This window comes from Chitinophaga sp. SVR4-12A, assembly GCF_056754765.1.
In genome coordinates, this window is sequence record NZ_JBPGWP010000001.1 from 2,018,502 (window position 1) to 2,479,874 (window position 461,373).

The 461,373-nt window shown below is 49.1% G+C and carries 394 protein-coding genes, 1 tRNA gene, 1 other RNA gene, 2 pseudogenes and 1 riboswitch (2 of these 399 running past the window's edge); of the genes and pseudogenes, 183 read left to right on the top strand and 215 right to left on the bottom strand.

What is annotated here, in order from left to right; genetic code table 11:
- The 3 genes in view from ACR9Y8_RS08135 to prfH are tightly spaced (at most 7 nt apart) and all read left to right on the top strand, a layout consistent with a single transcriptional unit that may run on beyond the window.
- A protein-coding gene (locus ACR9Y8_RS08135) for an RtcB family protein (RefSeq protein WP_481212748.1) crosses the window boundary here: on the top strand, positions 1 to 701 show its 3' portion. Its footprint begins 523 nt before the window's first position; the window shows 701 of its 1,224 coding nt (coding positions 524–1,224); the start codon falls outside the window, past its left edge; the stop codon is at positions 699 to 701.
- The gene (locus ACR9Y8_RS08140; RefSeq protein WP_481212749.1) at positions 698 to 877 is read left to right on the top strand and encodes a hypothetical protein; all 180 of its coding nucleotides are present in this window, start codon (positions 698 to 700) and stop codon (positions 875 to 877) included. The genes ACR9Y8_RS08135 and ACR9Y8_RS08140 overlap by 4 nt, the downstream gene beginning before the upstream one ends.
- A 7-nt stretch (positions 878 to 884) precedes the next feature.
- Positions 885 to 1,499 carry a peptide chain release factor H gene (gene prfH / locus ACR9Y8_RS08145; RefSeq protein WP_481212750.1) on the top strand — a complete coding sequence of 205 codons (615 nt, stop codon included), beginning with the start codon at positions 885 to 887 and terminating at the stop codon, positions 1,497 to 1,499.
- A 146-nt stretch (positions 1,500 to 1,645) separates the two neighbouring features.
- Here the strand turns inward: prfH and ACR9Y8_RS08150 are convergent, their stop codons facing one another.
- Entirely contained in the window at positions 1,646 to 2,629 is a 984-nt protein-coding gene (locus ACR9Y8_RS08150) for a nucleoside hydrolase (protein ID WP_481212751.1), read from the bottom strand.
- A 166-nt stretch (positions 2,630 to 2,795) separates the two neighbouring features.
- On the opposite strand from ACR9Y8_RS08150, the gene ACR9Y8_RS08155 reads away from it, so the two are divergent.
- Positions 2,796 to 3,323: a gluconate 2-dehydrogenase subunit 3 family protein gene (locus tag ACR9Y8_RS08155; protein ID WP_481212752.1), complete on the top strand. Its 528-nt coding sequence runs from the start codon at positions 2,796 to 2,798 to the stop codon at positions 3,321 to 3,323.
- A gap of 11 nt (positions 3,324 to 3,334) precedes the next feature.
- Positions 3,335 to 5,044, top strand: a complete 1,710-nt coding sequence (locus ACR9Y8_RS08160; protein WP_481212753.1) for a GMC oxidoreductase — start codon at positions 3,335 to 3,337, stop codon at positions 5,042 to 5,044.
- A 128-nt stretch (positions 5,045 to 5,172) separates the two neighbouring features.
- On the opposite strand, the gene ACR9Y8_RS08165 is transcribed toward ACR9Y8_RS08160, so the two are convergent.
- Positions 5,173 to 7,206, bottom strand: coding sequence for a beta-L-arabinofuranosidase domain-containing protein (locus tag ACR9Y8_RS08165; protein ID WP_481212754.1), 2,034 nt, complete (start codon positions 7,204 to 7,206; stop codon positions 5,173 to 5,175).
- Between the two features lie 168 nt (positions 7,207 to 7,374).
- Here ACR9Y8_RS08165 and ACR9Y8_RS08170 point away from each other — a divergent pair, with 168 nt between their 5' ends.
- From ACR9Y8_RS08170 to ACR9Y8_RS08210, 9 genes are all read left to right on the top strand, one after another.
- Positions 7,375 to 7,824 (top strand): response regulator, encoded by a 450-nt coding sequence (locus ACR9Y8_RS08170; protein ID WP_481212755.1) that lies wholly within the window; start codon positions 7,375 to 7,377, stop codon positions 7,822 to 7,824.
- Positions 7,808 to 9,004, top strand: coding sequence for a sensor histidine kinase (locus ACR9Y8_RS08175; protein WP_481212756.1), 1,197 nt, complete (start codon positions 7,808 to 7,810; stop codon positions 9,002 to 9,004). The genes ACR9Y8_RS08170 and ACR9Y8_RS08175 overlap by 17 nt, the downstream gene beginning before the upstream one ends.
- Before the next feature lie 17 nt (positions 9,005 to 9,021).
- Complete coding sequence (locus tag ACR9Y8_RS08180) at positions 9,022 to 12,624, top strand: response regulator (RefSeq protein WP_481212757.1); 3,603 nt, start codon at positions 9,022 to 9,024, stop codon at positions 12,622 to 12,624.
- Between the two features lie 5 nt (positions 12,625 to 12,629).
- Positions 12,630 to 13,445 (top strand): CheR family methyltransferase, encoded by an 816-nt coding sequence (locus tag ACR9Y8_RS08185; RefSeq protein ID WP_481212758.1) that lies wholly within the window; start codon positions 12,630 to 12,632, stop codon positions 13,443 to 13,445.
- A complete protein-coding gene (locus ACR9Y8_RS08190; protein WP_481212759.1) occupies positions 13,427 to 14,035 on the top strand; it encodes a chemotaxis protein CheB in 609 nt (202 codons plus the stop codon). The genes ACR9Y8_RS08185 and ACR9Y8_RS08190 overlap by 19 nt, the downstream gene beginning before the upstream one ends.
- Before the next feature lie 129 nt (positions 14,036 to 14,164).
- Positions 14,165 to 15,127, top strand: a complete 963-nt coding sequence (locus tag ACR9Y8_RS08195; RefSeq protein WP_481212760.1) for an MBL fold metallo-hydrolase — start codon at positions 14,165 to 14,167, stop codon at positions 15,125 to 15,127.
- A gap of 126 nt (positions 15,128 to 15,253) precedes the next feature.
- Positions 15,254 to 16,240 (top strand): GlxA family transcriptional regulator, encoded by a 987-nt coding sequence (locus ACR9Y8_RS08200; protein WP_481212761.1) that lies wholly within the window; start codon positions 15,254 to 15,256, stop codon positions 16,238 to 16,240.
- Between the two features lie 118 nt (positions 16,241 to 16,358).
- Positions 16,359 to 17,459 (top strand): hypothetical protein, encoded by a 1,101-nt coding sequence (locus ACR9Y8_RS08205; RefSeq protein ID WP_481212762.1) that lies wholly within the window; start codon positions 16,359 to 16,361, stop codon positions 17,457 to 17,459.
- Positions 17,460 to 17,570: 111 nt separating this feature from the next.
- Positions 17,571 to 18,293 (top strand): DUF4197 domain-containing protein, encoded by a 723-nt coding sequence (locus ACR9Y8_RS08210; RefSeq protein ID WP_481212763.1) that lies wholly within the window; start codon positions 17,571 to 17,573, stop codon positions 18,291 to 18,293.
- A 129-nt stretch (positions 18,294 to 18,422) separates the two neighbouring features.
- Here the strand turns inward: ACR9Y8_RS08210 and ACR9Y8_RS08215 are convergent, their stop codons facing one another.
- On the bottom strand, positions 18,423 to 19,868 hold the full coding sequence (locus tag ACR9Y8_RS08215; RefSeq protein ID WP_481212764.1) for a PQQ-dependent sugar dehydrogenase: 1,446 nt from the start codon (positions 19,866 to 19,868) through the stop codon (positions 18,423 to 18,425).
- Positions 19,869 to 20,048: 180 nt separating this feature from the next.
- Positions 20,049 to 20,891: an alpha/beta hydrolase family protein gene (locus tag ACR9Y8_RS08220; RefSeq protein ID WP_481212765.1), complete on the bottom strand. Its 843-nt coding sequence runs from the start codon at positions 20,889 to 20,891 to the stop codon at positions 20,049 to 20,051.
- Positions 20,892 to 20,949: 58 nt separating this feature from the next.
- Here ACR9Y8_RS08220 and ACR9Y8_RS08225 point away from each other — a divergent pair, with 58 nt between their 5' ends.
- Entirely contained in the window at positions 20,950 to 21,351 is a 402-nt protein-coding gene (locus ACR9Y8_RS08225) for a VOC family protein (RefSeq protein ID WP_481212766.1), read from the top strand.
- Here ACR9Y8_RS08225 and ACR9Y8_RS08230 read toward each other — a convergent pair.
- Genes ACR9Y8_RS08230 through ACR9Y8_RS08240 form a run of 3 tightly spaced genes read right to left on the bottom strand, consistent with a single transcriptional unit; the run spans position 21,344 to position 25,712 of the window.
- A complete protein-coding gene (locus ACR9Y8_RS08230) occupies positions 21,344 to 22,924 on the bottom strand; it encodes a purple acid phosphatase family protein (RefSeq protein ID WP_481212767.1) in 1,581 nt (526 codons plus the stop codon). The two genes, ACR9Y8_RS08225 and ACR9Y8_RS08230, sit on opposite strands and share 8 nt — an antisense overlap.
- Positions 22,921 to 24,768, bottom strand: a complete 1,848-nt coding sequence (locus tag ACR9Y8_RS08235; RefSeq protein ID WP_481212768.1) for a cytochrome c peroxidase — start codon at positions 24,766 to 24,768, stop codon at positions 22,921 to 22,923. Before ACR9Y8_RS08235 ends, ACR9Y8_RS08230 begins: the two co-directional genes overlap by 4 nt.
- Before the next feature lie 50 nt (positions 24,769 to 24,818).
- Entirely contained in the window at positions 24,819 to 25,712 is an 894-nt protein-coding gene (locus ACR9Y8_RS08240) for a glycoside hydrolase family 43 protein (RefSeq protein ID WP_481212769.1), read from the bottom strand.
- 192 nt (positions 25,713 to 25,904) lie between these two features.
- Here ACR9Y8_RS08240 and ACR9Y8_RS08245 point away from each other — a divergent pair, with 192 nt between their 5' ends.
- Positions 25,905 to 28,274 (top strand): ABC transporter permease, encoded by a 2,370-nt coding sequence (locus ACR9Y8_RS08245; protein ID WP_481212770.1) that lies wholly within the window; start codon positions 25,905 to 25,907, stop codon positions 28,272 to 28,274.
- Here the strand turns inward: ACR9Y8_RS08245 and ACR9Y8_RS08250 are convergent.
- Positions 28,243 to 28,641: a ribosomal maturation YjgA family protein gene (locus ACR9Y8_RS08250; protein WP_481212771.1), complete on the bottom strand. Its 399-nt coding sequence runs from the start codon at positions 28,639 to 28,641 to the stop codon at positions 28,243 to 28,245. The genes ACR9Y8_RS08245 and ACR9Y8_RS08250 overlap by 32 nt on opposite strands.
- 60 nt (positions 28,642 to 28,701) lie before the next feature.
- On the opposite strand from ACR9Y8_RS08250, the gene ACR9Y8_RS08255 reads away from it, so the two are divergent.
- The gene (locus tag ACR9Y8_RS08255; RefSeq protein ID WP_481212772.1) at positions 28,702 to 29,469 is read left to right on the top strand and encodes an MBL fold metallo-hydrolase; all 768 of its coding nucleotides are present in this window, start codon (positions 28,702 to 28,704) and stop codon (positions 29,467 to 29,469) included.
- 69 nt (positions 29,470 to 29,538) lie between these two features.
- Here the strand turns inward: ACR9Y8_RS08255 and ACR9Y8_RS08260 are convergent, their stop codons facing one another.
- From ACR9Y8_RS08260 to ACR9Y8_RS08295, 8 genes are all read right to left on the bottom strand, one after another.
- Complete coding sequence (locus tag ACR9Y8_RS08260; RefSeq protein ID WP_481212773.1) at positions 29,539 to 31,215, bottom strand: lectin; 1,677 nt, start codon at positions 31,213 to 31,215, stop codon at positions 29,539 to 29,541.
- A gap of 147 nt (positions 31,216 to 31,362) precedes the next feature.
- Positions 31,363 to 32,532: a glycoside hydrolase family 99 protein gene (locus tag ACR9Y8_RS08265; protein WP_481212774.1), complete on the bottom strand. Its 1,170-nt coding sequence runs from the start codon at positions 32,530 to 32,532 to the stop codon at positions 31,363 to 31,365.
- 175 nt (positions 32,533 to 32,707) lie between these two features.
- Positions 32,708 to 34,255, bottom strand: a complete 1,548-nt coding sequence (locus tag ACR9Y8_RS08270; RefSeq protein WP_481212775.1) for a RagB/SusD family nutrient uptake outer membrane protein — start codon at positions 34,253 to 34,255, stop codon at positions 32,708 to 32,710.
- A gap of 41 nt (positions 34,256 to 34,296) precedes the next feature.
- Positions 34,297 to 37,290: a SusC/RagA family TonB-linked outer membrane protein gene (locus ACR9Y8_RS08275; protein ID WP_481212776.1), complete on the bottom strand. Its 2,994-nt coding sequence runs from the start codon at positions 37,288 to 37,290 to the stop codon at positions 34,297 to 34,299.
- 100 nt (positions 37,291 to 37,390) lie between these two features.
- Positions 37,391 to 39,205, bottom strand: coding sequence for a carbamoyltransferase family protein (locus ACR9Y8_RS08280; RefSeq protein WP_481212777.1), 1,815 nt, complete (start codon positions 39,203 to 39,205; stop codon positions 37,391 to 37,393).
- Positions 39,206 to 39,212: 7 nt separating this feature from the next.
- Positions 39,213 to 39,362 carry a DUF5989 family protein gene (locus tag ACR9Y8_RS08285; RefSeq protein WP_481212778.1) on the bottom strand — a complete coding sequence of 50 codons (150 nt, stop codon included), beginning with the start codon at positions 39,360 to 39,362 and terminating at the stop codon, positions 39,213 to 39,215.
- 28 nt (positions 39,363 to 39,390) lie between these two features.
- Entirely contained in the window at positions 39,391 to 39,624 is a 234-nt protein-coding gene (locus ACR9Y8_RS08290; protein ID WP_481212779.1) for an SxtJ family membrane protein, read from the bottom strand.
- 2 nt (positions 39,625 to 39,626) lie between these two features.
- Positions 39,627 to 41,636: a hypothetical protein gene (locus ACR9Y8_RS08295; protein WP_481212780.1), complete on the bottom strand. Its 2,010-nt coding sequence runs from the start codon at positions 41,634 to 41,636 to the stop codon at positions 39,627 to 39,629.
- A 99-nt stretch (positions 41,637 to 41,735) separates the two neighbouring features.
- Between ACR9Y8_RS08295 and ACR9Y8_RS08300 the strand changes: the two genes are divergently transcribed.
- Complete coding sequence (locus ACR9Y8_RS08300; RefSeq protein WP_481212781.1) at positions 41,736 to 42,155, top strand: nucleoside deaminase; 420 nt, start codon at positions 41,736 to 41,738, stop codon at positions 42,153 to 42,155.
- Between the two features lie 163 nt (positions 42,156 to 42,318).
- Positions 42,319 to 44,679 (top strand): ABC transporter permease, encoded by a 2,361-nt coding sequence (locus ACR9Y8_RS08305; protein WP_481212782.1) that lies wholly within the window; start codon positions 42,319 to 42,321, stop codon positions 44,677 to 44,679.
- Between the two features lie 5 nt (positions 44,680 to 44,684).
- On the opposite strand, the gene ACR9Y8_RS08310 is transcribed toward ACR9Y8_RS08305, so the two are convergent.
- Both ACR9Y8_RS08310 and ACR9Y8_RS08315 read right to left on the bottom strand, forming a co-directional pair.
- Positions 44,685 to 47,282 carry a bacterial transcriptional activator domain-containing protein gene (locus ACR9Y8_RS08310; protein ID WP_481212783.1) on the bottom strand — a complete coding sequence of 866 codons (2,598 nt, stop codon included), beginning with the start codon at positions 47,280 to 47,282 and terminating at the stop codon, positions 44,685 to 44,687.
- 125 nt (positions 47,283 to 47,407) lie between these two features.
- Positions 47,408 to 49,456 carry a glycoside hydrolase family 19 protein gene (locus ACR9Y8_RS08315; RefSeq protein WP_481212784.1) on the bottom strand — a complete coding sequence of 683 codons (2,049 nt, stop codon included), beginning with the start codon at positions 49,454 to 49,456 and terminating at the stop codon, positions 47,408 to 47,410.
- A 262-nt stretch (positions 49,457 to 49,718) separates the two neighbouring features.
- Between ACR9Y8_RS08315 and ACR9Y8_RS08320 the strand changes: the two genes are divergently transcribed.
- On the top strand, positions 49,719 to 52,892 hold the full coding sequence (locus ACR9Y8_RS08320; RefSeq protein ID WP_481212785.1) for a TonB-dependent receptor: 3,174 nt from the start codon (positions 49,719 to 49,721) through the stop codon (positions 52,890 to 52,892).
- Positions 52,893 to 52,948: 56 nt separating this feature from the next.
- Here ACR9Y8_RS08320 and ACR9Y8_RS08325 read toward each other — a convergent pair whose 3' ends face one another.
- The 8 genes from ACR9Y8_RS08325 to ACR9Y8_RS08360 form a co-directional block, all read right to left on the bottom strand.
- Positions 52,949 to 55,480 (bottom strand): zinc-dependent metalloprotease, encoded by a 2,532-nt coding sequence (locus ACR9Y8_RS08325; protein WP_481212786.1) that lies wholly within the window; start codon positions 55,478 to 55,480, stop codon positions 52,949 to 52,951.
- Between the two features lie 60 nt (positions 55,481 to 55,540).
- Complete coding sequence (locus ACR9Y8_RS08330) at positions 55,541 to 57,001, bottom strand: RagB/SusD family nutrient uptake outer membrane protein (protein WP_481212787.1); 1,461 nt, start codon at positions 56,999 to 57,001, stop codon at positions 55,541 to 55,543.
- A 12-nt stretch (positions 57,002 to 57,013) separates the two neighbouring features.
- Positions 57,014 to 60,259: a SusC/RagA family TonB-linked outer membrane protein gene (locus ACR9Y8_RS08335; RefSeq protein WP_481212788.1), complete on the bottom strand. Its 3,246-nt coding sequence runs from the start codon at positions 60,257 to 60,259 to the stop codon at positions 57,014 to 57,016.
- A 287-nt stretch (positions 60,260 to 60,546) separates the two neighbouring features.
- Complete coding sequence (locus ACR9Y8_RS08340; RefSeq protein ID WP_481212789.1) at positions 60,547 to 61,752, bottom strand: FecR family protein; 1,206 nt, start codon at positions 61,750 to 61,752, stop codon at positions 60,547 to 60,549.
- Between the two features lie 80 nt (positions 61,753 to 61,832).
- Positions 61,833 to 62,450: an RNA polymerase sigma factor gene (locus ACR9Y8_RS08345; protein ID WP_481212790.1), complete on the bottom strand. Its 618-nt coding sequence runs from the start codon at positions 62,448 to 62,450 to the stop codon at positions 61,833 to 61,835.
- A 135-nt stretch (positions 62,451 to 62,585) separates the two neighbouring features.
- Positions 62,586 to 63,224 carry a hypothetical protein gene (locus ACR9Y8_RS08350; protein ID WP_481212791.1) on the bottom strand — a complete coding sequence of 213 codons (639 nt, stop codon included), beginning with the start codon at positions 63,222 to 63,224 and terminating at the stop codon, positions 62,586 to 62,588.
- Between the two features lie 85 nt (positions 63,225 to 63,309).
- A complete protein-coding gene (locus tag ACR9Y8_RS08355) occupies positions 63,310 to 63,690 on the bottom strand; it encodes a VOC family protein (RefSeq protein ID WP_481212792.1) in 381 nt (126 codons plus the stop codon).
- Positions 63,691 to 63,716: 26 nt separating this feature from the next.
- Positions 63,717 to 64,151: an SRPBCC family protein gene (locus ACR9Y8_RS08360; RefSeq protein ID WP_481212793.1), complete on the bottom strand. Its 435-nt coding sequence runs from the start codon at positions 64,149 to 64,151 to the stop codon at positions 63,717 to 63,719.
- An 86-nt stretch (positions 64,152 to 64,237) separates the two neighbouring features.
- Here ACR9Y8_RS08360 and ACR9Y8_RS08365 point away from each other — a divergent pair, with 86 nt between their 5' ends.
- Together ACR9Y8_RS08365 and ACR9Y8_RS08370 are read left to right on the top strand one after the other, a co-directional pair.
- A complete protein-coding gene (locus tag ACR9Y8_RS08365; RefSeq protein ID WP_481212794.1) occupies positions 64,238 to 66,163 on the top strand; it encodes an AAA domain-containing protein in 1,926 nt (641 codons plus the stop codon).
- 80 nt (positions 66,164 to 66,243) lie between these two features.
- Entirely contained in the window at positions 66,244 to 66,699 is a 456-nt protein-coding gene (locus ACR9Y8_RS08370; protein ID WP_481212795.1) for a YybH family protein, read from the top strand.
- Positions 66,700 to 66,740: 41 nt separating this feature from the next.
- Here the strand turns inward: ACR9Y8_RS08370 and lepB (ACR9Y8_RS08375) are convergent, their stop codons facing one another.
- On the bottom strand, positions 66,741 to 67,925 hold the full coding sequence (lepB, locus tag ACR9Y8_RS08375; protein ID WP_481212796.1) for a signal peptidase I: 1,185 nt from the start codon (positions 67,923 to 67,925) through the stop codon (positions 66,741 to 66,743).
- Positions 67,926 to 68,026: 101 nt separating this feature from the next.
- Between lepB (ACR9Y8_RS08375) and ACR9Y8_RS08380 the strand changes: the two genes are divergently transcribed.
- Entirely contained in the window at positions 68,027 to 68,770 is a 744-nt protein-coding gene (locus ACR9Y8_RS08380) for an SRPBCC family protein (RefSeq protein WP_481212797.1), read from the top strand.
- Positions 68,771 to 68,774: 4 nt separating this feature from the next.
- Positions 68,775 to 69,950 (top strand): zinc-dependent alcohol dehydrogenase, encoded by a 1,176-nt coding sequence (locus ACR9Y8_RS08385; protein WP_481212798.1) that lies wholly within the window; start codon positions 68,775 to 68,777, stop codon positions 69,948 to 69,950.
- A gap of 103 nt (positions 69,951 to 70,053) precedes the next feature.
- Here the strand turns inward: ACR9Y8_RS08385 and ACR9Y8_RS08390 are convergent, their stop codons facing one another.
- A complete protein-coding gene (locus tag ACR9Y8_RS08390; RefSeq protein ID WP_481212799.1) occupies positions 70,054 to 70,293 on the bottom strand; it encodes a hypothetical protein in 240 nt (79 codons plus the stop codon).
- 229 nt (positions 70,294 to 70,522) lie between these two features.
- Between ACR9Y8_RS08390 and ACR9Y8_RS08395 the strand changes: the two genes are divergently transcribed.
- Entirely contained in the window at positions 70,523 to 70,750 is a 228-nt protein-coding gene (locus ACR9Y8_RS08395; protein ID WP_481212800.1) for a CDGSH iron-sulfur domain-containing protein, read from the top strand.
- Positions 70,751 to 70,824: 74 nt separating this feature from the next.
- Here ACR9Y8_RS08395 and ACR9Y8_RS08400 read toward each other — a convergent pair whose 3' ends face one another.
- Both ACR9Y8_RS08400 and ACR9Y8_RS08405 read right to left on the bottom strand, forming a co-directional pair.
- Entirely contained in the window at positions 70,825 to 71,277 is a 453-nt protein-coding gene (locus tag ACR9Y8_RS08400) for a cold shock domain-containing protein (protein ID WP_481212801.1), read from the bottom strand.
- Between the two features lie 162 nt (positions 71,278 to 71,439).
- Positions 71,440 to 72,057 (bottom strand): trimeric intracellular cation channel family protein, encoded by a 618-nt coding sequence (locus ACR9Y8_RS08405; protein ID WP_481212802.1) that lies wholly within the window; start codon positions 72,055 to 72,057, stop codon positions 71,440 to 71,442.
- Positions 72,058 to 72,121: 64 nt separating this feature from the next.
- Here ACR9Y8_RS08405 and ACR9Y8_RS08410 point away from each other — a divergent pair, with 64 nt between their 5' ends.
- From ACR9Y8_RS08410 to ACR9Y8_RS08420, 3 genes are read left to right on the top strand one after another with little or no spacing between them, the layout of a single operon-like run.
- Positions 72,122 to 72,967 carry a ThuA domain-containing protein gene (locus ACR9Y8_RS08410; RefSeq protein WP_481212803.1) on the top strand — a complete coding sequence of 282 codons (846 nt, stop codon included), beginning with the start codon at positions 72,122 to 72,124 and terminating at the stop codon, positions 72,965 to 72,967.
- Between the two features lie 9 nt (positions 72,968 to 72,976).
- Positions 72,977 to 74,020, top strand: coding sequence for a sterol desaturase family protein (locus ACR9Y8_RS08415; protein ID WP_481212804.1), 1,044 nt, complete (start codon positions 72,977 to 72,979; stop codon positions 74,018 to 74,020).
- Between the two features lie 30 nt (positions 74,021 to 74,050).
- Entirely contained in the window at positions 74,051 to 74,341 is a 291-nt protein-coding gene (locus ACR9Y8_RS08420; RefSeq protein WP_481212805.1) for a hypothetical protein, read from the top strand.
- Between the two features lie 11 nt (positions 74,342 to 74,352).
- On the opposite strand, the gene ACR9Y8_RS08425 is transcribed toward ACR9Y8_RS08420, so the two are convergent.
- A complete protein-coding gene (locus ACR9Y8_RS08425; RefSeq protein ID WP_481212806.1) occupies positions 74,353 to 75,045 on the bottom strand; it encodes a sulfite oxidase-like oxidoreductase in 693 nt (230 codons plus the stop codon).
- An 88-nt stretch (positions 75,046 to 75,133) separates the two neighbouring features.
- Here ACR9Y8_RS08425 and glgX point away from each other — a divergent pair, with 88 nt between their 5' ends.
- Positions 75,134 to 77,251, top strand: coding sequence for a glycogen debranching protein GlgX (gene glgX, locus ACR9Y8_RS08430; protein WP_481212807.1), 2,118 nt, complete (start codon positions 75,134 to 75,136; stop codon positions 77,249 to 77,251).
- A gap of 46 nt (positions 77,252 to 77,297) precedes the next feature.
- Here glgX and treY read toward each other — a convergent pair whose 3' ends face one another.
- The 3 genes from treY to malQ are packed head-to-tail and all read right to left on the bottom strand — an operon-like array spanning position 77,298 to position 83,327.
- Entirely contained in the window at positions 77,298 to 79,967 is a 2,670-nt protein-coding gene (gene treY, locus ACR9Y8_RS08435) for a malto-oligosyltrehalose synthase (RefSeq protein WP_481212808.1), read from the bottom strand.
- A 2-nt stretch (positions 79,968 to 79,969) separates the two neighbouring features.
- Complete coding sequence (treZ, locus tag ACR9Y8_RS08440) at positions 79,970 to 81,814, bottom strand: malto-oligosyltrehalose trehalohydrolase (protein ID WP_481212809.1); 1,845 nt, start codon at positions 81,812 to 81,814, stop codon at positions 79,970 to 79,972.
- On the bottom strand, positions 81,795 to 83,327 hold the full coding sequence (malQ, locus tag ACR9Y8_RS08445) for a 4-alpha-glucanotransferase (protein WP_481212810.1): 1,533 nt from the start codon (positions 83,325 to 83,327) through the stop codon (positions 81,795 to 81,797). Before malQ ends, treZ begins: the two co-directional genes overlap by 20 nt.
- Before the next feature lie 173 nt (positions 83,328 to 83,500).
- Here malQ and ACR9Y8_RS08450 point away from each other — a divergent pair, with 173 nt between their 5' ends.
- From ACR9Y8_RS08450 to ACR9Y8_RS08470, 5 genes are read left to right on the top strand one after another with little or no spacing between them, the layout of a single operon-like run.
- Positions 83,501 to 84,046 (top strand): RNA polymerase sigma factor, encoded by a 546-nt coding sequence (locus ACR9Y8_RS08450; RefSeq protein WP_481212811.1) that lies wholly within the window; start codon positions 83,501 to 83,503, stop codon positions 84,044 to 84,046.
- Between the two features lie 43 nt (positions 84,047 to 84,089).
- Entirely contained in the window at positions 84,090 to 85,040 is a 951-nt protein-coding gene (locus ACR9Y8_RS08455; protein ID WP_481212812.1) for a FecR family protein, read from the top strand.
- 48 nt (positions 85,041 to 85,088) lie between these two features.
- Positions 85,089 to 88,247, top strand: a complete 3,159-nt coding sequence (locus ACR9Y8_RS08460; RefSeq protein WP_481212813.1) for a SusC/RagA family TonB-linked outer membrane protein — start codon at positions 85,089 to 85,091, stop codon at positions 88,245 to 88,247.
- Between the two features lie 10 nt (positions 88,248 to 88,257).
- A complete protein-coding gene (locus ACR9Y8_RS08465) occupies positions 88,258 to 89,796 on the top strand; it encodes a SusD/RagB family nutrient-binding outer membrane lipoprotein (protein WP_481212814.1) in 1,539 nt (512 codons plus the stop codon).
- Between the two features lie 59 nt (positions 89,797 to 89,855).
- Positions 89,856 to 90,653: a glycoside hydrolase family 16 protein gene (locus ACR9Y8_RS08470; protein WP_481212815.1), complete on the top strand. Its 798-nt coding sequence runs from the start codon at positions 89,856 to 89,858 to the stop codon at positions 90,651 to 90,653.
- A gap of 332 nt (positions 90,654 to 90,985) precedes the next feature.
- On the opposite strand, the gene ACR9Y8_RS08475 is transcribed toward ACR9Y8_RS08470, so the two are convergent.
- Together ACR9Y8_RS08475 and ACR9Y8_RS08480 are read right to left on the bottom strand one after the other, a co-directional pair.
- On the bottom strand, positions 90,986 to 92,464 hold the full coding sequence (locus tag ACR9Y8_RS08475; RefSeq protein ID WP_481212816.1) for a sensor histidine kinase: 1,479 nt from the start codon (positions 92,462 to 92,464) through the stop codon (positions 90,986 to 90,988).
- Positions 92,465 to 92,478: 14 nt separating this feature from the next.
- Complete coding sequence (locus ACR9Y8_RS08480) at positions 92,479 to 93,180, bottom strand: response regulator transcription factor (protein WP_481212817.1); 702 nt, start codon at positions 93,178 to 93,180, stop codon at positions 92,479 to 92,481.
- Positions 93,181 to 93,296: 116 nt separating this feature from the next.
- On the opposite strand from ACR9Y8_RS08480, the gene ACR9Y8_RS08485 reads away from it, so the two are divergent.
- Positions 93,297 to 94,583, top strand: a complete 1,287-nt coding sequence (locus ACR9Y8_RS08485; RefSeq protein WP_481212818.1) for a spondin domain-containing protein — start codon at positions 93,297 to 93,299, stop codon at positions 94,581 to 94,583.
- Between the two features lie 162 nt (positions 94,584 to 94,745).
- Here the strand turns inward: ACR9Y8_RS08485 and ACR9Y8_RS08490 are convergent, their stop codons facing one another.
- Positions 94,746 to 95,498 carry a ThuA domain-containing protein gene (locus ACR9Y8_RS08490; RefSeq protein WP_481212819.1) on the bottom strand — a complete coding sequence of 251 codons (753 nt, stop codon included), beginning with the start codon at positions 95,496 to 95,498 and terminating at the stop codon, positions 94,746 to 94,748.
- Between the two features lie 7 nt (positions 95,499 to 95,505).
- On the bottom strand, positions 95,506 to 96,132 hold the full coding sequence (locus ACR9Y8_RS08495) for an HAD family hydrolase (RefSeq protein ID WP_481212820.1): 627 nt from the start codon (positions 96,130 to 96,132) through the stop codon (positions 95,506 to 95,508).
- Positions 96,133 to 96,271: 139 nt separating this feature from the next.
- On the opposite strand from ACR9Y8_RS08495, the gene ACR9Y8_RS08500 reads away from it, so the two are divergent.
- Both ACR9Y8_RS08500 and ACR9Y8_RS08505 read left to right on the top strand, forming a co-directional pair.
- Entirely contained in the window at positions 96,272 to 98,656 is a 2,385-nt protein-coding gene (locus ACR9Y8_RS08500) for a TonB-dependent siderophore receptor (protein ID WP_481212821.1), read from the top strand.
- 44 nt (positions 98,657 to 98,700) lie between these two features.
- Complete coding sequence (locus tag ACR9Y8_RS08505) at positions 98,701 to 99,666, top strand: hypothetical protein (RefSeq protein ID WP_481212822.1); 966 nt, start codon at positions 98,701 to 98,703, stop codon at positions 99,664 to 99,666.
- Positions 99,667 to 99,733: 67 nt separating this feature from the next.
- Here ACR9Y8_RS08505 and pdxR read toward each other — a convergent pair whose 3' ends face one another.
- Positions 99,734 to 101,215, bottom strand: coding sequence for a MocR-like pyridoxine biosynthesis transcription factor PdxR (gene pdxR, locus ACR9Y8_RS08510; RefSeq protein ID WP_481212823.1), 1,482 nt, complete (start codon positions 101,213 to 101,215; stop codon positions 99,734 to 99,736).
- Positions 101,216 to 101,295: 80 nt separating this feature from the next.
- Between pdxR and ACR9Y8_RS08515 the strand changes: the two genes are divergently transcribed.
- The gene (locus ACR9Y8_RS08515) at positions 101,296 to 102,207 is read left to right on the top strand and encodes an ATP-grasp domain-containing protein (protein ID WP_481212824.1); all 912 of its coding nucleotides are present in this window, start codon (positions 101,296 to 101,298) and stop codon (positions 102,205 to 102,207) included.
- Between the two features lie 2 nt (positions 102,208 to 102,209).
- Positions 102,210 to 102,845, top strand: a complete 636-nt coding sequence (locus ACR9Y8_RS08520; protein WP_481212825.1) for a LysE family translocator — start codon at positions 102,210 to 102,212, stop codon at positions 102,843 to 102,845.
- Positions 102,846 to 102,849: 4 nt separating this feature from the next.
- Here ACR9Y8_RS08520 and ACR9Y8_RS08525 read toward each other — a convergent pair whose 3' ends face one another.
- Positions 102,850 to 103,371: a DinB family protein gene (locus ACR9Y8_RS08525; protein ID WP_481212826.1), complete on the bottom strand. Its 522-nt coding sequence runs from the start codon at positions 103,369 to 103,371 to the stop codon at positions 102,850 to 102,852.
- A gap of 12 nt (positions 103,372 to 103,383) precedes the next feature.
- On the bottom strand, positions 103,384 to 105,090 hold the full coding sequence (locus tag ACR9Y8_RS08530) for a hypothetical protein (RefSeq protein ID WP_481212827.1): 1,707 nt from the start codon (positions 105,088 to 105,090) through the stop codon (positions 103,384 to 103,386).
- Between the two features lie 202 nt (positions 105,091 to 105,292).
- On the opposite strand from ACR9Y8_RS08530, the gene ACR9Y8_RS08535 reads away from it, so the two are divergent.
- Positions 105,293 to 106,417: an alginate lyase family protein gene (locus ACR9Y8_RS08535; protein WP_481212828.1), complete on the top strand. Its 1,125-nt coding sequence runs from the start codon at positions 105,293 to 105,295 to the stop codon at positions 106,415 to 106,417.
- 78 nt (positions 106,418 to 106,495) lie between these two features.
- The gene (locus tag ACR9Y8_RS08540) at positions 106,496 to 106,765 is read left to right on the top strand and encodes a hypothetical protein (protein WP_481212829.1); all 270 of its coding nucleotides are present in this window, start codon (positions 106,496 to 106,498) and stop codon (positions 106,763 to 106,765) included.
- A gap of 2 nt (positions 106,766 to 106,767) precedes the next feature.
- Here ACR9Y8_RS08540 and ACR9Y8_RS08545 read toward each other — a convergent pair whose 3' ends face one another.
- From ACR9Y8_RS08545 to ACR9Y8_RS08560, 4 genes are read right to left on the bottom strand one after another with little or no spacing between them, the layout of a single operon-like run.
- Positions 106,768 to 107,196, bottom strand: a complete 429-nt coding sequence (locus ACR9Y8_RS08545) for a MarR family winged helix-turn-helix transcriptional regulator (protein ID WP_481212830.1) — start codon at positions 107,194 to 107,196, stop codon at positions 106,768 to 106,770.
- A 21-nt stretch (positions 107,197 to 107,217) separates the two neighbouring features.
- Positions 107,218 to 108,078: a pirin family protein gene (locus ACR9Y8_RS08550; RefSeq protein WP_481212831.1), complete on the bottom strand. Its 861-nt coding sequence runs from the start codon at positions 108,076 to 108,078 to the stop codon at positions 107,218 to 107,220.
- 22 nt (positions 108,079 to 108,100) lie between these two features.
- Positions 108,101 to 108,514, bottom strand: a complete 414-nt coding sequence (locus ACR9Y8_RS08555; protein ID WP_481212832.1) for an OsmC family protein — start codon at positions 108,512 to 108,514, stop codon at positions 108,101 to 108,103.
- Positions 108,515 to 108,517: 3 nt separating this feature from the next.
- Complete coding sequence (locus ACR9Y8_RS08560) at positions 108,518 to 108,814, bottom strand: GNAT family N-acetyltransferase (protein WP_481212833.1); 297 nt, start codon at positions 108,812 to 108,814, stop codon at positions 108,518 to 108,520.
- A gap of 165 nt (positions 108,815 to 108,979) precedes the next feature.
- On the opposite strand from ACR9Y8_RS08560, the gene ACR9Y8_RS08565 reads away from it, so the two are divergent.
- Positions 108,980 to 109,357: a DinB family protein gene (locus ACR9Y8_RS08565; protein WP_481212834.1), complete on the top strand. Its 378-nt coding sequence runs from the start codon at positions 108,980 to 108,982 to the stop codon at positions 109,355 to 109,357.
- Between the two features lie 115 nt (positions 109,358 to 109,472).
- On the opposite strand, the gene ACR9Y8_RS08570 is transcribed toward ACR9Y8_RS08565, so the two are convergent.
- From ACR9Y8_RS08570 to ACR9Y8_RS08590, 5 genes and pseudogenes are all read right to left on the bottom strand, one after another.
- Positions 109,473 to 109,811 (bottom strand): Fpg/Nei family DNA glycosylase, encoded by a 339-nt coding sequence (locus tag ACR9Y8_RS08570; RefSeq protein ID WP_481212835.1) that lies wholly within the window; start codon positions 109,809 to 109,811, stop codon positions 109,473 to 109,475.
- A gap of 5 nt (positions 109,812 to 109,816) precedes the next feature.
- Positions 109,817 to 110,203, bottom strand: coding sequence for a DNA-formamidopyrimidine glycosylase family protein (locus ACR9Y8_RS08575; RefSeq protein ID WP_481212836.1), 387 nt, complete (start codon positions 110,201 to 110,203; stop codon positions 109,817 to 109,819).
- A gap of 51 nt (positions 110,204 to 110,254) precedes the next feature.
- Positions 110,255 to 110,683, bottom strand: a complete 429-nt coding sequence (locus ACR9Y8_RS08580; protein WP_481212837.1) for a DUF983 domain-containing protein — start codon at positions 110,681 to 110,683, stop codon at positions 110,255 to 110,257.
- 15 nt (positions 110,684 to 110,698) lie between these two features.
- The gene (locus tag ACR9Y8_RS08585) at positions 110,699 to 111,580 is read right to left on the bottom strand and encodes an AraC family transcriptional regulator (RefSeq protein ID WP_481212838.1); all 882 of its coding nucleotides are present in this window, start codon (positions 111,578 to 111,580) and stop codon (positions 110,699 to 110,701) included.
- 81 nt (positions 111,581 to 111,661) lie between these two features.
- Positions 111,662 to 112,208: pseudogene (locus ACR9Y8_RS08590) on the bottom strand (NADPH-dependent FMN reductase).
- Between the two features lie 40 nt (positions 112,209 to 112,248).
- On the opposite strand from ACR9Y8_RS08590, the gene ACR9Y8_RS08595 reads away from it, so the two are divergent.
- Complete coding sequence (locus ACR9Y8_RS08595; RefSeq protein ID WP_481212839.1) at positions 112,249 to 112,626, top strand: cupin domain-containing protein; 378 nt, start codon at positions 112,249 to 112,251, stop codon at positions 112,624 to 112,626.
- A gap of 135 nt (positions 112,627 to 112,761) precedes the next feature.
- On the opposite strand, the gene ACR9Y8_RS08600 is transcribed toward ACR9Y8_RS08595, so the two are convergent.
- The 23 genes from ACR9Y8_RS08600 to ACR9Y8_RS08710 form a co-directional block, all read right to left on the bottom strand.
- A complete protein-coding gene (locus tag ACR9Y8_RS08600; protein ID WP_481212840.1) occupies positions 112,762 to 113,487 on the bottom strand; it encodes a hypothetical protein in 726 nt (241 codons plus the stop codon).
- The gene (locus ACR9Y8_RS08605) at positions 113,399 to 114,196 is read right to left on the bottom strand and encodes a capsule assembly Wzi family protein (RefSeq protein WP_481212841.1); all 798 of its coding nucleotides are present in this window, start codon (positions 114,194 to 114,196) and stop codon (positions 113,399 to 113,401) included. Before ACR9Y8_RS08605 ends, ACR9Y8_RS08600 begins: the two co-directional genes overlap by 89 nt.
- A 269-nt stretch (positions 114,197 to 114,465) precedes the next feature.
- Positions 114,466 to 115,227 carry a hypothetical protein gene (locus ACR9Y8_RS08610; protein ID WP_481212842.1) on the bottom strand — a complete coding sequence of 254 codons (762 nt, stop codon included), beginning with the start codon at positions 115,225 to 115,227 and terminating at the stop codon, positions 114,466 to 114,468.
- A gap of 221 nt (positions 115,228 to 115,448) precedes the next feature.
- Positions 115,449 to 116,834, bottom strand: coding sequence for an undecaprenyl-phosphate glucose phosphotransferase (locus ACR9Y8_RS08615; protein WP_481212843.1), 1,386 nt, complete (start codon positions 116,832 to 116,834; stop codon positions 115,449 to 115,451).
- Positions 116,835 to 116,924: 90 nt separating this feature from the next.
- Entirely contained in the window at positions 116,925 to 118,187 is a 1,263-nt protein-coding gene (locus ACR9Y8_RS08620; protein ID WP_481212844.1) for a WcaI family glycosyltransferase, read from the bottom strand.
- Positions 118,188 to 118,273: 86 nt separating this feature from the next.
- Positions 118,274 to 118,864 (bottom strand): WcaF family extracellular polysaccharide biosynthesis acetyltransferase, encoded by a 591-nt coding sequence (locus tag ACR9Y8_RS08625; RefSeq protein WP_481212845.1) that lies wholly within the window; start codon positions 118,862 to 118,864, stop codon positions 118,274 to 118,276.
- Positions 118,854 to 119,318 (bottom strand): VanZ family protein, encoded by a 465-nt coding sequence (locus ACR9Y8_RS08630; RefSeq protein ID WP_481212846.1) that lies wholly within the window; start codon positions 119,316 to 119,318, stop codon positions 118,854 to 118,856. Before ACR9Y8_RS08630 ends, ACR9Y8_RS08625 begins: the two co-directional genes overlap by 11 nt.
- Positions 119,319 to 120,254, bottom strand: a complete 936-nt coding sequence (locus ACR9Y8_RS08635; protein ID WP_481212847.1) for a glycosyltransferase family 2 protein — start codon at positions 120,252 to 120,254, stop codon at positions 119,319 to 119,321.
- On the bottom strand, positions 120,238 to 121,368 hold the full coding sequence (locus tag ACR9Y8_RS08640; RefSeq protein ID WP_481212848.1) for an XrtY-associated glycosyltransferase XYAG1: 1,131 nt from the start codon (positions 121,366 to 121,368) through the stop codon (positions 120,238 to 120,240). The genes ACR9Y8_RS08635 and ACR9Y8_RS08640 overlap by 17 nt, the downstream gene beginning before the upstream one ends.
- Before the next feature lie 4 nt (positions 121,369 to 121,372).
- On the bottom strand, positions 121,373 to 122,173 hold the full coding sequence (locus ACR9Y8_RS08645; RefSeq protein WP_481212849.1) for a glycosyltransferase family 2 protein: 801 nt from the start codon (positions 122,171 to 122,173) through the stop codon (positions 121,373 to 121,375).
- Between the two features lie 91 nt (positions 122,174 to 122,264).
- Complete coding sequence (locus ACR9Y8_RS08650) at positions 122,265 to 123,188, bottom strand: polysaccharide pyruvyl transferase family protein (RefSeq protein WP_481212850.1); 924 nt, start codon at positions 123,186 to 123,188, stop codon at positions 122,265 to 122,267.
- 14 nt (positions 123,189 to 123,202) lie between these two features.
- Entirely contained in the window at positions 123,203 to 124,471 is a 1,269-nt protein-coding gene (locus ACR9Y8_RS08655; protein WP_481212851.1) for an O-antigen ligase family protein, read from the bottom strand.
- 17 nt (positions 124,472 to 124,488) lie between these two features.
- Positions 124,489 to 125,670, bottom strand: a complete 1,182-nt coding sequence (locus ACR9Y8_RS08660) for a glycosyltransferase family 4 protein (protein ID WP_481212852.1) — start codon at positions 125,668 to 125,670, stop codon at positions 124,489 to 124,491.
- A 4-nt stretch (positions 125,671 to 125,674) separates the two neighbouring features.
- Positions 125,675 to 127,243, bottom strand: coding sequence for a hypothetical protein (locus ACR9Y8_RS08665; RefSeq protein ID WP_481212853.1), 1,569 nt, complete (start codon positions 127,241 to 127,243; stop codon positions 125,675 to 125,677).
- 22 nt (positions 127,244 to 127,265) lie between these two features.
- Positions 127,266 to 128,363, bottom strand: coding sequence for a GDP-mannose 4,6-dehydratase (gene gmd, locus ACR9Y8_RS08670; RefSeq protein WP_481212854.1), 1,098 nt, complete (start codon positions 128,361 to 128,363; stop codon positions 127,266 to 127,268).
- A gap of 157 nt (positions 128,364 to 128,520) precedes the next feature.
- On the bottom strand, positions 128,521 to 129,864 hold the full coding sequence (locus tag ACR9Y8_RS08675) for a UDP-glucose dehydrogenase family protein (RefSeq protein ID WP_481212855.1): 1,344 nt from the start codon (positions 129,862 to 129,864) through the stop codon (positions 128,521 to 128,523).
- Positions 129,865 to 129,895: 31 nt separating this feature from the next.
- Positions 129,896 to 130,843, bottom strand: a complete 948-nt coding sequence (gene fcl / locus ACR9Y8_RS08680; protein ID WP_481212856.1) for a GDP-L-fucose synthase — start codon at positions 130,841 to 130,843, stop codon at positions 129,896 to 129,898.
- A 33-nt stretch (positions 130,844 to 130,876) separates the two neighbouring features.
- Positions 130,877 to 131,893 carry a mannose-1-phosphate guanylyltransferase gene (locus ACR9Y8_RS08685; RefSeq protein ID WP_481212857.1) on the bottom strand — a complete coding sequence of 339 codons (1,017 nt, stop codon included), beginning with the start codon at positions 131,891 to 131,893 and terminating at the stop codon, positions 130,877 to 130,879.
- Positions 131,894 to 131,994: 101 nt separating this feature from the next.
- Complete coding sequence (locus tag ACR9Y8_RS08690) at positions 131,995 to 132,528, bottom strand: UpxY family transcription antiterminator (RefSeq protein WP_481212858.1); 534 nt, start codon at positions 132,526 to 132,528, stop codon at positions 131,995 to 131,997.
- Positions 132,529 to 132,754: 226 nt separating this feature from the next.
- Entirely contained in the window at positions 132,755 to 134,188 is a 1,434-nt protein-coding gene (locus ACR9Y8_RS08695; RefSeq protein WP_481212859.1) for a polysaccharide biosynthesis tyrosine autokinase, read from the bottom strand.
- A gap of 25 nt (positions 134,189 to 134,213) precedes the next feature.
- On the bottom strand, positions 134,214 to 135,158 hold the full coding sequence (locus ACR9Y8_RS08700) for a Wzz/FepE/Etk N-terminal domain-containing protein (RefSeq protein WP_481212860.1): 945 nt from the start codon (positions 135,156 to 135,158) through the stop codon (positions 134,214 to 134,216).
- Between the two features lie 317 nt (positions 135,159 to 135,475).
- A complete protein-coding gene (locus tag ACR9Y8_RS08705; protein ID WP_481212861.1) occupies positions 135,476 to 135,913 on the bottom strand; it encodes a polysaccharide biosynthesis/export family protein in 438 nt (145 codons plus the stop codon).
- 355 nt (positions 135,914 to 136,268) lie between these two features.
- Positions 136,269 to 136,955 (bottom strand): response regulator, encoded by a 687-nt coding sequence (locus ACR9Y8_RS08710; protein ID WP_481212862.1) that lies wholly within the window; start codon positions 136,953 to 136,955, stop codon positions 136,269 to 136,271.
- A gap of 941 nt (positions 136,956 to 137,896) precedes the next feature.
- On the opposite strand from ACR9Y8_RS08710, the gene ACR9Y8_RS08715 reads away from it, so the two are divergent.
- From ACR9Y8_RS08715 to ACR9Y8_RS08725, 3 genes are all read left to right on the top strand, one after another.
- Positions 137,897 to 138,625, top strand: coding sequence for a sensor histidine kinase (locus ACR9Y8_RS08715; RefSeq protein WP_481212863.1), 729 nt, complete (start codon positions 137,897 to 137,899; stop codon positions 138,623 to 138,625).
- Positions 138,625 to 138,990 carry a response regulator gene (locus tag ACR9Y8_RS08720; protein WP_481212864.1) on the top strand — a complete coding sequence of 122 codons (366 nt, stop codon included), beginning with the start codon at positions 138,625 to 138,627 and terminating at the stop codon, positions 138,988 to 138,990. Before ACR9Y8_RS08715 ends, ACR9Y8_RS08720 begins: the two co-directional genes overlap by 1 nt.
- A 130-nt stretch (positions 138,991 to 139,120) precedes the next feature.
- Complete coding sequence (locus ACR9Y8_RS08725) at positions 139,121 to 140,197, top strand: alpha/beta fold hydrolase (RefSeq protein WP_481212865.1); 1,077 nt, start codon at positions 139,121 to 139,123, stop codon at positions 140,195 to 140,197.
- A gap of 90 nt (positions 140,198 to 140,287) precedes the next feature.
- Here the strand turns inward: ACR9Y8_RS08725 and ACR9Y8_RS08730 are convergent, their stop codons facing one another.
- Positions 140,288 to 142,261, bottom strand: a complete 1,974-nt coding sequence (locus ACR9Y8_RS08730; RefSeq protein ID WP_481212866.1) for a T9SS type B sorting domain-containing protein — start codon at positions 142,259 to 142,261, stop codon at positions 140,288 to 140,290.
- A 320-nt stretch (positions 142,262 to 142,581) separates the two neighbouring features.
- Between ACR9Y8_RS08730 and ACR9Y8_RS08735 the strand changes: the two genes are divergently transcribed.
- Entirely contained in the window at positions 142,582 to 143,301 is a 720-nt protein-coding gene (locus tag ACR9Y8_RS08735) for a hypothetical protein (RefSeq protein WP_481212867.1), read from the top strand.
- Positions 143,302 to 143,434: 133 nt separating this feature from the next.
- Here ACR9Y8_RS08735 and ACR9Y8_RS08740 read toward each other — a convergent pair whose 3' ends face one another.
- A complete protein-coding gene (locus ACR9Y8_RS08740; protein ID WP_481212868.1) occupies positions 143,435 to 144,322 on the bottom strand; it encodes a hypothetical protein in 888 nt (295 codons plus the stop codon).
- Positions 144,323 to 144,567: 245 nt separating this feature from the next.
- Here ACR9Y8_RS08740 and ACR9Y8_RS08745 point away from each other — a divergent pair, with 245 nt between their 5' ends.
- The 7 genes from ACR9Y8_RS08745 (at position 144,568) to ACR9Y8_RS08775 (ending at position 162,989) form a co-directional block, all read left to right on the top strand.
- Entirely contained in the window at positions 144,568 to 148,674 is a 4,107-nt protein-coding gene (locus ACR9Y8_RS08745) for a two-component regulator propeller domain-containing protein (protein ID WP_481212869.1), read from the top strand.
- Positions 148,675 to 149,178: 504 nt separating this feature from the next.
- Complete coding sequence (locus ACR9Y8_RS08750; RefSeq protein ID WP_481212870.1) at positions 149,179 to 152,148, top strand: SusC/RagA family TonB-linked outer membrane protein; 2,970 nt, start codon at positions 149,179 to 149,181, stop codon at positions 152,146 to 152,148.
- A gap of 17 nt (positions 152,149 to 152,165) precedes the next feature.
- Positions 152,166 to 153,773, top strand: coding sequence for a RagB/SusD family nutrient uptake outer membrane protein (locus ACR9Y8_RS08755; RefSeq protein ID WP_481212871.1), 1,608 nt, complete (start codon positions 152,166 to 152,168; stop codon positions 153,771 to 153,773).
- A gap of 75 nt (positions 153,774 to 153,848) precedes the next feature.
- A complete protein-coding gene (locus ACR9Y8_RS08760; RefSeq protein ID WP_481212872.1) occupies positions 153,849 to 157,226 on the top strand; it encodes a VCBS repeat-containing protein in 3,378 nt (1,125 codons plus the stop codon).
- A 3-nt stretch (positions 157,227 to 157,229) separates the two neighbouring features.
- Positions 157,230 to 157,826, top strand: coding sequence for a hypothetical protein (locus ACR9Y8_RS08765; protein WP_481212873.1), 597 nt, complete (start codon positions 157,230 to 157,232; stop codon positions 157,824 to 157,826).
- A gap of 112 nt (positions 157,827 to 157,938) precedes the next feature.
- A complete protein-coding gene (locus ACR9Y8_RS08770; protein WP_481212874.1) occupies positions 157,939 to 161,301 on the top strand; it encodes a VCBS repeat-containing protein in 3,363 nt (1,120 codons plus the stop codon).
- Entirely contained in the window at positions 161,298 to 162,989 is a 1,692-nt protein-coding gene (locus ACR9Y8_RS08775; RefSeq protein ID WP_481212875.1) for a GMC oxidoreductase, read from the top strand. Before ACR9Y8_RS08770 ends, ACR9Y8_RS08775 begins: the two co-directional genes overlap by 4 nt.
- 98 nt (positions 162,990 to 163,087) lie before the next feature.
- On the opposite strand, the gene ACR9Y8_RS08780 is transcribed toward ACR9Y8_RS08775, so the two are convergent.
- On the bottom strand, positions 163,088 to 164,071 hold the full coding sequence (locus ACR9Y8_RS08780) for an acyl transferase (protein WP_481212876.1): 984 nt from the start codon (positions 164,069 to 164,071) through the stop codon (positions 163,088 to 163,090).
- Between the two features lie 99 nt (positions 164,072 to 164,170).
- Between ACR9Y8_RS08780 and ACR9Y8_RS08785 the strand changes: the two genes are divergently transcribed.
- The 6 genes from ACR9Y8_RS08785 (at position 164,171) to ACR9Y8_RS08810 (ending at position 169,866) form a co-directional block, all read left to right on the top strand.
- Entirely contained in the window at positions 164,171 to 164,626 is a 456-nt protein-coding gene (locus ACR9Y8_RS08785) for a hypothetical protein (protein ID WP_481212877.1), read from the top strand.
- 86 nt (positions 164,627 to 164,712) lie between these two features.
- Complete coding sequence (locus tag ACR9Y8_RS08790; protein WP_481212878.1) at positions 164,713 to 166,251, top strand: acyl-CoA carboxylase subunit beta; 1,539 nt, start codon at positions 164,713 to 164,715, stop codon at positions 166,249 to 166,251.
- Positions 166,252 to 166,257: 6 nt separating this feature from the next.
- Positions 166,258 to 167,112 (top strand): UbiA prenyltransferase family protein, encoded by an 855-nt coding sequence (locus tag ACR9Y8_RS08795; protein WP_481212879.1) that lies wholly within the window; start codon positions 166,258 to 166,260, stop codon positions 167,110 to 167,112.
- Between the two features lie 117 nt (positions 167,113 to 167,229).
- Entirely contained in the window at positions 167,230 to 168,330 is a 1,101-nt protein-coding gene (locus ACR9Y8_RS08800) for a M42 family metallopeptidase (protein ID WP_481212880.1), read from the top strand.
- 136 nt (positions 168,331 to 168,466) lie between these two features.
- On the top strand, positions 168,467 to 169,459 hold the full coding sequence (bioB, locus tag ACR9Y8_RS08805; RefSeq protein WP_481212881.1) for a biotin synthase BioB: 993 nt from the start codon (positions 168,467 to 168,469) through the stop codon (positions 169,457 to 169,459).
- 140 nt (positions 169,460 to 169,599) lie between these two features.
- Entirely contained in the window at positions 169,600 to 169,866 is a 267-nt protein-coding gene (locus ACR9Y8_RS08810) for a helix-turn-helix domain-containing protein (protein ID WP_481212882.1), read from the top strand.
- Positions 169,867 to 169,964: 98 nt separating this feature from the next.
- Here ACR9Y8_RS08810 and aroQ read toward each other — a convergent pair whose 3' ends face one another.
- Together aroQ and ACR9Y8_RS08820 are read right to left on the bottom strand one after the other, a co-directional pair.
- Entirely contained in the window at positions 169,965 to 170,384 is a 420-nt protein-coding gene (gene aroQ, locus ACR9Y8_RS08815) for a type II 3-dehydroquinate dehydratase (protein WP_481212883.1), read from the bottom strand.
- A 141-nt stretch (positions 170,385 to 170,525) separates the two neighbouring features.
- A complete protein-coding gene (locus ACR9Y8_RS08820; protein ID WP_481212884.1) occupies positions 170,526 to 171,089 on the bottom strand; it encodes a UbiX family flavin prenyltransferase in 564 nt (187 codons plus the stop codon).
- Positions 171,090 to 171,128: 39 nt separating this feature from the next.
- On the opposite strand from ACR9Y8_RS08820, the gene ACR9Y8_RS08825 reads away from it, so the two are divergent.
- Positions 171,129 to 171,725, top strand: coding sequence for a glutathione peroxidase (locus tag ACR9Y8_RS08825; protein ID WP_481212885.1), 597 nt, complete (start codon positions 171,129 to 171,131; stop codon positions 171,723 to 171,725).
- A gap of 48 nt (positions 171,726 to 171,773) precedes the next feature.
- On the opposite strand, the gene ytxJ is transcribed toward ACR9Y8_RS08825, so the two are convergent.
- Positions 171,774 to 172,115: a bacillithiol system redox-active protein YtxJ gene (ytxJ, locus tag ACR9Y8_RS08830; RefSeq protein WP_481212886.1), complete on the bottom strand. Its 342-nt coding sequence runs from the start codon at positions 172,113 to 172,115 to the stop codon at positions 171,774 to 171,776.
- 288 nt (positions 172,116 to 172,403) lie between these two features.
- On the opposite strand from ytxJ, the gene ACR9Y8_RS08835 reads away from it, so the two are divergent.
- The 10 genes from ACR9Y8_RS08835 (at position 172,404) to ACR9Y8_RS08880 (ending at position 187,133) form a co-directional block, all read left to right on the top strand.
- A complete protein-coding gene (locus ACR9Y8_RS08835; protein WP_481212887.1) occupies positions 172,404 to 173,762 on the top strand; it encodes a UDP-N-acetylmuramate--L-alanine ligase in 1,359 nt (452 codons plus the stop codon).
- A gap of 151 nt (positions 173,763 to 173,913) precedes the next feature.
- Positions 173,914 to 174,687 carry an exonuclease domain-containing protein gene (locus tag ACR9Y8_RS08840; protein WP_481212888.1) on the top strand — a complete coding sequence of 258 codons (774 nt, stop codon included), beginning with the start codon at positions 173,914 to 173,916 and terminating at the stop codon, positions 174,685 to 174,687.
- A 70-nt stretch (positions 174,688 to 174,757) separates the two neighbouring features.
- The gene (locus tag ACR9Y8_RS08845; protein WP_481212889.1) at positions 174,758 to 175,495 is read left to right on the top strand and encodes a polyprenol monophosphomannose synthase; all 738 of its coding nucleotides are present in this window, start codon (positions 174,758 to 174,760) and stop codon (positions 175,493 to 175,495) included.
- Between the two features lie 92 nt (positions 175,496 to 175,587).
- A complete protein-coding gene (locus ACR9Y8_RS08850; protein WP_481212890.1) occupies positions 175,588 to 176,460 on the top strand; it encodes a DMT family transporter in 873 nt (290 codons plus the stop codon).
- A 288-nt stretch (positions 176,461 to 176,748) separates the two neighbouring features.
- Positions 176,749 to 179,934 (top strand): SusC/RagA family TonB-linked outer membrane protein, encoded by a 3,186-nt coding sequence (locus tag ACR9Y8_RS08855; protein ID WP_481212891.1) that lies wholly within the window; start codon positions 176,749 to 176,751, stop codon positions 179,932 to 179,934.
- A 20-nt stretch (positions 179,935 to 179,954) separates the two neighbouring features.
- Positions 179,955 to 181,643, top strand: coding sequence for a RagB/SusD family nutrient uptake outer membrane protein (locus ACR9Y8_RS08860; protein ID WP_481212892.1), 1,689 nt, complete (start codon positions 179,955 to 179,957; stop codon positions 181,641 to 181,643).
- A 49-nt stretch (positions 181,644 to 181,692) separates the two neighbouring features.
- Positions 181,693 to 184,467 carry an alpha/beta hydrolase family protein gene (locus ACR9Y8_RS08865; protein ID WP_481212893.1) on the top strand — a complete coding sequence of 925 codons (2,775 nt, stop codon included), beginning with the start codon at positions 181,693 to 181,695 and terminating at the stop codon, positions 184,465 to 184,467.
- 461 nt (positions 184,468 to 184,928) lie between these two features.
- A complete protein-coding gene (locus tag ACR9Y8_RS08870; RefSeq protein ID WP_481212894.1) occupies positions 184,929 to 185,771 on the top strand; it encodes a DUF6597 domain-containing transcriptional factor in 843 nt (280 codons plus the stop codon).
- Positions 185,772 to 185,982: 211 nt separating this feature from the next.
- Complete coding sequence (locus ACR9Y8_RS08875; RefSeq protein WP_481212895.1) at positions 185,983 to 186,501, top strand: cupin domain-containing protein; 519 nt, start codon at positions 185,983 to 185,985, stop codon at positions 186,499 to 186,501.
- A 17-nt stretch (positions 186,502 to 186,518) separates the two neighbouring features.
- Positions 186,519 to 187,133 (top strand): DUF4230 domain-containing protein, encoded by a 615-nt coding sequence (locus ACR9Y8_RS08880; protein WP_481212896.1) that lies wholly within the window; start codon positions 186,519 to 186,521, stop codon positions 187,131 to 187,133.
- Positions 187,134 to 187,139: 6 nt separating this feature from the next.
- Here the strand turns inward: ACR9Y8_RS08880 and ACR9Y8_RS08885 are convergent, their stop codons facing one another.
- Entirely contained in the window at positions 187,140 to 187,859 is a 720-nt protein-coding gene (locus ACR9Y8_RS08885) for a hypothetical protein (protein WP_481212897.1), read from the bottom strand.
- A 249-nt stretch (positions 187,860 to 188,108) separates the two neighbouring features.
- Between ACR9Y8_RS08885 and ACR9Y8_RS08890 the strand changes: the two genes are divergently transcribed.
- A complete protein-coding gene (locus ACR9Y8_RS08890; RefSeq protein ID WP_298733744.1) occupies positions 188,109 to 188,432 on the top strand; it encodes an RNA recognition motif domain-containing protein in 324 nt (107 codons plus the stop codon).
- A gap of 209 nt (positions 188,433 to 188,641) precedes the next feature.
- On the opposite strand, the gene ACR9Y8_RS08895 is transcribed toward ACR9Y8_RS08890, so the two are convergent.
- The 3 genes from ACR9Y8_RS08895 to ACR9Y8_RS08905 all read right to left on the bottom strand — a co-directional run bounded on the left by ACR9Y8_RS08895 (position 188,642) and on the right by ACR9Y8_RS08905 (position 192,132).
- Positions 188,642 to 189,271, bottom strand: coding sequence for a response regulator (locus ACR9Y8_RS08895; protein ID WP_481212898.1), 630 nt, complete (start codon positions 189,269 to 189,271; stop codon positions 188,642 to 188,644).
- A gap of 163 nt (positions 189,272 to 189,434) precedes the next feature.
- Positions 189,435 to 190,739 (bottom strand): dihydrolipoamide acetyltransferase family protein, encoded by a 1,305-nt coding sequence (locus ACR9Y8_RS08900; protein WP_481212899.1) that lies wholly within the window; start codon positions 190,737 to 190,739, stop codon positions 189,435 to 189,437.
- A gap of 145 nt (positions 190,740 to 190,884) precedes the next feature.
- A complete protein-coding gene (locus tag ACR9Y8_RS08905; RefSeq protein WP_481212900.1) occupies positions 190,885 to 192,132 on the bottom strand; it encodes a CinA family nicotinamide mononucleotide deamidase-related protein in 1,248 nt (415 codons plus the stop codon).
- A gap of 132 nt (positions 192,133 to 192,264) precedes the next feature.
- On the opposite strand from ACR9Y8_RS08905, the gene ACR9Y8_RS08910 reads away from it, so the two are divergent.
- A complete protein-coding gene (locus ACR9Y8_RS08910; RefSeq protein WP_481212901.1) occupies positions 192,265 to 193,155 on the top strand; it encodes an amidohydrolase family protein in 891 nt (296 codons plus the stop codon).
- Positions 193,156 to 193,235: 80 nt separating this feature from the next.
- Here the strand turns inward: ACR9Y8_RS08910 and ACR9Y8_RS08915 are convergent, their stop codons facing one another.
- The gene (locus ACR9Y8_RS08915) at positions 193,236 to 193,649 is read right to left on the bottom strand and encodes an acyl-CoA thioesterase (RefSeq protein WP_481212902.1); all 414 of its coding nucleotides are present in this window, start codon (positions 193,647 to 193,649) and stop codon (positions 193,236 to 193,238) included.
- A 2-nt stretch (positions 193,650 to 193,651) separates the two neighbouring features.
- A complete protein-coding gene (locus tag ACR9Y8_RS08920; protein ID WP_481212903.1) occupies positions 193,652 to 194,059 on the bottom strand; it encodes a DoxX family protein in 408 nt (135 codons plus the stop codon).
- Positions 194,060 to 194,370: 311 nt separating this feature from the next.
- On the opposite strand from ACR9Y8_RS08920, the gene ACR9Y8_RS08925 reads away from it, so the two are divergent.
- Genes ACR9Y8_RS08925 through ACR9Y8_RS08935 form a run of 3 tightly spaced genes read left to right on the top strand, consistent with a single transcriptional unit; the run spans position 194,371 to position 200,106 of the window.
- Positions 194,371 to 197,442 (top strand): tetratricopeptide repeat protein, encoded by a 3,072-nt coding sequence (locus tag ACR9Y8_RS08925; RefSeq protein ID WP_481212904.1) that lies wholly within the window; start codon positions 194,371 to 194,373, stop codon positions 197,440 to 197,442.
- A gap of 27 nt (positions 197,443 to 197,469) precedes the next feature.
- Positions 197,470 to 199,116 (top strand): hypothetical protein, encoded by a 1,647-nt coding sequence (locus ACR9Y8_RS08930; protein WP_481212905.1) that lies wholly within the window; start codon positions 197,470 to 197,472, stop codon positions 199,114 to 199,116.
- Between the two features lie 30 nt (positions 199,117 to 199,146).
- Positions 199,147 to 200,106 (top strand): HU domain-containing protein, encoded by a 960-nt coding sequence (locus ACR9Y8_RS08935; protein WP_481212906.1) that lies wholly within the window; start codon positions 199,147 to 199,149, stop codon positions 200,104 to 200,106.
- On the opposite strand, the gene ACR9Y8_RS08940 is transcribed toward ACR9Y8_RS08935, so the two are convergent.
- Positions 200,107 to 201,012: an SDR family oxidoreductase gene (locus ACR9Y8_RS08940; RefSeq protein ID WP_481212907.1), complete on the bottom strand. Its 906-nt coding sequence runs from the start codon at positions 201,010 to 201,012 to the stop codon at positions 200,107 to 200,109.
- 60 nt (positions 201,013 to 201,072) lie between these two features.
- Positions 201,073 to 203,169 carry a prolyl oligopeptidase family serine peptidase gene (locus ACR9Y8_RS08945; protein WP_481212908.1) on the bottom strand — a complete coding sequence of 699 codons (2,097 nt, stop codon included), beginning with the start codon at positions 203,167 to 203,169 and terminating at the stop codon, positions 201,073 to 201,075.
- Between the two features lie 212 nt (positions 203,170 to 203,381).
- Between ACR9Y8_RS08945 and pfkA the strand changes: the two genes are divergently transcribed.
- The 5 genes from pfkA (at position 203,382) to ACR9Y8_RS08970 (ending at position 208,865) form a co-directional block, all read left to right on the top strand.
- Positions 203,382 to 204,362 (top strand): 6-phosphofructokinase, encoded by a 981-nt coding sequence (gene pfkA, locus ACR9Y8_RS08950; protein ID WP_481212909.1) that lies wholly within the window; start codon positions 203,382 to 203,384, stop codon positions 204,360 to 204,362.
- Between the two features lie 11 nt (positions 204,363 to 204,373).
- The gene (gene pyk, locus ACR9Y8_RS08955; RefSeq protein WP_481212910.1) at positions 204,374 to 205,864 is read left to right on the top strand and encodes a pyruvate kinase; all 1,491 of its coding nucleotides are present in this window, start codon (positions 204,374 to 204,376) and stop codon (positions 205,862 to 205,864) included.
- Between the two features lie 135 nt (positions 205,865 to 205,999).
- Positions 206,000 to 207,358 (top strand): NAD-dependent succinate-semialdehyde dehydrogenase, encoded by a 1,359-nt coding sequence (locus tag ACR9Y8_RS08960; RefSeq protein ID WP_481212911.1) that lies wholly within the window; start codon positions 206,000 to 206,002, stop codon positions 207,356 to 207,358.
- A gap of 27 nt (positions 207,359 to 207,385) precedes the next feature.
- Positions 207,386 to 208,336 carry a type I pantothenate kinase gene (coaA, locus tag ACR9Y8_RS08965; RefSeq protein ID WP_481212912.1) on the top strand — a complete coding sequence of 317 codons (951 nt, stop codon included), beginning with the start codon at positions 207,386 to 207,388 and terminating at the stop codon, positions 208,334 to 208,336.
- 73 nt (positions 208,337 to 208,409) lie between these two features.
- Positions 208,410 to 208,865, top strand: a complete 456-nt coding sequence (locus tag ACR9Y8_RS08970; protein ID WP_481212913.1) for a DoxX family protein — start codon at positions 208,410 to 208,412, stop codon at positions 208,863 to 208,865.
- A gap of 61 nt (positions 208,866 to 208,926) precedes the next feature.
- On the opposite strand, the gene tssD (ACR9Y8_RS08975) is transcribed toward ACR9Y8_RS08970, so the two are convergent.
- The 5 genes from tssD (ACR9Y8_RS08975) to ACR9Y8_RS08995 all read right to left on the bottom strand — a co-directional run bounded on the left by tssD (ACR9Y8_RS08975) (position 208,927) and on the right by ACR9Y8_RS08995 (position 213,185).
- On the bottom strand, positions 208,927 to 209,316 hold the full coding sequence (gene tssD / locus ACR9Y8_RS08975) for a type VI secretion system tube protein TssD (RefSeq protein ID WP_481212914.1): 390 nt from the start codon (positions 209,314 to 209,316) through the stop codon (positions 208,927 to 208,929).
- Positions 209,317 to 209,494: 178 nt separating this feature from the next.
- Entirely contained in the window at positions 209,495 to 210,016 is a 522-nt protein-coding gene (gene tssO, locus ACR9Y8_RS08980) for a type VI secretion system TssO (RefSeq protein WP_481212915.1), read from the bottom strand.
- Positions 210,017 to 210,158: 142 nt separating this feature from the next.
- On the bottom strand, positions 210,159 to 211,334 hold the full coding sequence (locus ACR9Y8_RS08985) for a hypothetical protein (RefSeq protein ID WP_481212916.1): 1,176 nt from the start codon (positions 211,332 to 211,334) through the stop codon (positions 210,159 to 210,161).
- An 11-nt stretch (positions 211,335 to 211,345) separates the two neighbouring features.
- Positions 211,346 to 212,200, bottom strand: coding sequence for a TssN family type VI secretion system protein (locus ACR9Y8_RS08990; RefSeq protein WP_481212917.1), 855 nt, complete (start codon positions 212,198 to 212,200; stop codon positions 211,346 to 211,348).
- A 31-nt stretch (positions 212,201 to 212,231) separates the two neighbouring features.
- Positions 212,232 to 213,185, bottom strand: a complete 954-nt coding sequence (locus ACR9Y8_RS08995; protein ID WP_481212918.1) for a type VI secretion system baseplate subunit TssG — start codon at positions 213,183 to 213,185, stop codon at positions 212,232 to 212,234.
- A gap of 128 nt (positions 213,186 to 213,313) precedes the next feature.
- Here ACR9Y8_RS08995 and ACR9Y8_RS09000 point away from each other — a divergent pair, with 128 nt between their 5' ends.
- From ACR9Y8_RS09000 to ACR9Y8_RS09010, 3 genes are read left to right on the top strand one after another with little or no spacing between them, the layout of a single operon-like run.
- Complete coding sequence (locus tag ACR9Y8_RS09000; protein ID WP_481212919.1) at positions 213,314 to 214,396, top strand: PKD domain-containing protein; 1,083 nt, start codon at positions 213,314 to 213,316, stop codon at positions 214,394 to 214,396.
- Positions 214,397 to 214,405: 9 nt separating this feature from the next.
- On the top strand, positions 214,406 to 214,837 hold the full coding sequence (locus ACR9Y8_RS09005) for a GPW/gp25 family protein (RefSeq protein WP_481212920.1): 432 nt from the start codon (positions 214,406 to 214,408) through the stop codon (positions 214,835 to 214,837).
- A gap of 8 nt (positions 214,838 to 214,845) precedes the next feature.
- Positions 214,846 to 216,678, top strand: a complete 1,833-nt coding sequence (locus ACR9Y8_RS09010) for a hypothetical protein (protein ID WP_481212921.1) — start codon at positions 214,846 to 214,848, stop codon at positions 216,676 to 216,678.
- Here ACR9Y8_RS09010 and ACR9Y8_RS09015 read toward each other — a convergent pair whose 3' ends face one another.
- From ACR9Y8_RS09015 to ACR9Y8_RS09035, 5 genes are all read right to left on the bottom strand, one after another.
- On the bottom strand, positions 216,679 to 217,701 hold the full coding sequence (locus tag ACR9Y8_RS09015) for a lytic transglycosylase domain-containing protein (protein WP_481212922.1): 1,023 nt from the start codon (positions 217,699 to 217,701) through the stop codon (positions 216,679 to 216,681). It abuts the gene before it with no gap.
- 19 nt (positions 217,702 to 217,720) lie between these two features.
- Complete coding sequence (locus ACR9Y8_RS09020; RefSeq protein WP_481212923.1) at positions 217,721 to 218,620, bottom strand: hypothetical protein; 900 nt, start codon at positions 218,618 to 218,620, stop codon at positions 217,721 to 217,723.
- A gap of 117 nt (positions 218,621 to 218,737) precedes the next feature.
- The gene (locus ACR9Y8_RS09025; RefSeq protein WP_481212924.1) at positions 218,738 to 220,117 is read right to left on the bottom strand and encodes a DUF5458 family protein; all 1,380 of its coding nucleotides are present in this window, start codon (positions 220,115 to 220,117) and stop codon (positions 218,738 to 218,740) included.
- A 44-nt stretch (positions 220,118 to 220,161) separates the two neighbouring features.
- A complete protein-coding gene (locus ACR9Y8_RS09030) occupies positions 220,162 to 220,611 on the bottom strand; it encodes a hypothetical protein (RefSeq protein WP_481212925.1) in 450 nt (149 codons plus the stop codon).
- Between the two features lie 130 nt (positions 220,612 to 220,741).
- Positions 220,742 to 223,207: an AAA family ATPase gene (locus tag ACR9Y8_RS09035; protein ID WP_481212926.1), complete on the bottom strand. Its 2,466-nt coding sequence runs from the start codon at positions 223,205 to 223,207 to the stop codon at positions 220,742 to 220,744.
- Between the two features lie 526 nt (positions 223,208 to 223,733).
- Between ACR9Y8_RS09035 and tssD (ACR9Y8_RS09040) the strand changes: the two genes are divergently transcribed.
- The 6 genes from tssD (ACR9Y8_RS09040) (at position 223,734) to ACR9Y8_RS09065 (ending at position 228,853) form a co-directional block, all read left to right on the top strand.
- Positions 223,734 to 224,123 carry a type VI secretion system tube protein TssD gene (gene tssD / locus ACR9Y8_RS09040; RefSeq protein ID WP_481212927.1) on the top strand — a complete coding sequence of 130 codons (390 nt, stop codon included), beginning with the start codon at positions 223,734 to 223,736 and terminating at the stop codon, positions 224,121 to 224,123.
- A 3-nt stretch (positions 224,124 to 224,126) separates the two neighbouring features.
- The gene (locus ACR9Y8_RS09045) at positions 224,127 to 224,543 is read left to right on the top strand and encodes a hypothetical protein (protein WP_481212928.1); all 417 of its coding nucleotides are present in this window, start codon (positions 224,127 to 224,129) and stop codon (positions 224,541 to 224,543) included.
- Entirely contained in the window at positions 224,519 to 226,342 is a 1,824-nt protein-coding gene (locus tag ACR9Y8_RS09050; protein ID WP_481212929.1) for a type VI secretion system Vgr family protein, read from the top strand. Before ACR9Y8_RS09045 ends, ACR9Y8_RS09050 begins: the two co-directional genes overlap by 25 nt.
- Before the next feature lies 1 nt (position 226,343).
- A complete protein-coding gene (locus ACR9Y8_RS09055) occupies positions 226,344 to 227,711 on the top strand; it encodes a hypothetical protein (protein WP_481212930.1) in 1,368 nt (455 codons plus the stop codon).
- A gap of 138 nt (positions 227,712 to 227,849) precedes the next feature.
- Positions 227,850 to 228,479: a redoxin domain-containing protein gene (locus ACR9Y8_RS09060; RefSeq protein ID WP_481212931.1), complete on the top strand. Its 630-nt coding sequence runs from the start codon at positions 227,850 to 227,852 to the stop codon at positions 228,477 to 228,479.
- A 104-nt stretch (positions 228,480 to 228,583) separates the two neighbouring features.
- A complete protein-coding gene (locus ACR9Y8_RS09065; RefSeq protein WP_481212932.1) occupies positions 228,584 to 228,853 on the top strand; it encodes a hypothetical protein in 270 nt (89 codons plus the stop codon).
- Positions 228,854 to 228,859: 6 nt separating this feature from the next.
- Here the strand turns inward: ACR9Y8_RS09065 and ACR9Y8_RS09070 are convergent, their stop codons facing one another.
- Positions 228,860 to 230,125 carry a DUF6807 domain-containing protein gene (locus tag ACR9Y8_RS09070; RefSeq protein WP_481212933.1) on the bottom strand — a complete coding sequence of 422 codons (1,266 nt, stop codon included), beginning with the start codon at positions 230,123 to 230,125 and terminating at the stop codon, positions 228,860 to 228,862.
- A gap of 117 nt (positions 230,126 to 230,242) precedes the next feature.
- Between ACR9Y8_RS09070 and ACR9Y8_RS09075 the strand changes: the two genes are divergently transcribed.
- Positions 230,243 to 230,512 carry a hypothetical protein gene (locus ACR9Y8_RS09075; RefSeq protein ID WP_481212934.1) on the top strand — a complete coding sequence of 90 codons (270 nt, stop codon included), beginning with the start codon at positions 230,243 to 230,245 and terminating at the stop codon, positions 230,510 to 230,512.
- Positions 230,513 to 230,584: 72 nt separating this feature from the next.
- Here ACR9Y8_RS09075 and ACR9Y8_RS09080 read toward each other — a convergent pair whose 3' ends face one another.
- Together ACR9Y8_RS09080 and dnaK are read right to left on the bottom strand one after the other, a co-directional pair.
- A complete protein-coding gene (locus tag ACR9Y8_RS09080) occupies positions 230,585 to 231,601 on the bottom strand; it encodes a dipeptide epimerase (protein WP_481212935.1) in 1,017 nt (338 codons plus the stop codon).
- 88 nt (positions 231,602 to 231,689) lie between these two features.
- Positions 231,690 to 233,603, bottom strand: a complete 1,914-nt coding sequence (gene dnaK / locus ACR9Y8_RS09085; RefSeq protein ID WP_481212936.1) for a molecular chaperone DnaK — start codon at positions 233,601 to 233,603, stop codon at positions 231,690 to 231,692.
- A 193-nt stretch (positions 233,604 to 233,796) separates the two neighbouring features.
- Here dnaK and ACR9Y8_RS09090 point away from each other — a divergent pair, with 193 nt between their 5' ends.
- From ACR9Y8_RS09090 to argS, 3 genes are all read left to right on the top strand, one after another.
- On the top strand, positions 233,797 to 235,146 hold the full coding sequence (locus tag ACR9Y8_RS09090; protein WP_481212937.1) for an OmpA family protein: 1,350 nt from the start codon (positions 233,797 to 233,799) through the stop codon (positions 235,144 to 235,146).
- A gap of 267 nt (positions 235,147 to 235,413) precedes the next feature.
- A complete protein-coding gene (locus ACR9Y8_RS09095) occupies positions 235,414 to 235,977 on the top strand; it encodes a porin family protein (RefSeq protein ID WP_481212938.1) in 564 nt (187 codons plus the stop codon).
- 127 nt (positions 235,978 to 236,104) lie between these two features.
- Entirely contained in the window at positions 236,105 to 238,036 is a 1,932-nt protein-coding gene (gene argS, locus ACR9Y8_RS09100; RefSeq protein ID WP_481212939.1) for an arginine--tRNA ligase, read from the top strand.
- 71 nt (positions 238,037 to 238,107) lie between these two features.
- Here argS and ACR9Y8_RS09105 read toward each other — a convergent pair whose 3' ends face one another.
- The 5 genes from ACR9Y8_RS09105 to ACR9Y8_RS09125 form a co-directional block, all read right to left on the bottom strand.
- A complete protein-coding gene (locus tag ACR9Y8_RS09105) occupies positions 238,108 to 238,605 on the bottom strand; it encodes a tetratricopeptide repeat protein (protein ID WP_481212940.1) in 498 nt (165 codons plus the stop codon).
- A gap of 62 nt (positions 238,606 to 238,667) precedes the next feature.
- Entirely contained in the window at positions 238,668 to 239,153 is a 486-nt protein-coding gene (gene cdd / locus ACR9Y8_RS09110) for a cytidine deaminase (RefSeq protein ID WP_481212941.1), read from the bottom strand.
- A 95-nt stretch (positions 239,154 to 239,248) separates the two neighbouring features.
- Positions 239,249 to 240,421 (bottom strand): signal peptidase I, encoded by a 1,173-nt coding sequence (gene lepB / locus ACR9Y8_RS09115; protein ID WP_481212942.1) that lies wholly within the window; start codon positions 240,419 to 240,421, stop codon positions 239,249 to 239,251.
- Between the two features lie 86 nt (positions 240,422 to 240,507).
- A complete protein-coding gene (locus ACR9Y8_RS09120) occupies positions 240,508 to 241,155 on the bottom strand; it encodes an alpha/beta fold hydrolase (RefSeq protein WP_481212943.1) in 648 nt (215 codons plus the stop codon).
- A 10-nt stretch (positions 241,156 to 241,165) separates the two neighbouring features.
- The gene (locus ACR9Y8_RS09125; protein WP_481212944.1) at positions 241,166 to 242,350 is read right to left on the bottom strand and encodes a sigma-54-dependent transcriptional regulator; all 1,185 of its coding nucleotides are present in this window, start codon (positions 242,348 to 242,350) and stop codon (positions 241,166 to 241,168) included.
- A gap of 244 nt (positions 242,351 to 242,594) precedes the next feature.
- On the opposite strand from ACR9Y8_RS09125, the gene ACR9Y8_RS09130 reads away from it, so the two are divergent.
- Both ACR9Y8_RS09130 and cysM read left to right on the top strand, forming a co-directional pair.
- On the top strand, positions 242,595 to 243,404 hold the full coding sequence (locus tag ACR9Y8_RS09130) for a serine O-acetyltransferase (RefSeq protein WP_481212945.1): 810 nt from the start codon (positions 242,595 to 242,597) through the stop codon (positions 243,402 to 243,404).
- A gap of 21 nt (positions 243,405 to 243,425) precedes the next feature.
- On the top strand, positions 243,426 to 244,307 hold the full coding sequence (cysM, locus tag ACR9Y8_RS09135; protein WP_481212946.1) for a cysteine synthase CysM: 882 nt from the start codon (positions 243,426 to 243,428) through the stop codon (positions 244,305 to 244,307).
- Between the two features lie 122 nt (positions 244,308 to 244,429).
- On the opposite strand, the gene ACR9Y8_RS09140 is transcribed toward cysM, so the two are convergent.
- Positions 244,430 to 245,413, bottom strand: coding sequence for a pyruvate dehydrogenase complex E1 component subunit beta (locus tag ACR9Y8_RS09140; protein ID WP_481212947.1), 984 nt, complete (start codon positions 245,411 to 245,413; stop codon positions 244,430 to 244,432).
- A gap of 255 nt (positions 245,414 to 245,668) precedes the next feature.
- Here ACR9Y8_RS09140 and ACR9Y8_RS09145 point away from each other — a divergent pair, with 255 nt between their 5' ends.
- Positions 245,669 to 246,295, top strand: coding sequence for a hypothetical protein (locus ACR9Y8_RS09145; protein WP_481212948.1), 627 nt, complete (start codon positions 245,669 to 245,671; stop codon positions 246,293 to 246,295).
- A gap of 55 nt (positions 246,296 to 246,350) precedes the next feature.
- Here ACR9Y8_RS09145 and ACR9Y8_RS09150 read toward each other — a convergent pair whose 3' ends face one another.
- Both ACR9Y8_RS09150 and ACR9Y8_RS09155 read right to left on the bottom strand, forming a co-directional pair.
- Positions 246,351 to 247,526 (bottom strand): acetyl-CoA C-acyltransferase, encoded by a 1,176-nt coding sequence (locus tag ACR9Y8_RS09150; RefSeq protein ID WP_481212949.1) that lies wholly within the window; start codon positions 247,524 to 247,526, stop codon positions 246,351 to 246,353.
- Between the two features lie 119 nt (positions 247,527 to 247,645).
- A complete protein-coding gene (locus ACR9Y8_RS09155) occupies positions 247,646 to 248,452 on the bottom strand; it encodes a PKD domain-containing protein (RefSeq protein ID WP_481212950.1) in 807 nt (268 codons plus the stop codon).
- 144 nt (positions 248,453 to 248,596) lie between these two features.
- Here ACR9Y8_RS09155 and dnaG point away from each other — a divergent pair, with 144 nt between their 5' ends.
- Positions 248,597 to 250,579 (top strand): DNA primase, encoded by a 1,983-nt coding sequence (gene dnaG / locus ACR9Y8_RS09160; RefSeq protein WP_481212951.1) that lies wholly within the window; start codon positions 248,597 to 248,599, stop codon positions 250,577 to 250,579.
- A 7-nt stretch (positions 250,580 to 250,586) separates the two neighbouring features.
- On the opposite strand, the gene ACR9Y8_RS09165 is transcribed toward dnaG, so the two are convergent.
- Together ACR9Y8_RS09165 and ACR9Y8_RS09170 are read right to left on the bottom strand one after the other, a co-directional pair.
- Positions 250,587 to 251,081: a dihydrofolate reductase gene (locus tag ACR9Y8_RS09165; RefSeq protein ID WP_481212952.1), complete on the bottom strand. Its 495-nt coding sequence runs from the start codon at positions 251,079 to 251,081 to the stop codon at positions 250,587 to 250,589.
- Between the two features lie 16 nt (positions 251,082 to 251,097).
- A complete protein-coding gene (locus ACR9Y8_RS09170; protein WP_481212953.1) occupies positions 251,098 to 251,892 on the bottom strand; it encodes a thymidylate synthase in 795 nt (264 codons plus the stop codon).
- 305 nt (positions 251,893 to 252,197) lie between these two features.
- Between ACR9Y8_RS09170 and ACR9Y8_RS09175 the strand changes: the two genes are divergently transcribed.
- Complete coding sequence (locus ACR9Y8_RS09175) at positions 252,198 to 255,215, top strand: SusC/RagA family TonB-linked outer membrane protein (RefSeq protein WP_481212954.1); 3,018 nt, start codon at positions 252,198 to 252,200, stop codon at positions 255,213 to 255,215.
- A gap of 33 nt (positions 255,216 to 255,248) precedes the next feature.
- The gene (locus ACR9Y8_RS09180) at positions 255,249 to 256,556 is read left to right on the top strand and encodes a RagB/SusD family nutrient uptake outer membrane protein (RefSeq protein ID WP_481212955.1); all 1,308 of its coding nucleotides are present in this window, start codon (positions 255,249 to 255,251) and stop codon (positions 256,554 to 256,556) included.
- 81 nt (positions 256,557 to 256,637) lie between these two features.
- On the opposite strand, the gene ACR9Y8_RS09185 is transcribed toward ACR9Y8_RS09180, so the two are convergent.
- Positions 256,638 to 257,816: a proline dehydrogenase family protein gene (locus tag ACR9Y8_RS09185; protein ID WP_481212956.1), complete on the bottom strand. Its 1,179-nt coding sequence runs from the start codon at positions 257,814 to 257,816 to the stop codon at positions 256,638 to 256,640.
- An 81-nt stretch (positions 257,817 to 257,897) separates the two neighbouring features.
- On the opposite strand from ACR9Y8_RS09185, the gene ACR9Y8_RS09190 reads away from it, so the two are divergent.
- Positions 257,898 to 258,671 carry a FecR family protein gene (locus tag ACR9Y8_RS09190; RefSeq protein WP_481212957.1) on the top strand — a complete coding sequence of 258 codons (774 nt, stop codon included), beginning with the start codon at positions 257,898 to 257,900 and terminating at the stop codon, positions 258,669 to 258,671.
- A gap of 66 nt (positions 258,672 to 258,737) precedes the next feature.
- Here the strand turns inward: ACR9Y8_RS09190 and ACR9Y8_RS09195 are convergent, their stop codons facing one another.
- Positions 258,738 to 259,769 carry a sugar phosphate isomerase/epimerase family protein gene (locus tag ACR9Y8_RS09195; RefSeq protein WP_481212958.1) on the bottom strand — a complete coding sequence of 344 codons (1,032 nt, stop codon included), beginning with the start codon at positions 259,767 to 259,769 and terminating at the stop codon, positions 258,738 to 258,740.
- A gap of 152 nt (positions 259,770 to 259,921) precedes the next feature.
- Between ACR9Y8_RS09195 and ACR9Y8_RS09200 the strand changes: the two genes are divergently transcribed.
- A complete protein-coding gene (locus ACR9Y8_RS09200; protein ID WP_481212959.1) occupies positions 259,922 to 260,347 on the top strand; it encodes a hypothetical protein in 426 nt (141 codons plus the stop codon).
- Positions 260,348 to 260,422: 75 nt separating this feature from the next.
- Here the strand turns inward: ACR9Y8_RS09200 and ACR9Y8_RS09205 are convergent, their stop codons facing one another.
- Positions 260,423 to 261,292: an alpha/beta fold hydrolase gene (locus tag ACR9Y8_RS09205; protein ID WP_481212960.1), complete on the bottom strand. Its 870-nt coding sequence runs from the start codon at positions 261,290 to 261,292 to the stop codon at positions 260,423 to 260,425.
- 143 nt (positions 261,293 to 261,435) lie between these two features.
- Positions 261,436 to 262,137 (bottom strand): hypothetical protein, encoded by a 702-nt coding sequence (locus ACR9Y8_RS09210; protein ID WP_481212961.1) that lies wholly within the window; start codon positions 262,135 to 262,137, stop codon positions 261,436 to 261,438.
- A 251-nt stretch (positions 262,138 to 262,388) separates the two neighbouring features.
- Between ACR9Y8_RS09210 and ACR9Y8_RS09215 the strand changes: the two genes are divergently transcribed.
- Positions 262,389 to 263,162 (top strand): NUDIX hydrolase, encoded by a 774-nt coding sequence (locus ACR9Y8_RS09215; RefSeq protein WP_481212962.1) that lies wholly within the window; start codon positions 262,389 to 262,391, stop codon positions 263,160 to 263,162.
- Between the two features lie 12 nt (positions 263,163 to 263,174).
- On the opposite strand, the gene ACR9Y8_RS09220 is transcribed toward ACR9Y8_RS09215, so the two are convergent.
- A complete protein-coding gene (locus tag ACR9Y8_RS09220; RefSeq protein WP_481212963.1) occupies positions 263,175 to 263,618 on the bottom strand; it encodes a hypothetical protein in 444 nt (147 codons plus the stop codon).
- Positions 263,619 to 263,758: 140 nt separating this feature from the next.
- Here ACR9Y8_RS09220 and ACR9Y8_RS09225 point away from each other — a divergent pair, with 140 nt between their 5' ends.
- Positions 263,759 to 264,154, top strand: a complete 396-nt coding sequence (locus tag ACR9Y8_RS09225) for a nuclear transport factor 2 family protein (protein WP_481212964.1) — start codon at positions 263,759 to 263,761, stop codon at positions 264,152 to 264,154.
- A gap of 4 nt (positions 264,155 to 264,158) precedes the next feature.
- Here ACR9Y8_RS09225 and ACR9Y8_RS09230 read toward each other — a convergent pair whose 3' ends face one another.
- Positions 264,159 to 264,950, bottom strand: coding sequence for an SAM hydrolase/SAM-dependent halogenase family protein (locus ACR9Y8_RS09230; RefSeq protein WP_481212965.1), 792 nt, complete (start codon positions 264,948 to 264,950; stop codon positions 264,159 to 264,161).
- A 215-nt stretch (positions 264,951 to 265,165) separates the two neighbouring features.
- On the opposite strand from ACR9Y8_RS09230, the gene ACR9Y8_RS09235 reads away from it, so the two are divergent.
- The 6 genes from ACR9Y8_RS09235 to ACR9Y8_RS09260 all read left to right on the top strand — a co-directional run bounded on the left by ACR9Y8_RS09235 (position 265,166) and on the right by ACR9Y8_RS09260 (position 271,401).
- Complete coding sequence (locus ACR9Y8_RS09235) at positions 265,166 to 265,783, top strand: cellulase N-terminal Ig-like domain-containing protein (RefSeq protein ID WP_481212966.1); 618 nt, start codon at positions 265,166 to 265,168, stop codon at positions 265,781 to 265,783.
- Positions 265,692 to 267,011, top strand: coding sequence for a glycoside hydrolase family 9 protein (locus ACR9Y8_RS09240; RefSeq protein WP_481212967.1), 1,320 nt, complete (start codon positions 265,692 to 265,694; stop codon positions 267,009 to 267,011). The genes ACR9Y8_RS09235 and ACR9Y8_RS09240 overlap by 92 nt, the downstream gene beginning before the upstream one ends.
- 17 nt (positions 267,012 to 267,028) lie before the next feature.
- A complete protein-coding gene (locus ACR9Y8_RS09245) occupies positions 267,029 to 267,487 on the top strand; it encodes a hypothetical protein (RefSeq protein WP_481212968.1) in 459 nt (152 codons plus the stop codon).
- 169 nt (positions 267,488 to 267,656) lie between these two features.
- Entirely contained in the window at positions 267,657 to 269,858 is a 2,202-nt protein-coding gene (locus tag ACR9Y8_RS09250; protein WP_481212969.1) for a DUF4082 domain-containing protein, read from the top strand.
- A gap of 147 nt (positions 269,859 to 270,005) precedes the next feature.
- The gene (locus ACR9Y8_RS09255) at positions 270,006 to 270,593 is read left to right on the top strand and encodes a TetR/AcrR family transcriptional regulator (protein ID WP_481212970.1); all 588 of its coding nucleotides are present in this window, start codon (positions 270,006 to 270,008) and stop codon (positions 270,591 to 270,593) included.
- Positions 270,594 to 270,660: 67 nt separating this feature from the next.
- Positions 270,661 to 271,401 (top strand): SDR family oxidoreductase, encoded by a 741-nt coding sequence (locus ACR9Y8_RS09260; protein WP_481212971.1) that lies wholly within the window; start codon positions 270,661 to 270,663, stop codon positions 271,399 to 271,401.
- A 92-nt stretch (positions 271,402 to 271,493) separates the two neighbouring features.
- Here the strand turns inward: ACR9Y8_RS09260 and ACR9Y8_RS09265 are convergent, their stop codons facing one another.
- The 4 genes from ACR9Y8_RS09265 to ACR9Y8_RS09280 form a co-directional block, all read right to left on the bottom strand.
- A complete protein-coding gene (locus tag ACR9Y8_RS09265; RefSeq protein ID WP_481212972.1) occupies positions 271,494 to 272,270 on the bottom strand; it encodes an SDR family NAD(P)-dependent oxidoreductase in 777 nt (258 codons plus the stop codon).
- A gap of 17 nt (positions 272,271 to 272,287) precedes the next feature.
- Complete coding sequence (locus ACR9Y8_RS09270) at positions 272,288 to 274,825, bottom strand: phosphocholine-specific phospholipase C (RefSeq protein ID WP_481212973.1); 2,538 nt, start codon at positions 274,823 to 274,825, stop codon at positions 272,288 to 272,290.
- A gap of 73 nt (positions 274,826 to 274,898) precedes the next feature.
- On the bottom strand, positions 274,899 to 275,615 hold the full coding sequence (locus ACR9Y8_RS09275; protein WP_481212974.1) for a LytR/AlgR family response regulator transcription factor: 717 nt from the start codon (positions 275,613 to 275,615) through the stop codon (positions 274,899 to 274,901).
- Complete coding sequence (locus ACR9Y8_RS09280; RefSeq protein ID WP_481212975.1) at positions 275,587 to 276,645, bottom strand: sensor histidine kinase; 1,059 nt, start codon at positions 276,643 to 276,645, stop codon at positions 275,587 to 275,589. Before ACR9Y8_RS09280 ends, ACR9Y8_RS09275 begins: the two co-directional genes overlap by 29 nt.
- A gap of 182 nt (positions 276,646 to 276,827) precedes the next feature.
- Between ACR9Y8_RS09280 and ACR9Y8_RS09285 the strand changes: the two genes are divergently transcribed.
- From ACR9Y8_RS09285 to ACR9Y8_RS09295, 3 genes are read left to right on the top strand one after another with little or no spacing between them, the layout of a single operon-like run.
- Complete coding sequence (locus tag ACR9Y8_RS09285; RefSeq protein ID WP_481212976.1) at positions 276,828 to 277,310, top strand: (2Fe-2S)-binding protein; 483 nt, start codon at positions 276,828 to 276,830, stop codon at positions 277,308 to 277,310.
- The gene (locus ACR9Y8_RS09290; protein WP_481212977.1) at positions 277,307 to 279,502 is read left to right on the top strand and encodes a xanthine dehydrogenase family protein molybdopterin-binding subunit; all 2,196 of its coding nucleotides are present in this window, start codon (positions 277,307 to 277,309) and stop codon (positions 279,500 to 279,502) included. The genes ACR9Y8_RS09285 and ACR9Y8_RS09290 overlap by 4 nt, the downstream gene beginning before the upstream one ends.
- A gap of 24 nt (positions 279,503 to 279,526) precedes the next feature.
- The gene (locus tag ACR9Y8_RS09295; protein WP_481212978.1) at positions 279,527 to 279,937 is read left to right on the top strand and encodes a c-type cytochrome; all 411 of its coding nucleotides are present in this window, start codon (positions 279,527 to 279,529) and stop codon (positions 279,935 to 279,937) included.
- 11 nt (positions 279,938 to 279,948) lie between these two features.
- On the opposite strand, the gene ACR9Y8_RS09300 is transcribed toward ACR9Y8_RS09295, so the two are convergent.
- The gene (locus tag ACR9Y8_RS09300; RefSeq protein WP_481212979.1) at positions 279,949 to 280,308 is read right to left on the bottom strand and encodes a DUF779 domain-containing protein; all 360 of its coding nucleotides are present in this window, start codon (positions 280,306 to 280,308) and stop codon (positions 279,949 to 279,951) included.
- A 100-nt stretch (positions 280,309 to 280,408) separates the two neighbouring features.
- Complete coding sequence (locus ACR9Y8_RS09305; protein ID WP_481212980.1) at positions 280,409 to 281,938, bottom strand: aldehyde dehydrogenase family protein; 1,530 nt, start codon at positions 281,936 to 281,938, stop codon at positions 280,409 to 280,411.
- Between the two features lie 165 nt (positions 281,939 to 282,103).
- On the opposite strand from ACR9Y8_RS09305, the gene ACR9Y8_RS09310 reads away from it, so the two are divergent.
- Positions 282,104 to 283,036: an AraC family transcriptional regulator gene (locus tag ACR9Y8_RS09310; RefSeq protein ID WP_481212981.1), complete on the top strand. Its 933-nt coding sequence runs from the start codon at positions 282,104 to 282,106 to the stop codon at positions 283,034 to 283,036.
- A gap of 72 nt (positions 283,037 to 283,108) precedes the next feature.
- On the opposite strand, the gene ACR9Y8_RS09315 is transcribed toward ACR9Y8_RS09310, so the two are convergent.
- From ACR9Y8_RS09315 to ACR9Y8_RS09345, 7 genes are all read right to left on the bottom strand, one after another.
- Entirely contained in the window at positions 283,109 to 283,501 is a 393-nt protein-coding gene (locus ACR9Y8_RS09315) for a hypothetical protein (protein ID WP_481212982.1), read from the bottom strand.
- Complete coding sequence (locus tag ACR9Y8_RS09320) at positions 283,476 to 283,979, bottom strand: DoxX family protein (protein WP_481212983.1); 504 nt, start codon at positions 283,977 to 283,979, stop codon at positions 283,476 to 283,478. Before ACR9Y8_RS09320 ends, ACR9Y8_RS09315 begins: the two co-directional genes overlap by 26 nt.
- Before the next feature lie 59 nt (positions 283,980 to 284,038).
- On the bottom strand, positions 284,039 to 284,620 hold the full coding sequence (locus tag ACR9Y8_RS09325) for a Crp/Fnr family transcriptional regulator (protein ID WP_481212984.1): 582 nt from the start codon (positions 284,618 to 284,620) through the stop codon (positions 284,039 to 284,041).
- Positions 284,621 to 284,648: 28 nt separating this feature from the next.
- Entirely contained in the window at positions 284,649 to 285,452 is an 804-nt protein-coding gene (locus ACR9Y8_RS09330) for a helix-turn-helix domain-containing protein (RefSeq protein ID WP_481212985.1), read from the bottom strand.
- 90 nt (positions 285,453 to 285,542) lie between these two features.
- Positions 285,543 to 285,923 carry a YybH family protein gene (locus ACR9Y8_RS09335; RefSeq protein WP_481212986.1) on the bottom strand — a complete coding sequence of 127 codons (381 nt, stop codon included), beginning with the start codon at positions 285,921 to 285,923 and terminating at the stop codon, positions 285,543 to 285,545.
- A 233-nt stretch (positions 285,924 to 286,156) separates the two neighbouring features.
- Positions 286,157 to 286,927, bottom strand: coding sequence for a response regulator transcription factor (locus ACR9Y8_RS09340; RefSeq protein ID WP_481212987.1), 771 nt, complete (start codon positions 286,925 to 286,927; stop codon positions 286,157 to 286,159).
- Positions 286,928 to 286,944: 17 nt separating this feature from the next.
- Positions 286,945 to 290,061: a ligand-binding sensor domain-containing protein gene (locus ACR9Y8_RS09345; RefSeq protein WP_481212988.1), complete on the bottom strand. Its 3,117-nt coding sequence runs from the start codon at positions 290,059 to 290,061 to the stop codon at positions 286,945 to 286,947.
- A 251-nt stretch (positions 290,062 to 290,312) separates the two neighbouring features.
- Here ACR9Y8_RS09345 and ACR9Y8_RS09350 point away from each other — a divergent pair, with 251 nt between their 5' ends.
- From ACR9Y8_RS09350 to ACR9Y8_RS09370, 5 genes are all read left to right on the top strand, one after another.
- Positions 290,313 to 293,417 (top strand): SusC/RagA family TonB-linked outer membrane protein, encoded by a 3,105-nt coding sequence (locus tag ACR9Y8_RS09350; protein WP_481212989.1) that lies wholly within the window; start codon positions 290,313 to 290,315, stop codon positions 293,415 to 293,417.
- 26 nt (positions 293,418 to 293,443) lie between these two features.
- Positions 293,444 to 295,339, top strand: coding sequence for a RagB/SusD family nutrient uptake outer membrane protein (locus tag ACR9Y8_RS09355; RefSeq protein WP_481212990.1), 1,896 nt, complete (start codon positions 293,444 to 293,446; stop codon positions 295,337 to 295,339).
- A 58-nt stretch (positions 295,340 to 295,397) separates the two neighbouring features.
- A complete protein-coding gene (locus tag ACR9Y8_RS09360; protein WP_481212991.1) occupies positions 295,398 to 296,072 on the top strand; it encodes a DUF3823 domain-containing protein in 675 nt (224 codons plus the stop codon).
- Between the two features lie 103 nt (positions 296,073 to 296,175).
- Entirely contained in the window at positions 296,176 to 298,620 is a 2,445-nt protein-coding gene (locus ACR9Y8_RS09365) for a glutaminase family protein (RefSeq protein ID WP_481212992.1), read from the top strand.
- Between the two features lie 156 nt (positions 298,621 to 298,776).
- Complete coding sequence (locus tag ACR9Y8_RS09370) at positions 298,777 to 302,184, top strand: PA14 domain-containing protein (protein ID WP_481212993.1); 3,408 nt, start codon at positions 298,777 to 298,779, stop codon at positions 302,182 to 302,184.
- Between the two features lie 65 nt (positions 302,185 to 302,249).
- Here ACR9Y8_RS09370 and ACR9Y8_RS09375 read toward each other — a convergent pair whose 3' ends face one another.
- The 12 genes from ACR9Y8_RS09375 to ACR9Y8_RS09430 all read right to left on the bottom strand — a co-directional run bounded on the left by ACR9Y8_RS09375 (position 302,250) and on the right by ACR9Y8_RS09430 (position 310,949).
- Positions 302,250 to 303,026, bottom strand: a complete 777-nt coding sequence (locus tag ACR9Y8_RS09375) for a M57 family metalloprotease (protein ID WP_481212994.1) — start codon at positions 303,024 to 303,026, stop codon at positions 302,250 to 302,252.
- Positions 303,027 to 303,101: 75 nt separating this feature from the next.
- The gene (locus tag ACR9Y8_RS09380; RefSeq protein WP_481212995.1) at positions 303,102 to 303,857 is read right to left on the bottom strand and encodes a GNAT family N-acetyltransferase; all 756 of its coding nucleotides are present in this window, start codon (positions 303,855 to 303,857) and stop codon (positions 303,102 to 303,104) included.
- A 181-nt stretch (positions 303,858 to 304,038) separates the two neighbouring features.
- The gene (locus ACR9Y8_RS09385; RefSeq protein WP_481212996.1) at positions 304,039 to 304,680 is read right to left on the bottom strand and encodes a hypothetical protein; all 642 of its coding nucleotides are present in this window, start codon (positions 304,678 to 304,680) and stop codon (positions 304,039 to 304,041) included.
- A gap of 243 nt (positions 304,681 to 304,923) precedes the next feature.
- Entirely contained in the window at positions 304,924 to 305,100 is a 177-nt protein-coding gene (locus tag ACR9Y8_RS09390; protein ID WP_481212997.1) for a hypothetical protein, read from the bottom strand.
- A 35-nt stretch (positions 305,101 to 305,135) separates the two neighbouring features.
- The gene (locus ACR9Y8_RS09395; RefSeq protein WP_481212998.1) at positions 305,136 to 305,522 is read right to left on the bottom strand and encodes a hypothetical protein; all 387 of its coding nucleotides are present in this window, start codon (positions 305,520 to 305,522) and stop codon (positions 305,136 to 305,138) included.
- A gap of 183 nt (positions 305,523 to 305,705) precedes the next feature.
- Positions 305,706 to 305,960, bottom strand: a complete 255-nt coding sequence (locus ACR9Y8_RS09400) for a hypothetical protein (protein WP_481212999.1) — start codon at positions 305,958 to 305,960, stop codon at positions 305,706 to 305,708.
- Positions 305,961 to 306,132: 172 nt separating this feature from the next.
- The gene (locus ACR9Y8_RS09405; protein ID WP_481213000.1) at positions 306,133 to 306,420 is read right to left on the bottom strand and encodes a hypothetical protein; all 288 of its coding nucleotides are present in this window, start codon (positions 306,418 to 306,420) and stop codon (positions 306,133 to 306,135) included.
- Positions 306,421 to 306,641: 221 nt separating this feature from the next.
- Positions 306,642 to 306,764 carry a hypothetical protein gene (locus tag ACR9Y8_RS09410; RefSeq protein ID WP_481213001.1) on the bottom strand — a complete coding sequence of 41 codons (123 nt, stop codon included), beginning with the start codon at positions 306,762 to 306,764 and terminating at the stop codon, positions 306,642 to 306,644.
- Positions 306,765 to 307,815: 1,051 nt separating this feature from the next.
- A complete protein-coding gene (locus ACR9Y8_RS09415) occupies positions 307,816 to 308,184 on the bottom strand; it encodes an RHS repeat domain-containing protein (protein ID WP_481213002.1) in 369 nt (122 codons plus the stop codon).
- A gap of 764 nt (positions 308,185 to 308,948) precedes the next feature.
- Entirely contained in the window at positions 308,949 to 309,395 is a 447-nt protein-coding gene (locus ACR9Y8_RS09420) for a hypothetical protein (protein ID WP_481213003.1), read from the bottom strand.
- Entirely contained in the window at positions 309,385 to 309,813 is a 429-nt protein-coding gene (locus tag ACR9Y8_RS09425; protein WP_481216218.1) for an RHS repeat domain-containing protein, read from the bottom strand. The genes ACR9Y8_RS09420 and ACR9Y8_RS09425 overlap by 11 nt, the downstream gene beginning before the upstream one ends.
- A gap of 608 nt (positions 309,814 to 310,421) precedes the next feature.
- A complete protein-coding gene (locus ACR9Y8_RS09430) occupies positions 310,422 to 310,949 on the bottom strand; it encodes a hypothetical protein (RefSeq protein WP_481213004.1) in 528 nt (175 codons plus the stop codon).
- Between the two features lie 807 nt (positions 310,950 to 311,756).
- Here ACR9Y8_RS09430 and ACR9Y8_RS09435 point away from each other — a divergent pair.
- Positions 311,757 to 312,296, top strand: coding sequence for a hypothetical protein (locus tag ACR9Y8_RS09435; protein ID WP_481213005.1), 540 nt, complete (start codon positions 311,757 to 311,759; stop codon positions 312,294 to 312,296).
- Positions 312,297 to 312,329: 33 nt separating this feature from the next.
- On the opposite strand, the gene ACR9Y8_RS09440 is transcribed toward ACR9Y8_RS09435, so the two are convergent.
- Positions 312,330 to 313,328, bottom strand: coding sequence for a helix-turn-helix domain-containing protein (locus ACR9Y8_RS09440; protein ID WP_481213006.1), 999 nt, complete (start codon positions 313,326 to 313,328; stop codon positions 312,330 to 312,332).
- Between the two features lie 147 nt (positions 313,329 to 313,475).
- Between ACR9Y8_RS09440 and ACR9Y8_RS09445 the strand changes: the two genes are divergently transcribed.
- From ACR9Y8_RS09445 to ACR9Y8_RS09470, 6 genes are all read left to right on the top strand, one after another.
- Positions 313,476 to 313,925, top strand: a complete 450-nt coding sequence (locus ACR9Y8_RS09445) for a carboxymuconolactone decarboxylase family protein (RefSeq protein WP_481213007.1) — start codon at positions 313,476 to 313,478, stop codon at positions 313,923 to 313,925.
- A 21-nt stretch (positions 313,926 to 313,946) separates the two neighbouring features.
- Entirely contained in the window at positions 313,947 to 315,296 is a 1,350-nt protein-coding gene (locus tag ACR9Y8_RS09450; protein ID WP_481213008.1) for an NAD(P)/FAD-dependent oxidoreductase, read from the top strand.
- A gap of 57 nt (positions 315,297 to 315,353) precedes the next feature.
- Positions 315,354 to 315,707, top strand: coding sequence for a YciI family protein (locus ACR9Y8_RS09455; RefSeq protein WP_481213009.1), 354 nt, complete (start codon positions 315,354 to 315,356; stop codon positions 315,705 to 315,707).
- A gap of 44 nt (positions 315,708 to 315,751) precedes the next feature.
- On the top strand, positions 315,752 to 316,984 hold the full coding sequence (locus ACR9Y8_RS09460) for an RNA polymerase sigma factor (protein WP_481213010.1): 1,233 nt from the start codon (positions 315,752 to 315,754) through the stop codon (positions 316,982 to 316,984).
- 59 nt (positions 316,985 to 317,043) lie between these two features.
- Positions 317,044 to 317,844: an OmpA/MotB family protein gene (locus ACR9Y8_RS09465; RefSeq protein ID WP_481213011.1), complete on the top strand. Its 801-nt coding sequence runs from the start codon at positions 317,044 to 317,046 to the stop codon at positions 317,842 to 317,844.
- A gap of 144 nt (positions 317,845 to 317,988) precedes the next feature.
- Positions 317,989 to 318,540: a thioredoxin family protein gene (locus ACR9Y8_RS09470; RefSeq protein WP_481213012.1), complete on the top strand. Its 552-nt coding sequence runs from the start codon at positions 317,989 to 317,991 to the stop codon at positions 318,538 to 318,540.
- A gap of 7 nt (positions 318,541 to 318,547) precedes the next feature.
- Here ACR9Y8_RS09470 and ACR9Y8_RS09475 read toward each other — a convergent pair whose 3' ends face one another.
- Positions 318,548 to 318,829 carry an FAD-dependent oxidoreductase gene (locus tag ACR9Y8_RS09475; protein ID WP_481213013.1) on the bottom strand — a complete coding sequence of 94 codons (282 nt, stop codon included), beginning with the start codon at positions 318,827 to 318,829 and terminating at the stop codon, positions 318,548 to 318,550.
- Between the two features lie 44 nt (positions 318,830 to 318,873).
- On the opposite strand from ACR9Y8_RS09475, the gene ACR9Y8_RS09480 reads away from it, so the two are divergent.
- Positions 318,874 to 319,773, top strand: coding sequence for an AraC family transcriptional regulator (locus tag ACR9Y8_RS09480; protein WP_481213014.1), 900 nt, complete (start codon positions 318,874 to 318,876; stop codon positions 319,771 to 319,773).
- 332 nt (positions 319,774 to 320,105) lie between these two features.
- On the opposite strand, the gene ACR9Y8_RS09485 is transcribed toward ACR9Y8_RS09480, so the two are convergent.
- Positions 320,106 to 320,214: transfer RNA gene (locus ACR9Y8_RS09485), tRNA-Lys, on the bottom strand.
- The gene (locus ACR9Y8_RS09490; protein ID WP_481213015.1) at positions 320,187 to 321,716 is read right to left on the bottom strand and encodes a TROVE domain-containing protein; all 1,530 of its coding nucleotides are present in this window, start codon (positions 321,714 to 321,716) and stop codon (positions 320,187 to 320,189) included. The genes ACR9Y8_RS09485 and ACR9Y8_RS09490 overlap by 28 nt, the downstream gene beginning before the upstream one ends.
- Positions 321,717 to 321,978: 262 nt before the next feature.
- On the opposite strand from ACR9Y8_RS09490, the gene ACR9Y8_RS09495 reads away from it, so the two are divergent.
- From ACR9Y8_RS09495 to ACR9Y8_RS09505, 3 genes are all read left to right on the top strand, one after another.
- Positions 321,979 to 323,826 carry a thiamine pyrophosphate-binding protein gene (locus tag ACR9Y8_RS09495; protein ID WP_481213016.1) on the top strand — a complete coding sequence of 616 codons (1,848 nt, stop codon included), beginning with the start codon at positions 321,979 to 321,981 and terminating at the stop codon, positions 323,824 to 323,826.
- A gap of 35 nt (positions 323,827 to 323,861) precedes the next feature.
- Positions 323,862 to 324,761 (top strand): helix-turn-helix domain-containing protein, encoded by a 900-nt coding sequence (locus ACR9Y8_RS09500; RefSeq protein WP_481213017.1) that lies wholly within the window; start codon positions 323,862 to 323,864, stop codon positions 324,759 to 324,761.
- Between the two features lie 76 nt (positions 324,762 to 324,837).
- On the top strand, positions 324,838 to 325,629 hold the full coding sequence (locus ACR9Y8_RS09505) for an SDR family NAD(P)-dependent oxidoreductase (protein WP_481213018.1): 792 nt from the start codon (positions 324,838 to 324,840) through the stop codon (positions 325,627 to 325,629).
- 113 nt (positions 325,630 to 325,742) lie between these two features.
- Here the strand turns inward: ACR9Y8_RS09505 and ACR9Y8_RS09510 are convergent, their stop codons facing one another.
- The 7 genes from ACR9Y8_RS09510 to ACR9Y8_RS09540 form a co-directional block, all read right to left on the bottom strand.
- Complete coding sequence (locus ACR9Y8_RS09510; RefSeq protein WP_481213019.1) at positions 325,743 to 326,573, bottom strand: hypothetical protein; 831 nt, start codon at positions 326,571 to 326,573, stop codon at positions 325,743 to 325,745.
- 96 nt (positions 326,574 to 326,669) lie between these two features.
- A complete protein-coding gene (locus tag ACR9Y8_RS09515; protein ID WP_481213020.1) occupies positions 326,670 to 329,618 on the bottom strand; it encodes a sensor histidine kinase in 2,949 nt (982 codons plus the stop codon).
- A complete protein-coding gene (locus tag ACR9Y8_RS09520) occupies positions 329,611 to 330,369 on the bottom strand; it encodes a LytR/AlgR family response regulator transcription factor (RefSeq protein WP_481213021.1) in 759 nt (252 codons plus the stop codon). The genes ACR9Y8_RS09515 and ACR9Y8_RS09520 overlap by 8 nt, the downstream gene beginning before the upstream one ends.
- A 74-nt stretch (positions 330,370 to 330,443) precedes the next feature.
- Positions 330,444 to 332,528, bottom strand: coding sequence for a hypothetical protein (locus ACR9Y8_RS09525; protein WP_481213022.1), 2,085 nt, complete (start codon positions 332,526 to 332,528; stop codon positions 330,444 to 330,446).
- 198 nt (positions 332,529 to 332,726) lie between these two features.
- A complete protein-coding gene (locus tag ACR9Y8_RS09530) occupies positions 332,727 to 333,209 on the bottom strand; it encodes a LytR/AlgR family response regulator transcription factor (protein WP_481213023.1) in 483 nt (160 codons plus the stop codon).
- A 120-nt stretch (positions 333,210 to 333,329) separates the two neighbouring features.
- Complete coding sequence (locus tag ACR9Y8_RS09535) at positions 333,330 to 334,064, bottom strand: LytR/AlgR family response regulator transcription factor (RefSeq protein ID WP_481213024.1); 735 nt, start codon at positions 334,062 to 334,064, stop codon at positions 333,330 to 333,332.
- Positions 334,036 to 335,127, bottom strand: a complete 1,092-nt coding sequence (locus tag ACR9Y8_RS09540; RefSeq protein WP_481213025.1) for a sensor histidine kinase — start codon at positions 335,125 to 335,127, stop codon at positions 334,036 to 334,038. The genes ACR9Y8_RS09535 and ACR9Y8_RS09540 overlap by 29 nt, the downstream gene beginning before the upstream one ends.
- Before the next feature lie 190 nt (positions 335,128 to 335,317).
- On the opposite strand from ACR9Y8_RS09540, the gene ACR9Y8_RS09545 reads away from it, so the two are divergent.
- The 6 genes from ACR9Y8_RS09545 (at position 335,318) to ACR9Y8_RS09570 (ending at position 340,674) form a co-directional block, all read left to right on the top strand.
- Positions 335,318 to 335,791, top strand: a complete 474-nt coding sequence (locus ACR9Y8_RS09545; RefSeq protein ID WP_481213026.1) for a hypothetical protein — start codon at positions 335,318 to 335,320, stop codon at positions 335,789 to 335,791.
- A gap of 96 nt (positions 335,792 to 335,887) precedes the next feature.
- A complete protein-coding gene (locus ACR9Y8_RS09550; RefSeq protein WP_481213027.1) occupies positions 335,888 to 336,190 on the top strand; it encodes a hypothetical protein in 303 nt (100 codons plus the stop codon).
- A 64-nt stretch (positions 336,191 to 336,254) separates the two neighbouring features.
- On the top strand, positions 336,255 to 337,070 hold the full coding sequence (locus ACR9Y8_RS09555) for an alpha/beta hydrolase (RefSeq protein WP_481213028.1): 816 nt from the start codon (positions 336,255 to 336,257) through the stop codon (positions 337,068 to 337,070).
- A gap of 90 nt (positions 337,071 to 337,160) precedes the next feature.
- On the top strand, positions 337,161 to 337,973 hold the full coding sequence (locus ACR9Y8_RS09560) for an SDR family oxidoreductase (protein WP_481213029.1): 813 nt from the start codon (positions 337,161 to 337,163) through the stop codon (positions 337,971 to 337,973).
- Between the two features lie 68 nt (positions 337,974 to 338,041).
- Positions 338,042 to 338,953: a helix-turn-helix domain-containing protein gene (locus ACR9Y8_RS09565; protein ID WP_481213030.1), complete on the top strand. Its 912-nt coding sequence runs from the start codon at positions 338,042 to 338,044 to the stop codon at positions 338,951 to 338,953.
- Positions 338,954 to 339,567: 614 nt separating this feature from the next.
- Entirely contained in the window at positions 339,568 to 340,674 is a 1,107-nt protein-coding gene (locus ACR9Y8_RS09570; RefSeq protein ID WP_481213031.1) for an epoxide hydrolase family protein, read from the top strand.
- A gap of 79 nt (positions 340,675 to 340,753) precedes the next feature.
- On the opposite strand, the gene ACR9Y8_RS09575 is transcribed toward ACR9Y8_RS09570, so the two are convergent.
- The 12 genes from ACR9Y8_RS09575 to ACR9Y8_RS09630 all read right to left on the bottom strand — a co-directional run bounded on the left by ACR9Y8_RS09575 (position 340,754) and on the right by ACR9Y8_RS09630 (position 351,205).
- On the bottom strand, positions 340,754 to 342,964 hold the full coding sequence (locus ACR9Y8_RS09575; protein ID WP_481213032.1) for a DNA/RNA helicase domain-containing protein: 2,211 nt from the start codon (positions 342,962 to 342,964) through the stop codon (positions 340,754 to 340,756).
- On the bottom strand, positions 342,961 to 343,290 hold the full coding sequence (locus tag ACR9Y8_RS09580) for a nucleotide pyrophosphohydrolase (RefSeq protein WP_481213033.1): 330 nt from the start codon (positions 343,288 to 343,290) through the stop codon (positions 342,961 to 342,963). Before ACR9Y8_RS09580 ends, ACR9Y8_RS09575 begins: the two co-directional genes overlap by 4 nt.
- A 101-nt stretch (positions 343,291 to 343,391) precedes the next feature.
- On the bottom strand, positions 343,392 to 343,565 hold the full coding sequence (locus ACR9Y8_RS09585) for a putative polyvalent protein kinase domain-containing protein (protein ID WP_481213034.1): 174 nt from the start codon (positions 343,563 to 343,565) through the stop codon (positions 343,392 to 343,394).
- A 66-nt stretch (positions 343,566 to 343,631) separates the two neighbouring features.
- Positions 343,632 to 343,805 (bottom strand): hypothetical protein, encoded by a 174-nt coding sequence (locus ACR9Y8_RS09590; RefSeq protein WP_481213035.1) that lies wholly within the window; start codon positions 343,803 to 343,805, stop codon positions 343,632 to 343,634.
- A 156-nt stretch (positions 343,806 to 343,961) separates the two neighbouring features.
- Entirely contained in the window at positions 343,962 to 344,414 is a 453-nt protein-coding gene (locus ACR9Y8_RS09595) for a hypothetical protein (RefSeq protein ID WP_481213036.1), read from the bottom strand.
- Between the two features lie 158 nt (positions 344,415 to 344,572).
- Entirely contained in the window at positions 344,573 to 344,830 is a 258-nt protein-coding gene (locus tag ACR9Y8_RS09600; RefSeq protein WP_481213037.1) for an RNA polymerase sigma factor, read from the bottom strand.
- A gap of 78 nt (positions 344,831 to 344,908) precedes the next feature.
- Complete coding sequence (locus tag ACR9Y8_RS09605; protein ID WP_481213038.1) at positions 344,909 to 345,712, bottom strand: SDR family NAD(P)-dependent oxidoreductase; 804 nt, start codon at positions 345,710 to 345,712, stop codon at positions 344,909 to 344,911.
- A gap of 251 nt (positions 345,713 to 345,963) precedes the next feature.
- The gene (locus ACR9Y8_RS09610) at positions 345,964 to 346,374 is read right to left on the bottom strand and encodes a DUF2000 family protein (RefSeq protein ID WP_481213039.1); all 411 of its coding nucleotides are present in this window, start codon (positions 346,372 to 346,374) and stop codon (positions 345,964 to 345,966) included.
- A gap of 203 nt (positions 346,375 to 346,577) precedes the next feature.
- Positions 346,578 to 346,952: a transfer-messenger RNA gene (gene ssrA, locus ACR9Y8_RS09615) on the bottom strand.
- Positions 346,953 to 347,048: 96 nt separating this feature from the next.
- Positions 347,049 to 348,398 carry an RIP metalloprotease RseP gene (rseP, locus tag ACR9Y8_RS09620; RefSeq protein WP_481213040.1) on the bottom strand — a complete coding sequence of 450 codons (1,350 nt, stop codon included), beginning with the start codon at positions 348,396 to 348,398 and terminating at the stop codon, positions 347,049 to 347,051.
- A 77-nt stretch (positions 348,399 to 348,475) separates the two neighbouring features.
- The gene (locus tag ACR9Y8_RS09625; RefSeq protein WP_481213041.1) at positions 348,476 to 349,642 is read right to left on the bottom strand and encodes a 1-deoxy-D-xylulose-5-phosphate reductoisomerase; all 1,167 of its coding nucleotides are present in this window, start codon (positions 349,640 to 349,642) and stop codon (positions 348,476 to 348,478) included.
- Positions 349,643 to 349,711: 69 nt separating this feature from the next.
- Positions 349,712 to 351,205 (bottom strand): GH3 auxin-responsive promoter family protein, encoded by a 1,494-nt coding sequence (locus ACR9Y8_RS09630; protein WP_481213042.1) that lies wholly within the window; start codon positions 351,203 to 351,205, stop codon positions 349,712 to 349,714.
- A gap of 295 nt (positions 351,206 to 351,500) precedes the next feature.
- On the opposite strand from ACR9Y8_RS09630, the gene rplU reads away from it, so the two are divergent.
- Together rplU and rpmA are read left to right on the top strand one after the other, a co-directional pair.
- Positions 351,501 to 351,803, top strand: coding sequence for a 50S ribosomal protein L21 (gene rplU / locus ACR9Y8_RS09635; protein ID WP_481213043.1), 303 nt, complete (start codon positions 351,501 to 351,503; stop codon positions 351,801 to 351,803).
- Positions 351,804 to 351,832: 29 nt separating this feature from the next.
- The gene (gene rpmA, locus ACR9Y8_RS09640) at positions 351,833 to 352,087 is read left to right on the top strand and encodes a 50S ribosomal protein L27 (RefSeq protein WP_481213044.1); all 255 of its coding nucleotides are present in this window, start codon (positions 351,833 to 351,835) and stop codon (positions 352,085 to 352,087) included.
- A 91-nt stretch (positions 352,088 to 352,178) separates the two neighbouring features.
- On the opposite strand, the gene ACR9Y8_RS09645 is transcribed toward rpmA, so the two are convergent.
- Positions 352,179 to 352,532, bottom strand: coding sequence for a hypothetical protein (locus ACR9Y8_RS09645; RefSeq protein WP_481213045.1), 354 nt, complete (start codon positions 352,530 to 352,532; stop codon positions 352,179 to 352,181).
- A 137-nt stretch (positions 352,533 to 352,669) separates the two neighbouring features.
- On the opposite strand from ACR9Y8_RS09645, the gene ACR9Y8_RS09650 reads away from it, so the two are divergent.
- Both ACR9Y8_RS09650 and ACR9Y8_RS09655 read left to right on the top strand, forming a co-directional pair.
- Positions 352,670 to 354,346, top strand: coding sequence for a helix-hairpin-helix domain-containing protein (locus ACR9Y8_RS09650; RefSeq protein ID WP_481213046.1), 1,677 nt, complete (start codon positions 352,670 to 352,672; stop codon positions 354,344 to 354,346).
- A 99-nt stretch (positions 354,347 to 354,445) separates the two neighbouring features.
- On the top strand, positions 354,446 to 354,943 hold the full coding sequence (locus ACR9Y8_RS09655) for an N-acetyltransferase family protein (protein WP_481213047.1): 498 nt from the start codon (positions 354,446 to 354,448) through the stop codon (positions 354,941 to 354,943).
- 311 nt (positions 354,944 to 355,254) lie between these two features.
- Here the strand turns inward: ACR9Y8_RS09655 and ACR9Y8_RS09660 are convergent, their stop codons facing one another.
- The gene (locus ACR9Y8_RS09660) at positions 355,255 to 356,196 is read right to left on the bottom strand and encodes a PorP/SprF family type IX secretion system membrane protein (RefSeq protein ID WP_481213048.1); all 942 of its coding nucleotides are present in this window, start codon (positions 356,194 to 356,196) and stop codon (positions 355,255 to 355,257) included.
- A gap of 6 nt (positions 356,197 to 356,202) precedes the next feature.
- Positions 356,203 to 362,325 (bottom strand): Calx-beta domain-containing protein, encoded by a 6,123-nt coding sequence (locus ACR9Y8_RS09665; protein ID WP_481213049.1) that lies wholly within the window; start codon positions 362,323 to 362,325, stop codon positions 356,203 to 356,205.
- 465 nt (positions 362,326 to 362,790) lie between these two features.
- Here ACR9Y8_RS09665 and ahcY point away from each other — a divergent pair, with 465 nt between their 5' ends.
- A complete protein-coding gene (gene ahcY, locus ACR9Y8_RS09670; protein ID WP_481213050.1) occupies positions 362,791 to 364,119 on the top strand; it encodes an adenosylhomocysteinase in 1,329 nt (442 codons plus the stop codon).
- Positions 364,120 to 364,279: 160 nt separating this feature from the next.
- Positions 364,280 to 365,011, top strand: coding sequence for a pyridoxine 5'-phosphate synthase (locus tag ACR9Y8_RS09675; protein WP_481213051.1), 732 nt, complete (start codon positions 364,280 to 364,282; stop codon positions 365,009 to 365,011).
- Positions 365,012 to 365,157: 146 nt separating this feature from the next.
- Here ACR9Y8_RS09675 and porQ read toward each other — a convergent pair whose 3' ends face one another.
- The 6 genes from porQ to ACR9Y8_RS09705 form a co-directional block, all read right to left on the bottom strand.
- Complete coding sequence (gene porQ / locus ACR9Y8_RS09680) at positions 365,158 to 366,213, bottom strand: type IX secretion system protein PorQ (protein ID WP_481213052.1); 1,056 nt, start codon at positions 366,211 to 366,213, stop codon at positions 365,158 to 365,160.
- Positions 366,214 to 366,303: 90 nt separating this feature from the next.
- Positions 366,304 to 366,534 carry a hypothetical protein gene (locus tag ACR9Y8_RS09685; RefSeq protein ID WP_481213053.1) on the bottom strand — a complete coding sequence of 77 codons (231 nt, stop codon included), beginning with the start codon at positions 366,532 to 366,534 and terminating at the stop codon, positions 366,304 to 366,306.
- A gap of 212 nt (positions 366,535 to 366,746) precedes the next feature.
- On the bottom strand, positions 366,747 to 369,149 hold the full coding sequence (gene lon / locus ACR9Y8_RS09690; protein ID WP_481213054.1) for an endopeptidase La: 2,403 nt from the start codon (positions 369,147 to 369,149) through the stop codon (positions 366,747 to 366,749).
- Between the two features lie 336 nt (positions 369,150 to 369,485).
- Positions 369,486 to 370,103: a porin family protein gene (locus ACR9Y8_RS09695; RefSeq protein ID WP_481213055.1), complete on the bottom strand. Its 618-nt coding sequence runs from the start codon at positions 370,101 to 370,103 to the stop codon at positions 369,486 to 369,488.
- Positions 370,104 to 370,385: 282 nt separating this feature from the next.
- A complete protein-coding gene (locus tag ACR9Y8_RS09700; protein ID WP_481213056.1) occupies positions 370,386 to 371,327 on the bottom strand; it encodes a hypothetical protein in 942 nt (313 codons plus the stop codon).
- Between the two features lie 320 nt (positions 371,328 to 371,647).
- Positions 371,648 to 372,520, bottom strand: coding sequence for a metallophosphoesterase (locus ACR9Y8_RS09705; protein ID WP_481213057.1), 873 nt, complete (start codon positions 372,518 to 372,520; stop codon positions 371,648 to 371,650).
- A 635-nt stretch (positions 372,521 to 373,155) separates the two neighbouring features.
- On the opposite strand from ACR9Y8_RS09705, the gene ACR9Y8_RS09710 reads away from it, so the two are divergent.
- The 9 genes from ACR9Y8_RS09710 (at position 373,156) to ACR9Y8_RS09750 (ending at position 380,907) form a co-directional block, all read left to right on the top strand.
- Entirely contained in the window at positions 373,156 to 373,836 is a 681-nt protein-coding gene (locus ACR9Y8_RS09710) for a metal-dependent hydrolase (protein WP_481213058.1), read from the top strand.
- A gap of 140 nt (positions 373,837 to 373,976) precedes the next feature.
- Entirely contained in the window at positions 373,977 to 374,798 is an 822-nt protein-coding gene (locus ACR9Y8_RS09715; protein ID WP_481213059.1) for a ParA family protein, read from the top strand.
- Positions 374,782 to 375,696, top strand: coding sequence for a ParB/RepB/Spo0J family partition protein (locus tag ACR9Y8_RS09720; RefSeq protein ID WP_481213060.1), 915 nt, complete (start codon positions 374,782 to 374,784; stop codon positions 375,694 to 375,696). The genes ACR9Y8_RS09715 and ACR9Y8_RS09720 overlap by 17 nt, the downstream gene beginning before the upstream one ends.
- Positions 375,689 to 376,387, top strand: a complete 699-nt coding sequence (locus ACR9Y8_RS09725; RefSeq protein ID WP_481213061.1) for a DUF5683 domain-containing protein — start codon at positions 375,689 to 375,691, stop codon at positions 376,385 to 376,387. Before ACR9Y8_RS09720 ends, ACR9Y8_RS09725 begins: the two co-directional genes overlap by 8 nt.
- Positions 376,388 to 376,440: 53 nt before the next feature.
- Positions 376,441 to 377,157, top strand: a complete 717-nt coding sequence (gene dapB, locus ACR9Y8_RS09730) for a 4-hydroxy-tetrahydrodipicolinate reductase (RefSeq protein WP_481213062.1) — start codon at positions 376,441 to 376,443, stop codon at positions 377,155 to 377,157.
- A gap of 68 nt (positions 377,158 to 377,225) precedes the next feature.
- Positions 377,226 to 377,642: an RrF2 family transcriptional regulator gene (locus tag ACR9Y8_RS09735; RefSeq protein ID WP_481213063.1), complete on the top strand. Its 417-nt coding sequence runs from the start codon at positions 377,226 to 377,228 to the stop codon at positions 377,640 to 377,642.
- A 206-nt stretch (positions 377,643 to 377,848) separates the two neighbouring features.
- Positions 377,849 to 378,532 carry a phosphoadenylyl-sulfate reductase gene (locus ACR9Y8_RS09740; protein ID WP_481213064.1) on the top strand — a complete coding sequence of 228 codons (684 nt, stop codon included), beginning with the start codon at positions 377,849 to 377,851 and terminating at the stop codon, positions 378,530 to 378,532.
- A 246-nt stretch (positions 378,533 to 378,778) separates the two neighbouring features.
- Positions 378,779 to 379,555, top strand: coding sequence for a sulfate adenylyltransferase subunit CysD (cysD, locus tag ACR9Y8_RS09745; protein WP_481213065.1), 777 nt, complete (start codon positions 378,779 to 378,781; stop codon positions 379,553 to 379,555).
- A 104-nt stretch (positions 379,556 to 379,659) separates the two neighbouring features.
- Entirely contained in the window at positions 379,660 to 380,907 is a 1,248-nt protein-coding gene (locus tag ACR9Y8_RS09750; protein ID WP_481213066.1) for a sulfate adenylyltransferase subunit 1, read from the top strand.
- Between the two features lie 252 nt (positions 380,908 to 381,159).
- Here ACR9Y8_RS09750 and ACR9Y8_RS09755 read toward each other — a convergent pair whose 3' ends face one another.
- Together ACR9Y8_RS09755 and ACR9Y8_RS09760 are read right to left on the bottom strand one after the other, a co-directional pair.
- Entirely contained in the window at positions 381,160 to 381,966 is an 807-nt protein-coding gene (locus ACR9Y8_RS09755; RefSeq protein WP_481213067.1) for a glycerophosphodiester phosphodiesterase, read from the bottom strand.
- Between the two features lie 299 nt (positions 381,967 to 382,265).
- Complete coding sequence (locus ACR9Y8_RS09760) at positions 382,266 to 383,204, bottom strand: NAD-dependent epimerase/dehydratase family protein (protein ID WP_481213068.1); 939 nt, start codon at positions 383,202 to 383,204, stop codon at positions 382,266 to 382,268.
- 194 nt (positions 383,205 to 383,398) lie between these two features.
- On the opposite strand from ACR9Y8_RS09760, the gene kdsA reads away from it, so the two are divergent.
- Positions 383,399 to 384,232: a 3-deoxy-8-phosphooctulonate synthase gene (gene kdsA, locus ACR9Y8_RS09765; protein ID WP_481213069.1), complete on the top strand. Its 834-nt coding sequence runs from the start codon at positions 383,399 to 383,401 to the stop codon at positions 384,230 to 384,232.
- 51 nt (positions 384,233 to 384,283) lie between these two features.
- Positions 384,284 to 384,688 carry a hypothetical protein gene (locus ACR9Y8_RS09770; RefSeq protein WP_481213070.1) on the top strand — a complete coding sequence of 135 codons (405 nt, stop codon included), beginning with the start codon at positions 384,284 to 384,286 and terminating at the stop codon, positions 384,686 to 384,688.
- Positions 384,689 to 384,758: 70 nt separating this feature from the next.
- Here the strand turns inward: ACR9Y8_RS09770 and ACR9Y8_RS09775 are convergent, their stop codons facing one another.
- The 3 genes from ACR9Y8_RS09775 to ACR9Y8_RS09785 form a co-directional block, all read right to left on the bottom strand.
- A complete protein-coding gene (locus tag ACR9Y8_RS09775; protein WP_481213071.1) occupies positions 384,759 to 385,556 on the bottom strand; it encodes a DUF4382 domain-containing protein in 798 nt (265 codons plus the stop codon).
- A 159-nt stretch (positions 385,557 to 385,715) separates the two neighbouring features.
- Positions 385,716 to 386,282 (bottom strand): thioredoxin family protein, encoded by a 567-nt coding sequence (locus tag ACR9Y8_RS09780; RefSeq protein ID WP_481213072.1) that lies wholly within the window; start codon positions 386,280 to 386,282, stop codon positions 385,716 to 385,718.
- An 18-nt stretch (positions 386,283 to 386,300) separates the two neighbouring features.
- Complete coding sequence (locus ACR9Y8_RS09785; RefSeq protein WP_481213073.1) at positions 386,301 to 386,522, bottom strand: PspC domain-containing protein; 222 nt, start codon at positions 386,520 to 386,522, stop codon at positions 386,301 to 386,303.
- 146 nt (positions 386,523 to 386,668) lie between these two features.
- Between ACR9Y8_RS09785 and ACR9Y8_RS09790 the strand changes: the two genes are divergently transcribed.
- A complete protein-coding gene (locus ACR9Y8_RS09790) occupies positions 386,669 to 388,936 on the top strand; it encodes an aconitate hydratase (protein ID WP_481213074.1) in 2,268 nt (755 codons plus the stop codon).
- Positions 388,937 to 389,125: 189 nt separating this feature from the next.
- Here the strand turns inward: ACR9Y8_RS09790 and ACR9Y8_RS09795 are convergent, their stop codons facing one another.
- Positions 389,126 to 389,617, bottom strand: a complete 492-nt coding sequence (locus tag ACR9Y8_RS09795) for a metallophosphoesterase family protein (RefSeq protein WP_481213075.1) — start codon at positions 389,615 to 389,617, stop codon at positions 389,126 to 389,128.
- Between the two features lie 70 nt (positions 389,618 to 389,687).
- On the opposite strand from ACR9Y8_RS09795, the gene purU reads away from it, so the two are divergent.
- Positions 389,688 to 390,557 (top strand): formyltetrahydrofolate deformylase, encoded by an 870-nt coding sequence (gene purU, locus ACR9Y8_RS09800; RefSeq protein ID WP_481213076.1) that lies wholly within the window; start codon positions 389,688 to 389,690, stop codon positions 390,555 to 390,557.
- Between the two features lie 99 nt (positions 390,558 to 390,656).
- Here purU and ACR9Y8_RS09805 read toward each other — a convergent pair whose 3' ends face one another.
- Positions 390,657 to 391,253 (bottom strand): hypothetical protein, encoded by a 597-nt coding sequence (locus ACR9Y8_RS09805; RefSeq protein WP_481213077.1) that lies wholly within the window; start codon positions 391,251 to 391,253, stop codon positions 390,657 to 390,659.
- 57 nt (positions 391,254 to 391,310) lie between these two features.
- On the opposite strand from ACR9Y8_RS09805, the gene ACR9Y8_RS09810 reads away from it, so the two are divergent.
- Entirely contained in the window at positions 391,311 to 392,141 is an 831-nt protein-coding gene (locus ACR9Y8_RS09810; RefSeq protein ID WP_481213078.1) for a CHAD domain-containing protein, read from the top strand.
- Positions 392,142 to 392,149: 8 nt separating this feature from the next.
- On the opposite strand, the gene hutG is transcribed toward ACR9Y8_RS09810, so the two are convergent.
- The 6 genes from hutG to ACR9Y8_RS09840 all read right to left on the bottom strand — a co-directional run bounded on the left by hutG (position 392,150) and on the right by ACR9Y8_RS09840 (position 398,757).
- Positions 392,150 to 393,172, bottom strand: coding sequence for a formimidoylglutamase (hutG, locus tag ACR9Y8_RS09815; RefSeq protein ID WP_481213079.1), 1,023 nt, complete (start codon positions 393,170 to 393,172; stop codon positions 392,150 to 392,152).
- 10 nt (positions 393,173 to 393,182) lie between these two features.
- Positions 393,183 to 394,409, bottom strand: coding sequence for an imidazolonepropionase (gene hutI / locus ACR9Y8_RS09820; RefSeq protein WP_481213080.1), 1,227 nt, complete (start codon positions 394,407 to 394,409; stop codon positions 393,183 to 393,185).
- A gap of 43 nt (positions 394,410 to 394,452) precedes the next feature.
- Entirely contained in the window at positions 394,453 to 396,123 is a 1,671-nt protein-coding gene (hutU, locus tag ACR9Y8_RS09825; RefSeq protein ID WP_481213081.1) for a urocanate hydratase, read from the bottom strand.
- Complete coding sequence (gene hutH, locus ACR9Y8_RS09830; protein WP_481213082.1) at positions 396,101 to 397,669, bottom strand: histidine ammonia-lyase; 1,569 nt, start codon at positions 397,667 to 397,669, stop codon at positions 396,101 to 396,103. The genes hutU and hutH overlap by 23 nt, the downstream gene beginning before the upstream one ends.
- A 26-nt stretch (positions 397,670 to 397,695) precedes the next feature.
- Positions 397,696 to 398,196: a MarR family winged helix-turn-helix transcriptional regulator gene (locus tag ACR9Y8_RS09835; RefSeq protein ID WP_481213083.1), complete on the bottom strand. Its 501-nt coding sequence runs from the start codon at positions 398,194 to 398,196 to the stop codon at positions 397,696 to 397,698.
- Positions 398,197 to 398,367: 171 nt separating this feature from the next.
- Positions 398,368 to 398,757: an SET domain-containing protein gene (locus ACR9Y8_RS09840; RefSeq protein WP_481213084.1), complete on the bottom strand. Its 390-nt coding sequence runs from the start codon at positions 398,755 to 398,757 to the stop codon at positions 398,368 to 398,370.
- Between the two features lie 142 nt (positions 398,758 to 398,899).
- On the opposite strand from ACR9Y8_RS09840, the gene ACR9Y8_RS09845 reads away from it, so the two are divergent.
- Together ACR9Y8_RS09845 and mgtE are read left to right on the top strand one after the other, a co-directional pair.
- A complete protein-coding gene (locus ACR9Y8_RS09845; RefSeq protein ID WP_481213085.1) occupies positions 398,900 to 399,769 on the top strand; it encodes a bestrophin family protein in 870 nt (289 codons plus the stop codon).
- Positions 399,770 to 399,895: 126 nt separating this feature from the next.
- Complete coding sequence (mgtE, locus tag ACR9Y8_RS09850; RefSeq protein ID WP_481213086.1) at positions 399,896 to 401,272, top strand: magnesium transporter; 1,377 nt, start codon at positions 399,896 to 399,898, stop codon at positions 401,270 to 401,272.
- 155 nt (positions 401,273 to 401,427) lie between these two features.
- Here the strand turns inward: mgtE and ACR9Y8_RS09855 are convergent, their stop codons facing one another.
- Positions 401,428 to 401,955 (bottom strand): histidine phosphatase family protein, encoded by a 528-nt coding sequence (locus tag ACR9Y8_RS09855; protein WP_481213087.1) that lies wholly within the window; start codon positions 401,953 to 401,955, stop codon positions 401,428 to 401,430.
- Between the two features lie 43 nt (positions 401,956 to 401,998).
- On the opposite strand from ACR9Y8_RS09855, the gene ACR9Y8_RS09860 reads away from it, so the two are divergent.
- The 6 genes and pseudogenes from ACR9Y8_RS09860 (at position 401,999) to ACR9Y8_RS09885 (ending at position 409,088) form a co-directional block, all read left to right on the top strand.
- Positions 401,999 to 403,216: a TolB-like translocation protein gene (locus ACR9Y8_RS09860; RefSeq protein WP_481213088.1), complete on the top strand. Its 1,218-nt coding sequence runs from the start codon at positions 401,999 to 402,001 to the stop codon at positions 403,214 to 403,216.
- A gap of 12 nt (positions 403,217 to 403,228) precedes the next feature.
- Positions 403,229 to 403,495: pseudogene (locus ACR9Y8_RS09865) on the top strand (TolB family protein); the annotation flags it as partial.
- A 57-nt stretch (positions 403,496 to 403,552) separates the two neighbouring features.
- Positions 403,553 to 404,374, top strand: coding sequence for an alpha/beta hydrolase family protein (locus ACR9Y8_RS09870; RefSeq protein ID WP_481216219.1), 822 nt, complete (start codon positions 403,553 to 403,555; stop codon positions 404,372 to 404,374).
- A gap of 50 nt (positions 404,375 to 404,424) precedes the next feature.
- Positions 404,425 to 406,260, top strand: coding sequence for a glutamine--fructose-6-phosphate transaminase (isomerizing) (gene glmS, locus ACR9Y8_RS09875; protein ID WP_481213089.1), 1,836 nt, complete (start codon positions 404,425 to 404,427; stop codon positions 406,258 to 406,260).
- Between the two features lie 19 nt (positions 406,261 to 406,279).
- Positions 406,280 to 408,502: a DUF4954 family protein gene (locus ACR9Y8_RS09880; protein ID WP_481213090.1), complete on the top strand. Its 2,223-nt coding sequence runs from the start codon at positions 406,280 to 406,282 to the stop codon at positions 408,500 to 408,502.
- A 13-nt stretch (positions 408,503 to 408,515) separates the two neighbouring features.
- Positions 408,516 to 409,088 carry a DNA-3-methyladenine glycosylase I gene (locus ACR9Y8_RS09885; RefSeq protein WP_481213091.1) on the top strand — a complete coding sequence of 191 codons (573 nt, stop codon included), beginning with the start codon at positions 408,516 to 408,518 and terminating at the stop codon, positions 409,086 to 409,088.
- A 79-nt stretch (positions 409,089 to 409,167) separates the two neighbouring features.
- Here ACR9Y8_RS09885 and ACR9Y8_RS09890 read toward each other — a convergent pair whose 3' ends face one another.
- From ACR9Y8_RS09890 to ACR9Y8_RS09935, 10 genes are all read right to left on the bottom strand, one after another.
- Positions 409,168 to 409,560, bottom strand: coding sequence for a septal ring lytic transglycosylase RlpA family protein (locus ACR9Y8_RS09890; protein WP_481213092.1), 393 nt, complete (start codon positions 409,558 to 409,560; stop codon positions 409,168 to 409,170).
- Positions 409,561 to 409,609: 49 nt separating this feature from the next.
- Positions 409,610 to 410,677: a cytochrome-c peroxidase gene (locus ACR9Y8_RS09895; RefSeq protein ID WP_481213093.1), complete on the bottom strand. Its 1,068-nt coding sequence runs from the start codon at positions 410,675 to 410,677 to the stop codon at positions 409,610 to 409,612.
- A 30-nt stretch (positions 410,678 to 410,707) separates the two neighbouring features.
- Entirely contained in the window at positions 410,708 to 411,478 is a 771-nt protein-coding gene (locus ACR9Y8_RS09900; protein WP_481213094.1) for an MbnP family protein, read from the bottom strand.
- Positions 411,479 to 411,541: 63 nt separating this feature from the next.
- The gene (locus ACR9Y8_RS09905) at positions 411,542 to 412,783 is read right to left on the bottom strand and encodes a sugar MFS transporter (protein ID WP_481213095.1); all 1,242 of its coding nucleotides are present in this window, start codon (positions 412,781 to 412,783) and stop codon (positions 411,542 to 411,544) included.
- Between the two features lie 88 nt (positions 412,784 to 412,871).
- Positions 412,872 to 413,654: an L-fucose dehydrogenase gene (locus ACR9Y8_RS09910; protein ID WP_481213096.1), complete on the bottom strand. Its 783-nt coding sequence runs from the start codon at positions 413,652 to 413,654 to the stop codon at positions 412,872 to 412,874.
- 17 nt (positions 413,655 to 413,671) lie between these two features.
- Positions 413,672 to 414,502 (bottom strand): amidohydrolase family protein, encoded by an 831-nt coding sequence (locus ACR9Y8_RS09915; RefSeq protein WP_481213097.1) that lies wholly within the window; start codon positions 414,500 to 414,502, stop codon positions 413,672 to 413,674.
- A gap of 16 nt (positions 414,503 to 414,518) precedes the next feature.
- Complete coding sequence (locus tag ACR9Y8_RS09920; protein ID WP_481213098.1) at positions 414,519 to 414,848, bottom strand: L-rhamnose mutarotase; 330 nt, start codon at positions 414,846 to 414,848, stop codon at positions 414,519 to 414,521.
- A gap of 20 nt (positions 414,849 to 414,868) precedes the next feature.
- Positions 414,869 to 415,723 carry a fumarylacetoacetate hydrolase family protein gene (locus tag ACR9Y8_RS09925; RefSeq protein ID WP_481213099.1) on the bottom strand — a complete coding sequence of 285 codons (855 nt, stop codon included), beginning with the start codon at positions 415,721 to 415,723 and terminating at the stop codon, positions 414,869 to 414,871.
- 27 nt (positions 415,724 to 415,750) lie between these two features.
- Positions 415,751 to 416,506, bottom strand: coding sequence for a hypothetical protein (locus tag ACR9Y8_RS09930; protein WP_481213100.1), 756 nt, complete (start codon positions 416,504 to 416,506; stop codon positions 415,751 to 415,753).
- Between the two features lie 34 nt (positions 416,507 to 416,540).
- The gene (locus tag ACR9Y8_RS09935) at positions 416,541 to 417,323 is read right to left on the bottom strand and encodes an SDR family NAD(P)-dependent oxidoreductase (protein ID WP_481213101.1); all 783 of its coding nucleotides are present in this window, start codon (positions 417,321 to 417,323) and stop codon (positions 416,541 to 416,543) included.
- A 115-nt stretch (positions 417,324 to 417,438) separates the two neighbouring features.
- Here ACR9Y8_RS09935 and ACR9Y8_RS09940 point away from each other — a divergent pair, with 115 nt between their 5' ends.
- Positions 417,439 to 418,137, top strand: a complete 699-nt coding sequence (locus ACR9Y8_RS09940; protein WP_481213102.1) for a M15 family metallopeptidase — start codon at positions 417,439 to 417,441, stop codon at positions 418,135 to 418,137.
- Between the two features lie 68 nt (positions 418,138 to 418,205).
- Here the strand turns inward: ACR9Y8_RS09940 and ACR9Y8_RS09945 are convergent, their stop codons facing one another.
- Genes ACR9Y8_RS09945 through leuC form a run of 6 tightly spaced genes read right to left on the bottom strand, consistent with a single transcriptional unit; the run spans position 418,206 to position 423,666 of the window.
- Positions 418,206 to 418,577, bottom strand: a complete 372-nt coding sequence (locus ACR9Y8_RS09945) for an alpha-isopropylmalate synthase regulatory domain-containing protein (protein WP_481213103.1) — start codon at positions 418,575 to 418,577, stop codon at positions 418,206 to 418,208.
- On the bottom strand, positions 418,577 to 419,710 hold the full coding sequence (locus tag ACR9Y8_RS09950; protein WP_481213104.1) for a 2-isopropylmalate synthase: 1,134 nt from the start codon (positions 419,708 to 419,710) through the stop codon (positions 418,577 to 418,579). Before ACR9Y8_RS09950 ends, ACR9Y8_RS09945 begins: the two co-directional genes overlap by 1 nt.
- Positions 419,711 to 419,742: 32 nt before the next feature.
- Positions 419,743 to 420,822, bottom strand: coding sequence for a 3-isopropylmalate dehydrogenase (gene leuB / locus ACR9Y8_RS09955; RefSeq protein ID WP_481213105.1), 1,080 nt, complete (start codon positions 420,820 to 420,822; stop codon positions 419,743 to 419,745).
- A gap of 19 nt (positions 420,823 to 420,841) precedes the next feature.
- Entirely contained in the window at positions 420,842 to 421,441 is a 600-nt protein-coding gene (gene leuD, locus ACR9Y8_RS09960; protein WP_481213106.1) for a 3-isopropylmalate dehydratase small subunit, read from the bottom strand.
- A gap of 32 nt (positions 421,442 to 421,473) precedes the next feature.
- A complete protein-coding gene (locus ACR9Y8_RS09965; protein WP_481213107.1) occupies positions 421,474 to 422,220 on the bottom strand; it encodes a methyltransferase domain-containing protein in 747 nt (248 codons plus the stop codon).
- Between the two features lie 48 nt (positions 422,221 to 422,268).
- The gene (leuC, locus tag ACR9Y8_RS09970) at positions 422,269 to 423,666 is read right to left on the bottom strand and encodes a 3-isopropylmalate dehydratase large subunit (protein WP_481213108.1); all 1,398 of its coding nucleotides are present in this window, start codon (positions 423,664 to 423,666) and stop codon (positions 422,269 to 422,271) included.
- Between the two features lie 236 nt (positions 423,667 to 423,902).
- Here leuC and ACR9Y8_RS09975 point away from each other — a divergent pair, with 236 nt between their 5' ends.
- Positions 423,903 to 425,456 carry a hypothetical protein gene (locus ACR9Y8_RS09975; RefSeq protein ID WP_481213109.1) on the top strand — a complete coding sequence of 518 codons (1,554 nt, stop codon included), beginning with the start codon at positions 423,903 to 423,905 and terminating at the stop codon, positions 425,454 to 425,456.
- Between the two features lie 164 nt (positions 425,457 to 425,620).
- Positions 425,621 to 426,181, top strand: coding sequence for an NADPH-dependent FMN reductase (locus ACR9Y8_RS09980; RefSeq protein WP_481213110.1), 561 nt, complete (start codon positions 425,621 to 425,623; stop codon positions 426,179 to 426,181).
- A 1-nt stretch (position 426,182) separates the two neighbouring features.
- On the opposite strand, the gene ACR9Y8_RS09985 is transcribed toward ACR9Y8_RS09980, so the two are convergent.
- Together ACR9Y8_RS09985 and ACR9Y8_RS09990 are read right to left on the bottom strand one after the other, a co-directional pair.
- On the bottom strand, positions 426,183 to 427,295 hold the full coding sequence (locus ACR9Y8_RS09985; protein ID WP_481213111.1) for a hypothetical protein: 1,113 nt from the start codon (positions 427,293 to 427,295) through the stop codon (positions 426,183 to 426,185).
- Between the two features lie 28 nt (positions 427,296 to 427,323).
- Complete coding sequence (locus tag ACR9Y8_RS09990; RefSeq protein ID WP_481213112.1) at positions 427,324 to 427,965, bottom strand: ABC transporter ATP-binding protein; 642 nt, start codon at positions 427,963 to 427,965, stop codon at positions 427,324 to 427,326.
- A gap of 176 nt (positions 427,966 to 428,141) precedes the next feature.
- Positions 428,142 to 428,307: riboswitch (cobalamin riboswitch) on the top strand.
- Positions 428,308 to 428,424: 117 nt separating this feature from the next.
- Between ACR9Y8_RS09990 and ACR9Y8_RS09995 the strand changes: the two genes are divergently transcribed.
- From ACR9Y8_RS09995 to ACR9Y8_RS10005, 3 genes are all read left to right on the top strand, one after another.
- On the top strand, positions 428,425 to 429,396 hold the full coding sequence (locus tag ACR9Y8_RS09995) for a ribonucleoside-diphosphate reductase small subunit (RefSeq protein WP_481213113.1): 972 nt from the start codon (positions 428,425 to 428,427) through the stop codon (positions 429,394 to 429,396).
- A 112-nt stretch (positions 429,397 to 429,508) separates the two neighbouring features.
- The gene (locus ACR9Y8_RS10000; RefSeq protein WP_481213114.1) at positions 429,509 to 431,884 is read left to right on the top strand and encodes a ribonucleoside-diphosphate reductase subunit alpha; all 2,376 of its coding nucleotides are present in this window, start codon (positions 429,509 to 429,511) and stop codon (positions 431,882 to 431,884) included.
- 89 nt (positions 431,885 to 431,973) lie between these two features.
- Positions 431,974 to 432,633 carry an MgtC/SapB family protein gene (locus ACR9Y8_RS10005; RefSeq protein WP_481213115.1) on the top strand — a complete coding sequence of 220 codons (660 nt, stop codon included), beginning with the start codon at positions 431,974 to 431,976 and terminating at the stop codon, positions 432,631 to 432,633.
- A gap of 56 nt (positions 432,634 to 432,689) precedes the next feature.
- Here ACR9Y8_RS10005 and ACR9Y8_RS10010 read toward each other — a convergent pair whose 3' ends face one another.
- A complete protein-coding gene (locus ACR9Y8_RS10010) occupies positions 432,690 to 433,559 on the bottom strand; it encodes an aminoglycoside 6-adenylyltransferase (RefSeq protein WP_481213116.1) in 870 nt (289 codons plus the stop codon).
- Between the two features lie 569 nt (positions 433,560 to 434,128).
- Positions 434,129 to 434,737: a TrmH family RNA methyltransferase gene (locus ACR9Y8_RS10015; protein ID WP_481213117.1), complete on the bottom strand. Its 609-nt coding sequence runs from the start codon at positions 434,735 to 434,737 to the stop codon at positions 434,129 to 434,131.
- A gap of 169 nt (positions 434,738 to 434,906) precedes the next feature.
- On the opposite strand from ACR9Y8_RS10015, the gene ACR9Y8_RS10020 reads away from it, so the two are divergent.
- From ACR9Y8_RS10020 to ACR9Y8_RS10040, 5 genes are all read left to right on the top strand, one after another.
- The gene (locus ACR9Y8_RS10020; protein WP_481213118.1) at positions 434,907 to 435,638 is read left to right on the top strand and encodes a pirin family protein; all 732 of its coding nucleotides are present in this window, start codon (positions 434,907 to 434,909) and stop codon (positions 435,636 to 435,638) included.
- A 75-nt stretch (positions 435,639 to 435,713) separates the two neighbouring features.
- The gene (locus tag ACR9Y8_RS10025; protein ID WP_481213119.1) at positions 435,714 to 436,262 is read left to right on the top strand and encodes a YceI family protein; all 549 of its coding nucleotides are present in this window, start codon (positions 435,714 to 435,716) and stop codon (positions 436,260 to 436,262) included.
- Positions 436,263 to 436,270: 8 nt separating this feature from the next.
- On the top strand, positions 436,271 to 436,597 hold the full coding sequence (locus ACR9Y8_RS10030) for a hypothetical protein (protein WP_481213120.1): 327 nt from the start codon (positions 436,271 to 436,273) through the stop codon (positions 436,595 to 436,597).
- A gap of 26 nt (positions 436,598 to 436,623) precedes the next feature.
- A complete protein-coding gene (locus ACR9Y8_RS10035; protein ID WP_481213121.1) occupies positions 436,624 to 437,559 on the top strand; it encodes a ring-cleaving dioxygenase in 936 nt (311 codons plus the stop codon).
- A gap of 18 nt (positions 437,560 to 437,577) precedes the next feature.
- The gene (locus tag ACR9Y8_RS10040; protein ID WP_481213122.1) at positions 437,578 to 438,198 is read left to right on the top strand and encodes an alpha/beta hydrolase; all 621 of its coding nucleotides are present in this window, start codon (positions 437,578 to 437,580) and stop codon (positions 438,196 to 438,198) included.
- Between the two features lie 93 nt (positions 438,199 to 438,291).
- Here the strand turns inward: ACR9Y8_RS10040 and ACR9Y8_RS10045 are convergent, their stop codons facing one another.
- Positions 438,292 to 440,676, bottom strand: a complete 2,385-nt coding sequence (locus tag ACR9Y8_RS10045) for an ABC transporter permease (protein WP_481213123.1) — start codon at positions 440,674 to 440,676, stop codon at positions 438,292 to 438,294.
- Between the two features lie 135 nt (positions 440,677 to 440,811).
- Positions 440,812 to 441,393 carry a Crp/Fnr family transcriptional regulator gene (locus ACR9Y8_RS10050; protein WP_481213124.1) on the bottom strand — a complete coding sequence of 194 codons (582 nt, stop codon included), beginning with the start codon at positions 441,391 to 441,393 and terminating at the stop codon, positions 440,812 to 440,814.
- 124 nt (positions 441,394 to 441,517) lie between these two features.
- Here ACR9Y8_RS10050 and ACR9Y8_RS10055 point away from each other — a divergent pair, with 124 nt between their 5' ends.
- The 4 genes from ACR9Y8_RS10055 to ACR9Y8_RS10070 all read left to right on the top strand — a co-directional run bounded on the left by ACR9Y8_RS10055 (position 441,518) and on the right by ACR9Y8_RS10070 (position 446,328).
- On the top strand, positions 441,518 to 442,477 hold the full coding sequence (locus ACR9Y8_RS10055; protein WP_481213125.1) for a heme-binding domain-containing protein: 960 nt from the start codon (positions 441,518 to 441,520) through the stop codon (positions 442,475 to 442,477).
- Positions 442,478 to 442,487: 10 nt separating this feature from the next.
- Positions 442,488 to 442,967 carry a cytochrome P460 family protein gene (locus tag ACR9Y8_RS10060; RefSeq protein WP_481213126.1) on the top strand — a complete coding sequence of 160 codons (480 nt, stop codon included), beginning with the start codon at positions 442,488 to 442,490 and terminating at the stop codon, positions 442,965 to 442,967.
- An 81-nt stretch (positions 442,968 to 443,048) separates the two neighbouring features.
- Complete coding sequence (locus ACR9Y8_RS10065) at positions 443,049 to 445,736, top strand: hypothetical protein (protein ID WP_481213127.1); 2,688 nt, start codon at positions 443,049 to 443,051, stop codon at positions 445,734 to 445,736.
- Between the two features lie 199 nt (positions 445,737 to 445,935).
- Entirely contained in the window at positions 445,936 to 446,328 is a 393-nt protein-coding gene (locus ACR9Y8_RS10070) for an SdpI family protein (protein WP_481213128.1), read from the top strand.
- A 135-nt stretch (positions 446,329 to 446,463) separates the two neighbouring features.
- On the opposite strand, the gene ACR9Y8_RS10075 is transcribed toward ACR9Y8_RS10070, so the two are convergent.
- The 6 genes from ACR9Y8_RS10075 to ACR9Y8_RS10100 all read right to left on the bottom strand — a co-directional run bounded on the left by ACR9Y8_RS10075 (position 446,464) and on the right by ACR9Y8_RS10100 (position 455,386).
- Positions 446,464 to 449,646 carry an efflux RND transporter permease subunit gene (locus ACR9Y8_RS10075; protein WP_481213129.1) on the bottom strand — a complete coding sequence of 1,061 codons (3,183 nt, stop codon included), beginning with the start codon at positions 449,644 to 449,646 and terminating at the stop codon, positions 446,464 to 446,466.
- A gap of 126 nt (positions 449,647 to 449,772) precedes the next feature.
- The gene (locus ACR9Y8_RS10080) at positions 449,773 to 450,891 is read right to left on the bottom strand and encodes an efflux RND transporter periplasmic adaptor subunit (protein WP_481213130.1); all 1,119 of its coding nucleotides are present in this window, start codon (positions 450,889 to 450,891) and stop codon (positions 449,773 to 449,775) included.
- A 67-nt stretch (positions 450,892 to 450,958) separates the two neighbouring features.
- On the bottom strand, positions 450,959 to 452,293 hold the full coding sequence (locus ACR9Y8_RS10085; RefSeq protein WP_481213131.1) for a TolC family protein: 1,335 nt from the start codon (positions 452,291 to 452,293) through the stop codon (positions 450,959 to 450,961).
- A gap of 262 nt (positions 452,294 to 452,555) precedes the next feature.
- Entirely contained in the window at positions 452,556 to 453,452 is an 897-nt protein-coding gene (gene lipA / locus ACR9Y8_RS10090) for a lipoyl synthase (protein WP_481213132.1), read from the bottom strand.
- A gap of 48 nt (positions 453,453 to 453,500) precedes the next feature.
- The gene (locus tag ACR9Y8_RS10095; protein WP_481213133.1) at positions 453,501 to 454,340 is read right to left on the bottom strand and encodes a hypothetical protein; all 840 of its coding nucleotides are present in this window, start codon (positions 454,338 to 454,340) and stop codon (positions 453,501 to 453,503) included.
- 167 nt (positions 454,341 to 454,507) lie between these two features.
- The gene (locus ACR9Y8_RS10100; protein WP_481213134.1) at positions 454,508 to 455,386 is read right to left on the bottom strand and encodes an AraC family transcriptional regulator; all 879 of its coding nucleotides are present in this window, start codon (positions 455,384 to 455,386) and stop codon (positions 454,508 to 454,510) included.
- Between the two features lie 131 nt (positions 455,387 to 455,517).
- Between ACR9Y8_RS10100 and ACR9Y8_RS10105 the strand changes: the two genes are divergently transcribed.
- The 4 genes from ACR9Y8_RS10105 to ACR9Y8_RS10120 all read left to right on the top strand — a co-directional run.
- Complete coding sequence (locus ACR9Y8_RS10105) at positions 455,518 to 456,372, top strand: phytanoyl-CoA dioxygenase family protein (RefSeq protein ID WP_481213135.1); 855 nt, start codon at positions 455,518 to 455,520, stop codon at positions 456,370 to 456,372.
- A 157-nt stretch (positions 456,373 to 456,529) separates the two neighbouring features.
- On the top strand, positions 456,530 to 459,280 hold the full coding sequence (locus ACR9Y8_RS10110) for a DUF1553 domain-containing protein (protein ID WP_481213136.1): 2,751 nt from the start codon (positions 456,530 to 456,532) through the stop codon (positions 459,278 to 459,280).
- Positions 459,281 to 459,282: 2 nt separating this feature from the next.
- The gene (locus tag ACR9Y8_RS10115) at positions 459,283 to 460,791 is read left to right on the top strand and encodes a DUF1501 domain-containing protein (protein ID WP_481213137.1); all 1,509 of its coding nucleotides are present in this window, start codon (positions 459,283 to 459,285) and stop codon (positions 460,789 to 460,791) included.
- A gap of 29 nt (positions 460,792 to 460,820) precedes the next feature.
- Positions 460,821 to 461,373 carry the 5' portion of a sugar phosphate isomerase/epimerase family protein gene (locus ACR9Y8_RS10120; protein ID WP_481213138.1) on the top strand. 386 nt of this gene lie beyond the right edge of the window, so the window shows 553 of its 939 coding nt (coding positions 1–553); its start codon is at positions 460,821 to 460,823; its stop codon lies beyond the right edge, outside the window.

Genomic DNA, 461,373 nt, shown 5'->3' on the forward strand with positions numbered 1-461,373 from the left:
TGAAGGAATTCACGCATTTCGGGATGGAAGGCGGGCTGGAATTTGCGCAGGAGCATGCAATATTGGACAGTCCTGCGTTCCAGGCCACAGACCTTTTAAAGAAGCTGCACAGCAAAGCGGCCCGGCAGCTCGGATCCTCCGGCAGTGGTAATCACTTTGTAGAGATGGGCATCATCGAGCTGTATGAAAACAATTCGCTGGACCTGAAGCCCGGAAAGTATACCGCTTTGTTATCGCATTCCGGTAGCCGTGGCCTGGGCGCCAGTGTTGCGCAGTATTATACCAGGATAGCGATGGACACCTGCAAGCTGCCCAGATCAGCGCAGCAGCTGGCATGGCTGGAAATGGACAGCGAAGCCGGACAGGAATACTGGCTGAGCATGAACCTGGCGGGCGATTATGCAAAGGCTTGTCATGACCGCATACATGCCAACCTGGTAAAAGCCCTTGGTCTGCAAAAACTGGCCACCGTAGAGAACCATCACAATTTTGCATGGAAGGATACGCTGGCAGATGGTACCGAAGCGATCGTGCATCGTAAGGGCGCAACGCCTGCACATGCGGGAGAGATGGGCATCATCCCCGGCAGCATGACCACTGCCGCTTACCTGGTGTCGGGCAAAGGCGTTAAAGACGCCCTGCACTCCGCCTCCCATGGGGCCGGCAGGGCGATGAGCCGGCAAAGGGCCCGGAAAACATGACGGTATCTGCCCTGAAAAAAATGTTAAGCCAGGCAGACGTCACCCTTATCGGCGGCAGCGTAGAAGAAAATCCGCTGGCCTATAAGGACATTGAAAAAGTGATCGCCGCACAAACGGCATTAGTAGAAACGCAGGGAAAATTTATGCCCTGCATTGTAAGAATGAATAAAGAGTAGATCATTTATGGACAAAATAATTGTACAGATCACCTCAGGCCGCGGGCCGATAGAATGTTGCCGCGCCGTGGCCCGGGTACAGGAGATGATGCTGAAGCAATGCAAAGCAAGAGATATCGAGGTGTCCGTACTGGATAGTAAAAAAGCAGATCTGAAAGGCACGCTGCTTTCTGCCACCTTACTGGCCAAAGGCAAACACCTGCAGGCTTTCATGGAAGAGTGGCAGGGGACGATACAGTGGATCGCACAGAGCCCTTACCGCAAGTTCCACAAGCGTAAGAACTGGTTTGTGGGCGTAGGTATGTTCCCACTGCAGGAGCAGGCCTTGTGGAACCCGAAGGATGTGGTGGTAGAAACCTGCCGGGCCTCTGGTCCGGGCGGACAGCATGTGAACAAAGTAGAAACGGCCGTGCGCTGCAGGCATATTCCTTCGGGCATACAGGTACTGGCAGCAGATAGCCGCTCACAGCTGCAGAACAAGCAGCTAGGCATGGAACGGCTAAAGGCTAAGGTAATAGCCTGGCAAACCGAACAACTGCTGGAGCAGCAGCAAAACCAGTGGCAGGAGCATAATGTCCTGGAAAGAGGGAATGCGGTGAAAGTGATTGAGGCGGCTTTGTAAAAGTCGTCAGTTGTTAGTTGTCAGTTGTCAGTGATTGAAGCGGATAATGAGTGGTGCAACTGACAACTGACAACTGACAATTAACAACTGACGACTGACGACTGACAACTGACAACTGTTAACTGACAACTGTTAACTGACAACTCTCATTTCTGTTGGGGCTGATGATGCATGAGCTGTTCTATCAGTGTTTGCAGCTCGTCCTTTTTGTCGTTCAGTTCCAGTAAGGTAAAGCGCTCTCCGGGTATGACGGTATTGCTGCCGTCGTCCTCGATCTGGAAATTCAGCCTGCGCACACTGAACCAGGGATCAGTGCCCCTGATGGCAACCAGTACGGCTGTCTGGTCCCAGCTCATACGGCCCGTGGTGTTCTTGTCTTTGCCCAGCGCGATGGCGTAGGCATCTTTTACGGGGCTGTTACGGATGCTGTCATCCCTGATCAGCGGAATGCCGGTGTGAATCTGCTCTCCTACTTCCAGGGGGCTGAGGATCACCGGCGTTTCCCATTGTTCGAATACCATCCGGGCGGCATTGGTATCCATGTACACATTGTATTCCCGCCCTTTTGTTTCACCTTTTGGCAGGCTGGCTGCCATGGATACCAGCTGTTTTACCTTTTGCCGTATGAGGCTCCTGCCATCCAGCCGGGAAAAGCGATCAGGGCCGGAAGCCAGCAGGGCGGCCAGGTTGGTAAAGAAGCCTACGCTTACGATCGTTACCGAGTGATCCGGCTGTTTGGCCAGGATGCGGCGGTACAGCGCTACGGCTTTGGCGGCGTTTTTATTGGAAGACAGCCGATGGGGGTACATGGCGATAATGGCCTGTGCCCATTTCTGCGGACAATCCTCGTTAGGCTTCTTTCCTTCCGTTACGCCTACCGGGAGCTCCGGCCTCCCGAAGTAGGTGTTTAATACGCTGATGGTGGGAACGGTGGTTTCGAAGGCGTTGCAGGAAATGACCGCCAGTATGTTTGCCTCCCCTTTGTCGGCTAAGGCGTGCAGCAGGGTCAGAGCCCCTACATCGTCATAGTCGCCGGCAATATCGGTATCCAAAATAACGGATGCCTGCGCAAAGGCGCAGAAAGGGGCGAAACATAGTAATAATACCTGTTTTGTAAAGTTGTGCATCATATTTTATGCTATTTTCATACCGTGGACCTTGACAAGTTAGGACAATTATGCATTTCAGACATAAGCTTGTATTTTTTTATCCCGATCTTGGTATTTTGAAGGCTTACCGCTATTTTGTCAGAACTTGTAAATGCCCGTAAACCGCGTCAAATTAATTTTATTATAAATGCATATAAACAGAAGAACAGCGATCAGGCAGCTTTTTATCATCTCCGCCGGGGCAGCCATCCTGCCAGCCTGCGTAAATGACAAAAAGCCCAAAGCCTCCGCTTTCAGTCAGCTCCCTATCACCACGAAGGACGAGGACATGCTGGAAGCGCTGGCTTCCACCATCATCCCTACTACCGACACGCCAGGGGCTAAGGAAGTAGCCGCCCACCGCTTTGCCCTGCGGATGGTGAATGATCTCGGCAAAAAAGAACAAAGGGAACAATTTGTGAGGGGGCTCAAACAGTTCCAGGACAAAGTGCAAAAGCAGTACGGCAAAGCCTATGAAAAATGCACGGCGCAGGAACAGGAGAAGATCGTGGCTGCAGCAGTGGCCGCGAAAGATGCCGGCGATGATGCCGCTTTTTTCTTTGACACCTTCAAACATCTTACCATACAGGCTTTCACCAGCTCCGAATATTACCTTACCAAAGTAGAAGTATATAAACTGGTTCCCGGTAAATACACCAGCAGCGTTAAAGTTTGACAAGACACAGTATGAGCAACATCAACGATTCTATCAAGCAGCGTACATTCGACGCCATTGTGATAGGTTCCGGCATCAGCGGCGGCTGGGCAGCCAAGGAACTTACAGAGAAGGGATTAAAGACATTGGTGCTGGAACGTGGCAGAAATGTACGGCACCTGAAAGACTATCCCACTACCAATATGATGCCGTGGGAATTCCCGCACCGCGGCGATGTGCCGCTGGAGATCACCCAGGAAAACCCGGTGGTAAGCCGCTGTTACGCTTTCAAGGAAGATGCCATGCACTTCTTTGTAAAGGACAAGGAACATCCCTATGTACAGGACAAGCCTTTTGACTGGATCCGCGGTTACCAGGTAGGCGGCAAATCGCTGCTCTGGGCCAGACAAACACAGCGCTGGAGCGATTTTGATTTTGAAGGCCCTGCCCGCGACGGCTTTGCGGTAGACTGGCCGATCCGCTATGCAGACCTGGCGCCCTGGTATAGCTATGTGGAGAAATTTGCCGGCATCTCAGGAGACAAGGACGGCCTGCCTCAACTACCGGATGGAGAATTCTTACCGGCGGTAGGCCTGAACGATGTAGAAAAATATTTCAAAGCGAGTGTTGCTAAAAACTATAAAGACAGGCATGTGATCTACGGACGCTGCGCCCATCTTACGGAGCCTCAGCAGATCCATATTGACCAGGGCCGCGTACAGTGCCAGAACCGTACGCTGTGCCAGCGTGGCTGTCCCTTTGGCGGTTATTTCAGCAGCAACTCTTCTACCCTGCCCTGGGCGGAGAAAACAGGCAACCTGACCCTGCGGCCAGACAGTGTGGTGCAGGAGATCATCTTTGATGACAAGAAAAATAAAGCCACCGGTGTACGGGTGATAGATGCTCACAGCAAAGAAGTGGTGGAGTATTATGCCACTATCATCTTTGTTAACGCCGGCGCGCTGAATACCAACCTGCTGCTGCTGAACTCAAAATCGCAGCGCTTCCCGAACGGATTAGGCAACGACAGCGGTGTGCTGGGTAAATATGTGGCCTTCCACAATTACCGGGCGCATATCAATGCTGTATGCAATGATTTCAAAGATGTGCGGGATGAAGGCAGGCGGCCCACCAGCGCCTACCTTCCGCGTTTCCGCAACGTACATAAACAGGAAACGGATTTCCTGCGCGGGTATGCCGCCGGCTTTGGCGCCTACAGGGGCAGCTACCACGATACCAGCGGTTTTGGACTGAGCCTGAAAGAGCAGCTGTCTAAAAAACAAATGGGGCCCTGGTATGTAGGATCGCATATGATGGGAGAAACCATTCCGAAGGAATCTAACGGCGTTTCCCTGGATGCTGCACAGAAAGATGAATGGGGCATGCCTTTGCTGAAGATCAACATTGGCTATGATGATAATGATGAGAAGATGGTGAAGGATTACCAGGAGCAGCTGACAGAGATGTTCACAAAAGCCGGTTTCACGGATATTAAAGTGGACGACAGCAAACAGGCGCCGGGCCTGGATATACATGAAATGGGCGGTGCGCGTATGGGACGTGATCCGAAGACTTCTTTGCTGAATAAATGGAACCAGCTGCATGCGTGCAGCAATGTGTTTGTAACGGATGGGGCTTGTATGACGTCGACGTCTACACAGAACCCGTCGTTGACGTATATGGCGCTGACGGCGAGGGCCGTGGATTATGCGGTGGCGCAATTGAAGAAGAAGGAGATATAATAAAGTTTGAAGTTTGAGGTTTGAGGTTCGTTAGAGGTTAAAGGTCGGCAGCAAGTATTACGCCTGCAGCACGTTACTGAACTTCCAACATTTAACGAACTTCAAACCTCAAACTTCAGACCTCAAACCTATTTCACTACCGGAAACGCCACTATCCTCACCTTTGTGCACCCGTAAGGGATTAACGTGATCTTCTCTTCCTCCTCATTCACTTTACCACGATAAATACCTGTACGATCTGTTACCGGTTGCGGGGCGATACCATCTGTTATTTTCCAGGCGGGAATCTTTTTGCCGCTGGCGATGATGGCCAGGGGTGCATGGGCCTGGTTCCATACAAAGGTGTCTGAAACGGGCTGTAATGTTTTTAACTGCAGATGGGCAGCCGGGTCTTTAACGATGCTTTCCAGCAGGCCATAGTTCCAGTCTTGCTTTGTGTATACGGAAAAATAATCTCCTTCTTTTTCATCGTGGCCTTTTTCCCATTGTTCTTCCAGCCTGAGGGCGTATACCAGCGGGCCTCTTTCTACCGCGCGGGAGTTGCGGCCCCAGTTGGAGGTGGTCATTTGCATGGGCAGCTGTAAGGTGAGACGATCGTTGTTCTTCCAGCTTCTGTTGATGGTGATCACCTGTCCGCCTTTTTCGCGGCGCAGCTCCATGCCGTTCAGGGAGATCAGCGCTTCATTGCACCATGCCGGGATGCGTAATTGCAGGGGAAAGGCAGTTTCTTTTTCTAGCGAAAGGTCGAAGCGGACCGTTTCTTCAAAGGGATAGGCCGTTAGTTCGCGGATGGTAATGGGAACGGCGTTCTTCCCAACTTTGGCGCTGATGGTGTTCGGGCTGTATTCCAGTGCAGCCAGGCCTTTATCGCGGGTAGCGTACCAGAGGTGGCTGGTGAATTTGGTCCAGCCCTGGTGCATGTTGGCCAGGCAGCAGGTATAGCCGCTGCGCATACCGAATACGTTATTCATTTCCCTTTCAAAGGGCAGGGAAAAGTTGAATACGCCCCTTGTTACCTGTACCTGGTTGGCCACCTGGAAGTATTGTTTGGCGTTATAATCGTCTGTAGTTTGGGTAGGCAATGCGTTGAAGGTCATTCTTTCCAGGGCGTCCATATAGCGCTGGTCGCCGGTGATGGCGATGATCTCTTCCAGGGAGTACATGGCTTCCACAATGGCGCAGAGCTCTGTGCCCTGTACCGGATCATTACCGTGCAGGTCTTCATCGGCAGAAAAAATACCCATGGGCAGTCCGTGCAGGGTCATGAGGTCATGAAAGCCAGTGGCCAGGCCTTTGAGGTAGGCGCTGTCTTTTGTACGCTGGAAATTCACTGCAGGCGATTTCAGGGCCATGGCCACATTTACGCCGTGGCGCTGCATCCAGTGTTCGTCGTTCTGGTAAGTGGCAGCATTGATCACCCAGTCGCGGTTGGCCAGCCAGCGGCTCCAGGGGAACGACTGTGATTCCAGGCGCGCAGCCAGCTCCAGCAGGAAGGGCGCTTTGGTGATGCTGTACAGCCATTGTGCCATCATCACGTTGTCGGCGCCGCGGGAGGTGGCCCAATCCGTCCATTTGCCCACGGGGCAGGTTTTGATCGCCTCCAGCTGATAACGGAAATATTTCGTCATGAAAGGGATGACCCTTTCATCAGCAGTAGCGCTATAGTATTGCTGCAACACTTTCAGCATGACCATTTTAGGCCACCAGTCGTCGCCGGCGGCACAGTTAGCAGGCGTGACGGCTACCTGTTTTTCTCTTTCCTCTTTAGAAATGGGACCGAAATAGCCGGAAGGGCGCTGGTTGTCGAGCACCCAGTTTACGTATTTCGCTACTTTTTCCTGCAGTGTTTTATCATCCAGGAGATAAGCCAGGGGCAGCGCGCCATCCAGCCAGTAAGGCGTTTCTTCCCAGCCGTCTCCTTTGCCGCCCAGCCAGCCGTTATCATTTTTTACCTTGCCGTATACTTCATCGAGGTGGCCGCTGGTGCCATTGCGCATGATGCTAAGCTGGTTACGCAGCCAGCCCTGCGGCCTGATAGCGCCCAAAGGTAAGGGCTGATACACAGGTTGTACATATACCGGTGTACCGGCAGGTTTCGTTTGCGCGTATGCTAAGGTGGTACAGAGCGTGAGCAGCAGTATGCTCCTGAAGGTTTTAGTCATTATCCGTTTTACTACATTTATTTTTAAAGTTTTTAAGATAGAAAAAACTTCGGGGAATTTATAGCACAGGCCTGAAACTACTGTCCAGCCTGGCTAAATTCTGTGAGATAGTACGAAAATTATTAGCATCTTTGGGATATTAAAATCTAACCTGAACGGACCTATTAAATGGAGCGCGTAGCACCTGTATTTTTGTTGGTAGATGACGACCTGGACGATACATTTCTGTTTGAAGAGATGTTGCAGCAAGTAAGCCCGCGGATAATTTTTCAAAACGCCATTAACGGAAAAGACGCGCTGGACAGGCTACGGGCAGCCGATGCAAAGTTGCCTGATGTTATCTTCCTTGATCTTAACATGCCACGCATGGATGGCAGGCAGTGTTTATCGGAATTAAAGCAAGATCCGGCACTGCAGCATATACCGGTGATCATTTACACGACATCGGCTTATCAGAAAGATATCAGGCAGACGATGGAGAACGGCGCAGCCTGCTTTATCACCAAACCTTCTGATACACGGGAACTGTATAATATTTTGAACACGATCGCCCAGCATATACCTGGCGATCTTAAAGGGGCCTTAGCGCATATTTACTGTTATGATCCTGATAGTTGATGACAAACAAGAGAACCTGTATTCTTTAAAGGCGTTACTCCGCCTGCATCTTTACGAAGCCGATACTGCGAATTCAGGAGAAGCAGCATTAAAAAAGATCCTGAAGAATGAGTATGAACTGATCATCCTGGACGTACAAATGCCGGGAATGGACGGCTATGAGGTGGCGGAAACGCTGACAGGGCACAGTAGGGCGAGGGACATACCCATCCTGTTCCTTTCTGCTGTAAATATTGACAAGGGCTTTATTACCAGGGGTTATGCTTCGGGCGGTGTAGACTATATCACCAAGCCTTTTGATCCCGACATCCTGCTGCTGAAGGTAAAGACCTTTACAAGGTTGTACCGGCAAACCAAAGAGCTGAACGAGATCAGGGAAACCCTGGAGCAGAAAGTGGAGCAAAGAACAGCCGCCCTGCTGGAAGCCAACAAGGCGCTGGAGCTTAGCAACGGAGAGCTGCAGCAGTATGCCTATATCGCATCGCACGACCTGCAGGAGCCTTTACGAAAGATCACTACTTTCAGCCGTATTGTATCAGACCGCTTTTTAACCAATATTCCGCAAGCGGCTGTATATATGAACAAGGTGATGGCCGCCTCTGAAAGGATGCGAAAGCTGATCAATGATGTGCTGGATTACTCCAAGCTTTCAGATAGCCCGAAGTTTACTTCCTGCAGGCTTGACCAGGTATTGCAGGAAGCGCTGGCAGACCTTGAGCTGTTCATCAAAGAAAAGCATGCTGTGATCCATACCGGCCCCCTGCCCACGATTGAAGGCATGCCGGACAGGTTGCGGCAGCTGTTCCAGAATCTCATCAGCAATGCATTAAAATTTGCTAAGAAAGATGTGCCACCGGTAGTGAGCATTCGTGGTGAACTGGTGGCGGAGAAATCATTCAGCGCCGCTGTGCAGGAGGAGGGAGATTACTGCCGCATCTATATTGAGGACAACGGGATCGGGTTCAACGAGATTTACCTGAACAAGATCTTTGGGATGTTCCAGCGCCTCCACGGTAAGGATGAATACGAGGGCAATGGCATCGGCCTGTCTATTGTCAAAAAGATCATCCAGCGGCATAATGGCCTGATCACTGCTGAGAGCAGGGAAGGCGAAGGCACTGTATTTGTTGTGCTGCTGCCCCTGAAACAGCCGGTAATTAATCATAAAACTGCAGAATAGCGGTAAACCAAGTATACATGAACAAAGGATTTAAGAAAAACCTGGTCATCAGCTTCGCGATCTCTCTTTTGCTGCTTCTTGCCAGCTCCATTACATCCTACATCAGCATACGGAACCTGTTATCCAGTCAGCAATCGGTAGACCATACCAATGCGGTGATCCTTAAACTGGAAAATACGCTATCCATTCTGAAGGATGCGGAAACGGGACAACGGGGCTTCCTGTTGAGCGGCAAAACAGAATTCCTGGCGCCTTACAACGGGGCGCTGGAAAAAGCGAACCGCCTGGTTGACGACATCGAATCAATGACAGCAGATAACCCGGCGCAGCAACAGTCCATCATACAGCTGCGTAATATGATCTCCCGGAGATTTACTTTACTGCAAAAACATATTGACAACAAAAAGCTGGGCATTTCACCGGCAGTAGAAGAGTTGGAGGCAGGCAGATTAGAGATGGAGGCGCTCAGGCAAGCCGTTGACCAGATGCAACAACGTGAGCAAGGTTTGTTGATGTCCCGTACGGGGACGGCTAATAAATTTGCGGCCTATACTTCCATATTGATCTTCATCGCCGCCTTACTTTCTATACTGGTAACCGTTGCCTCCTTTATCAGGATCAACAGCGACCTGGCCAAGAGAACCGGGCTGCAGCTGGCGCTGGAGCAAAAGGATGAAGAAACCGGCAAGCGGATCAACATTATAGAAGGACTGGCCAACAAGATCTCTTCCGGCGATTATACGATACGTATAGACGATGCCAAAACAGATGCGCTAGGCTCCTTAGCTGTTTCGCTGAATAAAATGGCGATCTCTTTAGACAGGTCCTTCGGCAGGCTGGAAGAAAGCGAATGGCTGCAGAGCGGTATTGCTGCACTGAATGAAAAAATGATCGGAGAAAAAGGACTGGATATCCTTACCTACAATATACTGGAGTTCATCACGCAATATACCCATGCCCAGGTAGGCGCCTTCTATGTGTTGAAGAGTGATGAGCAGCTCTCGCTTTGCGCTACCGTTGCGATCGACAAAGACAGCATCAAGCAAACGATCCGCATGGGAGAAGGAATTGCCGGACAAAGCGCATTATCCGGCCGGGAAATAATGCTGGAACAGGTAGACAGCAACATGCTGACTGTGAATTACACAGCCGGCAGCATACAACCTGCGGCTATTATCGCCATGCCGGTATTCCACGAAAAAAGAATAAAAGGCGTATTCGAACTGGCTACGCTCCACGCATTTACCCGCCGGGAAATCGAGTTCCTGAAAGCGGCCGCATTCAATGCCGGCGTTGCCATCCAGGGCGCGCAGGATCATCAGCACCTGCAGGAGCTGCTGGCTGAAACACAGGCACAGGCTGAAGAATTACAAACACAGCACAGTGAGCTGGAAAATATCAATACAGAACTGGAAGCGCAGACATTGAAGCTGCAGGCATCTGAAGAAGAGCTGAAGGTGCAACAGGAAGAACTGCAGCAGGCCAACCAGGAACTGGAAGAAAGAAGCCGACTGCTGGAAGAGAGGAATGAGCTTATCCTGGAACGCAATCTTGAGATACAGGCCAAGGCAGAGGAGCTGGCTACCAGCACCCGGTACAAATCAGAGTTCCTGGCAAATATGTCGCACGAGCTGCGTACGCCGCTGAATTCCATCCTGCTCTTATCCCGCCTGATGGCCGAAAACCATGCAGGCAACCTGACGGAGGAACAGATAGAGTATGCCACCGTGATACAAAGCTCGGGCAATGGTTTGCTAACGCTCATAGATGAGATACTCGACCTTTCCAGGATAGAGTCAGGGAAAATGCAGCTGGAATTTAGCCTGGTAGGCGTAGCAGACATCGGCAATGAAATGAAGACCCTGTTCAGTCCATTGGCGAAAGACAAGGGCATTGCCTTTGATGTGGAAGCGGATAAGGTGGCCGGGAAGATGATAGAAACCGACCGCCAGCGGCTGCAGCAGATACTGCGCAACCTGATCTCAAATGCGCTGAAATTCACTGCCAGGGGCAGCGTTACCCTGCGTATCAGCCAGCAGGCTGACACGATCGTATTTGCGGTAAAGGATACGGGTATCGGCATCGCGAAGGACAAACAGGAAACTATATTCGAGGCTTTCCAGCAGGCAGATGGCTCTACCCGCCGCAAATACGGCGGCACAGGCCTGGGCCTTTCCATCAGCCGCGAACTGGCCAAGCTCCTGGGAGGTACTATCAGCCTGCAAAGTGAAGAAGGAAAGGGAAGCGAATTTGAACTGACACTGCCCATGCAGCGGGGCGCCGCCATACATGTTGAGCATGCAGCTCAGGCGTCAGGCCATTCAACAGTGCGGCATGATAAGGCGGAAGCGCTGCCCGTAACGGAGCCGTCCAACAACCAGGTGTACCTGTCAGCACACATCCCAATGGCGATACCGGATGACCGCAACCATATTAATGCGGGGGACAAAGTGCTGCTGATCATTGAAGACGATACTGCATTTGCACGCTCGCTGCTGGATTACAGCCGACAACATGGATACAAGGGCGTGGTAACGGTGAGAGGCGATGAAGGCATTACGCTTGCCAAACAGCTATTGCCGACAGGCATCCTGCTGGATGTGCAGCTGCCTGTTAAGAGCGGATGGGAAGTGATGGAAGCGTTAAAGTCTGACCCGGCTACACGGCCTATTCCCATACACATGATGTCTGTATACGAGGTGAAGACCAGGAGCCTTTCCAGGGGCGCGGTAGACTTCATCAATAAACCGGTTGCGCTGGAAAAGCTGGGTGAAGTGTTCAGCAAGATCGAAGAGGCGCTCAGCCGCCATCCCAAGAAGGTACTGATCGTTGAGGAGAACCAGAAACATGCGCAGGCATTGTCTTATTTCCTGGATCGTTTCAGTATTGCTTCTTCTATCAGCAACAGTATTAACGAAGGTATGGATGCACTGAACCGTGCGGAGGTAGATTGCGTAATATTGGATATGGGCGTTCCGGCGCAGCAGTCGTACGACATCCTGGAGAATATCAAGAAAACGCCCGGCTTTGAAAATCTGCCGATCATCATCTTTACAGGCAAGAATCTCTCTCATTCAGAAGAGCTGCGTATCAAGCAGTATGCGGATTCCATCGTGATCAAAACCGCCCACTCCTATCAGCGTATACTGGACGAAGTATCACTTTTCCTGCACCTGGTAGAAGAACATAAAAAAGACGGCAGCACATCGCGGTACAGGAAAATGGGAGAACCGGCTGAAGTGCTGAAGGGAAAAACAGTGCTGGTGGCAGATGATGATGTGCGCAACATATTTTCCCTGACGAAGTCGCTGGAAGCATATGGCATGAAGGTTGTTTCTGCGATAGACGGAAAGGAAGCGCTGCAACAGCTGGAAACTATACCCAGGATAGACCTTGTGCTGATGGACATGATGATGCCTGAAATGGACGGTTACGAATCCACCAGGCGTATACGTGGGATACCGGCGTTCCGCAAGCTGCCGATCATTGCGGTAACCGCCAAAGCGATGACCGGCGACCGTGAGAAGTGCATCAGTGCAGGCGCATCTGATTATATTACCAAGCCAGTAGACGTAGACCAGCTGATCTCCCTGCTGAGAGTATGGCTTTATGATAATTAACGAATATGATGATCAGGGACGAGGAACTGAACCTGCTGATAGAAGAATTGTTCCGCCTTTACGGTTACGATTTCGGCAACTATGCAAGGGCATCCCTCAAAAGGAGGGTGAACCGGCTGATGGTAGTGGACCGCTTCCCCAGTTTTGCAGAGCTATTGCACCGGGTAAAACATGATCCGGATTACCTGACCCGGGTGGTGGAAGAGCTTACCGTGAATGTAACGGAGATGTTCAGGGATCCTTCGGTATTCAAAACCATTCGGGAAAGCGTGCTGCCCATGCTGGCTGCCCGGCCTTTTATCCGCATATGGCATGCAGGATGTGCCAGCGGCGAGGAGGTATATTCGATGGCGATCCTGCTGGAGGAGGCGAACCTGCTGCACAAATCACTACTGTATGCTACTGACCTGAACCCCTCTGTCATCGAAAATATAAAAAGGGGCATATTTCCGATGAGCCAAATGAAATTATATTCAGAAAACTATATACTTTCGGGGGGTAAACGCGATTTTTCGGCGTACTATACCGCAAAATATGACTGGGCTAAATTTGACGAGCGCCTGAAAACGAAAATGATCGTTGCCACCCATAACCTCGTTTCCGACAGATCCTTTAATGAATTTGGCCTTATCTTTTGCCGCAATGTGCTCATTTATTTCGACAAGCATTTACAGGACAGGGTATTAACGCTTTTTGACAATAGCCTGGAGAAACTGGGCTTCCTGGTATTAGGCGCCAGGGAAAATATCCGGTTTTCGAATATTGCGGGCAAGTTCAAACAACTTGACAACAAAGAAAAAATATGGCGGAAAGTAATGTAGGCAGGTATAAACTGGTTGTTATTGGCGGCTCTGCCGGCAGCCTGGATATCATTTTGCGGATAATTGCCGACATTCCAACGCATACACCTGCATCCTTTATCGTTGTGTTGCACAGGAAAAGCGGCCAGCACTCCGTTTTGACGGAGCTGCTTGCAGATAAAACAAAGCTGCCTGTAAAAGATGTGGATGATAAAGAGCCGATCCAGCCTGGCACTATATACGTTGCCCCGTGTGATTACCACCTCCTGCTGGAACATGATCATACCTTTTCGCTGGACGTTTCGGAAAAAGTACATTATAGCCGTCCCAGTATAGACGTCACCTTTGAATCTGCCGCCTCCCTGTATACCGACTCTCTTATCGGCATATTACTGTCGGGCGCCAATGCCGACGGCGCCGAAGGAATGAAGGCCATTTCCCGGCACGGAGGATTTACCATTGTACAGCTGCCCGCAACGGCAGAAATTGGCTATATGCCCCAGCAGGCCCTTAATATCATGGCGCCCCTCCAGGTGCTCGACGGCCGGAAGATCGGCCATTTTTTGCGCGAGCTTTTATCAGCAAGCCCGGACACCGGAGAACACGGTTAACGGGATAGTGTGCATCCGCTCTCTACACGCTGCTGCCATATTTCCCCATTTAGCCGCTGAATAAGCGCTCATCTGCCCGTTATTGTCCTACTGCATGCGTTTTGCTGGATATATGCTAATACGATCAATATGGGAAAGCAAAAGACCAAACCGGTTCAAAAGCGGCTTTACAAAAAATGGTTCAGCGTAGCCCCGGGTGTTTGGGGCATCAAAGACCTCTTCGTCAATGTATACCTGATACACTCCGGAGAGGCCAACCGCTGGGTGCTGGTGGATGCAGGCCTGCCTTCAACGGCCAGGTGCATAAAAAAGGTAGCGGCCCACCTGTTCTGGCCGCAAACTGCTCCTTCTGCCATCATCCTCACGCATGGACATTTTGATCATACGGGATCCCTGAAGAAGCTGGCGGATGAATGGGATGTGCCAGTGTATGCACATTACCTGGAAGCCCCTTATCTTACCGGGCATTCCTCCTATCCGCCTCCTGACCCTACTGCCGGTGGGGGATTGATGACCCTCCTCTCCTGCTTCTTTCCCAGAAAACCGAAGGACCTGAACGGCCGCCTGCTACTGTTGCCGGAAAGTAACGAAGTACCCGGACTGCCTGGCTGGCGGTATATTCATACACCCGGTCATGCCCCGGGCCATATCAGTCTCTTCAGGGAAAGCGACGGTGTGCTGATAGCAGGAGATGCGGTGGTGACCACCCAGCAGGAGTCCCTGTTCTCTGTCATGAGACAATCCAAAAAACTCTGCGGCCCGCCGAAATACTTCACGTATGACTGGAGAGAGGCCGAAAGCTCTGTTAACAAGCTGGCCGACCTGGAGCCCTCCATTATTGCCACGGGCCACGGAAAGCCAATGCAGGGAAATGCCATGAAAGCCGCCCTTCACCGCCTGGCAGCTCATTTTGACATGGAAACCGTTCCTGCTTCAGGAAGGTATGTAGGACAGTCTGCCGTAGCAGGGCCCGCCGGTGTGGAGTATGTACCGGCTCCTCATCCAAAGGAAAAATGGTATAAAGCCGGCGCAGCACTGGCCCTGATCGGCATTGGTGCACTGCTGCTCCATTTCAGCAACAAAAAGGATTAATCCATTATTCATACAACGGAACCCCAGATTTGTACCGGCAGATGAGCTTTTCATCTGCCGGTTGTCGTTCAGGCATTGTTCGCCATCAAATAAGCTGTATTTTTATTGTCCACAAAAAAACATACCATGGTACAACTTGGCATCTTACTTACACGGCATCACCGTTTGTTAAGCGTGGCCGCAATGCTGGATGTTTTTGAAACAGTTAACCACTATTATGAAGGGGACGGACAAGCTGCTTTTTTTGAGATCTCTTTGCTTTATCCACAGAACAGTTATCCACCCGCTTATTCCGAACACCCGGTATATCCGCTGCAGGCATCACCCAGGCAAACCATCATCCTGATACCGGCCTTTGGCACCAGCGATATGCAAGCCGCCATCCGCGACAACGGCGAGTGTCTTTCCTGGCTGCAACAACAGCATCAGCAGGGCACGGAAATAGCCAGCTTCTGTACCGGCGCCTTCCTGCTGGCCGCTACGGGTTTGCTGGATAAAAAGCCGGCCACCACACATATACATGCCGCCATGGCCTTTGCCAAGGCATTTCCGCAGGTGCAGCTGAAGTCCGGCGAGATCACTACGTTCCAGCAGGGCATCTATACCGGCGGAGGCGCTACGAACAGCTTTCACCTCATGCTGCGGGTGCTGGAAAAATACTGTGGATACGATATGACCCTGCGGGTAGCCAAATACTTTGCCATTGATATGGACCGGGAGCAACAGGCTTACTTCGGCACTTTTCAGCCGGTGCTGAACCATAAGGACGAACTGGTGAGCGCCCTGCAGCACCGGATAAAAAGCCGGTTCCAGGAAGCCGGAACCATTGAGGAATTGCTGTCTGAAATACCCGCCAGCCGCAGGAATCTGGCCCGGCGTTTTAAGGCCGCTACGGGTTTTACGCCCATCGAATACCTGCAGCGCACCAGGGTGGAAGCCGCCAAAGGCTTACTGGAACAGACCGATCAAAGCATACTGGAAGTGATGCTGAACACGGGTTATAATGACCTGAAAACCTTCCGGCAGCTGTTCCGCAAAACCACTGGTATGACACCCACTGCCTACCGGGAGAAGTTTTACCGGAAACGCGTTATTGACCCGGCTTTACAGTAAATGGCCATGTTATTTCTTTTATTGAAAATAATCCCTACTTTGAGGCCAGATCACCCGGAACGGCCTTTGAACATCCACGTGAACAATGCTCTTTTTATTGCTAATTAATAGAACAGTTATGAACAAACTTTTATCAACCATTTTCTTATCGGCTACCATTTTTATGACCGCCATCAAAGGACATGCGCAAGGTTGCGTTGCACTGCGCGGCAGCGGCACTTCCTGCGTAATGACCCATGCAGATGAAGACCAGGCGGACAAGTGGATCTTTAATATGGGCGGACGCTATTTCAAGTCTTACAAACATTTCAAAGGCAGGGAAGAACAAAAGGAAAGAGTAGAACAAGGCACAGAAGTGATCAATCACCAGACCGCGGTTGACCTTACCCTTACCAGGATACTGGACGATCGATGGAGCGTGATGATCGACGTGCCGCTCCTGTTCAATGCCCGCTCTTCTTTGTATGAGCACGGGCTGGTGAACGGCAGGAATACTTTCAATGAGCGTCACAGCATGCACTCCTACGGCCTGGGAGATATCCGGATAGCGGTATACCGCTGGCTGCTGAACCCCGGGAAAGTGACCAGGGGCAATATCCAGGCAGGCCTGGGCATCAAGTTTGCCACCGGCGATTATGATTACAAGGATTACTGGTACAACGTAGGCCCCGGTGGCGCCAAAGAACTGCGCACCGTAGACCAGTCCATACAGCTGGGAGATGGCGGCACCGGTCTTACTACCGAAATAAATGCCTACTATAATATTTCCCACCACTTTGGCTCTTACCTTAATGCTTATTATCTCATTAATCCACGTGAGCAGAACGGCGTAAGAACCTACCGCGAAACACTCTCGCCTGCATTAGCCAATGAAGGGATCATGAGCGTACCAGACCAGTATATGTTCAGGGCGGGCCTTACTTATTCAGCCAGCAACTTTACCGCCTCTGCAGGCGCCAGGCTGGAGGGCATTCCTGTACATGACCTCGTGGGCGGCAGCGGCGATTTCAGAAGACCGGGCTATGTATGGTCTGTAGAACCTGGCGTTGCTTACCACCTGAAGAAGGTGAACCTGTATGCAACAGTGCCGGTGGCATTTGTACGCAACAGAACACAGAGTGTAACGGACAAAGAAAGAAGCACTCCTACTAATAAGGTGAACGGCGATGCTGCTTTTGCTGATTACGTGGTGAATATAGGCTTCTCCGTGAGGTTTTAATTAGTAATTAATAATGAAGAATTAATAATCACAGCACCAGTATCAAGACTGATTACAAGTACTTTAATAATTATTAATTATTCATTATTCATTGTTAATTTTACGCCTACTATGAAACAGAAGCTTTTCGCAGGTATTGTTGCACTGTTGTTCTTCACCGGTTGTGAGAGCACCCAGCAGATCTTACAGAACTTACCCAACATGAATTCCGGTCAGCTCAGCTCCGCGCAGATCGCAGCGGGACTGAAGGAAGCGCTGACCATCGGCACACAGAACAGCGCCAACAGGTTATCTACCGTAAACGGGTTTTTCGCCAATGCGGCATTGAAGATACTGATGCCGCCGGAGGCCCAGAAAGTAGAATCCACCCTGAGGAATGTTGGCCTGGGAAGCGTGGTAGACAAAGCGGTACTGGCTATGAACCGTGGCGCCGAAGAAGCTGCCAAATCAGCTACGCCCATATTTGTGAATGCGATCAAGCAGATGACCATCACAGATGCCATCGGCATATTGAAAGGCGGTAACAATGCAGCTACCAATTATTTCAAACAGAAAACCACTGCTGCATTAACCACTGCTTTCAGACCCGCCATCAACGATGCACTGAAAAAGGTAGACGCCACCAAATACTGGGGAGATGTATTCTCAGTATACAACAGGTTTTCTTCTACACCTGTAAATACAGATCTTGCAGGCTATGTAACAGAGCGGGCCGTTAGCGGCATCTTTCATGAAGTAGCATTGGAAGAGCAGAAAATAAGACAGGACCCTGCTGCACGGGTAACCGATCTGCTAAAGACGGTGTTTGGCAGCGCGATGGCACAGAATAAATAAGTGGTAAGTTGTCAGTCGTAAGTTGTCAGTTGTTAGTAGATGCAACGAATATCATTTTCGTTTTAATCACTGACAACTGACAACTTACGACTGTCAACTCACAACTGACGACTTACGACTTACAACTTATTAATACTTTCCTCCAACATAACCATGACCATGCGTACTATCATCGTCATCCTTATCGCCCCATTTCTGCGGCACCAGTTTAAACACCTTACCGGTAGTACCTGATGGCCCAAGCATGCTGGATACTGTCAGGTAGATCTCTCCATCGTTATCCTGGCCAAAGCCTTTCAGGAAATAGCCCAGGTCATTGGGATGATCTTTGGGGTTGATCTCTTCGTAATCCCACAGACCGCCACCTCCACGAGGGGTAGCCATAAACAGTTCTGCTTCAGGTTTTTCTGCTGTACGGGAGAAACTACCGAAAATATATTTTCCCTGCCACCCGTGTATAGTCTTTCCGCGGTATACATTACCGCCAATAATGGTAATGGCAATACCGCCTTTGGGGTTCTCAGCGTTATTCACCTCAATTACAGGGTCTGTAAGCTCAACACCATACACATCTTTTGTGGGGCAACCAGGCAGCTCTTTCTTATTATCGGCTGCGTCAAAACAATGCGTGCCTTCTTTTACGTTCCAGCCGTAGTTACCACCTTTCTTAACCACGTCTATCTCTTCATAGAGTGCCTGACCGGCATCGCCTAAATATAACCAGTTGTTGCCGCCCATATCAAAAGAAAAACGATAAGGGTTACGGAATCCATAAGCCCAGATCTCGTCCATTCCGGGTTTGCCTACCAAGGGATTATCTGCGGGTATAGCGTATGGTCTAGCACCATTCACATCGAGGCGCAGCACATTACCGAAGAGGTTCTTTTCTATATCCTGTCCATTACCGCCTTTATTCACCGTATACCAGTCTTCCACGTGACCGGGCGCTACATCATCGGCTGCGCCACCATCACCGATGGAAATATAGAGATAACCATCCTTGCCGAAGGCCAGGGTACCGCCGTTGTGATTGCTTTGCGGGTCATTCAGCTCCAGGACGATCTTTTCAGATCCTAACAATGCCACATCCGGGTTGCCGGGAGATACCTTGAATTCAGCAATGCGGCTGAGATTGTCCCAGGTGCCACCACCTTCCGGTCCACCGGGGCGAGCCTTCAGCTGATAATACACAAAAAAGCGCCCGTTATTTTTATAATCCGGGTGGAAAGCAAAACCCAGTAATCCACGTTCGTCATAGCCCGGATCGAGCGGTACTAATTTGTGCGTCAGATCGAGGAACGGCATGTTCTTCTTATTACCGTCCTTGTCTACTATCCAGATCTTTCCAATCTGATCAATAATGAACAACCTTCCGGAATTGTCAGGCGCCTCTACCAACCCGAGTGGAGAAACCAAACCATCGGCAATCATTTTCATTTCAACGCCTTTCGGATGCAGATCATCAGGTTTTCTACAGCTCTGTGGCAAGAGGAGCATACTTAATAACAATAAAGACAGGGGGCCCATAATGCTGCGTAGCAGCGGGCGCATGGCTTGCGTGGAATTGACTCTCATAAAGGCTCTATTTTAGATTGTTAGCAAATCGTCAACAGATTATCATTCCATAGGCAGCCGGGGTATGATGTAACAAAAGTGAAATGATCAAGAAAAGTATTGTGGCATAAGCATACTATAACTACGAACAAATTTTAAAAAGGTTGCGTGCAAACAAAAAAATATTGAAGAAATAAAAATTTAGTGTGGCTCAGGTTGGTGAACGGCGTTCAGAACAAAGCTTACAATCGGTTTCGGATCCGGAAGGCTATGTGGATGATGTTTAAAACCGGGCTTATGCATGACAGTAATCTTACCGTGCTGTGCTTTTATCATGCGTTCAAACAACAATGTATTTTCGGCTGGGGGCACGGCCTCATCGGCATCTGCGCAAAGGATCAGGATAGGATAATGTCCTTTCACTATCTGTGCTACTTTATCAATGGGGCTTCCTTTAAATTGTTTCAGTTCTTCGTCTGTATGCAGGTTGTAATCTGCTTTCAATTTAAGCAGGCTTGCACTATCCGGACCTACGGCGCCCAGTCCGCCCGGCCAGCTTTTCAGATCCAGCACCGGGTTATCTACATACACACAGGCTACCTTACCAGGGTTCTCAGCAGCCCAGTTAAAAACATACACAGCGCCACGGCTCATGCCTTCCATAACGGCCTTATCTGAGAGACCTGCCTGATGAAGCAATGCATAAAAGCTATTCCAGGTGCTAATGGCTTCGGGATTTCCAAAGAGCTCCGCTACATCGCAGTATGCAACATGATAACCACGCTCCAGCAAAGCAATTTCTGTTTGCGGTTCATGTCCCCAGAAGCGGGCTCTCCATATCCAGGGATGACCTTTTGCCGCCTGCTTTGGCTTTACCAGCTTACAGGCATGGCCATTGAGTGTCCACTCCGCACAGTCGTAACCGTGATACGAGGTGATCTGCAGGGGTAGCTTTATTTTATTGAAGATATTTTCCTTTGCGGCATCCTGGGCTTTGCAAAAGATAGTAAGCAAACATAACAGTATTGCAGAGAGATATTTCATAAGGTTTATTTCAGGTATTAAATCTAATGAATAGTAACTTTATATAAAACAGTATATCATGTTCGGACAAACAAAAGCATTCAGCAGTTTTTCTGTAAGCAACCTGCAGGAGGCAAAGGAATTTTATCAGCAGCAGCTGGGACTGGAAGTTACCGAAGACACTAAGATGTCCATCCTGCAGCTGCACATTACCGGTACCAACGGCGTTATCATCTATCCGAAACCCAATCACATGCCCGCCACTTTTACTGTGCTTAATTTCCCGGTAAGTAATATTGATGCGGCGGTGGATGAGCTTACGCAACGTGGCGTGCGTTTCCTGCAATATGACGGAGAACTGAAAACGGATGAAAAGGGCATCTTCCGTAGTGAAGACAGGAGCCAGGGGCCCAGCATCGCGTGGTTTGAGGACCCCTCCGGCAATATCCTGTCTGTATTGGAACAGTCATCATCTATTTAGCCACCACTTCAAATACATCCTTTATACAACCGTAGGCATCTGACACTTCGTATACGGTCTTGCCTGCCTTTGCTGTTACCTGTATGCTGCGGCCACTTCCGTTCTTTTTGCTCCATTTGTATTCACCGGTGAAGGAAGCAGTGAGTGTAATGCTTTCACCTTTCTTTGCGCGGATCGTGGTGTGCCTGTTCACATCTTTCATCATCACAAAATGATCTCTTACCTGGCCGTCTGCACAGATCCATTTCAACTCCAGGCGATTGCCTTCTACTTCCAGCATAGACGCACCGCCTATATGATAGTTTGAATAATACATGGCATTGTGCGGGTAGGCAGCCTGTTTATCACCGGAAGCGCCGGCGGAACCGGTTACTACGTACACCGTGCCTTTGTTGGTAAGGTTGTCTTTAATATAGGGACAGGCGTCAGGGCTGCCATCATACAAAGCGGTGGAACCATTCAGCACATGTTGTGCGGAATCAAAGGTGGTTTCCATACCGTAATGTCCCTGCATCAGCCGGGAACGTTCGTACAAATGGCTATGGCCGCAGAGGATCAGGTCTACGCCATAACGTTCCAGAATGCGGATGAAGTTCTCACGGATCTTTACCAGCTCTGTTTCCCTGTCTGAGTTATGTGATCCCATTGTATAGGGCGGGTGGTGCCAGTAGGCCACTATCCATCCTTTACCGCCTTTGCTGCGGTAGGCTTCCAGGTCTTTCTTCACCCACTGTACCTGTGCACCGCTGGTATCATACATCCTGGTGGCATTGTCTTCTTTGCCATAGGAATCTAATGACAGAAAGTGTATGTTGCCGATGTCGAACGCGTAGAAGGCCTGGGTATGAGAAGGCACACCGCCGGCCTCTCCTTCTGTAGGCATGGAAAAGTTCTGGTAATAGGCCACGTCGTGCGTAGACTGTGCCGTTGATTTAAAGCGGTACAGGTCATTGTAGTCGTGGTTGCCAGGGGCCGGGTATAAAGGATATTTCTTCAGGAGATCATCTTTGTAGATGTTGAAGAACTTTTCCTGGAACTCCGGATCAGTACCATAGGAATAAGCATTATCACCCAGGAGAATCCAGGCGTCCATCGGTTTATCCTGGATGTATTTCATTACCTGGTCTCTCACATCACGCTGGCGGGTGGAGTTATTGCCACAGTCGCCGAAAACGCCGATCCTGTATGCGCCTTCCTGGCCTGGTAGCGGCAGCGTAACAAAGTGATTGTCTGCTCCTGACTGTAAAGTGTCTCCTGCACCTCCGCCGATGGAGTAATAATAGTTTGTGCGGGGCTGCAATCCGCTGAGCTTTACCTTATGCTCAAAGGTAAGGGTGGGATCTTCCGCCACCTGGTCCAGCTTAGTGGCAGTAGTGCCGTAAGTTACCACGCTGCGGGTCATGGTATTGGTCCTCCAGCGGATAACGATACTATTGCTGGTAGCGGCCTGTAAATAAGGGCCTCTTAGTAATTCCGCCACAACGGTGGGCCTACGCTGCTCCTGGGCGGCTGCCGGCACTGCAAGCAGCGCCAGCACATATATGCCTGCCAGTGATGATAAAAGTCTGTTCATTTATTGCCTGATTGTTGTTTGTAGTGTGACGGTATAGTGTCTTCCAGGGCATGGAGGAAGCTGACAATATCGCTGATCTCTGTTTTTGTAAGATGCAGTGGAACGGCGGAAAGTGTTTGCTGTTCCGTATTCAATCCTATCCCCCTGCCGCCGCCTTTGTTATAGAATTCCACTACCGCTTCGAGGGTGGCGAAGCCGCCGTTGTGCATATAAGGCGCGGTAGCGGATACGTTCCTGACAGTTGGTGTTTTAAATGCGCCATTGTAATAAGCAATAGGGAACACCTTGTATCGCCCGCTGTCAGGATCTGCCCGCGGATGCAGCAAGTCATCCGTGAGGGATGTGCCCAGTACTTCCAGTTCTGTAAAGTTATAGCGCGGTGGCATGAGGCCATTGAAGAGGGGAGCAAAATGACAGGTACCGCATTGTGCTTTGCCCATGAATAAATTAAAGCCGCGTGCCTGGGCGCTGCTAAGCGCGGTGGTGTCGCCATCCATATAGCGGTCAAAAGGCGCGTTACGGGGAGCCAGGGTTCGTACAAATGCAGCGATAGCGCCGGCTATCCTGGTCACCGTAACGATACTGTCTGTTGTATTGGGGAAGATGCGACTGAAAAGCCCGCGGTAGTGCACATTCTCCTGCAGACGTTGTACAGTGATGTGATGGTCTGCATTCATCTCAAGCGGATTGCTCATCACATCCATCACCTGCATTTCGATGCTGCTATCCCGGCCGTCCCAGAACTGGGCATATTGATATCGTGCATAGAGTAATGAGGGCGCATTTCTCTGTACCTGCGAATGTCCGTCAAAGGCGCGGCTCTTTGGGAGCGCATCTGTAAAATGCAGATCTGGCTGATGGCAGGTGGCACAGCTGATCTTATTATTGCCAGAAAGTGCTGGTTCATAGAAAAGCGCTTTGCCCAGTGTGATCATATCCGTGTTGCCGGCAGAAGGGCCGGGCATATCGATCGCATCTTTGCTGAAGAGATGCTCTGCATGATAATTGAGCGCTCCGGGCAGGCTTTGTGTTTCCAGCTGCATTTCGCGGATCAGTGCAGCCAGGTTACGTTGCAAGGGAAGCGCGTAATGCGTAAGGAAACGGAGGCGATCGAATGTATCAAAAGCGCCGCCGTTCTGCAAAGCCTGCAGGCTGCCATCCAGGTAATAAGTCACGCTGTCGGCATGCGGCGTATGTTGTTCGAGGTAAGGCGACAACGCATGCTTTACACCATTGAGTGCTTCATATGATTCTGTTACGCCGGATTTAAGCAGTGGCGCATCAAAGCCGGCAATGCCCAAGGCGAAAATACGTACCAGTTCCAGCCGGATGCTTTCCATGATCTGGCGGTCATTGGCAGTAAAGCCGTACAGCAGCGCATGCAGGTCTTGTGCGGAAGAGCTGATGGCGGCTGCTTCTTTCAGCAGTTCTTCTTTATGAGCTGTTATATCTGTTTCAAACAAAAGGCTCTCGATCACCTGCATGCCGATGGGCGTCTGGTATTCCATGTAGGGCTCTTCGATCTCGTATTTGGCAGGCCCGTTATAGACGATGGCTGCGCTTTGAAAGAAATATTCCAGGAAGAATTCTATCCGTTTATAGTATAGCCGGCACCGGACCAGGGCCTGGCGGGCAGCTGCGATGGTTTGCGGCGATGTGTTGTCGATGCGCAGCAGTGACTCCTGCAGCTGCAGGGTTGCGCCCGCAAAGTTTTGCGACTCCGCCTTAAACCAGGCCGTCACTGTTTCCGTTCCACTGAAAGTGGACGTGGGCAGGGGCGGCCCCCATACCATCTTTGCGGCAAAACAGAGCATGCCGGTGAACAACACCCTTATCAATACCATAACACACTAAATAATAGCGCAAATAAAGCATCTTTTATGTTATGGTATCATTAAGTGTGGTGAGCGGGGGCAACGCCTGCTGAAGTCATTACTACGGGTTTAATGGTACCGTCAGGATTAAAATACAGGTAATCGATACAAACGGAACGGCGGTAGCTATCGCCACCCGGGAGGCCTCCGTTATGATAGATAAAATACGTTTGTCCATTGAAGTCCAGCAGGGCAGGCGAATTGGTCTGGCAATTACCCGCCAGCTCATTCACAATGCCTTTAAACTCCCAGGGGCCATCAATACTACGACTCATGGCATAGGCCACTTTTTCGGGGAACTGGTAACCGTAGAGCAGGTAGTACCAGTCGTTCCGCTTATGGATCCAGGCGCCTTCTGAAAAATCGGGCAGGTCTACTACGCGTATAGGCCCATCCAGCTCGATCATGTTCTCTTTTAAGCGGGCATAATAGCAGATGCCGTTACCCCAGAAAAGGTATGCCTGTCCGTCGTCATCAATGATCACCGTAGGATCAATATCATCTTTATCGCTATCGATAAAAGTAGTCATATCGTTACTGACGAGGGCTGATCCCCGGGCATCGCGGAAGGGACCTTCGGGGCGATCTGATACGGCAACACCGATTGCCCTGCCGGGAATGTGCTTATGTTCTACGGCAACATACCAATAGAACTGACCATTGCGATGGATGACCTGTGAGGCCCAGGCGCCGCCCTTTACCCAATCAAAATCAGTGGCCCGCAGCGGAACGGGGTGTTCTGTCCAGTTCACCATATCAGTGGAGGAAAAGCATAGCCAATCGTTCATTACATAGCTGTATTGGCCCGGGGGCGCTTCATCGTGGCCCGTGTACATATATACCTTGCCGTTAAACGCTATAGCGGCAGGATCGGCGGTGAACTTGTGCCGGATAACAGGGTTACGGTATGTCATGATAAGATGATTTTAATGCTACGAGAATGGTGGGTAACGTACAATTATCATACCTGCAATGTTCAAAAGCGGACGCTTTATGTAGCGAAAGCGAACATATTAAAAAACTGTAATTTCATAATTAACTGGTTTAATGACTATCTCAGGAAGGGCTGTTTTTTGAGCATATCATCGTAACTATTGAGCTTTGTCATGATAAGAAACTACTTCAAAATCGCCTGGCGGAACCTTTTGCAGCATAAGGTCCTGTCGTTCATCAACATCTTCGGGCTCGCTATGGGGATAGCATTTGCGTTGGTAATAGGCGCGTGGGTAAAGTATGAAACCAGCTTTGATAAATTCAATAAGAACGGGGACCGTATAGCCATGGTGTTGAAGCATACCCTGTTCAATGGCCACAAAGGCACACAGGACGCCACTCCCCTGCCCTTGTATTATGAGCTTAAAAATAATTTCCCGGAAGTAAAACGGGCTACAAGACTTAGCTATGGCACGACTAATAGCCTGATGAACGGAGATCGTAAATTCAGCAAGGCGGGACGATATGTGGACCCCGACTTCCTGGAGATGTTTTCCTTTCCGTTAATAAAGGGCGACATCAGGACCGCTTTAAACGCCCCCAATTCTATCATATTAACGGCATCTACCGCCAATGCTTTATTCGGAACAGCTGATCCTATCGGGAAAATGGTAAGGCTGAGCAACCAGTTCGACATGCAGGTGACCGCCGTTATGAAAGACATTCCTGCTAATTCAACGCTTCGTTTTGATTTCCTGGCGCCGTACGAACATGTTATGCAGCATGATAAGTTCAAAAGAAATAATAAAGCGAACTGGGGCAATAATTTCCTGATGAATATGCTGGAGCTCAAACCCGGGGTTTCCATGGAAGCTTTCGCAAAAAAGATAGGGCCGCTGAACGTGATAAGAGATCGTACGATCAAGAACCAGACGCTGATATTACATCCGCTCGGTAAGTGGCATTTGTACAATGATTACAAGAACTGGGTGAATACGGGCGGCAAGATCACCTATGTGCGCTTATTCGGTATCATCGGCATCTTTGTATTGCTGATCGCGTGTATCAATTTCATGAACCTTTCTACCGCCCGCTCTGAAAAGCGGGCAAAGGAAGTGGGCATCCGCAAAGCAGTTGGCTCAGACCGCGGGCAGCTGATCGCGCAGTTCCTGAGCGAGGCAGTCCTGACGGCATTCCTGGCATACCTGGTGTCGCTGATCCTGATCCAGCTATTGTTACCTTCTTTCAAAGACCTGGGCTTTGAGGATATTCACCTGGGCGTGGGCAATATACCGCTGCTGGCTTATGGATTAGCGATCTGTGTCCTTACAGGGCTGATAGCCGGCAGCTATCCGGCCTTATACCTGTCTTCCTTTTTACCTATACGGGTATTAAAAGGTGTGTTGGTACAGGGCAAAGGCCCGGCTGCATTTCGTAAAGTGCTGGTGGTTTCACAATTTGCCATCTCTATCGGTTTGATCATCGGCACGGTGATCGTATTTCAGCAGGTACAACACGCGAGAAGCCGCTCCATCGGTTATAATCCTAATAACCTGATCAATATTGAAGCATCAGACGACCTGGCAAAGAACTTTCCTGTGCTGAAACAGGAACTGCTGAACACCGGCTATTTTGAAGCGGTGGCCAGGGCTTCGCAACCGCTGACGGCTATCTATAACACCTGGAGTGATTTCTCCTGGGAAGGAAAAGCACCGGACCAGGATATGGCTATGGATGCTCTCATGACGGAATGGGATTTTGATAAAGCTGCAGGCCTGAAATTTAAACAGGGCCGGCCTTTTTCAAGGGCTTTTGGCACAGATTCGAATGCCGTCATCCTGAATGAAACGGCGCTGAAGCTGATAGGGTACAAAGATCCGATTGGCAAGCGTATGAAATTAGGTAACCGGCCGCTCACCATCATAGGAATTATAGATGATGTGGTAATGGCCGATCCATTCAGACCGGTGGGGCCGCTGGCTATTATTTTCGATCCAGGCAGCATCAACAACATCTATCTTCGTTTAAAACCCTCATCAGATCTAACACAGACACTCAGCGCCATTCAACCGATTTTTGATAAATACAATCCCTCCCTGCCCTTTGAATATAGTTTCGCAGACCAGGAATTCGGAAGGAAGTTTGCCGCAGAGAACCAGGCTGGTAAGCTGGCCGGCATCTTTGCTGTGCTGGCGGTGCTGATCTCCTGTATGGGATTATTTGGCCTGTCTATGTTCATGGCAGAACGGAGAACCAAAGAGATCGGCATCCGTAAAGTGTTGGGTGCATCTATGACCAACCTCTGGGTATTGCTCTCAAAAGAATTTATATGGCTGGTGGGGATAGCCTGCCTGATCGCCTCTCCCCTGGCCTTCTGGTTAATGAAAGGTTGGCTGGAGCATTATGATTACCGCATCAGCATCAATTGGTGGATCTTTGCTGTTGCGGGCGTGATAGCAGCCGTGCTTGCGCTGCTGACGGTAAGTACGCAGACGATCAGGGCGGCGAATGTTAACCCGGTGAAGAGCCTGAAGACGGAGTAGGGATCCTGTTCCTGCGTTCCAGGAACAATACCAGCAATATTCCTAATGTATAAGCGATCATGTCTGACCATGCAAAGCTATTGCCTATTATGATGTTCGCCAGCCTGGAATGCTGCAGGCCGAGGTGTTTCACCAGGTTGAAATATTGTAACACTTCTACTGTATATGCAAACAACAGCACTGCGATCGCTACCGTTTTAACCGGAGCATCGATCCATGCTTTTACAAAGCAATAGATCAGGATCACCACCAGAAAATCGCCGATGTAAGGGCGGATGAAATTATCATGCACAAATACTGCGATGAATACCTCTGTTATAAACAGCAGCAGGAATAGGAAGAAATAGCTTTTTTGGAACCTGAACATAGCGGGCGTTAAGATAACTATTTATTCCTGTAACTTTGGTCAGACACAAAATCCAAGGTTATGAGCTTTAAAGTGCAGTTATTAAGACACGCCACCCTGCTGCTGGATATTAACGGAAAACGTATACTTGTCGACCCCATGCTCAGCAAAAAGGAAGCAATGGAGCCCGTTCCGAATGCTTCAAACAACCACCGTATTCCGTTGGTAGACCTGCCGATTAGTGACAGCGGGCTGGAAGCATTGCTGCATAACACAGACGCCGTACTGGTAACACACACGCACCGCGATCACTGGGATATCACTGCGCAGCAAAAAATACCCAGTGACACCACCATTCTGTGCCAGCCTGCAGATGAAAGCCTAATCAAAGAACAGGGTTTTATCAATGTTAAAAAAATAGAACCGGAACTGCACTGGGAAGATATTGTCATTCACCGTACCGGGGGACAGCATGGCACGGGGGAGATCGGTAAACTGATGGGCACTGTTTCAGGTTTTGTGCTGGTACACGGCAAACAACGCTTATATATCGCGGGTGATACGATCTGGTGCAGAGAGGTGGAAGACGCCATCACCAACCATCAGCCCACACATATCATTGTAAATGGCGGCGGCGCACAATTTATACAGGGCGATCCGATCACCATGACCACAGATGACGTACTACAGGTAGCAGAGTTCACTAAGGCGCCTATTGTTGTGGTGCACCTGGAAACAGTGAACCATTGCCATCAGAGAAGGCCTGATTTCAAAAAAGCGATTGCAGAAAACAAATTAAGCGGCCGTATATCCGTACCCGATGACGGAGGATGGTGGGAATTGCAATAAAAGAAAGAATGCCGCCAACAGATAATACTGTCAGCGGCATTGCAAGCTTTCCAAAGGATATTTATCAGGTTATTGGTTTACGCGGAATCGCTCAGTTGCCTGAACGGTTGTTCTGTTACATGTCATGGCTTGTGTGCCACCTTCACTGGAAACATATGCGCCATTGTTGCCTCTTAAAGAAATAGTCCCGTCTGCATTCGTTATCCAATCAAACTGTTCCCACGGCCCGATCGCTGTACGATTGCAGTTCATTGCCTGCAAACCATTCTCTGAACTTACATATTTTCCCTGGTTGATCAAAGCTATTTTTCCATTTCCTGCATTTACTACTGTAAATTGCTCCCAGGATTGTGCCACAGTACGATTGCAATTCATGGGCTGGGCGCCGTTTTCCGAGCATGCATACAGGTTATTGGAACTTTTAAGCGTAATCGTCTGACCGATGGGTGCGCCACCGCCACCCGGGACAGTAGGTGTAGGCCGGGTAGCTGTAAGCCCTATTTGTCCTTTCAGCATCCTGCCCCCATCTCCCGTCAGGCGCAGATAATAGTCTGCAGAGCATGCCACGCCGTCTTCATCCAATGCCAGGAAACCGGAACCAGCAGGTATCCATGCAGCACTCTCTGCTGTTTTAGCGATCTGATTGCCTTCATTGTACTCATCAAACATAGAAATATAAATACCCTGGGCGCCCAGTCTTACCATATTGTAGAACTGCCGCCACATAAAATCACCATGAGCCCGCTGATGTTCCTGCAGATCACCGGGCAATACGCATGGCTGATAATCGATACCGTTCTGGTTACAGAAATCCTGGTCTCCAATGTTCACATTGTTGTAAAACCAGTCAGAACCGTTGGCATCGCCAATGCGGCCCACCATCCAGGGGGAGAGCATATTGAAGGCGCGGTATACGTCCAGAAATCCCTGTCTTGAATCGGCATCAGCAGGGGCGGTACGCCACCAGGTAGGTATGCCGCCGATCACATAACAGCCCTGGCCTTTGAACCAGTTAATGACGTCCAGGCAGGCGGCCGCCGTAAAATTGTGGTTGTTGTCGTTAAAGCCAAATCCCCAGATACAAACTACCGGTTTGCCATTCTGTTTGGCATAAGCGGAGGAGCTGGTGTAAGCTTTCATTTTGTTCGTCCAGTCTGTCTTGATCTCTGATTGCATGTTGGTCCAGCCGCTTACATCATACATGATGTAAAACTTACGCCCATACGTTTCTGCTGCCGTCCTTACCTTAGCGGTAATAGCGTCGCGGATGGGGCCTTCTGTTCCGTTGGGATTGAAACGCTGCAGCGCGGCGCAGTCGATCCCGAACTGCTGCATCCATTGAAAATGGACGTTCACGGACTGGTCGCTGAAGGAAGAGAATAACCTTGCCTGCTGCCCATTGTTAAGATTGGCCCAGCCGGTGGCGAAGGTATTGGTATAGTCCCGCACATCGGGCCAGGACTTGATACCATTGTTGGTAGCAGAAGGTACCTGACCCCAGTTCTGGGTCCAGTGCCACCAGGCATTGATGGGCGAGCCATCGCCCACGCAGGCAAACCAGCCCTGGTAGCCTACGGTGATCTTTCCGACCACATCGCCTACCGGTGAAGCCAGTACGCCGGCCCTGACATTTTTTTCTTTAGTGAGTAAATCTGCGGTCGTGTCCTGGTCTTTCTTCAGGCAAGCGGTAAACAGCATGCTAACAAACAGCCATAGTAAGCTGATGACGTGTGTGCTCTTTTTCATTTTCGTGGGTTTAAGGTTTCAAGAGATAGGTTTTACGTTTGAAGTTTGAAGTTTGAAGTTTGAGGTTTGAGGTTCGTTAAAAGTTAGAAGTTCTGAGAAAGATACTTACCTTAAACCTCTAAACTTCCAACCAACATCAAACTATCTTTATTTCCGTTCGGGAATCGTCATGCTTAAGGGTATTTCTTTCCGCAGCATACGGGCGGCCTGCCCGGTCAGCCACAGGTACCAATCGGAGGGTTTTCCATCCATATCAATAAAAGCGACATCTTTGGTGGGGACGGGCGGGTTATCTGAGCATTTGAAAATAGCGGTGCCCTCGTTCACTTCATCGAACATGGCAATGTATAACATAGAAGCGCCCGCGTTAATGGCAGTAGAGAGCTGTTGCCAGTAAAAACGGCCGCCCTGCCGGGGAATAGAGCCAAGCGGCTTTACATCATCAGGGAAGGCAAATTTGCTCAGGTTATGCCAGCTGAAACCCGGGCATACGCAGGGCACATATGCCAGCTTGTTTTGACGGCACCATTCCATATCATCCACTATCTGATCACGGTAACGGTCCATATCATTATGCAGCAGCGGTGAAAAGCGCTGTACCATCCAGGGCATGATGATGTCGGCCTGTTTGATGATAGTATGCAGGTAGGGATCATGGATACAGTCTGCATTCAGATCGCGCCAGAAGGTAGGCACGCCCAGCATCACCGTGCAGTGACCATACACCGGATCATTTTTCAGGAAATCAATGAGACGTTCCAGGCCTATGTTACGAATGTTATAGGGACGGTCTGGAAAACCAATGCCCCAGATCACTACCACCGGCTTGCCATTCTCGTGGAGATAAGTGTTGGCGCCAGACTGCCGGGTTACTTTGACCTGGTCTACCAGGTATTTCCAATCATTAATGATGGATGAACAATCCTCCCCTTTGCCTTTAAGGCCCGAGAGATCATACATTACAGCGATGGCCCTTTTGTACTTTGAGGCAGCTTCCAGCGCGTTGACCAGGATGCTGGTGGCTTCTTTCCTGCTGGCGCTGTCGCGCGTAACATCGAAGAAGCGCTGCATAAAAACACCATCCACGCCGTATTGCTGCATCCATTTAAAATGAAGGTCTACAGTGCTTTTATCCAGTGAGCTGAAGAAACGAGCCTTGCTGCCATCCTTTAATACAAAGGGCGTTTCATAGGTCTTTTCATATTCGCTCACATCGGGCCATGCATCAATAGCGCTGCGCTGCTCGTTTCCATAAGCATAGCGCCGGGCAGCAGAGCCGTCGCCCGCCGCCCGGAACCAACCCTGATAGCCCGCCATTACCAATCCTTTATAGGTAGGGTATAATGTCTGTGCGCTATGCTTTTCCTGAGCCCGTATCGTGGATTGGGAAACAAAAAAAACAAGGATGAAAAATAAAGATATGTTCCGCATAGGAATGGTCATTAGTTGTCAGTTGTCAGTTATCAGTTATCAGTTATCAGTTATTAGTTTGTTAGTAGCCGGGATTTTGTTGCCAGCCCGGATTGCGGCTCATTTCGTTGGCAGGTATAGGCGCCAGGTACTTCTGTGCCAGCACTGCAGGGTTGGAGAGCACAGCCGGGTTGATAGGATTCTCCTGCGGGCCTCTTTTAGCCAGGATCTTTGGCAGCATCTGCAGCCGTACGATATCAAACCAGCGGATGCCGAATTCCCCGGCAAATTCCCATCCTCTTTCTGCCACCACAGAATCGCGGAAGGCCTGCAGTGTAAGCCCGGGTGTAAGGTTGGGTAAACCTGCACGTTGCCTTACCTGGTTGATGGCGCCATAGCTGGCGGCGGTAGGCGCATTGGCGGCCATGGCGGATGCTTCCGCATAGTTCAGCAACACCATCGGGTAGCGGATAATATCCAGCGCTTTATTGGTGCTGGGATTAGCCGAAAGTATAGCCGTTTCCGTTTCTACGATACCATCTCCCACCCCTGCCCTGAACTTTTTATAATACGGATGGCGGGCGTGGGTAGAATCGGAGTTCCAGGGCACCAGCCTGAAGGTGTTATTGGCTTGCTTCAGCTTCAGGGTAGTGTAATAGGTGGCATCTGAACGGGCGCACTTGGGTGAGCTGAGATAGAAGTTGACCTCAGGATAGAAATCATCCCATCCACTGGGGCCACTGAGCGGCACTTCATCCAGCGGCATACAGGAAGAGCCGAAGGTACGTTGCGGCAAACCACCGGCCACATTGAACTGCAGGGCAAATACGGATTCTGTAGAAGTATTGGTGGTGAATACTTTTGCAAAATCAGCCATCAGCTGGTAGCGGCCAGACTTCATCACAGCATCGGACTCCTGGGCGGCCAGGGCAAAATTAGCCGGCTGGTTCAGGGGCCAGCCTGCCATGGTAAGATACACTTCTGCCAACAGTGAATGGGCGGCCATTTTATTAGCTTTGCCCGGCGCCCCGGGGAAAGACTCTGGCAAATAGGTGATCGCTGTTTTCAGGTCATTCACAATGAGCTCGTACACCTTGCTTACTTCATCTCTTGCAGGCCTTTCATTCACATCGATCGGTTTATCGATCACCGGTACCTGGCCAAAGGTACGTACCAGCATATAATAGCAGAATGCCCTTAAAAAGTAGGCTTGTCCTGCATAAGGATTCTTCACTTCATCTGTAGCATCTACCCGCGCATAATTGGCAATCACGTTATTGGCCTGGTAGATAGCCGTCCAGGGGCCCTGCCATACATTAGACAGGCGACCATCTGCATCGGAATTACCATTGAGCTGATCGAACAAACGAAAGCCAAGTTTATTTAGTCCCGGGTCTGTGGTCAGATCGTCTGAGCCGAAGCAGGGCGTACTGTTACTGATATTGGCGTAGGCTGCATCTACCGCCAGCTGTACATAAATGGCAGTGACCGCGGCATCCAGGTCGGATACAGTTTTAAAGTAGGTCCCCGGCGTAAGATTACCTTTCGGGTCCTCTTCCAGTTTCTGACAGGCAGTAAAGAACAGTATAAAAGAACAGGCGAATAAGAGAATATATTTTGCGTTCGTCATAAAATACTTTTTACAAAAAAGAAAGCGTTGTTATCTGATCATTAGAAACCGGCCCTTAATCCAAAGGTGTATGTCCTGGGGTTGGGGATCACGCCCATTTCCAGGCCCTGCGTAATCGCATTGGTAGCATTGGTGATCTCCGGATCATAGCCGGGGAAACTGGTGATGGTGAAAATATTCTGTCCGCTTACGTATAATTCGAGGTTACGCAGCTTTACCTTGTTCAGCAGGCTGGCAGGCACGCGAAAGGTTAGCGAAAGGTTCTTCAGTTTAATATAACTGGCATTATACACGTAGCGGCTGCTGTTGATAAAGTTGGTGCTGGTAGAGCTGAAAGAAGGGTTATCCGTTTCATTTTCCGGTGTCCAGATATTGAGCGCTTCCTGTGTGGTAGCATTCTTTGCATCACCCAATCCGCCCCAGATATAGGCCAGTGTCTGTGAATAGATCTTCTGGCCGCTGGCGCCCTGGAACATAAAGCTAAGAGAGAAGTCGCCATATTGCAGGTCGTTGATCCAGCCGAAGGTGAACTTCGGAGTACCGTTACCGATAGTCATCCGGTCTGCTGCGGTATACTTCTTATCTCCGTCAACATCGGTGTATTTGGCATCACCGGGCTTCATACCAAACTGCGCTGCTTCTGCCGCTTCGCTTGTTTTCCAGGTGCCCAGGAACTGGTAGCCATAAAACTCACCCAGGGGCTGTCCTACTTTAAGGATAGACACGTTCGTTTGCGGGGAGCCGATATTGTTCACGATCACATTATCCAGTCCGCCGAGGTCCACCACTTCATTACGGTTGAACGACAGCACCGCATTGCTGTTCCATTTGAATTTACTGTTGGCTACTGGTGTACCACCCAATGAAAATTCCAGGCCTTTGTTCTCTACGCTGCCGATGTTGCGCGCATAGGTACCACCGCCCATGTAGAAAGGCGCCTGGTAATAATACAGGAGATCCTTGATCTTTTTCTGATAGGCATCTGCCGTAAAGGTAAGACGGCCGTCAAGAAAAGCAGCGTCCAAGCCTACATCATATTGCGTAGTACGTTCCCATTTCAAAGTATTGGATACCGGTGCGCCCAAAGGTGTGGATACACTGGGTTTGCTGCCGTCAAAATAATAAGGCTGTCCTGTGCTGATCTGCGGAATGGTAGCATAGGCGCCTACTGCCTGGTTGCCCGTAACGCCGTAGCTGGCGCGCAGCTTCAGGTCACTGAAGATCCTGTTATCTTCCATGAAGCCTTCCTTCCTGATATTCCAGCCCAGGGCCAGCGAAGGGAAGGTGCTATATTTTTCAAGGAGGTGAGAGGAACCGTCTGTACGAACACTGGCTGTCAGCAGGTATTTCTCTTTGTAGGAATAGTTCACCCTTCCCATGTAAGATTGCAAGGCATCTGCCCAGTAACCGGAGGTGGTGAGCTGGGTAGTACCTAAACCTAGATTATAATATCCCAGCGCATAGGAAGAAAGGTTCACCGCCTGAGCATTGGAATTGATATTTCTCCTGTTCTGCTGCTCATACAAGGCGGTTACCGTGATGGAGTGATCGCCAAACTGTTTGCTGTAGGTAAGGAAATTACTGTTCTGGTAAGAACGGTAGCGGCCTGTCCCATTAGATGCAAAATCACGACCTGCCATACCCAGGCTGGTTTCTTTACCAAACAATTGCTGGGTCATCTGCCACTGGATCTCATATGTATTGTTGGAAGTAAAGGTAAGCCCGTCGATGATGCGCCAGGTGAACACGCCTGTTCCGGTAAGGTTGGTGGTATTGACATCCAGCTGCTGATTCATGGCCTGTGCTACAGGATTGATCTGGATGGAACCATAGGGAGCAGAGAGGATAAACTTGCCATTGGCATCTCTTACTGCAGTGGTGGGATCCCATTGAGTGGCCTGTGCAAAAGGATCTAACAGATCACCGGGATAACTGGTATTGCGGCTTTGCGGCATGAGGGCCGTAACATTGAGCTTCAGGTCCATCCGCTTGTTCAGCTTAACATCCACATTACTCCTCAGTGTTGTTCTTTTATAATACTGGTTGAGTATAAGGCCGGGCTGGTCCAGGTGATTCAATGAAAAGAGATAACGTACACCTTCATTGCCGCCGGATACCGATACCTGGTAGTTCTGGATCCATGGCTTTTGCTGCAGCTCTTTCTGCCAGTTAGTGCCGCCTTTGGACTGCAGCTCCTGCAGCTGTTCATCAGAAAATGCGGGTGGATTACCGGAGAGACGGAATTGTGTGTTCACGGTCCGGGCAAAGTCATAAGCATTCATCAGATCCAGCTGCTTTGGCACGCTTGCCTTGCTGAACCAGGTAGCAACATCCACACGGGTCTTGCCTTCCTTACCGCTGTTGGTAGTGATCAGCACAACGCCGTTAGAGCCCCTGGAACCATAAATAGCGGTAGCAGAAGCATCTTTCAGTATTTCGAGGGATTCGATGTCGCTGGGGTTAATAGATTCTACGCTGCCGCCGATGTAACCATCTATCACATACAAAGGCTCATTGGAACCGGTGATAGAGTTAGTGCCCCTGATACGTACGCTCAGGCCTGCACCCGGCTGACCGCTGCTGCTGGCCACAGATACCCCGGAGGTAGTACCCTGTAAAGCCTGCTCCACCCTTACCAGGGGGCGCTTGATGATCTCGTCGGATTTGACAGTGCTGGTCGCGCCTGTTACATCCCTTTTTCGCTGCACGCCGTAACCAACCACCACCACGTCGTTCAACGCGCGCTGGTCCTGGCGGAGGCGTACAGTAACAACTTCGCCGTTTACCGGCACTTCCTGTTGTGAATAACCAATGTAAGAAACAATTAAAACAGGAGCAGACTGCCCCCCAACATTGACCTGGAAGGAACCTGCTGCATCTGTAACCGCAGATGCGTTACCTTCTCTTACCCTGACGGTGGCCCCGGGCAAAGGTTGGTTGTTTTCGTCAGTAACGGTGCCTTTTACTATCCGTTGCTGAGCATTTACATTCAGGATACCTAATGCCATGACAATGAGCAGTAGTAATTTTTGCATAACGGGATATTTCTGATGATTGTGATTGATAATCTCCTGCAAGTAAGCGGGGCAGCACTAACAAGGGCATTAATAATGGGCTAACGGGGAAATTAATTTCTCAATCCGGATCAAAATCCCTTGCCATCATATCTTGCGGGAAGCTTTGCTGCGTACGATCAAATAAATAGTTATCCATCACCAGGTAGTCCATCGCTGTATGCATAAATGCCTGCCAGGCATCTTCCGGTGTACAGACCACCGGCTCGCCTCTTACATTGAAAGAAGTGTTCACCAGCATACCGTAGCCGGTACGTTCTTTAAAGCTATTGATCAGGCGCCAGAACCTGGGATGTAATGACTGGTTCACGGTCTGTATCCTGGCCGAATAATCCACATGAGTAATAGCAGGTACTGCGGAACGCTGCGGTAGCGGCTTTCTCAGGAAGGGCCGCAGGGGCGCCACCCGTAACATATAGGGAGAAGCATCTGCCAGCTCAAAATAAGAAGACGCATCTTCTTCCAGCACGCTGGGCGCAAATGGCCGAAAGCCTTCGCGTCGTTTTATATCGCCATTGAGCCGGAGCTGCATATCCGGATGACGCGGGTCTGCGAGGATGCTCCGGTTGCCAAGCGCACGGGGGCCAAACTCCATCCGTCCCTGAAACCATCCTACCACTTTGCCGCTGGCCAACAGGCTGCTGACCTTTGCGGCCAATAGCGCTTCCTCATGAACACATTCGCTAACGGCGCCATAACGGTGGATCAGCTGTTCAATATCTGAACTGTTATAAGCCGGGCCGAGAAAAGCCCCTTTCATGGCATCCTGCCCGCTTACGACTTTCCGCTCCTGTTCATGACCAATATGGTATGCCGCCAGTGCTGCACCTAAAGCTCCTCCTGCATCGCCGGCAGCCGGCTGCACCCAGATATCCTCAAAAATGCCGGATAAAGCCAGGCGGCTGTTCGCCACGCAGTTCAAGCCTACTCCGCCTGCAATGACCAGGTGTTTGCTTTGTGTAATCTGCTGTGCAGTACGCGCCAGGGCCAACACGATCATTTCCGTCACTTCCTGGATAGCCAGGGCCAGGTTCATATGCGCAGGTGTAATAGCGGCTTCGGGCATACGGCGCTGCAAGCCGAAAAGCCGTTCCCAGAGATGATCGTTGGTCATGGTTTTGCCGGTGGCGAAATTGAAATAGCGCATATTGAGCAGAATAGAACCATCTTCCCGCAGATCTACTAACTCAGACAGGATCTGCTGCCGGAAGACCACCGTTTGCCGCGCACCTTTCCGCCCATAAGGCGCTAATCCCATCAGCTTATATTCTCCACTGTTCACTTTAAAGCCCAGGTAATAAGTGAAGGCAGAATACAAAAGGCCAACGGAATGCGGAAAACGCAGTTCCTTTAATATTTTAATATGCCTGCCATGGCCATGACAGATAGTGGTAGTAGCCCACTCTCCCACCCCATCTATGGTAAGGATGGCCGCTTCCCTGAATGGGGAGGGATAGAAGGCGCTGGCGGCGTGCGACAGATGATGCTCAGGAAAATAAATCGGCCATTGATGACGGGAACCTTTTTGCCTGCCCAGGTTACGCAGGTGTTTTTTTATGAACAGCTTTTCACGGAGCCATACGGGCATGGCCATCAGAAAACCAGTGAGCCCTGCAGGAGCAAATGCATGGAATGTTTCCAGCAGGCGCTCAAACTTCAGCAGGGGTTTATCATAGAATGCAATCGCGCTCAGATCATTATAAGTAATACCGGCTTCCTGTAGTACATAAGCAATCGCCTGCACAGGAAAAGATGCGTCGTGCTTCTTACGGCTAAAGCGCTCTTCCTGTGCAGCGGCCACTACCTGTCCGTCGGCGATCAATGCAGCCGCACTATCATGATAAAATGCCGATATACCTAATATATACTCCGCCAATTGCTGTTCAGAATAAAGTGTAAATAAACGGCGCCAGGGCCGGTACGCTGGTGAGGATCACGAGGACCGTCAACAACAGCAGCATCAGCACCAGTGGCAGTAACCAGAATTTTTTCCGGGTCTTAAGAAAGAGAAACAGCTCAGATAGAAAATCCATAATGCGGTCGTTAGTGATTAGTTGTTAGTTAAAAGGTATGAAGCAGGTCTTCACGGGTGTATTCATGCTCCCTGTTCTCCATGACTGATCCGCGGCCTTTTTTAAACTGGCGAAGCCGCAGGTGATCGATCCCTCTCCACCTTCTCCATACGCCCACGGGAACAACGAGCAATACGAACAAGATTCCCAGCAGGATGCGGATGTTGATCATGCCTAATATTTGTGCAAAAGCCAGCCAGGCCGTGTAGAGCTTCCTCAGCATATTCATACTTTTTTTAAACGGGTGAGCAGCAATAAAGCATTCTTATTCTCCGGGTCGGATCGCAGCACTTTTTCCAGGTAGCTGGCAGCGCCGTCGCTGTTTCCCATTTTGATGTAGCGGTCTACCACCGGGTTCAGGATAGCCGGCCCCAGGCCTGTTCTTCCTGCATTGTTTTGCAACTGGATGATCTCTGCCGTGAGCTGCCGTACCGGCGCCAGGTTCATGCCCGGATTGTGCTGCATAGCATAATCCAGGTAAGGCATTGCGGCCAGGGGGCGATCCATCTTTAAATACAGCACAAAGAGCGTACGGGCGGTTTCAAAGGTTGGCGACAAGGCAAATGCTTTCCGGAAATAAAAGGCGGCCTCCTCCAGGTTATTCATCTTTCCATACAGGTTAGCCGTTCGTTCACAGAGTGGAGCGGACAGCGGATCCTCCAGCAACAGGCCTTCTGTTACGCGGCAGGCTTTGGACCATTCTTCCCGGCTCAGGTAATAATTATAGAGTGTATCCATTACCTGCGGCCAGGCGCTATGTTCAAAGGCAAGTCCATAAGCCAGTCTTTCTTCCAGGGAGTTGATCTTCAAAGTATCGGGTGTTGAAGTGATGTTAAATGGCCAGCTTCTTTTCAGGTTGTATATTTTATAGGCTCCTGCCAGGGAGTCTACCGCTGTGACGGGCATCACATGCTCCAGCTGCGCCAGGCTCATTTCCTGTTCCTTCAACGCGGGCAAAACGCCGGCCTGCAACATGGACCTGTAAAAGGCATCTGAAAGGACTGCATATCCTTCCAGGTTGGGATGCACATGTTCCAGCAGCAGCTCATTACCGATAATATGCTGCACAGCATGGCATTCAAAAGCGGCTTTTGCATCTACCAGGTGGGCCTGTTTGTATTTACGGCATAACTGCGGGATCAGGGCATTGAGCTCTGAGGGAGCGCGAAAACGCAGTGCATCCAGGTCTTTTGCTGCTGCAAAGCGATTACGCGCCTGCATCGTATCTCCCTGTGCCAGCAGCAGGCGGCCCATGTAATAATTACAGGCGGCATGGCCGTTGAAAGATCTGTCGGCAGCATTAAAGGCCTTCAAGGCTGCGCTGGTATCACCACTGTTCAACGCTGCCAGGGCCCGGCTATACGCCTGCTGAAAACCAGGATAACGGGCGCTATCCGGCTGTATACTGATAAAAGGCGGAAGGTCTTTATCATTAGACACCAGGTTACTGATAAAGACCGGAATCCCCTTTTTGTCAAAGAATCGCAGGGTGGCTTCCATATTGGCCCTGAACTGCTCCACGCCCCTGTTGTATAATTTTGAGCCAAAGGGAATCTGCTGGCTGGCCACCATCCGTTCCATACGGGCTTTACCACCCGCTGCTGAAGGATTTTTGGCAAGGCCGGTCACCTTTTCGTAAGCAGCAGTAAGCAATTGCACCAGCCTGAGCTCCCGCAGGGCGATCACCATATTCACGAGGTTGGGATTACCGTTGATCCGCTCCGTGCTGCCTACCCCCAGGCTGCCGTAAAATTCATTATGGCCACTGTATATAAGCACGGCATCCGGCTGGTAGCGGGCCAATTCTTTGGCAAAACCCAGTACAGTAAAAGAATTAACGGCCGTTAGCGATAAATTAATGACCTCAAATTCCTTATCGGGGAAGTTATGCATCAGGCGGTATTGCAGCCAGCGGTGAAAAGAGCCGTTATGAAAATAGGGATAGCCGATGGTGGTAGACTCTCCCAGTACGAAAATGCGGCAGGTATTAGCGCCTTTCTCTTTCCGGAATATTTCGCTGTTACCGGTGGTAGCGATCTGCTGGTTGAGAAAATACTTCCGGGAGGCGTTAGGGTTCAGTACCAGGTAATGCTTGTCCGCAGGGTAGGTAATAAAAAGGCGATGGTCCTGCCCATAATGGAACAGGCGAAGCAACAGTTCGAGCAGCAGCAAAACCATTACGGCGAGGCCTGCGCTGATAAGCTTGAATAACAGTACCCTGGGTTTACGGTTCATAGGGCACAATATAGATGGGGAGGCTTAACAGGGGCACTAATAAGGCACTAATTTGCCCGGTAAACAGCTGCAAATGAAGAAAAAATGTAGTTTTGAAACATGCACGACCAGCAATATATGGACCGCTGCCTTGAACTGGCAGCATTAGCCGCAGCAGCAGGAGAAAGCCCCGTTGGTTGTGTTATCGTAAAAGACGGACAGATCATCGGGGAGGCTTATGAGAAAAGCAGACAGCTTAAAGACATTACCCGGCATGCGGAAGCGCTGGCGGTGATAGACGCTGTAAAAAAGAATGGCTCCGTTGCAGGGGCCACTTTATATACCAATGTGGAGCCCTGCCTGCTTTGCTCCTATGTTATCAGGCATCACCGGATCGCGAGGGTGGTTTACAGCAAAGCCTGCGGAGAACTGGGCGGCACCAATCCCAGGTTTAACCTGCTTACGGCAGATGATATTGCTGCCTGGGGCAGCGCGCCTGCGGTAAGCGTTTACACACCAGAAAGCCAGGATAAAAAGTAAGCGCCGTCTTTGGAGCGTACGCAATTGGACGCCCAAATGTCTCAAAACCGGACAGTTACAAGCAGAACCGTACACTAAGCAATTGACCTTCAGCCCTTTTCTTTTCAGGCATTCGCTTTGTGTACAAGCCCCATAAGCATCATCCTTTTTTAAACTGCCACGCATGTTTAAAAATTATTTCAAAGTTAGCTGGAGAAACCTCTTTAGAAATAAAAGCTTTTCGCTGATCAATATTACCGGGCTGGCCATTGGTATGGCGAGCGCTGTGCTAATCCTTTTATGGATCCAGCATGAGCTGAGCTATGATCTCTTCCACAAAAAGAAAGACCGCATCTACCAGGTTTATAACCGGGCTGTATACGACGGAAAAGTGGAATGCTGGGCAAGTACGCCCCAGGTATTAGGACCTGCGCTAAAATCGGATTACCCGCAGGTAGAAGCAAGCGTGCGTGTAAACTGGGTGGGCTCTTTTGTTTTTCATGTGGGCGACAAGCACCTGGAAACGAGGGGTTATATCACAGACCCTGCGTTTTTACAGGTATTCGACTTTCCCCTGCTCAAGGGTAAGGCAGGAACTGCGCTGAATGACCCGCATTCTATTGTGCTGACGGAGAAGATGGCCGAAAAACTGTTTGGTACTGCAGATGCCGTGGGGAAAGTGATCCGGGTAGATAGCAGCGCGCTCTTTACGGTAACAGCCGTGATGAAAGACCTGCCCAATAACACGCGTTTCGATTTTGAATACCTGATTCCCTGGAGCTACATGAAAACGGTGCGCTGGGATCGTGACAGCTGGGACGAAAATGGAATAGAAACCTATGTGCTGCTGAAACCCGGCGTTACTGAAGGAACCGCCAATCAGCGTTTCCGTGATGTTATCCGCCTGCACGCCAGCAATGCAAAAACTGAAATATTCGTACACCCGCTACCGAAGTGGCGGCTTTATTCCCGGTTCGAGAATGGAAAAGTAGCCGGCGGATACATTGAGACCGTACGCCTGTTCGGCATAATCGCCGCGTTTATCCTGCTGATAGCCTGTATCAATTACATGAACCTGAGCACGGCCCGCAGTGAGAAACGGGCCAGGGAGGTAGGCATCCGCAAAGTAGCCGGTGCAGGAAAGGGCCTGCTGATAGGACAATTTATCGGCGAATCCATACTGATCGCTTTCCTGGCTGGCGTAGTAGCGCTGGCGATTGTTCAGATCAGTATAGGACGCTTTGGTGAGATCACCTGGAAGTCGCTGCAGGTTCCTTATGCCAGCCCATATTTCTGGTTGTGCGCCGCCGGCTTTATCCTGTTCACCGGCATCATTGCAGGCAGCTATCCTGCGTTCTACCTTTCGGCGCACAGGCCGATCAGCGTATTGAAAGGCTCTTTCAAAGCAGCCCGCACGCTGGTAGCACCAAGAAAAGTGCTGGTAGTGTTGCAGTTCAGTTTTGCCATTATCCTGATCATTTCTACCATTGTAATATACCGGCAGATCAGGTATGCACAGGACCGTGATGCAGGTTATGATAAAGATCAGCTGGCCTTTGTTTTTGCAAAGGGAGATATACTGAAGCATTACCGTACGATCCTTGAGGAGCTTATCAGCAGTGGCGCAGTAACGGCTGTTACCCGCACCAGCTCACCCATCACCTCCATATGGAATGATGACGACTACACCTGGGCAGGCAAAGCGGCAGACGACAAGCACGGATGTGTAAAAGTGCATGCAGACAGCTATTTTGCAGGAACAATGGGATTGACAATATTGGCAGGACGGGATCTTGATCTGAAAACGTACGCTACCGATTCCAGTGGCATATTGCTGAATGAATCTGCCGTAAAACTAATGGGCTTTAAAGACCCGGTCGGACAATTGGTAAAAAGTGGTGAAGGAGACTGGCATGTGGTAGGAGTGGTGAAAGATTTCATCCTGGGATCACCCTATCGGCCTATTGAGCCGATGGTGATCCAGGGGCCTGGCCGACATGGCTGGTTTGGTACAATCACGTTTAAGCTGAATGGCCAACGTTCCGCTGCTGATAACCTGAAAAAGATGGAGGCTATCTTTAAAAAATATAATCCTGATTATCCCTTTGTGTATTACTTCGCAGACGAAGCCTACGCCCAGAAATTCGACTACGAACGCCGCACGGCTGTACTGGCCAGCCTTTTTGCCGGGTTAACTATTTTCATTTCCTGTCTTGGTTTATTTGCATTAGCAACCTATATGGCGGAAAACAGGATCAAGGAGATCGGCGTAAGAAAAGTACTAGGCGCATCTGTAACAGGCATTACTGCGCTTTTATCCGTAGATTTCCTGAAGCTGGTGATCATCTCCTTTATGATCGCATCGCCGGTGGCATGGTGGTGTATGCATACCTGGCTGCAGCATTACACCTATCGCGTCAGCATCAATTGGTGGATATTTGTTGTTACAGGACTGCTTTCTGTGCTGATAGCTATTGCTACAGTGAGTTACCAGGCCATCAAAGCGGCACTGGCCAACCCGGTGAAAAGCCTCAGAGCGGAATAAGACAGTCAGTTAAACACTTCATTGAAATTTCCCTGGAACTCCTCCCCATACATATGGTAATACTCTTTTGCAAACTTGTTGAACAGCGCTTTCGCCATAGAATGCCTGCCCAGGATGCCCAGGCTCCTGCATTTTACCCTTAAGGCCTCTTCATTTACAGGGTCAAAAACGAAGATACCGTTAGCGATCGCGATCAGGAATTCCGGGTCTTCGGAGAACTGCGTCGTGGCAGCCGACAACACCGACAAAGCAGTAGCCGAAACTTCGGACTGGATATCATCCAGCCAGGGATACGCCGTATCTGCCAGCAATGCACCGCGCTGCACCAGCCTTAATAGCGCCTGCACTTCTTTTTTATTCAGCGTTGCGCCCGGCCTGCACAATTGCAGGAAGTCGTCCAGGTCAATATGGATCTCCTCTTTTGAATAATGCAAACTCCACCGGTCAGCATCTTTTGTAAAGCCGGCAGTGCCCAGTTTATCCAGGATGGCTTTGAGCTTCACCATATTCACAGATCGGTTGTTCTGCGCTTCCTTGCTGGATTTATCGCGCCAGAGGGTAGCATATAGCTTCTCTGCGGCTATGCCCTTGCCGTAGCGCAGCGTATAAATGACAATGATGAGGAACAGTTCTTTGAGCAGCGGGGTGAATGATTTGGTAATATCATTCCCATCTTTATCATACACTTCAAACTGTCCGAATAAATAGATCCTTGCTCTTTTATCTTCTTCTTCCGGCGCCGGCACTGCAGGAAAATCGGCGGGCTCAATATCCGTTGTTGCGGGTATCACCACGGGCACAGGCTGCGCGGGCGCTGCTGTCTTAGCAATACTTTTTCCTCTTCTGCGCCAGATTAACACGAGGCCCAACGCGATCAATGCCAGCAGCAGGCCTATATATGCCCAATGCGGTCCGGCTACTGCAGGCGCTTCCACCGTGACCGGGTTAGGTGGGAAAGCAATGGTGTACACCCTGACATCCGCTACATTCTCTTTCGAGGTATAAATAGTAACGCCAACAAGCTTTTTACTATCCGGGCAGTAGTACAGGTCTGCAAAGGACTGCACATCATGATAGGTATATGGCATTGCATTGCCCAGCAGCTGGTATTGGGGCGACAGCAGTGAGCCTTTGATCAGCTGCAGTGATGAATTGAATTTATCATTCGGGTATACCAGTGCATAGTATTCCTGCTTTTCGTCATCGATCACCAGGCTATTGGCAAAGCAGAACTGCCGTGCAGGCTCCTGCAAACGATAACGTACTTTAAAAGAGCGGTCCTTTACGCTGAAGCTTAGCAGGTCGTAATAGTACTTGGGATTCACCACCTGGCTGCCGGTGCTGCTGCCATATCCGCCAATAATGTAAGCTGTATCGCCTGCTTTATTGGCGCCTAATGCCGCCAGGTAACGGGGCATAAAGCGGTCGCCGCTGGTAGATAACAGCGTGTCCCATTGACCCGTGGAAAAAGAATAGCGCTGCACCCTGTTCTTGTACTCCAGCTGTCCATATCCGGCCAGCACATATAACGAGGTATCAAAAGAGGAAATGAATTTATTGGCATGCCAGTACACCGTGAGCAGCGCAGGCGTAAAACCGGCGTCCCATTTGCGTGCAAGCGTGTCGTATACACTTACTTTCTTTTGATCAATATAGATGTTATAGAGCTTGTCACGGAAAGGGTCGTATACGGACTGGTTGCCAGGCAGCAGCGTATCATGCTTTTCAGTAAGCGCAATACCTGTTGATTGCATTGTTTTCAAAGCCACTTTGTACAGGGAATCTGCTGCAACGATGTAGAGGATCTCATGTTGCTTATCGAAAGCCACGCTCGGAAACCCGTTCAGCTTCAGGGCTTTCGCCAGCTGCCAGTTCTGGTGCCGGGGCCTGATCCAGCCGGGGTTCTTTACTTCCGCTGTTTTTCCGCCTGCCACATCTTTACACAGATCACCACTGCTTTCTGACAGTGGCCATGAATATTTTATTCTGCCGTTCTGCTTTACCACAATGTCCTTGATATTCATCGGGGGAATATCCAGCATCTGAAAACCTTCGAAATTATTGGCGCCAAAGAATACACGGCAGCAGGGCTTTTCGCCAAAGTTGCCCAAGCCCCTGCCGATCAGTTTACCGTCCAGGTAAAAGGCCGCTTCATTGCGGCGGGTATCGATCCTCACTGTACACCTGTTCCATTGGCGGTACAAGTGTGCCGTATCTATCGTGAATGTCTGCGAGAAGCCCTCTCCTATCAGGAAATCAAATTTGCCGGTCTTCTGGTTGTATACAAGATCAATGTTCTGGCCATTGGTAAAGAGCAGGCGGAATATATAACCGAAATAGATATCGTGGTAAGGGATGAAGTTAAGGTCGAATGAGATCTCCGTTTCCTGGTCCAGGCACAGGGGCGTAGCAGCAGTAAGGTTAAGGGAAGTTCTTTTTTCCGGTACTACTTCATGGCTATAGAAACTTAATCCATAGGATTGTGCATGAACGGAGTGATGAAAAGAAAAGAGCAACAACACTAAAAAGGCATAGTATTTCATCCGCTGAACAGTTTCTCTTACGGAACGCATTGATTCTCCCGGTAACAGTCTCAATTTCATAACGCGACGTGGTAAGCAGGTACAATTTACTCAAAAAAGGAGAAAATGCTAAAAATAACGCAGGATATCTATGCAGAACGCCCCCGGGAGATCATCCGGGGGCGTTTTATTTAAACAGGCATCGTTTATGGTAAACGTACAATCTTAGCCGTTCCTACGAGCACTCCCCTTTCATTATTCACCTGCAAGATCCACGTACCAGCCGGTACGCGGCTCATATCCAGCTGCAGCTGCTGTGCATTTTTACCGGAGGGCGTGTACAGCTGATGCAGTATGGGTTGCCCGCTAACGGCATCCAGCAAAGCTATCCGCAGTCTTTGACCAGCGCCCACGTTTACAGTCACCTGTAAGGTATTACCTGTTACAGGATTGGGATAAACGGTGAGCGACGCTTTCCTTGCTTCATCATAGGTCACAGTAGCATTGGTCACTAATACAGGAGCGCTGGCAGTACAGTTGCTCACAAACTGCCAGGGTTGGCCGTCGCCTGAATACTGGTCGGGACGGTTGCCTTGTGTCCACCATTTTGCTTTATAGATCTTGCCATTGTACGATACCTGTGCACCTGCAGTGTATATGCCGCCCTGTGTCCAGCCCGGAACGCTGCCGCATGACTGGCCATTACCGCCGCCATCACCGCCGTTGCCATTGCAGGCGCCTACCACCGCCCAGGTAGTGTTAGTGCCGGGTACATCTGCCGCACCGGCCCACCATTGGTTCCGGTAGATAACATTGTTGTAACGAACAATATTACCCGCACTGGTATAGGTTTTACTAGCATCCCATGTGGGCAGGTAAGCACAGCCTTCCAATGTCTGGCTATTCCATACGGCGAATGTAACAGTGCTCACCACGGAATCTTTGCCGGGACGTATACCCACTGCGGTAGCGGTGTATGACTTATAGGCAGTTGGCGTCCATTGCACGGAAGTACCCCCTAAACGTAGCCCTTCTATATTGATAAATACCTGTGTGATCTCATTGCGGGGGTCATTCTTAGCAACGCTCAGCGTTACAGGAGATAAAGCAGTGACGCTTAAGATGCCGTTTGCAGGCGAAGTAAAGGCGATGGAAGTGATCTTGCTGCACTCCGCATTATCAATCGCAAAACGCCCCATATTGGCGCAACCGCAGTTAAGGGGATTATTACCACCGTTCAGCTCAAGGCTTACCTGTTTCAGGGCGGTATAGCGCTGATAGTGACCTATACGGCTCAATACTTTAGTGTTCTCTGTAGCACCGCCGCATTCTATGCCCCCATTAATGATATTGACCGTAGCGCCAAACCCGGGTTTCAGGCCGATGGCCGTTTGTTCAGCTGTAGGCGTCCATTTACCGGGGATCATTACCTCATGGCAGGAGGGCTTGGGATATTGCTGCGCCATCCAGAACCATATAGCTGTCTGAAAGGCGATCACTCCTTCCTGGATTACCTTTTCAGGATTGGACAGCAGCACATTCTTATCACCGAAGATAAATTCGCTGGCCTGGCCGTAGTTGTAATTATAGCTCAGCTGTATAGGTCCGCGGCCATGGTAAGATTTACCAGGTGCAGGCGGATACAGGGCATTGGTCTCATCACGGTAACCAATATTGGTAGTGCCTTCATAGCCTACTTCCTCGCGGAAGTATAAACCCCAGGCATACTGTCCGCCGGGTGCAGTAGGCCAGCCGCCGGTAGTTTCCTGTGAAATATTGGCCAGGAAAGCCATCAGCTCCCGCTTACGGGCAGCCAGGTCGCCTTCTCCCGCGAAGCTGGCATAATCAATGGTTTCATTGATGATCATGGCGCCGGAAGTATTAAAATCAGCATCTGTGCGGATCACTACGGATGCGCCGGTGGATTTGTCTACCCGTGTAAGCCGGTAGGCATTGGTGCCACAGCGGCGTTCGGAGATGATCTTAATATTTCCCATACGGCGTACTGCTTCCGCAAAGTTGGCGTAAGAATAAAAATCCTTTGCAGGCGTGCCGGGCAATGTACCGGTTCCCGTACGGTCGTCGGGGTTATAGCGGTGTGGAAAGAACACATCCCACTCAGCAGCGCTCATTACGTCGGAAAACTGCTGGGCCCTTCCGGGATGACTAACTACTAAAAACAGTAAAACTGCAAATAAATTGCTTGAAAGCCGCCGGATGATGGTGCTTCCCCGACGATGGGTAAAGGTTTTCATAGGTAAGATTCAGGTTTTCGGTTAATAGATAATGATTATTCTGAGTTCCAGTCTTTCCCTAGTCGTTGCTGAGCGCAGCTGGTACTATTGTACTGCAAAAAATATATCAGGATCTTCTAAATAAAAATTACTATTATCTTTGAGCTGGTACTAATGTAGCATACTCTTCTTTTTACACCGTCCGTTGTTTCCCTTAGATGAACTTTATGTTAACGATTCCGCGGCTATAGTAACCGCGTAGAGACGATATTAAATTCGCGCTATGAAACATGTTATCAACCTATTATTCTGTAGCATTTTATGCAGCTTTATCGGTATTCCGCTGCACGCACAAACCACCCAGGCATCTATCTTCGGAGTGGTAACGGACGAATCCAAACAGCTGATTCCAGGGGCATCCGTACTGGTGCGTAACGAATCTACCGGCTTTACCAGCCGCACTGTTACCAATGCAAAAGGTGAGTATACGTTCAGGGAGCTTCCCCTGGGAGGGCCTTACACCGTTACCACTTCCTTCATTGGTTATGCCGAACAGAAACAGACCGGTTATGCGCTGAACCAGGGCGATGTACTGCGGGTAAATGTTGCCCTGAAGTCTGCCTCCGTCAGCATGAATGAGGTAACGGTATCTGCTTCCTCTCTCCGCAACAAGGCGGATAATTTCGGTGCAGCTACTACGGTTACCGCCCGCGACATCGCCAAACTGCCGGTGAACGGACGTAACTTTACTTCGCTGATCGACCTTTCTCCGCTGAGCAGCGGCAACAGTCTTTCCGGACAGCTGGGCTCTTCCACCAACATTACTATCGACGGTACTTCTGCGAAGAACCCTACATCCAGCGCGGGCACCAATACCCGTATCGGGGGGCCGTATGCCATCTCCATGGAAGCTATACGCGAATTCAAAGTGGTGACCAACCAGTATGATGTTACCTACGGCCGTAGCGGCGGTGGTACCATCAGCACGGTGACCAAATCAGGTACCAACACCTTCTCCGGTAGTGCCTTTATGTTTGCCAGGGCCGATGAATTATCCAGCCCGAATGATATCAGGGGCAACAAACGCCAGAATGATTTCTCTACCTATCAATACGGCTTTTCGCTGGGCGGACCTATCATCAAGGATAAAGCGCATTTCTTTGTGGCGTGGGATCACCAGGCCGATGCCAGGCCCTTACTGTTGGCGGATATACAGTCGCCTGCAGATGAGAAAAGACTAAACGTCACCCAAGCCACGCTGGACCAGTTCCTGGGCATTGCACGCAGCAAATATGGCGTAGCGAATTCTCCGCAATTCGGCTCATTCAACAAGAAGAGGAATACGGATGCCGCTTTTGCCCGTGTAGATTGGCAGCTGAATGAAAAGAACCTGCTGACCATCCGCGACAACTATGTGAACGACCGTGCTCCCCTGGGACGTGATGACAACAGCGCCATCAACCTATACGAAGTGTATGCAGATGCACATGCCTGGAACAACAGCTTACTGGCTACCCTGCGTACGACAGTAAGCCCCCGGCTCACCAACGAACTGAAAGTACAGCACCTCTATACTTTTGAAGAAAGCACACCAGGCGATCAGCTGCCCGGCCACAATATACCGCGTGCTATTGTTGAACAGGTACAGTCCACCATAGACGGGAAAAATGCTTTCACCACTATACAGTTGGGCGGTCAGCGCTATTCTCCGGAACACTTCTACAACCATGTGTTTCAGTTAGTAAATAATGTATACTATAATACCAATAAGGCAAACTATACATTCGGTGTGGACCTGATGTACAGCCACATGAATTCCCTCTACGGCAGTGAAATGAACGGCCGCTTCTATTTCACCGGGATGAATAAATTCGACAGCCTGAAGCCTTACCGCTACGCCCGTGAAGTGGCTATGCAGGATGATCCCAGCGTAAAACAGAATATCGTGAGCAGCGCTTTATACGCACAGATGCAAACACAGTTGTTCAGAGGTTTTGAAATGATCGCCGGCATCCGCGCTGACTACACCACTTACCTGAACAAACCGAATGCGAACCAGCTCGTACAGGAAGACCTGGACCTTAAAACTGACCGTTCCTTACGCACGTTCCAGGTACAACCGCGTATCCAGTTCAACTGGGATATCAATGAAAGGCACAGGGATTACCTGCGCTTTGGCGCCGCTATCTTCGGCTCAGACATCAACAACTATGCTATGATCAACAACATGGTGTTTGATGGTACCAAAGTACTTTCAGTAGATGTACAGGGTGCGCTCGTACCCACACCCAACTTCATCGACTACCGTAAAAATCCGTCCAGCGCACCTGGGAGAGACCTATTTGACAAAGGTGTTCCGCGCCTGGCCACTATTAACATGAATGGAAAAGATGCAAGAATACCCGTGGTATACAAAGCAAATGTCTCCTACAACCGCCTGATCACCGATCGCCTTAAAATGGGTGTTACCTTCTTTGCTACCATCGCACGGAACAACTATATGTATGTTGACCGCAACATGGTAGACCAACCTTATTTCCGTCTGGCCAACGAGGGTAACCGCGGCGTATATGTTCCGGGCACGCCAGCGGCGATCGACACCACCAATGGCGTCGCCAACTGGATGGCAGGCCGTAAATCCAACCGCATAGGCCGTGTGCTTGAACTGACCAGCGACGGCAAAGTGAACCAGTTCGCCTTTGTAATAGATGGCACCTGGCGTTATTTTAAAGATGGGGAGTTCTCTTTCAGCTACACCTGGAATGATACCAAAGACAATACCTCCTATAACGGAGACGTTGCCAATACCGCCACCCTTTCGCTGATGACACCGGAAGATCCGCGAAATCTCAGCAAGATGAGCTATTCTGACAACCAATTCCGTCATAAGATCGTGTTTTATGGCACCCTGCCTACCTTCTACGGTTTCAGCGTAGGCGTACGTTACTCCGGTATTGGTGGCACCCGGTACTCACTGGCTGTGAATGGCAACGTGAATGGCGACTTCGTTAACTCTAACGACCTGGCATACGTTTTTGATCCTAATGACGCCAGCGTTGCTAAAAACGTTCGTGACGGTATAAACGCTATACTGGATAATCCGCTTGCCGATCAACGTCTGAAAGACTATATCACAAAAAACAAAGGCAAGATTGCAGAGCGTAATGGCGGAGTGAACGGCTTTTACGGTGTATGGGACCTGAGAGCGACCAAGAAAGTGTTCTTCGCCAAAAAGAAACAGTTCATCGAGATCTCTGCTGATATCTTTAACGTAGCCAACCTGCTGAATAAGACATGGGGAGCTACAAAAACACTGGGTAAACAGAATATCTACAACTTAAGGGATTTCAACCCGAATACTTTAAGCTATGTATATGCGGTGAACGCTAACACAGGTGTGATCACGCCTTCCGGTAACCCCTGGCAGTTACAGCTGGGTATCCGTTACGGGTTCTAAAAACAAAGTAGCTGCCACCATTACGGCGGCAGCTACTTCCTTGTGTGTCAACCAGTCTAATTTACCTTTACGGGATGTAACGCCGTATTCAACCTTTCGTATAGATCCTGGAGGTGTTCACGGGACATGCGCTCTGCTACCAGCAAAGAGGCCTTTTGCATTCCGGCCGCCAGCTTTTTTGCATGTGCCTTTACTATAGAAATACCATCGTTCCCGGCACTCAGCCCACTTTTCTCTGCCATGGGAGGCAGTAAAGTGATCAGTTTTTCTACATAAGCCTTTTGAAGATTCCGTCTGTATATGCTGATGGGTTGATGTGTAGCCAGTTCAGAAAAAATGCCTGCTTCCAGGTCCTGCAACATCTCAGCAGCAGTATATACTTTATCCGCTGCATACTCCTGCTGCAAGAGCATGCGGTTGATCAGCCTACCGTCCAGTAAAGCAAACAGGATCTGTTGCTGCACAGCCGCCACCATACTGAAGCCCGCATCTGTTACGGCAAACAGCGCCGTATCATTTAACCACTGCGGCGTGGTGAACAGCTGTTCCTGTAAAAAAGCCATGGCGCTGCGCTGCTTTGCTTTCAGCGTAATTTCATACACCGGGCCTGACTGCTCCACTGTTTTAGGTGTAGAAAGCACACCACCGATATTGGACGCCACATGTCCCATATAACGCTGGTACTGCGCCAGCAGCTCCTTATACATCTCTCCTGCCTTATCATAATTCTGCCCGGGCTCGCGCGTCCATTGCAGCAGGTTGGCCTCAATACGTTTCAGGTTTTTGATACCGTAGCCGCCCGCTTTCATGGCATCATCCCCCAGGTCTTCATTCTGGTTACGCGGGTCCAGCCAGGTCCTGGGCTCCCAGGGGATCCTTTCAATACCAAAGGTATATTGCTTACCGGCCGCCAGTTTATTAATCACCCAATGGTTCAGTGTATCTTCCTCTTCTTCAGCGCTGTGCGCATCGGGAATATAGCGGTATCCCCATTCAATGGCCCATTCATCATAAGCGCCGATGCGGGGAAAGATGCCCCTCTCGCCGATATGATCTTCGGGCTGGGCTACGTAATTGAAACGGGCATAGTCCATGATGGAAGGCGTGTGGCCATGCGCTTCCACCCATTGTTTGTTACGTAAACTATCTACCGGTACAGTTGCAGAAGATCCGAAGTTATGCCGCAGGCCCAGTGTATGGCCTACTTCGTGGGAAGAAACGAAACGGATCAGCTGCCCCATCAGCTCATCATCCAGCTGTAGTTTGTGGGCCCTGGGATCAATGGCGCCCGCCTGGATGAAGTACCATTTGCGTAATACATCCATTACGTTATGGTACCAGTTGATATGGGTTTCCAGGATCTCCCCGCTACGCGGGTCTTTAATACTGGGACCAGATGCATTGGCAATGCTGGATGGTTTATACACCAGTACAGAGTGACGCGCATCTTCCAGGCTCCAGCTGCTGTCATTCACGGGCGCTTCTTTGCCAGTGATGGCATTTTTAAACCCGGCCTTTTCAAAAGCCTGCTGCCAGTCGTTGATACCCTGGATCAGGTACGGCACCCATTTCCTGGGCGTTTGCGGGTCAATATAGATCACGATGGGATGAGCAGGTTCCACCAGTTCACCGCGTTTATAGCTGTCTATATCTTCCGGTTTGGGCTCCATTCTCCAGCGCCAGATATTGCTCTTGGTTTTCACTCCCTGCGGGTTGGCGTCGAAGTCTGTAAACTCATCCGCAAAGAAACCTACCCGTGGATCAAAATAACGTGCACGCATAGGTGTTTTGGGCAGCAGCACGATTGAGCTGTTGAGCTCAAAGGTGAAGATCTTCATGGAACCATCAGGCGCAGGACGGCTGCTATAGGTCTTCACTGCCTTCACCTCAATGTTCATAGGGAAAGCTTTCACACTTTCAATATAAGAGCGGTCTATTGCCTGCAGCGATAATGTGGTGAAGTTCTTGATGGCCGGATCAAAGAACAGCAGGGAATTATCGCCGTTAATATAATCCGTTACTTCTATCACGCTGCTGGCAGCGCTGTCGTTCAAAGCCTTGATGGGAAAGGCTGCCTGTACAGGTTGCATATTGCTGTTAGCAACAGAACGATAGAGGCCGTTTGCCGAGCTGTCTGCCGAACGTTCTCTGAACGTCACCTTTTTCAGGAACAACCTGTTACCGGGTACTTTCTGAAAGCGGATCACCGACTCGCCGATCTGGTCACCGGGAAAACTGAACATGCCACCGGGGAAACGAAAATCTGCCGGCGATTTGGAGATACGGCCTACCACCAGTATATCCCGCTCCAGCAAAGAATCCGGTATTTCGAGGAAGTACTTCTCATCCACCTTATGCACCTTAAAAAAACTCCTGCCGGTGACAGCGCTGGCTGGAATGACCTCCTTATAGGGTTTCGGCGCATCCGGCTTAGGCGCAAGCAGCGCTTTTACCAGTGCGGAGGTGTCTACCTTCCTGCCGGTAGTATCTGTTTTTTTAACGGCATCTTTCTTTTGGGCCGTTGCGGGCAGCACGAAGAGCGTTATACACAAGAGCCATGCCCCTGTGCCAAAATGTTTCTTGCACATGAAATTGCTTTTATAAATGTGGGTTTCGTGTTTACAGAACAGGTACAGGGATCAATGCGCCTAGCGCGGATATCCCGGGTTCTGCGACAGGTTGCCGTTGGCGAGCAACTCTGTTTGTGGCACAGGCAACAGTAACCAGTTAGCATTCCATATGCCTCCTTTTTGCGGCGTTACTATGCTCATGACCTCATTGGCCTTCCCGGTTCTTTTCAAGTCAAACCAGCGGTGGCCCCATTCCAGGAAGAACTCTACCTGGCGTTCATGCAGGATGGCGTTTAGCAATGCTTCTTTTGTGGTTGTGGTGGTAGCAGGCAGTCCTGCCCTTGTTCTTACAGCATTCAGATCCGTTTGTGCAGCAGTGAGATTGCCCTGTTGTGCGCGGGCTTCAGCCCTGATCAGTAATTGCTCTGACAGGCGGAACACAGCCAGGTATTCTGCGCCCGATGTTTTATCCCTGTACTTCCGCGAGTAATAGTAAGTGCCTGCGGGCGATATTTGCGTAGCCGCTACATCATTCCTGCCCACCCATACACTGAGGCGCTGGTCGCCCGGCTCAAATGCCTTTACCAGGTAAGACGATAAGGTAACGGTCCGGAATGCATCAGGCCCGGATGCAGGTGTGAGGGTATAATTATCTATATCACTATTGGCATAACCGGTAGAAGCCGTGAAGCCCATTTGCCAGATAGCTTCTTTGTTATTGGCTAAAAAAACTTTCAGCAGGTCTGTTTCCAGTTGATAACGGCCGTCCGCTATCAGTGAGCCCGCAAGCGTTTCCGCCTGTTGCCAGTTCTGCAGGTAAAGATATACCCTGGCTAATAATGCAATGGCAGCCTGTTTATTCGGACGTGCTTTATCTTCCGTAAGGTTGCCATCTCCTGTCATGTAGTCGTTGCCCAATAATGTTTGGGCTTCCTGCAGATCGGCGATGATCTGTTCGTACACTTTTGCCTGCGGGCTCCGCGTGATAGCGTTATTGATGACGTAGTCAGTGGTCAGTGGCATGGGTATGTCACCAAAAAGATTGGTGGCATAAAACAACAAAAAGGCGCGCATGAACTTCGCTTCTCCCAGTAACCTGTCTTTTGTGGATGTAGTGAGTGTGCCCGATTTACTTATGCCTTCTACAGCGGCATTGCAATCGTACAATATATCGTAGATGCTGTTCCAGAGAGGGCCAACGGCAGCCGTGTTCTGCAGGTTATTCTGGTAGAACTGCTGACGCGTTACATTGGTGGCGGCATAGTTCTGCAGCTCATCCGCATATAACCCCATCAGGTAAGGCACACCATTGGCTCCTGCAGCAAAGGCAGTATTGCCTGACATTAAGCCTGCATAGATACCGGTGACCACGGCAGCAGCTGATTTATCAGTTGCATAGGCAGTAGCGCCGGTAATGCCGGATACAGACGGATCCACCTGGACAAAGCTCTTGCAGGCAGTAAAGCCTGTTATCAGCAGCACACTGATGACTAAAAGATAATGGAACGGAGTATTGATAGATGTCTTTCTCTTTTTCATGTTGCATACTTTTTACAAAGTGACCTGGAAACCGGCGGTGTACTGACGTAAAGGAGGCAGGCTCGCCGAGTTCAGGTTCTCGGGATCTGTGTTTTTGTAACTGGAGACCGTAAAGAGGTTCTGTCCCTGCAGGTAGATGCGCAGACCGGATATACGCCATTTAGACAATACCGGCTGCGGCACCTGGTATCCAAAAGAAAGGTTCTGCAGGCGGGCATACCTGGCGTTTGTATAGGCGCGTGTGCTGTTACGTGCATTGCCTTGTGCAAAGAAGGCCAGCAGGCTGGTGGTATAGCTGCGGGTATCGGTGATATCACCGGGCTGACGCCAGCGCGACAATACATCTGTTGTCATATTAAGCATAAATCCCGGCGGGAGGATCTGCTGCTGAGCAAAAGCATTGTATCCCATCCTGTCCATAAAACTGAACAGCACATCCAGTGAAAAACCTTTGTACTGGAAAGAGTTATTCAATCCGCCAAAATATTTCGGCGTAAGATTGATGATGGATGTTCTGTCTGTTGTTGCATTGGGCGATGTTACAATACTGCCTTTGCTGTCATAAAAAGTATATACGCCTGTTTGCGGATCTACACCTGCGTAGTTGAACACCTTTATAATATCTACAGGTTTATTAAGCACAAACCTGCTGTCGTCTGAAGATTCCGACAAGCCTGGATATTCCAGCAGCTTGTTACGGTTGGCGGCGATATTGAAAGTGGTGGTCCAGGTAAAATCCTTTGTACGGATACTGGTAGCCCTTAAGGTGATTTCCAAACCTGTATTCTGGATAGTAGCCGGTGAGTTACGATTAATACCTGTGAAGCCCGTTACGCTGGACAGCGTATAGCTCAGCAGCTGATCAGAACCACGGTTCACGTAATAGTTCGCTTCCAGGAAGATCCTGTCTTTTAAGAACCCCAGCTCAATACCGCCTTCCAGTTTCTTATTCAGCTCCCAGTGCAGGTCAGGATTGTAAAGCCGCCTGGCCGCAAGGCCCTGTATGTTCTGGTAGGAACCAATAGATGAATACAGGTCGTAAAAGCTATAGTCTCCGATCTGATCGCTGCCGGTAGTACCATAGCTGCCTCTTAATTTACCAAAGCTCAGGAAGGATACATTGTTCTTGATAAATGCTTCTTCTGTAAAGATCCAGCCCGCGCCTGCAGAGCCAAAGAAATGGAACTGCCTGCCTGGCCCGAACCTGCTGGAACCATCATAACGGCCGGTGAGCGTGAGCAGGTATTTATTGTTATGCGTATATTTTATACGGCCAAAAGCAGCGTTATAATGATATACTGATTGAGTGAAGCTGCTGATACTCGTAGTATTGGCAGCAGCCGGGTTCTCCAGCAGGGCATCATCGCTGAAACCAGTGGCGTTGATCATCTGGCTGTTAGACCTTGTGCTGTTGAAAGTGGCGCCAGCCAACGCATCCAATACGCCTTTACCAATAGCAATAGTGTAGAGGGCCTGTGGTTCCACCGTCCAGGTGTCATTATCAAACTGGCTGAAACTGCTTTTGCTGACATTATTGGGATTGACCAGCTGCTTAGGATAATAATAACTGAGCGGTGTTCCCAGGAACTCGTTGATGTCTGAGTTATTATATCCCAGCGTTGTTTTCAGCTCCAGTCCCTTAAAAGGACGATAGCTGATAAACGCATTGGCCACCAGGTTATGCCCTCTTTTTTTATATCGCTTTTCCAGCTCTGTCAGCGGATTGGTGTTGGTACCAAACTCATAATAGTTCAAAGAGCCATCGGGGTTGTACATCGGCGGCGCGTTGGGGGGCAGCAGCAGGCTGGTAGAAGAAAGATCTACTGCACGGATGTTATTAAAGTTATAGGTATAGCTGCCTGACAGCTGCACGGCCACTTTCTTATTATTAGTTTCTGTAGTGGTGCTGAAGTGCATACTGGCGCGACGATCAGCGCCATCGCCCAGCATCACCGAAGTTTGACGGTGATAACCGCCTCCTATCAGGAAGGTGGTATTGCCTGCACCACCGGAGATGCTTACCTGGGCATCGTTTATATAGGCTTTCTTTTTCAGGAAAACTTTTTGCCAGTCGGTAGAGCGGGTGGTATCCCATGTGCCATTCAGATCATAGTCCGTTGGCAGTATGGGCAGGTGATCATTCTGCTTTGCTTCATGCCGCATCTCCAGGTATTGCTGCAGGTTCAGCAATTTAGGCGCGGTAGCTGCAGAAGAAAAGCCGGAGTACATATTAACATCCACCCTTGTTCTGCCGGGTTTTCCTTTTTTGGTAGTGATCAGTATTACGCCGTTAGCGCCCCTGGAACCATAAATAGAGGTGGCGTCTGCATCTTTCAATACATCTATGCTCTCAATATCAGCGGGGTTGAAATAATCCAGGTAGCTGCCTCCGCGCAAGGTCTGGTTCAGCAGGAACAGCGTACCGGAGGGATAAGGCACCCCGTCTATAATGTACAGTGGCTCATTGCCATTCAGGCTATTCCTGCCCCTGATATTTACATTAAAACTCGAACCCGGCATGCCGCTGTTCTGTGTGATGATCAGTCCGGGCACCCGGCCCTGTAAGGCAGACAGCACATTGCTCACCGGGTTGCGCTGGATCTCCTCGGCCCTTACGGTAGCCACATCTCCTGTATTGAAACGTTTACTGGTACGGCCGTATCCTATAACCTGTACCTGGTCCAGATCACTGGTGGAGGGGCTGAGTGGGATGGTCATCATCCTGTCTGGTATGGCCTTCACCGTCACTACACCAAAGCCGGTGTAGGTGATCACTAATGCATTATCGCGTTGATCTGATTTCAGCTCAAAGTATCCGTTGATATCTGTTTGCGTACCTCTGCGGGTACCTTTGATCATCACGGTGGCGCCTGGCAGAGGCTCACCGGACATATCTGTTACCCGCCCCTTCAGCACGATCTGGGGGTCTGGCTGCTGTGCAGGCGGCGTTGCTACAGGTGTTGTTTCGTCCCGCGTAATAATGATGATATTATTTTTGATCTCGTAATGCAATCCACGTTCGCTGGTGAGCTTTTCCAGGAGTGCGTCTACCTGCATATCTTTCACCTGCAGGGTAACCGGCGCGGCATGTTCGGCCACGGTTGGGCTTAGCAGGAATTCGTGCCCGGTCTGAACGCTGAGCATTCTGAACACCTGTGTAATGGGGGCATTCTTTACATCCATTGTTACCCGCTGGCCGAAACTTTCAGCGCTCACATGCAGCGAGGCGACGAGGATACAGACCATGATCAATTTCATAATCAGCATGCATTTAATAAGCGAAAGATTTCGCATACCTTTACCAGGTACAATCCAGTTCATACGTTTGTACATTTAGGGATTTACGGAAAATGTTTCAGGCATTTATAAGTGATCCCGCTTCAGCGGGCCCTGATTGCCGTCAGGACCCGCTATCTGTTTCGGGATCAGCGGTTGGTTGTGACGCTTCTCTACATAGATTGCTGTTAGAGTGATACTTTTGGTTGTCCTAATGATTCTGGTTGATCTCCTATCCTAGTTTGCTCTTGCTATTCAATTGTTTGTCCCTATTCCTTGCCAGGAATAACTGTTATAGTGCTCCCTGATATCTTAAAGTGTACTTCTCCGGTGGCCGCAATGGCGTCCAGCAGTTCGCCGGCAGCGCCTTTTCTCGACAGCACGCCTTCAAAGTAGATACTGTCTACATTTCCCTGGTAGATCACCTGCATATCGTACCAGCGTGTCAGCTGGCGCATAATGGTGCGGATATTGGTCTTCCCGAAGTAAAACTTCCCGTTCTTCCAGGCGATCACCTCTTCCATGTTGGGCCGGCTGATTTTAAAGGCAGTGTGCTTAGTGTATAAGCTGGCCTGTGTACCTGGTCCCAGTGTGGTTTCCGCACTCGCCGCCTGTACTTTCACGCCCCCTGTTAATACCGTGGTGCGGATAGCGTCTTCATCGTTGTAAGCCATCAAATTAAAGGAAGTGCCCAGCACCTGTACTTTCACCGCTCCTGCTTTTACAATAAAAGGCTGAGTGGCCTGCTGCGCCACTTCAAAATAGGCCTCCCCTGTGAGCTCCACTTCCCTGCTGCTGCCTGTAAAGGCATTGGGGAAGCGAAGAGAAGAAACCGAGTTTAACCAGACCCCTGTCCCATCCGGCAAGGTGATCCTGAATTGTCCGCCCCTTGGTGTGGACAGCTGATTATACTCCACCAAAGTACCATTGCCCTGGTAGGCTATCAGGCCGCTATCCAGCTTTACTACCTGTACACCGCCGGCTGTGGTCAACTGGCCTGTTGCTGCCTGGTCCAGCTGTATCTGGCGGCCATTGGCCAGTGTAAGCACGGCTTTATTGCCGCCGGGCTGTAAAGGCGGTGCTGCCGCTATGGGCGCCGGTGAGCTTTTTTCCTGGCGCATAAACCAGATGGTGCCCGCTCCCAGTATCAGAAATAATACGGCAGCTGCTCCCCACCAGTAATTGCGCCGGGAACGCATGGGCACCACTGGCGTTTCCTGTCCTATGAAACCTTCCGCTTCTGAATCGCGGAAGGCTTGCAGGTTGTTCAATATATTATGGGCTATTGTTCTATCGTATGCCAGTTCTCCTTCGGCTGACATCAGCAGCGATGCGTGCGCTTCAGCCAGCAGTTCCAGTTCCCCCTTGGTGGCATCCTGGAACACCCAGTGGCGGAAAGCCGCTGTTTGCGCTTCTTCCACTGGCATACCCGCTGCCAGCGCTTCCAGGTGCTGTATTGCTTCGCTTAGGTTCATGGCTTATAGTTGTAAAGACGGTGGCCGGTTCAAAATTTTCACCGGTTACCTAAAAAAATTTTCCGGTGCTGGCTGAATGGTTATGCGTCGAGGAAAATAAGCAGCAGCAACAGTGTAAAACTTACGCCATGCCTGCCCAAGTGATCTTTAAGCGTAGTAATGGCCTGTTGCAGGGATTTGTGCACACCGCCCAGTGACATGCCCATTTCATCAGCGATCTCCTGGATGGTCTTTTCTTCCCGGATGCGCAGGCGGAAAATGATCTGCTGCTTCTCAGGAAGCGCGGCCAGCGCGGCGCGGGCAATGGCTTCGTACTGATCGGTCAGTAATTTGTCGTCAGAGCTGTAGTTGCGTGGCTGTACATAATCCCTTTCATAGCCAGCCTGCTGCGTAAGGCGCGACTGGCGGGCGCGTAAAAAGTCGTTGAGGGCGTTGCGCGCCATAATAAAAACATAGTTCTTAAAGGAACGGACGGTAATAAGCGTTTCCCGGCGCTTCCAGACCTTCAGGAATACCTCCTGTCCAATTTCTTCAACGTCCTGCTTTTCGGGAAGATAGACCTGCAGATAGTGCAGGATCAGGGGACTGAATAGCTCATAGAGGCGGGTAAAAGCGTCCCAGTTACCGGCTGCTGCTTCGGCAAGCAGGTCCCGCTCCTCTTCATCATTGATCACGGTATAGTTGATAGGTTCTTTCAATGTAGTCTCTCCGGTGCAAAAATAGAGATTACAGGTGGTATTTTAACAGCTCTTGCCTTGCGCTATCCTTGCTGTATCCTTGCTCTATCCTTGCTGTATCCATACTCCCCCGCGTTTTTGTTAAAATAACATCACTTATGGAACAGATATGCGTACATCGTTGAACACACCCGTTTCCACCACGTCCCGGTTATGCGAGCCTACAAACAGGCCTACATACACTTCATCGCCCAGGTCAATATCAGTGACCTCCGTAGTTACAAAAGGCTGCCCGGATCTGGCCACCCGCATGATATAGGTATTGCCCTTCCTTTGCAGCTGGATCACATCCGCATGGGTAATGGAAGACTTGATCTCCTCTGTCTGGGCAGATTGCGTTCTTCTAAACTGCAGAGAGGTAAGGCCATCGCCATGCACTACTGCATTCACATGCGGCGAGCTGCTGTCCAGGCTTTTACGGGCCATCCATCCTACCTTACGGTGCGCTTCCACTCCCTTCCCTACAAAGGCGGCGCGGGTATAAACGGTGAAATCTCCCTTGATCCGTTTCCATACAAACTGGAATTCGTCATGGTCAAACCAGATATTATAGCCGGCGCCGGAGATAACATATTCCTGCTTTTGAGGATGATAGGCTGCTGAGCCGGGCTTTACGCCCTTGCCTATATCATCATGCCCCTCAAAGATACCGAGGGGCATGTGTTGTGCAAAGGCAATATTGCCTGCCAGCAATCCCATTAAAAGTAACAAGTGGTAAAGCTTCCGTTTTAACATATCAGGCTCGTTTACGGAAATTTACCCATAAAGGTTTACTCAGGGGAATGGCCGGTGTACTATTTTTTTAAATAGTTAGCATACCTTATGGCATCTGGTGGATCTGTACATAATTGCCACAGGTATCCTCCAGGATGGCCTGTGTGCCCCACTGGGTTTTGGTGGGGGCCTGTTTGAAAACCACTCCCAGATCTTTCAGCCTTTCATATTCTTTTTGCACATCGTCTACCCCGAATATGATAAGGGGCAGGCCCAGGTTGTATACGCCTTCCTGGAAAGCCTTACTCACGGGATGACTATTCGGCTCCAGCAGGAGATTGGTGCCATCCGGCTCTTCGGGAGAGGCTACGATGGCGAGGTAATGTTCGGGGATATATTGCTTTTTTACAAAGCCCAGTGTTTCTGTATAGAACTTAAATGCTTCCAGTGGATTATTCACGGGAATACTAACAAGTGATATTTTCATATATACATGGTTTAGGTGGATAACAATCAGGCGGCAGCTCCTTCCAGGTAATCTTTCAGGTGGGTACCAATGATCTGGGTCCAGCCGGCCTCGAAGTTTTCCCTTCTCAGATCCGGGTTCTCTGCCGGGAAGGTTTCCAGGCCTGCATGCGTAAGTTTCAGCCTTGTTTTATCGCCTTCGGGAAACAGCTCAAAGGTGACGAAGGAATTACCTGCATACCCATCATAACGCCAGCTGTAGGTAAGCTTTCTGCCCTCCACCACTTCTGTGACCTTACACAGGTGCAGGTAGGGTTTGTCTGCTGTTCCGGCGGTGAACTGGAATTCAAATCCCACTTCGGCCCTGAATTCCGCCAGGTCAAAATACCATTGCTTCATATTGTCTTTGTCTGTAATGGCCTTCCATACCTTGTCAATAGGCGCATTGAAAGTGCGTTCAAGTACCAGCGGTTCGTTTTTCATCTGCCTGGATATTTAACATTTATAGCATATCTGTAACTGATCGGTTGCAATTTATAAGAAACCTATCGGTTACGCAAATATTTTTTATGAACAGCTATCTTTGCCGGATGGATTATTTCAAAAAGCAGCTTGATCTGTTAAAGATCGAGCGCGAAGAAGACCGGCAATCTTATCTGCAACTTACCCAATCCTCCTCCATTACCACCCGCAGGGAAAACGGGCTTAGCTGGTATCCCATCGCCATCAGGGACACTGAACTGGGCCGCGGCGATTATCTGACCGTAGAGGTAGAACGTACCACCCACCAGGACCTGCCCCACCAGTTCCGTACAGGCGTATCTGCCGTTCTCTTTTCTAACCATGATCCCAGGCAGAACAATATAGAAGGCACCATCTCTTTCCAGAGTGGCAACCGCATGAAGATCGCCCTGCGTACAGATGAGCTGCCGGAATGGTCGCGCGACGGCAAATTAGGGGTAGATCTGCTTTTTGATGATAACAGTTATGACGAGATGCAGAACGCCCTTAAACAGGCGGAAATACGCTACGAAAAGAACGAGGATGACCGCATTATCAGGATTCTGACCGGTGATAAGCCGGCCACCTTCCGGGATGATCTTTCCCCGGTAAGTATTCCATCCCTGAACGCCTCACAGCAGGCCGCCGTTAACAGGATCCTGGCCGCCAATGAAGTGGCGGTTGTACACGGCCCTCCCGGCACCGGTAAGACCACTACCCTGGTACAGGCCATAAAAGCTATCATGCAGCAGGAACGGCAACGGGTACTGGTGGTGGCGCCCAGCAATACCGCGGTAGATCTGCTCAGCGAGAAATTATCCGACCAGGGCCTGAATGTGCTGCGTGTAGGCAATCCCGCGCGCGTGTCTGACCGCCTGCTGTCGCTCACGCTGGACAGCAAAATGGCGGAGCACAACAGTATGAAGGATATCAAGCGGCTGAAAAAGCAGGCCAGCGAATTCAGGGATATGGCGCATAAATACAAACGCAATTTCGGCAAAGCCGAAAGAGACCAGCGTAAAGCCCTGTTTGACGAGGCCCGCAATATCATGAAGCAGGTAGAAAATACGGAACAATATATTATCGAAGACCTGCTGAATAAAGCACAGGTGATCACTGCCACCCTTGTAGGCGCCAACAACTATATGGTGAGGCAGCTGAAATATAAGACAGTAGTGATTGATGAAGCCGGACAGGCATTGGAGCCTGCCTGCTGGATCCCGATCCTGAAAGCGCAGAAAGTAGTGCTGGCGGGCGATCATTTCCAGCTGCCGCCTACCATTAAATCCAACGAAGCGGCACAAAAGGGATTGAGCACCACCCTGCTGGAAAAATGCGTAACCCTGCATCCCGAAGCAGTTACCTTACTGGAAGAACAGTACCGCATGCACGAAATGATCATGGGCTACTCTTCCGCCGTGTTCTACGAGAACCGCTTAAAAGCCCATGCTTCTGTAGCGCAGCACCTGCTCTTTGCCAATGATACACCCATCTCATTTGTGGATACCGCCGGCTGCGGCTTTGATGAAAAAGCAGAAGGTACCAGCATTACCAACCCGGAAGAAGCGTCTTTTCTCTTTAGACATCTGCGGCAGCTGGTAGCGGATTTAAGCACACATTACCAGCCGGACAATTTTCCCAGCATTGCCATCATCTCTCCTTACCGGCAGCAGGTACAGATATTACAGGAGCTCTTGCCCCACTCCACTGCATTACAGCCGTACAGGCATAAGATCTCGGTCAATACGATAGACAGCTTCCAGGGACAGGAACGTGACATTGTATACATCAGCATGGCCAGAAGCAATACGGAGGGGAAGATCGGTTTCCTTTCAGACATCCGCCGCATGAACGTAGCCATGACCCGGGCCAGGAAAAAGCTGGTGGTGATAGGCGACAGCGGCACTCTATCACAGCTTCCCTTTTACGAAGACTTTATTGCCTATACTGCCGACAGGAACGCTTATCAAAGCGCCTGGGAATTTGCAGAATAATTGATACCTGTTCGCATTTGTTCAATTTATCCAGCGTAAGGCGTCGTTACTTTGTTGCATCATTCATTTAAACAAAGCATATGAAACACACGATCCTGCCATTGATGCTGTTATTGCTCACTGTGATATGCGAACAAGGGAAAGCGCAAACAAACAACCTGGAAGAAGCCAGGGCAGCTATCATCGCCAGCAATAATATTTACTTCTCGTCTTTTGAAAAAGGGGATTCGGCTATATTTATTGACCGCTATGCACCGGATGTTTGCATTATGCCACCCAACAGTCCTGCCGTATGTGGTCCTGATGCAGCGGCAAAGTTCTTCCGCGAAGCTTATTACGGTTTCGGCCTGCGGGGCGGTAAGTTTACGATCATAGATATTTATGGATGCGGGGAATATGTTACGGAGTATGGCTTGTATGAATCGAGAGATGCGGAAGGCAAACTGATGGATGAAGGCAAATACCTCGTGCTCTGGAAAAAGACTGCGAAGGGATGGAAAATGTTCAGGGACTCTTTCAGCAGCAATAGAAAATAAAAAGAAAAAACCGCGTTGTTACTGCAACGCGGTTTTTATCCTTAACGTATCTTTTTAAAGAAGCGGTTCCATCGCAGCCCTTCTTTACCATAGCTCAACCAGGTGATCCATGCCTGCCCTACCACATGATCTTCCGGCACAAATCCCCAATAGCGGGAGTCCAGCGAGTTATGACGGTTATCTCCCATCATCCAGTAATAATCCATTTTAAAGGTATAAATGTCGGCCGCCTGGTCGTTGATATAATAACGGCCATTCTTTTCTTCCAGCTTATTGGCTTCATATACGGCAATGATGCGGCGGTACAATTCAATCGTACTGCGGTCCAGCTTTACCGTTTGTCCCTTATGCGGAATATATAAAGGACCGAAATTATCCTGGTTCCAGTGATGGTAAGCCGTATCATGCGGAAACACGGCTGGATCGCCTGTACCTGCTGCGCTGAAATCCGGCCGTATGCCTTTTACCACTGTAAATGAGTGCAGCTCAGCCACATCAGATGTGGTAAGATTGTAGCGGTAAAGGCCGGGGCTGTCGCTGCCCACCGCAGGATCGATCACGCCCATATCATTCAGGCGGGCGGGGTTCAGCTCTTCGCCGCTGGTCTGTATCCAGTATTCCGTTTCTCCTTCCGTTGGTATGGGCGCCTGCCTGTTATTGACATAAACGATACCATCCTTTATCTGCAGGGTGTCACCCGGGATAGCGAGACAACGTTTGATGATGTTCTCCCGTTTATCGATGGGGCGCGCCATGATATGATATTGTTCCCAGACGCTTTGCCTGCCGTAACGCCTTACCAGGTCATAATAGTTGCTGTTCTCTTCTATTTCTATCGCCACGGTATCACCTTCCGGCAGGTTAAACACCACGATGTCGTTCCTTTTGATGGAAGTGAAGCCGGGCAGGCGGCGGTAAGGCCATTGCACGGCAGTGCTGTAAGACGGCGTATTTTTAGTGAGCGGCATCTTGTTATGCACCAGTGGGATGGCCAGCGGAGTAATAGGAATACGCGGCCCGTAGCTTACTTTGCTTACAAACAGGTAATCGTTCACCAGCAGGGTCCTTTCCATGGAACCGCTGGGTATACAATACGCTTCGAAGATAAAAGTGCGGATCACGGTGGCAGCGATGATGGCAAATACACCGGCGTCTAACCATTCCCGTAGCATTGATTTTTTTCGGGGCTGACCGGGATGTTTCTTTTTAAGGAAAGGGAGCTTCATAGCAAGTATTTTAGCATGCTGAAAGTAAGGAATGCCCCTAAAATAGTTGAGCGGATTGTTACCAGCGGTACATATTTTGAGGGTAAAGTAAAAAAACGCTTATGGATGCTGAGCAAACCCCAAACACCGGTTCCAGCCGTATCAATCTTGGAAAGACGGAACGTATCCTTTCTGCTGCCGGTGGCGCTTTCCTGCTGACCTCCGGCGTACAGGACCTGAGAAGGCGCCCCCTTATGGCTATTGTAAAGGGCCTGGCAGGCGGTTATCTGCTTTATCGCGGCACAAGCGGGCATTGCCCTCTTCGTGAGCTGATCAGCCAAACCAAACCTCAAAAACAACCCAAACCCTTGCTGATCCGTGAAGCGCTTACGGTAAACCGGCCCCGGAACGAAGTGTATAATTACTGGCGGCAATTGAGTAATCTGCCGCTTTTTATGAAACACTTAGTGGAAGTGACTGTGGAAAATGAGCTGCAATCACGTTGGAAAATGCGGTTGCCAGGTGGAGCGGGCACTGTGGAGTGGATGGCAGCAGTGGTAGAGGACAAACCGGGTGAAGTGCTGGCCTGGCGTTCTGTTGAAGGTTCTGACATAGATACCACCGGAGAGGTCATTTTCAAAGATGCACCCGGCGACCGCGGCACAGAAGTACATGCCACCATCTTTTACCGCGCTCCGGCAGGGGCCCTTGGTAACATAGCCGGCAAACTCTTCCGGAAGGGGTTTGAAATACAGGTGCGCCAGGATCTACGCCGCTTTAAACAGATGCTGGAAACAGGAGAAACCTCCACCATTGAAGGCCAAACGGCTGCCAGAGAACATACCGCCATGTATCTTAATCCCTGATCACATGAAAGCACTGGTCTGGAAGGGCATTAATGACCTGGGGGTTGAAACCGTTAAAGATCCGGGCATCCTGAACCCTCATGACGCGATCATTAAAGTAACGCTATCTTCTGTATGTGGTTCCGATCTGCACCTCCTGGGCGGCTACGTGCCCAGTATGCATGAAGGCGATATCATCGGGCATGAATTCATCGGCGAAGTAGTGGAAACAGGCCCACAGGTACGGGATTTACAAAGAGGAGACCGTGTGGTAGTCGGTTCCGTGATAGGTTGCGGCGAATGTTACTATTGCCAGCATAATGCCTGGTCTTTATGCGACAACTCTAACCCCCACGCCTGGATGGCGGAAGCAGTCTTTGGTTACTCAGGGGCGGGCGTTTTTGGGTATTCCCATGCTTTCGGCGGCTATGCAGGCAGCCATGCAGAATACATCCGGGTGCCTTATGCAGATAAAGGAGCATTTAAGGCGCCGGAAGGGATCTCTGATGAGCAGCTGCTTTTCTGTTCAGACGCTTTTCCTACCGGCTATATGGCGGCGGATATGTGCGGCGACTTAGCCGGAAAGGTGGTAGCTATATGGGGCTGCGGCGGAGTGGGACAGATGGCTATCCGCAGCGCCTGGTTACTGGGCGCCGCACGGGTGATCGCAATAGATCGTATCCCCGAAAGGCTGGTCATGGCCAAAAGCCTGGGCCAGGCAGAAGTGATCAACTATGAAAAGACAAATGTGCTGGAAGCGCTCAGAGAAATCACAGCCGGGCGTGGCCCCGATTGTTGTATAGACGCTGTTGGTATGGAAGCACATACCACCGGCTTAGAGCAATATTACGACCGTGTAAAACAAACCCTGCGTCTCCAGACAGACAGGCCTGCTGTACTACGCCAGGCGATCATGGCCTGCGGAAAAGGGGGCATTGTGTCTGTTGTAGGCGTGTATGGCGGACTGGTGGATAAATTTCCAATGGGCGCTGCTATGAACAAAGGGCTTACCCTGAGAACGGGACAGATGCACGCGCAGAAATACATACCGCGGCTGTTAGATCATATTCTGAAAGGGGAAGCCGATCCGTCGTTCCTCCTCACCCACCGCTGGGCACTCGAACAAGGCCCCGAAGGATACAAGATGTTTAAGGAAAAAACAGATGACTGTATACGGGTGGCATTTGATCCTGCTCTTTAATAAAAAAAGAAACGCCGGAAAGTGTCACACCTGGGTTTCATGGGGATGATGCCATGATATTGTCTGGTGTGACGCTCTCCGGCGTTCCTTTTTAATTACATCATTAATCGTGCCCTTCTAATTTTACAAGCTTATTGTAAATTCCGAGCAGCAGGAAAGGCGCAGCCCATTGACCTACGAACAGGCTCTTGTGCCTGGCGCCTGTCAGCTGCAATGCCAGTGAAACGCCCATTGCACCCAGGGCAGCCCAGAGATATACATCTGAGGGTATTTTTGCTGTCTGCTTCTCTATGGCTTTTGCCACCTTTCCTTCCTGCAGTTCAGGGTTGAAATTTGGTTCCATATGCATGGTTTTATGGTGATCATTCCCTTTTACATCATAACAGACGTAAAATTTATGCCAAAGTTCAGCGTACTGATGGCTATACCAGTGAGAGGATAAAACTGCAGTCTTATTAAAGGAATGGGGCATCAAACAGCTGTTGCTGTTGCAGGCATTGCACGCTTTGTGTTGAATATTTTCCCAAAATGCCGTTTGAACTGATTATTTTTGGCCGTCTAAAAAAACACCAATGGCTACAACTAAGATCACTGTAAACAGTAATGGCTCGCTGAAGATAGAAGGCGATTTTGAGATCGTTGACAAGAATGGCAACAAATACGATTTAGGGGGAAGAGAGGCGGTATCTATCTGCCGCTGCGGGCTTTCCAAGAACAAACCGTTCTGCGACGCTTCACACAAAGGGCATTTTGAGCATGAAGCCATCGCTTTCGCCCTGCCTCCCAAGAAAACTAACTAGGTAAAATATGAGCGCTGCCCGGTATGTCTGATGTCCGGGCAGTGCTACCTCAGATAGCGGGACGCCGCTGTACACTATCCTTTCTTCACGTTAACGGCGCTGGGCCCTTTCTGTCCCTGCTCTATCTCGAAAACCACCTTATCCCTTTCCTTGATGGGTTCCTGTAGCTGACGGATATGCACGAACACGCTTTCCTGGGTATGCTGATCGATAATAAACCCGTATCCTTTGGATTCGTTGAAAAACTTCACGACGCCCCTGTGCAGGCCATCTGCCGGTGCTGCCGCTGCTGCATCCTGCCTGGGAACGCCCAGCTGGATGTCTTCAAGGTTGATCTCTTTTCTTTTACTGGGGTCTGGTGGGGTTGAAGTAATGTTTCCGTTCTCGTCCACATAAGCCAACATATCTTCAAATGACGCGCCTTTGCTTGCCTTGCGGGCTTCCTTCTTTTCCTGTTTCTCCTGTTTATGTTGCCTTTTCTTCTTTTCGTTTTCGTGTTTATTAGACGACTCGTTGGGTCTGGCCATATTTCACTGCAGTTTTTTTGTGTATTAAAGTTCTTGATTTTCTTTCAAAAATACGCGTCATTTTATTGTCAACGAAGCTTTTCACGGCCTCATGATATGAATTCGAGAACTATAAAATAATTTGTCATATGTTGCTTCCTGAAGCTGATTTATTTTCTTGCTTCAGTGCCATTCTTCCTGGTAAACAAATTTTGGCATTTGCCACCCGAAACGTATAGCCAGCAGGCGTAGCACCAGCCCGGCCACCGCGGCGATCACCGTTGCCAGGTGTACGCTTCCTCCCAATGCTTCGATGCCCAGGTAGATAGCGCCGGTAACAATGGCGGCGCTGGCATAGATCTCCTTATGGAACAGCAGGGGAATGTCATTGCACAATACATCGCGCAGCACGCCTCCGGCGCAACCGGTGATCATCCCGCTCAGCATCACTATGATAAAGGAAAGATGCAGTTCTTCCGCCACCTGGCAGCCGATGATAGTAAAGACCACTAAGCCCAATGCATCCAGGTATAAGAACAACATTCTCAACCTGCCCATGAAGGAAGCAATCAGCCCCGCAAAAATAGCGCCGCCCGCGGTAATCAGCAAGTACTCAGGATGTTCCACCCAGGTCATCGGGTAATGGCCCAGCAATATGTTGCGGATAGTGCCACCGCCCAGGGCCGTTACCCATGCAATGATGCAAACCCCCACCCAGTCCATATTACGGCGGCCGGCGGAGAGGGCGGCTGTCATCGCCTCTGCCGTTATAGCGATGATGTACAGTATGTGTAATAGCATAGCCGCAAAGGTAATAATTGATGAAAGGCAGGAATAAATAGCCAAAAAAAATTAGCTTTATACCATGAAATTCCACGGGACGAGTATAAGGTCCATCCTGCTTTGCGCAGCATGGTGCCTGGTCATTACTGTAGCAGCGGCACAAAATGCAGATCCACGGTTCAAAGTGATCGCATTTTATACAGCAAAAAACGACCAGGCGCACATCAGCTATGTGCATGAAGCTAACCACTGGTTCCCCGCCATGGCTAAAAAATACCACTTTACGTACGACTCAACAGATAACTGGGACAACCTGAATGCAGATTTCCTGGCCCGATACCAGGTGGTGCTTTTCCTCGATACCCGCCCGGAAAAACCGGCTCAGCGGGCAGCATTTAAAGCATATATGGAAAAAGGCGGCGCCTGGATGGGCTTCCATTTTGCCGGCTTTGCCCTTACGCCGTCCGACTTTCCGCAGAACTGGGACTGGTACCACAATGATTTCCTGGGGTCAGGCTCCTATGTAAGCAATACCTGGCGGCCTACCTCCGCTTTTCTGCGGGTAGAAGATAAAGCGCACCCGGTAACGCAACACCTGCCCACGGTATTCAAATCGGCTCCCAATGAATGGTACCGCTGGAGCAATGACCTGCGCAGCAACCCGGACATCCGGATCCTGTTGTCTATTGACAGCACCAGCTTTCCGCTGGGCACCGGCCCGAAACAGCATGAAATATGGCATAGCGGCTACTACCCGGTAGCCTGGACCAATAAACGCTACAAGATGCTGTATTTCAATATGGGCCACAATGATATTGACTACGAGCATAAAACCAATAAGACATTATCGTACACATTTGCCAACGAGCTGCAGGACCAGCTGATCATTGACGGCCTGTTATGGCTCGGCGGCAAAAGCAAAAAATAGTTATCCGTTATGGCACCTTTCGAAACTTTACTGAATGAATTAACCGGCTTTTTAGGCATTAACGCATTGCTGGAGATGTATAAAACCGGCGATTATCACCAGCTACTGACCTTCAATGGCATACTCGGGGCTATATCGCCCGTGATTCCCTTCTTATTGCTGATTGAGATCGGACGGGCGCTGGTGTACAAAAAATTCAAGATAGAAGACTACAAAATGCCCTTCCTGATCTTTGTGGTCAACCGCTTTATTTCCAGGTTCCTCTCCATTGCCGCAGTGGCTTTCTTCATAGGGCTGCTGGAGAAATATGCGCTGTTCAAAACCAGCTTTACCTGGTACTGGCTGATCTATGGATATATTGTATGGGAGTTCTCCCACTTTGTGTATCACTACCTGGGGCATAAGATACGCCTGTTCTGGTGCCTGCACTCCACGCACCACGCGCCGCAAACCATGAACCTCTCCGTAAGCTATGCGCATTTCTTCCTGGAAGCGCCTTATGCAGATACCATCCGTACCAGCATTTGTATACTGGCAGGTGTGAACCCACCACTGCTGTTCTTCATCATGTTCATTGATGGTTTCTGGGGCGCATTCATTCATGTTGGCGAGAACATTCTTCCCAATGCCAGGCTCGGCTTCCTGAACAGGATCATCCTGACACCTTCGCATCACCGCGTGCATCACGCGCGGAACCCGCTGTATATGGACACCAACTTCTGCAACCTGCTGAACATCTGGGATAAAGTGTTCCACACCCATCAGCCTGAAAAAGAAGACCTGAAAATAGAATACGGCATTACCCGGGAAATGAACCCTAATAATTTCATGGATGTGTATTTCGGTGAGTTCTACGCTTTGTGGAAAGACCTTGTAAAAGCCCCGGGTATAAAAAATAAGCTCTTATACATTGTAATGCCGCCCGGATGGAGCCATACCGGCGACCATAAAACTGCAAAAGTCACGAAACAGGCTTACCTGCTGGAACAACAGCAGCAGCAACAGCAGGAAAAGGAAACTATTAGCGTACAGACCGGCAGTGTGATGGCCTGAAGATTGCTGTTTAACAGTTAAACGAGCAGTATGACAAGGCAGATCACCATTACGGTGGGCGGCGTTCAATACATGGTAGACGTGGATATTGAAAGCGCGCAAACCGATATTGTTTATCACGTAACCACACCGCAGCATTTCAGAAAGGAGCTACCGGAAAGATTTGACATTGTAAAACCGGAAAATCAACAGCAACCCAGGTACGACATACAGCACCTGGAAGGAATAGGCAGGGAGGTGGCCGACGCCGTCTGGCACCAGGTCAATACCTTAGCCCCTCAGTTCAAAGGAAAGGAAGGAAAAGAAGAAACCCGTACGTAAATCCGGTAATATCAGCTGTACCGGTCGTTCCTCCAGGGATAGGCCGTATTGGAATACCCTCTTTCTTCCCAGAAACCCAGTTTATTGTAGGGCAGAAATTCTATCCGCCTGATCCACTTGGAACCTTTCCAGGCATACAACTGCGGCGTGATCATGCGCACCGGGCCGCCATGCGGTATGGGCAGGGGTTGCCCATCCACCGTATGCGCCAATAGTACGTCCGGCTTCAGTGCTTCTTCCAGCGAAACGTTAGTGGTATAATCGTCATAGCCATAGCAGAGGATGTGGGTGGCGGTGTCCTTAGGCTGTACCAGGGCTGCAAGATCCAGCAGCCTCACGCCCTTCCATTGCATATCAAGCTTTGACCAGGTGGTAACGCAGTGAAAATCGGATGTATCATCTGTTTGCGGCAGCGCCATGAATTCTTCCCAGTTCAATGTTACGGGGTGTTCCACCTCGCCATCCAGGGTTAGTGTCCATTCTTCCAGCGGGATCTCCGGCTCAATGCCCAGATCCAGCACCGGCCATTTATGTGTGACGGTCTGGCCAACCGGTACTACCGGCATTCCATGACGGTTAGGTTTACCGCTGCCCATCGGCTTATTATCCGCCACCGATGGTGTACGCTTCATTTTTTCCTCAAAGCGGGACTTTAACTTCATCCTGGCTTCCACAATCCGTTTTAGTTTATCTGCTTCTTCCATAGACCGAAGGTAAGAACTTTCATCACACCACGCTTATGCTGAACCGGGCACCAAACTTGTTAGTACTGTCAGCAATCACTATTGACATATGAGTATAGTAGCTTACCCGGGTCAACCCTACCCTTTAGGGGCCACATGGGATGGAGAGGGCGTTAACTTCGCCCTGTATGCAGAGAGCGCCACCTCTGTTGAACTATGTCTTTTTGATGAGCCTAAAGACGCTACAGAAAAGGACTGTGTGAAGCTGGCAGACCGCAACAATCATGTATGGCATATCTACCTGCCGGGCATAAAACCCGGACAATTATACGGCTATCGTGTAGACGGCCCCTTTGAGCCACAGGAAGGACATCGCTTTAACCGCAACAAAGTATTAATAGACCCATACGCCAAAGCTATTGCCGGAACGGTGTCCTGGCATGATTCCCTGTTTGGGTATGAAATGGGACATCCGGACCAGGACCTTAGCTTCAATGCAACCGACAGCGCTCCCTTTATTCCTAAAAGCGTGGTGATAGACGGACGATTTGACTGGGAAAACGACAAACCGCTGAAAACACCTTATCACGAAAGCATCATTTACGAAACACATGTGAAAGGCTTCACCAAACTGCACCCGGATATACCCGAAGAGCTGAGAGGCACGTATAAAGGCATGGCACATCCCGTTGCCATCCAATACATGAAAGACCTGGGCATTACCGCCGTTGAGCTGATGCCCGTGCATCACTTTATCACAGACAAATACCTGCTGGATAAAGGGCTCAGCAACTACTGGGGATACAATACCATCGGGTTCTTTGCGCCGGATGTACGATACGCTGCCACTGGTGTGCGCGGAGAACAGGTGACCGAATTCAAGGAAATGGTAAAGGCCCTGCATAAAGCAGGCATCGAAGTGATCCTCGATGTAGTGTATAATCATACCGGTGAAGGCAATCACCTCGGCCCTACCCTTTCTTTCCGCGGTATAGATAATGCCGCTTACTACCGCCTTACTGACGACAAGCGTTATTACATGGATTATACAGGTACCGGTAACACGCTGAACGCACGCCTGCCCAGCGTGCTCAGGCTGATCATGGATAGCCTGCGTTACTGGGTGCTCGATATGCATGTAGATGGTTTCCGCTTTGACCTCGCTGCCACCCTGGCCCGCGAGCTGCATGAAGTGAACCGCCTCAGCGCATTCTTTGATATCATACACCAGGACCCCGTCATATCCCAGGTAAAGCTGATAGCTGAGCCCTGGGATATTGGCGAGGGAGGCTACCAGGTAGGCAAGTTCCCGGCAGGATGGGCGGAATGGAATGGTAAATACCGCGACTGTATCCGCGATTACTGGCGGGGAGCAGACAGCACACTGGCAGAATTCGCCTCCCGCTTCACCGGCAGTGCTGACCTTTATAAAGACGAGTTCCGCAGGCCCACTTCCAGCATCAACTTTGTTACTGCACATGATGGCTTCACATTGGCGGATCTTGTATCCTACAACGAAAAACATAACGATGCCAATGGAGAGAACAACCAGGATGGCGACAATCATAACCGCTCCTGGAACTGCGGCGCAGAAGGCCCTACCGATGACGTGCACGTGAATGCGCTGCGCAGAAAACAGCAGCGCAATTTTCTCGCTACCTTGTTTCTTTCACAAGGCGTGCCCATGCTGGTGGCAGGAGATGAAGCAGGGCGCACACAACAGGGTAACAACAACGCTTACTGCCAGGATAACGAGATCAGCTGGCTGCATTGGGATAAACTGGACCAGGAGCTGCTGGACTATACAAGGCAGCTGATCCACCTGCGCTTACAGCATCCTGCATTCAGGCGCAGGCGCTGGTTTCGCGGACAAGCGGTAGCAGGCACCAAAGTGGAGGACATTGCCTGGTTTCAGCCGGAAGGCTATGAGATGACGGAAGAGAACTGGGACACCGGGTTTGCCAAATCACTGGCGGTGTACCTGAACGGGCTTGCATTAAGAGCGGTAGATCCCAAAGGACAAAAGATACAGGATGACAGCTTTTATATCATCTTCAATGCACACCATGAGCCTATCACATTCATATTACCGCCCGCTGATTATGGAGAACAATGGGAAGTAGTATTGAATACCGGTACGCAGGGAAAAGTAACAGAGCAATTTAATGCGGGAGACAAGGTAGAGGCGGCAGAGCTGTCGATAATTTTATTAAAGCATAAGAATTAACGGTTGCTCTCCGCCGTCATTGCGGGGATGAGGTGGCGCGCAAACATCAAACATTCATCAACAACGCTACCGGGAAGGTGTCTAATATATCCAATGGCAGCTTACCTTCGTGCAGCCTTATTTCTTCACCGGTAAACACATTTCTCCACTTCGTGGGAGCGCCCGCAGGCAATGCAATCCGCGGTTTTAGCTCATCATCCCCCTGCCTGCATGCCGCCAGCAAGGGCGCTACTACCAGGCACCACTGTTCTTTGTATCGGCGCGCATAAACGATAACAGCATGAGAATTGTCGCTGTAGATGGGAATGTATTCTCCTTTGGAGAATAGCGCAGGGTGCTCACGGCGCAGCTGCAATGTTTTCCGGGTGACATACAGTTTTTCCAATCCTTCCAGGCGCCGTTCTTCCAGGAGAGATAACAACTGCGGTATCCCTTTTCGTTCCTCTTCCTTTAATACAGACAACAGGTGTTTACGTAAACCATAATCCACCGGCCGGCGGTTATCCGGATCTACAAAGCTCAGGTCCCACAGCTCACAACCCTGGTATATATCGGGCACGCCGGGCACTGTGATCTTCACCAATGTTTGCGTAAGACTGTACACCGCTGCATGCATACCTACTTTCTCAAAGAATGCAGCTACGCTGCGGGGGAAGGGGCTGTTCTCCGCAAAGAGCTGTTCAATAAAATGCAGGCAGGCATTTTCATATGCCTCATTGGGCTCGGACCAGTTGCTGTGCACTTTCGCCTCCCGCACTACTTTTATAAAATAGTCTGACAATCTTTTAATAAATGATTCCGTAATGATGCCATCCGCAGGAAATCCACCGATAATGGACTGGTAGATGAAATACTCATCATTCATATCAGGAGCGGTGATCTCGCCAATCTCACTGGTATGCACCTTATTCATTGCATGCCAGTGCTGCACCTGGTGGATCCACTGATGCGGATGCAGCGTAAGCGCATTGAGACGGATACGTGCGTCCTCTCCCCTTTTGGTATCATGCGTGGCAGTAGTATTCAACGATAAGGGACGATGGCGATGCTTGTTCACCGCGCGCTCATGGAACAATGCGAGCGAACAGCGGCAGCCTTCAGGCGCATCGCCTACTTCGTTGTGCGATACCAGTGCGTTGTATACATAGAACAAAGTATCCTCTACGCCTTTGGCGGTGAGCGGTCCGGTGAACTGCATCACCCGCTGCAGAAAACGCAATACGCTTGTATTATGCCTGTTCTGCGACCACCACGAGCGGATCATTTCAAATACCCTCATCAATGCAGGTTCGGTTCGGTAGGCGCCGTGCACGGCGTACTCCAGCAGTGAAAGGTCGCGGGTAGACATCGGCTTATGCTCCAGGTAAATGCGATACACGGGCAGGTGCACCATAAAGAGGCCTAGTGCTTCTTTGACGTCCTCCCTGTCAAGCACCGGTGGGATCAGTCCTAACTGGTAGGCAAAGTTTACCAGGTTCTCCCATTCACCGGCCATCTGCGTGCTGAGGATCAGCCGTTTCTTGCTCACGGCCAGGCGCTCATACTTTGCGAGATCAGGGAACTGGCTGCGATAAAAACGGGCGATCATTTCCATCCCCAGCTGATCGGTGAGCAGCTGATTCACATCTCCCAGGAACTCATAGCCCGTACTGCCCTGCAGCTCCCAGTCGCGGGGCATCGTTTCATTACCTGCCAGGATCTTTTCTGCAATGATGTAACATTCATTGCCAAAGAGCCCGCGTAAGCGTTTGATATAGGCGCCCGGGGCACAGAGCCCGTCAATATGATCAATACGGAGGCCCTGGATCAGGCCTTCGCTGTACAGCTGGTGAAGAAAGGTATGGTACTCATTAAACACCTTTTCATCTTCCATCCGCAGGCATATTAATCCGTTCACGGTAAAGAAGCGGCGATAGTTGATCTTTGTTTCTGCGTCGCGCCAGTGGTGAAATGTATAGTACTGGTTATCGAGCAGCGCGTTTAATAATGTACGATCGCTGTTCACACGTTGGGCCAGCTGCTGCAACTGCGCTTCATCAGCTGCTTTAAAAAGATCTTTCTTTCGCTGCTGCCATTCTTCCAGCACGTAGTGCTTCATTACGCTTTTTTTCAGGCCGCAAAGCAACTGCTTGATATTGCCTTCACCAGGCTGCAGCGCCGCCATCAGGAGATCATAAGAGCGTGCAGACAGTGGCAGCCGCAGGTAGTCTGTTCCCAATAACCATCCCTCTGCTGCAGGCGCCAGCTTTATTTCTCCGGCTTCCAGGCACTCCTGCAAGGGCTTACCCAGGAAGGGCAGCATCAGTTTTCCTTTGATGGCAGGATCAGGATATTCCCAGTCGATATCGAAGTAGTGATAATAGGGCGACAGCGGCCCTCTTTCCAGCACATCCATCAGCCGGTGGTTAGCAGGATCCAGCGCCATATGATTGGGCACGATATCCTGGATCCAGCTCATGCCCAGGGCCTGCAGCTTCTGGCGCAATCCGCGCCATTGTTCCAGCGTGCCGATAGCGGGGCTCACTTTATGCGGGTCTGTAACATCATAACCATGCATACTGCCCGGCGTAGCTTCAAAAACAGGGGAAGCATAAATGGTGGTAATACCCAGTTCATGCAGGTATTCGAGGTTATCTTCAAGGTCTTTGAAAGTAAATTCGTGGTTAAACTGTACCCTGTAGGTAGACACGGGGGTAAAAACATCACTGGTGATCATCTTTATAACAATTTCATTTCATAAACTACAGCAGAGAAGGGAAGAATAGTCATATCGCCCTTTTCCGTTCTGCCGGGCGCCGTAGCGCCCGGGCCTTTCCATTGTGTTTCTGCCGAATCAAATAATTTTTGCAGAGAATATGCCCGGGCAGGTGTATATACCTGCGCTTCCTGGCTAAAATTGAGGAGGATCAGCAGACTATCCTCATGTACATCATCCGTGCGCTCCAGCGCCAGCAGGGCATTATTCTGCAGTGCCTTTACCTTCGTGCCGCTGCGGCTGAAATTACGCATGGCAGGCCTGGTTTTACGAAAGCCGATGAGCTGACGGTACCACTCGCGCAACACAAAATTTTGCTGCTGCAGCAGATCCCAGCTCAATAAGGATGCCTCAAAAGTTTGTTCCGACTGCGGATCGGGCGCTATACCCGCCTCATGGAAGGCGGCAAACTCCTGCCTTCTTCCTTCTCTCACAGCCTTGATCAGTTCCTGGTCGCTAAAAGAGCAAAAGAAGAGGAAAGGCCTGGTTTCGCCATATTCTTCTCCCATAAACAGCAAAGGCACAAAAGGCGATAACAGCAATGCCGCGGCAGCCAGCTTCAGGGCTTCAAAAGGCAGCAAGGTGCTCAGCCTTTCCCCCAGCATGCGGTTGCCTACGTGATCATGATTCTGGATGAAAGTAACGAAACGGCTATACGGCAAACTCTCCGGGGGCAGGCCAAAGCGCCGCCTGCGGCCGGGAGAATACTGCCCCGTATACACGTAAGCGTCTGTGTACGATTTTGCCAACAGCCGCAATTCGCCAAAATCTGCATAATAGCCGTTGCGCTCACCGGTGAGACAGCTGTGCAATGCATGATGGAACTCATCCACCCATTGTGCGTGCAGGCCGTAACCGCCTTTATCGATCGCGGTTACATAGCGCGGATTGTTGAGGTCCAGTTCAGCTATCAGTACTTTCTTTCGGCCGGTGCGGCGTTCCAGCCGCCGTACCGCCTCAGCCAGCTCCTGCACAAAGTGCAGGGCGCTGTTATCCCAGTAAGCGTGCACGGCATCGAGCCGCAGGCCGTCTATCTGAAATTCTTCCAGCCACATCAGGGCATTGTGTATATAGAAACCGCGCACAGGATCACAGTCGGCATCATCAAAATTAATGGCCTTTCCCCAGGGTGTTTTATAGCGGTCTGTAAAGTAAGGGCCATAGTCGTTAAAGTAATTGCCTTCCGGTCCAAGGTGATTATACACCACATCCAGCAGTACGGCTATCCCCAGCTGGTGTGCTTTGTTCACAAAGCTCTTGAGGTCTTCAGGACAACCATAGGTATTATGCAACGCGTAAGGGTACACGCCGTCATACCCCCAGTTGCGCTGGCCCGGAAACTGTACCGCCGGCATGATCTCAATAGCGGTAATGCCCAGCTCCTGCAGGGAGGGCAGGCGGCTTTCCGCCGCTTTCAGGGTTCCCTCGCTGGTGAATGTGCCGATATGCAATTCATAAATGATCATGTCTGGCAGGTCCATTCCCTGCCAGTGATCGTCTGTAAAAACGAAAGAATAAGGATCCGTCACAGCGGAAGGGCCATGTACGCCCTCCGGCTGATAACGCGACGCAGGATCAGGTCTTTGCAGCTCATTATCCAGCTGATAATAATAGCGCATGCCGGGGTTCACGTCTTTCACCAGCACTTCCCAGTATCCGTCACGATCCTTTTGCATCTCATACTGCCACTGTTTGGTTTCGGGCAGCAGCAGCGTCACCTTTTCCCTGAAAGGCGCCCATACCCTGAACATACATTCTCCTGGTCCATTCAATATTGCACCATGTCTTTTATAGCTTCTTGTTATCATCCTTTCCCGTTCTGTTATATATAGAGGTCCATTTCTTTAAGCGTGATATTATGGTATCGCTGAACTGCCCGGGCAGCATGCGCCAGGCCCAGTTACCGGCCGCGGTTGCAGGGGTATTCATACGTGCACGGGCGTCCAGGCGCAGCACATCCTGCATGGGAATGATGGCCGTGCGGGCTACTGAAGCATAAGCCATCCTTCCAAGCACGTCGGGCGCAGCCTCTTCCACTACTTTCAGGCCCGAATACCTGGCAAGCCGCTGATGATCGTCAGGACTGGCGTCCTGGCTAAACCATCCTCTGGTGGTGTTATTATCGTGCGTACCGGTGTATACAAAAAAGCGACCGGTGTAATTATGCGGAATATGCGGAGAAACAGGCATATCTTCTCCGAAGGCGAACTGCAGCACTTTCATGCCAGGCAGTCCGAACTGATCGCGCAGCTGCAGCACAGCGTCATCTATATCTCCCAGGTCTTCCGCCACAAAGGGCATCAGGGGGAAGGCCTTTTGCACAGCCTTCATAAACGACTCTCCGGGTCCTGGCTTCCATGTGCCGTTTTTCGCAGTATCGGCACCTGCGGGTACTTCCCAGTAAGCGGAAAAAGCACGGAAATGATCCAGCCGCAGCAGGTCATACCATTCCAGGTTCCGGCGCAGGCGGTTGATCCACCATTTATAACGATGGGATCTCAGGAACTTCCAGTTATAAACGGGCATATTCCACAGCTGTCCGTTCTCATTGAAGTAATCTGGCGGAACACCGGCCACTCCCAGCATACGGCCTTTATCATCCAGCCGGAAGACCTCCCTGTTGGCCCATACATCTGCCGCATCATAGGCCGTATAAAATGGCAGATCGCCAAACAGCTGGATGCCCAGCTCATTGCAATGCGCTTTCAGCGCCATCCACTGCCGGTTGAAGATGAACTGGCACCATTGCTGTTTTTCCTTTACAGCTATTATACTGCGCGGCGCGGGCTGTTCCCTGTCGCGATACTGCTTCCTCCATTTGATCCAGGGCTCATGCCGGTGCCATACAGACAAGGCTTTGAATGAACTAAAATCATCCAGCCAGTAAGCCTGCTGTTCACAAAAGGTTTTATATTCGTCTTTAAACAGCTTCACGCTACGGTTGCAATAATTATGATAAGCCAGTTCCAGCAGCTTGACCTTGATGTCGCGGGCTTTGTCAAAATCAACGGTATCTTTAGAAGGCAGCTGCACCTCCCGCAGGTCTGCCTGGCTTAACAAACCATCTTGCACCAGCAATTCGGGACTGATCAGCATTGGGTTACCCGCCATGGCGGACATCGCGCTGTAAGGTGATGTCAATCCTGTTCCGGGAGGGGTTAGCGGTAACAACTGCCAGTAACATTGTCCGCTGCTTTGCAGCTTACTGGCAAATTCCATTGCAGCAGGACCAATATCCCCTATTCCAAAAGGCCCCGGTAAGGAAGTGATATGCATTAAAATTCCTGCACTACGTACAGTGTTGGCTGGGCCTGTCTCCATAACGCAAGCAGATTCAAAAGAAATGCCTAAATAGCAGCGCTCACCGCAATGGTGTTATAGCAGCCAGCTGTGTAGATAAAAATTCACTCTTTGAGGAAATTACCCTATAAGCTTTTATTTATTTTAAAAAAGAGATACTTTGTAAGACCTATGTTACCTTTTAGTATCTGCACATGATTGATATTTCTGCCGGCGCAGTGACCCAGGCGCTCAGGAACCGCGATCAGGCCGTTTTTCAGCACTTGTATAATACCTGCAGTGAAGAATTATACCTACTGGCTTACCGCTGGGTAAAAGACAGCGGGCTGGCTAAAGACCTGGTGCATAACCTGTTCCTCCACCTCTGGGAAAAAGGCGACCAGATCACTATTACGGGCCAGGTAAATCATTACCTGTACCGCGCCATTACCAACCGTGCTATCAATGAGCTCAAAAGACGATCGCGGCAGGTGAGTGAAGACGCGTTGCGCTTCCTGTCTGACAACTCTTCTTTTTACGAAACAGCCGACTACATCCTGTTACAAAAAGAGTTGTTACAACATGTTCAGGGCCTGCCGCCCCGTTGCAGGGAGATATTCCTGCTTAGCCGTATACATGGCCTTGAACCTGCTGAAATTGCGGAAAAGCTGGGCATAACGCTTAATACGGTATACTTCCAGCTGTCGCAGGCCCTTAAAACATTAAGGGAAATGATGCAGCAGAAAAAAAATTATCCTTAGCATCAAAGTATCCCTTTTCTGAATTGTCATTAATAGAGCATACATGGAAAACGAGCATTACGCATTCATTGCAGATTGTCTGGCCAGTCCCGGTGACGCAGTAAAGCAGCAGGCGCTGGAACAGTGGCTGGCTGCTTCCGCAGAGAACCGGGCCTTGTTTGAACAGGTGAAAATGCTATGGGAGACCGCGGCTCAGCTACCGGCTACGCCACCGGACCCTGTTGCCGGATGGGAGGCATTATCGCAACAGCTGTCTGCTACGGCTCCTGCCGCGGACGTCCGGCGCATTGCCACCTACTGGTGGAAAGCAGCCGCTGTACTGCTGCCGCTGCTGATAGTGGGCGGCTACTGGTTTTACTATACGAAGCAACACAGCCGCATGACGTATACTGCCCTTCATGTAAAAGACAGCCTTGTATTGCCAGACGGCACCGCCGTTTACCTGCAGCAAGGCGCCCGGGTTTCCTGGGCACGCCACTTTTCAGAAAGGCGGGTACAGCTGGAAGCAGGAGAAGCTTTCTTTAAGGTGGCGAAGGATGAGCAGCACGGCTTCAGCATCAGCACTGCCAACGCTACCGTGAAAGTATTAGGTACCGCCTTTAACGTAAGGACCCAGGCCGAAGCTACAGATGTAGTGGTGTGGGAAGGAAGGGTAAGCCTGGATGGCAGCCGGCATCAGCCCCTTGTACTAGGCCCCGGCGAGATGGGCGTAGTAGCGAACGGCCATGGTGAAGCCCGTAAACCGGAGGGCGATTACAAATACCGTTGCGGCTGGGCCAATGAGGACCTGGTATTTTACAACCAGCCGATAGAACTGGTATTACAGGTATTAGGCGCACATTATCAACTCGGCGAAATGACGCCCAACCCAAAGCTGCGGGGCCGCCGCGTTACCGTGCGCTTCAATCACCTGAGCTCCCGGGAAGCAATGAACGTTTTAGATGCACTGTTGGATGATGAATTGATAAAGATGCAGGATACGCTGCGCCCTTAAAACGGCGCGGCGCCGATATATCCTTACATGAAAAACCTGTGTATAACCATGATGGCCTTATTCATGTGTACCTGTGCCTTATCGGCGCAGGATAATATTTCCATTCTACAAAAAAGAGTGACGATCATTGCCAGCAAGAGATCGCTGTCAGATATACTGCAGGTGCTGGGAGAAGAGGCAGGTGTTTTCTTTGCCTATTCCAATGATATTACAGACATGCAGCGTGAAGTGTCGCTGCTGGAAAAAGACGTGCCCTTACAGCTGGTGATAGACCGACTGTTCCCCCCGGAACAATTCCGGATCCGGGTATACGGACAACAGATCATCATCAACAAAAAACGGCCGCAGCCTGTTGCAGATACATGGCCCATACTGCGCAAAGTGCAAATGAATACGGTAGTGGTAACAGCGCTGGGCATCAGCCGCCAGCAGGCTTCACTGGGCTATTCCTATACGGAGTTGAAAGGCAGCGAGCTGACGAAAGCAAGAGCGACCAACGCCATACGTACTTTAAGCGGCCGGGTGGCAGGATTGGATCTACTCCCCGTGAACAGCGGCCCCGGCGGATCTGTAAAGAGCACCTTAAGAGGCGTAAAAGTGATAGGCGGCGATAACCAGCCTTTGTTTGTGATCGATGGCGTACCGGTAAATAACTCCTCACCCGGACAGGCAGAGAAGTATGGCGGATATGATCTTGGCGATGGCAGCAGCCTTATCAACCCGGATGAAATAGCCAGTATCTCAGTGCTGAAAGGCGGCGCAGCTGCTGCCTTATATGGCAGCCGTGCAGCTAATGGCGTTATACTGATCAACACTAAAAAAGGCTGTGAAGGAATGGAACTCTCCTTTAGCTCAAACACCGTTATAGAAAGCCCGGTCAATAACTATGATTTTCAAACGGACTATGGCAGCGGGCGGGATGGACAGCTACCCTGGGACGCCAGCAGTGCGCGCGACTTTTCACAACTAAGCTGGGGGCCTCGCCTGCATGCAGACAGCATGGTATGGCTGTGGAATGGAAAGCAGGCGCCCTATGTAAAAGCACAGCATGGCCCGCAACAGTTCTTTCGTGATGGGCTTACTTCCACACATTCTGTATCTGCAGCAGCAGGTGTGGCATGTTCACAGCTGCGCTTTACCTATACCAATATCGCCAGCAAGGATATTGTACCAAACAGTGATCTGAGCCGTCATCATTTTTCCCTGCGCGGTACAGCAAAGCTGAACAGGCAGCTGAGCATGGATGCGAAGATCACCTACCTGCATGAGAACGTAAAGAACCGTCCCGCTTTATCAGATAACCCAAACAATATTGGCTATACGTTAATGGGACTGGCGCCCAACATTGACATCAACTGGCTGAAAGATTATAAAGACCCTGTAAGTGGCCGCTACATCAACTGGAATAACAATGTATACCAGGTGAATCCTTACTGGGCCATTAACAAACAACCTAACAACAGCGTACAGGACCGCCTCAACGGCTTTGTGCAGCTGAAATACCAGCTCCTGCCTTCACTATATATCGAAGCCAGGACGGGTACAGATTATTCGCAGTTCCGCTTTTCAGAGTTCATGGATTATTCCACGCCTTACAACGAAAATGGCTCACTATACCTGCTGGACAGGACCCTGCGGGAGATCAATTCAGCACTGCTGTTACATGTTGATAAACAGGCAGGCCCTTTCCAGCTAAGCGCTTATGCAGGCGCCAACCGCATGGACTATGAAGAGCATTTGCTACATACCACCGGTTTGAACATCAACACCCCGGGCATACAAAATATCAGCAATTTCAAAACGCGGACCGGCAATGCGTTCCTCAACAGGAAACGGATCAATTCCCTGTATGGGGCTGTGAACATCGCCTACAAGCAATGGCTGTACCTGGATATCACCGGGCGGAATGATTGGTCTTCTACCCTTTCACAGGCGCACAACTCCTATTTTTATCCGTCTGCATCCGCCAGCCTGGTATTCTCTGAGTGGATGCATCAACATAATGTGCTTTCTTTTGGCAAGCTGCGTTTTTCTGTGGCACAAACAGGTACGGATGCTATTGATCCTTACCAGTTGAAGCTTAGCTATGGCAGTGATCCTGCAGTACCAGCCGTCGGCGGCTATGCCATTGGTGGCGTGGCTGTGAACAAAGTGCCTTTTGAAGCGCTGAAGCCCAGTATCAGCAATGCGTATGAAGCAGGCGCACAGCTCATGTTCTTTAACAACCGCATTCACCTTGACCTGAGCTGGTACCGGTCTGTCACCCGTTACCAGGTATTGAACGCGCCCCTCTCCCCTGCTACGGGATACACCAGTGCCGTGATCAACTCCGGCAAGGTGCTGAACAAGGGCGTGGAGATCGCATTGGGGTTTACACCATTTGCCCGCAAGGTCTTCAGCTGGGAGGTCAATATGAATGCAGCGTATAACCGCAACCGTATACTCGCGCTCAGTCCCCTGGTATCCGGGTATTATACGCTGGCAACTGCGCGATGGGGCAATGTGTCTATCGTAGCACAGGAAGGCGCTGCCTATGGAATGATCACGGGGCGTAAGTTCCTGCGGGATCAGCAGGGCCGCCTGGTACTGGACGCCAATTATCTGCCACAGTATGATCCCAACGCCGCCACACTGGGTAACAGCCAGTATGACTGGACAGGCGGCATACTACAGCAAATCCGCTACAAAAATTTCTCACTCGACATACTGCTGGACATCAAACAGGGCGGCGATATCTACTCGATGACCAATCTCCTGGCCTATGCCAACGGCAGGCAAAAAGGCACACTGGAAGGGCGTGAAGAATGGCTGCAAGGCAGCGGCGGCTATCGGGTAAAGGGTGTACAACAAACAGGAATAGACGGCAACAGGCAGCCTGTTTACCGCGAAGTAAGCGCTTATGTAAATCCGCAGGTGTACTGGCAGCGTGTAAGCAGCAATATCCCGGAGCCATTCATCTATGATGCTTCTTTTATAAAGCTGCGGCAGCTGAGCATTGACTACCGTGTGCCTGCTACGCTGTTTCGCAATACCCTGATCAGGGAACTGGCGGTGTCCCTGGTAGCGCGTGACCTTTTTACGCTGAGCAAGCACATACCGAATGCAGATCCTGAATCAACTTATAATAACAGCAATGCGCAGGGCTTTGAATATGGCTCGTTACCGGCCCGCCGCTCCTGTGGGATTAACGTGTATGCAAAATTTTAAAACAAGCTTTATGTCGGCAAACAAGTATTTACTGCTCATACTGCTCTTTGCACTACTGCTGCCCTATGCCTGTACCAAAGATTTTGACAACATCAATACCGATCCCCTGCACGGAAAAGATATTGCACCCGGGCAACAGCTGACGGCCGCCGCCTACTACCTGAACGGAGGGCGGGAAGCTGGTTATCCTAACCTCTTCCTGTTCCAGCCTGCCGTGCAGTATATCAACGGCGCGGAAGATATGCGGGCAGGCAGCAAGTATATACGCGATGATTTTGCGAATGACCGTATCTGGGAGATCTTTTATGGTAAGAGCATTAAACAGCTGGTAGACCTGATCGAGCGGTGTAAGCAGGATAGCTCCCTGGTGAACTATGTGGCGGCAGCCCGTATACTGAAAGTCTACATCTTTTCCATCATCACGGATACCTATGGCGATGTGCCTTATTCAGCAGCAGGAATGGCTTACTACGGTAAAGTGTATACGCCCAAGTATGATCGTCAGCAGGACATCTATGCTGACCTCTTTCGTGAACTGGCAGCCGCCCTTGTGCAATTCGATCTATCGCAAAAGCCAATAGACAACGATATTGTGTACCAGGGCAACATTGATCAGTGGAAACGCCTGGCCAATTCATTGCGCCTGCGGCTGGCCATGCGCTTAAGCCGTATTGATGCTGCTACTGCGCGCAGCCAGGTTCAGGCAGCCATTGCAGGTGGCGTGATGCAGGACAGTAAGGATAATTTCCTGGTGATCCATGAAAACGCCGCCTACCCCGATATGCGTGGTAATGGTTATGCGCAGGCCCTGCTGGAGGAACAAAGTTACCTGCGCACGATCGGCTGCAGCACTTTTGTGAATTACCTGAAAAGAGAAAAAGATCCCAGGCTGTCTGCACTTTTCGTAAACAGGGATGAAAAAGGAAAGGATATTAGCGCGCTCACACATTATCTCCCTATTGCGCCAGGCTTATACTGGTGGGATGAACGGGCTGATTATACCGCAGCTGACGGCACCGTGGTGCCGCATAACAACAAATACTGTGTGATCAGTCCGCCCTTTTACCAATTGCAGGCGCCTTTCCTGCACCTGGGCTATGCAGAGGTACAGTTCCTGTTGGCAGAAGCAGCCGTAAGAGGATGGCACCCTGGCGACGCCCATACACTTTACCAGCAAGGTATACGCGCGGCCATGCAGCAGCTGCAGATCTATCCCGGGATGCAAACAATCTCTCTGCAAAGCATAGACTCCTTTGTAGCCGCACATCCGCTGCATACAGGCCATGCACTCGAAGAGATTAATATGCAGAAATGGGTATGCCTCTTCCCCAATGGTTATGAAGCCTATGCCAACCAGCGCAGGAGCGGATGGCCCGTATTGGCGCCTATCACTGACGTTGGCGGCGAGTCTGAAACAGGCGGCAGGATATTCAGGCGGCTCTTCTATCCTTCCACAGAAGCCTATACGAATACCCGGCACTACCGGGAAGCACTGGACCGGATGGGCGGCAAAGACGACTGGCTGCGGCATGTGTGGTGGGATCCCTGACAAAGCGAGATAGCTATCAACATATATGTAACCCTTTTTTTCACACTTAAAACTTTACCATGAGAAAAACCATGATGCTGGCCTTCACTATCGCGGTGCTTGCAAGCTGCCGCAAAGAGAACGCCACTCCCTCAGAAAACCCTGTCATTAATGAAAAAGCTGTACAAGGCGCCAATGTGAAAGCACTTGCGGAGCGGACCATCTCTTTCAGCGGCATCAACTGGTCTGTAAGAGATGAAGCTGGTCCCAGTGACCCGCACGCCAATTACTGGAGCGGCAGCACCAGCAATGTATGGGTAGACGCCGCCGGGCACCTGCATTTGAAGATCAGGAAAGACGCCGCCACCGGCCGCTGGTACTGCGCTGAGGTAACCTCCCAGCAAACCTTTGGCTATGGCTCTTATGTATGGAAAATAGAGGCGCCCCTGGACCTGCTGGACAAAAACATCGTGTTCGGGCTGTTTAACTACAAGGCCGGAGACGACGGCCATCATGAAGTAGATATTGAATTTGCACGCTGGGGCAATAATGCCTGGCCTAATTTCAACTACACCGTGTACCCGGCTTATGGTAACCCGGATACCAAAGCACACCATGAATTTGAGCTGGACCTGAACGGTACCTACAGCACTTACAAATTTTACCGTACCAGCTCTTATGTGTCCTACCGGGCTTTCCATGGACATACGGAAGATGTGAACAATTCCTTCTTCCCCTGGACTACGCCTGCAGGTTTCCCGGTGAGCACAGAAGCCTTACCGGTACATATGAACCTCTGGCTGTTCCAGCACCTGGCGCCTTCTAACGCGCAGGAAGTGGAGATCATCATCCACTCCTTCAAGTACACGCCACTTTGATTGATATAGGATAATGCACGCTCATGTATGACGTGTTGTGAGCGAAGCAGTTTTTCGGTTTATGCGGGCCGGCTATCCAGCCGGCCCTTCTTATTAAGCAGGGACAGCGCAGCAACACAAGGCTCACTAAGCTCCCACCAGGCACTCACTAAACGCTTTCTAAGCACATACTAAGCTTTCACAAAGCCCTCATTACCAATAACCTGGGAGCGCACCATAATGAACGGGCCTGTTGTAAGCAACTGAAAGCCAATGGTTAGTGGACATGAGGTGGACTTGATCGGGACTTGATGCCGGGTTGAGGCGGGGTTAAACTATTGGTTATCTGTATGTTATACGGGATTTACCGGTAGCTCGAAGCAAAAAGTAGTTCCGGTTCCCGGTACGCTCTGGATATTGATCGGGGACTGGTGCAGATCCAGGATCTTTTTAACAATGGCCAGCCCCAGGCCCATGCCTTTGCCATGATCTTCCTCGTGGCCGGATTGTTTATACCGCTCGAAAATATAGGGCTGGTCTTTCAGGGCGATGCCTTTGCCATTATCTGCCACAGACACCTGGATACCAGAAGTTTTATTGACGAGTTTTACCCGGATGCAGCCGCCCTTTTCTGTATACTTCAGGGCATTGTCCAGCAGGTTCTGAAACACCCTTTCCACCAGGGCCACATCGGCAAATACGGCCGGCAGGGAAGCAGGCGCATCCAGCTGCAGCGTAATGTCTCTTTCTTTGGCCAGTATCTCGTACTTGATGAGGATATCGTTCACCAGCTCGTCCAGCAGAAACTGTTCTTTCTGCGGGGTGATCTGGTTAGCCTCCAGCTTGGAATATTCAAACAGCTGCTGTACCAGGTGGGATAGCTTTTTACTGCTGCTGAGGATGATCTCCAGGTACTTCCCCCGCTGTTCCAGCGGGGTATTTTCCTTGATGACGAGGGTCTCAATATAGCCCTGCATGATGGCCAGCGGCGTTCGCAGGTCGTGGGAGATGTTGGCCGTCAGCTCCTGGCGGAGACGATCGGCGGCACGGATACGGTCCATATTATCCACGATCACATCTGCCATTTCGTTGAAGGTAACCGTCAGCGTGCCCAGGTCGCCCCGCGCTTTTCCCATGATCCTGGCGGAATAGTCGCCTTCTTTGAAGCGGCGCACCACGGCGGCGATCCGTCCTACGCTGCCGGTAATGAGCAGGAAGGTAAGCAAGCCCACTGCCAGCGCAATCAATAGGGTTACAAAGAAGATACTGCCGCCCAGCTCCCAGAAGAAGCCTTTATTTAATGCAGCCAGTACTGCCTCCTGTTTTTCGCTGGCCAGTATGGCGTATACATAACCGGAGAGTTTGCCGTTCTCATAGACAGGAGCAGCGGAAAATATGCTTTTCTTTTCCGGCTGCCTGGGATTATCGCCTGCTATATAATCCCTGTCTTTTTCTGCGATGAACTGTTTAACAGGTTGCAGGTTTACAGCAGCTGCTTTAACAGACTTGCCCGGTACAATGAAGTCAATGATCTTGCCGTTGGTATCCAGCAAATATACTTCTACACTGGGATTGATGACCATGATGGAGTGCATGATGTCATGAGTGGTAGCAGTATCCGGCTTCCCGTTACGGATAGGCTGGGTGGAGGTAGCCAGGTGCGCCGCCACATCGCCATACAGGTGCTGGTTCACTTCATTGAAATAGCTCCGGGAAATATTGGAACCAATGAAGAGATAAGTAATTCCCAACACCAGCAACAATAAGGTAAACACCGTTGCAATTTTCCAGAAAAGGAGATTGCCTTTCACCGGTTTTATGATCTTGTTCATACGCCTTTTCTCATTTACAGTTCTTCATTAAAGCGATAGCCTACTCCCCAGGTGGTCAGGATATATTTAGGATGGGAGATATCATCTTCTATTTTCCCCCTGAGCCGGTTGATATGGGAGTTAACGGTGTGCTCATATCCTTCAAAATCGTATCCCCACACCAGGTTCAGCAATCTTTTACGCGTATAGCTTTTACCCGGATTAGAAGCCAGCAGTACCAGCAGCTCGAATTCGCGGGGAGACAGGTCGATCCGTACGCCTTTCAGTGTAACCTTTCTTTTCTCTATATCTATTTCCAGGCCGTCCCACTGCAACAGGTTTCCGGTAGCCAGCTGGGCCGAGCCGGGCAACTCATCATTACGGCGGAAAATTACCTTTACCCGTGCAATGAATTCACGGATGCTGAAGGGCTTTGTGAGATAATCATCCGCCCCTGTTTCCAATCCTACCACTTTATCGATCTCCTCTGATTTGGCGGATAATATCATGATAGGCACTGTGCGGTTGGTCATGCGGATGCGCCGGCATATTTCCATGCCATTCAATCCCGGCAGCATAAGGTCGAGAATGATGAGGCTGAACGTTTGTTCCGTAGCCAGTGCAAGCGCAGCAGTACCATCGCCTGCGCTAAGCACTTCACAGGACAGATCTGTAAGGTGGATCTTCAGCAGCTCGACGATGTTAACGTCATCTTCTATGACCAATACCTTCTTCATATCACAAATATCTATGTAAAAATGAATGAAAAGCCTGCTGTGATACTTTTGTTATAATTCTGCAATCCTTCTGCGACATCATTCTGCTTGCTTTGTGTACATCAAAAAACTATTTTATGAAGCAGATCTTTTCTAAGCCAGGCATGCTGATGGGAATGACCATTGCGGCAGCCCTCTTTTCTTCCTGCAGTAAGGACCATGACATGCCGCATGCTATGCCTTACACTTTTAAAGTGGAGAATGTACTGGATGTAAAACCGTTGGTAGAATCAGGCACTTTCAAGGGCATGGGCACACCTCCATTAATATTACCTGGACAAAGCCTTAGCTTCAGCTTCTCTGCAGGTAAAGGACAGGCTATCAGCTTTGCCACTATGTACGGCTGGAGCAATGATATGTTCTTTGCACCTGCTAATCCAGGCATCGCGCTTTATGACGATAAGGGCGACCCGGTACAGGGAGATGTTTCTTCACAGGTAAAGCTGTGGGACAATGGCAGCAAGATCAATCAGCAACCCGGCAAAGATAACCCGCATAACAGCGCCAACGAAAACGGCGTGATCACCGAAGTGAATGGAAAGGATGCACAGGGACATAGTTTCCTGCCTGCCAGTCAGCTGGTAAAGGCTGTTTTACAGTATAACGCTGCGACTTCGGTATTTACGCTGACCCTTACCAACACATCTGGTGGCACAGCAAATGAAACGCCTTTGAGCCCCGGTGTGTGGGCCGTTTCCAATTTCCTGGGAGGAGCGCTATTAACTAAAACGCCGTTGTTCGAAGCAGGAAAACCTACGGCTAATGGCATTCAGCCGCTGGCTGAAATGGGAGATAACAGCATGCTGGCAGCGTATGCTACTGCGAATACCAAAGTGGCTACAGGGCTTTCTCCTGTGGTGGTGGTAGTGTATGAAGGTAATATAAAACCCATCTTCACTGCCGGACAGAAAGACCCGGGTAATGGCCTGGCGATGATCGCACAGGAAGGCAAGCAGGCAGACCTGGTAGCTGCGCTGGGCAAAGTAGCGGGTGTTAAACAGGTGTATGTGCTCAACCCTTCAGATAAACCTATTACACCCGGTAACAGCGCAGAGATGCAGATCAAGGCAGCGGCAGGCGACAGGATCGCATTTGCTACGATGTTCGGCAATTCAAATGACTGGTTCTATGCTTTTGATGATATGGGTATTTCAGCAGGGCAGTCAGGTGATCTGACCAGTAAGGTGAAACTGTGGGATGATGGAACGGAGGTGAATGAGTATCCGGGCGCGGGTAATCATCAGGCGGCGTTTAATCCCGGGATGAAAAATGCGGAGGATAAGGTGATAGGAGAATTGAATGGTGAGGCGTATTGGAGTTTACCGGCGGTAAAGGATGTGATAAGGGTGACGTTGAGTAAATAAAAGTTGTCAGTTGTTAGTTGTCAGTTGTCAGTCGTTAGTCGTCAGTCGTTAGTCGTTAGTCGTCAGTGAATGCAGCGAGTGGATTTTCGCGGTTATGACTGACAACTGACAACTGACAACTAACGACTAACGACTAACGACTTACGACTTACGACTAGTAACTTACCTCCCCCCTGCCCAGAAAATAGCATTGCTGAACAGCCGTTTATAATCCTCGTTCTGAAAAAGATCCGGAGAATGCCCCATGAAAATGTATACATTCCTGGCCGGGAAACGGGTATTGGTCCAGATCACCGGGTGATCCCCCATCTTTTTGTCTGAAGGAGGCGTATAAGTGCTTTCATCTACGCTGGCAATGACATGTACATCCGGGCGGGGACTTCTATCATACGTGTACCATTCATCTTTTTCGATGGTAAAAGAGGCAGGGAGGCCTTTCATCACGGGATGTGCTTTGTCCTCCACCTTTACTTTAGCCGCTGCAAATTTGGCAATATAATCTTTGAAACGAATGTTCCCCATGAAGGCATAGAACCATTGCCACATCGGATAACCGTCAAACTCACCCAGCAAAGTGGCATGATGGAAACCGATCCAGCCACCCTGGCCGCTGGTAATATATTTCTCAAAAGCTTTTACAGCCTTTTCTTTCCAGGCATAAGGCGGATAATCCAGTTGGATAAAAAGCTGGTAGCGTTGCAGGAAGGCTTCGTCGATGCTATCAGTATTCTCAATATAATCGATCGTAAAGCCGCTGTCGGCTGCCAGCTGGTTAAGCCACACTTTGGCAGCACGGGAATAGGCAATATGATGCCCGCCCGGTTCTGCGATGGCTAATGCCCTGAACGATTGTGCGGAGGCGTTGTATGCCATTAACAGCACAATGATGACGGTGGATAGTAATCTGCGCAGCATGCGATCATTAATCGGGTAAAGTGAAACCAAAAGCAGCCAGCTTTTCGCGGGTAGTGGCGTAGTTCTCGTGCAGCAGGCCATTAATGCCCAGGCCTTCCGCTACGGATACGAACATAGCGCGGTCTTCTACATATACTACTTCTTCCGGGTTTACCAGCGCGATATCCAGTGCAATGCGGAAGATATCGGCATCCGGTTTACGGAAATGTACAAAGCAGGAAGAGATGAAGAAGTCCACGAATTTGTTCAGGCCAAATTTACGGATGCGGTATTCATTCAGCTCACGGCCTTCGTTGTTCACGATAGCGATCTTCACACCATAAGTAGCCTTGATCCTGCAGATCATGTCTATCATCTCCGGGTAGGCTTCTGTCTGTGCGTACATAAAATCCTTGAATTCCTCGCGGGTAAAAGTGCGGGGCTCGTAGAACACGATCCTGTCCAGGTATTCATCCAGGGTCAGCTTTCCTTCTTCGTAAGTATCAAAGGTGAGGTGGTGCCGTTCTTCGAACTCGGGGTGGTCCAGTGAAAAGACGGCCGCAGCACGTTTCCGGGCGGCACGGTCCCAACCGTTGCTCAATAATACGCCGCCGATGTCCAGGAATAATGTGGTGATGGGAGTTGTCTGTTGCATGGTTTTAAAAGTAGGAAAAAATTCCCGATCACGTAAATAATTTACCCGATTGCGTAAACAGCTCCCTCCTGCTCGCCCGACCTTTGCGCCAGATTTCAATCATATCAGGAAAGGCCTATCGCGAACTAAAAGTATAATGATGAAAAGACGAACTGTACTTATGCTTGTATGCCTGCTGGCATCCACTCTTACTTTCGCCCAAAAGGGCGGCGGCAACATTTCAGGAAAGATCACCTCTCCAGACAACAACCCGGTAAGCGGGATCACTGTAGAACTGGTGGAAACAGGTATCAATGCCGTATCCGACCAGGAAGGCCTGTACCATTTCAGGAATATAAAAGCCGGGGACTATACCCTGCTGATCAGCCTGCGCAATCACGAAGAGATCCGCCGCAGCGTTACTGTTGAAAACAACAAGACGACAACAGTTGACCTGCAAATGAGCCTGCAGGTAGGCGAGCTGCAGGGCATTATCGTAACCGGGAACCGGAACAGCTTCAAAGCCGACCGCACTTCCCAATCGCTTCGCATTACTACCCCTTTGCTGGAAGTACCGCAGAATATACAGGTAGTAAACAATAAAGTAATGGCCAGTCAAACCACCACTTCCATGAGCGATGGCCTGATCAAAAATGTAAGCGGCGCTACCCGCCTGGAGCACTGGGGCGATATCTATACCCGCGTAAATGCACGTGGCGGCCGTTTGGCAGCTTTCCGCAACGGGGTGAATGTAACGTCCGACTGGGGCCCACTGACAGAAGACATGAGCTTTGTAGATCATGTGGAATTTGTAAAAGGACCTGCAGGCTTTATGATGTCTAACGGTGAACCTTCCGGGATCTATAACGTAGTGACTAAAAAACCCACCGGTATCAAAAAGGGAGAAGCCACGATGACCTACGGCAGCTTTGGCCTGTTCAGATCCACACTGGACCTGGATGGTAAACTGGACCAACCCGGTAAGCTGCTGTACCGTTTAAACCTGATGGGCCAGACCAAAAATTCTTTCCGTGACTATGAATTTAATGACCGTTACAGCATTGCCCCGGTGATCAGCTACCAGCTGGATGAAAAAACACTGCTGACCGCTGAATATACTTTCCGGCATGTGACCATGTCTGACCTCGGCTCTGCTTACGTGTTCTCTACAGACGGCTACGCGAAATATCCAAAGGAGTTCAGCATGTCGAACCCGGGTATCACTCCCAACAAAGTGAATGAGCACAGCGCATTTGTAAACCTGCAGCACCAGCTGAACGATAACTGGAAATTCACCGCGCAGGTAGCGTACTTCAATTTCAAACAGGTTTCCAGCGATATATGGCCCGATGCCGTGATGCCTGATGGTAAGATCATTCGCAGACTGTATGCTTTTGATGCAGATCTCAAAAATACTTACGGACAGGCATTCGTGAATGGAGACGTGAACACCGGCAATATTCACCACCGTATACTGGCAGGTGTGGACCTGGGCTCAAAAGAAGGCCTGTACGACTGGGGACAATCCGCCCTGCTGGACACTGCCAACGGCGGCGAATTCGACGCCCTCCATCCTAATTATGGTACACCCGCCAACGGCTACCCTGCTTTTGACCGCACCACACCGCTGGATCAAAGAGCAGTATCCCGCAGGAACCAAACCTATACCGGGCTTTACTTCCAGGATGAGCTGGGCTTCTTTGAGAACAAGCTTCGCCTTACACTCGCAGGCCGTTATACGTATGTGAAAGAAACAGACGGTACTACTTTGGAAGAAAACAGGTTCACCCCCAGGGCGGGCCTGAGCTACTCTGTTGACCGCAATACTTCCGTTTATGCGTTATATGATCAATCGTTTATTCCGCGGGCGGGCAGGCTCAGAAGCGGCGCTCCTCCAAAACCTATCACCGGGAACAATATCGAGGCGGGCATCAAACGTCACTGGTTTGACGGTAAGCTAAGCACTACCGCAGCTGTCTACCGTATCATCAAAAACAACGAGCTGTCTGCTGATCCCAGCAGTACACCGGCAGAACCGTATTCCCTTCAACTGGGACAAAGCAGGGCCGAAGGCGTGGAACTGGATATCATGGGCGAGATCGTGAGCGGGCTGAGTATCGTCGCCAACTATGCTTATACTGATTCTTACGTAAGCAAGGACGGCGGCTCCGTAAGCAGCGTGCTGAAGAAAGGCACCCGGATAGCCGGTTTCGCCAAACACAATGCCAATGCATGGCTTACTTACACGATGCAGAACGGCGTACTGAAAGGCGCAGGCATTGCAGCTGGTTTCAGCTACCAGGCAGACAGAAGCACCTGGTCATGGACCGATGAGCCCAGCAGGATGCAGTTACCGGATTATTTCAGGATGGATGGCGGTTTGTTCTATGAGAAGAAAAAGATCCGCTTAACGCTGAATGCTTTCAACATCCTGAATAAATATCTTTATTCCGGCGCAGACTATGGCGCTTATTATTACTGGCAGGCAGAAGCTCCGGGGATATCCGTTTCAGCGTGGCATATAAATTCTGATGGGATACGTTAAAAATTAATATATTTGTTCCTTTATTACGTAACCCTTTATTATCTATGAAACTACGAATTCTGCTCGCTGCAGCGATCATTGGGACAATTATATCCTGTCAGAAGAGCGACAATAACAGTCCGGATACCCAGAACCCTCCGGCAACAGAGATCAAAACTGTAAAGCTTACATTTGGCGGTGATCTTTTAATTACAGATTCTCCCCTTGGAAAGATAAAAACGGATGATCAGGGAGTGGCTAAAACATTTGCAGACAGTACTGTTTACGCTATTTCTATACACCAGGATGGCAAGGCTATTTATAGTGGCCTTTACAGCCGCACAGACAGTATTATGCTCAAAATTCCGAACAGCGGAAATATTGAGGTGCATGCCATTACCTTCAGAAAAGCTACCGGCCCGGGTATATTTTGCTATGAGACAGATGGGGACTTCCGCTATCCATGGCTGGGGCCTGTTTGGTATAACAGGATGGACACGGTTTATGGCAGTCTTTACTACAATATAGATTCCATCAATTTCGTCAATCTCTTTGATGATGCGGGTGTAAACGTCAACCCTGATCCAACCCGCAACTCAGAAATAGATACCTATGTTGGCCGGACAAGTTTTGCTGCATCACAGACGCCTGCCGAGATCACCCTTTCTATGAGAAGGATCGTGTTCGGGATCAGGTATAACATCTCTAATTTCAACAACGGCAGGTTGATTGCAGACTTCTCTAACCTGATGCCGACAAAATATATCACTCCGGCAAGCGACCTTTCGAAACAGTACGTATACACGGCCAATGACCTGCAGTGGGCTGATTCGCTGAACGTGCATCCGGTGAGCCTGAACCTTAAATGGGAAAAACCTGATGGCAGCACGGTGGTGATCGGGCAGAAACAGATCTCCTTCAAACGGAACGTGTTAACAAACATCAATGTGGTCATTCCGAACCAGAGCTCAGGAATTCCTTCAATGCCTATAGATACTAACTGGCAGAGAACAGACAATATAAATTTCTGACACTTCCCCTGGAAGGAATGCAGTAAAATAACAAGAGGCCTTTTCAAAAAAGAGGCCTCTTGTTATTTTACTGCATCAACAACTTCTTTAACTTCATCACCGCCTGTTCCATATCTTTTGTATTAAAGCCCGTAAAGCCCATTATAAGGCCTTTATCATCCGTAAAACGCACAGCATAATCAGATACTGCCTGTAATAACACCCCTTCATTTGCGGCCTTCTTTGCCAGCTCCCGGGCATTGCCGCGCTGCCGCATCCGGGCGATGAGATGCATACCGGTATCGCAGGCATCTGCTTCCAGGTAAGCGCCCAAATGTTTTTCCAGCAGTGTTATTAGTTCTTCCTGCTGCTTTTTATAAAGGGTACGCATTTTTCTTAAATGCCGGGCAAAATGTCCTTCCTGCATGAACTGTGCAACAATGGCCTGGTCGATCACGGGGTTCTGGCGGTCGATAGTAGACTTCACTGATTTGAACTGCTGGGCCATGTCCGCATCCGGCAATACCATGTATCCCAGGCGCAATGCGGGGAAGAGCACTTTGCTGAAGGTGCCCGTATAGATCACGCGGCCTTTGTCGTCCAGGCCTTTCAGCGCAGGAACAGGACGACCGTTATAACGGAACTCACTATCGTAATCATCCTCCACGATCCACATCTGGCGTTTAGCCGCCCATTGCAGCAGTTTCAGGCGCTCTCCCAGCGGCAGTGTGCCGCCCAGGGGATATTGATGCGAAGGCGTGACGTAGGCAAACTTCGCGGTGGGGTAATGTTTAATGGCATAGTCGATATCGAGGCCGTAGCGCGTTAAGGGCACCGGGCAAAGTTTACCGCCCCAGCGAAAGATAGCGCCCCTGGCCGCCTGGTAGCCGGGATCTTCCATCCAGCACAGGTCACCGCTCCTGATCAATACCTGGGCAGCCAGGTTAACGGCCTGGCGGGAGCCGTTCACGATCAGGATCTGCTCTGGCGTACAAACAATAGATCGGTTGATGCGCAGGTAATCTGCCAGGGCCTGGCGCAGTGGTAAATGGCCCTGCGTATCTCCATAACCCAGGTGCAATGCATGTATGTTGCGATAAATGCCTGCGGCAATGCGCGCCCAAGTTTTAAAAGGGAAATGCTGCACGGCAGGTACAGCCGATTGAAAAGGCAACCAGGGCTCTTTGGCGCAATCGCGCTTCAGCAGCTCCTGTGGCAGGGATTTATCTTTATACTTCAGGGTATCCGCCGTCAGCGGCTTTGGCGCAGGCGCCTTTTCAGCACGGTGCGCTGTTTTATTCAGCTGCACGGATACATATGTGCCGTCTCCTGTCTTGCCCTGCAAAAAGCCTTCTACCATCAGCTGCTCATAAGCCTGGAACACACTGTTGCGGGAAACAGACAGCTCCGTGGAAAGGATGCGTGTAGAAGGCATGCGCTCTCCATCCTGCAGGCGGCCGTTAAAAATGGCCTGCCTGATCTGTTCATACAATTGCAGGTAGAGCGGTATGCCGTCATCCTTATTCAGACGTATAAATGGCATGAAGATCTGTGGAGGCGTTTTACTCATAATGGCCCTGTCAAAATTGTTAAAAATGGCTCTTTTCGCAATGCCAATATACGACTACTTTTGCTCGTAAATTAAACGCCATGAAAATTGCATTCGTCGGATATGAGGTTCAGCAGAAACATACTGCGGATACGCAGGTGGATGAGGACAGCCTTTTGTTTTCACTGCTTTCTGAAAAGGGACTGGACATTCACAGGGAGATATGGGACGATCCGAAAGTGCGCTGGGAAGATTACCAACTGGTGCTGATCAAATCTCCCTGGGATTATTTTGAAAAGTTCAGCCAGTTTAACCAATGGCTGGACCATATCACAGCGGCTGGCATACGGATGCTCAACCCCTACTCCATTATAAAATGGAACAGCGACAAACACTATTTACCCGAGATGGTAGCCGCTGGTTTCAATGTTATTCCTTCCGCCATCATAGAAAGCGGAGCCATTACTGATCTGGCTCCGTTCTTTTCACAATTCAACACACAGCAACTGATCGTAAAGCCCTGCGTAAGCGGCGGCGCCAGGAACACTTTTACGGTAAGACCTCAGCATCTGCCGGAGCTGCAGCCGAAGATCGATGCACTGGTACAGGAAGAAGCTTACCTGGTGCAGCCCTTCATCAAAGAGATTGAAACAGCAGGCGAATGGTCCTTCATCTTCTTTAATGGCGCGCTGAGTCACTGTGTTGTAAAGCGGCCCCGTTCGGGCGATTTTCGCGTACAGCTGGCGCATGGCGGCAGCGTGCACATTGCCACCCCGCAACCTGCGCATGTAAAAAGCGCTGCTGCTTTTGTGGAGCACTTTGCCAAAGGCTGTCTCTACGCCCGGGTAGACGCCGTTATCATCGATGATGTGCTTACGCTGATGGAACTGGAACTGATAGAGCCTTACCTCTTCCTGGACACCGTGCCGGGCGCATATGAAAACTACTATACGGCGCTGATCAACAGGATCAGGCAGGAGCAGTCCAGGCCATCCTCTTTAAATATCCAATAGCCATGATCCCTTTACATCAACTGCTGATCTTCATGCTGGCGGCCTTCGTGATGGTGATAACGCCGGGGCCGAACATGATCTATTGCACCACCAGGTCTATTACGCAAGGTAAAAAAGCCGGGCTGATCTCCTTGCTGGGTGTGGCCTGCGGCTTTCTGTTCCATATCGTGCTGGTATCATTTGGGTTAACGGCGGTGCTTTTTGCCGTACCCTACGCCTATACGGTATTGAAAACCGCCGGTGTGATCTACCTGTTGTACCTGGCCTGGGAAGCGGTTAAACCGGGCAGCAAAAGTATGTTCGAAACAAGGAAGGAGCTGAAGATAGACGGGCCTGCGAAATTGTTTGGCATGGGCTTCCTGACCAATGTGCTCAACCCTAAAGTGGCGGTGTTCTACCTGTCTTTCTTTCCGCAATTCATTAAACCGGAGTATGGAGATGTGTTGCTGCAAAGCCTGTTCCTGGGATTTACACAACTCAGCATCAGCTTTGTAGTGAATGCCCTGATGGTATTGGCGGCTGCCCGTGTTACACAGTGGTTCTCTGCCAACCCGAAGTGGATCCGTGTACAGAAATGGTTTATGGCAAGCGTATTATCCGGACTGGCGCTTAAAATGGCCCTGGATAAGGGAAAATAAGCTGTTAAGCGAGGTAACGTTCCCGGATGACAGTCAGGTGATGGCGGTGGTGACCGTAGATATGATTTACGAGTAACCTGGCCGATACAGGATTGCCATTTGCAGTGCCTATTCTGTCAAGCGCCTCGTCATCCAGGGTTGACATGAAAACAATATTCGAAGTACGCAGCGTTTCGAGCTCGTTGAGGATATCTACGAGGGGGCGTTTGTTGGCATTGGCATGCGCTGCCAGCAGTTCTTCATCAAAACCAGGCAGGGCGGTCTTATCGCCCCTCGCGATACGCATTACGCGGTAGATGAGCACTCTTTCACAATCAGCGATGTGCACCAGGGTATCCTTGATGGTCCATTTTCCTTCGGCGTAACGGTACAGCAGCATTTCATCCGGAAGGTCTGTTACCAGTTGTTCTGTTTCCTCGAAGATGTTTCTCAGATGCAGCAGCAGGTTGCCATCGTTGGGCACAACATCCAGGTACTGCTGAAAGAATGCAGGGTAACCAGGGCCAGGTTTGAATATTTTCTTCATGTTACTAATATACTAAAAACGATGATCCACTACTCTGCCTTCCACCCATAACTTCCCGTTTTTATGCACTGCTCTGCCGCCGGTGGGCGTAAATACCAATACGGCTGAAGAACGCGCCGGTAAAGTAAAAGCGTAGCTGCCCTGCGCTTTACGAGTGGCGAAGGTATGCGTGATGGTATTGTAAACGGCAACTGCCGTATCTCCGAGTTGCAGGTGAATGGTTTTATCCTGCGCATATGGATTGTAGTATAAGAAAGAAGGCCAGGCTTCGTCCCTGAAAAAGTCGGTAGCCAGCAGGTTGAGCTGCAGGATACCGGCAACATCTGTAGGGCGTACTATACTGCCAAAAATGCCTACGTGCCCGCTGCCATAGATGCTGAACTGCGATACATCCGGGTTACCTTTCGCCCACAAGGGCCCGTCGCCCTGTGCCACCGGCGCTTTCAGGTGTGCGTATTGCGGATAGGAAGGCGAGTGTATAATGCCTTCATAACCTATTACACCCTTTGTGACAGCCGCCTGCTGCGGAATGGTCTCATGATCATCGGGCATGTATTGGGTGTAAAAGAAGCGGGCCGCATTGGCAGCATTCAGCATCCATTTGCCAATAGCGTCTGCATAGGAGGCATCATAACGGACCAATGGTACCAGGGGCCAGGCCGCATCAAAAGTGTTCATCAGGAAGCCGTAACCACCCCTGTCTGTAGTGCTGCCTACAATACCGGAAATGTCTATCCCGTTCCAGTTGCCCGCGAGCACGCCCCAGCCCTGGCGGCATTGCGGATCGCCATTAAAGGTCCATTCCAGGAATTGCTTCACATTATAGCTTGTGCCCTGTTCTGCATTAAAACGCGCAGCCAGGTAGGCGGCAAAGGGCATGAACACTTCATAGAATGTGTTGGCAGGCTGCAGCTGCAGATATTTTAGTGCTTCTCCCGCACGGATAAGATAACGCCGGTCGCCAAACTTTTTATAGGCAGCGTAGAGCAGCCAGGCATGACCAGCGGCTGCATCCTGCTGTTTACAGATGGCGTTGTCCATAGGGCGCAGCTGCGCGTAGTTAAAGAAAGAATGATCATAATCACCCGCCAATACAGAGTCGGCGGCGCAGAACTTTTCTGCAATGACACGGGCCAATGTATCCAAGCCCGGTTCATCAGGGTAACGGTCATAGATCGCATAGAACAGCATGTTGGGATATACATCGTACCACCAGTCGCGCCCGTAGCCGCCGCCCAGCAGGGCCACTTCCGGACAGGTATTGTTCATCATAATATTCCAGCCGGTTTCCCGGTTAAAATAGTTCTTCAGCATGGCCACGTAATTGAGGCCATTTTGGTGGCGTTTGTCTGTTCCTGTTAAGGTGGCGCCCAGGGTGGCGCCCATCGTAGCCAGGGCTTCATGGAACATGCCTTTATTGTGTGTGCCCTGGCGCTGATCGTCCATAGCTGTATAAAGGCCTACCACGTTCTGCGGAAAGTTGTGGCGGCTGCTGTCCCACCATACTACCGGCCAGTGGGGGCCGGTGGCGTTAAAATCGTATACCGTACTGTCAAAGCGGCGGGCCATATCATACCAGTTAACGATATGCAGCGGCTGGGGAAGATCCGCCATGGCATCTATACGGGGCAGGTGGACCTGCGCTATGGGCGGAACAGGTTTCTCCCGGCACGCTACTAACATGCTCACGATGAATACTATACGAAAAGGGCATTTCATTTTCTCCGAGGTTTCACAAAAAGATAAAAAAAATTCTTGTTAAACAGACAACTTATCTTGTACTTTCGCCGTATCATATATTTATCCATTAAACTGTCGAAGCACCTATGAAAATGAAAAACCTGTGCACACTGGCCTGTGTGCTCTCTCTCATTGCGTGGGCCTGTAAAAAGAAAAGGTCGCCGCAGTAGAAAAACTGCCATTGAATGACCATGACACTGCTTTTGTGCATCCCGGTCTGCTGCACAAACAATCGGACTTTGACCGTATGAAAGCCAAAGTGAATGCCGGCGCCCAGCCCTGGCTGGCGGGCTGGAATGTATTAACCGCTAATTCACACGCGAGCCTGGGTTACCAGGCCAAGCCCCTGGATACCGTTTACCGGGGCAGCGATGGCGTACATCCGGAGAATTATGGTCAGCTGTTCAACGATATTGCAGCGGCCTATGCTACGGCATTGCGCTGGAAGATCTCGGGCGACAAAGCTTATGCCGAGAAATCCATCCAGATCATGAATGCCTGGTCTTCCAAACTGAAAGGATTGGCAGGCAATAATGATGTTAACCTGCTGGCAGGCCTCCAGGGCTACCAGTTTGCCAATGCCGCAGAGATCATGCGGGACTACCCAGGATGGGCAGCCGCCGATTTTGTACGGTTCCAGAAAATGATGCTCAATATCTTTTATCCTTTAAACCACGGTTTTCTTACCAGGAGGGAACGTTGTATGAGCCATTTCTACGCCAATTGGGATTTGTGCGTAATGAATTCCATACTTGCCATCGGCGTATTATGCGATAACAGGGACTTGTATAACGAGGCAATTGCCTATTTCAAATTCGGGGCGGGCAATGGCTGTATTAAAAATGCGGTGTGGTATATCCACCCTGATGGGCTGGGCCAGTGGCAGGAAAGCGGCCGTGACCAGGGACATAACACCCTGGGGATCGGTTTGATGGGCGCTTTCTGTGAAATGACCTGGAACCAGGGTAACGACCTGTACGGATATGATGATAACCGCTTTCTGAAAGGAGCTGAATACGTAGCAAAGTATAACCTGGGCGATTCTGTGCTGTATCAGCCTTACAGCAATTGCCTAGGGGTAAACCAGCCTGTTATTGCCAGTGCAGCACGCGGCAATGTGCGGCCTATCTGGGAGCTGGTATATAATCATTACGCAAAACGCAAAGGACTGGCGGCTCCTTATTGTAAACGCTTTGCAGAGAAGATCAGACCGGAAGGCGGAGGAGGTAATTACGGCGGTGGCAGCGGGGGCTATGATCAGCTGGGTTATGGTACGCTGACGGCTACATTGGATCCCATTAATTAGCATAGTGAACAAAAATGATGAATGAAAAGGCCGGTATAACCGGCCTTTTTTTTGTGGAGAATAGGAAAAACGAATGTTATGGATAGGAAACCCGTCACCTTTGATCTGTTGCTGAACCAGGTGCCTTATGCTGTTAAAGCGGCCCCTTATCCCTTTAATAACGAAACCCGGTTCGAGGTAACCTATAACGACAGCCCTGCGTACGTATTCGCCTGGGATGAGGAGGCTGAGCAATTTATAGCTATTGGAGATGAAGCATCCACTATCCCGGATGAGGTAGAAGAAGCGGTTGCCGTGAAGCTGTTACAGATAGTGACCGATGGGAAAGGCGACCTCCTCCAGGAATAGTATCAAGCGAGGTTCTTTAACACTTTCTTCAACAGCTGGTCTAGCAGTTTCTTTTCATCGGCAGACAGGTCCTTGAGCGTTCTTTTATCCAGGTCGTTCCAGATCCTGCAAGTGAGGGCCTGTACTTCCCTGCCTTTGTGAGTGAAATAGATACGGTGTGCTCTTTTATCGTGCTGATCAGCCTCTTTCCTGATAAGACCGTTGGCCTCCATTCTGCGGATCATGGTAGACAATGTAGCTGCCTGGACGCAGACCTTGCCTGCCAGCTCAGACATGGTTTGTCCGTCCTCTATGGCAAGGTAATGGAGCAGGATATCCTGCCCTTCGTACAAATTAGCCTCGCTCAGCAGCTCGTTCTTTTTATTTCTCCGCCGTTTGCAGATCTCAAGAAAAAGCATGCCGATGCTTTCATTTTGCTGTTGTTCTTTCACAAGGTAAAGATAGGAGAAGTGTTAATAGTCCAGCACACCGAACTTTCCGGCAGCAAAATCCGCCTCTGCCTGGTCCAGTTCTTCCGCGGTGTTCATCACGAAATTACCTCTTGCGGCCACCGGCTCATCGATAGGCGTGGCAGAAAGATAAAGCAGGCGGACATGCTCCTTGGCAGTGACAGTGAGTCCGCTGCCTGTTTTGCTGAATACTACCAGGTGCCGTTTGTTCACCGGCTGGCGGTCGTTAATGAGAATGGCGCCGTCGAGCACATACAGTAAGGTCCAGTCGCCTTCCCGTGGAAAGAAGCTGACCGTTTTACCGGCCTGCATGCTGCCGAATATGGAAGTAACCGGTGTAAATGATTTATTGATAGGGCCTGTAAGGTCTTGATAATTACCGCTCGCCAGGTGCAGGTCTATACCCGGGTCTTCGCTGATGGAAGGCATTTGTGCAGCAGCTGCCTGCTGGTAGAAGGGCGTTTCCATTTTATGCTTTGCAGGCACATTCACCCAGAGCTGTACCAGCTCATAGGTGCCGCCTTTTTCCAAAAACTCCTTTGAAGGGCCTTCGCTGTGCAGCAGACCGCTTCCGGAGAACATCCACTGCACCTCACCGGCTTTCAGGATACCGCTGTTCCCCTGTGAATCGCGATGATAGCCTTCTCCCTGGAACAGGAAAGTAACAGGTGCAAAGCCCCTGTGCGGATGGGGATGCAGCCTTTCGGGCGGAGAACCGGGCGGATAGCTGGTAGCGGGTAAATGATGCACTACTATAAAGGGGCTGGCAAAACGGAAATCTTTATGGGGTAAAGACTGCAATACCGTTTCTTCACCAATGCTTTTCTCTCTTCCTTCCAGGATATGTTCTATCTGCTTTTCCATCAGAAAAGTATTTAAGGGTTAATTATATTCCGTCCATGATCGTTACAATATCACTGGGCTTACTCAGCAGGCGGTGCACCGGGCATGATTTGGAAATTTCCAATAGGCGCTTACGTTGTTCGTCATCCAGGTCGCCGCTAACGCTTACTTCGCAGAAGAAGGTATTATTGCCGGATGACATCTGGTCTCCCTTTACCAGGTCTACCTTCACTTTTATTACATCCACATGCCAGCCTTTACGCTTTGCATACATGCGCAAGGTAATGGTTTTGCAGGATGCCAGTGCAGAACAAAGATAATCACCCGGCGCCGGACCGGCATCCAGCCCACCCACTTCCGCCAGTTCATCTGCCAGCAGCTCATGCTGGTGCACCTTCATATGCGTGGTATATATTTCTCCCCTGTTTTCCGCTTCTGCGGTAGCTATGATCTTCACTGATTATTCTTTGTTTTTCCAGATATCGGCATACAATTCAGGATGTTTTTTAAACTGCGCAAACACGTACGGGCAAAGCGCGATCACCATCATATTGTTCTTACGGGCATAATCTACCATGTGCTCCAGCAGCTTCTTACCGATCCCTTTGCCTTCTCCGGCCGGGAAAACTTCTGTGTGATAAACGGTGAGATCATTATCTTTAATGCCGATGACCATCTCCCCCAGGCGCTCCTCGCCTTCCATGACATAGAAAGCACCGTGATGCTTCTCATTTAATTTCAAAGTGATTGTTTCCATATTCTGCTGCGTATCAATGATATAGTATGGATGCGATATAGAAGATAAGCGTCAATATGACGTGTTACATATCCTGTGAAAAATATGGGCAAATGTAGACAAAAAAAGTGTTCCTTCTCTGTTTACAAAATTTGCCTAACTTCCCTCCCGCAAAATTAATATACAATGAAACAACAGCAATTATATGTAAAGATGGCCATGCATGCATGGGACGTACATATTAAACGGACTAACAAGCTATTAGACGAACTTACAGACGAACAGTTATTACAGGAAATTGCACCTGGCAAGAACAGGGTGATCTACCTGCTGGGGCATCTTACGGCGGTACATGATGGTATGCTGCCTATACTGGGACTGGGAGACCGGCAGTATGCGCAACTGGATGAAGCGTTTATTAAAAATCCTGACCGTGCCGTGACAACGCTGCCTGCTGCAAAGGAGTTAAGAGAATGGTGGAACAATATCAATAACATGCTGGCTACACATTTCAGCAACATGGAAGCACATGAATGGTTCCTGAAACACTCGCTCGATCTCTGATGAAGATTTTGAGAACGAGCCGCACCGCAACCGCTTAAGTGTGTTGATCAACCGCACCAACCACCTCTCCTATCACCTGGGGCAAATGGTGCTGGTAAAGAAATAGTTTGTATTCTTAAGCGTATAATACCTGGCAGTTATTGCAGAAGAAGCTACGCCGGTTCGTTTTGCCAAGGTGTTCTTTGATCAGTGGAATATTGCATCGCGGACACATTTTTTTGGTATGCGCCAGCCAGTGTTTTTTCAGCACAAAGGCTTTTTTCCATTCCAGGAAATCATAGCTGTAATTCACTGCTTCTTTGATCAGGAGGTTCAGCTGTTTAACCGGCAGCTGCCCTACTTTACTCCGGGGATGCACTTTTATACGAAACAGCACTTCATTCTTGATGATATTACCGACGCCTGCAAAAATGTTCTGCTCCAGCAGCGCGTCGCATACCAGGAGATCGGGCATGGCCTTCAGCTTTTGCGGGCCTTGCCCGGATCCCAGGTATCACTCAGCACATCTGCGCTCCAGTCGTATACTTCATCCAGCGGCTCGGTAATCAGCTTAACAGAACAGGCATAAAAATTCAGGGAACCATTTTCAAACTGTAGGGCCAGCCGGGCCGGCGTATCTTTTTCTTCGTTGATACGATAGCTGCCAAACAGCATAAAATGAATGCGGATGGTGAATTGCCGGAAACAGATCAGGAAGTGTTTTCCCCAGCTTTTGAAATCAATGACGCGTTGTCCTTCCAGTTCAGGCATCTCTATCCTTGTATTACCACTCACCTTTAGCACCTTCTTTCCTTTGAAAGACTGTACGGCTTCCTTTAATATCACTATGGAAGGACCTTCCGGCATATGACGAACATTTGTAGGAGAGACAACAAAAGTTACGCCAGCTATATGCCTTTAAGGCCGGGGCAAGGGATGTTTGTACCAATTGCGGTCATAATAGATAAAGAAGGAGAGCCAGATGGTCCTGGACAGGCGCATCAGTAAAGGCTGAATAACGATCAGCAGCACTGCATTAAAGCCTATCCACCAGAACAGGCGGTTATCATCCAATGAAAACCCGATCAATACCCACCAGGCAATGAAGGTGGCTACACTCACTGCTACGGATAATGCATAGCTGACATAACCGGTACCGAACCAGAATCCTGTTTCGGGTTCTGTTACCTGTCCGCATACGTCGCAATATTCTTTCATCTTCATAAAATCTTTCAGATGCGCATAAGCGTTGGCATGTTCATACAGCTTTCCTTTACGGCAGCGGGGACATTTATTTTGTAATACGCTTACAATCAGGTTGGGCTTGGAATCGTGATGGGCACACATGGTATAAAAAAGTTTTTAATGAACAAGTTGTTTTCTGAATGCTTCCGGCGTCATGCCGGTGTTCTTTTTGAAGAAACGGTTGAAGTAGGAATTATCCTGAAAGTTTAAGGCATAGGCGATCTCGGTAATAGTAAGGGATTCATTGACCAGCAACCTTTTGGCTTCCAGCAGGATGCGGTCGCGGATCAGCTCACCGGCTGTTTTTCCCAGCAGGTCCTGGCATAAGGCATTTAAATGGTTAGGCGTTATGTACAGCAGCTCTGCATACTCCTTCGGCAAACGGATCGTGTTATAATGCTTGTTGATCAGCTGCCGGAAGTTAGCCAGCAGCAACTGCTTCTGCTGGGGCACCTGTTTCTTATCCGCCTTTACAGAGTACCTTTCTACCTGTATAAAGAACTGCAGCAGGTACATACGGATCATATCCAGCCCGCCTTCTTCCGGTTCTTCCAGCTCTTTCAGCATTTGCTCGAATAGTTCCGTTACCTTTTCACGGAGCAGCGCAGGGATCTTCAGCACGCCCTCATTGCTGTTGCCGCGGAAGAAAGTGAAACGCTCCAGGTATTGCTGATCCAGCAAAAATGACTGAAAGAATGCGGGTGAAAAATGCACCAGGTAACCATCCGGATCGGGGCCTTCAAAGTGCCAGCTATGCACCTGGCCCGGCGCCATGAAATATACCTGGTAAGGCTGTACGTTAAAACTGGAAAAATCAATGGTATGCGTACCGGCTCCTTTAGTAAATAGTACCAGGTGGTAGAACGAGTGGCCGTGTTGGCCGTGGAGGTGTTTATGCTCCCGTACATAAGGCCCGAAACGTGATACCATCAGGTCTTGCTGTGTGTGGCCATGACTGATGCTATAGATGTCGTATACCGGTATTTTGGGCTTTGCCATTGTACTTTCGTTTTAACAGTACAAAGGTACAAAGGGGGCTTCATGCACTGATAGCACCAAACATGGGTTTTATGGTACTTTTTACTGATCCCGGGTATTTAGCTCATTGGTGAAGGCGGTAATGAGCGTTGTTATTTTGTGCAGGGTGGGCGTATCTGTAATGTCTCCCTGGCCGTTTATTTTTGCCCGGGGGCCTTGTATCAGCAGCTGGGTTTCCGGGGTGAAACGGGCCTCTATGGTGCGCATGATCAGCAACAGGGCCTCATGCGCCTTCTCCCCCTGCGCTGCTGCAGTGATCAGGGCTACGGGCTTGCCGGAGAAGATCGTGGTGGATACCATCCATTCAATAGCATTTTTCAGGCTGCCGGGCAGGCTGAACACGTATTCGGGTGTGCAGATCAATACACCGTCTGCCTGGCTGACACGGTTCCGGAAAGCAGTTATCGCCCTGGGGCTCGTTCCCCTGGTCAAGGTCGGGGTTAAAATGCGGTAAACTGTCCAATTCCTGGAAAATGTCCATATCCAGGCTGCCGGCGCTCAAACGGGCAATCGCTTTGATGAGTTGCAGGTTGGCCGATTCTTTCCTTGTGCTGCCGGATATGGCCAATACTTTTTTCCTTTGCATCATTTCATAAATGTACAGCGCCTACCTTTGTAAAAAAAGCAACATGAACAAAGAGCTGATCGAACATTACAACATGCATATGGACGTGAAATTCGGCGGGCTGGAATTGATAGATGTACCTGCCATTGCCGCAGCGAGCAAGGAAAAATGGTTTAACCAGACCCTAACGAGGGTGAACGACAGCGTGGTGAGGATCGGGGTGATAGAAGGAGAATTTCACTGGCATAAACATGACAATGATGATGAATTCTTCTATGTAACAGAGGGACTGTTACTGATAGACCTGGAAGATCGTACTGTTGAACTGAAACCCGGACAGGGCATGACCGTGCCTAAAGGAGTGCTGCACAGAACGCGCGCACCCCAGAGAACGGTGATACTGATGGTAGAAACGGCCAGTATAGATCCGACGGGAGACTAAAAAGTTTAAAGTTTGAGGTTTGAAGTTTGAAGTTCGTTAGATGTTAGAGGTTCTGATTAGTAGGCGGACCATTGGTTATGAACCCGCAACCTTCAACGAACCTCAAACCTCAAACCTCAAACTTCAAACTTCAAACTACTTCCTAAACTGCCAGTTAATCCCCAATATCAACCCCGCATTATCGCTCAATTCTCCCCAATCTACCGCTACACCGGCTTTGATGGCAAGCGGTATGGTGGGCAGCTGGTAGCTCACTTCCTGCAAAGCATAGAACTGAGACCTGGAAGGTGAGAACAGGCCCTTCTGGTCATTACCAAAATTCTGGGTGTAGGTAAGCATGGTTTTGGCAGACAGCTGGTCCATGATCGTATACAGGAAGCCCAGGTGGCCGCCGATCACCCGGTTGTTAATGATGTTCCATCCTTTGCCTCTTACAGAGTCAAAAGGCTGGTTCCAGTCAAAGGGTTTCACCTGGCCAGGGAAATATTCAGCGCCCCTGGTTCTGTTAATGAACAGCGGGGTACCGATGATACGGTGCTGGTATTCCCAGCCTGTCAGGTAAATACCATTGTTATAATAGCTTTCGCGGTATTGCTTGTCGTAGAAATCATTCATCTGTTTGGTGTAAATAAATTCACCTACTACTTTCTTCAACCAGGCATCTTCTCTTTTATTGGTATACGCAATGCCCAGTAAACGGTCAATGTTACGGATGTCTATACCTTGCCCCGTCTCAAAGGGCATTTGCATATAGAGATGCAGGCCGGTGACGTCATTGTCCCAGTCTATGGTCCCTTCTACCACCCCGCGATGATCGCCGGAGCGGTTGGGCAGGTCTTGTCCGCCCACCGTACCCGTCATTTGATTCTTTAGCCAGGAACACATCCCAGAAGTTCTTCTTTATATCCGGCAGGCCTTCTGCATGACCGCCCCATATTGCGTAGTGCTGTATGCCGGCGCCTACTTTCAGCTTTCTTGCACCTACGCGCAGGTAGAAAGTTTTCTGATGCAGCCAGGCATCTTTGATGATCTGGTCCTCTCCCATCCAGCCATGGCTGATCTGGCCTTTTACCTGCAGCCAGCCATTGGTAAAGGGCACGTCCACATAGTCGGTGAGGGCGATGCCTATCTGCGGAATGGGCAGGGCATTACCGCTTACACCCAGGGAGCCGCTGGAGAGGTCCTTGTCCATTTCCCCGATCTTTTCTTCAAAGCGTCCTGCGCGGAACTCCAAGTTCTTATAGCCTGCTTTAAAATAGGCCTGCTCCACGAACACTTCTTTGAAGTGATCGTTATTGAAGAGATCGACGCCATAACGTATGTAAAAGTTCTTCTCATCATCGTTCCCAAACAAGTGTACATTACTGAAACCTATCTGGCTGGAGAGGTCTGTTTTGCGATCGGTGATCGTACCGAAGCGCTGCGATGTGATCCACAAAGGCTGATAATCTTTCGTAGCCACTGTTCCGGTGGTACCTACCCTGATCAGCAGGGAGTCCAGGAATTGTGCAGATGAATCAGTGACAGACAGGTGGAACAACATGATCAGCAGTATGAGATGCCGCTTCATAGTAAATGCTGGTTTTGCGATTTTTCAATAAATAATTAATTGTAAACAGAAGTACTGTGCAGATGCAACATGGCATTCCAAGTGGACATAGCAGTAATCTATAGCAAGATAAATGCCAATAGCACTGATAAATACTACTTGATCAAGTACAAATAGCAAAGCTGTGATCAGGGAATATGGAAATATCCCCTATAGTTTTAACCTTATCTCATTGCCTTACTCCTTTAAGGAATAAAACAACAAAAACATCAGGGCATATCATTAAAGTATTACAACATGTAAGAAGGCTTGTAAGGAATTTTTACCAGGATCTCCACTTCTTTCTCTGCCTCCAGGTTAATGTTAAACGTGCCTTCGTGTAAGTCTACTATATAAGAGATCAGATAGTAGATACGCTGGTTCAACAGCTCGGTATCAAAATGTAACTTTCCTCCGTTCTCGAAAGACTTGCCTGCCGCATAAGATGGAAAAAAGTAACTCGCCGCATTGGCGGAGAAACGTCCTCTCAGCTCAAAGGCATCGTCTTCAAAAATAAAGCTGAGCCCGGGCGTCTGATTGGTGGGTGAATTCTTCATCATCCAGAAGAAGATGTTCAGCACCAGCTGCTTTATCAGAAATTCATCAATGTAGGCGTCTGTATGTTCTTTGTTCACCTGCATATCTACAGCAGCACCAAACAAAGTATCATAAGGCTCATCATGAATTAAGTTCCGCAGAAAAAAGCTCACACTGGTGAGCGTTTTCTTTGGTTCAAAAGTCTTATTCATGATATGCTGAATGATCCTGATATTCTGTAACTGGAACTCCAGTTCTATCACCTGCGATTTAATAGCCCGTGCCTGACGGGTGATCTTGCCGCTGGAAGAAGGCTTTTCTGCATGTTGAGGATGCCCGTTGGCGCCACCATACAACTCTATTAACTCAACACTCGACAAAATACTTGAGAGTATCGATTTCAATTCGTGGAAAATATCTTCCATCAGCCCCTTGCTCTCCAGCAAATCAACACTAGTTATGGATGAACCTTTCATTGTGAAACCCAGATTTCAGTGTACCCAATTAGTTTAGATGTCTTAATGTAATGAGGTATATGGCTCCGTTTCCGTTCGCGTAATAATGTGCCCTTATTTTCTACTTCCAGTACTTCCTGTTTAATCGTGGTGCAATTTGTGCATCTTTTTATAAAATCTCACTACTATAATCAGTACAATATAATCTTTTTTGTGGTTACCTGTCGCATTTTTACTACTAATTAATAGGCGTTTTTATCTCCCCTGATGGTATTCATCACTGTCATCACCATGATACGCAGGTCGAGATATACCGACCAGTTCTCCATGTACCAGATATCGTGCTCGATACGTTTCTTCAGGTGATTCTCTTCGAGGATCTCGCCACGGTAGCCATTTACCTGCGCCCAGCCCGTAATGCCCGGCTTCATGAAGTGACGCACCATGTACTGCTGAATGATACGGGAAAATTCTTCTGTATGGCGCAGCATGTGCGGACGCGGCCCTACGATAGACATATCTCCCATCAGCACGTTCAGGAACTGCGGCATCTCATCCAGGTTGGTCTTGCGCAGGATGCGGCCCAGACGGGTAAAGCGGTCGTCATTCTTTGTGGCCTGCTTCACGTTTGCATCATTATTCACCTTCATGCTCCGCAGCTTCAGACAGGGAAAGGTCTGGTTATTACGGCCGGTACGATGCTGTATAAAGAAGATAGGCCCTTTGGAGTCCAGCCTGATTAACAGCGCCAGCAAGGGGATCAGCCAGCTGAGGATGAAGATCGTCACCAGTGAGCTGACCAGGATATCAAAAATACGTTTGCGTATGCGGTTGGCGATATCATCCAATGGCTCGGAGCGCAGCGATATGATCGGAATATTATTGAAATAGTCCACATAGATCTGGCGGTTCACGAACATCCTGAAATCCGGCACAAACCTGAAACGGATAAAGTGCTTCTCCGCCTCATGGGCCAGGGTGTAGAGGTAGGGGTGCTGCTCCGGCGATAAGGTGGAATAGATCTCCTGGATGTTGTTGGTCTTGGCGTAAGGCACACAGTCTTCCAGGTTGCCGATCACGGGGTAATAAGACAGTTCATGCACATTGCTGTATTCTTCAAAATAACCCTCGAACTGCAGGTTGCTCTTCACATCAATGAAGCTGTCCACGAGTCTTTTAGACACATCGTTATATCCCAGTATCACCACTTTTTTCTGAATGCCCTTGCTGTGAAGAATATAGTTGGTAACAAGATAGAATATAAAGCGGTCTATCAGCACTACAAGTATAAACAGTGAACAGTAAAGGATGACAAATGACCGCGAGTTCAGCTGCCTGTACATGAACAGGTAACCCAGCAACAACAGCAGGTAGAGGAGGATACCCTGTACTGTTTTGCGCGCCACCCTTTCATAGGAAAGCTGCTGGCTCACAAAATAGATCCCGGTGGTATACAGGGCGATCATCCAGGCAATATTGGCGCCTATTAAAAAAGTATCTACATCCACATTAATCGGTTCGCCCGTCTGGCCCAGCCATGATCTTACCATGTAAAAAATGGCATTGAGCCCGATAAAGTCCAGCACAACGATCTGGATGCTGCAAATTTTAAGATATCGATCTAACATAAGTTGTCAGTTGTCAGTTGTTAGTTGTCAGTTGACGGTTGACGGTTGTCAGTTGTTAATGACTATCAACTGGCAACTGTCAACTGTCAACTAGTTTTGTACTACCGTTTCCTCAAAACGGGACATGATCTTTCCTATAGAAAGGTAAGTTTCTGCATATGCACGCGCATTTGCCTGCAAAAGGGAGGCATCGGCATCTACTGCCTGGCAGATCCCTTCATCCAGCGCCTGCTGATCTTCTGCATTTACCAGAACGCCCATATTGTAGCGCGTCACCAGGTCATGCAGGCTGGTGCCCGGGTTAGCCGTGATCAGCGCCAGGCCGCCCACCGCCAGTATGGTGGTCAGCTTGGAAGGCATCACCAGGTCGCTGGCGTTGGCTTTCTGGATCACCAGGTGCACATCCGCCATATTCAGAAAACGGTTGAACTTTTCGAAAGGCTGCAGCGGGAAAAAGATCACCTGCTGCAATCCCATTGCGGCTGCCATTTCTTCCAGCTTTGCCTTATAAGGGCCCGACCCGCAGATCAGGAACTTCAGGTCTTTACGGTGCTGCAGCTTTTGGGCCGCATGCAGTATGGACTCCAGTCCCTGCTTTTCACCAATGGCGCCGGAGTACAGGATCACCTTATCTTCCGGCGCAAAGCCGAACTCCTGCTTCAGGGCAGCCCTGTTATTCAAGGGGTGGAACAACGTAACATCCACCCAGTTGGGGAAGAAGAAAATATCCTTCCCTGCTTTCTCATGTATCTTACGTATCATACCATCTGAAATACTGCTTACTACATCTGCCTGCCGGAAGATATACCGCTCCAGGCCGAACAGTAAACCAATGAGCTTTTTAGATTTGATCATCTGCAGGTCTCTTGCCGCTTCTATCTGCATGTCCTGGATGTGATACATCACCTTTGCCCCGCGGATCTTCTTATACATCACTGCCAGCAGTCCCAAATGAAAAGGCGGCACTACCGCTATTACCACATCAAATTTTTTCCGGAACAACAGCTGCGTCACTTTAAAAAATGCAGACAGCGCAAAGGAAAAATCCAGCATGATCCGTTTGGCGCCGGAAGGCTTTGCAGGTACATACTGCGGACAGCGGTGGATCTGCAGGCGGCCGCCGCCATGGCCGTTCAGGGCGCTTGTTACGGGCAGCTCTTCCTTCCTGTACCAGGACTTTACCTTTTCATAAGGCTCCTGCACTTTCCATTGGGGATAGTAGGGATAGGAGGTTATAACGGTACAGTCATAGCCATTGGATGCCAGCCATTTCATCATCTCTCCGTTGTACTTGCCGATACCTGTGGGCTCAGGCGCAAAGTTTCCACCAATAAGTAAAACTCGTTTTCGCATACTTTAAATTAGTCGTTAGTGGTTAGTCGTTAGTCGTCAGTAATTGATGGCAGATAATGGTCGCCTCCATCACTGACGACTAACGACTAATGACTGATCACTCTCTTTCTTACAGGTTCTGCCGGATTGCCGCTACAGATCGTCCATGCTTCCAGCTCTTTTGTTGCAACAGATCCTACCGTCAATATTGCATGCGTTCTGCACACTACACCGGGACAAACGGTTGTCTGCGCCCCTATCCATGCACCGCTCTCTATCCTGATCTTACCGAGGCGGTAAGGAAAATCGCTCTTCTTATAATCGTGATTACCGGTTAGCAGTAACGCTCCCTGCGAGATGCATACATGATCGCCGATCGTTACGTCTTCGAGGTTATCTATCCATACAGACTCCCCTATCCAGCAATGATCACCGATCACCAGGCGCCAGGGATTCTTGATGCGCACTTTGGTTTTTATCACCAGCCCCTTGCCTACCTTTGCGCCAAACAGGCGCAGCAGTTTGCTCTTGATGCCGTAAGGCCAGGGAAAAGCGCTGTTGAAAAAATAGTAGTTGATGAAATACCACACCAGCACTTTCAACTTTGATGCACCCGGATGATAGCTGCCCGTGTCGAACTTCGACAGGTCAGTTTGTACGGGTTGTGCCGCTTGTTTTATTGTCAGATCAGTTTGCATTTGTTGTTTCAATGTTAAGTATGCGAAGAGAAAACCTGCACAGCAAGATCCCGATCCAGGCGCTGAAAGTGTTCAGCAACACGTCATCTACATCGGCCACTCCCAGCCTGGCATAATATTGTACTGCTTCAATGATCACGCTCAGTAAAAAGGCCGCTACCAGGATAAAAGGCGTTTTCGTTACCTTGAACACCACTATCATGATAAAAGAGAAGGGAACGAACATCAGCAGGTTACCCAGGAAGTTGAGCAGGAAGTTTCCCCAGTGTGTAATGGGGTCCTGATGGCCTTTCGGGTAAAACATGTCGTCTACTATCCCTTTTAAAGGCACCAGCCTCACGTGTTCAAACTTTTGCAGCGCCAGCGGCCGGTGTGTTCGCTGAGGTAGCAGGAACACCACATAGATCAGCATGAAAAAATATGCTGCAACGGCCGCCGTCTTCAATACCTTCATTTATACCACGATCTTGTAATCCTGTCGTAATATTTCGGCCAGCCGCTCTTTGCTGTTATCACCGTTCAGCTTCTCTTCAAATTCCTTTACGTTCACATCCACCAGCAGGCGGTACCAGAAACCCTGCATAAAATGGAAGACGAAGCCGCGGTACCCATCCAGGAAACCCAGCCTTAAGAAAAAGCGGTAAAAGAAATAGATCGAGGCCCTTACACTGGGCGACAGCGCCGAGTACACTTTCTCTTTCAGGATCCTTTTTCGCTTTGCCTGTGAATTGCTGGTGCTGGCGTTCAGCAGCCGCTCATCCGATTCAAAGAAGCGGTACTTGATATTCATCAGATCCGCCATTTCCTTAATGGCGTAGTTGTTATGCTTATTGATCCACCAGTGAATGGAGTTCAGGTTGTAATCCACCATATTCTCCTTGAACATGACGGTACGGCCGCCGGATACCACAATGTGCTCATCCATCATTCGTTTCTCCAGGCTCCCTTGCCCGTTCCTCCAGATGCGCATCAGTATATGGGGATAGAAACCGCCATAACGGATCCACTTACCTTTAAACAGCACTTTACGTTTCAGGTAAATACCGGCCACATCGTCGGGCATCTCCGGCATACGCCTGTTGATCTCTTCCACCAGGGCAGGTTCCAGGTATTCGTCAGCATCCATCCGCATCAGCCAGGGCGCTGTAATACCACAATTCCTGAATGCCCATTCAAACTGCTCTGCATAATTCACCCACTTATTCTGGAACACTTTTGCCCCGTAGCTTTCGGCAATAGCTACGGTATCGTCGGTAGAATACGCGTCGATCACATAGATCTCGTCGGATATCTGGCGCAGGTTCTGCACACAGCGCCCAATATGCTTTGATTCATTCAAGGTGAGGATGATCACTGCTATCCTCCCCTTTCCGTTATTTACAGTGCTCATATAATTCTATATAATCCTGCGCCAGTTTGGAATCATTGAAATCATGATTTATAATGCCCCTGGCTTCCTTTGTAATACGCCTGCGTTCTTCGCGGCTGTTATAAGCCAGCGTGAGATTTTCCGCGATCTCCTCAATGCGGTCGATCCCTGTGATCCATCCCAGTTCGCGCTCTCTCACGTATTGATAAAGCCCCACGTTATTACTGATCAGTACCGGTGTGCCCACGCAAAGCGACTCGATCACCACCATGGCGAAATTCTCGTTGTGCGAGGTGAGCGCAAACAGGTCTGCTTCTGCCAGGAAACGGAATTTATCTTCCCCGCTTTTCCAGCCCGCCCATTCCACTTTATCCTGGATGCACAGGTCAGTAGCGAGCTGCTTCAGCTGGGCCATATAGGCTTCATCTCCTGAACCGCCTATACACAGGCGGTAAGGGAATGTAACCGTTGCCAGCGCCCGCATCAGGATGTCCAGCCCTTTCTTGGGATCTACCCTGGAAAGGAAGCTGATGGTGAACAGGTCGTTCTCACGTTTTTCATACTCCTGCTTGGGCAGGTCTACCAGGTTAAAGATGGTATCGCCCTGCCAGTCTGTATTCAATCGCAGGCATTCCTGCCACTCCATCTCTGATGTTACGTGCAGATAGGTATTAGCCAGCAGGCGTTTACCGATCAGCTTATGCAGCAGTTGTTTTTTACCGCTGTTCCTTGACGTAAAGACATATTCGCACAGCATGCCGCGGGGCGACAATACCGGCTTTATATTTTTCATCTTCAGGATCATGGAAGCGCCCAGCACCAGGAAGCTCCACCAGGAGTGGATATGCACCACATCGTACTTTTTGGCGTCTGACCATATCGCCCGCCACAATGCGGGAGAAACATGGGTATGATCCTTTGTGATCCTTTTAAAATACCTTACTGCCACGCCATTTACCATCACCGGTGCATCAGAGGGAATATCCAGTTCCTTTTCTCCATTCGCCGTAGTTGTATAAACAGTTACCTGGTGTCCCAGCTGCGCCAGCTGCTCTGCCAGTTTGGAAACTGACACGATCGGTCCTCCATATATGTATGCCGGTTTGTAGGATGGCACAATAAACAGGATGTTCATACTTTTAATTTTTCCGTATCCTCGTTCCTTTATAAGTTAGCTTCTTGTAAATGCCGCCCGCGTTCTTCACCTTGGTGATCATCTCGTAAAAAGCCCATTCCAGTTTACTGCCGCCCATGTTCAGCTCCCGCTCCACCCTGTCGTGCTCCGCCTGGTGTTTATCTGTCAGCGAAACAGAGATAGAGTTGCTGTGCATCCTGAACTCACCCAGGGGATAAGGCACATAACCTTTCTTCACTTTCGGGTCCAGGCATACCTGCAGCAGGAATTTAGAATCGGCAGAATAACGGTATGATTTATCGATCCCCCCTTTCTCTTCATAGATCTTTCTCGTCCAGAAAGAGCTCTGCTGCGCGAAGGGTACCCTGCGCAGGCGGCGGATGGCCCGGGGACCGAAGTTCACGCCTTTATAGCTGTATATGATCTCGCCTGTTTCATTGATATAGTTCACATCTCCGAAAACAATGCTGTAATCAGCTTCGCTGAATTTTTTTGCCACCTTTTCAAGCGACCAGGGCAAGAGGCGGTCGTCTGCATTGATATAGCACATGTATTCACCGCTGGCCCTGTCAAAACCTTTCTTCAGGGCGTCATACATGCCCTCGTCCTTTTCGGAGATCAGTGTTTTGATGCGGGAACGGTTCTTTTCTTCAGACAGGATCTGCATGGTATTATCAGTAGAGCCACCGTCCACCACGATCAGCTCATAGTGGGGATAGGTCTGGCTGAAAATACTGTCAAGCGTTTCCTGGATATAGGCCCCTCCGTTATATACGGGCACTACTATTGAAAACAATTTCGACATACAAATAATTAAGCATTAAGAATTAATAATTAATAATCGTGCAACTGTTACCCGTCCAGATAGTTGTACTGCGGGCATTATCAATTATTCATTATTCATTATTAATTATTAACTGGTGGCGGACGCCAACCTCTTGTTTTAACTGGTAGATCTTTTCCGAGATCCGGCTGTTGATCCGCTCTATTACATCATCTTTTGACAGGTAGTAATTATCAATGGACGCCAGGGTCTTGAACAATTCTTCCTTTACCACTTTCTTCACCAGGAAATCAACATGCACCGCGTTAGCGCTGAGCTTCTTTACCCATTGATGCAGGGCAGACTTCCTGTAGAGTTTAATAAAGGCGGTTTCAGTGGCCGGCAGATCGACAGAGTATAACCAGTCCATCCACTTGAATTCAGACACCTTGAGGCCCTCGGTAACGGGGGTGGTGAGCACGAAGCGGCTCCAGGGCACGCGCAGTATATCCGAGATGATGGCGCCATGCATGGCTTCTGCGATCACATACTTTGATGCGGCGATCTCGCGCAGGGTATGTTCTATGCCATGTTCGGCACAAGGGGAAATGTAGTGGTAGCCCAATTGCTTACAAACCTGCTCCCAGTCGAAATAGGCCAGGGACTTGAAATAAGGGATCACGCTGACCTCATACTTCTTTTCTTCATTCCTGATTGAATTAAAATCGTTGATCAATCCAAGAGCATACGCAGCATCGGCTATATACTCATACTGATTGTTAAAGGCATAGGATGACAAAGGCCCCCGCAGGAATTTTATATCCCACGAGCCGTCGTATGCAAAGGGCCGCCAGTCTGGCCGGATGCCCGTACCGAATACGATCTTTCTTTTACCGGAAAGGTTCCTGAACAATGGTGAATCATTTGCCAGTATAGAGCCTATACCAACGAACGCATCTCCATCCGGCCTGGCTTCGCCAAAGAACTTTGGCCATAACCAGGCGTTCAGATCATCTCCGAAATTGCCTTTTGAGTCTTTATAATAGATGTATTCCATACAATATATACAAACTAATAAATCACATTTTCCGCTTCGGTAGCCGCCACATTTTCTTCGTTCTCTTCCTCCTCTTCTTCATCGTATCCGTATTTAAGATAATAGTACGCGCTCAGCAGCATGGCGCCCCAGGGCGGTGCGCTGTATCTTAAATGCTGGAAAGGCGAGAAGCAGAACATCCAGATCAGGCCCACGGTCATAATCACAATGATGGGGTACATGGTCAGCGATTGCCCCCTGGCGATCACATAGAAACCCGCCTTCATCAGGTAGCAGAATATGAGGAACACGGCCAGGAAACCGCCTACCCCATAGTTCACCCAGGCTCCCAATAGTATGGAGTGACTGGGTACCAGCTGGTCTTTCTCCAAAGCCTTCTTCAGGTTCAGGTCTTCATCATGCACCGCCAGCAGCATTTTATAATACTTCAGGTCTTTATCTACCGCCCAGGAGCCATGGCCAAACCAGGGCTTATCGCTGATGGCGGTCATCGCCACATAGGTCTCCCCCCTTCCCGTGATCAGCAGCTCAAATGGGTTATAGGGGTTATCAAGCCGCTGCAGCTGTTCTATGGAGTGTTCCCCTCCCAGCTCGTGGCTCAATACCGACTTTACATAAAAAACATAGACTCCCTGGAACAGCAGGGCGCCTGCAATACAGAACACAATTATTTTCTGGCGGGTAACATTCACATTGGTATAAAAGTAAATGAGCACGGTAGAGATCAGGAGGCTCAGCGCACTGGAACGGGTATCGTTGGCCAGGCACACCACGCAATAAACGAATATGGTGCTATACAGCAGCTTCATATTCCCCCTCTTATAGAAGTAGTACACCAGCAGGTATACTATATTTGACAATATAGGCGCAATCTTGAACTTGAAGTAGCTCATATCGGAGTCAACGATATCATCCGTAAAGACGATGTTCTTGACCACGGTAAAGAAGATAAAGATGATGATAGACTCCTCATCCTGGAACATCTTAAAGATCACAAAGAAGGACAGGATCGGCATGATGATGGAAGCCGATCCCCGCAGGAAGTTCTGCGGCGTATTGTTCACTACAAAAAGATCAGTGATCAGCTGAAAGCAAAGCAGCATCACCAGTGCATAGATGATCTTTCTCAGCAGCGGATAATCCCTGAGATCATTCTTTTGCACGCTGAAAGGGAACAGCAATAACACCAGTATCTCGCTGACCTTGAACTGGCCAACCAGGTTGATGTTTACACCGCTTCCCAGTGCATAAAGCGAAGCTTTAATCCTCTTGATCCATGTCATAGCTCACGAATTTCTGTTCACTGTTCTACGCTTACTACCGGTTCTTTTATTGCCTGCTGACCTTTCCCCTTCACCGCATAGTGGATGATATCATCCAAACGGCGGCGATTCACTTCCGCGCTGTATTCTTTCATAAAGTCCTCCCGTAAGGCCTCCCCGGTATGGGTATCACCCTTGAATTCCATGATGGCGGCCTTCAGCCCGGGCGCGCTGTCTGCGATGATAAAGTTATTGCTCACCACACCTTCCACGCCTTTAGCCGTGCTGATAATGGGCGTTCTCAGCGCCATTGCCTCCAGGCATTTCAAACGGGTGCCGCTGCCGTGCAGCAAAGGAATGATCACACCACTGGCCACTGAAATGTACCACTTCACATCATCCACCTTCCCGAGGGCCACGATGTTCTTCCATTGTTCGCTGCCGGTGATCTGCCGCAGCGCTTCTTTCGAGTTCCTTCCTACCAGCCACAGGTCAAACTTTTCAGCCAGTGCATCATCCCATACCTCTTCAATGAACCATTTAAGGCCGGTGTAGTTCATGTACACGCCAAAGTTGGCGGTCATCACCAGCACCTTGGGCTGTTTCTTGTTCACGAGCGTGTACTCCGTTTCATCCAGGAAATTGGGCACAACAAATACCCTTTCCTTTTTCAGGAAGCGCTCATGGTACCTGCGATCCTGGTCGCTGACCACCAGTGTAGCCGCAGCGTGTTTGAAATACAGTCTTTCATGCAGCTTTTCCAGGTTCACCAGCTGGAATTTCCGCAGTTTCTGGAAAAGGCTTTTTGCGGGCACCTGTTGGGTGATCATAGGTTGCGCATTATGCGTGCCCAGTATCACCGGTATCTGGCGCCCGGTAAAGAAGCTGATATACTGCCCGATTGTCCCATAGTCCAGCAGCGCAGCATCTACCCGGTATTTCCTGCAGATCTCCTCAAAAAGCCGGATGATCCCCGCATCTTGCTGGAACAGATGTTTCCAGGTGATGCGCTCCATCATTGTCAAAGGCTTTTTAGGATGCGGATAGAATATTACATTATCGATACCATAATTGGCCAGGTTAACATTTTCTTCGTTACAGATCACGGCAATTACCTTATGACCTAACTGAGATAAGGCTTTCAGGAGGTAATAACTGCGTATCTTCTCACCTCCGTTTGCAGGGAAGGGCGATATGTTAGTAAAAAATAAGATGGTCATAATACTATGCCTGTGTTTTTATTACCGCAAATCTTGCCGCGAATCTTGGGCTTACCTTAGACACCAGCTTAGAGACCATGTCTGTTATCTTACCGATCTCATAGGGCGTTAATCCCAGGAATTTCACGAATACAATCAAGGCAGCCACACTAAGACAGCCTGTTGCCAGGAAGCGTACAAATCCTTCCTGCATGGCGAACTGTGGCAGCAGGGCTACCGCCGCTGCCAGCACTACCGGCATCACCGCCCTCAATACCACCTTGTTCAGGTATTCAGGAACAGGCATGCCTGCGATCTTGTTGGCGGCAATGATCCTGTATCCTACCGCTATCACCTCCATGCAGATGGCGCCTATCAGCACCGCCTGGGGAGGGGCGCCTGCTTTTAGCAGCAGGTAAGCCACCGGCAGGTTAAGGATGGTCAGAAAACTCACTACCACCTGGTAAACCTTTATCCTGCCAACAGATTGTATGGCCACCTGCACGCCCTGTGTCAGCTGGTTCACCAGGCTGCAGATGATGATCAGGCGGCAGAGGATCACCGTATACTCCGGCACGTTCTTCAGCCACATCTTCAGGATAAAGGGCGCCTCTATGATCACCGGTATAGCAAAGAAAGACAGCAGCAGAAAAGAGAACTTGCTGGCTATCATCGCCAGGCGCAGCATCCTCTGTCGGTCTCCGCTTCCTTCGCTTTTTATGATCTGCGGGTTCAGCGACTGCAGCATGGTCACAGAAAAGTAGGTCAGCTGTGCGTTCACCTGGTTGGCGATGCCGTAGGCGGCATTGATCACCGTACCAAAGAACACGTTCAGTATCATGGCCTGCGCCTGGTTTCTGGCCACCACGCTGCTGGCGCCGAACATATTCCAGCCTGCGTAAGAGAACATCTCCTTCAGCAGGCTTTTGTTGTAATACTTTCTGACCTTGACCTTGCTTTCCGCATATTTGAAAGAACAATACACTCTTTTGATCAGCAGCAGCAATACCGTTAAACTGGCCATCAATGCACCGTATGCCACAAGCTTGTCGCCGGTGACATAATGCAGGGAGATGGCGATCGCCAGTTTTGACAAACCTTCAAATACGCCCAGTATGGCGATCAGCGGCATGTTCTCCCTGGCGATCAGGGTAGCATCATAAGGCACAGAGGCGATCGTAAAGAAAGTACTGACCACCATGAAATGAAAGATAGTCTTGGCGGTGCCTATCCTGTCTGCAGGCATGTTCAACACATGGTCAAACGCGTAGATGCCCACCACTTCGAATAAGATTACCAATGTGACGCCCATAATAAAATGCAGCATTACACTCGAATTAAAGACCTCTTTCAATTTTTCTATATCGCCCGATCCAAGATGGAACGACATATACCTTTGTGTGGAGATGGTCATGGCCATATTCAGAAATGATAACATGGCTATCACACCACCCACCAGGTTAAAAATGCCGTAATCCTGCGCACCCAATGCATTCAACACCAACCGGGTTGAATACAATGAAATGAAAATGGTGATCAGCATCCTCCCGTAAAGCGCTCCTGTATTTAGTACTACCCTGCTGGCTGCTTGCATAATTGTATTGTGCTAAAAATCTCTATCCTACCAAATGTTCCAGTTGTGCTACATCCTTCTTACGGAACAGATCCACGTCGCCGGCAACCATTTCCTTCACCAGTGCGGGCAGATCGTAACGGGGCTCCCATCCCAATTTCGTTTTGGACTTCGTGGGATCTCCGATCAGCAGTTCCACCTCTGTGGGGCGGAAATACCGGGGATCTACCGCTACTACTTCCTTACCTATCGGCAGTGTAAACTCTTCATTGTTGCAGGCGGTCACCACACCGATCTCATTCACGCCTTCACCCGTAAAGGCTACTTCAATACCTACCTCTGCAAATGCCATGCGTACAAAATCACGCACAGGGGTAGTGATACCGGTAGCGATCACGTAATCTTCCGGCGTGTCCTGCTGCAGGATGCGCCACATCGCTTCTACGTAATCTTTGGCATGACCCCAGTCGCGGCGCGCGTCCAGGTTACCCAGGAATAATTTATCCTGCAGGCCCAGCGCTATTGCTGCCACCCCCCGGGTGATCTTGCGTGTTACAAATGTTTCGCCACGCAGCGGGCTCTCGTGGTTGAACAGGATACCGTTGCAGGCGTACATGCCGTATGCCTCACGGTAGTTCACCGTGATCCAGTAAGCGTACAGCTTCGCAACTGCATAAGGGCTGCGGGGATAGAAAGGTGTGGTTTCTTTCTGGGGCACTTCCTGCACCAGGCCATACAGTTCAGAAGTACTTGCCTGGTAAACGCGGGTCTTTTGCTCCAGCTTCAAAATACGTAATGCTTCCAGTATACGTAAAGTACCGATACCATCTGCATTGGCAGTATATTCAGGTGTATCAAAGCTCACTTTTACGTGGCTCATGGCAGCCAGGTTGTAGATCTCATCCGGCTGGGTTTCCTGGATAATGCGGATCAGGTTGGTGCTGTCTGTCATATCGCCGTAGTGCAGGCGGAAGCGAACATTATCGCTGTGAGGGTCCTGGTACAGGTGATCAATACGCTCCGTGTTAATAAGGGAAGCGCGGCGTTTAACACCATGCACCATATATCCTTTTTCCAGCAGCAGTTCTGCCAGGTAGGCGCCATCCTGTCCTGTAATACCGGTAATTAACGCAACTTTCATATATACTTTTAAATTTTAAGCAGTTTAAAAAATTTGAAGTTTGATGTTTGAAGTTTGAGGTCTGGTGTTCATTGGATGTTAAAGGTCTGGATAAGTGTTTCAGGCAAAGAACCTGGAAACGAACCTCAAACGTTCAACGAACCTCAAACTTCAAACCTCAAACCAATACGGTTGTAGTGTTATACTTTGTCAGACCAATGCCGTAGTAAACAAAGCCTTTCTTCTGCAGTACTACATCATCATAAATGTTCCTGCCGTCAAACACCACCGGTGTTTTTATGGAGGATTTGATCCGGCTCCAGTCGGGCAGGCGGAACTCATTCCATTCTGTTACCAGCACGATCGCATCTGCGCCGTTGGCGGCATCATAGAGATCAGTGCACCAGGTAACGCGCTCACCCAGCTCTTTCTTTGCTTCGTGCATAGCCACCGGGTCAAATACCTTTACCTGGGCGCCGGCTGCCAGCAGGCCTTCTATCAGCACCAGGGAAGGCGCTTCGCGCATGTCATCTGTATTCGGCTTGAAAGACAGTCCCCAGATGGCGAAGGTCTTTCCCTCCAGGTTGTTATCGAAGTGGCGTTCAATTTTGGTGAACATTACTTTCTTCTGATCCTCGTTCACGGCTTCAACAGATTCGAGGATGCGCATGGAATGACCATACTCCCTGCCCGTGCGGATCAGCGCCTTCACATCCTTGGGGAAGCAGGAGCCGCCGTAACCGATACCGGGATATATAAAGCGGTCGCCTATACGGGGATCGCTGCCAATGCCTTTGCGCACCTTGTTCACATCTGCACCGGTGAGCTCACACAGGTTGGCGATATCGTTCATGAAAGAGATCTTGGTAGCCAGCATTGCGTTGGCAGCATACTTGGTCATTTCTGCGGAAGCAATGTCCATGAACACAATGGGACGGCCATTCAGCACAAAAGGATGATACAGCTGCTCCAGCACCTGCTGTGCCTTCTCGGTGTTTACGCCGATCACGATACGGTCAGGCTTCATGAAGTCCTGCACCGCAGCGCCTTCTTTCAGGAATTCAGGATTGGATGCCACATCATAATCCATCAGCACATCCCTTTCCTGCAAGGCCTGTTTGATGGCCCTGTTCACTTTCACGGCAGTGCCCACAGGCACGGTGCTCTTGGTAACCACTACCAGGTAGCCGCTCATGGAAGCGCCTATCTGTTTGGCCACCTGTAATACATATTTAAGATCAGCGCTGCCATCTTCGCCCGGAGGGGTGCCTACGGCGATGAACACCAGCTGTGCGCCGGGTATCACGGCGGCCAGGTCTGTACTAAAGGACAAACGGCCGTTCTGGTAGTTGCGGTGTACCACTTCTTCCAGTCCCGGTTCATATATTGGTAGAATACCTTTTTGCAGATCATTGATCTTGGCTTCATTCACATCCACGCAAACAACGTTGGTGCCTACTTCTGCGAGACAGGCGCCAGTCACCAGCCCTACGTATCCTGTTCCTACTACAATTACTTTCATAAAAAAGGTGCTTGTTTTTTATTGATAAGTATTACACTACATTAAAATAAGACTGGCGTTTTTTCAGGAAATCTGCATACGCCATTACGATACCTTCTTTCAGGCTGGTGCTATGCTTCCATCCCAGGCTGTGCAGCTTGGAAACGTCCATCAGCTTGCGCGGCGTACCGTCGGGCTTGGAGCTGTCAAACTCCAGGCCACCTTCATAGCAAACCACTTCCTTGATGGTCTCTGCCAGTTCACGAATGGTAAGATCTTCGCCGGTGCCGATGTTGACCAGCTCTTTTCCATCATAATGCAGCATCAGGTAAACGCAGGCGTCAGCGAGGTCATCTGCGTATAAAAATTCACGTTTAGGTGTCCCCGTTCCCCATACTGTAACGGCCGCTTTTCCACCTTCTTTTGCCTCGTGGAATTTGCGGATCAGCGCAGGTAACACGTGTGAGTTTTCAGGATGGTAATTGTCGCCGATACCATACAGGTTGGTAGGCATTACGCTGATAAAATTACAGCCGTACTGATCGCGGTAAGCCTCGCATAATTTAATGCCGGCTATCTTAGCGATCGCATAAGGCTCATTGGTATATTCCAGCGGGCCGGTAAGCAGGCTGCTCTCCTGTAAAGGTTGCGGAGCCAGCTTGGGATAGATGCAGGAGCTGCCCAGGAACATCAGTTTCCTGGCCTGCTGCTGATAAGCGGCATGAATAATGTTGGCCTCCATGATCAGGTTATCATACAGGAACTCAGCACGGTAGGTATTGTTGGCATGGATGCCGCCTACTTTTGCCGCTGCAAGGAACACATAATCAGGTTGTTCTTCGGCAAAGAAATCATTCACGGCAGCCTGGTTGCGCAGGTCCAGCTCTGCAGAGGTGCGGGTAATAATTTGCTGGTAGCCTAATGTTTCCAGTCTGCGTTTGATAGCACCGCCTACCATTCCACGGTGGCCGGCTATGTATATTTTATCAGTCAGTTTCATCTATCGTTCGCGTTAATAGTTTATTAATGGTTGTTATAACAGTTCGGGCCTGTTCTCTTTTACCCACTGATGCAGTTGCTTGATCTCCTGGCCTTTCCCTTTTTTCATAATGAGCAGAGCTTCCGGTGTGTTCACCACTACCAGGTTCTCCACGCCCACCAGGGCTACCAGCTTTTCTTTGCCGATCACCATGTTGTTGCCGCTTTCAATAGATACGGCCTGGTGGTTGTGGTAGCTGTAGTGTTGTACCAGCGCTTCCGCCAGCGCTTCGTAGCTGCCCACATCACTCCAGTCCATTGTGCTGGGCACCACTTTAACGCGGTTGCTTTTTTCTGCTACTGCGTAGTCAATACTGGTGGATGGGATGGCTTCCATGCTGGCTTTAGATAACTGGCCGTTGCTCAGCCATTCGTCTGCCGCCTCGCCGGCTGCTTTATAGATCTCAGGCGCATGTTGTTTCAGCTCCTGCAGCAGGATGCCCGCCTTACAGCAGAAGATGCCGCTGTTCCAGAGGAAGTCGCCGCTTTGCAGCATGAGGTTTGCATTCTTTGCATCCGGCTTTTCCACAAAGCGGATCACATCATGACCGCTGTATTGAATGTACCCGAAGCCTGTTTCGGGATAGGTGGGCTGCAGGCCTATTGTTACCAGGCTGTTGCCTGCCGCCAGCAGCTGCGCCGTTTCAATGGTTTGCGCGTAAATGTCGGGCGTGCCGATGAGGTGATCGGCGGGAGTAATTAAAAGGATAGTTTCCGGTGCAGATACAAAGGCTGCCAATGCGATAGCGGCTGCCGTGTTACGGCCTACCGGTTCTGCGAGCATGCGCAGGTTCTCTGCGCCTGCTTCCAGCAGCTGTTCTTCTACGATATTAGCATGCTGTTCGCTTACAATGGCCAGCACGCTGTCGCATGCCAGCTGGTTACGCTGGTAAGCCAGTTGTAGTAAGCTACGGCCCTCAAAAAGGGGCAGTAGCTGTTTAGGTGTTTGCCGGTTCGACAAGGGCCATAAACGGGTTCCTGACCCTCCACAAAGTATAATATGCTGCATCATAAAGAGATGGAATTAATCGTTAATAATGAATAATTAATAATAGCCGGGCCAGTGCACGGCTTAGCGCCCTGCAGGAATTATTCATTTTTAATTATTCATTGTTAATTAAAAACAGTTTCGCTGGCTACTTCCCTGTTGATCACTACTACTTCTGTAGTAGGAACAGTGGCGATCATGGTATAACCCAGGCTGGAAAGCTCTGCTTTTACCTTGTTCTTGCCTACTTCGATGATCCTGCCGCGCTGGTTCATCAGCGGACCAGAGGTGATCTCCACCAGGTCATCCTGGCGCAGCGGGAACTGTTCAACAGTCACATCCTTGTATTCACGGAGGAAGCGTTTGATCAATTCGATCTCGTGATCAGCAATTACAGCCGGTTTGCCCAGCCAGTAAACGAAGTTGATGATCCCTTCGGTTTCGCGGACTACCCATTTTCTGCTTTCAGGTATACGAACAAAAACATAGGATCTGAACAGCGGTTCCGCGACTACTTTCCGGCGGTCGCTCCATTGGCGCTCAACCGGGTTAAGCGGACAATAGTTTTCGATACGCTTGCGGGTGAGCAGTTCAGCCACTTTCTTTTCCCATCTTGCTTTGGTATACACAGCATACCAATTAGATAATTCCTGTTGCATGGGCATCTCATTTTAAGGTTAATACGTTGGTTAACATTGCGCAGTTTCTGCTATAACGGGGGATCTCTAAAGACAACGTTGGTATTGCCGTTAAACGTTTCATACATTTGGTTTTTTCAAATAAAGACATTCACGTCAATCCCGGGAAAGCTTCGCTCTCTCAGTCACATGACTTGATTAACGAAGGGTTTTCCGGATGTGTACCCGCGCACAAGCGCCGGTACTTTTATATGTTAAAGATTCCTTTGAAAAATTGTCTGCGGCGGGCGCCTTTCTTCTGTTCGATATAGCCGTAGCCGTAACCATAACCATTCGCATCATAACCGGAAGCACCGCGCGGCTGTATACCGTTGAACACGATGTTCAGGTTGCCCACCTCTTTGTTCTGGTAGATCTCGTTGATCATCTTCAGGTAGAGCTTGGGCGTAACCTGGTGACGGATCACATACAGGGTAGCGTCTGCATATTGTGCCAGCAGGCGTGCATCTGTTACCAGCCCAACGGGCGCCGTATCTATAATTACGTAATCGAACTTAGCTTTCAGATAATTGATCAGCGTTTCCAGCTGGCCGTTCAGTATCAGCTCTGTCGGGTTGGGCGGTATCACGCCAGCCGGCAGTATATACAGGTATTCATTACCAGGCACCGGTTGCAGGATAGCAGGTATCTCTGCCTGTCCTACCAGGTAATTACTGATCCCGGGCTCCCTGGAAACATTCAGCATAGCGCTGATCCTGGGCTTGCGCAGGTCGAACTCCAGCAGCGCCACTCTCTTCTTTACCAGTGAGAGGCTTACTGCCAGGTTAACAGAAACAAAGCTTTTGCCTTCGCCCGAGATAGAAGAAGTAACCAGCAGCGTTTTACGATGACCGGCGCCATTCATGCCGTTCCCGTTCAGTGTACCGTTGGCGCTCACCCCTACATAAGACAGGGCTGTACGCAGCGTACGGAACTGTTCTGCTACAAAGCTTCTGTTACCTTCTGCTACTACAACCGCTTCCTTACCATCGTTCTGTACGATCTCTGCGAGTATAGGCGCATCCGTAGCCTTTTCTATCTCTGCGCGGTGCGCTACTTCCTTCTTCATCAGGTCGCGCAGGGTGATCAGACCGCCTACTCCTGCAATGGCTGCCAGCACAGAGATACCCAGTATGATGGGCTTCTTGGGGCTGATAGGCCATGGAGAAGCTTCAGCAGCATCTACTATACGGCTGTCTGATACAGCAGCAGCAGAGGCTACCGCCGTTTCTTCCCTTTTTTGCAGCAGGAAGGTGTAGATATTATTCTTGATCTCCTGCTGACGGCTTACTTCCAGGAAGGCTTTTTCTTTCTGCGGTACGCCGGTAAGCATGCCGGAATAACGTTGGTTGTCTGCTTCTACCCTAAGCTTACTGGCTATCAGGTTGGCGCGCAGGTTGCGAACGTTCTGCAGCACACTTGGCTTCAGCTGCGCTCTTTGCCTGTTGAGGCTTTCCAGCAGCGGACTGTTCTCACCGGTTGTTTTCTTCAGCCTTTGCAGCTGCAGCTCCACATCAGAAAGCTTGGAGATCAGGTCCAACAGCACCGGGTCTGTAAGGCCCAGGGTGGCAGGCACCAGTGTTTCATCTTCTTTGGCTTTTGTCAGGTAACCTTCTATAGAATCCAGCACAGACAGCTGCATATCAGCTTCTGCGATCTTCTTATCGTTACCGGATACACTTTCCAGGAAGATCTTGCTTTGTTCGGGTAAGATCTACGATCCCTTCACGTTGTTTAAAATTGGCCACCTGGCTTTCTACCTGGTTCAGCTCCTGGGTAACCACCCGCAGGCGGCTGTCCACGAAGTTCATGGTATTGGCAGATGTCCGGTTCTTATCTTCTATAGATGCATTGTTATACACCTTTATCAGTTCGTTGAGAATGTCCTCTCCCCTGTCAGGATCAGAATCGCTATAGCCCAGGCCGATGATCGTACCGGCTTTGGTGGTAGGATCTACCTGCAGGGCGTTCTGCATCATGCCTGCCAGTACTTTCTCACCGGCGATGCGCAGTGTATATTGTTTATTACGAACATCTACCTGTGCGCCGGGTTTGGGAGTGATCACCATTTTGCCCCACGTGGTATAAACGGTATCATACAAAGGATAGGAGTTGCCGTTCAGGAATACCCTTTTATGCGCCACGTCATATTTCATGGACAGAATAGTGTATTCGTCTCCTTTGATCGAGTCTGGTTCCAGGAAGTGGAAGCGTAAGGGGCTGCTTTTATAAGCAACGTCATCCCGGATCTTTCCTTTTACCGTTACTTCTCCATAAAGATTCAGGTTACGGATCACTTCTTTGGCAAGCGTGCGGGACTTAAGTATTTCGATTTCGTTCTCTATTACTTTCTTAGATCCGGAGAGGTCGAGCGAGCTGAGTAGATCAGCTTCATCCATTCCCGTTTTCTCATCTTTCACCAGTAATGTGGCAGAAACCCAGTAAACGGGGGTAGCATACCGGAGATAAACAAAGCCGGCAGTAACTGCGAGTACGATTGCTAGTAAGAATAATGGCCAGTACGGCAGGTACCGCTGACGGATCAATGGCAGCAAATCCAACTGCTCCTCCGGTTGCGGACGTCGTTGTTTGTTCGAGTTAATCTGTTGCATATCTATCCAGGCCTCATCAAGTTTGGTTATTCAATAATGTTTACTTCGCAATATGGTCTTCATGAATATGGTCTGGTCCTATAAGGTTTCCTCTCTTCTAATGGTTGGGCATGCTGCACCTTAGTTGTGTATCACCAGCCTGTCGAGGACGATCACGCCCAGCGTCAGTGCACTGATAATAACCGGTATTAACATGCGGCTTTTTTCTCCTGTATATTGTTTGGCTTTGTTCGGTTCAACATATACAACGTCGTTTGACTGTAAGTAATAATAGGGAGAGTTCAGCAGGTTCCGGTCGCTCAGGTTAAGCCTTTTAATTACTCAAGCTTACCCTCCTGATCCCTGATCAGGAGCACATTCTCTTTCTTTCCGTAGATCGTTACATCTCCCGCCATGCCGATCGCCTCCAGGATGGAGATCTTTTCATTTGTGACGTTCACAACCATCGGCTTGTTCACTTCTCCCAGTAAGGTTACCCTATAGTTTAAAAAACGGGCGCTTACTACCGGGTCTACCAGCAGCTTGCGCTGCACAAGCTGGTCTTTAATATTATCTGTCAGCTGCTTCTTGGTCAGCCCTTCTGCTTTAACAGAGCCCAACATGGGATATTGTATGTTACCCTGCTGGTCTACCAGGAAGCCACCCAGCGCAATACCACTCATGTTTGCGCCGCCGCTTGAAGGAGATACCGAATTGCCTGCATTATAAATTACGGCATCTTCCGGGTTGAGACTGCTTACATTGATCTGTAGCACGTCGTTCTTTTGGATCAGTGGTTCAAAGTTTCCGTTTATCGTTACCGTTGTATCTCTGATATCTTGTAAATAGAGCGTATTCTTTTGAGTGGCACAAGAAGTTACTAAACAACTCAGAACAATCAACCCTAAAACAAGCATTTTTAAACTGGAGTCCGTTCTCAAGAGCATTTTAACACGTTTAATATTAAGCCTAAAAGTTTAATACTTGTAAAGGGGCACAGGCTCATTGTTCGCACCACAATATTAGCTCAACCTGTACCCGGACACAACTACTTACTAGAGTATAAATCCTACCTTATGTATAAACACCTCTACTAATTAAAGTAATGCGTTTTAGCAGGCCCGATTTACATTAAATAATTGTTACATTAATTGTTTGAATAGCGGAAATCCCAATAAGCAACCAGGTGAAAAGGTTGTTGGACCAGATCTTTGAGATCAGCTCTGACTTCGATGCTACATTCAGTTTCTGGTAGATCTTCTTCAGATGCTGATTAATAGTAAATACCGTTACATATAGTTTATCCGCCATCTCTTTATAGGAATAACCTTCCTTTAACAAGGTCAGTAATTCGTACTCCCGTTTGGTTAATTTATGCTTGATGTTCTCCAGCGGATCCTTGTTGATGTAGCTGATCAGCAGATGAGCTGCTTTGGGAGACAGTGTGCCGCCCTGGTTCACTGTATCCAGTATGGAATGATAGATCTCCATCAAACGGCTGGTCTTAATGATATAACCGCTGGCGCCGTTCTTAATAGATTCTATTACATACTGTTTGCCGTCATGGCCGGAAAGCACAATTATCTTTGCTTCCGGGTAAATCTGTTTCAGCTCCTGCATACCCTGGATGCCTGATTCTCCCGGCAACGAGATGTCCAGTAATATGACCTTCACATCGAAATTCTTGAAAGGCAGCGCCTTGAATTCCTCCATCGATTTACACGCAAAAACTACCTTACATTCCTGGAAATCTTCTAAGAATTCCTTGTAGTTATTGAGCTGAAAATGGTTGTCCTCTATGATTCCAATATTGATCATCGTGTTGACAAGGGTAACAATTGATATGGCTCAATTGATATGGTTTCTCAAATATGTTTTTCAATAATATAATTCAAATATACCACCAAATAATATGCGAAAAAAGGGCGTTTCTACAATCGACTGAAAATGTATTAACTATGTGTTAATTTTTTTCTGCCTAAAACATATGTTCACTTATTAAGAAAAATAATATTTAGAGACTATACTTTGAATTAATGAATAACTTGACACAAGATACCATGAATTTGATGTTGTTGCTCTTACTATAATAAGTAGTTTATTCTTCTCTTAAACTTAACACTGTTTTGGCCTTTTTTCGCTGAGAATGTCCTAATAATCAACACATACATTACTAATTTAAGTGGATATACGAAAACCATTACAAATAACACAGTCGATATCAAGCTCGTTCCGCCTGGCCGTGCGTAACAATGACTTTAAAGCTGGCACCTTACTAGTTTTAGGTAACTCAAAGTTGGCTAGGCATCACTCGCTTCACTCCCGAACCGTATGTTTGTACGGTTTGATTTCTTATCCTATTTTAGAGACCTGATTAACCATGTCCTCTAATGAAAGCTCATCTTTCAATTATCATGCCATTTCAAGTACTATTGACTTCGCTACCAGTACCGGTAGTCATCTTATCTCATCTGAAAGAACAGGTATTGTTCACAAACAAGCCTGCTGAAGCACTGTTTAAAAAATTAACTAACACGAAAAGGGGGTTATCTTATCCAGATATTAAAATAATTTTACCAGATACTTTGAAAGCTGAAGGAAGCGGTGAATTCACCAACTTTGAATGCCAACTTCCCGTTAATGGAAAAAAAGCATCCCTATGGCTGGAAATAAGTGCTAATACTGTTACACAGGACAACGAACAGTATACCATACTCCTAATAGCTGATATCAGTGATAGAAAAACAAAAGAATTAACAATGATCCAGTCCCTGGAAAAAGAAAGGTCCCTCCTGGAGATGAAAACACATTTTATCTCCATGGCCTCTCACGAGTTCAAAACACCACTGACCGCCATTTCTTCCACAATGGAGCTGCTGCAGACCAAACTACAGATGGATAACCTGCTGGACCAGTTCTACACCCATAATATCTCCAAGATCTCTTCCGAGATCTTCAAGCTGAATTCCATGCTCGATGAAATACTCACCCTGAGCACCATTGTGTCCAACAATATTGAAGTAAGGAAACAAGCTGTGGAAATAGAACGGGTGATCGCAGATATTAAATACCAGTACTTCTCTGAAAGAAAAGACGATCGCGTGCTGAACCTGAAAGTATCCGGCACACCACACCCCATCTATGCAGACAGGAACCAGCTCTCCAAGATCTTCACCAACCTGGTAGGCAACGCCTTCAAATATTCCAGCAGCAACCCTGTAGTAAAAATACATTATCAGAAAACCAGGGTAGTCATCAAAGTGACCGACAACGGACTTGGCATCCCCGAAAAAGATATGCCCTACCTGTTCCAATCCTTCTTCCGCGGCAGCAATGTAGACAGCATCGAAGGCACCGGCCTCGGATTGTCTATCGTGAAAGATTTCGTGGAAAGGAACAATGGAAGCATCTTTGTTGAAAGTAAAGAGAACAAAGGGACCACTTTTACCATTATATTTAAATACCCGGATCCTATCCCGGCAGCATAATGAATAAAACCATTTTGCTCATAGAGGACAAACCAACCCTGCTTGACACGCTCAAAAGCCTGCTGGAGCTGTACCACTACAAAGTAATAGTGGCCGCCAACGGCGCCGAAGGCGTGGAACAGGCACGGCTCAACCGCCCCGATCTCGTGATCAGCGATATATATATGCCTGTCCTCAACGGTTATGAGCTGCTCGAATTGCTGAAAAAGGACGACGCCCTCTGCAACATCCCCGTGATCATGCTCACCGCCAAAACAGAAATAGAAGAAATAGACCTCGCCATGCAAAAAGGAGCAGACGGATACGTGACCAAACCATTTGTCTTCAAGAATCTGCACGCCATCATAAAAAAGTTCCTCCACTGATAGATAGTCGTAAGCCGTTAGTCATTAGTCGCTAGTGATTTAAGCGGATGTTATATACATTTATGCTCATACTGATAACTGACAACTGTCAACTGACAACTGACAACTAACAACTAACGACTAACGACTAATGACTTACAACTTACGACTTTTATTCACAGCACTATTCCTATGCGCCTCCCTTACCACATTCTCCCAGTCGCAATACCCGCAACCGGAAGAAGGCGACTATATTATCAAGGACTTCCGTTTTGAGAACGGCGAAACCCTTCCCGCGCTCAAATTGCATTATTACACCGTAGGCACCCCGCAAAAAGATAATAAGGGTAATATTAAAAATGCAGTGCTTATCCTGCACGGCACCGGCTCCGCAGGCCGTAACTTCCTCGGCCCCGGCTTTGCAGGCCGGCTCTTTGGTCCCGGACAAACACTGGACGCCACAAAGTATTTCATCATCCTCCCCGATAATATCGGCCATGGAAAATCCAGCCGCCCCAGCGACGGACTGCACATGAAATTCCCGCAATACAATTATAATGATATGGTGAAAGCGCAGTATGCGCTGCTGACGGAGCAACTGAAAGTACAACACCTGCGCCTGATCCTCGGCACCTCCATGGGCGCCATGCACGCCTGGGTATGGGGCTACACCTATCCCGATTTTACAGATGCCATGATGCCCCTGGCCAGCCTGCCCGTTGAAATTGCAGGCCGTAACCGCATCATGCGCAAAATGGCCATCGATCTCATTAAAATGGACCCCGCCTGGCAACAGGGCGAATATACCAGCCAGCCACAGATAGGGCTCACCGGCGCCATCTCCTCTCTTTTCTTTATGAACAGCAGCCCGCTGCACCTGCAGCAAGAAGCGCCCACCCGTGAACAGGCAGATGCCCTGGCCGACAAGATCAAAGCCGGTAGTCTTCGCTCGCTCGACGCCAATAACCTGATCTATGCGCTGGAAGCCTCCCGTGGCTACAATCCCGCCCCGCATCTCAGCGCCATCAAAGCCAAAGTATTTGCGATCAATTCAGCAGACGATGAGATCAATCCTCCCGAACTCGGCATCATGGAAGAGCAGATCAAAAAGGTAGCAAAGGGAAGATATATCCTGCTGCCGGTTTCAAAACAAACCGCAGGACATGGCACGAATTCAATGCCGGAAGTATGGGGGCAGTATCTGATAGAATTACTGGGAAGTCATTAGTTATTAGTCGTAAGTCGTCAGTCGTAAGTCATTAGTCGCTTCAATCACTGACGACTGACGACTGACGACTGACGACTTATGACTTACGACTTATCTCACCAGCGTCACCGTCCCTTTCAGATCATGCCTCACATGATCCCTGTCCGTATAATAAGCTACATAAACATAGGTCTGCGGGTCCTGCGGCGCGCCCTTATACACGCCATCCCAACCGGTACCGGGATCATTGCCTTCATAGATCACTGCTCCCCACCGGTTAAAGATGCGGATATGGTAATCATAGATCTCATCATATACCTTGGGCCGGAACACATCATTGTTCCCGTCTTTATTCGGACTGAACGCGGAAGGCATCACCACCAGGCAGTTCTGGAAAGGTGATGTAATGGCAACGCTTCCGCTTACACCACATTGTGATGCATCTTCCACTTCATAATAATAAGTGCCGGGCGCCAGCTGGCTGAAAGTGTTATCTGTTTGCCACGCGCCGTTATTAACCCGGTAGTTATACGGCGGCTTGCCCCCTTCCACATCTATGATCAACTGACCATTCAGTGCTTCACTGCAGCTGGCGGCCCTGATGGTGACATTCACCACCGGCGCCCTTGCAGGATCTACCGGAACGTTCACTTCACCGCTGGTATTACAGGCGGCCTCTCCCCTGATCTCGTACCTATAAATGCCTTGCTGCAGGTCACGAAATACGCTGTCTGCCTGCCAGGTTCCGTTATTGATACGATATTCAAAAGGCGGCACTCCGCCGCTTATTTGAAAAGCGATCTCTCCATTGCTGGCGCCTCCGCAACTGGCGGGTGTAATGGCCGGATGCACCTGCGGTGTCATGGAAGGGTCTTCCGATATCCTGGCACTGCCACCGATCGTACATCCATTTTGATCCTTCACTTCATATGGATATGCGCCCGCCCTTAAATGCCTGAATACGCTGTCTGCTTGCCAGTTCCCGCCGTTTACACGGTATAGATAAGGCCGCACGCCTCCCTGCACACGCACTACGAACATGCCGCTGGTATCTCCTTCGCACACCAGGTTCCGCACTGTTACTGTTCCTGATAAAGGCGGAGGCGGCGCTACCTTCAGCGCAAAGGTGTCTGCGCAGGTTTGCTGATCACTGACGATCAATGAATAATCGCCCGGCTTCACATGTTCGATCACATTGGTATCTGATGGATGCCCGTTCAGCGTATAGCGGTAAGGCGGTATGCCACCACTGACGGTCAGGCTGATGCGGTTGTTGTCGTCATTATAACAGGCGGCAGTACTTACGTTCGCATTCGCTGTCAGATCAGAATTACGTACCGTGATCTGTTCCTTCACCACAATACCGTTGGCGGCCGTAGCCGTTACCTGGTACACTCCTGCAGGCACATTTTTTATTTCAGCAGTAGTATAATCGCCGGGCGTCCATTGATAGCGTACCGGTTGTTGTGCGCCCGTCAGCTTGATAGCGGCAGTGCCCGTATTTTGATTATTACACGAAGGTGTACTGCTGATCTCCGTTTTAACAATTTGCTGGATAGTGGGCGACAGATTATCAAGCAGCAAGGCCACCCCTACTTCCGTTTTAATACAGGGATCTGTTGGATAGGCCCAGAACGATATATATTTATAGCTGCGCTTTGGCGTGAATTCCGCCTCATATCTTTTCCAGTGCTGGTGTGTGAAGATGCCGGACATCCATAACAGCTCCGTTGAATCAGTTGGCGTATCGCCCCCAAAGATGGCCAGGTTGGCGTAACAATTCTCATACAGGTATTTCAGCACGTACGCCATATCGAAGGATAATTTGTACATCAGCCCGGCTTTAAGGCTATCGGGCAGACGCTGCCCGATGGCCTCCATCTTGGCAGGGCCGCTGTGCAGCCCTTCGTAATGTATGCCTTTAGATGCATGATTACCAATATTGTACACACCTGGCAATATGTCTGGTGTGCCTGCTACCTTGATCCATCCCTGCGGTACTTTGCTTACGCCGGAGGATGTGCCTTCCAGCGATGGATTTGCGAGCGTAATGTGCTGGGCAATCGCATGACCCGCGAACGCCAATACAATGACAATAAAAAGAGAACCGGTTAAAACGCACGATCGTAGCCGGTTTCCCATTAGGACTGGTTTGCTACAAAAATTCATAGGACGGTTAAATGTTTTTCAGTGTACCCGGTAAAGTCTCCCGACAATATGGTCCCAGAATGGCCGCAGCCATCAATTTTAACGCTGTGATTCCTCGCTGTTTTTTGTTGGGGGGATGAAAAAGAATTCGATAAAAGTACAACTTAAATCCCGGGCAGCGTTTACTACTTCCAGTAAATAATGGGGGTTCCGGCGAAAAAACGTAAGTTTACCCAGCAAAAAAACGCTATACACGCATGAAGAATGAGCTGCCCCGGGTAACAGCTACCTATTTCATTGCCCTCATCAAGGCCTACCTGCAGGGAATCAAAACAAAGCAGGAGATCATTTCCGAAACATCGGGGATGCTGCCCCTCCCTGAGCCCGAAGCTGAAAACCCCGCCAATATTACCCACCAGCTCATCGCAGCAGCTACCAAACTCAATGAGCTTTTCTATTTCGAGATCGTGGAGCAGGTATCGCAGGCCGAAGATACCACCCCTACCCGCAAAGGACTTTTACATCACCTGGCAGCATTTATTGCAGGCCACATTACTGACATTGATCTGCTGACATGGGCCACCACCTGGTATAATGAAGATGAAATGACAGAAGCCTGTTTTGAGAGCGCCGCAGTAGAATATTTCTGCCTGTTCTGGCTACCGGCCAACAAAGCATATATTAATATAAAAACTATGCAGCAGGTGCTGGATATTTTCCAGCTCGAGTGCGGCAGCGTTTTAAAAGAGAAGATCGCGCTGGTGCTGCTGTCAGAGAAAGAACAGCAACATTTCCTTTTCTTCCTGCGTGATTATGCAGATCATCATAAAACCGCCGAGGAGCTGGATATTTACCTGCTGAAGAAATTTGGGATGGATCATCAGAGCTTTCCGTATATGACGGAGCTCCGGCAGGTAGCGCATAAAGAAATGAAACTGGAAGCGTTACTTCAAAAAGCGCGTTTATTAAATGTTTGAAGTTTGAAGTTTGAGGTCTGAGGTTCGTTAAAGGTTTGATGTTCAGACACAGGTATCAGTGCTTAGGACGGGAAACTGTTTCAAACTTCTAACATTGAACGAACCTCAGACCTCAAACTTCAAACCTGAAACCTTATTTATTTATATCCCCTATCCTCACCTTCCTCGGCTCTCCCGTAATAATCTCAGTAGTCGAAGTGATCACCCTTTCCCCATTCCCATAATCCAATTCCATTTCCAGCGGCAATACCACCGGCGCATAAGATCCTTCAATGCGCATCTTTTCGATCAGGATCTTGTATTTATCCGGTATCAGCCCATAGCCATGAAACAAGGTATGCGGCTCCATCGGTATCCAAACGTGCGCCGTCATCAGGGCATGATTGGTATTCGTTACACGCGGGTCATCTTTGCCATTCTGCGCCACATATTCTTCACAGGCCACCCCCGCAATCACTTTTTTACCGCCGGTACGCAGCAGCTGGCTCAGATACCCCATTTCCCCCGGAAACACCGGCTCCATATTATTCAGATCCAGCGCTTCTTTATCACCGCTGGCGATCCCATTGATGGCAGTGATGCTCAACTGTGATTCCTTGTCAAAATCAGCAAAATACTGGTACCTGGCCGAAGTGCTTTTACTGGTCATTTGTATACTGAACTGCGGCTTAACGCTGCTGTAATAGATCACAATGTCCTCTCCGCCGTCTTTCACCAGCTGGTTACCCTGGAACGCCGCAGTTTCCTGGTACACGGCCACATCAAATTCAAAAGTGCTGTCTATTCTAACGGTTTCATCTCCACCGATGATCAGGGATGGATCCTGTTTCGTTTCCTTTTTAACATAGAGCGGGTCTCCTTCCCCCTCCGCAGACGGAGCATTGTCTTCATCATCCTTTGTCTGCGCCTCGGTGCGCTGTGCGGGCTTACCTTTTATCTTATCCGTCATCTTTTTTAACCACTGTGCCTGCAGGGAAGATGCGCACATGGTTAACCACACAAATAACAATAATGGTTTCATAGGCTAGTTTCAGCAGCAAGGTACAAATTAAAAATTAATAATATAAGTCAATGGTCGATAGTCCATGGTCCATGGCATAGCAGGCATAACGCGCGTCATGCTTTCTTCCACTATTCTGGCTTATATTTGTTAGACAGATCGAGAAAAGTCACCGCACTACTGAGAGACAGTTTGCTACATTACAAGCTATGGCTATGGACCATGGACCATCGACCATGGACTATACATCAACCAAAATTGAGCAGATGAACAATCTCTTCCCCACCTTACTTTCCCTCCTATGCTGTTGTATCCCCGGTTTTGCACAGCATACAGGTTACCAATTCTCCAGGCTGGATATCCGTAATGGCTTATCCAATAATCGTATTAACTGCATTTTCCAGGACAGGAAAGGTTTTCTGTGGTTCGGTACCGCTGCAGGACTGAACCGTTACGATGGTTTTGATTTCCGCGTATTCACCACCATCAATGGCGATGCCAGTTCCCTGGCTGGTAACGCAGTAAACAACATCTTTGAACTGCCTGATGGCAAACTGTGGGTCGCCGCTGCCAATACCGTCAGCATCTATGATCCCGTAACAGAGAAATTTGACCGCAACTACCCGCAATATCTTGCGGGCCTTAAAATCCCCCCTGATAACATCACCTGTATCCTCAAGGATAAGAAGAACAATTTCCTCTTTCTCAACGACCACGCTGGTATTTACCGCTACACTCCCGCCACACAACGCACGCAGCGGCTGCCGCTGAAGCTGCGATCCGCTGCGGAAGACGGGATCAGCGCCATTGCGGCAGATGCGCAGAACCACCTCTGGCTGGTATATAAAAGCGGCTTGATCCAACAAACGGATACCGCCCACAAACAGGTGATCCTTAGCACCCGCATCCTGCAGAACGCCAACCAAAGCGAGCTGCTGCCCTACGCTCTCTTTATCGATGCTGATGACGAACTATGGATCAATGCCGGGCAAACCAAGCCCAAAGGCCTGTTTTACTACACGCCCAAAACAGGGCGCCTGCTCCATTTCAGGAAAGGCGGCGATCCCTATAACCTGAATGCCGATATGATCACCGGCGGCATTGCTGAAGGACCGGAGAAAAAGATCTGGGTAGGCACAGACCACGGCGGCATTAATGTGATAGATAAGAAAGACCTCTCCGTACAATACCTGCTGCACGCCGAAGAAGATGAACAAAGCCTGAGCCTTAACAGTATTTACGCACTGTTTAAAGACAACCGCGGCGTGATGTGGGTAGGCACCTATAAAGCCGGCATCAATTATTTTAATGAGCACCGCACCACTTTTCCGCTTTACCGGCATCACAGCAACGACCGCCAAAGCCTGCCCTTTGAAGATGTGAACCGCTTCCTGGAAGACGCTAAAGGCAATGTATGGGTGGGCACCAATGGCGGCGGCCTCCTGTATTTTGACCGCACCACCAATCACTTCACCGTATACAAGCACGATCCGGCCGATCCTAACAGCCTTTCCAGTGACGTGATCGTAGCCCTCTACCTGGATCATCAACAGCAGCTCTGGATAGGCACCTACCTGGGCGGGCTGGATTATTTTGACGGAAAAAAGTTTATCCATTACCGTCATGATCCCAATAACAATAACAGCATCGGCGACGACAGCGTATGGGAAATATTTGAAGACTCCCGGCAGAACCTCTGGATAGGTACGCTGTCTGCCGGATTGGACCGTTTTGAAAAGAGCCGGGGCATCTTCTACCACTTCCCTCCCGGTGCAGCGCATTCCGTACACGGACAACGCATAGACGCCATCATGGAAGATGATGAAGGCAATCTCTGGTTCGGCAGCGACAATGGTATCGATGTATTGGAGAAACGCAGCGGACGGTTTGTCCATTACAGTTATGAAGAGCAGCGTCCCGGCAGTCTTACCAACAATAATATTAATTATATCATGCAGGACAGCCAGGGCCTCATCTGGATCGGCAGCGCAGAAGGCCTGCACTTATTTGATCGCGAAAAGAACACCTTCCGTGTATTTAAAAAGAAGGACGGTTTACCGGATAACAACGTGCTCACCATCATTGAAGACGAACAGCATCATCTCTGGATCAGCACACCCAACGGCTTAAGCCGGATGATCATCACCAAAGGCAGGCAGGATGAACCTGTTTTATACAACTTTATCAACTTCGATGAATCAGGCGGTTTGCAGGGCCGCGACTTCAATCCCAATGCCGCCCTGAAGCTGCGTAATGGCGAGCTGCTGTTTGGCGGCCCGCACGGCTTCAATCTCTTTCACCCCGACAGGATCCAGCACCGCCAGCAGGCGCCCCGCGTGATCCTCACCGGTCTGCAGGTATTGAACCAGCCGCTCAACGCAGGTGAACAATTGCATGGCCGCATAGTGCTGGAAAAAGCCATGCCCGAAACCAACGAGATCAGGCTGCGGTATAACGAGAACGTTTTCTCCATCGACTTTGCTGCGCTGGATTATTCCTTCGCTGCAAAAGAACGCTACGCCTATATGCTGGAAGGCTTCAACGACGTATGGTTTACTACAGACGGCAACCAGCGCAAAGCCACCTACACCAACCTGGACCCGGGCAATTATACCTTCCGCGTGAAAATAGCAGACGGGCGCAATACTAATCCGGAAACACAATTGCGCATTACGATCCTGCCATCCCTCTGGAGAACACCGCTGGCCTACGCCATTTATATACTGCTGATCGCCGCCGCCCTGTATGCCGGCCGGCTGATGATCATACAGCGTGCAAAGATGCGCTTCCTCATTCTTCACCAGCAAAAAGAAGCCAGGCGCATGCATGAACTGGATATGATGAAGATCCGCTTCTTTACCAATGTGAGCCACGAATTCCGTACGCCGCTGGCCCTCATCATGGCCCCTGTAGAAAAGATGCTGAAAAACCCGCAGGACGGCGATCAGCATAAACACCTGCAGCTGGTGTACCGCAACGCCAAAAGGCTGCTCAATCTCGTGAACCAGCTGCTCGATTTCAGAAGACTGGAAACGGAAGAGATCTCCCTCAACCCAACAGAAGAAGATATTGTTAAATTTATCAGGAATACGGTCTGCTCATTCACCGATCTGGCAGAAAAGAAACAGATCCATTTTTCTTTCAGCACTACGGTAGAAACACTGGTCACTTCCTTTGACCGGGTAAAGCTGGAACGCATCCTCTTCAACCTCCTTTCCAACGCCTTCAAGTTCACCCCCGGCCAGGGCAGCGTCACCGTTCAGCTGCAGGAAGACGGCTCCCATATCATCATACAGGTAAAAGACACCGGTATCGGTATACCGGCAGAAAAGCAGGAAAAGATCTTTGAACGCTTTTTCCAGTATACTGCTAACCTCCCGGAAGAAATGACCAACCAGGGTAGCGGTATCGGCCTGGCTATTACCAAAGAATTTGTGCGCCTGCATGGCGGCAGTATTATGGTAGAGAGCCGGCCACGCAAAGGCAGCTGCTTTACCGTATCCCTGCCCTTATCCCCCACTGCAGTCATAGCTGCACAATCCCTTCCGCTGAACGGCCATGCCGGGAAGGAAAAAGCCGTCAATGGTAAAAAGTTCACCGTGCTGCTGACCGAGGATAATGAGGATTTTCGTTTCTACCTGAAAGACAACTTGCGGACTTATTTCAACATCATCGAGGCGGGTAATGGTAAAGAAGGATGGCAAAAGGCGCTGGGCCAGCACCCCGACCTGGTGGTAAGCGACATTATGATGCCGGAAATGAATGGCATCGAACTGTGCCGTAAGATCAGAACAGATGAACGCACTGCCCGCATTCCCGTGATCCTGCTCACCGCCCGCTCTGCGGAAGAAGTACAGATGGAAGGCTACATTACCGGCGCCAGTGATTTTATTACCAAGCCGTTCAATTTCGAGATCCTGCTGTCCCGTATCAACAATCTCCTGGCCCAGCGGGAAAGCATGAAAAAGACCTACAGCCGTCAGCTGGAAGTAGTGCCCGATAGCGTCGCCGTTGCCGCGCCCGATGAAAAGCTCCTGGCAAATGCCCTGGAAGTGGTCCGGCAGCAATTGGACAACCCCGATTTTTCGGTAGAAGACCTTAGCAAAGCCCTGCACATGAGCCGGGCCGCCCTTTATAAAAAGATCAGTGCCATTACCGGTCAAACACCGATAGAGCTGATCCGTTCTCAACGTATGCAGCATGCAGCGCAGCTGTTGGCAAAAAGCAGCCAAACCGTGGCCGAGATCGCTTATGCCGTAGGTTTCAACAACACCAAGTATTTTGTGAAGTACTTCAAGGAGGCTTTTCATATGCTCCCCACAGAGTACCGGGCCGCCCACCGCAACGACCATGACAGGAACGAGGCGGTATAGCCGTAATATCTGTATATGCTCCGCATCTTCACTAGTGTTTTCCGTATCCTCTCCTCGTCTTCTCCTGGACCTTTCCGCATCTTTCTAATGGTTTAGCTTAGTGTTACCTTAGTGTAATCCGCAGTAAAAGCGCATACAAGCTTAGGTAAAAGCGCATGCAAGCTTAGTGAAAGCTTAGTGGTGCCCTTCCTTCGCGTCATTGCGAGCCGCGGGCCTGGAACAACCGGTCTTCAGCCGCCGTCATTGCGAGGAAGCCGCAGGGACCCGCCCGTGGGGCGCGACGAAGCAATCTTTTCAGGGTCTTCAGTATAAAGAAAACTTTCAACCGATTGTCTCCTTTCCCGTAAACATTTCATACCCTCTTTATAGACGATTTGCACCCCTCAATCAACTGAAAATCAATTACATTCGATAGAAGCTAAGGGTTATAAACTATGGACCATCGACCATCGACCATGGACCATCAACTCACCAATCAACCAAACACAAGCAAATCCACGGGCTATGAATAATCTATACTCCAAAGTCATTCCGCTGCGCACAGTGCAGCTCTGTTTCCTGATCCTTTTTATTCCTTTTGCCGGGCTCCTGGCCCAAAGAAAAATTACCGGTACCGTGACCTCCGCTGGCAACAACCCCGTACCGGGCGCCAGCGTGCAGATCAAAGGCACCACTACCGGTACCTCTACCGATGTAGGTGGTAAATTTTCCGTTACAGTGCCAGACAACAACGCCGTGCTGGTGATCTCCTCCATCGGCTTCCAGACACAGGAAGTACCGGTGGGCAGCCTCAACAGCCTCAACGTGAACCTGGCCGAAACAGTCGGTAACCTCTCCGAAGTAGTGGTGGTAGGTTATGGTACCCAGAAAAAGAGAGAAGTGACCAGCGCCGTTACCAGCGTAAAGGCAGAACAGTTCAACAAGGGTAACGTAAGTGATGTGGGACAGCTGCTGCAGGGTAAAGTGGCTGGCCTGTCTATCGCCAAACCAGGCGGCGACCCGAACAAGCCCTTCAGCATCCGCCTCAGAGGCCTCTCTACCCTGGGCGCCAATACCCAGCCCCTGGTAGTGATAGACGGCCAGATAGGCGCCGACCTCAATACGGTAGACCCCAACGACATTGCCAGCATAGAAGTGCTCAAAGACGGCTCTGCCGCCGCCATTTATGGCACCAGGGGATCCCAGGGCGTGCTGATCATCACCACCAAACAAGGCGCCAGGGGCGTTACCCGGGTGGCCTACAATGGCCAGGTAAGCGCCGAAAGCATTTACAGGGACATACCACATATGACAGCTGCCGAATTCCGGGCCCTGGGCAAAGGCACTGATTACGGGGCGACTACAGACTGGTATAAAGAGATCTCCCGTACCGCCATCGCCCATAACCACAATGTGTCTTTATCAGGCGGCACAGAGAACGGCACCAGCTATAACGCCTCCCTTACCTATCGCAACCAGCAGGGTATTGCCATTACCACCGGCTTCCACCAGCTCAACGGACGTTTGAACCTTGTACAAAAAGCCCTGAAGAACCGGCTCACACTGAACCTGGGCGTTACCGCATCCCGCAGGGATGCAGACACCGGTTATGCAGAGGCATTCAAATATGCAGCCATCTATAATCCTACCGCCCCTGTATATAGCACAGACCCGCAGTACGATCTTACAGGCGGCGGCTATTTTGAGTCAAACTTTATCGATTATGTAAATCCCGTGGCTGCTCTGAAACAGAACACACTCACCGGCGAAACCAAAAGGCTGAACATCGCCGCTTCTGCAGAATATGAGATCATTGACGGATTAAAGGCACTGGTGAGGTACGCACAGCAAACCACCAGTGTTTTTGCCGAAGCCTATCTCTCCAAACGCGCCTTCTTTGACCGCAATTTCCTGGCGGTCAGCGGATTTCAACGCAACGGTTACGGCTTTAAGGGAGACATTGAAGCCTACAACCAGCTCTACGAAAATACCCTGTCTTACGACAGGAAATTCAATAAGATAGGCGTATCTGCTATCGCCGGTTATTCCTACCAGGAATTCGTTAATAAACTGGCCACCATGCAGGGTGGTAATTTCCTGACAGACGCCTCTGCAGATGACCTGGGCGCTGCGCTTGACTTCAAGAACGGGCGGGGCAAGATCATCAGCTTCAAGAACCGCGCTAAGCTGGTAGCCTTCCTGGGCCGCGTAAACCTGAACTATAACGATATGGCTTTCTTCTCCGCCAGCGTGAGAAGGGAAGGATCCTCCCAGTTTGGCGCCAACAACCACTGGGGTATTTTCCCCGCCGCCAGCGCCGGGGTGGACCTGAGCAAGCTGTTTACCATACCAAAGGTGGATAACCTGAAATTAAGGGGCAGCTGGGGCCATACCGGCTCATTGCCGCCCGGCTCCTATTATTCCCTGGACCTGCTCGGCTTCAACGGCCAGCCTTACTACGCAGGCAACGGGGTATACCTCTCCTCTTCCAATCCCACCCGGAACGCTAACCCCGATCTGAAATGGGAATCCAAGAATGAGCTGGACATCGGCCTGGACTTTACGCTCTTCGACAACCGGGTGACCGGTACCCTGGACTGGTACGACAGGACCACCAAAGACCTGATCTTCCTCACCAACGTGCCCGTGCCGCCCAACCAGGCCACCCAAACCTACCTGAACGTAGGCGAGCTGAAAAGCAAAGGCTTTGAAGCAGCGCTCACCTACGAAGTGCTGCGGGGCAAAGACTTTACCTGGACCACCGGCGCTAACTTTTCCACCTACAACGTGAAGCTGAGCAAGCTGAATGTAGATGCAGATTACGTAGGCGCCACCAACCTGGGTACACCCGGACAGGAAGCCACGCAGATCACCAGGGCCGTAGCCGGCGAAGAGATCGGCATACTCTGGGGCCCTGTTTACCTGGGTGTTGACGCCAACGGTAAATACCAGTTTGATGACGGCCAGGGAAAGCCAACCACTTCTACCGACTACCAACGGAAGATCGGGAAAGGCCTGCCCGATTTTGAATTCGGCTGGACCAATACCTTCCGTTATAAACGCTTTGATCTGAACTTCTTTCTCCGTGGCACCATCGGCCATGACCTGATCAATACCTACCGCGCCTTCTACGAAAATCCAAATGTAGCCAGCAGCTATAATATCGTGAAGACAAAATACTTTAATCCAAATGTGACAGATGGACAGATCTTCAGCAGCCTTTTCGTGGAAAGCGCCTCATTCGCCAAATTAGACAATGCTACCCTGGGATATAATTTCAAGGTGAGGCCCAATGGCCTTATCAGGAACATCCGGGCATACCTGTCTGGTCAGAACCTGTTCGTGATCACCGGTTACACCGGGGCCGATCCGGAAGTGAGATATACAGATCCCAACCCCGACCGCTCGCCTAATCCACTGGCGCCGGGCGTGGACAGAAGGGAAACCTGGATACTCTCCCGCACATTTACCCTTGGAGTAAACGTAGAGTTTTAATACTAATAATGATCACGATGAAAAATATATCCATCATACGATACTTACTGGCAGCTTGCGTACTAACGGCTGCCTGCACAGATCTCAACGAAAAAGACCTGCTGTATGGCAACGTGACCAGCGAAGATTTTTACAGAACACCGCAGGAGATTGCATCAGCAGTAGGCGCTGCTTACGTAAACCTGTACAACTTCGGCGGCAACAACCACATGATCCCCCTCAACGAGGTGACCACGGATGAAATAGTAGTGCCCCAGCGCGGTGCAGACTGGTTTGACGGCGGCCACTGGGTAAGGCTGCAAAAGCACACTTACCTGCCTAATGATCCAACGCCGAATAATGCCTGGAATACTTTATACGCCGGTATCGCTACCTGCAACCGTGTAATGGCGCAGCTGGAAAATGCATCTGATACCACCCTGGCCAACCGCTACATTTCAGAGTTGAAAGCACTGCGTGCCGTCTATTACTACTGGCTGCTGGATATGTTTGGCAACGTGCCCCTGAGTGTTGACTTCAGCATTACAGAGCCTTTGCCTAACAGCAAGCGTGAAGATGTATACAGCTTTGTGGAATCAGAGCTGTTGGCTAATGCGCCCCTGCTGCCGCACAACGGTCCCGGCGACGGTGACAACTACGGCCGCGTGAACTATTACACGTGCTACGCCGTGTTGGCAAAACTCTATCTCAATGCACAGGTATATACTGGCGCCCCGCAATGGGATAAGGCCATTGCCGCCTGTGATACCATCATCAATGCGCCGGTAGGCTACACCCTTTCGCCCGATTACCATCAGATCTTTTCCCGTAACAATACCGGCAACGCTGAGATCATCTGGGCCGTTCCTTCTGATGCAGTGTATGCCACCGGCTTTAATCTGGCGATGATGACCCTCAATCCGCTGCACCAGGGCGCCTATAATATGAGCGCACAACCCTGGAACGGTTTTGCCACCATACAGGAGTTCTATCAATCTTATATAGATCCTACACAGAATCCCGGCCCGCAGGGCGCGGTAGTAGGATTAGATCCCAAGGGCACGCCTACCACCGGCACCGTAGATAACCGCCTGTCCAATTTCATTACAGGCCCCCAGTTTGACGGCAAGGGCAACCGGCTGATAGATGGCGGCGCAGATGCCACTGACCCGGATGGTAAGCCGCTCACCTTCACACCCTACATCAATGAACTGGCGCCCAATGCCTGGAGGCAATCCGGCGCCCGCATCGGTAAATACGAGTTCTACAACGGCATGGGCCAGGATCTCGATAACGACCTGGTGCTGTTCCGCCTTGGCGACATCCTGCTGATGAAAGCAGAAGCCATCGCCCGGAAGGCCAACAACTGGAACAACGGTATTACCCTGGCGCTGGTAAACCAGATCAGGACCGTGCACGGCGGCGTTACACCCTTTGCCACCCTGGATGCAGACAAGTTCCTGGCAGAACGCGGCCGTGAAATGTTTATTGAGTGCATGAGAAGACAAGACCTGATCCGCTTCGGAAAATACAACAGCGCATGGCGCTTCCATCCGCAGGATGCCAATACGCATGTAAATATTTTCCCGATACCGGCTAACCAGATCAGCGCGAATCCGAAATTGCAACAGAACCCGGGATATTAAAATAGCTGCTAGCTGCCAGCCACTAGCATTTAGCTAAAAGCTAACAGCTAATAGCTAACAGCTTTTCATTAACATATGCTCTATAAGTTGCTTGCTGCGGGCATAACCGGTGCGGCCATCCTGTTATTTCAATCTTGCCACCTTGCTGCACCGGCCCCCGCAAAACTCTTCACCAGGTTGACCGCCTCGCAGACCGGGATCGATTTCCGGAATGATGTGACGTATACCGAAGCCTTCAACATCTATACCTTCCGTAATTTCTATAACGGAGGTGGCGTTGCTATCGGCGATATCAATAATGATGGCTTGCCCGATCTCTTCTTCTGCAGCAATCAGCACTCCAACAAACTGTATCTTAACAAAGGCAGTTTCCGCTTTGAGGATATTACAGATAAAGCAGGCGTAGCCTCAGACGGTATCTGGTCTACCGGCGTCACCTTTGCCGATGTGAATGGCGACGGCTGGCTGGATATCTACGTATGCAAATCAGGAGACCTGAAAGGACAGCACCGCAGCAATGAACTGTTCGTCAACAATACCAACGGCACCTTTACAGAAAGAGCAGCGGCATATGGGCTGGACAACCGCGGGCTTTCTACCCACGCCGCTTTCTTTGACTATGATAACGATGGCGACCTGGATATGTACCTGCTCAATAACTCTTTCCGCTCCGTAGGTAATTACGACCTGGTGCCCGGGCAACGCCGCATTCCCGATCCCCTGGGCGGCAATAAGCTGTACCGAAACGATCATGGGCACTTCACAGATGTTACGCAGCAAGCCGGTATCTACAGCAGCAAGATCGGCTTCGGCCTGGGCGTTACCATTGCAGATATTAACCGCGACGGATGGCCGGATATCTACGTATCCAATGATTTCTTTGAGAAAGATTACCTCTATATCAACCAGCACAACGGCGCATTTAAAGAATGCCTGGAGCAATATATCCGCGAGATCAGCCTTAGCTCCATGGGCGCAGATATCGCAGACATCAATAACGATGGCTATCCCGAGATCTATGTAACCGATATGCTGCCGGAAACAGAAGCGCGTATAAAAACAAAGACCAATTTTGACAGCTGGGACAAATACCAATCCGATATCAGCAACGGCTATTACAAACAGTTTGTGCGCAACACACTGCAACTGAACAATGGTCCCATACAAAGGCCCGACACCAATACCACTGAAAATTATTTCTCTGAGATAGGCCGCTATGCAGGCGTGTGCGCTACAGACTGGAGCTGGGGCGCACTGATCGCAGACCTGGACAACGACGGCTGGAAAGATATTTTTGTAGCCAACGGTATCTATAAAGACATTACCGACCAGGATTATATTCAATACACCGCCAGCGCAGCAGGCGCGATCAGAACACAGATCCTGAACAAAGAAGAGAATATCGTAAAACGCCTGGTAGACCTGATTCCTTCTACCCCTTTACCTAACTATGCTTTCCGTAACAATGGCAATCTCACCTTCAGCAACCGCGCTGCAGCATGGGGACTGGATGAGCCAAACTTCAGCAACGGTTCTGCCTATGGCGACCTGGATAACGATGGTGATCTTGACCTGGTGCTGAACAACGTGAACATGCCCTGCTTTATTTACCGCAATGAAAGCAGGCAGCTCCACCCGGAGAATAATTACCTGCAGGTAAGCCTGCGCGGAGAAGGACATAACAGCGGCGGTATCGGCGCCAAGGTAAGCGTGCATTACAACGGCAACAGGCTGGCCTACCAGGAGCAGCTGCCCATGCGGGGATTTGAATCTACCGTAGACCAGCGCCTCACCTTTGGCCTGGGCCGAAATCCCAGGATAGATTCTGTGGTGGTAGTATGGCCCGATGGCAGGAAGAGCATGCTCCAAAAAATCCAGCCTAACCGGCAACTACTGGTCCAACAAAATAAAGCCGCCGGCACCGCTCCATTTGCTTACCAGCACACCAGCGCTACGGCACATCCCCTCACGCTGCTTACGCCAACACCCAACAACAACGGTATTGACTTTACCCACCACGAATGCAGCTTTGTGGATTTTGACCGCGACCGTCTGCTCTTTCAGATGCCCTCCCGCCAGGGCCCGAGAATAGCTAAAGGCGACGTGAACGGCGACGGCCTGGAAGATCTTTATATCTGCGGCGCTAAAGACCAGCCGGGCGCGCTGTACATACAAAGCGCCAATGGCAGTTTCCAGGCCACTAACACCGCCCTGTGGGAACAGGACAAACTGGGAGAAGACACCGACGCGCTGTTCTTTGATGCCGACGGCGATGGCGATGCAGACCTCTATGTATGCAGCGGCGGCAATGCTTTTCCGCCCAATTCCACCGCCCTGATAGACCGCCTCTATATCAACAATGGTAAAGGCGGTTTCCGCAAATCACCACAGATCCTGCCCGGCTTCAACTTTGTGAGCAGCAGCTGTGTCAGCGCTGCAGACTATGATGCAGACGGCGACCTGGACCTCTTTGTAGGCGTGCGCCTCCTGCCCTTCCGTTACGGCTCCCCCTGTAAAAGCTATATCCTCAGCAACGATGGCAAAGGCCAGTTCAGCGACGTGACAGATGCCGTAGCTCCGGCGCTGAAAACAGCCGGTATGGTGAGCGACGCCCGCTGGTTCGATTATGACCGGGACGGAAAAGCCGACCTGGTGCTGACAGGCGAGTACATGCCCATCCGCATCTTTCACAATGAAGGAGGACGCCTGCAGGAAACCACCGATGCCCTGGGCCTGGGCAAAACGAACGGCTGGTGGAACCGCATCCTGGTTACCGATGTCAATCATGACGGGTACCCCGATATTATTGCCGCTAATCATGGCCTGAACTCGCGTTTCAAAGCCAGTGAAGATAAACCGGTAAGCATGTATGTCGGGGATTTTGACCGCAACGGCAGCGTGGAACAGATCATTACCTGCTATAATAAAGACAGCGCCTACCCGGTGCTCCTGCGGCACGACCTGGTAAACGTGCTACCTTACCTGAAAAAGAAGTATCTTAAATACGAACAATACAAAGAGCAGACCATGCAGGATATCTTTTCGCCGGCACAACTGGATGAAGCCCTCCGCCTGGACGCCTATACCCTGCAAAGCAGCCTGCTGCTGAACAACGGAAAAGGCGCCTTTACCGTCACGCCGCTTCCTGCAGCCGCACAGCTCTCGCCCATTTACGGCTTGTTGGCCGCCGACGTGGATAAGGACGGCCACACCGACCTCCTGCTGGGTGGGAATTTTTACCAGTCCAAACCCGAAACAGGCATCTACGACGCCAGTTACGGACTGCTGCTGAAAGGAGACGGCAAAGGCCATTTCAGCGCCATGCCTCCTGCCCTTTCCGGTTTCTTTACCATCGGGGCCGTACGGGATATCGTTTCGCTGAAAAGCCATAACAAACAGCTGCTGCTGGTAGCAAAGAATAATGACAGGATCCAGACCTTTCAATTTCAATAACAGATGATCATCCGCCTACTCATATCACTCTTATTGCCCGCCATCCTGCTCTGCGGCTGTATGGACATGCAGTATGAGCGCTACAAAGCCATCATGAAGCAGGAGCTGGCCAGCGGCGCACATGCAGACAGCCTGTTTTTCGGCATCCACTTCGGCATGACCAGCAAACAGTTCTTTGCCCATTGCTGGGAAATGAACAAGCGGGGCCTGTTCACCGACGGCAAGAGCAACACCGCCGTGCTGTACAGGCTCAATAACCACGAGCTGAAGCACCCGGCCTCTCTGAATTTTTATCCTACCTTTACCCACAATAGGATCACCAGATTGTGGGCTACCTTTGAATACGACGGCTGGGCGCCCTGGAACAAGCACCTCTGGTCTGACAGCCTCATTGCAGACGTGCTGGCCCTGTACAAGAAATGGTATAACACCGGCAATCCGTTCCTGACCATCACGGATAAAAAACGGGGCACTATCTATGTAAAAGTGGATGGTAACCGGCGCATCATCATCGGCCGCTATAACGACATTCAGGTAAAGGTGGATTATACGGATATGCTTACTGCACAACAAGGAAACAAAGATGTTACGAAGAGGTGAGATAATAGTTAATACAGCTTCATCACAGGGTCTCCCCTCCCCGTCATTGCGAGGAGCAGCAAGGTCTCCCCTCCCATCATTGGGAGGAGCAGCAAGGTCTCCCCTCCCGTCATTGCGAGGAGCAGTAGAGAAAAGTGCGGAGCGCGACGAAGCAATCTTTTATGTACTTCTTTCCCTATTCATCTGCGTAATATTCTTCATTTCCTGCAATAACAAAACATCTGAAAAAACCCTCTTTCAACGCCTGCCCTCCTCCCACACCCACATCAACTTCAGCAACGATCTCCAATACGACGAACGCTTCAACATCTACACCTACCGCAACTTCTACAACGGAGGCGGCGTAGCCATCGGCGACATCAACCACGACAGCCTCCCTGATATTTTCTTCACCGCCAACATGCTGCCCAACCGCCTCTACCTCAACAAAGGCAACATGCAGTTTGAAGACATCACCCAGCAGGCAGGCATCAGCAAAAAAGGAAAATGGTCCACCGGCGTAAGCATGGCCGATGTCAATGGCGACGGATGGCTGGACATCTACGTATGCAACAGCGGTGACGTAAAAGGAGAACAACGTGAAAATGAGCTCTACATCAACAACGGTAACGGCGCCTTTACAGAAAAAGCACGTGAATACGGGCTGAATGACCGCGGGCTTTCTACCCACGCCGCCTTCTTTGACTATGATCATGACGGCGACCTGGATATGTTCCTCCTGAACAATTCCTTTAAGCCCATCGGCAGCTTTAACCTGCAGGAGAACGAAAGACATAAGCGCGACTCCATCGGCGGACATAAATTCTTCCGTAACGACGGCAATCACTTTACAGACATCAGCGCAGCAGCAGGCATTTACGGCAGCGCTATCGGCTTTGGCCTGGGCGTTACCGTTGGCGACCTGGATAACGATGGCTGGCAGGATATTTATGTATCCAATGATTTCTTTGAGCGCGATTATCTCTATATCAACCAGCATGACGGCACTTTCAAAGAATGCCTGGAAGACCAGATGTCCAGCATCAGCAACGCCTCCATGGGCGCAGACATGGCAGACATCAACAACGATGGCACGCCGGATATTTTTGTTACAGAAATGCTGCCCGAAGATAATGCCCGGCTCAAAACCAATACTACCTTCGAGAACTGGGACAAGTACCAGCTGAACCTGCGCTATGATTACTACCACCAGTTCACCCGCAATACCCTGCAGCTGAACAACGGCAACAAAACATTCAGCGAGATAGGGCGCTTTGCAGGCGTATGCGCTACCGACTGGAGCTGGGGCGCACTCATCGCCGACCTGGATAACGACGGCCGGAAAGACATCTTTGTGGCCAACGGCATTTACCAGGATCTTACCAACGAAGATTATATTCAATACATCTCCAACGAAACCTTTTTCAAGGAAGTTGTCACACGTAAAGCCAATTTCAAAAAGCTGATAGACCTCATCCCCTCCCATCCTGTTTCCAGCTACGCCTTCTGCAACAACGGCAATCTTACCTTTACCAATAAAGCCGCCGAATGGGGACTGGACCACCCGGGATTCAGCAACGGCGCCGCCTACGCAGACCTTGACAACGATGGAGATCTTGACCTGGTAGTGAACAACGTGAACATGCCCTGCTATGTATACAGAAATGAAACCATGCAGCAACACCCCGAAAATAAATTCCTGAAAATAAGCCTGGATGGCCAGGGCAGTAACCGTTCCGGCATCGGCGCCAAAGTGACCGTATGCTATAACAACACCATTGCTTACCAGGAGCAGATGCCCATGCGCGGGTTTCAATCTACTGTAGACGAACGCCTGAACTTTGGCCTGGGCCACGCTAGCCATATAGATTCTGTAGTAGTGGAATGGCCGGATGGGAAACAGAACATCATTCATCAGCCGTCACTCAACACCCATATCACGGTAAAACAAAGCGAGGCGCTACCTGCTCACCAGACAGCTGCCCCACCTGCAGCAACGCTCTTTACCCTCAGCAATAATAACTACGGCATTGATTTCATCCACCATGAAAATGATTTTGTAGACTTTGACAGGGACCGGCTCATTTATCATATGCTTTCTACCTGCGGCCCGCATATAGCCAAAGGAGACGTGAACAATGATGGCCTGGAAGACCTCTACATCTGCGGGGCCAAAGACCAGCCGGGCGCCTTATACATACAAAGCAGCAAGGGCCATTTTATACGCAGCAATGAAGCCTTACTGGAAAAAGATAAAGTTTGTGAAGATACCGATGCACTGTTCTTTGATGCAGACGGCGACGGCGATGCAGATCTTTATGTATGCAGCGGCGGCAATGAGTTCTCTCCTAACTCCACTGCTTTGATGAACCGTTTGTATATCAACAATGGAAAAGGCGTTTTCAGCAAATCTCCGCAAATACTGCCTTCCTATATTTTTGAAAGCACGAGCTGCGTGCGTGCCGCAGACTATGATGCAGACGGCGACCTGGACCTCTTTGTAGGCGTGCGCTTAATACCGCTTAAATACGGGTATCCCTGCAAAGGCTACCTGCTGAACAACAACGGCAAAGGCGTGTTTACAGACGTAACGTCCGCTGCCGCACCGGAGCTGGTGAAAACAGGCATGATCACCGACGCCGCGTGGACAGATATTGACCGCGATGGAAAACCGGATCTTATTGTATGCGGCGAATATATGCCGCTGCGCATCTTCCATAACCAGGGCGGGCGTTTACAGGAGGCCACCACCGCCGCCGGCCTCGGAAAAAGCAATGGCTGGTGGAACCGCCTGGCCATAGCAGATGTTAATAATGACGGCTATCCTGATATTGTTGCAGGCAACCACGGCTTGAACTCCCGCTTCAGGGCCCGCAAAACAAAGCCGGTATGCATGTACTCCGGAGACTTTGATAACAGCGGCAGCATCAAACAGATCCTTACCTGCTACAATAAAGACACGGCCTATCCCATGGTATTACGGCATGACCTTATCAGCGTAATACCGAATCTCAAAAAGAAGTACCTGCAGTATGAGCAGTACAAACATCAGCGCATAGAAGATATTTTCACGCCCGCAGAGCTCAGCAAAGCCGTGAAGCTGGAAGCATTCACCATGGAGAGCGCTGTATTGATCAATAATAAAAGAGGCGGCTTCACCATGCAGCCTTTACCCGCTGCCGCCCAGCTCTCGCCTATGTACGGCCTCGCCATTGCAGACTATGACGGCGACGGAAAAACCGATATCTTAATGGGCGGTAATTTCTACCAGAGCAAACCGGAAGCCGGCATTTATGACGCCAGCTACGGCGTGCTGCTGAAGGGCGACGGTAAAGGACATTTCACTACCGTGCCCGCACAGCAAAGCGGCATCTGTATCCGTGGACCGGTGCGGGATATGACCCTGCTGAAAGTCGGGAACCGGCAGCTGTTGCTGGTAGGCATGAACAACGAAGCAATAAAAGTATTATCTTATCCATCTATCCAAACGTTATGAACAACAATTTTGATGCAATCGTGGTGGGCTCAGGTATCAGCGGAGGCTGGGCTGCAAAGGAACTTTCAGAAAAAGGTTTAAAGGTGCTGATGCTGGAACGCGGACGCGACTTTGTACACATTAAAGACTATAAAAGCGCCCCCCTGAACCCATGGGAGATCAAACACCGGGGCATCGCTACTGTCGATGAAAAAAAACATCACCCGGTACTGTCGAGAGAGTGGAGTTACGGCACAGCAGCATTTGAACCGATCATAGATTACTGGGCCAATGAAGATGATTGTCCCTACACAGAGATCCAGCCCTTTACCTGGTGGCGCAGTTACCAGATGGGCGGCCGCTCCATTCTCTGGGGCCGGCAGAGTTACCGCCTCAGCGACTTTGACCTGGAAGCCAATGCCAAAGACGGGCATGGGGTAGACTGGCCGCTGCGCTATCGCGACCTGGCGCCCTGGTATGACTATGTAGAGAAATTTGCCGGTATCAGCGGATCAAAAGAAGGACTGGCGCATCTGCCCGACGGGCAGTTCCTGCCACCCATGGAATTAAACTGCGTGGAGAAGGATGTTGCCGCCAGGATCAAACAACATTACAATAACGGCCGCCATATGATCATTGGCCGGGTGGCCAACCTCACCGCTCCTGTTGAAGGCCGGAACAAATGCCAATTCAGGGACCGCTGCTGGGAAGGTTGCCCCTTCGGCGGATATTTCAGCACGCAGTCTTCTACCCTGCCCGCTGCCATGAAAACCGGTAACCTCACCGTACGGCCCTTTTCTATTGTTACCAGGCTGCTGTACGATAAGGATACCCAAAAAGCCAAAGGCGTGGAAGTACTGGATGCGGAGACCAATAAAACATATGAATACCATTCGAAGATCGTTTTCCTCAATGCCTCGGCGCTCAACTCTGCCTGGGTGCTCATGAACTCCGCCACCGATATATGGCCGGAAGGCCTTGGCAGCAGCAGCGGAGAGCTGGGCCATAACGTAATGGACCATCACTATATGCTGGGCGCCAGCGGCCGGGTGGAAGGCTTTGAAGACAAATACTATTACGGCCGCCGTGCCAACGGTTTTTATATTACCCGCTTTGCCAACCTTTATGGCGATAAAAGAAAAGACTACCTGCGCGGCTTTGGTTACCAGGGTGCAGCTGGCAGGAATGGGTGGCACCAGGCCGTGGCAGAGATGGGCGTAGGCGCCGGCTTCAAGCAGGCCTTAACAGAGCCCGGCTCCTGGGGCATCGGCGCTACCGGTTTCGGAGAGATCCTGCCCTACCACGAGAACAAAATATCGCTGGATAAAAACCGTAAAGACAAATGGGGCCTACCCGTACTGGCCATGGATGCAGGCCTGAAAGAAAACGAGATGAACATGCGTAAAGATATGCTCACCGAACTGGTAGGCATGTTTGAAGCAGCCGGCGTAAAAGATATCAAGACCTTCGATATGAAATACGCCATCGGCCAGGGGATCCATGAAATGGGTACTGCCAGGATGGGAAGAGATCCTAAAACCTCCGTGCTCAATGCCCATAACCAGGTGTGGGATGCGAAGAATGTATTTGTGACGGATGGCGCCTGTATGACTTCCAGCGCCTGCCAGAACCCTTCGCTTACTTATATGGCGCTGACCGCCAGGGCGGCAGATTTTGCTGTGAGTGAGTTGAAGAAAAGGAATTTATAAAAAAGTCGTTAGTCATTAGTCGTTAGTCGTTAGTTAATGCAGCAGATATAATCTCCGCGTTAATCACTAACGACTTACGACTTACGACTAACGACTTCTTAACTCACCATCAGACTACACCCCCTTAACGCCGAATTATCCAGCCGTCCCAGCACTTCAAAACTGCCGTCGGCATGCAGCTTGCCAATATCCTCCGTGGCAATGAACGCGCATGAATATACGTTGGCAAGATCGATCACATTAATCACACCGGATGAGGTACCGGTGAACAACTGGAAGGGATCATTCTCATCGCGCAGCAGCACCTTCATCCAGGGTGGGGTGTTAAAGATGCCGTTGCCATAGGAATAGGCCTGTGACAGCAGCTCCGTCATCCCGTATTCCGCATGTACGGCAGATACGCCCAGCCTTTCCTGTAAAAAGGCGTGCACCTGGGAGCGGGTCCATTCTTCCCTGCGGCCTTTCATGCCGCCGGTTTCCATGACGATGGTATGTTGTAAAGAGAGGCTATATTTCTCTGCAAAATCAAGCAGTCCGAATGTAACGCCAATGAGCAAGGCTTTTTGTCCGCGTGCCTCCATCTCCTGCAGCTGTGTGTACAGCTTTTCATGCTCGTACAGGTAGAAACCGCTGCCTGCATGCCCGCTGCGGCGGATCATTTCCTGCACCATCACCACCAGGGAGGAATGCTGCCGTTCAAGATAGGAAGGCAGGAGCCCTACTACCACATAATCGCTCACCGGTCCGTAAAACTGCTCAAAAGCCGTGATGAAGCTGCGTTCATACAACGCCGCCTCTTTTACCAGGTGACGGCTGTTCACCGTTTGTGTAGTGCCGCTGCTTTCAAATACCAGCTCCGGTTCAAAGCTGCCGCTGGTAACGGCATGTGTTTTAAAGAACTGTATGGGCAGAAAAGGGATTTCTGTAAGACGGTTAACCGTTTCCGGGCGGATGTGCAGGGCATCGGTATAGGCCTGGTACAGGGCATTATGCCGGTACTGGTAACGGAAAAGGTCAAGGGCTGCCGGTTCAAGGTCCGGCCCCTGCAGGGTGAAAATACGTTCCGGGGACACGCCGTTCATGATCAATTTTAAAAACCGCACAAAGTTACGACCGCCCAGGTAACAAATGGCACCCTAAACGCGTTTATTAATATAAAATAATTAACGTAGGTTTGTTTTATGAAGAAAATACTTCCACTGTTTGCGGTTGCAGCCCTGGTACTGGCTACCGCCTGCTCAAAGGATGATAACCTTGGCACCAAACCGCAGATCAGCTTCAAGTCCTATTCCATCCCTTATATTCTTGACAGCCTGGTGGATAACTTTGATGTGACTTTCCAGGTAAAAGACGGGGACGGCGACCTTCAGAACCTCTTCTATTTCCTCCCGATCATTGACAGCGACCCTGCTACTGCCACGGATACGGTTTTCCAGTTTCGCCGCATGCCGAATATAGGCGTACATCATGGCGGCAAGATAGATGCAGAGCTGATCTATAATATGGTAGGCACCGACTTTAAGATCTATAACAGCACCACCCAACCAGACAGCCTGCGGCTGAAAGTATTTGTAGTGGATGAAGCAGGCCATAGCAGCGATACCATCATCACGCCTAAATTGGGTATCATAAAATAATTACGGATAAATTAACTTAGTTTGTGAAAGGATTCCTTTTTTACAGGAATCCTTTTATTTTTTAGCTTTACCCCTCATTTATACACATGGATAAGATCGCACAACTTCAGGACAAGATAGCAGAAGCGGCCCTGGGCGGCGGAGCTGCCCGTATTGCCTCCCAACATAAAAAAGGCAAGCTCACTGCCAGGGAAAGACTGCAGCTGTTGATGGATGAAGGCTCTTTCGAAGAGCTGGACATGCTGGTGGCCAACCGCAACCGCGGGATGACCGCTGACCAGGAACAGTTCCTGGGCGACGGCGTGGTTACCGGCTATGGCACTATCCATGGCCGGCTGGTATATGTGTTCTCGCAGGACTTCACCGTATACGGCGGCAGCCTGTCTGAACCGCATGCCCGCAAGATCTGCAAGATCATGGACCTTGCCATGGAAAATGGCGCACCTTTGATAGGCCTGAACGATAGCGGAGGCGCCCGCATACAGGAAGGAGTGGTAAGCCTGGGCGGTTATGCAGACATCTTTTACCGCAATACCCGTGCTTCTGGCGTAATACCACAGCTCTCCGCCATTATGGGGCCCTGCGCCGGCGGAGCGGTGTACTCTCCTGCTATCACAGACTTTATCCTGATGGTGGAGCAAACTTCCTATATGTTCGTTACCGGGCCAAACGTGGTAAAGACCGTTACCCATGAAGAAGTAACGGCAGAAGAGCTGGGCGGGGCCCAAACGCATGCGAGCAAAAGCGGTGTCACCCATTTTGCCTGCGCTAACGAAGTAGAATGCATCCAGTATATTAAACGCCTGCTTACCTACGTACCGCAGAACTGTGAAGAAGATGCGCCGGTGTATCCCTATGAGCCGGGCAATGAAAGCCGCGAAGCGCTGAATAAGATCATACCGCTGCATCCCAACCAGCCCTACGATATGAAGGAGGTGATCGAGCAGATCGTGGATGCCGACAGCTTCTTTGAAGTACATAAAGATTTTGCAGAGAATATTATTGTAGGGTTTGCCCTTATTGCCGGCCGCAGCATTGGTATCGTGGCCAATCAACCGGCGCACCTGGCCGGCGTGCTGGATATACACGCCTCCGTGAAGGGCGCCCGTTTTACCCGCTTCTGCGATGCCTTCAATATTCCCCTGCTGGTGCTGGTAGACGTACCGGGATTCTTACCCGGCACCGACCAGGAGTGGAACGCTATTATCACTAACGGCGCCAAACTGTTGTTTGCCCTGAGTGAAGCCACCGTGCCCAAGGTCACAGTGACCACCCGTAAGGCCTACGGCGGCGCCTATTGCGTGATGAATTCCAAGCATATCGGGGCCGATCTGAACTTCGCTTTCCCGCAGGCAGAGATCGCAGTAATGGGCCCGAAAGGCGCTGTAGAGATCATCTTCAAAAAAGAGATAGAGACTGCCAAAGACCCCGAAGCACGCATGAACGAACTGGTGGCAGAATATACAGAACGCTTTGCCAATCCTTACCTGGCGGCAGAAAAGGGATATATTGACGAGGTGATCATGCCAGACCAGACTCGTATAAAGCTCATCAAAGGTTTTAAAATGCTCGAGAATAAAGTGGTAAATATGCCCAGAAAAAAACACGGTAATATACCTTTGTAGTGCGCTATGCGAGCAATTTTAAACTTCTTCGTCTTCAGTTCCATCTATATCGCCGTGTGTGCCTTGCTCATGGTCTGGCAGACGGACGCTATCCTCGGACTGCAATGGAACTGTAGTTCCTATGACGACTACATCAATTACTATGCTTTTGTTTTCTTTTCCACCATCTGTAGTTATAATTTTCACTGGTACCTGACGCCGGCGGATTATTCCACTTCAGAACGCATTCTCTGGGGCGCCCGCCACAAAGCGCTGCAGCTGGCGCTCTGCGCTATCGGTGGACTAGGGGCCCTGTATTATGCCTGGCTGCTGAGAGCGCACTGGCTGCCCCTGAGCGGGGGCGCCGTGCTCACCTTCCTGTATTCAGCGCCTAAACTGCCGCAGAAAGCTTTTGTATGGCTGCGGAAGATAGCGGTGGGCAAAACCGTGTTCCTCACCTTTGTGTGGACCTACGTTACCACGGTACTGCCGGCGCTCATCTCCTGCTCACCCATTACACCGGCCATGATCTATTTCAGCCTCCACCGTTTCTTCCTGATCTACGCCATCTGCATCCTGTTTGACTACCGGGATGTGGAATCAGACAGACAGCAGGGCATCCGCAGCCTTATTACCTGGCTGCCGGCCCATCAGCTGTTCCGTATCTATTATTTCTCCCTGCTGCTGGCCGCTATTACCGCGCTGCTGCTCCTGCAGCATACTGGTTTCGTAGCAATTGCTACGCTGCTGGTCCCGGTAATCATCACTGCTTTGCTTACACGTAACGCCCGGACTAACCGCTCCGACTATATGTACTACTTTGTACTGGACGGGTTGATGATGCTGTCAGCGTTATTACATTTGTTAGTTGTCAGTTTCTAGTTATCAGTTGTCAGTTATCTAAGGTCGATATTACTAACTCCGCTACCATCACTGGTAACTGATGACTGACAACTGACAACTATTTTCTATTTTTGCCGGATAATAATTCTGCTGATCATGTCTAAAAAGCAAAAAACCATATTAACAAAAGAATCACTGGCTTTCCTGAAGAATTACCTGAACAATCCCTCTCCCACCGGGTTTGAGAAGGAAGGGCAGAAGCTGTGGCTGGAGTACCTGAAGCCTTATATTGACGAACATATCGTGGATCCTTATGGCTCTGTAGTAGGCATCATCAACCCGAAGGCGCCCTTTAAAGTGGTGATCGAGGCGCATGCCGACGAAATATCCTGGTTTGTGAATTATATCTCGCCGGAGGGCCTGATCTACGTGATCCGCAACGGCGGCTCCGATCAGCAGATTGCTCCCTCTAAACGGGTGAACATACATACGGAGAAAGGTATAGTAAAAGCGGTGTTCGGCTGGCCGGCCATCCATACACGTAACCGTAACCCGGACGGCAAGGAACCGCAGCCCAAAGTAGACAATATCTTCCTGGATTGCGGCGCCCGCTCCAAGAAAGAGGTGGAAGACCTGGGCATTCACGTAGGCTGCGTGATCACCTTTGAAGATGGTTTTGAAGAGCTGAACTACGATTATTTTGTATGCCGCGCCATAGATAACCGCATTGGCGGCTTTATGATCGCTGAAGTGGCCCGTATGCTGAAAGAGAACAGGCAGGAGCTGCCTTTTGGCCTGTACATCGTGAACGCCGTACAGGAAGAAGTAGGTTTAAGGGGAGCAGAGATGATCGCCAAGCGTATTAACGCCAATGTGGCCATCATTACCGACGTGACCCATGACTCTACCACCCCGATGATCAACAAGAACGTGGAGGGCGAGATCCGCTGTGGCAGCGGCCCTAGCATCACTTACGGTCCTGCCGTGCACAACATCCTGCGTGACCTGATCATCAAAACAGCCAAGAAACAGGATATCCCCTTCCAGCGCCACGCAGTAAGCCGCAGCACCGGTACGGATACCGACGCCTTTGCCTACACTGCCGGGGGTACGCCTTCCGCGCTTATCAGCCTGCCGCTGCGCTATATGCACACCACGGTAGAGATGGTAAAAAAGGACGATATTGAAAACACTATTTCCCTGATTTATCATACATTGCTGAATATCACACCTAAAACAAACTTTCAATACCTTTAAAATTCCAAAAGCCAAAGGCCAAATTCCAAACCGGGTAGCTCCCATGGCCTGTCTTCATCGTTTTGGAATTTGGAATTTGGGATTTGGGATTTGTCTTTTAAACTCGTAGGTTTGCTTCCTATTAAATATTACAATTATGCAAGATGTGCAGATCCGTCATGACTGGACCATTGAAGAAATAAAGGCTATCTATAATACACCGCTGCTGGAACTGATGTACCGTGCAGCCACCGCTCACCGCCAGTACCAGGCTACCGCAGAAGTACAGGTTTGTACCCTGCTGTCTATCAAAACCGGCGGCTGCTCTGAAGACTGCGCTTACTGCCCCCAGGCAGCCCGTTATAATACCGATATTAAAGTGCATGGCCTGATGAAGAAGGACGAGGTGCTGGACTATGCCCGCAAGGCCCGCGAAGCCGGTTCTACCCGCTTCTGTATGGGCGCTGCCTGGCGCGAAGTGCGCGACAACCGCGACTTTGACCGCGTGCTGGATATGGTAAAAGGCGTAAATGAGCTGGGCATGGAAGTATGCTGCACATTGGGCATGTTAACGGAAGATCAGGCTAAGAAGCTGGCGGATGCTGGTTTATACGCCTATAACCACAACCTGGACACTTCTGACGAATATTATGGTGAGATCATTACCACCCGTACGTATGACGACCGCCTGAAAACACTGGATAACGTGCGGAAGGCCGGTGTAAGCGTTTGCTGTGGCGGTATTGTAGGCCTGGGCGAAAGCCATGAGGACCGCATCAAGATGCTGCATACCCTCTCCACCCTGCCCAAACACCCTGATTCTGTGCCCATTAACGCCCTTACCCGCGTAAAAGGCACCCCCCTGGAGCATATGCCCAAGGTAGAATTCTGGGATATGGTACGCATGATCGCCACCGCCCGCATCCTGATGCCGGGCGCTATGGTACGCCTCAGCGCCGGACGTGCGGAAATGAGCCTCTCCGAACAGGCAATGTGCTTTATGGCCGGCGCCAACTCCATCTTTACCGGAGAGAAGCTGCTGACCACTGACAACCCGTCCTTTGAACAGGACCACATGATGTTTGAGCTGCTGGGACTGAAAGCCAGGGAAGCGTTCAAGGACGAAAAAGCTACTGCAGAAGCCTGCTAAACGCGATTTATCAACAGGACATGATAAAAAGAAACGCTTGACACTACGGTGTTAAGCGTTTTTCTTTTATGCCGTTAAGAGCGTATTAACTTCTGGTGAAAAGGGAAAAGATTTCCTTTGCAGGTGGGAGAATGACCACTATGAACACGACACCTGACCCCCGGGGGCGCGAACAGTATGCATCCCTGAACCTTGACGTCATCGAACAGATCTCAGCCATCCTGCGGCGAAAAGGCATGTGCCAGCGGGACCTCGCACAATTACTGGGAAAACGCGAATCAGAGATCAGCAAATGGATGCGCGGCAGGCACAATTTTACCCTGTCCACTATTGCCGGTATACAGGAGGCCCTGGGAGAAAAGATCCTGGACACGCCGCTTAACTTTACGAGGACGCCTGGTAATTAATAATTAAGAATGAATAATTAATAATACCCTGACACAAATATCCGTCCTGATATCAGCCTTGCCGTTATTATTAATTATTAATTGTTAATTCTACTTTGTCAGCTTCTGACAAAGTATTCCACCCCCAGGGCGTAGCCTTTCATGCCAAGGCCACAGATAGTGCCCACACATTTGGGCGCTATAAGAGAGGTATGCCTGAATTCTTCCCGGGCGTATACATTGCTGATATGTACCTCTATCACCGGCGTTTTAATAGCTGCGATCGCATCCCTTATAGCTACAGAAGTATGGGTATAGCCACCTGCATTCAACAGGATCCCGTCGGCAGAAAAGCCCTGCTCATGCAGGTAATTAATGATCTCCCCTTCTACATTGCTCTGGAAATAGCTGAACTGCACAGCGGGATATTGCTTTTGCAGGCCGGCGAAGTAGTCTTCAAATGATTCGCTGCCGTAGATACCCGGCTCGCGTTTGCCAAGCAGGTTAAGATTAGGGCCGTTTATAATAACGATGTGCATATCAGAAATTTTAACAGTTTGAGGTTTGAAGTTTGAGGTTTGAAGTTTGTTAGATGTTGGAAGTCTTGATTTGTAAACAGGCTATTGGTAATAAACCTGGAACCTTCAACAAACCTCAAACCTCAAACCTCAAACTTCAAACTATTTATTCCCCCAACGGTAGGTGTTTAGTTCAATCCCAGCCAGGTCCAGCACCCGGTCTGTCACTGTAGCCGCTACCGCCTCCAGTGTAGCGGGTTGGCTGTAAAAGGAAGGGGTAGCCGGGCATATAATACCGCCCGCTTCCGTTACAGTAAGCATATTGCGCAGGTGCATGAGATTGTAGGGTGTTTCCCTTACCACGCAGATCAGTTTACGGCGTTCTTTCAGCACTACATCGGCAGCGCGGGTGATCAGGTCATTGGAAACACCGGTAGCAATACGGCCCAGGGTACCCATGGAACATGGACAGATGATCACGGTATTGAACTGGCCGGAGCCGCTGGCAAAAGGTGCATGGAAGTCCTGCTGGCTATAGAAGCGGAAAGGCAGCTGCTCATAGCTTTTGTCTGCCAGCTCTGTCTCCCACACTGTTTTGGCGTTCTCTGTCATTACCACGGCCACGGTGTCTATCTGTGCTGCCGCTGCCTGCAGCTTGCCCAGGAGCTGCCGGGCATATATGGAGCCGCTGGCGCCTGTAACAGCCACTACTATACGATGCTTCATTATTTTGTATATGTAGTGCAAACTTAGGAAATTTGAGGTATGACAGGCAGACAATCTTTTCTACAGCAACTCTATCCTTTGATCATGCGCTTTACCCGCATATTAGGGAAGAAAGGTAAAATACTGAAAAACGAGCAGGGACAAAGGCCGCGTGTAGCCTTCTCCTCCCTCAACATTGTAAGCAATAAAGGGGATATGGTGCAGATGAGCAAGTTTAACGGCAGGAAGCTATTACTGGTGAACACCGCCTCTGATTGTGGTTATACGGCGCAGTACGCCGAGCTGCAGGAACTGCAGGAGCGCTTCCCCGAGCTGGTGATCATCGGATTTCCGGCTAATGATTTTAAAGAACAGGAAAAAGGGAACGATGCAGCCATTGCCCATTTCTGCCAGGTGAATTTTGGGGTGACCTTTATGCTGGCGGCCAAAAGCAGCGTAGTAAAAGGGCCGCATCAGAACAATGTTTTCCGCTGGTTGACAGACCAGGGCTTTAATGGCTGGAATAACCAGCAACCTGAATGGAACTTCAGCAAATACCTGGTCAACAGCGCAGGAATATTGGAATACTATTTTGGCCCGGCGGTGTCTCCGCTAAGCAAAGAAGTGGTGAGTGCAGTAAAAGCTGCGAGCCATTAGCCACTGGCTTTTAGCTGTTAACCTCTTCAACAAGCCATCAGCTAACGGCTAAGAGCGAGCAGCTAACAGCTGTCCTTTCAGTTCCTCCATTGAAATGCCGCTATGGCTTTCATCATACACACATGCTCCGTTACGGATGAGCAATACCTGCGGTGATTCATGCTCTACCGCATACTCATCGGCAATCCTGTTAGAGATGTTGCGATGTCTGATCAGATCGAGGTAGTAGAAGTTAAGTCCCTGCGGCGCGCCGTCACGCTCCAGGCGTGACTTTACCATAGCGCTGATAGCACAGCGGGTACTGTGCTTGAAAATAACAACGGGCTCTTGTGCCGATACTGTCCTGATTTCTTCCAGTTGCGATTCGCTATCCAGCGTGATCCAATTCATTTAACACTCCTTCGCTTTTTGTGCGGGAGCCGATTTAGAGATCTTCATCGGGCATCCCAGTTTCGAATGCGTTGCACACGACGTGAATAAAACCGCAAAGATACAAATAAGGCCGGCAACGCCCAACATTTTAAAGCGAAAGGTCATGACTGGAAATTTAGATATTAAATGAAAATTCATAGGGAATAAATAAACTCTTTTTTAATCGTGCTTTGTAACGTTACTTTGCAAATATAAAAAATATATTAAAAGAAAACAAAATATCACCTTCAGCTCCTCCTGACTATTATGAAAGTTCACTTTATTGCTATTGGCGGCAGTGTTATGCACCAGCTTGCCATTGCATTATACCATAAAGGATACCAGCTTACCGGCAGTGACGATGAAATTTATGAGCCTGCGCTTACCAACCTTGCAAAGGTAGGGATTTTACCCCGTTCCATCGGTTGGGACGCCTCCCGTATCACCCCTGACCTGGATGCCGTGATCCTCGGCATGCATGCCCGGGCAGATAACCCGGAACTGCTGAGGGCACAGGAGCTGGGGCTTAAGATCTATTCCTTCCCCGAATACATTTACCAGGAAAGTTTGCACAAAACCCGCGTTGCGATCGGCGGTAGCCACGGAAAAACCACCACTACGGCTATGATCATGCATGTGTTGCAGGCCCGGCAGCGCGCTTTTGACTATCTCGTTGGCGCCCGCCTGGAGGGTTTTGCCCAATCCGTAAACGTAACTTCTGCGCCCCTTATTATATGTGAAGCAGACGAGTACCCCGCTTCCATAGTGGAAAAGCGGCCTAAATTCCATTTCCTCCATCCCCATATTGCCGTGCTCACCGGCATTGCCTGGGACCACATCAATGTATTTCCCACTTTTGAGATCTACCTGGAACAGTTTGCCATTTTCATCAGGCAAATGAAACCAGGCCATACTCTGATCTATAATAATTCAGACGAGGAATTGCGCAACCTGGTGGCAGCAGAGGGCGGCCACCTCAAACTGGTGCCTTACAACCTGCCCATCAATATCATCAGGGATGGCATTACCCGGGTATATTTTGATGAAGGCTTTGCAGACCTGCAGGTGTTCGGCGCGCATAATCTGCTGAACATGCATGCCGCCAAGCTCGTTTGTAACGAACTGGGCATCGGGGACGAGGAATTCCTGGAAGCGATAGCCGGTTTTAAAGGAGCCGCCAAACGGCTGGAACTGGTTGGACGGAATGAGCATTGCGCCATTTACCGCGATTTTGCCCACGCCCCGTCCAAGGTAAAGGCCACGATACAGGCGCTGAAACAGCAGCAGCCGGAACGGAAACTGATCGCCGTGCTGGAGCTGCACACCTACAGCAGCCTGAACGCTGGCTTCATGGACCAATACAAAGGCGCTATGGAGGCGGCCGACGCAGCAGTGGTATTTTATAGCCAGCACGCGCTGGAAATAAAGCGTATGCCCGACCTGGACCCACAACTGATCATGAAGGGCTTTGAGCGGAACGACCTGCATGTGTTCAATAAACGCGCTCAACTGGAAAAATTCCTTGACGTACAGGATTACAGCAACACCAATTTGTTGATGATGAGCTCTGGCGACTATGAAGGATTGGATGTAAATTCGTTAAAAAAATATCTAACAATAAAGTAGTTTGAGGTTTGAAGTTTGAGGTTTGAGGTTCGTTGAAAGTGGAAGGTTCATGAAAAGTACACTGAGCAGGTATGCTTGTCCCGAACCTCAAACGTCTAACGAACTTCAAACTTCAAACCTCAGACTTCAAACAATTTTTCAAACGCTTAAGATGCCCACTTTACAACTCAACAGGCCCCTGGCCGTTATTGACCTGGAAACCACCGGTACCAATGTAGCAACTGACAGGATCATTGAAATTGCTATCGTGAAAGTGTTCCCTGACCGGACTACCCAATCCAAGGTAAAGCGCGTTAACCCTGAGATGCCGATCCCTGCTTCTTCTACCGCTATACATGGTATTACGGATGAGCACGTGAAGGATTGTCAGACGTTCAAACAGATGGCCAATGAGATGCGCCAGTTCCTGGACAATTGCGATATAGCGGGGTATAATTCCAACCGCTTTGATATCCCCATGCTGGTGGAAGAGTTCTTACGCGCAGGGCTGGAGTTTGAAGTAGCGCACCGCAAATTTATCGACGTGCAGAAGATCTTCCACCTCATGGAAAAACGCACCCTGAGCGCCGCTTATAAGTTCTATTGCGATAAACAACTGGAGAATGCACACAGCGCAGAAGCCGACGCACTGGCCACTTACGAGATCCTGGAAGCCCAGCTGAACAGGTACGACACTTTGCGTTCTGATGTAGACGGCCTGGCAGAATTTACACGCGAAGAAGAGTATATTGACTTTGCGCGCCGGATGGTGATGCAAAGCGGTACGGAGGTGTTCAATTTCGGTAAATATAAAGGGCGGCCGGTACGTGAAGTGCTGAAAATAGAGCCCCAATACTACGATTGGATGATGAAAGCAGATTTCCCCTTAAACACTAAACAAAAACTAACAGAAATTTATCATAGTATGATGTTAAAAAAAATGTAATATTTTTTAGGAACATCCTATCTTGCGCCCTGATTACACTATTTTCGCAGTCCAAAATAATGTTCGCTGATTGGAAAAGCTTGTCATAATACCTACGTACAATGAGAAGGATAATATCCAGAAGATCATTGACGCTGTGTTTTCCTTGCAGCAGGGATTTCATGTCCTTATCATAGACGATGGTTCGCCGGACGGAACGGGCAACATCGTGAAAAACCTGCAGCAACAGCATCCCGGAGAGCTTTTCCTGGAAGAAAGGAGCGGCAAACAGGGGCTGGGCACTGCATATATACACGGCTTCCGCTGGGCGATCGCCAGGAACTACCAGTATATATTTGAGATGGATGCCGACTTCTCCCATAACCCGGCAGACCTGGTGCGTTTGTATGAGGCCTGTGCCGTGGGCGGCGCCGATGTATCGGTAGGCTCCCGCTACGTAAAGGGCGGCCGTACCGAGAACTGGCCCTGGGACCGTGCAGTGCTGTCTTATGGCGCTTCCATCTACGTAGGCATTATCACCTGGATGCCTGTACGCGATGCCACCGCCGGTTTTGTATGTTACCATCGTTCTGTGCTGGAAGCAATCAGGTTTGACGCTATTCAGTTCGTGGGATATGCGTTCCAGATAGAAATGAAATTCACCGCCTGGAAACTGGGCTTTAAAATAAAAGAAGTTCCCATCACCTTCAGAGACCGCAGGGAAGGTTATTCCAAAATGAGCAAGGGCATTATCAAAGAAGGGATCTTAGGAGTATTGAAGATCCAGCTGCAAAGCCTTTTCCGGCGATACGAAAAAAGACATAGGTAGTCGTAAGCGGTTAGTCGTAAGTCACCAGCAAATGGCGATTAACTGTTACAAAGCACTGACAACTGATGACTGACAACTGACGACTCTTTTTAATGAAAAAAGCATTCCTCCAGTTACATCTCTCCGTTTTCCTGGCCGGCTTTACCGGTATCCTGGGAAAGCTGATCACACTCAATGAAGGACTGCTCACCTGGTACCGCTTACTCATCTCCGCTGTTACATTATATTTACTGTTCCTCTGGCGCGGCCTGCTTAAAAAGCTGCCTTTCCGCGATGTGATGATCATTGGCGCCAATGGCGCGATCATTGGCCTTCACTGGATCTTTTTCTATGGCAGCATCAAATACGCCAATGTATCCATCGGCGTGGTCTGCTTCTCGCTTACCAGCCTGTTCACCGCCATCTTTGACCCGCTGATCAACCGGCGGAAGTTTGATGTGGTAGACCTGCTCCTTAGCCTGCTCACCCTTTGCGGCATACTGCTCATCTTCCATTTTGATACGCAATACCGCACCGGCATCATACTGGGCATTATCTCCTCCATGTTTGCCGCCCTTTTCACCGTATTCAACAAAAGGCTGATCCGCCGTTTTGATACCTATACCATCGGTTTTTATGAGCTGCTGATGGGCACCTTGTGTGTAAGCGCGATACTGCCTTTCTACCTGCATGCCTTCCCGGTAAGCTCCCTCCTGCCGTCCTGGAGCGATGCCATCTACCTGCTGGCACTGTCATGGGCCTGCACCATCTGGCTATATGCATTGAACCTGAATGCGCTGAAAAAGATCTCCGCGTTTACGGTCAATCTCTGCTTCAACCTGGAGCCGGTGTATAGCATCCTGCTGGCCTTCTTCCTTTTCCATGAGAATAAATACCTGCACTTTTCCTTTTATGCAGGGCTTTGCTGCATATGCCTGTCTGTAGTATTACAGATGCTGCGTGTGATGAAACTGCACCGCCAGTAACAATTAATTAATTTGTGCTTTCTGGCAAACATTTACTAATTTTCGGGAGTAGAGAGTAATTGAACCTATACGTACTATGTAGCTATACCTGAAGTAAGCTCCATAATTATTTTACTGAGACGCACGCATCATTCGCCTGCTAAATCATATAGGCAGTGGACAATAACATGCTGTACTGTACGCAGCCCGCTATAACCGTAGCGCGGGCAGATCGTCCTATGCATGCAAACCCGGGGATAATCATCACACATATGCAACTTGTTATTTAACGAACCAAAATCTAACTGTATGCAGACACGCAAAATCCTTTCTCTGCTCGCTTTATTATGCGGGCTGGTCACCTGTGCATGGGGACAAAAGATCAGCGGGACGGTCTTTGACAAAGGCACCCAGCAGGCGATCATTGGCGCTACCATTTCGGTAGACAAAACACATGGTACCGTTACGGATGAAAAGGGACATTTTTCCCTGCAGCCGCCCGCAGGCACTGCCTCCCTGCAGGTGTCCTTCATCGGCTACAAAACACAAACCATTATCCTCAGCGGTGCAGGTACCTATGACGTACAGCTGGAAACCGACGGGCGCTCGCTCGACGAATATGTAGCTGTAGGCTACGGCACGCAAAGGAAGGTGAACCTGACAGGCGCCGTTACTACCGTAGATGTTAACAAAACATTTGTGAACCGGCCGCTTACTGATCCCAGCAAAGCCTTGCAGGGCGTAGTGCCCGGGCTGACCATCACCTATGGCAATGGTGGCCTCACAACAGGTCCGGCCATTAACATCCGCGGCATCGGCTCTGTAAATGGAAGCAGCCGGCCGCTCATCCTGGTAGATAACGTAGAAACCAGTGATCTCACGCTGATCAACCCCTCCGATATAGAAAGCGTATCTGTGCTCAAGGATGCCGCTTCTGCCTCCATCTACGGCGCCCGCGCCGCATTCGGGGTGGTGCTGATCAAAACAAAATCAGGCACACGGAACATGAGGACAACCGTCAGCTATTCCAACAACTTCTCCTGGAACACCTATACGAAGTTACCAGACTATGCAGATCCGGTAAAAGAGCTGACAGGGATCATTGAAGGCGCACAACGTGCAGGCGTTACCGATCCTGAGCTGTTCGGCATGAAGCTGGCTACCCTGCGCGACGGCATCGCCACCTGGCAGCAGAAGTACGCCAATAACCGCACCAGCAATGAAATGGTATTGGGACAGGATTTCGAAAAGAACGCCGACGGGCGCATGTACTTCTACCGCGTATGGGACGTAAAGGATATGATGCTGAAGAAATGGACACCACAGCAGATCCATGATATCAAGGTACAGGGCGGCAGCGAAAAGATCGGCTACTATCTCTCCGCAGGTTACAGCCAGCAGGGTGGTATCATGAAAATGAACCCGGAGAACCTTAAGAAGTATAACATCATCGGCGGATTAGACGCTTCCGTTACCAAGTGGCTGGATGTAAGAGCCCGTATGCTGTACCGCAACTTTGAGTACGACTATCCTTACGATTACCAGGCTTACTGGTATTATATGATGCGTTGGGGCTCGTATTTCCCTTACGGCACTTACCAGGGTAAATACTTCCGCCATGTACCGGCTTACCTGGCAGGCGCGCAAACCTCCACCCTGCAGTCTATTTACCAGCGTATAGACCTGGGCGCTACGCTGAAAATAAACAAGCACCTGAACATCCGTGCTGATTACACTATTGGCCGTGATAATCCGCTGCGTCATGAAGTAGGCGGGCCCATTATGGCCTGGGATTTCTGGGGCAACGGCGCACTGGCCAACATCGCCAGCGTTGGACAAAATGATGTAGAATACCGCAGCGGAAGATATAAGGTAAATACATTAAATACCTACGCTACCTATGAGAGAACATTGCCCGGCAAACATAAGATCAAATTCATGGCCGGTGTGAATGCAGAACAAAATGAAGCCATCAATATCACTGCCAACAGCCTGGGTCTGCTGGACCCTGAGAAGGGAGAACTGCCACTGGCCACCGGCGCTAAAAGTGTAGATGGTAATCACCTGAATGACGCTTACGCAGGTTATTTCTCCAGGATCAACTATACTTATAAAGACAAGTGGATGCTGGAACTGAACGGCCGTTACGATGGTTCTTCTGCCTTCCCTAATAACGATAAGTGGGCCTTCTTCCCCTCCGGCTCTGTAGGTTACCGCATTACGGAAGAGCCCTTCATGCAAAGCTTTAAACGTACGCTGAGCGATATGAAACTACGTGCCTCTTATGGTACACTGGGCAACCAGGATGTAGGCGGCAAATATTTTATTCCTTCCATGAGGGTGGTTTCGAATATGTATTGGGTTACCCCTGATAACATGATAGCGCCTGGCATTGAAGCACCAGCAGCAGTGGCACAATCCCTTACCTGGGAAAAGGTCAAAATGCTCAACCTGGGAACAGATATCAGCCTGTTTAACAATCGTATAGGCGTAACGTTAGATTGGTTTGAACGCACTACCACCGGCATGCTTACCAACAAGGGAATAGGCGCCACCTTTGGCACCACCGCCCCCAGGGTGAACGATGGCGATATGCGTACCCGCGGCTGGGAGATCAGCATAGACGGTAGTTACAACTTCACGCCCGACCTGGCTGTATATGGCATAGCTACCCTGGCAGACAGCAAGTCCACCATCACCAAATGGGATAATCCCTCCATGCTGCTGAACCAAAACTATGCAGGAAAAACCATCGGAGAGATCTGGGGCTTTGAAACGGACCGCTATTTCACTAAGGACGATGATATGGATAACAAAGCATCCGTTCCTGATCAGAAGGCGTTGGCCAACGGCAACTTCGTATATGGTCCCGGTGATATTAAATATAAGGACCTGAACGGCGACAGTGTCATCAACGGCGGCAAAGTAAGCGCCCTGGATCATGGCGACCTGAAAGTGATCGGTAACAGCCAGCCTCGCTACCAGTACAGCTTCCGTATAGGTGGCAGCTGGAAAAACTTTGACCTGGATATCTTCTTCCAGGGCGTGGGCAAACGCGAGCTCTGGGGATGGGGTGATGTGGCGCTTCCTTTATACAGAGGCTCTGATATCCTGTATGATCATCAGCTGGATTACTGGACAGAAAGCAACACCGATGCAAGGTATCCCCGTCCCTACTCCGGTAACGCCACCGGTAAGATTGCCGGTCTCGCGAATGGCGGCAACAACTTCTACCCGCAAAGCAAATACCTGCTGAATCTCGCCTACCTGCGCCTGAAGAACCTGACCCTTGGTTACAGCTTCTCACCGGAACTGCTCAAGCGCATACACCTGCAGAAACTGCGTGTATACGTAAGCGGCCAGAATATCGCGGACATTATCTCACATGTAGGCATCCCGCTGGATCCTGAGATCACCACCGGTGAATCGGATTATATAGGACGTACATTTCCCTTCCAGCGCAGCTATTCTTTTGGCTTACAAGTGATCCTTTAACGGCATTAAATTATTGACAGATGAAAAAGACAATACTATATATATTTCCTGCCCTGCTGTACTTTGCAGTGACCGGCTGTACCAAGTTTGTAGATAAAGGCTTGCCGGATACCTTTGATGATACTGATTTCTGGACGTCAGAAGACAAGATAAGGACCTACAGCTGGGAGTACTACAATATGTTTTCCGGCTTTGGTAACGGCCAGGGTACAGGCGACTTTTACTTTACCTCTTTCACAGACGACCAGGCAGCACCTACCTTTCCCAACTATGCCGTATCAGCACCCGCAACGGCAGCTGAATGGGACTGGAAATACATCCGTAAGGCCAACATCATGCTGGAGCGTATAGACCAGGCGCCTATCCCCGACGAAGCAAAGAACCACTGGAAAGGCATCGCCCGTTTCTTCCGCGCATTCCGTTATTTCCAGATGGTGCAGGCTTATGGGGATGTACCCTGGATAGGCCGTTCTATGGACATCTCAGAAACAGGCCTGATCTATAAACCACGTGACTCAAGAGCGCTGGTGATGGACAGCGTACTGGCAGATATTAACTTTGCGGCCGATAACCTACGGGTAAGAGACCTTACCAATAATGTCAATGCCACCAATACTATTAATAAAGACGTGGCGCTGGCATTCAAATCACGTTTATGTTTGTTCGAAGGTACTTACCGTAAATACCACACCGAGCTGGGACTTACCGGTGCGGATAAGTTTCTCACGCAGGCGAAAGATGCATCTGCAAAACTTTTCACTGCCGGATACGTTCTTTCTGAAGACTACCAGGCCATTTACAATACTATTGATCTTTCCGGCGGACCGGCAGCAAAAGAAGTACTACTGTTCAAAAGATATGTGCCCGGCATACTCATGCATTCTGTAGTAGGCTTTACTAGCGGCACTACGCAAATGAGAGGCTTAACTAAATCAGCGGTAGATGCTTACCTCTGTGATGATGGCTTACCTATCTCCCTTTCGCCTAAATACATGGGTGATGATGGCATCAAAAACATCCGGGCTAACCGCGATAAACGCATGCTCATCACCGTTGATACCTTCCTTTGTTATAACGGTTCGCTGGTGAACGGATTAAGCTCCAGCACGGGCTATCGTCCTTCCAAGTTCCTTCAACCAAAGATTGCCAATGAGCGGTCCCCCTATAACGATACGGACGCACCCCTTTTCTGGATGGCGGAAGTATATTTGAACTATGCAGAGGCATGTGCAGAATTGGACCAGCTGGGAACCGCTCCCATCACACAAGCCGATCTTGACAATTCCATTAACAAACTGCGCGACAGGGCCGGTATGCCTCATCTGCAATTGAACGGCATACAAGGGGTGGCAGTGAACGGCACTCCTTACACAGATCCAAAGAAAGACGCCGATGTTACCTCCCTGGTATGGGAGATCCGCCGGGAAAGAAGAGTAGAGCTCATGATGGACGGATTCCGCTATCAAGACATCCTGCGCTGGAAAAAAGGCATCTATATGGACAGCGATCGCAACCCGGATATTTTCCTCGGCGCTAAAGTACCGGATAATGGCAAGGTACTGCGGAATGCCGATGGCTATATCATGCCTTACAAGGCAGGCACCAAGCGGACCTTCATTGATCCAAAACATTACTTATCGCCGATACCAACAGGGCAGATAGCACTGTACCCGAATGGGGAACTGGAGCAGAACCCGGGATGGCAATAGTGTTTAAAATGCCAAATCCCAACATCAAAATTTTCGCTATTTTACCATCATGAGAACCACAGCACTATGGGCAGCCCTCATAGGCCTGCCCCTTTTTAGTTATGCACAGCAAACTGCTAAACCACCATTAGATCACAGCGTATACGACAATTGGGAAAACGTAAGCAGCAAGGCTGTCAGCAACAACGGGCAATGGATCATCTATACCATCAGCCCGCAGGAAGGCGACGGCCGCCTGGTAATATATAATGCCCACACACAGCGCAGCCTGGAAATACCGCGTGGCAATAGCGCCGTGATCACAGAAGACTCGCGCTTCGTGGTGTTTTCCATAGACCCCTTCTTCAAAGACACCCGGCAGGCCAGGATCAAAAAGAAGAAAGCGGCAGAAATGCCTAAAGACTCACTCGGCATCGTGACACTGAACAAATGGCAAGTCTGGAAAACGCCCATGGTAAAATCCTTCAAAACACCAGAGAAAGGCAGCGGCGCCCTCGCCTACCTGCTGGAAAGAGCGCCTTCAGATAAAGACAGCACCGGCGGTACACCGCTGGTGATCCGCCAGCTGGAAACAGGCCGGGAAGATACTATTCCCCATGTGCTGGAATATGCTTTCAGCAAACCGGGTAACAAACTGCTGGCAGAAACCACTGTTTCCAAAAAAGACAGCCTGGCAAAAGCGGCGGTGCTGTTATGGGATGTAGCCACCCGTCAAACAACTACCCTGAGCCGTGGCACAGGCGAGCGCAAAGCCCTCACCTTTGACGAAAAAGGCGTACAGGCCGCCTGGCTCAGTACCCGTGACAGTGCCAAAGCCCTGCAGCATATTTTTCAATTGTATTACTATCGTCCCGGCCAGGACAGCGGCACTATCGCTGCCGACAGGAATACCAAAGGCATCCCGGCAAATTGGGGCGTGGCAGATACCAGCCAGCTTTATTTCAGCAATAACGGACAACGCCTGTTCTTTGGCACGGCGCCTATCCGTCCGCCGAAAGACACAAACATCGTAGATTTCGAAGTAGCGAAAGTAGACATCTGGCACTACCAGGATGATTACCTGCAGCCTATGCAGCTGAAGAACCTAAGCAAAGACCTTAAGAAAAGCTACCTGGCCGTATTCTATCCAGATACGCGCCATGTGATACAGCTGGGGGATACCGACCTGGAAAATATCAGCACCGCAGATGAAGGCAATAGCGACTACGCTTTAGGCTATACGGACAAAGGTCAGCGCATTCCCCTGCAATGGACCGGCCGCACACTGAAAACCGCCTGGCTGATCAATGTGAAAGACGGTACGCGCCGTTTGGTAAAGGAAAAACTGGATGGCAGCTTTTACATCTCCCCCAAAGGCCATTACCTGTACTGGTATGACATGGCGGCCAGGCATTGGTTCAGCTACGAATCTGCCAGCGGTACTATCCGCAATATCAGCGCCGCTATTCCTACCGCCATGTTTGACGAGGAAGACGATCATCCGGATGCACCGGACGCTTACGGTACAGGCGGATGGCGGCAGGACGACCGCCGTGTGCTGCTGTATGACCGTTATGATATCTGGGAGGTGGATCCCCTTGCAGCCACCGCGCCCAAGAACCTGACAGGCTTTGTTGGCGGCAGGGACAAAACCCGCTTCCACTACCTGAAGCTGGATGAGGAAGAGCGCTTTATCAAACCCGGACAAGCCATCGCACTCAGCGCCTATAATGAGCGAAGCAAATACAATGGCTTTTATATCATAAGACCTAAGGACGCCCAGCCGCAAAAACTGGCGATGGGGCCTTATGCCTACCAGCTGTTGCAAAAAGCCAAACAGGCAGACCGCTACATCTTTAACAAAAGCAATTACCAGCTCTCACCCGACGTGTATACGGCTGCCTTATCCGGCAAAACACTTTCGTTTGATAATGCAGTACAAATAAGCCACATCAACCCGCAGCAGCAAAATTACAACTGGGGCACTGCGGAACTGTTCCAATGGACAGCCTATAACGGCAAGCCTGCAGAAGGTATCCTGTATAAGCCGGAGAACTTTGACAGCACGCAGCATTACCCGATGATCATCTATTTTTATGAGAAGCTGACAGATGGTTTATACAATTACCAACCGCCGGCCCCCACTCCTTCCAGGTTAAACATTCCCTTCTTTGTAAGCCGGGGCTACCTGGTGTTTGCGCCTGATATCAGTTACGAGAATGGTTATCCGGGCAACAGCGCCTATAACTATATCGTGAGCGGCGCCAGGGCGCTGGCAACACACAGCTGGGTAGACAGTACCAACATCGGCATCCAGGGGCAAAGCTGGGGCGGTTACCAGGTGGCCTACCTGATCACCAGGACCAGCCTGTTCAAAGCGGCATGGGCAGGCGCGCCGGTGGCCAATATGACCAGCGCCTACGGCGGCATCCGCTGGGAAAGCGGCATGAACCGCCAGTTCCAGTACGAGCATACGCAGAGCCGTATTGGCGGCACTTTATGGGAAAAACCGGAGCTTTATATAGAGAACTCTCCGCTGTTCCACCTGCCAAAGGTGACCACTCCCCTGGCTATCATGGCCAATGACGCAGATGGCGCAGTACCCTGGTACCAGGGCATTGAACTGTTCACCGGCCTGCGGCGCCTGGGTAAACCCGTTTGGATGTTGAATTACAACAATGAAGCACATAACCTGGTACAAAGGCAGAACCGGAAAGATATACAGCGCCGTGAGCAGCAGTTCTTCGACCACTTCCTGAAAGGCGCGCCGGCTCCGCAATGGCTGGAACATGGAGTGCCCGCCACGGAAAAAGGCGTGAACTGGGGCTGGGATACCGGCAAATAAGACATATTTCCCTTATCAGAACAGGTAATTTACAGATTGAGAGCTGCATCCGGAAGGGGCAGCTCTCGCCTTTTGTTGCATGGATGTCTATGTCAGATTACATCCAGGTTGCATATAGATTGGTGTGATTTCCGGGACAGATCCGGTACTGCGCCGGTGATAACCCCTATCTTTAAAGAGATGGGTTATCACCGGCTCAAATACGGAAGAGATACGGGACATCCAGGGAATATATAGGAATCCGACGGGGATTTGATGGGGATCTGATGGCGATCTGACCGCGTTTTAGGGGGAGTATCATCGGATTTTTACCGGAGACAGGCGCCTAACCCTTTCATAATTAATCCATAATTGACCTGGATTAATTCCCCTTCCGTATATAAAATATTTTCACTATATTTACGTAGCCAACGAAATGAGGGAGTACAGGGAACAAATTCAGAACCACAACACTTTTTCCTATGAATTTCCATATCTACCGTCCTGCAGCCAACTTGCATCCTTATGTAAAGCACTATTACTATTGGCATGATGATACTTCAGGGATGATCACATTGCCACAAAGCCTGTTATCATTAGGTGACCAGTATATGGTATTTCTCCAGGAGGGGGAGGTCAGCTGTCAGCCTTGTCATCACGCAGCCTTTAAGCTGCCCGAAGCATCGGTGATCGGTCATTTTACCTGCTCCAGCCAGCTGAAAGTGAAAGGGCCTGTAAAAATGGTGATCGTACAGTTAAATGCTTACGGTTGCTACCGCATGCTGGGTATGAATATGCATGCCATCAGCAACTACTACCGTAACCTGGTCAAAACAGGCAATGGCAGCTGGGAACAGCTAACGGCGCAATTGCGCAGTGCAGACGCAGGGCAGGTGCCCGCGCTGCTGGACCAGGCCTTACAAACCGCCATGCAGCAGCAAACCTACGATAAACAGGCAGTAGAAAAAGTGGCTGATTACCTGCAAAAGGAGAACGGCCATGTAAACATTGCGCACCTGGCCAGCCGTTTCCGCCTGTCGAGGCCTACGCTGGAAAGAATGTTCATGGAAGTGGTGGGTTTGCCGCCTAAACTGTATGCCCGCATGCTGCGCTTCAAAAAAGCCATGCGCGTAATGCAGCAGATCGCCATGCCGCAGTGGCAGCCGATTGCAGGCTCCGGCAACGGACAGTTCTACAACGAAGCGGTTTTCAGGCAGGATTATGTATATTTTAATGGTCAGACACCTTCTTTCTTTATGCCCTCCGGCACTACAGGCGCAGTAGCGCAGATGCCGTCAACGGGCGCAGGGGCGGCAGTAGCTTGATAAAGAACATTTTGCTATTTTGCTGCCAAATAGCATCTCATGGAAATCATGCAGGTACAATCGGGCGAACTTTCTATCAGCACGGACCGTAATAAGCCGGGCCTGGACCCTTATCCATTCTTTTTTGAGCGATACGTCCCGGGCCGAGGGTATTCCACGATTTTTGCAGGTACACTATCCTGATGTATATAAACAAACACATCCATAGCCCATGATCACTACCTTAAAAACAGCCGACTACTGGAAGGAGCAATTGCAGCTGACCACACACGTGGAAGGAGGCTCGTTCCGTGAAACCTACCGGTCCGGATGGATCCTGCACAAATCTACCTTGCCGCCTGGCATGAAAGGCAACCGGCATGCATCCACCTGTATTTACTTCCTGCTGGAGCATGGCGACTTTTCCGCCTTTCACCGTATAGCGGCTGACGAGATCTGGCATTTTTATGACGGCGAACCCTTAAGTATATACGAAATAGACAGCACCGGGCATCTCCTCGTACACAAACTGGGCCGCAACCTTCACCTGGGCGAGCAGCTGCAGGTGGTGATCACGGCAGGCAACTGGTTTGCCGCCCGTGTAGACGTTCCCGGTGGCTTTACGCTGGCCGGCTGTACCGTGGCGCCTGGCTTTGATTTTGAGGACTTTGAACTGGCCCAGCGCTGGAAACTGCAGGCGCAGTACCCGCAGCATAAAGAGCTTATCGGCGCCCTTACGCGTGAGGATTAACCTATTATCCATTTAGCATGAAACGATTTTTCACCTTGTTAACGCTTGCCCTGCTGGTATTGCTGATATTCTGGCTGGGCAAACAGTTTGGCAGCAGGACCACCAGCCAGGAAGTGCTGAGCAACAGCATTGTAGTACGGGAAATTGCGGAACTGGCCAGCCTGGAAGTACAGGGAGTGGCCAGCATTAAGCGCAGCAACCTGGAAAACAGCGGCGACTGGACGGATAACCTCAAGAAGGTGTTCCTGGAAAATACGATATGGGTATCTATCCCTTACCTGGCCAAATACGGCGTAGATGTGAATGAACAGAATTTTCGTGTAGCCACCAGCGCTAACAAGATAACGGTACGTATGCCGGCGCCCAAATTGCTTAGTTATGAGCTGAAGGTAGACAAAATGGAGACCTCCAACCGCAAAGGCTGGTTCCTTTTCCAGGATGACGAGACCTATACCGATGTGCAGAAGAAGCTGTACCAGACCTCCCGGGCGCAACTGGAATCCAACGCGGTCTACCTGCAGCAGTCTAAAGACAAGATCCGCAAGATCATTACGCAATACTACCAGCCTTTTTTACATGATCATGAGCTGGAGCTGGTATTTGAGGACGGAAGCGCCCCGGCGCTGAAATAGGCTGCTTTAGGCAGCATTCTGCGCTATATACTTCACAAGGCAGCGTTTAGCCACCGGCAGCAGTGTTTCGTTCAGGGGGAATACCAGTGCGGTATCGATCCTGTATACGGCCGGGTTGGGCAATTTTTTACGCTGCCGGATCAGCAGTGTTTTGATATGCTCGCAGGAATACACCAGGTTTTTCTGGAAAGCCTCAATGTATTGGGTGTGAATGCCCCTATATTTCTCATCGTGCCGCTCAAAGATGGTGAGCCGGTACTCATATACCAGGGTATCCCGGTGGCGGCCGTCTGACAAAAAGAGGTACCCTTCCTGGCTGTCCAGGGGGACCAGCCCCACGGGCGCAATATTGAAGCTCTCTTCCACCAGCTCGTAGATCTCCGTGCCTTCCTTAATGGTTTTGTTCATTTTGCTCATGGCGTAGTGGATAATAGACTCCAGCTCCTGCATCAGCTCGTCATCTGCTATCATCTGTTCATAGAGCAGCTGCAGCTTTTCCATGTTCAGCGCGGTCAGCCGTTTGGGAAAATGCTGCTGGATAAACTGCTTGTTTTCACGGAAAGCCACCAGGTTGTTGTAGTGAAAGATCACATCTGCCAGCTGTGGATACAGCATGTGCTGGTTGAAATAGCGGTTTATTTCCTGGAGGTAGGCAAGCAAGGTATATTTTTTTTGCTCGAAGTCTATATAACCGTCTGCGAACCAGGTTTCACTTAATATACCCATAACAATAAAATTTAATGGATTATATACTAAATTTACAAAAAAAAGGCCAAAAATGTTGCATCATATTACTTTTCATATCATTTTAATAAATAATTAAAAAACTGTCTGAACCCTTGTCTGTGCTGTATTTGGGGTGTAGAGGACATACCCCCAAAACTTCTTTTTACAAATAGTTGATAAGGTTGTCGCTTTTATCGAAGTAATTTCTTTATCTTCAGTATTATTTTTCATTTTTTTAATTTTTTAGTCATGAACATTTACGTAGCCAACCTTCACTATAGGTTGAACGATGAGGACCTTCACCAGATATTTGCCGAATTTGGGGAAGTTAAGTCCGCTAAAATCATTAAAGACCACGAAACTGGCCGTTCCCGCGGTTTTGGATTTGTGGAAATGCCTAACCAGGAAGAAGGACAAAAAGCTATGGACAGTTTAAACGGCAGCGAGATTGAGGGCAAGCAATTAATGGTAAACGAAGCAAGACCTAAACAACCGAATAATAACTTCAGAAGTGGTGGTGGTAACCGTGGTGGCGGTGGATACGGCGGCGGCGGACGCGATCGTCGCTATTAATGTTGTTACTTATTCTATTGCGCCAGGTTATTCAAGGCCAAACGAATTAGAAGAGCCGTCCTGAGATTCAGGGCGGCTCTTTTTTTGACTATTTGTGCAGAAAGGTGGCGCCGTCTGCATTTTTGAAACCCCGTACGTTAGCACTCCACGGTTCAAATAACGGCGCCATGTAATTTATGGTTCATAGGATATGTAGTTATGTGGAATCATTAGAGATTGTTCAGACAGATCCTCGAAACCAGCTCCGATTTTGAGGATACGTTCAGTTTGTGATAGATCTTCTTCAGGTGATGATTGACCGTAAAAACGGACAGATGCAGGCGGTCTGCCATGATCTTATAGGAATGGCCTTCTTTCAGCAGGTTTAATAACTCGTATTCCCTTTCCGTTAACTTATACCGGATAGTTTGCAGCGGATCTTCATTAATATGGCAGATCAGCATGTAGCATATCCTGGGGCATAGCGTGCCACCATAGCGGATAGCGTCCTGGATGCCCTGGTAGATCTCTGTAAGACGGCCGCTTTTTACGATATAGCCGTGGGCGCCTGCCTTGAGGGCGGCCAGCACATACTGTTTTTCCTGGTGGGCAGACAGTATAATGATCTTTGCATCGGGAAAATTGGAGCGCAGCCTGGGAATACCGTCTATGCCAGACTCGCCGGGCAGGTGAATGTCCAGCAGTATAGCGTCTATGCTCACATCCTCCATGTGCAGGCCCCAGCATTCCTCCAGCGAGCGCTGGGCAAATACCACCTCGCATTCGGGGTAGTCTTCCAAAAACTCCCTGTAGCTGTTTAACTGGAAATAATTGTCCTCAATAATGCCGATCTTGGTCATGGGGTAAGGATAGGGTACTTAAATACGCTCCTGGTTCTCCATAGTAATGCCTTGTAAATTACTGTGAATTACCCTTTTAGCGGTTAACTCGATGTTAATGAGACTAATAAAAAAGCCGGATCGCAATGCGGTCCGGCCCCGGGTGTTGATAAAAGCTTGCTTATTAATATTCTTTCTGCGGATCAAAGCTTTCCAGCTCCTGCGCCACGGCGCTGAGGAAGGTGGAGCCTAATGCGCCGTCTACGATGCGGTGGTCGTAAGAAAGGGACAGGTACATCATGTGACGGATAGCGATAGAATCGCCAAACTCCGTTTCAATCACCACCGGGCGTTTTTTGATGGCGCCTACGGCCAGTATAGCTACCTGCGGCTGGTTGATGATGGGAGTTCCCATCAGGCTGCCAAAAGTGCCTACGTTGGTGAGGGTGAAAGTACCGTTCTGGGTATCTTCCGGCTTCAGGCGGTTCTGGCGGGCGGCGTTGGCCAGGTGGTTTACCTGCCGCGTAAGGCCTACCAGGTTAAGCATGTCTGCATTCCTGATCACCGGTACAATCAGGTTGCCGCTGGGCAATGCAGTGGCCATACCGATATTGATATCCTTTTTAACGATGATCTTATCGCCTTCCAGGGAGCAGTTCACCAGTGGGAAACGCTTCAGGCATTTCACCACTGCTTCTATAAATAATGGCGTAAAGGTGAGCTTCTCTCCTTCTCTCCGTTCAAAATCCTTTTTAACAGCGTCGCGCCATTTTACCATGTGGGTAACATCGGCTTCTGCGAAGCTGGTTACGTGCGGGCTGGTATGTTTGCTGCGTACCATATGCTCGGCGATCAGCTTACGCATACGGTCCATTTCAATGATCTCTACGTTTCCGCCGCTGGTGCCGTTATATTGCGGTACAGGCGTGGGCGCCATTACCGGTTTGGATGCTGCTGCCGGCACATGAACCGGTTCCGCTTCCTGTATAACAGGCTGCTGTTTACCATGCTTGCGGGCCTCTACATATTCCAGTATATCCTTTTTGGTCACTCTTCCTTCGTTACCGCTGCCCGGTATCTTTTCCAGTTCGGAAAAGCTCACGCCTTCCTGCTGTGCGATGGTGAGCACCAGGGGCGAATAGAAACGCGGGCTGCCGGTAGTGAACTTTGGCTCTATCTGGTCGTGAACAGGCGCTGCTGCAGCAAAGGATGCTTCCTGCTGCGCCGGTGCATGATGAACAGCTTCCACGGGAGCCGGCTGCGCAGGAGCTGGCGCCGGTGTTCCGGCAGCATCGGAAGTTTTAATACGGGCAATGACGGCGCCTACCGGTACTACTTCATTCTCTGCAAACAGTAATTCGGTAATTTCTCCATCTGCAATGGAGGGCACTTCACTATCCACCTTATCGGTAGCAATTTCAAGCACGGTTTCATCAGCTTTTACCTGATCACCGGGCTTTTTATGCCAGCGTAATATGGTGGCTTCCATGATGCTTTCCCCATTTTAGGCATTACCAGTTCTACAATGGCCATAAGATCTATTTTAGTGTTTTGCTGGCAACAAATGTAAGGTAATTAGTTAGAACGCGAAACGCCGGAAGCAAAACGCTGAACGCTGCGTTATGCGTTCAGCATTAAGCGTTAAGCAGTTTTCGCAGCTCATTCATGGCATAGATGGCTGTCATGTGTATGTTGCGTTCGCGGTCGTATAGCAGGCGGTGTTTTACAGTAATGATCTTCTCTGCGCTGCCAACGGCTATCCATACCGTGCCCACAGGCTTTTCGGGAGAGCCGCCGTCGGGCCCCATGATGCCGGAGACAGCTATCACATAATCTGTTTCCAGCAGCTGCAATGCCCCTGTCGCCATTTCGCGCACGGTTGCTTCGCTGACGGCGCCATGGGCAGCCAGGGTTTGTTCCTTTACTCCCAGCAGCTTCATTTTCATTTCATTGGCGTAGGTCACCACGCTGCCTTTAAAATACGCGGAGCTGCCGGGGATGGCAGTGATATTATGGGCGATATAACCGCCGGTACAGCTTTCTGCCGTGCCTACGGTTTTATTTTTGGCGTACAGGATGCGGCCCAGCACCTCTCCCATGGGGATGTCTTCGTCTGCCACCGTAATATCTGCCAGCAGCGTTTGCATCTCCTGGAAATGCAGTTTCAGCTCTGCCGCGGTAGATACCTTGTCTTCTCCCAGGGCCGTTAGCCTCAGTTTCAGCAGGCCGTAGCTGGGCAGGTAGGCCAGTTTGATATGAGGAGGCAGACTGGCTTCAAAGTTCAGCAGTCTTTCGGCGATAAACGATTCTCCCATACCGGAGGTAAGCAGGGTTTGATGGATCACTGCTTTGGTCTGGAATTGCTCCTGCAGCCGGGGCAGCACGTGATGTTCCATGATGCCTTTCATTTCGTGTGGCACGCCGGGCATGGACACGTACACCTTTCCATCTTTCTCGAACCACATACCGGGTGCAAGGCCCCAGCTGTTGAAGAGTACCGTACATACATCCGGCACCAGGGCCTGGTCAACATTGCGCTGCAGCACAGGCAGCCCGCGGCTTTCAAAGAACTGCATCAGGCGTTGCAGGGTAGGCTCATGCGGTACCAGTTTGCCGCCGAAGTATTGGGTAAGGGTGGGTTTGGTGATATCGTCTGCCGTGGGCCCCAGACCGCCGGTGATCAGGACGATATCTGCAGCGGCGCCTTCGGCATCAAGGGCTTCCACGATGGCCTGCCTGGTATCACCTACGGCTACACGGCGTTGTACCCAGATGCCCATGTTGTTCAGCTGCTGCGCCATCCAGGCAGAGTTGGTATCTATCGTCTGTCCTATCAGCAATTCATCGCCGATGGTGATGATGCTGGCTGTTATCTTTTCCACGCTCGTTGGTTTAAAATGATAAGGAACAAATTTAGCGATTCCGGGGGATACCAAGGCTGTTTAAGAATTTTATACCTTTGGCCGCACAATTCCTGTACCATCAACATTCCACAAAATCATTCCAAAGTCATTATGAAAAAGTTTTTTCCTTACATGTACTGTTTAGCATTACTGCTTTTATCACTGTCCGCACGGAGCCAGTCAGCCGCCGCCCATTACAATGGAAAGATTATTGACATGCACGTGCACCTGGCCATACGGCCCGGAGAAGAAAAGGCTTTCAGCCCCGAACGCACCAATGCGCTGCAGGACGTGCAGGCGCTGATGAAGCGCTTCCCTATCGCCAGATCGGTGATCATTACAATGGCCCGGAAAGGAAATATGCAGGAAACCCGTTTGAATAACGACAGCATTATTACGCTGGCAAAACTGTACCCGGAATTTATCCCGGTATGCTCTGTACACCCGATGGACGGTGCAGCAGCGCTGGACGAAATGAAACGGGTACACGACCGGGGTGTGAAAATTATCAAGCTGCATCCCAACAGCCAACGCTTTGACGTAGCTTCGCCAGAAGTGGATGGAGTAGCCAAAAAGGCCGGAGAGCTGGGGATGGTATTATTATTTGACAGTTACAGCCCGGTAGATGCGGGGGAGATCGGTAAACTGATCCTGCTGGCAGCCGGTAACCCGAATGCCGGGTTTATCTTCGCCCATATGGGACTTGTTAATTTCCCGCAGTTGCTTACCATTGAGGCGCTCAAGAAATATCCCTGGTATAAAAACAATATCTGGTTTGACATCTCTGCCGCGGCCCCGCTTTTAGGCGATTCTCCTTTCCGCGAACAGCTGGTGTGGACAATCAGGAAGATTGGTGTTGACCAGTTCATGTACGGTTCTGATTTTCCGGTATTTGATGCCGCGGAAGCCATCAAAGGTGTACACGCGATGGGCTTCAGCCCGGAGGAAGAGCGTAAAATATTCTATACCAACGCCTGCAGGCTCCTGCAGATTCAGCCCTGAGCAGGGTATATAGCCAGTTTATAAACGCCACAGGCCCGTGCAGGATCGCTGCATGGGCCTGTGTATTTACAGCATGAATGCTATTTTTTAAAAAATGGTTCCAATCTCACTTTCAGCGGTTCCGGCAGGTTGGACTTTGCTTTTGTGCCTGCATGCAGGAACACCAGGGTGGTGACGCCTACGTTCAGCAGCTCGCCCTTCTCGTTGTACAGTTCTGAATGGAACTGGATCTTGTGATTGGCGGGCAACTCTTTCAAGGTGGTCTTTACAGTGATCAGATCATCATACAATGCGGGGCGCAGGTATTTGATCTGCAGCTCCGCCACGGGCATGATCACGCCCTGTTCTTCCAGTTCCCTGTAGGTAAAGCCCAGTTCGCGGATGGCTTCCGCGCGGCCTACTTCGTAATACAGGGCATAATTACCGTAATACAGGTAACCCATCTGGTCTGTCTCTCCGTAACGAACGCGTATGGTAGTAATGGATGTAAACATGTTTATCTTCCAATAAGGCTGTCAAAACTCACACGACCGGGGCCACAAAACAGGATCACGATAAAAGCAGCAAGGTACAGAATAGCTTTCTCTTTTTCAGCGATCGGGTCATGTCCGTGGATCATGAAAAGCGCCACGCCCATTAAGATTGCCAGCGGAATAGCTGCCAGGCGGGTAAGCAATCCCAGGATAATGAAAACAGCACAAAAAACTTCCGCGAAAACCGTCATGCCCAGTGAAGTAGCATGGCCTACATGCAGGGGATCCGGAAACTTATGTGCAAGACCTGCAAAATTCATCAGTTTGGGCCAGCCATGTGTTAACAGCATTGCTCCAAACACCACCCGCAACAACAAAAGGGAAAAGTTAACCGTTCCATTGGTAAAGCCGGCAGAAAAGAGTTTTCTCATAGAATTTTAAATATGGTTTAATTCTTGCTAATAAAATTAGCTGCAAGATAGGGGAATACGCATATGCCAGGGGGTAGAGTTATCCACATTCTGGTTATCCACATCACTGTAGATAAGCTATCAGAGCGAAAAAGGTTTAAACTTTTATATTTGCTACCATTGATTTAGCGTTTACTGGTTTATCCGTTTTCTTCGTTGAATAAGCCTTCGGACTATTGATACCCTACCGTAATTAATTACCTGATGTTCAATAGCCGTGGATCACTGAGAAAACAGGTAAGCCAATAAACTATTTTAACAAATACAAGCGCATGCAATTTATAAGAAAGATCGTGGTTTCCGGACATTTGTATTTATCCCTGCTGGCCGTTACGGGCGCCGGCCTGTTGGCCATCACCCCTGCCCGGGCGCAGCAAACACGCATTTACACCGACCAGGATAAAGTTTTCAAGGATGCGCAGCAGCTCTTTCAGCAGGAGAAATATGCCGTATCCATGCAGCTTTTCAGGCAGGTACTGGATAATATTAACTATTTCCAGGAAACCAACCGATCGCTTGTAAAAACAGATGCGGCGTACTACTACACCGTGTGTGCGCTCAAACTGCAGCAGGCCGACGCGGAGAAAATGGCGCAGCAATACCTGCAACGCACTAACAATAATGCCCGGGAACAGCTGGTCAGCTATCAGCTGGCCAAATACTATTTTCACCGCAACAAGCTGAAAGAGGCCATTCCGCTGTATGAAAAAGCCAATATTGACAACCTTTCCAACGATGAAATAGCCGATGCGAAGTTTGAGCTGGCCTACTGTTATTTCAACGTAAAGGATTTTCAGAAAGCACAGCCCCTCTTTGCCTCCATCAAGGAAATAGAAGGCAAGTACTACATACCCGCTAACTACTACTATGGCTTTATTGCTTATAATAACAGGCAATACAACGAAGCGCTCGCCAGCTTTAAGCGGGTGGAGAAAGAACCTAAATATGCGGGCATCGTTCCCTACTACATAGCAGAGATCTATTACTTCCAGGGCAAAAAGGATGAGGTGATCCGTATTGCGGAACCGCTGCTGCAGAAAGGTAATGTGTACTATGATACAGAACTGAAGCAATTACTGGGACAAGCGTATTTTGAGAAAAAGGACTACAAAAAAGCGCTGCCTTACCTGCAGGAATACCATGACAATGCGGCCGAACTAAGGAAAGAAGATGTTTACCAGCTGTCTTACTGCTACTATCAAACAGGCAACTACAATAAAGCCATCAGCGGTTTTAAACAGCTGAGCGGTGAAAAAGATTCACTGGGGCAAAACTCCATGTACCTGCTGGGCGACTGCTACCTGCGTACCGACCAGAAGGCCAATGCACGTAATGCATTCGCCTTTGGCGCCCGTAACAATTCCAACCCGCAGCAGCAGGAAATATCCCGCTTCAACTATGGCAAGCTCTCTTATGAGCTGGGATACCAGGACGTAGCGCTGACAGAGCTGACCAATTTTGTGAAAACATACCCGCAATCATCTTACAACAAAGAAGCGAAAGAAATACTGGTCAGCCTTTTTGCCAATACGAACAATTACCAGGACGCAATCACCACCATTGAGTCGCTGCCTGACAAGAACCCCACCGTGCTCCGCGCCTACCAGCGGGTGGCCTACGGAAGGGCCACACAACTGGTGAACGACCAGCAGCTGGCTGAGGCAGACCGCCTGCTGGATATTGCCATCAAAAACCCCTACGATCCGAACATCAAACAGCTCGCGCATTTCTGGAAAGCGGAAATCGCCCTGCGCCAGCAGCGTACAGACAATGCCATCATCAACCTCAATTCCTACCTGACCGGCGGCGTACCCGCTTCAGGAGAGGCTAATGCGCAAACGGCCAGCTATAACATGGGATACAGCCTGCTGAAAAAAGAAGATTATACCCATGCCCTGCAGCATTTTGAAGCTGCCCAGCGCGCAAGCGGGCCGAATGCTCCGCGCATTGCCAACGATGCATTGCTGCGCAGCGCAGACTGTTATTACATGCTGAAAGATTTTGGCAAGGCTACCGCACTGTATGACCGGGTGATCGCTAAAAATGATCCGGGCGCAGACTACGCCACTTACCAGAAGGCCGTGATACTGGGCATACAGGGTAAATACAACGAAAAACTGGCCCTGCTGAAACAACTGGGTAACAAATATCCTTCCTCCAGCTTCGGCAACGATGCTGATCTCGAGATCGCCAACACTTACCTGGCCTCAGAAAAATATACGGAAGCTATTCCCTTCCTGGAGAATGTGCTGCAGAAACAACCCAACGGGCCCAATGCTCCGCGGGCGCTGCTCAAACTGGGACTGTGCTATTTCAACCGGGATAATGACAGCAAGGCCCTCTCCTATTACCGCCAGGTGGTAGAGAAATATCCCAACTCCGCAGAAGCAGGAGAAGCGCTGGTGGCCATCAAGGACATCTACATCAGCCAGGGCAAGACCGATGATTATGTAGCCCTGCTGAAAGCCAGCGGCCGTACCGTTACCGCATCTGCAGCAGATTCACTTTCCTATGCCGCAGCGGAGGCCAAGTTCAACGGCAATGATTGCAACGGCGCCACTGCAGCCTTCAACAACTATATCAAACAATATCCCAACGGACAATTCCTGCTGCCCGCTTACTTCTATAAATCAGAATGCGCTTATAACAACAAGGATTATGCGGCAGCATTGCCCGGTTATGAGTTCATCCTCGCCAAGAACAACAGTATTTATGCAGAGCGTGCCGCCCAGCAGGCCGCCAATATCTACTTCTACCAGGTGAAGAATTATGAAAAAGCCCGCAGCTATTACCTGCAGCTGCAGGACCTGAGCACCGGCAAAGAAAATACCCTGACCGCCACCCGCGGCCTGTTACGCAGCAACCTGCAATTACAGCATTGGGATGAGGCAGGCAATTATGCGGAAATGCTGCTGTCTTCTTCCAGCATCAGTACAGATGATCAGATCCTGGGACATTATGCCATGGGCAGATCGCAGCTGGAGCAAAACAAGTATGACGAGGCTATCAGCGAGTTCAAAACTGTGGCAGGTATGACAAAATCAGAGACCGGCGCTGAAGCCCGCTATTATACCGGCGTATGTTACCTGAAAAAGAATGAGCTGGATGCTGCAGAGAAAGCAGGGTTTGACGTGATCAGGAACACGCCTTCCTACGGATTCTGGGTAGCCAAAGCCTATATCCTGCTGGGAGACGTATATACACAACAGAAAGACTATTTCAACGCCAAAGCCACTTTCCAGAGCCTGGCGGAGAATTGCCCGATACCGGAGCTGAAACAGGAAGCCAAAGACAAGCTGGATAAAGTAGAAGCAGCAGAAAAAGCAGCATCGAAGATCAAGTAAAAAAGTTTAAAGTAAAAAGCAAAACGAATGAAGGGTTATACCAAATATATGAGCAGGTGGGGAATGGGAACGATGCTGGCCATTGCAGCCCTTGGACTGCAACAGCGGGTACAGGCGCAAGACTCTCTGAAGCAGGAAACGATCGACATTATCTCTACCTATCAGCCCAAGCTGCGCGATGCCGCCAAGCTGAACCTCACGGCCTCGCTGCCCGGTACGGATACTGCGCGCCCACGCCTGTTATACCAGGTGCCGGCCCTGAACCTGGCCTTCATGTATCAGCCCGTACCTCTTAAGCCCCTGGCCCTGGGTAAGGACTCTTTGACCGCGCTGCAGAATAACTTTGTTAAAGGCGGCTTTGGCAATTACAAAACACCGCTGATCCAGGCCGGGTTTGGCAGCAACCGGAACGAAAAGTTCAATTATGGTCTGTACGGCAGCTTTGTTTCCTCCAAAGGGAATATCAAGAACCAGGACTACAGCGCACTGAACGTGCTGGCCTCCGGCACTTACTACTCTCCCCTGTTTGAGATCAATGGCAGCGTAGGTTTTGACCGCAATGTGATCCATTATTACGGTTATGACCATACGATGTTTGATTTTCCCAAAGGGGATGTAAAGCAGGCCTTTAACCAGGGCACCCTGCAGGTAGGGCTGAAGAATCGCCCGCTGAACGATTGGGCCCTGATGTTTGCCCCCAGGGCGAAGTTCATCCTCTTCAACGATGCCTTTGACCGCAAGGAAAATACGGTGATTATCAATGCGCCGGTGAGCAAGCAGCTGGTGCAGGACCTCTTCCTGAGAGCAGAAGGGGTACTTGATTTCTCCACTTTCAAAGAAGGTAACCAGGAGCAGATCAATAACAACGTGGTCGCTATCCACCCTGCATTTGAGATCATCAAACCGGGCTTTACCCTGCATGCGGGCGTAAATCCCACCTGGACCAACAGCAAGTTCTACCTGTTGCCCGACATCGTAAACGAATCGCACCTGATACGCAAGAAAGTGATCCTGAGCAGTGGCTGGATCTCTTATATCGACAAGAACAGCTACCGGAACCTGGCTAATAAGAACCCCTTCATCGGTCAGTACCCCGCAGGCATCCTGAATACAAGAGTAGAAGAAAAGTATACCGGTATTAAAGGTACGCTGGGTAGTCACTTTAACTACAACACCAAATTTGCAGCGGTTACCTGGTATAACCTGCCCCTGTTCATAAATGACACAACGGTAGGCAATACCTTCCTGATCAAAAATGAAGACCAGCTGCGGGCGTTCCAGCTGCATGCAGAGATCGGTTATATAGAGGAAGAAAAGTTCCAGGTACGTCTGAGCGGCGACTGGTACAACTATAATAAGCAGAACACCGAAGTAAAGCCCTGGCACATGGTGCCCTTCCAGGCCAATCTCTATGGTCAGTATACGGTAGGCAAGAAACTGCACCTGGATGCTAATCTCTATGCTTTGAGCGGCAGTTACTACCAGCTTGCCAATAAGGACTTTGCCAAAACCAAAGGGGCGATCGATCTGAATGCCGGTGCCAATTACGATATTGGCCGCAATTTCAACGTATGGGTCAATGCCAATAACGTCTTTAATTCGCATTACCAACGCTGGAATGGCTATCCCACCTATGGTTTTAATATCGTAGGAGGGGTGATGATTAAATTTTAAAGTTGTAAACTTGCGCAATAATCAAACACCTTGATATTAGAACAGTACATACAGGACGTCCTTTTCAGGCAGCAGGTGTGCATTGTGCCGGGGATCGGCACCTTTACGCTTCAGCATATACCTGCGCAGTATAACATAGTAGACAAAAGTCTTGACCCGCCCGGACAGCGGGTGACCTTTGAAGAAAAATGGACAGACGATGGCTCCTGCCTGGAATGGATCTCGCTGAAAGAGAACCTGGTTCCGGCTATTGCCAGCCGTAAACTGGAAAAGTATATTGAGGACTTCAAGGCCAGCCTGCAAAGCGGCCGCCCGCTGGAATTGCCGGGCATTGGCTCCCTGCAGGCCGACCCCACGGGACATATCAGCTTCAGCCCGGAAACCCTGCCCGGCAGGCCAGATACCCTGCGCCTGCAGCCTGTGCTCCGGCCGGATGCTATCCCAAGTGTAACAGTAGGCACTACAGAAGTAGTAAATAATGAAGTGGTAGACCACTATACTGTACCACCCTGGGAATTGGAGGAACAGCAGTCCCGTTTTAAATGGTGGTGGGTGGCTATTCCTATTGCCGCAGCGCTGGTGGCTACTGCTATCTGGTGGTTTGTGAGCAACCAGGTACCAACGGAATCGTCGGTGGAGGACGCAGCAGTGAGCCCCGCTGCTGTTACAGATACCATGAGCCTGCCGGCGGAAGTGACGCAGACGGATACTGCCGGCGTGGTGGCTGCAGCGCCGGTGGCGGGAGACTCATCCCAGATACTGGAATATTATATCGTATGCGGCACCTATAGCAGCCAGGCTGCTGCCAATAAGCGTGCAGCCAGTTTAAGAACCTTTGGGCAAGACGCTTATGCATACGGCAATAATGACTCTACCCAGTTCAAAGTGAGGATAAAATTCAAGACGCCGGCTTCCGATACAAGTGAAAAGATTAAGTATGTGAAGGCTACCTATGGGGGGAAACACAATGTTTACCTGGAGTTTAAGTAGCTATTGTTTGGCCCCTATTTCCCTGGCTATAATTTCCAGCCCTTCTGCAAAGCTTCTCGGCTGATACCCCAGTTCCTGTACCGCCTTATCGATGACAAAACCTGTTTTAGCCGGACGTTTGGCCGGTTGAACAAAGCTTTTGGCGTTTACCTTCTCGATGAGGCGGAGATCGAGTTTAAAGAACTGGGCGGTTTGTACCGCCATTTCATAAGGCGTCAGCATTTCACTGCCGGAGATATGAAATATGCCGGTAGCCTGCTTGTCTGCCACCAGCTTACAGCCTTCGGCAAGGTCCTGCGCCAGGGTGGGCGTGCGCCATTGGTCGTCTACCACCTTGATCTTCTTACCTTGCTGCAGGTTGTTCTTTACCCATGTAATAATATTACTCCGCTGCATATCGATAGCAGTACCATAAACAAGTACGGTCCTTACAATGGCCCAGGGCAGCTTGCTGTTCCTGATCATGCGTTCTGCCGCTACTTTGCTGGCGCCGTAATAACTGAGGGGGTTGGGGGCATCGTCTTCGCGGTAAGGGCCTTCCAGTCCGTCGAAAATGAAGTCAGTAGAGAGGAACAGGAAGAAGGCATTGTACTTTTCAGCTGCCTGGATGAGATAACGTGTAGCGGCTACGTTGGTATCCCAGCAGGCGTCTTTGTTACGCTCGCATTCATCTACCTGTGTCATAGCGGCCGCATGTATAATGATATCCGGGTGATGTTTTTCCAATAACTGCTGCACGCTGACCGTGTTACGCAGGTTTACTGATTCATAAGTATAACCCTGCCGGGACGGGAGGCGGTTAACGCCTCTGCCTGCCGCGATCACTTCATACCGTTCGTCCGCTACAAAAAGCGGGATAAGATGCTGGCCTAATAAACCGTTACTTCCTGTGATTAAAACCTTCATAGCAGCAATTTATTAAAATTACGAATTATCCCGGCTAGCGGGATAATTCGTACTAACAAATTACTTAAAATCCATCCCTAGATTATACAACGTGAACGCCCATACATCTGTCGCCTCGTCTATTTGTTTGGAGGTAGGTTTGCCACTGCCGTGCCCCGCCTGCGTTTCGATGCGGATAAGCACCGGGTTGGCCCCTGCCTGGCAAGCCTGCAGGGTGGCTGCAAATTTAAAGGAGTGGGCGGGCACTACCCTGTCGTCATGATCGGCGGTAGTAACCAGGGTAGCCGGGTAAGCGGTACCGGGCTTTAGGTTATGCAGGGGTGAGTATTTCAGCAGGTAGCGGAACTGCTCAGGATTGTCGCTTCTACCATACTCAACAGCCCAGGCCCAGCCGATGGTGAACTGCTGGTAGCGCAGCATATCCATTACGCCCACGGCGGGCAGCGCCACTTTGAAGAGATCCGGCCGCTGGGTCATACAGGCGCCTACCAGCAGGCCTCCGTTAGAACCACCCCTAATGGCTATACGTGAAGGGTTGGTATACTTTTGTTGTATCAGGTACTCTGCCGCTCCGATAAAGTCGTCAAACACGTTCTGCTTATGCTCCAGCATACCAGCTTTGTGCCAGGCTTCGCCATATTCGCTGCCGCCGCGCAGGTTCACTACCGCATAGATACCGCCCTGTTCCATAAAGAGCAGGTTGGAAGGGCTAAAGCCCGGGGTCATGGGTATATTAAAACCGCCATAACCATAAAGTAATACCGGGTTTTTACCATTCTGCTGCAGGCCTTTTTTATAAGACAGGAAGATGGGCACGCGGGCGCCGTCTTTACTGTTAAAGAATACCTGCCTGGTTTCGTATTCATCCGGGTTGAAGTTGAGCTTTGGCGCGGTATAAAGGGTAGACTTACCGCTGGCTACATCATATTTATATATCGTGCCCGGTGTAGTAAAAGATGTAAAGGAATAGAACAGCACCTGGTCGTCTTTCTTTCCGTCAAAACCGCTTACTGAGCCTATGCCCGGGAGGACCACTTCCCTGGGGGTAGCTTTTGCGCCCGGGCCGATCTCATACTGGTACATCCGTTCTGAAGCATCTTTCAGGTAGCCTACAAACAGGCGGCCCGCTGCCATACCTGCGCTGGAGAGCACTTCCGGCTTTTCGGGCACGATGGGTTGCCAGTGTTCCTTTTCAGGGTGCTCAGGGTCTATCAGCACCACTTTATAATTAGGCGCATCGTGGTTGGTATGCACCAGCAGCTTGCTGCCAATATTATCTATTACGCCAGGCTGGAAATCGAAGCCTTTGATGAGAAGCTTAAAGTCTTTCTGTGCAGCATTCTGCAGATCGCGGTACCAGATCTCGGCCCCGGAAGTGCCTTCAGAGGTATGGAGAATCAGGAAGCGCTCATCTTCTGTCACACTTACATTTGCATTGCGCATGGGATGTTCTTTGTCTACATACACCAGTTCGTCCTGGTCCTGGGAAGTGCCCAGGCGGTGAAAGTATACTTTCTGGAACTCGTTCTTCTGGGAGAGGCTTTTTTTCTCATCAGGCGCGTCGTAGCGGCTGTAGTAGAAGCCCTCGCCTTTCCAGGAAAGGCCGCTGAACTTGATCCATTCCAGCTTATCGGGCAGGAGGGTTTTGGTGGCTACATCCATTACGAAGGCCTGCTGCCAGTCAGAGCCTGCGCCAGACAGCAGGTAGGCTGCATAGCGATGGTCTTTCGAAAAGCTGACGGAGCCCAGGGCGGTAGTGCCGCTGGCGGACAGCTTATTGGGGTCAAGGAATACTTCGGGAGCGCCGTCGAGGCCCTTCTGGCGGTAGAGGACCGACTGGTTCTGTAAACCGTCGTTCTTATAATAATAGTAATACTCCCCTTCGCGGAAGGGCACGCCTGTTTTAGGGTAATTCCAGAGGACGGAGAGGCGTTTCTTAATGGCATCCCGGAAAGGGATCTTTGCCAGGTACGCATTTGTTACCGCATTCTCTTCTTTGACCCAGGCGGCGGTGGCTTCGCTGTGATCGTCTTCCAGCCAGCGGTACGGGTCCGCTATTTTTACGCCATGATAATCATCTACCGTATCTGTTTTCATCGTAGCCGGATATACCATACCAGCTTGCTGTGCCATTGCACTGCCTGTTAAAATACTCATACACAATACCAATATTTGTCTATAATTCTTTTTTAACATAAGTATAGTTTTTGAAAAAATTTCGGCGATTGTTTAACTAAAATTGAAAATTTAGGTTATTTAACCGGATAACTGTTAGGAAACAAAATCCAAAATGTTATTTTTGTGCGCCCTTTCGGTGTTTTTTTAACAAAATCAATTTAACCACCGGGAAGATAAATATTATATCCTGAATGAAAAAAGTGAACAACATTGCGGTTCTTACTTCTGGCGGGGATGCACCAGGCATGAATGCAGCTGTACGTGCGGTAGTAAGAACAGGTATTTATCATCAGTTGAACGTTTATGGCGTCATGTATGGCTACCGGGGAATGCTGAGGAATGAGATCCTGCCGATGGAATCTAAATCAGTGGCCAACATTATCCAACGTGGGGGCACCATCCTTAAAACAGCCCGTTGCAAGGAGTTTTATGAGCCTGAAGGTAGGAAAAAAGCCTACGAAAACCTGAAAAAGCACAACATTGACGGTTTGGTGGTGATTGGCGGAGACGGTTCCTTTAAAGGAGCCCAGAAATTCTCTGAAGAATTTGACATCCCCTGTATCGGTTTACCGGGGACCATTGATAAAGATATTGCCGGTACAGATTTTACGATCGGGTTTGACACGGCCGTAAATACCGCGATTGAAGCTATTGACAAAATACGCGATACTGCCGATGCGCATGACCGTCTTTTCATTATCGAGGTAATGGGACGTGATGCCGGTTATATTGCGCTGTACAGTGGAATTTCCACCGGTGCAGAACATATTATGATGCCGGAGCATAAGTCTGAAGTGGAAGAGATCATTGCAGACCTGCAGGCTAACGAGCGCCGCCGGAAACTGGTGAACCTGATTGTAGTGGCCGAAGGTCATGAAGCGGGAGGTGCCAACGGCGTGGCGGAGATGATCAAACACGAGCTGCCGAATGCAGATACCCGTGTTTGCATTCTGGGGCACATCCAAAGGGGCGGTTCCCCTACTGCACAGGATCGTATCCTGGCCAGCCGTATGGGTTTTGCAGCTGTGAACGCCCTGCTCGAAGGCACTCATAATGTGATGGTAGGCATTGTAAACAACAAAATCCACTATACACCACTGGACCATGCCATAAAGGCCAAAGAAGAAATGGATTCGGAATGGGTTAAGATGTGTAAAATTCTAGCGAGTTAAAAATAAGCCGTATGAGTACAAAGGATTTATCCAAATATTACCACAAGCAAATGGATCATGAAAAATCCAGGGAACATTCTAACCACAAAACGAAGATTGTTGCCACTGTAGGTCCTGCTTGCGATACCTATGAGAAATTGCTGGCGCTGGTGCAGGCTGGCGTGAACGTGTTCCGTCTGAACTTCTCTCACGGCTCTCACGAAGACAAGGCGCGCATCATCCAACATATCCGTCAGATCAACACCACCGAACCTTACAATGTAGCTATCCTGGCAGATCTGCAAGGTCCCAAGCTGCGTGTGGGTGAGATCGAGAATAATGCGCTGCCCCTGAAAGCAGGCGATATCCTCACTTTTGTGAACGAGAAAGTGGTGGGCACTAAAGAAAGGATCTATGTTTCCTATGAGCACCTGTACAGAGATGTAAAGCCTGGTCAGAAGATCCTGCTGGACGATGGCAAGATCGAGACCGTGGTAAAAGAGGTGACTCCCGCCGGCGAGATCAAAGCAGAAGTGACCCTGCCGGGCGTATTGTCTTCCAAAAAAGGCTTTAACCTGCCTGATACCAAGGTTTCCTTGCCTGCGCTGACAGAAAAGGACCTGATTGACCTGGAATTTATCATTGACCAGGAGGCTGATTGGGTGGCCCTGTCTTTTGTACGGAATGTAAAAGACCTGACCGAACTGCGTAAAAAGCTGAAAGAGCGTAATTCCAAGATCAAGATCATCTCTAAAATAGAAAAACCGGAAGCTATCCAGAACCTGAAAGAGATCATCTGGGAAAGCGACGGCGTAATGATCGCCCGTGGCGACCTGGGTGTGGAGCTGCCGGTAGAGCAGATCCCCATGATCCAGAAAGATATCATCCGCAAGTGTATCCACCGTGCGAAGCCGGTTATCGTGGCTACCCAGATGATGGAAAGCATGATAGACCGCACCCGTCCAAACCGTAGTGAAATCACGGACGTGGCCAACGCGGTGCTGGAAGGTGCTGATGCGGTGATGCTGAGCGGCGAAACCGCTACAGGCCAGTTCCCTGTACTGGTGATCCAGACCATGAAGAAGATCATCGGAGAAGTTGAGAAGGAAGATATCATTTACAACCGTAACCTGATTCCTCACCGTCACTCTTCCACTTTCCTGAGCGACGCCCTTTGCTACAATGCATGTAAAATAGCAGAAGACCTGGATGCTGACGCCCTGATAGGCATGACCCAGAGCGGCTATACCGGCTTTATGCTGAGCAGCTACCGCCCGCGTTCTCCGCTGTATGTATTTACCAAGGAAAGGACCCTGGTGAACCAGCTGAGCCTGAGCTGGGGTGTACGCGCCTTCTACTATGCTGAGGAAGAAAGCCTGGATGATATCGTATTTGACCAGATCAACATCCTGAAAGAAAGAGGCTTCATCAAAGCCGGCGACGTGGTGGTGAACACCGGCAGCACGCCTGTTAAACAGCACCTGCCGACCAACACCCTGAAGATCACCAGGGTAGGCGAATAAGATATTCCGACACTTACAATAGGAAAGGAGGAACAGTACGAGATGTTTCTCCTTTTTTTATAGAATACTGCTATTCATGGAAAAAGTATCCCTTTAGCGCATTTAAGCCTTAAATTTGAGGCCTAAAATAATTCTATGGGTACTTTCAAGAGCATATACCCGTATACACTGGAAACCATTGCCGAGTACGCAGCGCACACCAATGAAGAGATAGCGCGTAAGCTGGCGCTGGGCCACGCCGCTTACCGGGAGCTACGGCAAATGCCGCTGCAGCAGCGTTGTGACCTGATGCTGAAGGTGGTGGCCCTGTTGAGGAAGAACACCACTGCATATGCCACCGTGATCACCCGGGAGATGGGCAAAACACTGAAAGAGGCAAAGGCGGAAGTATTAAAATGTGCCACCAGCGCAGAATACTATGCGCAAAATATGAGCGATATATTACGGCCCAAGCCCATTACTGCGGATGCGCGCAACAGCTATGTGGCCTACGAGCCCAAGGGCGTGATACTGGCCATTATGCCCTGGAATTTCCCTTACTGGCAGGTATTCCGCTTTGCCATTCCCAATTTACTGGCCGGCAATACCGGCCTGCTGAAACATGCCAGCAACACGAGCGGTTGCGCACTGGACATTGAAAAGATCTTCCTGGAAGCCGGCTTTCCCGAAGGCGCGTTCCAGGCCCTGCTGGTATCTTCCAAAAACATAGAACCGATCATCGCCGATGTCCGCGTACAGGGCGTTACGCTTACCGGCAGCACGCCGGCAGGTATGAGTGTAGCGCAGCTGGCAGGCAAATACATTAAAAAGACTGTACTGGAATTGGGCGGCAGCGATCCTTTCATTGTACTGAAAGACGCCGACCTCGAAAAGGCCGCTGCTATAGCCGTAAAGGCCCGTATGCAAAACGCGGGGCAGTCCTGCATAGCCGCCAAACGCTGGATAGTGGAAAAGGAGATCGCAGCTGCCTTTACGGATAAAGTAAGCAGCCTGCTGCAGCAGATGAAGCAGGGAGACCCGCTGGCAGATGACACACAAATGGGCCCGATGGCCCGGCCCGACCTGGCTGATGACCTGGCCCGGCAATTACAGCAAAGTTTGCAACAGGGCGCCAGGCTGCTGGCAGGCGGAACGCACGAAGCCTGTAACTTTGCCCCTACCCTGCTGAGCGACGTACAGCCCGGGATGACCGCTTTCCAGGAGGAGACCTTTGGGCCCCTGGCTGCGGTGATCACCGCGGAGAATGAGCAGGCAGCCATTGAGCTGGCTAACCAGACGCCGTTTGGCCTGGGCGCGGCGCTATGGACCAACGACCTGGAAAAGGCCACACGCCTTGCCACACAAATAGAAAGCGGCAACGTGTTTATCAACGACATGGTACATTCAGATGCCCGCCTGCCTTTTGGCGGCGTTAAGCAATCCGGCTACGGCAGGGAGCTTTCATCCGAAGGTGCCCACGAATTTCTGAACATTAAGACCGTGTACGTGAAATAACAGCAATGCTGCTTCCTATATCTACATATGAAACAACAAACTAAACCAGTGCGCTACTCTCCTTACATCACCATCAGCAGGGAAGAATGGGCTAAAAGAAGAGACGATGCCATTATACATTTCGAGAACGACCTGTATAAGCTGCAAGGCCTGAATGAGCCGCTCACATCAGAAGAAATATTGCAGGTCTATCTTCCGCTCTCCAGGTTACTGAACCTGCATGTAACAGCCGCGCAACAGCTGCATGCCACTACCAGCAAGTTCCTCAACAACCATGCACATAAGGTGCCCTATATCATTGGCATCGCAGGCAGTGTAGCAGTAGGCAAAAGCACCACTGCCCGTGTACTGCAACGCCTCTTGTCTGCCTGGCCCAATCATCCGCGGGTAGACCTGGTGACTACAGACGGCTTTTTATATCCCAACAAGGTGCTGGAACAGAAAGGGCTGATGAATCGTAAAGGCTTTCCTGAAAGTTATGATATCAGAAGGTTGATACAGTTCCTGGCAAATGTTAAATCGGGCATGGAAAAAATCGCTGCGCCCATTTACTCTCACCTGGAGTATGATGTGATGTCTGACAACCTGCAATGGATAGAATCACCTGATATCGTGATCGTGGAAGGTATTAACGTGTTGCAGGTAAGAGCACGTAAAGAAAGGGAGCCGGCTGTATTCGTGTCTGATTTCTTTGACTTCTCCATCTATGTGCATGCAGAAGAGAAGCACCTGCGGCAATGGTATATTTCACGTTTTGAATCACTGCGTCGTACCGCCTTCCAGGACCCTCACTCCTACTTTCACCGTTACGCACACCTCTCAGACGACGAAACAGTGGCGATGGCCACACAGATTTGGAACGAGATTAACAAGCCTAACCTGGAAGAAAACATTGAGCCTACACGTTACCGCGCCAGCCTGATACTGGAAAAAGGCAGCCATCACTTTGTACAATCCATACAATTAAGAAAGACCTGAGACGGAAACTAACAAATGTTAAGCCGGTGTAAGGGCCAGGCGACAGATATTTGCAGTATAAAATTTATCTGTTATGGCTTTTCTATCCGGTTTGCTTTCTATAGGCGCATTGCTGCTGCTGACAGGATATATCTTTAACATTCCTTACCTGCAACAGCTGCCTGTTGACGCCCGTATATCCGCTACTGTTATGTTTGTGCTGATAGGCTGCATGCACCTGGCAAAGCCGGAAAAACTCAGCTATATGATAGCAGGCATGCTGCCTTATGCACATGCGCTGGTGATCATCAGCGGCGTGCTGGAGATGGTACTGGGCATTGGCTTACTCTTTCCATCTACACGTGTGTATGCTGCCTGGGCGTTGATCGTATTATTGATACTCATGTTTCCTGCCAACATTCGAGTAGCTGTAAAACAATTACCCGCGCCGGGCGGCTTGCCTGCAGCGCCCTGGTATACCTGGAGCCGGCTGGCCTTTCAACCTATATACTGTATATGGATATGGTGGGCTGCCATTGCCGCACACTAACATGAAAAAGCCCCGTTCTGTACGAACGGGGCCTCCCAAAAATGTCTATGACGCTACACTACTATCCTACCCACTGATTAATGTGGCTGCCGTTACCGGAGCTCAGTTCACGGGCAGAGATCGTAAATGAGATCGTCATCGGGTTCGGATTGTCTGAATCAAAGCTCTCTTCGAACTTTACCAGATAGCCTTCCTTGAATTCAACAGTTTTCAACTTTGAATCTGAATCCCTTTTGTAGAAGGTGATCTTGCCATCTTTTCTTTCAAAGTTGTTGACCATCCATTCAAAGAGATCGGTTTCTCCGGTTGATTCTACTGTTAAGCGGATACGGCCGCCGCGGGTGATTGCGGATGGACGGCCAGTCGCGTCTACCTCCTGACTGAGGTCATAGCTGCAATGTTTCACTACAAATTTTTTACCAGCTACTTCGAATTCGGATTTGAAGGACATGGGTTAAATGTTTAAGGTTACCAAATAAAAAAAATACCAAGAAGTAATAATAAGTATGATAACCAAATTTAGTGTATACAACTAAGGTAGACAAGCCAGCAGAACGGATAGAATGATAATTTAACAAATAAAATTTATACTAATTTTTAAAATTACTAATGTAACATAGCCGGCGCCGTTATCTTCCGGGTGTGCTTGCAGAAAGCCTTCTATAGTAGTCAAGCTGGCTCTGGGTTTGATTTAGCTGCCCTGTAAGGTCTTGTACTTTTTCCTTCAGTTCTGCGATGGTTTTTTGTGCGTCCTGCAAACCGCGCAACTGTTGTTTGCTTTGATGCAATGCGAGGCCAATCTGCACAGAGTTATCATAAAGGCTATAATGGCTCACCACATCTTTGGGAATAGCGTTGTGCATATCAGATAAACGTTTGGCCACTTCCTGGTCCATATAGATCGCATTCTGGTTGGGCATATTGATAGAATCCAGGTTGGTCTTGACTTTCTCGAGGTTTTGCAGGAAGGATGCCTGGAATGCTTCCTCCTTGCGGAAGGTGCCCAGCTCTTTCCTGAGCTCGGTATTTTCTCTTACCGGCACCTGGTAATTAAAGAAGATGGCCAGCACAAAAAGTCCTACAGTAACAACGAAAAATAAAAGGAACCATAAAAAGGCGGTTGTTCTTTCCTGTTTGTTTAATACTTGCATGTTTTTAAAGCTTTTAGCTGTTAGCTTTTGGCAATTAGCCTGTAATGTTTTACAGGTTTATTTGCTGGGTAGTATTTTAATATGATAGTATGCATTTGGCTAATAGCTAAAAGCTAATAGCTAATAGCCAACAGCTGTTTTATCAGTCTGTGAAAAACCAGCGTTTGGTTTTATGTTTGCGCAGGTATTCGCTGTCTTCCGGCGTTTCTTCTTTCACGAATATGCTGCTGTCTGTTTTGCGGCCGATGTAATCGAGACGGCTGAGACTATCAAAGAGTTTATTTATTGCACGTACAAAGGGGATCATGGGTTGCAGGCATTCCCTGATATCAACATGTTTGTAACGGATGTTGGCGCAGTTCACCATGAGTGCTTCCAGCTCGCCTTGTTTTAGTTCACACCATTCACTGAAATAGTTAAGCAGTTCTTCCTTACCAGCGCTGGCGCGCTGATCTATCGCGTTCTTCATCACGCGGGCCAGGCCTGCTATCACTTCCAGCATGGCAGCCGGCGGCAGGTATAATCCAAGCCATCGGAACTGTGAGATGCGTGTGCCCAGGTACTGTACTACTCTTTCAGTGATGTAGAGCACTACCTGTGCAAGGTCGTTATCCTGTTTACGGGAATAAATCTTTTGTACGATGTGCACACCATAGAGCTCCATCTGCCCCAGGAACTGATCCAGTTCCTGGTGAAGGTCTGCAAGCGCGGGATGTGCGGCCGTAATGGAACAGGGAGGAATATAATCATCATCCAGCTGAGGGCGGGCATCCTTTACCGCTATCCTACCCAGGATCATCTGGTAGCTGCCCAGCTGTCCCTGTGGCAGCTGTGATACCGGCGTGATGTGCAGGGTATATTCCGGCGTGGCATATGGCAGCCGGGGCGGATCTTCCTGCAGCAGAGGCTCACCGCTGGGCTGGCGGTTAAAGGGATTTACCTGGATTAATATATAGTATGCTGACTCTGTATGACGGGGATCCCAGTTGAATACCGTTTCAGGAAAGGTAGTAGCATACTTGAGTGAATGCACGGTATGTTCAGGGATCTCAATACGTGCGCCACCGGGTGTTATTGCCCTGCACTCTGTGAGCTTGATCCGCCACTGATGTTGGTTATCTGTTACAAACCAGCATCGCAGGGATTCTTTCTGTTCTGCCTTAGGTGGCAGCAGTCCATAATTCTGTGCATGCAGGCCAACTGTGATGGCATCCCGGATCTGGTCGAGCATCGCATTTTCGGTGTCGATAAAATGCTGCTTCTTGATCTTCATTCCATCCACCCAGTTAACGGGAAAATATTTTAAGGGCTCTGCCATAAAAACGATGTTTAAGAAATAGTTACTCGGTTACAAATGATCACACTGTTCTCCTGTATCCCATTCATAAAAACAGGCTTTTGGGGATCCAGTGTTTTAGCGCCTGCCAGCCAGCGGGGTTTGAGATGGAACACCCATCCATAGGGTTGTCCGTTCGTATCCATGAAGTCGATAGGCGTATTGGGATAGCGATCGTTATAATCGTTGATAAAGTGATAAAAGAGATCGCCCAGGTCCATTTTGATGGGCGTACGGGCCCTGAAGTAAATACGGGCGTTGTCGTTGGCTTTTTTCTCCAGCTCAAACCCTATTACGATCAGATCTCTCATTTCATCTTCGTTTACTTCCGGCGCTTCTTTATACAAGGGATACTGCCACCACTTGTGCACTTTGGCAGGAATGGCCATCATCTTTTCAAAGGTCTTATACACAAAAGTTGGCAGCACAAATGAGAACATGGAGGTGAGCATGGGGTAATAAAGGTAGGTGCCTTTAGACATCCAGTAGTGCATCAGTATTGACAAGCCGCCTCCGAAGAGCCAGATGGCTACAATAAACGCCAGCTCTGAGCCCAGTGTTTTCTCATTTGCCCAAAATCGTGTATACATAAAATGGCAGTGTACAATACCTAATCCCAGGAACCACACCATGTAGAAGATGTACTGGCTCATCAGGTTCTGGTGGGTGAAGAGATAAGGCAGGGAGGCTACCACACCAAATACGAGCGCCATAAAAAAGAGATACCAGAGGGCTCTTTTTTTATAGAGGGCAAAGTTTCTGATAAAGCGGCTTAACAGGGCCACCACCAGGGAGCCGATGGCCAACATAGCCGCTACAACAAAATATATTTTCGCTTTTAGTAACATACCAATGAATGTATATCAAAAATAATTCCGGTTAAAGGAACATGTTATATCCCATGATGCCCTCTTTAGGGTTTGCATCTGCTACAGCTGCTCCCTTTTCGCCTGCGTTCGGTTCGAGGATAGTTTCAATTTCGACATCAGCGGGCAATAAAAAGCTGTAACAGGTTTCCAGCAGCCGGCCATAAGGCTGCCATGGTAAATAATCGTATATACGGCGCTGTTGGAGGGGTCCGATGGTCACTTTCATCAGCGGCATATCGGTGTAAAAATCTTCTCCGGCCAGCGTATCCGTTCCCAGGCGGCACTCGCCCAGCGGAACGCCGCTGCTGCTCTTTACCTGCTGCGGTGCATGGTCGCAAACAATACTTACTTTTTCTTCCAGTATCACCTGCAGGCATAACTGCACCAGCGCAATATTACCGGCAATGCGATGCATGTAGGGCAACAACTTTACAAGGCGGTTCACAGGAACACGCGGCAGGTCGGGGCTGATATTCCAGAAAGAAAGGAATAGCTGGTCAGCATCTTTTCCAAAGGCATCGAACAACAAATGCTTTTCTCTTTGCTCCAGGAAAACACGTTGTAAAAAAAACTCATGTTCTATGGGCCTGAAGAATTTGCGGGCCTGCAGCTCTTCCTGCTGTTGCTTTTTATAATTGGCGACCATCTCACTCACACCGCCACGGCGCTGCGATGAGAATTCATGGAACAGTCCTTCGGGCAGGCGATCGTACAAGCCATCCCGTGAGAGCTGCAGCGTGATGAAGGGATGATAAGGCTGCGAATCATCGAGCTTCACTCCCAGTATATCACGCGCAAAAGCACGGCTGAACACGTTCTCCATTTGCACGGTAACGGCATCCTGCTGTACCTGATTATCCAGCAGTTCACCCACTACTACTTCGGCTCTTACGTCTTCATGCAAACAACGAATATGGTCTATCACTTCTTCCAGCACAGCCGCTTTTTGTGCATTGTTCGCCATTTAAGATATTATTTACGGTTTTTCTGCGGTTAGTATTGATATGAACAATTGTGTAATATGTTAGTTCGGTTTTTCGGGTTAATACCAATTCATATTTAATGGCAATTTATCTAAAAAATTATTTAAAATTGCAAAAACGTGAAAAACCGATGGCCCCACCTAAATCACCCAACGAGCGAAAAGTTAACTCGGTAAGACCTTTCAGCAGCATCACCAGCCATATTGACCCGATGGTGTTGTATACCTTCCTGGCCTTGCTGGTTATCAGTGTAGCGATACTGGCTTTCAAGGCCGGTACGCATCAGGATTGCAGTAATATGAGCATTGCATTCAGCAGTCGTCTGCATGGTGTAAATAGTGCTTATACAGTAGGTGAAGTGATCACTTTCAAAGCCAATAACGGAGGTGATACACGCTCTGCCTATAGCTGGAATTTCGGTGATTCAAGCGCACAGCAGCAGGGGCAACAGGTATATCACTCCTTTGCAGAGGCTGGTAATTATACCATCACCTTACAATCAGGTAAATGCAGCTGGCAGCAGGATATACGTGTAGTGATGCCTGTTCCTGTAAATACAGCGCCACCGGTATCGGATGTATTTCCGGTGATAGAAGGGCCTGAAGAAGCCTTTGCAGGAAGGCCTGTTACCTATCGTAATAAGACGCCCGGCGCCAACCGCTGGGAATGGAGGCTACAGCAGCCCAATGCAGAAACCCATGGTGGTTCTTCTCATACATATACCTTTAGCAGCCCGGGAGAAAGGATCATCACGCTTGTAGTGAACGGGGATTCCAGCCGCATGGTGAAGAAACGTGTACAGGTATTTCCCGCCCCGGTTAACAACCGCTCAGATAATTTTGTACCACCGCCATTCCCTGCACAGGAGACAAAACCGGAGCCTGCTATAACGCCGCAGCCGGAGAAACCCAAAGTACCTTCCATTACAGATGATGAATTTCGTGTAATGCTTACTCAGCTGAATAACAAGCAGAAAAACGTGCAGGATTTTGCACCCTACCTGTGCAATAACCTGAACGCACGTGTACTGCTGAACGATAAGGATGTGAAAACATTCAATGAGTTCTGTAATGCCATCCGGGGAAAGAAACGCGTCAAGATAGAGATGGTAAATCTTATCAAGGATCCTGAAGGCTGCGTAAAAGAGATCAGGGTACGGTATGATAAAAAAGGTTTTCTTGGCATATTTTAAGAACAAGACATGAAAGGACAGTACTATCGGTTACCGCTTGACCTCTCGCGTATCCTTCAGAAAAAGGATATGCCTGTATGCAACCTGGAAGAATCGGTAGGGCAGCATATACACCTGCTGATCACTACCGTGCTGGGAGAGAACAAAGATGATCCTGATTATGGCTGCCAGCTGTGGGACACTGATTTTGACATTAAAGCCACTAATAACGAGATCAAGGAACAGGTGGAGAATGCCATCAGGCAGGCGATCATCCGATATGAAAAAAGATTGGTGCAGATAAGGGTAACTGCTTTTGTGAGCCAGGAGGAACTGGCGATGGTGAGCGGAAAGAAAATAAAGAAAAAAATTAAGGTAAGCGTTAACGGCACACTGGCCAAGAATAACAATCCCTTTCATTACAGCAGCTATTTCTTTGTAAGCCCCTTGTCTTTTGACTGATACAGATTATGAAAGAGAAAAAAGAACGCATAAAGGACCGGATGTTAAAAACGGCGGCGCGCCTGTGGGGGTATCCTGATGTGGAAGTTGAAACATCTTTTGATCCCATTGTGCAATTGCTGCTTGAAGCCTGCGCCAGCGAGCTGGAAAAGATATCCGGCGAGGTGGATGTATCGCATGCCAGGCTGGTAGAACGGCTGGCGCAGATCATGATGCCGGAGATCGTTACCAGCAGCCAGCCGGCTTATGGTATACTTCATGCCAGCAGCAATGAAACGACGACCACTATCAACGCAGACCATCAATTCTTTTATAACAACAGGGCCAGTCACGACAGCCAGGATATCTTCTTCAGCCCTGTTACACCCCATAAGCTTTTCCGCGGACATATCCGTTATATGGCCATTGGCAGCAAACTATTTGAAAGCAGGGACCATTGGTTCAAGGAGCAGGTATTGCAGGGAACCATCCTGCCGAATGCAGCGCCTAACCATATGTGGCTGGGCCTGTCTGTAGATGTGGCGCCCGAAAGCTTTGAGGGCCTGTCTTTCTTCTTTGACCTGCGCAATATCCATCAGCAGGAAATGTTCTACTACTACCTGCCGCAGGCCCGCTTCTTCATAGACGAGCAGGAGCTGCCTTTGCAAAGCGGCTATTATCACAGCCGCCGGGAGCAGGAAGAAGAAGTGGATACGATGATGAACCTGGCCTTTGATACCAATGCGCGGTATGGCCGGGAGGTATTGCAACGCTACCGCCGTCACTTCCTGACGGTGACGAAGACTGCAACAGCAGCCAAAGGCAGTACAGCAGCACCGGAAGTACTGCGGCAAACCTTTGGAAAGGACTGGGCCATTGTTGCGCCCAATATCACCTGGATAAGAGTAGAGTTCCCGGAGGCCTTACATCATAGCTTGCTCGAAGATCTGTATTGCAATACGAACTGCTTTCCGGTGATCAACAAACAGCTGAACGAACAATCGCTGAAGCTGAACCGCTACCTGAATATTATTCCCCTGCATACATCCGATATCTTCTTTGACGTAAAAAGAGTATATGACCTGGGGGGCGCTGATTACCATGTGCGCAATTTCACTACTGCAGGAGAAATGCAGGAAGGAGAGCTGGTAGTGCGCAGCAGTGGCATAGGGCGCTTTGATTCCAGGGAGGCCAAGGAGATCATTGCCTATCTCATTGAAGTGATACGGGATGAAAGCTCTTTATTTGAAGAAGTGAAGAACGATTATGTAGCGGGCCGTATGCGGGAACTGCATCAGCTGATCGCCTCACTGGAAGAACAGCTGCAGCCATCCAGCAACAAAGGGAATATACCTTACCTGATGGTGAAGCCAAGAGAGAACGCCAGCTACCTGTTTGTAGAATTCTATACTACCAACGGTACTGCCGCCAATAATATACGGATGGGAACCCGCCTGCAGGAATATGGGAATATTCATGTACAACCCAACAGTATCACGTTAGTCACCAATACGCAAGGGGGAAAAGACCGGCTAAGCATTGATGAAAAGATTAACCAGTACCGGTATCACCTGCTGTCTCATAACAGGATCGTTACACCCGAAGATATCAAGGCGCTCTGCAGGTTTATTTTAGGCAATGAGCTGAAAACAGTAACGGTAAGCAAGGGGGTCAGCCTGCTGCCAGGCGGTGCTGCGGGCTATAGCCGGAGTATTGATATACGTATTGTACTGACCAGGCCTATGGATAAATATACCAACGGCAGCCTGGCCTATCTGAAGGATGAACTGCTGACGCAATTAAAGGAACATTCTGCGAACAACTATCCTTACCGCATATTCATGAACGACACGCTGGTATAGCTAAGTACTTTTTACCAGCTTTACGGTGCCTCCCTCTTTGAGCTGGGTTAAGGGCACTCCCTTATTACCATCACTATCACATAATACCAGTGTAGCGCCAAACCCAAGGTCTACATAAACACGATTGCTTACCAGCCATCCCCTGCCGGAGATATTGGTGTTCTTGCTGATGTACACGCCGTCTGCCTGCAGATCGTCCAGCAGCTGTACGCTGACCAGCTGGCCGTCTGTAAAGGAAGCGCTGTTATGCAGACGGGCCGTGTAGGTGAGTGCAGGTGCTTTAGCCAGTTTCCTCCCTACATTGATACGGATGGTCTTAAAGGCAAGATCATTATCCGGGTTAGCACCGCTGGCAAACACAGAGGCATTGGTTGCATTCTTATTAAAGACATTAAAGCCAAAACCGGGAAGGTAGAGCTCCGGGCTTTCAAACAATTGTTTTACGGCAATGATCTTGTAGATATACTGGGCTGTTTCATTGTTCAGCATGAGCTGGTAATAATCTTTACTACCCTGTTTGCGTATGTTGCGAGAGATATTACCAGCGCCCGCATTGTAAGCCGCTGCTGCCAGGGTCCAGGATTGGAGCTGAATATATAGCTTACGGAGCAGCACACAGGCTGCCTGGGTGGACTTCAGCAAATGGTTGCGCTCATCATATCCATCGCCTACTACCAGCCCCAGTTCTGCAGCAGTACCGGGCATGAGCTGCCATACACCCTGAGCGCCTACCGGGGAAGTAGCGTTCGTGAAACCGCTTTCTACCACGGGCAGGTATTTAAAATCTTCCGGGATCTGGTATTGTTTCAGTATGGGCACTATGAGGGGGAAGTACTGCTCTGACTTAGCTTTCAGCAGGGGCAGGAAGTTCTGATGTCGCAGCTGTCCCTTGATCACATCCATGAGCCGGTAGGATACAAAGTCGCGCTCCATCGGCACCGCCTCGCCGCAGAAGTCAAGCTGCTGGGCTTTCACTGTGTTAACATACAGGCATAAAAGCAATATGAGGTACCTAACCATCATGACATCTGATGTGCGCGGCTTATGGTGCGATCATATACTTAGGCAATGCGTTTACCGGGGTGTAGAGCACCAGCTGTTTCTGATCGGCGTTGTTCTGCAATACGATGATCACTTCGTCATTCCGTTTGAATGTGCGGGAGGGCACTACCAATACCAGGTCCTGATCCTCTTTCTTATCTACCCTTGCAGGCGCTTTCTTGTATAAGACCGGCATGGTATACAGGCGGTCTGCCGCTTTGCTGTCCTTATACATCATGGTAGCTTTTACCAGGTTGTAGGGCTGCTGGGAGCGGTTCCTTAATTTGTAACAGAAGTACACCAGGTTATTCAGTGTCATCGCGTTTGAGAAGCTGAGCGAGATGCCACCTGTTTTTGTTTCGTATTGGTGGTTGATCCGTTTTTGCTTACCAAAATCCTCTGCTATTTTACCAACGGTGAAGGTATCTATTTCAGGATGGGCGGCTGCAGCTTCCTCATCTGTTACCACCGGGATCTGTTCTCCGTCGCTGCCTTTAACAACAGCGGTTTCCGGGGCGTTACCGGCGCCCTTCTCTGCGCCTTCTTTACCTGACAGCGTGTATTTCAGTTGCGTCAGGTCTACTTTATCCCGGTAGGCCAGGATAAGGTAGTGGATATTGCCACCTTCCCTTACAATGAGGTTGGTGGTTCTGGGCATTGGCGCCGTTGGCCTGATAAATACCAGGTTACCGTCTACAATGCGGTAGTCATAATCAGCATTCTTACCGTCACCTATCTGGAAGGTGCTCACCGCAGCATCACAGCTGATCAGTGTAGCTGCCCCCCTGGTCGTTAATATTGTATCTACGGATGATCTTGTTTGTGCAATTGAATGCCGGGTGTTGGCTACCAGCCAAGCGCACATACATAGGCCCGCTATCACATGCCCTGTTCTTGTCATGCTTTTTAAAATAATTATTAACACAGGTATGGAATTGATTAACTGATGTGCAAATATGCGGATGCGCAAATGAATATTATCTGCACATCTCCATATTTGCACATCTGCACATTTATGTTATTGTTTGTCCTGTTCGTATTCAGTTTCCCATTCATTCACATCTTCGCCTTTATGGCCTTCCATTTTGATCAGGAAGTTCTTGGCCGGGAAATAGGGTTTGAGGTGAATATCGAGGTGAATACGGTCTTTCTGTATCGGGTCTTGTTCAAAGCGGCGGACGTTGAAATCCTCTATCAGCTTATCCGGCCCTGTGATACTGTCGAGGAAGCGGATGATCTGTTTCATGAGGTCTTTCCGGGTGTTGGCATTGAAGTTCTCAAATGCGCGACGGTTCAGGAAGTCCATCAGTACTTTGGTGACATAGTCGAACACGCGGACAACGGAGTAGGTTTGCAAGCCGATGTTATCTCCATTGAACAGGGTTTTGGCGCTGAAGGCCATTACTTTACCATACTCTTTTACCATGGGAACAAGGCCCAGTTTTTCGAGGCTGGCTATTTCGCTCTTTTTCAGTTCGAATTTTACGCCGTCCACCTCATTCATGCCGCCGAATTTTTTACCGGCGGTGACCTGGGACATGAGGGTCTTATAGATCTTACCTGCCAGTGCGCCGGAAGGCGGTATGTAAAGATTATCGTCCTCTCCTACTTCATCAAACTTGCCGCGGCCTACCAGCCAGTTACAGGCCATGATCACATTGGAGCGGTGTATTTCTCCGCCGGTGAGATTGGCTTGCTCAAACATCTCCATTACGTCGTCGGGCGCATCGAGGTGGGAGAAGTCGGTGATGAGCATCACTTTATTGTTGTGCGCTATCTTCGCCCATTTTTCCAGCACTTTATTGGAGCCCAGGTAGCCCGGTATCACCAGCAGGCTGTAGTTGCCACGGAGGTCCAGCCTGTCATAGTTCTGAACGATCTCCTGGTTGATGGCGTCTATGAAGCGGGTATTATCCAGGTCTTTCAGCTGATCCAGCTCAACGTTGATAAAGGCTACATTCTTTACCTTGTCTGATTCTGTGTTCTTGAAGAAGAGGGCAACGTTACGGTAAGACTGTTCCAGTTCCCTGGTGGCTTCTACTGCTTCAGCGAGGTTGGCGTTCAGTACTTTTTCTGCCTGCTCTGCGTGTTCAGCGCAGTAGTTCACCATGTCTGTAAGCTCGGCGTTGCCTGACAACACCTCTTCCCAGATCTTCAGTGATTTGCGGAGGTCATCACGTTCGTCTTTTTTATTGGCCTCTGTGAGGAATATATTACGTCTTGCTTTACGTTCGGGATTGAGGTTCTGGGTGCCATCAATAGATGCTTCCAGCAGGTCAAATCCCCCGTATTTTGCCAGTGCAGCAATACTTTGTTCAAGGGATTGTTCCTGCGGTTGTGATGCAGGTTGACCGGCAGTTTGCAGATCCTGCTGCTGGTTTTTTTGTAATTCTGCCATAAAGAATGAATTATTCAATTACGAATTATCAAGGATGTGATGCGTTATTTGTTTGCGTCGAGGTCTTTTAACATTCCCCTTATTGCGCTCAACAGGGCCTGTCTTGCAGACGGATCTGCCAGTGCGGTTTTCAGGATCTTGTTCGTCTTCAGGTGTTTCATGATCTTGAGGAACTGCTCTTTCTCTGCTGCGAGGTCGTCGAGGAAGGGGCTCTGTGCGGTAATACCTTTTACGCCAAAGTCGCCCAGGTTATGAAACCGTAACATTTCGGGCACGGTGCGGCCTTCTGCATCATGAAAGGTGACCGGTACTGCGGGTTTGTAGTTTTCAAAAACATCTTCTACCGAGGTTAAACCTTGTACTATTTCGGGCTTAACGGGTGTTTGCTGGGTTAACTTTTCAGCAAACAGGGTACGGTTATGAGATATTTCAATAATGGCCTCATTGGCGTCGAGCTTCACCTCGTTACCGCCAATTCCGTAATTATCATTCATAAGAAACGGTTTTAATTATTGATGGTTACCCTTATTACAATTTAATCAATTTATCTAAAATAGTTGTCAGTTCACAGTTGTCAGTTGACAGTCGTTAGTCGTTAGCATTGAAAGTAATCACTGACAACTGTCAACTAACAACTGACCACTTTAATTCCCCCTGTTCATCCAGATCCAGTGACACCTCCATATTTTTTTGTAATGTCCCTTCTATGATCATCCGTGACAGTGGTTTGCGCAGGCGACTGCGGATCACCTCTTTCAGGGGCCGCGCCCCATATTGTGGAGAGTAGCCCAGTGCAGCCAGGTGCGCACGTGCAGCGTCGGATACCTGGAAGCTGATCTGTTGTTGTCCGAGCATTTGCAGCAGGTGCTGCAGGTGGATGTCAAATATCTTTACTACACTCTCCTGTTGTATGGGCCCGAAAGGCACTATCTCGGTAAGGCGGCCCAGGAATTCGGGCCTGAAATAGCGGGCCATGATCTCCATCAGCTGTTGCGCCGGAGGGATCACACCATCCCGGAAGGATTGTGCGATATGATCACTCCCTATGTTAGAGGTGAACAGGATGAGCGCATTGGAAAAATCGCCGGTCTTACCCAGGCGGTCATGCAGCTTTCCTTCATCCATGATCTGCAGGAAAATATCAAATACAGACGGGTGGGCCTTTTCTATCTCATCAAACAATACTACTGCGTAGGGTTGCTGCCGTATCTTATTTACCAGCAGGCCTCCTTCTTCATAACCTACATAACCCGGAGGAGCGCCGTACAGGAGGGCTGCAGAATGCTCTTCCTTGAACTCGGACATATCAAAGCGGATCATGCAGCGCTCATCCTGGAACAAGAAGTCTGCCAAAGATTTCGCCAGCTCCGTTTTCCCGGTACCGGTAGGACCCAGGAAAAAGAATGAGCCAATGGGCTGACCGGGCCTGCTTAACCCGGAGCGCCATTCGAGAATGGCCTCCGCCACTGTTTTCAATGCATGGTCCTGCCCTACCACGCGTCTGCGCAAGTGAACATCCATATTTACGAGACGTTCTCTTTCCTGGGATCGGATCTTACCCAGCGGGATGCCGGTTGCTTCTGCTATGATGGTAGCGAGATCAAGCGGTGTGACCTCGTCCTGGTGCGTGGAAGCTAGTGATTGTAATTGCGCCAACACATCTTGTAGCGTCTTCTTCAGCGCGATGGTATCTTCTATTTTGTATAGATCTGCGGGATCCTGGAGGCGGCTGGTCAGTAAGGCACTCAGGCGCTGCATTAACTGCTGGTGCAGCCATAAGAGCTCCTGGTGCGCAGCGGGTGTTGCTGTTTCAATGGCATCTAGCTCCTGCTGTAACTGATCCAATACCTGTTTGCCGGTATCCTGCAATGTGCGGATAGCCGCCATGGTACGATCCAGGAGGTTAATGGCGCTGTCTGGCAGGCTGCGTTCCTTGAGGTAACGGCGGGCAAGGCGGATAGCCTCCTGCGTTACCGGGGGGGCTGTCTTCAGGCGGTAATAAGTTTCGTAAGCGGGGATAACAACCTGGATCATACGTTGTGCGAGCGCTTCGTCGGGCTCGGACAATGATATGGTCTCAAAGCAATGGCGTAGCAGGCTGTCTGGCTCAATGAGTTTGCGGAAGCCTTCCGGTGTACTGCTGCCTATGACAATGATCTCTTCTTTTCCGATGGCAGCCTTTAATATATTGGCGATACCGCCGCCGCCGGAGCCGGATTGCTTATCCAGCAGGGTATGCAGATTATCGATGAAGAGGATATGCCTGCCATTCTGTTTCAGTTGTTGAATGATCTGCAGCAGGCGGTCTTCCAGTTCATTCTTATAAGCAGCCCCGGCAATAAAAGCGCCATAATCTAATGCATAGATATCTGTTTGCTGCAACAGTAGTGGCACCTGCTTTTGTACGATGGCGCGGGCAAGACCGTTAGTTAATGATGTTTTACCAACGCCGCCCTCTCCTATCACCAGTATGCTGGATCTGCCTTTGCGTGTAAGGATCTCCGTCATCATACGGATCTCTGCATCGCGCCCTACCAGTGCATGCTGTTCTTCCAGCCGCCGGGGATCGGTGAGGCGATATATATATTTCAGGTTGAATGGTGTAAGCGGAGATGAGCTGTGCTGACCATTTGCAGCGGCTTGTTTTACTTTACCGTTATTATAGCGGGCCAGTAATTGTTCGCGGGTAAAAGGAAATGTTTTCAGCTGCTCATATGAAAATCCGACACCGGGTGTACTGATGGCGATGAGCAGGCACCAGGCGTCTGTTGCATCCTGGTTGAGCTCAAGGCGGATGGCATCTGCTTCGTGTAATACTGTGGCAGCCTGTTGGTCAGGTGTGGGCTCATCCGGCAGGCGCGGTGACCTGGCCAAATTGTCCAGACGCACATCTGCCCACTCTTCCATGTAATAGATGTCCAGGTCCATGGATTGTAAGCCGGCGGTCACGCCTACTTCTTTATGCAAACATGCTTTGAGCAGGTGCGCAGAGGTGTATTGCGCATGATGGTACTCTTTTGCTATTGCCTGGGCTATACGTATGGCAGCCTGCACTTCCGTAGTATATGTAGTGTATGTTGCCAGGGTCATTGGATGATATACGGTTTTTCTAACTAATGATTGAATTGTTCTATTCGAGGTTCCATGCCTGCCGGCGATGGATGGGTCTTTTAATTTACAATGCTTGTATTAAGGCTAAAGATACGCCTAAAATGTATATATTATATTTTCCACCCGGTGAAATAGGCTGTGGTGGCTGCCGGCTATACGACCCGGAAAAACAGTTCCCTTCGATTGCATTTTTCTAGTCAAGGATAAAGTCATCACAAATTATTATCAATCAACGAAGCCAATACATACTTTATAAAAAGTAAAAATTCATTTATTCGTTAATGTTATAACTAATCGGCAAACATCTATTTTGTTAAATTACTTAAATCAGTCATTCCCGTGAGCGTGCTCTTTAAAAAATACAATATGGGATTTCTGAAAATAGTTATTTTCGTATCTGAACCATCATCCATTTACACGACGTTTAAAAAGTACAAAAATGGAAAAACCTTAACCCATCACCCGACACGAATTTGATATCTGTACATTCTAAACCCAACATAATATGTCATTCATTGCAGAACTAGAAATAGACGGACAAACCCTGAACGTGCTGGAGTGCAATTACGGGTTCTCACAAGCTACTGATAACCTCGGCAAACCTTCCGCTATGCCCAGAGGCGGATCCATTTCACTGATACTTGAATCATCCAAGGATACTGATCTTGTACAATGGATGGTTTCACCTGATCAAAAAAAAGGCGGCACCATTACTTTCAAACGGCATGACTTTAACGCCCCCTTACGAACCGTTGAGTTCTCAGATGCCGTTTGCGTACAGTTCCATGAAAGCTTTAATAGTTCAGGCGTAAGCCCTATGGTAACACATATCGTTATTTCTGCAAGGGAAATGAAAATAGGCAGCGTTTCACATGTAAAGAACTGGGGGGAGTAGCTTATGCATCACCTTACTGACCATCACTATTCAATTGCCTGGTTCACCAGGCAATGCCTGGAAAATGCTTTCCGGCAAAAGGAAGGGGAACTTGTGCAAAGCATCGAGTTGAACCAGGAGCTGACGAAGTTCAGGCTGAAGCTGCCTGCATTTTTATATAACGCGGGCTACACCCCTTCTATCATCGCAGCAGGCAGTATCCATATAAAACAACAGGGCCATATTGTTGACATCAACATCGATGCTATTGGCCTGATCAAATATGATATTCAGGCAAACAAAGTGGAAGCGTCATTAAGTGCTCCGGATGAAAAAACGGCAGCAGCCATTCCGGAGATAAAAGCGCAATGGCGAAAACAGCAACAAATTTTTAACCCATCTACAATTACAATACTATGCAAACACCATCTTCCGGCATAGATAAATTCCTGCAGAAGTCCGCTATCAGCATTGAGGGATATAACGGGCCAGTAGAGTTCAAAGAAGTGATCCTTGAGCAGGCAGTTAACAACCATCATTACTTTAGCTTTTTCTGGCGGCCTGGCGGCGTGATCAGCGATATCAACTATCAGCGCCAGATCGTGGAAAGTTATATAGGCAAAAGCCTTTCCATCAGTTTTAACAGTTACCGTTTCCAGGGACTGATCACCAGCATAAGCGTGATAGACGAGGATGGCGCTACCAAAGGTTTCCAGGTGGCCGGTGTAAGCCCTACTATTTTGCTGGATGACGTGCCGCAGAGCACTTCCTATTACCAGAAAAACCTGCAGGCAATTCTGCAGGCTTCCCTGAAAGATGCAGGCAGCGCGGTGAAAACAGAAATGGTGCCTGCCTATAAAAAGCAGATACCTTATTGTGTACAATACAACGAAACTGACTTTGATTTCGTGGCGCGCCTGGCAGCACGTTATGGTGAGTGGATGTATTACGACGGCAGCAAACTGGTAATTGGCGATATACAGAAAAGCGATCTTAAGCTGGATAATAATGTAACGCTGCACAACCTGAAGATCATGGCGTCTGTAAGCCCGCAGCGGGTGAACCTTGTTTCTTATGATGCGCTCACTGCTTCTCCTGTAACCGAAAAAGCACAGCGTGCAGAAATAGGCGGCGATGCGTATATGCGTATATCTGCTTCTGCATCTGACGGTATCTTTTCCGCCGCTTCCAATAAGCAGACCTTTATCAGTCATGGGTACAACCAGGATGAATTGAAGCGCGCCAAAGAACTGCAGACAAAAAAGACGGCCACGGATTTTGTAAAGGTAAGCGGTATAAGCCAGTTACCTGTCGCCCCGGGCCAGCGTATTATCATCGCATCTGATAAAAGCCAGGCTGCTTATATTGTTATCAGCGCCAAACATTATGCTGATACACCCGGTAATTATTACTGCTCATTTGTTGGCGTACCCGGCGACGTGAAAGCGCCGCCCTATAGCAATCCTCATCATGTGCCCAAAGCAGATATGCAGAGCGCTGTTGTTAAGGACAATAACGATCCGGATAAACTGGGCCGGGTAAGGGTGCAATTCTTCTGGCAGCAGCAAGGGGAAATGAGCCCCTGGTTACGCCAGGCATCGCCTGCTGCAGGTGGCGGCACCGGCTTCCACTTTGTACCGGAAGTTGGAGAAGAAGTAGTGGTGGGTTTTGAAGGAGCCAATGCAGAAATGCCCTTTGTATTGGGCAGCAAGTTCAATGGAAAAGCCAAAAGCGGATACGGAGATCCGCAGAATAATGTGAAAGCCATCAAAACCCGCAGTGGTAATACCATTGCGCTGGACGATGCCTCGGGCAGCATTACCGTTACTGACAAGAATGGCAGCCAGATGATGATGGACGGATCAGGCAATATCACGGTATCATCACAGACGCTGGTGACTGTGAAAACAGAAGACAAGATCGTAGTTGACGCACCCAATAAAATAGAGTTCATTTCAAAAGAAGTGCATATAAAGGGTTCAGAGAAAGTGGTCATTGGAGAGGGCCCCGCGCAAATAACGGTAGACAATGTAAACAACAAGATCGAATCTGCTGCAGACAAGATCAAACATACCGCCGATACCCTGCATGAACTGTATTGCCAAGCCAATTTCAAATTTCAAGCCGACCATTGTGAAGGCATTGGCAGCACTAAAATGGATTTCAGCGGTACCAATGTAAAGATGACGGGCAGCACGGCGACCGATATTATAGGAGGAGCTTTGAACCTTAACTGTTAAAATGAACGAACATAATCCGATAGCGCTTGAATTGAATAAGATCCAGCGGGCCTGGTTAAAGGAAGTAAGCGCACAACCCCAGCAGCGTGTAGTACGGATGATCATCAAACCGGAAGAAGCACGTGTATACGAGGGATTCTGCAAACTGGAATCTTCTGCATTTGGCCAGCTGCCGGAAGTATTTGTTACACACCTGACGGCTTTTGAAGATGAGGATACTTTCAGTGCTGCCATCATAAAAGACTGGCTGGAAACCTACGATAACAGCGAGAAGCTGATGGAGGACCTGAAGCAAAAGAACATCTCTTTTCAATGGAACCCACAGGTATACCGCCAGGCGCTTGCCAACAACAAAGGCGAGCCGCTGGACACTACACTCCTGCGTATGCTGGACGATTTCCGGCAGGCATTGCCACAGGACAACAAGGAACTGGTGCTTGTATTGCTACCGCGCCTGGTCAGTGATCAGCGGCATATGAAGCAATGGCTGATCACCCTGCTGAAAAAAGGCATACCTGCAGGCGTAAAGCTGCTGGTATTTGACCATGTAGGTAATGAGCAACTGGCCATACACGAACGGCAATTTCCCGGGCAACTGCATTCCATGCATGTACCCCTCGAGCTGCACAAAGCTATTCAGAAACTGGCCCAAAGCGGTAATCCAAATGACCCGGAAATCGCTTTACGCAAATGCCTGTTTGAAATGGGTAAGGCCCTGCAGGCAAAAGACCTGAAGCTCTTACACGAATGGGGACAAAAAGCCCTTGATTATACGCAAAGAAGCGGGAACAAAGGTTTATTTGCTACCACCCACATCATGTATGCGGGTATGCTCTTCTATTTCAAAAAAGACCCGCTGTTACCCCAGCTGCTGGACCGTGGCATGCGTATCGCCAAACAAGGCGCACAGCAGGGCGATAAGGCCTGCCTGCCGCTCCTGATCCAGTTCTACGGCTATCATGGCGCCTATGCACAGCTGCGCAGGAATTTTAACGATGCCATTGAATGGTTCATTAAACAGGCCCGGATGGCGCAGGAACACCAGTTCAACCAACAGGCAATGAACGGGTGGTACCAGGCAGCAGAGCTATGCAGGCGCAAAGATGCAGGCCGCTATTATACCGTACTGGAAGAAGCCTACCTGTCTGGCCTGAACCTGCAGGATGAGGAGATCAGCACTTCCGTATACATTTACCTGTTACGTGACTACTACGACTATGTACACTCCAAAAAGATCCAGGACAGGATCAATCATATAGATGAAAAAATGAGCCGGCTTTTCGGCGAAAACTGGAAAGAAGAGGTGGACCGTATCCGCAAAACACGTGCTCCATTAATGATGCCACCCCAGACAATGGAGGAAGCCTGAAATTTTTTTTGGAAAATATAATATTGAAAAACAGTGCTTTAGTAAAATATATTCCTACTATTTCTATAGACTATTGGTAGTTGTTATAATTCCCCCGATATTTGCCTCATCAAAAACCAACATCCAAAAAGAAAGCTTATGTCTAACCTTCACAGATATGCGGATTACCTGCCTCTTCCTGTAGCGGACCGGTTCAATGCCCCGACATTCAAGCGCAACAAAATAGCCCCGCTGAGTACGGGTAATGTTATACCGGAAGCCAGCCTGCCGCGCACGCAGTTTATCAGCACTACCACATTGCTGCAAGACGCCGGTGATCAGACTGATATCCGCAGCCTGGTATCCCGCCCGCTGGTGGTGGCATTCATATCACTGCACTGGAATGGTTATGCAGAAAGGCTTTTACAGGACCTGTACTCGCTGTATGCTGATATCCGTATTATGGGCGGTGAACTGCTGGTGATCAGCGATGAGGACAGCAGCGGGTTTGGTTCACTTACGCAAAAACAAGCGGCGCCTTTCAGCACCGTATGGGACAGGCAGCATAAGATCGCTACCCAATTTGGCATCTATTCTTCTTCAGATCCTATCTGGGACAGGATATCAGGCATTAATGCAGATGTCCCTGTTCCCGCTGTATATGTGCTGGACCCTTCAGGTAAGATCGTATTTGACCAGGTGGACCATTATTTTGAAAAGCGTATACCGCCGCGTGAACTTCTGTCTGCCGTTTACGATGCTGCTTCACAGCGGGGGAAAGCAGCCTAAAAAAAGTAAAAAAGCAAAAGTAAAAAAGCAAAAGAAGGCGCGGATGATCTCCGTGCTTTTTTCTTTTTTACTTTTGCTTTTATATTTTAGTAACTCATAGTTCTATGAATAACCCTCACCATCCTGAAAAGAACTCCGACACCGCATCCTGGAGCCAGGTGATATTGTCTGTGGCTGTTGCAATCGTTGGCTTTGGATTTGCCGTATTCCGCTATTTACAGTTCTCCGGCGTCGCAGCAGATCTGCGACTGAGCCGTATTGAGCGGCCTATTTACCGGCTGACCGGCAAATGGGGCATCATCGCAGTATTCATCCTGATGGGCCTTACAGGTGTTTACTACGCCATCAGGTATTATAAGCTGCTGAAGAAATAAGATGCATTAACGTGCTCCGGCTATTTGTACTACCGGCGGGTGGGCCAGATCATTCCATAGCGCGTCTGCCTCTGCTGGTGTGATATCGTTGTTATATACCAGTATGCGATATTTAAGCGTATACTCCTTACCGTAAGTAAGCAACCAGGGCTTCATTTTAGTAGGGCTGAAATTGATGAACAGCTCTCCCCTCTCCATATTTTCACCCCATACCCTTACTGGTTCGGGTGCATCAAAATTTTCCGGGTAACATAATACCAGCATGCCTGCACGGCCTTTGCCTGTTTGGCCGGTAACCTTTATCCAGCGGGCGCGGGTACTGTCGGCATCCTTGCGGGTGCGCCCTTCGGAAGTTAGCACCTGGCTGGTGGCGGTTGTCCATTCTGTAGTAGCCCTGAAGCCGAAGCCCCCACCGTAGCGGTATTGCAGCAGGAGCAAGGGACTGTTGCCTGCACAGCTTAAGGTAGAGGTGAAGTCCCACAAACGGCGGGCGCCGTTTGCCTGTGCGGGATACGCACGTACGTCCCACACTTCGTTCACGGCTACCTTCTCCGGCGCCTGGCCATTCAGTACCACATGTTCCTGCAAGGCTTTAAAGCCTCCCCATACCGGGCCTTCGTTCTTAGAGAGAAAGCCGGTAAACCGTACCGTGCCTTCTTTTTTATACAGGTTCCAGAAGTCTATTTCGCGGCCTTCAAACTCCGTATGTGTCCAGGGATTCCAGATGCCCACATGGTGCCAGTGATCTTTGGGGTGAATATTGGTCAACACGGCGCCGTTAGGCGCCCATAAAGGGTGTATAAAGCCGCTGCGTTTATATGCGCTGTCTATACCTGCGGGCGGGTATACCGTGGCATAGTTGTATTGCAGAATAGGCTGGTTGCCTTCCTGTAGTACCAGGGTGCCTTGTTTATCTGCCGCCTGGATCAGGGAAGCATCCGTGCGGGTGTTATTATCAGCCTGTACCAGTTCAAAAGTTCTTTGTGTTCCGGCTGCGGTAACACCGGAGAGGATCCACCACAGCCTGCGGGTGTAACCCTGTTCTACCTGGAAGGGCACGTTGATACGCTGCGAGCCTTTTATCTCTACCAGCGTAAAGGCCGAATCCGGCAGAGCCGTTAGTCCTTCCAGGGCAAAAGATATGGGGGTGTTCTCTCTTTTAAAAGCACCGGCCTCCACTACTATACGGGCCAATCGCTGCGCATGGGTTGTAAGCATATCAACAAAAAGGAAATTGAGGAGCAGTAATGTGCTGACAAATAGTTTTTTCATCCGTGGATATTTTATCTTTTTCAGGCTAAGCCGGGTTCTAAATACGAAGTCCTTTAAAAATAGGCAATCCGGGGCGGCTATGCAAGCATAAAATAGCGTAACTTAGGATAGTAACCCATGAAAGCACTGCATCATAGCAAACATTCACCGGAGTACCTTGAATTAACAGGAAAGCTGGAATTACGGACCTTTTATGCCAATACCAAACGTAGTTTCAGCGGTATTTACCTGGTTACTGAAAAGGCAGCTTACCTGATACGGCCGGCCCACCTGCCTGCTGACGGGAATAATCCCCTGCAGGCCTTATTAGGAAAGGTGATCACGGCTACAGGACAGTTGAAGAACGAGGTGTTCCTGGCACAACAGTTTGTAATTAACAATGAATAATGAATAATTAATAATAATGGCTATTCAAGTATACTGCCTGATGCTTGTTTTAAGACTATTAATTATTCGCTATTAATTATTAATTAAAACGGCGCCGGTGCCTGGCCTGTCAGCATAAATAATACGCCCATCCACGATCTTAACGCCATCTGAAGTGTCTTCTGCAAGCAGCAGCGGCCCATCCATATCTACATAGTCCAGGTAAGGCAGCAGGTGCGCTACTGCGGAAGTACCTACGGTACTTTCATTCATGCTGCCGGTCATCACTTTCATCCCTAAACGCTTTGCAGCGGCGATCATTCTGCGGGCGGGCGTAATGCCGCCACATTTGGTCAGCTTGATATTAATGCCGTGAAAATAGCCGTAACAACGCTCAACATCTGCTTCCACAATACAGCTTTCATCGGCTATCAGGGGCAGGGCTGAGCGTTCATGCAGCTGTTTCATGCCTTCCCAGTCGGCGGCAGGCATCGGCTGTTCGATGAACTCTACGCCCAGTTCGCGGAAGGCAGCGGCATTGCGCAGGGTTTCATCTACGCCCCAGGCGCAGTTGGCGTCTACGCGGAATATGGCGGCGGTATGCTGGCGCAGCTCTTTGATAATAGCAATATCATCGCGCGTGCCCAGTTTTATCTTATAGATGGGCCAGGGAAATTCTTTGAGCTTTTTCACCATATTGTCGATGGTGTCTATGCCGATGGTGTAGTCTGTAAGGGGGTTATGGCTGATATCAAGGCCCCATACTTCATAGAGCTTCTTTCCCTGCATTTTCGCGTAGAGGTCGTGTGCGGCGAGGTCGAGTGCGCAGAGGGCAAACATATTATCTGCCAGTAAGGGATACAGTTTTTCCCAGAAGGCTTCCGGGGTATCCAGCGTATAGGCTTCTATTGTGCTGCGGTGTTGATTAATGGCTTCCATGAGCCGGGGCACGGTCATGTTATAGTAGGAGTTATCCGCAGTTTCGCCCAGGCCGCTATAACCGTTCTGCCGAAGTTCTGCTACCAGTAAAGGCTGTACGTCCTTTGACTTGCGGGAGATTGTAAAGGTGTGCCTGAATTTGAGTTCAAAAGGGTATAGTACTAATTCCATGTTAACAAAGTAAAAAATTAAAAAGAAAAAATAAAAAAAGGACGCGAAGATCATCCGCGCCCTTTTTCTATTTTTTACTTCTTATTTTTTACTTCACTTCTTCGAACTCTGCGTCGGTTACTCCACCTTCGCCTGCGTTACCACTACCCTGTCCCTGAGGCTGGCCTTGTGCCTGTTCGCCATTGGGTTGAGCAGCGCCCTGGGTTGCTTTGTACATCTCTTCAGATGCAGCGGTCCAGGCAGCGTTCAGTTCTGCTACACCAGCATCGATCTGGGCAACGTCCTGTGCTTTATGTGCTTCTTTCAATTTGTTGAGTGCAGTTTCGATAGTGGCTTTCTTGTCGGCAGAGAGTTTGTCGCCATATTCCTTCAGCTGTTTTTCTGTCTGGAATACGAGGCTGTCTGCCTGGTTCACCTTTTCTATCTTTTCGCGTTGTTCCTTATCTGCAGCTTCGTTAGCCTTGGCTTCTGCCTTCATCTTTTCTATCTCGTCTTTGTTAAGACCGCTACCCGCTTCGATACGGATGTTCTGGGTCTTACCGGTGCCTTTATCCTTCGCTGTTACGTGCAGGATACCGTTGGCATCGATGTCGAAGATTACTTCGATCTGCGGAATACCGCGGGGCGCCGGCGGAATGTCTCCCAGCATGAAGCGGCCGAGGGAACGGTTCTGAGAAGCCAGGGGCCTTTCACCCTGCAGCACATGTATTTCTACGCTGGGCTGGTTATCAGCGGCGGTAGAGAATGTTTCAGATTTCTTGGTAGGAATGGTGGTATTTGCTTCTATCAGCTTGGTGAACACACCACCCATTGTTTCGATACCCAGTGAAAGAGGTGTTACATCCAGCAGCAGTACGTCTTTTACTTCACCGGTCAGTACACCACCCTGGATAGCGGCGCCGATGGCCACTACTTCATCGGGGTTTACGCCCCTGTTGGGTTTCTTGCCAAAGAACTTTTCTACCACTTCCTGGATCTTGGGGATACGGGTAGAACCACCTACCAGGATCACCTCGTTAATCTCGGAGGTGCTTAAGCCTGCGTCCTGGAGGGCTTTACGGCAGGGCTCGAGGGTTCTTTCCACCAGGCTGTCGCTCAGCTGCTCAAATTTAGCGCGCGTCAGCTTTTTCACCAGGTGTTTGGGTACGCCATCCACTGCGGTGATATAAGGCAGATTGATCTCTGTTTCGGAGGAAGAAGAAAGCTCGATCTTGGCTTTTTCAGCGGCTTCTTTCAGACGCTGCCATGCCATCGGGTCTTTATGGAGGTCAACAGCTTCGTCCTTTTTGAACTCATCTGCCAGCCAGTCCATGATCACCTTATCGAAGTCGTCACCACCCAGGTGGGTATCACCGTTGGTAGATTTCACTTCAAACACGCCATCACCCAGTTCGAGGATAGAGATATCGAAGGTACCACCACCGAGGTCGAATACGGCGATCTTGCTGTCATGATGCTTTTTATCCAATCCGTAAGCCAGTGCAGCTGCGGTAGGCTCGTTAATGATACGGCGCACATTCAGACCGGCGATCTCACCGGCTTCTTTGGTTGCCTGGCGCTGTGCATCATTAAAGTAAGCGGGTACCGTGATCACGGCTTCATTCACTTCCTGGCCCAGGTAATCTTCTGCTGTTTTCTTCATTTTCTGAAGGATCATGGCAGAGATCTCCTGCGGCGTATACAGCCTGCCATCTATATCTATACGGGTGGTGTTGTTATCTCCTTTAGCCACTTTGTAGCTCCAGTGGGGTATTTCATTGCTCAGCTCATCATAGCGGCGGCCCATGAAACGCTTCACTGACATGATGGTGTTGATAGGGTTGGTGATAGCCTGGCGTTTTGCCGGATCGCCTACCTTTCTTTCTCCATTCTTTAAGAATGCCACTACGGAAGGGGTCGTACGGCGGCCCTCATCGTTGGCAATTACTACCGGCTCGTTGCCTTCCATTACGGCCACACATGAGTTGGTAGTACCTAAGTCTATACCTATTATTTTTCCCATAGTAATTAAGATTCTCCTTTAGTTGTAGATTCTCGAGTATTTGCTAATGATTTGTCAATGATTATGCCAAGCAAAAATTTATGCAAATATGTCAGTTTCATGAACCAGGACTGCTATTATTTGTTATCGATAACAGAATCATCCTCTGCCCATGTGGGCGGATAACCGTATTGGTAACTTAACCTTTAAGTTCATGAAAAAAACCTTCCTATTATGGGCTACCGGCACGCTGGCCCTCGCAGCGCCCCTGAGCACTTCAGCCCAAACATCAAACAGTAGCAGCGCTTCACCGGGTATTTTTAACGGCCCCAAGGACTTCAAGACCTGGTCCATAGGCGTAAACGGGGGATTACTGACACCTGTAGCGCCGATCGGCGGGCAAAATGATTTCACTAAGTGGAAAGCCTCAGCTGGTTACGGCGCTTATGTAAAATGGCAAATGCTCCATGCCCTGGGCATCAGAGCAGATTATATCGGCGGCAAATTAAAGGCTGACAATTCGAAAGAGTTTGGCAATGACCAAAAACCGGCCCGAAGATTTGATTCGTATGAAACAAAGCTGAAATGGTCTGCCAGCCTCAGCGCCGTAGTAAATGTAGCTACCATTAACTGGCTGTACAAGCAGAACTTTGTACAAATCTATGTTTCAGCCGGGGCAGGTCTGGCCGGTTATAATCCTGAGCTGCAAACCGGCAGTACCAAGATAGATTATAAGCCAGACGGCACCATTAAGGAACTTATCATTCCCGTGGGCGCGGGTCTTAAGTTCAAACTGTCAGAACTGGTGAACCTTGACCTGGGTTATACCATGCATTTCCTGGATGGGGATAATCTGGATGGCTATTACTATGGCAGTAGTCATGACAAATACTCCTACGGTTATGCAGGCCTGGAATTCAGCCTGGGGCCCAGCAATAAACGTCAGCTGGCCTGGCACAATCCTGCCAAGGTAATGTATGATGAGCTGGCAGCGCAAAAGACAGCCCTGCAACAGGAGCTGGAAAGCACCCGCAGCACCAACGCCCGTCTGAGCGCCGATATGGACAAGGTGCTAAAAGATACCGATGGCGACGGGGTATCTGACTTCTTCGATAAATGCCCGGGTACGGCGCAGGGTGTTAAAGTGGATGGCGGAGGCTGTGACCTGCCGAGGGATACTACTCCTCCCAAGACCGTTGTGCAACAGGTAACGGAAGAAGACCGGCGGCTGGTGCGTGAGGCCATCCAGAACCTGGAATTCGCTACCGGAAAAGCCAGCATCAAGCCCAGCTCCTTCCCTTCCCTGAACCGGGTGGCAGAGCTGCTGAAAAACAAAAATTTCAGCCTGAAACTAGCCGGGCATACGGATAATGTGGGCAAAGACGATAACAATATGCGCCTGTCAAAAGACAGGGCTGAATCTGTGAAGCAGTACCTGGTTAGCCAGGGCGCCAATCCGTCCAGGATAGAGGCGACCGGTTATGGAGAAACCCAGCCTATAGCCAGCAATAAGACAGCGGCCGGGCGACAGAAGAACCGGAGGGTCGAGTTTACGCTCTACTAAGCTTTTACTAAGCTTGCATGCGCTTTTACCTAAGCTTGTATGCGCTTTTAGTGTAGGGTTTACTAAGGTTTCACTAAGCTCTCCCTAAGAAAAGACTAAGAGTTGACCAGGGAAAGACGAGGAAACCACGTACATGTATATAAAGGGGCACTCCTGTCAGGAGTGCCCTTTTTTCTCCACCAGACAAAGGGAAACTGTATCAAAATTTCCATATATTATAATTCGGCATATTATTTGCACCTGCTGAGTCCAATACATCTACATATTATGAAAAAATTATTCCTAACAGTGATGGTTGCCGTAGGTGCCATCTTTGCAGCTCAGGCACAGGACATTAGTTTTGGCGTAAAAGCAGGTTTGAACGTAGCCTCTATGACAGACCTTAACGCCAGTAGCAAAATTTCAGGTCATATTGGCGGTTTCGCTAATTTCAAATTCAAAAAAACCTGGGCCATCCAGCCGGAACTGTTGTTCTCTGGTCAGGGCGCTAAGGTGGATCTTCCCGGAGATGATCTTAAATATGCGTTGAGCTATATCAACATTCCTGTATTGCTCCAGTATTATTTCGTGCCGGAATTTTACGTAGAAGCAGGTCCTCAAGTGGGCTTCCTGGTTAGCTCAAAGGCAAAAAGAGGAGGCACCAGCATTGATGTTGACGGCTTTAAAACAGTTGATCTGGGCAGCGCCATCGGTGCAGGCTACAAATTTCCGATCGGTGTAGGCGTTTATGCGCGTTACAACTTCGGCTTTACTGATTTGATCGACGGTGCTTCAGATCCCAGGAACTCTGTCTTCCAGGTAGGCGCGTCTTATACCTTTGGTGGTAAATAATTAAGCTGATTCCAGGTCAAATCCCAAATTCCAAACGGCGGAGTTTTTCGCGACGATCGTTTGGGATTTGGGATTTGCTATTTGGAAGCTTTACCTTTGCTGCTACTTTGCATTAACAGTTTTCCACATGAGTGTTGTACAAACCATCAGATCAGCAGCAGTTACCGCTATTAAATCGCTTTATAGCCAGGAAGTTTCCCTATCCGATATTGCCATTAACGTTACCAAACCGGAATTTGAAGGGGAGTATACCATCGTTGTATTTCCCTTTACAAAATTCAGTCGCCAAAAGCCGGAGGAAACAGGCAGTAACCTGGGCAACTATCTTGTAGCCCATTTCCCTGAGCTTATTTCCGGCTTTAATGTGGTAAAAGGCTTCCTGAACCTGAGCATCAGCAATGCTTACTGGACCGGCTACCTGCAGGCGCATTTTAATGATCCGCACAGCGGCCGCAAGCCTGCCAACGGAAAAAAGGTGATGGTGGAATATTCCTCTCCCAATACCAACAAACCCCTGCACCTGGGCCACCTGCGCAACAATTTCCTGGGCTATTCCATTGCCGAGATACTGAAGGCCAACGGATATGAAGTGGTAAAGACCAACCTGGTGAACGACCGGGGCATCCATATTTGTAAATCCATGCTGGCCTGGCAGCTGTTTGCCCATGGAGATACCCCTGCATCCACCGGGATCAAGGGAGACCACCTGGTAGGCGACTATTATGTAAAATTCGAAACCCTGCTGAGAGAGCAGGCAGAACCCATTATAGCCAGGGCCCTGGAAAATGACCTGCGGGACTTTGAAGGCGCCGAAAGGGAAAGAGTAGAAAAGCTCGTTCCCCTGCTGCATAAGCCGGAGATCCAACAGGACAAGGAAAAGTCTGCCAAGATCACCGATGAGATCAAGGAACTGGCGCGCAACAAAACAGAGATCATGCAGCAGGCCAAGATCATGCTGCAACAATGGGAAGCCGGCAATCCCGAGGTAAGGGCGCTGTGGGCCACCATGAACGGCTGGGTATATGAAGGCTTTGAGACCACCTACAAAAGACTGGGCATCGACTTTGACAAAATATACTATGAAAGCGAAACCTACCTGCTGGGTAAAGACCTGGTAGAAGACGGCTTACGCAAAGGCGTTTTGTTCCGCAAGGAGGACAATTCTGTGTGGATAGACCTTACTGGCGACGGCCTGGACCAGAAGCTGCTGCTGCGTGGCGACGGCACCTCCGTATACATGACCCAGGACCTGGGCACGGCAAGGCTCAAGTTTGATGACTATCACATGGACCAGAGCATCTACGTGGTGGCCGACGAACAGAACTACCATTTTAAGGTGCTGCAACTGATCCTGCAAAAGCTGGAAGAGCCCGCCGCACCTGGTATTTACCACCTCTCCTACGGCATGGTGGAGCTGCCCCATGGCAGGATGAAAAGCAGGGAAGGCACTGTAGTGGATGCAGATGATATGATAGATGAAATGGTGAATACCGCTGCGCAGCATACCAAGGAATCCGGTAAGCTGAAGGACTTCAGCGATGATGAACTGCAACGCCTCTACGAAATGATAGGCCTGGGCGCTATGAAATTCTTCCTGCTGCGGGTAGACCCCAAAAAGAGAATGATCTTCAACCCGGAAGAATCGATCGACTTCCATGGATTTACCGGTCCCTTCATTCAATATGCACACGCCCGTATCAAGTCTATTTTAAGGGAGTCTGGCGTGACAGATACCAGTCATTTGGACACTTACCGGCATAATGACAGTTTACTGCCAATGGAGAAGGCACTGATCGTGCTGAATGAACAGTTTGGAGAAGTGCTGGAAGATGCAGAAAAAGAAATGAGCCCGTCGGCTATCGCGAACTATGCCTTCCATCTGGCTCAGCAGTTCAACTCTTTTTATGCGGAAAAAGTGAATGGGGTATATACTTACTCTATTGTAAATGCGGAATCTGAAGAGAAGAGAAACCTGCGTTTACAGCTGATCACGCTGACGGCGCATACCATTGCGCAGAGCATGAAATTGCTGGGTATTGATGTACCGGAAAGAATGTAATTAGTTGTAAGTCATTAGTCGTAAGTCGTAAGTAATTAAAGCCGGATTCACTTACGACTATAGACTTACGACTAAAGACTATTTTCCACTGCCTTATCACACAGCTGCTCACCTTTTGCCAGGTCACCGGAACCGATATACGATTTTCCGAGCATGAACATGGCAAAGTAATTCTGCGGTTGCAGGGATAAGAGCTTGGTCCACAAAGCCACTGCGGCTTTATAATTTCCTTCGTAATAATAAGTATGACCGAGATTATGTATCACCTGGAGATCTTCCGGGGTGGTACTTTCTGTTCCGCCTGATTTGAGCAGGCGCTGATAATAGTATATGCTTAAGCGATAGTTCTCCATCAGGGCGTACACCTGGCCTAATTCAAGATAGGCGGCTGTGTAAGCTTTGTCTTGCAGGATGGCGGCATGGAAGCACTTCAGTGCGGCGTCCAGCTTGCCGGAACGTTTGAGCGCCACACCTTCTTTATAAAGGGCTTTGGCTTTGTCTTTCGGATGCGCCAGGACAGGTTGTGCCAAGGCTGCTGCTAATAAAAGCAGGCACAGGATACGGATCATACTCTTGTTGTAATAGCTGGGTTAATTCACAGTACAAATATATACTTTTTCTTCTATATCTGCTAGTCCATGTCCTTTGCGGAGAAGGACAGCGGTAAGAGTGAGATGGCGGTGGGCAGCACGTACACTTTTCCACTCTGGCCTCCCATGATCAGGCGGATGGGCTGTTGCTGCCGCTGCTCGTATTCTGCAAGGGTCTGGCGACAGATGCCGCAGGGAGAGATCGGATGGCTGCTGCTGCCTTCCAGGTTATGATAGCTGATGGCAATGGTTTGTATCGGTACGCCGGGGTACACCGAAGACGCTGCTGACAGCGCTGTTCTTTCTGCACAGATCCCTACGGGGAAAGAAGCGTTCTCCTGGTTGGTACCGTTCACGGTCTGGCCATTGGCCAGTTGCATCACTGCGCCAACGCGGAAATTGGAATAAGGCGCATAGGCCTGCTCTGTTACTTTCCTGGCAGCCTGCAGCAGAGATCTGTCGCTTTCTTCCAGTTCGGAAATATCATCATAACTCAGGTATTCAAAAGACTGCTGCTGTTTTTTCATATATGGTTGCTTTTAACTGAGGGTTGCGAAATTTAAAATGTCCTGCCCCTTCAACAGGCGCAGGACATCAGCAAATTTGTGTATGGAGGAAAATGCTATTTAATTGTTCTGAACAGGCGGCTCCAGCGGATGCTACCGTTTCCGTAGCTCATCCAGATCAGCCAGGCTTTACCCACCACATGATCTTCGGGAACAAAGCCCCAGTAGCGGGAATCGAGTGAGTTATTACGGTTGTCACCCATCATCCAGTAGTAGTTCATTTTAAATGTGTAGGAATCAGCCGGTTTGTTGTTGATATAGAACTGGCCGTTCTTTGATTCCAGGGTATTGCCTTCGTACACACGGATAACGCGGTCGTAGATGGCAATGTTGCTGCTATCCAGCTTAACAGTAGCGCCTTTTTTAGGAATATAGAGGGGGCCAAAGTTCTCTTCTGTCCAGTGATAATGTGCAGTATCATAGGGGAATACCGACTGTTCGCCACTGAAATACGGTTTGATGCTTTTTACCACCGGGAAATTCTTCAGGGCAGACACATTACCGGGCGTGAGGTTGTACAGGAACAGGCCTGCTGAGAGGGTGGCATCCGGGTTGGGTGTTACATCCAGTTCATCCAGGCGTTCGGGATTCAGGGGATCGCCGTTGGTCTGCACCATATACCTTCTTTCGCTTTCGGGCGGTATGGGCGCCTGTCTGCCGTTGATGAACACCACGCCATCCTTGATGGAAAGGGTATCACCGGCTTCCGCCACGCAGCGTTTAATATAGTTCTCCCGTTTATCTACCGGGCGCGAAGTAACATGATAGGATTCCCATACGGCGTCGCGGCCAAGGCTGCGTACCAGTCCGTAATAGCTTTGATCCTGCTGTTCCAGTGCAACGGTGTCTCCTTCGGGGAAGTTGAACACCACCACATCGTTGCGTTTGATATCTGTAAAGCCGGGCAGGCGTTTGTAAGGCCAGTGCACTGCTTCAGAATAAGCTTTGGTGTATTTGGTACCGGGCAGGGTATGGTGGGTAAAAGGCACTGCCAGCGGCGTATTGGGGATGCGCGGGCCGTAACTGATCTTGCTCACAAAGAGGAAGTCATTTACCAGGAGCGTTTTTTCCATGGAAGGGGTTGGAATGGTATACGCTTCAAAAATGAACGTACGTATTAACGTGGCTGCGATGATAGCAAAAATGGCCGCATCCAACCATTCGCGCACGGCGGATTTCCTCTTCCTGGGTTGACCGTCATTGTTGCGCCTCCAAAATGCCAGATTCATTGATCAGTACTTGGTTTAATAATATGTTAAAAGAACAAATATAATATTCTGTTGGTAGCCAACTAACTTTCCGTGCAAAAGTTTTCTTAAAGTTCCTCGCTGAGGATCCTGTTGATCTCGTCTGCCCGGTTCATGACCATAAAATGTCCGCCGCCGGGTATAATATGGGTAGGTTGTACAAATTTTACCGGGAAGGTAAGGTCTTTCGCACCGTTGATATGTACGAAGGACGTTGGGATGAATTCATTTTCCCATTGTATAACCGTATTGATGGCCCAGCGAAGGTAAGTATAGTCCTGTTTCCGGAGATAGTCGCGCAGCAGCTCTTCTTCCTCCGGCGATTTTACGCCCATGAAATGCCTGACCACGGGGTAGCGCTGCCTGAATACCAGCTGGTCTGGCAGGTGATGCAGGCGCAGCCTCCTTACCCAGTTAAAATAGGGAGGACGTTCACAGGTGTGTTTGATGGTACTGATCAGGATGTTCTTCCTGATAGGTCTTTGCCGGGCGATTTCCACGCTGATCATCCCACCGAAGGACATTCCCAGCAAAGTAACCTCTCCTTCTGCAGTAATACCTTGGGCCATCCTGGCTGCGTAGTTGCTGAAGGATTCATCGGGCAGGGGGTCTAACCAGGGCAGGTAGTGCACCGTGTACGAGGCGGGGAACTGCAGGCGACGGAAGATGCGCTCATCCGCGCCCATACCACTGATCAGATATAAGTGCTTTGTCATAATAATGCGGCTATATATTAGCCTTCTTTCTTTCGCGGCCGGGCAGTACGTAGTCTTCCACATTGTCTGCCGTGATGGTCTTACCGGACAGGATGACCAGCCTTTCCACCACGTTGCGGAGTTCCCGGATATTGCCGGACCAGTTATGTTGCTGCAGCTCTTTCATGGCTGCGGGATCGATTACCTTTTTGGCGATGCCGTATTCCTGGCAGATATTTCCCAGGAAATGATCTACCAGCAGCGGCACATCTTCCCGGCGATCGTTCAGGGAAGGCACGTGTATCAGAATAACGCTCAGGCGGTGATAGAGGTCGAGGCGGAAGTTCTTTTCGTCCACTTCCTTCAGCAGGTCTTTATTGGTAGCTGCTATCACGCGTACATCCACACTGATCTCCTTATCGCCGCCTACGCGGGTGATCTTTCCCTCCTGGAGGGCGCGCAGCACTTTTGCCTGGGCGCTGAGGCTCATGTCTCCTATTTCATCGAGGAAGAGCGTACCGCCGTTGGCCTGTTCAAATTTGCCGATACGTTGTTTAACGGCTGAAGTAAAAGAGCCTTTTTCATGGCCGAAGAGCTCACTTTCAATCAGCTCACTCGGGATAGCGGCGCAGTTCACCTCTACCAGGGCGCCGGCAGCACGGCTGCTGCGTTCATGGATCCAGCGGGCTACCAGCTCCTTCCCTACCCCGTTCTCGCCGGTTACCAGCACGCGGGCATCTGTGGGAGCTACTTTTTCGATGGTCTCTTTTATTTTGAGAATGGGAGCGGATGCTCCGATCATTTCCTGTGTTCTGTTCACCTTGCGGCGAAGTGTTTTGGTTTCTGCCACCAGGTTGGTCTTATCCATGGCGTTGCGCAGGGTGATCAGCAAGCGGTTGAGATCCGGCGGTTTTGAGATATAGTCAAAAGCGCCTTTCTTCACAGCGTCTACTGCGGTGTCGATATTACCGTGACCGGATACCATTACAATGGGAATGTCGGGATTGGTTTCCTTTGCCTTTTCGAGGAATTCCAGGCCATCCATCTTAGGCATTTTAATATCGCATAACACCGCATCATACTGTTTTTCCTGGAACATCTTGAAGCCTTCTGCACCGTCTGCCGCCTCGCTGATCTTATAACCTTCATAAGTAAGGATCTCTGTGAGCGTTTTCCGGATACTTTTTTCGTCGTCAATAATCAGGATATGAGCCATATTGGTGTTTTGTGTAGGGAGCAAAGATAATGAATTGATGGGCTAATATGCTAATGTACTGATGGGCGGATGCAGACTGTGATTGATGAGGAATTTGTTAATTATTCAGCAAACAGGCATTTTTTTATAGAAAATCACTGCAAACAATGCGCAGTTTGAAAAATAACAAATGGAAAGAGAATTTTACAGGTTTTATGCGTACTTTCAATATAGTAAGTGTTTAGACCTGTAATTTTACGCCGCTATGAACAAACTAATAGAGGAGCTAAAGCGGAGGCATCAATGGGCAGCGGCTAATACGTTCCCGTCTACTTCGGCGGTAAGCGAATTTGCCAACAATCTTGTCAATTGGTTATTCCCGGAACATACGGGCAAGGTGATGAATGAAACGGAGCTGGAGCAATATGCCCAGGTATTGCAGGATCAGCTGCAACAATTGCTGCACGTCATGCAATCCCAGCTGCCCGATACGGCAGCACAACTGGCAGGCCGTTTCATGGCCCAGGTACCTGCCATTTATGAAGATCTTACCAAAGACGCCACTGCCATCTACCAAGGTGACCCCGCCGCTACCTGCCTCTATGAGGTGATCAGGGCCTATCCCGGTTTTTATGCCATTGCCTATTACCGGGTGGCGCATGCCCTGCATTTGCTGCATATCCCGCTGTTACCCCGCATGATCACGGAACTGGCTCACGCCCGTACCGGGGTGGATATACATCCGGCGGCGGAGATCGGGCCTTATTTCTGCATTGACCACGGCACCGGCATTGTTATCGGGGAAACGTCTGTGATCGGCGCTCACGTGAAGTTGTACCAGGGCGTAACCCTGGGCGCGCTTAGTATCGACAAGAGCATGGCCAAGAGCAAACGCCATCCTACGATAGAAGAACATGTAGTGATCTATGCGGGGGCCACCATACTGGGTGGAGAAACCACTATCGGCCATCATAGCGTAATAGGCGGTAATGTGTGGCTGATCAAGAGTGTTGCGCCCTTCTCCCGGATCTATTACAAGGCAGATGGCAGTATGAACATTGTAGAAGTAGTTTAAAAATAAACAGCACAACAAAAGATGCATTCGATACTCGACCAGGTAGGTAATACACCGCTAGTAGAATTGAAAAAACTGACTGCTAACCCGAAAGTGACCATATACGGAAAACTGGAAGGCACGAATCCCGGCGGCAGCGTAAAAGACAGGGCCGCGTACGGGATGATCAGGGGAGCCCTGGAACGTGGCGAGCTGAAACCCGGCATGAAGCTGATAGAGGCTACCAGCGGCAATACTGGTATCGCCCTGGCGATGATCGCCAATCTCTTTGGTGTTGAAATAGAACTGGTCATGCCCGAAGACGCTACGCGGGAACGGGTGCTGACCATGGAGGCTTACGGCGCCAAAGTGGTATTGACGCCCAAAGAAGGATCTATGGAAGCGGCGATTGACTATGCCCATGCACAGGTGGCCAAGGGCGGGTACCATATGCTGAACCAGTTTGCCAACCCGGATAATTACGGCATGCACTACCGCACTACCGGCCCTGAGATATGGCAGGACACGCAAGGCGGCATCACCCATTTTGTAAGCGCTATGGGCACTACCGGCACCATTATGGGCGTGTCCCGGTACCTGAAAGAACAGAACCCGCAGGTACAGATCGTTGGTTGCCAGCCAACAGAAGGCTCCCGCATACCGGGGATCCGGAAATGGCCCGAGGCTTATCTGCCTAAAATATTTGAAAGAGAGCGGGTAGACCGCATCATGGATATAGCAGAAAGTGACGCGCGCGAAATGACACGGAGGCTGGCCAGGGAAGAAGCGGTGTTCTGCGGAATGAGCAGTGGCGGCGCCGTTTCTGCAGCAGTGCGGTTGTCGAAAGAGCTGGAACAGGGCGTACTGGTGTGCATTATTTGTGACCGGGGAGACCGCTATCTGTCAAGTGACCTGTTTGGTTGAGAAAAAAGCTGCAAGCCGCAAGCTACAAGCTGCAAGAGAGCGAAGAGATTGAAAGTAAAAACATAATAAAAAAGCTGATTGTCCGAACGACAATCAGCTTTTTTTATCTTGTAGCTTGCAGCTTATTTCTTCATATACATTACTTCCTTCACCAGTTTCACGGTACGCTCTACATCAGGCATGTACAGTTTCACCAGGTTGGGCGCGTAGTGCATGGGCGCGTCTGCCGCAGTGATACGACGGATAGGCGCATCCAGGTAATCGAAACCTTCTTTCTGGATACGGTAGGTAATCTCAGAAGAAATGCTGGAGAACGGCCATTGTTCTTCCACGATTACCAGGCGGTTTGTTTTCTTAACAGATTCCAGGATGGTGAACCAGTCCAGCGGGCGGATGGTGCGGAGGTCTATCACCTCAGCCTCAATACCTTCCTTGGCCAGTTCTTCAGCAGCGCCGAGGGCTACTTTCATCATCTTATTGAAGGAAACGATGGTTACGTCTTTACCGGCGCGTTTCACGTCTGCCTTACCGATGGGGATGATGTATTCCTCTTCGGGAACCTCGCCCATATCGCCGTACATCACCTCACTTTCCATGAACACCACCGGATCTTCGTCGCGGATGGCTGCCTTCAGCAGGCCTTTGGCATCATAAGGGTTGGAAACGGATACTACTTTTAAGCCAGGTATATTGGCATAATAACTCTCGAAAGCGGTAGAGTGCTGCGCACCCAGCTGACCGGCAGAACCGTTAGGGCCGCGGAAAACGATAGGGCAACCTACCTGTCCGCCGCTCATTGCCAGCATTTTAGAAGCGGTATTCAGTATCTGGTCCAGGGCCAGTACAGCAAAGTTCCAGGTCATGAACTCCACTACCGGGCGCAGGCCGTTCTGTGCAGCGCCAACGCCGATGGCAGCAAAGCCTAACTCTGCAATAGGGGTGTCTATTACCCTTTTGGGCCCAAACTCATCCAACATTCCCTGGCTCACTTTATAGGCACCATTGTATTCGGCTACTTCCTCTCCCATCAGGAATACACGCTGATCACGGCGCATCTCTTCCTGCAGGGCTTCTCTTAAGGCTTGTCTGAAAGCTATCTGACGCATGCTATTGGTATAATGATTTGTAATGATTAATACCTTTCCTTTAAAGGCAGGGGCAAAATTATTGTTTGTTGATGAAAAAGCAAAGGATTTAGAAAGGGTTCCGGATTTAAATGTTAGTAAAATATGAAAAATAATTAATATATTGGGGTATTAAAGTTGTCAGTTATCAGTTGTCAGTTGTCAGTTAACTGGTGCTGGCGATATACCGCTTAATCACTGATAACTGACAACTGACAACTCAATAATCCCTATCCTATGATCACTGTTACTATCCTGTCTATCAGTTTCCTGACAGCGGTGTCCTGCAAGATCAAAAAGGTTAAAGCGCCGGATGCCGTGCGGTTGCTGTGGTATATCCACCTTGCGCTGCTGCTTTTCTGTGTTATATGCCTGTTGCTGTTGACCAATGGCTATGGTTTTAAGGGCGCCTATACCGAAAGGGTGTTCTTTTCCCTGTACGCCGGGTCGGGCGTGATACTTTACGGGCTGACGCCCAAAGATGTTACGGGAAAATGGCTATACCTGCTGTGTTTCTTCGGGTTTCCCTTTGTATTACTATTCGGGCTCCTGCTGCCGCCCTTGCGGATACTTACTATTATGGCGAGCGTGACCCTTTTGTATGACGGTGATTTTACCCGCTACCCGATTGATAATGATTATGCTATCCAGACAAAAGAGCAGGGGATCCTGTCACGCTATCCTACCTACAGCCTGATAAGTGATAAATACTGGTTGTTTGAGAAGATAACGCCGAATGTGATCAAGCAGGAATATGAACTGAGATCACTGGAGATGGCGAAGAAGAGTGAGAACAGTGTTGACATCCAGCTGAGGGGGGCGGATAAGATGCGTTTTGATACGACGATAGTGCTGACGGACTAGTTGTCAGTTGACAGTTGTCAGTGATGAACGAGACTGACAACTGACAACTGTCGACTTATAACTTTTCTAATATTATAGCGCTGGCGCCGCCTCCTCCGTTACAGATGCCGGCTACACCATAGCGGCCATTGTTACGGTGAAGTATCGAGTTCAAGGTTACCGTGATACGGGCGCCGCTGCAGCCGATCGGGTGGCCCAGGGCCACGGCTCCTCCCCATACATTCAGGCGGTCTGGCGACAGGCCCAGGTCTCTTTGATTGGCAAGGGCTACACAGGAGAATGCTTCATTGATCTCTGTATAATCCATGTCGGATATTTTCAGCTGTGCTTTGGCCAGGGCTTTATTAATGGCCTTTACCGGTGTGGTGGTGAACCATTCAGGCGCCTGGGAGGCGTCTGCAAAGCTTACGATGCGGGCCAGCGGCTTTAATCCCAGTTCCTTCAGCTTTTCTCCGCTTACCAGCAGTGTTGCCGCAGCGCCATCATTAATATTGGATGCATTGGCGGCAGTAACGGTGCCATCTTTCTGGAAAGAAGGCTTCAGGGAAGGGATCTTTTCAAAATTCACTTTCTTGTAATCTTCGTCTTCTGTAACGGTTACCACCTGTTTGCCCGGCACTTCAACAGGGAGGATCTCCTCTTTAAAATATCCTTTCTCAAAAGCTTCGGCAGCGCGCTTGTAGCTGCTAACGGCGTAGGCGTCCTGGTCTTCCCGGGAGAGCTTATATTCAGCTGCGCAGATCTCTGCCGCGTTACCCATGTGGAAGTCCTTATAAGGATCCCAGAGGCCGTCTCTCAGGATCCCGTCTATCAGTGTACCGTTGCCCATACGGTAACCGCCGCGGGCTTTGTCCAGGTAATAAGGAATGTTGCTCATGCTTTCCATACCGCCTGCCACTACGATGTCATTATCGCCCAGCAGGATGCTTTGCGCCCCTAACATAATGGCTTTCATACCGGAAGCACATACTTTATTAACAGTGGTACAAGGTACGTTGGTGGGGATACCAGCATAGATACTGGCCTGGTTGGCGGGCGCCTGACCAAGATTGGCGCTGATCACATTACCCATATATACTTCATTCACCTCGCTGGCAGCCACTCCTGCCCTTTCCAGGGCTCCCTTTATCACCAGCGCGCCAAGCTGCGTGGCCTGCAGAGCGGCCAATGCTCCGTTGAAAGCGCCGATGGGCGTACGGACTGTCGAAACGATAAATACTTCTTTCGTCATAGAATAAGATTGTTTGGCTTGATCATTCAAATATAGGTGAAAAAGGCGAAGGGGCAGCTGACATAAAAAAGGTGAAAAGCGGGATCCGCTTTTCACCTTTCTCAAAGAGGTAAGATCGTTTACTGACGAACCGTTAGCTTCCGCGTAACGATATCAGAGCAGCTGTTCTGATACTCCATGTGCACTTCTATCGTATAATCGCCGGAGGCGCCGTATTCATGGTCAAAGGCAAGCGGTTCCCGCTTTTTGCCTGTCAGGTTCTGGGAAGTACCATCGCCCCAGTTGAGCCACATGCGGTAAGGCACGTTCTCATAAGCCGGCATCACTTCCAGGTCTACCATCCGGCTGCACAGCCAGGTATAGGAGATCTGGGCCAGGGTTTCTGTTACCCGCCCAATTACCACGGTAGTATCGCGGAGCGTTTGCCCGCATACGTTATAAGTAACAGAGTAAGTACCTGGTTGGCAGGCGCGCAGGGTACTGGTGGTGTCACCGGTAGACCACAGATACCATCCCGGATCGTGGTGCCCCTCGGCCATTGCTGTATTATTAATAATGGCGCAGTAGTTCCGGCAGAGCGGGTGCTGAACGCCAAGGTCCAGAATCGGTAGAATATCCACCTCCTTATAGCTGAATATTTTCATGGAAGTAGCACCTGAGGGCAGTACCATGGTAAGCCTAACCACGTAGTGGCCAGGTGTGTTAAATGTGTGGGTAGGTTGAGGGCCTGAAGCAGTGCCGCCGTCTCCAAACTCCCAGAACCAGTCTATCACTGATAACTCAGATGTGGTCTTTACATCAAATGAGATTTTCTTGGGAGCGCAACCGATAGTATCGGTAGCTACGATCTTCACGTCGAAACTCTGTGCCTTTATGCCGGAAAAGGCCAGGAACGTGCATGCGAACAGTATTAAAAATCTTTTCATGCTTAAAGGTATAGGGTGAAATTTGATGTAAATATATAAAAATTAATATGTAATAGCATTAAAATTGATTAAAAATCAATATATAACCCTTTATAAGCGGTTGCCAGCGGATATTTAACGGCAAAATCTGTAAATTACCTATGTTTGCAGTTTGCATTTTCTACTACCGTGATCGCGCAGCATACCATACAACAGATACTGAGCCGCATAGACATTGTGGAGATCGTAGGCTCATTTGTGAAGCTGAAAAAAAGAGGCACCAGCTATTTAGGGCTGTGCCCTTTCCATAACGAAAAGACTCCTTCTTTCACCGTATCGCCCAGCAAGGAGATCTATAAATGCTTTGGTTGCGGGGCCAGCGGCAACTCTATCAGCTTTTTGATGGAGCACGAAAAGTACTCTTACGTAGAGGCTTTACGGTGGCTGGCACAGAAATACAACGTAGAAATTGAGGAAACCGAGGTTAGCCCGGAGGTAAAGCAGCAGCAACTGCTGGCAGACAGCCTATATATTATTAACGGCTTTGCACGGGAATACTTCAGCAAAACCCTGCTGGAAACGGAGGAGGGGCAGAATGTAGGCCTCAGTTATTTTGAAGAGCGGGGCTTTACCCGCGAGACCGTTCAGAAATTCCAGCTAGGCTACTGTACCAACGAGCGGGACGCTTTTGTAAGAACGGCGCAGGAAAAAGGATACAACCTTGAATATCTCCAGAAAACGGGGCTGGTCACCATCCGTAATGAACAACCGGTAGATAATTACCGGGGAAGGGTGATATTCCCCATCCATAACCAGTCGGGCAAAGTGCTGGGCTTTGGTGCGCGCATACTGGTAAAGAATGACCGGGCGCCTAAGTATATTAACTCTCCCGAGAATGAGATCTATGTAAAAAGCAAGGTATTATATGGTACCTACTTTGCGCGGCACTCTATTGACCGTTTGAACGAATGCCTGCTGGTGGAAGGTTATACGGATGTTATTTCCCTGCACCAGGCCGGTATTGAGAATGTGGTAGCATCCAGCGGTACATCGCTTACCGTAGATCAGCTGCGGCTTATAAAAAAATACACCAACAACCTCACCATCCTGTACGATGGCGACAGCGCCGGTGTTAAAGCAGCCCTGCGCGGCCTTGACATGGCCGTGGAAGAAGGGCTGAATGTAAAAGTGGTGCTGATACCGGACAAAGAAGACCCGGACAGCTATGTACAGAAGATCGGCGCGCCTGCTTTCCGACAGTTTGTAGAAGCCAACAGGCAGGACTTTGTGCTGTTCAAGCTGCAGGTAGCCATGCAGGATATGGGCACTGACAGCAGCCGTAAGAGCCAGCTGGTGAACGAGATCGCAGAGACCATTTCCAAGATAGATAAGGTAGAGGATTTTACCCGGCAACAGGATTATATACGCCAGTGCAGCCAGCTCCTGAAAATCGATGAACAGGGCCTGATCACCCTGGTGAACAAATACATCCGTGAACGCCTGCAGAAACGGGAACAGCAGCTGGCAAAGAATGCACCTCCTGATGACGAGCAGCTGAGCGATGAGGCCATTGCCGCCATGGAAGCACAGGAAGCCGGTGTGGAAGTGGTGTTCAATACGGATGAAAAACAGGAAAAGGAACTGGTGAAAATCCTGCTGCGCTTCGGCGATATGACCTTCAGTGAAGAGGATAAGAGCACGGTAGCCGACTATATTTTCCACCTGCCATACGATTTTGAATCGCTGGCAGACAGCATGGTCATTAAGAAGATCTTACGGGAATACAAAGGCTTATATGATGAAGGCAATATTCCTGATAGAAAATGGTTCCTGTACCATGCAGATACTGAGATCTCCAAGTATACCGCATTAGTGCTGGAAGATAAGGAAGCGGACCTGAGCGTGAACTGGAAACAGCGTTTTGAAATCAATACCATCTGCGGAGACAATGCCTATCTGAAGGATACCATCAGCACTACCAACTACCTGATACTACGCAAAGTAAAAAAGCTGGTGCTGGAAAACCAGCAGGAATGGGATCAGTCGGCCCCGATAGAAGACCAGCTAAAATTCATTCAAGTACATAACCACCTGAAACAGCTGGAACGGGAGTTAACACAAAACATCGGGACGGTGATCTTCCGTTAAAAAGCCATTACACTCTTTCCCAGATTTCAAACGTTAATGCATAAGCATGCTTTTCATCTGCAGGATGCGGCTTGCTGCTTACCAGTTTCCACTGCTCCTTTGCAAGCACGGGGAAGAATGCATCTCCTTCCACGGCTGCGTGCACTCTTGTAAGATACACACGCTGCACCAGTGAAGGTAAAGATTGTGCAATGATCTCGGAACCGCCGGTGATGAATACCTCATCTGTATTAAAAGCCTTAGCAGCTTCCAGCGCTTCCTGTATGGAAGCTGTAACAATCAATCCTTCCCGGGAATAGTCCTTTTGACGCGTAATAACAATATTGGGCCTGCCAGGCAAAGGCTTGCCTACTGATTCAAATGTTTTGCGGCCCATAATAATGGGCTTGCCCATGGTAGTTTGCCTGAAATATTTCAGGTCAACCGGTAAGTGCCAGGGCAGCTGGTTATCACGGCCTATTACGTTGTTCTCTGATGCAGCAACAATAACGGAAACAATCATTCAATCACAGATTAGATTATATAGCCACCGGCGCTTTGATGTGCGGATGGAACTGGTAATTGAGCAATTCAAAATCTTCGTATCTGAAGGAAAAGATATCCTTTACATCCGGGTTGATCTTCATTACCGGCAAAGGATAAGGTGTTCTGCTCAGTTGCAGTTTAGCCTGTTCTATATGATTATTATATAAGTGCACGTTGCCAAAGCTGTGTACAAAATCACCCGGTTGAAGCCCGCACACCTGCGCCATCATCATGGTCAATAATGCATAGGATGCGATATTGAAAGGCACGCCCAGGAAGACGTCTGCACTACGCTGGTACAGCTGACAACTGAGACGGCCATCGGCCACATAGAACTGGAACAGGCAATGACAAGGGCTAAGCGCCATCTCAGGCAGGTCTGCCACGTTCCAGGCATTTACGATAATACGGCGTGAGTCTGGATTGGTTTTAATCTGCTTTACCACATCGCTGATCTGGTCTATCACTTTTCCATCCCTTCCTTCCCAGCTGCGCCATTGCTTACCGTAAACAGGTCCCAGGTCGCCGTTTTTATCGGCCCACTCGTCCCATATACTTACACCGTGCTCATTCAGATAACGAACATTCGTATCTCCATTCAGGAACCATAACAGTTCATAAATGATGGATTTAAGGTGGAGCTTTTTGGTGGTCACCAGCGGGAAGCCATCCTGGAGATTAAAACGCATCTGATAGCCGAAGCAGCTGATGGTTCCGGTACCGGTACGGTCTGTTTTCGCAGCGCCATGGTCCAATATATGTTGAAGTAAATGAAGGTACTGTTCCATGGGGGCAAAGTAACGAAAAAATGTTGTTAAGGAGGAGGCAATAATGAGCGAAAAATATAATATAAATTCTTCAAACAAAAAATGTGGTTATAACGCAGAATTTTCGTAATCTGCCATCAACAACCAAAACCGTCGCTTAAGTAAGTGGGAGCCAGTTCGCAAGATAAGTTCCGTGTGTATAGGCAGCCTTTTTCTCACCCAAATATTAATCATATTCTTTAGTCATATCCATGTTATTATTCCATGTTAATATCAACAACCTCATGAACTAAACACACTTTCAATCACCCAAAAAACCTAGTTCTATGCTTCTATCTAAATCTACGCTTTTTGTGCTGCTATGTTTATGCTGCACGTATTCGCTGTATGCACAACAAAACGTTTCAGGGAGGGTAACGGATGCGGTGTTTGGCAAAGCCATCCCTGGCGTTACCGTTCGTGTGCCTAACACGAACAGGGGCGCCATCACGGATGCTGATGGCAGGTATACGCTGTCAGTTCCCGAAGGAAACAACCAACTTATATTTTCATTTACCGGCTATAAAACCAAAAGTGCAGCCGTAACAGGAAATGTAGTGAACGTTACCATGGAAGAGGATTTTGCCCGCCTCGATGAAGTAGTGGTAACAGGCCTGGCCACCTCTGTAAAACGCAGCAACCTGGCCAATGCCGTTGCCAGCATATCATCCCGCGAACTTTCGGGAACAGCCCCCGCTCAAACATTTGATGCGGCGCTGAGCGGTAAGATACCCGGCGCTTATGTATCTGCCAACTCAGGTGCGCCTGGTGGAGGGATCTCTGTAAAAGTAAGGGGTATCACCTCCGTGTTCAGCAACTCTCAACCCTTGTATGTGGTAGATGGGATCTTTGTGAACAGCGCCAGTATACCGGCAGGACTAAACGACGTAACCGGTGCGGCTACAGCAGGTAACCCGCAAAACCAGGATAACCCTTCCAGTCGTATAGCAGACCTGAACCCGCAGGACATTGAGAGCATCGAAATATTGAAGGGCGCATCTGCCGCCGCATTGTACGGTTCCAAAGCTGCTGCGGGCGTGGTGGTTATTACTACTAAAAGAGGTAAAACCGGCAGGACAAATATCAGCGTTAACCAGGAAACAGGTTTTATCAAAGTACGCAAGCTGCTGGGCCAACGTGTCTTCACCCCGGAAACAGCAGCAGACCTGGCCGGCTCTTCTACCTCTACTGACCCTGATGTGATAGCTGCACGTAACGCAAACCGCCAGGAATTCCTGGATGCACAGGCAGCCGGTAAGATCTATGACTACGAAAAAGAAATGTACGGCCGCACCGGTCTGCTCTTAAGTACAAACCTGAGCGTGAGCGGCGGTTCTGAAAAAACCACTTTTTTCTTCGCCGCCAACCGGCGCAGTGAAGATGGTATCATCAAAGGCACCGGTTACCTGAACAGCTCTTTGCGTTTAAACCTCGATCATAAGATCAACGATCGTATGAGCATAGGCCTTACTACCAATTATGTTAATTCCAGTGCAGACCGTGGCATATCGAATAATGATAATAACGGTGTTACTTACGGTGTAGCATTGTCTTCCACTCCCGGCTTTACGGAGCTGCATCCAGACCAGAACGGCAACTTTCCGCGGAACCGCTTTGCGGCATCCAACCCGCTGGAAACAAGGGCCAAAATGTTCAACAATGAACAGACCAACCGTTTTACCACCGGTGTAAAATTTGACTGGCGCCTGCTGCAGAGTGATAAAAGCAGCACCCGCCTGGTAGCGAACGGCGGTGTTGACTTTTACAACCTCAGAACAAATGTGGTATTCCCAAGCTCCTTGCAATTCATGGAGAACACCTTAAAAGGCGCTTCCATACAGGGTAATACCAATAATATCAACAGTAACCTGAATGGTTACCTGATCAATAATTTTACTCCTTCATCCAAAGTTAGCTTTACCACTACCGTAGGCGCTACGCTGGAAACTGGTAACCTTGATAATATCATCGTACTGGCCACGCAGCTGGTGGGCACACAAACCAGCGTAGACCAGGCAGGCGCTTCCAACCCGAGACAATTCCGCCTGAAATACCGTGATAACGGCATATTTGCCCAGGAAGAAATAACCCTTCTGGACGCGATCACCGCTTCCGGCGGCGTACGATTTGACCGCTCTACCAATAACGGTGATTTCAAGAAATATTACGTTTATCCCAAGGGCTCCCTTGCATGGAACCTGGCCAAGATGGATTTCTGGACATTTGACGCGATCGAGAGCTTTAAGCTGCGCGCCGCCTATGGCCAGTCGGGCAACGTACCGCCCTATGGCAGTAAATTCACTGCCCTGGTAGGCTCTAACACCGGCGGACTGCCAGGTTCACTGGTAGACAACCAGCTGGGCAACACCATCATTAAACCGGAGAAACAAACCGAACTGGAGGTTGGCCTGGACATCAGTATGCTGAACGGCCGCGTGAACCTGGAAGCTACTTACTACAATAAAAAGATATTTGATCTGCTGCTGCGCAGGCTTCCTCCCGGCTCTACCGGTTTTACTGCAGAATGGGTGAACGGAGGCGACCTGCGTAACCAGGGCATTGAATTAGGTCTTAGCCTGCTGCCTGTTAATACCAAGAACGTACGGTGGAGCTCCAACATTAACTGGTGGAGGAACCGCTCAAAAGTTACGAAACTGACCATACCGCCATTTGCACTGGGCGCATTCGGTAACTCGCTCGGCACTTTCTATATAGAAGAAGGCCAACCGGCTACACAGATAAAAGGTAGTATACCTGATCCCCAGCATGCGGGCCAAAACCTGTTTGTAACACTGGGTAATTCGGAACCCACGTTCCAGATGAACTTTTTCAACGAGGTGACCGTGTTTAACAATCTTAGCCTGCGTTTCCTGATACACTGGAAAAAAGGTGGTGATAATATCAACCTTACACAATTGCTGACAGACCTTGGCGGCACCAGCCCAGACTGGGATGAGGACAGCGATGGTAATGGGGTTAAGAATGGCCCGCAACGCGCCAATGCAGGCAGCGCCGCGATTTTTGTACAGGATGCATCTTATGTAAGGATCCGTGAGATAGGCCTTTACTATAATATTCCGCTGCCCCAGAACAAATACATAAGAGGCTTACGGGTAGGGGTTTCGGCAAACAACTGGTTTACCTGGACAGACTACATCAGTTATGATCCGGAAGTATCCAACTTTGGCAGCAATACCATCAGTACTACCACCAGCCGCGGCAGCAATGGTATCTCCAGCGGCGTGGAAGTAACGCCGTTCCCTGCTTCCAAACGTATGAGCTTCCATGTTGGCGTTGATTTCTGATCCGGTTTACCTTACTCTTAAACTCATTATCATATGAAACTACTAATAGCAAAATATACTGCACTATCGGGCCTACTACTGGTGGCTGCGGCCTGCCAGAAAGGCGAGATCCCCAACCTGAACACTCCGCAAACAGACGTTATTACTATTAACCCTACCAAGGGAGAATTGAATAACCTGGTAACCGGAACCGAATCAGGTATGCGTTTTACATTGGGCACTTACTATGATGCCATCGGCGTTATAGGGCGTGATATCTATCGCTTTTCCGGCTCAGAGCCCCGTTTTACAAGTGAGCTGCTGGGCGGTGGCTCATCCACGCTGGATAACAATACTTTTTATCTTACCAATCCCTGGGCCTCCCGCTACCGCGTGGTACGCCAAACCAATATATTGCTGGAAGGCGCTACCAACTCAACTGCCGTTACTGAAGCGGAACGTAAGGGATACCTGGGATTTGCCAAGACGATCCAGGCCTATCAGCTGTTGCTGAACCTGAATATGACAGACGCTAATGGTATACGTATTGACGTAAAGGATGTCTATAAACCAGGGCCTTTTGTTCCGAAAGCACCTGCGCTGGAAGCTATTGCGCAGCTGCTGGATGCAGGCAAAGCCGATCTGACCGGTGCATCTGTGGCCTTCCCGCTGTCCGAAGGTTTTGCAGGGTTCAGCGATGCTGCCGGGCTTATAAAGTTCAACCGCGCACTGGCCGCCAGGGTGGCCGTATACAGGCAACAATGGGCCGCAGCGCTGACAGCTCTGAATGAGTCTTTCTTTGACCTGAACGGCAGCTTTACTACGGGTGTATATCATGTATTCGGCACCGGCGCCAATGACCAGCTGAACCCTGCCTTTATTGCGCAGAACCAAAACGGCGAGGTAAGGGTGGCGCATCCCTCCTATGCCGCAGATATCACTCCCGGCGATGACCGGATAGGCAAAGCCACCCTTCGTACCAGTGCAGCCAGCCAGAGCGGGCTTTCCAGCAACCGCGACGTATGGGTGTATACGAGCAATACCGCTCCTATTCCGATCATCCGCAATGAAGAGCTGATCCTGATATATGCTGAAGTCAAAATACAGCAGAATGCTTTCCCGGATGCAATTGTAGCGTTGAACAGGATCCGTACCGGGCATGGTATCGCTCCATATGCAGGAGCGGTAACACAAGCGGCGTTGATCAATGAAATGCTGCGGCAGCGGCGTTACTCACTCTTCTATGAAGGGCATCGCTGGATTGATGTACGCCGCTATAACATGTTAAATACCTTACCGCTGGACAGAGCAGGGGATGATGTATGGGATAAGTTCCCGTTACCGCAGAATGAAAACCAGTAAGAAAATAAAAAAGGAAAAGTAAAAAATAAAAAAAGAGCGCGGTTGAACTACGCGCTCTTTTTTTATATCCTTTTTCTTTTTCTAAACCGCTCTGCGCTTCAGTTCCTTTCTGATCAGGCTAAGCTCGCGGCCCATTTGTCCGGCGATGGAGGTATTCTCCTGGGCCCTGCGGATAAGGTAAGGCATTACATCTTTCACCGGGCCATAAGGCAGGTATTTGGAAACATTGTACCCGGCATGCGCCAGGTTGAAAGTAATATTGTCGCTCATGCCCAGCAGCTGAGAGAAGCTGACATGAGGGTGGTTATGCGGTAATCCTTTTTCGTGGAGCAGGCTGGCAGCCAGCATACAGCTTTGCTCGTTATGGGTGCCAACAAATACAGCCAGCTGGTCAAGATGATCCATACAGAATCTTACCGCCTCGTTATAGTCACGGTCGGCAGCTCCTTTATCGGGTTGTATCGGAGATGCATACCCCACCTCCTCTGCCCGTTTACGTTCCTTTTCCATATAGGCCCCGCGCACCAGTTTAGCGCCCAGCCAGTAGCCTTTTTGCTGCGCCTTTTTAAAGGAGGCATACAGGAACCCGAGGCGGTCGTGACGGTACAACTGGAAGGTGTTATAAACGATCACCTGTCCTTTGTTGAACAGTTCCATCATCTCATCGGCCAGATCGTCTACCGGTTGTTGGATCCAGGATTCTTCCGCATCTATGAGCAATCCGATCCTGTGTTTGGCAGCGGTGGCTGATATGGTACGGATACGGGTACGTACCCGTTCAAATTCCTGTTGTTCCTCCTGGCTAAGTGCATCTTTACGGTGCAGCTTTTCCAGCAGCTCGAAGCGGGCAAAGCCGGTCACTTTAATAGCAATAAACGGAATATTGGGATTGGCTGCTGCATATTCAATGGCGCGGATGAATTCAGGTACGGCGCGGTCATAGTTCTCTTCTCCTTCCATAGCTTCTACCCCGTAGTCTAAGGCCACTCCTACATGAAATTTGCCCAGATGGCGGGCGGTTTGTGCGGCTTCTTCCAGGTTCTCACCTCCGCAGAATTGTTCAAAAATGGTGTTCTTGATGATCCCTTTGATGGGCAGGCCTAATTTAAAGGCCAATGGCGTAAGCGTTGCTCCCAGCTTAACCAGCCATGGCCTTCCGATGTTACTGAACAGAAAATCGGCTTTCCTGAGCGCTTTGTCTGTCCGGTGCTCAAATGCAATGGCGGTATTATCAAATGATAAAGGTAGCTGCTTTTCCATGGGCGGCAAAGTTAAGGGGCTGCCATTATTTTAACAAAAAACTGTTTATTTTTAACGCTGTCTGTAAAAATATCACCTTAAGTGTCAGTAAAATATACTTGCTACAAATTAACGGTCCTGCTGCTAACAGCAGCCATACACAGCGGCTGCAAACAACCCCGCGCCGATGCCATAAAGGCCCTGCTGAACAGCAGCCTGGTTTATACCACCTATGAAGGACAGGTAGGTCAGCGCAAACAGCTGCAGCTGGCCGACAGCAGTACCGTTATACTGAATGCGGGGTCGAGGCTGCTGGTGCCACAAAACTTCCCACAGGGGGGACGCGAACTGGTACTGGACGGTGAGGCCTTCTTTAATGCGGCCCCTTCTGCCAGCCAGCCGCTGGTAGTAAAAACAGAGATCCTGACCGTTACCGCACTGGGTACCGCCTTTAAAGTAAGGTGTTTTGCTGCGCAACCCGGTGCTACTGCCTACCTGCTGAATGGAAAAGTGAGGGTGGCCAAAACCTATCACTCCACTTCTGACAATCAACCTGAGATCCTGGAAAGAGGCAACATGGTGTTAGCCAATAAAGAGATAGACCTGATGGAAAAGGAAACCTATGATCCTGCCATCCTGGAAGCCTGGTTGCAGGAAGATCTGCGTTTTCAGAACACGCCTTTCATGACGGTAGTAAGGGAACTGGAAGACTGGTACGCTGTTACTATTACCATTAACGGCAACACGTCAGCTGTTCCGCCGGTTACAGACAGCTTTAACAAACGTTCTTTACAGCAGGTACTGGAGACCCTGCGTGGACCAGCGGGGTATACCTATAAGATCAAGGGGAATGAAGTGCAGTTGAATTTTAATTAATAAATTGTGCTGATATGCTAATGAGACGACGCAACATCAACAGCAGCATATCAGCACAGTAGCACATTAACCAAGTGCGGCGCCCGCTTTTAACAACAATTCTTTTGTTTTGCGGATACCTTCTTCTTCAGACAGCTTGCTGCCTTCATATTCAATGCCTATATGCCCTGTATAGCCGGCATCTTTTACGATCTTCAGCATCTTTGCATAATCTGTTTCCACGCAGTTGCCATTAGCGTCAAAGTCGTAGGTTTTAGCGCTCACACCTTTTGCAAAAGGCATTAATTCGGATACGCCTTCATAGCGATCGTATTCTTCCAGACATTTTGTTTTTGCCCAACCTTCGGGGGTGTTGCTTTCCGGTTTGGTACGGTTAAGGCAGAAGTTCCCAAAATCAGGCAGTGTACCGCAGTTAGGCATGTTTACTGTTTTCATTACGTTGGCAAGCCATTTGCCGTTGGAGGAAACGCCACCGTGGTTCTCCACTATCACGTTAATATTATGTGCTTTACCGAATTCAGACAATTTGCTCAGTGATTCCGCTACTGCTTTAGCCACATCTTCGGGTTTACCTTCTCCTGCAGCGTTTACGCGGATAGCGTGGCATCCTAAATATTCAGCAGCTTCTATCCATTTGTAATGGTTCTCTACAGCCTGTAAACGTTTCTTTGTATCCTGGTCGCCCATTTCACCTTCTCCGTCACACATAATCAGCACACTGTGCACACCGTTATCATCGCAGCGCTTCTTCAGGTCGGCCAGGTAGGTTTTGTCCTTTGCCTTGTCTTTGAAGAACTGGTTCACATATTCCACTGCATTAATTCCAAATTCACTGGCTTTAGCAGGGAAATCGAGATGGTTCATTTTACCTGCAAACAGGGCCTGGTGGAAAGACCATTCTGCCAGTGAGATCTTGAAGAAAAGCGATTGAGCGGTTTGTTTGCCGGCTGTAGTGTCGGCAGCGGTGGAATCGGCGCCTGCTTCCTTTGAAGTGCCTGCACCTCCACAGGAGGCCAGTACAGAGGGCAAGAGACCCATACCCATAGTATACACGCTTAGTTGCCTCAGGAAGTCACGGCGATTTTTTGCTGTAGTCATATACGTGGTTTTCTGGTGAAGAGAACAAAATACAAAATATAAGATACAAATTCCTACGGCTTATGAATCGTCGCAACATTGCGCGCCGCCATAACATTATCTAATTTAATAATATTTAGTATCTTGCAGCGGTTCAACTAATACCAATACCTATGAAAAAGACCCGAACACTTATGTTGTTGGCTGGTATAGCCCTGTTTGCCTCCTGTAAGAAAGATGAAGAACAACAACCCGCCGACGTAGCCATTAGCGGAACATGGAACAAGGTGAGCGAATACAGAACCATTACACAATCCGGAAGGACAACGAAAGACACGGTTTTTTACCCCGCAGGAACCAATACCTGGAACTTTGATCAGCCTGCGGGAAAAATATACCGCGTGAAAAATAATCTGGCTGACACACTTTTTTACAAGCTGATAGAGGAGAATAAAAAGATAGTGACTTCAGTGGATGGTGATTTCATTTTTGAGCTGGACACTTTACCGGTTCTTCAGCTGGATAAATATTACCTGAAAACAGAAGGGCATTATACCACTCCATTTGTGATGAGCGTCATCTCTAATTTCGCCAGGTAAGCGCCGCTACCGGCGTTAATGGTACATGATAAATGTAAAGCAAGCGGAATGCGCGGGCATTTACATTTATCATTTTTATTTTTCAAGGAACGCTAATACGCTGTTGATCACTGTTTCATTTTTCATGATGCGGAAGTGTCCCTCACCCTTGATCCTGAGGGACTGGATAGCAGGATATTGCCGTACAAATTCACTGACCTGTTCCTGCTTTACCAGGTGATCGTTCTCATCATAGGCAACCAGTATCTTATCAGCCTTTACCTGGTTGATGTGTCGGAAAAGGTCCAGCTCCTGCAGGTCTCCCTTTAATCTTTGCATAATAAGCCGCTGCAGTTCGGGCATTACCTGCTGCGGTATACTGAATAGCTGGAAGGTTTCATTGAAGAATACGGGTGCGCTCACGGCGGCGCTGATCATCACCAGGCGAGGTACACTTACCGGTTTATGCACCAGGGTGAGAGCAGCGCTTAGCCCGCCCAGGGAATGACCTATCACCGCGTGCACAGGGCCGGTACGCTGTAGTAATTGTTCCAGTATATGCATCCATTGCATAAGGTTGGTGCGCTTTCCCTGGGATGCGCCATGGGCGGGTGCATCAAATGTTATAACCTCATAACCAGCTGTTACCAGCGCAGCGATCATGTGCTTGAAATCAAAAGGGCTTCCACCCCAGCCGTGCAGGAGCAATATCTTTTTATCGGATGTACCCCAGCTGTAAAGAACCAGGGAAAGCGGACGATCGTCAAAAGGATAGCGGCTGAAGTCAACTTTTTCCACCTGGGCGGTTTTCCTGAGGGCCACATGGGTATCCCGCAGCTTTCTTTTTGGTGGTGTGCTATACATGTTAAAGAACATGCGGGCGGTTAAACCCGGAAATGGCTTGCCAAGCCTGGACAGTACAAATGCAGATATTCTCAGGGAGAATGGTAATACCTGGTGCTGCATAGAATAAGACGGTTAAGAAGGCTAAATTAGACCATTCGGTCTTAACTAAAAAATTTAATTGTGGGGAGGGGAAAAACTTAATTCGTCATCACTAATACTGGAAGGGATAACAGAAGAGATAGAGAGAAGTTTGCAAGGCGTGGTTACCTTAACATGAATTTTATGATGGCTAGTAGGGAGACAACAATGGCCAACAATTGAGCCATGCTCATTACGCAAAAAGATTTGGTCAAATCAGCTCTAAGACAGGATATTTCTGTTTTTAACTCTGTCTTGAATTCAGTTCTAAGGTTACCTATTTCGGTTCTAACTTCAACTTTCAGATCACCCATTTCTGATCTTAATTCGGTTTTAAGGTCTCCCATTTCTGTTTTGAGATCGGTTTTGAGATCAGCCATTTCCGCTTTGAGCTCAGTTTTAAGATCAGCCATTTCCGTTTTGACGTCAGTTTTGAGATCAGCCATTTCCGTTTTGAGCGCTGCCTTCAGACCGGCCATCTCCGATCTAAGCTCTACCTTGGCAGCAGCGATTTGTTTCAGCAGCTCCTCCCGGGTAGCTGTTAAATCTTTCTTCACGAAGGTAACATCGGTTTTTACAAGAGCTACATCATCCTTCAATGCGGAAACATCTTTCTTCAACAGGACAACATCGCTCTTCAATAGGGTAACCTCATTTTTCACGAGGGTAACATCGTCCTTCGTAGCCAACTGTGCGATCCTTGCGCTTATTTCCCTTTGAATAGCCATGCTGTCTGTGTTTTCTAAATACTCCACAATAGTTTTTGCTGATACTGCTCCATGTACTTTTTCAAAAATCTCAAATACTTCCAATGCTTGTTGCTTCATTTGGTTAACAAAATTTGATGATGTTGCTAAACTAGCAACTATTTTAGCAAAAAACAAAAAAACTGACTCCTTTTAAAGTAAATAATTTCGTTTATATCACACTGAAAATCAAATCGTCAGACAGCGTAAAATGTATACAAAATGGGTACTTTTGTTCAACCATTGGCTGATAATCTTCAACACTTCAACCTTACACACAGCACATTCCCCTTATTGGCCAATTCAACATTTTTTTCTTACTTCGATCCTAAATGGACAGCAATCTCTCCTACCAGGACATACTGAAAGAGGGTGAAAAATTATATCACCCCGGGCTTTCTATCGACTGCGTGATCTTCGGCTTTCATAAAAACGAGCTGAAAGTGTTATTGCTTAAAATGAAGCATTCAGATAAATGGGCCTTACCGGGAGGTTTTGTCCTGAAGGAAGAAAACGTGGAAGACGCCGCCGCGCGTATCTTACAGGCGCGTACCGGGCTGGAACAAATCTTTCTGAAACAATTCCATCTCTTTGGGGATACCCGCCGTTCAGACAGCGAATTTAACCGCGGGTTCCTGGAACAACATGGTATTCCATATGACAAGGATCACTGGCTGCTGCAAAGGTTCGTCACCGTTGGCTATTATGCGCTGGTAAACTTTGCCAATGCCGTTCCGCGCCCCGATCCGCTGTCTGACGCCTGTGAATGGAAAGACCTGCAGCAGGTATCATTGCTGCGCCATGATCACAACCAGATATTGGATAAAGCCCTGGAAACCCTCCGGCAGGAGCTGCGCTATCAACCCATCGGCTACAACCTGCTGCCAAAAAAATTCACCATGCGGGAACTGCAGAAATTATATGAAACCATTCTTGGGAAAAAACTTGACCGCAGGAATTTTATGCGCAAAGTGCTGTCTTACGGTATTCTAAAAAAGACAGGAGAAGTACGTACAGGAGCCGCCCACACTTCTCCCCAGCTTTACACCTTTGACCTGGACCGTTATCAACAGGCCTTGGAAGAAGGCCTGCAAAAAGTATGGTAATCCCTTCCCCGCTTACATTGTTTCTATTTCATCTTTATGGGTAGGCTTATAATACAGGTAGTAGAAGGCCAGTATCAACACTCCCATGATAAAGGGGATCACCGCCAGGTGCTTATAGGTAATGCTGCCTGTAACGATCCGGCTGTCAAAGTGCAGGAACTCGCTGATCATCCAGTAGGAGTTGGCCGTGATCCATACGGTAATGGCCAGGTTATGGCATAGCTCTGACATAAATTGCCGGGTACGCCATGCGATAACAATAGATATGATCAGGGTCGGGAAGATCATGGTGATGCCCAAGGGACGCCAGATCATACACCAGCTGATGTCTTTCAGCAACCAGAAAACAATATGCAGGTTCTCCATCCTCCGGTAACTGAGCGGAATGCTGTATAGGTCGCCGGAACCGCCGGCAGCAGCTGTCTGTGTGGTTTGGGTAAGTGTCTCTTGCTCCATGTCTACAAAAATATAAAAAGGAACCGCATTCGCAGCGGTTTTACTGTCGTAAAATGATAATCCATTGGCGCAGGATGGTAAGCCTTCAGCCACCTGCAGAAGCTAGCTTTGTACCATCAAACAAATAAAAACCCAATAATATGGAAAATCAGACATTACAGGTAGTAAGCGCATTCGTAAATGCTGTACAACACATGGACACTGAAAAATTAGGCGCTCTCCTGCATCCCTCCGTTCAATGGGACCAGCCAGGCAGCAACCGCTTCTCCGGTATCAAACAATCCAGCGCCGAAGTATTCCAGATGGTAGGTGGCATGTTTGAGGTGTCACAAAACTCCTTCGCGCTGACGGATGTAAAGATCCTTGCCGTTAATGGCAACAGCGCAGCCTGCGCCCTCCGTTTCAAAGCTACCCGTCCCGGGGCAGTGCTGGATACCGACAATATAGACGTATACACGGTTGAAGGCGGACAAATAACAGCAGCCAGGATATATGCAACAGATATTGAACAGGAAAACAACTTCTGGGGGAAATAGCCTGTTATTTCCCGATAACAGCGGCCCGCTTGACCACCACACTCCAATCGCTTCCGCTCCCGATATGGTATTTAGCGGCAAAGTTACCCATATTCAGTGCAAAAGATAGTTGCATCAGGCTGTTCAGGTAAGCCAGGGGCCTGCCTTCCGGCACATCTCCAAAGGTGTGGGCATAAGGCATGGCGCCCTGGTACACCTGTTTTCCTTTATGATACAAACTAACCTGCAGCATGTCCCCTGTTTTCGCTTCCAGACGATTGAAAAGGTCGCTTGGTATATTGGTCCACAGATTACCATACTGTACATCCAGGATGGCAATAGTGCCTTTCAGTGCGCCATTCTCCAGTACGGCCAGCTGATGCGGAAGGCTTACAACAGTATCCGGCAATGCCGGGCCTACCTCTTCAAAGGTGATCACGCCTGCAGCCAGGCGGGCGCCTGTATAGGCATATACGTCCCGCCCATGGAAAGTATAAGACTGCCGGGAATCTTTACGTCGGTTCACCGCCTCATCAATCTCCCGCAGCGCTTCGATACCTTCTGACTGGGCAATCAGGGTCAGTGTACCATTATCCGGCGTTACGATATAATGGCCGGCTTTTGTTTTCAGTACTACCGACTTACGCGCTGTACCCACCCCGGGATCTACTACAGACACAAACACAGTGCCTGCAGGCCAGTAAGGTACCGTTTGTTCCAGGCGGTAAGCTCCCTCCCAGATATTATAGGCGGGTATTTCGTGCGTTACATCATATAGCTTCAGCTCCGCAGACACGCTGTTGGCCACTCCTTTCATGGCAGAAACAGCACCATCCTTTAAACCAAAATCCGATTGAAAAACAAGGAGCTTGTTCTGTGCATTACCAACAGCAACAGATATACGGGCTTTTGAAAGTTAACTGGCATAAACATTTGTATTTGAGCGGACCAAACTTACTAAATATTTAGCGGCAGCATGCACTTTACCGGGAATTATGACTATTTTACTAAATCAGCCAAACTTTATATCCCATGCTTTATCAGCGCAAAACACACGTCATCCTGGTATTTCTTTTGAGCTTACCTTTCCTGCTGCCTGCGCAGCAAATAAAAATAGTGACCAACCATGTTGGTTACGAAAGTACCAAGGCAAAGAAAGCCATTATTGTTGCCGAAAGCCCGGCTACTATCAACGGCTTTCAGTTGATCAACGCCAACAGCGGCCATGTTGCCTATACCGGTAAACCAGTGTTTACCGGGCCTGTTAAAAAATGGAAGAACTGGGTTTTCTGGACCATGGATTTCAGCAGTTATACAACACCGGGTACTTACCGGCTACAGCTTACTGCAGGCGGAAAAAATATCAGCTCCTACCCTTTCATCATTGGTAAGAACGTGCTGGAACAGGCCACCATCTCAGACGTGATCTACTACTTCAAAGGGCAACGCAGTTCCGGGCTGCTGGATAAAGCAGACCACCATCTGCGGCTGGCAGGGAACACAACAGATACCGCCGGCATAGATGCACACGGTGGCTGGTATGATGCTACCGGTGATTATGGCAAGCATCTGTTCTCATCTCTCCTTTTCTACTTACTTCAACCCGCAACAGATATCCCTGACGGTATACAGCCTGTTAAAAACCTATGAGCTGCTGCACCAGAAAAGTGGTACCGACTATCGTCAGTATAATAGAAGATTGCTGGATGAAGCCATGTACGGCGCCGATTACCTGGCCCGTGTACATCCTGCCGATGGCTCCTTCTACCGTTCTGTATCTGCACCCGGTCCCGGTAAACTGGCAAAAGACAGGATCATACCCGGCAAAGAAAGAGGATACAGTATTAAAAAGTCGAAAGACCAGCCCGCAGGCAATGCTGATACCAAAGAAGATGACTGGAAAGGTTACCAGGTCAGCTATCGTTCCGGCGGCGGTATCGCCATCGCAGCACTCGCCATTGCGTCTACCTATGATACCTCCGGTGATTATAGCAATGCGGATTACCTGAAAGCTGCAGAAAGCGCCTTTGCTTTCCTGGAACAACACAATCCTGAAATGACAAACGACGGCGCGGAAAACATTGTGGATGATTACTGCGCGCTTGCAGCTGCGGCAGAATTGTACAAAGCCACCCGTAAACCACAATACCAGGCAGCGGCGGATAAAAGAGCTAAGCAGTTAATGGACCGGCTTAGTTCCTGGAAAACTTATCACGACTACTGGCGTGCTGATGACAAAGACCGTCCCTTCTTTCATGCCGCTGATGCCGGTTTCCCCCTGGTAAGCCTGGCTGGCTATTATCCGCTGGCCGGCAGTGAGATGCAGGAACGTATAAAGGCAACCGTTAGGAAGTCCTTACAATTTGAGCTGTCCATTACACGCGAGGTCAATAACCCCTTTGGTTATAGCCGTCAGCTGGTACAGGATACTTCCGGTAACCGGCACAGCGCTTTCTTCTTTCCCCACGGTACGGAAACCGCCCCCTGGTGGCAGGGAGAAAATGCCAGGATCGCTTCCATGGCCAGCGCGGCACGAATAACCGCCCGCCTGTTCAAAGAAGACAAGCCCCTGCGCGACAGCCTGGAACGTTTTGCCCTGGACCAGCTAAACTGGATACTGGGACTGAACCCTTATGATGCCTCTATGCTGCAGGGCACCGGGCATAACAACCCGGCCTACGGCTTCTTTGGTACCTTTGAATATACCAACGCGCCGGGCGGTATTGTGAATGGTATCACTTCCGGTTTGGAAGATGAAGAAGACATTGAGTTTAATTTGTCATATGCCACTACCGGCAAAGATTATGACTGGCGCTGGGCCGAACAGTGGCTGCCGCATACGGCGTGGTATTTACTGGCGGTTGCACTGGCCGAATAATCATCACAAAAAATAAAATGTTGAAAAAATTATCCCGTTTACCTGAATTGTTATTATTGCTGCCCGGCATCTTGATCTGGCCGGTGTATATCGGCAATTCCGCTTTAGATATACACTTACACGACACTTATTACGTCATTGAAGGATATGGCGGCTCACTGATCTTTCTCCCTTTTTATATTATGTTGTTTCTTTCGTGGATAACGCACCGGTTACTCAGGCGGAAAAGCCTGTTACCGGTAGCGTGGCAGTGGAGTCAGGTAGGCATTACTTTAGCTTGTTTGCTGGCCTTCCCCTTTTTCTTAAAGCTATCTTTCGGCGGCACCGCCAGAAGTTATTACGATGGCAGCTCACTTTATGCCATGTGTACGTTTTTTCTGGGCAGCACACTTAGTCTCTTTATCTTGGTACTCTGCCAGCTATCATTCTGGATTGCTGCCGCAATTCTGCTCGTGAGGAGCAAAAATTATCGTTAACATTCTTCAGGACCGTTCTCCAACCGGGTGATGATCTGATTCAATCACCCGGTTTTTTTTGCTTCTGGCACGGTTATTGACTAATGGTGATTTTTAATAATATTAATATTTTTTGTATATTTCGGCTTAGGTAAACCGATATCTTTATTTTAAAGCGTTATTTAGCAACATGTTACGCAACTCTCTATCCTATGTTTGCAGAAAGCAATACAGAACATTGCTTTTCTCGCTGCTGGTTTCTCCTCTCTTTTCAGTACAGACAATGATGGCTGCCAGCCACTTTCCGCCGGCTTTGTCAGGGGACACAAGTATCTTTCAACCCACAGACGCACCTGCAACGCCTCCCGTTAATGATGGTATGGGCGGCATTGAGCTGGGCGTAAAATTCAGGACTGCCCAAAGTGGAAAAGTAACGGGAATCCGGTTTTATAAAGCTGCTCCCGTTGCCGGCAACTATACCGTACACCTATGGAGCAGCTCCGGCAACAAGCTGGCAGAAGCCGCCTTTACAGTAGATACTGCAAAGGGTTGGCAACAGGTGGCGTTTACCACTCCTGTGACTATTAATGCCAATACCACCTATGTTGCATCTTATTTCAACAATACCGGCGACTATGCCACCACCAACCCGTTCTTTGAAAAAGCGGTGGTGAATGGTCCGCTCCGTGCGTTGGCCAATGGCGAAGACGGGCCTAATGGCTTATATAAATACGCCGCAGCACCGGTCTTCCCGGATAATAACTATGGCTCCAGCAATTACTGGGTAGACGTTGTTTTCATTCCCGATGAAGTACCGGTACAGCAGGCGGCCGTTGCGGCCCCGGCGGCCGGTCCGGCAGCTGGCGGTAAAGATACCCTGGCTCCTGCCATCAGCAATGTAAAACCTGTGACCAATGCAGATGGTACAGTAACCGTTAGCTGGAATACCGACGAAAACGCAGATGCTACTGTTGATTACAATATCAACGCAGAAAACCTTACACTACACGCCGGCGATAATAAACGCGGTACAGCTCATTCCGTACAGATTGCAGGCCTCACACCGGGAATTGCGTATTATTTCAGGATAAAGTCTAAGGATGCCGCCGGCAACACCGTAATTCGGCCAAACATCACCGCTCCTCCCTTAAGCTTCACTGTAACAACGGCGCCTTGTGCGGTGGACAGTTCTGCAGCAAATTTCCGGGACGGCGGACAAGACGTAGGCGCACTGGTGAACCCTAACGGTACCATCACCCTGCAGCCACTGGTGAATGAAGAATTCATCAGTTTACTCAAATCTATCCCCGAAGGCTGGTCTGGTGGCCGCTACAATAATGACGGTACCACCGTGAATAATAATGGAGTGATCACCGTGAACGGCACGCACGTATTTTCAAATGCCAGCTTCGAGCCTGGCTCCTCCATTGAGTTTGCCGCCATTTTCGGCGCAGGCGCCTATCAGAATATCGGTTTCTCGGGCGATCAACCGTATGCAGACGGCACCTGGATAACCATAGGTCAGGCTAACCAGGCAGACGGCAACCTCTATGCCCGCGCATCCGATAATACAGAAATAAAGATCGGCTCAGGTTTGCTGGGATCTTTACATTATTACCGGATCAAATGGAACCCAACCAATTTTGAGTTTTATGTTGACGGAGACGTAAAGCCAAGAGCTACCATTAACCTTAAAGTGAGCAATAACATGTACATCCAGATCAGCGACTTTGTGAGCAGCGATGAAGGATTGTCTATCGACTGGATGCACGTGGCGCCCTATGCCGCCTCTGGCAGCTTCACGTCAAGAGTGTTCGACGCCGGCGCTCCCACCAAATGGGGTGCAGTGAACTGGCATGGAGAAACGCCCGCCGGTACCGCTATCACTATCGCCGTTACCACTGGTGATACCCCTAACCCGAATGACGGCACCTGGTCTTCCTTTACGCCCATCAAGGCGCCCGGCACACCGGTGAACAGCAGCAGCCGTTACATCCAGTATAAAGCAACACTGACTACAACAGATAAGAAATATACGCCTGTACTAAAAGGCGTATCCATCAACTGTTCCGGCAACAGCAACATGGCTGAGAAGGTAAAAGAAACCCTTCAGCCTTCAAAGCCTACACAGGCCGCCTCCAACGGGAAGCTGGACGTGAAAGTAGCGCCCAACCCGAGCAGTGATTACTTCAGCCTGGCTATCAGCGGCCCGGCAGATAAGCCCATCATGGTGAATATACTGGACGCCTATGGCAGGATCGTGGAGCATCATCAGAAAGTAATGCCTTTTACCACCCTGCAGGTAGGAGAATCATTATCCCCTGGCACTTACTATGTAGAGCTCTTACTGGGCTCACAACGTAAAACAGCCAAGATCGTCAAAGTGAAATAACCGGCCGCCGAAGGCTGCTACTCCTAAGTGATTAAAAAGATCACAAGGGCTTTCCCGGAAGCCCTTGTGATCTTTTTAATTTGGCGCAGGCCCGTCTTCAAAAATAAATTTTGTAAAATAGACCGATTGGTTTATTTTTGTGTTGTCATGAGTAAAGCAGAACGTACACGCCAGTTAATCATTGAAAAAGCAGCGCAGATCATCAACCGCAAGGGAATGGCCGGCACCTCTATCAGTGATATTATGGAAGCCACCAAACTGGCTAAAGGCGGAGTGTACGGCAACTTTGAAAGCAAGGAAGAAATATGCGCCGAGGCATTTGATTACCTGCACAATAACGTAATGACCGCTATCCGGGCCAGCTTGTCAGATAAAACATCTGCCCGGGAACAGCTGCTCGGCCTGCTGGATTATTACAATAACGCCCCGCTGAGAGAAGATCACTACGGCTGCCCCTTGCTGAACTTCGGCACGGAAGCAGATGATACCAATCCCGTCATTAAGGAGAAAGTAAGCAAGGCTATTACAGAATCCCAGGGACGCATCGCTAAAATCGTACGCAGAGGGATCGAAGCCGGTGAGTTCAAACCGGATTTTGACGCCTCTCTGTTTTCCGTGAAGGCTTTTACAATGATAGAAGGCGCTATACTGGTATGCCGGGTGCAGGGTAACAAACGGCAGATGCGTATCATCACAGATATTCTCCGCAAAGAAATTGAGGATAACAGCCTTTGATTTTTTTTGCCTTTAAAAAGACCGTTCGGTCTATTATATATACACAGGACTATTAAATACTTTAACAATGAACATTCAAAACAAAAAAGTGCTTGTCACCGGCGGTGGTTCCGGTATAGGATTCTCTATCGCTAAAGCATTTGCAGATAAAGGCAACCAGGTGATCCTGTTTGGCCGTACTGAAGACAGGCTGAAAGCAGCAGCTGCTCAGTTGCCTAACGCTTCCTATGTAGTGGGCGACGTTACCAATGAAAAAGACGTATTGGAGCTGGTTAAACAGGTGAAAGAAAATTACAATGGCATCGATATACTGGTGAACAACGCCGGTACTGCAAGGCTACAAGCCCTGGATGCCTCTGTTAATATCTATGATACGGCTAAATTTGAAATAGAGATCAACTACCTCTCCGTTCTTCGCCTGACAGAGCTGTTGCTTCCTACCCTGAAAGCCCGCAAAGAAGCGTCGATTATCAATATCCAGTCCATCGTTTCCTACGTACCTAATGCGTTTTTAGCCACTTACAGTGCTACCAAGGCAGCCTTGCATTCCTATTCACAGTCGCTGCGGCTCACATTAGAAAAGAGCGCACCCAATGTGAAAGTCTTTGAAGTATTCCCTCCTTATGTGGATACAGATCTGACCAAAGGCGTTGAGGCCGACAAGCTGACCCCTGACGAAGTTGCCGACGATATCATTCGTTCCGTAGAAAGTGATTCATACGCAGTAAGGAATGGCAGCACAAAAGATCTGTACCAGCTGTTCCGCCAGTCTCCGGAGGAAGCCCTGATCGCGCTGAACAGCCGTTGAGTAATACAACAACGAATCAACCATACAACCGTAAATTGCGGGCTCCTTTTCAGGGCCTGCAATTTACATCCCGCACTAAGCTTACGTTTAAATTACTCGTCATAAGGGGAGGGACTGATAGACGACCATCCTCCATCGATCACCAGGCTTTGGCCCGTAATGTGCCGGGCCTTTTTAGATACCATGAACAATGCCGCCTGGGCTATATCCAAAGTGGTAGCCGGCCGTCCCATAGGCGTAAGGCGCGACCAGGTCTTTTCGTAATCAGGATCAGAAACTGTTCGCTCTGTCAGCGTTGCACCAGGCGCCACCGTATTTACATTGATACGGTAAGGCGACAGCTCCACTACCAGGTTCTTGGCCAGCATTTCAAGGGCGGCCTTGGTCATGCTATAGGCAGCCAGGTCTTTATGCGCCTGATGCCCGGTAACAGATGAAGTGAACAGGATACTGCCGCCCTGCGGCTGCTCTTTCATCTGTTTCGCAGCTGCCTGTGCCAGGAAGAAATTGCCGCCCAGGTTCACCTGCAGCACTTTATAAAAATCCGATTCCGGATAGGTAAAGAAGTTGCCGAACAAAGTAATGCCTGCATTCCCGATCACCACATCCAGCCTGCCAAAACGATCCACCGCTGCCTGTACCATCTGTTGTATGAAAGAAAGCTCGGCTGCATTACCGCCCATAGGAATACAAACATTGCCCGAAGGGTCGATATCCGCAGCTGCCTGCTGTGCAAGTGCCGGATCAATATCGTTGAGCAATACTGCTGCTCCTTCCTGTACCAGCTGACGGCACATCTCATATCCAATTCCCTGCCCGGCGCCGGTAACAATGGCCACCTGGTCTTTAAACATAGCACTGACAGACATGATTTACGCTTTTTGGTTTAACTGATCACCCTTCCCATCAAAGGATCGCTGAAACTTTCCCTGCCATTTTCCGCATGGCCTGCATACCGCTTTTCAAAGATATCAAAACCATCGGCTTTTACACTGAAATCATACCATCCATGGCTCTTATCCAGCGAAAGCAGGATGGTTTCCTTATCTCCAGCGTTGATCTTCCTCACAATGTTCTTTTGCCCATAGGCATTATCGCGGATAGTCACCTTTAATGTGCCGGAAGCACCGGAATGCTTCATCCTGAGTATGACACTGCCTGTTGGTTGCCCGGTCTTAGGATCCAGCTGATCTTCCAACCTGCACAGCAATCCCGGATCCTTATCATTACCTGTAAACTGCCGGTAAAAGCCATTGGGGCCGTGCACGCGTAAATGATAGTGGCCTTTATCAAAAGCATCCAGCGGCCACTGGTAAGTGATGGCATCACCTGCAGCAACGGCAAATGCCCAGTTCCGCCCTATCTCCATAGTGCCCTTATCATTCCTGAACTTACTAGGTGCATATACGGTGAATGGAGCGCCGGCCGCCTTACCGCTGCTGTTACCGGCGGCCATCCTGATCTCAACATGCTTTTTATCCTCACTCCACTGCGCATCTGCATATAGCTCATACGGCAAGCCACAGGCAGGACGTACACCTTTCTCTTGTGCTACCAGGCGGTCGATAGCAAGCGGCTCGCGCACGATCTTTACGATCTCCTGTTCAGACAATTTCTTATACCCCTTCGGCACCTCCTTAAAACGGGCGTTATGAATATCTTCCACAAAGCGGTCCCTGTTGAGGAAAGCAATGTTATCCGGTTTGGTACCGTTAAAGGGACTGAAAGCAGCGGTAAGATCCCCGCAAACCGTTCTTCTCCACCGGCTGATATTTTCCTGCCGGATGTTTTTGCCAAGCTTTTGTTGTAAGAAAGTCTCCAGGAATTGTAAAGTAGAGGTATGATCAAACACCTGCGAGCATACTTTACCACCCCTGCTCCAGGGCGATGCGATCAGCATCGGCACCCTGAACCCAAGGCCGATAGGGGCTTCCCTGGCCTGTTTCTTTGGCACTCCCTGTTTCAGCTCATTTTCCAGCCTCACATGCTCTACCTCTGTATCAATGCCGGCAGAAACTTTGCCGGTGCCAGGTTTGTTGTTATCCGGAATAGAGAAAGGCACAAAATGATCAAAGTATCCGTCATTCTCATCATAGGTAACAATGAAGATGGTCTTCTTCCATACTTCAGGGTTCTGCGTGAGTATATCCAGGATTTCGGATATATACCAGGCGCCATACCAGGGCGCGCTGGGGTGATCGGAAAAGTTTTGTGGGCCAGCCATCCAGGATACCATGGGTAGCTTTCCCTCCTGCACATCTTTGCGGAACTGGTATAACAGGTCTCCGGCGGGTACCTGCATTTCCCGTTGTGCTGCACCATCTGTATAATTCAGCTTTGCAAGAGAACGGAAATCCGGATCGCCTTCATTTATTACAAAAGCCCTACGGTACAGGTTCTTTTCCTTTTCCGTCAGCTTATCAAAATTCTCCGTGGTCCATTTGGCCAGCTCTGTTCTGGCATTATCCAGCACTTCCTGCTTCCTGGCAATATCGGCCTTTATTTTTCGCGCTGCTTCTTCTGTTGATGGTGTGGCTTCTTCCAGTGCATTGATCTCTCCCGGCAGCGTATCTGCCTGCTGCTGTAAATTCTTCAGGTAGCGCGATGAGAACTTTACATTATAGGCAGCAAAGAATTCCAGCAGGTTACAGCCAAAGTTGGCCAGCCAGGCCCGCTCTTCCCCTTTAAAACCACCGCCGCAGCTAATATCGTTCTGGTAGAATTTCCAGGGCACATTGTGCTCTTCCAGCAGCTCAGGAAAGGTGTTCCAGGGCAATTTACCATAGCTGAAATCATCATTACGGATATGCGCCTTGGGCAAACCATTTTCCTCATGGGTGATCTTGCCGGTCCAGAAGAAAGAGCGATTCGGTGTAGTGCTGGTCATGGCAGAACAGAAATTCTGATCACAGACCGTAAAAGCGTCTGCCATAGCATAATTAAACGGCAGATCCTCCCGCGTGTAGTAACCCATTGTGAGGGGCATAGGAGCATACTCTTTGTTGCCTGATCGCTTCGCGATCAGCCACTGATCATACTTACCGCCGTTATACGCGTCTACCTGGCTGGCGCGCGAGTGAGGCAGGGCGCCCATCCAGGTGCTCTTTGTATCTTTAATGTCCAGGCGGAACGGCGCGTAGGTTTCTCCCAGCTCGTTTGTCTGCAGCCACACCGGCTTGTGATCCGGCTGGGAAACAGCCCTTGGATCATTAAAACCCCGCACCCCTTTTAGTGTGCCAAAGCAGTGATCAAATGAACGGTTCTCCTGCATCAGTATCACGATGTGCTCTGCATCAAGATAAGTACTTCCCGGCGCCGGATCAATGGCAAGCGCCCGCTGTATGGAAGTGGGGAGGAACGTGGAAAGCCCGGCCGCGCCGGATAATAACATTGATTTCTTGAGAAATTCCCTGCGTGTATCCATGCTAACAGTAACAGTTAAATGCTGTGAATTTAATACGGCATTTAAACAAATAAAAGCACAGGGCCGAAAAAAATCAATTCCCGCGCAGATATTCCATAAACTTTTGCTTATAGCTTCTGCCTACAGGGATGGAAAATTTATCGATGGAAACAAGATCATTACTGAAACCGCTCACCCTGTCAACCGCAATGATGTAGGATTTATGCACGCGCAGGAACTTACTCTCAGGAAGCTTCTCTTCCATATAACTGATGCGTTGATACGTAACAAGCGACCGGGAGTCTGTAATGATCTTGATATAATCCTTAATGCTTTCTATGTAGATGATCTCCCGCAGGAAGATCTTGGCCAGCTCCTTGTTCACTTTAAAATACATGTATGCCTGCTCAAAAGCATTGGCCAGCTGACCGGATTCATGATGACTGAGGTATAGCTTATACTGGTTGAACTTCGCAATGGCCTTCAGAAAACGGTCAAAAGTTATGGGCTTCACCAGGTAGTCCAGCGCATCCAGCTCATAACCGTCTGCCCCATATTCCCGGTAGGCAGTAGTAAAAATAACAGGCGGCCGCTGTGGCAGGGAACGGATCAGCTCCAGGCCTGACATCTGCGGCATGGAAATATCGAGGAAGATAACATCCACCATGCTTTTTTGCAGCAGGGCAAATGCTTCCAGCGCATTATTGCAGATGGCCGCTATCTCAAAATGTTCGATCCTCGATACATAAGAGCGGAGCAGTTCCTGGGCAGGAGGCTCATCATCAATGATCATGCACCGTACTGTCTTCATCTTTTTTGATCTTCAGGATGGTAAGAAAAGAATCATTCTCACGTATACACTTAAACTCATAATTATCCTGGTACAGGATATCAAGGCGCTTCTTCACGTTTTCCAGCCCTATGCCATTCTTGCTGCTTCCATTTCCGTTACTTCGCTCATCACAGCTGTTCTCAATCTTTACAGACAGCCATCCATCCTTCAATGCAATATCCATTCTTATCCAGCCGTCCCTGATATTGTTGGATACCCCGTGCTTGAAGCTGTTCTCGATCAGCGGTAACAACAACAAGGGCGCTATTCTGAAGTGATCCACCGGATCAAAAACGTTCAGCGACACATCCAGCCTTTTCCCATACCGGATCTTTTCCAGCTCGATATAGTTGTTGATATACTCCAGTTCCTTGCCCAGTGAAATAGTGGTCTGCCGGCTATCATACAACATATAGCTCAGTAATGCAGAAAGGCGGTAGATGAGTTCTGATGTTTGCTGGTTGTTCTGCTGTGCGTAAGAATAAATATTATTAAGCGTATTAAAGATAAAATGCGGCTGCACCTGCGATTTTAACAGCTCCAGCTGCGCCTCTGCCTTATCTTTCTGCAGCTGCTGGGTAGTACGTTGCTGCTCATACCAGGCACGCAGGAAATAAAACATCGCATACAGCGCCACGATCAGGTAGGTGTTCACCGCTTCGATGATCAGTTTTGGCGGAAACAGGAAAGACATGGTCTGCTGTCCTTCCGGATAATACAAGGGATAAGTATAATAGTAATTAAATGCACGGCGGATCAGCGTAAAAACGATCGCGCTACCGCCAAACAGCATCCAGAACGTAGTTCTTTTACCTTTTAAGAAGAAGCGTTCAATCAGTACATGCACCGTAAACCAGGTGGCGCAGAAGGTAATAGGAACGATCACCGCAGCATTGATGGCATACCTTTTATACTCGCTGCCAACAGCGGCATTGCCCAGCCATTCATATAAAAAGTAAAATGCCCAGAACAGTAAAACGAAGCCTGTATTTCGTTTGTAGCTCTTCATCCTGCAACTAAAGTAATGAATTTCAGCTAAGAAAAAACCGTTTCGACGAACAACGGTTTTGCCCCACGAACGGCATTCGGAATGCGTCTTTCCGTATGGGCGAATAATGATCCCTTTGGGCTAAATAAGGCTTCGGCACAGCGATAATGTATTTACTTTGAAAACACAAAATACCTCTTCACATGCCCGTCTTACGCTTTCATATCAATGGCGCCACACAACAGCACGATGTGGATACCGACATGCCGGTGTTATGGTTACTGAGAGATTATGCAGGCTTAACCGGTACCAAATACGGATGCGGCATTGCGCAATGCGGCGCCTGCACCATCCATCTCGATGGCAGGGCCGTACGTTCCTGTACGCTCACCTGCGGCGCTGCTGCAGATAAGCGTATCACCACCATAGAAGGCCTTGCGCCAGATGGCTCGCACCCTGTACAGCAGGCCTGGATCAGGGAAGATGTGCCGCAATGCGGCTACTGCCAGGCAGGACAGATCATGAGCGCTGCGGCGCTGCTCAATAACAATCCCTCTCCTTCCGACCAGGAAATCAATGCCGCGATGGCAGGTAATATCTGCCGTTGCGGTACTTATGTGCGGATCCGCAAGGCTATCAAAACCGCCATTGATTTCAAGCTCAACCCTAAACCCCTCAACCAATGAACAGGCGTCATTTTATACGGATAGTGCCGCTCACCGGCGGCGGACTGATACTGGGCCTGTCCGGACTTGCAAAAGCATTTGCGCCGCTGGATGAAACCATCGCAACAGATACCGCTGCTGCCATGGGAGACTTTCTCTCTGTACAAACAAATGGCGACGTGATCTTCCATTTCACCAAACATGAAATGGGACAAGGTGTATCTACCGCCATGGCCATGCTGATAGCAGAAGAGCTCTGTGCCGATTTCGAAAGAGTAAAGGTCTCCTTTCCACCGGCCGATCTCATAAAATACAATGATGCCAACGGAGGACATGGAACCGGAGGCAGCTCCACCGTGATCACGATGACGCCTATCCTGCGCAAAGCAGGAGCCACCGCCCGCGAAATGCTCGTACAGGCAGCTGCTACACAGTGGAACACTACTCCGGATAATTGTTATGCGGAGAACCATTTTATCATCAACAAGATCAGCGGACAACGAACAGGTTTCGGAGAGCTGGCCCAGCAAGCCGCCAGGCTCAAAGTGCCGGCCTCCGTTACACTGAAAAGCCGCAACAACTTTACTATCATCGGCAGATCGCAGGCTGCTAAGACATTGCCTTTGCTGGTAACAGGCAAACATCAATACGGAGCAGACGTAAATATACCGGGCATGAAATATGCCCTGGTGGCAAGAGCACCGGTATTTAAGGCCAGGATCAGATCTTATGACGCGGCAAAAGCCCTCGCTGTCAAAGGTGTAAGAAAGGTGGTATCCACCAGTGTGGTAGCTGGTATACAGGGCCCTATTCTCCCCTACGACATACGCGAGGGAATTGCCGTTGTTGCCGACTCTTTCTGGGCTGCACAGAAAGGCAGGGCAAGCCTTTCCGTTGTATGGGATGAAGGTATGCATACAAAAGCCAGTATAGAGGAATTTGCCGCCTTCGCTAAACACCGCGGCGAACAACGGCTGGATCCTTCGGGTTACACCGGCGATGAAAATGCCATCGCCAATATCGACCATGTAAAGCAAACCTTACGCGCCGGTTATGTGTTCCCTTACATGCTGCACTCGCTCATGGAACCATTGAACTGTACCGCCCACTTTAAAGGAGACAATTGCGAACTATGGATCGGTAACCAATGGCCGGAATACATCACAGACGAGATCACCCGCGTTTTCGGCATCGCAAGGGATAAAGTGAAGATCCACCTGTTCCCTTCCGGTGGTGGCTATGGCAGAAGGGCTTATCCCGATGCCGCTATTGAAGCGATGTGCATTTCAAAAGAGGCGGGCAATATCCCCGTTAAAGTAATGTGGACAAGGGAGGATGATCATCAGACCAATGCCGTGCATTGTTACCAGCGCCTGGATTATCAGGCCGGCTGGGATGAGAACAACCAGCTCTACGCATGGTACGAGAAGGAATGCCGCACCTATATGTGGGATCGCCAGTATCCTGCCACGGAATTGACCAGCAACGGCTATAACATTCCCAACATACGTTACGACCTGGAAGATCTTACGAATGAAAGCATCCTGCAATCAACTGCCTGGCGTTCCGTAATGATCAACGGCTGGGCATTGAGCGAATGTTTTGTGGATGAAGTAGCCATCGCACTGAAGAAAGATCCGTATGATTTCCGTATATCACTGCTGAAAGAAGGACGGGAAGCCAACGTGGGCCATGCAGAAAAGATCAGTAATACAAGAATGATCCGGGTATTGCAGCTGGCCAGGGAAAAGAGCGGTTGGGGCCAGGCGCTTCCCGCCGGACAAGGAAGAGGGATTGCCATATATCCCTACGGCAACACCTATTGCGCCATAGTAGCCCTGGTAACAGTAGCCGATAAAAAAGTAACTGTTAATCATGTTACCTGCGCAGTAGACTGCGGCATGGTGGTAAATCCTTCCGGCGCAAAGAACCAGATAGAAGGTGGTGTGGTTTGGGGACTTTCTGCATTATTGTACGGAGGCGTAAACGTAAAGAACGGTCGTGTCACTACTTCTAATTTCCACCAGAACAAAGTAGTGCGTATCAATGAATGTCCTGAAATAGATGTGCACTTTGTGGAGAGCAATGACGAACAGCCCTGGGGCCTGGGAGAAGTATCCAACCCGGTAGCAGTGCCCGCAGTATTAAATGCCATCTATGCCGCCAGCGGCAAAAGGATCAGGACCCTGCCCGTCAATTTAAATGAAGCATAAACAGCCATTTAACCTATATAAGCAATGAAACAGATGCCCGGATACTTGCTTTTGCTATCAACCGTGTGCCTCCTATCGCTGGCCTTCAGCCCGCAGCCTCCTGCAGATCTGAAGGCCAGTATGGCAAGAGGGAAAACCTTATACACCACATATTGCCAATCCTGTCATGGCGACCAGGGCCAGGGCGTGGAAGGTGTTTTCCCTCCGCTGGCAAAATCAGACTACCTGATGGCGGATAAAAAAAGGGCTATTCAGGCCGTGCTGTACGGCCTCAGCGGGGAAATAAAGGTGAACGGGCAAACCTATAACCAGCCTATGGCAGGTTTTGATGGAAAGGATGAGGAAATAAGCGATATTCTGAACTACATCCGTAATTCATTTGGTAATAAAGGCGGTGCAATTAACCCCGAAGAGGTAAAAGCTGCCAGGAAGTAAGTAATATCGGATCAGGACTCCAGCTCCCTGATCTCCTGGTCGGAGAACACCCTTGACCGGGTGAGAAATCTTACCCCCAGGGGTATTTCAAGAGAGAAACTACTACCCCTCCCGGCGGTCACATCCAGGATCAGCTGGGTATGTTTCCAATATTCAAACTGGTCGCGATTCATGTAGAAAGGGCAACCGCCTACTTCACCCAGCAGCACATCACTATTGCCTGTTCTGAATTCGCCGGCTTCAAAGCACATAGGTTGTGAACCATCGCAACATCCGCCGCTCTGGTGAAACATCAGCGGCCCATGCTGCTGTTTAAGGCGCTCTATCAGCTCAAGGGCTTTTTCGGTAGCTATAACACGATCTGTCTGCATAAAGGCTGCTTTACATCAGCACAAAGGGGGAACAGCTGGCTGTAAAGCCGCTGTTCCCGTTACAAACACCTTGTGCTTACCATGGTTTCCTTAAAAGAAGTTAAAAGAAACCAAGCTTGTTTTTACTATAGGATATCAGCATGTTCTTAGTCTGACGATAATGATTCAGCATCATCTTATGCGTCTCCCTACCGAAGCCTGATTTTTTATATCCGCCAAAGGGTGCATGCGCCGGATAAGCGTGATAGCAGTTTACCCAGACACGGCCTGCCTGAATGGCCCTGGGCACCTGGTATAATTCATGGGCGTCCCTGGTCCATACCCCGGCCCCCAGGCCGTATAAGGTATCATTGGCAAGCGCTATGGCCTCTTCCGTTGTTTTGAAAGTAGTAACGCAGGTAACCGGTCCGAAGATCTCTTCCTGGAATACCCGCATCTTGTTATGTCCTTTGAGCACAGTGGGCTTGATATAGAAGCCGTGTTCCAGGCCGCTGTTCTGATGCCAGGCCTCTCCGCCGGTAAGTACCTGGGCGCCTTCCTGCTTGGCGATCTCAAAATAGCTGAGGATCTTATTATACTGGTCTTCTGATGCCTGGGCACCCATCATGACGGTACTATCAAGCGGGTTACCCATTTTAATGGCCTTGGTACGCTGGATCACCCGGTCCATAAAGGTCTGGTAAATATTCTCATGCACCAGGATACGGCTGGGGCAGGTACATACCTCTCCCTGGTTAAGGGCGAACAGTACGGCGCCTTCTACAGCCTTATCAAAGAATTCATCATCTTTCGCCGTTACGGATTCAAAGAATATATTGGGACTTTTGCCACCCAGCTCCATGGTAACCGGGATAAGGTTTTCAGAAGCATATTGCATAATAAGCCTGCCGGTAGTGGTTTCACCGGTAAAGGCCACTTTATTTACCCTGGGTGATTGCGCCAGCGGCTTACCGGCTTCCGGCCCAAAGCCTGTTACCACGTTTATCACGCCCGGCGGTACAATGTCCTGGATCAATTCCATCAGGCACATGATGCTGGTGGGCGTTTGTTCTGCCGGTTTTACAATGGTACAACAACCGGCTGCCAGGGCGGGCGCCATTTTCCAGGTAGCCATCAGCAGGGGGAAGTTCCAGGGAATGATCTGTCCAACCACGCCGATAGGCTCATGCAGGTTAATGCTGACAGTGCTATCGTCCAGTTCGCTGACGCCTCCTTCTTCACTGCGGATCACCCCGGCGAAATACCTGAAATGATCAACTACCAGCGGGAGGTCTGCTGCCCTGCTTTCCCGGATGGGCTTTCCATTGTCGATCGTTTCTATCACGGCCAGGTATTCCAGGTTATCTTCCACTATCTGGGCGATCTTTAATAACATGTTACTGCGTTCGGTAACCGACGTCCTGCTCCAGCTGGGAAATGCCTTATGTGCCGCATCAATCGCTTTATCAATATCTTTTGCATTACCGCGGGCAGCCTGGGTGAACACCACTCCGTCAATAGGTGAGACGTTGTCGAAATATTCGCCGCTTTCAGGGGCCACCCACCGGCCGCCGATAAAGTGGTCGTATCTTTCCTTGAATTGTGGGCGGGTTGCCACATTGCCTGCAGGGGCCGCAGTTGTATTACTCATAACGCAAGAATTTTTTTTGTTTGGTGAATGAATACAGCTAATTTTCACCAAAATGCAAGATTAAGCGTCCACAATTGTATTTTTTTATAGCACGATTGTACTTTGATTTTTGTAACTTCAGTATAGGGGTTTAAACTTGTACCGGTCAAAAAAAGAAGCTGTACCGTGCCCGTAAAGAGTCATCTCCGCAAAGTGGGTCTGACAGACCCTAAGCACCTGCAAACGCTGGTAGAGAACAGGCGTATATTCAACCTGCGCAACTGCGAGCTGAATATCTTTGAAAGCTACCAGCAAGCCTACCAGGTGCCCTTAAGCTTCCCCGATTTTGTGATCACCAGCATGATCCGTGGAAAAAAGGTGATGCACCTGTTCAATGAACCGGGCTTTGACTACCTGCCTGGCGAAACGGTGATCCTTCCTGCCAATGAGACCATGCGTATCGACTTTCCCGAAGCAGCGCCTGAAAACCCTACCCAATGCATTGCGCTGACCGTGGATGCAGCTTATGTAAATGAAACCCTGCAGTACCTGAATAATTACTACAACAGCAGCAGCGACGAGCGAAACGAATGGAAACTGCAGTGCAATCAATACCACTTCTCCAATGACGATGAGATCTCCAGCCTGATCAATAAGATCATCCGTGTATGCAGTAGCCCGGACAGGTCCAAAGGTATCTTCGCCGATCTTTCGTTGAAGGAGCTGCTCATTCGTCTTTTACAATGCCAGCACCTGCAGCAGATAGAAGTAGAAAAAGGCGACAACACCAATCAAACGCGCCTGCACTATGTGCTGAACTATATCCAGGAACACCTCTCAGAAAGAATTGCCGTAGATGTGCTCTGCCGCAAAGCTTACCTCAGCCGGAACGTATTCTTTAAATGGTTTAAGGAACAATTCGGGATCAGCCCCGTGGAATATATCAATGCTTCCCGTATCCGGCTGGCTAAAGAGCTGCTGGCGGATGCGCGTAATGATATACAATCTGTAAGCGCCCAGTGCGGCTTCAGTGATGTGAATTATTTTATCCGCGTTTTCAGGAAATTGGAGGGCATTACGCCGGGGTCTTATCAGAATTGCGTAACGGGGAGATTGTAGTTGCTATATTATTTCTCGCCACTTTGATTATCCTCAATTGTTTGGACAGTGTTGCAACACTACAATATTTCCTCAATTCTTCCTCCTGAAATTTCTCCCCAACCCAAACACCCCATTGATATACTTCCCGGACCGCTCCGCCGGAAAATATTCAAAATACATCCCCAAAGCCAGCGGGTTGCCCGCTACAAACCCACTAAAGCTTTTATGATATTCTCCCTTGTAATAATCCGCCAGCTCACCATATCCATACCAGTAACTCACCATCACTACCTGCAAGGGGCTTACCAGCGCCGGTATACATTCATACGCCCCATGATGCCCCTTTACCGACCGTATGATTCGCGGAAGATTCATCCATAACCAGCAAAATCCTTTCAGGTTCCGGGCCTTTATACTATTGATAAAAACAACAGATTCCTTGTTGGTAATATCTACCTCATACATAAGATGGCCGGGCAACATGCGTTTCTGCTTTATTAGTTACACTGAATTTCCTCACAGACCAATAATACACCCACCCGATAAAGAATAGCTGAAGCGGGATCCTGAACCATAAATAAACCGGCCCCGGACCATCAAAGGTGCCTTTTTCCATATTGAGGTGTATAACAGATTCATAAATATTGGCAGGAAGGAGAAGGATAAAAAATACGATCAACGCATAGCCGGTACGCCGCCTTAGCGAAGGATAAAGCAATGCAAGGCCCATCAGCACTTCCATTACCCCGGTAATATATACCACTGCTGTTTTGAAAGGAATAAAAGGTGGGATCATCATCGCCATTCCCTTTGTAAAAAGCACATGCCCCAGTGCCGTAAGAAATAACATCAGGCACATAGCCAGGTTACCGCTGAAAACCAGCCGCCATTCACCGCTAAACCACCGGCAAATAAGCATACTGACAACAAAACCCGGAATTAAGACTGCTAAAGTTTCCATTGCTGTTGTGTATTTACAGCAAAATTCAGCAATGCCCTGCAGCCTTAAAATGATGTATGTTAGTTTCTGGCCTGCTGCTTCCGTATGCGGCTCAGGCTTTCAGGATGGATGCCTAAATAAGAGGATAAATGCTTGACTGAAATCTGCTGGATCAGGGCCGGGTTCCTTTGCATCAGCTCGTTATACCGCTCTTCTGCGGTGCGCGACAGCAGATCCATTTCCCGGCGCAGCCTTTTAATATACTGGTATTCTGCTATCAGCCTTCCTACCCGCTCGCCATTATGATGTTTGGCATAAAATTCCTGCAGGAACTTCAAAGGGATAGCCACCACCTCTGCATCTTCCAGCAGCTCAATAGCAATGGCGCTCGGCTCCCGGGTGATCAGGGAGTAATAAGCAGTAACAAAATCACCCTGGAACTGGAAGTCTACCGTAAATTCCTTATCATCTTTCACAAAGTAATTGCGCGTAGCGCCGGTATTAAGAAAGTAGATATAGTTCTCCACCTGGCCCTGCCGGATCAGGAAATCACCTTTCTTAAAATCTTTGATAATAAGTGTGGCCGCAAACGCCTCCCACTCTGCATCCTGAAGAGGATTGAATCGATAAATGGCCTGCCGGAGCTGAAGAAGATCGCCCATTGCCCAAAAATAGGAAAACAATTACATATCAGGGCGTAGCCGGGATCAGGGATGTAGGCGAATAAGAAGAGGGTGTAAGACCTGTAAACGACTTAAAATCCCGTATAAAATGCGACTGGTCTGCATAACCACAGTCATATGCAATAGCCGTAAAAGAAGATTCATTCTTGCTGATCAGCTGCAAACTAAGCTGGAACCGGTTGATCTTGCTGTACAGTTTAGGCGTCATACCAGTATATTGTACAAAAAGCTTTTGCAGGTAACGGGGCGTAACGTTATACCGGTTCGCTGTACGTTCTATGGTGTCGGCAAATGAATTACGCCGCATATCTGTCATCACCTCACCGATCATACGCAGCTTCTCTGCTTTCTTCCTTTTCATGGAGATACAATGCATCAGGAATCCTTCCAGCAGTTCAACGCGTTTACCCAAAGACGAAGTTTCCAGGAGCTTTGCATGCAGCTCCTTTACGGAAGCGCCCAGCAGGTCCCTGAGGTCAATCACCTTGTCGTTGAACAAGGACACTTCTTCATCCAGGAAAAAGGCAGGCGTATGAGGCAGGAATTTGGCCCCCAGCATTACCTGCTTACCTACCGACTTCACAGGCGTAGGCTGGGTGATCTGCCCCCACAACTCTACCGGCGGAGTATTCTCGAATACCCCGTTCACCTCCGTGCGCCATACTCCCTCGCCCAGGTTAAAGATCATCTCCATATTACCTGCAGGAAATATAGTATCATCCAGCTCAACACTGGACTCCGATTCGAAAATGAAATAACATTTTACGTACGGCTTCAGTAGCTCCCCTGGTTTTATTTCCTGGTATGTCATAACTTTTTCCGGTAAACGTTTTATAAAGATACGTAATCACTGGTATATTCACCCTCCAGGGGCGTTAAACCCCTGGAAGGCTACTATCTCTTATGCTACCAGCTCAGTTTCAGCCCCGAAAGCATGATCTATCACAATCTTCCAGGTGCCATCCGCCTGCTGTTTCATTACTTCAATCCCTTTGGCGCTGATCTTTACCTCATCGCCGTCCGTAATACTCCATTCAGACCTGCCCACGGCAATGTTGCCGGTCTGCATGCAATACACTGTTCTGATCTCCATCTTTCCTTTGATAGAGAGAATGGCCCTGACAGCCGCCTCAAACTGCTCCTTGCCCGATACGGCTTTGCCTGGTTCAGGCACGATAATCCCTGTATTATCATACATGCTCATAACAGTTGCTACATCGCCGGTATTGAATGCTTCGGCCAATGCTGCATGAGCGTCCTGTGGTCTTGTTGGTAGATTCATTTGTAAATGGTTTAATGATGATGAATGGCGGATATCCTTGATTATATTAGCAAAACTAGAAAGCCCTTGCCGCTTTAAATTGAACAAAACGGAACAGTTTGAAATCGCCTCTTAAAATAGATGCCATATGTGAGCCGGCGGGGGAAGAAAGTCAGCCTTTTTCAGGCACTTTAAACATGGTGATGAGGAAGATGATGATTAAATAACACCAGTAGCCTTGTCGCCTGACAAGGCTACTCTTTTTTGCCGTGTTTGGAATGGATATACTCTGTAGGCGTCATATCGAACTGGCGCAGGAAATTCCTGGTAAAATTACTCTGTGTGCTGAACCCCGTCATATTCGCCACCTCGTAGATCTTATACCGCCCATCGGCCAGTAATTCTGCCGCCCGCTTTAACCGCACTACATTGATCAGCTCAACCGGCGTAAGGTCTGATACCGCCTTGATCTTCCGGTACAGCGTGATCCTGCTCATGTTCATATAGCTGGCCAGCTTCTCCACGTTGAGGTCTGCATCTTCCATATGCTGCAGTATGGTCACATTCAATGCTTCCAGGAAACGTTCGTCCTCGCGCGTATGCGCCATGCTCCTGATATGTACCAGCGGAGAGCTGGCAAAGAAGGCGCGCAGGTTATCCCTGTTGGCCAGTAAACTGCTGATCTGTGCCTGCAGATGTTCCTTGGAAAAAGGCTTTTCAATATAAGCGTCTGCTCCCAGCTCCAGGCCTTCTATCTTTGACTGGATCGTATTCTTGGCAGTGAGCAGTATGACAGGAATATGGGAATATTCAAAATTGGATTTGATATGACGGCATAATTCAAAGCCGTCCATCTCAGGCATCATCACATCGCTGATGATCAGCTGCACCGTCTCTTTGTCGAGGATCCTTAAGGCATCCTCTCCGCTCTCGGTCACCAGCACCCTGTAACGAGGCGATAGGATCCGCTCCAGGAACTCCAGGATATCTTCTTCATCGTCAACTAGTAAAATAGTCGGTAACATACTGCAATATGCTTAATCTATTCGGTTTTTAAAGGGATCTGTAATACAAAGGTATTAATCTGTTCGCGACTGTTCTTCAGGTATAGTTTACCGCTGTGCAGCTCTGCCAGTGAACGGGCCACCGTCAGGCCAATACCCGTGCCCTTCTGTTTCGCAGTTTCCTTCAGCCGTACAAAAGGCTGGAAGATCTTCTCCCGCATATCTGTGGAAATAATATGACCATCGTTGCTGATCTCTATCGTAAAGTAAGCATCGTCTTTTCCTGCGGGGAGTAGTACGACTGTTACCTGTGCGGCGGCATATTTGATGGCATTGCTCAGCAGGTTGCCCAGGATCCTTTGCAGGGCTTCTTCATCAGCAACAGCATTAATGGCATAAGGAGGCAGGTCAATGGTATAATCCAGTCCGCGTTTTTTAGCCTGCGGGGCAAAGTCAAGGAAAGCTTGCTGCACCAGCGCTTTTATATTTACCCTGGTAAAATCCAGGCGGAAACTTTTCACTTCTATCTGCCTGAAGTTCAGGATATGGTTCACCAGCGACATTAGCCGGTTGGTGTTCCGCTCCATCATCATTACATCATCTTTGATATCCGGCAGCTCGTCTGTTTTTTCCAGCAGGTTTTCCAACGGCCCTTTGATCAGCGTCAGCGGTGTGCGGATCTCATGGGCTACGTGTGTAAAGAAATCGATCTTCGCTTCAAAGCTTTCCTTTTCCTTTTTCTTTTGTGTTCTGCGATGATAGTCGCGGATGATATAAAACCCGATCGAAACTACCAGCAGTGCATAAAAGAGATATGCCAGCGGGCTTGCCCAGAAAGGAGGCAGTATATGGATGATGAGCTGTCGTTCAGATTCGTCTCCTGCCCCATTCACGGCTGCTTTCACCCTGAACACATATTCTCCCGGCGAGAGATTGGTATAATACACTTTACGGTTAGGCTGGATAGTGGTCCAGCTTTCATCCACCCCGCTCATCATATACCGGTAGCTGGTCATATCGGGGGATATATAGCTCAGCGCTGCAAAGTCCAGGCTGATGGAAGAGCGGTTGTAAGGCAGCTCTATCCTGTCTGTATACTGGATGGATCTTTTCAGCAACCCGCTGTCGCGTGCCGCTGATAATTCCCGGTTGTTCACATAGAGGGTGGTGATATACAGCGGCGGAGTGGGTGTATGCGTAGGCGCTTCATCCGGCCTGAAAGTGATCATTCCTTTTATGCTGCCAAAGTACAGGGTACCCCTGGCATCTTTGAAACCTGAATTATAATTAAAGTGATCGCTGGGCAGCCCGTTACTTTTTGTATACACCACCATGCGCCGGGTGAGGGGATTAAAGCATACCAATCCTTTTGATGTGCTAACCCATAGCTGATGACGGTCATCCTCCACTACTTTGTAAATATAATTGCTGGGCAGCCCGTTCCGGGTCATATACCGTATAAACTGTTTCCTGGCAGGGCCCAGCTGCGAAAGCCCCCCACCTTCTGTAGAGAACCACAGGTTACCGGCGTGGTCTTCAAAAATGTTATTGATATAATCGGTAGGCAGGCTGTTGCGGTTGGTAAGATCGTTCACCAGCTGTCCCTTGATCTGCTGCTCACGGTTGAAATAATACACCCCTCCGCCATGCGTGCCTACCCAAACCGTCTTGCTGCGATCTTCATACAAGCAGGAAATAGTAATACCCGCCGGTACTTCAGGCGCGCGTGTAAAACCGTCTGTCCCGGGATCATATTCATACAGCGAATTGCCGGTTCCTATGAAGATCCGGCCGGATGATGAGCGCAGCAGGCTGGCAATAAAATCGCTCCTGAGGTCCCGCGGACCCCGCCCGGCCGAATAGTGTTTACGGAGCTTACCGGTTTTGATATTGAGCACGTCGAGCCCGTGCTCGTGGGTACCTATCCAGAGATCATTACCATCTACCACCAGGCCGTGAATATTGGAATAGGTGATGCTGCCTGCTGTACCCGCAGGTTCAAAATGCGTAATATCTCCCGTAGCAGGGTTGAGCTTATTCAGTCCTGCATCTTCGGTGCCTATCCATATATTGCCATCGTTATCCTGGCAGATCTCACGGGCGGCATTCCCACTGATGGAATTCTTTGAATAATCAGGATAATATTTCCGGAAGAACTGATGCTGCCGGGCATAATAATTAATACCGCCGAAAAAAGTACCGGCCCATACATTTCCCTCATGATCTTTGCAGAGGGAATACACCGCATTGTCTGACAGTGAATAAGGATCCAGGAATTTCTTACGCAGGTTCACCATCTTTCCGCTGCGCAGGTCCATTATAAAAATACCCGATTCCGTACCGAACCATACCTCGGTATCAGAGTACTTCATCATACTGCGTACGTAGACGGTAGTTTTATCGGCGTTGTAGGTAAGTATGTCTTTGTAAGTCCTGCTGGCAATATCAAACAGCTTTGCACCCTGGCAGGAGGTGCCTACGAAGATGGTCTGCGGGCCCACCGGCAGCAGTGCTTCCATAAAGCAGCTACCTACGGCCGGAGAATGTGAGAATAGATTATAACCCTTGAACGTCTGCGTGGCCCTGTCAAAACATTGCAGATCGCCTGCCCCGGTGCCTACCCATAAATTGCCATCGCCTGCTACGCAAATAGTATTGGCCATGAAATAGCGGTTCTTCGGAAAGCGCTTTACCTGCCCGGTTTTCAGGTCATAATTACACACCGAATGGTCGGCAATGAACCAGAGCAGCCCCTTATTATCAGACTGCAGATTATATACATTGCGAAGCGTGTCTATCACCCTTGTAAAGCGTTCCCGTTCCCGCTCATAGCGGTAGAGCCCTTTCTGGGCGCCCACCCACATGGTGCCATGTTCGTCTGTATAAAGAGAATAGATCAGGTCTTTGGTCAGAGAGCGCTCGTAGTCATCATCGAGGTTGAACACTTTGATCTGGTAGCCGTCAAAGCGGTTCAGTCCCTCTTTGGTGCCAAACCACATAAAGCCGTCCCGGTCCTGTATGATACTGATAACCGTATTATTGGAAAGGCCGTCTTCCACCTGGTAATGCCGGAAATAATAATGCTGTTGTGCAGCAGCAGGCAGCGCCGGCCACAAAGCCAGCATGATCATTGTCAAACACCGCAGAATCCGCATAATATCAACTAGTTAGATATGGTTGATGTTTAGCCCCCAACTCGTGAAACATTTTGAACAAATAATGATACGCCCTGAATAAACGATTTAGCAAACAAAAACTTACTTCGCATAAAGGTTTAAAAGTACCAAATACTTTGCAATAATTACGTAATCGTTTACGTCGTTTTATTAACCAATAATTTAATAGCTTATCTATGACATTCCGCGTTAAGCGTCCCCCTGCCGGGACGGGGACAACTATTGCCTTTATGCTGATCCTTTTCCTGATTACCTGTTATCATTCCGCTACCGCACAAAGTTCCAAATTTGTAGTCAAAGGTACTGTAGGAGACAGCTCCGGCGTAGGGATACCGGGAGTAACCATCCAGGAAAAGGGTACCAAAAATGCCACTTTAAGTTCGCCGGACGGAACTTATACCTTGTCTGTAAGCAGCGAAAATGCCGTGCTGCTCTTTAGCTTTATAGGTTTTATTCCACAGGAAGTAAATGTTTCAGGACGCAGCTCCCTTTCGGTGCGCCTCCTGAACGACAAAACCGACCTCGGGGAGGTGATCGTAGTGGGCTACGGCACCAAACGTAAAGGATCGGTGACCGGCGCTATCGCGGCCGTTACTGCGGATGATATCAGCCGTGTGCATGGCGCCTCCACGGTGAGCAGCACGCTGGCCGGTAAACTGGCTGGTGTTTCCTTCCGCATGCCCGACGGACGCCCTGGCGCCAGCGCCAACATCCAGATCCGTAACCTGGGTAATCCCCTCTATGTAATAGATGGTATCCAGCAGGATGCTGGTCAGTTCAATAACCTGGCGCCCAACGATATTGAAAGCATCACCGTGCTGAAAGACGCCTCTGCCGCTATTTACGGTGTGCGTGCGGCCAACGGTGTGGTAGTGGTGACCACTAAGAAAGGAAAATTAGGCGCCCGCAACACTATTAACCTGGACGCCTATACCGGGATCCAGAACTTCACCCGCTTCCCGGATGTACTGACCAATTCATACGATTATATGAAGTACCGCGCAGAAGCGGAGATCAACCGCAACGGCAGTACTACCATTACCGACGCTGAACTGGAAAAGTACAAAGCCGGTACAGAACGCGGCTACCAGAGCTTCGACTGGAAAAACTTCATCATCAAAAAGAACGCGCCTATCCGTTCTGCCAACATCAATGTTTCCGGCGGATCTGACCGCATCAACTATTACCTCTCGGGCACGCACCTGTACCAGAACTCTGTACTGGGCAGGGAATTCCTTTTCAAGCGCACCAACATGCAGTCTAACGTAACTGCAAAGGTGACCGACCGCTTAAAAGTAGGTGTGATGCTCAACGGCCGCATAGAAACAAGGGACAACCCCGGCGTACCTTATGGAGACGACTACTGGCTGGCCCGCTTTGCCATCCTGCGGAATACCCCGCTGGAAAGGCCATACGCCAACGACAATCCGAATTACCTGAACGATATCAAACATAACGAGACCAACTGGGCCTACCTGAATAAAACTTACTCCGGTAAATACAGGAGCGACTGGCGCGTGCTGCAGGCCAACTTCAGCGGTGAGTACCAGGTACCCGGTATCAAGGGCCTTACCCTGAGCGGTATCTATTCTTACTACATCGCAGATCACCTGCTTAATAACCACGAGTATACTTACGTTACATATACGTACGAGCCGGAGAACGATTTTTATAAACCCACCGGCGGAAGCACTAACCCCTGGAGGGAACGTGAGCAGATCAAACAGATCAACATCAGCCAGCAGGTACAGCTGAACTATTCCAACACCTTTGGCCTGCACACCATTGGCGCTACACTGGTGAACGAAAGGATCAAGAACCAGCGCCTCCGCAACTGGATCCACTCAGTGCCTACCACTAATGAGCTACCACTGATCTACATCAGCACCGCAGACCGGTATGACGATAGTGATGACATCGAAGCACGTATCGGCTATATCGGGCGCCTGAACTATAGCTATGACGATAAATACTTCCTGGAAGTAGCGGCCCGCCGCGATGCTTCCTACATCTTCGCTCCCAATAAGCGGGTAGGTTACTTCCCTTCCGTTTCTGCTGGATGGAGGATCTCCGAAGAAAAATTCATGAAGTACATCGTCGGCAATACCAACGTATTGAGCGATCTGAAACTCAGGGCCAGCTACGGTATCATGGGTGATGACGGTACCCAGCTGGGTCTGCCCGCCTACGCTTACCTGACAGGCTATAGCTATAACACCAGCATTGCCATCCTCGGCGGACAAACCGTGGTAGGCTCAAGAGACAGGGGCGTTCCCATTACCAACATCAGCTGGTTAAAGAGCCGGATGTTCGACGTAGGTACGGATTTCAGTGTATTGAACGGCAAGATCACCGGTTCTGTGGATTACTTCTACCGCAAACGTACCGGATTGCGCGGCCGCAAATCAGACGTGCTGGTACCCTCTGAGATCGGTTATACGCTGCCGGATGAAAACATCAACAGCGATGCCCAGTATGGCGAAGACCTTATGCTCAACTATAATGGTAAGATCGGCAAGATCAACTTCACCGTGGGCGGTAACTTCGCCTACTCCCGTCAGAAGTTCCTCGAATCTTACAAGCCTATGTTCTTTAACTCATGGGATCACTACCGCAACTCGATGGAAGGCCGGTTCACCAAGATCAACTGGGGATACGAATCCATGGGTCAGTTCACTTCGCAGGAACAGATCAATGCCTATCCTGTAAATATCGACGGCAAAGGTAACAGCACGCTGCTGCCCGGCGATATCATTTATAAAGATCAGAACGGAGACGGTATCATCAACTTCTATGACGAACGGCCCATCGGCCTTGGCGCAGGCACACAGCCCAATATCAACTTCGGTTTCAACTTTGCCCTGGCCTATGCTGGTTTTGATTTCCGTGCAGACTTCTCAGGCGCTTCCGGCTATACCTGGTTCCAGAACTATGAAACAAGATGGCCCTTCCAGAACGATGGTAACCTGAACACCATCTTCCTGGACCGTTGGCACCGTGCCGATATGCGCGATCCCAACAGCGCCTGGATCCCTGGCAAATACCCGGCCCTGCGCTTTAATAACGGTGAGCACAGCAACTACTACAACTCTGATTTCTGGGCCCATAACGTAACCTACCTGCGTGCAAGGACCATTGAGCTGGGTTACTCTGTGCCAGTTCATATTCTCAAAGCGGTAAAAATGCAGAAGGCCCGTTTTTATGTGAACGCATATAACCTGTTTGCATTTGATAACCTGAAACCTTACGATATAGATCCTGAGATTAATGACGATAACGGCTTACAGTTCCCGCAAAGCCAGGTGTTCAACATAGGTATGAATCTCTCTTTCTAATTAACGGACCATATTAAATGACCAAGATGAAAAAATATCTTCCGCATATACTATTCTCTCTGATGCTGGGCTCCGCCGCTTGTAAAAGCGACAGCGAGTTCCTGAACGTACAGCCCAGCTCACTGCTTACCATCGAACAGGCCTTTAAAGATCCTAACCAGGCCTTATCCGTACTGGCCGATCTTTATGACAGGCAATGGGACATCAGCGGCCTTGATAATGGATGGGCCTCCTTTGCCGACTTCAGCGAAACCTTTCCTTCCAATAATGATTCAAAGTTTTTCGTACAACGCGACAGTTGGAACTTTGGCGAATGGGGTATGTGGGACTATAACTATGTGCGCGATGTGAACCTCTTTATTGAAAGGTGCACTGCAGCCACCACCCTGAATGAAGAAACCAAGGCCCGGTTCCTGGCAGAAGCGCGTTTCCTGCGGGCTGCCCACTATTTTGAAATGACGAAAAGGATGGGCGGCGTACCACTGATCCTGAAATCAATGGTATATAACTTCGGCGAAGATCCCGCTCCACTGCAATTCCCGCGTTCAAAAGAAGCCGAGATGTACGATTTTGTGATCAGCGAAATGGAAGCTGTTAAGGCCAATCTGCCTGTAGATCCCAATGAAAAGGGCCGCGCCACGATGGCCGCCGCACTGGCGGTAGAAGCAAGAGCCGCCTTATACGCCGGCTCAATAGCAAAGTATGGCGCCAATACGCCGCAGGTAAGCCTGCCGGGTGAAGAAGTAGGCATTCCCGCCGCAAAAGCAAACGCTTATTATACCAGAGCATTAGCCGCCGCCAAAGATATCATCGATGGAAAAGCCGGCTCCTATTCGCTCTACAACAGGAAGCCCGACCTGGCGGAAAACTTCGCCAGCATCTTTTACGATAAAAGCGGCAACCCGGAATCTATATGGGTAGAAGATTTTAAATTAAGAAGCGGTAAGGTGCATGGCTTTACCGTATCCAATCAGCCACGTTATGGCGCTGAGGAAGAAGAAGGCGGAAGACTTAATCCTTCCCTGAACCTTGTTGAAGCTTTTGAGAAGCTGGACAACACCTTCGCGCCCCTGCCAGTTACAGACGCCGGTGGTAACCCGATCTATTACAACAACGTGACAGACATCTTCGCAGGCAGAGATGCCCGCTTAGCCGGTACAGTGATCCTGCCCGGTACTGTCTTCAGAACACGTAAGGTTGATATATGGGCGGGTTATCAGCTGGCGGACGGCAGCATTGTTACAGGTGACGACCGCGGCGCACAGAAAAAACTGCCCGGTACCAATGTAGATGTGCAGGTAGTTGGTTTCGATGGGCCAATTAACGGCAAAGAGTTCACTGCACAAACAGGCTTTTACATCCGCAAATACCAGGATCCGGTTCCCGGCGCTGGTTCCCGCGGCACCAACAGCGAAGTACCGTTTATCCGTTACCGCTATGCAGAGGTACTGCTCAATGCTGCCGAAGCAGCTTTTGAACTGGGCCAGACTGCAGTTGCAGCCACATACATGAACCAGGTACGCGCCCGCGCAGGCCTCACCACTCCACTCTCCCCGGCAGACATCACCTTCGACAGGATCGTGCATGAACGCCGCGTAGAACTTTCCTTTGAAGGACATATCCTCTTTGATATGAAACGCTGGAGACTGGCGCACATCGTGTGGGATGGCGCCCGGATGAACGAAGCAGACCTTACCAGCAACATCGGTAAAGCTACTAAACACAGCACACAACCCTACGGGCTCTGGCCTTACAAATATTACAACCCCGCCAGTCCCAATAACGGTAAATGGGTGTTCAAAATAGTATTGCCCTCATTGGTAACACAAGCTAACCGTTTCAGATTGGGTAACTACTACTCTTTCATTGACGACAACACCCGGGCAAACAACCCGAAGATCGTAAAACAGCCTAACCAGTAATTGTTAACAGTTAGAACTAATCACCATGAATTTTAAACGTCACTATATAATATTACTGATGCTTGCTGCAACAGCAGGCGCCTGCAAAAAAGACAACTATGATCCACCGGCTGCAGACATAAAAGGCCGCATCGTATACAAAGGCGAGCCTATCGGTGTCGAGTACGCCCAGGTATCCTACCAGCTGTATCAATACGGCTTCGGCAAAACAGGGCCTATTGAAGATTTCCTGACCCAGGAAGGAGGTTATTCCCAGAAACTGTTCAACGGCGAATACAAGTTCATCATACCCAACGGCCAGGGGCCTTTTGTATGGAGAAAAACAGCCAGCGGTGCGCCAGACAGCGTGACTATTAACGTACAGGGCAGTAGTAATCTTGACCTCGAGGTAACACCTTATTACATGATACGCCAGCCCAACTTCACCGCCTCCGGCGGCAAGCTGACCGCTACGTTTAAGATCGATAAAGTGATCACAGATGCATCCGCGAGGAACATTGACGAAGTGAATCTTTACATCAATAAAACAACATTTGTATCCGGCGCCAGCTCGAACAATATCGCAACTGCCTCGCTGGGTGGAGCAGACATTACCGATCCGAATAATGTCACCCTGCAGCTCACTATCCCGGCCCTCGTACCGGCACAACCTTATGTGTATGCCCGTATCGGTCTGAAAATAGCAGGGGTGGAAGACAGGTTATTCTCACCTATCGTAAAAGTATCTCTGTAGCATAACAAGAGTCCGGCCTTTCATACATTGTTTCGCTCACCCATCAAAATACAGGCGCACCTGCAACCTAAATTGGATTAATTTAAACTATAAATAAGTGTTCATGAGAAGAAAATGCGTTTTTGCGATCTTATTATTTATCAGTCAATGGAGCTATGCACAAAGACAGGCGCCTGCCTATCCACTCATCACACATGATCCCTATTTCAGTATCTGGTCTACCAGCGACGAGCTGACGGCAACACCCACCAAACACTGGACCGGCGCCGATCAATCTATCGTCGGTATACTGAAAGTGGATGGAACCTTGTACCGTTTCCTCGGGAACGAAGAGAAGTATTACAAAACCGTAGTACCTGCAGCCGATGAGGTAAACTACGAAGCAGCCTACACTGAAACAGCACCTGCAGATAACTGGACAGATCCTGCCTTTAACGACCATCAATGGAAAAAAGGACAAGCCCCGTTCGGCGACAACGCCGGAATGGTGAAAACACAATGGCTGAGCAGGGACATCTGGACCAGGAGAACCTTCACCCTCAACCAGGCCAACTTCAACAAGCTGTTCCTGAAAGTGCAGCACGATGATGACATAGAAGTTTTCCTGAACGGCGAAAATATCTATTCGCACAAAGGCGTTGCCGGCCAGTTTAAATACCTGGCACTGGACGAAAAGATCCGCAAAGCCCTGAAGAAAGGAAAGAACGTGCTCGCCGTACATGTTGTGAATACTGGCGGCGGCGCCTGGCTGGATGCCGGTATCGTAGAAGAACCAGCACCGGCTCCCGGTCCGTCCGTACAGGTAGCCCAACAGAAAAAAGTGACTATCAACGCTACCCAAACCATATATGAGCTGACATGCGGTAAAACAGACCTGAACCTTACATTCACCTCCCCCCTGCTGCTGGACAACCCGGAGCTGGTATCCAGACCGGTATCTTACGTGAACGTAGCAGTAAAGGCAAATGATGGCGCACAGCACGACGTACAGCTGTATTTTGGCGCGTCTACAGACATTGCCGTAAATACCCCTGCACAGGAAGTCAAAGCGCAGCAATACGCCGCAAAAGGGCTTTCTATCCTGAAAGCAGGTACCACTGCCCAACCGGTGCTGCAGAAAAAAGGAGATAACCTCCGCATAGACTGGGGATATATGTACGTGGCAGTTCCGGCAGCAAGTAATGTAACACAGACCGTTACTGCCGCCACCCCCTTCACGAAAGTGTTTCCGCCTGCCAAAGTATCGCTCACCACCGGCAAGCACCTGGTGCTGAACACCGTTGTAGCAATGGGTAAAGTAGGCGCTACCGCCAAAGAGCAGCTTATCCTGGTAGGATATGATGACCTGTACTGCGTACAGTTCTTCAAAGAGAACCTGAAAGCCTGGTGGAAAGAAAAAGGCGGTACTATCGAAGATCAGCTGGCTGCCGCTGCTAAAGACTACACCAGCATCCTGGAGCAATGCAAAGCATTCAACGAAAAATTATATAACACCGCACAGGAAGCAGGCGGCGAAGAATACGCACAGCTCTGCGAACTGGCTTACCGCCAGAGCATCGCCGCGCACAAGCTGTTAAAGAGCCCGCAGGGAGAAACGCTGTTCCTCTCTAAAGAGAACTTCAGCAACGGTTCTATCAACACCGTAGATGTTACTTATCCTTCTGCGCCGCTGTATTTGCTCTACAATCCTGAGCTGTTGAAAGGCATGCTGAACGGCATCTTCTACTACAGCGAATCCGGCAAATGGACCAAACCCTTCGCCGCGCACGACCTGGGCACTTATCCCCTCGCGAACGGACAAACCTACGGAGAAGATATGCCTGTAGAAGAATGCGGCAACATGATCATCCTGACCGCCGCTATCGTAAAGGCAGAAGGCAATGCAGACTACGCGCGCAAACATTGGAAAACACTTACTACCTGGTCTGAATACCTGGCAAGAGAAGGTTTCGATCCTGCCAACCAGCTCTGCACCGACGACTTTGCCGGTCACCTGGCCAGGAATGCCAACCTCTCTGTAAAAGCTATTGTAGCGCTGGGATGCTATGCGGCCATGGCCAAACAGCTGACCGAGCAGGCCACTGCTGATAAATACAATGAGCTGGCAAAAGGCATGGTGCAGAAATGGATGCAGCTGGCCGCTGATGGCGATCACTACGCGCTCACCTTTGAAGGCAAAGGCACCTGGAGCCAGAAATACAACCTCGTATGGGATAAGCTTTTGGGGCTCCACCTCTTCCCTTCAGATGTGTATAAGAAAGAAGTGAACTACTATCTCACCAAACAAAACACATACGGATTGCCTTTAGACAGCCGCCGCAGCTACACGAAATCAGACTGGATCCTGTGGACCTCCGTGCTGGCAGACAACCGCAATGATTTTGACGCACTGGTAAAACCGGTATACAAGTATGCGATGGAAACACCTTCCAGGGTGCCCCTGAGCGACTGGCATGAAACACCTGATGGTAAGATGGTAGGCTTCCAGGCACGTAGTGTGGTGGGTGGTTATTTCATTAAGCTGCTTGAGAAGAAATTTGCACAATAAGGTTGAAGTTTGAGGTTTGAGGTTTGAAGTTTGTTGAATGTTGAATGTTCGGAATAATGTTGCAGGCCAGATACTTGTTGTCAACCTGTAACGGCTAACGAACCTCAAACCTCCAACTTCAAACCTCAAACTTTTTTAAACCCTCAAACTCCCCTTATGAAACCATTTCTAATCTTTATTGCTCTTTTCCCTTTACTGGTACAAGCCCAAAGAACACCCTCCAGGGTACAGGGAAGCCCTTACCCGCTCTCCGCTGTGCCTGACCGTTTGTACCTTACTTCTGAAAATTACTCACCTTCAGAAAAGGTAACCTTGCAGACCCTGATGGGTGTCATCGCCCGCGTAAAACCGGAGATCCTAAGAGACCTTTCCGGCCACCGGGGCCTGGTAGAAAAAGCCGGTGTCAGCATCGACGATACTTATTACACTAACTTTCCCGGACTGCTGGCACATTTCGCGAACCGGCTCTCCGGCTACATTCTCTGCAATGCCAAAGATCATTCTACCAACGTGGCCATCTCACTGGCCGGTATCATGAATGCAGTGGCTATTCCCGCGGATATTGAACAAAGCGCCATCAATGCTGGCCTTACCCGTCTGCTCGACGTACGCGACAAGAACGAAACCTGGGCCCTGACCAATTACGATAGCGCCTTCAGCCGCAGCATCGCTTCCTATCAGCAAAGCTCCGATGATCGTGTTGGCTTCCTGGCAGACTACAGCACTTACACAAAAGCATTCCAGTTCTGGGATGATTCGCACACCGGTCCACTGGCCACCAGTGTGTACAACCGTATGAACAAGGGCGCCACTTTCTTTGGCTGGGGCCCGCAGGAATACGGCACGGTAGAACAGCTCTCATTGAGATCAGGGATGATCATCCCTTCCGACTGGGCGGCTAATATGTCGGCCCTTACCAACATCCCCGCTACCAAAGATGTTTTCCGCCAGAAAGATCCCGTAAAGCCTTTCGAGGTAGTGCCCAACGTGCACACGGTCTGCTTTGTGATAACTGACGGCGATAATGTACAATGGCTGCTGGGCTCTCTCGACAACATGAATAACTGGAACAATCCTAACCGTGGCCGTGTAAACCTGGGCTGGACCATCTCTCCTTCCCTGTCTGAACTGGCGCCCGTGCTGTACGAAAAATATGTAGACAATTGCCTTACCACGCCCGATGGCCGTAATGTGCTGATAGCAGGCCCCTCCGGCAGAGGCTACTATCTGCCCGGCCGCTATCCCGATGCAGACCTGGATACTGCCAACATGTTGTTGAGCCGTTATATGAAACAGGCTGACCTGCGCATCGTCAACATCATCGATGCAGACGACAGCGATAACGATCCCAGCGCTTACCTGAAACAAGACAACATCGACGCGCTGTTCTATTACAGCTACGGCGCTAATTATACCGGCCGCCAGGGAAAGATAGACTGGTATAAAGACAAGCCTTCTATCGGTGGCAGATATACGCTGTGGGGCACCTTATCCTCTCCTGAATCACTGGCCGCGAAACTGAACCAGGCATCCACCAACATTCATTCTGAAGACGGTTACAGTTTAATATCCGTACACGTGTGGTCAAGAAGCGTGAACGATGTAATAGACTGCATCAATCGCTTAGGCCCCAATGTACGCGTAGTAGCGCCCGATGAATTTGTATGGCTGATCAGGAAGAACCTGAAAAATATCCCCGTTGGCACTGGCAACGGCTTAAAAGCCGAGTACTACGATGGTTATCATCACAACATTTTTAAATACAGGCAAACAGACCCCACGGTAGACTTTGACTGGGGCGCCGGCTCTCCCAATACCGCATTGCTGGGTGTTGACCAGTTCTCCGTAAAATGGTCCGGTCAGGTACAGCCTTTGTATTCAGAACAATACACGTTCTATGTTACTGCGGATGATGGAGTAATACTGAAAGTGAACGGACAGCCCTTGATCATCGATCCCAACCCGCAAGGCGCGCATACGCGCAGCGGCACCATCACGCTTACTGCCGGAACGAAATACAATATCGAGCTGAAATACTCCGAGGGCGCCGGTAATGCGCGCTGCCGCCTGGAATGGCAAAGTGCGTCTCAAATGCGGCAGGTGATCCCCAGGGCACAGCTCTATAGCAGACCGGCTTCCACTGCAGGCGCTGTTACTGCCTATGAGCATCCCAACTATGGCGGGTTCTCTGCCGGACTGCCTATCGGCAATTACACCCTATCCGGTTTGCAGCAGAAAGGCATTAACAACAATGAGATCTCTTCCCTGAAAATCGCCGAAGGCTATAAAGTGATCCTCTATGCCAACGACAATTTCCAGGGCGACTCCATTGTGCTAAGCGCCAACAGTTTAAACCTGCACAGCTGGAACGACAAGGCCAGCTCCGTTAAAGTACTGGCCAACGGTGTTACAAACCTGGCAGGTACCTACACGATAAAGAATGTAAACAGTAATCTCTTCCTCGATGTACGCGGAGGCCTTGGGGGATTAGGAGACGGCGTTAACATACAACTCTGGCACGGCACCAATGCCGCCAATCAAACCTTCAACCTGAAACACCTGGGGCAGGGGTGTTATACCATTACCGCCTATCATAGCGCCAAATCACTGGATGTAGCGCAATCAGACACGGGTGAAAATGCCCGCATCTGGCAATGGACCGCCTCCGCAGCATCCAACCAGCAGTTCATCGCCTTGCCAGCCGGCAATGGTTATTATAAATTCGTGTCGGTGCTTAGCGGAAAAGTGCTCTCCGTCCGCGACGAGAGCACAGCGCCCGAAGCCGCTGTAGTGCTGCGTACCGATACTGCCCAGCCATCCGCACAATGGCTGCTCACTGCCCTTCCTCCTGTTGGCAATGGCAACGGCCTCAATGCTGAATATTATAACGGCATGAATTTCGATACACTGAAATTTACCCGGATAGATCCCAATATTGATGTTGACTGGGGCGAAGGATCACCTGGCGGCGGCATCACCAATGATCATTATTCCATCCGCTGGACAGGCAAGATAGAGCCCCGCTATTCCGGCGAATACACCTTCTACATGACCAGCGATAACGGCAGAAGGCTCTGGATCAATAACCAGCTGGTGATCGACAAATGGATCAATGACTGGGACATTGACTACTCCGGCACTATTACGCTCACGGCGGGCCAGCTGTACGATATTAAAGTAGAATACTTCGAAGACTACGGCGGCGCCAACGCACGCCTCCGCTGGTCCAGCGCATCACAGCCCAAAGAGATCATCCCCAGAAACCAGTTGTATGCAACGCCTGCGGCCGCCAATGCCCGTACTGCTGTTTCTTTAAAAGAAACCCCTGCAACAGAAGATCATGTAGTATTGTACCCTAACCCCTCCGCGGGGAATATCCGCCTTAAATTCGGCGGAAAACAGGCAAAGATCACGATCTATAATGCATCGGGGCAGCTGGCACTGCCCGCAAGAGTGATCCGGTATGATGAACCGGTGAATATTTCCAGTTTGAAAGATGGTTTATACTTTATACAGATTGATGTAAATGGCGTAAGAACAACGAAACGTTTGTTTAAAGGGTAAAAGGATTGACACAAAAAAAGGGCGTCTCTTTCCAGGGACGCCCTTTTGTTTTATTGCTATACCTATTATTGGGGATACAGAATTTGTGTTGCCAGCACATCGCCGGCAGTAAATCCCGCCCAGTTGAGCACAAATGAGTTCATTACAGAATTAGCATCAACGGTAGGTGTTCCGGGTATGTAGATACCGCTGGTCTGGTTGGTGTGATGGAAACCGATGGTGTGGCCAAACTCGTGCGTAATGGCGAACAGTTTCTGGCTGGCAGGCAGGCTGTTGTAGTTAGAGTTGATCTCAACACTAACGCCGGGACGGCCGTTGGAAGCGGGCAGGTAGGCCCTGGCGATCCAGTTGGCGCTTTCAAAGCCCATGAAGATCCTGGTATAAACACCGGAAGGGCTGGTGATGATAGACATCCCCAGGCGGGTGCCGTTTACCGCATTCCAGTTATTTACAGCGCCCTGTATAGCGGTTCTCCAGGCAGCAGGTACAGCAGGCTCAATATAGAACCTTACATTGGTGTTATACGTATTGCTAACAATGTAGGTGTTCCTCCGCTGTTCTGTTTGCGGACCAGGAGCACCGTCTTTCTTCCACTGGGCTACACGGGCCTGAAGTTCAGGGATGGTCATGATGATATCGCTTTCAACCACTACCCTGTCTTTTTCATACACTATCTTTTGTGCATCAAATCCCTGGCTAACGAGATAGCTGGTCATCTCGGCGGTGTTGTCAGCCGGAGCGGCGTCTTTTAGTTCTTTGTCCTTTTGAGAACAAGCGGAGAAGAGAATAACGAACAATGCTAAAATCGTGGAATAGATGTGGGTTTTCTTAGGGTGCATCATAGTAACAGATTTTGAGTTAAACAATGGAATAAAGATAAAACTTATCAAGTGTAGTATGGATGCAGTGTGTCCGCTTTACGTTATGTTGTACTTAAAGAAGTAATTTCTGATGATGAACTCTTCTTTAAAACCTAGCTTTAAGTATAAGCCTTTCCCCATGGCAGAAGCCTGCAGCGTAGCGTATGCAGCATGCGATGCAACAGCCCTGTTGAGAATGAAGGCCATCATATCATCTGCAAAACCTTTCCGCCGCATGTCGGGGATCACACCTACGGAATGAATGCCGGAAATATTTCCTGTGTTATAGAGGATGGCAGTACCTATCGGCTGTGATTCGTAATAAGCTATGTAATATTCGATTTCCTTGTAGGTTCGCATCAATATTTCTTCATTGATGTAATATCCGAAAGCCTGCTTAAACAGATCAGACCACAGCTTAGCGCTAATAGCATCTGTAACTCTTTTGTGCTCGAGATGGATTGTTTGTTGAAAAGGCTGATGCAGTTTTAAGGACATACCTACCTGTTCAGTTTTCTTTTGAAATCCTAATGCGTTGAGCAGCTCAAAAGAATTGCTATTATAAATATCCCAATAAGGTAGTGTAAATACAGTAGACTTGTCTGCAATGCTTTTAGCAGCGGTTGCGATCAGCGCTTCGGTAATATCCTCATTAAACCAAATGCGATTGGGCCATTCAGAATGCGGCACTTCCGCATAGCTGAATTCTTCCTTTTCAACACAACCGTTAAATGGCATGCTTGCCTGTTTCCAGAGAGCGGTGAGGTTCTCGATGTTGGCATGGATGGTATAGTTGTCCCGGCTGCTTTTCATGGTGAAAAATTACAATTAAAATCAGATATAATTTTACACCTTTGTTCGCCAAATTAACCCTTTTGTACCCTAAACCAGTTAAAAACAGGGCTTTTTTGAACGTTTTATCCGCGCCTTCGATGAATTTGACCGCATTGGAGAGAAGAAGGCACAAGCCCAAAGCTGTGTACGCTCAATTCTTCTACCGTGTACTTTTCAGCCGAACATAATCATCGGTAAAATCAACTAAGAGACTTAGATAGCTTTTCAATGCGGATGATGACACGTGTCCATCGTCCCACCTTTGAATAACTTTGTATTGATCATTTAACCGGCACTCTAAAAACCACGTAGCACCATCTTTGCCAAAAAGTGTATCCGCATATGAGGCATTCCAAAAAACACTTTGATTTATTGGTGTTACAAACTCGTTCCATCTATCCTGATCAAGGGTTATAATAGTATCTCTAACAATCGTCGCAACCCGTGGCTCAACTGATTTTGTCGCCAGCTCCTTGATGTTTGCGTATATGGTATCATTAAATTTATTCACTCTGACAACTATGGGATTTTCAAAAGCCCTCAACCAAATAAATCTGATAAATTGTCCGTCTCCTGAATAGGTGCTTAATACCGGCTCTTTTAAAGAAGATAGCACCTCCGTTGCCCAGGATGCTAAAATCCTGTCTGCATTTCCAGTTGTATCATAGGTGAAGTACTGTGTACTGTCGTTTCCGGGTATAAATTGAACCATTCTGCTGTCATTTTCGTCCCTGGCAGTGGGAGAGCTACTGTGACATGATGACAGAGATAAAACAGCTACTAAACCCAGCAAATATCTCATACTTAACTATAATTTGAAACTATATGAAGCCGCTAAGATAAACAACATATCCTGCATACGCTTGATGCCCTCACCAAAAAACGTTAAACTTAAACAAATGTAAAAAGCTGCAAGCCGTGACGCCTGCGGCTCCGTTGGTCTTCTTCCTATAATGTTCACATATATCCTAAAGGGAACCATATTCCCCTATTACCTGGAGGGGACATATTAGGTATAACATGATTTTGGTCTAACTCTCTTATATTAATATTGTTCAACTACTTTTTTAATCTGCGGCAAGTCTTTATTAACAAAAACCTTTTCTTTTAAAATCCTGATTGCATCCTCATATTCGTATCCTGTAACACCACAACCCATTATTACGCCATATGGTATATTACTATAGTTGGTAAAATCAAATTCAAACCAATATCTTATCATACTGTATGTTTTTATTTCTTTAAAACTCCTTATGATTAGCCGTTTTGTTTCACAATAACTGATGGTTTTGATCCTGGTTCAAATCTAATTATTGGCCCTATAAAACGATTACCAGTTCCTGAAATAATTCCTGTCTTAGGACCTAAACTTGGTGGATTGCCTTGCACTCCATCAAAATATGGTAGGAATGATGGTGCCGCTACATAATCAATGTCACTTTTTGTACCTGGACCTTTTCCAATCGGCATATTGGTACCTACGCCCCGTCGCTCTGCAGCAGCAGATCCAACTACTTCTATCGGTCTCTCTGCTTGATCAACAACAGATTGTATCTGTTTAACTTCCTTGTTTGTTAAATCTCCTAATGCCGCAGCCTCCTTTCCTGCGCCCTTTATTGTATTAAACGCTTTTTGCAATCCCATCTGTCGCCAGAGCAACGGTTACATCCGCACCTTTGCCTTTTACCTGCTCTGTAGGCGCCTTCTTTTGCAACAGTCTGAAGATTACTATACGCTTTGGTCGCCATCGCATTGGTGAAGATAAGGGGAACGTACGAGGACATAGATGAGGTGGGGCGGTCGCTCACGTATGTTCCACTGCTGATCTTACGGTCTGTCGTTGGGTGATATGCTGAAGCTAAGCACCTCGTCTATGGCCGCGGACGTGCCAAGGGTATCAGCCAGGAGGAACTGGCGGGGAAGCTGAACACTAAAGGTCCGGATATTGGCCGCTATGAACGTAATGAAGATGAAGTCTTCCATTGAAGCAGCCAGCAAGATGGCGAAGATTCTGGAAGTGTCTTTGGACTGGTTGGTGGGTAATACAGGTGCTGAACTGGATACCGCTACCCTGAACCGCATCCAGAATATTAATAAACTATCCCCAAAATACAAGGAGCTGGTCTTTGAGTTCCTCGATTCATTTATCGCTAACAGGAAGATTAAAAACGTTCTACAATAAAAAACCGCAGGTGTTGCCTGCGGTTTTTTTATTGTAGAGAAAATTTACTTACTGCCAAGTCTAAATAAAACCTTATTGTGCAAGATTCTGTTTCGTTTCAATTACCTTTTTACGTAACTCCTCCTCTGTGTAGTATACCCCAGGATATTGTTGTAAGTCATCTTCAATATTGGTAAACCTTCCAACAACTATACTTAATTCAGAAAAGCTTTCACCTCTATTTCCGTCAATGTGTCTTCTAGCTAATTCTAAATCATAGCAAAGGTAATATTCATTACAAAATTCCCATGCAATCATCACTCCTGATAAATACATATCCATTAGTTGATACAACCGTCGTTTGTCGTTTTTTCCGTACATGTTTTATTTATTAAGGTACTGCCGTTCTGTAACGAACTAAGAAGTTGATCAAAACCTGCATCCCCTATTATAAGTACCTTCCCATAGTCCTGTTGGATCATTGTGTAAAATCGGATCGTTAAATCCAAACCTATAACCAGTTAAATTATATGCTAACTCGCTGCGACGGGTCAATCTTTAAAAATCGTCCTATCTGCTCGTCGTATATCCTAGCATTAAAGTCATACCACTGCTAAGCCACTACCATCTGCAAATTCTTTACTTTGCAGCTCATTCCCATTATACCTTCTTCTGTTCTCCGCATAGTTCACCCCCTTCAGCGCATTCGCACTAATCCCCGCCATCGTCAACCCATACGGATAATAATGCGTCTCCTCCAATAAAGATGCTCGTCACTTTTTCCTAATGAGATGAAATGTATGACTCGGAGAATGCCAGCTCATAGACATACGTTTTTCCTTCTCTGTTAAAAAAGGCCTTGTTGTATTTCTTTTTTCGAGTTATATACACGCAGAATGTGGAGTAGTGCCTTTAGCCAATCTTTTTTAAGTTCTATTTGATAATGATAAACATTGTGTTCCTTGTCTATGTATTCATTATAAATTGAAGTTCCAGATAAATATTTTCACATCCTCTGATAACAATTTGTTGTAATCGGCTAGCTCCAGGGATAAATTGCCTGGATAATAATCTGCTTCTAAATTTTTTTCTCCATCTGTAAATATCGCTTTGATACTTAATTGGCTAATTGAGCCTATCGCTATGTATCATCGATGATGATAATAAAGTCAAGGGCCTTTTTCTGATCTTGTCCATATACTTTAGACGTACATAAGACAGTCATCAACAGAAAAAATAATACTCCTCTCATAATCTAAATCATATTTATCTATTAATAATTTTTTGTACAGCGCTTCGTGTTAGCTGTAATTGCTGGCTGGCATTACTATTATAAATAACAATACCATTATCCCTTCTTGGAATATTCACTGTGCCGTCGGCAGCCTTAGTAACCTGCCCTAACGGGCCGACCGGACCAACAATTATATTGGTCTTATACTGTCAAGCGTATTCTGATGCAGTGGAAGACGGCACATTAGCAGATTGCGCATAAACCATATCGTCCTTTACTGTTACTTTAGTTGGATGTGAATGTATCGCTGCTTGAGCGTCAGAAGGGAATGTTCCAGGCCATAATAGTGGCAGATTTGTATTTGCTTCTTGAGCACCGTCCTCTATTTGGGTTCTGAACCTGTTGGCGATCTAGCCACATAACCATTCCCCATTACTACAGACGATTCTTCCCGTGATCCTCCGTTATCTGTTGTACGACCCAAAACATTTATAGACTCCTGGAGCACGGCATCGCTTGGTAATCCAACAGCAGAGCAAAGCTCATCCACATGAGTAATATCTTTTTTCATTCCTTGCCTCTACATTTTTCACCTCGTCACGATCAGTCACAACATATTTTTTCTGATCATTTATTCCATCAGATCCTATGAAGCGACCTTTGGAATCGAAAAAGTCACCCGGATACATGCCATCTGGATCTATAAATCTTATTGGATTATCGAAAGCGTAGTTATAAGGAGAATGCCTTCTCATTTTCTCTGAAAGAGGATCTATTACATGCCATCTCCCAATTTGTTGATCATACATTCTTGCTCCATAGTCATACCACTCCAGCCCTGAGCCATCCCCGAACTCTTTGTTGTGCAGTTCCTTTCCATTATATCTGAAGCGATTCTCCGGGTAGTTCATACCTTTCAGGGCATTCGAACTAATCCCGGCCATTGTCAGTCCGAAAACGGATAATAATGTGTCTCCTCCAATAATAGTGACTACCTATAGCTTATAGATGTGGCTCTTCATCTTTAGCCTCACATTTAAATAACTCTTCATTAATGTCATTAAAGAAAATTGCTGTAATAATACCTTCGCTGTTATATCGCAAATTGAAAATGATTTTTGCTGTAACCAATTCCTTTTTATGATGTTTATGTAAATAATAAGCTGGATGCCAATCCATCAGATTAATTATCTGCGGCAACCTTTCTTCAATATATAACTTTAATGAGCGTTGAGGCAAGGTGAAAGCTTAATGCGTTCACCTTGCCTTGTCTATTCAATTGAAAGTGTATGTCAATGGGATATACTGCCCTGAATCTTCCGTGTCTGACGTAATAACCCCAATTGGATGACCAGCTATTTTGAACAAAGAGTCACAAAACACTGCGAAAATGGTTAGAACGGGATTAAAATAGTTGTCTAGCCAATCAGTGGCATACTTTACTCCACAGACACCTGAATCTTTCTTCTCAACCTGTGCCATTAGGGGAGTGTAGATAAGACTAAGTATAAAAATAAAAAGCAAAAGGACGTATTTCATAAACACATAGGTATTTTATCTTACAATTTCTATTGGAGAGCGGCATCACGATTTATAATTATATCCCTCAGATAGGAAATTTTAGTTGCCCCTGGGTTGATTCCAATCCAGCCTCTAACTCCCGTATTTGGGCTAGTTAACGATCCACCGATAGGTATACCGTAGCCTTGGTAGGGCGGCCTTTTCCTGCTCGGCCATTTGATAAGTAAATGTTCAATCTGTTACCTGATAAGTTTGATAATGCCCGCGACATGTCTTCACCCACAACACTTTTTCTAACGCTATAACCTAAATTGCAAACACCAAAGCAAACATTTCCCTTATCAGCTACTTTCGCCAGCATATTTGCTAGATATGACACTTGTTGTTCTCGACTATTCAAATCTCCATCGCTATTAACCTTTTCAAGGTAACTTTTCACATCCAAACTTGTGAAATATTCAGAATTATCTCCTTTGTCTTCCGTAGTCATGAATGTACCAACGACCTCATGCTTTTTATTGCGAACTATTCCTCCATGAGAGTCGAATACCAAGTTTGCTAACGCCCCATCATTGAATACACTTAAGGCTTTAGCTGCCATATTCAGGTTTTCTACTCCGAAAACCGACCAGTGCCCTATGTGCACTCTTAGCTTTATCTGAATTTGTTTCATTTCTTGTTTTTTTATCTCCAATGATCAATACATACGCATTCTTTGATCTACCGCTAATAATATTAAACGCAGATCTTGCATCTTCACCAGTAAATCTGACTCCTCCGTTGATCTCTTCCACTTCCATTCCATCCGGATCAATAGCGTTAATAGGATTATTAAAACAATAATTGTATGGAGTATGTGCCCTCATTTTGTCCGCAAGAGGGTCAATTGCATCCCACCTTCCAATCTGTACGTCATACATCCTTGCGCCATAATCATACCATTCAAGTCCTGCACCGTCGCTAAACTCCTTGCTTTGCAGCTCTTTTCTATTATATTTGAATCTATTTTTCTTGATAATTTCGTTCCTTTTAGCGCATTACTACTAATCCCCGCCATTGTCAACCCATACGGATAGTAATCCGCCTCCTCTATTGGAAGCCACTGTATACTACTTAGGTTTTATTTGTCTTATGCTGTTTATTATAATTGCTCGTTGACTGTATTTAAATTTAACAGCATGATTACCAGACACAAGTAAATCATACTGATATTTACCGCACATACCGGGTTCATAATCAATAAATTCCTTGTACTTAATAGAAACCAGGACCAAATAGAATTTGTCAAACCGATAGCACTTGGTAGTATCTAAACAACTAACTGGTATTGCATTCTTTTTTAGCGACGAGCGCAGATCAAAATAATCCACTCGCACCCCGTTGTTTAGGCATAGATTTTTGCTGGTATTTACTATTCCTTTAATAGTTAGATCTGCTGAAGGATAGAAAAAGTCATGAAAACCTAACAACTTTACCTCATTTGATGTTCCATCGTAGTCATACATGTAATTATGAGCAGACAAGAACAATATTCCACGCTGTTCACGAATCAATGTATCTGTTTGGGAAAAACAGTGACAAGCTATAAATAGCAGATTTATTAAACTAATATAAAATTTCAAATTCTTCATTTTACTCCTCTTGGTCGCCATCCGGTCGGAATGTCTGCAGCTGCAGGAGCGGACGGAGAATTTGCGTCAATATTTTGAATCACATTAACTGAGTTGGACCTGTACTGTGGCAATAGATTACATTGCCCCTGATTGAGCTTGTAAATAGTGTACTTAACTATGTTTTCATAGTGACTTTTATTCAATTTTGGATCTACATTACCCATTAAGTCGTCCTTGTAGTTCTCATGCACAATTGATCTCCATATTCTGGTATTACCGGAGTTTTCATAGTCGGTATACCTATCTTTGAAGCCAATCATATGCCCAATTTCATGTACATTAGTCAAATTATCCGCATTGCCGCCGAGGTATCCCATATTACTTTTTCCACCACCTCTTAAACCTGCTCTAAAAGAGCCATCCGGCAGCTTTGTCTTATTAAAGTCTACTTCCATAATATTTTCACCAGGCTTCAAATGGGATGTTGAAACAAAAAATACAGCTGCTATAAGCAATAGGTAGGAAAGTGACGTTCTATACATACTGGTATGGGTTTATTTAATATTGATTAAGTAAGCATTCACAAAAGTATTTGCTGTATGCGCACACTATCTGCGCATGCATAAGATCTCTGAATTGGGGACAGTTAACGCATAGAATGGTGTTATACACTAAGCACAAAATATACCTTTGCAGCCTTACTCCTGCATCGCCTTGGGATTTCGATCATGTAGTCCGAAAAAATGGTCGCTGTCTTGGGCCAACTGAATTATGTGCTCTTAAAAGTTTCTATTCATCGCTTACTTTATTAGATATAGGAAAATGTTCTTTATTTCGTAGCATTATCGAACATATTGGAACAAAGAAAGAATATTTTTTCGAAATGCACACAAAATTTTTCTGACAAATTAGTGTGATCCGCGTAAATAGGCAGACCCGATAAAGAATTGATGTTCATGAAGTCACATTGATTTTCCTGCAGTTATTATTCGAGGAGGCCATCCGATTCTGCGAAAGCCTCAACGAGGTAATCTTCAAATAAGTCGAAAAGCGTTGAACCAATTTTGTTTTCCTCGTATCATACTATTTTACCCCTCTTCTCCTTGTGTTCTCCTTGTCTTCTCCTTGTGTTCTCCTTGCAATATCCTTGCTCTGACGGCATTTGGTTAAAATAATATCATACCAAAAGATTCTCCATTCCGGTATACTTTTTCTCCACTGCGGTATACCCGTTCCGTTTTCGCAATCTGATCTTTGTACTGTTAACGATGAGTACTTAAAGTTAATCTGAAACAATTTTTATTAACAATTAAAAAATTAAAAAATGAAACAAAAAAAACAACCGCGTAATGCGCGGTACAAGCGGCGCACTGGGAGATGAACTGGTATTCAGGCAACGTGCTGGCAAAACAGTCATCAGCGTGCCTCCTCTCCCTCGCCCGGACAATCCTACCGAAGACCAAAAGGCGGTCAGGATTAAATTCGAAGCAGCTACCCGTTACGCCAAGACGGCGATCGAAGATGCCGATCTAAAAGCGGCCTACACTGCAAAGGCCAAACGGGGAATGTCTGCCTATAATGTGGCGCTGACGGACTTCTTCAAAGCCCCCGTCGTCACCGAGATCGACATCAGCAACTACAGCGGCTCGCCCGGAGACACCATCCGCGTACTCGCTACAGACGACTTCAAAGTCCAGGCAGTACACGTGAGCATTCTCAACGCAGCAGGCGCCGTAGTAGAAGAAGGAGCAGCTATTGCCGCTCCCGAAGGGAAGGATTTCTGGATCTATACTGCTACCACCGCCAATGCCGCAGCTGCGGGAGGCAAGGTAAGCGTACAGGCCAGCGATCTGCCCGGAAATGTCACCACAGAAGAGCAGGCTTTATAAGCATCGCTCCTCATTGAAAAAGAGCCGGAGGTACTAGTACTCCGGCTCTTGTTTTCTGTAATCTTTAGGCGTAATGCCCGTCTCCCGCTTGAAAGCTCTTATCAAAGCAGAGTCGTCGGAATAACCGGTTTCGTAAGCTATATTGGCTATTGACATATCACTTTCGCGCAGCAGTGTCTTTGCTTTCTCTATCCTTGCCTGAATGGTCAGTTTAGCAGCGTTCTCACCGAACACCATCTTAAAGCCTTCCTGTAATTTTTTCGGATGCAGGTTTTTCTCACGCGCAATCTTCTTCATGGTTATTCCATCGGCGATGCGCTCGATCCTTAGTTCACCGGCTTCTTTAATTGCCTTCAGGTCATCCGCAGTGAACTTATAATTACCCGGCGCTTTATTAAACTCACTCCTCTTTATGTCTTCCACAAGCAATAATAAAAGATCGTAAACCCTGGCCTCCTGGTAAAGCGCCCGTTCTTCATCTTCAAAAGAACAACGCAACAGCTTATTCAGTGTATCCCTTACGCGTCCATTTATACGGTACGGCCCCTGCGCCAGGCCAACCGGATGCTTGTCGTTAATGCTCGATGTTACCTCATACATCGCGAAATGTTTATAAGCCAGCCTGTCCAGCAGCTCCTGCGATAAGTCAATATGTATAATCAGGTACCCCCCGGCTTCCAGCTTTACAGGATGTATTCCCATAGGCGCATAAAGCAGGTAGTAAGCCCCGTCTTCGATCGCCTCTGCATAATCCGTATTTAATGCGATAGACGATGTGCCCTGCAGCACATAGGTGAGCATCGCAGCGTGCTGCGGTACAAACACGGATATATCGATAGAATGATGGATCTCAAAAAAGCTCAGCCGCAGATCGAACAAGCTCCCAAGATCCCGCTGAACAACAATGCTTCCAAAGCTTCCCTGCATCACATCTGTTTCCGCATGGGGCATTTCAAAAGAAGCCGTATCCGGAGGATACAAGGTGGTTTTCGTAAGATCCTTTACCAGGTCTTCGGGTAAAATATACTGCATAATAATAGGTATCCGGTTTCGATTGTTCTGGTTGATAATCAATAATTTACTAAAATTCCCCCATTCCTCCCAAAAATTTCCTTCCTTTTTTGTCCAATCCGGAAATATCAGTTGTCATTGGTGTATAAAACAATAAAACCTGAGAATATGGAAACAAGACTGAATCTTTTCGAAAAAGGACAAAACGCCGTTAAGCCCCTGTTCAGCTTTGGCAGCTACCTGAAGAAATCTCCCGTGGCAGACCTCCTGGAACTGGTATTCTTCCGGGTATCACAGATCAATGGTTGTGCTTACTGTATTGATATGCACTCAAAAGATGCACGCGCCAAAGGCGAAACAGAACAACGCCTCTATGGCTTAAGCGCCTGGAAGGAAACGCCTTATTATACTGACCGTGAAAGAGCAGCCTTTGCATGGGCGGAAGCCGTTACCAAATGTGATATTCCCGATGAGGCTTACAAGCAGGCCAGGGAACAGTTCTCTGAAGAAGAGCTGATAGACCTTACCGTAGCCGTTACCACCATCAATACCTGGAACCGCCTGAACCTGTCGTTCCCGCAGGTACCCGGTTCCTACAGGGTTGGACAGTTCGGGTGAGCATAGACCTAACGTCAAAAGATGAAGATGAATCAATTCCTGTTCATATTCCGTCACCTTAAGATTAAAGCGGAACAATCATCGCCGGACCAGTGGCAGCACTGGTTCGCGCGCATGGTTGACAGGAACTGCTCGCTCTGGACCGACGAAAATCAGCAAATCATGAAGAAGCAATTATTGATCATCGGCGGCGGCTTTGCAGGATTCTGGAGCGCGATCAGCGCCGTCCGCCAAAGCCGCGAGATCGGAAAAGCAGATGAGGTGGAGATCACACTTGTTAACGCCGATAACTATTTTACCATCCGCCCCCGTTTATATGAAGTGTCCCTCGATGGCCTCCAGGTACAACTGGCCAAATACCTGCAGCCCCTTGGCATCCGCCAGGTGACCGGCACCGCAAAGATCATCAACCCTGATAAAAATGAAGTAGTGGTGCTTACCGCCGGCGGAGTAAGAAGCCTGCACTATGATTATTTGATACTGGCCACCGGCGGCGCATTGAAAGAGATCAACCTGCCCGGAATCCAATACACCTATAACATAGATAATTTCGACAATGCCCGGAAACTGGAAGATCACCTGGCTCAACTCTCAAAGCACAATTTCAGGGGAGAAGGTTCCGCCACCTTTGTGATAGCGGGAGCTGGCTTCACTGGCCTGGAAACCGTTACCAGCATTGAAGAGAAAGCCAGGGCTATACAAGCCCGTCACGGCGGTAAAAGAACGCATTTCAGGGTAGTGCTCATTGACCGGAACGAAAAGCTGGGCAGCTTCTACCCGCCGGAAGGGCAACAATACATCAGCAAAGTATGTGCAGCTAAGAACATCGAGGTGATCACCGGCGCTGAAATAAAGGCCATTGCGCCCACGCGGATTGTATTGAACAACGGCCACACCATCCCTACCCGCACCGTAATATGGACCATCGGGATGATGGCCAGCTCACTCACACAATTCTTTGCAGGAGAAAAAGACCAGCTGAACCGGCTGAAGGTTAACAACTATCTTAAACTGCCGGAGTACGATAATGTGATCGTTTCCGGAGACGTGGCCAATGTATCGGTAGACAATGGCCATACCGCTGTAATGGCCTGCCAGTACGCCGAGGCAATGGGCCGCTGGTCTGGCCACAATGCCATTAACGATCTCTTCTCCCTTCCCCTGAAAGAGTATATTCACAAGGATTATTTCACAGTGCTGGACCTGGGAGAAGGCCATGCCCTCTTCACAAAAGGCTGGGATCGTGTCGTACAGCAGTCCGGCACGGAGGCCCGCGACATCAAAAAACGGATCAATACTTTACACATTTATCCCATGGATAGCGTGGAAGATACCATAAAAGCCTCCTATCCGCAGCTACCGGAATTTTGATTAATTTATTAGTTTCGCAATGAAAATCAATCACTATCACCTTCAGCCCACTAAGCCATGAAAGAGTTCTTATTACTATTTCGCAGAGACTTCATCAACAAAGAAGTACAGCCCGATAATAAAGAATACGTTGCACACCTGGACCGCTGGCATGACTGGTTTGAGAGCCTTGCCGCGCAGGATAAGCTGGCAACTCCTCCAAAGCACTGGGACATGAAGGGCAAAGTAGTAAAAGCCAACAAGAGCGTTACAAACGGCCCCTATGTAGAGATTAAGGAATCTATTGGTGGCATGATCATTATCAAAGCCAGCGATTACGAGGAAGCGGCAGCAATAGCCCAGGGATGCCCCATACTCGAATTTGGCGGTAGCGTTGAGATACGGAAGGCCGCCCAGGCAAACGGCGAGTAATTTTGAAAATGCCTTTGTAACTTGCAGGGGCATTTTTAAGATCTATGGAGGAAAGAGCGATTTTACCAAAGTTATTCAGAACAGAGTACCAGAAGATAGTTTCGGTCCTTTGCAGTTTATTCGGGATCAAGCATATCGAGATCGCCGAAGATATCGTCAGCGATACCTTCCTTTCCGCCGCTGAGCACTGGAATACCAAAGGAGTCCCCGAAAATCCCACCGCCTGGCTGTATACCGTAGCCAAGAACAAGACCAAAAATTACCTGAAGCACAATAACATCTTTGAACAGAAACTGGCGCCCGACCTGAAAGCCGGCGCCGATCAGTCCGAAGAAATTGAGCTGGACCTCTCCACCAAGAATATTGCCGACAGCCAGCTGGCCATGATCTTCACCATCTGCAATCCCGTTATATCGGCCGATGCGCAGGTGGCCCTGGCCCTGAACCTGCTTTGCGGCTTCGGCGTCCAGGAAATTGCCGATGCATTTCTGACCAACAAGGAGGTGATCTACAAAAGGATCAACCGTGCCAAAGAGAAGCTGAAGGAGGCCAATATCCGCATTGAACAGCCCTCCCTTTCCGCAATAGATCAGCGGCTGGAAACGGTGCTCACCACGCTCTACCTGCTCTTTTCCGAAGGTTATTATTCCACCTCCCAGGATACGATGCTCCGTAAAGATCTCTGCGCAGAAGCCATGAGACTGAGCTACCTGCTGGTGGAAAACCAGGCCACCAATAAGCCGGCGGTCAATGCCCTGCTGGCGCTGATGTGCTTTCATTCCTCCCGTTTTGACGCCAGGCTCAATGAAAAAGGCGAAGCCATTCTCTACGAAGACCAGGATGAAAGTCTATGGGACAAAGAGCTGATCGACACGGGTGAATACTTCCTCAACCAGGCGGCCGCTGGCAACACGCTCACAAAATACCACCTGGAAGCGGGTATTGCCTACTGGCATACACAAAAGGCAGATACTCCCCAAAAATGGGAAAGTATCCTCGAACTATATAATAGCCTGCTGATCCTGGAATACTCTCCTATAGCAGCGCTAAACCGTACTTACGCATTGGCCAAAGCAAAAGGTAAACAGGCGGCTATTGCAGAAGCGGAGAAGCTGGATCTTACGGATAATCAATTTTATTATTCGCTCCTGGGTACTTTATATACAGATATTGATAACAGCATAGCATTAGCACATTTTAAGAAGGCATTGTTGCTGGCTACTTCGCCGGTAGACAGGGCTACTATTACGAGAAATATTGAACGTTTAACAACTTAATTAATAACCAATATTCACACCCGGCATATAATTTGCCGGTTAACCGAAAATTCTAACCGATGAAGAATGCCCTACGGACGTTTTCAGTGTTAGCGGCCGCTTTGGTGCTGCTGGCCAGCTGCGTTGCAAAGAGGAAATATGTTGATTCGCAGGTAGCCGTACGCCTTTTAAAAGCCGACAGTGCAACACTTGCCAACAGAGTATCCAACCTGCAGGACCAGGTTGCCCAGCTGGAACAAAAGCTCAAAGAGGCAGGCGCCACCAATGCCCAGCTCTCAGAGAGCGCCAGCGCTACCCGCAACCAGTTGAACAGCAGCAAGGCTGCTTATGCAGAACAACAACGCAAGCTGGAACAATTACAGTCACTGCTGGATCAGCAGAAACAGAAAGCCGCTGAGCTCAGGAAAAAGATGGCAGATGCTTTAAGTGGATTCAACTCAAACGAATTAACGGTAACACAAAAGAACGGTAAAGTGTATGTAAGCCTCAGCGAAAACCTGCTGTTCCCCTCCGGTAGTGCAGAAGTGAACGCGAAAGGCAAGGAAGCGCTGAGCAAACTCGCAGCGGTGCTGATCGTAAATCCTGATATTGCTGTTAATATAGAAGGTCATACCGATTCTATTCCCATTCGCATGAAATACCAGGATAACTGGGCTTTAAGTACTGCCAGGTCTACTGCTATCGTGAGGATCCTGACCAATACCTACCAGGTAGATCCCACCAAGATCGTAGCCTCTGGTCACAGCCAGTTCGATCCGGTTGAAAGTAATTCAACACCGGAAGGAAGAGCAAAGAACAGAAGAACAGAGATCATCCTTTCACCCAAACTGGATGAGCTGTATAAATTATTAGGAACCTGATCAGGGTTAGGTACAACTATGACAAAGAAGAAAGACGTTACCGCAGCATGGTAACGTCTTTTTTATTTACGCTTTCCTAAAACTACCATTTATTTTCCTTGTTTTCCATTGCCTCCACCCCCGTTTGTGAGTACCTTTGCGGCCATGAATTATCATGAATATCAGCAGTTGTTTGATAAAGTGCTGGAGACTGAAAACCCCTGGCATCCGTATAACCACGATGGATACCTGGGTTACACCAGATTAAACAAGTCGCGCATGAGGCGCTGGGATAAACAACTGGAAATAAATAAAGAACTTTCGGAAAAGCTGCAGAAAATAAAGGATCCCCAGCATTGGATCATTATCACAGAGCCCTGGTGTGGCGATGCTGCGCATATTCTTCCCTTCCTGGTACGCATGGCAGCGCAAAACAGCCTGATCACCTATGATATTCACCTGCGGGATAATGAGCCTTCTCTAATCGACGCTTACCAGACGAATGGCACTAGAAGCATTCCAAAACTTGTGGTGAGGGACCAGCATCAAAAGGACATTTTCACATGGGGCCCACGACCGGGACAGGCGCAGCAATTGATGAATGAGCTCAAGGCGGCCAATGCAGATAGTGAGGCCATTAAAACCGCACTGCAACATTGGTATAACGAAGACAAGGGTGTATCTCTTAACAATGAGCTGGCAGCATTTTTTGATTAAGCTGCAATTATAATCCAGCCAAAACTTCTTTCGCTGATATAACAGCGCCCTCTATATAACCAGGAAATTCACTGGCAGTTTCTGTGCCACAGAAGAACAGCCTTCCTTTCAAATAGGGCTGATGCAAACCCGGATGCCCGTTATTTTGATCAGGGCGATGAATATCCTGGTTCCCTGTATAATTTTCCTGTTTACCTTCATACTGCGAAATTGCTATCCCGGGATCAGTTATTTGGTGTGCAAATGCGAAAAATATGGTACTTATTGGTAAGCCGGTTCTGGTCCTCACAATACGGGCCTTCCCCTTTTAAAGTTTTGTAAATTAGCTGTATAATGGCAAAGAAGCAAGCTACCGTCATTGACGAATATCATCTCAACCAGCATCAGCCAGAGAAATTGCAGTTTGCAATTCACGATCTGAAAGGCTACCTGGATAAGCACCATGCCAATCTCGCCAGGCCGCACATACACAGTTTCTACCAGATCATCTGGTTTAAGTCTGGCGAAGGAAAACACTTTGTAGATTTCAAGGAATATGATGTCTTTACGAATGCGATCTTTTTTATCGCAAAAAACCAGGTACACTATTTCGATTATAATACAAACTATGAAGGCGTCCTGCTCCATTTCAACGAACAGTTCCTGGTTCAGAACGACAAGGACATTGAGTATTTTCTGAAATGTGATCTCTTCAATAATCCCTATCAGCAGCCTTCGTGTTGCATAGGGCATGGCATAGAGCCTATCCTGGATGAATACATTCAGCAGATCAAACGTGAGCTGAGAAATGAAGGAGCCTTCGGACAAACAGAATTGTTGAGGAATTACCTGAAAGCCTTTTTGATACAGGTCCAAAGGAGAAAGAATGAGTTCGTAAAAACAGATGGCAAAACATCCTTCCTTGTTGATGAAAAAAAGGTACAGCTGATCCGTTTTGTAAACCTGATAGATGAAAACTATAAGAAAGGGCTTACGGTGGCTGAATATGCCAAATTAATGCTCATCTCCCCGCGCACCTTGTCCGACCTCACGGGCCAGCTGCTAAACAAAACGCCATCTCTCATGATCCAGGAGCGTATCATCCTGGAAGCGCAGCGCTTACTCCTGCATTCTGATCTTAACGTCAACCAGATCGGTTACCGTTTGGGATTTGATGATCCTTCTTACTTTGTTAAGTATTTTAAGAAGCATACCGGCATCTCGCCAACTGACTTCCGGCAGTCGATTGCTTAAGGAATTAAATAACAAATAATAGATGCAAAAAATTAAGACCCGATCTGAGAGCGGGTCTTTGTAATAATAAAACAGGAGCAACAACCGACAACCGGCTGGTCTTGAGCATAAAAGTGCGAAGTATCCGGCATCTACGGCATCCTGCCTAATCACAGGGCAATGAGCTATATGTGTACGAAGGATTTGAACCTTCAGGCCTTAGCCTTCAACCAGTCGAAGTAACACACACATACGACACCTGGTCTTAGTATTTTAATAAAAGTAAGGTTACAAGCGAAAAGAGTGTTCCTGCTCTACCAGCTGAGCTACGTCCCCAGGTTTTTGTTTTTCTGTGGAGACGGCGGGACTCGAACCCGCGACCCGGTCGTTAAATGCGAAGTAACCCTTATCTACGACACTTACTTTTAAAGAACCTACAATTCCACCGCACCAATCATCTCCAATGCATCCGCACCATTCTCCATCGCCTGCATTACATCAAACACTTTATCAGACCATCCTGCAATCAGGTGCACATCATTTTGTTCTACCCGCAGCGGCGTATTTCCATAGCCCGCAAGATCAAACAGGTACAGCTTTGCAGTCGGCGCAATCTGCTTATACGCTGCCCAGCGGCTGGCCAATGTATTATGAGCAGATGCGTTATTAGTATTGCTATCCCACAACTGCACGTCCGTAAATATCATCACCTTATCAGCAACATATTTCCGTTGTATCAGGTCGTGCAACACCAGGTACCCATTTGTAGAATATCCCACCTCGCCTGCACGCTTATAAAAAGCATCCACATTCGCCAGCACGCCGCTGCGAGGCAACGATACTGTTTTCCAGGTATCACCAAACATACCGGACACCACCCGCTGTGATTTATACTGTAACAACATACCCAGCAACAGGCCAATATCATACAACAGCACTTTACTCTTTGCCGATACAGGTTGCTGCATAGACCCTGACACATCGCACGCGATCACTACCTTTGCCTCCAGGCCGAAACCTTTCAGGTTTTTAACACTATGTGTGACCGCAGTTTCCAGCGTATCCATTAACAGGCTGGTATAATCTGACGAAATCTCCTTCAGCTCACGGTAAGCCGCCAGGAAGCGGAAAGGTAATTGCTTTGATTTAGCTACTGCATTTTCATCTGACAAATGCGCACAGATCTTCCGGATATGAACAGCACTCACATTAGCGGTCAATATATTTCTCAGGTTACGCAGCAAGGCCATATACCCCAGCTTCCCGCTATCGATCAGCTCTTCCCATTTACGGGTGAATGCAAGGGCTTTCTCTTCAGAACCTGCATATTGTTGCTGTCCTAATGCAGACAACTCAGTCTCCCAGGTATACGGCGTAGCCAATTCCTGCTTAGCGATCTTATTGAAGAGCAGCTGCTGGGCTTCATCCTTTGCTTTCGGGTGAACCAGGAACAATGCATCCCGCAGCTTCACTTCAGCATCCCGGTTATATTTCGCAAACTGGTACTCGTCAAATTTATTGAAAGCCCCTGCCAGGCCTTTCTGCACCTGCTTGGAGATCCTATTCAGCTTTTTGGTGGCAGTCCGCTTATTCGCCAGCTGGTAATATGCCAGCAATTCCATGATCTCGTCAGGGCGCTGCACGATGTTCTCCACCGTCCTGGACACCAGGCCATCGCCGCTATGGATCTTTGCCAGCTCAGTAGCCAACATGACCGGTGCAGTACGCAGGTTCATCTGCTTACGGGCATACACAGCCAGCTTCGCCACAAACTCCGCCTTTACTTTCGGCAACAGCGACAGGATACGTTCCATCCGCTCATCGGCCTTCTCGTAACTAACATCGCTGAGCATAGTAGTTGCAATAGCTGCATACAATTCCATTTCAGGCGACATGCTGAAAGCCTTTGCTCCTTCATGGTTGACCATTGTATCTTTTGCCTTTGATGTAAAATTGAATCTCATCACTATTGTTTTTATTTGTTCTGACAACACAAAGATGGCCACCCATGTGCGCAACCGAACTGCGCAATTAAAAACACTTTTAACGGACCCGTATAAACGAATGGTTATCAGGAAAATATTTTTCAAAAAACTTTTAAAAATGGATGTCAAAACTGTATGTGCGCAGCTCTATTGCGCACATAAATAAAGCGTTTCCTGCTTTTACTGCATGGTCTGCTGGGTTCAGGCAGGATAATTGAGGCGGCATAGGTAAAACTTACTTATGATGCAGGAAGTGAACAAACCATCTCAACAGGAAAAGGCGGCAAGTAAAAAGACCTTATCTGATGCACTCGTAGAACGCCTGATAGCATGGGGCACAGATACCATATTCGGTCTCCCCGGCGATGGTGTCAATGGTTTTGTAGAGGCACTGCGCAAATACCAGGACCAGCTACAATTCATTCATGTGAGGAATGAGGCCGTGGGCGCACTGGCAGCAGTGGCCTATGCCAAGTTCACCGGGAAAATAGGTGTTTGCTTTGCGACCACCGGGCCCGGCGCCATACACCTGCTGCAAGGCATGCTGGACGCCCAGCTCGACAGAGTACCCGTATTGGCTATCACCGGTCTTACTTATCATGACCTGATCGGTTCTGAGAACATGCAGGATGCAGACACCAACCAGATATTTGAGCCCTTCACTGCATTCAACCAGCGCATCATGGGGCCTGCACACGTGGAAACAGTTACCGATAAGGCCTGCCGGATCGCACTGAGCAAAAGAAAGCCGGTACACCTGGCTATTCCGTCAGACTTCCAGTCTATGCCTGTTGAAGATGCAAAAAAATCTCCCGAGAATGTACCCGGACATTCAAGACCAGGCTTTGTTCCTCCTGTGCTGCTGCCGGAACGCTCAGTGCTGGAAGCAGCCGCGCAACTGCTCAAGGGGCGAAAAAAGATCGCCATCCTTGCTGGTACCGGTGCAAGAGGCGCCGGAGAGGAACTGAAGCAGCTGGCTGAAAAACTGGGCGCCCCCATTGCCAAGGCCATGCTGGGCAAAGATGTGCTGCCGGATGACAGCCCCTATACCACCGGCGGAACGGGCCATACCGCCACCTGGCCCACACAACAGGCCTTTGCAGCATGCGACGCATTGATCATAGTAGGCAGTACCATGCCCTTTCTCAAATGGTATCCCAAACCCGGACAAGCAGTTTGCATTCAGATCGATGACCAGCCGGAAAGAATTGGTATGCGCTATCCCGTAGATGTTGGACTGGCAGGTGATGCGAAGGCTATCCTGCAGCAGCTGCTGCCGCTGCTGAACAAAAATGAAGACCGCTCATTCCTTCAGCAGGCACAGCAAAATATGAACGAATGGTGGAAGCTGATGGAACAGCAGGGCACGCAGCAGGATAAACCCATGAAGCCGCAGGTGGTTGCCTGGCAATTGTCAGCCTGTATGAAAGACGATGCCATCCTTTGCGGAGACGCTGGCACCGTTGCCTACTGGATCAACCGTCATGTGAAATTGCGCAAAGGTCAGCGCTTCTCACTGAGCGGCACCAGCTGTACGATGATGGCAGGGATCTCCTACGCCATCGGCGCACAGGTGGCCTTTCCGCAAAGACAGGTGATTGCTTTCATGGGAGATGGCTCTTTAACAATGGCCATGGGTGACCTGCTTACATTAATACAATACAAACTGCCCGTTAAGATCATCCTGCTGAAAAACAATACACTCGCCCTGGAGAAATGGGAACAGATGATGTTCCTCGGCAACCCCGAATACGGGAATGACCTGGCGCCGGCCGATTTTCAGCAGATAGCCAAAGGTTGTGGCATACCATCAGTCAAAATCGATGATCCCGCACTTTGCGCGGAACAGTTAAGGAAGGCAATGGAAACAAACGGCCCTGTACTGGTGGAATGCGTGATCGATCCGCATGAACCTACGCTTGAAGCGCCGGTACCCGAAGAACATGCTACCCATTTCCTCGAAGCTTTGAAGAAAACCACAAAAGATAAAGAAGCGATAGCAGCTGAAGTAAAAGAACAGGTGGACGAACAGCAAAAAACCGCTCCTGCCACGGTAGGAAAGGGAGAAAAGAAAATAGGCGGAAAGTAACCAGCATTACCGGGCCGTATTCATAACTTTATACCATGAAGCAGAAAGAGACGATCGCCGATTTTTATGATCAGCACGGGAAAACAATACCCATCGGACAGTTCCAGGTGTACCGGCAGGAGGAATTTGGCTGCGGCAGCATTTCCCTGTCTGACACCCGGCGGGACTTCTACAAGATCTCCCTGATGGTGCATGGAGAAGGCGTGGTTTCATACGCCAACAAATCCATACATGTAAAAGGGCCCGTATTCTCGTTTTCCAACCCCCTCATTCCTTATTCATGGGAACCGCTCATCAATGAGCAAATCGGTTACTTCTGCCTCTTCACAGAAAACTTTGTTGATAGCGGCATGAAACAAGGCGGATTGGCTCAATCGCCTTTATTCAAAGCCGGCGGTGATCATATCTTCTTCCCTGGTCCTGAAAAAGCAGCAGCGCTCCGCAGCACCTTCGAAAGTATGCTGGCCGAAATAGGGTCCGGCTATGCCCATCAATCCGATCTCCTCAGAAGCTATGTACAGATCCTGATGCATGAAGCCCTGAAGATGCAGCCTGCAGCTACTTACTATCAACCCGCTAATGCCTCACAGCGCATCAGCGAACTGTTCCTCCAGCTGCTGGAACATCAGTTCCCGGTAGATGCACCGCGGGAAACCATCCGGCTGAAGAACGCCAATGAGTTCGCGGGCCAGCTGGCGGTACATACCAATCACCTGAACCGGGCTTTAAAAGAAACCACGGGCAAGACCACCACCGAGTGGATCAGCGAAAGGATCTTACAGGAAGCCAGGGACCTGCTGCGACGCCGCGATCTCGATATCGGCGGCATCGGCCATAGCCTGGGCTTTGAGCATGCCTCCAATTTTAATACTTTCTTTAAAAAGCAAACGGGACAAACACCACTGCAGTTCCGTAAATCAGTTGTTTCTATTTAATAAAAAGCTGTTTGAAGCGCATAATTTTCGCCAGCATGCCGCCTGTAGTTTTGTACCATAAAATTCAGATCAGAAAATGGCACAAAACAATTTACAGGGAAAGGTGGCATTGGTTACCGGCGGCGCCACCGGCATCGGGCTCGCTGCCGCCGCACTGTACCTGCAGCACGGAGCAAAAGTAGTGATCGCCGGACGGCGGGAAACGGAAGGACAAAAAGCCCTGGCACAATTGCAGGAGATCAGCCGGGATATTCATTTCATTCAGACAGATGTATCACAGGCCGCCGAAGTACAGCGCCTGGTAGCAGCAACGGTAAAGCGCTTCGGTAAACTGGACATTGCTTTTAACAATGCCGGGATCGAAGGACTGTTTGCACGGATAGAAGATACGCCCGAAGATGCATTTGACAGTGTGTTCAACATCAATGTAAAAGGCGTATGGCTCAGCTGCAAATACGAAATTGAGCAGTTCAGAAAACAGGCAAGCGGCGGCGCTATCGTCAATACCTCTTCCTGGCTGGCAAGAGGCGCGCTTGGTGGATCAGGCGTCTACTCCGCCAGCAAGGCCGCATTGGATGGCCTCACCCGTGCACTGGCCATTGAAACCGCCGATGCGGGTATCAGGATCAATAATGTTCAACCAGGTTATATACAAACACCGATGTTTGATCGTTTCTTCCCTGCTGACAATGCGGAAGCAGAAGCTGCCAAAGCGCCATTCAGAAGACATGTACCTGTGGGGCGTTTCGCTGATCCTAAAGAAGTAGCAGAGCTGGTGCTGTGGCTGAGCAGCCCTGCCGCATCTTATGTAACGGGAGAAAGCATCCTGGCAGACGGCGGACTGGCCATCGGCGGACAACGGCTCTAATAAAAAAGCAGCCTTCAGATCATCAGACCCGAAAGCTGCTCCGTATTCCCCCCGATAAAATTTCCGATAATGTCTAATTCAGGGCTGGTATGTACGCTATGTGAAAATGGATGCTATTTTTTCAAGGGATTGGTTGTTGAAGGGATCATCTCACCATAAGTGATGCCGTTCACCATCTGCCATTCATAACGGTCAGTCCGCAGTACTTTGATGTCAGAGGTGAACACACCTTGTGAGTTGGTAACACGCACCTGTGTTTCATTATTCAGGAAAGTCCAGTTGCCGTGATACACCACGCTGTCCTTATCTGTCTCTACTACCGTACCATCCGCATTAAATTGCACCCAGATCCTGGAATAGTTCGTAGCGCTGTTGGCCTTCCCGATCTTCCAGACCAGGTCCGGGCTGGTCAGATTGTAGTTATTAAAGTATTCGTTGTAGATCCATGTTTTTCCTGTCAGCAATGCTGTCTTGCTGGTGATGGAATCTGTTCTCGGATACTCATGCACCATTACGCCGTAAGTATTGTCGGTCACATTATGCCATTCAAAAAGCGAATCGGCCAGTACCTTGATATTTGAAGTGAACGTACCCTCTGAATTGGTCACACGGATCTGTGTTTCATTATTCAGGAAGCTCCAGGTGCCATGATACAGTACACCATTTTCGTTTGTTTCTATAACGGTGCTGTCCGGGTTAAATTTCACCATGATCTTAGACATATTCCTGTAGCTGGTGGCTTTATTTTCTTTCCAGCTCAGCTTTGTCTGGGAATCATTATACCCGTTGAAGTACTCATAGTAGATCCAGGTTTTGGCAGTAAGAATTTTTGTATTGTCGCTTAACACCGGCGGCTCAGGTGCAGTCGGATCCTCCTCAGTACAAGAGAACAGGGAGAGTGATAACAGTGCAAACAGCAGGTTAACTTTCAGTGATCGGTACATAGATCTTCTTTTATTAAGAATAGGGATATTCTGCCGCTAAGTTAGAGCAGCGCCCCGGGCAAGGTGTAAAAAGGTTCAGGAACGGTAGTATTTTGTTTACGAACGGCGTATAATGATCCTGGCCAGGGTACCCTGTACCGCCCCGGATGGATCTCTCAACTCAAAGATGTCAAAACCGGCGTCTATATTGTGGATCAGCTTCAATTGGGCCGTACGTTTCCGGATATTATCCAGGCCCGTTGACTCATAAGGGGAAGGCCGGCTGGGCGCACGGGAGAGACCTGCGCCATTGTCCTTCACGTCTATATACAGCACTTCCGCTTCATCTTCATGAATATGAATGGATAAGAGGCTGTCTGCCGACTGCCGGGGCACCAGGCCATGCCGGATGGCATTCTCCACCAGGGGCTGTACCAGCAACGGCGGTATCAGTATACCGGCCGTATCTATCTGGTCGTCAACATCTATCCTGTAATGCAGCCAGTCGTTGAACCGCAGCTTTTCCAGCCGGAGGTAATTGCGGATCAGCTCCACCTCCTTTTCCAGGGTGATCAGCTCTTTTGAAGCATTGTGCATGTTCTGGCGGATCAGGTCTGCAAAGATGACCAGGTATTGATTGGCCGCCTGCCGGTTATCCCCGTTCACCAGCCCCTGGATATTATTCAGGCTGTTGAAGATGAAATGAGGATTCATCAGCGCGTTCAGCGCTTTGTACTCCAGTTTCATGAACTTTATTTCGGAGGCATGTACCTGTTCTTTCTTTTTTACAATATAGCGGATCACCAAACGAACCACCCACCATAGCAAAACAGCGAAGCACAAACCTGCCACCAGGATAAACCACCAGGACATCCAGAATGGCGGCATGATGGTGAGCAGCAGCGAAACAGGAAGGCTGTGTACATTGGAAGCGCTGCTGGCCCGTATAGTGACCGTATAATGGCCGGGCCGGAAAGAAAGCAGGTTGATCTCTTCATTCTTGATAACACGCCAGCTGTCCTGCTCCTCGCCTGAAACGGTGTATTCATAGGTCAGACCCGTCATTCCAAATGCCAGCGCCGCAAATGAGATATGGATATTGCCTGATTCCTTGTAGGGAATGGATACACTCCCGCCAGCGGTTGTGTAGGCATGTTGCAGGGTGCTGACACCGGTAAAGAACAAGCGGGGCGGCGTCGCTTTCTGCAGCAGGGCTGTTAAGGGTGCCGCTGTAATGTTGCCGTCTTTGAAGAAATAGCAGGTATGCCCGTCTGAAAAAACATGCTCTACATCTGCGGGTATAAAGGGATGCGCTACGATGGAAAGTTCATATACCGGGCGGTCTTTGCTGGGCACAACCTGCAGTATACGGTATTGGTTATTTGTACAGATCAGCAGATGACGGTCGTCCAGCGGAAAGGCTTTGTCCCAGATGCAATCCTGTTGTGGCAGGGTGTCCACCATCGTACGACCGTTGATGTTATTGCAGACAATGAGCCGGTTACTATTATTCCATCCTACCATATAATCGCCCAGCATGTAGAAGCGTGTCAGGCTCAAGCCTTTAAGGGGGGCCTGCAGCACGGCGCTGTCATTCACTAGCTTGTACATCCCTTTACTGGTGGTGAACCAGATGTCATTACTGGTGGATTCCGCCATGTAGTATATGCGCTGTCCATCAGCAACCGTGACTACATCTTCCGGCTGCGTGCTATTGCCTATGCTGATCTTAGACCGGTCGATCCGTAATATGAAATAACCGATATGTAAATAATAGAAGTAGCGGGGCGTGCTACAGATCACTTTTACGGCAGATGTCTGGCGTATATTGTTCACCGTCGATGGCAAAAGATGTTTCCGTTTGATCAGTGGTTGATCTGCAAGCAGATCTTGCACGATAAAATGGTCCCGGTCTGCTATGAAATGATAATTCCCTTTATCGTCTGCTATAGATCCGGGCTGAGGAATAAAATCCTGCTCCCTGCCCCTGTATTTGCTAAGGTCGAAGATACGGGTAGCTTTTCCATTGTCGAAACGAAAAAGGGCTTTATCGTTGGTAGTAAAGAAGAGCTTTTCGCCCACTGCAAATGCGTACAAGGCGGTGCCTGTATAGCAGTTGCTATAAAGCTTTATATCCCGGAAGCGCCTGTCAAAATAATATGCACCGTTGTTGAGCGTAGTTACCCAGTAATTCCCGTTAACATCCTGCGACACATCAGTGATCCTTGATGTTTTCAGTATGGGGGCGCTGTTATTAATGACCAGTCCTTTCTCCGTTCCCACAAAGGTATCCGTCTTGCTGATATACAGGCTGGTTACATTATCATATCCTTCATCTGGTCCTTTAAAACGATACACAGGCTTGCCATTATGGTAAACCGCTTTGTCTGACATAATGTAGCACATTTCCTGCCCTACCCTGCACCTGTTCCTGCTCTCTGGTCTGGATCTCGTTAAGAGGACATTATAATTGGTATCTATCAGCATGCTTCCATGCCCCGTAAGCAGCTCATAAGTGGAGGACGAGCGCTTGTTGGCAACCACCGTCAGATCATTGGGCCCTTTGCCCCATATCTTATTCAGATAATACACACGACAGGAGTCTCCCTTTATGTTGATGAACGTCTCCCTGTCTGAAAAGAGCAGGGTAAGGCTGCTGTCATTTTCAAGGGAGACACCAAATGCATGCGAGGTATTGAAAGACAGGTTTGGGAAAACGCTGTTGGCGGAGTAGATCTTGCCGTCTTTATAATAACACAGGTTGCCCTTGAAACAGTTCAGCCATATACGGCCGTAATGATCTTCAAAGAGGTTGATAACATCGTTATCTGTCAGGCCGTCGGAAGTAGTAAATGTTTCAAACCTGATCCCATTATACCGGGCAACGCCCTTTTCCGTAGCAAACCATAGAAAGCCCGCACGGTCGCGGTACACCTGGTATACCATATTGCCCGGCAGTCCTTCGTTCTTCGTAAAATGAATGATAGGAAAATCCTGCCCCAGGCAGGGAAGCGCCGTGGCAATGAACAGCAGCAGTAGAATGTATTGTGCGATCCTTTTACACATGCGTAGCCCCGTATTGCTGAAGGAACGTAAGCAGGCCGCTGTGCCGCCTTCTTCCAACGGGAAGGCTGAAGCGGTTACCGGAGGCTACTACCTGGTTGCCATCTTTAACGATCTGTTTGATGTGCTGGCCATTCACCAGGTAAGATTTGTGGATCCGGTAGAACTGATCAGCAGGCAACAGCTCCTCATACTCCGCGATGGAATTGCTCATGACGATCTGCTTCACCTGGCCGTCTTTGAGGAAGGTCACCTGGGAATAGCTGCCTTTGGCGGCAATATAAAGCAGGTCCTTAAAATCCACGATCTCCACGGAATTGCTATCCCGGAGGTAGATCTGCGTGGGCTGGCTATGGTTCTTTAATTGCCTGGACAGTGTTTCATAAGCAGGTAATTGTATGGCTGTTTTATACTGTATCCTTTCCCTCAGCTTGCGGATAGCAGCGGCCAGGTCAAAGGTATTGATCGGTTTCAGGATGTAGTCGATAGCATTCAGCCGGAAAGCTTTTACGGCATATTCATCGTAAGCCGTCACAAATATGATCTCGAAATTCACGGGGGATATACGTTCTACAAAGCTGAACGCGTTCTCCTTGGGCATCTCTATATCAAGCAGCAGGGCGTCTGGCGTATGTTCATGGAGCAGCTTTTCGGCCTGGACGGTATCATGCGCTATTCCCATGATGTTGATGTAGGGATCCACGTCACGGAGCAGGATATTCCGCAGGTTATTACAAGCCTCGGTTCTCGTCATCCACGATGATAATGTTCAGCGGCGGTTCGGGTGTCTGCATTGTCATAGGAGGGGTAAAAGTAGCTAAAATCCTGTTATGGCTGATCATATGTTTGATGATACAGTTCAGCTAAAGCGCCAAATACATCCACACTTTCTTTAGCAGACTGCTCGAGGAGATCCCTGAAATTCAGCTTATATTTCCTGGTTCCGGAGGCCTTGTCTGTTTTCGCCATTCCCTCTACAAGGGTCCTTACTGCAAGCCCCCTATTGAACCCAGCCTGGGCATGGGCATGTGTATCCAGACCTGCAGACCTGTCATCCTGCAGTCCGGCCAGGTAACCATTTTGGTCAAGTTCCTGCTTTTTATGCGTGAACCCTTCTTCTGCTGCCAGCTGATCATCACCCGTATAACCGGTAACGGTAGAGATGTCCTTTCCGTCTGTGGCACATTGAACGCCCGCTATATAAGGCATCGCCTTAGCCCGTTTCCTTTCCTTTTTCTCTTTTGCCACCCTGGTCGTAGCGGCCGTAAACTCATCCCCGGAGTGATCGCTGCTAAAATCCTCCGCATTGTCTATTGCCGTGTTGACCGCGGCTTTTGTTTTCCTTTTACGCTTAAGGCTTCGCTTCATTTTCGGATCGCCGGCGGCTTTTATCTTATTTCGCTCCTCCACCGGCTCCTTCATTTTATTCCATAGTTTGTTTGCAGATGCGTCAGTTTTTAGCTTCTCCACAGGCGTGCCTTTCCAGTTCGTTGTTATACTAAAGAGGCGCTCGTTATGTTCCCTGGTGGAGGCATCCGGATCGGTAAGCGCAAGCGCATCCTGCATTGTCTCCGGTAATAATGTTTCAAGCCTGGGTATTGAGCCTGGCTGCGTCATAGTATTGGTCAGTCCGTGAAGCGTGTGTTGGGCATTCCTTTGCTCCAGCCTCGTGGATAGTACCGCCCTGTTGGCTTGCGCTTCAGCCGGTTCATGGGCGGGATTGGCGTAGAGGGCTGGTATACTTGAGAAGTAAGTTTTGCGTAACAGGTTCATAGCCGCCTCCAGGGCTCCGTTTTTGTCAACAAAATCCGCCCCGGGGATAGTCCTCAGGTCCACCGCAGAAAAATCCGTATGATCTGCCGTCTTAAAGAACTCCCTTACCTGCAGTTTCATCTTATCCAGGACCTTTTTTACGAGCGTTTCACCCATGGCGGGATCAGTAATACTTCCTCCATTGTCAAAATGCTCCTCTATGGTTTCTATAGGCTTTTTGCTCTTCTCCCAGGCTGCCGGAAAATCTCCATCAAGATTTCCACCTCTCTTTTTCCCGAAAGCAGCATTAGCGGTTATCTTACCATCAGCAATATTCTGCAGGGTCATGGATCCGAACATAAACATTCCGGCGCCTCTTCTTCCTTCTGCCAGATGAAGCACATCAAGGTGATAGTGCATCTTAGCCTTTTCATCATCAGAATATCCTGCTATTGGCTGGCCCTGTAACAACTTTAAATGGTCTTCAGCCAACCGGGCGTCTCCTCTGCCCCTTGCCAGCTTGGTGAATGACTCAGCAAGCTCTTTGTAAGCTACCCCTTCGCCTTTTACGGCGACAGCCAGGTTGTTGGATGGGAACATCATTCCATCGATCGCATTCCGTGTGGTTTTGTCTTTTGTCTTCAATGTACTGGAGGCAAACTGGCTTTCTTTACCGGGAAGGTTATGGTCTAATGAAAAAGTAAAACCCGGGCTCATTTTGGCTTCCTTTAGCACATTATACAGGTCAGATATGTTCGTGGCAGCGCGGGAAATCCCTCCCCTGGTATGGACTTCGGTCCAGTTCATACGATTAGTAGTGACATCTGTATTGAGTGGGGCCGTCGTGATATTATCGTTTTTCATCTTGTCGATCATCCATTTGTTCATTTTCTCTACTATTTCCGCATCGGAAAGATCTACTGGGACGCCCATATTATTCTTAAACGCGATCCGCTGGATCACCTGACCGGGTTTAAACCGGGCCTGTACAATCCTTCCTGGCGGCTGATCTCTGTTTGGAAGCGGGTGCTCCGCGGCTAAGGGAACTTCGGCCTCACCGATGGGTAACGATGTAACAGCGGGATAAGCGATACCTCCATGACGGGGATCTGCGGGGACAGCACGGCTTGAGGGAGCCTGTGACTGGGATTGTTCAAACATACATGACAACATTTGGGTTCTCTAGGATATCCAGGATAATGTTAACTATCAGTAAGTTACGTTTTTTCGGCTAAAGCGACGCAAAAAAGGCGCCTCTTTTGGGGAGACGCCTCTGCCATTTGGGGTTAGTTCCTGTTCTAAATACAGGTGAAACTTTTTTGGGGCACAAACAAAGTAATCAAACTACGGGTTAACACGTCATTCTCCCAACCACTTCCGGAATTCGGCCGCTTTTAAACGGCTTACAATAACGTCTTCTCCTATATCGGGGCTAAGCCATACTTTTAGTTTGCCGTTGAACCAGGCATGTACCTGCCTGATGCTGGTGTAGCTCACAATAAACTGCCGGTTGATCCTGAAAAAGACATTGCCGTCCACTTCCAGCTCAATATCGTCCAGGCTCTTTTCAAGAATATGTTCTGTATCGCAAACGGTTTTGATGCAGGAAAAACGGCCCTTTACATAGAAATAGGCGATATCTTCCACCGCAATGGGAAACAACCGGGTGCCCTTGCGTACCAGGTAACGCTGTACCGGGCTACGGTCACGGAACGTTACGCGTAAAAGCCGGCTGAACAGGCTGGGCACTTTCACCACTTCCACGGCTGGATTGATGCCTGCCACCAGCTCCCTGATCCGGTTCGCTGCTGCCGTCTCACTTTCGTCGAAAAGTATTTTCATTGCCGCTTGTTTGTTATATAAAACGATGCAGCAAATGTAGGACTGCTATCGGCAGCGGCAGCGACTTTCCGACGAAGTGCAATAAAGGCGGACGAAATGCATCGGGGGGCGACGAAGATCTTAGTAGATGAGTTTTTTCAGGCTTTCGAGGTAACTCCTTCCTACTACGATCTCTGTCTCATCATGCATCACAAGAAAAGTTTTAGAGATATCGCGGTATACTTCTTTAACGTGGTAGATGTTCACGATATACGAGCGGTGCACACGCAGAAAACGCTGGGGATCCAGCCTTTTTTCCAGTATGCTGATGCCCTGGGAGCCCAGGTAGCTTTGTCCGGCGATATGAATGCGTGTATAGTCCTTTTCCGCCTTCAGGTACAGGATGTCCTGCACATCCAGGCTCCTGAGCCTTCCCGGGGTTTCAACGAAGATCCTGGGGGGATAATTGCCCTGCTGCAGGGGTATACTGGCGGCCAGTCCATACAGGGCATGCTGGTCTGTACGCTGCCTGATGCGTTCTACAGACAAGTCAAAACGTTGACGGGTATAGGGTTTCAGCAGGTAATCCACCGCATTCATTTCAAAAGCTTTGATCGCAAAGCGGTCAAATGCCGTGGTAAAAATGATCATGGGTATATGTGCGATCTCCTGCAGTACCTCGAAGCCGTTGAGGCCGGGCATCTGCACATCCAGGAAGACCAGGTCTGGTTGCCGCTCATTGATCGCCCCTACGGCCTCAATACCGTTCTCACATTCACCGAGGATATCCATTTCCGGGTGGGCCTGGAGGTATTGGCGGATCAGGCTGCGGGAAGCTTCTTCATCATCAATTATTAAGACCGTTGTTACCGACATGATGTTGTATAGGAATATAAAAGTAAAATACCATCCCCGTGGGATGATTTCTCTCAATATAAAGCGTTTCGTTGAACAACAATTCCAGGCGCTGACGTGCATTACGGAGTCCGACGCCTTTGGCAGACAGCATCTCCTGCATTTCGCCGGGATAGCCTTTGCCCGTATCGCTCACGGTTACCTTTAGTTTGCTGTCTGCACGTTCAAAGCCTACCGTGATCCTGCCGCCGTTCAGGCTGGGCGCAATGCCATGCCGGATGGCGTTTTCCACCAGCGGCTGCAGCAGCATGGAAGGCACAATGATATTGCCGGTCTCCTTCAGGCAACCGATCTCGAACTGCAGGCGTTTGCCAAAGCGCCTGTTCTCCAGCTCCAGGATGGTATGGATAAAGGCCGCTTCCTCATGCAACGGTACCCATTCATGCTGGGTAACATACAGGGCATAACGGAAAGTATCTGCCAGCTTGGCGATCAGTTCCCGGGTGGTTTCCTGCTCCGGTGGCACGCTGGCGCTGATGGAGTTCAGGGTATTGAAGAGAAAATGCGGCTGGATCTGGGCTTTCAGCGCATTGATCTCGCTGTTGTAGGCCAGCGAGGACAGCTCTTTTTCTTTCTTCAGTTGCAGCTCCCGCTCCCTGAAAAAGTGGTAGATGTGAAGGAAGCTGAAGATCTGTACATAGAATAGCAGGTTAGGCCCCAGGTTCACCACCAGGTTAGCGCCGGTGATAGGCGGCTTGCCTGTCAGCGGGTTGTAGATAACATACAGTCCTATCCAGCTGAAATAGTAGATCAATGATGTTGGCAGATGGAACCAGAAGCGTTTCTGCAGGGGCCAATGCGCGAGCTTCCTGAAATGCAGCCACCAGGGCGGTATACAGGAAACGAACATGAACACGCAGTCTACTGCCGTTTCCCTCGCGTAATGCCAGGAAACTTTTCCGCGGATCAGGTCCGGGAAGCCATACAACAGGCTCATAACCACAAAAAGCGATAGGAAGGCGACGATCTCCTGCCAGGATACACCTGGCACCAGGCCTTTTTTATTTCCCGGAGGATTGCTCATGGTAATTTGAATAACAAGCCCAATATACGGTAAAATCGGAGTGCTAAAATTACGAAGCCTGCAAACCCGGGCAGCGGTATTGTGGGTGAAATGACGGAAATGATGGTTGAAATGACGGATGAAGTGTGTGAACTATTTCCTTTTTTAGATGTTAAATAAGGTAAGTTAATTTGATCTAACCATCATTCCTATGAAAGACGTATTGAACAAAATGACCCAGAAAGTAGCCGGGGTTAAAGACAGCATGAAAGAAACCCTGGAAAACATGCTAAGCCTGGAAAAACTGACGGATAAATTTTCCGACATTACAGCAAGTACCGCCGATACCTATGCGAAGTACACCAGCGATCTGATAGCGCTGACGCCCATTATCGAGGAAATAGGCTTCAGGACCGCTGAAATTGATTTCAGTATTGGTATTCCCCCTTCTTTTGTTTTTCACTTCGAAAAGCTGAAAGATACCACGCCGGAGAAGAAACAGGAGATCCTGGATTTTCATAAGGACAACCGGTTTTTAGCGCCGATCGTAAAATTGCTGATGACGGCAGACACCCTGCAGGGAAAAATAGCGCTGGGCAGCTTCAGGTTCAGGAGCGTGAAGATCAACCTGGGGCTTACACCAGGACTGAACCTCGTGTTGGTACCAAAGACAGTGCCGCATTAACAAACATTTGACACACATTAAAATCTGCTTATAACTTTCCTGCCAAACCTCCGAAAACCGGGGTTTTACGTACCTTTTTGCTTCAATTCAGGACATATGGCCAATGGAAGCAAATCGCCGCATATACTTAATACTTCTACCAACCTGCTGGGGTTTTGTTTGATCGTGCTTACTTCTATTAAAGTAATGCATTTTAATAATGGCACCCTCATTGATGACAGCACGGGCATTGCTTCGCTGTTATTAATGGCCAGCTGTTTTCTCTCTTTCCTCTCCATGCGGGCGGAAGGGGAAAAAATCAGTGAAAGGCTGGAAAGAATAGCCGACTATGTTTTCCTGATCGCGCTGATATGTGTAAGTGTGACAATTGTATTGGTGTCCTTTAACCTGATCTCGTAAATCCTGCTGGCGGAAATCCGCAGGAAACACTATTTTTATCCGTTACAAAAAATCCACGCATTTTATGAAATATATCTGCTACCTGTTACTCTTTTGTTTTACCCTGCCGGTGATGGCGCAGGACACTACCTCTTACCTGGAACAAAAGGATATACAGTACCGCACGGGTGAATTGGACGCCTATATGAAGGAGCGCTGCAGGCTGGACATTTACTATCCCGCCAAACACGCCAATGTGCCGGTGATCGTATGGTTCCATGGCGGCGGTATAACAGGTGGCAGTAAAGAAATACCCAATGCGCTTAAACAACAGCATGTGATCGTGATCGCAGCCAACTACCGTTTGAGCCCGAAGGTCTCCTGCCCGGCTTATATTGAGGATGCTGCCGCTGCAGTAGCCTGGGCATTTGATCATGCAAAAGAATACGGAGGTGATCCTGCGAAGATCGTGTTATCGGGCCACTCCGCAGGTGCTTATCTGTCGGAATTGGTAGGTCTTGATAAAGAATGGCTGGCTAAATATAACATTGACGCCAACCGCATTGCTGCGCTGTTTCCCTTCAGCGGACAAGCCATCACTCACTTTACTGTACGAAAAGAAAAAGGCATTCCGGATACACAGGTAACTGTCGATAAGTACGCCCCTATTTCCCATATCCGTGCAGATGCGCCGCCCATGTACATCTATACAGCCGACCGTGAACAGGAGCTGCTGGGCCGTTATGAAGAAAATGCTTACCTGGCACGCATGCTGAAGCTGGTTGGGCATAAAAAAACGTATCTCTACGAGTTTGAAGGCTTCTCCCATGGCGATATGCCCGGACCAGGATTCCAGTTAATGCTCAAGCAGCTCAACGCCGATTTCTGGAAACTGAAATAAGCCGGGATTTGTATAAGCCTTGTCCAGGAATGTATAAACCGGGGCTGTTGTTTCATCAGACCTTTGTGTGGAACAATTCACACAAGTAAAATGAAACAGACAGTATTAATAACAGGCGCTTCTTCAGGTTTTGGAAAATCTGCCGTGGAGCTATTCCATGAGAAAGGCTGGAATGTGGTGGCTACCGTTCGTTCTCCTGAAACAACCACTTTATTTTCACAATTAAAAAATGTGCTGCTTACCCGCCTGGATGTAACAGACAAGGCCAGCATTCAGGCCGCTGTTGCAGCAGGCATCAGCCAATTTGGCCAGATCGATGTGCTGGTGAACAATGCAGGCTATGGTACATTGGGCGCGCTGGAAGCAGCCCCGGATGAAGTGATCCGCCAGCAGTTCGAGGTCAATGTGTTTGGTGTTATTGACGTAACAAAAGCTGTATTGCCGGGAATGCGTGCGCGCAAAACAGGTACTATTATCAACGTTTCTTCTGTAGGCGGCAGGCTTACTTTTCCGTTCTCCACACTTTACCATTCCACCAAGTTTGCAGTAGAGGGACTGACAGAATCGCTGCAGTATGAGTTGAACCCGCTGGGGATCCGTTTAAAACTGGTAGAGCCGGGCGGTTACAAAACTGATTTCGCCGGCCGTTCCATGAACATCTATGGTTTTGGTGACATCGACAGTTACCAGGCGCCTTTTAACCATTTCGCCGGTATGCTGGAAACCTGGCCGATGTCTGAAAACATTGGTGAAGTAGCGGAAGCCATTTACCAGGCGGCCACAGACGGCACCGCAACATTGCGCTACCCCGTTGGCCATGACGCCGTTGAACTGCTGAAGACAAGACAACAGATGGATGATGCTTCCTTCAAAGCAGCGATGTCTGCCCAGCTCGGGATCTGATATTTCCTGCCCTGCACGAATACAAATCTGCAGGGCAGCGTTTTCAATTTCTTTAATTTTGCCGTAAGATGAAAAGAGGCGCTCCATCCTATATTGACCTGGAGTCTATCAGTGACTTGCATAAGCTGGTGCAATATCCACCGCCACGGCATCCTTTGATCAGTGTAGTGGATCACTGCGATTTTTACAGGATGCGGCCGATGGAGAAAGCCCTTTACAGGTTTGGCTTTTACACTATTTCATGCAAGCGGTATGAAGGGTTACTGTATTACGGAAAAAGCCAGTATGATTTTAAGGAAGGTTCCCTGCTGTTCACAGCCCCCTGGCAGGTAATCGGTACCGGTCCTGATGTAACGGTAGATGAGGGATGGGCATTGTTCATTCATCCGGACCTGCTGCATGGCACCAACCTTGGGATGAAAATGCATGAGTATTCCTTCTTCCAGTACGAGGTTAACGAAGCATTGCACGTATCTGAAGAGGAAAAGCAGCTCTTAAAAGACTGTATTGGCAAGATCATAAGGGAATATAGCCAGCATATAGACAAGCACACCCAAAGTGTGATTGTTAGTAATATTGAGCTGCTGTTGAACTATTGTAACCGCTTTTATGACCGGCAGTTTTATACCCGGGCAAAGGTAAATGCAGACGTTGTTCAACGGTTTGAGCGTTTGGTAAAGGAATATTTCAGCCAGCCTGCCTTAATAGAAGCCGGCCTACCGCCAGTCTCCTATTTTGCTTCCCGGCTTAATTTGTCGGCAGGCTATTTGTCTGATCTTTTACAGAAGTTCACTGGCAAGACCACCCAGGAGCACATCCACCTCGAACTGGTGGAAAGGGCTAAATCGATGTTGTGGAGCACGGAAAAGTCGATCAGTGAAATAGCATACGAGCTGGGTTTTGAGCATCCCTCCCATTTTGCCAAGCTGTTCAAAGCCAAGACGGGCAAGACGGCCAGTGAGTTCAGGCACCGGAATTGATCAAATTTCAGGGTTTACAGTTCTATTCCGGGGCCTAAACAAGTTAACCCCGTGCCAACTACAGGCTTTAAACATCCTGAAAATCAGTCCGTTACAGCAAAAATTCCAGCAAACATTTATTGTTTCCCTATGTCCTCTGGCAGTCAATCCGGCCAAAAGCCTTTGCTGTCTTAGGTTTGCCCGTGGATATCTGCCCTATATCTGGGAGTTGTAAGCGAGTTGTAAGCCATATATAAGCCCTCTTTATAAATAGCAGTTATCCTAGTAAAATATAGCTTTATACTGGCAGATAAATACCAGTATTAATCAAATATTTAATTAATTATAATTACTTAGTTGACTAATAATTATTGGTTTATTGCCTTAATAAAGGGAAGTAGACTTTAAAAGTCATCCAGGTTGGCTTTTCTGGCTGGCCAATTGGGATGCCGGCTGGGGGTAGGGATCATGTAACTTTTATTTTAGCAAGCCGTTTAGTTACTGACATACAGCTGTCACATGCTGTCTGGATCTTTGTTTCATCAAACACAAAAAACGATGAGTCAAATCATCCGCTTACTAACTATCACTGTTATGGCTTTATCATTAATGTGCAACCCAAAAAATCCCACAATATGTTCACTGTAATGCCCTTTAAAATCGATGTACAACAGACTGTATTGGACGATCTTAACAACCGCCTTCGTCAGACCCGCTGGCCTGATGCACCAGAGAACATTGGCTGGAAATACGGCACGGATCCTGTATTTCTTCAAAGCCTGGTGGCCTACTGGCAAAATGGTTACGACTGGCGCAAACAGGAAGCCGCGCTTAACGCATTCCCACAGTTCACCGTGGAAATAGACGGCCTTAGCATTCACTTTCTGCACATCAAAAGTAAAAACCCGGATGCCAGGCCTTTGCTGCTTTTGCATGGATGGCCTGATAGCTTCTACCGCTTTTACAAAGTTATTCCTTTATTGACAGATGACTATGATGTGATAGTACCATCTATTCCAGGCTTTGGTTTTTCCAGTCGTGTAGCGCAGACAGACGATGGTTCTGCGAAGATCTTCGCTGCGCTGATGAAAGATGTACTTGGGTACGAAACATTCCTGGCAGCCGGTGGAGATGTAGGCAGCGGGATTACCAGATCACTCGCGAATCTATATCCTGAAAACGTAGCAGCCATTCATCTCACAGATGTGGGATACCCCAACGGCTCGGAAGATTGGAGCACGATGACGAAAGCTGAACAGGAATTCGGACAGGTTATCCAGCAATGGTGGTATACAGAAGGCGCGTATGCCATGCTACACGCTACCAAACCGCAATCGCAGGCTTTTGGTTTGAATGATTCTCCCACAGGCCTTGCTTCCTGGATCATTGAAAAATTCAATACCTGGCGTACACCCGATGGCACTATTGAGGATCATTTTACAAAGGATGAGCTGCTTACGAATATAATGATCTATTGGGTAAGCCAGACGATCAATTCATCCATGCGGACATATGCGGTTGGGGCACATCAACAGCTGGCATCGCATCAAAAGGTAAATGTACCTACAGGCGTGGCGGTATTCGGAGGAGATGCCCCAACACCGAAAGAATGGGCGGAGCGGAAGGTGAATTTAAAGCGGTTCACGGCGATGGAGAAAGGCGGGCATTTTGCGGCGCTGGAAAGCCCGGAGGTGTGGGTGAAGGAGGTGAGTGGATTTTTTAAGGGAGAGGTAACAAAATAGTAATTACGTGGATAATAAAAAGGAAGGCTGAATAGGTCTTCCTTTTTCACTTTGTATTGATTAGGACAAGGTCTACGGCCTAGCCGGCTAACACAGCTTCAAACACTCCGAAAACCTTTAACCGGGATAGCTCGTCACCGTCAAGCACAATATTTTCATACGAGGGATCGGTGGAAAAAGGTTCAAGAATAATACGCTTGTGTTCCCATGTGCCATCCGCGTTATATTCCTTTTCACTGAGGTATCTTTTAACCGTATAATTTGAACCAAAGTCGGCGTCCTGGATGCTGGAATGAGACGCTAATACAATTTCCCCATTTCTGGTTCCCCCTGAGTACTTACGGAATAAACAGACAGCCCCGTTAGGGATCAATTTATTCATTGACTCACCCACTACTTTGCAGGCAAAATGGTCTTTTGTTATTCTTAAACCATTCTGATGCTCTATATGGAACCAAACAACGTCGTCACTCACCCGCTGGCGTTCGCTAAAACTTCCGGCCGCCGCTTTCAAATCATAGAGTGGGACACTATTAATAAACGGTACAACCTGTTCATCTGTCCTGGTGTCACTAGCGGCAGGCGCATTATACAAGGGAATATGACGAGCAAAGTATTCCCGAAGTGCATCATCGCAGACATAAATATAGGTGCCTTTAATACCGCGCAGCATCAATGTCTTATAAATATTAATAATGAATCCCTTTAATTGTTTAGGATCCTTAACACCATGCTTGCCATTTCTATCGTAGTAATTATCCTTCCTAATTATAATCTCTCTTTTTGCCTTATCATAGCCAATCTCGTTACCGAAAATGACGCCCGTGTAGTTTAAGTCGTATCCTTGTACAGTATGAATACAGCCCACCTCATTAATGGCATTGGTCGAATTGATCCAGTTCCTTTTTACACTGTTCCATCGAAGCTTTAATGAGCCTATATTAATATCAAAAGCCTTCTTGTTCTTTTGTGAAGGCCATGGCCAGGCGTAACCAGCCACTACTCTTGCCAGCTCTTCTTGGCTATCTTTCTCTTTAATATGATCAATCATCTGCTCCAAGTCCTGAAAAAGCAGAAAATCATATTTCTTAAATTTAAATTTCTCCTGGTTGGGAATACGCTCACCCTTTAGCAGCTCATCGATAAATTCTACATACTTCAATCCGGCTTTTACGCGAAACTGCGAATTAAGGTAATTCGTTTTCGTACTGGCATTATTTTTTAGAATATCGAATTTTTCCTGAAGTACATCTGAAGGTTTGACTGATTGATATTCATCATAAAAGAATATGTTCTTATCAGACCGTTTTAAGACCCAGTCAAGCTCATCATCTTTTTCCTTATTAAATCCCAGCTCTTCAGACACTTCATCAAAAACGCCGTAATAACTACCCAAATTTATTCTTCTCCGCAACCGATGTGCCTCATCAACCACGACAATATCATAATGATTTTTTCTAAGATCTGTTGGTCCCACTACCATATCTGCCCGCAATCCTTCCACATGTCTGAATATTCTTTGTACAGTTGCCCGAAAGGAGTCCATAGGAATGACCAACGCCATTTTGGGATTAGGCACTTTTTGCTTTAACCGCTGTACAAGCTCTATTATCCGCTGATCCTCGGGGCCAAAAGCGCTGAAATTAAAATCTTCTTCCGCCGTATGCAACAGCTTAAATAAAAAAACGGCTAGCACCGTTTTCCCCGATCCTGCACCACCTTCAATAACAAAACTTTCATATCGGTCATCCAATAATGACTCGAGAATCAATATCAGACTTTTGGTTTGCTCAGGGTCTAATGATTTATAAGGCGAATACTTAAAAAGATCGGAGTTGTCGATTTGCTCCAACGAACGTTTTGTCACTCCTAATGACCGAAGCTCTTCCCAGACAGACTGGAAAATTTCATAATACAACTCTTCCTTTTGATAGTAATTATGATTAACCAAACCGAGATTCCCATTCAGCAATTTATACATCCCATCTCCAGACAGATACTTTATGCAGTTAGCTTCAATGTCAAGTGTAGCTGATTTGTTGAATTGCTTGCTGGAGATCAGGTAGGCTTCATGTAACTTACCTTTTTCAGGATGATTTATGTGGGTTGTCAACCTGGTCTTTATGTCAATTGTTTCGCCAACATATGCGGAGGCATTTCTTTTATTTCTCTCTTTCAGCAAGTAAACAACTGGCCAGAATTCCTCAGGAAAATTTTTATCATCAAGTTGCTTTATTGCTTCCAAATTAAAATCATGCCTTTCAATGGTATACTTCTGCGGGGTTTTCATAGTTCATTATATTTCCTGGCACTGCCTTTTGCTTTTTCAACCGGGTATTTTAACGCATTCTTTTCTATTTTATTACTTACAATTTCAAAGATGTCAAATCCATATTTATCCGCTAATTGCAATGCATAAGTAAAGATGTCTGCCAGTTCCTCCTTTACTTTTTCCGGATCTGCTTCTTCAGCCTTTTTCCATAGAAATAATTCATTCAATTCTGCCGCCTCAATGCTAATTGCTAAAGCCAAATCTTTGGCATTGTGAAACTGGCTCCAGTCACGCTCCTGATTGAATTGCCTGATCTTACCTATTAATGTTTGCAAATCGCCCATAAAACGCCTTTAGATCACGTAATTTAAGAAACTATTGACGATAAAAACTCACCCTTTCTCAGAATTTAGCTATGGCTATCAAAATTGAGATCGCAGTTAGTCTATTGATAGTCAAATTTTACAAACACTGATACCTTATTTCCTCTCCATTTATAAAACACCGTATCAATAAAAAAAACAGCACATCGATCGTTGTTTTCGGTAAAGCCTAATAATGAGTAAGCTGTATTAGGGAATAACAAATTGTGAATAACAAGACTATTGAAATATTCCACCTATGTTGCATAATAAATTCCGTCCTTAAATTTAATAACATGGCGTTGATCTGCTGCGAGAAGATTTTAGAAATTCTGCCTGCTTTTCTTTGAGGATTGTCCTACTTTCGAATTTGCTTTTAGCAGTTGGATCTGTGCCAAAGCTTTGGCATAGGAGGTTTCTGACTGCTGTGCAATGATCTCCCTGCCCTTCAAGGAGAGCACCTCTAACGATATCCTGTAATTTTCTTTGGGCCTCATCACTAATCATTTATACAATAATAATAAAAAAGCCGAAGAACGAAAAGGTAAGGTATTCGGCCGCCTTTATCCGTCAACATAAAATAATTGGATTTCAGCATCTTATATTAAACATATAGATGACGGGGCTGTAAAGTAAAGAACTCGCTTCATACGTTAAGCCTCATCTGGTAATTCTTTACCCGGCCGCTGCTCAAAATAATCACGTTTCTCACCAATCGCCGTTTTAACACAATTCATAATCGCTTCATGCAGATCCGTACCCAAAGCATGCAGCGGGTCAATCGCTTTTACCAATAATGTTCGTAGTTCAAAAAGCTGTTCCCTGTTATATTTCTTTGATGCCTTTACCAATTCCAGCTTCATCAGCTCCGCCTGCTGATCCTGTTTCGGGTTGAAAATTTCATTGATATGGCTGCATTGATGGCAAACGCCATTCTTGTTGATCAGGGCGCACCTGTGCTCAAAAATATCCGTCATAATGTTCCTGGCATCATTTAACAGGTGCTTTACTACACCTTCTGTCTTATCCAGGATAAGACAAATTTCCTTGATTGAAAAATCGTAAATATCCTTTAAGATCAGCGCTACCTGGTTTTCAATGAGCAAAGTTTTTGAGATACAGGTGAAACAGTAATCGATATGCTCTCTCATCTCATAAGCTCCCGCAGGTGAAGTATCATGCGCTGCCCAGAAAGCCCGCCGGATCTCTTCGGAACTTATCGCCAGGTCGGCCCCCCGGTCCTGTGCATCCGGCTGCCATCTCTTTAGTTTCCGCAGATGATCGTAACCAGGTTGGTGGCTATTTTGAATACCCAGGTCTTTAGAGAAGAATGCTGGTTGAAGGTAGATATATTAGTGAATGCCTTGATAAAAGTATCATGGGTCAGGTCGTCTACATCGTCCCGGTCGGTAAGTAAACGGTACAGGTAAGATTTTAGCTGGTCCTGGAATTCGGCAAACAGTGTTTGAAAGGCATTGATGTCGCCTGCTATGGCTGATTGAAGGATGTGTTCTCTTTCCATTCGATCCATTAATAAATGAAAATAAGGTTGCAGCCCTTCTGCTAAAGGGCTGCAACCACTAATGTACTGTATAATGTGCTATAAAATATTCAGCTTACCGCAATCCACATCAACGATATGACTATTGAAAACTACCCCTGTTTCAGCAGCAAGGAAGGCGGCCGTTTCGCCTACTTGTTTCAGTGTCGGACTTGTCTTTAATATGTCGAAAGCCTTGTACTGTGCGATTAACTGCTCTGCAGGTACTCCATATTGTTGTGCGGCGCCATCGATCCATCCGGAGATCCGCTTTGTCTCCATGATGGCGCCTGCACAAATACAGCTCACCTTTATGCCCGCGCCTCCCCATTCAGTGGCCATTACCCGGGTTAAGCCTTCAATAGCTGCACTGGCGGCTGTGATACCTGCCAGGTTAGGCAGCTTGGACCTTGATAATGCGGCGGTAAGCAATATGATAGTCCCTTCAGACTGGGTTTGCATCATATACTTTGCTGCTACTCTGGAAGTAAGGAATTGTGATCCGCAGATCTTTTCCATCGGGGCCATGAATTGTTCGAATGTGGCTTCCGTTGTGGGTGGACGTCCACCCATCTCGTCGTAGCCGAGGCCGATGCCATTGAAGACAACATCCAGTTTGCCGTTATCTGATACCACCTTTTTTAAGAAATTGTCGATCTCTGTTTCATTTAAGGCGTCCACTTTAGCGGCTGCTGCGCGGCCGCCACTGGCGTTGATCTCCTGTGCTAAGGCGTTTACGGCGTTGAGATTCCGGGCAGTGACATACACTTTTGCACCGTGTTGTGAAAATGAGCGGGCAACGGCGCCAGCGATATCTCCGGAGGCGGCAAATACGACGGCCACTTTGTCTTTTAGGTTTTGCATGTTGTTTAGGTTTATCTTTTGACGAATAAGCCCGCGAAAACGATCGGGATTTTTCGAAAAAAATAAACCTGGCTCAGAAGATAGCATGATAAATGGAGAAAGATCACCGTATATTTATCACTAAACAAAACCACTATGGATTCAACAGCCAGCGGTCCAATCTGCGGTATTCGATGACGTGTTAAAGAATATATCGGTAGTTTTTAAAGCCGGTAAGGATACGCATTTGTAGCGGACGAGTATTACTAAGCTCACTCATGCAGCTGTAAGCCGTCTAAGGCTTTATCTACCTTCTTGCTGTCGCCATATACAATAATGCCGACAAGATTAAGGTCCTCGGTGTTGTATTGACGGATCACCGCCAGGTTCTCCTCTTCATTTTTTGTTGCGAAAAGTTCACGCACATATATACCGATATGCAGGTCGCGGTCCCTGGCCCGGTTAAAAGCCCTTTTAACCTGATCCTGCGTTTCCGCCTTATAAACCAGTACGGGATACTTTAAGAAAGGCAGATACGCATTGTCTTGCGCATCTGTCAGCGGAGCACCGTGCGCAGCGGGAAAGGCGATCGCTACAGCGCTGCTTAAGAAGGATGCGACGTTCAATTTTTGCCATACAGGCAGCTCGTTTAAAATGACTATGGCTATTTTCTCCCGGGTCATTGGTTAGTAATTAAAGATTCAATGCTATAGAATACCAAGTAGTGCTTCAAGTAATTACGTAATTACTTACGCAATTTACGACAGACTATTTATGTATCCAAATCGCCTGGGGATTGAGCCATTTTAGTGTAAAGAGTTAATTCAAGAGAAAGAAGCTAACCGGAAGTTACAGGCAAAAAAAAACGGGATATAAAATCCCGTTCAAGTGGAGCTGGCGGGAATCGAACCCGCGTCCAAACATATTCCCCAAAAGCTTTCTACATGCTTATTTACGCATTGATCTGTCGGGACTTGGCAGGGGCGCAACAAACCAACCTCGTCCTTATCCGTTTAAGCTTCAATGCTCACTCACAGAAACCATGAGCATCTATCCTCCTAGGTTTGATGATTCAGCGGCGGCAGTCTTAGCAGGCGCAGACTAGCGGCGGCTATAATGGGTGTCTAATCGCTGATTAGGCAGCCATGGCGTAGTTAGATTCGCCAATTATAGTTTGTATATTCAGATTTACGTGCTAATTATACAACGCACGACATGCTTACACTTTCAAAGACCTATGCTGTCAAAACCAGGCAGCCCCGGTTACATTTAAGAATGCAAATATACGAACTTTTCAGCTATTAGCCATTAGCTCTTAGCCGCTAGCTAAATGCTAAAAGCTAAGAGCTAAAAGCTGTTAAGAAAACCACTTACTAAAGATGTTCCTCCACAGGTCCAGGCCGTTGGCATACAGCAGCAGGCCAAACAAGATCACCATACCTACGATCTGTGCATATTCCAGGAACTTCTCGCTGGGCTTACGGCCCGTAACGATCTCGTACAGCAGGAACAATACGTGGCCGCCGTCCAGTGCGGGGATCGGAAGGATGTTCATGAAGGCCAGGATGATAGACAGCAGGGCCGTCATTTCCCAGAACGACATCCAGTCCCACTCACCGGGGAAGAGGTTGCCAATGCTCAGGAAGCCGCCCAGCGACTCGCTGGCCTTTACTTCCTTGGATACAAAGATGAGCCGCAGCTGCTGCACATATTTTACCAAAGTATTGATACACTTGTTGAAACCAGCCGGAATGGCTTCAAAGAAGGTGTATTTCTTCGTGTTAAGGGAGAAGAACTTGGTCATGTCCCGGTCGAAGTAAACTCCCATCAGGCCGTCCTGGGGTACTTTAACATTGAAGTTCAGGGTATCCTTTCCGCGTACAGCACCCACCTGGATCTGCTGGTTGGCGCGCCCTTTCATCTTCTTCCGGAAATCGCTGAAATAAGCTGTAGGCTCTCCGTTGAGGGAGATGATCTTATCTCCTTTTTTCAAGCCGGCCTTTTCGCCGGCCGACTCTTTCTCAAAATCAGATACGATATAGGGCACACGGGGAATGGCAAAGGGTAATTTCTGCTTGATCATCTGGCGGATAAAGCCCTGTGGAATGGCGATGCTCATCTGCTGCCCGTTACGATCTACCTGGATGCTCTTTGCTTCGCGCAGGATGATCTCTGCAGGGATGGCGCTGAAGTTCTCCACTTTTACACCATCTATAGAAACGATCTTGTCGCCATCGCGCATACCGATGCTTTCTGCCAGGGAATCTACTGCTACACCGTACTTTACTGCGGTGGTAGGCAGGTAGGTTTCGCCCCAGTACCATAACATCATTGCATATATAAGGAAACCTAATATCAGGTTAACGGTAACGCCACCTATCATAATGATGAGGCGCTGCCAGGCGGGTTTGGAGCGGAATTCCCAGGGTTGCGGCTCTTTCGCCATCTGGTCGCGGTCCATACTCTCATCGATCATTCCGGAGATCTTCACATAGCCGCCCAGGGGCAACCAGCCAACACCGTATTCGGTTTCGCCTTTCTTGAATTTGAATAAGGAAAACCAGGGGTCAAAGAAGAGATAGAATTTCTCCACCTTGGTTTTGAATAGCTTGGCCGGGATAAAGTGCCCTAATTCGTGTAACACTACAAGGATAGACAGCGATAGGATCAACTGTCCGGCCTTCACTAATATTTCTTGTGTTGTCATGTAACTTAAAAGATCTAAATAGATAAAAGCATCCGCCTGTTAAAATATTACAATTATTACGATTATTATGAATGATTTCAGATCACAATGGCATTGATCAGTGTAGCCGCGTGCTCACGGGCTGCAGTATCGCTTTCATAATAATCATGTAAAGTGGGCACTTCGATGAAGGGCACCTTTACCAGGGTTTCCTCTATTACTTCCGTCATTTGCAGGAACCCGATGCGGTTTTTCAAAAAGGCGTGTACCACCTCTTCATTAGCTGCATTCAGCACACAGGCCGCATTACCGCCCTTTCTGAGTGCTTCTATGGCTACCGCAAGGTTACGGAAAGTTTTAACATCAGGCTGCTCAAAAGTGAGGGAAGGGTAATTTTTGAATGAGAACCTCGGAAAATCGTTGGATAGGCGATCCGGATACCCCAGCGCATACTGTATGGGCAGTTTCATATCCGGCAGGCCCATCTGTGCCTTGATAGAGCCGTCATTGAACTGTACCAGTGAATGTATGATGGATTGCGGATGGATCACTACCTCGATCTGGTCGGGCTCCAGGTCAAACAGCCAGCGTGCCTCAATCATTTCCAGCCCTTTGTTCATGAGGGTGGCAGAGTCGATGGTTATTTTGGCGCCCATGCTCCAGTTAGGATGCTGCAGGGCGTGGTCTTTCTTTACATTGATCAGGAAATTGGGCTTCTTGCCCAGGAAAGGCCCGCCGGAAGCAGTAAGGATCACCTTCTCCACCTGGTTGGAACGTTCGCCCTGCAGGCATTGGAAAATGGCGGAATGTTCGGAATCCACGGGGATCACGGGTACATTCCTTTTCCTGGCGGCGGCCATTACAATGTCACCGGCCACTACCAGGGTTTCCTTGTTGGCCAGGGCCACAGGAGTACCGTGCTCGATGGCCGATAAGGTGGGAGCTAAGCCAGCAAAGCCCATGATGGCGGCCAGCATCATATCTATATTATCCCAGGCGGCCACTTCTACCATGGCGCGGTTTCCTGCAAATACCTTGATCCCTTTGTCGAATAATACGTTCTTTAGGTTCTCATACTGGCTTTCGTCGGCTATCACTACGGCATTGGGCCTGAATTTCAGCGCCTGTTCAATGAGCAGGTCTGCATTTTGGCGGGCGGTGAGCACCTCTACCCTGAACTTATCGGGGTGGGCTGCTATCACCTCCAATGCCTGTATACCAATGGAACCGGTGGAGCCAAATATGGCTATGTTCTTCTTAGTCATTGTACAATAATATCAATTATCACTGATTTAAGATTGCATGGCTACTGTTAAATGTTTTGCAATCTTTTGTCACTGAAGATATTGCATCAGCTGTTCTGCCAGCGTTCTGTCGTTGCTTAAACGGGGTACTTTATTCTGGCCGCCTAATTTACCGATGGACTTCATAAAGTCTATAAAGCCCTGCCGGCGTATAGGCCTGATCTTCAGGGGTTGTAATATATTGCCTGTCAGCAGGTCATTATAATAAATATTCTTTTGCCTGAGATGATGGTCTACTTTGGCTGCAAAGGTAGATAAATCAGACGGCATGGTCTCAAACTCTACAAACCATTCGTGGTAAGGCAGCTCTCCGTTGGTCTGTACCATGGGCGCCACCGTAAACTCCGTGATCCGTACCTGTTCTTCCGCGGCCACTTTCATCAGGCTGTACTCTACCTCTTCCCCTATCACGTGCTCGCCAAAGGCTGATATAAAATGCTTTATGCGGCCTGTCACCACTATACGGTAAGGGTTGAGCGATACAAATTTAATGGTATCACCAATATTATAACCCCACAAACCTGCATTGCTGTTAATGATCAGGGCATAGTTCACCCCCAGTTTCACTTCTTTGAGCGAGAGGCGGGTGGGATTTTCTGAAAAGATCTCCTGTGCGGGCACGAATTCGAAGAAGATGCCGGAATTGGTATTCAGCAGAAGGCCTTCCTGTCCCTGTGTATCCTGGAAGGCGATGAAGCCTTCTGATGCCGGGAAGGTTTCTATCGTGCGTATAGGCCTGCCGATGGATTCCATCAGCTTGGCGCGGTAGGGCTCAAAGTTCACGCCGCCATATACCAGCAGGTCGAGGTTTTTGAACAGCTCTCCCACGGTCTTGCCGCTACGTTCTGTAAGCCGGTCGAAGTACATCTGTACCCATGGCGGAATACCGCTGATCAGCGTCATGTTCTGGTTAATGGTCTCTTCTACGATCTTGTCAAGCTTGGTTTCCCAGTCATCGATACAGTTGGTTTCGTAGGTGGGCAGCTGGTTGGTGCGCAGGTAGCCCGGTACGTGGTGATTCACAATGCCGCTCAGCCGGCCGGTGGGGATGCCGCCTATCCGCTCCAGTTCAGGGGAGCCGGAGAGGAAGATCATCTTGCCGTCGGCAAAGGCAGTATTGCCTGTTTCCGCCATATACACCAGTAAGGCGTTACGGGCGGTATCAATATGATTGGAAATGGAATCTTTGGTGATGGGTATATATTTAATACCACTGGTGGTGCCGGAAGTTTTGGCGAGGTAGATGGGCTGGCCTTTCCACAGCACATTGTGTCTGCCTTCCTTTATTTTATTAATATATGGCTTGAACTGTTCATAATCCCGGATGGGGACAGCCGCTTTAAAATCATTGTATGTTTGGACGGCGTCAAAATTGTGGTCTTTGCCAAAATCCGTTTTTCTGCCTGTTTTTATCAAATCCTCCAGGATCCCTTCCTGGTCTTCTACCGCCCTTTGCATTTCCTTCCTGATCCTGCCGTTCACAATGGAAGCAAATGGTTTGGCAAGTAGTGACTTAAACTTCATGCCCTATAGTTTAAAAATGAAAGTAGTCCAATAATCGAAATGACAAAAGTATAAAAATTGCAGGGGCAAGATAACTGTTTTTATTAACAGTCCCGGAGCAGGGGGTTGTGGAACGGGATTTGTGGACTATTAAATAAAAAAACGTATCTTTGAAAAGAATAAGCTCTTTCTCAATTAGGGTCATTAGCTTATATGTTGCAATTTGCTTTTAATTTAGCATTACTAAAAAAAAGCAGAAAAGTTTGTCATTTAGAAAACAAGTGGTACTTTTGCAGGAAATTATTTTTGGATAACTATGTTTGCAGTTGTAAAAATCGCAGGTCAGCAATTTAAAGTACAAAAAGACCAGGAAATCTTTGTACAGCAGTTAGAGGGTAACATTGGAGACAAAGTTGAATTCTCTGAAGTGCTGTTAACAGATAACGCTGGCGCGCTGACAATAGGTACTGATGTAAAATCAGTGGTAAAAGCAGAGATCCTTGGCCACGTACAGGGTGACAAAGTGATCGCTTTCAAAATGAAGAGAAGAAAAGGCTTCAGAAAGAAAGTTGGTCATCGTGCACACTTTACAAAGATCAAGATCAATGATATTGCTTAATTTCTTAAAAGTATAAACTCTAGAATAGAATGGCACACAAAAAAGGTGAAGGTAGCGTTAAGAACGGCCGCGATTCCCAGAGCAAAAGGCTGGGAGTAAAGATTTTCGGTGGGCAACCTGCTATCGCCGGTAACATAATTATCCGCCAGAGGGGTACCGTATACCATCCTGGTCAGAACGTAGGTCTTGGTAAAGATTTTACAATTTTTGCCACGACTGATGGTGTAGTTGAATTCCGTAAAGGACGTGAGAATAAAACCTACGTTTCCGTTAAGAGCATTTAATTTGACACCACCGCGCAGGTGAAAGGCCTGTAATACGGTGATTGCCATAAAGTTTTTTTTAATACCCAATTTTTCATTTACTAACCCAAATTCAAAAAACAATGGCAACAATTAAAAAAGCTGCTAAAAAAGCAGCGCCTAAGAAAAAAGCTGCTGCTAAGAAAGCTGCTCCTAAAAAGAAAGCTGCTGCTAAGAAAGCCGCTCCTAAAAAGAAAGCTGCTGCTAAGAAAGCCGCTCCTAAAAAGAAAGCTGCTGCTAAGAAAGCCGCTCCTAAAAAGAAAGCTGCTGCTAAGAAAGCCGCTCCTAAAAAGAAAGCTGCTGCTAAGAAGGCTGCTCCTAAAAAGAAAGCTGCTGCTAAGAAAGCCGCTCCGAAGAAGAAAGCTGCTGCGAAGAAGAAATCTTCTCCGTCAACATCTACTCCTTCAGCACCTTCAGCTCCGGCCATGTAAGATCGGATTTACAACTTGTAGAATAAAGGTCCCGGCACAAAATGTCGGGATCTTTTTTTTGCCCCTGCCCCACCGGATGTTATCGGAAACCATAAATCTTATTAGCTTGCGGTTCTTAGCCAAAAGCCCACTTATGGATAATTACAGCATAGCCGATAACTTCTCCCTCCTCTCCAAACTGATGGACATCCACGGAGAGGACAGCTTCAAAGCCAAATCATTTGCCAGCGCCGCCTTTACGATAGAAAAGCTGCCCCTGCAGCTGAAAGATACCGCTGCCGAAGAGATAGCCCGCATTAAAGGCATTGGCAGCTCTACCAATAAAGCCATCCAGGAGATGCTGCTTACCGGTCGTTTATCCCTGCTGGAAACCTTTGTGGCCAAAACACCTCCCGGCATACTGGAGATGCTCAAGATAAAAGGCCTCGGACCCAAGAAAATAGCCGCCATCTGGAAGGAACTGGAAGTGGAAAACCTGGGTGAACTGCTCTACGCCTGTAATGAGAACCGCCTGATGCTGCTGAAGGGATTCGGTCAAAAAACCCAGGATAGCGTACAACAAAGCATAGAATTCTATTTTTCCAACCGTGAACGATTCCTCTACGCAGAAGTAGCAAGCCTGGCCCAGGACGTGGAAAAACGCCTGCAGCAGGCATTGGCCCCCGCACCGGTCGAACTGACCGGGGGCATACGCCGTACAGAGGTGATCATCGATGAAATAGCACTGGTAGCGGGCGCCGCACCGGCCATTATTCAACAACACCTGGGCGCTATACCCGAGTTCAAACTGCTGGAAGAAACCATGGAGTCACAGCTATGGCAGCACGAACAACTGGTAAAGATCCGTATCTATCCCTGCCAGCCCGACGATTTTGCCAAAACACTCTTTGTTACCAGCGCTGATGCTGCGTTCCTCGAACATTTCGATGCAGCCGGCAATGCTGCTTCCTTCCTGGAAGGCAGCATAACAGAAGCGGAGATCTTTGAAAAAGCCAGCCTGGATTATATTGAGCCCTGCATGCGCAACGGCGGACTAGCCATTGACCTTGCCAAACGGAAACAGCTGCCGGTGCTGATCAAACCGGAAGACATCAAAGGCATCATCCACTCGCACAGCCAGTGGAGCGATGGTTTACACAGCCTGGAAGCCATGGCCGTGGCAGCCAAAGCACAGGGATTGGAATACCTGGTGATCAGCGATCACTCCCGCTCCGCCTTTTATGCCAACGGTCTCAGTATCGAACGTGTACAGGAACAGCACGCACAGATAGATGAACTGAATAAAAAGCTCGCGCCTTTCCGCATTTTTAAGAGCATAGAGGCCGATATCCTGAACGACGGCAGCCTGGACTATCCTGATGAAGTGCTGGCCAGCTTTGACCTCGTTATTGCTTCTGTGCATTCCAACCTGAAAATGACGGAAGAAAAAGCAATGGCCCGTTTACTGAAAGCTATTGAGAACCCCTATACTACCATACTAGGACACATGACCGGCCGCCTGCTGCTAAGCCGTAACGGTTACCCGGTCAATCATCAGCAGATCATTGACGCATGCGTTGCACATGGGGTAGTGATAGAGCTGAACGCCCACCCACGGCGGCTGGATATGGACTGGCAATGGCTGCCTTATGCGCTTGAAAAGCATGCGCTTATCTCCATTGATCCGGATGCGCATAGCATAGATGGTTTTGCAGATACATATTACGGCACACTGGCTGCCCGCAAAGGCGGCCTTACCAAAGAACGTAACCTGAGCAGCTTTAGCAGGGAAGCGCTGGAAGCATTCCTGCAGGCAAGAAAAAAATATTAATAATGAATAATTAAGAATTAATAATAGTGGAACAGGTACTACGGCCGGACACTTGCGCCGGGATTATTCATTATTAATTCTTAATTCTTAATTAATACCATGGAACTACTGATAAAAGACGCAAGCACCGCAGATATCCCGCTCATACAGGAGCTCACCGATAAGATATGGCGGCCCACCTACCAGCATATCCTCACGCCGGAGCAGATTGACTACATGATCAACCTCATGTACAGCACCGCCTCCCTCAGCAGGCAGATGGACGAGCTCCAGCATCGCTTTATACTGCTGTATGAAGGAACAAAGGCTATCGGGTTTGCTGCTTACAGCACTACCGATATAGCCGGTATCTATAAGCTGCATAAGATCTACCTGGATGGCAGCTACCAGGGCCGCGGCGTTGGCAAGTTCCTCATTAACGCCGTAATAGCGCGCGTAAAAGCGCAGCAGGCACATATCCTCGAACTGGATGTAAACAGGCATAATAAAGCCCGTTATTTCTACGAGAAACAGGGATTCGTTGTTGTTAAGAAGAAAGATACGGATATAGGTAAGGGTTACCTGATGAACGACTACGTGATGCAGAAAACTTTATAAGCAGCTATAAAAAAGCAGCCTGGTAAGAAATACCAGGCTGATTCCCATGTTAACCATTAAAAAGACACAACTTCATTTATGTTTTCGATGCTCTGTAAGTGTATACGGCAATAAGTTTACCGTCTTATATTACTATTTACGACAATGCTATCCGCCCGGATTTAGCAGGCCACAACTTTTTATAATCAACTATTTGTTAGCAGCTAATACATAATGAAAAAGTTCCCACGAGGCAAGTATGCGGGAACTTTTTCGTAAAAAGCAGGTGTATATCTTTAATGGGCTGCGTAAATACACAGGGATGACCGGCCTTAGAAATAGCGCGGCACTAACTCACGCTCAGTACCAGACCATTGGAAACGGTAGTTCAGCATGATCTCATGCGAAACCGACTGAGCGCCTTTGAGATTGGACGACATAGGCGTATCGTAAGAATAGCCTACCATGAAATTGTTGGTGAGCTGTACCTGCACCAGTGCCCCGATGGTCTTTTCCGATCTCCAGGAGGCGCCCAGCCATACCAGCTCCTTGATCAGCACACTGGTGTTAAAGTCAATACCCAACGGCGATCCTTTTACTTTGCGCACTACAACATTGGGCTTTACCTTCACATTCTCTCCTGCATCGAAGAGATAACCGGCGGTAAGGTAATAATGGGTGTTGTAAACGATCTTGTTCACTTTGTTCCCTACGTCAAAACTCTGGAAGGTTGGAGATGAAAGGCCGACATAAAATTTATCTGCGAACAGCGCGAAACCAAAGCCCACTTCTGATTTGAAGTAGCTTTCATTCTGCGCGAAGATCGGGTCAGTTGTAGTGAGCGCACTGTTATTCTCCCTGAACTGCGACATGCCTACTTTTAAGCCCAGCGCCAGGCGCAGGTTCTCATTGAGGTCTACACGCTGCGATATATGAAAGTTAAGGCCCGTACGCGATTGCACCGTGATCTTTTCATTCATAGCGGAAAAACCTATGCTGGTGTTGGTTTCCTTGAACGGCGTATAGAATGTGAAAGAAACTGTTTTAGGCGCACCATCAACACCTACCCACTGGTTACGGCCTATGAGGGTCATGCTGGCTGATTGATCAATACTGGGATAAGCAGGATTGATCAGCATGCCGTTCATTGCATACTGGGAGTAGATAGGATCCTGCTGGGCGCGGACTGGCAGGTAACAGCCTATTCCCAGCAAGAGCGCTGCCAGCAGTTTAAAACAGCGCTTCCGTGTATCTATGATCAGCATTTTCTCCATGTTCGTCTATTTCCGTTTTATCACTATGAATCCAACATATTGCTCTTGCTTACCAGCGCTATCCCATACCAGGATGCTGTAGAAATAAGAGCCGTCTGTCACTTCCTTGCCTGAATTATTCAACCCTTTGAAGTTGTTGTCAGTATTGTTGTAGTTGGATGTCTTGTATACTGTGCCTCCCCATCTGTTGAAGATCACCACTTCATTACGTTCATACTTCTCGATGTTCTCAACGTACATCGCGTCGTTACCAACACCGTCTCCGTTGGGCGAGATGGCAGGATGCACGCGTATTTTGCCGCTGTTGTTATTTACCCAGCGCCCGTCTGTGATCCAGCCTTCTATTGTATCAGGTACGCCGTCGTTATCAGAATCATCATCGAGGTAGTTCGGAATGCCGTCGCCGTCCGCATCATCATCCAGCGGGTCGCTGTTGCCGTTGGTATCTTCCCTGCCGTCCTGGATACCGTCGCCATCTGAATCGCAGGTAGGACAGAAAGGATCATCATTCAGGATGATGCCCAGCACTGAATCAGGAGCCATGGTAATGGGCAGGTTCTGATTGGATGATACAACAGGTGGCAGCAGTTTGATGGCGAAAGTATCGTTCCTTTCAAAGGAGCTGTCGCCCAGGATCTCTATTGTCATCACGCCATTCAGCTGACCAGGCTCGATATCGATCGGTTTCCTGCTGCTGTCAAAGTCAACACCCGCTCTGGCCTTGCCGAGGAAGGTCACCTTGTTGCCAAGATCCGGGAAATCGTAAGGCAGCGATATGGGACGGGAACTGGCCCTGCTGAGCTGTACTTCCAGGGTCATGGTGTACTGTCCTTTGCGGTCGCCTTCGTTCACTGTATATACAGGATCTTTGAAGGAGACCTTCAGTGAGTCATCCTCTCCTACCACCACGTTCACATCGGAAGCGAGACCCGGCCAGTAAAGCGGATCTGCCGGATGTACGGGATCGGGAATTACCTGCAGGAATACAAATCCTTCATCGTCATTTGTCACGTTATCTATCGCAGCAATATTAAAGGTATATTCTGTAGTACCAGCAGGCAGGGTCACTGTAAGTGTATCACCGATGTTATTAACATTTCCTATGCTGGTGGTTATGCTCCTTGCCGGATCATACACCACTTTCAGCGCCACCGGTACATCTGCTTTATTGGCAGCAGACGATTTAAGCGTCATCTTAATGGTGTCTCCCTCCATAACGGCAGCCGGATCTGCGAAGACGCTCAGCTTCATGCTGTCATTATCAACGATCGGTACGGAAACGCTGGAATTGGCTGCCAGCGGCCAGGTAATACCTGTCATGGTGCTGCTCACATCTTTGACCTGGATATCTACCGTTTCTGTGTCTTCCACTAAAATATCATCAATAGGCGCCAGGTTCACAGACACACCGTTTTGCCCGGCAGGAATGGTGAGCGAACCAGATACCGGCGTATAGTCGGTACCGGGGGTAGCAGAACCGCTTATGTTATAGTTTACCTGCACATCCTTTAATACTGTCAGCGCAGGATCAGAAAAGCGTATACGGAAGGTACCAGCTGTTGAAGGCTCACCTGCATCCTTTATCTTTTCCACCATCATGGCGCGGCCGGAGGCGCTCATATCATCATCTGTTATAGTAAGGGTCAGCGTGGTGCTATTCACCGGGAAGCTCACTGTGGCGCTGCCTCTTGGCATACGCGCCTGCTGCAGGGTAAGGGTGACGGTTTCGTCTCCTTCGAGCGACTTATCATCTACTACTACCACCGGTACGGCAACGCTATTCGTACCGGCTTTGATCACGGCTGTTGTTCCCACTGTTTTCCAGTCGGCAGCGCCGGCTGTTCCGCCAATAGCCAGGCTAACATTAATATCTGCACCGGCGAGCAAGCCGCCCGGCAGGCTGATCGTAAATCCTCCATTCGTGGAAGGTTCTGCAGCATCTGCTGTTTTCACAGCGGTGATCTGCAGCGGCGCTTCCGGAATGGTAATATTGGCAGGCGCTACTACGGTATAGCCAGCGGTAACAGCGGTATTCAGTTTCAGGATTTCGGTGCCTTCTGCCAGGTTATCACTTACTATTTGTATGGTACGTGTTAACTGGTTGGTACCTGCAGGGATGGTCACTGAGGCGGGCAGACCGCTGAAGTCGGCCGCGGCGCCGGTGAAAGTGGCATCCGGGGTGATGGTCAGGGTAATGTTTGAAGCGGAAGTGATACCCGGTTTTACAAAGCCGATGATCACTCCTGAGCTGTTGCCTTCATGCAGTGTGGTAGAGTCAATGGCTACACGCAGCTGACGGTTAGCCGGATCTTTACCCGTAAGATCGTCTATCGTTACGCTGAGGCTGTCTGCAGTGATGCCGGCGAAACCGGTAACAGCTGCTTTCAGGCGCAGGAGCTCTGCTGCTTCTATTATATTATCATTGAGCGCGTTGATGGTAATATCCTTAAAGTTCTCGCCCGGGTTGATGGTGATAGTGGCGGGCAATCCGCTATAATCAGTGGTAGCGGCGGTAGAAGCACTGCCGGCTGTCACGGTTACATCAAAAGGTTTGTAAGGCGTAATACCTGCAGGCAGGGATACTCTTACTGTATAGGTATTACCTTCTACTACGGTAGTACCCGCAGAGAATGGTTGCGGCTGCAGAGTTATTTTCGGATTGCTGCCATCTTTGATCGTAAGCGACAGTGTATCACCTGTAAAGCCGACAGCACTGGCATTGATGATCAGGCTTTCATCTTCTTCCAGCAGGTTGTCTGTATTAGCACGTATTGCCGCCGGGAATTTAACGGAGCCGCTGCCAGCTTTAATGGTAACGGTAACAGGTAATGCGGTATGTTCTGTGTTTGTAGCTACAGATGCAGCATCTTTCGTAATAGTAACAGGAATATCATAGCTGGTGATCTTACCTGCGGGCAATGCGATTGTTATCATTGCGCCGGTGGGAGCACCTTCTGTAATAGAAGTAGTATCAGCGCTTATTGTCAGCGGCATACCCACTACGTAATCCTGGTCTTTTATGGTAACATTGGCGGGTTTGAATGTTACGCCCGGCAGGCCGGTGGATGTGGCGTTGATCACGAGCGTCTCATCCGGTTCCAGTAAGCCGTCTGCAGCAATGTGGATAGTAGCGGTAACAGATGCATTGCTGTTATTGAGCTGCGGCACAGGATCAAAGGTATAGTCCGCATTTACGGCGGTAGAACCGGCGCCTGTTTGCGGTGTAATATTAATAGGTACTTCCGTGGTGATACCGGGCGGCAGACTGAAGGTTACGTTATACGCAGTGTTTTCGTTCAGCGGGCCAGGTTGTGTAGCGATAGTGATCACTTTGTTAGCCGGATTCTTGCCGGTAACATCGAGGATGCTATCACCTGTTTGTGTAAAGGTCAGTCCGGGTATATCTGTAGTCGCGCCACTCAGTGTGAAGGCTTCTGTATTTTCAAGCACCTGGTCTAACTGCGCGGCGAGGTATTTACTCACCGTTACTTCACGCTGGCCTGTGGGAATAGTAATGGTGCTGGAAGCGAAGCCGAGGTCTGTAGCGCTGGCTGCAGAACTTGCATTCCGGGTGATGGTAACGGCAATGGGACGGCCAGCCAGCATATTCGGATTAATGAATCCTACTTTCATGGCCACGGAGTCGCCTTCGTTAATGCCGCCACCACCAACAATGCTCATCTGGAGCTTGCGGTTAGCAGGGATATTAATGGTGGAATCCCTGATGGTGATGGTGAACGGCGTGATGTTATAATCTAAGGAGCCGCCTGCGAGCACCAGGGTCTCATCACCTTCTACCAGGCTATCCAGCAGGGCGCTCAGCGTAAAGGTAGAGCTGTTGGTGCCTGCAGAGATCTTGAAGAAGGCTGCTTCAGGTAATGCGGTGTAATCAGCCGCTTCCGAAGTGCCGCCTGGTACAATGGCCAGCGGAATATCGTTGCTGGCATTGGTGCCTGGAGGCAATGCTACGGTAAAGATCACTGCAGCTCCTCCTTCAATGAAGTCTGGTGCGGAAGCAGTTATCTTCAGCGTATTGGCGTCATCGTCCAGTATTAATATATCATATGGAGCGAAATCGTAGCTACGCGGAACGTTGTCAGATACTACAGCTGTTACGTGCAGCTTTTCTGTGCCTTCAGAGAGGTTATCATCTATTACAGTAAACGGAATGGTAGTAAGGTTCCCGCTGGTGATCTGGAAGGCAATGCTATCCAGGGTATAATCTGCTACGGATGCGGTAGAAGCCGGATCATTCTGCAGCATACCCAGCTGGATCTTAATGGGTATCTCGGTGGTAACACCTGCGGGCAAGCTGAATTGCAGGCCGCCATTATATGGCTCGCCTACGGTTACACCGGGTACAGGGCGCATGCTGATCACACGGTTGGCGGGATCGTCATAGGTCTTATCTATTATATTAATCGCTGCGTTTACGGTTTTGTGTACGCCCATTACATCTGCATCTCCCTGCAGATCGAGCAATTCCTGGTACTCCAGCACTTTGTCTCCCACAGCCGTTATGGTAAATGTAGCGGAGTTGGTATTCTGTTTGATCACAACGGTTGACGGGAATGTTACGTCGCTGGTGCCAGTAGTAGAACTGGATTTGCGTGTAAGCGTAACCGTAATATCTGAAGCAGCCATCACACCTGCGGGCAGGCTGATGGTAGCATTGGCGGTCTGACCTTCGTCCAGACTGGCTGGTGCGGACAAGGTCAGGGAAACATCTTCATCATCCCGGATAGTGTAAACACAGAGGTTTGCAGTGCTATTTACGCTTAACAGGGTATTATAAACAGTATTGTCCAGTGTAAAGGTAACGCTACGGTTGCTCTGCAATACGCTGTTACCCAGTATCATAATGGCCGTATCAACATTGATATAGGTAGGGGTATACTTGTAGGTACCTGCAGGAATCAATATACCACGTTTACATTCGTAATCCACACCTGCCGTTGCGGGATTAGCGCCGGAGGGAGTAGCTTTCACAGGTACGTACAGCGGATAGGTCAGTACTATATTTTTTGAATTGATTTTGTTGTATACTTTCACTCTGAGGCCGGTGACGGCATGGCGGTCACTGCCTTCATCGGCGGTTACTGCAGCGCTTTCAAATTCCACGTTCAGCTGGCGGTCTGTAGCAGGAGCAATGGAGTCTATATTTGTAATACCGTCAAAATCTGTTACGGTATTGCCGTAGCCGGATAATATGCGAGCGGAATAAACCTTTGCTGTTTTGTCGGTTCTGGTGAGGCTGCCTCCATAAACGTTACCGAGCTCTGTATGCACGATCATACCATTCTGGGTTCCGTCGTAGTTAGTATTATATATGTCATTCAGCCAACAGCTTTCCGGTATGTTAATGATCATCCCGGCTGCATCGGTAGCCATGAAGGAGGAGAAGCCTTTTTTCATCCTTAACACGTGAGCGCGGTTAGGATTATATGACCCGCAGGCATCGTCACGGAATAAGCCTACCGTAGTGTAGGGCGCTGCATCGGGACCAATTCCTTTTGAGCACGCTGCATTACCCGCCCAATCGCCTGTAGTAACATCGAGAGCAGCGTATTCGGCAAGATATAGATGTCCGAGGGCCGTGAATTCGTCGTCCACAGCGGCGACGGTGTAATCCATTATAAAATAGGCCTGATCCTTCACGTAGGTGATATCACAGATCACCGTTATTTTTTCCGTTCCGCCATACACCGTTGATCTGTAGTTCAGTACATTACCTACGAGCTGAATGCGCCAGGGAGACATTACCGTTCCGTCTCCCCTTTTAGGCGAGATATAATCCCAGTTTACCTCATTAATTCTCCTTGTACTGTCTGTAGATCTACTGTTAATTCCTATGTACGTGCTAATGCCACGTGGGGCGTCTGTACCTTCATAGGTTTGGCTGTATCCGCCTTTGTAGACACGCTGGGAACCGTCTGCCAGTATTTCGATCTTCAACCCGGGATCGGCTGCGGTGCCGCCGGTTTCATTAATCGTTTCTATTACCTGGGCACTTACGCTACTGCCAGTGAATAACAAGAGTATCAGTACCAGGAATCTTTGCAACCGGGATACGGCTTTGCAAAAGACACCATGGCCTTTGCTTTGTACGGTATAGGAAAAAACTGACATAATTGTGCGTAAATTTCTATTTATGCATCTATATTTTAAGATCCAACAGATTAATTATACCGGGCGAATACGAGCGCCATACATCCTGTCTTTTGTTCACTTTGTTCCGGTCCTAGTTGCAGGTAGGCCTTATATACCAACACTTTGTGCCTTTGTAGAAGGTGTATAATGCCGATAGATAACGCCTCTGTCATATTATATAATACACGAATTTATATAAAATAAATATATTACCGTAATTAAATTTAATTTTTCCACACTATGTTAACAACCTGGTAACAACTGCCCCTTTATGGCACATACGCTACAGTCTTCATTTTATACAGATTATTTTTCGGATTGAATGTGGAAAACCCCCTAAGTATAGAACAAATCACTGCGGGAGACTGATAAAGTGGATTTTTCTACTGAGTATTGGCAGGTGATGTAAAATAAAGGTAGATTTGCGAAAAATAAGATAGTAACATGTCAACAATCGCTAAATCCAACATTGACTTTAGCCTTAAATATAAGGTGAAAGATATGTCTTTGGCCGAGTGGGGTCGAAAAGAAATAGAGCTGGCAGAAGCAGAAATGCCAGGCCTGATGTCCCTCAGGGAAGAATATGGAGCCAGCAAGCCGCTGAAAGGCGCCCGCATTGCCGGCTGTCTGCACATGACCATTCAGACCGCCGTACTGATCGAAACCCTGGTACACCTGGGTGCTGAAGTACGCTGGAGCTCCTGCAATATCTTCTCTACACAGGACCACGCTGCTGCTGCTATTGCTGCCGCTGGCATCCCCGTGTTTGCATGGAAAGGTATGAACGCCCAGGAATTTGACTGGTGTATTGAACAGACTCTTTTCTTTGGCAGCCCTGAGCGTCCGCTGAACATGATCCTGGATGACGGTGGCGACCTTACCAATATGGTACTGGACGTTTATACTGAACTGATACAGCATATCAAAGGATTGAGCGAAGAAACCACTACCGGTGTTCACCGTCTGTATGAGCGCATGCAGAAAGGTACACTGCCTTTACCTGCTATCAACATCAACGATTCTGTTACCAAATCCAAATTTGATAACAAGTATGGCTGCCGCGAATCCTGCGTAGATGCCATCCGTCGCGCCACTGATGTGATGATCGCCGGTAAGGTAGCTGTAGTAGCTGGTTTCGGTGATGTGGGCAAAGGTTCTGCTGAGTCACTGAGAGGTGCAGGCGCCCGTGTGATCGTGACTGAAATAGACCCGATCTGCGCATTACAGGCTGCTATGGAAGGTTATGAAGTGAAGAAGATGGCGGATGCTATCAAGGAAGCCGACATCGTGGTGACCACCACCGGCTGCCGCGACATCATCACCGGCGAGCACTTCAAACTGATGAAAGACAAGTGTATCGTATCCAACATCGGTCACTTCGATATCGAGATAGATGTTGCCTGGCTGAACAAAAACTACGGTCATACCAAAGTGGAGATCAAGCCCCAGGTAGATAAATATACCATCGACGGCAAGGATATCATCCTGCTGGCTGAAGGCCGCCTGGTGAACCTGGGTTGCGCTACCGGCCACCCTTCTTTCGTGATGAGCAACTCCTTCACCAACCAGGTACTGGCTCAGCTGGAACTGTGGACCAACAGCTCCAACTACGAGAACAAAGTATATGTACTGCCCAAACACCTGGATGAGAAGGTAGCCCGCCTGCACCTGAAAAAAATAGGTGTAGAACTGGATGTGCTTACCTCCGTACAATCAGAATACCTGGGTATTCCTGCAGGAGGTCCCTACAAGCCGGATTATTACCGTTACTAATATCAATTGGAAAGTTTGAGGTCTGAAGTTTGAAGTCTGAGGTTCGTTAGAGGTTGGAAGTTCGAGACAGTTCTCAGGTTGGGCACTTGTCACAGACATCTAACGTTTAACGAACTTCAAACCTCAAACTTCAGACCTCAAACTTTTTTATATTTGCTACATGACCAAGCTAAGTGTTAACATCAATAAGTTTGCTACCCTGCGTAATGCCCGCGGCGGCAATCTCCCGGATATATTAAAGGTAGCCCAGGATTGTGAGCGTTTCGGCGCAGAGGGTATTACCGTGCACCCCCGCCCTGACCAGCGGCATATACGCTACCAGGACGTTTGGGACCTTAAACCGCTTGTTACCACAGAGTTCAATATAGAGGGCTATCCTTCCAAAGAGTTTATGGACCTGGTGCTGGCCGTAAAACCCCACCAGGCTACCCTGGTACCAGACCCGCCGGACGCTATCACTTCCAATACCGGATGGGATACCAAACAACATCAGTCTTTCCTGAAAGACGTGATCGCCCAGCTGAAACAGGCAGGGATCCGTGTATCTATCTTCCTGAACGCTGAAGTGGATAAGGTGGAAGGAGCTAAAACGGCAGGAGCAGATCGTATCGAGCTTTACACTGGTCCCTACGCCGAAGAGTATACGAGAGCCCGTACACAGCCGCAGAACCTGCAGCTGTTCAACGATTATAAAAACACGGCCAGGGAGGCAGTAGCTATCGGGCTGGACCTGAACGCCGGGCACGACCTGAACCTGGATAACCTCCGCTTCTTCAAACTACACATTCCTCAACTGAAAGAAGTTTCCATTGGCCACGCCCTGGTATGCGATGCGCTTTACCTGGGACTGGAAAACACCATCCAGCAATATAAACGGCAGCTGATAGATTAAGCCGCTACGCTTTTACTAAGCGCTCATGCGCTTTTACCTAAGCTTGTATGCGCTTTTACCGTAGGTAGCACTAAGGTTACACTAAGCTTACACGAGGAATACACGAAGGCTGGACGAGGAGGAAACGAGGATAAGACGAGGATCTATCATTCTTTTACCAGCATTCCCCATTGCTGTAAAGGCAGGTTGATGCCCAGCTGGTTAAAAGCGGCTGCCCGCTGGTACCAGGCACGGGCATAACGCAGCTGCAGTTTACGGGTGATCACCCCTACCCCGGCGGAAAAACCGCTTAATCCCGCTTGTCCGGACCATGCTAATTCCTGCCTACGTAAATGGTTATAGGCCAGGGTCAGTTCTACATAGCGCCCTATCTCCCACTGGGCTGCCAGCACAAAATGCCGGAACAGCTTATCGAAGGTTTTACTGCCTGTACGCACGGTATCTCCGTCAGAGATCACATTGCCGTCTTCCAGGGAAGGATCAGCATAACGGACATCGAACTGGTAGAGGTGGTGTATGGTGGCCGATAACTGCAGGGGTAAATGTTGCAGGCGTTTGGAGATGCCCACCTGCAGATCAAAGGGCAGGGGCTCCCGGTTACCGGTAACATATGTACGCAACTGGGCGCCCATGTTACGGGCTGCCAGCCCTATCTGCAGCTGCCGGGCCGTATCCTGGTAGGCAATGCCGACATCGGCCGCAATACCGGTGGAGCTATAGGGCTGGTAACGGGAATGGATAAATTTCAGGGAAACGCCGTAGTACCATCTTTCAAGGTAGCGCCTGGAGGCGGTGAGCTGCCAGGCTATATCGCGGGGACTAAAGGAACCTTGTACATTACCGGCGGCATCTGTCTGGGCCATGCTGCCATAATTTACGTACTGCACGCTACCGGCGAAGGTAGTTTGCAGCTTTTCGGCATGATAGCCAAACATGACGTGACCGTAGCGAACATCTGCCACGTAGCTGGTATAATTAGCCTGCAGGTGCCCATGCATGGAAGGCCGGAGTAATGCGGGACTAACAGTGGCTAAAGAAATATCGTTTGTTTGCTGGCTTACGCTCATACCCCCAAGGGCGGTTAACTGGGGAGCGGCCGGCAGGTCCAGGAAAGGAAATACGCTTTTGCCTCCCAGCACCTGTGCTGTCAGGGATTGAATACATAGGATACAAGCGATGAGCAGGAAACAGCGTTTTGACATCGGGGCACAAAATACTAATAATATGCTAAACGCTGTGTGCGGAGTGCTGAACACCGCAGCGTTTTGCGTTAAGCTTTTGCGTTATGCGTTCTACAAGCATTCCTCGCAGATCTTTTTCGCAATTTCCCTGATGAGCCCATCAGCGATGATCTCTTCCTTGTACAATGCGCCTACGCACTCTCCTTCTGAAGAGACAAACAGCAGCTCATGGCCTACTACGTTGGCCTTGATGCGGCATTGCTTTGATTTGCGCTCTACCAAGATGTCCACATCATAGCGGTCGTTGTTGTACGGTACGCTTAGCAGTTTATGATTTCCCATGGCAAAAGAATTTATATACCCAATAAATACGCCCCAAAAAGCGTACCTGTGCAATAGCTTCCCCGGAAAAAACATAAAGCCACTCCAACGTTCTGAAGGAATGGCTTTATGAACCCTTAAAACAATCAACATGAAGTTCACTTCCAATTCAACACTGTTTAGAAGAGAACCGTATAATCAGTTGCCGTCAGGACTGACAGCAATTTTAACACTTACTTCTTTAATAACGCAATATCCAGCACTTGGTTCATTTCTTTTACAAAATGGAACTTAAGGCCTTTTATATAGTCAGGGTTGATATCTTTTATGTCTTTTTCGTTCTGCCAGCACAGGATCACTTCTTTGATACCGGCACGTTTGGCGGCAAGGATCTTTTCCTTGATGCCTCCTACCGGTAATACCTGTCCGCGGAGGGTGATCTCCCCTGTCATAGCCAGGTAGGATTTCACTTTACGGCCTGTAAAGGCGGAAGTTAGTGCGGTGAGCATGGTAACGCCTGCACTGGGACCATCTTTAGGTACTGCTCCCTCCGGTACGTGTACATGCACGTTCTTGTGGGAGAAGTATTTGGGATCGATCTTATAATCGGAGGCGTTTGCCTGTAGATAGCTAAGTGCGGTAGACACGGATTCCTTCATTACATTGCCCAGGTTACCGGTGAGCCGCAGCTCGCCTTTACCCTCGCTCAGGCTGGTTTCGATAAAGAGAATATCGCCGCCTACGTAGGTCCATGCCAGGCCGATGGCTACCCCAGCCGGGTTGCCGGCTTTGTACAATTCATTGGAATAACGCGATTTGCCCAGGATCTTCTCCACTAATTCCTCGCTGAGCGCATCGGGCACTTTGTTCTCCAGGGCCACGTCTTTTGCCAGTGAACGCATGATAGATGCCAGGAGCCTGTCCAGCTCGCGGACGCCGCTCTCCCGGGTATACTGCTGGATCATCTTTTCCATTACAGGGCCGCCGAATTTCATCTTCAGGTCTTTCAGGCCGTGGGCTTCCTTTTGTTTGGGAATGAGGTGCCTTTTGGCGATCTCCACCTTCTCCTCTACGGAGTAGCCGCTAAGGTCGATGATCTCCAGGCGGTCGCGGAGTGCGGGGCTGATGGCGTTGATATTATTAGCGGTAGCGATAAATAATACTTTACTGAGGTCGTATTCCAGCTCCAGGTAGTTATCGTAAAAGGTGCTGTTCTGTTCCGGGTCCAGCACTTCGAGCAGGGCGGAGCTGGGGTCTCCCCTGAAGTCGTTGCCGATCTTATCTATCTCGTCGAGGATCATCACCGGGTTGGAAGATTTCACCTTGCGGATAGACTGGAGGATGCGGCCGGGCATAGCCCCGATATATGTTTTGCGGTGACCCCGGATCTCGCTTTCATCGTGCAGGCCGCCCAGGCTCAGGCGCACATATTTGCGGCCGATAGCGTTGGCGATAGAGCGGCCCAGGGAGGTTTTGCCGATACCGGGAGGGCCTACAAAGCAAAGGATGGGCGATTTCATATCGCCTTTCAGCTTCAGTACGGCCAGGTATTCAAGGATACGCTCCTTGATCTTGTCCATACCGTAGTGGTCATTGTCAAGCACTTTCTGCGCCTTTTTCAGGTCGTAGCTGTCCTGCGTATAGTCTTGCCAGGGCAGATCGAGCATGAGGTCGAGGTGGTTGTACACCACGCTGTAGTCCGGTGTGCTGGGATGCATGCGCTCCAGCTTTTCAGCGCCTTTGCGGAACAGTTCTGCGGCGGCTTCAGGCCATTTCTTCAGTTCGGCTTTGCGCTGCATTTCCCGGATCTCGCGATCATTGGTATCGCCGCCCAGCTCCTCCTTGATGGATTTCAGCTGCTGCTGCAGGAAATATTCTCTTTGTTGTTTATCGAGATCGGCTTTGGTCTTGTTGGTGATCTTGTTCTTGAGCTCTGCCAGCTGCAGTTCTACCTGCAGGAGTTTCAGCAGCACTTCTGCGCGGGTCCTGAGGTTGTTGATCTCCAGCAGCTGCTGTTTGTCTTTCAGTTCGCTATTGAGGTTGGACGCTACAAAGTGCACCAGGAAGGAAGCATTCTCAATATTTTTCAGGATAACGCTGGCTTCGGATGGCAGGTTGGGCGAAAGCTGGATGATCTGCCCTGCCAGGTCTTTGATAGATGAGATATAGGCGTCAAATTCCTGGTCGGTCTCGGTTGCTTCGTCATGTAAAATGGTGATGCCCGCTTTAAAGTAAGGATCTTCGGTAGTGATCGCGTCTATTTTAAAGCGTTTGCGGCCTTGTATGATGATGGTAGTACCGCCGTCGGGCATTTTGATCAGCTTCACGATCCGGGCTACGGTACCTACGCCTGTAAGATCCGATATATGAGGGTCTTCTATGGTACTGTCTTTTTGCGCTACCACACCGATCAATTTGTCAGTCCGGTAAGCGTCGTTCACGGCTTTGATCGATTTATCCCTTCCTACAGTGATCGGCAGTACCACACCGGGGAACAGCACGGTGTTCCTTAAGGGCAGTATAGCCAGCTCCTGAGGTATTATTTCATCTTCCTGGCCGTCTCCATCTTCGTTTAAAGGGATAATAGGCATGAATTCCATCTCTTCTTCCGGATTCCCTAAATAAAATCTATTCATCGTGTTAGTTTAGCTCCATGAAGGTAGACATTTTGTCAGGATGACGGGTGTCTACCTGCTTTTTTAATAACGCTTATATAGTGTTCAAGTTTAATGCCAGACGGAAAAAGAAGGAGGAAGGGTTGGGGTTGTTGGGGGGTAAAAGGTTTGAGGTTTAAGGTTTGAGGTTTGAGGTTTAAGGTTTGAGGTCTGAGGTTTGAGGTTCGTTAAAGGTTGGAAGTGCAGATCATGTTATTTAGCATTATTAAGCGTCTGCGTGACAAGCAAGATGCTTTGTTATAAACCCGCAACTTTTAACGAACCTCAGACCTCAAACCTCAAACTTCAAACTAAGATTTAGAGCGTAACACCTACACCCAGCTGGATAGACTGATTTTTCCAGTTGCTGCTGTTGGCTACGTCGCCGGCGTTCTTCACATCTGTGAAACCGATGATGTAACGGGCGCTTACGTTGATGATGGGCAGTTGCAGCCAGAGACCGGCTACACCGGCTACATCGCCGCCTTTAAAGGCGTCTTTGGATCCCTGTAATGCGTTCTTGTCGCTCAACAGTGCGCTGAACTGCGGACCAACCTGCAGTTTCAGGCGGGGCGTACCCAGGTTGATGTTAGCGAGGATGGGAATGCTCAGGTAGTTGAGGCTGATCTTTTTGTTGTTGTTATCCGGATCATTCAGGTTATCGGTGTTATAGATCTCACTGAATTTGTCGGTTGTTTTTGTTTTGGTGGAAGAGAAGATCAACTCACCCTGTACGCCGAAGCCTTTCACGAGATTTACCTGTGCAAAGCCGCCCAGGTGGTAGCCCAGTTTAAAACCGTCCTGGTAACCAGTACCATCCAGTTTACCCAGGTTGGCGCCACCTTTGATACCAAATCTCAGTAATCTGTCCTGCGCATGAGCCGCGGAGAAAGCAGTCAGTCCCAGTACTGCCATTACAAAAAACAGTTTTTTCATCTTGTTGTTGTTTGATTTTAATTGCAGATTTTCAATTTTAATACACACGTGGCATCAGTGATCACACGTGTAGTTTGGATATGTTCTATACAGTCTTTCAATGGTGCATGGTACCTTATTGTTTAAACAATGCATCTACTTATTCAGACGGAATTCGTTTACCCATCCCCTATATACCTACGCTACTTTTCTCCGTTATGACATTTATAGCAAATTCTATGCTATACTTCTTATGAACTAAGAAAGAGCGCGCAATATAGTATAATAATATACTACATGAAATCAGAAACTGTAACTTGCCCTGGCAGTGAAGTAACTCATGAAGCTTTTGTCTTCGCCCTGTAAGGGTTTAAAGATGGTAAAGGAAGGTGAGAGCGTCAGTTTTCCTATGTTGTAGGAGATATTGAAGGTAAGATCAAGCGCCCGCGGCTCAAAACCGGTTTTGGCTTCGGATTCAGAGCTGGCAGCTTGTCCCAGCTGATCGAGGGGATTTGCTTTACTTTTCCTGATGTCGTCCTTTATTTTGGGAGAACGGGAAATGTACTGAAAGCCTTTCATATTGCTGTAGTAATGTGCAGTGCCGAGCGTAAAGCCAAGAGAAGGCGTGAACAGCAAGGCATCATCAAACTTCAGCACATCTAAAAAAATAAACGGATGGCGCAGGGCGAAGATCGCGTTGAAATCTCTCGCAGAAATCGTGTTCACGGTTTCACTGCTGCCATAAGTAGTACGGCGTTTGCGTCCTATCTGCCAGTAGTTCACTACGCGATCGGTTTGACGGCCCCATCCAAAATCCAGGCTGATACCCGGTTGCAGCCACCAGTTGCGGTAATAGAAATATACGAACAGCTCGTTCTTGATAGGCGTTGCCGGTACATCGCTGGAATCTGCAAAGAAGTAACGTGTATAGGAGATGCCGGTCAGAAAATTCCTGTTTTTCGTATAGTCATAGCTGGCAGACAGGTCCCATTCGAACCAGGGATGCTTTTCAGCATTGAGCAGGTAGTATCCGCTGAAGGAGGCGGAGAGACCGGATTTATGATAATAGGCCACCGAGGGAGAGAGAAAATTCTTCATTACAATGGGGCGTTCAAAGTCCGCTGTTTTGGCCCCATAGGCAGGATTGTTGCCGTAACCAATTCCAACAAGGACCTCACTTTTTTCGTTCTTTTGCAAAAGAGAGTCCAGCTGCCGTTGCAGCTCTTCCAAGGATGTTTGTCCCACCGCTATTTGGCTACAGCCTAATAAGCATGCCAGTACGACGCACCAGTGTTTCCACATTTGTGAAGTTATGGTATCTTTTACTAATATACCAAGTGCAAGATAGGATTATTTTTGAAGTTTGAGGTTTGAGGTCTGGGGTCTGGGGTCTGAGGTTTGAGGTTTGAGGTCTGAGGTTTGAGGTTTGAGGTTTGAGGTTTGTTAGAAGTTACAGGTTCAAAACAAGTGTTTTGCCTGTCACACAGCCTCTTATAAGGCAGATAATATGATCCGAACTTCCAACTTGTAACGAACCTCAAACCTCAAACTTCAAACCTCAAACTCTACACTAATTCTATTACCGTTATTTCAGGTAAAATGCCTACCCGGCCAGGATAACCAAGGAAACCGAAGCCGCGGTTCACGTACAGACGCTGGGCGCCCTGCTTATACAAACCTGCCCATTCTTTATAGAAGTACTGGGCGGGGCTCCATTTCACGCCGGGGATCTCTACGCCGAACTGCATACCGTGGGTATGGCCCGCCAGCATGAGGTCGATATCCGGGTATTCGGGCCTTACCTGGGCATCCCAGTGGGTGGGATCGTGGGAGAGCAATATTTTAAAGGGTGCATGGGCAGCGCCTTCGTAGGCTTTTTTCAGGTCGCCGTATTTGGGAAAGCGGCTCATGGCGCTCCAGTTCTCGATACCGAGGAGGGCGATCTGCTGGCCGCCGCGTTCCAGGAGCACGTGCTCGTTCATAAGCAGGCGCCAGCCCAGTTCACCGTGGATCTGTTTGAGGCGTTCCAGGTTCTCGGCCCGCTGCTTACTGAAGCCGCTGGCGTCTCTGTCGGGCCAGGGGTAATAATCGCCGTAGTCATGGTTCCCCAGTGTTGAAAAAACGCCCATGGGGGCTTTTACCTGGCTGAAGAGGTCCATATAATGATCCATTTCCGTGGCGCGATCGTTCACCAGGTCGCCGGTAAAGAGCACGATGTCTGCCTGCTGGGCATTCACCAGCTCCACTCCTTTCTGTACGGCAGCCTTATTATTGAAGCTTCCGGAGTGAATATCTGACAGCTGAACGATGCGCAGCCCTTTAAAAGCAGGCGGCAGGTTCTTGAAAGCCATCTTTATTTTATGCACCCGGTAATTGTATTTATTGGAGAAGCCATAGGTAAGGGTAGCGAAGAGGCTGCCCCCCATGAGGAGGCCCATTTTGGTCAGGAACTGCGAACGGGTAATGCCGCCGGGCGCCTCCGATGGCGGTGAAGCTTTAGATGAGCCGAATTGCTGGATGATCCACATGACGCCACGGCGCACATCATCCGCCAATAAAAATATCACCGTCAGCAGTTTGGCCATCACGAGGCCGATAAGGATGGCCAGCACATAAGACCGGACAATGGGCTTCCAGTCGTGCCAGTTGAGGTAAGGGAGCAATATGATCGTTGCAATGCAGGCGATGGATACCAGCCAGTAGCCTCCGTATACCAAAGTCCTGGTACGCGGGGCTGCAGCATTACTCATAATAGCCCGTATACCCATGAAAACATAAATATCCAGGCAAATGATCAATAGAATAAGTACAACCGAATTTATTCCTGAGCGCATGTTGAAAACAAAGTTATGTCAAATTGAGAGGACGATCGACCGGCCCTGATATTGTACCCTTCATCAAAAATTCTGCTAGGAATGGTGCGCTAATCCGCTCATCCACACAAACTACTCAAAATCAAATTATTAACATCGAATTACACTATTTTTTGTGAATAAATAAATATTCTCTTCCCGTTTATATTTGTCTAATCGTTGTATTTTTGTCACATTTGGTATCTTCAGCCGGATATATTATGAAATTTACTTATTACGGTCACTCATGTTTTGCGGTAGAGATCAAGGGCAAGCGGATCCTTTTCGATCCTTTTATCACCTATAATGAACTGGCCAAATCAGTGGATGTAAACAGTATCGTGGCAGATTACATTTTTGTTTCCCACGGGCATGACGATCATGTTGCGGACCTGGTGACGCTGGCCCGCCGTACGAAGGCCACGGTGGTAGGCAGCTATGAGCTGGTTACCTGGGCGGGGAAGCAGGGTATCGAAAAAACGCATCCCATGAACACGGGCGGCAAGTGGCAGTTTGAATTTGGTACGGTGAAGTGCGTGGTAGCCCACCACTCCAGCGGCATGCCGGACGGATCATATGGCGGTAACCCGCTGGGATTCATTTTTATTACCGAAGCAGGTAATTTCTATTATAGTGGTGATACGGCGCTCACCTTCGATATGGAGCTGGTGCCGCGTTTTGCCCAACTGGATTTTGCCGTGCTGCCTATCGGCGATAATTTCACGATGGGGATAGAGGACGCGATCATCGCGTCTGAGTTCATTGAATGTAAACGTATCATTGGTGTGCACTATGATACGTTTGGTTATATCAAGATCGATAAGGAAAAGGCCCAACAGGCTTTTGCGGATGCAGGACTGGAATTATTGCTGCCGGATATCAACAGCTCTATCGAGCTGTAAGCCATTAGCTGTTAGCCGTTAGCTATTAGCTAAAAAAAAGACACGACACACGGGGCTAAAAGCTAAAGCCAAAAGCTAAGAGCTGTTTTAGATCCGCCTATTTATCCTATAGAAACCAAAGAACCTATTTTAAGTTTAACATGGCAAGAATAATCGCAATAGCCAATCAGAAAGGGGGCGTAGGTAAGACAACCAGCGCAATTAACCTGGCCAGCAGCCTGGCCGTGCTGGAATACAAGACGCTGCTGGTGGACGCAGACCCGCAGGCGAACAGTACAACGGGATTGGGCTTTGATCTGCGTAACATACAGCAAAGCCTGTACGATTGTATGGTGAACGATGTTCAGGCCAAAGACGTGCTGCTGGAATCTGACACACCGAACCTGAAAGTATTACCTTCCCATATAGACCTGGTTGGCGCCGAACTGGAGCTGATCAACCACCCCAACCGTGAGCAGGTAATGAAGCAGGTGATAGACCCGGTAAAGAATGACTATGACTTTATTATAGTGGATTGTTCGCCTTCACTGGGTTTGATCACAGTAAACGCCCTGGTGGCGTCTGACTCCGTGATCATCCCGGTACAGTGTGAGTTCTTCGCACTGGAAGGTTTGGGCAAACTGTTAAATACCATTAAGATCGTACAGAGCAGGTTAAACACCTCCCTGGAGATCGAAGGCATCCTGATGACCATGTACGACGGCCGTTTGCGCCTGAGCAACCAGGTGGTGGATGAAGTAAAACAGCATTTTGAGCAGAGTGTGTTCAATACCATTATTCACCGTAACACCAAACTGGGTGAAGCGCCCAGCTTCGGTAAATCTGTGATCATGTATGACGCAGCCAGTACAGGCGCTATCAATTACCTGAACCTGGCCAAGGAAATACTGCAGAAAAATAACTTTACGAAAATTAAATTAGAAGATAAAATCCTAGCAATTAACGATGACCAATCCGAGTAAGAAAGAGGCGTTAGGAAAAGGCATCCGCTCGCTGCTTCAAAACATAGACACTGATCTGAAACAGACTACCAGCGCACTTGGAGAACAGGTGGTGGCAGCTGCAACCGGGATCGAACGCATTCCGCTGGACCAGATAGAAGTGAACCCGAAGCAGCCCAGGCGTGACTTTGACGAGCAGGCGTTACAGGAGTTGAGCCATTCCATTAAGCTGCACGACGTTATACAGCCTATTACCGTCAGCAAGTCAGGTAAGAAATACCAGCTGATAGCCGGTGAACGCCGTTTACGCGCCAGCAAGATGGCGGGATTAAAGGATATCCCTGCGTATGTAAGGCAGGTCAATGACCAGGAACTGCTGGAACTGGCCCTGCTGGAAAACCTGCAAAGGGAGAACCTGAATGCGATAGAAATTGGCCTGAGCTACAAGCGACTGATGGACGAGTGCACCTTAACACAGGAGCAGGTGGCCGACAGGATGGGTAAAGAAAGAAGCACCGTTACCAACTATATACGTTTGTTAAAGCTGCCCCCTGATATCCAGGTAGCTGTGCGCAACGGTCAGCTGAGCATGGGCCATGCCCGCGCGCTGATCGGTATCGAGAACGTGGAAAAACAACTGTTCGTTTTCAACGAGATCGTTAAGGGTGGTTTGTCTGTACGCCAAACGGAAGAACTCGTGCGGAAGACGAATCATATCGACAAAAGCAGTGTTAAAAAACCGGTAAAAAATACGTTGCCGCCTCCTTATCAAAAAATAGAAGATAACTTAGCCTCTCATTTTTCAACGAAGGTTCTACTGGACAGGAACAAGGCGGGTAAAGGCAGTATTACCATTGAGTTTTACTCCGACGAGGAACTGGACAGTATACTGGAAAAAATAGACTTATACGGTGGCTAACAAAGCAGGGTATACATTTCGCCATTTATTGTCCCTTTTTCTATTAGTCCTGATAACTGTCTGTACCAGCAGGCCGTTATATGCACAGGATACATCCCGCATCAGACCCGACACCATTCGTCCCGCAACGGCCAGGAAAGATAGCCTGCAGGCTCCTTCCACTGCTGCCGTAAGAAAGGATTCTGTGCCTCCCCTGCCGCCGAGGATACCTCACAGCCCGCGCAAAGCCGCTTTTTATTCTGCCGTGCTGCCCGGTTTAGGACAGGCTTATAACCGCGAATACTGGAAGATACCGCTGGTATACGCTGCTATGGGTATTTCTGCAGGGTTCTTTATCGGCAACTTCAATTATTATAAAGATTTCAGGGACGCTTACCGCATGCGTATGGACGGCAATGCCAATACGGTAGACGCCTATGTGGGGCTGTACAGCGACGCTTCGCTGAAAGTATTGCGCGACGCTTACCGGCAATATGTGGATTACTCCGTACTGGTGTTTGTGCTGGCCTATGGCCTGAATATAATAGACGCTACCGTATTTGCTCATCTGAAAGACTGGAACATGTCTGACGACCTGAGTATGCGGGTAGTGCCTAAGGTGATGGATAACAAAGCGATCGGGCTCAGTCTGCAGATTAACCTGGGAAAAGGAAAGCATAGCAATAATAAGGGGTTAGCTATTAGCTACTAGCTTCTGGCTGCTAATGGGTAACCGCTAAATACATTTTATTCTAAATACTTATCATGAAAATAGCACTCATCGGATACGGAAAAATGGGAAAGGCCATAGAAGCCATCGCAGTTGCGAAAGGGCACGAAATCGTGCATCGCATAGACCTCACCAGCACTCACCTGCTGGAAAAGGACGAGCTGGGCAAGGCCGATGTAGCTATTGAATTCACTACCCCTGAAACTGCTTACAGCAACATACTCAAATGCTTTGAAGCCAATGTGCCTGTAGTGTGCGGCACCACGGGCTGGCTGGAAAAACTGCCGGAGATCAAGGCGCAATGCCTTGAAAAACACCAGGGCTTCCTCTACGCCAGTAACTTCAGCATTGGCGTGAACATTTTTTTCGAGATCAACAAGCGGCTGGCTGAGCTGATGGCATCCCAGCCCCAGTACGACATCAAGATGGAAGAGATCCATCATACCCAGAAAAAGGACGCGCCCAGCGGCACGGCCATCAGCCTGGCAGAACAGATCCTGGAAAAGGTGAGCCGCAAAACAGGCTGGGTGAACGAGACCAGCCGCAAAGCTGAAGCTTTGTCCATCCTTTCCAGGCGGATCGATCCGGCTCCGGGCACCCATAGCATTACCTACACTTCAGCGATAGACGACATCACCATTACCCACACCGCACATTCCCGCGAAGGCTTTGCTGCCGGCGCTGTTGTTGCTGCCGAATGGCTGGACGGTAAAAAGGGTATCTTTACCATGAAAGATGTGCTGAACCTCTAAACTTCAAACTTTTAAATATATTTGCCTCCAACTAGGCGCGTTCCGGGTGGGATGCAAATCGTATTTATATGCTTTCAAAGAAAACACAGTATGCCTTTCATGCCTTGATACACCTGGCTGAAAACTTGGATAAAGGGCCCATCCTGATATCTGAGATCGCCCAGGAAAAGAATATCTCCATTAAATTCCTGGAGAATATTCTGCTGGAGCTAAAGAATGCAGGCATTTTAGGCAGTAAAAAAGGAAAGGGGGGCGGTTATTACCTGATGCGCCCTCCTAAAGAGATCGCTCTTGCACGCATTATCCGTTTGCTGGACGGTCCTATTGCCCTCCTCCCCTGCGTGAGCCTCAACTATTACGAGCGTTGCGAGAATTGTAAAGATGAGGCGGTATGCGGGCTGAACGATGTAATGAGCAAGGTGAGGGACGCTACACTTAAGATACTGGAAAACAAGACATTAAAGGACATTCTGACAAGAGACTGATCTCCGCTGCGGCCGGGCGAACCGCTCCGGCCCCCTATCAAGACCTGAAATTTCACTGTTCCTGCTTAAAGGATGTACCAAAGCGGTATCCATCCCGGCCTTGTATTTGCCATACGGGCAGCTGGTGTAAATAACACGTAAATTCGTGTAATTAATCCTATCTTTTTTATAGAGTTTATGTATTTTTGTTTTAGCTAAGGAAGTACATGACAGACATTAAAGCAGCAATAGCCGGAATGTCGGAGCCGGCTGGCATTCAATATCTTACCGAACAATTTCCGGGCGCAGTGGCCTTCTCCACTTCTTTTGGGCAGGAAGACCAGGTGCTGGCGGATATGATCTGGCGCAATAAACTCCCGGTACGGGTGTTCACGCTGGATACGGGCCGTCTTTTCCAGGAAACCTACGAGCTGATGGACCTGACCCGGGCCCGTTACAAACAGCCTTTTGAAGTATATTTCCCGGAAACTGCCGCAGTGGAAAAGCTGGTGGCAGAAAAGGGCGTAAATAGTTTTTACGATTCTGTTGAAAACCGGAAAGAATGCTGTTACATTCGCAAGGTGGCGCCGCTGAACAGGGCGCTGCAAGGTGTAAAGGTATGGATCACCGGCCTTCGTGCGGAGCAGTCTGAGAACCGGCAGGGCCTGGAAGTACTGGAATGGGATGAAGCCCGTGGCATGTACAAGTACAACCCGCTGATCCATTGGTCCTATGAAGACATGCTGGCTTACCTGGACCAACACAACGTTCCATTCAATAAGCTGCACAACCAGGGCTTTGTCAGCATCGGCTGCGCACCCTGTACCCGCGCGATTGAACCAGGCGAACATCCCCGCGCCGGACGCTGGTGGTGGGAACAGTCCAAAAAAGAGTGCGGACTGCACGGATAGTTGAATTAATAATTAATAATGAACAATGAATAATTGAGGAAACAAGTATTCCGCCTGCTACTGATGTGCCGGCATTATTAATTCTTAATTATTCATTATTAATTGCTTTTAGGATATGAGTAATAAAATACAATGGGAGTTTCCGCAGGCACTGGAAGATGAAGCCATTTACATTCTCCGTGAAACAGCGGCCCAGTTTGAAAGGCCGGCAATCCTGTTTTCCGGGGAAAAGATTCTATTACTATCGTGCGGCTTGCACAGAAAGCCTTTTACCCGGGAAAGATCCCCTTTCCCCTGCTGCATATAGACACCGGTCATAACTTCCCAGAAACACTGGAGTTCCGCGATCAGCTGGTAGCCTCACTTGGGGTGGACCTGGTGGTACGGAACGTGCAGGACAGCATTGACCAGGGTAAGGTACAGGAAGAAACCGGCAAATATGCCAGCCGTAACGCCTTACAGACCGTTACCCTTCTGGACGCTATTGAAGAAATGAAGTACGACGCCTGTATTGGAGGCGCCCGCCGCGATGAGGAGAAAGCCCGCGCCAAGGAAAGGATCTTTTCTGTACGCGATGAGTTTGGCCAATGGAATGCCAAGATGCAACGCCCTGAGCTGTTTGATATGCTGAACGGCAAAATTCATATAGGCGAACAGGTGAGGGTGTTCCCTATCTCCAACTGGACGGAGCTGGATGTATGGAACTACATCCGCCGTGAGCAACTGGACATTCCGTCTATCTACTTCTCTCACGAAAGGGAGATCATAGAGCGCGATGGCATGTACTGGCCTTATTCCCCGTTCCTGAACACTACTGAAGAGGAAGTGCCTTTCCGCCAGAAAGTAAGGTTCCGTACCGTAGGCGATATGACCTGTACCGCAGCGGTGATCTCTGAAGCAGATAAACTGGAAGACATCATCTCCGAGATACTGGAAGCCAAGATCTCTGAAAGAGGCGCCAGGATAGATGACAAACGTTCTGAAGCTGCTATGGAAAAAAGGAAGCAGGCAGGATATTTCTAAACAGCAGCTGGCTATTAGCTGTTAGCTTTTAGCCGCCACGTTTACTGATAAAAGATTATTTGATTGCTGATAGCTAAGAGCTAGCAGCTAAAAGCTTAAGAAATATGGAGGTTTTACGTATAGCCACTTCCGGAAGTGTGGATGATGGTAAGAGCACACTGATAGGCCGTTTATTATACGACACCAACTCTATCCCGCAGGATAAGCTGGAGGCGCTGCATGCCGCCAGCAAGCGCAAGGGGCTTGACTTTACTGACCTGTCGTTATTAACCGACGGCCTGGTGGCAGAGCGGGAACAGGGTATTACCATAGATGTGGCGCATATCTATTTTTCCACGCCTACACGCAAGTACATCATTGCCGATACGCCGGGTCACGTGGAATATACGCGTAACATGGTAACCGGCGCTTCCAATGCGCAGGTATCACTGATACTGATCGATGCCCGCAAAGGCATTGTAGAACAAACCTACCGCCATTTCTTCATTGCCAACCTGCTGCGTATTGAGCACCTGGTGGTATGTATCAATAAAATGGACCTGGTGGACTACAGCGAAACCCGCTTTAACGAGATCGTGGCCGACTTTCAGCAGCTGCTGCAGCAGGCCGCCTTCAAAGAGCAGGTGGTGGAGTTCATTCCTATTTCTTCCATATACGGCGAGAACCTGGCTACGCGCTCTGAAAAGATCAGCTGGTTTAAGGGCACTCCACTGCTGGAGTACCTGGAGCAGATCAGTTTTGATCACGAAGACAGGCACCATCCCGCCCGTTTCCCGGTACAGTTTGTGATACGGCCCAGAACAGAAGCCTATCACGATTTCCGGGGCTTTGCAGGTAGAGTGGCCAGCGGTCATTTCAGTGTAGGCGATGAGGTGATCTCACTGCCTTCTATGCAAAAGAGCCGTATTAAGTCTATTGAAAAATTTGAAACACAATTGTCTACCGCCAATGCAGGCGACAGTATGGTGATCACGCTGGAAGACGAGATAGATACCAGCCGTGGCAATATGCTGGCGAAACCGGATCATATACCGGCATCGCTGAAAGAGATTACGGCGCAGGTGTGCTGGATGGATCAGCAGAAGCTGGTGCCCGGCAAAACTTACCTGCTGCAGCATGGCATTAACCGTGTAAAGGCGAAGGTGCAGCAGATCCATCATGTAATAGAAGTAACTACCAACCGTACGGTGGAAGATAAGAACGAGCTGGGGCTGAATGATATAGGTAAAATCACACTGAAGACGGCGCAGCCGGTATTTGGTGATGCGTACCAGGTAAACCCCGCCAATGGCGCGTTTATACTGGTGGATGAGTTTAGTAATGCGACGGTAGCGGTTGGATTTATTGAGTAGGAGTTATTGGTAGTGTAAGACGAAGCCGCGTTACCGCGGGGACGAGAATCAAAAAGCCGCGTCATTGCGAGAAGCAATGCAGAGCATACGAGCGAGGGGCGACGAAGCAATCTTTTAATACTATCTACATTGTAGATCTACATTAAAAGATTGCTTCGTCGCCCCTCCCGCTTTTCTCCGCCGCTCCTCGCAATGACGGGAGGGAATGCGACGATTTATGTGGAGCAATGAGCGGGAGATATGAGCGATTGATTATTTGTTAAAGAACCTGTCAAATTCAGAATCCACCTGGAAGTACTGCACGCCCCAGGCTTTGAGCTTAGCGGCATCGCGGGCGGCCAGGGTATAGGGCCGTGATCTGCCGCGGTAGCGGCTCCAATTAAGTACCCCTACCACCATAATGCCCTGGGCCTGCGCCCATTTGACATCATCTTCCGTCATAGAGCCTACATCGCCAAAAAGATAGTAGAAGTCCGGATTATAGCCTGGCTTCTGGATGTTCACTTCCAGCTGCTGGCGGGTGCAGCTTAGTTTTATTTTGCCGGTGAAGAAGTCGGTAGATTCATCGGTGCCGATCATCATGGCTTGTTTGTCCAGCCCGTATTGCTGCAGGAGATACAGCACCTGGGTAAAGACGGCGGTATCAAGGCCGGCGATCTTATTGTCGAGCATTACCTGGATGCGGCCGCTGCAGCTGGCCAGTGCATCTTCGAGCTTTACTACCTGGGCGCCACGACCACTGTGCAGCTGGCTGATCTCGTCCCAGGTCATGGAAGACACGGGCCTGTCTACCCCGTAATAGCGTTTAAAGTTATTATCGTGGTGGATAATCAGCACGCTGTCCCTGGTAAGGCGAAGGTCCATTTCTACCATCCAGTAGCCCCGTTCTACAGCGTCTTGCAGCGCGGAAAGGCTGTTCTCAGAATTAGTGCTGTCTACCACCCCTCCTCTATGGGCAATAAGATAATAGCGCCCGAAGCCTTTGCTGGGCAGGCTGCCTTGACCGAAGGTATGCAGGGATAGCAAACAAAAACTTAATACGAGTAATAGCTTCCCCATTCTGTTTTGCATAATAAAGAATCCTAAATTCTGCTGATAAAATAACAAGATTGCCAGACTCATCAAAATGAAAAATATTTTTATTGCTCACTTCGTTCCCGTCAGGTTTCGTGCACAATGATAACCAATTTATATGCCACTGTAAATAATAGCATACAATGGTACACATGCGTCCGCTAAGGGACCTCACTATCAAAAAAAATAGTAATCACCAGGTGTCTGCAGCCTCGTTTTCCCCTTTTCTATAGGAAAATGCGGATAAAAGGACGCACAGGATAGTTATCAGTAAGTAGGGTGGATTAAAGGTTCTTTAGCATATCCGTTACCATTTTAGGCAAGTCGTACTCAGGTTTCCATCCCCAGTCGGTGCGGGCCAGCTGGTCGTCAATGCTTTGTGGCCAGCCGTCAGCTATTTGTTGCCTGTAATCAGGGTCATAGCTGATAGCAAAATTAGGAATATGCTTTTTTATTTCCGCGGCAATTTCTTTCGGGGAGAAGCTCATAGCGCCGAGGTTATAGGAAGAGCGTACCGAGATCTTCTGCTGGTCGGCCTCCATCAGCTCTATAGTAGCGCGGATGGCGTCTGGCATATACATCATGGGCAGGTAAGTGTTTTCAGAAAGGAAGCAGGCATATTTCTGATGCTCCAGGGCTTCATGGAAGATCTCGATGGCATAGTCTGTGGTACCGCCGCCGGGAGCTGATTTATAGCTGATCAGGCCGGGGTAGCGCAGGCTTCTTACATCCACGTTATAACGGTGCTGGTAGTATTCGCACCAGCGTTCGCCGGCGAATTTACTGATACCGTAAATGGTGGTAGGTTCAATGATGGTATGCTGAGGGGTGGTTTCTTTAGGTGAGTTAGGCCCGAATACAGCAATAGAGCTGGGCCAGTACACTTTATCCAGGTTCTCTTCTTTGGCAATATCCAATACGTTAAGCAGGCTTTGCATGTTGATGTGCCAGGCCAGCAATGGGTTCTTTTCACCGGTGGCAGACAGGATAGCGGCCAGCAGGTAGACCTGTGTGATATTATGACGGATCACCAGCACGTGCAGCATTTCCTTGTTCATCACATCCAGTGAAACATAGGGACCACTGCCTTTCAGCAGGTCATGCTCTTCCCGGAGATCGGAAGCAACTACATTTGATCCACCATAGATCTTTCTCAATGCCAGGGTCAGCTCCACTCCTATTTGCCCGCAGGCGCCTATAACCAGTATCTTGTCTTTCTTCATATTGAATTTTGCTCCGTAATATTAACTGCTTCATTGAAATCCAGGAACATGGCACACAGTACATGACAATGTTTCAACAATCCGCACATAAAAGGGTTCTGCAACCTGCGGCATTTGTGAAGCCGGTTACAATATTATGACAATTTAAACATTTGGCGGATTCCGTACCTTTACCCTCTGAAAAAAAAGCAACGATGAAACACCTGAAAGCATTATTCAAAGAGCAATATAATCCAGACAATTTTTTCCTGATAGCGGGGCCTTGTGTAGTAGAAAATGAAGAGCTGCTGATGACGGTGGCGGAGAAAGTTTCAGGCATCTGCAAAAAGCTGCATATCCCTTACATCTTCAAAGCATCTTACCGTAAAGCCAACCGTACCAGCATACATTCCTTCACAGGTGTAGGAGATGTTGAAGGACTGGACCTGCTGCAAAAAACAGGCAAACACTTTAACCTGCCCGTAACTTCTGATATTCATTCTGCTGCAGAAGCGGCCATGGCTGCTGCTTATGTAGACGTGCTGCAGATACCCGCGTTCCTATGCAGGCAAACGGACATCCTGCTGGCAGCTGCAGAAACGGGCAAAGTGGTGAATGTAAAAAAAGGACAGTTCGTGAGTGGGGAAGCTATGAAGTTTGCGGTAGAAAAGATCAAACAAGCAGGCAATAACCAGGTGATCCTGACAGAGCGCGGCACCACTTTTGGTTACCAGGACCTGGTAGTTGACTACCGCAATATTCCCATCATGAAACATCATGGCGTGCCCGTGGTAATGGACTGTACGCATTCCCTGCAGCAGCCTAACCAGAGCAGCGGCGTTACAGGCGGCAACCCGCAGATGATCGCTACTATCGCGAAAGCAGCCATTGCTACCGGGGCAGATGGGCTGTTCATAGAAACACACCCGGATCCTTCCAAGGCCATGTCTGACGGCGCCAATATGCTGCAGCTGGACCGCCTGGAAGAGCTCCTGGAACAGTTGGTGCGCATCCGTGAAGCAGTAAGGGAAAATGTAGCGATCGGATAGGGAATCTGCTGATTTTTCATTAAATTCATGCTACACTAAACCCATCTCACCATGATCCGTTTACATGATGTAAAAACAGGTGATACCGTATTAGTAAAGTATGAAGGCGAACTGCTGGAAGGCAAAGTACTCGAGGTGAATCCGGAGGATAAACAGGCTTGTGTGCTGACCCATGAACAGCAGGATTTCTGGTATAGCCTGGACGACCTTTTTCCGATTCCGCTGGATGAAACCCAGCTACTGCGCCTGAAATTCCAGAAAGATGAAGCACAATCAAGCAATGGCAGCGGCGTGGTGTATGTACGAGGTCCGTTCAGCGTAAGGCTGTACAAGCAGGAGGGCCAGGATATTACCCGCCTGGATTACCGGGATGAACACCGGGAGATCAAAGGGCCGCTGACTGTTAACCAGCTACAGAACCATTATCATGGAATGACAAATTTCCACCTGGAATAAAAAGTAAAAAAGAAAAAACCTCCGGAGGTAGATATCTCCGGAGGTTTTTTTATTTACATCTATGCTTGATCTATTTTACCAGTCTTACTGTATCTACTGTAGTTACCTGGCCCAGGCTTACCTGAACGCCGGTTTTAACAGCGGTTTTAAAAGTAGTGTCTGTAGGAATGAAGTGCAGGGCATAAGAGCCGGCAGCCAGTCCTTTTACTACATAAGCGCCTGTAGCGGTGTAGGTGCTTGCTACGGTATCAGCACCGTTCAGCACTACTACGGCTGTTAACACGGAATCAGGCAGCACAACGCCTTTTAAGTTTCCGCCGGTTGCTTCCATAAAGCCACGGATCACAGGCTTCAGCATATACTTGCCTGAACCCGTTTCATGAATGGATTTAGCTACGTCGAAATCCAGCACCAGTTTGTACACGATGTCGCCGGTAACTGTTGAGTTCAATTTCAGCTTAACGCCGGATGACTGGCCGCTGGGTGTTTGCAGCTTGATGGTCTGACCGCTGTTGGTCACCACATAGTTGTCATCGCCCAGCACGAGGCGGATCTCTTTAACAACGCCGGAATTGATGTAAGCGTCTGCCAACAAGGTGTCTTTGTCATTTACCAGGTCAAGCAGGTTGTACTTGCCTTTTTTAATACCTGTTAAAGGCTGCCAGCCATTGTCATCACTGTCTGAATAGTTGATGTTTACATCCTGGATGTCAATGTACACGGCTTTAAAATCGCCCGGATCGTCAGTAAGCGCCACTTGTAAACGGGCTTTACCACCATTGTTGTCGCTTTTAGAGCAGGAGGCCAGGAAAAACATGCCGGCCAATACCAAAGTACCTGAAAGAAGGTTTCTCAAAGAAAATTTCATTACGTAGTGTTTACGGTTTTAAGATGTAGGTGCTCCGGTTAATAGGAGTCACATCTATCTGACCCGTAAAGAAGGGGAAAGTTTAAAATAGTATATAAAAAAACTTAATTTATTGTTAAATGTGCGCGAAAGGTGATGATAAACAATATCATACGTTCATCAGATCATTTCTACCTTCCATTTGATATTGCAGCCCAAACTTGGTTTTTGAAGGGGACTAACGGGCTGGTGGGCAATGAGCGCGTCCAGGGCGGCGCGCATGTCTTTACCATTCAGGGGCTGGTCGTTACCGGGGCGCGCATCATCCAGCTGGCCGCGGTACACCAGTTTCAGCTCCTGGTCGTAGATAAAAAAGTCGGGGGTGCAGGCGGCTTCATAAGCGCGGGCGGTTTCCTGGGTTTCGTCGTACAGGTAGGGAAAGGAATAGCCCAGCTCCCGGGCTACTTCACGCATATGTTCCGGTCCATCTTCAGGGTATTGGGAGGCGTCATTGGCGCTGATGGCCAGGAAGCGGATACCTTTTTCGATATATTCCGTAGTCAGCCGTACCAGTTCCGGCTGAATATACCTTACAAAGGGACAGTGGTTACAGATGAACATCACCACGGTGCCTACCGGGGGCTGCTCCTGTTCCAGGCGCACGAGATTACCGGATACTACGTCCAGCAGTTCAAAGTTGGGGGCAGGGGTGCCCAGGGGAATCATATGGGAAGGTGTACGGGCCATTCAACGAATATGGAAAGACTACAAGTATCTCAACGGGTTACGCCTGGCGTTGAGGATATAATTTTTCATATTTACCCAAAAAGCCAGGATCATATATATAATGACGGGCGAGCCCATCGTCAAAAAAGAAGTATAAATAAAGAACAGGCGGATGCGGGAGCTCGCCACTCCCAGTCTTGCGCCTATGGCTGAGCACACACCAAAGGCCTGCCATTCTACAAAACCCTTTAAACGCTTCATATATCAAATTTATTAAAATCCGGTGTGAAATCCAAAGGCTGTACCGGTTGTAAACCGTTTACCGACCGCTGACTTATTTTAAAAAAATCCCGATTTTAGTTAATTTCGCGGTGCAATTTTTAACCGCTCTTAAATATTTATTTCTCATGGTGTTTGATATTGAAATGATTAAAAAGGTGTATGCGGCACTGCCGGGTAAAGTGGAAGCTACCCGTAAAATGTTAGGCCGTCCGCTGACACTGGCAGAAAAGATCTTATACGCCCACCTGTTCGCACCTGCTACTACTCCCTACGAAAGAGGCAAGTCTTATGTTGAATTTGCACCGGATCGTGTAGCCATGCAGGATGCAACCGCCCAGATGGCCTTATTGCAGTTTATGACCTGCGGGCGTGATAAAGTAGCGGTTCCCTCCACTGTACACTGTGACCACCTGATTCAAGCCAAGACAGGGGCCCAGGAAGACCTGGCCACTGCCAAGGACACCAATAAAGAAGTTTACGAATTCCTTTCTTCTATATCCAATAAATATGGCATCGGTTTCTGGAAACCAGGCGCCGGTATCATCCACCAGGTAGTGCTGGAGAACTATGCATTCCCCGGCGGTATGATGATCGGTACAGACTCTCACACCCCGAATGCCGGTGGTTTGGGAATGCTGGCTATCGGCGTAGGCGGTGCAGACGCAGTAGACGTAATGGCCGGCCTCCCCTGGGAACTGAAAATGCCTAAACTGATCGGCGTTAAGCTGAGCGGTAAAATGAGCGGCTGGACCTCCGCCAAGGACGTGATCCTGAAAGTGGCTGGCATCCTGACCGTAAAAGGCGGTACCGGCGCTATCGTAGAATATTTTGGCGAAGGCGCTGATAGCCTGAGCGCTACCGGTAAAGGCACTATCTGTAACATGGGTGCGGAAATAGGTGCAACCTGCTCCGTATTTGCCTATGACGAGAAAATGTCTGCTTACCTGAAAGGCACCAGCCGTGCGGAAATAGCTGCAATGGCAGACGGCATAAAAGAACACCTGCGCCCGGATGCTGAAGTATATGCCGATCCGGCTAAATACTATGACCAGGTGATCGAGATCGACCTGAACGAACTGGAGCCTTATGTGAACGGTCCTTTCACGCCGGACCTGGCGTGGCCCATCTCCAAATTTGCACAGGCAGTAAAAGAGAACAACTGGCCGGAAAGACTGGAAGTAGCCCTGATCGGCTCCTGCACCAACTCTTCCTACGAAGATATCTCCCGTTCTGCTTCACTGGCCAAACAAGCCATTGACAAGAACCTGGAAGTAAAATCAGAGTTCACCATCACCCCCGGTTCTGAACTGGTACGCTTTACCATTGAAAGGGACGGACTGCTGAACACCTTTGACCAGATAGGCGGCGTTGTACTGGCGAATGCCTGCGGTCCCTGTATCGGTCAATGGGCCCGTCATATAGACGATCCTAACCGTAAGAACTCCATCATCACTTCCTTTAACCGCAACTTCGCAAAACGTAACGACGGCCTGGCCTCTACGCATGCGTTTGTAGCTTCTCCGGAAATCGTAACGGCGCTGGCTATTGCAGGCGACCTTACTTTCAACCCGCTGAAGGATAAACTGACGACCAGAGACGGTAAAGAAGTTATGCTGGACGAGCCCACCGGTTTTGAACTGCCCAGTAAAGGCTTTGCGGTAGAAGATGCCGGTTACCAGGCTCCTGCTGCTGACGGTAAGGGCGTACAGGTGATCGTATCTCCCACCAGCGACCGCTTACAGTTGCTGGCGCCTTTTGCTGCATGGGAAGGTACTGACCTGAAAGGCCTGAAACTGCTGATCAAGGCAAAAGGTAAATGTACTACCGACCACATCTCCATGGCAGGCCCCTGGTTAAAATACCGCGGTCACCTGGACAACATCTCCAACAACATGCTGATCGGCGCAGTAAATGCGTTCAATGATAAAACGGATACTGTAAAGAACCAGCTGACTGGCGAATACGGTGCGGTACCGGCTACCCAGCGCGCCTACAAAGCCAAGAACATCGGTTCTGTGGTAGTAGGCGACGAGAACTACGGTGAAGGTTCCAGCCGCGAGCACGCAGCTATGGAGCCCCGTCACCTGGGCGTAAGGGCCATCCTGGTAAAATCTTTTGCACGTATCCACGAAACCAACCTGAAAAAGCAGGGTATGCTGGCGCTTACTTTTGCTGATAAGGAAGATTACGAAAAAGTGCAGGAAGATGATACCATCGATATCGTTGGCCTGACTGAGTTTGCTCCCGGCAAACCGCTGACCGTGGTGCTGAACCACAAAGACGGCAGCAGCGATGCGATCACTGTAAACCATACCTACAATGAACAACAGATCGAGTGGTTCAAAGCAGGTGGTGCGCTGAACGTGATCAGGTCTCAATTTGCGAAAGCTTAATCATTTTATAGCATAAAAAAGGGCGGCGATTGCTGCCCTTTTTTTATGCTATAAGTCGCTAGTCGTAAGTGGTTAGTCGTAAGGGATTGAAGCGGATGACCACATTTGCTACTAACAACTAACAACTAACGACTGACGACTGACGACTAACGACTGACGACTGACGACTGACAACTGACAACTGACGACTTACTTTGTCAGTTCTATTACCTCAAGATTACTGATATTTCCTTCACTCAGATCAAAGCGCACCAGGGTCTTCACCTTATGCCAGCCCTGCTGGCCACAGGCGCCCGGATTGATATGCAGCAGCTGCAGCTTTGGATCGGGCATTACCTTCAGGATGTGCGAATGCCCGCAGATAAAAAGCTTTGCAGGATGCTTCAGCAGCTTCTCCTTTACGCCAGGCGCATACTTACCAGGATAACCGCCAATGTGAGTAATGAACACCGCTACTCCTTCCAGTGTAAAGTACAGGTCTTCCGGGTAGCGGATGCGGAGCGCTGCCCCGTCAATATTACCATACACCGCACGGAAAGGTTTAAACGCTTCCAGCTCATCAGCCAGGGTGGTATTGCCAATATCGCCGGCATGCCAGATCTCATCCACCTGCTCAAAGTATTTAAATACCTGCGGATGGAGGTAACTATGCGTATCCGACATTAAACCGATCTTTTTCATATGCAGCCTGACAATTAGAAAATAACAAATGTAATTGTTATTATTTTACAGATTATAAAGCTGTTTATCCATGCATCCATATACCGATATCACCGGTAGGTTATTGATCTGTTGTCCAGACCGGCCCGGCATTGTGGCCGGAGTTTCGCAGTTCCTCTTCTCCCAGGGCGCCAATATACTGGATGCCAGCCAGCACAGTACAGACCCGCGGGAAGGGCTTTTCTTCATGCGTATGGTATTTCACCTCGAGAATACGGGCATGAGCCGCGAGGAGCTGGAGCAGGAGTTCAAGGAAAAGGTGGCATTGCCGCGGCAGATGGAGTGGCGCATTGACTATACTGATCACCGTAAAAAGATGGCGATCATGGTATCGAAGTATGACCATTGCCTGGTGGAACTGCTCTGGCGCTGGCGTAACGGGGAACTGGCCGTGGATATACCGCTGGTGATCTCCAACCATGACCACCTGCATAAAACGGTAGCCGACTTCGGCATTCCGTTTTACTACCTGCCTGTAAATGCCGCCAATAAAACGGAGCAGGAACAGCAGGCGATTTCATTGCTTCAGCAGCATCAGACAGATTTTATTGTACTGGCCAGGTACATGCAGATCCTTTCTCCGGGGTTTGTGAGCACTTTTCCCGGGCGGGTCATCAATATACATCACTCCTTTCTGCCTGCTTTTGCAGGGGCCAGGCCTTACCTAAACGCCTATACCAGGGGTGTAAAACTGATCGGCGCTACTGCGCATTACGTAACTGACGACCTGGACGAAGGGCCCATCATTGAACAGGATGTGGCCCGGGTAAGCCACCGGCATGCAGTAGACGACCTGGTATTACTGGGGCAGGATATTGAAAGACAGGTGCTGACAAGGGCGGTGAAGGCGCATATAGAGGAGAGAGTGATCGTGCATGGGAATAAAACAATTGTGTTTTAAATAGTCCATAGTCGATAGTCCATGGTCCATGGCTGTAAGCTTGCAATAAGCATTGCCGGACGGCTATGGACTATGGACCATGGACTATCGACTTATCTATTAATCCTTCATAAACTTAGCCAGCGCTTTACCAGCATCTGCATAAGCTTCTGCGATACGCACACCGGTATCGAAATCAAAACCACCGAAAACGCGGCCCTGGGCTTTGTCTACAGATATTTTAGCCAGCGCTTTGGAAGGGTTGGCCGTTTCAACGATCCATACTTCACCATTCATAGAAGCGTTCTTACGCCATACGCCTACGTTAAAGCCAGGCTCAATGAAGGAAGTCTTGAAGATCAGGGTATACTTAGCGTCCTTTTTGTGAACAGCTTTGATATCACCCTTGTCGCTGAACAGCTCCATGAACTTAGGCTCATAGCGGGCTTCGCGGTCGTCTTTCCAGGCCTTCGCCCAGCTGTCGCCTCTTCCGGCCTCTTTTTTGTTGTAGTCAGCTGTTTTGTCCTTGATGTAATCTTCTTCTTTGTCGTACTTACCTACTTTAATGTTGTCATAGGTAAACTCTGTGTTGATCTCTGTTTGTCCCTTGAGCACATCCAGTTTACCTTCTGTGAGTTTAAGCTTCTGGGCGCTGAGGGGTAACGATAAGGTGGCGGCTAACAGTATGCCGCCGAGTGCGGGGATGAATTTGAACATATTTAGGGATTTAAAATGAATTGCAAATATATCGTTAACTTTAATTATCTGTAGCGCATGTGGGAAACTTTACATCAATACCTTGAGAAGCAATGCGATACAATTGCGGAGCTCCTGCCTGAAATAGGGAAAAAGGCCGGCAGGAAGGAAGTGCATAGGCTCCGTACCTCCATTAAAAGAGCACGGGCCTGTATCAGATTTGCCAGGGACATTACAGATAATGCTTTTAAAGGAAAAAGGTATGTACAGCTGCTGAAAGTACTGCACCAGTGCGTGGGCGTCACCAGGGACCTGGATCTGCAACAGCAGCATCTGCGCCGGTATATCCGGCAAAACCCACAATATTTCCGGATCCTCTACCTGTTGCTAAAAAGCCAGCAAGGGGCCGCAGAACGACAGGCGCAGACCATCGCTGCCACCTTTCCTGTAAAGTTCATCAAAGCATTGCCGGAACAGCTGCGTAAAAAACAATTAGACCAGGCATCTCAATCTTCACCCAAACAATTAAAAACTTACCTGCAGGAACAGTTTGCCGCCATTGCAGCACCTGTGGGGAGTGTAACGCCGGATCACTGGCATGATGTGCGCAAGGACGTGAAACGCCTGTACTATCACCTCGAAATGATAGAACCTATAATAGGCGAGAGCGAGCCCCTGAAAAAGATGATGGGCTTCACCGACAAAGCCGGCTCACAGCTGGGCGCCTGGCATGACCTGGTGGCCTTCCGGCAGTTTGTAAACGATAGTACCCGCCTCATGAAGAATATGGGCGTTAGCGTGCCCACAGGGGCTACAGCGCTGTGCAGGCAAATAACCGTGGACATACGAAAAGAGCTGCAGCAATGCCGCTTATTACTACAGCAAAAGCCAAATGTTAGTCTTGTATAAGGCAGCTGTTACGACAAGTAATGCTGCACCGCCTCATAGATCAGGGCAGCGCCGAGTTTGGCGGTACGGGCATCAGTATCCAGGGTAGGGTTTAACTCCGCAATATCTATCCCCGTTACTTTACCGCTTTGAAGAATAGTACGGTAGCACTCCATAAATATGCCGCCGGGCAAAATTCCATTAAAGGCAGTAGCGCTTACCCCCGGCGCAAAGGGCGCGGCAAAAACATCGAGATCTATAGTAAGATATACGTGTGCTGTTTGTTCGAGCACGGACTGTATGGCGGTATGCAGCGTTGCTTTATCCTGCATATGAAAAGCATCCGCAGCGATCTGCTGTGTGCCTGACTCTTTGGCTATACGAAATAATTGCGGCGTATTGCTATGCTGCTGTATACCGAGCGCCAGGTAATTATAGGGGATCTTCTGCTGTTTGCAATCCTGCGCCAGCTGCCAGAAACTGGTGCCGGAGCTGGGACCGTCCGGACCAGGGATTCGCAGATCGAAGTGAGCGTCAAAATTGATAAGGCCTGCACTTATCGGCCCCGCCTGCTGTTGCAGGAATTTATAGATACCACGTACATGGCCATACGTAATTTCATGACCGCCGCCCAGCAGCACCGGCAGATAGCCAGCAGACAAGATTCCCAGCACGGCTTCACTCAGCACTTCCTGCGCAGCTTCGAGGCTGTTATCGGGACATTGTACATCCCCTGCATCTATCAATAGATGATCGGCCTTGAAATGTACCGGCAATGGAGAACAGGCGCGGCGCAATGCCAGTGGGCCCTGTGCGGCCCCTACCCTGCCTTTGCTGCGCCGCACGCCCTCATCGCAGGCAAAGCCCAGTAAGGCTATTCCTCTCTGCCCGGCACTCAGCTTAGGCAACGGCGCAGCTGCAAGATCGTGCAGCTGTATGCGTTGATGCCATCTTTGCAGTTCCGGCGCTGTGCCATCTATCCTGCCGGTCCACGTGGAGGACGCGGTAGCCTGGTAGTAATTGCCTGTAGCGGTCTTGCCTGTGCTTATCATAATAAAACGTTTAGCTGATCATAACACCTTTCTTCCACACCATAGCAGGTTTCATCTTTCCCTGGTAATAGAGCAGGTCGCGGTAGTCGCCACTGGGATATGCCTGCATGTCTGCCGCGAAGTGCAGGCCCAGTTCGCCGGTACGGCGCAGCTGTAGTACCGGTGCAGCTCTTACGGTAAGTGCCGCCAGGGTTTCAGCAATGGACAGCTTTTGGGCAGCACTTAATACCGCTGCCTGTAAGAGCAGGTCGCCCATGGGGGCAGAGCCCGGGTTCCAGTCGCTGGCGATCACCAGGCTGGCGCCTTCATCCAGCAAACGGCGCGCCGGTGCATAAGGCATGCCCAGGCCTAATGAGGCCCCAGGCAATACTACTGCCGCTGTGCCTGAATTGGCCAGCAGTGTGATCTCTTTATCGGTGCTTGCTTCCAGGTGGTCTGCAGACAAAGCTCCTACTGCAGCCGCCACTTCGCTACCACCTGCGCTGAACTGGTCTGCATGTACGGTAGCTGCAAATCCCATAGCGATCGCCCTTTCAAGGAATGTGCGGGCGGCCTGCGGCGTAAAGGCCGTTTCTTCTACGAAGATATCTACCCGCGCAGCCAGCTGCTCTGCCTGAACTACGGGCAATAATTCGGCCAGTACCCAGTTGAGGTATTCAGTTTCGCTGCCCTGGAAATCCCTGGGCAACATATGTGCTGCCAGGCAGGTAGGCACCAGGGTAGCGCGTGTATGCAGGGAAGCACTTTGAATGGCCTGGAGCATTTTTATTTCATTCACCATATCCAGTCCGTAACCGCTCTTTACTTCTATAGTGGTAACCCCTTCTTTCAGGTGCCGGTTGGCCCGGGCCACGGTATTCTCAGCCAGGGTAACGTCGTCGGACATACGCGTTTTCATCACAGAGTCCCATATACCGCCACCGGCGCGGGCTATTTCAAGGTAGCTTTTACCAGCAACCCGCATAGCATAGTCGCGGTTGCGGGTACCGTCATAACAAATATGGGTATGGCAGTCGATAAAGCCGGGTAGCAGCACCATGGGCCTGTCAATGAAATGCACCTCACTTTGGGGATATTGCAGACGCAGTGCTGAAAAGCGGCCCATATCAGAGATGACGCCGTCTGTTACAACAACGCCGCCCTGCGCTATCACGGGCAGCTGCTGGTCCTGCAGGGGGCCTTTTAACGGCAGGCCGCTCATGGGAAGGATCTGGGTGAAGGGACCGATCAATAACATTTTAACAGCTTTTAGCGGTTAGCTATTAGCCTTTAGCCAGCGGTTAAAGACTGATACCAAATTTATCTTCCCATTTCTGCGCCTTTTCATAGCCAGCGTCTGCATGGCGGAAAATGCCCAGTGCCGGGTCATTGAACAACACTCTTTTAAGACAGGCTGCTGCACGGTCTGTTCCATCTGCCAGTATCACCATGCCTGCATGCTGGGAGTATCCCATGCCTACGCCGCCCCCGTGATGGAAGGATACCCAGGTGGCGCCACCGGCAGTATTGGACATCAGGTTGAGCAGCGGCCAGTCGGACACCGCGTCGGAGCCATCTTTCATGGCTTCTGTTTCCCGGTTGGGAGAAGCAACGGAACCGCAATCCAGGTGGTCGCGGCCGATCACGATAGGCGCTTTCACTTTGCCGCTTTTCACCAGCTCATTAAAAATAAGACCGGCTTTTTCCCTTTCGCCCAGGCCCAGCCAGCAAATGCGGGATGGCAGGCCCTGGAAAGCCACTTTTTCCTGCGCCTGTTTCAGCCAGTTGATCAGGGCCGTGTTCTCCGGGAAGGCTTCCATTAATGCACGGTCTGTAGTATAGATATCTTCCGGATCGCCTGAGAGCGCCACCCAGCGGAAAGGGCCTTTGCCTTCGCAGAACAGCGGGCGTATATACGCTGGCGTGAACCCAGGAAAATTAAAAGCATTGGCTTCGCCGCCTGCTTTAGCAAACTCCCGCAGGTTGTTGCCATAATCAAACGTAATGGCGCCGCGGCTTTGCAGCTGCAGCATATATCCTACATGGCGGGCCATGCTTTTCAGGGAACGCGCTTCATATGCAGCGGGATCGCCTTTACGCAGCGCGGCTGCTTCGGAGAGCGAGAGCCCGTTAGGCACATAACCGTTCACCGGATCGTGGGCAGATGTCTGGTCTGTGAGTATATCCGGTGTGATATTATCCTGCAATAATCTTTCCAACAGATCGCCGGCATCGCTGACGAGGCCAACAGAAAGCGCTTCGCCACTGGCCTGGGCGGCTTTCACCCATTGCATGGCTTCTTCGTAAGAGTGGGTCATGCGGTCAATATACTTAGTGTCTAAACGCTTTTGGATACGTGCGGGATCCACCTCTGCGCCCAGGAATACAGCGCCTGCCATGGTAGCTGCCAGGGGCTGAGCGCCACCCATACCGCCTAAGCCTGCTGTTACCAACAGTTTTCCTTTCAGATCGCCGTTAAAGTGCTTGCGGCCGCATTCTACAAAGGTTTCGTAAGTGCCTTGCAGAATGCCCTGTGTGCCGATATAGATCCAGCTGCCTGCTGTCATCTGCCCGAACATCATCAGGCCTTTGGCGCGCAGCTCATTAAAATGCTCCCAGGTGGCCCATTTAGGCACCAGGTTGCTGTTAGCCAGCAATACGCGGGGAGCCTGCGGATGTGTACGCACAATACCTACCGGCTTGCCTGATTGTACCAGGAGAGAATGATCTTCATCCAGCTCCAGCAGGAGGCGGATGATCTTTTGCAGGGCTTCGCGGTTGCGGGCTGCCTGGCCAATACCGCCGTACACCACCAGTTCATCAGGGTTCTCTGCTACTTCATGATCGAGGTTATTGAGCAGCATGCGCAGCGGCGCTTCTGTTTGCCAGCTCTTTGCGTGGAGCTGAGTGCCGCGGGGCGCTTTATAGTGCGGGTGGGCCGCGTAGGTGTTAATAAAGTCCAAACTGGTCATGATAAATGCCGTTTAAGGGTAATTGGTGTATGGTGGCTACGTCGTTGGATAAACGAACGAAGGATTGATCGGTAATGATGGCGTGCAGGGCGCGGATATCATCTGCAAAGATGCGGTCCTTTTTGGCAAAGGACACTTTCTCCCTGACGTAGCTGTGGCAGGCTTCGAGAATGGGGCCTGATTTGAGCGGGCGGCGGAAATCAACCGCCTGTGCAGCATACAGCAGCTCTATGGCCAGGATGTATTCCAGGTTACCGATCACCTGGTTCAGCTTGCGCGCGCTGATAGAGCCCATAGACACATGGTCTTCCTGTCCGAGGGAGGTAGGCACGCTATCTGCGCTGGCAGGGAAGCACAGCGTTTTGTTCTCTGTTACCAGTGCAGCGGTGGTATACTGCGGGATCATGAAACCGGAGTTCAGGCCTGCATCTTCTATCAGCAGTTTGGGCAGGCCATAACGTCCTTCTATCATCATATAGCAACGCCGGTCTGATATATTGCCTAGTTCTGCCGCTGCGATAGTGGCGTAATCCAGGGCCATGGCCAAAGGCTGGCCGTGGAAGTTACCGCCGCTGATAGTATCCTCTGCACTAAAGATGATAGGATTATCTGTTACGGCGTTCAGCTCAATGGTCGTTAATTCCATCAGGTGTTGCCAGGCCGTACGGGAAGCGCCATGCACCTGCGGCATGCAGCGCAGGGAATAAGGATCCTGTACGCGGCCGCAATCCGCATGGGCGGCCATAATACCGGAGTTCTCCAGCAGCAGCTTTAAGCGCTGCGCTACCAGCTGGTTGCCAGGGTAAGGCCGTATGGCATGCAGGCGCGGATCAAAAGGCTTGGCGGTGCCCATCAGTCCTTCCAGCGATAAAGCGCCGATAACATCCGCTGCTTCCAGTGCATTGTACAAACGTTGCAGGGCTTTTACAGCAAAGGAGAGGATGAACTGGGTACCATTGATCAGGGCCAGGCCTTCTTTAGGGCCCAGTACTATGGGCGACATACCTTCCTGTTGCAGGGCTTCTGCAGCGGGCGTGATGCGGCCCTTGTACCGTACCTGGCCAAGGCCGATCAAAGGCAGGAAGAGATGGGCCAGCGGGGCCAGGTCGCCGGAGGCGCCTACCGATCCTTTTTCGGGCACCAGCGGCGTGATGTGCTCTTCAATATGCCAGAGAATGCGCTCCAGCGTAGCAGGCGCTATGCCGGAGTAGCCCTGGGCCAGCGACTGTGCTTTGGTGATGAGCATGAACCGGGCTATTTCTTCCGGGATGCTATCGCCTACGCCTACACTATGGCTTTGCAGGATGTTATACTGCAAAGCCCGGGTGTCTTCCTCAGAGATCCTGGTATCGCACAGGGGGCCAAAGCCGGTATTGATACCGTATACTACGGTATGCCGGGATACGATGGTCTGTACGTGGTCGTAACTGGCTTTTACCCTGGCAAGGACTTCGGGCGTGAGGATGGCCTTTTTACGCCCGGCGGCTATATTCAATACGCAGCCAACCGTTAGCTGATCAATACCGTATCTGAATGCTTCGCTCATTTTGGTGTATGTTAATGCGGTAAAGGTTACTGGTTTACGGGATGCCTGCGGGGCAGGCGTGCGGCGATCCGCATGGATAGCGGTGTTTGCTGCACCGCCTGTTCCAGCTGGGCTATGCCCTCCAGGAGCAGTTTACTCTGCTTATGGGCGGAAGCCAGTTCTGTCATGGCAGTGGTGATAGCCTCCCATATGGGTTGCACCTGTTGCAGCAGCTCCTCGCCTTTCTTAGTAAGCGCTACCAGCTGCCGCCTGCCATCGTCAGGACAAGGGGCGGTTTTAACCAGGCCTTTCTTGCGCAGGCTGGTCACCAGCTGGCTAACGGCGGAATGAGACACTTCGAGGGTACCGGCAATGTCTATCAGCGGCATGGGCTGCTGTTTGGAAAGCACATAGAATACCGGGAACCAGCTGGCGTCGAAGGGAATGCCTTCCTGTTCATATACCTTGTTCACTTCCATGAGGAAGTATTCGCTTAAGCGCCGGAGGCGGCTGCCAAAAACAAGAAAGCCTAAGGACTGGTAGAACATAGCTGTTAGCTTTTGGCTGTTAGCAGTGGGCTAAGAGCGGCTATTACAAAATTATATAAGCACTTATATATTTAGATACAAATTTAGGGAAATTATCATCCCGGCAATCAGGTCCGGAAAAGAGATAATTTCCCTTAAGCTTTTATACAGTCCATGCGCTGGTAGCTGTCGTCACGATCTTTTTACGTCGAACCATACGGGCGAGGTGTCGGTTACTTCGCCGTTGTAGTTGATGCTCAGTTCCTCGCCTTTTTTGATCTCGCGACGGGTTTTGATGCTCATGGTTTCGGCGTTAAAATCCATTTCGTACTCGCAATTGGGGTCGTAGGAGTGATTGTAGATAGAGCAAAAACCGAGCGCAACACAGGAGCGGGTTTCCCGAACTCCCCACAGGAAGATGTAGTTGTGCAGCTTGGTCTTGTCCACTATCTCCGTATCATCAAAAGATAATACGATCACAGGGGATACCTCAATGAGTGTACCGGCAGGTATTTTTTCTTTTGTGAAGACGCCTCTGCCTTTTTTCTTCGTCTTTTCAACATATAAGTACGGCTTTATCATAGCACTCGCTCTGTAAGTCAGGTATAATTTAGGAAGCGTAAAATAAAGGTAAAGCAACAAGTTATCAAAATCAGGCGTAAAAATTTTAGGTTTGCGCCCGGAAAAAGATATTTTCGGCCTAAACCTTTACAAACGCATTGGAATGATCAATTACAATCCTAAGGAGTGGTTCACCTTTATATTCCGTTTTCATAAAGCAGATACTGTACGCCGGCTCTTCCCTATGTTTATAGCGCTGAGCCTGTATTCCGGCATCATTGCCTTCCTGGAGCTCGAAGTCCTGCATCTTAAACGGATCCCGGAAGTACAGCACCTGTCTATCGTACATGGACTGCTCGGTTTTGTAATATCCCTGTTGCTGGTGTTCAGGACCAATACCGCTTATGACCGCTGGTGGGAAGGCCGCCGGCAATGGGGCTCCCTGGTGAACAACTGCCGTAACCTGGCCATGAAGCTGGCCGCTATCCTGCCTGCCGGCGACGAGGCCAACAGGGCTTTCTTCAGGACCATGATCCCTAATTATGCCTTCTGTATGAAGAACCATTTACGAAACGCTTTCATTCCCGAAGAACTGGAACCGGTAACCGGCTTCACAGCAGACACCCAAAAACATGTACCTAACCAGGTGGCCGTCCACATCATGGCCAGGGTACAAGAACTGTACCGGCAACAACAGATCAGCGGCGACCAGCTCATTACCATCAACTCGGAACTGCAGTCTTTTACAGACATAGTAGGCGCCTGTGAACGGATCAGGAATACCCCTATCCCCTTCTCCTACAGTGTGTTCCTGAAAAAGTTCATCTTCTTTTATGTAATGACCATGCCTTTCAGCTATGTGTTCAATGCGCATTATCTCGTGATCCTCATTGTGGTGTTTGTATTCTACGTATTGGCCAGCCTTGAGCTGATTGCGGAAGAGATCGAAGACCCCTTCGGCAAAGATGCCAATGACCTGCCTACCGATACTATCTGTGAGAATATCAGGAAGCATGTTAAAGAGATATTGTAAGTCGTTACCCGCTAGTCGTCAGTCGTTAGTAACCGGAGCGGATAATATGGTTAAATAAAACCTAGCGACTGGTAACTAACGACTAACGACTTTATTTAGTTATTTTCGCCCGAGAGTCTATGGAATATGGAAAATGAAGCCTTACTGGAAAAATTCGGCTTGCTGGCCAATGAGCGTAACCACCAGGAACTGCGTGTATACCTGGACGACCAGCTCATTACAGATATAGCGGAGCTTATCTATGAGGATCCGGATCAGGCCGATCTGATCATCAATAACTTATCTATCAGCCGTGCAGCGGCTGCCTTCAGGATCCTGGACTTCCCCCTGCAGGAAGAAGTGATACGCGGCCTCCCTGCCGCTAAAGTGGCGGAGCTGCTGAATGAGCTGCCAGCGGATGACCGTGCCGCTTTCCTGGGTGAGCTGCCCAGCGAAGCCGTTAAAGAGCTGATCAAGCTGCTGACCCCGGAAGAACGTAAGATCACCTTATCACTCCTGGGCTACCCCGAATACAGCGTGGGCCGTATCATGACGCCCGACTACATCGCCGTGCGCGAAGAGTGGAGCGTGAAGCAGGTGCTGGACTATATACGTGAACATGGTAAGGATAGTGAGACCATTGACGTGATCTATGTGGTAGATGAGCGGGGGATACTACTGGACGACTTCAGGATCCGCGAATTCCTGCTGGTGTCTCCGGATACCCTGGTACATACCCTGATGGATGACCGCTTTGTAGCCCTGCATGCTATCGACGAACAGGAAGAGGCGATACAGGTGTTCAGGATGGAAAACCGTGTGGCCTTGCCTGTTATAGACGACCAGGGCGTGCTGCTGGGCATTGTGACCATTGATGATATGTTATGGATCGCTAATGAAGAACATACGGAAGACATCCAGAAAATAGGTGGTACCGAAGCGCTGGATGAGCCCTACCTGGATATGCCCCTGCTGAAGCTTGTAAAGAAAAGAGTAGGCTGGCTGGTAGTGCTGTTCATTGGCGAAATGCTGACCGCCACCGCCATGGGCTTCTTTGAAGATGAAATTGCCAAGGCAGTGGTGCTGGCGCTGTTTGTACCGCTTATTATTTCCAGCGGCGGTAACAGCGGATCACAGGCCTCTACCCTCATTATACAGGCGATGGCCCTGGGCGAGATCGATATTAACGACTGGTGGCGGGTAATGCGCCGCGAGATCCTCTCGGGGCTGATGCTGGGAGGTATCCTGGGCCTTATCGGTTTTATACGCATCCTGCTTTGGAACTCGCTATTTCATACTTACGGAGATCACACCTTCCTCATCGGTGTTACCGTTGGTTTTTCCCTGATAGGCGTGGTATTGTGGGGAACACTTTCCGGCTCCATGCTACCATTGGTGCTTAAAAGACTGGGGGCTGACCCGGCCACTTCGTCGGCGCCCTTTGTAGCTACCCTGGTGGATGTAACGGGACTGCTGATTTACTTTTCAATGGCGTATGCTTTTATGCAAGGTATCTTACTATAGTTTGAGGTTTGAAGTTTGAGGTTTGAGGTTCGTTAGAAGTTAGAAGTTTAAAACATATCATCAGCCTCATTCATACACACTGATTCCAGACAGAAGACTGCGTTGAACCTGCAACCTCTAACGAACCACAAACCTCAAACTTCAAACCTCAAACACTAATATTTTTTCCAGTTAACCTTTACAGAATCCCTGTGCTTATAGATGATGAACAGGTTGTCATAATCCTTGTCCCCTATTGAATCTACCGGAGGTTTTGCTTTCAGCGCCCGCATAATGGGCAGCAGGGTATTGCTGTGGCCCACTATCAGCAAACGCTTGCCCCAGTCTTCCCGGCGGGTGATCTCGTAGATCAGCGATTCGCCGGTGGTGTCGGGCATGTAATAAACTGTATCCAGGTGCAGGTGCTCGAACAGGGGATCGGCGGTTTGCACTGTGCGTTTGAAAGGGGTAAAGTAGATCTTCTGCAGGCCGGAGTCCTCCAGTAATGTATAAAGATGGTGTGCACGTACAAATCCCTCCTGCGTTAGCGTGGAATCCCGGCCCGGATGTTTCTCTGCATGCCGCACCAGGAAGAAGGTCCCTGTCAGAAAGGTACTGTCTTCCGTAACAGGCACCGGCTGCCGGACAGGCTTAGGCTGACAGGCCATCAGCACCAGCCATAATAAAGCAACATATTTTCCCAATGTTTTCACCGTTTTTATACTTTTAACAAAATAACACTCTGCTATGAGAAATTGGTTACTCCCTGCCATTATTTTATTGATCTTTGACAATACCTATGCCCAGCAAAGCAATTCCCTTACCGTTGATAAGATCATGCGTGATCCGAAATGGATAGGCAGCTCACCGGATAATATCTTCTGGGGCACTGACAACAAAACCTTTTATTTTGACTGGAACCCCGAAAACGCCATGGCGGATTCTCTTTATGCCGCTACTACAGATCAGGCAAAGCCAGTGAAAACGCCTGCCGCAGACAGGGCCCTGATACAAGCCCGTGCACAGGGCGAATATAACCACGACAGAACGATGCTCACCTATGCTTACAACGGCGATATTTATTTACTGAGCATTGGAAACAATACGGTAAAACGTATTACCAGCACAACGGCCTATGAAAGTAACCCGCTGTTCAGCTTTGGAGAAAAAAGGATTGTTTACCAGCAGGGACAAAACCTTTACTCCTGGGACATCGCCGCCGGTCTTACCGAACAGCTGACCAATTTCCAGCGGGGCAGCGCTCCTTCCGGTAGCACGCCTGACCTGAATGAACAGGAACAATGGCTGCAAAACCAGCAGCTGTCGCTCATGCAGGTGGTAAAGGAAGCCAAAGCCCTTAAGGACAGCGCCAAGGCGTTCAATAAGGCGCATGAGGCAAAGAGCCTGCGCGCATTATATACCGGCGACAAAACACAGGAAAACATCCTGATCAGTCCTGACGGGCGTTTTATCACCTATCGCCTGTATCGCGGTCCTACCGGCGTAACCAGCACCATGGTGCCTTCTTTTGTAACGGAAAGCGGTTTTACCGAAGAGATCTCCACCCGTACCAAAGTAGGCGCAGCGCAAGGCACTTTTGAAAGTTACGTGTATGACCGGCAGCGGGATACTATCATCTTTATCAAAACAACTGCCATTCCCGGTATCAGCGATCAGCCGGATTACCTGAAAGATTATACGAAGAAAACGGATACAGCGAGCAAAACGGCCAAAGCAAGACCTGTAAGGATCCAGGGCCCCTATTGGTCTGCATCCGGCACGCATGCCATTGTTGACATCCGTTCAGCAGACAACAAAGACCGCTGGATCATGCTGCTGCAACCCGCTACCGGCCAGCTGAAATTATTGAACCGCCAACGGGATGAGGCCTGGGTGGCAGGTCCGGGCATTAACGGATGGGGCGTCAACATCGGATGGATCGATGAAAATACCTGCTGGTATTAATCCGAAGCCAGCGGCTATTCCCATTTATATGTGACCAATGTAAATACCGGGCAAACCAAAGCGCTCACCAGCGGTAAATATGAAGTGCAGGATGCATGGTTATCCAACGATAAACAGCATTTTTATATCATAACGAATGAAACAGCGCCGGGGGAAAAACAACTGTACCGCTTATCTGCTGATGGTAGCAAAAAAGAACGCATCACACAACAGCAGGGCGCACATGAGATCTTTCTCTCCCCTGATCAGCAATGGATCGCTTACCGTTATTCTTATACCAACAAACCCTGGGAACTGTTCCTGCTGCCGAATAAACCAAACGCACAAGCGGTACAGGTGACAGACAAGGCGCAGTCGGCCGAATTCCGCAGCTACTCCTGGCGCGACCCGCAGGTGATCACTTTCAAAGCCCGGGATGGCGCCAGTGTATATGCACGGCTGTATACACCGGAAGCCGCCAGGAAGAACGGCGCTGCTGTTATCTTCGTACATGGGGCAGGTTACCTGCAAAACGCGCATAAATGGTGGAGCCAGTATTACCGGGAGTATATGTTCCATAACCTGCTTGCCGACAAAGGATACACCGTACTGGATATTGATTACCGTGGCAGCGCAGGATACGGGCGCGATTGGCGTACGGGTATTTACCGTCATATGGGCGGCAAAGACCTGGACGACCAGGTGGATGGCGCACAATACCTGGTGCAACAACTGGGCATCGATAAAAAACGTATAGGTATTTATGGCGGCAGCTACGGCGGGTTCATTACCCTGATGGGTATGTTCACTACCCCGGATGTATTTGCTGCAGGGGCCGCCTTACGTTCTGTTACTGATTGGGCGCATTATAATCACGGCTACACCAGCAACATCCTGAACGAGCCTTTTACCGACAGCATTGCTTACCGCCGCTCCTCTCCCATTTACTTTGCCGAAGGGCTGAAAGGCCACCTGCTGATGTGCCACGGCATGGTAGATGTGAACGTGCATTTCCAGGATATTGTAAGATTGACGCAAAAGCTGATAGAGCTGGGCAAAAGCAACTGGGAGCTGGCCGTGTACCCGGTGGAGGATCACTCTTTCACAACCCCTAGCAGCTGGACCGATGAATATAAACGGATCTTAAAATTGTTCGATACGGAGTTGCTTCGCAATTAGCGTTATTTTAGCATATATTGCAAGCTAAAATACTTACAAACTTTAGCAATATGTGTGGAATAGTAGCTTATATAGGGCAGCGTGATGCCTACCCCGTTGTATTGAAAGGCCTCAAAAGACTTGAATACCGCGGATATGACAGCGCAGGCATAGCCATACTTAACCATGGCTTGCATGTTTATAAGAAAAAAGGCAAGGTGGCCCACCTGGAAGATTTCCTGACCGGCAAGAATATGCAGAGCCATATTGCCATCGGGCATACCCGTTGGGCCACACATGGCGAGCCCTGCGACCGGAACTCCCACCCGCATGTTTCAGGCGATGGCAAGCTGGCCATGATACACAATGGTATCATTGAGAACTATGCACTGCTAAAACAGGAACTGCTTAATAAGGGACATCAATTTGAAAGCGATACCGACACTGAAGTACTGATACATTTTATTGAAGAGATCCGCAACAGCAACCAATGCTCTGTTGAAGAAGCCCTGCGCATCGCCCTCAAGAGAGTGGTAGGCGCTTACGTGATCGTGATAGTAGATGAAGAAAACCCCGACACGCTGATAGCAGCCCGCAAAGGCAGTCCGCTGGTAATCGGCGTGGGCAAGGGCGAGCACTTCCTGGCCTCTGACGCATCTCCCATTGTAGAGTATACCAAAGAAGTGGTGTATGTGAACGACTACGAAATCGCCATCGTAAAAGCGGATGAACTGATACTGAAAAATATTACCAACGAAAGGCAAACTCCCTATATTCAGAAACTGGATATCGAGCTTACGGCCATTGAGAAAGGCGGTTACGATCACTTTATGCTGAAGGAGATCTTTGAACAGCCGCAAACCATCTTTGATAGCTTGCGTGGCCGGCTGGATGCGAAGAATGGACAGCTCACCCTTGGCGGCATCCGTGAATATACCGATGTGCTGGCGAAGGCCAGGCGCGTGATCATCGTGGCCTGCGGCACGTCCTGGCATGCCGGGCTGGTAGCTGAATACATGATAGAAGAGCTTTGCCGTGTACCTGTTGAAGTGGAGTATGCTTCAGAATTCCGTTACCGTAACCCGGTGGTGGGGCCAGGAGACGTGATCATTGCCGTATCACAATCCGGCGAAACGGCAGATACCCTGGTAGCCATGGAAAGCGCCAAAGCGCAGGGCGCCATCATACTGGGTGTATGTAATGTAGTAGGTTCTTCTATTGCCCGCCTTTCACATGCAGGCGTATATACGCACGCCGGCCCTGAGATCGGGGTGGCCAGCACCAAAGCATTTACCGCCCAGCTGGCGGTACTGTGCCTGATAGGCCTGAAAGTAGCGATAGAGAAAGGTGCTGTTACACAGCAACGCTTTCAGCACCTGCTGGACGAATTACAGGATATTCCCGAAAAAGTAGGCTTAACCCTTAAGCTGAACGAACAGGTAAAACAGGTAGCGCAAAAGTATAAGGACGCACGCGACTTCCTGTATCTGGGCCGTGGCTACAACTTCCCCGTGGCGCTGGAAGGAGCGCTGAAGCTGAAAGAGATCTCCTATATCCATGCTGAAGGCTACCCTGCAGCAGAAATGAAACACGGCCCTATCGCCCTGGTGGATGATCAGCTGCCGGTAGTGTTCGTGGCCACGCGCGACAGCTTTTATGAAAAGATCGTTTCCAACATACAGGAAATAAAGGCACGCAAAGGAAAAGTGATCGCAATTGTAACAGAAGGCGACCAGATCATCCCGGGCATGGCAGATGATGTTATACAGGTGCCGGAAGCCGATGAACTGGTATCTCCCATCGTTTCTGTTATTCCCTTACAATTGCTCGCTTATCATATCGGCGTATTGAAAGGATATGATGTAGACAAGCCAAGGAACCTGGCCAAGTCAGTGACTGTTGAGTAAGACCTCAAATTAAAAAGCTATGAACCTGATACAAAAGAAACCCTTAACGGAACTGGGTTATCACTTCATTGATGCCAACTTTTTACCTAAAGGAAAAGATGAATATTACCTGCGCGACCAGCAATGGGGCAAGCATAATATTTATCGCAAGCTCACCGCGCAGGAGATAGAGACCCTGGTGAGAAATGATAATACTTCTGACGACTGGAACTGTATTTTTGTTGCCAACGAGTTTAATCCACAACTGGTGCAGCACTGCCACTTCTTCGGCATGGTGCGCATCGGCAAGCTGGAGCCTTACTTCCTGGAATTTCACAATCTGCGGCTGCCGGTAGGCCTTTATAACAGCACGATCTGCGCCTGCGATTTCGGTGATAATGTAGTAGTGCATAATGTAAACTTCCTCTCCCATTATATCATCGGCAACGAAGTGATCATCGCCAACGTGAATGAAATGGCCACTACAGACCATTCCAAATTTGGTAACGGCATCATCAAGGAAGGAGAGCCTGAAAACATCCGCATCTGGCTGGAACTGTGCAATGAGAACGGCGGGCGCAGCGTGATGCCTTTTGACGGCATGCTGCCCGGCGATGCTTACCTGTGGACACGCAACCGCGATGATGCAGCGCTGCAACAGCAATTCAAGGCTTTTACAGAAAAACAGTTCGATAAAAAACGCGGCTACTATGGCATGGTAGGCGACCGCTCCGTGATCAAGAACTGCAAGATCATTAAGGATGTTACCATCGGCAGCGATGCCTACCTGAAAGGGGCCAACAAACTGAAGAACCTTACCATCAACAGCAGTGCCGAAGCAGCCTCACAGATAGGCGAAGGCTGCGAGATGGTAAACGGGATCATTGGCTACGGCTGCCGCGTGTTCTATGGTGTAAAGGCGGTGCGTTTTGTAATGGCGTCGCACTCGCAATTGAAATACGGCGCACGCCTGATCAATTCCTACCTGGGCAATAACGCCACCATCTCCTGTTGCGAGGTGCTGAACTCACTGATCTTCCCGGCACATGAACAGCACCATAACAACTCTTTCCTGTGCGCTGCACTGATCATGGGGCAAAGCAACATGGCCGCCGGCGCTACCATAGGCTCTAACCACAACTCCCGCGGGGCAGACGGTGAAGTGATTGCCGGCCGCGGTTTCTGGCCTGGCCTGTCTGTTACGCTGAAGCACAATTCCAAGTTTGCCTGCTTTACGCTGCTGGCCAAAGGCAACTACATGCAGGAGTTAAATATTCGCATTCCGTTCAGCCTTGTGGTGAACAGCGAACATGACGACTGTCTGCGGATCATGCCCGGCTACTGGTTCATGCATAATATGTATGCACTGGCCCGTAACTCGTGGAAGTATGTAGACCGCGACAAACGTACGGAAAAGATCCAGCTGATTGAGTACGACTACCTCGCGCCCGATAGTGTGGAAGAAATGCTTGCTTCCCTGCCGATCATGGAGGCAGCAGTAGGTAAGGCATGGCAGCAACAACAGCAGCAGGCAAACGGCCAACCCAACGACAAAACACTACGTGAAAAAGGCCGCACACTCTTATTACAACACCCTGCCGAAGTAGCCCGCCTCACTGTATTGGCAGAAGGAATGGAAAACAGCCAGCGACGTGTACAGCTGCTGAAAGTAGAAAAGGTGTATCCCCTGTTCAAAGAGCTGATCATACTATACGGCATCCGCAATATACTGGCACAGATAAATGCAGGCAGCATCGAATCCTTTGCAGATCTGCAGGCCATCGCAAAAACTGCCAAACTCAGTCCCTGGGTAAATGTAGGCGGACAACTGATGAAAGCAGAAACGGTAGAAGACCTTAAATCTAAGATCAAAAAGGGTAAGATCAACAGCTGGCAGCAACTGCATGAAGCATATGAACAGTCAGGTCAAAGCTACGCACATGATAAACTACAGCATGCCATTGCCAGCATGTTATTTGTGCAGGATAAAACTCTGAAAGATCTTAGTCCAGAACTGCTCAGCGAAAACCTGCAGCAGTCTGTTTCCACTATGGAAAAGCTTACTGAAGGCATATATCGCTCAAGAGAAAAAGACTACCAGAACCCCTTCCGGAAGATGTCGTATGAAAGCGAAGCAGAGATGGAAACCGTAATAGGAAAACTGGATGATAATGGCTTTATCCAGCAAACTGTCGCTGATCTGAAAGCATATAAAAAGCAGGTAAAAGAGCTGTTGAAAAAATGGGAGCTGCAATTAATTTAATTACCTTGGCAGCATGGAAGATAACAAAGTACGTTGCAGCTGGTCCTTAAAAGACCAGCTTTACAGAGACTATCACGATAATGAATGGGGTGTGCCCTTGCACGATGATACACGGCTGTTTGAAATGCTTAACCTGGAAGGCGCACAGGCAGGTTTAAGCTGGCATACCGTGTTGTTGAAAAGGGAGAATTACCGTAAAGCATTTGACAATTGGGATGCAAAAAAGATAGCCCGTTACACAGATGCAAAAGTAGAAAAGCTGCTGCAGGATCCGGGCATTATACGCAACCGGCTGAAAGTAATGGCTACTATCGGCAATGCCAAAGCTTTCTTAAAAGTGCAGGAAGAATTCGGCAGCTTCGATAAGTACATCTGGCAGTTTGTTAAGGGCCAGCCGATCGTCAATCATTACAAAGGCTTATCCGGCGTACCTGCTAAAACCCCCATTTCAGATGCCATGAGTAAAGACCTGCTGAAAAGAGGGTTTAAGTTTGTGGGATCTACCATTTGTTATGCATTCATGCAGGCCACCGGAATGGTGGACGATCATTTTGATAGCTGCTGGAAAAAGGGAATTAATAATTAAAAATGAATAATTAATAATCCCGGGACAAGTATCCGGCTGGACACTTGTGTTGTGGGCATTATTAATTATTAACTATTAATTATACTTCCTCTACCCTCACTTTGGCGAGACCACGGGCCAGGAAGCCCAGTTTGCGGGCAGCATTTTTGGTAAGGTCAATAATACGTTTATTATTACGGTGCAAACGGTCTGTTATCTTCACAATAACGGAACGGCCATTGCGGAGGTTGGTCACCTTTACATAGGAGCCCAGGGGAAGGGTATTGTGGGCCGCGGTCATACCCCCATTGTTAAATACTTCGCCATTGGCAGTTTTGCGGCCATTGAACTTATCTGCATAAATGCTCGCGGTACCGTGAGCGCCTTTATCTCCGTTCTTCTTACCGGCACCCAAAAAGATCGGGTGCAACAGGAGACTGCCGCCCAGGCACACTACTACAAATCTGATCCACTTTACTATTTGCCTATTCATGGCCGCAAAATTACGAAAACCATGCCGGAAAGCCTGCGGAGTCAGCCTTTTACTCTATTAAAATCTCGCTAAGTGATTGATTATTAATAAACCCGGGGTCTGTTAAGGTGTTCAGGAACATATAGAGGGCCCTTTGCTCCTGTTCGGGCAGAGGGATGCCATTCTTAACCAGGGGATCCAGGGTACCGCTCTGGGCAATGCCGTGATCGTACAGGGCAAATACCTGGTAAATATCGAAATAGCGCCCATCATGCATATAGGGAGAGCTTTTTAATACGTTGCGCAGGGAAGGCACCTTGAACTTGAGATAATCGCCGGTGCTGCCAGTGATCTTCATTCTGCCCACATCATTAAGGGCGGGTAGGTAAGGCAGGCCATTGTTGCGGTAGGTAAAATCCGTAAAAAAAGGTTCTTTATGGCAGGATGCGCATTTCTGCTGGAAGATGGTGTAACCGGCCTGTTCTTCTGCCGTAAAGGTTACTCCAGGGGCTTTACGGATTACGCTGTCGTATTTTGACTGAAAGGAAACCATGGTGGCCATAAACTGGGTAAGGGCCCTGAAGAGGCGCTGGCTGTTCACTTCCTCGGAACCGAAGGCGGCCTTGAACATTTTACGGTACTTAGCATTTCCCTGCAGGCGCTGGATCAGCCGGCCCAGGTCCTCTCCCATCTCATTAGCATCTGTTATAGGCGTAAGCGGTTGTATTTCAAGGTTATTGACACCTCCATCCCACATGAATTCTTTCTGCCAGATTAGGTTAAACAGCGTAGGCACGGTACGGATGCCTATCCTGCCTTCTATTCCATGGGCCAGGGCGTGGTCATAATGGCCGAAAGCGGCGAACTGCTGGTGGCAGAAACCGCAGGAGATGCTGCTATCGCGCGAAAGCTTCGGATCATAGAAGAGGTGGCGGCCCAGGGCAATGCCCTGTTTAGTCAGCGGATTCTGTGAAAAATCATAAGCGGGAGCAGGTATGCCGGGTGGCAGCTCCAGGGTATAAGGCTCCGGAGGGCCGTCTTCATTGCCGGGCGTAAGGCTATCCTTCCGGCCGCAGGCCTCAGAACCGGCCAGGATCAATACCAGGCAAAACAGCGTTATGAAATAGAAAACTTTCATTATAAGCCTTTAGCAGTTGGCTGTTAGCAGCTAGTCTGCCTTTATAGTGAACATGTTTTTATAGTTGTCGGCAATAGCGGCAGCCTGTGCACCAGGGGAGGTACAGCTGGACAGCAGCTGAAAGCTGATACGGTTCGGCTGATCGAACCAGGTATAGGCATCTGCGCTGATCTTAATAGCTGCATGGCCGTTTTGTGCCAGTTCCACAGGCGCCGGGAAACTAAGCTGTACCCTGCGCAGGGCATTATTGGCCCCTTTAAACCCTCCGATATGAAATTCTATCAGCTTAGCGGGCATGGTGGAAACCGGGGAGCTGCCTTCCAGCTTGGCCATTACATAGCCGCTGTTCCAGGTCCAGAACATGCCGTTCACTGGATCCAGTGCGCCGGTCTGGGCGCCACTGTTATTCCTGGCGCTGTCTACCCCTAACAGGAAGCTGATGCTATGATAGGCCCCGGCGGGCAGTTTTTGCAGGGTGATCTGCTTTGTACTATCGCTATCCTCATTCACCAGGAAATATTCCGGCGTCAACGTCACTTCCTCACCACTGGTGGTGGTCAGTGAAAAGTTGCTGACATAATATTTGAACATCGTGATGTTAAAAGTTTCCCCGGCTGCATTTACGTAGTTGTTACTACGTAATACCATAGGCTGACCATTTACCAGGTTGGAAAAGCGCAGCTGCAGGGAGGCGGTATTAGGCGGCGGAGCACTGGATTTAGTACAGGCCGTTTCTGCCGTTAACAGCAGCAGGCAAAGGAAGGAAACGGGGAAGTACAAAAGAAAATTCCGCAAAGTCATCGTAAAGCTTTACAGCATTAAATTACGATGATTTTGCGGAATAATATGAGGGGAATCGATATATCAGGATCTTTTATAGCCCTTCCAGCCATAATAGAACACCACTGCAAAACAGATCAGCGGAACTATATATGCAAAAGAAGTGGACTGCTTATCAGCAATATTGCCCATGAGGTAAGGCACAATAGCGCCACCTACAATAGACATGATGATAAACGCGCCGCCTTTTTTGGTATGCGCACCCAGGTCTTTTACACCCAGTGCAAAAATGGTAGGGAACATGATAGACATGAAAAAGAACACCGCCATTAAAGCATATACGGAAGGCGCACCTTTACCTGCCATTACAAATGCGCACAGCACCATGTTGATTACTGCATACAGGGCCAGCAATTTGTTAGGCGCTACCGTTCTCATTATGGCTGTGCCTACAAAACGCCCTGCTGTGAACAACGCCAGGCTCACCGCCAGCAGGTAAGAAGCTTTTTCGCTGCTGGTACCCTGCCAGTATTCTGTTACATAATTGATGAAGAGCGCTCCTACTCCTACCTGGGCCGCTACATAAAAGAACTGTGCGATCACGCCCCATACAAAATGGCTGTACGCAAACAAGGGCTTCGCGGTTGTTGCAGCCAGGCTTGCAGGATCCGTCGTCACTTCTTTTATTTCAGGTAAAGTGGTGCGGTAAAAGAAAAAGGCGATCAGCAGTACCACTGCGCCGATCACAATATAGGTGAGCTGTACGGAACCAAGATCGCTGCTGCCTGCCTCACTGCCGCCGAAGAATAGCGCGCCGCCGATGATCGGTCCCAGGAAAGAGCCCACACCATTGAAACACTGTGAAAGGTTGAGGCGGAACTCAGACGTTTCCCTGCTGCCCAATACTGTTACGTACGGGTTAGCTGCCGTTTCAAGGCAGGTAAGGCCGCTGGCCAGTACAAACAGTGCCAGTAAAAAAAAGTTGAAGTTGGCGTAATGTGCGGAAGGATAGAACAGGAAAGCGCCTACGGCGTATAACAACAATCCCAGGATGATGCCTCTTTTATAGCCAAATTTGTTCATGAAGATCCCTGCCGGTAAAGCCATCAGGAAGTAAGCCCCGAAATACGCCAGCTGTAATAAGGTAGACCTGGTTTTGGTAATATTCAGCACTTCCTGGAAGTGTTTGTTCAATACATCCAGGAGGCCATAAGCCAGTCCCCATAAGAAGAACAGGCTGGTGACCAGGATAAAGGGAATTAAGTAGCTTTTCTTGCTATCCGTTGCAGCAGTAACGGAAGTCGTGGAAACAGTGGCTCCGGCCATAGGTTTAACGTTTAGTGTTTGTTATAAAAGCTGTTAGCTATTGGCTGCCGGCTACTAGCTAAAGGCTAACTGCCAGCAGCTGGTAGCTTTAAGAAATCGATCTGTCCAGATGAGTATACCCTCCATCCACATAAACGATCTGCCCTGTAGTATGCGAAGAATGCGCAGAGACCAGGAACACGGTCATAGCGGCAATTTCTTCAGAGGTGGTCATTCGCTGTTCCAAAGGTATTTTGGATACGATGGATGCGAGCCTTTCTTTCGGATTGGGCAGGGAATTGATCCAGGTTTCGTACAGGGGTGTCCATACTTCAGCAGGGATCACGGTGTTTACCCGGATGGAGTAAGGCAGCAGCTCTACCGCCCATTCGCGCGTCAACGCATTGATAGCGCCTTTGGAAGCAGCGTAACCGGAGGTGTTACCCTGACCGGTGGTAGCAACTTTAGAACCGATATTCACCACGCTGCCCTTGTTCTTTTTCAGCTCAGGCAATGCATAGTGCACCAGGTTGTAGTAATGTGAGAGGTTCTTCTGCAGGGAAGCCATGAATTTCTCCGGGCTGCCGCTTTCCAGCCCTACCCCATCGTTCACACCGGCGTTATTGATCAGGGCGTGAATGGTGCCGAACTGTTTTACGGTAGTGTCTATCACCTTACGGCAATCCGCTACCTCGCCCAGTTCTGCCTGGATGCCGAAAGCTTTGCCGCCGGCGCTTTTAATAGCCTGTACGGTTTTCTCATTGTCTTCCGCATTTCTGCCGGCGATAACGGCAATGCCGCCTTCTGCCGCTACGAGCTTGGAAATTGCTTCTCCTATACCCTTGGCGCCGCCGGTAACGATCACCACTTTATCTTTTAATCCCAGATCCATAAAATATTTTTAATCGTTTACGATAGTTTATAAAATGCTGCCGCGTTGCCGCCCATGATAGCAGCTTGCTCTGCAGGGCTTAAACGGCTGATATAATCTGTTACAATACCTTTTACCTGTGCGTAGTTAGCGGCCAGCAAGCATACCGGCCAGTCAGACCCGTACATCAGCCTTTGCGGGCCGAATGCCTCCAGCACCACATCCAGGTAAGGCTGAAAGTCCTTTGCTGTCCAGCGCTGCCAGTCGGCTTCCGTTACCAGGCCGCTCAGCTTACAGTATACATTCCCGGATTGTGCGATGGCCCGCATGCTTTTTTCCCAGGCGGCAATGTCGCCGGTTTTACAGTAAGGCTTTGCCATATGATCTATTACCAGGCGATGATCCGGGAACAGCTGCACAAATTTTTCCACTGCGGGCAACTGTATCGGGTACACGAGAATATCGTAGCTAAGATCATATTGCATGAGTGTGTGCACGCCTTCGCAGAAATCTTCCCGGAGCAGGAAGGCAGGGTCAGGCTCTCCCTGTACGATGTGGCGAAAGCCTTTCAGCTTTTCGTATTGTGAAAAGTGCTCCAGCCTTTCGGAGAGATTATCTGCACGGAGGTCTACCCAGCCTACCACGCCTTTTACAAAAGGATGTGTTGCGGCGAGGTCCAGCAGGAATTGCGTTTCGTCTTCGGACTGGTCTGCCTGTACGGCCACACATCCGTGCACGCCGTTCTCTTGCAGGATGGTATGCAGGTGTTCCGGCAGAAAGTCAGACTGGATCACTTTCATATCATCGGTGATCCAGGCGTCTTTTACCGGATGGTATTTCCAGAAATGCTGGTGGGAATCTATGACCATATCAGTTTTGATGCTTTCATAACGAGAATATCTTGTCCATCATCAGCCACTTCTCGCCCGGTTTGGCGAGGGGCAGGGCCTGCTGGTATTTCCACATGAGCTGCTCCCATTCCTGCACTTTAGGATTGGCAGCGTCGGCAGCGGCTTTCTGTTCAAAAGAGAAGGTGTCGTTCACCTCCATGATCATGAACAGGCGGTTCATGATCCGGTAGATCTCCATATGTTCGATCCCGCTGCCGGTGATGCTCTGTTTTATCTCCGGCCATACTGCCTGGTGATGTTGTTCATATTCTGCTATCAGTTGCGCGTCATCTTTCAGGTCCAGCGCCAGGCAATATCTTTTCATAACTTGTATTATCAGGGTGATTATTTCTTCCAGGCGTATGCTTTTTGAGAAGAGGTGCCCAGGCCGTCGATGCCCAGTTCCATTACGTCGCCTTCCTTGATGTATACCTGCGGGTTCATACCCAGGCCTACACCTGCGGGCGTTCCGGTAGAGATCACATCGCCGGGCAGCAGGGTCATGAACTGGCTCAGGTACGATACCAGGAAGGGTATTTTAAAGATCAGGTTGGAGGTATTGCCATCCTGTACTTTTTTACCGTTGAGGCTCAGCCAGATCTTCAGGTTATTAACGTCTTTAATCTCGTCTTTGGTCACCATCCAGGGGCCCAGCGGCGCAAAGGTATCGGCGCTCTTGCCTTTTACCCACTGGCCGTTACGCTCCAGCTGGAATTCGCGTTCGCTGTAGTCGTTGTGCAGGGCATAACCGGCAACATAATCCATTGCTTCTGCTTCTTCCACATAAGTGGCTTTCCTGCCGATGATCACGGCCAGTTCCACTTCCCAGTCTGTTTTCTTACTATTCTTCGGGATGATGAGATCATCATTGGGGCCTACCAGTGAAGAGGTGCTTTTGAAGAATACGATCGGTTCTGTAGGGATCTGCATGTTGCTTTCCTTTGCGTGGTCGGCATAGTTCAGGCCAATGCAGATGATCTTGGAAGGACGTTGAATGGGCGATCCCAGGCGTGCGTTCTCAGGGATGCGCGGGGCGCTGCTGCTATTGACGGCCCACCATTTAGCCAGGCGATCCAATCCATTGGAAGCAAAGAACTGCTCACCAAAATCTTCTCCGAAAGCGCTTACATCAAAGCTTCCGTCTGCTGTTACAATGCCTGGTCTTTCTTCGCCCGGCTGTCCGAATCTTATCAGTTTCATGTAGTCTGAGTTTCTTTAATTGTTGTATCAATACACCCGTCTTAACGACGTTACATTCAGGTGCCCGCCTTCCACTTTTATATCATATACACCGTCAAAGCCATCATCTCTCATCAGGCCCATTATGCAATGGCTGGGCTTATCTGTCAGCTGTATCTTAGGCGTGTAGCCCTTGGGCACAGCGACGGTCAGCGTTTTATTGGCGCCGCCATATTCCGTATACAGCTGTACAGAATCCTTGGAACCGGCGGCCGGCTCCAGGCGCACAATAAAATCTGCTATAATGGTACCTGAATTCAGGTTATGCTTATAATTGTCAGTCAGGTCTGTTTTCGCTTTCACCGTTGTTTTACCGAGGCCCAGCTCACCTTCTGCGTAGTGCCATATCGCTTCGGGAGGCGTACCTACGTGGAAAATCTTCAGCTCTCCGTCGTCGCCTACGCTGGCGTGATAGTAGCGGGTAACGCGGCTTTGTTTGAGCACGCCTACGTACACGCTGTTGGGCTTATCCCATACGGTGCGGTAGAGGTCTGCCGAGTCTATATCTTTTGCCAGGGGCACTTCGAAAGATTTCTCTTTCTCTTTACCGGCGATAGCGAAACGGATCTTTACCTGGGTGGTGTCGTCTTCGTGTGTAAATGACACCTGTACGGAACCGTCTGGTTTTGCAGGCGTAAAGCCGGCAGCGGAATCCTGTTCATTGGCGGATGGGGTACCTGACTGACAGGCGCCCAGACCGAGGGCAATGATGGCGCTGAAAACTGCTGTTCTTAAATATTGCATGATGGGTATTTAATATCCTGCAAGATAAGCCCTATCAGTTATTCAATTTTGTAAAACCACCATCTATCGGGTAATCACAGCCGGTAATAAAGCCTGCCTGCTCAGAGCACAGGTAGAGCGACAGCCATGCTACCTCGTCCGGTTTAGCCATACGTCCAATCGGTTGCGTTTTGGATAACTTTTCAAACATCTCCTGTTCCCTGCCTGGATAATTCTTCTGCAGGAAGCCATCTACAAAGGGTGTGTGCACACGGGCGGGTGAAATGCAGTTAACGCGGATGTTGTCATTAATATAATCTTTGGCAACAGAGAGGGTCATGGTCAACACCGCGCCTTTGCTCATGGAATAGGCAAACCTGTCTGGAATACCTACGGTGGCGGCAATGGACGCAACATTGAGGATCACTCCTCCCCCTTGTGCTTTCATCTGTTTGATCACTGCATACATACAGTTATAGGCCCCTTTCACGTTCACCTGGAACACCCTGTCAAAATCTGATTCTGAAGTTGTTTCCAGCTTGCCGATGTGGGCAATACCGGCACAATTCACCAATATATCTATACGTTTAGCCGTGGCCACTATATTGTCCATGGTCTTAATAACTTCTTCCTGCAGCGCTACGTTACAGGCATGTACGGTTGCCTGTCCGCCTGCTGCTTTGATCTCTTCCACCGTTCCTTTCCCGCCGTCCTCATTCAGCTCTACCACGTGTACAGCAGCGCCCTGGGCCGCAAAACATTTGGCGATGGCCTGTCCTATACCGCTACCGGCGCCGGTCACCACCGCCACCTTATTGTCTAACCGAAATAAGTTCATCTTCCCTTAGTTTTAATTTAAGGGTTCTAAAATACCGATTTTAAGCCGGGCTTTGCAATTGTTTTTTAACTGTATTATGTACTTTCTTCGCTAATTTTAAGAAAATTGAATAATTATGGCCCGTTTTTGCCTGGTTTTTGCAACAATTTTACTGTGCAAGGCAGTTGCTGCGCAGGATATCCCTCATAACAAATACGGGCTTCCAGTGGTCAATACCATCGCCCTGTATAAGCAATTGGTGAAGGCGGACAGCAATCAGCAAATGGTGAATATCGCCAGGTACATACAGGATATACGAATGGATATCCGGTATGCTACCCGCAACAATTTTACGAAACGGGTATTATACCGCAACCCGCTGGTATTGTTACGGCGCCCTGCCGCCAGGGCATTAAAGGCCGTACAGGAAGATATCAGATCAAGAGGATACGGGCTGAAGATCTTTGACTGCTACCGGCCTTACCGGGTAACAGAGAAGATGTGGGAGATCGTTCCGGACGACCGCTACGCGGCTGATCCGAAAAAAGGCAGTGGCCATAACCGCGGCGTAGCCGTAGACCTGACCATTATCGAATTAAAAACGGGAGAAGAGATACCAATGCCTACCGGCTATGATGATTTTACAGAGATGGCTCACTACAGCTCCATCCCGGCCGATCCAAAGGCGAGGGTGAACCGCGCTTTCCTGCGGGAGATCATGGAGAAACATGGATTTGTGGCGCTGGAAACGGAGTGGTGGCACTTCTATTTGCCGGATTATGAAAAGTACCCGTTGATGGATCTGACGTTTGAACAATTAGCCATTAGCCGCTAGCTTTTAGCTATTAGCGAAAGAATGCATTCCCTGGCTAAGAGCTAAAAGCTAACAGCTAATGGCTGCTTTTAATATATCTTATTCAACGCGTCTACATACGCGTTCACGCTGGCGCTCACTATATCTGTAGAGTAGCCGAAACCGTAGTAAGACTGCCCGTTATACTTCACTCTCATATTCACTTTACTTACATCTTCGCTACCGCCATGCATGGCCTGGATGCTGAATTCATCGAGATCGATATCATCTTTAATGATCTCGTGGATGGCGTTGATAGTAGCGTTTACGGGGCCGTTACCGGCAGCACTTGCTTCTCTTTCGTCACCGTTGATCTTCAGCTTCACAGTGGCCATAGGGCGCAGCGGATCACCGCATACTACCTGGAGCAGGGTTACTTTGATGGCTTTATCATCATAGTTCTTTTCATCGCCATCGCCCATCAGCTGTTGCAGGTCGGCATCGCTGATCTCTTTTTCTGGTCGGCCATTGCGAGGAAGCGCTGGTATACTTCATCCAGGTTGATCTTATCCAGCTTGTATCCCAGGCGGTCCAGGTGATGCTTCAGGGCAGCACGGCCGCTACGGGCGGTCAGGATGATAGAGCTGGAGGAGATGCCCACATCTTCCGGGTTCAGGATCTCGTAGTTTTCGCGGTGCTTCAGCACGCCGTCCTGGTGGATACCGGAGCTGTGTGCAAAAGCGTTGCGGCCAACGATTGCCTTGTTAGGCTGCACGGGCATACGCATCATAGTAGATACCAGGGTGCTGATACCGTAGATGCGTTTAGAATTGATGTTGGTATTTAAGCCCAGGCCGTGATGCGTTTTCAGGATCATGGCCACTTCTTCCAGCGAGGTGTTACCGGCGCGTTCGCCGATACCGTTGATGGTGCACTCTACCTGGCGGGCGCCGTTCATCACACCGGCGATGGTGTTGGCAGTAGCGAGGCCCAGGTCGTTATGACAGTGTACGGAGATGATGGCTTTGTCAATGTTGGAGACGTGATCCATCAGGTATTTGATCTTGGCGCCGTACTGGTCGGGCAGGCAGTAACCGTTGGTGTCAGGGATGTTCACCACGGTAGCGCCGGCGGCGATCACGGCTTCGATCATACGGGCCAGGTATTCATTATCAGCACGGCCGGCGTCTTCTGCATAGAACTCAATGTCGTCCACGAATTTGCGGGCGTATTTAACAGCGTCTACCGCACGTTTCAGGATCTCATCGCGGGTGCTGTTAAACTTGTATTTGATATGCATATCAGAAGAGCCGATACCGGTATGGATGCGTTTGCGTTTGGCAAAGCGAAGGGCTTCTGCAGCCGCATCGATATCCATGGTGTTAGCGCGGGTGAGTGCGCAGATCACCGGTTCGCTCACTGCTTTTGAAATTTCTACTACACTCTGAAAATCGCCGGGGCTGGATATAGGGAATCCGGCTTCGATTACATCTACTCCCAGTGCTTCGAGCTCTTTTGCCACCTCTATTTTCTCTACCGTAGTCAACTGGCAACCAGGAACCTGTTCGCCGTCGCGGAGGGTAGTATCAAAAACGTATACACGATTCTTATCCATTGTGCAAGGTATTTAAGTGTAAGGTTGTATTATCAGTTCAGGTTTTCCAGTACTTTAGCGCCCATTGCGTCTGTACCCATAATATAATGGTTCTCGGTATGCTTGTTCGCTATGTCCATGGTGCGGAATCCCTGGCGCAGCGTAGCTTCTACCGCTTTGATGACGCGCTGTGATTCTGTTTTTAATCCGAAGGAGATGTCGAGCATCAGCGCAGCGGATAAAATAGAGGCCAGCGGGTTGGCAATGCCTTTACCGGCGATGTCGTGGGCTGAACCGTGAATGGGCTCGTAAAAGCCATTCGCATCGCCTACGGAAGCGGATGCCAGCATTCCCATGGAACCGGCGATCTGGGAAGCTTCGTCGGTCAGGATGTCGCCAAACAGGTTGCCGGTCAGCACTACATCAAAGCGTTTAGGATCTTTGATCAGCTGCATGGCGGCGTTATCAATGAACATATGTTCTGTTTCCACATCGGGATAATCTTTGGCTACTTCCTGTACTACTTCGCGCCACAGGCGGCTGGCTTCGAGCACATTGGCCTTATCCACAGAGCACAGCTTTTTACGGCGGCTGCGGGCTGCTTCGTAGGCTTTGCGGGCAATGCGCTCTACTTCGTAGCGGTGATAGATCATCAGGTCGGAAGCCATGCTGCGATCGTCACTCCTTTTCTTTTCTCCAAAATACACATCACCGGTAAGCTCGCGGAAGAACAGGATATCAGAACCTCTCAGTATCTCCGGTTTGATGCTGGATGCCTCCAGCAGCTCATCAAACAGTTTGATGGGACGCAGGTTGGCATACAAACCAAGCTCCTTGCGGATCTTGAGCAGCCCTTGTTCAGGCCTTACCTTCAGGGTAGGGTCGTTGTCGTACTTAGCATGACCGATGGCGCCAAACAGGATGGCGTCGCTTTTCTTTGCACGCTCCAGTGTTTCGTCGGGCAGCGGGTTGCCGGTAGCTTCGATGGCCACGTGCCCCATGATACCTTCTTCGAAGCTGAACTCATGTTTGAAATTCTGCGCTATGGACTCCAGTACTTTTTGTCCCCAGGCCGTTACTTCCTGTCCTATTCCGTCTCCCGGAATGACCAGTATCTTTTTGCTTACTCCCATATGTTCGATGATGTGTTTGTCAAAAGTTAAATTCCCTGCTGTTTTCGTATTGCTCAATATTATTGCGCAGACTCAGGAGGTAATCAATATCGTCGTATCCGTTGATCAGACAGGCTTTTTTATATGGGTTTATATCAAAGCTTTCCTGTTCGCCGGTAGCTACTATCCGGATCACCTGGGCTTCCAGGTCTACTTCCAGCTTAGCTTCCGCATCTGCTTCGATAGCGTTGAAGATCTTTTGAAGGAAAGCTTCACTTACCTGAACAGGCAGAATGAAGTTATTCAGCGCGTTGTTCTTGAAGATATCCGCGAAAAAGCTGCTCACTACAACTTTAAAGCCATAGTCGCCGATGGACCAGGCGGCGTGCTCGCGGGAGGAGCCACAACCAAAGTTTTTGCCGGCTACCAGTATTGCTCCTTTATACAGCGGGTTGTTGAGTACAAAATCCGGTTTTGGATGGCCATTGGCGTCGAAGCGCCAATCGCGGAACAGGTTCTCCCCGAAGCCCTCCCGGGTGGTAGCTTTAAGGAAGCGCGCCGGGATGATCTGGTCTGTATCAATATTCTCTATCGGTAAGGGTACCGCTGTAGAAATCAGATGTTGAAAGACTTTCTTCATATACTGTTCTTACACGTAACGTATTTTTTTCTTCAATGTTTTACAGCCGCTACCCGCAGGCGTACATAGTCTGCATACCATTTGCCGTTGCGGAAGCAGGCTGGTCTCAGCGCTTCCTGCGTTTGCTGCAGGATAGACAGGCGCTCATCAGCCGGGATGTTCTCAAAGAAATAGTCGCCAAACATGTCGAACCATTCAATGATGCCATTTTCCGGGTCAGCCAGTTCTGTAAGGCGGTCAAAGCAATGGGCCTGGTGAACACGGAAGCCGTACTTTTCCAGGATAGAGGTATATTCTCCTACGGAGGGAAAGTACCAGCGCGGCTGGTATTGGTAGCCGTGCTGCTGCATGGCTTTATCCAGCGCCTGCAGCAGGGCTTCCACATTACCTTTTGCACCCATTTCGAGCACCAGGCGGCCGCCTGGTTTCAGGTGCTGATACATCCGGGCGGCCACCTGTTCTTTCTCCAGCATCCAGTGCAGGGCTGCGTTGGAGAAAACGGCGTCGAACTGTACGGGCAGTGAAAAAGACGCGGCGTTGGCCACTACAAAGTCCAGCTGCGGAAAGTTTTTCCGGGCGCTTTCGATCATAGTGGCCGAGCTGTCAAGCCCTGTCAGCAGTGCACCGGAACCAGCCAACGTTGCCGTCAGCTCACCGGTGCCACAGCCCAGGTCGAGTATCTTTTCGCCTGGTTGCGGTTGAAGCCATTCAATAAGGCTGCTGCCGTATTGATGTACGAATGCAAAATTGTTCTTATAGAGATCCGCGTTCCAGGACATGTTAATTAGCTGTTAGCTATTAGCTTTTGGCTGTTAGCTGATTAAAGTTCATATCATTTCTCTTACGTCTGTCACCACTCCGGTAATGGCCGCTGCTGCGGCCGTCAGGGGGCTGGCCAGTAAGGTGCGGGCGTTCGGGCCCTGACGCCCTTCGAAATTCCGGTTAGAAGTGGATATGCAGTACATGCCTGCAGGGATCTTATCCTCGTTCATGCCCAGGCAGGCGGAACATCCCGGTTCGCGCAGCTGGAAGCCCGCCGCTTCAAAAATCTTGTCGATCCCTTCTTTTTTGGCCTGTGCCTCTACCTGTTTAGAGCCGGGCACTACCCATACCTCCACATTATCTGCTTTATGTTTACCGGCTACAAAACCGGCCACCATCCGCAGGTCTTCGATACGGGAGTTGGTACAGCTGCCAATAAACACGTAATCCACTTTTTTACCCAGCAGGGCGCTGCCCGGTTCCAGTGCCATATAGTCCAGCGACTTCCTGAAAGACGGCCTTTCCTTATCCTCGATCTGTTCCAGGGAAGGTATATGCTGGGTAACGCCCATGCCCATACCGGGATTGGTGCCGTAGGTGATCATGGGCTCAATATCAGCGGCATCGAAGCGCAGTACCCGGTCAAATTCAGCATCCGGGTCGGAGTGCAATGTTTGCCAGTAAGCTAGGGCCTTGCCCCAATCGGCGCCCTGGGGAGCAAACTGGCGGCCTTTGATATAATTAAAGGTCACCTGGTCGGGAGCTATCAGGCCGCCGCGGGCACCCATCTCAATACTCATATTACAGATGGTCATCCGGGCTTCCATGCTCAGGCTGCGGATGGCTTCCCCGCAAAATTCCACAAAATAGCCCGTAGCGCCGGAGGCGGAAATCTTTGATATAATGTAGAGTATAATATCTTTAGAGACCACGCCTTTCTTCAGCTGGCCGTTAATCTCTATCTTCATGCGCTTAGGGCGGTATTGCAGGATGCACTGGGTGGCCAGTACCTGTTCTACCTCGGAGGTGCCGATACCGAAGGCCATGGCGCCGAAAGCACCGTGGGTGGAAGTATGGCTGTCGCCGCAAACGATAGTCATCCCCGGCAGGGTAATGCCCAGTTCAGGCCCGATCACATGCACGATTCCCTGGAATGGGTGGCCCAGGCCGTACAGTTCTACTCCAAATTCTGCGGTATTTTTGGTAAGCATCTCCACCTGGTGGCGGCTGAGCGCTTCTTTAATAGGTAAGTGCTGGTTGATGGTGGGCACGTTATGGTCTGCCGTGGCCCTGGTTTTTTGGGGGCGGAATACCGGGATCCCTCTTTTGCGCAGCCCGTCGAATGCCTGGGGACTGGTTACTTCATGTATAAAATGGGTGTTAATATACAAGGCATCCGGAAAACCGGGCTTGCTGACGACCACGTGCTGATCCCATATCTTGTCAACTAATGTCTTTCCCATCCCTTAATATTTTTAACCGATTCACATTCAACAGGTTCCAAAAATTTTAAGCCTGGAATTTGTGCTGTGAATTGATCTTTGTTACTTATTTTTACGCTTCCAATTGATTATACCTTCAAATCTAATGGTCAATAGTTAATAGCCATATCGTTAAATTTGCTTTAATTACGATCTTTAAGATCAGGCGAATACTATTAATTGACTAAAAACCAATTCTTTATAAGACTTTAATAACGATGCCCAACAGTCAGCATGACGCTTTATTCATATTAATAAAAACACTAACGAAAGCAGAAAAAAGGAATTTTCAACTGGCTTTCAACAAGAATAACACGAAGGAGGATGTACTTTTCATACAGCTTTTCAACACCCTCGACAAGATGAAGGACTATGATGAAGAGCTGATCCTGAAGAAGATACCTGCCATCAAAAAACAGCAACTCAGTAACGTAAAGGCCCACCTGTACAAGCAATTGCTCACCAGTCTTCGCCTGCTGTACAAGCAAAAAGACCCCTTGATAGACCTGCGGGAGCAGCTGGATTATGCCCGTGTGCTGTACAACAAGGGACTGTATACCCAGAGCCTGAAACTGCTTTCCAGGGCGAAGGCCATGTCTGTAGAGCAGGAGGAAGTGATGCTGACCTATGAGATCGTGGAATTTGAGAAGCTGATAGAATCCCGTCATATTACCCGCAGCCTGGAGAACCGGGCGGAAGAACTCAGCGATGAGTCGCGCCATATAGAACAGCAGCTGACCAGCATCAGCCGCCTCAGTACCTTGTCTTTACAACTGTACGGCCTGTACCTGAAACTGGGTCACGCCCGGAATGAAAAAGACGCGGAGATGGTGAAGCAGTTCTTTGAGGATAACGCGCCTCATATCTCCCAGAACGGGATGAGCTTTTATGAAAAGATCTACCTGTACCAGGCTTATTGCTGGTATTACTACATCCTGCAGGACTTCATCATGTACTACCGCTATACGCAGAAATGGGTGAACCTGTTCAAGGAGTATCCCTCTCTGCTGAAAGCGGATGTAGACATGTACATCAAGGCTATGCACAACCTGCTGACGGCGCATTTCTACACGATGAACGATGAGAAGTTCGTACAGGTACTGCAGGAGCTGGAGGAGTTCATCGACTGCCAGCAGGAGAATTTTAACGAGAATACGCGTACAAACGCATTTGTATACCTGTATACGGCCAAGATCAACCGGCATTTCCTGGAAGGCACTTTCAGCGAAGGACTGGCGCTGGTGCCTGAGCTGGAAGAACGCATTGCAGAGCACCAGCTGAAGGTAGACCAGCACCGGGTACTGGTGTTCTACTACAAGATCGCCTGCCTGTACTTTGGCAGCGGGGATAACAACCGGGCTATTGTCTACCTCAACAAGATCATTCATCTGCGGATAGGCAACCTGCGGGCGGATATTCAGTGCTTTGCGCGCATCCTCCACCTGATAGCGCATTATGAGCTGGAAAATTACAGCCTGGTAGAATACCTGATCAAATCTGTGTATCACTTCATTGCAAAAAATAAAGACCTTGGGCAGATGATGGAAGAGATCCTGAAATTCCTGCGTAAGAATATCTATGCCCATCCCAAGGCCCTGCGCAATGCCTTTGCCGAGCTGAAAGAAAAGCTGGTGCTGATCTCACGGAACCCTTATGAGCGCCGTTCTTTCCTGTACCTGGATATTATCAGCTGGCTGGAAAGCAAAATTGAGGGCGTGCCTGTGCAAGACGTAATCAAGCGGAAATTCCTGAAGAAGGAACCACGTATTTAAATTCAAATAACAAAATCCAAATTTCAAACAAGACAGTAAACTTTTATCCTAAGATAAGAAGCCGGTTATAAAGTGCCTCCTTTGGGGATTTGGAATTTGGAATTTGAAACTTGGCATTTGGATTGCTGATTGTATCTTTACGGCATTGAAAAACCGTATTAATCATGTCTGAAAAACAGTTCCGTTTTATTGCCTTTTCCGGCAGTCTCCGGAAGGGCTCCTACAATACCATGGCCCTTAAGGCAACACAAAAACTCGCTCCTTCTCATATCACCATTGAGCATGAAGATATCAGCGATATTCCCTTCTACAACGCAGATCTGTTTGCCGAAAAATTTCCCGATAATGTAGAACGGCTGGTACGAAAGATCAAAGATGCAGATGGTGTACTGATCGTTTCACCGGAGTATAACTACTCCATTCCCGGCGTGTTGAAAAATGCAATCGATATGTTGTCACGGCATCCGGAAAAACCATTCGACAACAAAGCGGTGGCTATTATGGGCGCCAGCATCAGTGCGCAGGGCACTTCGCGTATGCAGTATCATTTAAGGCAGGTAATGGTGTACCTCAACGCCTATGCAGTGAACAGGCCTGAAGTGATGATCGCTGCTGCTCAAAATAAGTTTGACGCCGAGGGCAACCTGACAGATGACACCGCGAAAAAACTGATCCCGCAACTATTAACTGCATTGAGTGAGCTAAGTGAAAAGCTGAAAGTGTAAATTATTGTACCTGTTCATACTGTGGTTCGTAACGATAATAGCGGACGGTAAAGAGCGTGAAGGCAATGCATTGCAGCAACAGGATCGCCCAGCCGTACAAATATCCCAATGTCATGAACAGCAGCACACAGAAGAGCACAAATACCCAACGCAGGTATTTATCCTGGTCCAGCCGCGGGAAGTATAGCAGACAACGGAACATCAACAACACCGACACGCCGAAGATCATCAACATGATCCAATGCCAGTTGTTATACGGTAATGTATGTATGATGAGCAATCCAAGTTCAGGCAGCAATAAAACGCCATAAGTGATTGCCAGCGCAGTGTATCTTTTCCAGAGCGGAATGGGTAAGGCACGTGTAAAGGGCAGGAACTGATCTTCAAAATGACGGTGATCAAATACGACAATGGTATGCAGCAAAGCGGCGATGAGTGTTCCTGTTAATACAGCTCTCACATCATAATCACTTCCTTTCATCAATGCGAATGTAGCCAGCAGCACTACACAGGAAAACACCTTTAATACCAGTAAAGAACGAGTGCGGTTGGTGGCTAGCTCATAGACGTAGAATAAGGGCAATGGTTTGCGGAAGTTGCGATTCATCCATTGCTGCCATCTATGATAGAAGAAAACGGCGCCGGGATGTTTGACGAGGTAAGTGTAGATCCATACCGGGCCGTAGCACATGACTAAGTTGAATACTACAAGGATGATGGCTGCAGCATAATATTGTTTCGTCGATGCTATGATGATAGCCAGGCTGCAATATACCAGTACGGGTGCATACATTCCAAAATGTACGCCCAGCCATATACGCCGTTGCCTGGCGCCGGCAATGCCGCCGATGGTTTGATACAGGAAAGCAAATTCTTTGTTGTTCAAAGTAGCCAGGACATACCAGATACATTTCAAATTGTATAATAGCCAAAGGCTCAATCCCAATAATAAGCCGCCTGTGTTACTCACAATACCCAGCAATAACCCGTAATGATAAGATATTAACTGTCCGCCCTGTACAACGCCAAACAACAAATAGAACAGCAGGAAAAAGAAACCTGTGTTCTGTGCGTAAAAGCGGGTAGTAAATATGCGGTTCAGCACTTTGGTCATATACGTTTACTTTTTTTAAAATGTGAATTCAGTGTGGATAAACAGGGATTATTTTTTTGTTATCTATCACCAATGTACCCGTCACTGGCAGGGCATTATCTGCGATCGGTTGGTGGGAAGTAATAAAAAAACTAACGCCGTGTGCTGTGTGAAAACGGCGGATCCACTCATACAGCACGGGAATGGCGCCATGATCCAGCGTAATCAGCGGCTCGTCCAGCAATATCAGGGATGGCGCCCCGGTAAAGGCCAACAGCAGCGATAATTTTTTGAGCATACCGCTGGAATAGCTGCTGACAGGATTATCCAGGAAAGCGGGAATGCCCATTTCAGGCGCCATCTGCATTACATCTTCATGCGCCTCGCCTTTGGCCGATGTGTGCAGGCGCAGCAAGTCGCTGCCCGTGAGAAAGGCCGGGTACAAAGGTTCTGCCTCTGCATAGCTGACCAGCTGCCGATAACGTATGGGATTTTTTTTACTACTAATAGTATCGTTCACCAGTACATCTCCTTCAAAAGGGATCAGGCCGGCGATCGTCTTTAAACAAGTAGTTTTCCCCACGCCGTTCCCGCCCTGTATCCAGTATATTCCAGGTGATAAGTTGAGCGCTGGGATATTGAGGATCAGCGTTTCATAATATTTTTTCTGTATTTGAACCAGCTTGAGCATATGTAAATATGAGAAAATAAATTCTAATGTGTATCGATACTGGCGGGCTTTTCACCTACTTTTTCACGGCCCTGTTCCCATTATTCCTGCATTTGGAAAATGTTCACCTTCTTTTTCCACACGTGTTAAAAACTTTAAAGAATATCCGTTTCATTCGTACTTACATTTGCGTCAGTTCTTGACTTCGTTGCATTGGTTTCTCCCGGCACTTTCCGGGAAGAATTAATAGGGAATCGTGTTAGAATCACGAGCAGACGCGCTACTGTGATTCCTGATCCCCGTGCGCAAAAAACGGTAAAGATATCAGGGAAGCCAGATACCTGCCAGCGCAACGTTTTGTCAAAGCCTTCGCGTATAAGGTATTGGCGAGAGTGAGCCTTCCTCACCTGATGGATAGGTGTCTTCGTCACCCCCCTTAACGACACAAGAGTATAGCGTTTAACAAAAAAATATTGGCGTATGAACCTTGAAAATGAGATCTTGTTGAAAGAGAACAAAGACCGCTTTGTACTGCTGCCTATTAACTATCCGAAAGTATGGGAAATATATAAACGGCACGAAGCGAGCTTTTGGACAGCAGAAGAAATAGACCTGAGCGGAGACCTGAAAGATTGGGCCAGTCTTAACGATGGCGAACGCCACTTTATTACGCATGTGCTGGCATTTTTTGCTGCCAGCGACGGCATCGTGAATGAGAATCTCGCTGTAAACTTTATGAGCGAAGTACAGATACCGGAAGCCCGTTGCTTCTATGGGTTCCAGATCATGATGGAAAATATCCACTCTGAAACTTACGCATTGTTAATAGATACCTATGTGAAAGATCCGGTAGAAAAAGACCGTTTGTTTCACGCCATTGATACGGTGCCTGCTGTAAAGAAGAAAGCAGAATGGGCGTTGCGCTGGATCAATAACGGCAACTTTGCAGAACGCCTGGTGGCCTTTGCAGCCGTAGAAGGTATCTTCTTCAGCGGCAGCTTCTGCTCTATCTTCTGGCTGAAGAAGAGAGGACTGATGCCCGGCCTTACTTTCTCCAATGAACTCATCAGCCGCGATGAAGGATTGCACTGCGAGTTTGCCTGCCTGCTGTATGGCATGCTGCAAAATAAACTGAGCCAGGAAGAAGTGCACAAGATCATTGGCGATGCCGTTGCTATCGAAAAAGAATTTATTACTGATGCGTTGCCGGTAGCCCTCATAGGTATGAACAGCGCGCTGATGGCACAATATATCGAGTTTGTAGCAGACCGCTGGTTAACCGAATTAGGGTACGCCAAAATATTTAATGCTGCTAATCCGTTTGATTTCATGGAAATGATCTCACTGCAGGGCAAGACTAACTTCTTTGAAAAACGTGTAGGTGATTATCAGAAAGCTGGAGTAATGTCTGGAAAGGATACACAAACATTTAGCCTGGACGAGGACTTTTAATATAAGCTCTTAGCTTTTAGCCGCTAGCTTCCAGCTACAGAAAACGGCTAACAGCTAAAAGCTAAGAGCCAATAGCTGATTTTTTTTACTAACCGCTTAAATTCAATACACCATGTTTGTAATAAAAAGGGACGGACGCAAGGAGTCCGTAAAGTTTGATAAGATCACCGCACGTATTGAAAAGCTTTGTTATGGCCTGAATGCAGAATATGTAGATTCGATAGATGTTGCCAAAAAGGTAATACAAGGTTTATATGATGGTGTTACTACCACTGAACTGGATAACCTGGCAGCAGAGACAGCGGCCTCACTCACTACCAAGCACCCGGATTACGCACTGCTGGCATCGCGCATAGCTGTGAGCAACCTGCATAAGAATACAGAGAAATCATTCTCCAAAACAATGAAGAAACTGTATGAGTATATTGATCCGAAAGTAGGTAAACCGGCTCCGCTGTTATCTGACGACGTGTGGGAGATCATCCGCAAAAATGCAGAGACCCTGGATTCCAATATTATCTATGACCGCGATTTCGCTTTCGACTATTTTGGCTTTAAAACACTGGAGCGCTCTTACCTGCTGAAAGTGGATGGCAAAATAGCTGAACGCCCTCAACATATGTTCATGCGTGTGGCTGTAGGTATCCACAAAGAAGATATCGAATCCGCTATCAAAACGTATAACCTCATGAGTGAGCGCTGGTTCACACACGCCACTCCTACCCTGTTCAACGCAGGAACACCGAAACCGCAGATGTCGTCCTGCTTCCTGCTGACCATGAAAGGCGACAGCATCGACGGTATTTACGATACGCTGAAACAAACCGCGAAAATTTCCCAGAGCGCAGGCGGTATTGGTCTGAGCATCCATAACATCCGCGCTACCGGTTCTTATATCAGTGGCACCAATGGTACCTCTAACGGTATCATCCCGATGCTGCGCGTGTTTAACGACACTGCCCGTTATGTAGACCAGGGTGGCGGTAAGCGTAAAGGCGCTTTCGCTATCTACCTGGAGCCCTGGCACGCTGATGTGTTCGAGTTCCTGGATCTACGTAAGAACCACGGTAAAGAAGAGATGCGCGCACGCGACCTGTTCTATGCACTGTGGGTATCTGACCTGTTCATGAAACGCGTAGAATCTAATGGCGATTGGAGCCTGTTCTGTCCGCACGAAGCACCCGGACTGGCAGACACCTGGGGAGATGAGTTTGAAAAGCTGTATGAAAAATACGAGAAAGAAGGCCGTCAGCGTAAAACCGTGAAAGCACAGGACCTGTGGTTCGCTATCCTGGATGCGCAGATTGAAACCGGTACTCCTTACCTGCTGTATAAAGATTCTGCCAACCGCAAATCCAACCAGCAGAACCTGGGCACTATCAAGAGCTCCAACCTTTGCACAGAGATCATTGAATATACCGATGCAAACGAAGTAGCCGTATGTAACCTGGCGTCGCTGGCACTGCCCCGCTTTGTTATAGACGGAGAATTTGATCATCAGAAATTGTTCGAGGTAAGCTACCAGGCTGCCGTGAACCTGAACAAGATCATCGATAACAACTACTATCCCGTAGAAGAAGCACGCCGCAGCAACCTGCGCCACCGTCCTATCGGGCTGGGTGTGCAGGGCCTGGCAGACGCCTTCATCCTGATGCGGTATCCTTTCGAGAGCGATGCTGCTAAAAAGCTGAACTCCGAGATCTTTGAAACCATCTACTTTGCTGCTTTAACTGCATCAAACGACCTGGCGAAAAAAGACGGTCCGTATGAGACCTTTGCCGGTTCTCCTGCTTCAAAAGGTATCCTGCAGTACGATATGTGGGATGTAATACCTTCTTCCCGCTGGGATTGGGCTTCCCTGAAAGCAGCCATCAAGAAGCATGGTATCCGCAACTCCCTGTTGCTGGCGCCGATGCCTACCGCGTCTACTTCACAGATCCTGGGCAACAACGAGTGCTTTGAGCCTTACACTTCCAACATCTATACCCGCCGTGTACTGAGCGGTGAGTTTGTGGTAGTGAACAAACACCTGCTGAAAGACCTGGTAGAGCTGGGCCTGTGGGATAATGACATGAAGAACAAGATCATTGCCGCCAACGGTTCTATCCAGCAGATCCAGGAGATCCCTTCCAATATCAAAGAACTGTACAAAACAGTTTGGGAGATCAAACAACGTACGATCATCGACATGGCTGCAGACCGCGGCGCATTTATCTGCCAGTCTCAATCACTGAACCTGTTTGTAGATACGCCGTCTACCGCTAAACTGACCTCTATGCACTTCTACGCATGGAAGAAAGGTTTGAAGACCGGTATGTATTACCTGCGTACCCAGGCCGCTTCTCAGGCTGTGCAGTTCACTGTTGAAAAACAGGGCGGACAGCAGATGGAGCCGGTAGTAGTAGCAGGCGCAGGCAGCCAGGAAGAAGAGATCATAGAAGGCGCAGTTTGTACAATGGAAGAAGGTTGTGTAACCTGCAGCGCATAAGATCCTGACAAATATTCTCAAGCATAAGAAGAGCTCTCCGCCAGGCGGGGAGCTCTTTGTATTTGCAAAAAGCCGTATTTTTATAATATATGTTTAGAGACCTCATAGACAAATTTGATCTGCAGCTTATTTTCACAGAACTGATCCTGGTGCTGATCTCCATCGTTATTGGCGTAATCGTTGGCGCGGAGCGGGAATACCGGAACAAATCTGCAGGGCTGAGAACCTTCATACTGGTTTCTTTCGGCTCCTGTGTATTTACTATTTTATCTCTCAGGATCGGTGTAGCGAATCCTGACAGGCTGGCTGCCAATATTATTACGGGCATCGGCTTCCTGGGTGCAGGCGTGATCTTTAAAGACGAAAGCAGAATAGAAGGCATCACTACGGCCACCACCATCTGGGCAATGGCTTCACTGGGTATGTGCGTAGGTTCGGGACATATCTACCTGGCTATTTTCGGAACAATAGTGGTAATGGTGATCTTAAGATTGCTGTTGCCGGTGCAGAACTATATTGAAAGCATTCACAAGGTGCGCGAGTATAAGATCATTACGGGATCTGTTGTTGAAGCGGATAGCTGCATAGCGCTTTTTAAGCAGCATAAACTGAAGTATGCCCTGCTGGGAGAACATAAAGATATCGATAGCTTTTCCAGGATCTGGCGGGTAAGCGGCAGTCTTGAAAGACACGGACAACTGGTGGCCGGGCTGGTAAGCAACCCTACCATCATTTCATACCAGTTTTAACGCATTGCAGACGGTTATCATCGTTTATGCGCCAGCTATTATCTCGGTGTAAGCCCTTATGCAGGCTTTGCTCTCACCTGGCTCAAATAGGTGCGTATCTTTTGTTCCAGTTCCAGGGGATATTCATATCCCAGCTGTTTTGCTATCAGCGGCCCTATCTCGCTGCCAAGATCCGCGTAGGCAAATAATGCACGCCAGTTGTCGGCTATATCGCCGCCTGCAAACGTAGCTTCCACTTTGCGCCACATCTCCGCGGAAAGGCATGTTTTGAACAATCTCCCTTTTTTGTTGGTAGTGATCTTCCAATCATGTTGCATCCCGATATACCATTCGACAATCACCTGGAGATTATTAAAACGCATCACTTCTTCGGAGACGTATTTGGCATAAAATAATTCATCCCTTAACAGGCCTTTGGCAACATAGATCATATCCCACCAGAAATCCAGCATTTTGAGCTGGAAGGTTTCATTGGATGGCTTTTTTATAATAGTAGCGTTATATGTTGGCGGAAGCATATTGGTGCTGAGGCCGTCTTTGTCGAGCAATATCTTGTAGCCAACGTCCCAATCTTCCGGGAGCTCAGGTTTCGCCACTTCTTCCAAAAACCTGGGAACAGAGAACAATTTGAAATCCACTTTTGAGTAGTCTTCATAAAAGACCATCCGCATGGCGTGAATGCCGTCGAAGGCTGCTTCGTCTTCAGCAATAACAGCTATTATATTTCCGAAGTTAGCCAGCCAGCTATCGTCTTTGAGGAAAGCGGGCAGATCTTTTACTACAAATTCGATGTCAAGATCGCTAAGTTCGTCAACGGGCGCCATTGGGTTCACAAGCGAGCTTGTGAGTAACATAACACGTATGTCGTCATTAGACCGGGCCCAGGAGAAAATGGCGCTAAGGAGTTGTTGATGCTTATCAGTCATGGGTTACAGATCAGGTTAATAATTGCAAAAATAAGGGTCGCTGCTTTTAAATAAGCTCATCCGGGAGATATTTAAATGAAAATCGAAAGGTAATATTCCCAACAGCTATGCAGATCGAAGGTCTTCGATGTAAGATGATAGAAATGCCCTGCAAGCTGACAGAAATACCGTGACAGATCGAAGATGTTCGATGTAAGATAACAGATGTGTCGTGCAAGCTGACAGATGTATTGTGACAGATCGAAGGTGTTCAATGTAAGATAACAGATGTGTCGTGCAAGCTGACAGATATTCCGTGCAAGGATACAGACACATGTCGGCAGCGGACATATTTATTACTAAATATTCTTAATAGGAATTACATCATCTCCCAGCGCATAGAATAGCGCAACGGAAGCCTTTAGTAGTTTGGCCTACATAAAATATACTTATAGCGTTAATGAATAAAGACTATAGAGAGAGAGTATACTCTAATATGTCACTATTCTTACCATAGTAAAATTAGCACAGGTGCTGGAAGTCGATATCTCAGAACTGATCTCCACTAAAGTGCTTAATCTATAACCCTCTTACTGCTGATGCTCTTCCCCCTCCGGCCTGTTACTACTCCACTCCTTCCACAAGGTCTCAAACTGCTCCTCCGGCAGCCTTCTCTCCTCATAATGCCCGGCATTGGTCTTCTGCCTTAAAGCCTCATATATACTCACCGCACAGGCCACAGAAATATTTAACGACCGTATGATCCCCATCTGGGGGATAATAAAATTACCATCTGCCAACGCCCGTACCTCTTCACTTACCCCGCTGTGCTCATTACCAAACACCAGGGCTACAGAACCGGTAAAATTGATATCATACAGGCTCACGGCATCCGCTGCGAGGTGGGTGGTCATGATCTTATCGTATTTCTTACGCAGGGCAGCCATACACCCGGCTACATCAGAGAACTGGTGTACGGTGAGCCATTTAGCAGCGCTGGAAGAACTTTTGGCGCCCCATTTTTTGTGCCGGGGGATCTTATTGTTCAGCACATATATTTCCTGTATACCTACCGCATCACAGGTCCGCATAACAGCGGAGATATTGTGCGGATCCTGCACATTTTCCAATACTACGGTAAGGTCTGGCTGGCGTTTGTTCAACACGCCCATGAGTCTTTCCCTGCGTTCAGGTGTCATAGTTCGTTTTTGGCTGGCGCAAAAATACTAAATCCCCGATACCTTGTCCCTCCCCTGTGCTTAACCTGGAACAAGGCAAAGTCTTAACCTAGGTTAATGGTGCCAAAGCCTTTTCTGTCGGAAATTTGTACTGTAAATGCGAAAGCACAAACACCTAAAACCGACAATTATGGCTAAAAGTATCTTACATAAGGCAAACACCCGCGGAAATGCTGATCACGGCTGGTTAAACAGCCGCCAGACCTTCAGCTTTGCCGGCTACTATAACCCGGAAAGAATGGGATTTGGGGCTCTCCGTGTGCTGAACGACGACGTAGTGGCCCCCGGCAGGGGATTTGGCACCCATCCGCACGACAATATGGAGATCATCAGCATCCCGCTGGAAGGAGACCTGGAACATAAAGACAACCTGGGCAATACGGAGGTGATCCGCCAGGGCGATGTACAGGTGATGAGCGCTGGAACGGGTGTTTTTCACAGCGAATTCAACAAGAACAGCGACCGGCAGGTAAAATTCCTGCAGATCTGGCTGTTTCCGAACAAGCTGAACGTAAAGCCCCGTTACGACCAGATCACCCTGAACCTGGAAGAAGGGAAGAACAAGCTGCAACAGATCATCTCTCCTGACCCGGCCGGACCTGGTACCTGGATTCACCAGGACGCCTGGTTTCACATGGGTATCTTTGAAAAAGGGAAATCGCTGAGCTATGATCTTAAGGATCCGGCCAATGGGGTATACATCTTTGTTGTGAAAGGTTCCTTTACCGTAGATGGCCAGGCACTGGACACCCGCGACGGGCTCGGTATAACCGATACCAAGCAGGTGAACATCACCGCTAATGAGGACAACGCAGAAGTGCTGATCATGGAAGTACCGATGCACATTCCTCAAAACTCTTAATCTAGTTCAATGGAAGACGGCCCCTCGCCGTCGTAACTTTACATCATAATTATAAAATCATAAAAACGCACTATAATGGAAACGCAAACTAAAGCAAAATGGGTATTAGACACCGCTCACTCTGAAGTGGCTTTTAAAGTAAAACACCTGATGATCTCTACCGTTACCGGTAAGTTCACCAAATTTGATGTACAGCTGGAAGCAGGTAAAGAAGACTTCACAGATGGTAAAGTAACCGTAACCATCGACGTTGATGGTATCAGTACCAACGACGCACAAAGAGACGGTCACCTGAAATCTGCTGATTTCTTTGAAGCCGAAAAATATCCTCAGCTGAAATTTGTCTCCCGCTCTTTCACTAAGTCCGACAACAAAGGCGATTATATTCTGGAAGGCGATCTGACCATCAAAGGGGTGACCAAAGCGATCTCCATCCCCGTAGAATACGGTGGTACTGTACGCGATCCCTGGGGTAACACTAAGGTGGCGTTCAGCATCGATACCAAGATCAACCGGAAAGAATACGGACTGGGTTGGAACGCAGCACTGGAAGCCGGTGGTGTACTGGTAGGCGAAGATGTTCGCATACTTGCTGAAATCCAACTGATCGAACAGGCACAATAATTACTGCAATGCAGATCAATCAACTTAACATATTAGCTGTGGGGCTCAATGCAGAGATCATGGCAGTAGTGGACCGTTTGATAAATGGGCATGAAAAGTGGAAGGGAACTACTGTATGTACGGTAAAGGAAGCAATAGATGCCTTTAGCACAAAGCAGTACCATATCCTGCTGCTTTGTGCGGGCATCACGGAAGAAGTAGCCTCACAGCTTAAAACTACCTTAGCCGGATTGAACCCTGCAACCATTGTGATAAGGCATTTCGGAGGCGGAAGCGGGTTGCTGGAGAATGAGATCCTGGCTGCGCTGAACCGGCACAACATCCGGCTTAGCTAAAGCATTATCACTTAACACTACTCATCATGAACAACAATATACAAGGCATTCACCACATAACAGCCATTGCTGGTAATGCCCAACGCAATTACGATTTTTACACAAAAGTACTGGGATTAAGACTGGTGAAGAAAACGGTGAACTTTGATGATCCCGGTACTTACCATTTCTACTTCGGTAATGAGAACGGTACCCCGGGTACTATTCTTACCTTCTTTCCCTGGCAAGGGATTCAACAGGGCCGCACCGGCACCGGTATGGCCACTGAAATAGGGTACTCCGTACCTGCAGGCAGCCTGGAATTCTGGAAGGACAGGTTTACACAGTTTAACGTACAGCATGGAACTACAGCAGAAAGATTGGGAGAAGTGTACCTGCCCTTCCAGGACCCGGATGGCCTTCACCTCAACCTCATTATTCCTAAAAAGGACGATAACAGACAGCCCTGGGAAACCGCTGATGTAAAAGCGCAAAACGCTACAAAAGGATTTCACAGCATTACCTTAACACTCAAAAGCATTAAAGCTACCGCCGATATCCTGACGGAAGTATTTGGCTATACGCTGCTTGAACAGGAAGGTAACCGCTACCGGTACATTACCACTAACATTGAAAATGCAGCGATAGTAGACCTGGTAGAAGCACCGGAGGAAGAGCGTGGTATTGTTGCCGGCGGTACTAACCACCACGTAGCTTTTCGCGTAGCGAATGATGATGTGCTGATGACATACCGCGAAAAGATCTTACAGCGTGGCATCAACATTACTCCTAAAATAAATCGTGATTACTTCTTTTCATTATACTTTAGAGAACCAGGCGGCGTGCTGTTTGAGCTGGCTACAGATAATCCGGGCTTTACCGTGGATGAACCGCTGGATAAACTGGGCACATCACTGAAATTGCCGGTGCAATATCAGCCGATGCGCGCGGAAATTGAGAAAGCATTACCTGAATTAAGTTAATTTTCATACTCATCATATATGCATCAGAAAAAGATTGTTACGGCGGGAAAAAAGCTTAGTGAAGCGGATAAGGTGCTAATTATGATTCATGGACGCGGGGGAAGTGCGGAGGATATCCTTTCCCTCGCTTCCCATTTATCTGTAGATGATTTTGCCTTATTGGCCCCACAAGCTACTAATCATACCTGGTATCCTTATTCGTTCATGGCGCCGCCAAAACAGAATGAGCCATGGTTGTCTTCTGCATTATCTCTTTTACAGGAGATAGTGGAAGATGTAGAGCGGGCAGGGATCCCATCCAGCAATATATACTTCCTGGGCTTTTCACAGGGCGCCTGTCTGACGCTGGAATTTGTTACACGCAACGCAAAACAGTATGGAGGGGTTGTAGCATTCACAGGCGGATTGGTTGGCGATAAGATCTACCCGGAAAATTACAAAGGCAGCTTTAATAGCACACCGGTGTTCATTGGCAGCAGTGATCCTGATATGCATGTACCGGTGGAAAGAGTATATGCTACGGCGAATATCCTGAGAGATATGCAGGCCGATGTTACGGAGAAGGTGTATCATAACATGGGACATACGATCAACCAGGATGAGATTGATCAGGCGAAGAAGTTAGTGTTTAAAGTATAGCAAAGAAAGGTCCGAAAGGTTCACTAAAACGTCCGAAAAACATCCGAAACGTCCGGTGAAGAGTTTATCTAGAAAACAAGAGTGGCGATTTGCCTACTCCGTTCTCAAACTCTTAACCGGATTCGCCACCGCCGCCTTCACCGCCTGGAAACTAACAGTACCCAAAGCCACCACCGCTGCCAACGCTCCCGCCATCACAAAAGCCCACCACGGCATGCCTGCACGGTATGCAAAATCCTGCAGCCATCCATTCATCACATACCCGGCTGCCGGGAATGCGATCAAAGCGGCAATAGGAAGCAGCTTCAAAAAGTCTTTCGATAACATCCCTACTATGTTTGCCACAGAAGCGCCCAGCACTTTACGAATACCAATCTCCTTTGTTCGCTGCGTGGTACTATAAGAGGCTAATCCGAGCAAGCCAAGACAGGATATCAATATAGCCAGTACAGCAAAGTTCAGGAACAGCTTTCCAAACCTGTCTTCTGCACGGTATTGCCTGTCAAAAAACTCGTCCATAAAGTAATAGTTGAAAGGCCAGGAAGGGATGAGCGCTTTCCACTTGCTTTCAATGTTGGCTATGGTGGAAGCTAAGTTAACCGGGGACATATTTACTGAAAGGAGATAATAATTTTCCCGATTCATACGCAGGCTCAACGGGTTGATCGGTTGTTGTAAGGAGCGGAAATTAAAATCCTTTACCACCCCGATAATCTTACCCTCACTCCCCCATTGTTTGTAACGCTTCCCGATGGCCTCCTGCGGGGAGGTATATCCCAACAGCTTTACCGCAGATTCATTCAATACCATTGCCTGCGTGCTATCTGTTCCGAAGTCTCTGGAGAAACCTCTCCCGGCTATTACTTTCATCTTGAACAGATCGATATAATCGAAATCAACAAAATAAAGATCAAGTGCAGTTACCTGGAGTACGCCCTTGTTATTCTCTATTTCAGAGTATGCACTGGCGTTTCCGCTTCCGGGAACATTGGCGGACATCGCTACCGACTTTACCCCCGGCATTTGACGGAGCGCCTGCATAAAAGCATTTTTGGCGGGATCACCGTAAGTATTCATCACCATGATCTGATCCTTACTGAAACCCAGGTCGCGGGTACGCATATAGCGCATCTGGTTGTAAACGATGATCGTTGCTACGATCAGTCCTATAGATATTGCAAACTGAGATACAACAAGTACCTTCCTTAACAGCAGGCCATTGGAACCACCGGAATATTTGCCCTTCAACACTACAACCGGTTTATAAGATGATAATACCAATGCCGGATAGACGCCTGCCAATACACCTACACACGCAGCGGCAAAAAACAACGCAAGGAGGCAGTAAACATTCTCAAAAATGCTATGGCTGACCGTTTTACCGGCCAACTGGTTAAATGCAGGCAGCAGCATCGACGAAAAAAGAATGGCCAACAAAAAAGCAATCAAACAAATGATCAATGACTCGCCGATAAATTGCTTTGTGAGCTGCCGTTTTTCTGCACCCACCACTTTGCGTATCCCTACTTCCCTGGCCCTGTCTGCAGAACGGGCCGTAGTGAGGTTAATAAAGTTAAAACAGGCGATCAATAAAATAAATATGGCTACAACAGCAAACACATATACATTGCTGATATTCTCTTTTTTCTGTCCGTCACGGGTAGAGTACAGGTATACATCCCTCAATGGCTCGAGCATCAGCGTAGGGTATATTTGCGCTTTCTTCATAGCGGGCCCGTTTCGCCTTTCCAGGAAAGCAGGAAATTTTCTTTCAAGTGCCTTTGCATCTGTTCCGGGCTTCAACAGTAAATAAGCAGCGCCGCCATAATTGGTCCAGTCCTTATCCAGGTCTGTGTACATTTCTGTGCTGATAGTAGACATGGACAATAATAGATCCGTCTTTATCTGGGAGTTTCCCGGTAGGTCTTTCATCACGCCGGTAACTTTTGCCACAAGGCTACCATCCGCAAATTGTAAGGGTTGCCCGACGGGATCTGTGCTGCCAAAATATTTCCTGGCTATTCTTTCAGATATCACAACGGTATGTGGCTCTTTCAAAGCGGTGCGGCGATCTCCTCTCAATAAGCCGAAGTCGAATATTTCAAAAAATGAGGAGTCTGCCCAGGTAATACTTTTCTCGACAAATTTTATATCACCTTTTTTTACTGCAATATCATCCCAGCTGGTCATGCGTACAAAAGCGCTTACCTCCGGGAATTCATCCTTTAAATTAGGAGCTACTGCCGGTGCTGGAACATTCTGCCTGATCACTTCGTCCGGGGTCTTAAGATCTGATACAATGCGGTAAATGCGGGCTGCTTTGCCATGAAATGCATCATAGCTCAGCTCAAAATTGACGTACAGGTAGATAAGTATACAGGCCGTCATCCCGATGGCCAGGCCCATAATATTGATCAGCGAAAATATCTTGTGCCTCCAGAGGTTACGAAAGGCAATTTTGAAGTAGTTTTTGAGCATAGCGAATGTTTGACCGTGCAAATAATGCTGACTACCAAGGAAATGCCAAATATTAAGTACCTGAAAACCAACCAGGAATTTTCCGGATAACTACAAAGATGTTCAATTTCGATATAGGAGGGTGTCCGGTTCCGGTCATTTATTCTTATACATCGAGCTCCTTACCTTGCTCAAAAACTCCGGTGAAACGCCTATATACCGCGCTATCTGATGCTGGGGCACCCGCTGCAGGATATGCGGGTATTTTTCTGTGAAAGCAACATAACGCTCTTCTGCCGTTTGAGAAACAGACGCATAAAAGCGCTTCTGCAATACGCCCAGGGATCGCTGTACCAGGATACGGAAGAACTTTTCAAACTTCGGCACCTTTTCGAACAACAGCATTTTGTTTTTATAATCGATCATGAGCAGTTCGCAATCCTCTATCGTTTCAATGAACATATTGGAAGGGACCTGCTCTGAAAAACTAGTGAGATCGCTCACCCACCAGCCTTCCACGGCAAACAGCAGGATGGTTTCCGTTCCCTCTTTATTGATATAGTAAGACCGGATACAGCCCTTTATAATAAAAGCCTCAAAATCGCATACCTCACCTTCCTGTAACAAAAAGTTCTTTTTCCTGACTTTTTTATATTTTAGTAAGGAATGGAACAGCTCCAGCTCTTCTGGGGCAAGCTGTATATACCTGGAAATGGAATCGTCGATCTGTTCAAACATGCCATAAAAATAGAAAATTCAGCCCGCTTTCTGCCCATTTCACCTGCCAAATTGCCGGCTTGGGCTAAAACAGCTCAGCGGGCGCCCCATAATCATCTTCCTTTGCATAACAAATTTTCACACCATGTCGTCAGCCACCATTCATCGGTTCAAAAGAGGGATCATCAAGACAATCGTGTTGCTATTTGCCTGTTTGCTGCTGATCCAGTTCATAAGACCTGAAATCCCCCATCCCCCTGTTACAGGCGATCTGCAAGCCCCTCCCGAAGTAAAAGCTATACTGAAAAGGGCCTGTTACGACTGCCATTCCAACGAAACACAGCTCCGATGGTACGACCAGCTCTCCCCTGCCGTATGGCAGGTAGCCAACCATATAAAGGATGGCAGACAGGTGCTGAATTTCTCCAACTGGCAAAGCCTCGCGCCCGGAGACCAAAAAGGAAAGCTGTTTGAAAGCGTAAACCAGATACAGTTAGGCGCTATGCCCTTGAAAGATTATCAATTCGTACATCCTTCAGCTGCCGTTTCTGCCGGCGACCTGGCCGTGTTAAAGCAATACCTGGCGGGAATGATCACCCGCAAGGCGGCCGACAGCAGCAAAATTGCAGACGCAGAAAAACAGTTCGGCCAATATAAAGCCGGCGCGTTTGGCGCTCACAATGTACAGCCAACGCTCAACGGCATTGCCTACCTCAGTGATTATAAGAACTGGCAGCCCATCAGCACTACCGACCGGCTAGACAACGGCACCCTGCGCGTTATCTATGGAAACGACGTTGCCATCAAAGCCTTAAAAGAAAATCATATCAATCCCTGGCCAAAGGGCACCGTCTTTGCAAAGGCCGCCTGGGCGGCCCTGGAAGATGCTGACGGGAATGTACGGCCCGGCGCATTTATACAGGTAGAATTCATGATAAAGGATGATCAAAAATATGCCGACACCAAAGGATGGGGATGGGCACGATGGAAAGGCCCACAGCTCACGCCTTACGGCAAGAATGCCCTCTTTGCTACAGAATGTATCAATTGTCACCGGCCCGTACAAGGGAATGACCTGGTTTTCACCACACCCATTAAACACTAAAGCTATTACTATGCGATCCATATATGCATTGACGACCCTTGTCGCCTTATTCAGCTTCGGCTGTTCCAGCCAGGTTGATAATACTCAACTGGTTAACAGGGAAGCGTCTCTTCCCTCCTCTTTTCAATTTGAAGCCAAAGGGCTCAATAAAGTGATCACCTCTTCCATCAACAGGAAAAAAGCCACCATGAGTACCCTGTACGGTAATGATCCCGCATTTCAGTACGCCCATACCCATGCAGACAGCAGCTACCCTGACGGGGCCATACTGGCACTAGTAACCTGGAAACAAAAAGAAGATCCCCATTGGTTCGGCGCTAACATTCCAGGTGAACTGCAAAGCATAGAACTGGTTAAAATAAACGGCACTACCGCCACCTACGAGCAATTTACGGGGCCCGCGCTCAGCCCGGCCTCCAATACAGATACTGCGTTGATAACCAAACGAACACGGTATATCCTGGATGAAAAACCGGCAGTAACACCATAATTATCAGTCATTTAACAGGCGAGCGCAACAGGAAGAACGATAATTGCTTATCTTTCGCCCTTAAATAATTAATCTATCTCTATGTTGCGTAAATTCCTGAAAATCTTACTGATTGTCATTGTGGTGTTAGTGGCGGCCGCCATCGCCATTCCTTACTTCTTTAAGGATAAGATCATGGCCATCGTAAAAACAGAACTGAACAAACAGTTAAATGCTAAAGTTGATTTCAAGGATGTAGACATCAGTCTTTTCCGGCATTTCCCCCGCCTGGCAGTAGGATTGGAAGAATTGCAGGTTATTAACGTGGCCCCTTTTGAAGGAGATACTTTAGTAGCCGTTAAAAAGATAGACGCCGCCCTGAACCTGATGAGCGTGATCAAAGGCGGTAAGATGGAGATCTACAGCATTGCAGTAGACCAGCCCCGTATAAACGCCATCGTGGCTGCCAACGGAGACGCCAACTGGAACATCACCAAACCGGATACCGCACAAACTACCACTGATACCGCTGTTGCCAAGCCTTTCTCTATGAGCCTGGAGCGCTACGAAATATCAGACGCATATATTAACTACGACGATCGCCAGGGCAATATGCAGATGATCATCGATCATCTGAACCATGAAGGCAAAGGTGATTTCACGCAAGATCTCTTTACTTTGGAGACCAGCACCAATGCGGACGCCATTACCTTCCGCTATGGACTGATCCCCTACCTTTCACAGGTAGGCGCTAAAGTGGACGCAGATATACAGATAGATAACAAAACCAGCACCTATACCTTCAAGAACGGTAAAGTACTGATGAATAATCTGGAACTGGCCGTACAGGGCTTCTTTAAGCTGATCAACGACAGCACCTACGGAATGGACCTGAGCTTTAAAGCGCCTTCCACCAACTTTAAAGATCTCCTTTCCCTGGTACCGTCTGTATATTCCAAAGATTTCGGTAAGATCAAAACAGAAGGTACCGCTGCCTTCGACGGCTTTGTAAAAGGCTCCTACAGCGCAACACAGATGCCTGCCTTTGGCGTGCACCTGGCCGTTAAGAACGGCTTCTTCCAGTATCCTGATCTGCCCAAACCTGTTAAGAACATCCAGCTGACACTGAATGTACAGAACCCCGACGGCGTTCCTGACCATACCGTGGTAGACATGCCTGCCGCACACCTGGAAATGGATAACACGCCGCTGGATCTGCGCCTGCTGGTGAAAACACCGGTATCCGACATGTATGTAGACGGCGCCGCCAAAGGCAAACTGGACCTCTCCAAAGTAACCCAGTTCGTGAAACTGGAACAGGGCACGGAACTTACCGGCCTGCTTGACGCTGATATCAGCGCTAAAGGAAACATGAGCGCCATAGAAAAACAACAGTACGACCGCTTCTACGCAGCAGGCACCTTGCTGTTAAACAACCTGCTGTATCGCAGCAAAGACTATCCGGACGGTGTAAAGGTGAACAACCTTTCATTGAAGTTCAACCCGCGCAACGTAACAGTAGAACAGTTCAACGGTCAATACCTGGGCACTAATTTCCAGGCCAACGGTGAAGTAAATAACCTGCTGGCCTATATGTTCAAGAACCAGCCATTGGATGGTAAACTGGCCGTAAAAGCAGACCAGGTGAACCTGGATAAATGGATGGGCACAACCTCCAGCACCACCACTGGCGCTGCTACAGATACTGCGAATGCTGAACCATTTGCAGTTCCTGCGAATCTTGACCTGGGCTTAACCGCACAGGTAGATAAAGTGCATTACGATAAACTGGATCTTAGCAATCTCTCCGGCAACCTGCTGATCAAAGATCAGACGGTACTGATGCAGAACCTTAAAGGCAATGCCCTGCAAGGCAGCATGGAAGTGAATGGCAGCTACAGCACCAAAGAAAGCAAACACAACCCGGATATTGACCTGGCTTATAACGTACAGAACCTCGACGTACAGCAAACTTTCAATGCTTTCAACACTGTACAGAAACTGATGCCGATAGGACAGTTCCTTTCCGGTAAGATCTCCTCCCAGTTAAGCCTGCACGGTAAGCTGGGCAAGGATATGATGCCGGTGCTCAACACACTGACAGGAGACGGTAACCTGCTCTTGATAGAAGGTTTCCTGAAGAAATTCGCACCGGTAGACCAGCTGGCTAACCAATTGAATGTTGCACAACTGAAAGACATCTCCCTGAAAGATATCAAAAGCTATTTCTCCTTTGAGAACGGACGCGTAAAGATCAATCCTTTCAAGGTCAAAGTGGCGAATGTAAATATGGCGATCGCTGGTTCTCACGGTATTGATCAGTCGCTGAACTATACGCTGAATCTCGTGCTGCCGCGCAGTGTGATGGGCTCACAGGCTAATTCCCTGATCAATAACCTGGTGACAAAGGCCGCCGACAAAGGCATCCCGGTGAATGTAAGCGATAGTGTACACCTGCAGGTATTATTAGGTGGCAACATTATGAAACCTACCTACAAAACTGACCTGCAGGAAACCGCTTCACGCGCAGGCGCCGAGCTGAAAGACCAGGCTGCTGCATTGGTGAAGAACAAGGTGGATTCTGCAAAGAATACTATCAAAGATTCACTGAACCAGGTGAAACAGAATGTGGCCAATTCACTGAAAGATCAGCTGGCCAAAAAGCTGAGCGGACAAAAGGATACCACTGCTACTGCGGGTCAGGAAAAACCCGCGCAGAATGCAGGTAAACAGGCAGAACAGACTTTGAAGAATACATTGAATGGGATCTTTAAGAAGAAAAGTCAATAAATAATCGTCATTGCCAGGTCCGAGGTAATACCTTCTCGTCATTGAACTAAAAAGATTGCTTCATCGCCCTGCGCTCATTGCCCTGGCGGCTCCCTGGCAACGACGGGACTTGCAACGATGTAATTCATAAAACCGTTCCGGCATTACTACCCGGAACGGTTTTTTTTCGTAACTTTTATATGGCTTTAAATCCACGTTCATGATCACCTTCATCTATAGTACGTACTGTAATGCCAGTTTGCTGGCTGGACTGGTGTTCCTGATCATGGGTTACTTTATACGACGCTTCCCCCCAAAAAACATGAAAACCTGGTATGGCTACCGCAGCTTTTACTCCACACAAAATATGGATACCTGGCATGCTGCGAATGCACATGCTGCGTATATCTCCCGCAAAATAGGAATCCTGCTGCTGGTTTTCGGGATCGTCTGCGCGGTATTCTTTTCTTCACAGACAGAACTGTTCTTTTACGTAACCATCAGCCCGGTAGTGATCGGGGCATTGTATATGGTGGGATATACGGAGTGGAGGTTAGGACAGGAATTTGACGAGGAAGGAAAGAAGCGGGAAGGCATGGAAGATGCTCCCTGAGCCCGCCCGCTGCTGTGATGCGATTTAGTAAGTATGTGGTATATATTCGTTCTCTATAACCCATTAAGTGTTTGTTTAAAAAAAAGGGCGCCGCAAACGCGACGCCCTACTTAAAAACCACTGTACTTAAATCTATCAAACGGGTCCGTGCAAATTACTCTCGCCGGAAATATCATAGCTCTCTCTTAATTTAGCCAGCTTCTCTTTACCGTACGCAAAGCGGGTGATGATCACAAACAACACCGGTACAATAAAGATGGCCAGGAAGGTAGCAGTGAACATACCGCCTAACACAGTCCATCCCATGGTTTTACGGGCTTCTGCGCCAGCGCCTGATGCCAGCACCAGCGGCATAATACCCAGCAGGAAGGCAAGGGAGGTCATAATGATAGGCCGCAAACGCAGCTTGGCAGCTTCCACAGCGGCGGTCACCAGCTCCATACCACGGTCTACACGCTCTTTCGCATATTCCACGATCAGGATGGCGTTCTTGGCCGCCAGACCTATCAGCGTGATCATACCGATCTGCGCATATACGTTATTGGTAAGGTTGGGCAGGAAGGTAAGCGTGAGGATGGCCCCGAACATACCAATGGGCACCGCCAGCAGTACAGAGAAAGGCACTGACCAGCTTTCATACAATGCTGCCAGGAACAGGAACACGAATACGATGGACAACGTAAAGATGTAGATCGTTTTAGAACCGGACAACAATTCCTCGCGGCTCAGGCCGGAGAATTCATAACCGTATCCTTCGGGCAATACCTGTGCAGCCGTTTCCTGCAAGGCCCTGATAGCATCACCACTACTATAGCCGGGAGCCGGCGTACCGTTGATCTCCGCAGAGCGGAACAGGTTGTAGTGAGATATTACCGGCGCGCTTTCTATCACTTTATAAGACGTTAAAGTGCTTAAGGGCACCATACCGCCTGCCTGGTTACGTACATAGTACTGGCCCAGGTCTTTGATGCTGCCGCGGTAAGTGGAGTCTGCCTGCGTTACCACGCGGAAGTTACGCCCATATACGGTGAAGTCGTTGATGTAGGCGCTACCCATGTATGTTTGTAATGCGGTGGCGATATCAGAGATCTGTACGCCCAGCTTCTTGGCTTTCTCACGATCTATCTCCAGCTGGTAACCTGGTGTGCGGGCGGTGAAGAAGGAGAAGCCACGGGCAATCTCCGGACGCTGGTTAATAGCAGCTGTAAACCGCTGCAGCACGCCTTCAAAAGCTTTGATATCTGTACCGCTGCGTTGCTGCAATACAAAAGAGAAACCGGCGGTCTGACCCAAACCAGGAATAGCCGGCGGCGGGATCACCACCACATTGGCTTCCTTGAAGCGCGACAACTTTTGCTGCAGCTGCGCTACCAGGCCAAAGATCTGGTCGGATTTATTTTTACGCTCATCCCAGGGCCGCAGCTGACAGAAGATAGTAGCACTGTTTGATTTGGTAGCGAAGTTCACTACGTTCAATCCACCGAGTGCAGCGTAGTGGCCAATAGCCGGTACGCTGTCCAGGATCTTCATCATCTGCGTCATCACACTCACCGTACGCTCTGTAGAAGAAGATTCCGGCAGGTCGAAAGTGATATATACACGGCCTTCATCTTCTGTAGGAATGAAGCCGGAGGGTTTGCTTCTGAACAACATTACCGCCCCTATACAGATACACAGCAGGATGATCATTACATAACGCGACCAGCGGATGCTCTTCTTCACCCCCATGGAATAACGGGATGTAGTATGGCCGAACCAGCGGTTAAAGCGGTAGAAGAACTGGTTAAGACCTTTGGAGTCTTTGTCCAGGTGCATAGGCCGCAGGATCAGCGTACACAAGGCAGGCGTCAGTGAAAGGGCCACAAAGGCGGAGATCAGCACAGAGATCGCAATGGTGATCGCGAACTGCTGGTACAAACGCCCTACGATACCCGGTATAAAGCCTACCGGTACAAACACCGCCGCCAATATCAAAGCGATGGCGATTACCGGGCCGGAGATCTCTTTCATCGCCTGGGCCGTGGCCTCCTTGGGCGACATCTTATTATGATCTATATTATGCTGGACCGCTTCCACCACCACAATGGCGTCATCCACCACAATACCAATGGCCAGTACGAAACCAAACAGGGTAAGCGTATTGATGGTAAAGCCTAATGGTATGAAGAAGATGAAGGTAGCGATGATAGACACCGGGATAGCGAGCACCGGGATCAATGTAGCCCTCCAGCTTTGCAGGAAGAGGAACACCACTACCACCACCAGCGCCAGGGCTTCCAGCAGTGTTTCCACCACTTCGTGGATGGATACCTGGATCACGGAAACAGATTCGAAAGGCACTACATATTCCACATCTGCGGGGAACTGCTTCTTCAGCTGTTCCATGGCAGCGTACACATTCTCTGCCGTTTGAAGCGCGTTACTTCCCGGCGCCTGGTAGATCAGGAGGTAGGAAGCGCGCCGGCCGTCTACATAAGAGTTGCTGGCATAGTTGAACTTGCCCAGCTCTACCCTGGCCACATCTTTCAGGTATACGATGTTACCGTTATCCGGGCGCGTTTTTACAATGATATTGCCGAATTCCTCTTTGGTAACCAAACGGCCTTTTACCTGGATGGTATATTCAAATGTTTGCCCGGTTTGTGCGGGAGGAGCACCCACCGTACCACCGGTGATCTGTGCGTTCTGTTCGGCGATGGCGGCCCTTACGTCATTGGCGGTAACGCCCATTTCAGCCAGCTTGTCGGGCTTCAGCCACACACGCATACTGAAGTCATCTGCACGGGTAAATACGTCACCCACACCTTTGGCGCGTAAGAGGGCGTCCCTGATGAAAACGTTGGTATAGTTATCGAGGAATTTGATATCGTGTGTGCCTTTGGGTGAGTACATGGCCACCAGCATCAGGATGCTGGGGTTACGTTTTCTAACGGTAAGACCCAAACGTTGTACTTCCTGCGGCAGTGTAGGCTGTGCGATACCTACACGGTTCTGTACGTCGAGTGCGGCGATGTTGATGTCTGTACCCACTTCAAAGTTAACGGTCATACTCATGGCGCCGTTACTGGTACTGTTACTCTGCAGGTAAGTCATGCCTGGCGTACCGTTCACCTGCACTTCCACCGGCGTAGCCACGGTCTGTTCTACCGTTTGGGCATCAGCGCCAATGTAGGTACTGGTTACCTGTACGGTAGGCGGTGTAATTTCCGGGTACTGTCCCACCGGCAGGGTGGTCATCGCCAATATGCCTACCAGCACCAATACAATAGAAATTACTATAGCGGTTACTGGTCTGCGTATAAAAGTATCTGCAATCATGATCGTTTCTTCTATTGATTCACGTTTATATTCTTAGTCGTAAGTCGTTAGTCATTAGTCGTTAGGGATTAAAGCGGAGATGATATTTGCTGCAGTCACTAACGACTGACGACTGTCAACTGACGACTATTTATTTTGCGGAGGCGCGCCTATCTGGATCTTACCGCTGTCGCGTAAGCGTTGAATACCTTCTATGATCACTTTTTCTCCTGGCTCAATACCGTTCATGATCACGATCTGGTCTCTGAGCTTGGGCCCCAGCTGCACTTTACGCTGCAATGCGATGGAGTCTTTGGCTACGAACACAAAGAATTCACCCATCTGCTCAGTAACTGCTTTATAGGGGATGATCAGCCTGTCGCCGGATTGATCATTCAGTACGTTGAGCACGCAGCTCATACCGTCTTTCAGCTCGTCGTCAGGATTCTGGAATTCCACTCTTATTTTGATGGTACCGGTCTGATTATCTACGCCGCGGTCGATCGCAACGATCTTACCGCTGTGCTTATAGCTGGAGCCGTTGGGCAGCTGTAAACGGAAGGTGCTGTCTCCGGCAGCGATGGTTCTTCCCTGCATGTTGGCAAAGCGACTGATCTCTGTTTCATTCACCACGAAGTCTACAGCGATGGGATTTTCGCTGGAGATGGTATTCAGCAGTGTAGTGCCCGGGCTTACCTGCGCACCCAGTTTTACCTGGGAGATGCCGATACGGCCGGTGAAAGGCGCTTTGATGAGAGAATAGTCAAGATCTGTACGGGCGGCCAGCAAAGCAGCTTCAGAGGCGGCCAGCTGGCTGCGGTTGGTTTCAAGGGCAGCCGTGGCATTGTCAAGCGTCTGGCGGGCAATAGCGTCCTGCTCGGAGAGGCGCTGGTACCTGTCCATATCTTTCTGTGCTTTGTTAAAGTTGGCGCGCGCGCTTAAGATGCTGGCTTCGGCCTGGCGGTAAGCGGCTTCGTACTTGCGGCGGTCTATTTCATACAGGGTTTTGCCTTTCTGCACTACTTCACCTTCTTTAAAGAAGATGCCGGTGATAAAGCCGGATACCTGTGCACGCAGTTCAACGCTGTTAAGCGCTACCACTGTAGCAGGGTATTTATCGTAGTAAATAGCCGGGGCATGGCTGGCTTCCGCGATGTTCACGGGTGTAGGCGGCAATACCACTGCAGCTTTTTTGCCGGGACCACCGCAGGCGGTCCAGGAAATAATGCCGAAAGCGCAAATAAGAACTAAGAGATTTTTTTCCATCTGAAAAACGTTTATCAAATCCTGTTGTTTTTTTAGCTGTTAGCTGTTGGCTTTTAGCTGCTAAATGCTAATTGCCTGCAGCTGTTTGTAATGTTCCCAATGATCTTTGCAGATCTATCTTGCTCGAAAGCACCTGGTATAGTGCGTTGAAATAATTGAGCTGTGCAGAGCGCAGGTCTGTTTCTGAGGTGATCACTTCCAGGTAGGTTTTAACGCCTTCCTTATATTGAAGGGAGATCAGGTCATATACTTCCCTTGCTTCCTGCATATTTTGCTTCTGTGCCAGGTAATTGGTGAAATTGCTTTTATAGTTGGCCATGGCCTGTGTATATTCTGTATTGATCTGGCTCTTCAGCGTTTCAAAATCCCAGTCGTTACGTTTCAGCTGCAGTTCTGCCGCCCGGATGTTCTGAGTACGCTTGCCGCCCTGGAAGATGGGAACAGACAGGCGCAGGCCAAAGTAAGAGTTGGGCAGGTTGTCCTTATATAACTTGGAGAATTCGTTATTCAGGTAAGCCAGGTTATAGTTGGCAAAGGCGGATACCTCGGGCAGGAAGCTCCATTTATTATAGCGCAGTTCGGCTTCCAGCAGGTTCTTCTGCGTTTGTAACAGCTGGTATTCTATCCTGTTCTCGTAGGTAACGGTGATGGACGTATCCAGTGATACTTCGCTTTCCATCTGCAGGGTATCATCCACCAGCTTCAGCTCTCCTTTTTCGGGATAGCCCATCAGCTGGCGCAGGTAAGCGTACTTGCCCTCCAGTGATTCTTCAGCGGCTTTGCGCTGTGCCCTGGTATTATTCAGGTTAATATTGGCGCGCTTATAGTCTATTTTATCCACGATACCACCCTGGTACTGGTTATAGGCGTCTTTCTGGCTGCGTTCCAGGCGGATGATATCTTCATCCAGCACGGCCATCTGCCTCTTGGTAAGCAGTACGTCGTAATAGGCTTTGCTCACGTTAGTGACCACATCTATCTGGTTGTTGGTAGTGGTTTGTTTGGCCTGGCGGCGTACATCCCTGGCAGTACGGGTGGCCAGCAGCACATCGCGGTTAAACAGGTTCTGGGTAAGACCAAACTGGGCGCCGGAGGTATTCTCCACCCCAGCTTTAATGGGGTTACCGCCAAAATAAGTGGTAGGGATCTGGATGTTGTGCTGATAGCTGGCGTCCAGGTTGATTTGCGGATACCAGTCTGCCAGCCTGCTTTTGATATTCGCTTCCGTAATAGCTTCGTCTATAACGGATTGCCTCACTACGGGCTGGTGGGCCAAAGCATACTTAATACAGTCACGCAGGTTAGCATCTGGCAGTAAGGAATCTGGCAATTGCTGTGCGTATGCACAGGTATGAATGGTCATACCTATCACAGCAGCCATTAAAAATGCTTTTTTCTTCATAGAAAACTTTTGACAATCAAATTCTTCTTTAGACCGATCAGGATATAACAACGGGGGATTACACACAGCACTCTACCATATAATAATAACCGCACGTGTAATAATGTTGAGCATTACACGACATTTTTATGGATAGCACGTATCCATTAGCCCCGTTATTAAGGTTGCTAAACCGTCTGGCGATGGTACCAAACTGCGTTACAGGTAGGTTCTAGGTTTTTTTAAATGCTACGCAAAGATAGCTATGGTTTCCGAATTTCTATTATTTATTACGTCCGCTATGTATATGTTTTTCTGCATGGTAAGATGAGCGTACAAGCGGTCCGGATTCTACATAATCTAATCCCATGCTATAGCCGATCTCCCTGAATTCGGCGAATTCGTCGGGATGCACGAATCTGACTACGGGTAAATGTTTGGGAGTAGGCTGCAGATATTGACCCAGGGTTACCACGTCTACACCGTTATCATGGAGGTCCTGCATGGCCTGGATCACTTCTTCCCTGGTTTCGCCGAGGCCCAGCATGATCCCGCTTTTGGTGCGCATACCACCTTCTTTCAGGCGGCGAAGCACTTCCAGGCTGCGGTGATATTTAGCCTGTATACGTACCTGTTTGGTGAGTCTTTCTACTGTTTCCAGGTTATGGGAGACTACTTCGGGCGCTACTTCGATGATACGTTCCAGGTTTTCCCACTGTCCTCTGAAGTCGGGGATCAGGGTTTCCAGGGTGGTATCCGGGTTAAGGGCGCGCACTGCCTTGATGGTGTTGGCCCATATGATAGAGCCTCCGTCTTTCAGCTCGTCGCGGTCTACGGAGGTAATTACGGCATGTTTTACCTTCATCAGGTAGATGGCTTCTGCTACGCGCTGGGGCTCGTCCCAATCAACGGGCTCAGGGCGGCCGGTGGCCACGGCGCAAAAACCGCAGCTACGGGTACAGATATTGCCTAAGATCATGAAAGTAGCGGTGCCGGCTCCCCAGCATTCGCCCATGTTAGGGCAGTTACCGCTTTCACAGATGGTATGTAATTTATGGGTATCTACGAGGTTCCTAACCTGTTTATAGCTTTCTCCTATCGGTAATTTCACACGCAGCCAATCGGGCTTTTTGGTCCTGGGCGCTGCTGCGGGCGTGCCGCATACGGTTTGTTCTTGCATCGCTATCTCCTTTCTTTAGGACAACAAAGGTACTAACTTCTCATTAACTTATCGCTTGTTCCATCGCTTCCCGAACTGCAGGCTCAGGTAAGCATTGAAAAAGAACTTCTTAGGCTCCAGGGCCACCATAATGGGCACGTCTTTGGTGTAGTATTCGGCATTTACCCCTACTTCCAGGGCGCTGACCACCTCGTTGAACTTGGCCCAGTCAAAACGCAGACCGGTTTTTGCATGGAGGCCGGGCGCAATGGTAATTTCGCCCCAGCCTTTACCGAAACCGGCGCCGGAGATGATCTTAGACGGGTTGGTGAACGCTGCCGTATCCAGGAAGCCGCTCTGACCATATTTAATATCAATGGAATATCCTTCTCCTGTGGGATCCTCTACCCGCAGGTAGTAGGGTTTGAGCAGGCCGATGGAGATACCGCCATAATAGATGGCAGACACTTCCACGCCATTCTTATTGCCTTTGCCACCTATCAGGTAGCGTTGGCCCATTCCCAGCTTGGCCTGGTAAAAGTTATTACGTTTTCCGAAGATGTAAGGCTTTTCTGAGTAGGCAAAATCGCCGATGGGAACAAACCTGCCGGGTTTTTTATCTTCCTTGGGATGCTTCTTCTCGTTAAATTCAAACTGGAAATAGTTGACCACCTTACGGTTCTTACGGTATCCCAGCTCAAAAAAACCGCCCCAACCGTCTGTATTGATGCGTCCGCCCATTGACCATTCCCGCTCGTAGTTGTTCTCCCCTTCTTCCAGTTCCCTAAAAAGGGAAATGCGTTTCAGTCTCCTTTCTTCCCGCTCCTTTCTTTTGGCTTCCTTGTCAGACTGTGCCTGCAAGGTGCCGGCTACTAATAATAAAAAAACGACTAAGTGTAATTTTTTCACAGTAATGGGCTATTTGTATCAAATGTAATGAAAATCCCAAACTCTCTCCCCTATACGTACGCCTCCCTATATAAACGCGGGTTTTAATTTATTGTTACAAACTTATATGAATTTTAGTTGTCAGTTGACAGTTGCTAGTTGACAGTCACTGCCCTCACTGTCAACTGTCAACTAGCAACTGTCAACTGACTTAACTGCTTGCGGTACGCCAGCGGGGTTTGGCGGTAGAGCTCCTTAAAGTGCTTATTGAAATTGGAGAGATTATTGAAGCCGCATTCAAAACAAATCTGCGCCACACTCAAGCGGTTTTCGATGAGCAGTTTGCAGGCATGGTTCAGGCGTACCTCGTTCACAAACGCGGTGAACGTTTTACGGGTGCGCTGGGAGAAATACCGGGAGAAGGAATTGTCTGCCATATTGAGTTGCCTGGCTACATCATTTACCCGTATCTCGGAGGCGAAATGCTTTAATACGTAGTCCATTACTTTGGCCATGCGGCCGTCCTCCTTTTCGTTCTGCCCGCTCACCGGCATCCGCGAAATGAAATTGTATTCACCTGTTTCTGCGAGGATATGGAGTATTTCCACCAGTTTAAGCCAGCGGGCCAGGCCGTTCATGTTAGCCAGCGCTTTCATCCGCTCACTGATGGCGCGGTTGGTTTTACCCGTGATGTCCAATCCCCTGGCGGCATGGGAGAAGAGGTTACGCAGCGGCTCAGACTCGGGTAAGGACAGGAAATCAGCCCCCAGGGATCTTTCCAGGAAGTGCACCACAATAGACCTTGCCCTCAGCCTGGATTGCTGGTCATAATACTTTTCATCATTATGATAAGTATGTGGGAGATTAGGGCCTATCAGCGCCAGGTTGCCCGGGGCAAAATCGCTGATCTGATCACCGATATAGCGTTTACCTGTACTATCCGTCACCAGCACCAGCTCAAACTCCGGGTGGTAATGCCAGGGAGTCGGAAAATAGCGGTAGTCAAAGCTTTTCACCACAAATGATTCTTCCTTCTGCTTGGGAAGATGTTCCAGTATCGCTTCCATTTTCCTACTTTTCTAACCTAATTTACGAAAACCTGCGGACAGATTTGTTAGAAAAGCACCATTTCTGTACAGAATTGAGGTAGCCCGGCAATACATTTATGCCGACTTTTAGCATAGAAAAACTGCATATTATGGCTTTCCGGTTAACACCCGAGCAGGTAGCCGCTTACCACGAAGACGGCTACGTAGTAGTGAAGGGTTTCTGCTCTGCTGACGAGATCAATAAATTATATGCCACCGCGCTGGCAGACAACGCCATGAAACAACACGCGCTGGACCTGAACGACCAAACCGGTAAAAAGACCCGGCTCTCCCTCTGGTTCACGCCCGGCAACGATGTATTTGGTTACCTCACCCGTAGCGAGAAGATGGTGAACGCCGTGGCAGCCCTGCTGGACAGCCAGGCGCCCGTTTGCCACTTCCATTCCAAACTGATGCAGAAAGAGCCCCGCGTGGGCGGCGCATGGGAATGGCACCAGGACTATGGCTACTGGTATAAGAACCAGTTCATGTTCCCCGACCAGCTCATTTCCGTGATGATAGCGCTGACGCCTGCCAATAAGGAGAACGGCTGCCTGCAGGTGATCAAAGGCAGTCATAAATTAGGCCGTGTGAACCATGGTTTCGCCGGTGAACAGGTAGGCGCCGATATGGTAATGGTGAACAATGCCCTTCAGACCATGGAGCTGGTGTACAGCGAGCTGGCCCCGGGCGATGCGCTTTTCTTCCACAGCAACCTCTTACACCGCTCAGAGGCTAACCTGTCTGAAAATCCGCGCTGGTCGCTGATCTCCTGCTACTGTTCCCAGTCTAACCTGGCCTATAATGAAACGTCTACGTCCTGGAAGACGCCCGTGCAGGTGGTGCCAGACGAGGCGATCCTGGACTGGGAGGCTGCTTCCTTGTCAGATGCCGATTTCCTGAAAAAAGAAAATGACCCCGCATTGAAGGATACCGGATGGGAAAAAGATACTGTTACGAAATAATTGCGGGAATAATATTATTTTAACAAAACATGAGGGGAGTAAGGATACAGCAAGGATAGAGCAAGGATACTGCAAGGATACCGTAAGGAGAAAGCAGTTAAAATAGTATAAAGGCACCCTGTTTACCTATAGTAGCATCTAGTAAATTGTTTACGTTATGATAAAACACCGTGAGGTGGTTAAACATTTGAAAAATAAAAAGGCCTTGCTGACAATAGCCGTTGCGGTTGTTGCAGTGGCCCTTTTTATTTACTGCACCCATGAAAAGCCCGTAGATTTCAATACGGAAGTAAAGCCAATTATCAACAAAAAATGTATCACTTGTCATGGCGGCGTAAAGCGGCAGGGTGATTTTAGTTTACTGTTTCGTTCAGAAGCGGTAGGCAAAACAAAATCGGGCAGGTACGGCATCATCCCGGGTGATCCTGAGGGCAGTGAGATGATCCGGCGCTTAACCTTAAAAGACCCCGAAGAACGTATGCCTTACAAGCATGAGCCCTTGAGTAATGCAGAAATTGCTACCCTCCGCAGGTGGGTAAAGCAAGGCGCCAAATGGGGCGACCACTGGGCTTATGTGGCCGTAAAACCCGTTACCGTACCAAAGAACGACTGGGGCCATAACAACATCGATCACTTTATTTACAAACAACTGGAGGAGCATGAACTACAACCTTCTCCTGAAGCAGATAAAGCTACCCTCTTAAGAAGGTTAAGCCTGGACCTTACGGGTATGCCTGCGCCCTCAAACATTGCAGCCGCCTATCTCTCCGGTCCCGGCGATGCAAAGGCCTACGAACAGCTGGTGGATACTTTACTATCTTCTCCTCACTACGGCGAACGCTGGGCCGCTATGTGGATGGACCTTGCGCGCTATGCCGATACCAAAGGATATGAACGCGATCTGACCCGGCCCGTATGGCGCTACCGCGACTGGCTGATCAACGCCTATAATGCAGACAAGCCCTATGACCAGTTCCTGGTAGAACAACTGGCCGGCGACCTGCTGCCCAATGCCAGCGATCAACAGCTCATCGCTACCGCCTTTCACCGCAATACCATGACCAACGATGAAGGTGGTACCGAAAATGAAGAATACCGGACTGCCGCTGTCATAGACCGTGTGAACAGCACCTGGGAGGCCTTGCTGGGCACCACGTTTGCCTGCGTGCAATGCCATAGCCATCCTTATGATCCCTTCAAACACGAGGAGTACTATAAATTCATGGCCTTCTTTAACGACAGCCGGGATGAAGATACGTTTGACGATTACCCTGTACTGCGGCACCTCTCTTCAGAAGACAGCGCACAGTTAAACCAGGTAACAGCCTGGTTGAAAAACAACGGCTTTGCAACGGAAGCGAAAGCAGCATATACCTTCGTCAAAACATGGCAGCCATCTGTAAACTCCATACAGGCAGACCAGTTTGTGAACAGCGAACTGGCAGATACCAAATGGCTCACCTTCCGCAACCACGCACAGGCACGCCTGCCGCACATAGACCTGGAGCAGGTGAACCGCCTGATCTACCGTTATAGTGGTTACATCGCCGGAGGCGCCTGGAGCATCCGTCTTGACAAACCAGACGGAGCTTTGCTGGCTACCATCCCCGTTATTGCCACCAAAGACAGGACCATCAGCAGTGTGGATCTTCCAATAAACAAAGGTGTCCACGACCTGTATCTTTCTTTTCAGAATCCTGCTATCAAAGATGCGGATGCCAGCGCTATACAGTTTGACTGGTTCTGTTTTACAAAAGCCTTACCAGGCAGCGGACTGGCCGGCTATGATAACATGTACCAAACTTACTGGAAGCTGCTTACCAAGACTGTACCGGTTACGCCTATTATGATGGATAACCCGGCAGACATGCATCGCAGCACACATGTATTTGAAAGAGGAAACTGGCTGGTAAAAGGCGAGGAAGTGCAGCCGGATGTGCCACATTCACTCAACCCTTTACCTAAAGGAGCGCCGCGTAACCGCCTGGGACTTGCCATGTGGCTGGTGGACCCGAAGAATCCCTTAACGGCAAGGACCATGGTGAACCGTTTGTGGGAACAGGTTTTCGGCGCCGGGCTGGTAGAAACGCTGGAAGACCTTGGCACACAGGGCGCAGAAGCTACTCACCGCGAATTGCTGGATGATCTGTCTTACCGCTTCATGCATGACTATCACTGGAGCATGAAAAAACTGCTGAAAGAAATGGTGATGTCGGCCACTTACCGCCAGGCATCCATTGTCAGCAAAGAACAACTGGAAAAAGACCTTGCCAATAAATATTATGCAAGAGGCCCAAGGGTACGCCTGTCTGCAGAACAGGTACGCGATCAGGCCCTTTGCATCAGCGGCTTAATGAGCGCTAAAATGTACGGTCCCAGTGTAATGCCCTGGCAGCCGGAAGGCATCTGGATGTCGCCCTGGAACGGCGGCGACTGGGTGACCAGCAAAGGTGAAGATCAATACCGGCGCGCCTTGTACACCTACTGGAAACGCACGGCGCCCTATCCTTCTATGATCACTTTTGACGGAGCAGGAAGGGAAGTATGCACGCCGAGGAGGATCCGTACCAACACACCCTTACAGGCGCTGGTTACGCTCAATGACTCTGTATACCTGGATGCGGCCAGGCACTTTGCTTTCCGCATGCAACAGGAAGCAGCGGGCCATGATGTAAAACAGCAGATCAGCAGAGGTTATGAGCTGGCCATGCTGAAAAGCATCACGCCCGCTAAGCTGCAGGCATTAGTAACATTATATGATACCGCTTACGGACAGTTCAAACAGGACACTACCAAAACAAGTGAGATGACCGGAAGCGACAACAAGCATAATAACCCGGAAACAGCGGCGCTGGTGGTGGTAGCCAATGCCATGCTGAACCTGGATGAACTGATCACTAAAAACTAAACATGACTCAAAAGGAACTGCACGATCAACGTTTGCTGAAGGAAGCGGAAATGGCGGTTACGCGCATGTACACACGCCGTCATTTCCTGATGGAAAGTGCGATGGGTTTAGGTGCATTGGCATTGGGCTCATTGCTGCCAGGCTGTGGCGCAGGTAAAGGCAACACTAATAAGATCGTATTTGATCCGGCTCACCCGCTGGCGCCACGCATGCCCATGTTCCCGGGAAGGGCTAAGAGCGTGATCTACCTGCACATGGCAGGCGCGCCTTCGCAGCTGGAGCTCTTTGATTATAAACCAGCCTTACAACAGCTGGACGGGCAGGATTGCCCGCCTTCACTGCTGGAAGGCAAACGATTTGCCTTTATACGCGGCGTGCCGAAAATGCTGGGGCCACAAGCCAAATTTGCACAGTACGGAGAAAGCAGGGCCTGGGTAAGTGAGCACCTGCCGCACCTTTCAGGCGTTGTAGATGATATCAGCTTTTTAAAAGCAGTAAGCACAGACCAGTTCAACCACGCGCCGGCGCAGCTGTTGGTACACACAGGCAGTCCGCGCTTAGGAAGGCCCAGCATGGGATCCTGGATCACTTACGGCTTGGGTACAGAGAACCAGAACCTTCCTGGCTTTGTAGTGCTTACCTCTGGTGGTAAATTTCCGGACGCAGGCAAAAGCGTTTGGGGCAGCGGTTTCCTGCCTTCGGTATACCAGGGCGTTCAGTGCCGCAGCGAAGGAGACCCGGTACTGTTCATCAAAGACCCGGAGGGTATGGACCGCAACCTGCGCAAGGCTTCCATAGATGCTATTAATAAAGTGAATGAAGAAGAGTATAAGGAATACAATGATCCTGAAATACTCTCACGTATATCCCAGTACGAAATGGCGTACAAAATGCAGATAGCAGTGCCCGAAGTGATGAACATCAATGATGAACCGGAGTACATCAAAGAAATGTACGGCGTACAACCGGGCCGCTCCTGCTTTGCCAACAATGTACTCCTGGCCAGGAAACTGGTGGAGAAAGGCGTACGCTTTGTACAGCTGTTTGACTGGGGCTGGGACAGTCACGGTACAGACGCCAACCTGGCTATCGATATCGGTATGATCAACAAATGCAGACAGGTAGATAAAGCCGTAACAGCGCTGATCCTGGATCTTAAACAACGGGGACTGCTGGATGAAACCCTGGTAGTATGGGGTGGAGAATTTGGCAGAACGCCCATGATGGAGAACCGGGAGGGCAAACAGAATCCTTTCAAGGGCAGAGATCATCATGTGGATGCATTCACTATCTGGATGGCAGGCGGCGGCATTAAAAAAGGCCACACCCATGGGGAAACAGACGAGATTGGCTACAGCGCGGTAAGCGGTAAAGTAACGGCTTTTGATGTACAGGCCACCATCCTGAATCAATTGGGATTTGACCACGAAAAATTTACCTATGATTACCAGGGCAGGCCTTTCCGGCTGACAGACGTAGGAGGGAAAGTGATACAGGAGATCATCGCTTAAGCATGCTCATTACTCAATGATCGATATTCATGCAATCAAACAGGAGAAGATTTATAAAAACATCGGCAACAGCTCTTACCGCATTGATGTTAGCTAAGCTGCAGGCGGTTGCCAGGGACAATGCATTTGATATGACCAACGATAAAAAATTTGACCTGAAGATACTGGCCACTAACTGGGGCTTTAACGGCAGCCTGGACGAGTATTGCGCCAAAGTGAAAAAAGAAGGCTACGACGGGATAGAGATCTGGTGGCCCATGGAACAAGCGGGCCAGCACGAACTATTTAACACGCTTAAAAAATACGAGCTGGCAGTAGGCTTTCTATGTGGCGGCCAGGAGCCGCAGTTCCAGGCACACCTGGATCATTTCAAAAGGATGATAGACGCAGCGGCCACCAATAAAGTGCAGACACCTTTATACATCAACTGCCACTCTGGAAGAGATTACTTCAGCGAAGAACAGAACCAGGCTTTCATTGATCATACTACGCAGCTGTCTAAACAAAGCGGTGTGCTGATCTGCCATGAAACGCACCGCTCAAGAATGTTGTTTGCCGCGCCGGTGGCCCGGCGCTATATAG

Excerpts from the sequence above, each read along its gene's own strand:
- ACR9Y8_RS08140 (WP_481212749.1), top strand. The coding sequence starts at position 698 with ATGACGGTATCTGCCCTGAAAAAAATGTTAAGCCAGGCAGACGTCACC.
- prfH (WP_481212750.1), top strand. The coding sequence starts at position 885 with ATGGACAAAATAATTGTACAGATCACCTCAGGCCGCGGGCCGATAGAA.
- ACR9Y8_RS08150 (WP_481212751.1), bottom strand. The coding sequence starts at position 2,629 with ATGATGCACAACTTTACAAAACAGGTATTATTACTATGTTTCGCCCCT.
- ACR9Y8_RS08155 (WP_481212752.1), top strand. The coding sequence starts at position 2,796 with ATGCATATAAACAGAAGAACAGCGATCAGGCAGCTTTTTATCATCTCC.
- ACR9Y8_RS08160 (WP_481212753.1), top strand. The coding sequence starts at position 3,335 with ATGAGCAACATCAACGATTCTATCAAGCAGCGTACATTCGACGCCATT.
- ACR9Y8_RS08165 (WP_481212754.1), bottom strand. The coding sequence starts at position 7,206 with ATGACTAAAACCTTCAGGAGCATACTGCTGCTCACGCTCTGTACCACC.
- ACR9Y8_RS08170 (WP_481212755.1), top strand. The coding sequence starts at position 7,375 with ATGGAGCGCGTAGCACCTGTATTTTTGTTGGTAGATGACGACCTGGAC.
- ACR9Y8_RS08175 (WP_481212756.1), top strand. The coding sequence starts at position 7,808 with ATGATCCTGATAGTTGATGACAAACAAGAGAACCTGTATTCTTTAAAG.
- ACR9Y8_RS08180 (WP_481212757.1), top strand. The coding sequence starts at position 9,022 with ATGAACAAAGGATTTAAGAAAAACCTGGTCATCAGCTTCGCGATCTCT.
- ACR9Y8_RS08185 (WP_481212758.1), top strand. The coding sequence starts at position 12,630 with ATGATGATCAGGGACGAGGAACTGAACCTGCTGATAGAAGAATTGTTC.
- ACR9Y8_RS08190 (WP_481212759.1), top strand. The coding sequence starts at position 13,427 with ATGGCGGAAAGTAATGTAGGCAGGTATAAACTGGTTGTTATTGGCGGC.
- ACR9Y8_RS08195 (WP_481212760.1), top strand. The coding sequence starts at position 14,165 with ATGGGAAAGCAAAAGACCAAACCGGTTCAAAAGCGGCTTTACAAAAAA.
- ACR9Y8_RS08200 (WP_481212761.1), top strand. The coding sequence starts at position 15,254 with ATGGTACAACTTGGCATCTTACTTACACGGCATCACCGTTTGTTAAGC.
- ACR9Y8_RS08205 (WP_481212762.1), top strand. The coding sequence starts at position 16,359 with ATGAACAAACTTTTATCAACCATTTTCTTATCGGCTACCATTTTTATG.
- ACR9Y8_RS08210 (WP_481212763.1), top strand. The coding sequence starts at position 17,571 with ATGAAACAGAAGCTTTTCGCAGGTATTGTTGCACTGTTGTTCTTCACC.
- ACR9Y8_RS08215 (WP_481212764.1), bottom strand. The coding sequence starts at position 19,868 with ATGAGAGTCAATTCCACGCAAGCCATGCGCCCGCTGCTACGCAGCATT.
- ACR9Y8_RS08220 (WP_481212765.1), bottom strand. The coding sequence starts at position 20,891 with ATGAAATATCTCTCTGCAATACTGTTATGTTTGCTTACTATCTTTTGC.
- ACR9Y8_RS08225 (WP_481212766.1), top strand. The coding sequence starts at position 20,950 with ATGTTCGGACAAACAAAAGCATTCAGCAGTTTTTCTGTAAGCAACCTG.
- ACR9Y8_RS08230 (WP_481212767.1), bottom strand. The coding sequence starts at position 22,924 with ATGAACAGACTTTTATCATCACTGGCAGGCATATATGTGCTGGCGCTG.
- ACR9Y8_RS08235 (WP_481212768.1), bottom strand. The coding sequence starts at position 24,768 with ATGGTATTGATAAGGGTGTTGTTCACCGGCATGCTCTGTTTTGCCGCA.
- ACR9Y8_RS08240 (WP_481212769.1), bottom strand. The coding sequence starts at position 25,712 with ATGACATACCGTAACCCTGTTATCCGGCACAAGTTCACCGCCGATCCT.
- ACR9Y8_RS08245 (WP_481212770.1), top strand. The coding sequence starts at position 25,905 with ATGATAAGAAACTACTTCAAAATCGCCTGGCGGAACCTTTTGCAGCAT.
- ACR9Y8_RS08250 (WP_481212771.1), bottom strand. The coding sequence starts at position 28,641 with ATGTTCAGGTTCCAAAAAAGCTATTTCTTCCTATTCCTGCTGCTGTTT.
- ACR9Y8_RS08255 (WP_481212772.1), top strand. The coding sequence starts at position 28,702 with ATGAGCTTTAAAGTGCAGTTATTAAGACACGCCACCCTGCTGCTGGAT.
- ACR9Y8_RS08260 (WP_481212773.1), bottom strand. The coding sequence starts at position 31,215 with ATGAAAAAGAGCACACACGTCATCAGCTTACTATGGCTGTTTGTTAGC.
- ACR9Y8_RS08265 (WP_481212774.1), bottom strand. The coding sequence starts at position 32,532 with ATGGCGGGCTATCAGGGTTGGTTCCGGGCGGCGGGCGACGGCTCTGCT.
- ACR9Y8_RS08270 (WP_481212775.1), bottom strand. The coding sequence starts at position 34,255 with ATGACGAACGCAAAATATATTCTCTTATTCGCCTGTTCTTTTATACTG.
- ACR9Y8_RS08275 (WP_481212776.1), bottom strand. The coding sequence starts at position 37,290 with ATGCAAAAATTACTACTGCTCATTGTCATGGCATTAGGTATCCTGAAT.
- ACR9Y8_RS08285 (WP_481212778.1), bottom strand. The coding sequence starts at position 39,362 with ATGGATTTTCTATCTGAGCTGTTTCTCTTTCTTAAGACCCGGAAAAAA.
- ACR9Y8_RS08290 (WP_481212779.1), bottom strand. The coding sequence starts at position 39,624 with ATGCTGAGGAAGCTCTACACGGCCTGGCTGGCTTTTGCACAAATATTA.
- ACR9Y8_RS08295 (WP_481212780.1), bottom strand. The coding sequence starts at position 41,636 with ATGAACCGTAAACCCAGGGTACTGTTATTCAAGCTTATCAGCGCAGGC.
- ACR9Y8_RS08300 (WP_481212781.1), top strand. The coding sequence starts at position 41,736 with ATGCACGACCAGCAATATATGGACCGCTGCCTTGAACTGGCAGCATTA.
- ACR9Y8_RS08305 (WP_481212782.1), top strand. The coding sequence starts at position 42,319 with ATGTTTAAAAATTATTTCAAAGTTAGCTGGAGAAACCTCTTTAGAAAT.
- ACR9Y8_RS08310 (WP_481212783.1), bottom strand. The coding sequence starts at position 47,282 with ATGAAATTGAGACTGTTACCGGGAGAATCAATGCGTTCCGTAAGAGAA.
- ACR9Y8_RS08315 (WP_481212784.1), bottom strand. The coding sequence starts at position 49,456 with ATGAAAACCTTTACCCATCGTCGGGGAAGCACCATCATCCGGCGGCTT.
- ACR9Y8_RS08320 (WP_481212785.1), top strand. The coding sequence starts at position 49,719 with ATGAAACATGTTATCAACCTATTATTCTGTAGCATTTTATGCAGCTTT.
- ACR9Y8_RS08325 (WP_481212786.1), bottom strand. The coding sequence starts at position 55,480 with ATGTGCAAGAAACATTTTGGCACAGGGGCATGGCTCTTGTGTATAACG.
- ACR9Y8_RS08330 (WP_481212787.1), bottom strand. The coding sequence starts at position 57,001 with ATGAAAAAGAGAAAGACATCTATCAATACTCCGTTCCATTATCTTTTA.
- ACR9Y8_RS08335 (WP_481212788.1), bottom strand. The coding sequence starts at position 60,259 with ATGAAATTGATCATGGTCTGTATCCTCGTCGCCTCGCTGCATGTGAGC.
- ACR9Y8_RS08340 (WP_481212789.1), bottom strand. The coding sequence starts at position 61,752 with ATGAACCTAAGCGAAGCAATACAGCACCTGGAAGCGCTGGCAGCGGGT.
- ACR9Y8_RS08350 (WP_481212791.1), bottom strand. The coding sequence starts at position 63,224 with ATGTTAAAACGGAAGCTTTACCACTTGTTACTTTTAATGGGATTGCTG.
- ACR9Y8_RS08355 (WP_481212792.1), bottom strand. The coding sequence starts at position 63,690 with ATGAAAATATCACTTGTTAGTATTCCCGTGAATAATCCACTGGAAGCA.
- ACR9Y8_RS08360 (WP_481212793.1), bottom strand. The coding sequence starts at position 64,151 with ATGAAAAACGAACCGCTGGTACTTGAACGCACTTTCAATGCGCCTATT.
- ACR9Y8_RS08365 (WP_481212794.1), top strand. The coding sequence starts at position 64,238 with ATGAACAGCTATCTTTGCCGGATGGATTATTTCAAAAAGCAGCTTGAT.
- ACR9Y8_RS08370 (WP_481212795.1), top strand. The coding sequence starts at position 66,244 with ATGAAACACACGATCCTGCCATTGATGCTGTTATTGCTCACTGTGATA.
- lepB (WP_481212796.1), bottom strand. The coding sequence starts at position 67,925 with ATGAAGCTCCCTTTCCTTAAAAAGAAACATCCCGGTCAGCCCCGAAAA.
- ACR9Y8_RS08380 (WP_481212797.1), top strand. The coding sequence starts at position 68,027 with ATGGATGCTGAGCAAACCCCAAACACCGGTTCCAGCCGTATCAATCTT.
- ACR9Y8_RS08385 (WP_481212798.1), top strand. The coding sequence starts at position 68,775 with ATGAAAGCACTGGTCTGGAAGGGCATTAATGACCTGGGGGTTGAAACC.
- ACR9Y8_RS08390 (WP_481212799.1), bottom strand. The coding sequence starts at position 70,293 with ATGGAACCAAATTTCAACCCTGAACTGCAGGAAGGAAAGGTGGCAAAA.
- ACR9Y8_RS08395 (WP_481212800.1), top strand. The coding sequence starts at position 70,523 with ATGGCTACAACTAAGATCACTGTAAACAGTAATGGCTCGCTGAAGATA.
- ACR9Y8_RS08400 (WP_481212801.1), bottom strand. The coding sequence starts at position 71,277 with ATGGCCAGACCCAACGAGTCGTCTAATAAACACGAAAACGAAAAGAAG.
- ACR9Y8_RS08405 (WP_481212802.1), bottom strand. The coding sequence starts at position 72,057 with ATGCTATTACACATACTGTACATCATCGCTATAACGGCAGAGGCGATG.
- ACR9Y8_RS08410 (WP_481212803.1), top strand. The coding sequence starts at position 72,122 with ATGAAATTCCACGGGACGAGTATAAGGTCCATCCTGCTTTGCGCAGCA.
- ACR9Y8_RS08415 (WP_481212804.1), top strand. The coding sequence starts at position 72,977 with ATGGCACCTTTCGAAACTTTACTGAATGAATTAACCGGCTTTTTAGGC.
- ACR9Y8_RS08420 (WP_481212805.1), top strand. The coding sequence starts at position 74,051 with ATGACAAGGCAGATCACCATTACGGTGGGCGGCGTTCAATACATGGTA.
- ACR9Y8_RS08425 (WP_481212806.1), bottom strand. The coding sequence starts at position 75,045 with ATGGAAGAAGCAGATAAACTAAAACGGATTGTGGAAGCCAGGATGAAG.
- glgX (WP_481212807.1), top strand. The coding sequence starts at position 75,134 with ATGAGTATAGTAGCTTACCCGGGTCAACCCTACCCTTTAGGGGCCACA.
- treY (WP_481212808.1), bottom strand. The coding sequence starts at position 79,967 with ATGATCACCAGTGATGTTTTTACCCCCGTGTCTACCTACAGGGTACAG.
- treZ (WP_481212809.1), bottom strand. The coding sequence starts at position 81,814 with ATGATAACAAGAAGCTATAAAAGACATGGTGCAATATTGAATGGACCA.
- malQ (WP_481212810.1), bottom strand. The coding sequence starts at position 83,327 with ATGGAGACAGGCCCAGCCAACACTGTACGTAGTGCAGGAATTTTAATG.
- ACR9Y8_RS08450 (WP_481212811.1), top strand. The coding sequence starts at position 83,501 with ATGATTGATATTTCTGCCGGCGCAGTGACCCAGGCGCTCAGGAACCGC.
- ACR9Y8_RS08455 (WP_481212812.1), top strand. The coding sequence starts at position 84,090 with ATGGAAAACGAGCATTACGCATTCATTGCAGATTGTCTGGCCAGTCCC.
- ACR9Y8_RS08460 (WP_481212813.1), top strand. The coding sequence starts at position 85,089 with ATGATGGCCTTATTCATGTGTACCTGTGCCTTATCGGCGCAGGATAAT.
- ACR9Y8_RS08465 (WP_481212814.1), top strand. The coding sequence starts at position 88,258 with ATGTCGGCAAACAAGTATTTACTGCTCATACTGCTCTTTGCACTACTG.
- ACR9Y8_RS08470 (WP_481212815.1), top strand. The coding sequence starts at position 89,856 with ATGAGAAAAACCATGATGCTGGCCTTCACTATCGCGGTGCTTGCAAGC.
- ACR9Y8_RS08475 (WP_481212816.1), bottom strand. The coding sequence starts at position 92,464 with ATGAACAAGATCATAAAACCGGTGAAAGGCAATCTCCTTTTCTGGAAA.
- ACR9Y8_RS08480 (WP_481212817.1), bottom strand. The coding sequence starts at position 93,180 with ATGAAGAAGGTATTGGTCATAGAAGATGACGTTAACATCGTCGAGCTG.
- ACR9Y8_RS08485 (WP_481212818.1), top strand. The coding sequence starts at position 93,297 with ATGAAGCAGATCTTTTCTAAGCCAGGCATGCTGATGGGAATGACCATT.
- ACR9Y8_RS08490 (WP_481212819.1), bottom strand. The coding sequence starts at position 95,498 with ATGCTGCGCAGATTACTATCCACCGTCATCATTGTGCTGTTAATGGCA.
- ACR9Y8_RS08495 (WP_481212820.1), bottom strand. The coding sequence starts at position 96,132 with ATGCAACAGACAACTCCCATCACCACATTATTCCTGGACATCGGCGGC.
- ACR9Y8_RS08500 (WP_481212821.1), top strand. The coding sequence starts at position 96,272 with ATGAAAAGACGAACTGTACTTATGCTTGTATGCCTGCTGGCATCCACT.
- ACR9Y8_RS08505 (WP_481212822.1), top strand. The coding sequence starts at position 98,701 with ATGAAACTACGAATTCTGCTCGCTGCAGCGATCATTGGGACAATTATA.
- pdxR (WP_481212823.1), bottom strand. The coding sequence starts at position 101,215 with ATGAGTAAAACGCCTCCACAGATCTTCATGCCATTTATACGTCTGAAT.
- ACR9Y8_RS08515 (WP_481212824.1), top strand. The coding sequence starts at position 101,296 with ATGAAAATTGCATTCGTCGGATATGAGGTTCAGCAGAAACATACTGCG.
- ACR9Y8_RS08520 (WP_481212825.1), top strand. The coding sequence starts at position 102,210 with ATGATCCCTTTACATCAACTGCTGATCTTCATGCTGGCGGCCTTCGTG.
- ACR9Y8_RS08525 (WP_481212826.1), bottom strand. The coding sequence starts at position 103,371 with ATGAAGAAAATATTCAAACCTGGCCCTGGTTACCCTGCATTCTTTCAG.
- ACR9Y8_RS08530 (WP_481212827.1), bottom strand. The coding sequence starts at position 105,090 with ATGAAATGCCCTTTTCGTATAGTATTCATCGTGAGCATGTTAGTAGCG.
- ACR9Y8_RS08540 (WP_481212829.1), top strand. The coding sequence starts at position 106,496 with ATGGATAGGAAACCCGTCACCTTTGATCTGTTGCTGAACCAGGTGCCT.
- ACR9Y8_RS08550 (WP_481212831.1), bottom strand. The coding sequence starts at position 108,078 with ATGGAAAAGCAGATAGAACATATCCTGGAAGGAAGAGAGAAAAGCATT.
- ACR9Y8_RS08560 (WP_481212833.1), bottom strand. The coding sequence starts at position 108,814 with ATGGAAACAATCACTTTGAAATTAAATGAGAAGCATCACGGTGCTTTC.
- ACR9Y8_RS08565 (WP_481212834.1), top strand. The coding sequence starts at position 108,980 with ATGAAACAACAGCAATTATATGTAAAGATGGCCATGCATGCATGGGAC.
- ACR9Y8_RS08570 (WP_481212835.1), bottom strand. The coding sequence starts at position 109,811 with ATGCCCGATCTCCTGGTATGCGACGCGCTGCTGGAGCAGAACATTTTT.
- ACR9Y8_RS08575 (WP_481212836.1), bottom strand. The coding sequence starts at position 110,203 with ATGCCGGAAGGTCCTTCCATAGTGATATTAAAGGAAGCCGTACAGTCT.
- ACR9Y8_RS08580 (WP_481212837.1), bottom strand. The coding sequence starts at position 110,683 with ATGTGTGCCCATCACGATTCCAAGCCCAACCTGATTGTAAGCGTATTA.
- ACR9Y8_RS08585 (WP_481212838.1), bottom strand. The coding sequence starts at position 111,580 with ATGGCAAAGCCCAAAATACCGGTATACGACATCTATAGCATCAGTCAT.
- ACR9Y8_RS08595 (WP_481212839.1), top strand. The coding sequence starts at position 112,249 with ATGAACAAAGAGCTGATCGAACATTACAACATGCATATGGACGTGAAA.
- ACR9Y8_RS08600 (WP_481212840.1), bottom strand. The coding sequence starts at position 113,487 with ATGACGGGTACGGTGGGCGGACAAGACCTGCCCAACCGCTCCGGCGAT.
- ACR9Y8_RS08605 (WP_481212841.1), bottom strand. The coding sequence starts at position 114,196 with ATGAAGCGGCATCTCATACTGCTGATCATGTTGTTCCACCTGTCTGTC.
- ACR9Y8_RS08610 (WP_481212842.1), bottom strand. The coding sequence starts at position 115,227 with ATGAAAGGTTCATCCATAACTAGTGTTGATTTGCTGGAGAGCAAGGGG.
- ACR9Y8_RS08615 (WP_481212843.1), bottom strand. The coding sequence starts at position 116,834 with ATGTTAGATCGATATCTTAAAATTTGCAGCATCCAGATCGTTGTGCTG.
- ACR9Y8_RS08620 (WP_481212844.1), bottom strand. The coding sequence starts at position 118,187 with ATGCGAAAACGAGTTTTACTTATTGGTGGAAACTTTGCGCCTGAGCCC.
- ACR9Y8_RS08625 (WP_481212845.1), bottom strand. The coding sequence starts at position 118,864 with ATGCAAACTGATCTGACAATAAAACAAGCGGCACAACCCGTACAAACT.
- ACR9Y8_RS08630 (WP_481212846.1), bottom strand. The coding sequence starts at position 119,318 with ATGAAGGTATTGAAGACGGCGGCCGTTGCAGCATATTTTTTCATGCTG.
- ACR9Y8_RS08635 (WP_481212847.1), bottom strand. The coding sequence starts at position 120,254 with ATGAGCACTGTAAATAACGGAAAGGGGAGGATAGCAGTGATCATCCTC.
- ACR9Y8_RS08640 (WP_481212848.1), bottom strand. The coding sequence starts at position 121,368 with ATGAACATCCTGTTTATTGTGCCATCCTACAAACCGGCATACATATAT.
- ACR9Y8_RS08645 (WP_481212849.1), bottom strand. The coding sequence starts at position 122,173 with ATGTCGAAATTGTTTTCAATAGTAGTGCCCGTATATAACGGAGGGGCC.
- ACR9Y8_RS08650 (WP_481212850.1), bottom strand. The coding sequence starts at position 123,188 with ATGGAATACATCTATTATAAAGACTCAAAAGGCAATTTCGGAGATGAT.
- ACR9Y8_RS08655 (WP_481212851.1), bottom strand. The coding sequence starts at position 124,471 with ATGACATGGATCAAGAGGATTAAAGCTTCGCTTTATGCACTGGGAAGC.
- ACR9Y8_RS08660 (WP_481212852.1), bottom strand. The coding sequence starts at position 125,670 with ATGACCATCTTATTTTTTACTAACATATCGCCCTTCCCTGCAAACGGA.
- ACR9Y8_RS08665 (WP_481212853.1), bottom strand. The coding sequence starts at position 127,243 with ATGCAAGCAGCCAGCAGGGTAGTACTAAATACAGGAGCGCTTTACGGG.
- gmd (WP_481212854.1), bottom strand. The coding sequence starts at position 128,363 with ATGAAAGTTGCGTTAATTACCGGTATTACAGGACAGGATGGCGCCTAC.
- ACR9Y8_RS08675 (WP_481212855.1), bottom strand. The coding sequence starts at position 129,864 with ATGAAAGTAATTGTAGTAGGAACAGGATACGTAGGGCTGGTGACTGGC.
- fcl (WP_481212856.1), bottom strand. The coding sequence starts at position 130,843 with ATGAAACTGACTGATAAAATATACATAGCCGGCCACCGTGGAATGGTA.
- ACR9Y8_RS08685 (WP_481212857.1), bottom strand. The coding sequence starts at position 131,893 with ATGATGCAGCATATTATACTTTGTGGAGGGTCAGGAACCCGTTTATGG.
- ACR9Y8_RS08690 (WP_481212858.1), bottom strand. The coding sequence starts at position 132,528 with ATGCAACAGGAATTATCTAATTGGTATGCTGTGTATACCAAAGCAAGA.
- ACR9Y8_RS08695 (WP_481212859.1), bottom strand. The coding sequence starts at position 134,188 with ATGCAGCTGTCTGTGCTGGATTCTATAGAAGGTTACCTGACAAAAGCC.
- ACR9Y8_RS08700 (WP_481212860.1), bottom strand. The coding sequence starts at position 135,158 with ATGCAACAGATTAACTCGAACAAACAACGACGTCCGCAACCGGAGGAG.
- ACR9Y8_RS08710 (WP_481212862.1), bottom strand. The coding sequence starts at position 136,955 with ATGATCAATATTGGAATCATAGAGGACAACCATTTTCAGCTCAATAAC.
- ACR9Y8_RS08715 (WP_481212863.1), top strand. The coding sequence starts at position 137,897 with ATGATCCAGTCCCTGGAAAAAGAAAGGTCCCTCCTGGAGATGAAAACA.
- ACR9Y8_RS08720 (WP_481212864.1), top strand. The coding sequence starts at position 138,625 with ATGAATAAAACCATTTTGCTCATAGAGGACAAACCAACCCTGCTTGAC.
- ACR9Y8_RS08725 (WP_481212865.1), top strand. The coding sequence starts at position 139,121 with ATGACTTACAACTTACGACTTTTATTCACAGCACTATTCCTATGCGCC.
- ACR9Y8_RS08735 (WP_481212867.1), top strand. The coding sequence starts at position 142,582 with ATGAAGAATGAGCTGCCCCGGGTAACAGCTACCTATTTCATTGCCCTC.
- ACR9Y8_RS08740 (WP_481212868.1), bottom strand. The coding sequence starts at position 144,322 with ATGAAACCATTATTGTTATTTGTGTGGTTAACCATGTGCGCATCTTCC.
- ACR9Y8_RS08745 (WP_481212869.1), top strand. The coding sequence starts at position 144,568 with ATGAACAATCTCTTCCCCACCTTACTTTCCCTCCTATGCTGTTGTATC.
- ACR9Y8_RS08750 (WP_481212870.1), top strand. The coding sequence starts at position 149,179 with ATGAATAATCTATACTCCAAAGTCATTCCGCTGCGCACAGTGCAGCTC.
- ACR9Y8_RS08755 (WP_481212871.1), top strand. The coding sequence starts at position 152,166 with ATGAAAAATATATCCATCATACGATACTTACTGGCAGCTTGCGTACTA.
- ACR9Y8_RS08760 (WP_481212872.1), top strand. The coding sequence starts at position 153,849 with ATGCTCTATAAGTTGCTTGCTGCGGGCATAACCGGTGCGGCCATCCTG.
- ACR9Y8_RS08765 (WP_481212873.1), top strand. The coding sequence starts at position 157,230 with ATGATCATCCGCCTACTCATATCACTCTTATTGCCCGCCATCCTGCTC.
- ACR9Y8_RS08775 (WP_481212875.1), top strand. The coding sequence starts at position 161,298 with ATGAACAACAATTTTGATGCAATCGTGGTGGGCTCAGGTATCAGCGGA.
- ACR9Y8_RS08780 (WP_481212876.1), bottom strand. The coding sequence starts at position 164,071 with ATGAACGGCGTGTCCCCGGAACGTATTTTCACCCTGCAGGGGCCGGAC.
- ACR9Y8_RS08785 (WP_481212877.1), top strand. The coding sequence starts at position 164,171 with ATGAAGAAAATACTTCCACTGTTTGCGGTTGCAGCCCTGGTACTGGCT.
- ACR9Y8_RS08790 (WP_481212878.1), top strand. The coding sequence starts at position 164,713 with ATGGATAAGATCGCACAACTTCAGGACAAGATAGCAGAAGCGGCCCTG.
- ACR9Y8_RS08795 (WP_481212879.1), top strand. The coding sequence starts at position 166,258 with ATGCGAGCAATTTTAAACTTCTTCGTCTTCAGTTCCATCTATATCGCC.
- ACR9Y8_RS08800 (WP_481212880.1), top strand. The coding sequence starts at position 167,230 with ATGTCTAAAAAGCAAAAAACCATATTAACAAAAGAATCACTGGCTTTC.
- bioB (WP_481212881.1), top strand. The coding sequence starts at position 168,467 with ATGCAAGATGTGCAGATCCGTCATGACTGGACCATTGAAGAAATAAAG.
- ACR9Y8_RS08810 (WP_481212882.1), top strand. The coding sequence starts at position 169,600 with ATGAACACGACACCTGACCCCCGGGGGCGCGAACAGTATGCATCCCTG.
- aroQ (WP_481212883.1), bottom strand. The coding sequence starts at position 170,384 with ATGCACATCGTTATTATAAACGGCCCTAATCTTAACCTGCTTGGCAAA.
- ACR9Y8_RS08820 (WP_481212884.1), bottom strand. The coding sequence starts at position 171,089 with ATGAAGCATCGTATAGTAGTGGCTGTTACAGGCGCCAGCGGCTCCATA.
- ACR9Y8_RS08825 (WP_481212885.1), top strand. The coding sequence starts at position 171,129 with ATGACAGGCAGACAATCTTTTCTACAGCAACTCTATCCTTTGATCATG.
- ytxJ (WP_481212886.1), bottom strand. The coding sequence starts at position 172,115 with ATGAATTGGATCACGCTGGATAGCGAATCGCAACTGGAAGAAATCAGG.
- ACR9Y8_RS08835 (WP_481212887.1), top strand. The coding sequence starts at position 172,404 with ATGAAAGTTCACTTTATTGCTATTGGCGGCAGTGTTATGCACCAGCTT.
- ACR9Y8_RS08840 (WP_481212888.1), top strand. The coding sequence starts at position 173,914 with ATGCCCACTTTACAACTCAACAGGCCCCTGGCCGTTATTGACCTGGAA.
- ACR9Y8_RS08850 (WP_481212890.1), top strand. The coding sequence starts at position 175,588 with ATGAAAAAAGCATTCCTCCAGTTACATCTCTCCGTTTTCCTGGCCGGC.
- ACR9Y8_RS08855 (WP_481212891.1), top strand. The coding sequence starts at position 176,749 with ATGCAGACACGCAAAATCCTTTCTCTGCTCGCTTTATTATGCGGGCTG.
- ACR9Y8_RS08860 (WP_481212892.1), top strand. The coding sequence starts at position 179,955 with ATGAAAAAGACAATACTATATATATTTCCTGCCCTGCTGTACTTTGCA.
- ACR9Y8_RS08865 (WP_481212893.1), top strand. The coding sequence starts at position 181,693 with ATGAGAACCACAGCACTATGGGCAGCCCTCATAGGCCTGCCCCTTTTT.
- ACR9Y8_RS08870 (WP_481212894.1), top strand. The coding sequence starts at position 184,929 with ATGAATTTCCATATCTACCGTCCTGCAGCCAACTTGCATCCTTATGTA.
- ACR9Y8_RS08875 (WP_481212895.1), top strand. The coding sequence starts at position 185,983 with ATGATCACTACCTTAAAAACAGCCGACTACTGGAAGGAGCAATTGCAG.
- ACR9Y8_RS08880 (WP_481212896.1), top strand. The coding sequence starts at position 186,519 with ATGAAACGATTTTTCACCTTGTTAACGCTTGCCCTGCTGGTATTGCTG.
- ACR9Y8_RS08885 (WP_481212897.1), bottom strand. The coding sequence starts at position 187,859 with ATGGGTATATTAAGTGAAACCTGGTTCGCAGACGGTTATATAGACTTC.
- ACR9Y8_RS08890 (WP_298733744.1), top strand. The coding sequence starts at position 188,109 with ATGAACATTTACGTAGCCAACCTTCACTATAGGTTGAACGATGAGGAC.
- ACR9Y8_RS08895 (WP_481212898.1), bottom strand. The coding sequence starts at position 189,271 with ATGACCAAGATCGGCATTATTGAGGACAATTATTTCCAGTTAAACAGC.
- ACR9Y8_RS08900 (WP_481212899.1), bottom strand. The coding sequence starts at position 190,739 with ATGGAAGCCACCATATTACGCTGGCATAAAAAGCCCGGTGATCAGGTA.
- ACR9Y8_RS08910 (WP_481212901.1), top strand. The coding sequence starts at position 192,265 with ATGAAAAAGTTTTTTCCTTACATGTACTGTTTAGCATTACTGCTTTTA.
- ACR9Y8_RS08915 (WP_481212902.1), bottom strand. The coding sequence starts at position 193,649 with ATGTTTACATCCATTACTACCATACGCGTTCGTTACGGAGAGACAGAC.
- ACR9Y8_RS08920 (WP_481212903.1), bottom strand. The coding sequence starts at position 194,059 with ATGAGAAAACTCTTTTCTGCCGGCTTTACCAATGGAACGGTTAACTTT.
- ACR9Y8_RS08925 (WP_481212904.1), top strand. The coding sequence starts at position 194,371 with ATGCAATTTATAAGAAAGATCGTGGTTTCCGGACATTTGTATTTATCC.
- ACR9Y8_RS08930 (WP_481212905.1), top strand. The coding sequence starts at position 197,470 with ATGAAGGGTTATACCAAATATATGAGCAGGTGGGGAATGGGAACGATG.
- ACR9Y8_RS08940 (WP_481212907.1), bottom strand. The coding sequence starts at position 201,012 with ATGAAGGTTTTAATCACAGGAAGTAACGGTTTATTAGGCCAGCATCTT.
- ACR9Y8_RS08945 (WP_481212908.1), bottom strand. The coding sequence starts at position 203,169 with ATGAGTATTTTAACAGGCAGTGCAATGGCACAGCAAGCTGGTATGGTA.
- pfkA (WP_481212909.1), top strand. The coding sequence starts at position 203,382 with ATGAAAAAAGTGAACAACATTGCGGTTCTTACTTCTGGCGGGGATGCA.
- pyk (WP_481212910.1), top strand. The coding sequence starts at position 204,374 with ATGAGTACAAAGGATTTATCCAAATATTACCACAAGCAAATGGATCAT.
- ACR9Y8_RS08960 (WP_481212911.1), top strand. The coding sequence starts at position 206,000 with ATGGGTACTTTCAAGAGCATATACCCGTATACACTGGAAACCATTGCC.
- coaA (WP_481212912.1), top strand. The coding sequence starts at position 207,386 with ATGAAACAACAAACTAAACCAGTGCGCTACTCTCCTTACATCACCATC.
- ACR9Y8_RS08970 (WP_481212913.1), top strand. The coding sequence starts at position 208,410 with ATGGCTTTTCTATCCGGTTTGCTTTCTATAGGCGCATTGCTGCTGCTG.
- tssD (WP_481212914.1), bottom strand. The coding sequence starts at position 209,316 with ATGTCCTTCAAATCCGAATTCGAAGTAGCTGGTAAAAAATTTGTAGTG.
- tssO (WP_481212915.1), bottom strand. The coding sequence starts at position 210,016 with ATGCAAGTATTAAACAAACAGGAAAGAACAACCGCCTTTTTATGGTTC.
- ACR9Y8_RS08985 (WP_481212916.1), bottom strand. The coding sequence starts at position 211,334 with ATGGCAGAGCCCTTAAAATATTTTCCCGTTAACTGGGTGGATGGAATG.
- ACR9Y8_RS08990 (WP_481212917.1), bottom strand. The coding sequence starts at position 212,200 with ATGTTACTAAAAGCGAAAATATATTTTGTTGTAGCGGCTATGTTGGCC.
- ACR9Y8_RS08995 (WP_481212918.1), bottom strand. The coding sequence starts at position 213,185 with ATGGCGAACAATGCACAAAAAGCGGCTGTGCTGGAAGAAGTGATAGAC.
- ACR9Y8_RS09005 (WP_481212920.1), top strand. The coding sequence starts at position 214,406 with ATGAAAGGACAGTACTATCGGTTACCGCTTGACCTCTCGCGTATCCTT.
- ACR9Y8_RS09010 (WP_481212921.1), top strand. The coding sequence starts at position 214,846 with ATGAAAGAGAAAAAAGAACGCATAAAGGACCGGATGTTAAAAACGGCG.
- ACR9Y8_RS09015 (WP_481212922.1), bottom strand. The coding sequence starts at position 217,701 with ATGATGGTTAGGTACCTCATATTGCTTTTATGCCTGTATGTTAACACA.
- ACR9Y8_RS09020 (WP_481212923.1), bottom strand. The coding sequence starts at position 218,620 with ATGACAAGAACAGGGCATGTGATAGCGGGCCTATGTATGTGCGCTTGG.
- ACR9Y8_RS09025 (WP_481212924.1), bottom strand. The coding sequence starts at position 220,117 with ATGGCAGAATTACAAAAAAACCAGCAGCAGGATCTGCAAACTGCCGGT.
- ACR9Y8_RS09030 (WP_481212925.1), bottom strand. The coding sequence starts at position 220,611 with ATGAATGATAATTACGGAATTGGCGGTAACGAGGTGAAGCTCGACGCC.
- ACR9Y8_RS09035 (WP_481212926.1), bottom strand. The coding sequence starts at position 223,207 with ATGACCCTGGCAACATACACTACATATACTACGGAAGTGCAGGCTGCC.
- tssD (WP_481212927.1), top strand. The coding sequence starts at position 223,734 with ATGTCATTCATTGCAGAACTAGAAATAGACGGACAAACCCTGAACGTG.
- ACR9Y8_RS09045 (WP_481212928.1), top strand. The coding sequence starts at position 224,127 with ATGCATCACCTTACTGACCATCACTATTCAATTGCCTGGTTCACCAGG.
- ACR9Y8_RS09050 (WP_481212929.1), top strand. The coding sequence starts at position 224,519 with ATGCAAACACCATCTTCCGGCATAGATAAATTCCTGCAGAAGTCCGCT.
- ACR9Y8_RS09055 (WP_481212930.1), top strand. The coding sequence starts at position 226,344 with ATGAACGAACATAATCCGATAGCGCTTGAATTGAATAAGATCCAGCGG.
- ACR9Y8_RS09060 (WP_481212931.1), top strand. The coding sequence starts at position 227,850 with ATGTCTAACCTTCACAGATATGCGGATTACCTGCCTCTTCCTGTAGCG.
- ACR9Y8_RS09065 (WP_481212932.1), top strand. The coding sequence starts at position 228,584 with ATGAATAACCCTCACCATCCTGAAAAGAACTCCGACACCGCATCCTGG.
- ACR9Y8_RS09070 (WP_481212933.1), bottom strand. The coding sequence starts at position 230,125 with ATGAAAAAACTATTTGTCAGCACATTACTGCTCCTCAATTTCCTTTTT.
- ACR9Y8_RS09075 (WP_481212934.1), top strand. The coding sequence starts at position 230,243 with ATGAAAGCACTGCATCATAGCAAACATTCACCGGAGTACCTTGAATTA.
- ACR9Y8_RS09080 (WP_481212935.1), bottom strand. The coding sequence starts at position 231,601 with ATGGAATTAGTACTATACCCTTTTGAACTCAAATTCAGGCACACCTTT.
- dnaK (WP_481212936.1), bottom strand. The coding sequence starts at position 233,603 with ATGGGAAAAATAATAGGTATAGACTTAGGTACTACCAACTCATGTGTG.
- ACR9Y8_RS09090 (WP_481212937.1), top strand. The coding sequence starts at position 233,797 with ATGAAAAAAACCTTCCTATTATGGGCTACCGGCACGCTGGCCCTCGCA.
- ACR9Y8_RS09095 (WP_481212938.1), top strand. The coding sequence starts at position 235,414 with ATGAAAAAATTATTCCTAACAGTGATGGTTGCCGTAGGTGCCATCTTT.
- argS (WP_481212939.1), top strand. The coding sequence starts at position 236,105 with ATGAGTGTTGTACAAACCATCAGATCAGCAGCAGTTACCGCTATTAAA.
- ACR9Y8_RS09105 (WP_481212940.1), bottom strand. The coding sequence starts at position 238,605 with ATGATCCGTATCCTGTGCCTGCTTTTATTAGCAGCAGCCTTGGCACAA.
- cdd (WP_481212941.1), bottom strand. The coding sequence starts at position 239,153 with ATGAAAAAACAGCAGCAGTCTTTTGAATACCTGAGTTATGATGATATT.
- lepB (WP_481212942.1), bottom strand. The coding sequence starts at position 240,421 with ATGAATCTGGCATTTTGGAGGCGCAACAATGACGGTCAACCCAGGAAG.
- ACR9Y8_RS09120 (WP_481212943.1), bottom strand. The coding sequence starts at position 241,155 with ATGACAAAGCACTTATATCTGATCAGTGGTATGGGCGCGGATGAGCGC.
- ACR9Y8_RS09125 (WP_481212944.1), bottom strand. The coding sequence starts at position 242,350 with ATGGCTCATATCCTGATTATTGACGACGAAAAAAGTATCCGGAAAACG.
- ACR9Y8_RS09130 (WP_481212945.1), top strand. The coding sequence starts at position 242,595 with ATGAACAAACTAATAGAGGAGCTAAAGCGGAGGCATCAATGGGCAGCG.
- cysM (WP_481212946.1), top strand. The coding sequence starts at position 243,426 with ATGCATTCGATACTCGACCAGGTAGGTAATACACCGCTAGTAGAATTG.
- ACR9Y8_RS09140 (WP_481212947.1), bottom strand. The coding sequence starts at position 245,413 with ATGCGTCAGATAGCTTTCAGACAAGCCTTAAGAGAAGCCCTGCAGGAA.
- ACR9Y8_RS09145 (WP_481212948.1), top strand. The coding sequence starts at position 245,669 with ATGATCACTGTTACTATCCTGTCTATCAGTTTCCTGACAGCGGTGTCC.
- ACR9Y8_RS09150 (WP_481212949.1), bottom strand. The coding sequence starts at position 247,526 with ATGACGAAAGAAGTATTTATCGTTTCGACAGTCCGTACGCCCATCGGC.
- ACR9Y8_RS09155 (WP_481212950.1), bottom strand. The coding sequence starts at position 248,452 with ATGAAAAGATTTTTAATACTGTTCGCATGCACGTTCCTGGCCTTTTCC.
- ACR9Y8_RS09165 (WP_481212952.1), bottom strand. The coding sequence starts at position 251,081 with ATGATTGTTTCCGTTATTGTTGCTGCATCAGAGAACAACGTAATAGGC.
- ACR9Y8_RS09170 (WP_481212953.1), bottom strand. The coding sequence starts at position 251,892 with ATGGAACAGTACCTTCATTTACTTCAACATATATTGGACCATGGCGCT.
- ACR9Y8_RS09175 (WP_481212954.1), top strand. The coding sequence starts at position 252,198 with ATGCTTCTATCTAAATCTACGCTTTTTGTGCTGCTATGTTTATGCTGC.
- ACR9Y8_RS09180 (WP_481212955.1), top strand. The coding sequence starts at position 255,249 with ATGAAACTACTAATAGCAAAATATACTGCACTATCGGGCCTACTACTG.
- ACR9Y8_RS09185 (WP_481212956.1), bottom strand. The coding sequence starts at position 257,816 with ATGGAAAAGCAGCTACCTTTATCATTTGATAATACCGCCATTGCATTT.
- ACR9Y8_RS09195 (WP_481212958.1), bottom strand. The coding sequence starts at position 259,769 with ATGACTACAGCAAAAAATCGCCGTGACTTCCTGAGGCAACTAAGCGTG.
- ACR9Y8_RS09200 (WP_481212959.1), top strand. The coding sequence starts at position 259,922 with ATGAAAAAGACCCGAACACTTATGTTGTTGGCTGGTATAGCCCTGTTT.
- ACR9Y8_RS09205 (WP_481212960.1), bottom strand. The coding sequence starts at position 261,292 with ATGCAGCACCAGGTATTACCATTCTCCCTGAGAATATCTGCATTTGTA.
- ACR9Y8_RS09210 (WP_481212961.1), bottom strand. The coding sequence starts at position 262,137 with ATGAAGCAACAAGCATTGGAAGTATTTGAGATTTTTGAAAAAGTACAT.
- ACR9Y8_RS09215 (WP_481212962.1), top strand. The coding sequence starts at position 262,389 with ATGGACAGCAATCTCTCCTACCAGGACATACTGAAAGAGGGTGAAAAA.
- ACR9Y8_RS09220 (WP_481212963.1), bottom strand. The coding sequence starts at position 263,618 with ATGGAGCAAGAGACACTTACCCAAACCACACAGACAGCTGCTGCCGGC.
- ACR9Y8_RS09225 (WP_481212964.1), top strand. The coding sequence starts at position 263,759 with ATGGAAAATCAGACATTACAGGTAGTAAGCGCATTCGTAAATGCTGTA.
- ACR9Y8_RS09230 (WP_481212965.1), bottom strand. The coding sequence starts at position 264,950 with ATGAAAGGAGTGGCCAACAGCGTGTCTGCGGAGCTGAAGCTATATGAT.
- ACR9Y8_RS09235 (WP_481212966.1), top strand. The coding sequence starts at position 265,166 with ATGCTTTATCAGCGCAAAACACACGTCATCCTGGTATTTCTTTTGAGC.
- ACR9Y8_RS09240 (WP_481212967.1), top strand. The coding sequence starts at position 265,692 with ATGGCAAGCATCTGTTCTCATCTCTCCTTTTCTACTTACTTCAACCCG.
- ACR9Y8_RS09245 (WP_481212968.1), top strand. The coding sequence starts at position 267,029 with ATGTTGAAAAAATTATCCCGTTTACCTGAATTGTTATTATTGCTGCCC.
- ACR9Y8_RS09250 (WP_481212969.1), top strand. The coding sequence starts at position 267,657 with ATGTTACGCAACTCTCTATCCTATGTTTGCAGAAAGCAATACAGAACA.
- ACR9Y8_RS09255 (WP_481212970.1), top strand. The coding sequence starts at position 270,006 with ATGAGTAAAGCAGAACGTACACGCCAGTTAATCATTGAAAAAGCAGCG.
- ACR9Y8_RS09260 (WP_481212971.1), top strand. The coding sequence starts at position 270,661 with ATGAACATTCAAAACAAAAAAGTGCTTGTCACCGGCGGTGGTTCCGGT.
- ACR9Y8_RS09265 (WP_481212972.1), bottom strand. The coding sequence starts at position 272,270 with ATGTCTGTCAGTGCTATGTTTAAAGACCAGGTGGCCATTGTTACCGGC.
- ACR9Y8_RS09270 (WP_481212973.1), bottom strand. The coding sequence starts at position 274,825 with ATGGATACACGCAGGGAATTTCTCAAGAAATCAATGTTATTATCCGGC.
- ACR9Y8_RS09275 (WP_481212974.1), bottom strand. The coding sequence starts at position 275,615 with ATGAAGACAGTACGGTGCATGATCATTGATGATGAGCCTCCTGCCCAG.
- ACR9Y8_RS09280 (WP_481212975.1), bottom strand. The coding sequence starts at position 276,645 with ATGAAGAGCTACAAACGAAATACAGGCTTCGTTTTACTGTTCTGGGCA.
- ACR9Y8_RS09285 (WP_481212976.1), top strand. The coding sequence starts at position 276,828 with ATGCCCGTCTTACGCTTTCATATCAATGGCGCCACACAACAGCACGAT.
- ACR9Y8_RS09290 (WP_481212977.1), top strand. The coding sequence starts at position 277,307 with ATGAACAGGCGTCATTTTATACGGATAGTGCCGCTCACCGGCGGCGGA.
- ACR9Y8_RS09295 (WP_481212978.1), top strand. The coding sequence starts at position 279,527 with ATGAAACAGATGCCCGGATACTTGCTTTTGCTATCAACCGTGTGCCTC.
- ACR9Y8_RS09300 (WP_481212979.1), bottom strand. The coding sequence starts at position 280,308 with ATGCAGACAGATCGTGTTATAGCTACCGAAAAAGCCCTTGAGCTGATA.
- ACR9Y8_RS09305 (WP_481212980.1), bottom strand. The coding sequence starts at position 281,938 with ATGAGTAATACAACTGCGGCCCCTGCAGGCAATGTGGCAACCCGCCCA.
- ACR9Y8_RS09315 (WP_481212982.1), bottom strand. The coding sequence starts at position 283,501 with ATGTTGCCCGGCCATCTTATGTATGAGGTAGATATTACCAACAAGGAA.
- ACR9Y8_RS09320 (WP_481212983.1), bottom strand. The coding sequence starts at position 283,979 with ATGGAAACTTTAGCAGTCTTAATTCCGGGTTTTGTTGTCAGTATGCTT.
- ACR9Y8_RS09325 (WP_481212984.1), bottom strand. The coding sequence starts at position 284,620 with ATGGGCGATCTTCTTCAGCTCCGGCAGGCCATTTATCGATTCAATCCT.
- ACR9Y8_RS09330 (WP_481212985.1), bottom strand. The coding sequence starts at position 285,452 with ATGACATACCAGGAAATAAAACCAGGGGAGCTACTGAAGCCGTACGTA.
- ACR9Y8_RS09335 (WP_481212986.1), bottom strand. The coding sequence starts at position 285,923 with ATGAATCTACCAACAAGACCACAGGACGCTCATGCAGCATTGGCCGAA.
- ACR9Y8_RS09340 (WP_481212987.1), bottom strand. The coding sequence starts at position 286,927 with ATGTTACCGACTATTTTACTAGTTGACGATGAAGAAGATATCCTGGAG.
- ACR9Y8_RS09345 (WP_481212988.1), bottom strand. The coding sequence starts at position 290,061 with ATGCGGATTCTGCGGTGTTTGACAATGATCATGCTGGCTTTGTGGCCG.
- ACR9Y8_RS09350 (WP_481212989.1), top strand. The coding sequence starts at position 290,313 with ATGCTGATCCTTTTCCTGATTACCTGTTATCATTCCGCTACCGCACAA.
- ACR9Y8_RS09355 (WP_481212990.1), top strand. The coding sequence starts at position 293,444 with ATGAAAAAATATCTTCCGCATATACTATTCTCTCTGATGCTGGGCTCC.
- ACR9Y8_RS09360 (WP_481212991.1), top strand. The coding sequence starts at position 295,398 with ATGCTTGCTGCAACAGCAGGCGCCTGCAAAAAAGACAACTATGATCCA.
- ACR9Y8_RS09365 (WP_481212992.1), top strand. The coding sequence starts at position 296,176 with ATGAGAAGAAAATGCGTTTTTGCGATCTTATTATTTATCAGTCAATGG.
- ACR9Y8_RS09370 (WP_481212993.1), top strand. The coding sequence starts at position 298,777 with ATGAAACCATTTCTAATCTTTATTGCTCTTTTCCCTTTACTGGTACAA.
- ACR9Y8_RS09375 (WP_481212994.1), bottom strand. The coding sequence starts at position 303,026 with ATGATGCACCCTAAGAAAACCCACATCTATTCCACGATTTTAGCATTG.
- ACR9Y8_RS09380 (WP_481212995.1), bottom strand. The coding sequence starts at position 303,857 with ATGAAAAGCAGCCGGGACAACTATACCATCCATGCCAACATCGAGAAC.
- ACR9Y8_RS09385 (WP_481212996.1), bottom strand. The coding sequence starts at position 304,680 with ATGAGATATTTGCTGGGTTTAGTAGCTGTTTTATCTCTGTCATCATGT.
- ACR9Y8_RS09390 (WP_481212997.1), bottom strand. The coding sequence starts at position 305,100 with ATGATAAGATATTGGTTTGAATTTGATTTTACCAACTATAGTAATATA.
- ACR9Y8_RS09395 (WP_481212998.1), bottom strand. The coding sequence starts at position 305,522 with ATGGGATTGCAAAAAGCGTTTAATACAATAAAGGGCGCAGGAAAGGAG.
- ACR9Y8_RS09400 (WP_481212999.1), bottom strand. The coding sequence starts at position 305,960 with ATGCGGTTCAGGGTAGCGGTATCCAGTTCAGCACCTGTATTACCCACC.
- ACR9Y8_RS09405 (WP_481213000.1), bottom strand. The coding sequence starts at position 306,420 with ATGTACGGAAAAAACGACAAACGACGGTTGTATCAACTAATGGATATG.
- ACR9Y8_RS09410 (WP_481213001.1), bottom strand. The coding sequence starts at position 306,764 with ATGGCGGGGATTAGTGCGAATGCGCTGAAGGGGGTGAACTATGCGGAG.
- ACR9Y8_RS09415 (WP_481213002.1), bottom strand. The coding sequence starts at position 308,184 with ATGAACTACCCGGAGAATCGCTTCAGATATAATGGAAAGGAACTGCAC.
- ACR9Y8_RS09420 (WP_481213003.1), bottom strand. The coding sequence starts at position 309,395 with ATGGCAGCTAAAGCCTTAAGTGTATTCAATGATGGGGCGTTAGCAAAC.
- ACR9Y8_RS09430 (WP_481213004.1), bottom strand. The coding sequence starts at position 310,949 with ATGTATAGAACGTCACTTTCCTACCTATTGCTTATAGCAGCTGTATTT.
- ACR9Y8_RS09435 (WP_481213005.1), top strand. The coding sequence starts at position 311,757 with ATGCGCGGTACAAGCGGCGCACTGGGAGATGAACTGGTATTCAGGCAA.
- ACR9Y8_RS09440 (WP_481213006.1), bottom strand. The coding sequence starts at position 313,328 with ATGCAGTATATTTTACCCGAAGACCTGGTAAAGGATCTTACGAAAACC.
- ACR9Y8_RS09445 (WP_481213007.1), top strand. The coding sequence starts at position 313,476 with ATGGAAACAAGACTGAATCTTTTCGAAAAAGGACAAAACGCCGTTAAG.
- ACR9Y8_RS09450 (WP_481213008.1), top strand. The coding sequence starts at position 313,947 with ATGAAGATGAATCAATTCCTGTTCATATTCCGTCACCTTAAGATTAAA.
- ACR9Y8_RS09455 (WP_481213009.1), top strand. The coding sequence starts at position 315,354 with ATGAAAGAGTTCTTATTACTATTTCGCAGAGACTTCATCAACAAAGAA.
- ACR9Y8_RS09460 (WP_481213010.1), top strand. The coding sequence starts at position 315,752 with ATGGAGGAAAGAGCGATTTTACCAAAGTTATTCAGAACAGAGTACCAG.
- ACR9Y8_RS09465 (WP_481213011.1), top strand. The coding sequence starts at position 317,044 with ATGAAGAATGCCCTACGGACGTTTTCAGTGTTAGCGGCCGCTTTGGTG.
- ACR9Y8_RS09470 (WP_481213012.1), top strand. The coding sequence starts at position 317,989 with ATGAATTATCATGAATATCAGCAGTTGTTTGATAAAGTGCTGGAGACT.
- ACR9Y8_RS09480 (WP_481213014.1), top strand. The coding sequence starts at position 318,874 with ATGGCAAAGAAGCAAGCTACCGTCATTGACGAATATCATCTCAACCAG.
- ACR9Y8_RS09490 (WP_481213015.1), bottom strand. The coding sequence starts at position 321,716 with ATGAGATTCAATTTTACATCAAAGGCAAAAGATACAATGGTCAACCAT.
- ACR9Y8_RS09495 (WP_481213016.1), top strand. The coding sequence starts at position 321,979 with ATGATGCAGGAAGTGAACAAACCATCTCAACAGGAAAAGGCGGCAAGT.
- ACR9Y8_RS09500 (WP_481213017.1), top strand. The coding sequence starts at position 323,862 with ATGAAGCAGAAAGAGACGATCGCCGATTTTTATGATCAGCACGGGAAA.
- ACR9Y8_RS09505 (WP_481213018.1), top strand. The coding sequence starts at position 324,838 with ATGGCACAAAACAATTTACAGGGAAAGGTGGCATTGGTTACCGGCGGC.
- ACR9Y8_RS09510 (WP_481213019.1), bottom strand. The coding sequence starts at position 326,573 with ATGTACCGATCACTGAAAGTTAACCTGCTGTTTGCACTGTTATCACTC.
- ACR9Y8_RS09515 (WP_481213020.1), bottom strand. The coding sequence starts at position 329,618 with ATGTGTAAAAGGATCGCACAATACATTCTACTGCTGCTGTTCATTGCC.
- ACR9Y8_RS09520 (WP_481213021.1), bottom strand. The coding sequence starts at position 330,369 with ATGACGAGAACCGAGGCTTGTAATAACCTGCGGAATATCCTGCTCCGT.
- ACR9Y8_RS09525 (WP_481213022.1), bottom strand. The coding sequence starts at position 332,528 with ATGTTTGAACAATCCCAGTCACAGGCTCCCTCAAGCCGTGCTGTCCCC.
- ACR9Y8_RS09530 (WP_481213023.1), bottom strand. The coding sequence starts at position 333,209 with ATGAAAATACTTTTCGACGAAAGTGAGACGGCAGCAGCGAACCGGATC.
- ACR9Y8_RS09535 (WP_481213024.1), bottom strand. The coding sequence starts at position 334,064 with ATGTCGGTAACAACGGTCTTAATAATTGATGATGAAGAAGCTTCCCGC.
- ACR9Y8_RS09540 (WP_481213025.1), bottom strand. The coding sequence starts at position 335,127 with ATGAGCAATCCTCCGGGAAATAAAAAAGGCCTGGTGCCAGGTGTATCC.
- ACR9Y8_RS09545 (WP_481213026.1), top strand. The coding sequence starts at position 335,318 with ATGAAAGACGTATTGAACAAAATGACCCAGAAAGTAGCCGGGGTTAAA.
- ACR9Y8_RS09550 (WP_481213027.1), top strand. The coding sequence starts at position 335,888 with ATGGCCAATGGAAGCAAATCGCCGCATATACTTAATACTTCTACCAAC.
- ACR9Y8_RS09555 (WP_481213028.1), top strand. The coding sequence starts at position 336,255 with ATGAAATATATCTGCTACCTGTTACTCTTTTGTTTTACCCTGCCGGTG.
- ACR9Y8_RS09560 (WP_481213029.1), top strand. The coding sequence starts at position 337,161 with ATGAAACAGACAGTATTAATAACAGGCGCTTCTTCAGGTTTTGGAAAA.
- ACR9Y8_RS09565 (WP_481213030.1), top strand. The coding sequence starts at position 338,042 with ATGAAAAGAGGCGCTCCATCCTATATTGACCTGGAGTCTATCAGTGAC.
- ACR9Y8_RS09570 (WP_481213031.1), top strand. The coding sequence starts at position 339,568 with ATGTTCACTGTAATGCCCTTTAAAATCGATGTACAACAGACTGTATTG.
- ACR9Y8_RS09575 (WP_481213032.1), bottom strand. The coding sequence starts at position 342,964 with ATGAAAACCCCGCAGAAGTATACCATTGAAAGGCATGATTTTAATTTG.
- ACR9Y8_RS09580 (WP_481213033.1), bottom strand. The coding sequence starts at position 343,290 with ATGGGCGATTTGCAAACATTAATAGGTAAGATCAGGCAATTCAATCAG.
- ACR9Y8_RS09590 (WP_481213035.1), bottom strand. The coding sequence starts at position 343,805 with ATGAGGCCCAAAGAAAATTACAGGATATCGTTAGAGGTGCTCTCCTTG.
- ACR9Y8_RS09600 (WP_481213037.1), bottom strand. The coding sequence starts at position 344,830 with ATGGAAAGAGAACACATCCTTCAATCAGCCATAGCAGGCGACATCAAT.
- ACR9Y8_RS09605 (WP_481213038.1), bottom strand. The coding sequence starts at position 345,712 with ATGCAAAACCTAAAAGACAAAGTGGCCGTCGTATTTGCCGCCTCCGGA.
- ACR9Y8_RS09610 (WP_481213039.1), bottom strand. The coding sequence starts at position 346,374 with ATGACCCGGGAGAAAATAGCCATAGTCATTTTAAACGAGCTGCCTGTA.
- rseP (WP_481213040.1), bottom strand. The coding sequence starts at position 348,398 with ATGACAACACAAGAAATATTAGTGAAGGCCGGACAGTTGATCCTATCG.
- ACR9Y8_RS09625 (WP_481213041.1), bottom strand. The coding sequence starts at position 349,642 with ATGACTAAGAAGAACATAGCCATATTTGGCTCCACCGGTTCCATTGGT.
- ACR9Y8_RS09630 (WP_481213042.1), bottom strand. The coding sequence starts at position 351,205 with ATGAAGTTTAAGTCACTACTTGCCAAACCATTTGCTTCCATTGTGAAC.
- rplU (WP_481213043.1), top strand. The coding sequence starts at position 351,501 with ATGTTTGCAGTTGTAAAAATCGCAGGTCAGCAATTTAAAGTACAAAAA.
- rpmA (WP_481213044.1), top strand. The coding sequence starts at position 351,833 with ATGGCACACAAAAAAGGTGAAGGTAGCGTTAAGAACGGCCGCGATTCC.
- ACR9Y8_RS09645 (WP_481213045.1), bottom strand. The coding sequence starts at position 352,532 with ATGGCCGGAGCTGAAGGTGCTGAAGGAGTAGATGTTGACGGAGAAGAT.
- ACR9Y8_RS09650 (WP_481213046.1), top strand. The coding sequence starts at position 352,670 with ATGGATAATTACAGCATAGCCGATAACTTCTCCCTCCTCTCCAAACTG.
- ACR9Y8_RS09655 (WP_481213047.1), top strand. The coding sequence starts at position 354,446 with ATGGAACTACTGATAAAAGACGCAAGCACCGCAGATATCCCGCTCATA.
- ACR9Y8_RS09660 (WP_481213048.1), bottom strand. The coding sequence starts at position 356,196 with ATGGAGAAAATGCTGATCATAGATACACGGAAGCGCTGTTTTAAACTG.
- ACR9Y8_RS09665 (WP_481213049.1), bottom strand. The coding sequence starts at position 362,325 with ATGTCAGTTTTTTCCTATACCGTACAAAGCAAAGGCCATGGTGTCTTT.
- ahcY (WP_481213050.1), top strand. The coding sequence starts at position 362,791 with ATGTCAACAATCGCTAAATCCAACATTGACTTTAGCCTTAAATATAAG.
- ACR9Y8_RS09675 (WP_481213051.1), top strand. The coding sequence starts at position 364,280 with ATGACCAAGCTAAGTGTTAACATCAATAAGTTTGCTACCCTGCGTAAT.
- porQ (WP_481213052.1), bottom strand. The coding sequence starts at position 366,213 with ATGTCAAAACGCTGTTTCCTGCTCATCGCTTGTATCCTATGTATTCAA.
- ACR9Y8_RS09685 (WP_481213053.1), bottom strand. The coding sequence starts at position 366,534 with ATGGGAAATCATAAACTGCTAAGCGTACCGTACAACAACGACCGCTAT.
- lon (WP_481213054.1), bottom strand. The coding sequence starts at position 369,149 with ATGAATAGATTTTATTTAGGGAATCCGGAAGAAGAGATGGAATTCATG.
- ACR9Y8_RS09695 (WP_481213055.1), bottom strand. The coding sequence starts at position 370,103 with ATGAAAAAACTGTTTTTTGTAATGGCAGTACTGGGACTGACTGCTTTC.
- ACR9Y8_RS09705 (WP_481213057.1), bottom strand. The coding sequence starts at position 372,520 with ATGGGCCTCCTCATGGGGGGCAGCCTCTTCGCTACCCTTACCTATGGC.
- ACR9Y8_RS09710 (WP_481213058.1), top strand. The coding sequence starts at position 373,156 with ATGAAATTTACTTATTACGGTCACTCATGTTTTGCGGTAGAGATCAAG.
- ACR9Y8_RS09715 (WP_481213059.1), top strand. The coding sequence starts at position 373,977 with ATGGCAAGAATAATCGCAATAGCCAATCAGAAAGGGGGCGTAGGTAAG.
- ACR9Y8_RS09720 (WP_481213060.1), top strand. The coding sequence starts at position 374,782 with ATGACCAATCCGAGTAAGAAAGAGGCGTTAGGAAAAGGCATCCGCTCG.
- dapB (WP_481213062.1), top strand. The coding sequence starts at position 376,441 with ATGAAAATAGCACTCATCGGATACGGAAAAATGGGAAAGGCCATAGAA.
- ACR9Y8_RS09735 (WP_481213063.1), top strand. The coding sequence starts at position 377,226 with ATGCTTTCAAAGAAAACACAGTATGCCTTTCATGCCTTGATACACCTG.
- ACR9Y8_RS09740 (WP_481213064.1), top strand. The coding sequence starts at position 377,849 with ATGACAGACATTAAAGCAGCAATAGCCGGAATGTCGGAGCCGGCTGGC.
- ACR9Y8_RS09750 (WP_481213066.1), top strand. The coding sequence starts at position 379,660 with ATGGAGGTTTTACGTATAGCCACTTCCGGAAGTGTGGATGATGGTAAG.
- ACR9Y8_RS09755 (WP_481213067.1), bottom strand. The coding sequence starts at position 381,966 with ATGGGGAAGCTATTACTCGTATTAAGTTTTTGTTTGCTATCCCTGCAT.
- ACR9Y8_RS09760 (WP_481213068.1), bottom strand. The coding sequence starts at position 383,204 with ATGAAGAAAGACAAGATACTGGTTATAGGCGCCTGCGGGCAAATAGGA.
- kdsA (WP_481213069.1), top strand. The coding sequence starts at position 383,399 with ATGAAACACCTGAAAGCATTATTCAAAGAGCAATATAATCCAGACAAT.
- ACR9Y8_RS09770 (WP_481213070.1), top strand. The coding sequence starts at position 384,284 with ATGATCCGTTTACATGATGTAAAAACAGGTGATACCGTATTAGTAAAG.
- ACR9Y8_RS09775 (WP_481213071.1), bottom strand. The coding sequence starts at position 385,556 with ATGAAATTTTCTTTGAGAAACCTTCTTTCAGGTACTTTGGTATTGGCC.
- ACR9Y8_RS09780 (WP_481213072.1), bottom strand. The coding sequence starts at position 386,282 with ATGGCCCGTACACCTTCCCATATGATTCCCCTGGGCACCCCTGCCCCC.
- ACR9Y8_RS09785 (WP_481213073.1), bottom strand. The coding sequence starts at position 386,522 with ATGAAGCGTTTAAAGGGTTTTGTAGAATGGCAGGCCTTTGGTGTGTGC.
- ACR9Y8_RS09790 (WP_481213074.1), top strand. The coding sequence starts at position 386,669 with ATGGTGTTTGATATTGAAATGATTAAAAAGGTGTATGCGGCACTGCCG.
- ACR9Y8_RS09795 (WP_481213075.1), bottom strand. The coding sequence starts at position 389,617 with ATGAAAAAGATCGGTTTAATGTCGGATACGCATAGTTACCTCCATCCG.
- purU (WP_481213076.1), top strand. The coding sequence starts at position 389,688 with ATGCATCCATATACCGATATCACCGGTAGGTTATTGATCTGTTGTCCA.
- ACR9Y8_RS09805 (WP_481213077.1), bottom strand. The coding sequence starts at position 391,253 with ATGTTCAAATTCATCCCCGCACTCGGCGGCATACTGTTAGCCGCCACC.
- ACR9Y8_RS09810 (WP_481213078.1), top strand. The coding sequence starts at position 391,311 with ATGTGGGAAACTTTACATCAATACCTTGAGAAGCAATGCGATACAATT.
- hutG (WP_481213079.1), bottom strand. The coding sequence starts at position 393,172 with ATGATAAGCACAGGCAAGACCGCTACAGGCAATTACTACCAGGCTACC.
- hutI (WP_481213080.1), bottom strand. The coding sequence starts at position 394,409 with ATGTTATTGATCGGTCCCTTCACCCAGATCCTTCCCATGAGCGGCCTG.
- hutU (WP_481213081.1), bottom strand. The coding sequence starts at position 396,123 with ATGACCAGTTTGGACTTTATTAACACCTACGCGGCCCACCCGCACTAT.
- hutH (WP_481213082.1), bottom strand. The coding sequence starts at position 397,669 with ATGAGCGAAGCATTCAGATACGGTATTGATCAGCTAACGGTTGGCTGC.
- ACR9Y8_RS09835 (WP_481213083.1), bottom strand. The coding sequence starts at position 398,196 with ATGTTCTACCAGTCCTTAGGCTTTCTTGTTTTTGGCAGCCGCCTCCGG.
- ACR9Y8_RS09840 (WP_481213084.1), bottom strand. The coding sequence starts at position 398,757 with ATGATAAAGCCGTACTTATATGTTGAAAAGACGAAGAAAAAAGGCAGA.
- ACR9Y8_RS09845 (WP_481213085.1), top strand. The coding sequence starts at position 398,900 with ATGATCAATTACAATCCTAAGGAGTGGTTCACCTTTATATTCCGTTTT.
- mgtE (WP_481213086.1), top strand. The coding sequence starts at position 399,896 with ATGGAAAATGAAGCCTTACTGGAAAAATTCGGCTTGCTGGCCAATGAG.
- ACR9Y8_RS09860 (WP_481213088.1), top strand. The coding sequence starts at position 401,999 with ATGAGAAATTGGTTACTCCCTGCCATTATTTTATTGATCTTTGACAAT.
- glmS (WP_481213089.1), top strand. The coding sequence starts at position 404,425 with ATGTGTGGAATAGTAGCTTATATAGGGCAGCGTGATGCCTACCCCGTT.
- ACR9Y8_RS09880 (WP_481213090.1), top strand. The coding sequence starts at position 406,280 with ATGAACCTGATACAAAAGAAACCCTTAACGGAACTGGGTTATCACTTC.
- ACR9Y8_RS09885 (WP_481213091.1), top strand. The coding sequence starts at position 408,516 with ATGGAAGATAACAAAGTACGTTGCAGCTGGTCCTTAAAAGACCAGCTT.
- ACR9Y8_RS09890 (WP_481213092.1), bottom strand. The coding sequence starts at position 409,560 with ATGAATAGGCAAATAGTAAAGTGGATCAGATTTGTAGTAGTGTGCCTG.
- ACR9Y8_RS09895 (WP_481213093.1), bottom strand. The coding sequence starts at position 410,677 with ATGAAAGTTTTCTATTTCATAACGCTGTTTTGCCTGGTATTGATCCTG.
- ACR9Y8_RS09900 (WP_481213094.1), bottom strand. The coding sequence starts at position 411,478 with ATGACTTTGCGGAATTTTCTTTTGTACTTCCCCGTTTCCTTCCTTTGC.
- ACR9Y8_RS09905 (WP_481213095.1), bottom strand. The coding sequence starts at position 412,783 with ATGGCCGGAGCCACTGTTTCCACGACTTCCGTTACTGCTGCAACGGAT.
- ACR9Y8_RS09910 (WP_481213096.1), bottom strand. The coding sequence starts at position 413,654 with ATGGATCTGGGATTAAAAGATAAAGTGGTGATCGTTACCGGCGGCGCC.
- ACR9Y8_RS09915 (WP_481213097.1), bottom strand. The coding sequence starts at position 414,502 with ATGGTCATAGATTCCCACCAGCATTTCTGGAAATACCATCCGGTAAAA.
- ACR9Y8_RS09920 (WP_481213098.1), bottom strand. The coding sequence starts at position 414,848 with ATGAAAAGATATTGCCTGGCGCTGGACCTGAAAGATGACGCGCAACTG.
- ACR9Y8_RS09925 (WP_481213099.1), bottom strand. The coding sequence starts at position 415,723 with ATGAAACTGATAAGATTCGGACAGCCGGGCGAAGAAAGACCAGGCATT.
- ACR9Y8_RS09930 (WP_481213100.1), bottom strand. The coding sequence starts at position 416,506 with ATGCAATATTTAAGAACAGCAGTTTTCAGCGCCATCATTGCCCTCGGT.
- ACR9Y8_RS09935 (WP_481213101.1), bottom strand. The coding sequence starts at position 417,323 with ATGAACTTATTTCGGTTAGACAATAAGGTGGCGGTGGTGACCGGCGCC.
- ACR9Y8_RS09940 (WP_481213102.1), top strand. The coding sequence starts at position 417,439 with ATGGCCCGTTTTTGCCTGGTTTTTGCAACAATTTTACTGTGCAAGGCA.
- ACR9Y8_RS09945 (WP_481213103.1), bottom strand. The coding sequence starts at position 418,577 with ATGGGCGATGGCGATGAAAAGAACTATGATGATAAAGCCATCAAAGTA.
- ACR9Y8_RS09950 (WP_481213104.1), bottom strand. The coding sequence starts at position 419,710 with ATGGATAAGAATCGTGTATACGTTTTTGATACTACCCTCCGCGACGGC.
- leuB (WP_481213105.1), bottom strand. The coding sequence starts at position 420,822 with ATGGGAGTAAGCAAAAAGATACTGGTCATTCCGGGAGACGGAATAGGA.
- leuD (WP_481213106.1), bottom strand. The coding sequence starts at position 421,441 with ATGAAGAAAGTCTTTCAACATCTGATTTCTACAGCGGTACCCTTACCG.
- ACR9Y8_RS09965 (WP_481213107.1), bottom strand. The coding sequence starts at position 422,220 with ATGTCCTGGAACGCGGATCTCTATAAGAACAATTTTGCATTCGTACAT.
- leuC (WP_481213108.1), bottom strand. The coding sequence starts at position 423,666 with ATGGGAAAGACATTAGTTGACAAGATATGGGATCAGCACGTGGTCGTC.
- ACR9Y8_RS09975 (WP_481213109.1), top strand. The coding sequence starts at position 423,903 with ATGCCCAACAGTCAGCATGACGCTTTATTCATATTAATAAAAACACTA.
- ACR9Y8_RS09980 (WP_481213110.1), top strand. The coding sequence starts at position 425,621 with ATGTCTGAAAAACAGTTCCGTTTTATTGCCTTTTCCGGCAGTCTCCGG.
- ACR9Y8_RS09985 (WP_481213111.1), bottom strand. The coding sequence starts at position 427,295 with ATGACCAAAGTGCTGAACCGCATATTTACTACCCGCTTTTACGCACAG.
- ACR9Y8_RS09990 (WP_481213112.1), bottom strand. The coding sequence starts at position 427,965 with ATGCTCAAGCTGGTTCAAATACAGAAAAAATATTATGAAACGCTGATC.
- ACR9Y8_RS09995 (WP_481213113.1), top strand. The coding sequence starts at position 428,425 with ATGAACCTTGAAAATGAGATCTTGTTGAAAGAGAACAAAGACCGCTTT.
- ACR9Y8_RS10000 (WP_481213114.1), top strand. The coding sequence starts at position 429,509 with ATGTTTGTAATAAAAAGGGACGGACGCAAGGAGTCCGTAAAGTTTGAT.
- ACR9Y8_RS10005 (WP_481213115.1), top strand. The coding sequence starts at position 431,974 with ATGTTTAGAGACCTCATAGACAAATTTGATCTGCAGCTTATTTTCACA.
- ACR9Y8_RS10010 (WP_481213116.1), bottom strand. The coding sequence starts at position 433,559 with ATGACTGATAAGCATCAACAACTCCTTAGCGCCATTTTCTCCTGGGCC.
- ACR9Y8_RS10015 (WP_481213117.1), bottom strand. The coding sequence starts at position 434,737 with ATGACACCTGAACGCAGGGAAAGACTCATGGGCGTGTTGAACAAACGC.
- ACR9Y8_RS10020 (WP_481213118.1), top strand. The coding sequence starts at position 434,907 with ATGGCTAAAAGTATCTTACATAAGGCAAACACCCGCGGAAATGCTGAT.
- ACR9Y8_RS10025 (WP_481213119.1), top strand. The coding sequence starts at position 435,714 with ATGGAAACGCAAACTAAAGCAAAATGGGTATTAGACACCGCTCACTCT.
- ACR9Y8_RS10030 (WP_481213120.1), top strand. The coding sequence starts at position 436,271 with ATGCAGATCAATCAACTTAACATATTAGCTGTGGGGCTCAATGCAGAG.
- ACR9Y8_RS10035 (WP_481213121.1), top strand. The coding sequence starts at position 436,624 with ATGAACAACAATATACAAGGCATTCACCACATAACAGCCATTGCTGGT.
- ACR9Y8_RS10040 (WP_481213122.1), top strand. The coding sequence starts at position 437,578 with ATGCATCAGAAAAAGATTGTTACGGCGGGAAAAAAGCTTAGTGAAGCG.
- ACR9Y8_RS10045 (WP_481213123.1), bottom strand. The coding sequence starts at position 440,676 with ATGCTCAAAAACTACTTCAAAATTGCCTTTCGTAACCTCTGGAGGCAC.
- ACR9Y8_RS10050 (WP_481213124.1), bottom strand. The coding sequence starts at position 441,393 with ATGTTTGAACAGATCGACGATTCCATTTCCAGGTATATACAGCTTGCC.
- ACR9Y8_RS10055 (WP_481213125.1), top strand. The coding sequence starts at position 441,518 with ATGTCGTCAGCCACCATTCATCGGTTCAAAAGAGGGATCATCAAGACA.
- ACR9Y8_RS10060 (WP_481213126.1), top strand. The coding sequence starts at position 442,488 with ATGCGATCCATATATGCATTGACGACCCTTGTCGCCTTATTCAGCTTC.
- ACR9Y8_RS10065 (WP_481213127.1), top strand. The coding sequence starts at position 443,049 with ATGTTGCGTAAATTCCTGAAAATCTTACTGATTGTCATTGTGGTGTTA.
- ACR9Y8_RS10070 (WP_481213128.1), top strand. The coding sequence starts at position 445,936 with ATGATCACCTTCATCTATAGTACGTACTGTAATGCCAGTTTGCTGGCT.
- ACR9Y8_RS10075 (WP_481213129.1), bottom strand. The coding sequence starts at position 449,646 with ATGATTGCAGATACTTTTATACGCAGACCAGTAACCGCTATAGTAATT.
- ACR9Y8_RS10080 (WP_481213130.1), bottom strand. The coding sequence starts at position 450,891 with ATGGAAAAAAATCTCTTAGTTCTTATTTGCGCTTTCGGCATTATTTCC.
- ACR9Y8_RS10085 (WP_481213131.1), bottom strand. The coding sequence starts at position 452,293 with ATGAAGAAAAAAGCATTTTTAATGGCTGCTGTGATAGGTATGACCATT.
- lipA (WP_481213132.1), bottom strand. The coding sequence starts at position 453,452 with ATGCAAGAACAAACCGTATGCGGCACGCCCGCAGCAGCGCCCAGGACC.
- ACR9Y8_RS10100 (WP_481213134.1), bottom strand. The coding sequence starts at position 455,386 with ATGGAAGCGATACTGGAACATCTTCCCAAGCAGAAGGAAGAATCATTT.
- ACR9Y8_RS10105 (WP_481213135.1), top strand. The coding sequence starts at position 455,518 with ATGGCTTTCCGGTTAACACCCGAGCAGGTAGCCGCTTACCACGAAGAC.
- ACR9Y8_RS10110 (WP_481213136.1), top strand. The coding sequence starts at position 456,530 with ATGATAAAACACCGTGAGGTGGTTAAACATTTGAAAAATAAAAAGGCC.
- ACR9Y8_RS10115 (WP_481213137.1), top strand. The coding sequence starts at position 459,283 with ATGACTCAAAAGGAACTGCACGATCAACGTTTGCTGAAGGAAGCGGAA.